At 35.7% G+C, this 461,373-nt stretch carries 518 protein-coding genes, 6 tRNA genes, 2 other RNA genes, 5 pseudogenes, 2 riboswitches and 3 other annotated features (1 of these 536 only partly in view); of the genes and pseudogenes, 146 read left to right on the forward strand and 385 right to left on the reverse strand.

What is annotated here, in order from left to right; translation table 11 throughout:
- Window positions 1–197 precede the first annotated feature (197 nt).
- Both JKP73_RS10235 and JKP73_RS10240 read left to right on the forward strand, forming a co-directional pair.
- Entirely contained in the window at window positions 198–515 is a 318-nt protein-coding gene (locus tag JKP73_RS10235) for a hypothetical protein (protein ID WP_200411195.1), read from the forward strand.
- Window positions 516–1,053: 538 nt separating this feature from the next.
- Window positions 1,054–1,239: a hypothetical protein gene (locus tag JKP73_RS10240; protein WP_200411196.1), complete on the forward strand. Its 186-nt coding sequence runs from the start codon at window positions 1,054–1,056 to the stop codon at window positions 1,237–1,239.
- Window positions 1,240–1,359: 120 nt separating this feature from the next.
- On the opposite strand, the gene JKP73_RS10245 is transcribed toward JKP73_RS10240, so the two are convergent.
- The 3 genes and pseudogenes from JKP73_RS10245 to JKP73_RS10255 all read right to left on the reverse strand — a co-directional run bounded on the left by JKP73_RS10245 (window position 1,360) and on the right by JKP73_RS10255 (window position 3,245).
- A complete protein-coding gene (locus JKP73_RS10245) occupies window positions 1,360–1,938 on the reverse strand; it encodes a DapH/DapD/GlmU-related protein (RefSeq protein WP_021291417.1) in 579 nt (192 codons plus the stop codon).
- A 329-nt stretch (window positions 1,939–2,267) separates the two neighbouring features.
- Entirely contained in the window at window positions 2,268–2,402 is a 135-nt protein-coding gene (locus JKP73_RS23145) for a DUF2255 family protein (RefSeq protein WP_234447097.1), read from the reverse strand.
- Window positions 2,403–2,498: 96 nt separating this feature from the next.
- Window positions 2,499–3,245 (reverse strand): annotated as a pseudogene (locus JKP73_RS10255) (SDR family oxidoreductase).
- A 271-nt stretch (window positions 3,246–3,516) separates the two neighbouring features.
- Here JKP73_RS10255 and JKP73_RS10260 point away from each other — a divergent pair.
- The 24 genes and pseudogenes from JKP73_RS10260 to JKP73_RS10375 all read left to right on the forward strand — a co-directional run bounded on the left by JKP73_RS10260 (window position 3,517) and on the right by JKP73_RS10375 (window position 25,943).
- A complete protein-coding gene (locus JKP73_RS10260; protein ID WP_021291415.1) occupies window positions 3,517–3,930 on the forward strand; it encodes a MerR family transcriptional regulator in 414 nt (137 codons plus the stop codon).
- 669 nt (window positions 3,931–4,599) lie between these two features.
- Window positions 4,600–5,817 carry an MFS transporter gene (locus JKP73_RS10265; protein ID WP_031335557.1) on the forward strand — a complete coding sequence of 406 codons (1,218 nt, stop codon included), beginning with the start codon at window positions 4,600–4,602 and terminating at the stop codon, window positions 5,815–5,817.
- Window positions 5,818–6,101: 284 nt separating this feature from the next.
- Window positions 6,102–6,575: a CPBP family intramembrane glutamic endopeptidase gene (locus JKP73_RS23150; RefSeq protein ID WP_234447098.1), complete on the forward strand. Its 474-nt coding sequence runs from the start codon at window positions 6,102–6,104 to the stop codon at window positions 6,573–6,575.
- Between the two features lie 849 nt (window positions 6,576–7,424).
- Window positions 7,425–8,000, forward strand: coding sequence for an alpha/beta fold hydrolase (locus JKP73_RS10275; RefSeq protein WP_200411449.1), 576 nt, complete (start codon window positions 7,425–7,427; stop codon window positions 7,998–8,000).
- A gap of 77 nt (window positions 8,001–8,077) precedes the next feature.
- A pseudogene (locus JKP73_RS23155) lies at window positions 8,078–8,267 on the forward strand (DUF6366 family protein).
- A gap of 279 nt (window positions 8,268–8,546) precedes the next feature.
- The gene (locus JKP73_RS10280; protein WP_021291411.1) at window positions 8,547–8,861 is read left to right on the forward strand and encodes a hypothetical protein; all 315 of its coding nucleotides are present in this window, start codon (window positions 8,547–8,549) and stop codon (window positions 8,859–8,861) included.
- Window positions 8,862–11,365: 2,504 nt separating this feature from the next.
- A complete protein-coding gene (locus tag JKP73_RS10285; protein WP_021291406.1) occupies window positions 11,366–11,551 on the forward strand; it encodes a hypothetical protein in 186 nt (61 codons plus the stop codon).
- Between the two features lie 488 nt (window positions 11,552–12,039).
- Entirely contained in the window at window positions 12,040–12,642 is a 603-nt protein-coding gene (locus tag JKP73_RS10290) for a DedA family protein (RefSeq protein WP_200411197.1), read from the forward strand.
- Window positions 12,643–12,707: 65 nt separating this feature from the next.
- Window positions 12,708–12,920 carry a hypothetical protein gene (locus JKP73_RS10295; protein WP_021291404.1) on the forward strand — a complete coding sequence of 71 codons (213 nt, stop codon included), beginning with the start codon at window positions 12,708–12,710 and terminating at the stop codon, window positions 12,918–12,920.
- A 200-nt stretch (window positions 12,921–13,120) separates the two neighbouring features.
- Window positions 13,121–13,444 (forward strand): hypothetical protein, encoded by a 324-nt coding sequence (locus JKP73_RS10300; RefSeq protein ID WP_200411198.1) that lies wholly within the window; start codon window positions 13,121–13,123, stop codon window positions 13,442–13,444.
- Complete coding sequence (locus JKP73_RS10305; RefSeq protein ID WP_021291402.1) at window positions 13,437–13,625, forward strand: helix-turn-helix transcriptional regulator; 189 nt, start codon at window positions 13,437–13,439, stop codon at window positions 13,623–13,625. The genes JKP73_RS10300 and JKP73_RS10305 overlap by 8 nt, the downstream gene beginning before the upstream one ends.
- Before the next feature lie 1,213 nt (window positions 13,626–14,838).
- The gene (locus JKP73_RS10310; protein ID WP_200411199.1) at window positions 14,839–15,045 is read left to right on the forward strand and encodes a hypothetical protein; all 207 of its coding nucleotides are present in this window, start codon (window positions 14,839–14,841) and stop codon (window positions 15,043–15,045) included.
- A gap of 499 nt (window positions 15,046–15,544) precedes the next feature.
- Window positions 15,545–15,853: a hypothetical protein gene (locus JKP73_RS10320; RefSeq protein ID WP_200411200.1), complete on the forward strand. Its 309-nt coding sequence runs from the start codon at window positions 15,545–15,547 to the stop codon at window positions 15,851–15,853.
- A gap of 268 nt (window positions 15,854–16,121) precedes the next feature.
- Window positions 16,122–16,286 carry a hypothetical protein gene (locus JKP73_RS10325; RefSeq protein ID WP_021291397.1) on the forward strand — a complete coding sequence of 55 codons (165 nt, stop codon included), beginning with the start codon at window positions 16,122–16,124 and terminating at the stop codon, window positions 16,284–16,286.
- Window positions 16,287–16,858: 572 nt separating this feature from the next.
- Window positions 16,859–17,773 carry a stage V sporulation protein K gene (gene spoVK / locus JKP73_RS10330; protein WP_021291396.1) on the forward strand — a complete coding sequence of 305 codons (915 nt, stop codon included), beginning with the start codon at window positions 16,859–16,861 and terminating at the stop codon, window positions 17,771–17,773.
- A gap of 171 nt (window positions 17,774–17,944) precedes the next feature.
- Window positions 17,945–19,180 (forward strand): GTPase HflX, encoded by a 1,236-nt coding sequence (hflX, locus tag JKP73_RS10335; RefSeq protein ID WP_200411201.1) that lies wholly within the window; start codon window positions 17,945–17,947, stop codon window positions 19,178–19,180.
- Between the two features lie 10 nt (window positions 19,181–19,190).
- A complete protein-coding gene (locus tag JKP73_RS10340) occupies window positions 19,191–20,444 on the forward strand; it encodes a methionine gamma-lyase family protein (RefSeq protein ID WP_021291394.1) in 1,254 nt (417 codons plus the stop codon).
- Window positions 20,445–20,577: 133 nt separating this feature from the next.
- Window positions 20,578–20,952, forward strand: a complete 375-nt coding sequence (locus JKP73_RS10345; RefSeq protein ID WP_031335552.1) for a MerR family transcriptional regulator — start codon at window positions 20,578–20,580, stop codon at window positions 20,950–20,952.
- Window positions 20,953–21,040: 88 nt separating this feature from the next.
- Window positions 21,041–22,378, forward strand: coding sequence for a type I glutamate--ammonia ligase (glnA, locus tag JKP73_RS10350; protein WP_021291392.1), 1,338 nt, complete (start codon window positions 21,041–21,043; stop codon window positions 22,376–22,378).
- 304 nt (window positions 22,379–22,682) lie between these two features.
- Window positions 22,683–23,168: a GNAT family N-acetyltransferase gene (locus tag JKP73_RS10355; RefSeq protein WP_038244037.1), complete on the forward strand. Its 486-nt coding sequence runs from the start codon at window positions 22,683–22,685 to the stop codon at window positions 23,166–23,168.
- A gap of 93 nt (window positions 23,169–23,261) precedes the next feature.
- Window positions 23,262–23,702 (forward strand): cell wall hydrolase, encoded by a 441-nt coding sequence (locus JKP73_RS10360; protein ID WP_021291389.1) that lies wholly within the window; start codon window positions 23,262–23,264, stop codon window positions 23,700–23,702.
- 176 nt (window positions 23,703–23,878) lie between these two features.
- On the forward strand, window positions 23,879–24,511 hold the full coding sequence (locus JKP73_RS10365; protein ID WP_021291388.1) for a DUF421 domain-containing protein: 633 nt from the start codon (window positions 23,879–23,881) through the stop codon (window positions 24,509–24,511).
- Window positions 24,512–25,044: 533 nt separating this feature from the next.
- Window positions 25,045–25,614: a nucleotidyltransferase domain-containing protein gene (locus tag JKP73_RS10370; RefSeq protein ID WP_021291387.1), complete on the forward strand. Its 570-nt coding sequence runs from the start codon at window positions 25,045–25,047 to the stop codon at window positions 25,612–25,614.
- A gap of 173 nt (window positions 25,615–25,787) precedes the next feature.
- Window positions 25,788–25,943, forward strand: coding sequence for a VOC family protein (locus JKP73_RS10375; protein WP_148530699.1), 156 nt, complete (start codon window positions 25,788–25,790; stop codon window positions 25,941–25,943).
- A gap of 176 nt (window positions 25,944–26,119) precedes the next feature.
- On the opposite strand, the gene JKP73_RS10380 is transcribed toward JKP73_RS10375, so the two are convergent.
- Entirely contained in the window at window positions 26,120–27,040 is a 921-nt protein-coding gene (locus JKP73_RS10380) for a DMT family transporter (protein WP_369759890.1), read from the reverse strand.
- 138 nt (window positions 27,041–27,178) lie between these two features.
- Here JKP73_RS10380 and pdxR point away from each other — a divergent pair, with 138 nt between their 5' ends.
- Window positions 27,179–28,585 carry a MocR-like pyridoxine biosynthesis transcription factor PdxR gene (pdxR, locus tag JKP73_RS10385; protein WP_021291385.1) on the forward strand — a complete coding sequence of 469 codons (1,407 nt, stop codon included), beginning with the start codon at window positions 27,179–27,181 and terminating at the stop codon, window positions 28,583–28,585.
- A gap of 316 nt (window positions 28,586–28,901) precedes the next feature.
- Entirely contained in the window at window positions 28,902–29,252 is a 351-nt protein-coding gene (locus tag JKP73_RS10390) for a DUF2200 domain-containing protein (RefSeq protein WP_038244034.1), read from the forward strand.
- Between the two features lie 579 nt (window positions 29,253–29,831).
- Here JKP73_RS10390 and JKP73_RS10395 read toward each other — a convergent pair.
- Window positions 29,832–30,446, reverse strand: a complete 615-nt coding sequence (locus JKP73_RS10395) for a hypothetical protein (protein WP_021291383.1) — start codon at window positions 30,444–30,446, stop codon at window positions 29,832–29,834.
- A 248-nt stretch (window positions 30,447–30,694) separates the two neighbouring features.
- Between JKP73_RS10395 and JKP73_RS10400 the strand changes: the two genes are divergently transcribed.
- Window positions 30,695–31,555: a manganese catalase gene (locus JKP73_RS10400; protein WP_021291382.1), complete on the forward strand. Its 861-nt coding sequence runs from the start codon at window positions 30,695–30,697 to the stop codon at window positions 31,553–31,555.
- 10 nt (window positions 31,556–31,565) lie between these two features.
- Here JKP73_RS10400 and JKP73_RS10405 read toward each other — a convergent pair whose 3' ends face one another.
- The 4 genes from JKP73_RS10405 to lexA all read right to left on the reverse strand — a co-directional run bounded on the left by JKP73_RS10405 (window position 31,566) and on the right by lexA (window position 33,683).
- Entirely contained in the window at window positions 31,566–31,808 is a 243-nt protein-coding gene (locus JKP73_RS10405; RefSeq protein ID WP_021291381.1) for a hypothetical protein, read from the reverse strand.
- Window positions 31,809–31,945: 137 nt separating this feature from the next.
- Complete coding sequence (locus tag JKP73_RS10410) at window positions 31,946–32,245, reverse strand: hypothetical protein (protein WP_021291380.1); 300 nt, start codon at window positions 32,243–32,245, stop codon at window positions 31,946–31,948.
- 64 nt (window positions 32,246–32,309) lie between these two features.
- The gene (locus JKP73_RS10415) at window positions 32,310–32,612 is read right to left on the reverse strand and encodes a hypothetical protein (RefSeq protein ID WP_021291379.1); all 303 of its coding nucleotides are present in this window, start codon (window positions 32,610–32,612) and stop codon (window positions 32,310–32,312) included.
- A 447-nt stretch (window positions 32,613–33,059) separates the two neighbouring features.
- Window positions 33,060–33,683, reverse strand: coding sequence for a transcriptional repressor LexA (gene lexA / locus JKP73_RS10420; RefSeq protein ID WP_021291377.1), 624 nt, complete (start codon window positions 33,681–33,683; stop codon window positions 33,060–33,062).
- Between the two features lie 283 nt (window positions 33,684–33,966).
- Between lexA and JKP73_RS10425 the strand changes: the two genes are divergently transcribed.
- The 9 genes from JKP73_RS10425 (at window position 33,967) to JKP73_RS10465 (ending at window position 40,226) form a co-directional block, all read left to right on the forward strand.
- Window positions 33,967–34,605, forward strand: a complete 639-nt coding sequence (locus JKP73_RS10425; RefSeq protein ID WP_021291375.1) for a YneB family resolvase-like protein — start codon at window positions 33,967–33,969, stop codon at window positions 34,603–34,605.
- 121 nt (window positions 34,606–34,726) lie between these two features.
- Window positions 34,727–34,957, forward strand: coding sequence for a DUF896 domain-containing protein (locus tag JKP73_RS10430; RefSeq protein ID WP_021291374.1), 231 nt, complete (start codon window positions 34,727–34,729; stop codon window positions 34,955–34,957).
- A gap of 113 nt (window positions 34,958–35,070) precedes the next feature.
- Window positions 35,071–37,074: a transketolase gene (gene tkt / locus JKP73_RS10435; protein WP_021291373.1), complete on the forward strand. Its 2,004-nt coding sequence runs from the start codon at window positions 35,071–35,073 to the stop codon at window positions 37,072–37,074.
- A gap of 138 nt (window positions 37,075–37,212) precedes the next feature.
- Window positions 37,213–37,671 carry a sporulation inhibitor of replication protein SirA gene (gene sirA, locus JKP73_RS10440; protein WP_021291372.1) on the forward strand — a complete coding sequence of 153 codons (459 nt, stop codon included), beginning with the start codon at window positions 37,213–37,215 and terminating at the stop codon, window positions 37,669–37,671.
- Window positions 37,672–37,716: 45 nt separating this feature from the next.
- Entirely contained in the window at window positions 37,717–37,938 is a 222-nt protein-coding gene (locus tag JKP73_RS10445; protein WP_021291371.1) for a YneF family protein, read from the forward strand.
- 185 nt (window positions 37,939–38,123) lie between these two features.
- Window positions 38,124–38,828 carry a cytochrome c biogenesis CcdA family protein gene (locus JKP73_RS10450; protein WP_021291370.1) on the forward strand — a complete coding sequence of 235 codons (705 nt, stop codon included), beginning with the start codon at window positions 38,124–38,126 and terminating at the stop codon, window positions 38,826–38,828.
- Between the two features lie 65 nt (window positions 38,829–38,893).
- Window positions 38,894–39,322 (forward strand): Na(+)/H(+) antiporter subunit B, encoded by a 429-nt coding sequence (locus JKP73_RS10455; protein WP_021291369.1) that lies wholly within the window; start codon window positions 38,894–38,896, stop codon window positions 39,320–39,322.
- Window positions 39,323–39,336: 14 nt separating this feature from the next.
- Window positions 39,337–39,723, forward strand: a complete 387-nt coding sequence (locus JKP73_RS10460; RefSeq protein WP_021291368.1) for a response regulator — start codon at window positions 39,337–39,339, stop codon at window positions 39,721–39,723.
- Between the two features lie 23 nt (window positions 39,724–39,746).
- Complete coding sequence (locus JKP73_RS10465; protein WP_021291367.1) at window positions 39,747–40,226, forward strand: CcdC family protein; 480 nt, start codon at window positions 39,747–39,749, stop codon at window positions 40,224–40,226.
- Window positions 40,227–40,252: 26 nt separating this feature from the next.
- Here the strand turns inward: JKP73_RS10465 and JKP73_RS10470 are convergent, their stop codons facing one another.
- The gene (locus JKP73_RS10470; RefSeq protein ID WP_021291366.1) at window positions 40,253–40,726 is read right to left on the reverse strand and encodes a DUF2621 family protein; all 474 of its coding nucleotides are present in this window, start codon (window positions 40,724–40,726) and stop codon (window positions 40,253–40,255) included.
- Window positions 40,727–41,083: 357 nt separating this feature from the next.
- On the opposite strand from JKP73_RS10470, the pseudogene JKP73_RS10475 reads away from it, so the two are divergent.
- The 7 genes and pseudogenes from JKP73_RS10475 (at window position 41,084) to JKP73_RS10505 (ending at window position 47,222) form a co-directional block, all read left to right on the forward strand.
- Window positions 41,084–42,099 (forward strand): annotated as a pseudogene (locus JKP73_RS10475) (ATP-binding protein).
- 239 nt (window positions 42,100–42,338) lie between these two features.
- A complete protein-coding gene (gene acnA / locus JKP73_RS10480) occupies window positions 42,339–45,050 on the forward strand; it encodes an aconitate hydratase AcnA (protein WP_021291364.1) in 2,712 nt (903 codons plus the stop codon).
- 197 nt (window positions 45,051–45,247) lie between these two features.
- On the forward strand, window positions 45,248–45,844 hold the full coding sequence (locus JKP73_RS10485) for a TlpA family protein disulfide reductase (RefSeq protein ID WP_021291363.1): 597 nt from the start codon (window positions 45,248–45,250) through the stop codon (window positions 45,842–45,844).
- 56 nt (window positions 45,845–45,900) lie between these two features.
- The gene (locus JKP73_RS23405; RefSeq protein ID WP_074436678.1) at window positions 45,901–46,044 is read left to right on the forward strand and encodes an FbpB family small basic protein; all 144 of its coding nucleotides are present in this window, start codon (window positions 45,901–45,903) and stop codon (window positions 46,042–46,044) included.
- 113 nt (window positions 46,045–46,157) lie between these two features.
- On the forward strand, window positions 46,158–46,385 hold the full coding sequence (tlp, locus tag JKP73_RS10495; protein WP_021291362.1) for a small acid-soluble spore protein Tlp: 228 nt from the start codon (window positions 46,158–46,160) through the stop codon (window positions 46,383–46,385).
- 109 nt (window positions 46,386–46,494) lie between these two features.
- Window positions 46,495–46,917, forward strand: coding sequence for an acyl-CoA thioesterase (locus JKP73_RS10500; protein WP_160807187.1), 423 nt, complete (start codon window positions 46,495–46,497; stop codon window positions 46,915–46,917).
- A gap of 2 nt (window positions 46,918–46,919) precedes the next feature.
- A complete protein-coding gene (locus JKP73_RS10505; protein WP_021291360.1) occupies window positions 46,920–47,222 on the forward strand; it encodes a hypothetical protein in 303 nt (100 codons plus the stop codon).
- Between the two features lie 36 nt (window positions 47,223–47,258).
- Here JKP73_RS10505 and JKP73_RS10510 read toward each other — a convergent pair whose 3' ends face one another.
- The 4 genes from JKP73_RS10510 to plsY form a co-directional block, all read right to left on the reverse strand.
- Window positions 47,259–47,558 carry a HesB/YadR/YfhF family protein gene (locus tag JKP73_RS10510; RefSeq protein WP_021291359.1) on the reverse strand — a complete coding sequence of 100 codons (300 nt, stop codon included), beginning with the start codon at window positions 47,556–47,558 and terminating at the stop codon, window positions 47,259–47,261.
- Window positions 47,559–47,589: 31 nt separating this feature from the next.
- Window positions 47,590–47,814, reverse strand: a complete 225-nt coding sequence (gene yidD, locus JKP73_RS10515; RefSeq protein ID WP_038244018.1) for a membrane protein insertion efficiency factor YidD — start codon at window positions 47,812–47,814, stop codon at window positions 47,590–47,592.
- Window positions 47,815–47,831: 17 nt separating this feature from the next.
- Complete coding sequence (gene folE2, locus JKP73_RS10520) at window positions 47,832–48,758, reverse strand: GTP cyclohydrolase FolE2 (protein ID WP_021291358.1); 927 nt, start codon at window positions 48,756–48,758, stop codon at window positions 47,832–47,834.
- 77 nt (window positions 48,759–48,835) lie between these two features.
- On the reverse strand, window positions 48,836–49,417 hold the full coding sequence (gene plsY / locus JKP73_RS10525) for a glycerol-3-phosphate 1-O-acyltransferase PlsY (protein WP_021291357.1): 582 nt from the start codon (window positions 49,415–49,417) through the stop codon (window positions 48,836–48,838).
- A 209-nt stretch (window positions 49,418–49,626) separates the two neighbouring features.
- Between plsY and JKP73_RS10530 the strand changes: the two genes are divergently transcribed.
- The 22 genes from JKP73_RS10530 to JKP73_RS10635 all read left to right on the forward strand — a co-directional run bounded on the left by JKP73_RS10530 (window position 49,627) and on the right by JKP73_RS10635 (window position 75,431).
- Complete coding sequence (locus JKP73_RS10530) at window positions 49,627–50,694, forward strand: ABC transporter ATP-binding protein (RefSeq protein WP_021291356.1); 1,068 nt, start codon at window positions 49,627–49,629, stop codon at window positions 50,692–50,694.
- A complete protein-coding gene (locus JKP73_RS10535) occupies window positions 50,691–52,220 on the forward strand; it encodes an ABC transporter permease/substrate-binding protein (protein ID WP_021291355.1) in 1,530 nt (509 codons plus the stop codon). The genes JKP73_RS10530 and JKP73_RS10535 overlap by 4 nt, the downstream gene beginning before the upstream one ends.
- A gap of 13 nt (window positions 52,221–52,233) precedes the next feature.
- The gene (locus JKP73_RS10540) at window positions 52,234–52,650 is read left to right on the forward strand and encodes a CoA-binding protein (protein ID WP_021291354.1); all 417 of its coding nucleotides are present in this window, start codon (window positions 52,234–52,236) and stop codon (window positions 52,648–52,650) included.
- A 237-nt stretch (window positions 52,651–52,887) separates the two neighbouring features.
- Window positions 52,888–54,852, forward strand: a complete 1,965-nt coding sequence (gene parE, locus JKP73_RS10545) for a DNA topoisomerase IV subunit B (protein WP_021291353.1) — start codon at window positions 52,888–52,890, stop codon at window positions 54,850–54,852.
- Between the two features lie 26 nt (window positions 54,853–54,878).
- Window positions 54,879–57,329 carry a DNA topoisomerase IV subunit A gene (parC, locus tag JKP73_RS10550; RefSeq protein ID WP_021291352.1) on the forward strand — a complete coding sequence of 817 codons (2,451 nt, stop codon included), beginning with the start codon at window positions 54,879–54,881 and terminating at the stop codon, window positions 57,327–57,329.
- Between the two features lie 164 nt (window positions 57,330–57,493).
- Window positions 57,494–58,114 (forward strand): TetR/AcrR family transcriptional regulator, encoded by a 621-nt coding sequence (locus tag JKP73_RS10555; protein ID WP_031335546.1) that lies wholly within the window; start codon window positions 57,494–57,496, stop codon window positions 58,112–58,114.
- Between the two features lie 53 nt (window positions 58,115–58,167).
- The gene (locus tag JKP73_RS10560) at window positions 58,168–59,310 is read left to right on the forward strand and encodes an acyl-CoA dehydrogenase family protein (protein ID WP_021291350.1); all 1,143 of its coding nucleotides are present in this window, start codon (window positions 58,168–58,170) and stop codon (window positions 59,308–59,310) included.
- Window positions 59,311–59,335: 25 nt separating this feature from the next.
- A complete protein-coding gene (locus JKP73_RS10565; RefSeq protein ID WP_021291349.1) occupies window positions 59,336–60,970 on the forward strand; it encodes an AMP-binding protein in 1,635 nt (544 codons plus the stop codon).
- Window positions 60,971–60,983: 13 nt separating this feature from the next.
- Window positions 60,984–62,342, forward strand: coding sequence for an acetyl-CoA carboxylase biotin carboxylase subunit (locus JKP73_RS10570; RefSeq protein ID WP_021291348.1), 1,359 nt, complete (start codon window positions 60,984–60,986; stop codon window positions 62,340–62,342).
- Between the two features lie 13 nt (window positions 62,343–62,355).
- Window positions 62,356–62,565 carry an acetyl-CoA carboxylase biotin carboxyl carrier protein subunit gene (locus tag JKP73_RS10575; protein WP_021291347.1) on the forward strand — a complete coding sequence of 70 codons (210 nt, stop codon included), beginning with the start codon at window positions 62,356–62,358 and terminating at the stop codon, window positions 62,563–62,565.
- Window positions 62,566–62,598: 33 nt separating this feature from the next.
- Window positions 62,599–63,378 (forward strand): enoyl-CoA hydratase, encoded by a 780-nt coding sequence (locus tag JKP73_RS10580; protein ID WP_021291346.1) that lies wholly within the window; start codon window positions 62,599–62,601, stop codon window positions 63,376–63,378.
- 20 nt (window positions 63,379–63,398) lie between these two features.
- Window positions 63,399–64,928, forward strand: coding sequence for an acyl-CoA carboxylase subunit beta (locus tag JKP73_RS10585; RefSeq protein ID WP_200411202.1), 1,530 nt, complete (start codon window positions 63,399–63,401; stop codon window positions 64,926–64,928).
- Between the two features lie 190 nt (window positions 64,929–65,118).
- On the forward strand, window positions 65,119–65,595 hold the full coding sequence (locus tag JKP73_RS10590) for a flavin reductase family protein (protein WP_021291344.1): 477 nt from the start codon (window positions 65,119–65,121) through the stop codon (window positions 65,593–65,595).
- Window positions 65,596–65,703: 108 nt separating this feature from the next.
- Window positions 65,704–66,174 (forward strand): CBS domain-containing protein, encoded by a 471-nt coding sequence (locus JKP73_RS10595; protein ID WP_021291343.1) that lies wholly within the window; start codon window positions 65,704–65,706, stop codon window positions 66,172–66,174.
- A gap of 63 nt (window positions 66,175–66,237) precedes the next feature.
- A complete protein-coding gene (locus JKP73_RS10600; RefSeq protein ID WP_200411203.1) occupies window positions 66,238–69,909 on the forward strand; it encodes a dynamin family protein in 3,672 nt (1,223 codons plus the stop codon).
- The gene (locus JKP73_RS10605; protein WP_200411204.1) at window positions 69,906–70,769 is read left to right on the forward strand and encodes a 5'-3' exonuclease; all 864 of its coding nucleotides are present in this window, start codon (window positions 69,906–69,908) and stop codon (window positions 70,767–70,769) included. Before JKP73_RS10600 ends, JKP73_RS10605 begins: the two co-directional genes overlap by 4 nt.
- Window positions 70,770–71,043: 274 nt before the next feature.
- Window positions 71,044–71,694 carry an ABC transporter ATP-binding protein gene (locus JKP73_RS10610; RefSeq protein ID WP_200411205.1) on the forward strand — a complete coding sequence of 217 codons (651 nt, stop codon included), beginning with the start codon at window positions 71,044–71,046 and terminating at the stop codon, window positions 71,692–71,694.
- Window positions 71,687–72,487 carry an ABC transporter permease gene (locus tag JKP73_RS10615; RefSeq protein WP_021291339.1) on the forward strand — a complete coding sequence of 267 codons (801 nt, stop codon included), beginning with the start codon at window positions 71,687–71,689 and terminating at the stop codon, window positions 72,485–72,487. Before JKP73_RS10610 ends, JKP73_RS10615 begins: the two co-directional genes overlap by 8 nt.
- Before the next feature lie 118 nt (window positions 72,488–72,605).
- Window positions 72,606–73,019: a PH domain-containing protein gene (locus JKP73_RS10620; protein ID WP_021291338.1), complete on the forward strand. Its 414-nt coding sequence runs from the start codon at window positions 72,606–72,608 to the stop codon at window positions 73,017–73,019.
- 31 nt (window positions 73,020–73,050) lie between these two features.
- Window positions 73,051–73,974, forward strand: coding sequence for a cysteine synthase A (gene cysK, locus JKP73_RS10625; RefSeq protein ID WP_200411206.1), 924 nt, complete (start codon window positions 73,051–73,053; stop codon window positions 73,972–73,974).
- A 92-nt stretch (window positions 73,975–74,066) separates the two neighbouring features.
- Window positions 74,067–74,729, forward strand: a complete 663-nt coding sequence (locus tag JKP73_RS10630) for a CPBP family intramembrane glutamic endopeptidase (protein WP_200411207.1) — start codon at window positions 74,067–74,069, stop codon at window positions 74,727–74,729.
- A gap of 75 nt (window positions 74,730–74,804) precedes the next feature.
- Window positions 74,805–75,431 carry a chloramphenicol phosphotransferase CPT family protein gene (locus JKP73_RS10635; protein WP_200411208.1) on the forward strand — a complete coding sequence of 209 codons (627 nt, stop codon included), beginning with the start codon at window positions 74,805–74,807 and terminating at the stop codon, window positions 75,429–75,431.
- A gap of 28 nt (window positions 75,432–75,459) precedes the next feature.
- On the opposite strand, the gene nagZ is transcribed toward JKP73_RS10635, so the two are convergent.
- Window positions 75,460–76,731, reverse strand: coding sequence for a beta-N-acetylhexosaminidase (nagZ, locus tag JKP73_RS10640; protein ID WP_200411209.1), 1,272 nt, complete (start codon window positions 76,729–76,731; stop codon window positions 75,460–75,462).
- Between the two features lie 123 nt (window positions 76,732–76,854).
- On the opposite strand from nagZ, the gene JKP73_RS10645 reads away from it, so the two are divergent.
- From JKP73_RS10645 to JKP73_RS10665, 5 genes are all read left to right on the forward strand, one after another.
- Window positions 76,855–77,784 (forward strand): DMT family transporter, encoded by a 930-nt coding sequence (locus JKP73_RS10645; protein ID WP_160807180.1) that lies wholly within the window; start codon window positions 76,855–76,857, stop codon window positions 77,782–77,784.
- Window positions 77,785–77,827: 43 nt separating this feature from the next.
- Window positions 77,828–77,968, forward strand: a complete 141-nt coding sequence (locus tag JKP73_RS10650; protein WP_021291333.1) for a YpzI family protein — start codon at window positions 77,828–77,830, stop codon at window positions 77,966–77,968.
- Between the two features lie 182 nt (window positions 77,969–78,150).
- On the forward strand, window positions 78,151–78,369 hold the full coding sequence (locus JKP73_RS10655) for a Lar family restriction alleviation protein (RefSeq protein ID WP_234447101.1): 219 nt from the start codon (window positions 78,151–78,153) through the stop codon (window positions 78,367–78,369).
- Between the two features lie 38 nt (window positions 78,370–78,407).
- Window positions 78,408–78,602, forward strand: a complete 195-nt coding sequence (locus JKP73_RS10660; RefSeq protein WP_021291331.1) for a hypothetical protein — start codon at window positions 78,408–78,410, stop codon at window positions 78,600–78,602.
- 187 nt (window positions 78,603–78,789) lie between these two features.
- The gene (locus tag JKP73_RS10665; protein WP_234447102.1) at window positions 78,790–79,152 is read left to right on the forward strand and encodes a DUF1801 domain-containing protein; all 363 of its coding nucleotides are present in this window, start codon (window positions 78,790–78,792) and stop codon (window positions 79,150–79,152) included.
- 191 nt (window positions 79,153–79,343) lie between these two features.
- Here JKP73_RS10665 and JKP73_RS10670 read toward each other — a convergent pair whose 3' ends face one another.
- The gene (locus tag JKP73_RS10670) at window positions 79,344–80,882 is read right to left on the reverse strand and encodes an FAD-dependent oxidoreductase (RefSeq protein ID WP_200411210.1); all 1,539 of its coding nucleotides are present in this window, start codon (window positions 80,880–80,882) and stop codon (window positions 79,344–79,346) included.
- 127 nt (window positions 80,883–81,009) lie between these two features.
- On the opposite strand from JKP73_RS10670, the gene JKP73_RS10675 reads away from it, so the two are divergent.
- Window positions 81,010–81,279 (forward strand): acylphosphatase, encoded by a 270-nt coding sequence (locus JKP73_RS10675; protein ID WP_021291328.1) that lies wholly within the window; start codon window positions 81,010–81,012, stop codon window positions 81,277–81,279.
- Between the two features lie 51 nt (window positions 81,280–81,330).
- Here the strand turns inward: JKP73_RS10675 and JKP73_RS10680 are convergent, their stop codons facing one another.
- Window positions 81,331–81,570 carry a ferredoxin family protein gene (locus JKP73_RS10680; RefSeq protein WP_021291327.1) on the reverse strand — a complete coding sequence of 80 codons (240 nt, stop codon included), beginning with the start codon at window positions 81,568–81,570 and terminating at the stop codon, window positions 81,331–81,333.
- A 194-nt stretch (window positions 81,571–81,764) separates the two neighbouring features.
- On the opposite strand from JKP73_RS10680, the gene JKP73_RS10685 reads away from it, so the two are divergent.
- Window positions 81,765–82,946 carry a M14 family metallopeptidase gene (locus JKP73_RS10685; protein WP_038243997.1) on the forward strand — a complete coding sequence of 394 codons (1,182 nt, stop codon included), beginning with the start codon at window positions 81,765–81,767 and terminating at the stop codon, window positions 82,944–82,946.
- Here JKP73_RS10685 and JKP73_RS10690 read toward each other — a convergent pair.
- The 12 genes from JKP73_RS10690 to JKP73_RS10745 form a co-directional block, all read right to left on the reverse strand.
- On the reverse strand, window positions 82,937–83,521 hold the full coding sequence (locus JKP73_RS10690) for a histidine phosphatase family protein (RefSeq protein WP_021291325.1): 585 nt from the start codon (window positions 83,519–83,521) through the stop codon (window positions 82,937–82,939). The genes JKP73_RS10685 and JKP73_RS10690 overlap by 10 nt on opposite strands.
- Window positions 83,522–83,662: 141 nt before the next feature.
- Window positions 83,663–83,866 (reverse strand): DUF6501 family protein, encoded by a 204-nt coding sequence (locus JKP73_RS10695; RefSeq protein ID WP_021291324.1) that lies wholly within the window; start codon window positions 83,864–83,866, stop codon window positions 83,663–83,665.
- 39 nt (window positions 83,867–83,905) lie between these two features.
- Entirely contained in the window at window positions 83,906–84,877 is a 972-nt protein-coding gene (msrB, locus tag JKP73_RS10700) for a peptide-methionine (R)-S-oxide reductase MsrB (protein WP_200411211.1), read from the reverse strand.
- 76 nt (window positions 84,878–84,953) lie between these two features.
- On the reverse strand, window positions 84,954–85,490 hold the full coding sequence (vrrA, locus tag JKP73_RS10705; RefSeq protein WP_188941982.1) for a VrrA/YqfQ family protein: 537 nt from the start codon (window positions 85,488–85,490) through the stop codon (window positions 84,954–84,956).
- A gap of 159 nt (window positions 85,491–85,649) precedes the next feature.
- The gene (locus tag JKP73_RS10710) at window positions 85,650–88,772 is read right to left on the reverse strand and encodes an SbcC/MukB-like Walker B domain-containing protein (protein ID WP_200411212.1); all 3,123 of its coding nucleotides are present in this window, start codon (window positions 88,770–88,772) and stop codon (window positions 85,650–85,652) included.
- 1 nt (window position 88,773) lies between these two features.
- Window positions 88,774–89,925 (reverse strand): exonuclease SbcCD subunit D, encoded by a 1,152-nt coding sequence (locus tag JKP73_RS10715; protein ID WP_200411213.1) that lies wholly within the window; start codon window positions 89,923–89,925, stop codon window positions 88,774–88,776.
- 140 nt (window positions 89,926–90,065) lie between these two features.
- Window positions 90,066–90,284: a YozE family protein gene (locus JKP73_RS10720; RefSeq protein ID WP_021291319.1), complete on the reverse strand. Its 219-nt coding sequence runs from the start codon at window positions 90,282–90,284 to the stop codon at window positions 90,066–90,068.
- Between the two features lie 17 nt (window positions 90,285–90,301).
- Window positions 90,302–91,060 (reverse strand): twin-arginine translocase subunit TatC, encoded by a 759-nt coding sequence (gene tatC, locus JKP73_RS10725; protein WP_021291318.1) that lies wholly within the window; start codon window positions 91,058–91,060, stop codon window positions 90,302–90,304.
- Between the two features lie 102 nt (window positions 91,061–91,162).
- Window positions 91,163–91,360 (reverse strand): twin-arginine translocase TatA/TatE family subunit, encoded by a 198-nt coding sequence (locus JKP73_RS10730; protein ID WP_021291317.1) that lies wholly within the window; start codon window positions 91,358–91,360, stop codon window positions 91,163–91,165.
- A 19-nt stretch (window positions 91,361–91,379) separates the two neighbouring features.
- Window positions 91,380–91,589 (reverse strand): twin-arginine translocase TatA/TatE family subunit, encoded by a 210-nt coding sequence (gene tatA / locus JKP73_RS10735; protein WP_021291316.1) that lies wholly within the window; start codon window positions 91,587–91,589, stop codon window positions 91,380–91,382.
- 188 nt (window positions 91,590–91,777) lie between these two features.
- Window positions 91,778–92,266 (reverse strand): dihydrofolate reductase, encoded by a 489-nt coding sequence (locus tag JKP73_RS10740; RefSeq protein ID WP_021291315.1) that lies wholly within the window; start codon window positions 92,264–92,266, stop codon window positions 91,778–91,780.
- Window positions 92,267–92,286: 20 nt separating this feature from the next.
- A complete protein-coding gene (locus JKP73_RS10745; RefSeq protein WP_160807177.1) occupies window positions 92,287–93,243 on the reverse strand; it encodes a thymidylate synthase in 957 nt (318 codons plus the stop codon).
- Between the two features lie 148 nt (window positions 93,244–93,391).
- On the opposite strand from JKP73_RS10745, the gene JKP73_RS10750 reads away from it, so the two are divergent.
- Window positions 93,392–94,435: a C40 family peptidase gene (locus tag JKP73_RS10750; protein ID WP_234447103.1), complete on the forward strand. Its 1,044-nt coding sequence runs from the start codon at window positions 93,392–93,394 to the stop codon at window positions 94,433–94,435.
- 42 nt (window positions 94,436–94,477) lie between these two features.
- On the opposite strand, the gene JKP73_RS10755 is transcribed toward JKP73_RS10750, so the two are convergent.
- Complete coding sequence (locus tag JKP73_RS10755; RefSeq protein ID WP_021291312.1) at window positions 94,478–95,083, reverse strand: HD domain-containing protein; 606 nt, start codon at window positions 95,081–95,083, stop codon at window positions 94,478–94,480.
- Window positions 95,083–96,753, reverse strand: coding sequence for a formate--tetrahydrofolate ligase (locus tag JKP73_RS10760; RefSeq protein WP_160807174.1), 1,671 nt, complete (start codon window positions 96,751–96,753; stop codon window positions 95,083–95,085). The genes JKP73_RS10755 and JKP73_RS10760 overlap by 1 nt, the downstream gene beginning before the upstream one ends.
- A gap of 334 nt (window positions 96,754–97,087) precedes the next feature.
- Between JKP73_RS10760 and JKP73_RS10765 the strand changes: the two genes are divergently transcribed.
- Both JKP73_RS10765 and JKP73_RS10770 read left to right on the forward strand, forming a co-directional pair.
- On the forward strand, window positions 97,088–97,288 hold the full coding sequence (locus JKP73_RS10765) for a cold-shock protein (RefSeq protein ID WP_021291310.1): 201 nt from the start codon (window positions 97,088–97,090) through the stop codon (window positions 97,286–97,288).
- A gap of 164 nt (window positions 97,289–97,452) precedes the next feature.
- Window positions 97,453–98,136, forward strand: a complete 684-nt coding sequence (locus JKP73_RS10770; protein WP_021291309.1) for a queuosine precursor transporter — start codon at window positions 97,453–97,455, stop codon at window positions 98,134–98,136.
- A 24-nt stretch (window positions 98,137–98,160) separates the two neighbouring features.
- Here JKP73_RS10770 and JKP73_RS10775 read toward each other — a convergent pair whose 3' ends face one another.
- The 7 genes from JKP73_RS10775 to JKP73_RS10805 form a co-directional block, all read right to left on the reverse strand.
- A complete protein-coding gene (locus JKP73_RS10775) occupies window positions 98,161–98,673 on the reverse strand; it encodes an isoprenylcysteine carboxyl methyltransferase family protein (RefSeq protein WP_021291308.1) in 513 nt (170 codons plus the stop codon).
- Window positions 98,673–99,761 carry a type III polyketide synthase gene (locus JKP73_RS10780; protein ID WP_021291307.1) on the reverse strand — a complete coding sequence of 363 codons (1,089 nt, stop codon included), beginning with the start codon at window positions 99,759–99,761 and terminating at the stop codon, window positions 98,673–98,675. The genes JKP73_RS10775 and JKP73_RS10780 overlap by 1 nt, the downstream gene beginning before the upstream one ends.
- A 32-nt stretch (window positions 99,762–99,793) precedes the next feature.
- Window positions 99,794–101,293 (reverse strand): carboxypeptidase M32, encoded by a 1,500-nt coding sequence (locus tag JKP73_RS10785; protein ID WP_188941996.1) that lies wholly within the window; start codon window positions 101,291–101,293, stop codon window positions 99,794–99,796.
- Window positions 101,293–102,432 (reverse strand): THUMP domain-containing class I SAM-dependent RNA methyltransferase, encoded by a 1,140-nt coding sequence (locus JKP73_RS10790; protein WP_021291305.1) that lies wholly within the window; start codon window positions 102,430–102,432, stop codon window positions 101,293–101,295. The genes JKP73_RS10785 and JKP73_RS10790 overlap by 1 nt, the downstream gene beginning before the upstream one ends.
- 160 nt (window positions 102,433–102,592) lie before the next feature.
- An RNA gene (gene rnpB, locus JKP73_RS10795) (RNase P RNA component class B) lies at window positions 102,593–102,967 on the reverse strand.
- Between the two features lie 70 nt (window positions 102,968–103,037).
- The gene (gene gpsB, locus JKP73_RS10800) at window positions 103,038–103,352 is read right to left on the reverse strand and encodes a cell division regulator GpsB (protein WP_021291304.1); all 315 of its coding nucleotides are present in this window, start codon (window positions 103,350–103,352) and stop codon (window positions 103,038–103,040) included.
- Between the two features lie 162 nt (window positions 103,353–103,514).
- Complete coding sequence (locus JKP73_RS10805; RefSeq protein WP_188941998.1) at window positions 103,515–104,696, reverse strand: CdaR family transcriptional regulator; 1,182 nt, start codon at window positions 104,694–104,696, stop codon at window positions 103,515–103,517.
- 171 nt (window positions 104,697–104,867) lie between these two features.
- On the opposite strand from JKP73_RS10805, the gene JKP73_RS10810 reads away from it, so the two are divergent.
- Complete coding sequence (locus tag JKP73_RS10810; protein WP_021291302.1) at window positions 104,868–106,031, forward strand: NAD(P)/FAD-dependent oxidoreductase; 1,164 nt, start codon at window positions 104,868–104,870, stop codon at window positions 106,029–106,031.
- Between the two features lie 60 nt (window positions 106,032–106,091).
- Window positions 106,092–107,546 carry a sodium/proline symporter gene (locus JKP73_RS10815; RefSeq protein WP_160807171.1) on the forward strand — a complete coding sequence of 485 codons (1,455 nt, stop codon included), beginning with the start codon at window positions 106,092–106,094 and terminating at the stop codon, window positions 107,544–107,546.
- A gap of 111 nt (window positions 107,547–107,657) precedes the next feature.
- Here the strand turns inward: JKP73_RS10815 and JKP73_RS10820 are convergent, their stop codons facing one another.
- The 3 genes from JKP73_RS10820 to JKP73_RS10830 all read right to left on the reverse strand — a co-directional run bounded on the left by JKP73_RS10820 (window position 107,658) and on the right by JKP73_RS10830 (window position 108,767).
- Entirely contained in the window at window positions 107,658–108,059 is a 402-nt protein-coding gene (locus JKP73_RS10820) for a cytidine deaminase (protein ID WP_031335534.1), read from the reverse strand.
- Window positions 108,060–108,126: 67 nt separating this feature from the next.
- Window positions 108,127–108,489, reverse strand: a complete 363-nt coding sequence (locus JKP73_RS10825; protein WP_021291299.1) for a DUF1798 family protein — start codon at window positions 108,487–108,489, stop codon at window positions 108,127–108,129.
- A 68-nt stretch (window positions 108,490–108,557) separates the two neighbouring features.
- Window positions 108,558–108,767: a hypothetical protein gene (locus JKP73_RS10830; RefSeq protein ID WP_021291298.1), complete on the reverse strand. Its 210-nt coding sequence runs from the start codon at window positions 108,765–108,767 to the stop codon at window positions 108,558–108,560.
- A gap of 164 nt (window positions 108,768–108,931) precedes the next feature.
- On the opposite strand from JKP73_RS10830, the gene JKP73_RS10835 reads away from it, so the two are divergent.
- Window positions 108,932–109,036: a hypothetical protein gene (locus tag JKP73_RS10835; protein WP_021291297.1), complete on the forward strand. Its 105-nt coding sequence runs from the start codon at window positions 108,932–108,934 to the stop codon at window positions 109,034–109,036.
- Window positions 109,037–109,064: 28 nt separating this feature from the next.
- Here the strand turns inward: JKP73_RS10835 and JKP73_RS10840 are convergent, their stop codons facing one another.
- On the reverse strand, window positions 109,065–110,021 hold the full coding sequence (locus JKP73_RS10840) for a DUF2515 family protein (protein WP_038243963.1): 957 nt from the start codon (window positions 110,019–110,021) through the stop codon (window positions 109,065–109,067).
- 121 nt (window positions 110,022–110,142) lie between these two features.
- On the opposite strand from JKP73_RS10840, the gene recU reads away from it, so the two are divergent.
- Together recU and JKP73_RS10850 are read left to right on the forward strand one after the other, a co-directional pair.
- Window positions 110,143–110,733, forward strand: a complete 591-nt coding sequence (recU, locus tag JKP73_RS10845) for a Holliday junction resolvase RecU (protein ID WP_021291295.1) — start codon at window positions 110,143–110,145, stop codon at window positions 110,731–110,733.
- A gap of 18 nt (window positions 110,734–110,751) precedes the next feature.
- Window positions 110,752–113,517, forward strand: a complete 2,766-nt coding sequence (locus JKP73_RS10850) for a PBP1A family penicillin-binding protein (protein ID WP_200411215.1) — start codon at window positions 110,752–110,754, stop codon at window positions 113,515–113,517.
- Between the two features lie 37 nt (window positions 113,518–113,554).
- Here the strand turns inward: JKP73_RS10850 and nth are convergent, their stop codons facing one another.
- The 13 genes from nth to JKP73_RS10915 form a co-directional block, all read right to left on the reverse strand.
- Entirely contained in the window at window positions 113,555–114,220 is a 666-nt protein-coding gene (gene nth / locus JKP73_RS10855; protein ID WP_021291293.1) for an endonuclease III, read from the reverse strand.
- Between the two features lie 4 nt (window positions 114,221–114,224).
- Entirely contained in the window at window positions 114,225–114,923 is a 699-nt protein-coding gene (locus JKP73_RS10860; protein ID WP_038243957.1) for a DnaD domain-containing protein, read from the reverse strand.
- A 79-nt stretch (window positions 114,924–115,002) separates the two neighbouring features.
- A complete protein-coding gene (gene asnS, locus JKP73_RS10865) occupies window positions 115,003–116,295 on the reverse strand; it encodes an asparagine--tRNA ligase (RefSeq protein WP_021291291.1) in 1,293 nt (430 codons plus the stop codon).
- A gap of 22 nt (window positions 116,296–116,317) precedes the next feature.
- A complete protein-coding gene (locus JKP73_RS10870) occupies window positions 116,318–117,502 on the reverse strand; it encodes a pyridoxal phosphate-dependent aminotransferase (RefSeq protein ID WP_188942002.1) in 1,185 nt (394 codons plus the stop codon).
- Window positions 117,503–117,515: 13 nt separating this feature from the next.
- Entirely contained in the window at window positions 117,516–117,950 is a 435-nt protein-coding gene (locus JKP73_RS10875; RefSeq protein WP_234447104.1) for a cell wall elongation regulator TseB-like domain-containing protein, read from the reverse strand.
- Window positions 117,951–118,008: 58 nt separating this feature from the next.
- Window positions 118,009–118,179, reverse strand: a complete 171-nt coding sequence (locus tag JKP73_RS10880; RefSeq protein ID WP_021291288.1) for a YpmA family protein — start codon at window positions 118,177–118,179, stop codon at window positions 118,009–118,011.
- A 222-nt stretch (window positions 118,180–118,401) separates the two neighbouring features.
- Window positions 118,402–121,203, reverse strand: coding sequence for an ATP-dependent DNA helicase DinG (dinG, locus tag JKP73_RS10885; RefSeq protein ID WP_038243951.1), 2,802 nt, complete (start codon window positions 121,201–121,203; stop codon window positions 118,402–118,404).
- A 97-nt stretch (window positions 121,204–121,300) separates the two neighbouring features.
- Complete coding sequence (locus JKP73_RS10890; RefSeq protein ID WP_038243950.1) at window positions 121,301–122,296, reverse strand: biotin--[acetyl-CoA-carboxylase] ligase; 996 nt, start codon at window positions 122,294–122,296, stop codon at window positions 121,301–121,303.
- Window positions 122,272–123,474, reverse strand: coding sequence for a CCA tRNA nucleotidyltransferase (locus JKP73_RS10895; RefSeq protein WP_200411217.1), 1,203 nt, complete (start codon window positions 123,472–123,474; stop codon window positions 122,272–122,274). The genes JKP73_RS10890 and JKP73_RS10895 overlap by 25 nt, the downstream gene beginning before the upstream one ends.
- Before the next feature lie 14 nt (window positions 123,475–123,488).
- Window positions 123,489–124,616: an N-acetyl-alpha-D-glucosaminyl L-malate synthase BshA gene (gene bshA, locus JKP73_RS10900; RefSeq protein WP_021291284.1), complete on the reverse strand. Its 1,128-nt coding sequence runs from the start codon at window positions 124,614–124,616 to the stop codon at window positions 123,489–123,491.
- Window positions 124,613–125,032: a methylglyoxal synthase gene (gene mgsA / locus JKP73_RS10905; RefSeq protein ID WP_038243947.1), complete on the reverse strand. Its 420-nt coding sequence runs from the start codon at window positions 125,030–125,032 to the stop codon at window positions 124,613–124,615. Before mgsA ends, bshA begins: the two co-directional genes overlap by 4 nt.
- 11 nt (window positions 125,033–125,043) lie before the next feature.
- Window positions 125,044–125,841, reverse strand: a complete 798-nt coding sequence (gene dapB, locus JKP73_RS10910; protein WP_021291282.1) for a 4-hydroxy-tetrahydrodipicolinate reductase — start codon at window positions 125,839–125,841, stop codon at window positions 125,044–125,046.
- A gap of 26 nt (window positions 125,842–125,867) precedes the next feature.
- Window positions 125,868–126,200 (reverse strand): nucleotide pyrophosphohydrolase, encoded by a 333-nt coding sequence (locus tag JKP73_RS10915; RefSeq protein ID WP_021291281.1) that lies wholly within the window; start codon window positions 126,198–126,200, stop codon window positions 125,868–125,870.
- A gap of 163 nt (window positions 126,201–126,363) precedes the next feature.
- Here JKP73_RS10915 and JKP73_RS10920 point away from each other — a divergent pair, with 163 nt between their 5' ends.
- Window positions 126,364–127,236: a YitT family protein gene (locus JKP73_RS10920; protein WP_021291280.1), complete on the forward strand. Its 873-nt coding sequence runs from the start codon at window positions 126,364–126,366 to the stop codon at window positions 127,234–127,236.
- Window positions 127,237–127,346: 110 nt separating this feature from the next.
- On the opposite strand, the gene JKP73_RS10925 is transcribed toward JKP73_RS10920, so the two are convergent.
- From JKP73_RS10925 to JKP73_RS11160, 48 genes are all read right to left on the reverse strand, one after another.
- Window positions 127,347–127,556, reverse strand: coding sequence for a hypothetical protein (locus tag JKP73_RS10925; protein ID WP_200411461.1), 210 nt, complete (start codon window positions 127,554–127,556; stop codon window positions 127,347–127,349).
- A 243-nt stretch (window positions 127,557–127,799) separates the two neighbouring features.
- Window positions 127,800–128,489 carry a zinc metallopeptidase gene (locus tag JKP73_RS10930; protein ID WP_200411218.1) on the reverse strand — a complete coding sequence of 230 codons (690 nt, stop codon included), beginning with the start codon at window positions 128,487–128,489 and terminating at the stop codon, window positions 127,800–127,802.
- A gap of 46 nt (window positions 128,490–128,535) precedes the next feature.
- Window positions 128,536–128,817, reverse strand: coding sequence for a sporulation protein YpjB (locus tag JKP73_RS10935; protein WP_021291278.1), 282 nt, complete (start codon window positions 128,815–128,817; stop codon window positions 128,536–128,538).
- Between the two features lie 87 nt (window positions 128,818–128,904).
- On the reverse strand, window positions 128,905–129,480 hold the full coding sequence (lhaT, locus tag JKP73_RS10940) for a lipoprotein heptaprenylglyceryl N-acetyltransferase LhaT (RefSeq protein ID WP_038243943.1): 576 nt from the start codon (window positions 129,478–129,480) through the stop codon (window positions 128,905–128,907).
- 89 nt (window positions 129,481–129,569) lie between these two features.
- Window positions 129,570–130,352 (reverse strand): menaquinol-cytochrome c reductase cytochrome b/c subunit, encoded by a 783-nt coding sequence (locus JKP73_RS10945; RefSeq protein ID WP_021291276.1) that lies wholly within the window; start codon window positions 130,350–130,352, stop codon window positions 129,570–129,572.
- 16 nt (window positions 130,353–130,368) lie between these two features.
- Complete coding sequence (gene qcrB / locus JKP73_RS10950; RefSeq protein ID WP_021291275.1) at window positions 130,369–131,043, reverse strand: menaquinol-cytochrome c reductase cytochrome b subunit; 675 nt, start codon at window positions 131,041–131,043, stop codon at window positions 130,369–130,371.
- A 6-nt stretch (window positions 131,044–131,049) separates the two neighbouring features.
- Window positions 131,050–131,562, reverse strand: coding sequence for a QcrA and Rieske domain-containing protein (locus tag JKP73_RS10955; protein ID WP_021291274.1), 513 nt, complete (start codon window positions 131,560–131,562; stop codon window positions 131,050–131,052).
- A 138-nt stretch (window positions 131,563–131,700) separates the two neighbouring features.
- Window positions 131,701–132,159, reverse strand: coding sequence for a DUF2487 family protein (locus tag JKP73_RS10960; protein ID WP_031335530.1), 459 nt, complete (start codon window positions 132,157–132,159; stop codon window positions 131,701–131,703).
- Window positions 132,160–132,252: 93 nt separating this feature from the next.
- The gene (locus tag JKP73_RS10965; RefSeq protein ID WP_038243936.1) at window positions 132,253–132,828 is read right to left on the reverse strand and encodes a ReoY family proteolytic degradation factor; all 576 of its coding nucleotides are present in this window, start codon (window positions 132,826–132,828) and stop codon (window positions 132,253–132,255) included.
- Between the two features lie 37 nt (window positions 132,829–132,865).
- A complete protein-coding gene (locus tag JKP73_RS10970) occupies window positions 132,866–134,137 on the reverse strand; it encodes a tetratricopeptide repeat protein (RefSeq protein WP_021291271.1) in 1,272 nt (423 codons plus the stop codon).
- Window positions 134,138–134,357: 220 nt separating this feature from the next.
- Window positions 134,358–135,647: a 3-phosphoshikimate 1-carboxyvinyltransferase gene (gene aroA, locus JKP73_RS10975; protein ID WP_021291270.1), complete on the reverse strand. Its 1,290-nt coding sequence runs from the start codon at window positions 135,645–135,647 to the stop codon at window positions 134,358–134,360.
- Window positions 135,648–135,682: 35 nt separating this feature from the next.
- Entirely contained in the window at window positions 135,683–136,783 is a 1,101-nt protein-coding gene (locus JKP73_RS10980) for a prephenate dehydrogenase (RefSeq protein ID WP_200411219.1), read from the reverse strand.
- A 12-nt stretch (window positions 136,784–136,795) separates the two neighbouring features.
- The gene (gene hisC, locus JKP73_RS10985; RefSeq protein ID WP_038245156.1) at window positions 136,796–137,881 is read right to left on the reverse strand and encodes a histidinol-phosphate transaminase; all 1,086 of its coding nucleotides are present in this window, start codon (window positions 137,879–137,881) and stop codon (window positions 136,796–136,798) included.
- The gene (gene aroH, locus JKP73_RS10990; protein WP_021291267.1) at window positions 137,881–138,258 is read right to left on the reverse strand and encodes a chorismate mutase; all 378 of its coding nucleotides are present in this window, start codon (window positions 138,256–138,258) and stop codon (window positions 137,881–137,883) included. The genes hisC and aroH overlap by 1 nt, the downstream gene beginning before the upstream one ends.
- Complete coding sequence (gene aroB / locus JKP73_RS10995) at window positions 138,255–139,334, reverse strand: 3-dehydroquinate synthase (protein ID WP_308436495.1); 1,080 nt, start codon at window positions 139,332–139,334, stop codon at window positions 138,255–138,257. Before aroB ends, aroH begins: the two co-directional genes overlap by 4 nt.
- A 1-nt stretch (window position 139,335) precedes the next feature.
- The gene (aroC, locus tag JKP73_RS11000; protein ID WP_200411220.1) at window positions 139,336–140,505 is read right to left on the reverse strand and encodes a chorismate synthase; all 1,170 of its coding nucleotides are present in this window, start codon (window positions 140,503–140,505) and stop codon (window positions 139,336–139,338) included.
- Between the two features lie 139 nt (window positions 140,506–140,644).
- Window positions 140,645–141,439: a CheR family methyltransferase gene (locus JKP73_RS11005; RefSeq protein WP_031335525.1), complete on the reverse strand. Its 795-nt coding sequence runs from the start codon at window positions 141,437–141,439 to the stop codon at window positions 140,645–140,647.
- Window positions 141,440–141,525: 86 nt separating this feature from the next.
- Entirely contained in the window at window positions 141,526–141,972 is a 447-nt protein-coding gene (gene ndk / locus JKP73_RS11010; protein ID WP_200411221.1) for a nucleoside-diphosphate kinase, read from the reverse strand.
- An 86-nt stretch (window positions 141,973–142,058) separates the two neighbouring features.
- Entirely contained in the window at window positions 142,059–143,030 is a 972-nt protein-coding gene (gene hepT / locus JKP73_RS11015) for a heptaprenyl diphosphate synthase component II (RefSeq protein WP_200411222.1), read from the reverse strand.
- A 21-nt stretch (window positions 143,031–143,051) separates the two neighbouring features.
- Window positions 143,052–143,771, reverse strand: a complete 720-nt coding sequence (gene menG / locus JKP73_RS11020; RefSeq protein ID WP_200411223.1) for a demethylmenaquinone methyltransferase — start codon at window positions 143,769–143,771, stop codon at window positions 143,052–143,054.
- A 4-nt stretch (window positions 143,772–143,775) separates the two neighbouring features.
- Window positions 143,776–144,540 (reverse strand): heptaprenyl diphosphate synthase component 1, encoded by a 765-nt coding sequence (locus JKP73_RS11025; RefSeq protein WP_200411224.1) that lies wholly within the window; start codon window positions 144,538–144,540, stop codon window positions 143,776–143,778.
- Between the two features lie 135 nt (window positions 144,541–144,675).
- Window positions 144,676–144,906 (reverse strand): trp RNA-binding attenuation protein MtrB, encoded by a 231-nt coding sequence (gene mtrB / locus JKP73_RS11030; RefSeq protein ID WP_021291259.1) that lies wholly within the window; start codon window positions 144,904–144,906, stop codon window positions 144,676–144,678.
- Between the two features lie 126 nt (window positions 144,907–145,032).
- Window positions 145,033–145,305 (reverse strand): non-specific DNA-binding protein Hbs, encoded by a 273-nt coding sequence (gene hbs, locus JKP73_RS11035; protein ID WP_021291258.1) that lies wholly within the window; start codon window positions 145,303–145,305, stop codon window positions 145,033–145,035.
- A gap of 678 nt (window positions 145,306–145,983) precedes the next feature.
- Window positions 145,984–147,462 carry a stage IV sporulation protein A gene (spoIVA, locus tag JKP73_RS11040; RefSeq protein ID WP_021291257.1) on the reverse strand — a complete coding sequence of 493 codons (1,479 nt, stop codon included), beginning with the start codon at window positions 147,460–147,462 and terminating at the stop codon, window positions 145,984–145,986.
- A 305-nt stretch (window positions 147,463–147,767) separates the two neighbouring features.
- Complete coding sequence (locus JKP73_RS11045; protein WP_021291256.1) at window positions 147,768–148,496, reverse strand: YphF family lipoprotein; 729 nt, start codon at window positions 148,494–148,496, stop codon at window positions 147,768–147,770.
- 17 nt (window positions 148,497–148,513) lie between these two features.
- Complete coding sequence (locus JKP73_RS11050; RefSeq protein ID WP_021291255.1) at window positions 148,514–148,711, reverse strand: DUF2768 domain-containing protein; 198 nt, start codon at window positions 148,709–148,711, stop codon at window positions 148,514–148,516.
- Between the two features lie 258 nt (window positions 148,712–148,969).
- Window positions 148,970–149,230: a stage VI sporulation protein F gene (locus JKP73_RS11055; protein ID WP_038243917.1), complete on the reverse strand. Its 261-nt coding sequence runs from the start codon at window positions 149,228–149,230 to the stop codon at window positions 148,970–148,972.
- A gap of 61 nt (window positions 149,231–149,291) precedes the next feature.
- Window positions 149,292–150,329 (reverse strand): NAD(P)H-dependent glycerol-3-phosphate dehydrogenase, encoded by a 1,038-nt coding sequence (locus JKP73_RS11060; protein WP_038243914.1) that lies wholly within the window; start codon window positions 150,327–150,329, stop codon window positions 149,292–149,294.
- Between the two features lie 13 nt (window positions 150,330–150,342).
- Window positions 150,343–151,653 (reverse strand): ribosome biogenesis GTPase Der, encoded by a 1,311-nt coding sequence (gene der, locus JKP73_RS11065; RefSeq protein WP_021291252.1) that lies wholly within the window; start codon window positions 151,651–151,653, stop codon window positions 150,343–150,345.
- 152 nt (window positions 151,654–151,805) lie between these two features.
- On the reverse strand, window positions 151,806–151,991 hold the full coding sequence (locus JKP73_RS11070; RefSeq protein ID WP_021291251.1) for a capping complex subunit for YIEGIA: 186 nt from the start codon (window positions 151,989–151,991) through the stop codon (window positions 151,806–151,808).
- Entirely contained in the window at window positions 151,992–152,885 is an 894-nt protein-coding gene (locus JKP73_RS11075; protein ID WP_200411225.1) for a YIEGIA family protein, read from the reverse strand.
- A 9-nt stretch (window positions 152,886–152,894) separates the two neighbouring features.
- The gene (locus JKP73_RS11080) at window positions 152,895–153,476 is read right to left on the reverse strand and encodes a YphA family membrane protein (protein WP_038243910.1); all 582 of its coding nucleotides are present in this window, start codon (window positions 153,474–153,476) and stop codon (window positions 152,895–152,897) included.
- A gap of 87 nt (window positions 153,477–153,563) precedes the next feature.
- Window positions 153,564–154,694 (reverse strand): 30S ribosomal protein S1, encoded by a 1,131-nt coding sequence (gene rpsA, locus JKP73_RS11085; protein WP_021291248.1) that lies wholly within the window; start codon window positions 154,692–154,694, stop codon window positions 153,564–153,566.
- A gap of 160 nt (window positions 154,695–154,854) precedes the next feature.
- Window positions 154,855–155,436 (reverse strand): lysophospholipid acyltransferase family protein, encoded by a 582-nt coding sequence (locus JKP73_RS11090; RefSeq protein ID WP_160807160.1) that lies wholly within the window; start codon window positions 155,434–155,436, stop codon window positions 154,855–154,857.
- 12 nt (window positions 155,437–155,448) lie between these two features.
- Window positions 155,449–156,141: a (d)CMP kinase gene (gene cmk, locus JKP73_RS11095; protein WP_038243907.1), complete on the reverse strand. Its 693-nt coding sequence runs from the start codon at window positions 156,139–156,141 to the stop codon at window positions 155,449–155,451.
- A 150-nt stretch (window positions 156,142–156,291) separates the two neighbouring features.
- Window positions 156,292–156,942, reverse strand: a complete 651-nt coding sequence (locus JKP73_RS11100) for a flagellar brake protein (RefSeq protein ID WP_200411226.1) — start codon at window positions 156,940–156,942, stop codon at window positions 156,292–156,294.
- Between the two features lie 212 nt (window positions 156,943–157,154).
- Window positions 157,155–158,498, reverse strand: coding sequence for a germination protein YpeB (ypeB, locus tag JKP73_RS11105; protein WP_021291244.1), 1,344 nt, complete (start codon window positions 158,496–158,498; stop codon window positions 157,155–157,157).
- Window positions 158,499–158,513: 15 nt separating this feature from the next.
- Window positions 158,514–159,329 (reverse strand): spore cortex-lytic enzyme, encoded by an 816-nt coding sequence (gene sleB / locus JKP73_RS11110; protein WP_021291243.1) that lies wholly within the window; start codon window positions 159,327–159,329, stop codon window positions 158,514–158,516.
- A gap of 163 nt (window positions 159,330–159,492) precedes the next feature.
- A complete protein-coding gene (gene prsW, locus JKP73_RS11115) occupies window positions 159,493–160,170 on the reverse strand; it encodes a glutamic-type intramembrane protease PrsW (RefSeq protein ID WP_021291242.1) in 678 nt (225 codons plus the stop codon).
- A gap of 99 nt (window positions 160,171–160,269) precedes the next feature.
- Complete coding sequence (locus tag JKP73_RS11120) at window positions 160,270–161,256, reverse strand: asparaginase (RefSeq protein ID WP_021291241.1); 987 nt, start codon at window positions 161,254–161,256, stop codon at window positions 160,270–160,272.
- Between the two features lie 151 nt (window positions 161,257–161,407).
- Window positions 161,408–162,373, reverse strand: coding sequence for a YpdA family putative bacillithiol disulfide reductase (locus JKP73_RS11125; RefSeq protein WP_200411227.1), 966 nt, complete (start codon window positions 162,371–162,373; stop codon window positions 161,408–161,410).
- A 123-nt stretch (window positions 162,374–162,496) separates the two neighbouring features.
- A complete protein-coding gene (locus JKP73_RS11130) occupies window positions 162,497–163,729 on the reverse strand; it encodes a Glu/Leu/Phe/Val family dehydrogenase (RefSeq protein ID WP_369759893.1) in 1,233 nt (410 codons plus the stop codon).
- A 297-nt stretch (window positions 163,730–164,026) separates the two neighbouring features.
- Window positions 164,027–164,605 (reverse strand): genetic competence negative regulator, encoded by a 579-nt coding sequence (locus tag JKP73_RS11135; protein WP_021291238.1) that lies wholly within the window; start codon window positions 164,603–164,605, stop codon window positions 164,027–164,029.
- A gap of 141 nt (window positions 164,606–164,746) precedes the next feature.
- A complete protein-coding gene (locus JKP73_RS11140; protein WP_021291237.1) occupies window positions 164,747–165,514 on the reverse strand; it encodes a metallophosphoesterase in 768 nt (255 codons plus the stop codon).
- A gap of 32 nt (window positions 165,515–165,546) precedes the next feature.
- Window positions 165,547–165,885 (reverse strand): hypothetical protein, encoded by a 339-nt coding sequence (locus JKP73_RS11145; RefSeq protein ID WP_021291236.1) that lies wholly within the window; start codon window positions 165,883–165,885, stop codon window positions 165,547–165,549.
- The gene (locus JKP73_RS11150; RefSeq protein ID WP_200411228.1) at window positions 165,869–166,465 is read right to left on the reverse strand and encodes a CPBP family intramembrane glutamic endopeptidase; all 597 of its coding nucleotides are present in this window, start codon (window positions 166,463–166,465) and stop codon (window positions 165,869–165,871) included. Before JKP73_RS11150 ends, JKP73_RS11145 begins: the two co-directional genes overlap by 17 nt.
- Window positions 166,452–168,008 (reverse strand): RecQ family ATP-dependent DNA helicase, encoded by a 1,557-nt coding sequence (locus JKP73_RS11155; protein ID WP_200411229.1) that lies wholly within the window; start codon window positions 168,006–168,008, stop codon window positions 166,452–166,454. The genes JKP73_RS11150 and JKP73_RS11155 overlap by 14 nt, the downstream gene beginning before the upstream one ends.
- Window positions 167,992–169,065, reverse strand: coding sequence for a YpbB family protein (locus JKP73_RS11160; RefSeq protein WP_200411230.1), 1,074 nt, complete (start codon window positions 169,063–169,065; stop codon window positions 167,992–167,994). Before JKP73_RS11160 ends, JKP73_RS11155 begins: the two co-directional genes overlap by 17 nt.
- Window positions 169,066–169,192: 127 nt before the next feature.
- On the opposite strand from JKP73_RS11160, the gene JKP73_RS11165 reads away from it, so the two are divergent.
- A complete protein-coding gene (locus tag JKP73_RS11165) occupies window positions 169,193–169,444 on the forward strand; it encodes a ferredoxin (protein WP_021291232.1) in 252 nt (83 codons plus the stop codon).
- An 84-nt stretch (window positions 169,445–169,528) separates the two neighbouring features.
- On the opposite strand, the gene JKP73_RS11170 is transcribed toward JKP73_RS11165, so the two are convergent.
- From JKP73_RS11170 to JKP73_RS11245, 16 genes are all read right to left on the reverse strand, one after another.
- Window positions 169,529–170,686: an RsiX family anti-sigma factor gene (locus JKP73_RS11170; RefSeq protein WP_200411231.1), complete on the reverse strand. Its 1,158-nt coding sequence runs from the start codon at window positions 170,684–170,686 to the stop codon at window positions 169,529–169,531.
- Window positions 170,679–171,215: an RNA polymerase sigma factor SigX gene (gene sigX, locus JKP73_RS11175; RefSeq protein WP_021291230.1), complete on the reverse strand. Its 537-nt coding sequence runs from the start codon at window positions 171,213–171,215 to the stop codon at window positions 170,679–170,681. Before sigX ends, JKP73_RS11170 begins: the two co-directional genes overlap by 8 nt.
- A 191-nt stretch (window positions 171,216–171,406) precedes the next feature.
- The gene (locus JKP73_RS11180; RefSeq protein WP_021291229.1) at window positions 171,407–171,913 is read right to left on the reverse strand and encodes an ECF transporter S component; all 507 of its coding nucleotides are present in this window, start codon (window positions 171,911–171,913) and stop codon (window positions 171,407–171,409) included.
- Window positions 171,914–171,918: 5 nt separating this feature from the next.
- On the reverse strand, window positions 171,919–172,350 hold the full coding sequence (locus tag JKP73_RS11185; RefSeq protein ID WP_021291228.1) for a DUF4430 domain-containing protein: 432 nt from the start codon (window positions 172,348–172,350) through the stop codon (window positions 171,919–171,921).
- 50 nt (window positions 172,351–172,400) lie between these two features.
- A complete protein-coding gene (locus tag JKP73_RS11190) occupies window positions 172,401–174,173 on the reverse strand; it encodes an ATP-binding protein (protein ID WP_200411232.1) in 1,773 nt (590 codons plus the stop codon).
- Window positions 174,173–174,889 (reverse strand): response regulator transcription factor, encoded by a 717-nt coding sequence (locus JKP73_RS11195; protein WP_021291226.1) that lies wholly within the window; start codon window positions 174,887–174,889, stop codon window positions 174,173–174,175. The genes JKP73_RS11190 and JKP73_RS11195 overlap by 1 nt, the downstream gene beginning before the upstream one ends.
- A 114-nt stretch (window positions 174,890–175,003) precedes the next feature.
- The gene (gene ccsB, locus JKP73_RS11200) at window positions 175,004–176,197 is read right to left on the reverse strand and encodes a c-type cytochrome biogenesis protein CcsB (protein ID WP_021291225.1); all 1,194 of its coding nucleotides are present in this window, start codon (window positions 176,195–176,197) and stop codon (window positions 175,004–175,006) included.
- 31 nt (window positions 176,198–176,228) lie between these two features.
- Window positions 176,229–177,872, reverse strand: coding sequence for a cytochrome c biogenesis protein ResB (gene resB / locus JKP73_RS11205; protein WP_200411233.1), 1,644 nt, complete (start codon window positions 177,870–177,872; stop codon window positions 176,229–176,231).
- Window positions 177,873–177,900: 28 nt separating this feature from the next.
- Entirely contained in the window at window positions 177,901–178,458 is a 558-nt protein-coding gene (gene resA / locus JKP73_RS11210; protein WP_038245145.1) for a thiol-disulfide oxidoreductase ResA, read from the reverse strand.
- A gap of 67 nt (window positions 178,459–178,525) precedes the next feature.
- Window positions 178,526–179,266, reverse strand: coding sequence for a pseudouridine synthase (locus JKP73_RS11215; RefSeq protein ID WP_232620888.1), 741 nt, complete (start codon window positions 179,264–179,266; stop codon window positions 178,526–178,528).
- A gap of 73 nt (window positions 179,267–179,339) precedes the next feature.
- On the reverse strand, window positions 179,340–179,870 hold the full coding sequence (locus tag JKP73_RS11220) for a spore maturation protein (protein ID WP_021291221.1): 531 nt from the start codon (window positions 179,868–179,870) through the stop codon (window positions 179,340–179,342).
- Between the two features lie 3 nt (window positions 179,871–179,873).
- Complete coding sequence (locus JKP73_RS11225) at window positions 179,874–180,458, reverse strand: nucleoside recognition domain-containing protein (protein WP_021291220.1); 585 nt, start codon at window positions 180,456–180,458, stop codon at window positions 179,874–179,876.
- Window positions 180,452–181,567, reverse strand: coding sequence for a D-alanyl-D-alanine carboxypeptidase family protein (locus JKP73_RS11230; protein WP_021291219.1), 1,116 nt, complete (start codon window positions 181,565–181,567; stop codon window positions 180,452–180,454). The genes JKP73_RS11225 and JKP73_RS11230 overlap by 7 nt, the downstream gene beginning before the upstream one ends.
- Window positions 181,568–181,699: 132 nt before the next feature.
- The gene (locus JKP73_RS11235) at window positions 181,700–182,575 is read right to left on the reverse strand and encodes a superoxide dismutase (protein ID WP_200411234.1); all 876 of its coding nucleotides are present in this window, start codon (window positions 182,573–182,575) and stop codon (window positions 181,700–181,702) included.
- A 268-nt stretch (window positions 182,576–182,843) separates the two neighbouring features.
- Window positions 182,844–183,443, reverse strand: a complete 600-nt coding sequence (gene scpB, locus JKP73_RS11240; RefSeq protein WP_200411235.1) for an SMC-Scp complex subunit ScpB — start codon at window positions 183,441–183,443, stop codon at window positions 182,844–182,846.
- A 2-nt stretch (window positions 183,444–183,445) separates the two neighbouring features.
- The gene (locus JKP73_RS11245) at window positions 183,446–184,183 is read right to left on the reverse strand and encodes a segregation/condensation protein A (protein ID WP_021291216.1); all 738 of its coding nucleotides are present in this window, start codon (window positions 184,181–184,183) and stop codon (window positions 183,446–183,448) included.
- A gap of 143 nt (window positions 184,184–184,326) precedes the next feature.
- On the opposite strand from JKP73_RS11245, the gene JKP73_RS11250 reads away from it, so the two are divergent.
- Entirely contained in the window at window positions 184,327–184,416 is a 90-nt protein-coding gene (locus JKP73_RS11250) for a YjcZ family sporulation protein (RefSeq protein WP_021291215.1), read from the forward strand.
- 59 nt (window positions 184,417–184,475) lie between these two features.
- Here the strand turns inward: JKP73_RS11250 and JKP73_RS11255 are convergent, their stop codons facing one another.
- From JKP73_RS11255 to JKP73_RS11350, 20 genes are all read right to left on the reverse strand, one after another.
- The gene (locus JKP73_RS11255; RefSeq protein ID WP_200411236.1) at window positions 184,476–184,853 is read right to left on the reverse strand and encodes a GNAT family N-acetyltransferase; all 378 of its coding nucleotides are present in this window, start codon (window positions 184,851–184,853) and stop codon (window positions 184,476–184,478) included.
- Window positions 184,854–185,027: 174 nt separating this feature from the next.
- Window positions 185,028–185,489, reverse strand: a complete 462-nt coding sequence (locus JKP73_RS11260; protein ID WP_021291213.1) for a M50 family metallopeptidase — start codon at window positions 185,487–185,489, stop codon at window positions 185,028–185,030.
- Window positions 185,490–185,523: 34 nt separating this feature from the next.
- Entirely contained in the window at window positions 185,524–185,961 is a 438-nt protein-coding gene (locus tag JKP73_RS11265) for a peptidylprolyl isomerase (protein ID WP_021291212.1), read from the reverse strand.
- 83 nt (window positions 185,962–186,044) lie between these two features.
- Entirely contained in the window at window positions 186,045–187,352 is a 1,308-nt protein-coding gene (gene lysA, locus JKP73_RS11270; protein WP_021291211.1) for a diaminopimelate decarboxylase, read from the reverse strand.
- 94 nt (window positions 187,353–187,446) lie between these two features.
- Window positions 187,447–188,937 carry a spore germination protein gene (locus tag JKP73_RS11275; RefSeq protein WP_200411237.1) on the reverse strand — a complete coding sequence of 497 codons (1,491 nt, stop codon included), beginning with the start codon at window positions 188,935–188,937 and terminating at the stop codon, window positions 187,447–187,449.
- Window positions 188,938–188,953: 16 nt separating this feature from the next.
- Window positions 188,954–189,382: a stage V sporulation protein AB gene (locus tag JKP73_RS11280; protein ID WP_021291209.1), complete on the reverse strand. Its 429-nt coding sequence runs from the start codon at window positions 189,380–189,382 to the stop codon at window positions 188,954–188,956.
- On the reverse strand, window positions 189,363–189,980 hold the full coding sequence (locus tag JKP73_RS11285) for a stage V sporulation protein AA (protein WP_021291208.1): 618 nt from the start codon (window positions 189,978–189,980) through the stop codon (window positions 189,363–189,365). Before JKP73_RS11285 ends, JKP73_RS11280 begins: the two co-directional genes overlap by 20 nt.
- Window positions 189,981–190,237: 257 nt before the next feature.
- On the reverse strand, window positions 190,238–190,993 hold the full coding sequence (gene sigF, locus JKP73_RS11290) for an RNA polymerase sporulation sigma factor SigF (protein ID WP_021291207.1): 756 nt from the start codon (window positions 190,991–190,993) through the stop codon (window positions 190,238–190,240).
- Window positions 190,994–191,008: 15 nt separating this feature from the next.
- Window positions 191,009–191,449, reverse strand: coding sequence for an anti-sigma F factor (spoIIAB, locus tag JKP73_RS11295; protein ID WP_021291206.1), 441 nt, complete (start codon window positions 191,447–191,449; stop codon window positions 191,009–191,011).
- Window positions 191,446–191,799, reverse strand: a complete 354-nt coding sequence (gene spoIIAA / locus JKP73_RS11300; protein ID WP_021291205.1) for an anti-sigma F factor antagonist — start codon at window positions 191,797–191,799, stop codon at window positions 191,446–191,448. Before spoIIAA ends, spoIIAB begins: the two co-directional genes overlap by 4 nt.
- Window positions 191,800–191,906: 107 nt before the next feature.
- Window positions 191,907–193,088 (reverse strand): D-alanyl-D-alanine carboxypeptidase family protein, encoded by a 1,182-nt coding sequence (locus tag JKP73_RS11305; RefSeq protein ID WP_021291204.1) that lies wholly within the window; start codon window positions 193,086–193,088, stop codon window positions 191,907–191,909.
- Between the two features lie 302 nt (window positions 193,089–193,390).
- Window positions 193,391–194,695, reverse strand: a complete 1,305-nt coding sequence (locus JKP73_RS11310; RefSeq protein WP_031335516.1) for a pyrimidine-nucleoside phosphorylase — start codon at window positions 194,693–194,695, stop codon at window positions 193,391–193,393.
- A gap of 12 nt (window positions 194,696–194,707) precedes the next feature.
- On the reverse strand, window positions 194,708–195,532 hold the full coding sequence (locus tag JKP73_RS11315; protein WP_160807158.1) for a purine-nucleoside phosphorylase: 825 nt from the start codon (window positions 195,530–195,532) through the stop codon (window positions 194,708–194,710).
- Window positions 195,533–195,536: 4 nt separating this feature from the next.
- Complete coding sequence (deoB, locus tag JKP73_RS11320; RefSeq protein WP_160807157.1) at window positions 195,537–196,727, reverse strand: phosphopentomutase; 1,191 nt, start codon at window positions 196,725–196,727, stop codon at window positions 195,537–195,539.
- A 99-nt stretch (window positions 196,728–196,826) separates the two neighbouring features.
- Window positions 196,827–197,720: a site-specific tyrosine recombinase XerD gene (xerD, locus tag JKP73_RS11325; RefSeq protein WP_021291200.1), complete on the reverse strand. Its 894-nt coding sequence runs from the start codon at window positions 197,718–197,720 to the stop codon at window positions 196,827–196,829.
- Window positions 197,721–197,724: 4 nt separating this feature from the next.
- A complete protein-coding gene (locus tag JKP73_RS11330) occupies window positions 197,725–197,931 on the reverse strand; it encodes a YqzK family protein (RefSeq protein WP_021291199.1) in 207 nt (68 codons plus the stop codon).
- Between the two features lie 193 nt (window positions 197,932–198,124).
- Entirely contained in the window at window positions 198,125–198,583 is a 459-nt protein-coding gene (gene fur / locus JKP73_RS11335; protein ID WP_021291198.1) for a ferric iron uptake transcriptional regulator, read from the reverse strand.
- 111 nt (window positions 198,584–198,694) lie between these two features.
- Window positions 198,695–199,330, reverse strand: a complete 636-nt coding sequence (gene spoIIM, locus JKP73_RS11340; protein WP_021291197.1) for a stage II sporulation protein M — start codon at window positions 199,328–199,330, stop codon at window positions 198,695–198,697.
- Between the two features lie 95 nt (window positions 199,331–199,425).
- Entirely contained in the window at window positions 199,426–200,598 is a 1,173-nt protein-coding gene (locus JKP73_RS11345) for an endonuclease Q family protein (RefSeq protein ID WP_232620889.1), read from the reverse strand.
- A complete protein-coding gene (locus JKP73_RS11350; RefSeq protein ID WP_021291196.1) occupies window positions 200,599–201,144 on the reverse strand; it encodes an NUDIX hydrolase in 546 nt (181 codons plus the stop codon). It abuts the gene before it with no gap.
- A 147-nt stretch (window positions 201,145–201,291) separates the two neighbouring features.
- Between JKP73_RS11350 and JKP73_RS11355 the strand changes: the two genes are divergently transcribed.
- Window positions 201,292–202,209 (forward strand): aldo/keto reductase, encoded by a 918-nt coding sequence (locus tag JKP73_RS11355; protein WP_038243848.1) that lies wholly within the window; start codon window positions 201,292–201,294, stop codon window positions 202,207–202,209.
- A gap of 70 nt (window positions 202,210–202,279) precedes the next feature.
- Here JKP73_RS11355 and JKP73_RS11360 read toward each other — a convergent pair whose 3' ends face one another.
- The 4 genes from JKP73_RS11360 to JKP73_RS11375 all read right to left on the reverse strand — a co-directional run bounded on the left by JKP73_RS11360 (window position 202,280) and on the right by JKP73_RS11375 (window position 206,088).
- The gene (locus tag JKP73_RS11360; RefSeq protein WP_038243844.1) at window positions 202,280–202,609 is read right to left on the reverse strand and encodes an iron-sulfur cluster biosynthesis family protein; all 330 of its coding nucleotides are present in this window, start codon (window positions 202,607–202,609) and stop codon (window positions 202,280–202,282) included.
- A gap of 20 nt (window positions 202,610–202,629) precedes the next feature.
- On the reverse strand, window positions 202,630–203,424 hold the full coding sequence (locus JKP73_RS11365) for an SDR family NAD(P)-dependent oxidoreductase (protein ID WP_038243842.1): 795 nt from the start codon (window positions 203,422–203,424) through the stop codon (window positions 202,630–202,632).
- Window positions 203,402–204,379, reverse strand: coding sequence for an MBL fold metallo-hydrolase (locus JKP73_RS11370; RefSeq protein WP_051739076.1), 978 nt, complete (start codon window positions 204,377–204,379; stop codon window positions 203,402–203,404). Before JKP73_RS11370 ends, JKP73_RS11365 begins: the two co-directional genes overlap by 23 nt.
- Before the next feature lie 86 nt (window positions 204,380–204,465).
- Window positions 204,466–206,088 carry a M20/M25/M40 family metallo-hydrolase gene (locus tag JKP73_RS11375; RefSeq protein ID WP_200411238.1) on the reverse strand — a complete coding sequence of 541 codons (1,623 nt, stop codon included), beginning with the start codon at window positions 206,086–206,088 and terminating at the stop codon, window positions 204,466–204,468.
- 100 nt (window positions 206,089–206,188) lie between these two features.
- Between JKP73_RS11375 and JKP73_RS11380 the strand changes: the two genes are divergently transcribed.
- Genes JKP73_RS11380 through JKP73_RS11395 form a run of 4 tightly spaced genes read left to right on the forward strand, consistent with a single transcriptional unit; the run spans window position 206,189 to window position 210,281 of the window.
- Window positions 206,189–206,923, forward strand: coding sequence for a glycerophosphodiester phosphodiesterase (locus JKP73_RS11380; protein WP_021291190.1), 735 nt, complete (start codon window positions 206,189–206,191; stop codon window positions 206,921–206,923).
- A gap of 23 nt (window positions 206,924–206,946) precedes the next feature.
- Complete coding sequence (gene namA / locus JKP73_RS11385; protein ID WP_038243837.1) at window positions 206,947–207,963, forward strand: NADPH dehydrogenase NamA; 1,017 nt, start codon at window positions 206,947–206,949, stop codon at window positions 207,961–207,963.
- 15 nt (window positions 207,964–207,978) lie between these two features.
- Entirely contained in the window at window positions 207,979–208,896 is a 918-nt protein-coding gene (gene rnz / locus JKP73_RS11390; RefSeq protein WP_038243834.1) for a ribonuclease Z, read from the forward strand.
- A 14-nt stretch (window positions 208,897–208,910) separates the two neighbouring features.
- Window positions 208,911–210,281 carry an aldehyde dehydrogenase gene (locus JKP73_RS11395; protein WP_021291187.1) on the forward strand — a complete coding sequence of 457 codons (1,371 nt, stop codon included), beginning with the start codon at window positions 208,911–208,913 and terminating at the stop codon, window positions 210,279–210,281.
- A gap of 64 nt (window positions 210,282–210,345) precedes the next feature.
- Here JKP73_RS11395 and JKP73_RS11400 read toward each other — a convergent pair whose 3' ends face one another.
- The 4 genes from JKP73_RS11400 to mce form a co-directional block, all read right to left on the reverse strand.
- Window positions 210,346–211,587, reverse strand: a complete 1,242-nt coding sequence (locus JKP73_RS11400; RefSeq protein WP_021291186.1) for a DNA polymerase IV — start codon at window positions 211,585–211,587, stop codon at window positions 210,346–210,348.
- Window positions 211,588–211,685: 98 nt separating this feature from the next.
- The gene (locus JKP73_RS11405; protein ID WP_021291185.1) at window positions 211,686–212,810 is read right to left on the reverse strand and encodes a M20/M25/M40 family metallo-hydrolase; all 1,125 of its coding nucleotides are present in this window, start codon (window positions 212,808–212,810) and stop codon (window positions 211,686–211,688) included.
- Window positions 212,811–212,838: 28 nt separating this feature from the next.
- Window positions 212,839–214,371 (reverse strand): acyl-CoA carboxylase subunit beta, encoded by a 1,533-nt coding sequence (locus tag JKP73_RS11410; RefSeq protein WP_038243832.1) that lies wholly within the window; start codon window positions 214,369–214,371, stop codon window positions 212,839–212,841.
- Window positions 214,358–214,798 (reverse strand): methylmalonyl-CoA epimerase, encoded by a 441-nt coding sequence (gene mce, locus JKP73_RS11415; RefSeq protein WP_160807151.1) that lies wholly within the window; start codon window positions 214,796–214,798, stop codon window positions 214,358–214,360. The genes JKP73_RS11410 and mce overlap by 14 nt, the downstream gene beginning before the upstream one ends.
- A gap of 143 nt (window positions 214,799–214,941) precedes the next feature.
- Between mce and prli42 the strand changes: the two genes are divergently transcribed.
- Window positions 214,942–215,049 carry a stressosome-associated protein Prli42 gene (gene prli42, locus JKP73_RS11420; protein ID WP_021291182.1) on the forward strand — a complete coding sequence of 36 codons (108 nt, stop codon included), beginning with the start codon at window positions 214,942–214,944 and terminating at the stop codon, window positions 215,047–215,049.
- Between the two features lie 76 nt (window positions 215,050–215,125).
- Here prli42 and JKP73_RS11425 read toward each other — a convergent pair whose 3' ends face one another.
- The 10 genes from JKP73_RS11425 to JKP73_RS11470 form a co-directional block, all read right to left on the reverse strand.
- Window positions 215,126–216,100, reverse strand: a complete 975-nt coding sequence (locus JKP73_RS11425; protein ID WP_021291181.1) for an aromatic acid exporter family protein — start codon at window positions 216,098–216,100, stop codon at window positions 215,126–215,128.
- A 120-nt stretch (window positions 216,101–216,220) separates the two neighbouring features.
- The gene (locus JKP73_RS11430; RefSeq protein ID WP_021291180.1) at window positions 216,221–216,652 is read right to left on the reverse strand and encodes a BrxA/BrxB family bacilliredoxin; all 432 of its coding nucleotides are present in this window, start codon (window positions 216,650–216,652) and stop codon (window positions 216,221–216,223) included.
- 110 nt (window positions 216,653–216,762) lie between these two features.
- Window positions 216,763–218,040, reverse strand: coding sequence for a dihydrolipoamide acetyltransferase family protein (locus JKP73_RS11435; protein ID WP_038243827.1), 1,278 nt, complete (start codon window positions 218,038–218,040; stop codon window positions 216,763–216,765).
- A gap of 18 nt (window positions 218,041–218,058) precedes the next feature.
- Entirely contained in the window at window positions 218,059–219,042 is a 984-nt protein-coding gene (locus tag JKP73_RS11440; protein ID WP_038243824.1) for an alpha-ketoacid dehydrogenase subunit beta, read from the reverse strand.
- Between the two features lie 15 nt (window positions 219,043–219,057).
- On the reverse strand, window positions 219,058–220,050 hold the full coding sequence (locus JKP73_RS11445) for a thiamine pyrophosphate-dependent dehydrogenase E1 component subunit alpha (protein ID WP_021291177.1): 993 nt from the start codon (window positions 220,048–220,050) through the stop codon (window positions 219,058–219,060).
- A gap of 20 nt (window positions 220,051–220,070) precedes the next feature.
- Window positions 220,071–221,492, reverse strand: a complete 1,422-nt coding sequence (gene lpdA, locus JKP73_RS11450) for a dihydrolipoyl dehydrogenase (protein WP_021291176.1) — start codon at window positions 221,490–221,492, stop codon at window positions 220,071–220,073.
- Window positions 221,493–221,495: 3 nt separating this feature from the next.
- Entirely contained in the window at window positions 221,496–222,602 is a 1,107-nt protein-coding gene (gene buk, locus JKP73_RS11455) for a butyrate kinase (protein WP_200411239.1), read from the reverse strand.
- A gap of 23 nt (window positions 222,603–222,625) precedes the next feature.
- On the reverse strand, window positions 222,626–223,720 hold the full coding sequence (gene bcd / locus JKP73_RS11460; protein ID WP_200411240.1) for a Glu/Leu/Phe/Val family dehydrogenase: 1,095 nt from the start codon (window positions 223,718–223,720) through the stop codon (window positions 222,626–222,628).
- A gap of 12 nt (window positions 223,721–223,732) precedes the next feature.
- Window positions 223,733–224,680, reverse strand: a complete 948-nt coding sequence (yqiS, locus tag JKP73_RS11465) for a phosphate butyryltransferase (protein ID WP_200411451.1) — start codon at window positions 224,678–224,680, stop codon at window positions 223,733–223,735.
- A 92-nt stretch (window positions 224,681–224,772) separates the two neighbouring features.
- Window positions 224,773–226,833, reverse strand: coding sequence for a sigma 54-interacting transcriptional regulator (locus tag JKP73_RS11470; RefSeq protein WP_021291172.1), 2,061 nt, complete (start codon window positions 226,831–226,833; stop codon window positions 224,773–224,775).
- 133 nt (window positions 226,834–226,966) lie between these two features.
- Here JKP73_RS11470 and JKP73_RS11475 point away from each other — a divergent pair, with 133 nt between their 5' ends.
- Window positions 226,967–227,206 (forward strand): DUF2627 domain-containing protein, encoded by a 240-nt coding sequence (locus JKP73_RS11475; protein ID WP_031335513.1) that lies wholly within the window; start codon window positions 226,967–226,969, stop codon window positions 227,204–227,206.
- 102 nt (window positions 227,207–227,308) lie between these two features.
- A complete protein-coding gene (locus JKP73_RS11480; protein WP_160807148.1) occupies window positions 227,309–228,655 on the forward strand; it encodes an aspartate kinase in 1,347 nt (448 codons plus the stop codon).
- A gap of 34 nt (window positions 228,656–228,689) precedes the next feature.
- Here JKP73_RS11480 and JKP73_RS11485 read toward each other — a convergent pair.
- The 9 genes and pseudogenes from JKP73_RS11485 to JKP73_RS11525 all read right to left on the reverse strand — a co-directional run.
- Window positions 228,690–228,785, reverse strand: a pseudogene (locus JKP73_RS11485) (sporulation transcription factor Spo0A); the annotation flags it as partial.
- 473 nt (window positions 228,786–229,258) lie between these two features.
- On the reverse strand, window positions 229,259–229,675 hold the full coding sequence (locus tag JKP73_RS11490; protein ID WP_200411241.1) for a hypothetical protein: 417 nt from the start codon (window positions 229,673–229,675) through the stop codon (window positions 229,259–229,261).
- Between the two features lie 80 nt (window positions 229,676–229,755).
- The gene (locus JKP73_RS11495) at window positions 229,756–230,436 is read right to left on the reverse strand and encodes a hypothetical protein (RefSeq protein WP_200411242.1); all 681 of its coding nucleotides are present in this window, start codon (window positions 230,434–230,436) and stop codon (window positions 229,756–229,758) included.
- On the reverse strand, window positions 230,429–230,641 hold the full coding sequence (locus tag JKP73_RS11500; RefSeq protein ID WP_200411243.1) for a hypothetical protein: 213 nt from the start codon (window positions 230,639–230,641) through the stop codon (window positions 230,429–230,431). Before JKP73_RS11500 ends, JKP73_RS11495 begins: the two co-directional genes overlap by 8 nt.
- A gap of 62 nt (window positions 230,642–230,703) precedes the next feature.
- Window positions 230,704–231,375 (reverse strand): hypothetical protein, encoded by a 672-nt coding sequence (locus JKP73_RS11505; protein WP_200411244.1) that lies wholly within the window; start codon window positions 231,373–231,375, stop codon window positions 230,704–230,706.
- Entirely contained in the window at window positions 231,372–231,617 is a 246-nt protein-coding gene (locus tag JKP73_RS11510; RefSeq protein WP_200411245.1) for a hypothetical protein, read from the reverse strand. Before JKP73_RS11510 ends, JKP73_RS11505 begins: the two co-directional genes overlap by 4 nt.
- Complete coding sequence (locus tag JKP73_RS11515; RefSeq protein WP_200411246.1) at window positions 231,607–232,101, reverse strand: phBC6A51 family helix-turn-helix protein; 495 nt, start codon at window positions 232,099–232,101, stop codon at window positions 231,607–231,609. The genes JKP73_RS11510 and JKP73_RS11515 overlap by 11 nt, the downstream gene beginning before the upstream one ends.
- A 14-nt stretch (window positions 232,102–232,115) precedes the next feature.
- The gene (locus JKP73_RS11520; protein ID WP_200411247.1) at window positions 232,116–232,526 is read right to left on the reverse strand and encodes a hypothetical protein; all 411 of its coding nucleotides are present in this window, start codon (window positions 232,524–232,526) and stop codon (window positions 232,116–232,118) included.
- A 1-nt stretch (window position 232,527) separates the two neighbouring features.
- Window positions 232,528–232,779 carry a helix-turn-helix domain-containing protein gene (locus tag JKP73_RS11525; RefSeq protein ID WP_200411248.1) on the reverse strand — a complete coding sequence of 84 codons (252 nt, stop codon included), beginning with the start codon at window positions 232,777–232,779 and terminating at the stop codon, window positions 232,528–232,530.
- A gap of 272 nt (window positions 232,780–233,051) precedes the next feature.
- On the opposite strand from JKP73_RS11525, the gene JKP73_RS11530 reads away from it, so the two are divergent.
- Together JKP73_RS11530 and JKP73_RS11535 are read left to right on the forward strand one after the other, a co-directional pair.
- Window positions 233,052–233,189 (forward strand): hypothetical protein, encoded by a 138-nt coding sequence (locus tag JKP73_RS11530; RefSeq protein WP_200411249.1) that lies wholly within the window; start codon window positions 233,052–233,054, stop codon window positions 233,187–233,189.
- A 413-nt stretch (window positions 233,190–233,602) separates the two neighbouring features.
- Window positions 233,603–234,154: a tyrosine-type recombinase/integrase gene (locus JKP73_RS11535; protein WP_200411452.1), complete on the forward strand. Its 552-nt coding sequence runs from the start codon at window positions 233,603–233,605 to the stop codon at window positions 234,152–234,154.
- 385 nt (window positions 234,155–234,539) lie between these two features.
- Here JKP73_RS11535 and JKP73_RS11540 read toward each other — a convergent pair whose 3' ends face one another.
- On the reverse strand, window positions 234,540–234,935 hold the full coding sequence (locus JKP73_RS11540) for a hypothetical protein (protein WP_200411250.1): 396 nt from the start codon (window positions 234,933–234,935) through the stop codon (window positions 234,540–234,542).
- 712 nt (window positions 234,936–235,647) lie between these two features.
- Here JKP73_RS11540 and JKP73_RS11545 point away from each other — a divergent pair.
- Window positions 235,648–236,571, forward strand: coding sequence for a hypothetical protein (locus JKP73_RS11545; RefSeq protein WP_200411251.1), 924 nt, complete (start codon window positions 235,648–235,650; stop codon window positions 236,569–236,571).
- A gap of 62 nt (window positions 236,572–236,633) precedes the next feature.
- Here the strand turns inward: JKP73_RS11545 and JKP73_RS11550 are convergent, their stop codons facing one another.
- A complete protein-coding gene (locus JKP73_RS11550; protein ID WP_200411252.1) occupies window positions 236,634–237,767 on the reverse strand; it encodes a DUF4238 domain-containing protein in 1,134 nt (377 codons plus the stop codon).
- Window positions 237,768–237,928: 161 nt separating this feature from the next.
- Between JKP73_RS11550 and JKP73_RS11555 the strand changes: the two genes are divergently transcribed.
- On the forward strand, window positions 237,929–238,240 hold the full coding sequence (locus JKP73_RS11555) for a hypothetical protein (protein ID WP_200411253.1): 312 nt from the start codon (window positions 237,929–237,931) through the stop codon (window positions 238,238–238,240).
- Between the two features lie 268 nt (window positions 238,241–238,508).
- Here the strand turns inward: JKP73_RS11555 and JKP73_RS11560 are convergent, their stop codons facing one another.
- The 29 genes from JKP73_RS11560 to JKP73_RS11700 form a co-directional block, all read right to left on the reverse strand.
- Window positions 238,509–238,934 (reverse strand): hypothetical protein, encoded by a 426-nt coding sequence (locus tag JKP73_RS11560; RefSeq protein ID WP_200411254.1) that lies wholly within the window; start codon window positions 238,932–238,934, stop codon window positions 238,509–238,511.
- 11 nt (window positions 238,935–238,945) lie between these two features.
- Entirely contained in the window at window positions 238,946–239,881 is a 936-nt protein-coding gene (locus tag JKP73_RS11565; RefSeq protein WP_200411255.1) for a helix-turn-helix domain-containing protein, read from the reverse strand.
- A gap of 213 nt (window positions 239,882–240,094) precedes the next feature.
- On the reverse strand, window positions 240,095–240,274 hold the full coding sequence (locus JKP73_RS11570) for a hypothetical protein (RefSeq protein WP_200411256.1): 180 nt from the start codon (window positions 240,272–240,274) through the stop codon (window positions 240,095–240,097).
- 15 nt (window positions 240,275–240,289) lie between these two features.
- Complete coding sequence (locus JKP73_RS11575; protein ID WP_200411453.1) at window positions 240,290–241,255, reverse strand: tyrosine-type recombinase/integrase; 966 nt, start codon at window positions 241,253–241,255, stop codon at window positions 240,290–240,292.
- 198 nt (window positions 241,256–241,453) lie between these two features.
- Window positions 241,454–242,230, reverse strand: coding sequence for a sporulation transcription factor Spo0A (spo0A, locus tag JKP73_RS11580; RefSeq protein ID WP_021291169.1), 777 nt, complete (start codon window positions 242,228–242,230; stop codon window positions 241,454–241,456).
- 294 nt (window positions 242,231–242,524) lie between these two features.
- Window positions 242,525–243,817 (reverse strand): SpoIVB peptidase, encoded by a 1,293-nt coding sequence (gene spoIVB / locus JKP73_RS11585; RefSeq protein ID WP_021291168.1) that lies wholly within the window; start codon window positions 243,815–243,817, stop codon window positions 242,525–242,527.
- A 232-nt stretch (window positions 243,818–244,049) separates the two neighbouring features.
- Window positions 244,050–245,804 carry a DNA repair protein RecN gene (gene recN / locus JKP73_RS11590; protein WP_021291167.1) on the reverse strand — a complete coding sequence of 585 codons (1,755 nt, stop codon included), beginning with the start codon at window positions 245,802–245,804 and terminating at the stop codon, window positions 244,050–244,052.
- A 22-nt stretch (window positions 245,805–245,826) separates the two neighbouring features.
- A complete protein-coding gene (ahrC, locus tag JKP73_RS11595; protein WP_021291166.1) occupies window positions 245,827–246,276 on the reverse strand; it encodes a transcriptional regulator AhrC/ArgR in 450 nt (149 codons plus the stop codon).
- A 31-nt stretch (window positions 246,277–246,307) separates the two neighbouring features.
- A complete protein-coding gene (locus tag JKP73_RS11600; RefSeq protein WP_021291165.1) occupies window positions 246,308–247,138 on the reverse strand; it encodes a TlyA family RNA methyltransferase in 831 nt (276 codons plus the stop codon).
- A gap of 17 nt (window positions 247,139–247,155) precedes the next feature.
- The gene (locus JKP73_RS11605) at window positions 247,156–247,731 is read right to left on the reverse strand and encodes a hypothetical protein (protein ID WP_021291164.1); all 576 of its coding nucleotides are present in this window, start codon (window positions 247,729–247,731) and stop codon (window positions 247,156–247,158) included.
- Window positions 247,732–248,427: 696 nt separating this feature from the next.
- Complete coding sequence (locus tag JKP73_RS11610) at window positions 248,428–249,312, reverse strand: polyprenyl synthetase family protein (protein WP_021291163.1); 885 nt, start codon at window positions 249,310–249,312, stop codon at window positions 248,428–248,430.
- Window positions 249,312–249,545, reverse strand: a complete 234-nt coding sequence (locus JKP73_RS11615; RefSeq protein WP_200411257.1) for an exodeoxyribonuclease VII small subunit — start codon at window positions 249,543–249,545, stop codon at window positions 249,312–249,314. Before JKP73_RS11615 ends, JKP73_RS11610 begins: the two co-directional genes overlap by 1 nt.
- Complete coding sequence (xseA, locus tag JKP73_RS11620; protein ID WP_200411258.1) at window positions 249,532–250,890, reverse strand: exodeoxyribonuclease VII large subunit; 1,359 nt, start codon at window positions 250,888–250,890, stop codon at window positions 249,532–249,534. The genes JKP73_RS11615 and xseA overlap by 14 nt, the downstream gene beginning before the upstream one ends.
- Entirely contained in the window at window positions 250,880–251,740 is an 861-nt protein-coding gene (gene folD, locus JKP73_RS11625) for a bifunctional methylenetetrahydrofolate dehydrogenase/methenyltetrahydrofolate cyclohydrolase FolD (RefSeq protein WP_038243809.1), read from the reverse strand. Before folD ends, xseA begins: the two co-directional genes overlap by 11 nt.
- A 23-nt stretch (window positions 251,741–251,763) precedes the next feature.
- Window positions 251,764–252,144, reverse strand: coding sequence for a transcription antitermination factor NusB (gene nusB / locus JKP73_RS11630; RefSeq protein WP_021291159.1), 381 nt, complete (start codon window positions 252,142–252,144; stop codon window positions 251,764–251,766).
- Between the two features lie 224 nt (window positions 252,145–252,368).
- Entirely contained in the window at window positions 252,369–252,758 is a 390-nt protein-coding gene (locus tag JKP73_RS11635; protein ID WP_021291158.1) for an Asp23/Gls24 family envelope stress response protein, read from the reverse strand.
- Window positions 252,759–252,786: 28 nt separating this feature from the next.
- Window positions 252,787–254,148, reverse strand: a complete 1,362-nt coding sequence (accC, locus tag JKP73_RS11640) for an acetyl-CoA carboxylase biotin carboxylase subunit (RefSeq protein WP_021291157.1) — start codon at window positions 254,146–254,148, stop codon at window positions 252,787–252,789.
- A 13-nt stretch (window positions 254,149–254,161) separates the two neighbouring features.
- A complete protein-coding gene (gene accB / locus JKP73_RS11645; protein WP_038245136.1) occupies window positions 254,162–254,659 on the reverse strand; it encodes an acetyl-CoA carboxylase biotin carboxyl carrier protein in 498 nt (165 codons plus the stop codon).
- A 229-nt stretch (window positions 254,660–254,888) separates the two neighbouring features.
- Complete coding sequence (locus JKP73_RS11650) at window positions 254,889–255,521, reverse strand: SpoIIIAH-like family protein (RefSeq protein ID WP_074436652.1); 633 nt, start codon at window positions 255,519–255,521, stop codon at window positions 254,889–254,891.
- A 16-nt stretch (window positions 255,522–255,537) separates the two neighbouring features.
- Window positions 255,538–256,167, reverse strand: a complete 630-nt coding sequence (spoIIIAG, locus tag JKP73_RS11655; protein ID WP_234447106.1) for a stage III sporulation protein AG — start codon at window positions 256,165–256,167, stop codon at window positions 255,538–255,540.
- Window positions 256,164–256,784 (reverse strand): stage III sporulation protein AF, encoded by a 621-nt coding sequence (spoIIIAF, locus tag JKP73_RS11660; RefSeq protein WP_021291153.1) that lies wholly within the window; start codon window positions 256,782–256,784, stop codon window positions 256,164–256,166. Before spoIIIAF ends, spoIIIAG begins: the two co-directional genes overlap by 4 nt.
- A 10-nt stretch (window positions 256,785–256,794) precedes the next feature.
- Window positions 256,795–257,970, reverse strand: coding sequence for a stage III sporulation protein AE (spoIIIAE, locus tag JKP73_RS11665; protein ID WP_021291152.1), 1,176 nt, complete (start codon window positions 257,968–257,970; stop codon window positions 256,795–256,797).
- 27 nt (window positions 257,971–257,997) lie between these two features.
- Entirely contained in the window at window positions 257,998–258,390 is a 393-nt protein-coding gene (gene spoIIIAD / locus JKP73_RS11670; RefSeq protein WP_021291151.1) for a stage III sporulation protein AD, read from the reverse strand.
- A 6-nt stretch (window positions 258,391–258,396) separates the two neighbouring features.
- Entirely contained in the window at window positions 258,397–258,603 is a 207-nt protein-coding gene (gene spoIIIAC / locus JKP73_RS11675; protein ID WP_021291150.1) for a stage III sporulation protein AC, read from the reverse strand.
- 18 nt (window positions 258,604–258,621) lie between these two features.
- Window positions 258,622–259,134: a stage III sporulation protein SpoIIIAB gene (gene spoIIIAB, locus JKP73_RS11680; protein ID WP_021291149.1), complete on the reverse strand. Its 513-nt coding sequence runs from the start codon at window positions 259,132–259,134 to the stop codon at window positions 258,622–258,624.
- Window positions 259,135–259,157: 23 nt separating this feature from the next.
- Entirely contained in the window at window positions 259,158–260,060 is a 903-nt protein-coding gene (gene spoIIIAA / locus JKP73_RS11685) for a stage III sporulation protein AA (RefSeq protein WP_200411260.1), read from the reverse strand.
- Window positions 260,061–260,486: 426 nt separating this feature from the next.
- On the reverse strand, window positions 260,487–261,044 hold the full coding sequence (gene efp / locus JKP73_RS11690) for an elongation factor P (RefSeq protein WP_021291147.1): 558 nt from the start codon (window positions 261,042–261,044) through the stop codon (window positions 260,487–260,489).
- 15 nt (window positions 261,045–261,059) lie between these two features.
- Complete coding sequence (locus JKP73_RS11695) at window positions 261,060–262,121, reverse strand: M24 family metallopeptidase (protein ID WP_200411261.1); 1,062 nt, start codon at window positions 262,119–262,121, stop codon at window positions 261,060–261,062.
- 110 nt (window positions 262,122–262,231) lie between these two features.
- On the reverse strand, window positions 262,232–262,750 hold the full coding sequence (locus JKP73_RS11700; protein ID WP_200411262.1) for a YqhR family membrane protein: 519 nt from the start codon (window positions 262,748–262,750) through the stop codon (window positions 262,232–262,234).
- A 355-nt stretch (window positions 262,751–263,105) separates the two neighbouring features.
- Here JKP73_RS11700 and JKP73_RS11705 point away from each other — a divergent pair, with 355 nt between their 5' ends.
- Window positions 263,106–263,486, forward strand: coding sequence for an SA1362 family protein (locus JKP73_RS11705; RefSeq protein WP_038243799.1), 381 nt, complete (start codon window positions 263,106–263,108; stop codon window positions 263,484–263,486).
- Between the two features lie 31 nt (window positions 263,487–263,517).
- Here the strand turns inward: JKP73_RS11705 and JKP73_RS11710 are convergent, their stop codons facing one another.
- Entirely contained in the window at window positions 263,518–264,411 is an 894-nt protein-coding gene (locus JKP73_RS11710) for a patatin-like phospholipase family protein (RefSeq protein WP_038243787.1), read from the reverse strand.
- A gap of 123 nt (window positions 264,412–264,534) precedes the next feature.
- A complete protein-coding gene (gene mntR, locus JKP73_RS11715) occupies window positions 264,535–264,954 on the reverse strand; it encodes a transcriptional regulator MntR (protein WP_021291142.1) in 420 nt (139 codons plus the stop codon).
- Between the two features lie 205 nt (window positions 264,955–265,159).
- On the opposite strand from mntR, the gene JKP73_RS11720 reads away from it, so the two are divergent.
- A complete protein-coding gene (locus JKP73_RS11720) occupies window positions 265,160–265,525 on the forward strand; it encodes a rhodanese-like domain-containing protein (RefSeq protein WP_021291141.1) in 366 nt (121 codons plus the stop codon).
- A 69-nt stretch (window positions 265,526–265,594) separates the two neighbouring features.
- On the opposite strand, the gene gcvPB is transcribed toward JKP73_RS11720, so the two are convergent.
- Genes gcvPB through gcvT form a run of 3 tightly spaced genes read right to left on the reverse strand, consistent with a single transcriptional unit; the run spans window position 265,595 to window position 269,525 of the window.
- On the reverse strand, window positions 265,595–267,055 hold the full coding sequence (gene gcvPB, locus JKP73_RS11725; RefSeq protein WP_188942033.1) for an aminomethyl-transferring glycine dehydrogenase subunit GcvPB: 1,461 nt from the start codon (window positions 267,053–267,055) through the stop codon (window positions 265,595–265,597).
- Window positions 267,048–268,397, reverse strand: a complete 1,350-nt coding sequence (gene gcvPA, locus JKP73_RS11730) for an aminomethyl-transferring glycine dehydrogenase subunit GcvPA (protein ID WP_038243781.1) — start codon at window positions 268,395–268,397, stop codon at window positions 267,048–267,050. Before gcvPA ends, gcvPB begins: the two co-directional genes overlap by 8 nt.
- 12 nt (window positions 268,398–268,409) lie before the next feature.
- On the reverse strand, window positions 268,410–269,525 hold the full coding sequence (gcvT, locus tag JKP73_RS11735; RefSeq protein WP_038243779.1) for a glycine cleavage system aminomethyltransferase GcvT: 1,116 nt from the start codon (window positions 269,523–269,525) through the stop codon (window positions 268,410–268,412).
- An 81-nt stretch (window positions 269,526–269,606) separates the two neighbouring features.
- A riboswitch (glycine riboswitch) is annotated at window positions 269,607–269,702 on the reverse strand.
- 3 nt (window positions 269,703–269,705) lie between these two features.
- A riboswitch (glycine riboswitch) is annotated at window positions 269,706–269,814 on the reverse strand.
- Between the two features lie 142 nt (window positions 269,815–269,956).
- Here gcvT and JKP73_RS11740 point away from each other — a divergent pair.
- Together JKP73_RS11740 and JKP73_RS11745 are read left to right on the forward strand one after the other, a co-directional pair.
- Entirely contained in the window at window positions 269,957–271,615 is a 1,659-nt protein-coding gene (locus JKP73_RS11740; protein ID WP_200411263.1) for a DEAD/DEAH box helicase, read from the forward strand.
- Window positions 271,605–272,384 (forward strand): YqhG family protein, encoded by a 780-nt coding sequence (locus tag JKP73_RS11745; RefSeq protein WP_021291136.1) that lies wholly within the window; start codon window positions 271,605–271,607, stop codon window positions 272,382–272,384. Before JKP73_RS11740 ends, JKP73_RS11745 begins: the two co-directional genes overlap by 11 nt.
- A gap of 6 nt (window positions 272,385–272,390) precedes the next feature.
- Here JKP73_RS11745 and JKP73_RS11750 read toward each other — a convergent pair whose 3' ends face one another.
- Entirely contained in the window at window positions 272,391–272,582 is a 192-nt protein-coding gene (locus JKP73_RS11750; protein ID WP_021291135.1) for a YqzE family protein, read from the reverse strand.
- A 142-nt stretch (window positions 272,583–272,724) separates the two neighbouring features.
- Between JKP73_RS11750 and comGA the strand changes: the two genes are divergently transcribed.
- From comGA to JKP73_RS11790, 8 genes are all read left to right on the forward strand, one after another.
- Entirely contained in the window at window positions 272,725–273,732 is a 1,008-nt protein-coding gene (gene comGA, locus JKP73_RS11755; protein WP_021291134.1) for a competence type IV pilus ATPase ComGA, read from the forward strand.
- The gene (gene comGB, locus JKP73_RS11760; protein ID WP_200411264.1) at window positions 273,695–274,747 is read left to right on the forward strand and encodes a competence type IV pilus assembly protein ComGB; all 1,053 of its coding nucleotides are present in this window, start codon (window positions 273,695–273,697) and stop codon (window positions 274,745–274,747) included. Before comGA ends, comGB begins: the two co-directional genes overlap by 38 nt.
- Window positions 274,748–274,764: 17 nt before the next feature.
- Complete coding sequence (gene comGC, locus JKP73_RS11765) at window positions 274,765–275,076, forward strand: competence type IV pilus major pilin ComGC (RefSeq protein WP_021291132.1); 312 nt, start codon at window positions 274,765–274,767, stop codon at window positions 275,074–275,076.
- Entirely contained in the window at window positions 275,036–275,491 is a 456-nt protein-coding gene (comGD, locus tag JKP73_RS11770) for a competence type IV pilus minor pilin ComGD (protein WP_021291131.1), read from the forward strand. The genes comGC and comGD overlap by 41 nt, the downstream gene beginning before the upstream one ends.
- Window positions 275,478–275,819, forward strand: coding sequence for a type IV pilus modification PilV family protein (locus JKP73_RS11775; protein ID WP_021291130.1), 342 nt, complete (start codon window positions 275,478–275,480; stop codon window positions 275,817–275,819). Before comGD ends, JKP73_RS11775 begins: the two co-directional genes overlap by 14 nt.
- Window positions 275,773–276,222, forward strand: coding sequence for a competence type IV pilus minor pilin ComGF (gene comGF / locus JKP73_RS11780; RefSeq protein WP_081856129.1), 450 nt, complete (start codon window positions 275,773–275,775; stop codon window positions 276,220–276,222). Before JKP73_RS11775 ends, comGF begins: the two co-directional genes overlap by 47 nt.
- Complete coding sequence (locus JKP73_RS11785; protein ID WP_021291128.1) at window positions 276,215–276,571, forward strand: hypothetical protein; 357 nt, start codon at window positions 276,215–276,217, stop codon at window positions 276,569–276,571. Before comGF ends, JKP73_RS11785 begins: the two co-directional genes overlap by 8 nt.
- 160 nt (window positions 276,572–276,731) lie before the next feature.
- A complete protein-coding gene (locus JKP73_RS11790; protein ID WP_021291127.1) occupies window positions 276,732–276,974 on the forward strand; it encodes a DUF2626 domain-containing protein in 243 nt (80 codons plus the stop codon).
- Window positions 276,975–277,037: 63 nt separating this feature from the next.
- Here JKP73_RS11790 and JKP73_RS23530 read toward each other — a convergent pair whose 3' ends face one another.
- The 3 genes from JKP73_RS23530 to JKP73_RS11800 form a co-directional block, all read right to left on the reverse strand.
- Entirely contained in the window at window positions 277,038–277,607 is a 570-nt protein-coding gene (locus JKP73_RS23530; protein ID WP_308436496.1) for a PepSY-associated TM helix domain-containing protein, read from the reverse strand.
- Window positions 277,604–278,416, reverse strand: a complete 813-nt coding sequence (locus JKP73_RS23535) for a PepSY-associated TM helix domain-containing protein (protein ID WP_308436497.1) — start codon at window positions 278,414–278,416, stop codon at window positions 277,604–277,606. Before JKP73_RS23535 ends, JKP73_RS23530 begins: the two co-directional genes overlap by 4 nt.
- A 307-nt stretch (window positions 278,417–278,723) precedes the next feature.
- Window positions 278,724–279,347 carry an MBL fold metallo-hydrolase gene (locus JKP73_RS11800; RefSeq protein ID WP_038243761.1) on the reverse strand — a complete coding sequence of 208 codons (624 nt, stop codon included), beginning with the start codon at window positions 279,345–279,347 and terminating at the stop codon, window positions 278,724–278,726.
- A gap of 161 nt (window positions 279,348–279,508) precedes the next feature.
- On the opposite strand from JKP73_RS11800, the gene JKP73_RS11805 reads away from it, so the two are divergent.
- Window positions 279,509–279,682 carry a DUF2759 family protein gene (locus tag JKP73_RS11805; protein ID WP_021291125.1) on the forward strand — a complete coding sequence of 58 codons (174 nt, stop codon included), beginning with the start codon at window positions 279,509–279,511 and terminating at the stop codon, window positions 279,680–279,682.
- A gap of 201 nt (window positions 279,683–279,883) precedes the next feature.
- On the opposite strand, the gene JKP73_RS11810 is transcribed toward JKP73_RS11805, so the two are convergent.
- The 5 genes from JKP73_RS11810 to JKP73_RS11830 all read right to left on the reverse strand — a co-directional run bounded on the left by JKP73_RS11810 (window position 279,884) and on the right by JKP73_RS11830 (window position 286,026).
- Window positions 279,884–281,038: a thiolase family protein gene (locus tag JKP73_RS11810; protein WP_021291124.1), complete on the reverse strand. Its 1,155-nt coding sequence runs from the start codon at window positions 281,036–281,038 to the stop codon at window positions 279,884–279,886.
- Window positions 281,039–281,225: 187 nt separating this feature from the next.
- Window positions 281,226–283,130, reverse strand: a complete 1,905-nt coding sequence (locus JKP73_RS11815; RefSeq protein WP_021291123.1) for an LTA synthase family protein — start codon at window positions 283,128–283,130, stop codon at window positions 281,226–281,228.
- A gap of 162 nt (window positions 283,131–283,292) precedes the next feature.
- Window positions 283,293–284,270 carry an ROK family glucokinase gene (locus JKP73_RS11820; RefSeq protein WP_021291122.1) on the reverse strand — a complete coding sequence of 326 codons (978 nt, stop codon included), beginning with the start codon at window positions 284,268–284,270 and terminating at the stop codon, window positions 283,293–283,295.
- On the reverse strand, window positions 284,267–284,485 hold the full coding sequence (locus JKP73_RS11825; protein ID WP_021291121.1) for a YqgQ family protein: 219 nt from the start codon (window positions 284,483–284,485) through the stop codon (window positions 284,267–284,269). Before JKP73_RS11825 ends, JKP73_RS11820 begins: the two co-directional genes overlap by 4 nt.
- An 83-nt stretch (window positions 284,486–284,568) precedes the next feature.
- A complete protein-coding gene (locus JKP73_RS11830; protein ID WP_160807086.1) occupies window positions 284,569–286,026 on the reverse strand; it encodes a spore germination protein in 1,458 nt (485 codons plus the stop codon).
- 147 nt (window positions 286,027–286,173) lie between these two features.
- On the opposite strand from JKP73_RS11830, the gene JKP73_RS11835 reads away from it, so the two are divergent.
- Window positions 286,174–287,040, forward strand: a complete 867-nt coding sequence (locus JKP73_RS11835) for a hypothetical protein (protein ID WP_021291119.1) — start codon at window positions 286,174–286,176, stop codon at window positions 287,038–287,040.
- A 51-nt stretch (window positions 287,041–287,091) separates the two neighbouring features.
- Here JKP73_RS11835 and JKP73_RS11840 read toward each other — a convergent pair whose 3' ends face one another.
- The 7 genes from JKP73_RS11840 to JKP73_RS11870 form a co-directional block, all read right to left on the reverse strand.
- Window positions 287,092–288,663: a rhomboid family protein gene (locus JKP73_RS11840; RefSeq protein ID WP_160807085.1), complete on the reverse strand. Its 1,572-nt coding sequence runs from the start codon at window positions 288,661–288,663 to the stop codon at window positions 287,092–287,094.
- 112 nt (window positions 288,664–288,775) lie between these two features.
- Window positions 288,776–288,967 carry a protein YqgO gene (yqgO, locus tag JKP73_RS11845; RefSeq protein ID WP_021291117.1) on the reverse strand — a complete coding sequence of 64 codons (192 nt, stop codon included), beginning with the start codon at window positions 288,965–288,967 and terminating at the stop codon, window positions 288,776–288,778.
- Between the two features lie 53 nt (window positions 288,968–289,020).
- Window positions 289,021–289,590, reverse strand: coding sequence for a 5-formyltetrahydrofolate cyclo-ligase (locus JKP73_RS11850; RefSeq protein WP_021291116.1), 570 nt, complete (start codon window positions 289,588–289,590; stop codon window positions 289,021–289,023).
- 124 nt (window positions 289,591–289,714) lie between these two features.
- Window positions 289,715–289,864 carry a 50S ribosomal protein L33 gene (gene rpmG / locus JKP73_RS11855; protein WP_021291115.1) on the reverse strand — a complete coding sequence of 50 codons (150 nt, stop codon included), beginning with the start codon at window positions 289,862–289,864 and terminating at the stop codon, window positions 289,715–289,717.
- 163 nt (window positions 289,865–290,027) lie between these two features.
- The gene (gene tatA, locus JKP73_RS11860) at window positions 290,028–290,207 is read right to left on the reverse strand and encodes a twin-arginine translocase TatA/TatE family subunit (RefSeq protein ID WP_021291114.1); all 180 of its coding nucleotides are present in this window, start codon (window positions 290,205–290,207) and stop codon (window positions 290,028–290,030) included.
- A gap of 38 nt (window positions 290,208–290,245) precedes the next feature.
- Entirely contained in the window at window positions 290,246–291,961 is a 1,716-nt protein-coding gene (locus JKP73_RS11865; RefSeq protein WP_200411265.1) for a GMC family oxidoreductase, read from the reverse strand.
- A 27-nt stretch (window positions 291,962–291,988) separates the two neighbouring features.
- Entirely contained in the window at window positions 291,989–292,744 is a 756-nt protein-coding gene (locus JKP73_RS11870; protein ID WP_438874670.1) for a gluconate 2-dehydrogenase subunit 3 family protein, read from the reverse strand.
- A 111-nt stretch (window positions 292,745–292,855) separates the two neighbouring features.
- Between JKP73_RS11870 and JKP73_RS11875 the strand changes: the two genes are divergently transcribed.
- Window positions 292,856–293,545: a hypothetical protein gene (locus JKP73_RS11875; protein ID WP_021291111.1), complete on the forward strand. Its 690-nt coding sequence runs from the start codon at window positions 292,856–292,858 to the stop codon at window positions 293,543–293,545.
- Between the two features lie 75 nt (window positions 293,546–293,620).
- Here JKP73_RS11875 and JKP73_RS11880 read toward each other — a convergent pair whose 3' ends face one another.
- Window positions 293,621–293,797, reverse strand: coding sequence for a YjzC family protein (locus tag JKP73_RS11880; protein ID WP_200411267.1), 177 nt, complete (start codon window positions 293,795–293,797; stop codon window positions 293,621–293,623).
- A gap of 193 nt (window positions 293,798–293,990) precedes the next feature.
- On the opposite strand from JKP73_RS11880, the gene JKP73_RS11885 reads away from it, so the two are divergent.
- Window positions 293,991–294,206: a hypothetical protein gene (locus JKP73_RS11885; protein ID WP_021291109.1), complete on the forward strand. Its 216-nt coding sequence runs from the start codon at window positions 293,991–293,993 to the stop codon at window positions 294,204–294,206.
- A gap of 22 nt (window positions 294,207–294,228) precedes the next feature.
- Window positions 294,229–294,762, forward strand: coding sequence for a hypothetical protein (locus JKP73_RS11890; RefSeq protein WP_021291108.1), 534 nt, complete (start codon window positions 294,229–294,231; stop codon window positions 294,760–294,762).
- A gap of 37 nt (window positions 294,763–294,799) precedes the next feature.
- Here the strand turns inward: JKP73_RS11890 and phoU are convergent, their stop codons facing one another.
- The 12 genes from phoU to JKP73_RS11950 all read right to left on the reverse strand — a co-directional run bounded on the left by phoU (window position 294,800) and on the right by JKP73_RS11950 (window position 303,556).
- The gene (gene phoU / locus JKP73_RS11895) at window positions 294,800–295,456 is read right to left on the reverse strand and encodes a phosphate signaling complex protein PhoU (protein WP_021291107.1); all 657 of its coding nucleotides are present in this window, start codon (window positions 295,454–295,456) and stop codon (window positions 294,800–294,802) included.
- A gap of 239 nt (window positions 295,457–295,695) precedes the next feature.
- Window positions 295,696–297,780, reverse strand: a complete 2,085-nt coding sequence (locus JKP73_RS11900) for a peptidoglycan D,D-transpeptidase FtsI family protein (RefSeq protein WP_021291106.1) — start codon at window positions 297,778–297,780, stop codon at window positions 295,696–295,698.
- Window positions 297,781–297,866: 86 nt separating this feature from the next.
- Window positions 297,867–299,138: an MFS transporter gene (locus tag JKP73_RS11905; RefSeq protein ID WP_200411268.1), complete on the reverse strand. Its 1,272-nt coding sequence runs from the start codon at window positions 299,136–299,138 to the stop codon at window positions 297,867–297,869.
- A gap of 128 nt (window positions 299,139–299,266) precedes the next feature.
- Window positions 299,267–299,878, reverse strand: a complete 612-nt coding sequence (locus JKP73_RS11910; RefSeq protein WP_021291104.1) for a superoxide dismutase — start codon at window positions 299,876–299,878, stop codon at window positions 299,267–299,269.
- A gap of 157 nt (window positions 299,879–300,035) precedes the next feature.
- Window positions 300,036–300,111 (reverse strand) — tRNA-Phe (locus JKP73_RS11915).
- 50 nt (window positions 300,112–300,161) lie between these two features.
- Window positions 300,162–300,254, reverse strand: a tRNA-Ser gene (locus JKP73_RS11920).
- A 12-nt stretch (window positions 300,255–300,266) separates the two neighbouring features.
- A tRNA-Ile gene (locus tag JKP73_RS11925) sits at window positions 300,267–300,343 on the reverse strand.
- 22 nt (window positions 300,344–300,365) lie between these two features.
- Window positions 300,366–300,441 (reverse strand) — tRNA-His (locus tag JKP73_RS11930).
- Between the two features lie 21 nt (window positions 300,442–300,462).
- Window positions 300,463–300,539 (reverse strand) — tRNA-Met (locus JKP73_RS11935).
- 4 nt (window positions 300,540–300,543) lie between these two features.
- Window positions 300,544–300,618 (reverse strand) — tRNA-Asn (locus JKP73_RS11940).
- Between the two features lie 460 nt (window positions 300,619–301,078).
- Window positions 301,079–302,704, reverse strand: coding sequence for a Na/Pi cotransporter family protein (locus JKP73_RS11945; RefSeq protein ID WP_021291103.1), 1,626 nt, complete (start codon window positions 302,702–302,704; stop codon window positions 301,079–301,081).
- A gap of 219 nt (window positions 302,705–302,923) precedes the next feature.
- Window positions 302,924–303,556 (reverse strand): NfeD family protein, encoded by a 633-nt coding sequence (locus JKP73_RS11950; RefSeq protein ID WP_021291102.1) that lies wholly within the window; start codon window positions 303,554–303,556, stop codon window positions 302,924–302,926.
- A gap of 78 nt (window positions 303,557–303,634) precedes the next feature.
- On the opposite strand from JKP73_RS11950, the gene yqfZ reads away from it, so the two are divergent.
- A complete protein-coding gene (gene yqfZ / locus JKP73_RS11955) occupies window positions 303,635–303,964 on the forward strand; it encodes a protein YqfZ (protein WP_021291101.1) in 330 nt (109 codons plus the stop codon).
- Between the two features lie 27 nt (window positions 303,965–303,991).
- Here yqfZ and JKP73_RS11960 read toward each other — a convergent pair whose 3' ends face one another.
- Complete coding sequence (locus JKP73_RS11960) at window positions 303,992–304,366, reverse strand: hypothetical protein (protein WP_021291100.1); 375 nt, start codon at window positions 304,364–304,366, stop codon at window positions 303,992–303,994.
- A 170-nt stretch (window positions 304,367–304,536) separates the two neighbouring features.
- Between JKP73_RS11960 and JKP73_RS11965 the strand changes: the two genes are divergently transcribed.
- The gene (locus JKP73_RS11965; protein WP_021291099.1) at window positions 304,537–304,821 is read left to right on the forward strand and encodes a DUF2624 domain-containing protein; all 285 of its coding nucleotides are present in this window, start codon (window positions 304,537–304,539) and stop codon (window positions 304,819–304,821) included.
- Window positions 304,822–304,861: 40 nt separating this feature from the next.
- On the opposite strand, the gene JKP73_RS11970 is transcribed toward JKP73_RS11965, so the two are convergent.
- The 35 genes from JKP73_RS11970 to JKP73_RS12140 form a co-directional block, all read right to left on the reverse strand.
- Window positions 304,862–305,761, reverse strand: coding sequence for a deoxyribonuclease IV (locus JKP73_RS11970; RefSeq protein ID WP_038243748.1), 900 nt, complete (start codon window positions 305,759–305,761; stop codon window positions 304,862–304,864).
- A 26-nt stretch (window positions 305,762–305,787) separates the two neighbouring features.
- Entirely contained in the window at window positions 305,788–307,092 is a 1,305-nt protein-coding gene (locus JKP73_RS11975; RefSeq protein WP_021291097.1) for a DEAD/DEAH box helicase, read from the reverse strand.
- Window positions 307,093–307,111: 19 nt separating this feature from the next.
- Window positions 307,112–308,230 carry a Nif3-like dinuclear metal center hexameric protein gene (locus tag JKP73_RS11980; protein ID WP_200411269.1) on the reverse strand — a complete coding sequence of 373 codons (1,119 nt, stop codon included), beginning with the start codon at window positions 308,228–308,230 and terminating at the stop codon, window positions 307,112–307,114.
- Window positions 308,202–308,927: a tRNA (adenine(22)-N(1))-methyltransferase gene (locus JKP73_RS11985; RefSeq protein ID WP_021291095.1), complete on the reverse strand. Its 726-nt coding sequence runs from the start codon at window positions 308,925–308,927 to the stop codon at window positions 308,202–308,204. Before JKP73_RS11985 ends, JKP73_RS11980 begins: the two co-directional genes overlap by 29 nt.
- 105 nt (window positions 308,928–309,032) lie before the next feature.
- Window positions 309,033–309,407, reverse strand: a complete 375-nt coding sequence (gene cccA / locus JKP73_RS11990; RefSeq protein ID WP_021291094.1) for a cytochrome c550 — start codon at window positions 309,405–309,407, stop codon at window positions 309,033–309,035.
- 361 nt (window positions 309,408–309,768) lie between these two features.
- Entirely contained in the window at window positions 309,769–310,890 is a 1,122-nt protein-coding gene (gene rpoD / locus JKP73_RS11995) for an RNA polymerase sigma factor RpoD (protein ID WP_021291093.1), read from the reverse strand.
- A gap of 31 nt (window positions 310,891–310,921) precedes the next feature.
- Window positions 310,922–312,742 (reverse strand): DNA primase, encoded by a 1,821-nt coding sequence (gene dnaG, locus JKP73_RS12000; protein WP_021291092.1) that lies wholly within the window; start codon window positions 312,740–312,742, stop codon window positions 310,922–310,924.
- A 457-nt stretch (window positions 312,743–313,199) separates the two neighbouring features.
- Window positions 313,200–314,000, reverse strand: coding sequence for a pyruvate, water dikinase regulatory protein (locus JKP73_RS12005; RefSeq protein ID WP_021291091.1), 801 nt, complete (start codon window positions 313,998–314,000; stop codon window positions 313,200–313,202).
- A 25-nt stretch (window positions 314,001–314,025) separates the two neighbouring features.
- On the reverse strand, window positions 314,026–314,655 hold the full coding sequence (ccpN, locus tag JKP73_RS12010) for a transcriptional regulator CcpN (protein ID WP_021291090.1): 630 nt from the start codon (window positions 314,653–314,655) through the stop codon (window positions 314,026–314,028).
- A gap of 98 nt (window positions 314,656–314,753) precedes the next feature.
- Window positions 314,754–316,832 (reverse strand): glycine--tRNA ligase subunit beta, encoded by a 2,079-nt coding sequence (gene glyS, locus JKP73_RS12015; RefSeq protein ID WP_160807081.1) that lies wholly within the window; start codon window positions 316,830–316,832, stop codon window positions 314,754–314,756.
- Window position 316,833: 1 nt separating this feature from the next.
- Window positions 316,834–317,712: a glycine--tRNA ligase subunit alpha gene (glyQ, locus tag JKP73_RS12020; RefSeq protein ID WP_021291088.1), complete on the reverse strand. Its 879-nt coding sequence runs from the start codon at window positions 317,710–317,712 to the stop codon at window positions 316,834–316,836.
- Window positions 317,713–317,838: 126 nt separating this feature from the next.
- Window positions 317,839–318,007: a binding site (T-box leader), on the reverse strand.
- A 52-nt stretch (window positions 318,008–318,059) separates the two neighbouring features.
- Window positions 318,060–318,803, reverse strand: coding sequence for a DNA repair protein RecO (gene recO, locus JKP73_RS12025; protein WP_021291087.1), 744 nt, complete (start codon window positions 318,801–318,803; stop codon window positions 318,060–318,062).
- A gap of 48 nt (window positions 318,804–318,851) precedes the next feature.
- Window positions 318,852–318,992, reverse strand: coding sequence for a YqzL family protein (locus JKP73_RS12030; RefSeq protein WP_021291086.1), 141 nt, complete (start codon window positions 318,990–318,992; stop codon window positions 318,852–318,854).
- Window positions 318,993–319,086: 94 nt separating this feature from the next.
- A complete protein-coding gene (gene era / locus JKP73_RS12035) occupies window positions 319,087–319,989 on the reverse strand; it encodes a GTPase Era (RefSeq protein WP_160807080.1) in 903 nt (300 codons plus the stop codon).
- Window positions 319,990–320,235: 246 nt separating this feature from the next.
- Window positions 320,236–320,598, reverse strand: coding sequence for a diacylglycerol kinase family protein (locus tag JKP73_RS12040; protein WP_021291084.1), 363 nt, complete (start codon window positions 320,596–320,598; stop codon window positions 320,236–320,238).
- Window positions 320,588–321,052, reverse strand: coding sequence for an rRNA maturation RNase YbeY (ybeY, locus tag JKP73_RS12045; protein WP_021291083.1), 465 nt, complete (start codon window positions 321,050–321,052; stop codon window positions 320,588–320,590). Before ybeY ends, JKP73_RS12040 begins: the two co-directional genes overlap by 11 nt.
- A complete protein-coding gene (locus JKP73_RS12050; protein WP_160807278.1) occupies window positions 321,053–323,134 on the reverse strand; it encodes an HD family phosphohydrolase in 2,082 nt (693 codons plus the stop codon).
- 131 nt (window positions 323,135–323,265) lie between these two features.
- Complete coding sequence (locus JKP73_RS12055; protein ID WP_021291081.1) at window positions 323,266–324,228, reverse strand: PhoH family protein; 963 nt, start codon at window positions 324,226–324,228, stop codon at window positions 323,266–323,268.
- Window positions 324,229–324,230: 2 nt separating this feature from the next.
- The gene (gene yqfD / locus JKP73_RS12060; protein ID WP_021291080.1) at window positions 324,231–325,448 is read right to left on the reverse strand and encodes a sporulation protein YqfD; all 1,218 of its coding nucleotides are present in this window, start codon (window positions 325,446–325,448) and stop codon (window positions 324,231–324,233) included.
- A 10-nt stretch (window positions 325,449–325,458) separates the two neighbouring features.
- On the reverse strand, window positions 325,459–325,743 hold the full coding sequence (yqfC, locus tag JKP73_RS12065; protein WP_021291079.1) for a sporulation protein YqfC: 285 nt from the start codon (window positions 325,741–325,743) through the stop codon (window positions 325,459–325,461).
- Between the two features lie 174 nt (window positions 325,744–325,917).
- Complete coding sequence (locus JKP73_RS12070) at window positions 325,918–326,427, reverse strand: YqfB family membrane protein (RefSeq protein WP_038243729.1); 510 nt, start codon at window positions 326,425–326,427, stop codon at window positions 325,918–325,920.
- A 16-nt stretch (window positions 326,428–326,443) separates the two neighbouring features.
- Window positions 326,444–327,439 (reverse strand): flotillin-like protein FloA, encoded by a 996-nt coding sequence (gene floA / locus JKP73_RS12075; RefSeq protein WP_021291077.1) that lies wholly within the window; start codon window positions 327,437–327,439, stop codon window positions 326,444–326,446.
- 80 nt (window positions 327,440–327,519) lie between these two features.
- Window positions 327,520–328,845 (reverse strand): NfeD family protein, encoded by a 1,326-nt coding sequence (locus JKP73_RS12080; protein WP_021291076.1) that lies wholly within the window; start codon window positions 328,843–328,845, stop codon window positions 327,520–327,522.
- Between the two features lie 182 nt (window positions 328,846–329,027).
- Entirely contained in the window at window positions 329,028–329,480 is a 453-nt protein-coding gene (locus JKP73_RS12085; protein WP_021291075.1) for a GatB/YqeY domain-containing protein, read from the reverse strand.
- Between the two features lie 15 nt (window positions 329,481–329,495).
- Window positions 329,496–329,672: a 30S ribosomal protein S21 gene (gene rpsU / locus JKP73_RS12090; protein WP_019377991.1), complete on the reverse strand. Its 177-nt coding sequence runs from the start codon at window positions 329,670–329,672 to the stop codon at window positions 329,496–329,498.
- A 133-nt stretch (window positions 329,673–329,805) separates the two neighbouring features.
- A complete protein-coding gene (gene deoC / locus JKP73_RS12095) occupies window positions 329,806–330,477 on the reverse strand; it encodes a deoxyribose-phosphate aldolase (protein ID WP_200411270.1) in 672 nt (223 codons plus the stop codon).
- 122 nt (window positions 330,478–330,599) lie between these two features.
- Window positions 330,600–331,949, reverse strand: coding sequence for a tRNA (N(6)-L-threonylcarbamoyladenosine(37)-C(2))-methylthiotransferase MtaB (mtaB, locus tag JKP73_RS12100; RefSeq protein WP_160807078.1), 1,350 nt, complete (start codon window positions 331,947–331,949; stop codon window positions 330,600–330,602).
- Window positions 331,949–332,707 carry a 16S rRNA (uracil(1498)-N(3))-methyltransferase gene (locus JKP73_RS12105; RefSeq protein WP_160807077.1) on the reverse strand — a complete coding sequence of 253 codons (759 nt, stop codon included), beginning with the start codon at window positions 332,705–332,707 and terminating at the stop codon, window positions 331,949–331,951. Before JKP73_RS12105 ends, mtaB begins: the two co-directional genes overlap by 1 nt.
- Before the next feature lie 29 nt (window positions 332,708–332,736).
- Window positions 332,737–333,675 (reverse strand): 50S ribosomal protein L11 methyltransferase, encoded by a 939-nt coding sequence (prmA, locus tag JKP73_RS12110; RefSeq protein WP_021291071.1) that lies wholly within the window; start codon window positions 333,673–333,675, stop codon window positions 332,737–332,739.
- Window positions 333,676–333,768: 93 nt separating this feature from the next.
- Entirely contained in the window at window positions 333,769–334,896 is a 1,128-nt protein-coding gene (gene dnaJ / locus JKP73_RS12115; protein WP_021291070.1) for a molecular chaperone DnaJ, read from the reverse strand.
- 194 nt (window positions 334,897–335,090) lie between these two features.
- A complete protein-coding gene (gene dnaK / locus JKP73_RS12120; RefSeq protein WP_021291069.1) occupies window positions 335,091–336,929 on the reverse strand; it encodes a molecular chaperone DnaK in 1,839 nt (612 codons plus the stop codon).
- A 29-nt stretch (window positions 336,930–336,958) separates the two neighbouring features.
- Window positions 336,959–337,564 carry a nucleotide exchange factor GrpE gene (grpE, locus tag JKP73_RS12125; protein ID WP_021291068.1) on the reverse strand — a complete coding sequence of 202 codons (606 nt, stop codon included), beginning with the start codon at window positions 337,562–337,564 and terminating at the stop codon, window positions 336,959–336,961.
- Between the two features lie 101 nt (window positions 337,565–337,665).
- The gene (hrcA, locus tag JKP73_RS12130) at window positions 337,666–338,697 is read right to left on the reverse strand and encodes a heat-inducible transcriptional repressor HrcA (RefSeq protein ID WP_021291067.1); all 1,032 of its coding nucleotides are present in this window, start codon (window positions 338,695–338,697) and stop codon (window positions 337,666–337,668) included.
- 155 nt (window positions 338,698–338,852) lie between these two features.
- Window positions 338,853–340,013, reverse strand: a complete 1,161-nt coding sequence (hemW, locus tag JKP73_RS12135; protein ID WP_200411271.1) for a radical SAM family heme chaperone HemW — start codon at window positions 340,011–340,013, stop codon at window positions 338,853–338,855.
- A 451-nt stretch (window positions 340,014–340,464) separates the two neighbouring features.
- Window positions 340,465–341,379: a class I SAM-dependent methyltransferase gene (locus JKP73_RS12140; RefSeq protein WP_021291065.1), complete on the reverse strand. Its 915-nt coding sequence runs from the start codon at window positions 341,377–341,379 to the stop codon at window positions 340,465–340,467.
- A 174-nt stretch (window positions 341,380–341,553) separates the two neighbouring features.
- On the opposite strand from JKP73_RS12140, the gene JKP73_RS12145 reads away from it, so the two are divergent.
- From JKP73_RS12145 to JKP73_RS12175, 7 genes are all read left to right on the forward strand, one after another.
- Window positions 341,554–341,751, forward strand: coding sequence for a hypothetical protein (locus tag JKP73_RS12145; RefSeq protein ID WP_200411272.1), 198 nt, complete (start codon window positions 341,554–341,556; stop codon window positions 341,749–341,751).
- 282 nt (window positions 341,752–342,033) lie between these two features.
- Complete coding sequence (locus JKP73_RS12150; protein WP_160807075.1) at window positions 342,034–343,455, forward strand: spore germination protein; 1,422 nt, start codon at window positions 342,034–342,036, stop codon at window positions 343,453–343,455.
- A gap of 36 nt (window positions 343,456–343,491) precedes the next feature.
- On the forward strand, window positions 343,492–344,580 hold the full coding sequence (locus JKP73_RS12155; RefSeq protein WP_160807074.1) for a GerAB/ArcD/ProY family transporter: 1,089 nt from the start codon (window positions 343,492–343,494) through the stop codon (window positions 344,578–344,580).
- Window positions 344,577–345,692 carry a Ger(x)C family spore germination protein gene (locus tag JKP73_RS12160; protein WP_200411273.1) on the forward strand — a complete coding sequence of 372 codons (1,116 nt, stop codon included), beginning with the start codon at window positions 344,577–344,579 and terminating at the stop codon, window positions 345,690–345,692. The genes JKP73_RS12155 and JKP73_RS12160 overlap by 4 nt, the downstream gene beginning before the upstream one ends.
- Before the next feature lie 692 nt (window positions 345,693–346,384).
- Window positions 346,385–346,735, forward strand: coding sequence for a hypothetical protein (locus JKP73_RS12165; protein ID WP_200411274.1), 351 nt, complete (start codon window positions 346,385–346,387; stop codon window positions 346,733–346,735).
- Between the two features lie 340 nt (window positions 346,736–347,075).
- Window positions 347,076–347,531 (forward strand): IS3 family transposase, encoded by a 456-nt coding sequence (locus JKP73_RS12170; RefSeq protein WP_200411454.1) that lies wholly within the window; start codon window positions 347,076–347,078, stop codon window positions 347,529–347,531.
- Window positions 347,532–347,588: 57 nt separating this feature from the next.
- Window positions 347,589–347,810, forward strand: a complete 222-nt coding sequence (locus tag JKP73_RS12175) for an IS3 family transposase (RefSeq protein ID WP_200411275.1) — start codon at window positions 347,589–347,591, stop codon at window positions 347,808–347,810.
- Between the two features lie 57 nt (window positions 347,811–347,867).
- Here JKP73_RS12175 and JKP73_RS12180 read toward each other — a convergent pair whose 3' ends face one another.
- Window positions 347,868–348,299 carry a CHRD domain-containing protein gene (locus JKP73_RS12180; protein WP_200411276.1) on the reverse strand — a complete coding sequence of 144 codons (432 nt, stop codon included), beginning with the start codon at window positions 348,297–348,299 and terminating at the stop codon, window positions 347,868–347,870.
- Between the two features lie 311 nt (window positions 348,300–348,610).
- On the opposite strand from JKP73_RS12180, the gene JKP73_RS12185 reads away from it, so the two are divergent.
- From JKP73_RS12185 to JKP73_RS12200, 4 genes are all read left to right on the forward strand, one after another.
- A complete protein-coding gene (locus JKP73_RS12185) occupies window positions 348,611–349,873 on the forward strand; it encodes a hypothetical protein (RefSeq protein ID WP_200411277.1) in 1,263 nt (420 codons plus the stop codon).
- Between the two features lie 27 nt (window positions 349,874–349,900).
- Complete coding sequence (locus tag JKP73_RS12190) at window positions 349,901–350,242, forward strand: hypothetical protein (RefSeq protein WP_200411278.1); 342 nt, start codon at window positions 349,901–349,903, stop codon at window positions 350,240–350,242.
- A gap of 771 nt (window positions 350,243–351,013) precedes the next feature.
- Window positions 351,014–351,451, forward strand: a complete 438-nt coding sequence (locus JKP73_RS12195; protein ID WP_200411279.1) for a trypsin-like serine peptidase — start codon at window positions 351,014–351,016, stop codon at window positions 351,449–351,451.
- 101 nt (window positions 351,452–351,552) lie between these two features.
- Entirely contained in the window at window positions 351,553–351,945 is a 393-nt protein-coding gene (locus JKP73_RS12200) for a DUF3221 domain-containing protein (RefSeq protein ID WP_200411280.1), read from the forward strand.
- A gap of 118 nt (window positions 351,946–352,063) precedes the next feature.
- On the opposite strand, the gene JKP73_RS12205 is transcribed toward JKP73_RS12200, so the two are convergent.
- The 68 genes and pseudogenes from JKP73_RS12205 to JKP73_RS12535 form a co-directional block, all read right to left on the reverse strand.
- Complete coding sequence (locus tag JKP73_RS12205; RefSeq protein WP_200411281.1) at window positions 352,064–352,843, reverse strand: N-acetylmuramoyl-L-alanine amidase; 780 nt, start codon at window positions 352,841–352,843, stop codon at window positions 352,064–352,066.
- 53 nt (window positions 352,844–352,896) lie between these two features.
- A complete protein-coding gene (locus JKP73_RS12210) occupies window positions 352,897–353,133 on the reverse strand; it encodes a phage holin (protein ID WP_200411282.1) in 237 nt (78 codons plus the stop codon).
- A gap of 12 nt (window positions 353,134–353,145) precedes the next feature.
- On the reverse strand, window positions 353,146–353,421 hold the full coding sequence (locus tag JKP73_RS12215) for a hemolysin XhlA family protein (RefSeq protein WP_200411283.1): 276 nt from the start codon (window positions 353,419–353,421) through the stop codon (window positions 353,146–353,148).
- A 126-nt stretch (window positions 353,422–353,547) separates the two neighbouring features.
- A complete protein-coding gene (locus JKP73_RS12220; protein WP_200411284.1) occupies window positions 353,548–353,709 on the reverse strand; it encodes a hypothetical protein in 162 nt (53 codons plus the stop codon).
- 14 nt (window positions 353,710–353,723) lie between these two features.
- The gene (locus JKP73_RS12225; protein ID WP_200411285.1) at window positions 353,724–356,762 is read right to left on the reverse strand and encodes a phage tail spike protein; all 3,039 of its coding nucleotides are present in this window, start codon (window positions 356,760–356,762) and stop codon (window positions 353,724–353,726) included.
- A gap of 1 nt (window position 356,763) precedes the next feature.
- A complete protein-coding gene (locus JKP73_RS12230) occupies window positions 356,764–357,099 on the reverse strand; it encodes a phage distal tail protein (protein ID WP_200411286.1) in 336 nt (111 codons plus the stop codon).
- A complete protein-coding gene (locus JKP73_RS12235; protein ID WP_200411287.1) occupies window positions 357,096–357,578 on the reverse strand; it encodes a coiled-coil domain-containing protein in 483 nt (160 codons plus the stop codon). Before JKP73_RS12235 ends, JKP73_RS12230 begins: the two co-directional genes overlap by 4 nt.
- Window positions 357,571–358,107 (reverse strand): distal tail protein Dit, encoded by a 537-nt coding sequence (locus JKP73_RS12240; protein ID WP_200411288.1) that lies wholly within the window; start codon window positions 358,105–358,107, stop codon window positions 357,571–357,573. The genes JKP73_RS12235 and JKP73_RS12240 overlap by 8 nt, the downstream gene beginning before the upstream one ends.
- 10 nt (window positions 358,108–358,117) lie before the next feature.
- Window positions 358,118–360,766 carry a hypothetical protein gene (locus JKP73_RS12245; protein WP_200411289.1) on the reverse strand — a complete coding sequence of 883 codons (2,649 nt, stop codon included), beginning with the start codon at window positions 360,764–360,766 and terminating at the stop codon, window positions 358,118–358,120.
- Between the two features lie 4 nt (window positions 360,767–360,770).
- On the reverse strand, window positions 360,771–361,064 hold the full coding sequence (locus JKP73_RS12250) for a hypothetical protein (RefSeq protein ID WP_200411290.1): 294 nt from the start codon (window positions 361,062–361,064) through the stop codon (window positions 360,771–360,773).
- A gap of 65 nt (window positions 361,065–361,129) precedes the next feature.
- Entirely contained in the window at window positions 361,130–361,504 is a 375-nt protein-coding gene (locus JKP73_RS12255; protein WP_200411291.1) for a tail assembly chaperone, read from the reverse strand.
- 71 nt (window positions 361,505–361,575) lie between these two features.
- Window positions 361,576–362,208 (reverse strand): phage major tail protein, TP901-1 family, encoded by a 633-nt coding sequence (locus JKP73_RS12260; RefSeq protein WP_200411292.1) that lies wholly within the window; start codon window positions 362,206–362,208, stop codon window positions 361,576–361,578.
- Window positions 362,209–362,219: 11 nt separating this feature from the next.
- The gene (locus JKP73_RS12265; RefSeq protein WP_200411293.1) at window positions 362,220–362,609 is read right to left on the reverse strand and encodes a hypothetical protein; all 390 of its coding nucleotides are present in this window, start codon (window positions 362,607–362,609) and stop codon (window positions 362,220–362,222) included.
- A complete protein-coding gene (locus JKP73_RS12270; RefSeq protein ID WP_200411294.1) occupies window positions 362,609–362,959 on the reverse strand; it encodes an HK97-gp10 family putative phage morphogenesis protein in 351 nt (116 codons plus the stop codon). The genes JKP73_RS12265 and JKP73_RS12270 overlap by 1 nt, the downstream gene beginning before the upstream one ends.
- Window positions 362,950–363,261 (reverse strand): hypothetical protein, encoded by a 312-nt coding sequence (locus JKP73_RS12275; RefSeq protein ID WP_200411295.1) that lies wholly within the window; start codon window positions 363,259–363,261, stop codon window positions 362,950–362,952. Before JKP73_RS12275 ends, JKP73_RS12270 begins: the two co-directional genes overlap by 10 nt.
- Entirely contained in the window at window positions 363,261–363,596 is a 336-nt protein-coding gene (locus tag JKP73_RS12280; protein ID WP_200411296.1) for a phage head-tail connector protein, read from the reverse strand. Before JKP73_RS12280 ends, JKP73_RS12275 begins: the two co-directional genes overlap by 1 nt.
- Before the next feature lie 12 nt (window positions 363,597–363,608).
- A complete protein-coding gene (locus JKP73_RS12285; RefSeq protein ID WP_200411462.1) occupies window positions 363,609–363,923 on the reverse strand; it encodes a collagen-like protein in 315 nt (104 codons plus the stop codon).
- Window positions 363,924–364,002: 79 nt separating this feature from the next.
- On the reverse strand, window positions 364,003–365,052 hold the full coding sequence (locus JKP73_RS12290; RefSeq protein ID WP_200411297.1) for a major capsid protein: 1,050 nt from the start codon (window positions 365,050–365,052) through the stop codon (window positions 364,003–364,005).
- A gap of 2 nt (window positions 365,053–365,054) precedes the next feature.
- Window positions 365,055–365,390 (reverse strand): hypothetical protein, encoded by a 336-nt coding sequence (locus tag JKP73_RS12295; protein WP_200411298.1) that lies wholly within the window; start codon window positions 365,388–365,390, stop codon window positions 365,055–365,057.
- Between the two features lie 14 nt (window positions 365,391–365,404).
- Window positions 365,405–366,040, reverse strand: a complete 636-nt coding sequence (locus JKP73_RS12300; protein ID WP_200411299.1) for a capsid assembly scaffolding protein Gp46 family protein — start codon at window positions 366,038–366,040, stop codon at window positions 365,405–365,407.
- Between the two features lie 171 nt (window positions 366,041–366,211).
- On the reverse strand, window positions 366,212–366,352 hold the full coding sequence (locus JKP73_RS12305) for a hypothetical protein (RefSeq protein ID WP_200411300.1): 141 nt from the start codon (window positions 366,350–366,352) through the stop codon (window positions 366,212–366,214).
- Window positions 366,349–367,302: a minor capsid protein gene (locus tag JKP73_RS12310; protein ID WP_200411301.1), complete on the reverse strand. Its 954-nt coding sequence runs from the start codon at window positions 367,300–367,302 to the stop codon at window positions 366,349–366,351. The genes JKP73_RS12305 and JKP73_RS12310 overlap by 4 nt, the downstream gene beginning before the upstream one ends.
- A 9-nt stretch (window positions 367,303–367,311) precedes the next feature.
- The gene (locus JKP73_RS12315; RefSeq protein ID WP_200411302.1) at window positions 367,312–368,730 is read right to left on the reverse strand and encodes a phage portal protein; all 1,419 of its coding nucleotides are present in this window, start codon (window positions 368,728–368,730) and stop codon (window positions 367,312–367,314) included.
- 18 nt (window positions 368,731–368,748) lie between these two features.
- The gene (locus JKP73_RS12320; RefSeq protein WP_200411303.1) at window positions 368,749–370,029 is read right to left on the reverse strand and encodes a PBSX family phage terminase large subunit; all 1,281 of its coding nucleotides are present in this window, start codon (window positions 370,027–370,029) and stop codon (window positions 368,749–368,751) included.
- Window positions 370,022–370,468, reverse strand: coding sequence for a terminase small subunit (locus tag JKP73_RS12325; protein ID WP_200411304.1), 447 nt, complete (start codon window positions 370,466–370,468; stop codon window positions 370,022–370,024). The genes JKP73_RS12320 and JKP73_RS12325 overlap by 8 nt, the downstream gene beginning before the upstream one ends.
- A 70-nt stretch (window positions 370,469–370,538) precedes the next feature.
- A complete protein-coding gene (locus tag JKP73_RS12330; RefSeq protein ID WP_200411305.1) occupies window positions 370,539–370,799 on the reverse strand; it encodes a hypothetical protein in 261 nt (86 codons plus the stop codon).
- Window positions 370,800–371,159: 360 nt separating this feature from the next.
- The gene (locus JKP73_RS12335) at window positions 371,160–371,507 is read right to left on the reverse strand and encodes an ArsR/SmtB family transcription factor (RefSeq protein WP_200411306.1); all 348 of its coding nucleotides are present in this window, start codon (window positions 371,505–371,507) and stop codon (window positions 371,160–371,162) included.
- Entirely contained in the window at window positions 371,494–371,919 is a 426-nt protein-coding gene (locus JKP73_RS12340; protein ID WP_200411307.1) for an SRPBCC family protein, read from the reverse strand. The genes JKP73_RS12335 and JKP73_RS12340 overlap by 14 nt, the downstream gene beginning before the upstream one ends.
- Window positions 371,920–372,451: 532 nt before the next feature.
- Window positions 372,452–372,817 carry a hypothetical protein gene (locus JKP73_RS12345; RefSeq protein WP_200411308.1) on the reverse strand — a complete coding sequence of 122 codons (366 nt, stop codon included), beginning with the start codon at window positions 372,815–372,817 and terminating at the stop codon, window positions 372,452–372,454.
- A gap of 55 nt (window positions 372,818–372,872) precedes the next feature.
- Window positions 372,873–373,262 (reverse strand): hypothetical protein, encoded by a 390-nt coding sequence (locus tag JKP73_RS12350; RefSeq protein ID WP_200411309.1) that lies wholly within the window; start codon window positions 373,260–373,262, stop codon window positions 372,873–372,875.
- A complete protein-coding gene (locus tag JKP73_RS12355; protein ID WP_200411310.1) occupies window positions 373,252–373,470 on the reverse strand; it encodes a helix-turn-helix transcriptional regulator in 219 nt (72 codons plus the stop codon). The genes JKP73_RS12350 and JKP73_RS12355 overlap by 11 nt, the downstream gene beginning before the upstream one ends.
- Window positions 373,471–373,859: 389 nt before the next feature.
- The gene (locus JKP73_RS12360) at window positions 373,860–374,048 is read right to left on the reverse strand and encodes a hypothetical protein (RefSeq protein WP_200411311.1); all 189 of its coding nucleotides are present in this window, start codon (window positions 374,046–374,048) and stop codon (window positions 373,860–373,862) included.
- A 284-nt stretch (window positions 374,049–374,332) separates the two neighbouring features.
- Window positions 374,333–374,617, reverse strand: a pseudogene (locus JKP73_RS23170) (NUDIX hydrolase); the annotation flags it as partial.
- An 81-nt stretch (window positions 374,618–374,698) separates the two neighbouring features.
- Entirely contained in the window at window positions 374,699–375,328 is a 630-nt protein-coding gene (locus JKP73_RS12365; protein WP_200411312.1) for a class I SAM-dependent methyltransferase, read from the reverse strand.
- A gap of 80 nt (window positions 375,329–375,408) precedes the next feature.
- Complete coding sequence (locus JKP73_RS12370) at window positions 375,409–375,696, reverse strand: TIGR04104 family putative zinc finger protein (protein WP_200411313.1); 288 nt, start codon at window positions 375,694–375,696, stop codon at window positions 375,409–375,411.
- Window positions 375,697–375,853: 157 nt separating this feature from the next.
- Window positions 375,854–376,177, reverse strand: coding sequence for a DUF3784 domain-containing protein (locus JKP73_RS12375; protein ID WP_234447108.1), 324 nt, complete (start codon window positions 376,175–376,177; stop codon window positions 375,854–375,856).
- 146 nt (window positions 376,178–376,323) lie between these two features.
- Window positions 376,324–376,677: a PH domain-containing protein gene (locus tag JKP73_RS12380; protein ID WP_200411314.1), complete on the reverse strand. Its 354-nt coding sequence runs from the start codon at window positions 376,675–376,677 to the stop codon at window positions 376,324–376,326.
- Window positions 376,678–377,025: 348 nt separating this feature from the next.
- The gene (locus JKP73_RS12385; protein ID WP_021292677.1) at window positions 377,026–378,000 is read right to left on the reverse strand and encodes an alpha/beta hydrolase; all 975 of its coding nucleotides are present in this window, start codon (window positions 377,998–378,000) and stop codon (window positions 377,026–377,028) included.
- 296 nt (window positions 378,001–378,296) lie between these two features.
- Window positions 378,297–378,875 (reverse strand): dihydrofolate reductase family protein, encoded by a 579-nt coding sequence (locus JKP73_RS12390; protein ID WP_200411315.1) that lies wholly within the window; start codon window positions 378,873–378,875, stop codon window positions 378,297–378,299.
- 161 nt (window positions 378,876–379,036) lie between these two features.
- Window positions 379,037–379,477, reverse strand: coding sequence for a GNAT family N-acetyltransferase (locus tag JKP73_RS12395; protein ID WP_200411316.1), 441 nt, complete (start codon window positions 379,475–379,477; stop codon window positions 379,037–379,039).
- Between the two features lie 219 nt (window positions 379,478–379,696).
- Entirely contained in the window at window positions 379,697–380,443 is a 747-nt protein-coding gene (locus tag JKP73_RS12400; protein ID WP_200411317.1) for an alpha/beta fold hydrolase, read from the reverse strand.
- A 268-nt stretch (window positions 380,444–380,711) separates the two neighbouring features.
- On the reverse strand, window positions 380,712–381,188 hold the full coding sequence (locus tag JKP73_RS12405; protein WP_200411318.1) for an NUDIX hydrolase: 477 nt from the start codon (window positions 381,186–381,188) through the stop codon (window positions 380,712–380,714).
- A 135-nt stretch (window positions 381,189–381,323) separates the two neighbouring features.
- On the reverse strand, window positions 381,324–381,500 hold the full coding sequence (locus JKP73_RS12410; RefSeq protein WP_200411463.1) for a DUF4083 family protein: 177 nt from the start codon (window positions 381,498–381,500) through the stop codon (window positions 381,324–381,326).
- A 108-nt stretch (window positions 381,501–381,608) separates the two neighbouring features.
- Window positions 381,609–382,028 (reverse strand): cytidine deaminase, encoded by a 420-nt coding sequence (locus tag JKP73_RS12415; RefSeq protein WP_200411319.1) that lies wholly within the window; start codon window positions 382,026–382,028, stop codon window positions 381,609–381,611.
- A gap of 822 nt (window positions 382,029–382,850) precedes the next feature.
- Window positions 382,851–383,711 carry an AraC family transcriptional regulator gene (locus JKP73_RS12420; RefSeq protein WP_200411320.1) on the reverse strand — a complete coding sequence of 287 codons (861 nt, stop codon included), beginning with the start codon at window positions 383,709–383,711 and terminating at the stop codon, window positions 382,851–382,853.
- A 205-nt stretch (window positions 383,712–383,916) separates the two neighbouring features.
- The gene (locus JKP73_RS12425) at window positions 383,917–384,666 is read right to left on the reverse strand and encodes a class I SAM-dependent methyltransferase (protein WP_200411321.1); all 750 of its coding nucleotides are present in this window, start codon (window positions 384,664–384,666) and stop codon (window positions 383,917–383,919) included.
- 356 nt (window positions 384,667–385,022) lie between these two features.
- On the reverse strand, window positions 385,023–385,562 hold the full coding sequence (locus JKP73_RS12430) for a GNAT family N-acetyltransferase (RefSeq protein WP_200411322.1): 540 nt from the start codon (window positions 385,560–385,562) through the stop codon (window positions 385,023–385,025).
- A gap of 108 nt (window positions 385,563–385,670) precedes the next feature.
- A complete protein-coding gene (locus tag JKP73_RS12435; RefSeq protein WP_234447109.1) occupies window positions 385,671–386,213 on the reverse strand; it encodes a GNAT family N-acetyltransferase in 543 nt (180 codons plus the stop codon).
- A gap of 522 nt (window positions 386,214–386,735) precedes the next feature.
- Window positions 386,736–387,341 (reverse strand): hypothetical protein, encoded by a 606-nt coding sequence (locus tag JKP73_RS12440; protein WP_200411323.1) that lies wholly within the window; start codon window positions 387,339–387,341, stop codon window positions 386,736–386,738.
- A gap of 142 nt (window positions 387,342–387,483) precedes the next feature.
- On the reverse strand, window positions 387,484–388,014 hold the full coding sequence (locus JKP73_RS12445; protein WP_200411324.1) for an NUDIX hydrolase: 531 nt from the start codon (window positions 388,012–388,014) through the stop codon (window positions 387,484–387,486).
- A 126-nt stretch (window positions 388,015–388,140) separates the two neighbouring features.
- Window positions 388,141–388,578 (reverse strand): DUF722 domain-containing protein, encoded by a 438-nt coding sequence (locus tag JKP73_RS12450; RefSeq protein ID WP_200411325.1) that lies wholly within the window; start codon window positions 388,576–388,578, stop codon window positions 388,141–388,143.
- A gap of 298 nt (window positions 388,579–388,876) precedes the next feature.
- Window positions 388,877–389,041, reverse strand: a complete 165-nt coding sequence (locus JKP73_RS12455) for a DUF3954 domain-containing protein (RefSeq protein WP_200411326.1) — start codon at window positions 389,039–389,041, stop codon at window positions 388,877–388,879.
- A gap of 107 nt (window positions 389,042–389,148) precedes the next feature.
- On the reverse strand, window positions 389,149–389,520 hold the full coding sequence (locus JKP73_RS12460) for a RusA family crossover junction endodeoxyribonuclease (protein WP_200411327.1): 372 nt from the start codon (window positions 389,518–389,520) through the stop codon (window positions 389,149–389,151).
- Between the two features lies 1 nt (window position 389,521).
- Window positions 389,522–389,779 carry a lysophospholipid acyltransferase family protein gene (locus tag JKP73_RS12465; protein ID WP_200411328.1) on the reverse strand — a complete coding sequence of 86 codons (258 nt, stop codon included), beginning with the start codon at window positions 389,777–389,779 and terminating at the stop codon, window positions 389,522–389,524.
- 124 nt (window positions 389,780–389,903) lie between these two features.
- Window positions 389,904–390,104 (reverse strand): DUF6011 domain-containing protein, encoded by a 201-nt coding sequence (locus JKP73_RS12470; protein WP_200411329.1) that lies wholly within the window; start codon window positions 390,102–390,104, stop codon window positions 389,904–389,906.
- Between the two features lie 2 nt (window positions 390,105–390,106).
- The gene (locus JKP73_RS12475) at window positions 390,107–390,880 is read right to left on the reverse strand and encodes an ATP-binding protein (RefSeq protein ID WP_200411330.1); all 774 of its coding nucleotides are present in this window, start codon (window positions 390,878–390,880) and stop codon (window positions 390,107–390,109) included.
- Between the two features lie 9 nt (window positions 390,881–390,889).
- Window positions 390,890–391,588: a DnaD domain-containing protein gene (locus JKP73_RS12480; protein WP_200411331.1), complete on the reverse strand. Its 699-nt coding sequence runs from the start codon at window positions 391,586–391,588 to the stop codon at window positions 390,890–390,892.
- 110 nt (window positions 391,589–391,698) lie between these two features.
- The gene (locus JKP73_RS12485) at window positions 391,699–391,866 is read right to left on the reverse strand and encodes a hypothetical protein (RefSeq protein ID WP_200411332.1); all 168 of its coding nucleotides are present in this window, start codon (window positions 391,864–391,866) and stop codon (window positions 391,699–391,701) included.
- Window positions 391,863–392,414 carry an NUMOD4 domain-containing protein gene (locus JKP73_RS12490; protein ID WP_200411333.1) on the reverse strand — a complete coding sequence of 184 codons (552 nt, stop codon included), beginning with the start codon at window positions 392,412–392,414 and terminating at the stop codon, window positions 391,863–391,865. The genes JKP73_RS12485 and JKP73_RS12490 overlap by 4 nt, the downstream gene beginning before the upstream one ends.
- Window positions 392,415–393,215, reverse strand: coding sequence for a recombinase RecT (locus JKP73_RS12495; RefSeq protein ID WP_200411334.1), 801 nt, complete (start codon window positions 393,213–393,215; stop codon window positions 392,415–392,417).
- Window positions 393,215–393,394 carry a hypothetical protein gene (locus tag JKP73_RS12500; protein WP_200411335.1) on the reverse strand — a complete coding sequence of 60 codons (180 nt, stop codon included), beginning with the start codon at window positions 393,392–393,394 and terminating at the stop codon, window positions 393,215–393,217. The genes JKP73_RS12495 and JKP73_RS12500 overlap by 1 nt, the downstream gene beginning before the upstream one ends.
- Window position 393,395: 1 nt before the next feature.
- On the reverse strand, window positions 393,396–394,328 hold the full coding sequence (locus JKP73_RS12505) for a YqaJ viral recombinase family nuclease (RefSeq protein ID WP_200411336.1): 933 nt from the start codon (window positions 394,326–394,328) through the stop codon (window positions 393,396–393,398).
- Window positions 394,329–394,541: 213 nt separating this feature from the next.
- Window positions 394,542–394,757 carry a YqaI family protein gene (locus tag JKP73_RS12510; RefSeq protein WP_200411337.1) on the reverse strand — a complete coding sequence of 72 codons (216 nt, stop codon included), beginning with the start codon at window positions 394,755–394,757 and terminating at the stop codon, window positions 394,542–394,544.
- Between the two features lie 149 nt (window positions 394,758–394,906).
- On the reverse strand, window positions 394,907–395,122 hold the full coding sequence (locus JKP73_RS12515; protein WP_200411338.1) for a hypothetical protein: 216 nt from the start codon (window positions 395,120–395,122) through the stop codon (window positions 394,907–394,909).
- Entirely contained in the window at window positions 395,122–395,331 is a 210-nt protein-coding gene (locus JKP73_RS12520; RefSeq protein WP_200411339.1) for a helix-turn-helix domain-containing protein, read from the reverse strand. The genes JKP73_RS12515 and JKP73_RS12520 overlap by 1 nt, the downstream gene beginning before the upstream one ends.
- Complete coding sequence (locus JKP73_RS12525) at window positions 395,328–396,143, reverse strand: ORF6N domain-containing protein (RefSeq protein ID WP_200411340.1); 816 nt, start codon at window positions 396,141–396,143, stop codon at window positions 395,328–395,330. The genes JKP73_RS12520 and JKP73_RS12525 overlap by 4 nt, the downstream gene beginning before the upstream one ends.
- 136 nt (window positions 396,144–396,279) lie before the next feature.
- Window positions 396,280–396,468 carry a hypothetical protein gene (locus JKP73_RS12530; RefSeq protein ID WP_200411341.1) on the reverse strand — a complete coding sequence of 63 codons (189 nt, stop codon included), beginning with the start codon at window positions 396,466–396,468 and terminating at the stop codon, window positions 396,280–396,282.
- 167 nt (window positions 396,469–396,635) lie between these two features.
- Window positions 396,636–396,866, reverse strand: coding sequence for a helix-turn-helix domain-containing protein (locus JKP73_RS12535; protein WP_200411342.1), 231 nt, complete (start codon window positions 396,864–396,866; stop codon window positions 396,636–396,638).
- On the opposite strand from JKP73_RS12535, the gene JKP73_RS12540 reads away from it, so the two are divergent.
- On the forward strand, window positions 396,858–397,667 hold the full coding sequence (locus tag JKP73_RS12540) for a LexA family protein (RefSeq protein ID WP_200411343.1): 810 nt from the start codon (window positions 396,858–396,860) through the stop codon (window positions 397,665–397,667). The two genes, JKP73_RS12535 and JKP73_RS12540, sit on opposite strands and share 9 nt — an antisense overlap.
- A gap of 41 nt (window positions 397,668–397,708) precedes the next feature.
- The gene (locus tag JKP73_RS12545; RefSeq protein ID WP_200411344.1) at window positions 397,709–398,854 is read left to right on the forward strand and encodes a tyrosine-type recombinase/integrase; all 1,146 of its coding nucleotides are present in this window, start codon (window positions 397,709–397,711) and stop codon (window positions 398,852–398,854) included.
- An 84-nt stretch (window positions 398,855–398,938) separates the two neighbouring features.
- Here JKP73_RS12545 and lepA read toward each other — a convergent pair whose 3' ends face one another.
- Entirely contained in the window at window positions 398,939–400,747 is a 1,809-nt protein-coding gene (lepA, locus tag JKP73_RS12550) for a translation elongation factor 4 (RefSeq protein WP_021291061.1), read from the reverse strand.
- 68 nt (window positions 400,748–400,815) lie between these two features.
- On the opposite strand from lepA, the gene JKP73_RS23410 reads away from it, so the two are divergent.
- The gene (locus tag JKP73_RS23410; protein WP_267903261.1) at window positions 400,816–400,950 is read left to right on the forward strand and encodes a hypothetical protein; all 135 of its coding nucleotides are present in this window, start codon (window positions 400,816–400,818) and stop codon (window positions 400,948–400,950) included.
- A 96-nt stretch (window positions 400,951–401,046) separates the two neighbouring features.
- Here JKP73_RS23410 and JKP73_RS12555 read toward each other — a convergent pair whose 3' ends face one another.
- The 3 genes from JKP73_RS12555 to gpr form a co-directional block, all read right to left on the reverse strand.
- On the reverse strand, window positions 401,047–401,370 hold the full coding sequence (locus tag JKP73_RS12555; RefSeq protein WP_021291060.1) for a hypothetical protein: 324 nt from the start codon (window positions 401,368–401,370) through the stop codon (window positions 401,047–401,049).
- A 12-nt stretch (window positions 401,371–401,382) separates the two neighbouring features.
- The gene (gene spoIIP, locus JKP73_RS12560) at window positions 401,383–402,543 is read right to left on the reverse strand and encodes a stage II sporulation protein P (RefSeq protein WP_200411345.1); all 1,161 of its coding nucleotides are present in this window, start codon (window positions 402,541–402,543) and stop codon (window positions 401,383–401,385) included.
- A gap of 108 nt (window positions 402,544–402,651) precedes the next feature.
- The gene (gene gpr / locus JKP73_RS12565; protein WP_031335495.1) at window positions 402,652–403,761 is read right to left on the reverse strand and encodes a GPR endopeptidase; all 1,110 of its coding nucleotides are present in this window, start codon (window positions 403,759–403,761) and stop codon (window positions 402,652–402,654) included.
- A 205-nt stretch (window positions 403,762–403,966) separates the two neighbouring features.
- On the opposite strand from gpr, the gene rpsT reads away from it, so the two are divergent.
- Window positions 403,967–404,233, forward strand: coding sequence for a 30S ribosomal protein S20 (rpsT, locus tag JKP73_RS12570; protein ID WP_038243695.1), 267 nt, complete (start codon window positions 403,967–403,969; stop codon window positions 404,231–404,233).
- Window positions 404,234–404,278: 45 nt separating this feature from the next.
- Here the strand turns inward: rpsT and holA are convergent, their stop codons facing one another.
- Window positions 404,279–405,304 carry a DNA polymerase III subunit delta gene (gene holA, locus JKP73_RS12575; RefSeq protein WP_038243693.1) on the reverse strand — a complete coding sequence of 342 codons (1,026 nt, stop codon included), beginning with the start codon at window positions 405,302–405,304 and terminating at the stop codon, window positions 404,279–404,281.
- Window positions 405,305–405,624: 320 nt separating this feature from the next.
- Here holA and JKP73_RS12580 point away from each other — a divergent pair, with 320 nt between their 5' ends.
- Window positions 405,625–405,759 (forward strand): YqzM family protein, encoded by a 135-nt coding sequence (locus tag JKP73_RS12580; protein WP_021291055.1) that lies wholly within the window; start codon window positions 405,625–405,627, stop codon window positions 405,757–405,759.
- 85 nt (window positions 405,760–405,844) lie between these two features.
- On the opposite strand, the gene JKP73_RS12585 is transcribed toward JKP73_RS12580, so the two are convergent.
- The 11 genes from JKP73_RS12585 to JKP73_RS12635 all read right to left on the reverse strand — a co-directional run bounded on the left by JKP73_RS12585 (window position 405,845) and on the right by JKP73_RS12635 (window position 414,462).
- On the reverse strand, window positions 405,845–408,124 hold the full coding sequence (locus JKP73_RS12585) for a DNA internalization-related competence protein ComEC/Rec2 (protein WP_200411346.1): 2,280 nt from the start codon (window positions 408,122–408,124) through the stop codon (window positions 405,845–405,847).
- A gap of 4 nt (window positions 408,125–408,128) precedes the next feature.
- On the reverse strand, window positions 408,129–408,701 hold the full coding sequence (locus JKP73_RS12590; protein WP_021291053.1) for a ComE operon protein 2: 573 nt from the start codon (window positions 408,699–408,701) through the stop codon (window positions 408,129–408,131).
- Window positions 408,702–408,732: 31 nt separating this feature from the next.
- A complete protein-coding gene (locus tag JKP73_RS12595; RefSeq protein WP_021291052.1) occupies window positions 408,733–409,341 on the reverse strand; it encodes a helix-hairpin-helix domain-containing protein in 609 nt (202 codons plus the stop codon).
- A gap of 110 nt (window positions 409,342–409,451) precedes the next feature.
- Entirely contained in the window at window positions 409,452–410,204 is a 753-nt protein-coding gene (locus tag JKP73_RS12600; protein ID WP_021291051.1) for a class I SAM-dependent DNA methyltransferase, read from the reverse strand.
- 5 nt (window positions 410,205–410,209) lie between these two features.
- Complete coding sequence (rsfS, locus tag JKP73_RS12605; RefSeq protein ID WP_200411347.1) at window positions 410,210–410,563, reverse strand: ribosome silencing factor; 354 nt, start codon at window positions 410,561–410,563, stop codon at window positions 410,210–410,212.
- A gap of 5 nt (window positions 410,564–410,568) precedes the next feature.
- Window positions 410,569–411,138: a bis(5'-nucleosyl)-tetraphosphatase (symmetrical) YqeK gene (gene yqeK, locus JKP73_RS12610; RefSeq protein ID WP_038243688.1), complete on the reverse strand. Its 570-nt coding sequence runs from the start codon at window positions 411,136–411,138 to the stop codon at window positions 410,569–410,571.
- On the reverse strand, window positions 411,128–411,694 hold the full coding sequence (locus JKP73_RS12615; protein WP_021291048.1) for a nicotinate-nucleotide adenylyltransferase: 567 nt from the start codon (window positions 411,692–411,694) through the stop codon (window positions 411,128–411,130). The genes yqeK and JKP73_RS12615 overlap by 11 nt, the downstream gene beginning before the upstream one ends.
- A gap of 8 nt (window positions 411,695–411,702) precedes the next feature.
- The gene (gene yhbY, locus JKP73_RS12620; RefSeq protein WP_021291047.1) at window positions 411,703–411,993 is read right to left on the reverse strand and encodes a ribosome assembly RNA-binding protein YhbY; all 291 of its coding nucleotides are present in this window, start codon (window positions 411,991–411,993) and stop codon (window positions 411,703–411,705) included.
- Window position 411,994: 1 nt separating this feature from the next.
- Entirely contained in the window at window positions 411,995–412,831 is an 837-nt protein-coding gene (gene aroE / locus JKP73_RS12625; protein WP_021291046.1) for a shikimate dehydrogenase, read from the reverse strand.
- 12 nt (window positions 412,832–412,843) lie between these two features.
- The gene (yqeH, locus tag JKP73_RS12630) at window positions 412,844–413,944 is read right to left on the reverse strand and encodes a ribosome biogenesis GTPase YqeH (RefSeq protein ID WP_200411348.1); all 1,101 of its coding nucleotides are present in this window, start codon (window positions 413,942–413,944) and stop codon (window positions 412,844–412,846) included.
- Between the two features lie 2 nt (window positions 413,945–413,946).
- The gene (locus tag JKP73_RS12635) at window positions 413,947–414,462 is read right to left on the reverse strand and encodes a YqeG family HAD IIIA-type phosphatase (RefSeq protein ID WP_021291044.1); all 516 of its coding nucleotides are present in this window, start codon (window positions 414,460–414,462) and stop codon (window positions 413,947–413,949) included.
- 543 nt (window positions 414,463–415,005) lie between these two features.
- On the opposite strand from JKP73_RS12635, the gene JKP73_RS12640 reads away from it, so the two are divergent.
- The 9 genes from JKP73_RS12640 (at window position 415,006) to sigK (ending at window position 423,182) form a co-directional block, all read left to right on the forward strand.
- Window positions 415,006–415,152, forward strand: coding sequence for a sporulation histidine kinase inhibitor Sda (locus JKP73_RS12640; RefSeq protein ID WP_021291043.1), 147 nt, complete (start codon window positions 415,006–415,008; stop codon window positions 415,150–415,152).
- 332 nt (window positions 415,153–415,484) lie between these two features.
- The gene (locus tag JKP73_RS12645) at window positions 415,485–417,806 is read left to right on the forward strand and encodes a Na+/H+ antiporter subunit A (RefSeq protein WP_200411349.1); all 2,322 of its coding nucleotides are present in this window, start codon (window positions 415,485–415,487) and stop codon (window positions 417,804–417,806) included.
- A 2-nt stretch (window positions 417,807–417,808) separates the two neighbouring features.
- On the forward strand, window positions 417,809–418,147 hold the full coding sequence (locus JKP73_RS12650; protein WP_021291041.1) for a Na(+)/H(+) antiporter subunit C: 339 nt from the start codon (window positions 417,809–417,811) through the stop codon (window positions 418,145–418,147).
- Entirely contained in the window at window positions 418,140–419,621 is a 1,482-nt protein-coding gene (locus JKP73_RS12655; protein WP_021291040.1) for a Na+/H+ antiporter subunit D, read from the forward strand. The genes JKP73_RS12650 and JKP73_RS12655 overlap by 8 nt, the downstream gene beginning before the upstream one ends.
- A gap of 7 nt (window positions 419,622–419,628) precedes the next feature.
- The gene (locus tag JKP73_RS12660; protein WP_021291039.1) at window positions 419,629–420,105 is read left to right on the forward strand and encodes a Na+/H+ antiporter subunit E; all 477 of its coding nucleotides are present in this window, start codon (window positions 419,629–419,631) and stop codon (window positions 420,103–420,105) included.
- Window positions 420,102–420,416, forward strand: a complete 315-nt coding sequence (locus tag JKP73_RS12665) for a Na(+)/H(+) antiporter subunit F1 (protein WP_021291038.1) — start codon at window positions 420,102–420,104, stop codon at window positions 420,414–420,416. Before JKP73_RS12660 ends, JKP73_RS12665 begins: the two co-directional genes overlap by 4 nt.
- Entirely contained in the window at window positions 420,397–420,771 is a 375-nt protein-coding gene (gene mnhG / locus JKP73_RS12670) for a monovalent cation/H(+) antiporter subunit G (RefSeq protein ID WP_021291037.1), read from the forward strand. Before JKP73_RS12665 ends, mnhG begins: the two co-directional genes overlap by 20 nt.
- A gap of 101 nt (window positions 420,772–420,872) precedes the next feature.
- On the forward strand, window positions 420,873–422,351 hold the full coding sequence (locus JKP73_RS12675) for a UDP-N-acetylmuramoyl-L-alanyl-D-glutamate--2,6-diaminopimelate ligase (RefSeq protein ID WP_200411350.1): 1,479 nt from the start codon (window positions 420,873–420,875) through the stop codon (window positions 422,349–422,351).
- A gap of 126 nt (window positions 422,352–422,477) precedes the next feature.
- A complete protein-coding gene (gene sigK, locus JKP73_RS12680) occupies window positions 422,478–423,182 on the forward strand; it encodes an RNA polymerase sporulation sigma factor SigK (protein WP_021291035.1) in 705 nt (234 codons plus the stop codon).
- A gap of 37 nt (window positions 423,183–423,219) precedes the next feature.
- Here the strand turns inward: sigK and JKP73_RS12685 are convergent, their stop codons facing one another.
- The 18 genes from JKP73_RS12685 to cymR all read right to left on the reverse strand — a co-directional run bounded on the left by JKP73_RS12685 (window position 423,220) and on the right by cymR (window position 439,912).
- On the reverse strand, window positions 423,220–423,456 hold the full coding sequence (locus JKP73_RS12685) for a YrhC family protein (protein WP_021291034.1): 237 nt from the start codon (window positions 423,454–423,456) through the stop codon (window positions 423,220–423,222).
- A gap of 76 nt (window positions 423,457–423,532) precedes the next feature.
- The gene (gene mtnN / locus JKP73_RS12690; protein ID WP_021291033.1) at window positions 423,533–424,222 is read right to left on the reverse strand and encodes a 5'-methylthioadenosine/S-adenosylhomocysteine nucleosidase; all 690 of its coding nucleotides are present in this window, start codon (window positions 424,220–424,222) and stop codon (window positions 423,533–423,535) included.
- 25 nt (window positions 424,223–424,247) lie between these two features.
- Window positions 424,248–424,937: a YrrS family protein gene (locus JKP73_RS12695; RefSeq protein WP_021291032.1), complete on the reverse strand. Its 690-nt coding sequence runs from the start codon at window positions 424,935–424,937 to the stop codon at window positions 424,248–424,250.
- A gap of 432 nt (window positions 424,938–425,369) precedes the next feature.
- Window positions 425,370–425,846: a transcription elongation factor GreA gene (greA, locus tag JKP73_RS12700; RefSeq protein WP_038243491.1), complete on the reverse strand. Its 477-nt coding sequence runs from the start codon at window positions 425,844–425,846 to the stop codon at window positions 425,370–425,372.
- A 189-nt stretch (window positions 425,847–426,035) separates the two neighbouring features.
- Entirely contained in the window at window positions 426,036–426,668 is a 633-nt protein-coding gene (gene udk, locus JKP73_RS12705; RefSeq protein ID WP_021291030.1) for a uridine kinase, read from the reverse strand.
- Between the two features lie 24 nt (window positions 426,669–426,692).
- Complete coding sequence (locus JKP73_RS12710) at window positions 426,693–427,328, reverse strand: O-methyltransferase (protein ID WP_021291029.1); 636 nt, start codon at window positions 427,326–427,328, stop codon at window positions 426,693–426,695.
- An 82-nt stretch (window positions 427,329–427,410) separates the two neighbouring features.
- The gene (gene mltG, locus JKP73_RS12715; RefSeq protein ID WP_021291028.1) at window positions 427,411–428,529 is read right to left on the reverse strand and encodes an endolytic transglycosylase MltG; all 1,119 of its coding nucleotides are present in this window, start codon (window positions 428,527–428,529) and stop codon (window positions 427,411–427,413) included.
- Between the two features lie 124 nt (window positions 428,530–428,653).
- Window positions 428,654–428,941, reverse strand: a complete 288-nt coding sequence (locus JKP73_RS12720) for a DUF1292 domain-containing protein (RefSeq protein ID WP_021291027.1) — start codon at window positions 428,939–428,941, stop codon at window positions 428,654–428,656.
- An 11-nt stretch (window positions 428,942–428,952) separates the two neighbouring features.
- Window positions 428,953–429,366 carry a Holliday junction resolvase RuvX gene (gene ruvX, locus JKP73_RS12725; RefSeq protein WP_200411351.1) on the reverse strand — a complete coding sequence of 138 codons (414 nt, stop codon included), beginning with the start codon at window positions 429,364–429,366 and terminating at the stop codon, window positions 428,953–428,955.
- On the reverse strand, window positions 429,363–429,635 hold the full coding sequence (locus tag JKP73_RS12730; RefSeq protein ID WP_021291025.1) for an IreB family regulatory phosphoprotein: 273 nt from the start codon (window positions 429,633–429,635) through the stop codon (window positions 429,363–429,365). The genes ruvX and JKP73_RS12730 overlap by 4 nt, the downstream gene beginning before the upstream one ends.
- A gap of 131 nt (window positions 429,636–429,766) precedes the next feature.
- Window positions 429,767–432,409, reverse strand: coding sequence for an alanine--tRNA ligase (gene alaS, locus JKP73_RS12735; RefSeq protein WP_200411352.1), 2,643 nt, complete (start codon window positions 432,407–432,409; stop codon window positions 429,767–429,769).
- Between the two features lie 56 nt (window positions 432,410–432,465).
- Window positions 432,466–432,675, reverse strand: a binding site (T-box leader).
- Window positions 432,676–432,785: 110 nt separating this feature from the next.
- Window positions 432,786–433,805, reverse strand: a complete 1,020-nt coding sequence (locus JKP73_RS12740; RefSeq protein ID WP_234447110.1) for an AI-2E family transporter — start codon at window positions 433,803–433,805, stop codon at window positions 432,786–432,788.
- 112 nt (window positions 433,806–433,917) lie between these two features.
- Complete coding sequence (locus JKP73_RS12745) at window positions 433,918–434,112, reverse strand: YrzR-like zinc ribbon domain (protein WP_021291022.1); 195 nt, start codon at window positions 434,110–434,112, stop codon at window positions 433,918–433,920.
- A gap of 70 nt (window positions 434,113–434,182) precedes the next feature.
- Entirely contained in the window at window positions 434,183–436,486 is a 2,304-nt protein-coding gene (gene recD2, locus JKP73_RS12750; RefSeq protein ID WP_200411353.1) for an SF1B family DNA helicase RecD2, read from the reverse strand.
- 25 nt (window positions 436,487–436,511) lie between these two features.
- Window positions 436,512–437,174, reverse strand: a complete 663-nt coding sequence (locus tag JKP73_RS12755; RefSeq protein ID WP_021291020.1) for a tetratricopeptide repeat protein — start codon at window positions 437,172–437,174, stop codon at window positions 436,512–436,514.
- A gap of 14 nt (window positions 437,175–437,188) precedes the next feature.
- On the reverse strand, window positions 437,189–438,301 hold the full coding sequence (mnmA, locus tag JKP73_RS12760; RefSeq protein ID WP_200411354.1) for a tRNA 2-thiouridine(34) synthase MnmA: 1,113 nt from the start codon (window positions 438,299–438,301) through the stop codon (window positions 437,189–437,191).
- A gap of 15 nt (window positions 438,302–438,316) precedes the next feature.
- On the reverse strand, window positions 438,317–439,459 hold the full coding sequence (locus tag JKP73_RS12765) for a cysteine desulfurase family protein (RefSeq protein ID WP_021291018.1): 1,143 nt from the start codon (window positions 439,457–439,459) through the stop codon (window positions 438,317–438,319).
- 33 nt (window positions 439,460–439,492) lie between these two features.
- Window positions 439,493–439,912: a cysteine metabolism transcriptional regulator CymR gene (gene cymR, locus JKP73_RS12770; RefSeq protein WP_021291017.1), complete on the reverse strand. Its 420-nt coding sequence runs from the start codon at window positions 439,910–439,912 to the stop codon at window positions 439,493–439,495.
- Between the two features lie 168 nt (window positions 439,913–440,080).
- On the opposite strand from cymR, the gene JKP73_RS12775 reads away from it, so the two are divergent.
- Window positions 440,081–441,358, forward strand: coding sequence for a replication-associated recombination protein A (locus JKP73_RS12775; protein ID WP_021291016.1), 1,278 nt, complete (start codon window positions 440,081–440,083; stop codon window positions 441,356–441,358).
- 97 nt (window positions 441,359–441,455) lie between these two features.
- Entirely contained in the window at window positions 441,456–442,127 is a 672-nt protein-coding gene (locus tag JKP73_RS12780) for an RsfA family transcriptional regulator (protein WP_021291015.1), read from the forward strand.
- A gap of 67 nt (window positions 442,128–442,194) precedes the next feature.
- Here the strand turns inward: JKP73_RS12780 and ssrS are convergent.
- The 4 genes from ssrS to JKP73_RS12800 form a co-directional block, all read right to left on the reverse strand.
- A non-coding RNA gene (gene ssrS, locus JKP73_RS12785) (6S RNA) lies at window positions 442,195–442,381 on the reverse strand.
- Between the two features lie 72 nt (window positions 442,382–442,453).
- Window positions 442,454–444,229, reverse strand: a complete 1,776-nt coding sequence (aspS, locus tag JKP73_RS12790) for an aspartate--tRNA ligase (RefSeq protein ID WP_200411355.1) — start codon at window positions 444,227–444,229, stop codon at window positions 442,454–442,456.
- Window positions 444,226–445,512, reverse strand: coding sequence for a histidine--tRNA ligase (gene hisS / locus JKP73_RS12795; protein ID WP_021291013.1), 1,287 nt, complete (start codon window positions 445,510–445,512; stop codon window positions 444,226–444,228). The genes aspS and hisS overlap by 4 nt, the downstream gene beginning before the upstream one ends.
- A 127-nt stretch (window positions 445,513–445,639) precedes the next feature.
- Window positions 445,640–445,857: a binding site (T-box leader), on the reverse strand.
- A gap of 51 nt (window positions 445,858–445,908) precedes the next feature.
- Window positions 445,909–446,082: a hypothetical protein gene (locus tag JKP73_RS12800; protein WP_021291012.1), complete on the reverse strand. Its 174-nt coding sequence runs from the start codon at window positions 446,080–446,082 to the stop codon at window positions 445,909–445,911.
- Between the two features lie 126 nt (window positions 446,083–446,208).
- Here JKP73_RS12800 and JKP73_RS12805 point away from each other — a divergent pair, with 126 nt between their 5' ends.
- Complete coding sequence (locus JKP73_RS12805; protein WP_038243457.1) at window positions 446,209–447,261, forward strand: N-acetylmuramoyl-L-alanine amidase family protein; 1,053 nt, start codon at window positions 446,209–446,211, stop codon at window positions 447,259–447,261.
- 169 nt (window positions 447,262–447,430) lie between these two features.
- On the opposite strand, the gene dtd is transcribed toward JKP73_RS12805, so the two are convergent.
- From dtd to JKP73_RS12840, 7 genes are all read right to left on the reverse strand, one after another.
- On the reverse strand, window positions 447,431–447,877 hold the full coding sequence (gene dtd / locus JKP73_RS12810) for a D-aminoacyl-tRNA deacylase (protein ID WP_021291010.1): 447 nt from the start codon (window positions 447,875–447,877) through the stop codon (window positions 447,431–447,433).
- Between the two features lie 34 nt (window positions 447,878–447,911).
- Window positions 447,912–450,110: a RelA/SpoT family protein gene (locus tag JKP73_RS12815; protein WP_021291009.1), complete on the reverse strand. Its 2,199-nt coding sequence runs from the start codon at window positions 450,108–450,110 to the stop codon at window positions 447,912–447,914.
- 198 nt (window positions 450,111–450,308) lie between these two features.
- Complete coding sequence (locus JKP73_RS12820; RefSeq protein WP_038243450.1) at window positions 450,309–450,821, reverse strand: adenine phosphoribosyltransferase; 513 nt, start codon at window positions 450,819–450,821, stop codon at window positions 450,309–450,311.
- Window positions 450,811–453,141: a single-stranded-DNA-specific exonuclease RecJ gene (gene recJ / locus JKP73_RS12825; RefSeq protein ID WP_200411356.1), complete on the reverse strand. Its 2,331-nt coding sequence runs from the start codon at window positions 453,139–453,141 to the stop codon at window positions 450,811–450,813. The genes JKP73_RS12820 and recJ overlap by 11 nt, the downstream gene beginning before the upstream one ends.
- Window positions 453,142–453,220: 79 nt before the next feature.
- Window positions 453,221–453,541: a LapA family protein gene (locus JKP73_RS12830; RefSeq protein WP_021291006.1), complete on the reverse strand. Its 321-nt coding sequence runs from the start codon at window positions 453,539–453,541 to the stop codon at window positions 453,221–453,223.
- Window positions 453,542–453,653: 112 nt separating this feature from the next.
- Window positions 453,654–455,924, reverse strand: a complete 2,271-nt coding sequence (gene secDF, locus JKP73_RS12835; RefSeq protein WP_021291005.1) for a protein translocase subunit SecDF — start codon at window positions 455,922–455,924, stop codon at window positions 453,654–453,656.
- Between the two features lie 52 nt (window positions 455,925–455,976).
- Window positions 455,977–456,273 (reverse strand): post-transcriptional regulator, encoded by a 297-nt coding sequence (locus JKP73_RS12840; RefSeq protein WP_021291004.1) that lies wholly within the window; start codon window positions 456,271–456,273, stop codon window positions 455,977–455,979.
- Between the two features lie 120 nt (window positions 456,274–456,393).
- Here JKP73_RS12840 and spoVB point away from each other — a divergent pair, with 120 nt between their 5' ends.
- Window positions 456,394–457,944 carry a stage V sporulation protein B gene (gene spoVB, locus JKP73_RS12845; RefSeq protein ID WP_200411357.1) on the forward strand — a complete coding sequence of 517 codons (1,551 nt, stop codon included), beginning with the start codon at window positions 456,394–456,396 and terminating at the stop codon, window positions 457,942–457,944.
- Between the two features lie 67 nt (window positions 457,945–458,011).
- Here spoVB and JKP73_RS12850 read toward each other — a convergent pair whose 3' ends face one another.
- On the reverse strand, window positions 458,012–459,310 hold the full coding sequence (locus tag JKP73_RS12850; protein WP_021291002.1) for an ArsB/NhaD family transporter: 1,299 nt from the start codon (window positions 459,308–459,310) through the stop codon (window positions 458,012–458,014).
- Window positions 459,311–459,453: 143 nt separating this feature from the next.
- On the opposite strand from JKP73_RS12850, the gene JKP73_RS12855 reads away from it, so the two are divergent.
- Window positions 459,454–459,840, forward strand: a complete 387-nt coding sequence (locus JKP73_RS12855) for a TIGR04086 family membrane protein (protein WP_021291001.1) — start codon at window positions 459,454–459,456, stop codon at window positions 459,838–459,840.
- Window positions 459,841–459,884: 44 nt separating this feature from the next.
- Here JKP73_RS12855 and JKP73_RS12860 read toward each other — a convergent pair whose 3' ends face one another.
- The 3 genes from JKP73_RS12860 to tgt all read right to left on the reverse strand — a co-directional run.
- Complete coding sequence (locus JKP73_RS12860; protein ID WP_031335490.1) at window positions 459,885–460,340, reverse strand: DinB family protein; 456 nt, start codon at window positions 460,338–460,340, stop codon at window positions 459,885–459,887.
- 160 nt (window positions 460,341–460,500) lie between these two features.
- Entirely contained in the window at window positions 460,501–460,758 is a 258-nt protein-coding gene (yajC, locus tag JKP73_RS12865) for a preprotein translocase subunit YajC (protein ID WP_021290999.1), read from the reverse strand.
- Between the two features lie 24 nt (window positions 460,759–460,782).
- Window positions 460,783–461,373, reverse strand: the 3' portion of a protein-coding gene (gene tgt, locus JKP73_RS12870; RefSeq protein ID WP_038243443.1) for a tRNA guanosine(34) transglycosylase Tgt. It continues 549 nt past the right edge of the window; 591 of the gene's 1,140 nt are visible here — the last part of the coding sequence; its start codon lies off the right edge, out of view; the stop codon is at window positions 460,783–460,785.

The following is a 461,373-nucleotide window of genomic DNA, read 5'->3' on the forward strand; positions in this document are numbered from 1 at the left end:
TAGCGCTTATTGTTATTATTAACATTAACGTTAACGTGAAAGTCAAGTTGAAACAAACATTTTATCAGCTAATAAAATCTAAGACTATCAAGAATTGTGCACAAATCTGGAATAAGAACTTGAACAATAGGGTCATTTAATGATGTAAATTATATTAAAATTAAAATAATTGAAAAGTGAAGAAGGAGCATTTTAATATGGCCCCAAATTTGGAAGTTATGCGTATTTTATTACCTGTTGTAATAGCAGGTGGAATTGCAGTATTTGTAGTTATTAGGGTGAAACATAAATATAAGATAGGTAAGCTGGGTAAGAAAAAATCAAAAGGTACTCCATATTTATTAGATAGTTTAGTACCACTTGGAATGATGGTCGGCTGTGCTGCTGCTATACTTCTTAGCCTATTTTTCTCAATCTCCCTACTATCTACAATTGGCTTAGGAGCAGGGATAGGTTTATTATTGGGGTATTTTGCTTATGAGATTTATAGCAAAGAAAAAGAGAATTATTCATAAATAGCTTTCTTCCAGAAACGGGCGCAGTTGAAAAGATGGTACTTTCCTCTTTGAAATGTATACTAAATATTACAATTTTTATTAAAATTAATTAGTTTGGGAAGCATGCAATTGGACTATAAATAATCACCATTCATAAAAGGGCCAGTTTGTGGAAGTACCATTTGTTTACCACAGTTCTACAATAATTTTTAACACGTTAGAAAATTTGCTTTTCCTTCCAAAATTCATTTCAAGAACTTATCCGACTTTTTCAGCCGCTTCTGGTTGTTTTTAATTTTGATGATTTTACAATTAATTTTTTCTTATCCTGATAAGATGTGTTAGATTGTTGATTTATTAGTAAACTTAACTTTTCAATAGAAAAGCCTACAGATAAAAGTGATTTCATATCAACTAGAAAGTCAACAATTTCTTCAGTATATGTACGATAATTTCAACCCTTTTAACTAATGAAGATAAATCCAAATTTGGTGGCTAAGAAGAAGGGTAGGGGACAAGCGAGTTTGGATGGAAAATCCAGAAAGAAGAGGATGCAATGATAGCAAATGTTGGTGTCGTAAAAGGACTAGATTGTGAAATACTATTTTACTGGAATCGCTGCTGTACTAAAAAAGGATTGCCTTGGTGGCAATCCTTAATCCCCACTGTTTTTAACGGCATTTCCAACGGATTTTTCATTTCGGTAACTGGCAGCTGTTCAATTAAAATAGCTGGTATTTAAAGCATGAAAAACATTTGAGCTCACGTAGCGGCATTGTTACTTTTAATGTAATTGAATCATGCCCATTTTGTAGTTCTCCTTTATCTTTACTATTTAAAGCGACAGTATTTGTAGTGATTATTATTTTATTTTATCCTCTAAATGTGCTATGAATTTTGCGGGATTTCCGCCGACAATGGTATTAGGTTCGACATCTTTCGTAACGACTGACCCAGCCGCAACAATGGAATTTTCACCAACTGTAACTCCCGGAAGAATGGTTGCATTAGAGCCGATCCAGGTTCTCTCCTTCAATATAATTGGTTTCAAATACATGGTTCCTCTATTTAATGGATTATAGTTATGGTTTATGGTTGCCAAAACAACATTATGGCCAATTAAACTTTGATCTCCGATGAAGATTTGGCCTTGATCTTGAAAACGACATCCAGAATTAATGAACACGTTTTTCCCTATTTTAATATTTTTCCCGAAATCAGTCGTGAATGGTAAAAACAACGAAAAGTCTTCATCTAACTCCTGACCGACAATTTGTGAAACTTGTTGCCTGATCTGCTCATTTGTATAAACACCATTATTCAAGTGTGTACACAAACGTCTCGCTTCATCGGATACTGCTACCATCGCCTTATTTACTTCTGAACCAGCATGGATCACACCCTCATTTCTCATTTTGAATAAAAGCTTTTCTAGTTCCATTTTATACGCTCCCTTCTAGTCTGTATTTCTCACTTAAATAAGTGCTCGCTACCCGCTGAGTAGATAGGAATTTTGTGCTGAATCGATGATTATTCCCATCTATTTATTCACTATTTGGCTTTTTTAATCGCCAATTATGCTTCTTCGCGCGGTGTGACTTTCATTGTCGGACTGATTGGTCACTGAGTCATCATTGGAGGTACATATGGACTCTCCCCATACTTTTCTCGATAAGCTTGATTAATATTTTCCGTTAATTATGCGCCCGTTTCAATCGGTATATAGTAAACGGAATAGGAAACTTCTTTGATAACCATTTGTCCCACGCCTTATTCAATGGCGGATTGATACCATCTGGAACGTTGTCCGTTATAAGCGCGAACATATAAATTGCTATTAACTACAACTGACCAAATCCATGTCGGTGTTCTATACGTTTTGCCATCACTATAAAAGGGAGACATGAAAATCGTCTTGATTACTAAAAAATTCTAATTGTTCATCTGTCCATCTAGTCATCGCTGCCTTCCTCTCGTTAATTAAATCTGATAGCCTCTTTATTACCAAGGTTGTGTGGTCGGCCCAATCGTAAATTCATTCACATTGGTATCCTCCGGCTGATCGATTGCAAATGCAACAACATTGGCAACACGGTCCGGACCGATTTGATACTGATTGTACATTGCATTTGTCCCCTCTGCGGTTTCTTCATCTGTGATCGTTTCCAATAACTCCGTTTTGATGGCAGCAGGGTAAATGGTTGCTGTTCGGATATTGGTTCCTTCTTGTGCGGATTCCATACGCAACACTTCCATTAAATCACGAACAGCCCATTTCGTTGCACCATAGACGGCACCACCAGGATAAGCTTTGAGTCCAGCTACTGAAGAAGTTGTAATTACATGACCAGATTTTTGTTTCTTAAATTCCGGAAGAACTGCTTCAAGACCATTTAAAACACCTTTTAAGTTTACATCAACCATTTGATTCCATTCATTGCTCTTCAGTTCGGACAATGGGGAGTTCGGCATTAAACCGGCATTTAAAAAGATGACATCGACTTTGCCAAATTCCGTTTTGGCTAATTCAACTAATTTCTGACTATCTTCTATTTTTGTAACATCCGTTACCTGGTAAATGGCTTCTCCTCCGTTATTTGAGATAGCTTCCGCTAATTCGTGTAATTTATCTTCACGACGAGCCCCTAATACGACTTTCGCTCCTTATGATGCTAATAATTTTGCGGTAGCCTCGCCAATTCCTGAGGAAGCACCTGTAATAATAATTACCTTGTCTTTGATTGCCATAATACTCTCTCTCCCTTTTAGCTATAATTCCAAGAGAATACGCTTGTATAAATTTGAATAAGAATTTAAGTTAAAAATATCCTCTATTCATTTCACCCCTTACGTTTTTCTCTTAAAAAAAGTTTAAACCTTATAGTTAACTCTAGGTCAATAGATAAGTTTATGCATTTTTCAGATGGCTTTGACTATTAGCAAGTACCTTGATATAATCACTTTTATGTTTAGAGTTAACTCGAAATCTAAATTGTGAAAAAGAAAAGGGGGAGAAATGATGAAGACATATTCTATAAGCGAGGTTGCTAAAGAATTAAATCTTACCGTATATACCTTGCGTTACTACGACAAAGAAGGACTTCTGCCTTTTGTAGAGCGTACAGCCAGTGGAACAAGAGCGTTTAAAGAATCCGATATTGACGCTTTAAAAGTAATTGAATGTTTAAAAGCCACTGGAATGCCTATTAAGGAAATAAAAAATTTTATTGATTGGTGTTCTGAAGGAGATTCCACTTTGCGACAGAGATTTGACATGTTTATGGAGCGAAAAGCTACGGTAGAATCACAACTGGAGGAATTAAACAAGACTATGGAACTCATCAAGCATAAATGCTGGTATTACAAGACAGCTTTGGATGCCGGGACGGAAGATATTCATAAAAATGATAAAATAGAAATTCCTATTAACTAATGAACAAAATATAGTTTTCAATTATTCCTTAGAGACCGTCAAGTGCGATGACTTGAGGATTGGGAAAGTGCAACAGAACGGCAGGATTATTAAATAAACGAGAATTCTGATTATAAAGGTAGAAGAACGATCTTCCGTTAACGGGCGCTTATCAGGAATAAGAACACATCTATTATTGTCTCATCGCACCGGAAATCATATTTTTTTGAACTTTTTAATGCTCGGATCGGCCCGTTTTTTCTTAATTATTTCAGAGATAATTTACGTGATCCTTAGGGAAACAATCGAAACAAACAATCTTTCAGAAATTAGATCACCTATTGTGTAGTATTTTGTATTGTTATAATAAAATACTTATTGCAGGAATTTTCCATTGAAACATTTTTACTATAATGCTAACATAACTTTAATTGAATATTTCCTTTAATGCAGTCCAGAGAGGCTGAAAAGGGTGATATAAGCTAAACATCTGATTATGGTATATCGATGGATATTTATGCCCTTTTGTCCTTTATGACAATAGGGCATTTTTTATGTCTGCATGTTGGCTGGGGTATTTATTATTAACTTAGTCTTGTGAGGCTTGGATAGAGAATGGTAGAAAAATTCACACCCCATTCCCTTCAAAGCAAGGATCAAAATTTATTTCAAAAAATTGGAGGGGAACGTATGAATTATCAGAAAAAAACAGTAATAGCATCTGTAGCAGGTTTAACATTAGAAGGTATGGACATTATGTTTATCTCTTTTGCCATGTCGATGATTATTACACATTTTAATGTCGATTTAGCAACAGGTGGACTCATATCCTCTATTACAAACACAGGAATGCTTGCTGGTGGAGTGATTTTTGGAGTTTTAGCAGATAAATTTGGTCGAGTACGAATTTTCACTTATAGTATTTTTCTCTTTGCAATCGGTACTGCTTTAACTGGGTTTGCCACAAATATTGAACAGATTTACGCTTATCGATTTATTGCAGGTCTTGGTGCTGGTGGAGAATACGGAATTGGCATGGCACTGGTTGCAGAGGCATGGCCAAAGAATAAACAAGGTAGGGCATCTTCATATGTAAGTCTAGGTGCTCAATACGGTGTCATTCTCGCAGCGCTGCTAAGCGCTATGATCCTTCCAGCCTTTGGATGGAGAGCACTGTTTTTTGTTGGATTAGTACCGGTGATTTTTGCATTCGTTGTGCGAAGAAATTTAGATGAGTCACCAGAATGGGTAGCTGCTCAAAAACAAAAAAAGCTAGACAACAGGAAAGAAAAAGGCAGGTTAATCCAGTTATTTGATACACCTAGAGCTACAGCGACGACAATTTCTTTAGCGATCATGGCAACTGTTCAGATTGCGGGTTATAATGGTTTGATGATTTGGTTGCCATCCATGTTGCAACAATCACAAGGATTATCAGTTTCAAGCTCCGCGATTTGGACAGTTGCTACTGCAGCTGGAATGATTATTGGAATGCTAACCTTTGGACGATTTATGGATAGATTTGGGGTAAAACTTTCCTATGGAGTGTTCCTTCTTGCTTCTGCATCAGCTGTATATTTATACTCGTATGCGGAAGGAAGTGTAGGCGTACTAGTTGGTGGGGCCATCGTAGGATTCTTTGCAAATGGAATGTTCGCCGGGTATGGAGCTTTAATTAGTAGTCTTTATCCAGTTCAAATTCGAAGTACTGCTACAAATGCAATTTTTAACTTTGGTAGAGCTTTAGGAGGCTTGTCTCCAATCCTGGTTGGGTATATTTTGCAAGAATATGATATGGCAGTAGCGATGAGTTACTTAGCAGTTTTATATTGCCTATCCTTTATTATTATGCTTACTTTAAAAAGTAAACAGTCAGAGGGTAGCGTCGAATCGCAGCGTTCTGCTTAATTGAATTAATAACCGTTCCGTGTTGATAAACATTTCATAATGGTCGTGCGAACAATTAAGTGCTTCCTTCTGAAACGGGCCAGATTGTGGAATAAGTGCTAATGATATATTGAGTAAAATAATGTTTCAGCCTCTAGTCTGAGGAATTTGAGTTCAATTAATAATACAATTTATTATGAACGATATATTTATGGGGGCGGATCATTATAAATGTAAAAAAAGCATTAAAAAGACCATTAATAAGTTTTGTTATCACAAGTTATGTAATATTTTTTGTGTTTTTTATGGTAATCGGTATAAGTATCATTTTAGGTGCACCTGAGAGCGTAACAAACATCTTGCAAATCATCTCTGCATGGTCAACAACCTTAGCATTTGTTATATTATTCAAAAAGATCTATCCGGGATTAAGATTAAAGGATTTTGTAAAAGAGCAATTTGCTCCAAAAATTAGGCTTTCAGTTCTTAGCATAGCAGTAATTATTCAAGTAATAATCATCGCTGTGACTATATTTCTTCTATCTATTACAAACGATACTCAAAACTTGGCTTTGTCATTTACAGGTCTTGGATTATTGTTTTTTGCATTCCTAGATACTTTAGTAAGAGGACCTTTAGGCGAGGAACTAGGTTGGAGAGGATATGCTTTAAATGAACTTCAAAAGAAGTACTCTCCTTTAAAATCAGCCCTAATAACAGGTGGTTTATGGGGGGGTGGCACACGCCACTATGGTTTGCCTCGGGCTATACCGGAATGAATTTAATCAAGTACATTGCGCTTTTTTTGATTGGAATTATATCTTTTTCGATTATTGTGACGCTGTTCTACAACCTAAATAAAAACCTGGTGATACCTATTATTATTCACCAACTATTTAATTTTTCTCTGGTGTTGATTAAAGGAGATTTATTAGACATTTTGGTATATGTTATGCTTACTTATTTTGTTACCGCAATTATATTAATTGTTATAAATCCTAAGGAAGTTCTATACAAAAAAGGCATATGGAATTGATGTTAAGAAATTACCAATTTAATTATGGAGGTCTTGTGAGATTTTACATCAAGAAATAAACATAAATCAATTTTGATTGTAGTTTCTTCAACAATTGGGCACTTTACCAGAGTAACGAAAAAAAGTCCAATTTCTCAATTTTACTGAGAAATTGGACTTTTTATATTGTAATTTCCTTAACGTTGTAAATCCGCATTTTCCTGACGCTACCCTATTAAGTCCTTCCTTTCTGGAGATAGTTTACCGTACGGTCATTATTCCTAGAAGTCGGATTCTTTATGCATTCAATTTTGAATATTTATGAGTTTTGCAACACCCTATCCTCCTAAGATATAATTTTAAAAAAAGATATTTAGTGAGGTAGTGTTATGACAGGTGATATGCTAACAAAAAGTTTGGATTCTAGCTTTGGTAAAGTAAAATATGATGTACAGGGACAAGGGCCGAATATTGTTCTCGTTCATGGTACTTCATAATCTACATTTAATTGGAGACATATTATTAATGCCTTGAGTAATTGGTTTACTGTTTACTACTATGACCTTATAGGGGATGGAGAGTCAGAAAAAGGAGATATCGATGTTTCTTTAGGATCCAAAATGGAGCACTTAGCGAACTTCTATCTCATTGGAAGCTAGAAAACCCTTACATCATTGGGCATGATTTCGGCGGTTCAACAGTTTTAAGAACCCATTTATTAAATGAAGTTTCATTCAGTAAAATAATACTTGTAGATCCTGTCGCTGTAGCACCGTGGGGATCAACATTCTTCCGTCATGTAAAGAACTATGAGGATGCTTTTCAAGGTATACCTGAATATATTCACGAGGAGATCGTATCGACTTATGTGAAAGGAGCAATGCACAAAGAAGTAAGTGTTGAAACGCTTGAAGGTATAAAGAGACCTTGGTTAGGTAAACAAGGTCAAGAAGCTTTTTATCGACAAATTGTACAAGCAAATCAAAAATATACAGATGAGGTAGAGCCACTGTACAAGTCAATAAACGTGCCAGTGTTAATCTTATGGGGCGAAGAAGACACTTGGATTCCCTTAGAGAGGGGTCAGAAATTGCATGAGAGGGTTTCAACATCTTCATTTGTAACAATACCAGAAGCAGGACATCTGTGCAGGAAGATCAACCAACAACCTTGTTATCTCATATATTGAAGTTTCTTCTATAATATTCTTTCAACAATCGGGTGCGATTGTCGTATTATGCATATAAGAACTTTGGGGTTTGAGAAATGGGTAGAGATAATGAAACTCCTGAATTAAGGCGAGAAAGAATAAGACAGCATGAATTGAAAAAATCTTTTAGCAGTATTCGCGGAAGTAATCTTTCTGATAGTTGGCGGATTGAATTGGAAGGTAACTGGAATAATTATTCTTGTATTAATATTAGGCATTGCGGTTTACGCTACTTCGTTCCATTAAAGCGCTTTCACCTAATACGTGTCAGTATCACAATAAGGGCAACTTGTTCAATACGCAATGGGGGATTGATATGTCGAGTCAAACTGGTAGCGATTGGTTATAAGATAAAGGGTTATCTAATACGGATATTGATTTTTTCGAAACGTTTTTAACCTTTATACCTACTGCTAGACTACTTAGATTTTAAGTAATTTTAATTCTTTTGTTAGAAAATTCCGAGGAATATGGAACTTAATCAGTAATAGCTACGTAAAAGCGTGTTAAGGGAGAGAGCGGTCAATGAAAAAAATTATTAGCTGGTCGATAATATCATCAATAATAATTGCTATAGCTGTGTGGGTTGCAAGTATCATTTTCACTTTTTCATATAGTGAGTGGAGTTTTTTTATTGGTCTAGCCTTATCAGTGATAATTTTCTTTTTTAATAGTAGTAGTGGAGGAGCCTTTTCAAAAGGAGCGGCTTTGGAGACAAGCGAGTTTGAATGGAAAAACCAGAAAGAAAAGAATGAAATGAGAGCAAATCTTGGTGTCGTGTTCTATGGATCTGTTCTTTATACGATTATCAGCTTAATCGTTATAATTACCTTATATTAATAAACCTAAGTGCAAAATCGCCAGCCATTATGTTTATTACCGAAGAACAAAACGACAAGATTTAAAGTATAATTAAATAAAAAGTAACCTTTGGTGACTATAGGGAACCCTGAAATAACCGTTAATAAGTTAAAGTGCGCAATTATGCAAGAATCTAAATTCGAGAAAATAATTTTTGGGTGTTGAAATCTATGCATTTGTTTTAATTGTAGACATTTTGGAAACTTTAAGGATTCCAACCAACAGAGTCACACAACTTAATAATGTATGATAGAAATAAAGCCATTCTTCAATTGAAGAATGGCTGATTATTTAATATTCTTGTTCTAATGAACTATATTTAATATTTATTAAATATATAATCAGTTTTTGTTTTTAATTTAGCAAAGTTGCTTTTAAATTATTATTTGAGGACTACTTTTTGGGGATTTCTGTTGTGTATCTATTGTTGCCGTCAACAATTACAAAAAAGGATGAGTGAACTGATTTAAAAAATAGTTACTTAGCTATTAAAAGATAAAACTTGATGTTTTAACAGGCGTGATAAGCAAGAATTGCGCTCTTTTTTTATTTGAAGTTCCATTTTATGGAAAAAATGAAACCATGATTAAGAACTGACGTAAGTAATAGAAGGGGAATTATTTATACCCTTATGGTTAGTGAAGAAATGAAATTTATTTTGTTTGTTTCCAAAAACTGGTTCTAATAAAGAATAAGTATTATTGAACTCTAGGGCATATAGGGACTACTCGTAGATATCTTAACAGACGGATAAATGTGTTGATATATATGTTATTATAATAAATTGCTTTAATATTTTTTAGAATTACAATCAGTAATGAAACTTTATGAAAAATTCAGTAGATAACATGGAGCTTCTGTTTTCACATTTCATTTAACGCTTTTTGGGAGTTTTTTATATATTTTATAACTAATTATATTCTAAGTGAGAAGGCGCTAATAGAATAAATACATGCAAATTAATGTAAACGTGGAGGGAATCTTAAAAAATAGTTATTAAGCAAAAGAGTAAGAGGGTGTTTAGATGAGTAAAAATACTTGATAAATGGGATGTTATTTTGTGGATTGTTTTCGTAATGTCTTTGATTATAAGTTGGGTGGCTGTAGGAGTTCTATTTTATGAGATGATTGAAAAAAATTCAATTGAAAATGCATTACATTTCAAACAAGATATATCTACTAGGAAGTCTATGAAGATATAAGTATTTAAATTTTGACTCTCGGTTTCAGTTATTGGACTCTGTAGCGGATAGAAAGTAGTACATCAGTATTTGGCATGTCACAGTATTTCTGGGAGGCTAGTATGTTTAAATTGAATATTGAAGTACCATTATTTTTTTGTTTTTTTAACAGTAAAGCAATTAATCTTACATGATAATACTAATTGGATACATAATATAGGCATTTCTATTATGTGTTTTTTATTTTATAATTTTTGGGAATGGTCGAAAAAACCATACGATTGGAATGAAAAGAAAAAAGATAGTAAAGGCAATTTTGCGAGACGAGCTAATAGTCAAAGTTGGGGGAGTGATAGCTGCTTTAGTAATGATCTGTTTAAAAAAACGGGCGCAAATCAGGAATAAGGATGGACGCTAAATTTCTTTATAGGGCCATTTTCACAGAACAAGGATGGGGTAAAAAGGCAAAGCAAAAGTTATACTTTTAGGTTATTTTCTACTGTTTCCAATAATTTGGTCTAAATTTCGGCATCGAACTACTAGTGATTGGTTAAGGAATAAGTACCTAATACTGATATTAACTTTTAGATTTTTTGCTAAGGAACTGAACAATAAATTAAATGATATTATAAAACACACTTCAAACGTCTTTTCCTGATAAAAAGGCAGCGATTGAACTCAACTTAACATCAGTTTGAAGAATGGCTGCAAGATAATGGAATAGACATTGATTTAAGTGATATGCTGACTTTGATGCGTGAATTTATATAACCAGCTATTAAAAGTCAGTTATACCGTTAGTGGCCGTAAAAACGGAATAAAGATTGGCATCCAACCTTGCGGAAATAGGCCAATTTATTGAATAAGCATACAAAGGGGAGTATGTATGTCAAAGTATTTCAAAGGGAAATTTTTAATTTCAAAAATTATGTTAACTATTATACTCCTAAGTATAATAACACTATCTCAGTACGGAATAATTTCTAATACATTAAATTCATTTTTGACGGGAATAGCTCTTATTGTATTTTTTCTTGTGGATAGTAACTTGAGAAAAAATGAATTGTATTATTAAACAAAAGGGCGATTTTCTGGAATAAGAACTTGATCAATCGGGCTAGATTAGACTTTTTATGGTAAGTCGAAATAAATATTCCGGAACGGTGAGAAAAGGAGGATATTTTGATAGATACTATTATATTAATTGGACCAATTTGTGCGAGAAAAAGTACGGTAGATGAAGAGCTTTCAAAAAACCGGAATTCATCGACGACCAATGGATGATTTGATTATTATAAAGTAATGGATTTTAGTAAAGAAAAGCAAAATGAAATACGTGAAAATTATGGTTATATGGCTATGTATGAGTATTGGAAGCTATTTGAAGCACATGCAGTTAAAAGGGCGTTAGAGGATCATCCCTATTGTATTCATGATTTAGGTGCGGGACATACCGTTTACGAAGATGAACATTTATTTAAGGAATAAATAAAGGGTGTCCTAAATAACTACGAAAATGTATTCTTATGCTACCAGGTCTAAATGAAAAGGAATCCATTAATGTTCTAAATAAAAGATTAAAAAGATGTAACCACTAACAAAGATACGTATAAACTTAATGAACACTTTGTTAAACACAATTCTAATAAGCTACTAGCTAAATACAGCATTTACACAAATGTCAACTCAAGAAGAGTTTGCTGATAAGATAATTCGAATATCTAATAATAAGTAGGATTGGATTCTATGACAGTTGCTTAAAAGACCGCTGTAGTTATTAAGTGAGGAATTAAATCCTTCTTCATTTATGCCTTCAAAGGAATAGAATATGTTCAGCAGTAAGGCCATTTTGTTGAAAAGGTTTAGGGTTTTAAGTACATATTTATACTGATTTTATGTTAAATTTTCTGTTGAGCTAAAGAAGTAAGGTAGTGGAATAAAAGTGCTTTTCTAATAAAAAACAAAAGGGGAAGAGTATGGGGAATTGGTTAACTGAAATTATGAGTGAGTTTGGTTATGTGGGAATTATGTTTTTAATTGCTTTCGAAAATATTTTTCCTCCAATACCATCTGAAGTAATACTAACGTTCGGAGGTTTTATGACAACCACATCTAAACTTAGCATTATCGGTGTAATTACATCAGCAACAGCAGGTTCCGTTATTGGAGCTATTGTACTATATATGATTGGTTTACAACTTGATGTAGCAAGGCTAGAGAAGATTGTAGGTAGATGGGGGCATATTCTTCGTATAACAAAAAATGATATTCGTAAGGCTGATTCTTGGTTTGATAAATATGGTCCTTGGACGGTCTTCTTTTGTCGTTTTGTTCCTTTAATTCGTAGTTTAATTTCTATTCCTGCTGGTATGTCAAATATGAACGTTGGCTTATTTCTGTTATTTACCACAATAGGAACTTTGATATGGAATATAATTCTCGTGTATCTAGGTGCTTCAGTAGGGGACTCTTGGGAAGTGATTGTAGAATATATGAAAATCTACGCAAGACTGATTTACGCTATACTATTTTTAAGCGTTATTATTTTATTATATTTATTTATAAAAAGAAGACGGTAGGGGATGAGTTACTTTCAATAATAGTTAAATGTAATTCGTTACCAAAAGAAGAAATTTTAACAGACGTGCGTCCTTTATGGTTAAAAATCTTCTTAGATAAGGCAGGTGATAAAATGGGAAGATGGCTATATGTATTTTATGCAGTAGCATTAGCGGTGATCTCTATATTTACAGGTGAAATAGTAACCTTTATTATGCTTGGGTTTATTTTGATTAGTCTTCAAAATATTCATTCCACCTTAAAAGAGTTAGTGAAAGTTAATAAGGAAAAAGTTTAAGTAGTAGAAGCTGTTTTGTTACATTTCGTACATTCAAACAGCAGAAGCTTATTTAAATAAGTAACTGTGTCCAATTTTGGTAAAGGGTTTTTAATAGTGGCCTGTAATCTGAATAAAAATCAGCATCTAAACGACATTAATAAAGCCTTATGATAAATTGAAATGGAAAGAGTTTTTGACTTTTTAACGAGGTGATAGCATTGGATATAATCAGATGGATTGTTCCGTTATTTGTTGCTCTAGTGATATTCCTGATAATTGGCTGGTTCACTGGAAATAAGGAGTATGGCACAAAAGATGATGAACGATCTCAACTCATCAAACAGAGGGCTATCGTAGGGAGTTGGATTTTTTTATTGATAATGTTAGTTATAAATATTATTTTTAACTTTTTCGGCTTAAGAACTGGATTACTTAAAGGCGCACCGTTTAATCATCCGGAAATATTTTATTTGATTATTCTGGTCGTTAGCTATTTTATTTACTATCGGATTTACAGTAGACGGTTGAGCAGCAATGAATAATAAAATTCAAGAACTTCGAAAGGCAAAAGGGTTTACACAAGATGCCCTAGCAAAAAAATGTAAAGTAACACGACAAACAATTAATGCCATCGAAAATAATCGATACGATCCTACCTTGCAGCTCGCTTTTAAAATAGCCACTGTGCTTAATACAACAGTTGATAATTTGTTTACAAATTAAGCTAAGAAGAATTAGGAAACGGATCATTTTAGCTATTTCGCAACCGGGCTGGGCTTTAACGAATAACATATTCATTGAGGAAGTCCTTGTTGACCGAAAAACAAAGAGGAGGAGGTTTATTGAAAGGAACTACTGCTGCTAATGAGTTTGAAAATACGTTAGATGCTGTTAATAACCTTACCGAGACGAGAGGATGCTAAATCATTGTTAAAAATAATTTATGGCTTTGAAATACTGCAACCACTGGAGATGGCGGGGATAAAATGAAATTAGAAGTTGTAGGTAAGGTATCAAATATTTATAAACGTATTGCTGAATTAAACAATTTGAGAGAGGAGAGAGTAAAAGTTCTAAAAAACTGAATAGCGTTTAGGTATTTTAAAATCGGCGCATAGGGTTGATCAATGTTTTTTTATCCATATTTGTATTAGCTTCAGTATTGGGATTTGCATATTTAATCAAATCAAAAATAATTAAAAATAATACATATGAAAATACCTATACGAAACTTTTTCATTAAAAACCCCCACTTTTGTTACTTATAAAGAATATCCTAAGATAAGGATTATTCATCCCTACAAAAGTAAGCGACAATAATATTGCACTTTTGATTTGAATATATTGATTTGTATCTGAAAATCAATTTAAAACAAATAATCTTTTCCGAATTTATACATAAACTTGTTTTGAAAAAACCCTGATTTTTTAACTTAGTGATAAAATCAGGGTTTGTTTTTTTAGAATGTAATTATTTCAGAATGTCATCCGCTTCATCTAATTTTAAACTATATAAAAGCAATGAATTGGCTATAAAGGAACTTGAGGAAGAAGTAAAGCCTGAAATCGAAGGAATTGAAAGAATAAGTATAACTATTTGGATAAAAATCCCAATATCACTGTTTCCATGCAGAAAAATTCTGATACAATGTACTGGTAAAATTTTTAATGCAATAAGAAATTATCTGGTGAACTCAAGTTTATTTGAAGGAGGGGGAACGATTAAAAAATTATTGTTACTTTGTCAGGTATCCTATTGCATTCTGATATTCAGTATACTCCTAATAATTAATTTGAGTAAAGAATACTCAATAAATCTAATCAATGTACTTATTGTCGTAGGTATATCAATTTCGTTATTCCAAGCATATTTACAGTACCAAATAAAAAAGAGAAATTAATCTACATGTACTAGAGAAAAAGAAGATCAAAACCAATGTACGGATACATAAAAGTAGAATTATACGATTTATCGGGAATATTGTATGCGGTTTATACAACTTTTATAGGCTGGAATATTGGTCTCAAGCGAAAGCTGTCTACCATCTATCGACTGATGAAAGGGTTGGCTGGAGAAATTATTACAATGTATGTAGGTGAACTGATCGGTTTTTCTGTTACTTTATATGTCTATAGAAAATAGATAATGCTTCAATCGTTAAATGAAGGTACATATAAAAGGGGGCATCATATGCTTAATATTGGAAGTTTATTGTTAGGACTTATAGCATGGATACTTCCTATTGTAAATATGGCAAAATATAATAATAACGATTTTCAGAAATGGGCTATAGTTTCTTTAAAATAAGTATTAGCTTTTTGTGTTATATCATTATATATACAAATTTTAAGTGGAAGTTTGCTAGTAACAATTCAGGATTGGAGCGCACTAATGGATATAAGGTCAAGTGTTGTGCTAGCAGTAACAATTCTTCTTATCGTTACGTTTATATTAAATATTGTGTCTCTAATGCTACGTCGTACTAAATCAAATGATTAGTAGGTCCCTAATTGCTTTCTACAGATCTATTGATAAGCTAATGATATGGAACAATACATATTAAAAAGCAAAGCAGTTTGAATGAAGTAACACCACTTATCCTACGAAAGCACAGACTTCTCATTAAAGAGGGGGAATGTTTATGGCGTGGGCCTGTTTTAGCTTGAGTTATTTATTTATTATAAAGCAAAGGGCGAAGCTAAAACTTAAAGTGTTTTCGTTATTGGCTGTGATCTGTTTCGCATTCAATTCATTGTTATGGAATGAAAAAATCTTTGTGTTCGTCACGGATATAAACCCATTTTTACCAATTGTTTCAGGAGTATTGGGAATTATATTTGGGTGGTATGGGATGAAGGGTGATGTAAGAATAAGTATATTACTAGCAAATACTTTGACTTTCATCCTTTATCTTCTATTATTCATCTTCTTTGGTCCATGGGCGCCTTAATAGAGGGTGTGAAAAGATGGTAAAAACGAGACATCATATTGTCTCGTTTTAAAATATTATAGGGGTGACCGTTCTCCTGTTACATACTCTCATCTATACCGCAACAAACAAGAAAAGAATTAATGAATTTGAAAATTAATGAAGACTTAATTATTACTATTAGGGTAACGAACTTTTCTGGTGTTAATAAACAAGAAATAAATTGGTGGTACGTGGAGAAATAGATGGAGAAACATATGACCACACGCCTTAATCAGGAGGAAGAAAAATGGCTATCTTTTTTTATCTTGTAGCTCTTTTACTAGGTACGTATGGAGTTTGGAAACTGTATCAACAGAATCTCAAAAACAAATCGTTTTTTAGGAAGCTAGGACTTATACTCATCGGATCTTATATATTAATTGCCGGTGTATTCTTTTTTGTCCTCATTTGATTCAAGAATAATGAAGGACATTAAAAAGTCGAACTAGGTTAATTCGACTTTTTTACTGATTTTCTAGAAGATATTCTCAATCTGTGAATTAAAAAACTTATATGAGTTAGTAGTTCTAAAGTAGGTTTTTAAAGTGGAAAATAAAATATTTTTCATTCCCTGCTAATTATCTAATTTTGTAGCATTGTTTAACATTACAGTTGAACTACCCCCGCCCAAACTTAATACAAGTCTCAAAGAATGGTATCAGTGAGGATTCTCCAGATAACCCCTCAACCTAGTAATAAGAGCTAGCTTATACCAAACATAAATGAACCACCTCCAGTAGGTGAATTGAACTGGTTCTCACGTTATTCCTCACGTTATTCACAAAATTATATGGCCAAGAAAAAGTGGTGCAAATTACATCAAATTAAATGAAGATACACAAGTAATTTACTGGGGGGGTCAATACAAGTACCTTCTTTTTAATATTCTTGGCTAGTTGTATCCAATATCTTTTTAAATTTTTTAGGCAGATGTCACACCTTTTGTTTTTATACGTATACTAACAATGACAGAGGGGTGATGACATGGAAACACAAATGGTAAAGAATAAGAATGGGCAAGTAAACATTATTTTAAACAATAAACATACCTCACATTTATCGTATTCGCATGCGAAAGCTCCGACGAAGAAGAATCCTTTTAAACATATTGATCAAGCTTTTTCATCATTTGTGGGAATGAAAGACCTAAAAGAGCGTATTAAAGAAATATATGCTACGGTAGTGATAAGTGAAAAAAGGAAGGAACTTGGCTTATTAAATAACAAGCAGGTACTTCATATGTTATTTAAAGGAAACCCCGGAACAGGAAAGACAACAGTCGCTCGGAAATTAGCGAAGTTGTACTTTGAAATGAACTTATTATCAAAAGGACATTTTATAGAAGCAGAAAGAGCGGATCTAGTCGGTGAATATATTGGGCAAACAGCTCAAAAGACGCGCGCCATCATTCAAAAAGCACAGGGTGGTGTCTTATTTATTGATGAAGCGTATTCGTTAGCGCGAGGTGGTGAAAAGGATTTCGGAAAAGAAGCTATCGATACGTTGGTCAAACACATGGAAGATAACCAACATGACTTTGTATTAATACTTGCTGGCTATCCGTATGAAATGGAACGATTTTTAACATTGAACCCTGGATTAGAATCAAGATTTCCATTTATTTTGGATTTTCAAGATTATGATTCTCAAGAACTACTTTCTATTGCCAAACGAATGGCTGCAGAAAGGGAGTATCAACTAACGAGAGAGGCAGAATTGGAGTTGAAAGCTCATTTACTTAAGAAAACCAAGGAGTATAATCGGAACTTTGCGAATGCTCGCTATGTCAGAAATATAATTGAAGGAGCTATCCGTTTGCATGCAGTACGACTATTAGAAAACGAACACTTTACTGCTGATGATTTAATCCATCTAACTGCAAAAGATTTACGATTATAATATATCTTACGCTAAAGATAGCAACGGTGTATTCTAAACAAAGAATGCACCGTTACCTTCTTTCCTATGAATTTTTGGCGATTCTTTTTGAGAATTGGTACATGTTTGGTATGATAAAAAGATAAACATGTTGTAGTAAGTGAAGATGCAGAGAAGAAAGAGGTTCTGTTTGTGACGAAAGAAAAAATTGTAATTATTGCCGTAAGAAAAGCAGATCAAGATGAAGAACGATTCACTTCATCCATTGAAGAACTTAAATCTCTAAGCAATACAGCTGGTGGAGAGGTCATTGAAGTGATGACGCAAAAACGAGAACGAATCCATCCTGCTACATACATTGGTTCTGGAAAAGTGACTGAAATCAATACAGTGATTGATGAATTGGATATTGACTTAGTTATTTCTAATGATGAATTATCACCGGGACAACTACGAAACTTAGCGAGCTTGTTTGGCATTCGAATCATTGATCGCAGTCAATTAATTTTAGATATTTTTGCAAAACGAGCTAGAACAAAGGAAGGGAAACTTCAAGTAGAACTAGCACAGCTTGAATATATGCTACCAAGATTACGTGGACAAGGGACAGAGATGTCAAGGCTTGGTGCTGGGATTGGGACTAGAGGACCTGGGGAAACAAAGTTAGAAACCGATCAACGTCATATCCGTAGGCGTATTTATGAAATAAAACAACGATTACAAACAATGGTAAAACAAAGAGAGCAATATCGTAAAAGAAGAAAAACCAATGATGTTTTCCAAATTGCAATTGTTGGGTATACCAATGCAGGTAAATCTACTCTATTCAATCGCTTAACAAACAGTCGTTCTTTAGAGGAGGATCAGTTATTTGCAACGTTAGACCCTTTAACTAGACAAATAAAGCTGCCATCAGGTCTTGAAATACTAATCACCGATACGGTTGGATTTCTACAAGATTTGCCAACATCCTTAATTGCAGCATTTAAATCAACATTAGAGGAAGTCACGGAAGCAGATTTCTTAATCCATATGGTGGATGGTTCGGATCCTGATTTACATCAACAGCAAGATACCGTAATAAAATTATTGGAAGAATTAGATGCGGATACGATTCCAATGCTTACCGTGTATAATAAAAAAGATCAGATGAATACAGCTATGATTCCAATTAATCACCCAAATATATTAATTAGCGCGCTTCAACCTAACGATATTGATCGACTATTACAAAAAATAGAAGCGTTACTAAAGACGGAATGGGGATATTACGCTGTTTCCATTAATCCTGATCAGGGCAAATTACTACTTCAGCTAGAACAACAAACCATTATTGAGTCAAAACAATTTGATGAGACGGATCAAGTGTACCAAATTAAAGGATATATGCGGAAGCACATCCCATTAAATCGGTTAATAGAGGAGTAAGAGACAGCCAATGATAGAACGATTCATAGAACAAGCAGAAATAGATTGTAAAGCACAGCACGAACGAATAACAGCCACAGTAGAGAAAAACCAACGAAAGGTACTACAAGCTTTTAAAACCTATCGAGTCAGTGATTCTCACTTTCAATCGACAAGTGGTTACGGTTATGACGATCTTGGTAGGGAAGTATTGGAAAGCATCTATGCCGAAGTTTTTGGTGGCGAAGATGCGCTCGTACGTCCTCAAATCGTATCAGGCACCCACGCAATCACAACCGCTTTATTTGGCGTTTTACGTCCTGATGATGAATTACTGTATATTACTGGAAAGCCTTATGATACATTAGAAGAAGTAATTGGAATTAGAGGCGAAAATACAGGATCGTTACGAGATTTTCGAATCGATTATAAGCACGTAGAATTAAAACGAGATGGGATAATCGACTTTCTCGGTGTTAAGCAAGCAATAACAAAAAACACAAAGATGATCGGTATTCAACGATCCAAGGGGTATGATGATCGCCCTTCATTTACCATCGATGAAATACAAGAGATGGTCCAATTTATTAAAGGAATTGATGAACAGTTAATTGTTTTTGTGGACAATTGTTATGGTGAATTTGTTGAAGATAAGGAACCCTTACATATAGGGGCAGATCTAATAGCAGGATCACTTATCAAGAATCCCGGCGGAGGTTTAGTTAGAGCTGGTGGCTATATTGCTGGTCGTAAAGATCTTATTGAACAATGCGCCAACCGACTAACAGCACCTGGCCTAGGGAAGGAAACAGGAGCAACCTTACATACACTCCAAGAAATGTTTCAAGGATTTTTCTTTGCCCCCCATGTAGTTGGAGAAGCATTGAAGGGCGCAATATTTACAGCGCGAATTATGGAGCTGACTGGATACAAAACGACGCCAGCTTATTCGGAAAAGCGCACCGATTTAATTCAATCGGTTACCTTTAATGACCGTGAACAAATGATTGCCTTTTGTCAGGCTATTCAAGAATATTCTCCTGTAAATTCCTATGTGAAGCCATATCCAAGTCCAATGCCGGGATACGAAGATGAGGTGATCATGGCAGCAGGTACATTTATTCAGGGAGCTAGTATTGAATTATCAGCGGACGGGCCATTACGTACTCCTTATATTGCTTTTGTTCAAGGTGGGTTGACCTATGCGCACGTAAAAATTGCTGTAACGGAATCATTAAAAAAGTTGATAGAACAAGGTTATTCCTATATAAATGAGGGTATATAGACAAAAGAGCGGTTCACGCTCTTTTTATGTAAGAAAACCTAACATTTTATTGACATGTTATTTTACATAACATATAATGGTAGTGAATTAAATATGAGGGGGTCATGAATTGAATGATCAAGATCGCCGTTCAATGCCCTTATTTGGAATTGGAATTGTCATAAAATTAACAGAATTGACTGCTAGGCAAATAAGGTATTATGAAGAGCATGCGTTAATACATCCAGAACGGACCAGTGGAAATCAACGTCTATTTTCATTTAATGATGTAGATAAGCTGCTTGAAATTAAGGATTTATTGGATAAGGGTTTGAATATTGCTGGAATTAAGCTCCTACTTAGTGGGGAAGAAGAAAAAAGGGTACTAGGCAATAAATCGTCTGAATCATCCGATTTATCCGACAAAGAATTACGAAGAATCTTGCGAAACGAGCTAAAAGAGCCAGGGAGATACGGTAAGACAAATTTGCGTCAAGGCGAACTCTCCAGATTTTTCATTAATCATTAGTGACGTTTAGGAAAACAAAGATGTTTAACTTGAATGTTATAGACCTGTTTTTCTATTCAAATAAATAAAGTTCATAGGAGGAGAAACAATGGGAAAGAGCTTAACGAAAGAAGAAATATTACAACGAATTAAAGAGGAGAATGTTCGATTTATTCGTTTACAATTCACGGATATGTTAGGAACAATTAAGAATGTTGAAATCCCTCTAAGTCAGTTGGATAAAGCACTAGATAACAAAATGATGTTTGACGGATCTTCGATTGAAGGGTTTGTACGTATTGAAGAGTCAGATATGTACTTATATCCAGACCTAGATACGTTTGTTGTATTCCCTTGGACCTCAGAAAAAGGAAAAGTAGCACGTTTTATTTGTGATATTTATAAACCTGATGGTACACCATTTGAAGGCGACCCGAGATACAATCTAAAAAGAAATCTTCAAAAGATGGAAGAGCTAGGATTTGATGCGTTTAATATTGGTACAGAACCAGAATTCTTCTTGTTTAAACTAGATGAAAAAGGCGATCCTTCTCTTGAATTAAATGACCATGGTGGATATTTTGATTTAGCTCCAACTGATCTAGGTGAAAACTGCCGAAGAGATATCGTTTTAGAGTTAGAAGAAATGGGCTTTGAAATTGAAGCATCACATCACGAAGTAGCACCTGGACAACATGAAATTGACTTTAAATATTCCGATGCAGTAAAACATGCAGATGATATTCAAACATTCAAATTAGTAGTTAAAACAATTGCTAGAAAGCATAATTTACACGCAACCTTTATGCCAAAACCATTATTTGGTGTTAATGGATCAGGAATGCATGTAAACATGTCTCTATTTAAAAATGGCGAGAACGCATTTTATGATACAAAAGGAGATATGGAATTAAGCGAAACAGCATATCAATTTATTGCTGGAGTAATCAAACATGCGAATAGCTTTACAGCTGTGACAAACCCAACGGTAAATTCCTATAAACGTTTAGTGCCAGGTTATGAAGCACCTAGTTATATTGCATGGTCTGGTTCCAACCGCAGTTGCCTCATGCGTATCCCGAATTCTCGTGGTGTAAGTACGCGTGTAGAAGCTCGTAGTGTCGATCCATCAGCCAACCCGTACTTAGCGCTTTCTTCTTTATTAGCTGCTGGCTTAGATGGTATTGAGAAGTCTATGACTCCGCCTGCTGCAGTTGATCGTAACATCTATGTGATGACAAGAGAAGAACGTGAAGAAATCGGTATTCAAGACTTACCTAGCACCCTTGCAGATGCCTTAGAAGAATTGAAGAAAAACCAAGTTATTGTGAATTCACTTGGTGAACATTTATTTGAACATTTTGTAGAAGCAAAAGAAATCGAATGGGATATGTTTAAGACACAAGTTCATCCTTGGGAAAGAGAACAGTACTTGAGCACGTACTAAGACTAGCCTCATAGTGGTGTTTAAGCGAGTTGTTATCTTCGTCTGATTAAGGTTTCTACTTCCCTGGAAAACTACAAGATAATAATATTTTAAAAATATCGCCCATTAAGCTTTCTGTTGGGCGATATTTTTTGTGCGATTTTTTTGGAAACATGAGCGGTAAACATCGGAGGTTATTTTCATGCTTCCACTGTAAAAAGAATAATTTTATGAAGGTAAAGCAGCGTATCTTTGCTTAGGAAGCTAAAAAAAACGATCCCTAAGCGTTGTAAAAGTAACGATTTTTTATAGGTGGTTAATGTATATGATTTCATTTGTTAAAAATGATAAGAATAAAATAGAAATAGAAAAGAAAATCTTCAATTCAAATATGGAATATAATTTAATCGCATTCAGTAAAAAACAATTAAAAACAAAAGACATTTTAGACCAGTACTCTGAATCAAAAAAGTTAAAAACAGAAAGATACTTAGTAAAGAAAGATGGTATTTATATCGGTATATTAGAATACGGGATGGTAAGCCCCCGTACAAGAAAACCTTGGTTAAGCTTGCTAATTATTGATAAACAGTACCATAGAGAAGGGCTGGCAAAAGAGGCTTATAACACTTTTGAAAACCAAATGAAGGATAGACAAATTGATCGTATTCAAATTGCAGTCCACGCTGTAAATAAAAAAGCATTCGTTTTTTGGACAAAGTTAGGGTTTAAAACATACGATCAAAGAATGCTTGAAGGTCATCAATTCTACAGTTTAGAAAAACAATTAAACTCCACTGAAATGAAATGAACTACTGGTTAAAGATAAGAAATATACAAAATACTTCATAATTAATGACTTTAATGCATGTTCAATTCATACAATGCTTTTGAGGTGAGAAAAATGCCAAGAATTAATTACAAAGATTCAGATGTTGCCTTAATGGCAAGGATGATGCGAGCAGAAGCCGAAGGTGAAGGAAAACAAGGTATGTTGTATGTTGGGAATGTCATTGTTAATCGTGCGATAGCGGATTGCTTAGACTTTAAAGATGTGAGAAACATTCGCGATGTCATTTTTCAGGTACAAGGCGGTAATTATTCTTTTGAAGCAGTTCAAAAAGGCAACTTATTTTATAACAGAGCACGATCTACTGAAAAAAGATTAGCTAAAAAGAATTTAGATTATTGGAGACAACATCCCGGGAAATATGCTCTGTGGTATTTCAACCCATATGCTCCATGTCCTCCGACATGGTATGATCAACCCTTTTCTGGACAATTTAAAAACCATTGTTATTACGAACCAGCAGCCGGATCCTGTGACAGTGTTTATAGTGGTTAAACATGCTTTTTATACTTGCACCCCCATAAGGTAGTGTGAAACCTACTTTTTTGGGGGTTTTACATGTACCCATTTACTAAGGAGTCATTTTCGATAAAACCCTCATTAAGCATAAAACTAAACTAAATGAACAAATTATTATATAAATCATTCACTAAGCGAACTAGGAGATTTATATGGAAGAAATAATTGCTACTTTGTTCCGTACACCACTGATGTTTCTGATTATTCTTCTCTTTTTTAGATTAACCGGAAAGAAAGACGTTGGTGAGGTCAGTGTCTTAGAAATTGCCATAACATTAATGGTCACAGATTTAGCCGTGATTATTATTGAAGATACGGAATTATCTATCTTAAATGGTCTCGTCCCCATCGTAATTCTAATTATCATTCAATATATACTCTCGTATGTTACATTAAAAAATCAAAAGACACGGGATATTATGGATGGCAGACCTTCCTTAATTATAGAAAATGGTCGATGTAACCAAGTTGAAATGAAAAAAATCGGGTACACCCTTGATGACCTATATACTGAACTTAGGAATAATAACATTGCTGATATTTCAAAAGTTCAGTTTGCAGTACTTGAATCTTCCGGAGACTTAAATGTTTTTGATGATCAAACCAAATTTAGTCTACCTTTAATACTTGACGGTGTGGTTCAGACAGAACAAGTTAAAATAATGGGAGTGAACGAAATGTGGTTAATCCAACAGTTAGAACAGAAAGGGTACACAGATTTATCATCTATTTTTATTTGCAGTTACACAGGTGGGAATCTATACATTGAGGAGAAACAAAAATAGTTGGTAATAAGAACAAAGTGAAGGGAACTAAGCGAATAAATTCTTTAAATAATTGGCCGCTTTTCTCTCTGACCCTTAGAGGGATTTTGGATGAAAAATGCTACATTCTATAATAATTGTACAGTAATCAAGTAGACAATATGCGGGTGAAAAAAATGACATCTATATTTTAGCATTCAATATAAAGATTTTTGTTTGAAAATTTTGTCAAAACGATGCTTGTAGAAGAGGATACTTTTACGAATTAACAAGAAGAAAAATGGCGGCTTCCATAATTTAAATTTTAGGAAGCGTACATTAGGAGATGTTCAACTTAAGATATTTTATTTTCCATATTAAATAGCTAATATGTGAGGTTCTTTAATATAGCCGGCATATTTATATAACCTAAATATGCGTTTTTACTCTTAACTTTTAAAAATAATACTTTATTCAATATGAGCGCAATTAGTAACAATATTAATATAGCTAAGCTTATTTGCTTTTTATTCTGCAAAGTTATGGAAGATCATTTCTAAATGAGGAGATTTTATATGCCGTTTGAACAATGTAAGCACATAAAAACCGTAATGTCAGGTTTCAGCAAAAATTGGTTCTTTGTAGGTGGTTGGGCAATTGATCTTTTTCTAGGAAAAGAAACTAGAGTTCACCATGATATTGAGATTGGTATATTTAGAGAAGATCAAATTGAATTGAAACATTTTCTAAGCAGCTGGGAATTTAAAAAAGTTGTACATCGTGAATTTATACCTTGGTACAACGAATATTTAGTATTACCTGTTCATGAAATACATGCTATAAATAAAATGGATAAGCATGAATTAGAAATTCTCTTAAACGAGTCTGACACCGTTAATTGGAGGTTTAGAAGAGATTTAAGAATTTTATATCCTTTAAAATCCGTGTTGAAGTATTCTGAAACAGGCTTACCTTATTTGGCTCCGGAAATAGTTTTATTATATAAGGTAAGAAACACAAGAGAAAAAGACCATATTGATTTTTTATCTGTTAAAGATATTCTTCACGCTAAGCAGAAGTATTGGCTCCGAGAAGCAATAGAAATGCATGAACCAAAGCATGAATGGCTCCAACTATTAGGTTAGATATATTTCAAAAACGGATGTATTTCTGGAGGAAGGATATGCTTTAGTATTGTTGAAACGGGAAAAATTACGGAATAACTCTAAAAAAGTAAGGTCTCCTAGGATGTTGTTAATTATGATGGACTTAAAGAAGAATTCTTGAAGAACAAATTAGAAGGGAAAATGAAATATGAATGTTCTTTTTAGATTATTTGTATGTAAAGGACATTGAGGAATCTTTGAGATTTTATCAAGACATTATCGGGTTAAAATTATACGGTAGAAATGAACGGTGTGGGCGTTTTAAATATGATTGTTTTTCATTATTAATTACTTCTGATTCAAACTAGAGGATTAAACCGCTATTCGAAAGAATAGATACAGCATGAATTGAGCAAGATCTAAGGATTCTACAAGAAGGTCTTGATGACCAATAAGTTATTCCAGAAACGGGGGCTTTAATTAAAGAGAAGATAGAAAAAGGGCTTGGTTCTGTGAAACGCAAGCCCTCTTTCTATCTTTTATTTCATAGTATACAATCAACAGATTTAGTAGAGGTAGGTTGATTATTCTGCTGCTTTTTTATGTTTGACAAAATGACTCCAACTAACGTGATAAGTCCACCAATTAATGTATAAGTAGTTGGAAGTTCTTCAAGCCAGATCCATGCTATAAGAAAAGTAATAGCAGGGGTTAAATAAAGTGCACTTGTTGCTTCTGATGCTCCAGTTCGTGAGGTAATATACGCTAGAGTAAAGTAAGGAATAACGGTTGGGAAAACGCCTAGATAAATCACTGTTAGTGTTATATCTATGGGCGCATGAATAACTGCCTCTCCAAGACCTGGAGAAAATATCATCATGAAAATCGTACCTGACCAAATCGTGTACATCGTAAAAGCAATAAAACCGTATTTTTTTAGATAAGTATTTTGAAAAACAAAGTAAATACTTTCTGAAAGGGATGCAACTAAAACTAGAATAATTCCGATATTTAAAGAAAAATTTTCAGTTGTCCCAGCTAAAGAAATAAACGCAACACCACAAAATCCAGTCAACGAACCTATCCATCCCAAAAATCCAAACTTTTCACGGAAAAAGAGAAAAGCCAACAAAGCTGTGAATATAGGTGTTGTTGACACCAATAAACTAGCAACTCCTGCACTAACTGTTTGTTCTCCATAATTTAGTGCTGTCTGATAGGCTGAAAAGCCTAAAAAACCAAGTAATAAAATTATTGGAACATCGTTTCGTTCTGGTAAACGAATTCCTTGAATAACTGCTACAAGAACCAATGTTAATGATCCAATTAATAGTCGTAAAAGGGATAAATGTTCAGGTGAATAAGCAGTCAATGCAGCTCTTATCCCAGGGAATGCTGACGCCCATAATATATTTGTAAGCAAATGAGCAGAAGTGAGTTTAAAATTTATAGATTTTGTCATCAATACACCTCATCTTATATTTTAATCCAACCAGTTAATTCAGATATTTCTCATCTTAATATCACTTTGGTAAAATGTCTTCAACAGGTTAAACAGAAAAATACCAACCAATTTTAACTGGATTACGAAAAAGGAGTACTAATGAAAAAGCCAAAATACCAATTGATTGTTGATTTTATAAAAGAAAAAATTTCCAAGGGTGAGTGGGCGATAGGCGGTCGGATACCAAGTCAACGTCATCTAGCAAGAATGTTTGATGTCAATCGAAGTACAGTCATAACAGCACTAGAAGAACTAATGGCAGACGGACTGATAGAAGGAAAAACAGGAAAGGGGACTGTCGTAATCAATAACACGTGGACGTTGATGGGAAACCGAACCTCAACCAATTGGAATGAAAATGTCACATTAGGTATTCATAAACCGAGTGTTTCGACGGTACAGGAGATCAATAAAGCTGAATCTAATAATAATTTGATTCAATTAAGTAAAGGAGAATTATCTCCAGAGATGTTTCCTTTAGAAGAAATGAGGTCCATTGTACAAAGGGTTTCGAATCAACTGACACCCTTTGGGTATGAAGAACCAAAAGGAAATATAAAGTTACGCCAAGCAATTAGTAATTATCTAAAAATGAGAGGAATGGACATTTCCCCCTCATCCATTCTTGTGGTTTCAGGTGCACTTCAAGCTTTACAGCTTATTTCAATAGGACTTCTACAAAGAGGGTCAACTGTATTTTTAGAAGTGCCATCGTACCTTTATTCGTTGACTGTTTTTCAATCTGTGGGTATGGAGTTGAAGGGATTACCAATGGATAAGGAAGGGATTAAGGTGGATTCAATTTATCAGACAAAGGAAAGAGGAAAGAGTATTTTATATACTATTCCAACCTTTCATAATCCAACAGGTACGTTAATGCAGAAGAAAAGAAGGGAGGAACTCATTAAATACTGTGAAAGAGAACAACTTCCCATTATTGAAGATGATGTGTATCGTGATTTATGGATGGATTCCTCACCGCCAGAATCATTGAAATCAATGGATTGTCATGGGAATGTATTATATCTAGGGAGTTTGTCAAAAACATTGAGTCCTGGTTTGCGAATTGGTTGGATAGTTGGTTCAGAATCAGTTATTAACCGATTAGCTGATTTAAAAATGCAGTCGGATTATGGATCAAGTACGTTGTCTCAGCACGTTGCAACAGAGTGGTTATCTAGTGGATTATATGATCAACATCTTGAAACTGTAAGAGAACAGCTTAAAGTTCGAAGAGGTACGGCTTTAGAAGCTTTGAACAAACATTTAAGGTCTTATGCTACATGGGATATCCCAACAGGTGGGTTCTTCATTTGGATTAAAATAAAACCTATGTTTAAAGTGAAAAGACTGTTTGATAAAGCATTATCCAAAGGTCTGCTTCTTAATCCTGGTAGTATTTATGCAGAACACTCAGGACAGTTTATACGATTGTCCTTTGGGTTTGCTTCGCTAGATGAAATTAGAATAGGTATATTTCAGTTAAGTCAAATCATTAAAAACTAATAAGGACTTGGAGAGAATAGAAGAAATAGTTGGTGTAATAATAGAATTTGGTATGTTGACAGTACAATTCAATGAAGGAGGGCTTTAGCGAAATAGCCTTTTCTTTTAGAATAATGATCCTCTTGAATCATTACATTTAAGGATTTTAGTAGTTGATAAGAGAGGTTGTATCTATCCAGAGCTATAGTTTTTATAAAAAATGCATTAAAAAAGAGTAGAACAATTAATATTTAGGACAAGTATCAGACACTGTGTTAGGTGTTGCCTGATTAGTTTTGTGATAAAATGAAGAAAACCATAAACGAGGATGTGTATCATGACGAAACATCGGATTTATACAATGAGTTTCGCAAGTGTCTATCCGCATTATGTTACAAAGGCGGAGAAAAAAGGAAGGACGAAAGCAGAAGTCGATGAAATCATCCGTTGGTTGACAGGATATAGCCAGGGAGAGTTAGAAGCGCAACTGGAAAAGCAGATAAGCTTTGAAAACTTTTTTGCGGAAGCTCCTCAACTGAATGCTTCTCGAACTTTAATCAAAGGTGTAATTTGCGGTGTTCGAGTGGAAGACATTGAAGAATCAACAATGCAGGAAATTCGCTATTTAGATAAACTGATCGATGAATTAGCGAAAGGTAAAGCGATGGAGAAGATTTTACGAAACTAATGATAAACCAGAGATCACTGATTCTGTAATAGAAATAGAAAGAAGCGGTGTTTTTTTTGCGGATTAGATGTGAAGGGTACAAAAAAGCGTATATTGAACTGCCACACCCTCAACACAGAATTCTTTAGACGTAAGAGCCGATGGAAGACAAAATCTTACATATAGGTTACAAATTATGGTGTAAGTAGCATCTATTCTAAATAATAGTTTCGACAATCGATTTAAAACAGTTTTGTTGAAAGAAGCTGTTAATCCTAGTAATTAATAAAAGTGGTGAAAGTTTGAAACCAGTACCATGTATTATATCGGTTTTTCTTTGCATTTTCGTAGCATTTTTAAATTTTTCAGGACAGCATTATATATACGGCATCTCTATGGCTGTTACTTCTTTGTTTACCCTAAAGGAATTAATAAAGCTATCAACTAACAAAAATAGCAAACCATATTAGGGACAAACATTGGAAAAGAATTACCTTTTTTGATCTAGCTATAGATAATACAATTGTAGGTTAGAACTAGCAGGTAGTGTTACGGTAAAACGCGTTTAAAATATAGGATTTCAGAAAAAACGACAACCCTCTATTTCTCTCTATTAGTAATGGGTTCTGCTATAAGATTTGATAATGAATGTTCTGCATTCCTATTTCCATTTCGCGCTTCGATTTTAAATAGATAGACCATAATGCCACGAGGAACAATACCAATTAGTAACATGGAAATAAAATCAAGGGTTGTCGCAGATGGTTTTAAGTAGGCAAAAGCATTTATGTTCACTAAGACATAATTGTAGTATCCAAATATAAGTAAAACGGAAAAACCTATATATATAAGTAGAAATTTTTTCCATGAAGATGAGAATTGATATATTAACATAGTAATTAAGGGGACATCTGTAAAGACATCTCCGAAAAAATCTGGTTTAACAGGAGACAAAGTTATATAACTCGCCCAGTAACCAAAGTAATCTCCAATTGAATGATAAACTATAAATAACACGGACACGAAAGAACCAAAAAGGAGTATCTCTATTAATCGCTGTTTGTCCACAAAGTAAAAAAATAAGACATAACAAACAAGTACTAAAATGACAATTAAAAACCACTGAAGGGAAAATAATTCCTGATTAAGCCATTTATTTAAGTCTAAGTTGTTCAATTCTTTAGATTTTTGAAGTATTTCTTCATTGGTAACCATATGAATCTCCCTCATAAGCAAAGTTGTTTTTATTATTGTCAAGTCCTTTATATGTATTCAAAGTAAATCGAAGGTTTTTAAATTAGATTGCCATCTTATTGACAGGCGAATTACTCAGTTCAAAGGAAGAGTATTAGGTCAGACGATGGTGAAAAATTGATTTATATAAATAACACATAAGACAACTATTATACGACATATTGTAAGTTGGAAGTATAATGACAATTTACAATAAGGGAGTGTACCGCATGTTTTATCATGTGAAGGAATTACAATACCATGCTAAACCAGATCGACCTGATCCTGTATATGCCAAGAAACTGCAGGAAATTTTAGGAGGGCAGTTTGGCGAAATTTCGGTTATGATGCAATACTTATTTCAAGGCTGGAATACAAGAGGGGATGGGAAGTATAAAGATTTATTAATGGATACAGGAACGGAAGAAATTGCTCATGTTGAGATGATTGCAACCATGATAGCTAGGTTATTAGATGGTGCTCCAGATGTAGAATTGGAAGATGCAGTGAAAGATCCGGTAGTTGCTGCGATTATAGGTGGAACGAATCCGCAGCAAGCTATTGTTTCTGGGTTAGGTGCTATGCCTGTAGATAGTGTAGGAAACCGATGGACGGCTAGTTATGTAGCGGCAAGTGGAAACTTGTTAGCTGATTTCAGAGCAAATCTAAATGCAGAATCTCAAGGCCGCCTGCAAGTAGCTCGACTATATGAAATGACGAATGATGCTGGTGTTCGTGATATGCTCTCCTGGTTGTTAGCCCGCGATACGATGCATCAAAATCAATGGTATGCAGCTATATGTGAATTGGAAGAAAAAGAAAACATTGTAGTACCAAGCACGTTTCCTAGAGAATTAGAGAAACAACAAGTTTCCTATACGCTATTTAATCTATCTCAGGGAGACGCAAGCGCCGAGGGACGCTGGGCTCATGGCCCGAGTATGGACGGATATGGTACATTCAACTACGTAGATCGACCAATTGCTTTTGGAGGAGTACCTCATTTAGAACCAGCACCACCATATATTTACGATACACCGCTGTGGGCGCTTCGTAAATCTGATGATCCGCCCGGACCAAGTATGAAATAATAGTTTTTCATCATTTCCAAAGATACCAATTTTCTTCTTTTTTTATTTTATATAATTCACCTATTCTTTCTTCCACGAATCCTTTTTCTTTTAAACATTTTAAATAATAGGCAATATGATGTCGATCCTCATTGCTTTGTACATCATCTATTGCAATAAATTTGGGATAATTCTTGTTTAGTTCAATAAGTAAGCTGATCTCAATTAAAGAACATTTCATATGTATAGCATTTTTTAAATATCTTTCCATCATTTAATCACTCTCTTACGATGTAAATACCAAGTAATTATAGCAAAGTGGCTGCATATAAAATAGCTATATAACCTATTTTTTACAAAAATTTAAAAGTGTAGATATATGTAGAAATTAAGAAGGGAGCCTTCTTAATTTCATCGATTTGTTTGATTTGGTCGGATGATATCATTAACTTCTTTGACAGATGGTTTTTTTCTTTTAGAAATTAAATCGTCTAGCTTCTTCACAGCATCATCAAACTCACGATCGGATATCTGCTTTGAAGCTAACATTGAGCAAAGCATAGCATAAGCCATCGGTGTTGTATCTACAATTACATTTACATCTACATCGGAATTACCGCTGTGTCTTACGGTAGATTTGTTTGAAATTTGATTATCGGAGTGACCATTTTCATTCGGCCGGATTGGAAATAAATTGTTTGCTCTTGGCAATGAGTTTCCCTCACTTTCTAAATAAAGGTAGTGGGATATGAGACATATCCCACTTTCTTAATGCTTAATAGTCACATTTCTTCTTTTTCTTCTTCTTCTTCTTTCTATCTGAATCACCAGCTTCGGATTCTTCATCAGAATCTGAACCACATTTCACATAGGAATTACCGCTATTAGAGACTTTTGCAAAGTTAAAATTACGATTTTTGTTCTTTAAATCGTTGTCGTTATCATTGTCGTTATCGTTTTCGTTAAAGAAGAATTCTCCGTCGAAGCTATCACCATTAGCATCAGTTACACCTTCTACATCGTCATTAGAGTTGTCAAAAACGCGGTTGTTTCTTCCACAGTTATGCTTTCTCCACATATCATCTTTTCCTCCTTTTCGTTGAGATAATGCTATTATATTCAAGCAACGAGAAGCTGAAATGGCTTGTGTCTTATGTCAAAAGTTTGTTTTACTAGAAAAGATGACGTAAATCCATAGAATACAAGGTTTTGGTAATTGAAAATAAGGTAACTGTCTAGGAAGTATTTGGCTCATTTATGGGTAATAGAGGAGAAACTAGCGAAGATGACCAGCCCGTAATAGGCATTCAGATAAGGGAAATATGTAAAACAGCTGTTAGGAAAAAGGCAGTTGTCTTAATTAATACCTTCAATGATAATAGCTTGTAGGTCGGACATGGACCGACAAGCAATAGTTTGTCTTTCATAAACAGCTCTCCTATACTTGGTCTTCCTTATTTGAAGATGCGGTTTTTGTTTACCACTTGATTACTGTTGTAGCAAAAAAACTGCCAAGCGGCAGTTTTTAATGAATAGTACGATATAATCCAATTACCTTCCCTAGGATGGTAACATTATCATAAATTAATGGTTCCATCATTGCATTTTCAGGTTGGAGACGTATGTGGTCTTTTTCTTTAAAGAATCGTTTCACAGTTGCTTCATCTTCATCTGTCATCGCAACAACAATATCACTATTTTGTGCTGTGTTTTGCTGCTTAACAATAACCATATCCCCATCTAAAATTCCCGCTTCAATCATACTTTCACCTTCAATCACCAATACAAATAAATTATCTTCTGGATTGGCACTAGTAGTTGGAAGCGGAATAAATTCTTCAATATTTTCTACCGCTGTTATCGGTAATCCAGCCGTAACTTTACCAATAACTGGGGCATACCTCGCTTCCTCTCTAGGAATTTGACTATCGTCTGAAAGATCAATCACTTCAATTGCTCGTGGTTTCGTAGGGTCTCTGCGAATATACCCCTTACTTTCTATTCTTGATAAATGTCCATGAACAGTTGAACTAGATGCTAGACCAACAGCTTCAGCGATTTCACGGACAGAAGGCGGATATCCTTTTTTCGTTACTTCATCTTTAATATAATCAAGTATCATTTGTTGTCTTTTTGATAGTTTGGTCATGCATTGATCACCTCGCGCATAGAATTAATTATTACTAGTTTACCATCGGGTAATTCTAAATGCAAACGTTCGTTCGAAAAATCGGTTGACAAGATCATATGTTCGTGTAATACTATAAACAGGAAAACGAACAACTGTTCTAAATGATGAGGAGGGATTTTTGCAATGTTTCAGAAACTGACAAAAACAGACGCATTTTACCTCATAGCCTTTGCACTAACTTTAGGTTTCTTATATTATTCTATTATTACAAGTTAAGGAATTTGGATAGGAGATTGGTATTTTGCGCGCCATTATATACTGTAGAGTAAGTACAGATAAAAAGGAACAAGAAACATCATTAGCAAGACAAAAAGATGAGTTATTAGAATTGGCTGCAAGCCATCAGTTTACAGTGGTAACTTGTATTCAGGAACAAGAAAGTGGATATAAAGTAGATCGTGAAGGTATATTTGAGATACTTGAATTAATTTCTGATGGGAAGGCAGATTGCTTACTTATTCAAGATGAAACTCGTTTAGGAAGGGGAAACACCAAGATTGCGCTTTTCCATCATTTACATAAATTAGAGATACCTATCTATACCTCTTATCATGAAGGAAAACTGGAATTATCCGAGGCGGATTCAATGGTATTACAAATTGTTGGGATTGTAGAAGAATACCAACGTAAAATACATAATGCAAAAATAAAAAGAGGGATGAATAAAGCAATTCAAGATGGCTATGATCCAACTAAAAATCTAGCTAACCAAAATAAAGCCCCAGGAAGAGAAAGAAAAACATTCCCAATAGAAGAGGTAGTACGATTAAGACAAAATAACTTAACCTTCAAAGAAATAGCCACAACTTTAAATGGTTTAGGTTATTCTGTATCCAAGGCAACGGTTCATCGCAGGTACCAAGAGTTTCAAAATACTTGAATATATGATAGGGTATAGGTAAGATATAAAGGCAAGAGCAACGTTTGTGTTCTTGCCTTTTTATGTTGAACAACACTAAGAATTCGGAAGTCACTGATAAACTCTAATGGAGGTTATATATATGCTTTCTAAAGAAAAAATCGAACGTATTAATGCGTTAGCAAAAAAGGCAAAAGCTGATGGGCTAACCGATAAGGAGAAGAAGGAACAACAAACATTACGCCAAGAGTACTTAAAAAATGTACGAAGTTCCTTCAAAAACCAATTTAAATCAATGAAGGTGGTAGATCCAAAAGGGAACGATGTAACACCTCAAAAAGTAAAGGATATGCAAAAAAAAGATAAAGAATAAAAATAAAGGAAAAGAAAAACAAATTAACGAAAATGTTGTTTTTGCTTGTGGCAACTAATGTTTCGTTATAAAATGATAAGAGTACAATGATGAAAAAGTGGAAGGGGTTTATTATGTCGAATACTATTGAGCAACAATCTATTAATACAATTCGTACGTTGTCGATTGATGCTATTGAAAATGCTAATTCTGGTCATCCAGGTTTGCCAATGGGTGCAGCACCTATGGCTTATACACTTTGGACTGATTTTATGAATCATAATCCGAAGCATTCTAAGTGGTTCAATCGCGACCGCTTTGTTCTTTCAGCTGGACATGGTTCAATGCTGCTTTATAGTCTGTTGCACTTATCAGGGTATAATGTAACCATTGATGATCTGAAAGGCTTCCGTCAATGGGGATCTAAAACTCCTGGGCACCCGGAGGTACATCATACGGATGGGGTAGAAGCGACAACAGGTCCACTTGGACAAGGTATTGCAATGTCTGTTGGAATGGCAATGGCTGAAGCGCATCTTTCAGCGAAATTCAATAAAGACAACTTCAACATTGTTGATCACTACACCTATGCTATTGTAAGTGACGGTGATTTGATGGAAGGTATTTCCCATGAGGCTGCTTCCTTAGCAGGCCATTTAGGATTAGGGAAATTAATTGCCTTATATGATTCGAATGATATCTCACTTGATGGTGATTTAGATCGTTCTTTCTCTGATAATACAGAAGAGCGTTTCAAAGCTTATGGATGGCAAGTCTTAACAGTAAAAGATGGAAATGATCTAGATGCTATACGAAATGCCATCAAATTAGCTCAAGAAAATACAGAACAGCCTACTTTGATTGAAGTGAAAACCATTATTGGATATGGTTCACCGAATAAATCAGCATCAGCTGCATCTCATGGCGCACCATTAGGTGGAGATGAAGTAAAATTAACAAAAGAATTCTATAAATGGACCCATGATGAGTTTCATGTCCCTGAGGAAGTTTATGAAGATTTTAATGAAAAAATTGTAAAAGATGGTGCTGAAGCGGAAGCATCATGGAACAAGTTATTGGATTCTTACAAGGAAACATATCCGGAACTTGCACAAGAATTTGAATTAGCATTAAAAGGTGATTTACCAGCAGGATGGGAAAAAGAATTACCAGTATTTGAACCAGAGCAGGATACATTAGCTACTCGTGCTTCATCTGGGAAAGTACTTAATGCCATTGCTGATACAGTTCCAAACTTCTTTGGCGGCAGTGCTGATTTAGCAGGTTCAAATAAGACGACGATTAATGAAGAAAATGATTTCTCACGTAATCATTATGCAGGAAGGAATATTTGGTTTGGTGTCCGTGAACATGCTATGGGCGCTGCATTAAATGGAATGGCATTGCATGGTGGATTGAATGTTTATGCTGGTACATTCTTTGTATTTAGTGATTATTTACGACCTGCAGTACGACTATCTTCTATTATGAATATGCCAGTAACCTATGTATTCACTCATGATTCGATCGCAGTTGGTGAAGACGGTCCAACACACGAACCAATTGAACAATTAGCTTCATTACGAGCAATGCCAGGTCTATCGCTAATCAGACCAGCAGATGGGAATGAAACTCAAGCTGCTTGGCGCTTAGCATTAGAATCAACTGATACGCCAACAGCGCTTGTATTAAGCAGACAAAATCTTCCTACTTTAGAAGGAACGAAAGACAATGCATATGAAGGTGTAAAACAAGGAGCATATGTTATAAGTGACGCTGAAAAAGTGACACCAGATGCAATCTTAATTGCAACAGGCTCTGAAGTTCAATTAGCAATTAAATCTCAAGCTGCATTAAAAGAAAAAGGTATGGATGTACGAGTTGTAAGCATGCCATCTTGGGACCGTTTTAATTCTCAAGATGATACGTATAAGCAAAAGATCCTTCCTGCAGAAGTGAAGAACCGTGTTGCAATCGAAATGGCTTCTCCATTTGGCTGGGAACGTTTCGTAGGTGAACATGGAAAAGTAATTGGTATTGATACATTTGGCGCTTCTGCTAAAGGAGAAAAAGTAATAGAAGAATATGGATTTACTGTAGATAATGTTGTTAAACAGGTAGAATCTTACGTAGATTAATGCATATATAAAGATGGTCTATATTGTTTAGACCATCTTTTTTTGGCTTCGACAAAAGAAGTGGTTTTTTGTAATACAAACTGACAGATTTTTAAATTAGAATACGTAATAATAGTTTTTATAGAGGAGGAAAAGACTATGTATACGTATTCTATATTTTGGATAAAAGAAGAAGTAGCTACCCATTACTTCCATAAAAGTGGCATCTTATATCGATTCTTCAAAGATTATCAAACAGATCCAGAAAGAGAGGATTTATCTAAACAGTTTAAATTTATTACGTATGAATTTAATGAAAATGTAGTCATTGATTACCTCAAAAAAAATGAAACATTTACTATGATGAAGCAAGATAACCATCATACTTTAAAAATATATAACAAAGAAACCTATATTTCTTTACATATGAGTGAAAAACAATTAAAATTTCGTTGTAAAACATTACAGGATGCAGAAGCGTTGCTTTTCCCGATGTTACGCCAATTTCAGCCATTACTCTTCATCGTTGGAGATAATATTCAAAATTTTGGTTGGATAGCACCACTTCTGAGATACAGTAAAACAGGAAGGGAACAAGTATTGTATTCTTTTCTTTGATTTACTATACTGTATAGGAGACAACACGAAGGAGGAAAGCTTTACATGGACACGATTTGGGTCGTACTAATTGCTATAGCAGCATTAATTGCTGGTGTTGCTCTTGGATTTTTCATTGCGAGAAAATATATGATGAGCTATTTAAAAAAGAATCCGCCAATTAATGAGCAAATGCTTCGTACGTTAATGATGCAAATGGGGCAAAAGCCATCACAAAAGAAAATTAATCAAATGATGCGTGCAATGAACAATCAATCAGGAAAATAGGCACTTATTGATATACTTAGAAGCGTTCATAGCGTCAAATATACCCCTTACTTTTGTAACTCTATGAAGTAAGGGGTATTCTATTGAAAAAAATAATGAATTTTTGGTTTATTGTCAAATATAAATAACGTAAGCAGGCTTGTCATTTGATACAATGAACACATCAAAATAGAAGGAGGGGGACAATGTCTGAAATAAATATATTTATTGCCTTTGGAGCAGGATTTCTCTCTTTTATCTCTCCTTGTGTATTACCGCTTTATCCAGCTTTTCTTTCTTATATAACAGGGATGAGTGTAAGTGAATTAAAAGATGATAATAAAATGCTTAACGTTAGAAGTATCTTACATACACTGTTCTTTCTATTAGGTTTTTCTGCAGTGTTTATTATGATGGGCTTTGTAAGCTCCAGCTTTTCGCAATTCTTATTAATGTATCAGGATATTATTCGGCAAATAGGTGCAATCCTAATTATCTTTTTCGGATTAGTAATTATTGGTGTATTAAATTTTGATTTTTTGATGAAAAATAAAAAAATCACTTTTAAAAATCGGCCTGCCGGGTTTGCTGGTTCCTTTTTAATTGGGTTAGCGTTTTCATTAGGGTGGACACCTTGTACTGGTCCTATATTAGGAATTGTACTATCGTTAGCAGCTACTAATCCGGATACGGGTATGCTCATGATGATCAGTTATATCTTAGGTTTTTCTGTACCTTTCTTTCTTTTGTCTTTCTTTATTGGTCGACTTACTTGGATCAAGAAACATAGCTCAAACCTAGTAAAGATTGGTGGTTATATTATGATTTTTATGGGGGTTGCTCTCTTCTTTGATTGGATGACCGCTTTAACTTCCTATTTGGCTGGATTATTTGGCTTTACTGGTTTCTAATGGATTTTCTTTTATTTTTATATTAAAATAAATAATATATACGCTATAAAAAGGGGCAACACACTATGTACAAAACGAACGATCTTATCCTACGCACCACTACATCTCTAATTGCCTTTATATTACTAGGATTTGCTGTTTATTTACTGCTTGCTGGTCATAATTCTCCGGGCGGTGGATTTGTAGGTGGTTTAATGACATCAGGTGCCATCCTACTAATGAATATGTCTTATGGGTTTGACGTTGTTAAGAAAGTATTACCAATTAATTTTACAAAATTAATTCCAATAGGGCTTGCTATTGCTGTTGGTACTGGAGTAGGATCTTTCCTATTTGATGTTCCATTTCTATCACAAACATTTGATTACTTTCACTTTCCTATTTTTGGGGAGATAGAATTAGCAACGGCAATGATCTTTGATGTAGGAGTTTATTTAACCGTCGTGGGTGTTATGATGACAATTATCTTAACGATAGCCAATGATAAGAAATAGTAGGAGGGAAGGCGATGAGCAAGATTTTAGTTGTGGATGATGCTAAATTTATGCGAACAACCCTTTCTACCTTATTGAAGCATAAACAACATGAAATAATTGGGGAAGCAGAAAATGGAGAAGAAGCGATCAGTCTCTATCAAGAATTGCGACCAGACTTAGTACTGATGGATATAACTATGCCAGTCATGAACGGCATAGACGCCATTAAAGCAATTATGAATATGGATGAAAACGCAATTATTATTGTGTGCTCTGCAATGGGTCAACAAAAGGTTGTCGTTGAAGCGATAGAATCGGGTGCCAGAGACTTTATTATGAAGCCTTTTGATGAGAATCGTGTAATTGATACAGTCAATCGCGTGCTGAATTTACAGGATGAATCCATGACGAGTAATTAGGCAATAGAAAGAGTGATTACATAATGTTTTGGTTCATTGCAACGACAGTAGGTGCTGCTATTATGGCGGTATCTATGATTTTTATACGGCTAAAAGCTGCTAAGAAACCTGCTTCCGTAAAGAAAATTATTCTACCTCCATTTTTTATGAGTACAGGTGCGCTAATGTTTTTGTTTCCCGTATTTCAAATAAGCTGGTATCAGGTAGTTGAAGCAATTGCAGTTGGAATGATTTGTTCTATCTTTTTAATAAAAACATCCAAGTTTGAAATAAGGGATCAAGATATCTATTTAATCCCTTCAAAATCGTTTATTTTTATTCTATGTGGTCTACTTATTTTTCGAATTGCTGTTAAAGTTGCGATTGGAAGCCATATATCAGTTGGAGAAACGAGCGGAATGTTTTTCATGTTAGCTTTCGGAATGATTGTAACTTGGAGGCTGGCTATGCTTTATAAATATCTACAACTGGAGAAGCAGTTAAATATGAAAATAAATTCATAAAAAGCGCCAGGATAATCCTGGCGCTTTTATTTGCGATAATTGGTTTCCCAGTTATTTTGGTAATCTTCCTTCGATTGAAGAAAAAATTGCTCATAAGGGGCAGTATCAATGTTCTTCTGTGCTAATTTCTTTCGTAAGAACTTATGGTCACGCTTAGGAGTTGCAATGATATAGCCTTCAATTAATGTTTCTTGATTAATCACTTGCTGATTCTTCATAAGCGCAACTTCTCCAATTTTACTAGCTATTTTATGTCGAGCTACATCACGGAATAATTCCGGAACCGGAGCTACTAATTCTTCTAATAAATCTTTCTCCTTTTCATTCCACATATCCTTTGTTTTATTAACATAGTATTCCTCCCAATCCATCGTTGATTTACCATCTTTTTTTGGGAGTTTTTTAAGAAATTTTCGGAACATGAAAAAACCACCGATTGTCATAAGCCCAATCATCAAAAAGCACCAGATAATTATTAAATAATCAACAATAACCGACATAATTTCACCTTATTCTTCTATTTTTTCCCAAAAATTCGCAGGAATGTGACAAAATTTTTAATTATTTAATTTATTTTTTTGATCACTTATAGTAAGATTACTAATAATTGGATGTTTAGTTATGTACGTAGATAATATTATTATAAGTTGAAAAAGCTTTACAAACAAGTGTCATACTATCAAAGATTACATCATATCATAGTCTGTAGAAGAAAGGAATTGTTGAAATTTGCGAATAAAGGGGGAAAAATGATGGGGTACGATAACCGAATGAGGGATGATAAGGAGACTATCCATATTGCTGAAACAGAACCAACGCAGCTGAATAACCCACAATTATCCTCACTGCCTTCATTTATGCTTGCATGGGTTGAAAATAATAGTCATGATATCATTCTAGTTTTGGATGCATTAGGGAGGCTTACTTATGTTTCTAAAACAGTCGAATCGATCCTTGGATACCACCCATCTGATTTAGTGGGAAAGTTATGGCATGAGTTGATTTCTGCTGAAGACGCAAGTTATATGAAAGACAATTTTGATGAAACACATACTCAGACGCAAAGTTTTACAATGAACGTAGTAAATAGGGATGGAAAGTATATTTGGTCTGAGTGTTCTGCTGCAAAAATCGTAGATCAGGAGAATGGTAGAACTTATTATTTAGCCACAATTGCCGATATTCGTGATAAAAAAGAGGTAGAGGAGATGATGATTCGATCTGAAAAGATGTCAGTTGCTGGTCAACTAGCAGCTGGGATTGCTCATGAAATCAGAAATCCGCTAACTTCGCTAAAGGGGTTTTTACAATTACTGCAGGCTGGTGTAAAACGTAAAGAAGAATACTATAACATTATGATAGAAGAAATAGAAAAGATGGAAACCATCACTTCAGAGCTGCTTTTCATTTCAAAGCCGTTAACAGATAATAAGAAAATGGAATCCATAGCTGCGATGATTCACGATGTCGTTGTCTTATTGCAACCCCAGGCAAAAATGAAGAATATTGAAATTGAATATACGATATCTAAGAAAGAACAGATATTCTGTGATCGATCACAAGTAAAACAAGTACTTATAAATTTAGTGAAAAATGCAATTGAAGCTATGGATGATGGTGGGAAGATTCGACTAATTACACATTCCACAGATACCCATGTAGAGATTAATATTGTTGATGAAGGTCCGGGCATTCCAGAAGAGATTATACATAAATTAGGAGAACCTTTTTTACAACAAAACAAAGCGGTACTGGTCTGGGTATCATGATTACAAAACAAATATTAGAAAGACATCATGCATTTCTTGAGATTAAAGCGAATGAACAAATGGGTAGTACATTTCGCATCCTTTTTCCTGTGATTATGAATTAATATAAGTTTCATTGATAATAAGTTATGAGGAGATGCAGAATTATGTATAAGTAATACTTATCGCATCTCATAAATTATTGCTATAGGGATTAAAGGGTTAATGGTTTGTTTTATGTTGCCATATCCTTTAATATAGAAGAAGTGAGTAAGAGTTTTTTGATTTTTATAGTTTCAAAGATAGTGATACGTATTGCCGATTGTTACAATTTGCGACAACGTATGATGAAAGGGGTACAAACATGGGGAAGAGTAATTCATTTAATGCAAAAAAGCAATTTGAACTCAATGGAAAAACTTACAATTATTATCAACTGAAAACATTGGAAGAAGCTGGATTAGGGGAAATTGGACGTCTGCCATTTTCAGTCCGCGTCCTTTTAGAATCCCTTGTTCGCCAGCAAGATGGGCATCAAATTAAAGAAGAACATATTGAAAAACTAACCAAATGGGGTAGCAAAGAGGGAGATGGAGTAGATGTACCATTTAAACCATCTCGTGTTATCTTACAAGACTTTACTGGCGTACCAGCCGTAGTTGATTTAGCTTCGTTACGAAAAGCAATGGTTGATATGGGTGGCGAACCGAATGAGATTAATCCAGAGGTTCCAGTAGACTTGGTTATTGACCATTCGGTACAAGTTGATCAATATGGTACAAAAAATGCACTTAAAGCAAATATGGATTTAGAATTTGAACGAAACGCAGAACGATATGAATTCTTGAATTGGGCGCAAAAAGCATTTGACAATTATCGTGCTGTTCCACCTGCAACTGGTATCGTGCATCAAGTAAATCTAGAGTACATTGCCAATGTAGTTCACGGATTGGAGAATGAGAACGGGGAATATGATGCTTTTCCAGATACACTTGTGGGAACGGATTCACACACTACGATGATTAACGGCCTTGGAGTACTTGGCTGGGGTGTTGGAGGAATTGAAGCTGAAGCAGGTATGCTTGGACAGCCTTCTTATTTCCCTGCACCAGAAGTTATTGGTGTTAAGTTTACTGGGAGCTTCCCAAATGGAACGACTGCTACAGACTTAGCATTGAAGGTAACCCAAGTACTTCGCGAAAAGAATGTGGTAGGTAAATTTGTCGAATATTTCGGTCCTGGATTAAAAGATATGCCACTTGCAGACCGAGCAACGATATCAAATATGGCGCCAGAGTATGGAGCAACTTGCGGATTCTTCCCTGTAGATGAAGAATCATTAAATTATCTTCGGTTAACTGGTAGAAGTGAAGATCAAATTAATCTAGTAGAGAAGTATTGTAAATTAAACAACCTATGGTATTCTTCTGAAGAAAAAGATCCTGAGTATACAGAGTTAGTAGAGATTAATTTATCAGAACTCGAACCAAATTTATCTGGTCCAAAGCGACCTCAGGACTTAATTGCACTATCTAACATGAAAAAAGAGTTTAATAAAGCAGTTACTGCACCTTCTGGAAACCAAGGCTTCGGTCTTGATAAATCAGAATTTAAGAAAGAAGCAGTAGTTGAGCATCCGAATGGTAATTCTTCGGTTATGAAAACAGGTGCATTAGCAATTGCAGCTATTACTTCATGTACAAACACGTCCAATCCGTATGTAATGCTTGGAGCAGGTTTGCTTGCAAAAAATGCGGTAGAAAAAGGATTATTGGTTCCTGATTATGTGAAAACCTCACTAGCACCAGGTTCAAAGGTAGTTACCCGTTATTTAGAAGATGCAGGATTAATGCCGTATTTAGATAAATTAGGTTTTAACTTAGTTGGGTACGGTTGTACAACTTGTATTGGTAACTCCGGACCTTTACGTGAGGAAATTGAGCAAGCAATTATGGATAACGACCTGACAGTGTCATCTGTTCTATCAGGAAACCGTAACTTTGAAGGAAGGATCCATCCATTGGTGAAAGCAAACTATTTGGCCTCTCCTCCTTTAGTTGTGGCTTACGCACTTGCAGGTACAGTTGATATTGACCTTACGAAGGATGCGTTGGGCACAGATAAAGACGGAAAGCCTGTTCATATGAATGAGATCTGGCCAACAATGGATGAGATTAAAGAACAAGTGGAGAAAGTGGTTCAACCAGAAATTTTCCGTAAAGAATATGAAGATGTATTTAGCTCGAATGAGCGTTGGAATGAAATTGATACAACAGATGAACCATTGTTTGATTGGGACAGTGAATCTACCTATATTCAAAATCCACCGTTCTTTGAAGGACTGGCAAAGAATGCTGATTCTGTAAAGCCATTAGAAAATTTACGTGCAATTGGTAAGTTTGGTGATTCAGTAACAACAGACCATATCTCTCCAGCGGGTGCAATTGCTAAAGATATGCCAGCAGGAAAATTCTTACAAGATAAAGGTGTTTCTCCACGTAACTTTAACTCCTATGGCTCTCGTAGAGGAAATCATGAAGTTATGATGCGTGGTACTTTTGCAAACATCCGAATTCGTAATTTACTTGCACCAGGAACAGAAGGTGGCTATACAACGTATTGGCCAACAGAAGAAATCATGCCTATTTATGATGCAGCGATGAAGTATCAACAAGATGGTACAGGTCTCATCGTTATTGGTGGAAAAGACTATGGTATGGGATCTTCACGTGACTGGGCAGCTAAAGGAACAAATCTTTTAGGTATTAAAACGGTTATCGCTGAAAGCTTTGAACGAATTCACCGTTCCAACTTAGTAATGATGGGTGTACTGCCATTACAATTTGAAAATGGGGAAAGCGCAGATAAGCTAGGTCTAACAGGTAAAGAATCATTTACTGTTGATATTGATGAAAATGTGAAACCACATGATCTTGTTAAAATTACTGCCGTAGATGAAGATGGTCAAACAACGGTATTCAATGCTGTTGCACGTTTTGATAGTGAGGTAGAGGTTGACTACTATCGTCATGGTGGTATTTTACAAATGGTTCTACGTAATAAGTTAGAAGTATAGAAATATATATCTGGAAAAAAGTCTCTGTTGAGTCATACTCACAGAGACTTTTTTGTAGAATGAAAATAGCAGGAAAACATGACTATTTTTCGAAAGTTAATGTAGTGAGCTTTACAAAGCATTGATTTTTCCATACTATTTGAATTAGCATTTATATATCTGAATAGAGGTATTATTAAAAGCAAGGAGTCCTTCATATGTATAAAAAGATATTTGGAGTTGTAGTAATTGTAGTATTGGCTGGTATTGTTCTCTTTAACTATATAGAGCAACAAAATCAAACCGCATCAGACGAATCCAATGCGTATAATGATAGTGGTGATTCAGAAACACAGGGAGGCTCGATTTCTTCGGTGGATGAAGAAAACATGCTAAAAGTAGGTAATACTGCTCCTGATTTTACATTAGAAACATTAAATGGAGAAACACTGCAACTGTCTGAATTACGTGGTAAAAAAGTAATCTTAAACTTTTGGGCAACCTGGTGTCCACCTTGCCGTGAAGAAATGCCTGCTATGGAAAAATTTTATAATGATCATCAAGAAGAAGTAGAGATTGTAGCTGTTAATTTAACAGATTCTGAAAAAAAGGAAGAAGATGTACATACGTATAATGAGAAATATAAATATTCGTATCCAATTCCATTGGATCGGAAGTCCGATGCTCGTAACGCTTACCAAGTAGTAACTGTTCCTACCACTTATTTTATTGATAGTGAAGGCAATATTCAGCAGATTAAGCCTGGCCCAATGGATTATGAATTTATGGAAGATACGGTTAATTCATTTAATTAACACGTATAGATTGTTAAAGAATTGGAAATGCTTCTTTTAAAAAGGAGTGAGTAGCCATTTCTTTAAAGAAAAAACGAACATTTGATGAACTGGTAAAAGAGAATAGACAACAGATTTTAAAAGATAGGTATTTATTAGATCGAATTGAAGATCAGTTGGAACGCAAACGAAAATCGAACCAACAAAAAGAAGCACAATAATTAGTTAACCGTTACCAAAAGGGAGCGGTTATTTTTTTGTGGAAGTTTTTTCTAGGTATAATGAACAGCATACTTGAAAAAATAGGAGCAGATAATTGAAAGGAGTGAAACAAATGGCCGAAGATAAGTACCGAGCAAAGCCGGATGATCGTAGTGATAATGAAGAAAAATTGCAAGACATGGTTCAGAATACAATTCAAAATATAGAAGAAGCACATGAAACCATGCAATTTTCATCAGGTGAAGAGAAAGAAGCAATAGAAGCAAAGAATAAACGGAGAGAACAAGCGATAGAAGGAATGAGAGAAGAAATCAAAGACGAACATCGAGATAATCAATAACTTGATTCCCGAATGCAGCATGCATTCGGGTTTTTTGAGTCTTTCTAAATTACGATCTTCTCCATTTATGTTAAGCTAATTAGGGAGAACGACTACGGGAGGAAATATCGTGCAAAAAGTAAAGACACCAATTGAAGTAAGATATCAAGAAACAGATCAAATGGGAGTAGTCTATCATGCAAATTATTTAGTTTGGTTTGAGATAGGCAGAACAAAACTGATTGAAAGTCTTGGATTTCAATATACAGATATGGAAAAGCATGACATTGTTTCTCCTGTTACCAATGCGAATGTTCAATTTAAAAAACCTATTCGTTATGGCGAAAAAGTTTGTATAGAAACATGGTTGGAAGCTTACAATGGCATTCGAACCACATACGGCTACTGTATACGAAACGAAAAAGATGAAATAGCGGTAAGTGGAACTACTGAGCATGTAATTGTTAAGAAAGATTCATTTCGCCCTTTATCTTTAAGAAAAACTTTTCCAGCTTGGCATCAAGCATATATGAAACAACTCAAAGGAGAATAAATATGGCATTTGGAATCAATCGCCAGGAACTAAGGAATTGGAAAAAACAAGTAGAAGCTGGAGAAATTGCTTTTTTAACGCATTACTGGTTGGATGAGCGATTTCCTGATTGTACAACCGTAACAAAGGTGGGGTGTCAGGATATACATAAATTACAGGCGTGGGGCAGAAATTATCATCTGTCACCACAATGGATTGATCAAAAGGACAATTACCCACATTTCGATTTATTTGGAGAGAAACAGCGTTTTATCTTAAATAAAGAACAACAGTGGGAACAAATAAATCGGTTTCAATTATATTAAAAAGAGCTTGTTTCAAGCTCTTTTTAATATATAGGCTTATTTAGTTTGAATGTATTTCATTTCTGGTTCGTATTGCTTATGATTAAGATTAATTTTAAGGTCTTTATCATCGAAATACCAAGCATCTTTTCCTTCTATAAAGAATGTAATCCCTTCTACTTCCGTAGAAGTATGCATATCAACGGGCTGTTCCTTGCTTACCCCTAATGAAAACCCAGGCACATTTCCTCCAATACCGCCATATCTCACGAAAAAGCGCATATGAGATTCATCTTCCTCGATATCAAATTCTTTTTTATACCATTTTGCAGCTTCTTTGCTAATTTGTATGTTCATGAAAAACAGCTCCTTTATGACTGGAAGTACCTTATTTCTTTTTTTCTTCTGGTACGTAGTCTACACCACCGCGATGAAAAGGATGGCATTTACTGATTCGTATTATTGTCAAGTAACTTCCTTTAAAAAAACCAAATCGCCGATAAGCTTCTAAACCATACTCAGAGCAAGTCGGATAAAATCGGCAAGTAGGAGGCTTAAAAGGACTAATCGCCGAACGATAAAATTTTATTAAGCCAATGAAAATATACTTCATATTTACCCTTCTTTTTATCATTCATTATCTTTATCGTAGGTAACAGAAGCCACTGCATCATGCATATGAATCGATTCTTCATTTTGACAAGTTACTTTGAACTGTCTAATTTCTGAGACCTCATATAGATCAGCAGCAACTAATCGTACCATATCTTCCACAAACCGGGGGTTTTCATAAGCTTGTTCTGTTACCATTTTTTCATCGGTACGTTTCAGAATAGGGTGCAGCCTTGCACTTGCGTTACTCTCAGCAGCTTCTAGTAAGATTTTTTTCCAGTCGGATGTTGTTTCATCAAAATCTTCAATAATCTTCACATCCATCGTTACATTGCCTCGCTGATTATGTGCACTGTATTCACTTATTTCTTTAGAACAAGGACAAAGTGTTGTAATAGAAACAGATAAAGATAAACGAATATCATAACCTTGTTGCTTGTCGTAGTTTACGCTAATCGAAACATCGGCATGGTTTAGTCCCGCAAGTTGTGTGTCTGGAGCATTGCGCTCATAAAACCAAGTATAATCGACTCTTAAAGACGCATCTTGCTGGTCCAAACGTTCAGCTAACTCTTTTGTAAAGGTTTTTAATGTCGTTAGATCAGTGGAAAACCCTTGTCGATGATACTTAGCTAATTGTTCATTAAATCGACTCATATTGGTTCCTTTATTGGAATGGCTTAAGCTAGAACTAAAAGTAAACTCACCGATACTTGTTTGAACAGTTGGTGCTATTGAACTATATATCGTAATTGGATGTTTAACTTTCGTAATTCCGACGGCATCCAAATCAAACAAAAAGTCTTTTTTTGTATTCTGTAAATCTGCCATATGAACTTTATCAACAGGTTTTGATCTTGGGACCGGCATTACAGAACCAAATAATTTATGACGTTGTGCTTTGCTAGGTAATTTTTTCTGTGGGAATGTTTTTGTGTTTTCCATAACATCGTCCCCTTTCTCTTCAATAATAAAAGTATACTTTACCGCATTTTAAGATTCAATTTTCTGGCTTGGTGCTCCTACATCCATGTGATTTTTGGTTCTGTTTTGTTTTTAATTCGCTTTAAGTTATCCCAATGCCGATAAATGACAAAAATAGTTAGTACCGTAATAACAATAAAAAGTCCGATATTATGAAAGAAAATCGAAGCAATAATTGAAACGACTCCAGTAATGATGGATGAAAGTGAAACATATTTTGACAAATACAGACTAATAATAAAAGTTAAGATCATAATTAAAAACAATAATGGGTTAATACCAAGTATAATCCCGCCGGAAGTGGCAACGGCTTTACCGCCTTTGAATTTAGCAAAAATAGGATACGTATGGCCTAATACAGCAAATAGCCCGATGACAAGCCGATAAACATCCGCATCCATGAAGAGAGGGATTAGAGTTGCTACTGTACCTTTTAATATATCGGCTAAAGTCACAATTATTCCAGCCTTGATTCCAAGTACACGAAAGGTATTGGTTGCTCCTAAATTCCCACTTCCATGCAACCGAATGTCTTTATTATAACCAACTTTTCCAACTATAAGTGCAGAAGGAATGGATCCTAATAAGTAAGCAATAATAGCAAAAATAATATATTCCATATGCATTCCTACTTTCCCAATTATGATAATTTATCAACGATATGTGAATCAATCTCTGTTTAAAACTATAAAAAATAGGCTTTTCTTATTTTAGCATGAAGTCAAGGTTTTAAGAACCATAATTTCAAATATGTTTGGAATCGTTTCATTGTGGGAAATCACTATAATGCTCTATGATAGTGTTAAAAGGAGAGGCTAAGGAGGAAGTTATGATTGAATTTAATCATGTGAAGAAAAAATATCCAGATGGAACCGAAGCGATTAAAGACATTTCTTTTCGGGTAGATAAAGGAGAAATGGTAACCCTGATTGGACCAAGTGGTTGTGGGAAAACAACGACGATGAAAATGGTAAATCGATTAATTGAACCAACATCGGGGGAGATATCCATAAACGATCAGAGGATTAATGGTTTTAATATTCATGAACTTCGCTGGAATATTGGTTATGTACTTCAAGAAATTGCACTTTTTCCACATATGACAATTGAAGAGAACATTGCAGTTGTTCCTGAGATGAAAAAATGGAAACAAAAGGATATACAAAAACGCACGAGTGAATTATTGGATATGGTAGGACTTGAACCAAGTACATTTAAAAAACGGATGCCTAGAGAATTATCAGGTGGTCAACAACAACGAATCGGTGTAATTAGAGCATTGGCAGCTGACCCAGATATTATTTTGATGGACGAGCCCTTTAGTGCATTAGATCCTATCAGCAGAGAGCAATTACAGCAGGATATTCAATCATTACAGAAAGAGATTAAAAAGACAATTCTGTTTGTTACACATGATATTGATGAGGCAATGGCTTTAGGGGATAGGGTATGCTTAATGAAGGGTGGAGAAATTGTCCAATTTGATAAACCACAAGATTTAATTCTTCAACCTCAAACTCAATTTGTTCAAACATTTATAGGAGAACGAAAATCGCCATGGCAAACAGCGGTAGATGTGATAGCCGATCAGACACAGCAATTTGTGATATCGAAATCTGTATTTGAAAAAGGCGAATGCAATGAAATGACTACTTATATCGTACGTGATGAAAATAACATGTATGAGGGAATTGTACAAAATGGATCTTTCATAGAAGGTGTTACGTTAGAAAATAATCTCCCTCTTTATAAAGCAGTCGAAATAATTGAAGCTTCAGAGCAAACAATCTACCCAGTGATCAAATCAAGTAAGCTCGTGGGTGTGATTCGCTATCGAGACATTGTTGCGTACTTAAAGAGTAAGACCACTATGGAAAATGGGGTGGTCCAATCATGAGTGATTTTATTACGGTATTCCAAAATCGACAAGGTATGTTGTTGGAGACCATTTGGGAACATTTACAGATATCGTTGATTTCTTTAATTATTGCGATTATCATTGCTGTACCGTTGGGGCTCATGTTAACAAGGTATCCAAAAATAGCGGAACCCATGATAGGCGTATCTGCTGTTTTACAAACGATACCAAGTCTTGCTGTGTTGGCCTTCCTTATACCCTTTTTTGGGATTGGTACATTACCAGCAATTATAGCTTTAACAGCTTATGGACTATTACCTATTCTACGAAATAGCTATACTGGAATTAAAGAAGTCGATCCAGCACTAAAAGAGGCTGCTACTGGAATGGGAATGAACTCACTCAAGCGGTTAACAAAAGTAGAGTTACCAATAGCAATGCCTGTTATCATGGCTGGGATACGTACATCAATGGTTCTAATTGTAGGCACCACCACTTTGGCTGCATTAATTGGTGCTGGGGGACTAGGCGAACTTATCTTACTTGGACTGGATCGAGGGGCAGATGTTAATTTAATACTTCTAGGTGCTATTCCAGCGGCATTATTAGCAATTATTCTTGATTTTATTCTAAGAGGTTTCGAACGTATATCTAGAAGAGCAGGATTTAAATCATTTATTTCCATGCTTATTATCGCTGTTTTAATTGTTGTTTCCCCATTAATTTTTAATAATTCAAAGCAAGCGGATCTAGTTATTGGGGGTAAATTAGGTGCCGAGCCAGCAATATTAATCAATATGTATAAATTATTAATTGAAGAAGAAACCGATTTAAATGTGAAATTAGAACCAGGTCTAGGGAAAACTGCTTTTGTATTTGATGCACTTCAGCAAGGAAGCATCGATATCTTTCCAGAGTTCACAGGCACTGCAATCGTAACGCATTTAGAAGAACAAGCAGAAAGTAATGAAGCGAGTGAAGTGTATACACAGGCAAAAAAAGGAATGGATGATCAATATGATATGGCGTACTTAAAGCCAATGGCTTTTAACAATACCTATGCGGTTGCAACTACGAAAGACTTAGCAGATCAGTATCAATTAAAAACCATTGGTGATTTAAAACAAATCGAAGACCAAATAACAGCTGGATTTACATTAGAATTTAAAGACAGATATGATGGTTATGTAGGAATGCAAGATGTATATCAATTAGATATTGCAAATGTACGGACAATGGACCCTGGGTTAAGACAAGATGCGCTAACAACAGGAGATGTTGACATCATTGATGCTTATGCGACTGATAGTTATATGGTAGAATTAGACTTAGTTTCCTTGGACGACCCTGAAAATCTATTTCCGCCTTATCAGGGGGCACCGCTTATGCGTAATGAAACACTTGAGAAGTACCCTGAATTAGAAGAAATCTTAAATCAACTTGCTGGAAAAATTACCGATAATGAAATGAGACAGATGAATTACCAAGTAGACTACGAAGATCAAACACCACATGAAGTAGCAAAACAATACCTTCAGGAACAAGGTTTACTTGATAAAGAATAAAGGGGTGTGTATAATGGTTTGGGAAAATCCATCAAATGAAACTTTAAAGGATATACTAACGAATGCCAGGACAATTGCTGTCGTTGGTTTATCTAATAATCCGGGTCGGACTTCTTATCAAATAGCTAAAATAATGCAGCAGCAGGGATACCGGATTATTCCAGTAAATCCGACTGTAGAGGAAGTATTAGGAGAAACATCATATGCTTCCTTAACAGAGGTGCCAGATAAGATTGATATTATAAACGTTTTCCGAAGACCGGAATTCTTACCGGAGATTGCAAACGAAGCTGCACAAACCAATTGTAAAGTCTTTTGGGCACAACAAGGAATTATTAATCAAGAAGCGTTTGATTTTTTGAAACAGCGAGATTTTACAGTAGTTATGGATCTCTGCATTAAAGTAGTCCATGCAGTACTAGTAAAATAATGATCTGTACACAAGGATGGCAACTGATTGTCATCCTTTTCGCATTACCATGCGGAATATCAATGAAAGTTAATCTTAAGTGTAGTATACTTAGGTACATGTTTATGGTTAATGTTGACAAATAGCGTTGAAAAAGTAATAAAATAGGATAGTAACGCCTTTGATGAAACTTTACACAAACAAACATTCGTTCTATTATAGAGTATACAAGAGAGCGTAGAAGGGAGCAGGTATGGAGTGACGCAACAACCCATTCAATATAGCGATGACTCGATACAAGTACTTGAAGGTCTGGAAGCTGTCAGAAAAAGACCTGGTATGTATATAGGAAGTACAGATCTTAGAGGGCTTCATCATCTCGTTTTTGAAATCGTTGATAATGCTGTAGATGAGGCCTTAGCTGGTTATGGAGAGGTTATAAAAGTTACCATACATAAGGATAATAGTATTTCTGTTGCGGATAATGGACGAGGTATACCTACTGGTATGCATCGGACAGGAAAACCTACACCAGAGGTGATTTTCACTGTGCTGCATGCTGGTGGGAAATTTGGTCAAGGTGGCTATAAGACAAGTGGTGGATTACATGGGGTTGGGGCTTCTGTAGTTAACGCTCTTTCAGAGTGGCTGGAAGTTACCATTCATCGAGATGGCCACACGTATTTTCAGCGATTTGAGAATGGTGGTAAGCCAGTAGGTTCTTTAGAAAAACAAGGGGCTACGAAAAAGAAAGGTTCGATTATACACTTTAAACCAGATCCAGCTATTTTTAATTCCATTATATATGATTTTGAAACATTATCCGAACGGTTAAGAGAAGCCGCTTTTCTTTTAAAAGGTTTAAAAATACAGTTAACTGACTTAAGAAAAAATCAAACGGAAGAATATCAATTTCCTGATGGCTTAAAAGCATTTGTTCATTACTTAAATGAAGAGAAAGATACGCTGCACCAGGTTGTATCGTTTGAAGGAGAGCAACAAGGTATCGAAGTTGATTTTGCTTTCCAATTTAACGACGGATTTGCAGAAAATATGTTGTCATTTGTTAACCATGTACGAACAAAAGATGGAGGAACCCATGAATCTGGAGCACGCACAGCGATTACGAGAACGTTTAATGATTACGCGAAACGTGCTGGATTAGTAAAAGAAAAAGATAAGAATTTGGAAGGAACGGATATAAGGGAAGGCTTTACTTCGATTGTCTCTGTACGTGTACCTGAAGAAAAGTTGCAATTTGAAGGGCAAACCAAAGGGAAATTAGGATCACCTGAAGCGAGGTCCGCTGTTGATGCCATTGTTTCCGAAAAACTATCGTACTTTCTTGAAGAAAACCCGGATATATCCGGTCAATTAATTAAAAAAGCGATAAAAGCGAAAGAAGCAAGAGAAGCAGCTCGAAAAGCAAGAGAAGATGCTCGAACAGGGAAGAAAAAGAGACGAAAAGATACATTGTTAAGCGGGAAGCTTACTCCAGCTCAATCTAAAAACCCAAAACGAAATGAATTGTATCTAGTAGAAGGGGATTCAGCTGGCGGCTCTGCGAAACAGGGTAGAGATCGAAAGTTTCAAGCCGTTCTACCATTACGAGGAAAAGTAATAAATACAGAAAAAGCGAAACTGCAGGATGTATTCAAAAATGAAGAGATTTCTACGATTATCCATACCATCGGTGCTGGAGTCGGAGGAGATTTTGATTTAGAAGATGTACAATATGACAAAATTATTATCATGACTGACGCTGACACAGATGGTGCCCATATTCAAGTCTTGCTGCTAACATTCTTCTATCGTTATATGCGAACATTGGTTGAAGCAGGTAAGATTTATATTGCTCTTCCACCTCTATATAAAATCTCCAAAGGAAAAGGGAAGAAAGAAAAGGTCGTTTATGCTTGGGATGAAGAGGAAATGAAGCAAGCGATCCAAACGTTTAAAAATGGATATACTATCCAACGCTATAAAGGACTCGGTGAGATGAATGCGGATCAATTATGGGAGACTACTATGAATCCTGAATCGAGGACACTTATCCGCGTTACGATTGACGATTTAGCTCGAGCAGAACGAAGAGTTACCACGTTAATGGGAGATAAAGTAGAACCGCGAAGAAAATGGATTGAAGGCAATGTTGAATTTGGTTTAGACGACGAAAGTAATATATTAGAAAATGAGAGAATCCATACAGAAGAGCAACAATAAAATATCAATTTTTAGGGGGGGTTGGATTGTCACAACCAGAAGCTTATTTAGACCTTCCATTAGAAGAAGTCATTGGCGATCGTTTTGGAAGGTATAGTAAATATATTATTCAGGATAGAGCATTACCAGATGCGAGAGATGGGTTGAAACCTGTCCAGCGTAGAATCCTTTACGCTATGCATGAAGAAAAAAATACACATGATAAAAATTTTCGAAAATCGGCTAAAACAGTGGGTACCGTAATTGGTAATTATCATCCACACGGTGATTCGTCTGTTTATGATGCAATGGTTCGTTTAAGTCAGGATTGGAAAGTTCGTAATGTTTTAGTAGAAATGCATGGGAACAATGGAAGTATTGATGGAGACCCTCCTGCTGCCATGCGTTACACGGAAGCAAGGCTGTCAAGTATTTCATCTGAATTATTACGGGATATTGAAAAAGATACAGTGGATTTTATTCCGAACTTTGATGATACGATTCAAGAGCCAGTTGTACTCCCAGCTAAATTCCCTAATTTACTTGTGAATGGTTCAACTGGAATTTCATCTGGTTATGCCACAGACATTCCGCCACATAATTTACAAGAAGTTTTGGATGCAGTCATTCTTAAGATTGATAAGCCTTCTGTAACAACAGAAGAGCTAATGAATGTTATCAAAGGACCAGATTTTCCTACGGGCGGAATCATTCAAGGTGTTGAAGGAATTAAAAAGGCATACGAAACAGGCCGTGGCAAAATAATTGTACGAGGAAAGACTAAGATAGAAGAAATACGAGGCAATCGTCAACAAATTGTAATTGACGAAATCCCATATGAAGTAAATAAAGCAAATATGGTTAAGAAAATGGACGAGCTTCGTATTGATAGGAAGGTAGAAGGCATTGCAGAAGTACGTGATGAAACAGATCGTACTGGCCTGCGCGTTGTCATCGAACTTAAAAAGGATGTAAATAGTGAAGGTGTTTTAAACTATTTATTTAAAAATACAGATTTACAAATCACCTATCATTTTAATATGGTTGCTATACAAGATAAAACACCAAAATTGCTCTCTTTAAATCAAATACTAGATGCATATATAGCACATCAAAAAGAAGTAGTTACTCGTCAAACCAAATATGACTTAACAAAGGCGAGAGATCGTGCGCATATTGTTGAAGGGTTAATGAAGGCAATCTCTATCTTGGATGAAGTCATTTCTACGATACGTTCCTCAAAGGATAAGCAAGATGCAAAGCAGCAATTAATTACTAACTTTACATTCTCTGAGGCTCAAGCAGAAGCAATTGTTATGTTACAGTTGTATCGTTTAACAAATACGGATATTACATCTCTACAGGAAGAAGCAGAGACACTCCGAAAACGAATTCGAGAGTTAGAGAACATTTTACAAAATGAGAAAATACTACTACAAACAATCAAGAAAGATCTAAGAAAAATAAGAAAAACGTTTGCCACATCTCGTTTAACCGAGATTGAAGATGAAATTGAAGAATTGAAGATTGATATCGAGGTTATGGTGGCAAGTGAGGACGTATTACTTTCTGTAACAAGAGATGGTTATATAAAAAGAACGAGTTTACGATCCTATAGTGCTTCGAATGGCGAAGATTTTGCAATGAAAGAAGACGATCATTTAGTTCGTTTAATTGAGCTAAATACGACAGATAAAATTCTGTTATTTACCAATAAAGGGAAGTATATTTATTTACCGGTGCATGAATTGCCAGATATTCGTTGGAAAGATATAGGGCAGCATATTTCCAATATTGTATCCATTGAAAAAAATGAACGGATTATTGAGTGTATTCCCGTTCGAGATTTTAAAGAAGAAAACTATTTACTTTTCTTTACGAAAAATGGAATGGTAAAAAGAAGTCAGCTAAAGCTTTATGATGCCCAACGATACTCGAAGGCATTAATTGCATTAAACTTAAAGGGTGATGACGAAGTCGTCAATGTACATCGTACTTCAGGCTATTCAGATGTGTTTATTGCCTCGGATAAAGGATATGGCTTGTGGTATCACGAAGGGGATATATCATTAGTCGGCCAACGGGCTGCTGGTGTAAAAGCAATTCAATTAAAGCAAGGTGAGCACGTTGTAAATGGACAAGTATTTGATGATTTATCGGAGCCTTCTCTTGTAGTGCTTACACAGCGGGGTGCATGTAAACGAATGAAACTGCAGGAGTTTGAGAAATCAACTCGTGCAAAACGAGGCGTTGTTATGCTTCGTGAACTCAAAACAAAAGCCCATCGGATTCGAGGATTTTTCTTAGCAAATGAACACGATACGATTAACTTTCAAACGAAAAATGGTGAAATACATCATGTTTATCCATTAGAGCTATCGAATAGTGATCGATACAGTAATGGTTCGTTTATTGTTGATACAGATACACAAGGTGAAGTAATTCAGGTATGGAAGCATGCGCAGTACCAAAAACCTTTTGAAGAAAAAGAAGAATAAAAGTTAGCTTCTGTTAACTGCCTGTAGAGAACGGATAGTTGGTTTCTCTACAGGTTTTTTTGTATGATTGTGTGAATACCATTCTGACATCCTTTATAACTAGTAATAACACTTTAAATTTTCAGGTAACTATGGTATGTTAAAAAAGAAATACAGGGGGAGGGATTGAAACGGAATTACGAGATAAAATTATACAAACGTCCTTATTACTTTTTGAAAAATACGGTTATCATGGAGTAACAGTAAACCAAATTGTAGAAGATGTAGGTACATCAAAAGGGGGATTTTATCACCACTTCTCGTCAAAAGATGAATTACTTTACCTTATTCATGATACATTCATTACCTATGTTTTGGATAAGGCAATGCAAGCAAATAATATGTATCAATCGCCAACTAACAAATTACAAGCTATCATTAAGGATTTTGTAAAGGTATTTGATATTTACAAACCACAAATCTCAGTCTTTTATCAAGAGAACATCTATTTAAAGCAAACATATGAATCGTTAATAAAAGAGAAACGCGACCGCTTTAAACAGCTTATCTTTCAAACCATTCAGGAGGGAAAGGCCAATGGGGAATTTCGCCAGGATTTACCTGTTGAAATAACTGGTATGGCAATATTAGGAATGGTGAATTGGACATATAAATGGTATCAACAAACTGGCAAATACTCCATTGAAGAAATTAGCGACATTTTCGTCGACTTGATTCTACATGCGATTCTCCAACAAGACATTAATAGCCATGCGTATGAATCAATATTAGTTGATAAAGGGTAATTTAGTTGAGTTACAGACCAACCAGTCGGTCTATATCGTTAAGGAGGAGTGACATGGATTTTGAACTAACGAAAGAACAAGCAATGATTAAAAAGATGGTAAGAGACTTTGCTGAAGAAGTTATCCTTCCAAGAGCTATAGAAATTGATAAGGAAGCACAATTTCCCCTCAATATCTTCAAACAGATGGGCGAGCTTGGTTTATTAGGAATTCCTTTTCCTGAAACATATGGAGGCTCAGGTGGAGATACACTCTCGTATGCGCTAGCGGTAGAAGAAATTGGGAGAGTTTGTGGAAGTACCGGACTAAGCTATGCAGCTGCTGTTTCACTAGGTGCTAGCCCTATTTATTATTTTGGAACGGAAGCACAAAAACAGGCGTTTTTACTGCCATTAGCAAAAGGGGAAGCATTAGGATCTTTTGGTCTAACTGAACCAAATGCTGGTTCAGATGCAGGTGGTACAAAAACAACCGCTACTTTAGATGGAGATCATTATATTATTACTGGTGAGAAATGCTTTATTACAAATGCAAGTTTTGCTAAAACATTAATTGTAACCGCTGTCACAGGTAAGAATGATCGAGGAAGAAATATTATCTCTGCCATTATAGTCCCTGCAGACACAGAAGGGGTTACCATTACAAGTAACTATGACAAAATGGGAGTTCGAGGTTCTGATACAGCGGAAATCGTGCTTGATCGGGTTCGTGTACCAAAAGAAAATTTACTTGGCGACCCAGAAAAAGGGTTTAAACAATTTCTTCATACATTGGATGGAGGGCGAATCTCAATTGGTGCATTAGGATTAGGGATCGCCCAAGCATCACTTGAAAAGGCATTGGCTTATGCGAAAGAAAGAAAGCAGTTCGGGAAACCAATATCTGACTTTCAGTCGATCCAATTTAAGCTAGCAGATATGTCGATGGAGGTTGAGCTAGCTAGGAATATGGTACATAAAGCTGCTTGGCTGAAGGATAATAATAAGCCGTTTAGTAAGGAAGCAGCTTATGCGAAACTTTATGCAACTGAAACGGCATTTCGTGCTGCTAACCAAGCAATACAGATTCATGGTGGATATGGTTATATGCGAGAATATGAAGTGGAACGTTATTTACGTGATGCCAAACTATTAGAAATCGGAGAAGGAACGTCAGAAATTCAACGATTAGTGATTGCAAGACAATTGGGTTGTTAATTGAAATAAAGGAGGAATAACGTTCATGGCTTTATTAAATTTAACTGTTGGCGAGTTATTAGAAAGACAAGTAGATTTATATCCTGATCATGAAGCAGTTATCTATCCAGAATTACAATTACGTAAGTCATATCATGCATTCAATGAAATGGTAAATGAGGCAGCTAAAGGATTTATGTCTCTAGGAATTGAAAAAGGAGAAAATGTGGCAATTTGGGCTGATAATCAACCTGAATGGTTAACTACCCAATTCGCAACTGGAAAAATGGGGGCAGTCCTCGTAACTGTAAACACCAGTTATCAGGCAAGTGAACTTCACTATTTATTAGAACAATCGGAAGCAACAACACTGATATTAGCCGAAAGCTTTAAAGGTACATCTTATGTAGACATTTTAAAGAAAATCTGTCCAGAACTCGAAACTGCTGAAAAAGGACAGCTTATTTCTGCAAATTTACCATACTTAAAGAATATTATTATATTAAGTGATACAAACGAGCCGTTTGCATATAGCTGGGATGAAGTCATTGAGCTTGGTAAATATGTGAGTGACGAACAGTTAAGTAAACGCAAACAATTACTGAATGTTCATGACGTTATCAATATGCAGTATACATCTGGTACAACAGGTTTTCCAAAAGGAGTTATGTTAACACATTATAATATTGTAAACAATGGCAACCAAATCGCAGACTGTATGAAATTATCCAATCATGATCGACTTTGTATCCCAGTACCATTTTTTCATTGTTTTGGTTGTGTACTTGGTGTCTTAGCAGCTGTATCAAAAGGAACAACGATGGTATTATTAGAACAATTTCAGCCGGAGAAGGTACTAGAAGCAGTAGCTGCTGAACAATGTACAGCGCTTCATGGAGTGCCAACGATGTTTATATCAGAATTGAATCATCCAAATTTTGACCAATATAATCTATCCAACTTACGAACGGGAATAATGGCGGGTTCAGCTTGTCCAATGGAAGTTATGAAAAATGTAATGGAGAAGATGGGGGCACACGAGATAACCATTGCGTATGGACAAACTGAATCATCTCCTGTAATTACTCAAACCAAAACCGACGATCCAATTGAATTACGGGTAAGTACAGTAGGGAAAGCACATCCAAATGTTGAAGTAAAGGTGGTTGTTCCAGGTACGAATGAAGAACAAGAGGTTGGGTTACCGGGAGAATTACTGACAAGAGGATATCATGTAATGAAAGGTTATTATAATAATAAACAAGCCACCAATGAAGTAATAGATAAAGAAGGCTGGCTTCATACTGGAGATATAGCTGTTCAACATGCAAATGGTTACTTAAAAATTACTGGGAGAATAAAAGATATGATTATTCGCGGTGGTGAGAATATTTATCCACGAGAGGTTGAAGAATTTTTATATCAACATCCAGATGTATTAGATGTTCAGGTTGTTGGTATTCCTGACCAAAAATACGGTGAAGAAGTCATGGCCTGGATTGTGAAGCGAAACGATAACATGATCACCGCAGATGAAATAAAAGCATTTTGTGAAGGAAATATCTCAAAGCATAAAATACCGAAGTATATTGAATTTGTTTCGGAGTATCCGATGACAGCGAGTGGTAAAATTCAAAAGTATAAATTGAAAGAAATGGCTATAGAGCAATTTCAGAAGTAGGAGGGATTTGAAAATGATTGAAAAGATACTAATTGCTAATCGTGGTGAAATAGCGTCTCGAATCATTCGCACATGCAAACGACTTAACATACGAACAGTAAGTGTGTATTCGGAGGCTGATGTAAACTCTCCTCATGTGGATATGGCTGATGAAAGCTACTTGATTGGTCCTCCACGAGTAAATGAAAGTTATTTAAATGTAGAAAAAATTATAACGGTTGCAAAGGAAGTAAAGGCAGATGCTATCCATCCCGGGTATGGCTTCTTGAGTGAGAGCGGAACGTTTGCTGAACAATGCGAGCAAGCTGGGATATTATTTATTGGTCCTAATAGTAAAGTTATTAGACAAATGGGCAGTAAAATTGCGGCAAGGACTGCGATGGAGCAGGCAGGAGTTCCGATTGTACCAGGAACGAAAGAAGCAGTAAATTCAATTGAAGAAGCTAAAAACATTGCCCGGGAGATCGGGTATCCAATTATGTTAAAAGCATCTGCGGGCGGAGGCGGCATAGGAATGCAAGTGGTTCATTCAGAAAACGAGCTGCAGACCGCTTTTGAACATAATTCAAAACGTGCTTTAACTTTTTTTGGTGATGGTTCCATGTTTATCGAACGTAAGATTGAAAATGCGAGACATATAGAAATACAGATTTTAGCAGATCATTTCGGAAACGCAGTTCACCTATTTGAACGAGAATGTTCAATTCAACGGAGGAATCAAAAGGTCATTGAAGAAGCGCCATCCCCTTTTATTTCGGAGCATACAAGAAATCTAATGGGAGAAACCGCAGTAAAGGCTGTAAAAGCCATAGAATACACCAATGCCGGAACGATTGAATTCCTAGTAGATGAAGAAGAGAATTTTTACTTTCTAGAAATGAATACTCGTATCCAAGTGGAACACCCTGTTACTGAAGAAATTACGGGATTAGATATTGTCGAGCAACAAATTCAAGTCGCAAATGGGGAAACATTATCTATCTATCAACAAGATTTGTCAATGAATGGGCATGCATTAGAAGCACGTATTTATGCGGAAGACCCGAATACATTCTTCCCTTCTCCTGGACATATTACCAATTTCGAATATCCGGAGGGTCCCTATATACGAAATGAGGTTGCTGTAAAAAATAGCTACGATGTTACCCCTTTTTATGATCCGATGATAGGAAAATTAATTGTCTATGGCAGAACCAGAGAAGAAGCTATAAAACGATTAAAAGAAGCGCTTATGAACTACAGAATTGATGGAATTAAAACAAATCTGCCGATGTTAAAAGTAATTGCTGATCATGAACAGTTTAAACGAGGGAATACGGCTACTAATTTTGTAGATAAATATTATTTAACGGAAGTAGAAAATACTAAATAGGAGGAAATCGAGGATGGAAATAAAAGCAACAATGGCTGGAAGTGTATGGAAAATTGCAGTAGCTCAAGGAGAATCTGTTGGAGAAGGTCAGGATGTTGTCATACTAGAGTCGATGAAAATGGAAATTCCTATCCCTGCAGACTCACCTGGTACAGTTAAGGAACTGAAAGTTGCTGAAGGGGATTTCGTCAACGAAGGGGATGTCATCGCAGTTATTGAATAAATCGACTATCTAATAATTAGGGGGAGGTTTTGAATGAATTCTCTTGTTAAATTGGAATATATTGATTCAATTGCCATTGTCACATTAAATCGGCCGGAAGCCGCTAATGCAATGTCTAAATCTCTGTTAGAACAACTCTATTCAGTTATTCAACTAATTGAACAGAATCCATCAGTAATTTGTACCATAATTACTGGCACTGGTGATAAAGCTTTTTGTGCCGGAGCTGATCTAAAAGAAAGAGCAGGGATGTCTGACCAAGAGGTGGTTGCAGCAGTTACATCCATAGGAGAAACAGTAACTGCGGTTGAGAATATGTCGATGCCAGTCATCGCCTCTCTAAACGGGGTTGCTTTCGGTGGCGGTTTAGAATTGGCATTAGCTTGTGATATCCGTATAGCTGCCAACCATGTAAAAATGGGATTAACGGAGACTTCGTTAGCAATTATTCCAGGAGCCGGCGGCACACAACGATTACCAAGGCTTATCGGTACTGGGCAAGCAAAGCGCCTCATCTATAGTGCAAAACGGGTTACAGCTGATGAAGCTTTATCCATTGGACTAATAGAAGAGTTATGTGCATCAGAACGGTTAGACGAGACAGCTCTACAGCTTGCAAAAGCGATAGCTAACAATGGTCCAGTTGCATTAAAACAAGCAAAAACAGCAATTAATCAAGGAATGGAGACTGATTTAAGGACAGGGCTAGTATTGGAACAACTAGCTTATCAGCAAACCATTTCTACTAAAGATAGAACAGAAGGATTACTTGCATTCCGTGAAAAACGAATGCCTAACTATGAGGGAATTTAGAATCAGGAGGCTTGGGCAACATGTCTTATTTGGAAGAATTTCAAGATAGAGTGAGCAAAATCAGCCAAGGTGGGCAAGCAAAATACCATCAAAAAAATGAAGAAAAAGGTAAATTATTTGTTCGTGAGAGACTTCGCCGGTTATTTGATGAAAGCATGAATATAGAAGATGCGTTCTTTGCAAATTGTATGGACGAATCATTACCATCTGATGGCGTAGTTACAGGCATTGGCAAGATTAATGGCCAATCTGTCTGTGTAATGGCGAATGATTCCACGGTTAAGGCAGGATCTTGGGGAAAAAGAACAGTAGAAAAGATTTTACGCATCCAAGAAACTGCCGAGAAATTGGAAATACCAATGATTTATTTAGTTGACTCAGCTGGTGCACGAATAACAGATCAAGTAGAAATGTTTCCAGGAAGAAGAGGTGCTGGTCGAATTTTTCACAATCAAATCAAGCTTTCTGGTCGTGTACCACAGATTTGTTTATTGTTCGGCCCATCCGCTGCTGGAGGTGCGTACATACCGGCATTTTGTGATATTGTTATTATGGTTGAAGGAAATGCATCGATGTACTTGGGCTCCCCCCGTATGGCAGAAAAGGTAATTGGTGAAAAAGTATCGTTGGAAGAAATGGGTGGAGCAATGATGCATTGTTCTGTGTCTGGCGTTGGCGATGTACTAGTTAAAACAGAACAAGAGGCCATTGCATATACACAAAAATACTTAGACTATTTTCCAAAAAATTTCCGAGAAAAACCTACAGTTAAAGATAAAAAAGGGGTTAAACAAATAGAGAAAAATTTGGCGGATTTAATCCCTACTAATCAAAATGTGCCATTTAATATGTATGATCTCATTGATCAACTTATTGATGAAGGAAGTTTTTGTGAAATTAAGAAAAAGTTTGCTCCTGAATTAATTACTGGACTTGCTCGAATGGATGGTCGAGCTGTTGGGATTATTGCTAATCAACCACGTATGAAAGGGGGCGTTCTTTTTCCAGATTCTGCTGATAAATCAGCAAAATTTGTGCAACTATGTGATGCATTTAATATCCCGCTTCTGTTTTTAGTTGATGTACCTGGATTCATGATTGGTACAAAGGTGGAGCGTGCTGGTATCATTCGGCATGGAGCCAAAATGCTTGCAACAATGAGCGAGGCAACCGTTCCAAAAATTTCTGTCATTGTCCGTAAGGCCTATGGAGCAGGGTTATATGCAATGGCCGGACCAGGATTTGAGCCGGACTGCTGCTTAGCTTTACCAACTGCTCAAATTGCTGTTATGGGTCCAGAAGCGGCAGTAAATGCTGTATATGCCAATAAAATACAGGAATTACCGGAAGCAGATCGTGCAGCATTTATTAAAGAAAAACAAGAGGAATATAAAGAAAACATTGATATTTATCGATTAGCATCTGAAATGGTAATTGACGGAGTCGTTAAACCGGAGCAATTACGAGATGAGTTAATTCAACGATATTCCCTTTATGATTCAAAAAGCGTTACATTCACAGAACGTAAACATGGGGTATATCCCGTATAATAAGAAGGTAGCACTTGATGGTGCTACCTTTTTATACTTTGTATCAAAAGTAACTAAATCAACATACATTATGTTATCATCAACTATTTTGATTAACCATAAAAATATTATGTAAACTAATGATAACTTTTAATTCTATCTATATAAATGGTATTCTAGAAGTAGAATCACGAAGGAACGGGGGAGCAAAATGGTGGATAATCGAAGTTTCAGGAAAGTGATGGGACAATTTGCAACTGGTATTACTGTTGTATCGGCAAATTACCATCGTGAAATAATCGGCATGACAGTAAATGCATTTATGTCTGTATCATTAGACCCTAAGTTAATTGCTATTTCCATTGATGAGAATGCACGTATGTATAAGAAACTGCAAGAAACAAAGGCATTCGGCATCAGTATCCTAGCAGAAGAACAGGCAGAGCTATCAAAGGTGTTTGCCAGACAGTTGGATCAAGGAAACCGAGTTATCCCATTTGTGCAACAAGCAGATGTTCCAGTCATCAACGGTTCGTTAGCTACCCTATCTTGTGAAGTAAACGAAAAAGTTGTAGCAGGAGATCATATGATATTTATTGCGGAAGTGACTGCAATAAACCAAAATGAAGGGAACCCATCTATATTTTACGGAGGAAACTATCGCAAGCTAAGTGAAATACTTAAATAAACATAACTACTTGCTAAATGCGATAGCGGTAGTTATTTTTTGACTTGTATATTTTTCCTCTGAAAGTCAATAACAGTAATATATGCAAGCGATAATGGAGGGATTTACATGAAGATTAGCGATTTTATGATAGAGGATGTCATATATGTGACACCTGCAACAACGATAAAGGAACTTTTAACCGTTCTTTCAACAAATAAGATAGGCGGCGTACCTGTCATCAATCAAGATAAGAAATTAATTGGTATGCTGACAGATGGAGATGTCATCCGGTATTTACAACCAAATGGGAGAACAGTGTACGATTTATATGCACATGTGATGATTGATCGAATTCAAAATTTCCAGCAAAAGTTAGATGCTGCTTTAACGATGAATGTTACGGAGCTAATGAGAAACAAGCAGATTATTACGGTGCATCCAGATTCAAACTTTGAAGAGGCCGTTAAGATATTCTCCAGCCATGCATTTAAAAAGATTCCTGTTGTTACAGAAGACGATGTAGTAAAAGGAGTTATTAGTAGAGGGGATGTTATTCGGTTCATTACAGATCAATTAGTTCGTCATGATGAATCGTAGATATAACCAGTAGAAATATATACAGTTATCTCGTATAATAGACGCTAGTAAAAAGGATAAGGGATGCGTGAGGAAAAAATGGGCCGTTATGTAACAATGGATTCGACTGAAAAATTATTACATCAATTAGCAGCATTATATCAAAAAATACTTGATAATAAGGATACGGAACATGCAAAGAAAATACTTGACCTTTATGATAAATATAAAAAGCAGGAACTAATGATTTGTTTTGCCGGACATTTTTCTGCTGGAAAGTCTTCCATGATTAATGCATTATTAGGAAAAGAAATCTTACCCAATAGTCCAATTCCCACAAGCGCTAATATTGTTAAAGTTATGTCTGGTAATGGGACACTTCGTGTATTTTATCATCATGAACAACCTGTAGAATATCAAGAGCCATATGATATGGATATGGTTAAACAATATTCAACGGATAAAGATACGATCCGTAAGTTAGAGATTCGATCTTCACAAGCGTTATTACCAAAGGGAACAGCATTAATTGATACTCCAGGGATAGATGCAGCGGATGATGCCGATCGTTTGATGACAGAAGCATCCTTACATCTAATGGATGCTTTGTTTTATGTCATGGATTATAATCATGTACAATCAGAGGTCAATTTGCAGTTTTTAAAGGATCTACAACAAAAATCGATTCCTTTCTACATTATTATTAATCAAATTGATAAACATCAGGAAGAGGAGCTGGCTTTTAAAGATTTTGTCGCCAGTATTAAACAAACGTTTGATTTATGGCATATTATGCCAGAGAAAATTTTCTATTCTTCTTTAAAGGATGAGGATGTACCTCATAATCAATTTCACCAAATAAAGCAGCAATTACAACTATTGCTAACCGATAACAAACAAGAGCTGTTACATTCCGTTCACGCAGTAGATAACATCATTAACCAACATAGTGCTTATTTGCAATCTCAATACGAAGATCAACTAGCCATGTATCGGATTAAGCCTGAACAACAGCAAGAATTATCCAAGGTAAAAGCATTGGAACGCGAAATAAACGATTGGAAAAATAAAGAAGATCACGTAAAGGATGTATTCTTTGAAGAATTAAATCAATCATTGAAGAATGCGTATCTAATGCCAGCCGATTTAAGAGATAAAGCTGCTTCCTATTTAGAATCAAAACAACGAGACTTTAAGGTCGGATTGTTTGGGTCAAAGAAAAAGACCGAAGAAGAAAAAAGACAACGAACAGAATATTTTTTAAATCATCTACAGCAAACGGCAGATACTTCGCTGCAATGGAAGCTTCGCGATAAATGGATGACTATGCTTAAGCAATATCACCTAGATGATGCTAAATTACACGAGGTATTACAGCACTTTGTTATTTCCATCGATCAAAAAGATATTGACAAGGTTATGAAACAAGGAGCTACTTTAAACGGCGACTATGTGATTCATTACACCAATGACCTTGCAGCTACAATCAAAAGTAAATATAAACAAAAAGCAAATGATTTATGGGAAGAAATAGCGACACATATTCAGCATACAAATAAACAAACGATAGATGGTCTACAACAACAATTAACAAATTTACAAGCAGTCCGCAGCAGATTACAAAATTATGCTATGGTTGAAGAGGAACTGGAGAAAAAGCAAATAGAAATTAAACAATTATGGACGGAAGCACAGCCTTCCATGACATCGAGTATTCAGGTGATGGAAGATCAATTAAGTGAATTGCAGCAATCCATTATTCAAGGACAACAATTAACGAAATTATCAACCAAAAAATCTGCTTCGAACAAAGGGAATGATAAGGAGGAAGAAGCAAGCACATCTATTCAGTCAACGAATACGGTAGATGGAATCATTGATGCACTCGAACGTACAACGAACACAATTTATCATCTTCCTGGATTTCATTCATTTGTTTCAGATTTACATGCTAAAAAAAGCCGGCTCCAGGATCGTTCTTATACAATTGCATTATTTGGGGCATTTAGTGCTGGGAAATCATCGTTTGCTAACGCATTATTAGGGGAAGGTGTACTTCCTGTATCACCTAATCCTACAACAGCAACGGTAAACCGAATTAACCCAGTTAATCAAGAATTTGAACACGGCACGGTTCAAGTAAAGGTGAAATCACAAGAATCATTGGAAAAAGATATTAAAACCATTACGCAGAAATTCGCTCCGAAGGTTGATCAACTTCCTGAATTAATAGACTGGATTACAGAACAGGAGTTATATCTTGATGATTCTTTAGATTATATGTACCAAGCATATTTAAAAGCAGTTGTTACCGGTTATCAAAATATGAAACACCGTATAAATGACACGATTGCTTTGAGACTAGATGATTTTCCTTCTTATGTAACGGATGAAACCAAAGCATGTTATTTGGAGTCAATTGATCTTTATTATGACTGTGAATTAACACGTCAAGGTATTCGATTGGTAGATACACCAGGTGCAGATTCAGTTAATGCTCGTCATACGAATGTTGCTTTTGAATACATTAAACATGCGGATGCTATCCTTTATGTTACTTACTATAACCATGCACTTAATCGTGCAGATAAAGATTTCCTGATGCAACTAGGAAGAGTCAAAGAATCATTCCAATTGGATAAGATGTTCTTTATCGTCAATGCTTCGGATTTATCGGAAGATCAACAAGAGTTAGAACTTGTTATGAATTATGTAAAAGGGCAACTAGAACAACTAGGGATACGTTTTCCCAGATTGTATCCGATATCTAGCCGAAATTCACTAGGTGATAAACAAAACAACAAACCACTGAATCCAGAGATGCAGCATTTTGAAGATGCGTTTCATCAATTTATTCACTATGACTTAACTCAACTGACGATTGCTTCGGCAAAGTGGGATATAGTACGAACCTATGATCAATTGACCTACTATATCGAATCACAGCGACTCGATCAGCAACAAAAAGGTACGCTAAAACAGGAGAAGGATGACAAACAAAGGCAGATCCAAGAGGTGATAACGAATTACCATACCAAAACATATTTGACACAAATCAATCAAAAAATTGAAAAACAACTATATTATGTGATGGAACGACTTCGCATTCGCTTCCATGACATGTTTAAGGAAACATTTAATCCAACAACAATTACCGAATCAGGAAAACAAGCAAAGCGGCAATTATGGGATAGTTTACAAAACCTAATTAATTATTGCGAATCTGAACTTATCCGAGAATTGCAAGCCGTTTCTCTCCGTATAGAGTCCCTGATGAAAGAATTGGCTCAGACTGTTTATGCTGAAATTAGCCAAACAAGTAAACAGATAGATCGTTCCTTTTCTCTTCCCGGTGCAGAAATAATGGAGATAGAAACGCCAGCTTTTCAGGGTACTTTGCATGACGATATTGACTTACAACAATTTGAACGTCCTTTAGGATCGTTTAAAAATACCAAATCTTTCTTTGAAAAGAATGAAAAGGAAGTTATGAAAGAAACGATCTACGAAAACTTCCAACCTTTTGCCAAGCGTTATATTCAAGACAATCAATCGATGATGGAATCATTTTATGAAGGGCAATGGCATGGTATAATAAAAGAGATGAAAGACAACCTTTCGTCAGAGTTACAGCAGCATGTAACAAATTATTTAGCAATGATAACTTCTACAATATCGATAGAGACATTATCTACGAAAGAACAAGAACTTAAAATCATTGTAGACAATATAAAGAAAAAGGACGGGGAATCATGAAAAAGCAGCAAATCTTGCTTGTTGATGGAATGGCATTGTTATTCCGTGGCTTCTTCGCCACCGCATTTCGTGGAAATTTCATGAAGACAAGTGAAGGAATACCTACAAATGGCGTCTATCAATTCTTACGATACTTCTTAGATGCAGTACAAACCTTTGAACCAACCCATGCCATCTGCTGTTGGGATATGGGTAGTAAAACATTCCGAACAGAGATGTATGAAGGCTATAAAGCCAATCGCGATGAACCGCCAGTGGAACTCATACCACAATTTGATTTGGTCAAAGAGGTTGTTGAAAGTTTTGATATGCCTAATATCGGATTGGAAAATTATGAGGCAGATGATTGCATTGGAACATTAGCTAGAGAATATGCGATCGATAATGAAGTAACGATTCTAACAGGTGACCAGGATATTTTACAATTAGTTGATAATGGCATTCGTGTAGCAATCATGAAAAAGGGTCAAGGGAATTATGAACTATACGATCATACGAACTTTTACGAAAAGAAAGGAATTACACCAAGACAAATAATCGATTTAAAAGGGTTAATGGGAGATACATCGGATAACTATCCCGGCGTAAAAGGTATTGGGGAAAAAACAGCACTCAAATTAATTCAAGAACATGGCACGATCGACGATATTCTTACTAATATAGACAAGCTTCCAAAAGGTGTCCAAACCAAAATAAATGCAAATTTGGACATGCTCCATTTATCTCGAACATTAGCTGAAATTAAATGTGATGTGCCGATAAGCTGTACTTTAGATGATGCAACCTGGAAGTATGATAAGACAAAAATTACTGACAAGTTTCAGTCCCTTGAATTTAAAAACCTAGAAAAATTAGTTTAATTTTATATAATCGTAATTTTTAATAACTCACGATGTTGTGAGTTATTTTTTTATGCATGGATGAATCCATCACAAAAGGGGGTATAACTCATAATGGTTAGGGGTATATCGCATACCCCTTTAGGGTATAAGTGGAAGGACTGGGGGTATTGGTTATACGCCATAAGGTACTTCTGCACCATATGTAATGAAGGGTTGGCGAAATCATCAAAAATAATTTATAGTTAATCAGGAATACTATGCAATAAGATAATTAAAGGTGGTATCGGGTAAATTGCTGCAAGTTGAAAACTTGAAAGTAAACGCTATTTTAGAGATGGATCAAGTTAAAATAGAAGCAAATAAAGTAACATGTATCATTGGCAAAAGCGGAAGTGGTAAATCGACTTTTCTAAGGTTGCTAAATCAGTTAACTTCTCCTGATGAAGGAAACATCTATTTTAAGGAACAAGATATTACTGAGTTGGATCCAATTCAACTACGTCGGATGATTACCATGGTTCCTCAAACACCTATAATTTTCCCCGGAACTGTGAGAGACAACTTATTAGTTGGGCAGACTTTATCAGGAATGGACCCAACAACCGATAGTCAGTTAATGCAGGTCCTCAATCGGATGTTTTTAAATAAATCACTTGACATGCCTGCCGATGATTTATCTGGAGGAGAAAAGCAACGTTTGGCATTAGCTAGAGCCATGTTATTGAGTGCAGAAGTGTTTTTATTGGATGAGCCTTCTTCAGCATTGGATAATACGACTGCGACTGAAGTCATTGATGCCTTTACAGCATTTGTAAAAGAATCAAATAAAACGATGGTAATGATTACGCATGATTTGCAATTAGCTGAAAGAATTGCTGATGCAACGATCGATATGAATCAATACTCTCTGTCGCTTGATCGAAAGGAGTATTCGAATGAGTGAGTCAGATGCAATTGATCTTACACTTTGGCAATTACTCTTTGCTTATGTATTTATTGTTATTTTATGGATCATTGTTCGAGTAAAGGGAATACCGAGAGAGAAATTAATTATTATCTCCACGTTACGTATGACCGTACAATTAATTTTAGTCGGTTATTTATTAATGATAGTTTTTGAACATCCACACCCGATTGTTACGATTGTCATCGTACTGTTTATGTTGGGATTTGCAATTTATAATGTGTTTAAGCGAGCGAATGTCATTATTAATATATCTGTGAAGAAAACAGTAGCAGTAGCAATGGTTCTAGGTATTTCGATTAGTATGATTTATTTTTTATTTGTCGTATTACAGCTAGATCCATGGTATAATCCTCAACTCTTTATCCCGATTGGGGGAATGATTATTGGTAATGCAATGACGGGGATCACATTAGGAGTTAATCAACTATTAATAGGAATGAGAGAACAGAAAGCAAAAGTAGAGGGAGCATTAATGCTTGGAGCGACACCGAAGGAAGCATCCCATTCGATTATAAATGAAGCTTTTGATTCGGCCATGCTGCCAACTATTAACTCCATGGTTGGCATGGGTATTGTATTTTTACCGGGGATGATGACTGGTCAAATTATCGCTGGTGCCTCACCGGTGAGTGCTGTTAAATATCAAATCGCTATCATGCTTGGTGTTGCAGGTACGGTGTCTATTACTGTTATCATCTTTTTGCATTTAGCTTATAAAACTTTCTTTAACCATCGCGCGCAATTACAAGAAACAAAACAAAATGACTGATTATGCAAAGGACGTACGTTTCAAGCATAATTACGTTTATCCTGATAGGTAAAGTTGGAAAAAAATAAGCGATGCTTTTATAATAAAAGAATAAATATTATTAACAGGAGGAACTGTAATGGTGTTCCCTTCCAAGAAAGATCGATGGCTATCCACCTTATTATGGGTGATCGCCGGTTTGGGCTTTTTCATTCCATTAGTTAATGGAGATATTATATCCGCATTCGTTATTCTGCCATTTGCATTATTTTTATTATGGTTCTGGTTTCGAACGGACTACTGTATTAAAGAAGATAAAATCAAAATTCGTTATGGACCGATTCGACAAACCGTTCTAATTAAAGATATTAAAACGATTATAAAAGCGAGAAAAAATCCTTTCGCCGCTGCTCCTTCATTATCACTGGATCGTATCGTTTTACATTGCGGCAAGTTTGATGTAACTTCTATTTCACCTCGAGATCAAGAGGAATTTCTGAAATCGGTATTAGAGATAAATCCTGAGATCGAAATAGATAAACGGTTAGTATGAATGAAACAACAACTAAAGGTGGTTTTACAAGATGAGAGTTGTTAATAATGTTAGTGAATTAATAGGTAATACACCAATGGTTAAACTAAATAAAATTCTGCCAGAAGATGCTGCAGATGTATATGTCAAATTGGAGCTTTATAATCCTAGTCGAAGTGTAAAGGATCGTGCAGCATATAGTATGATCAAAACTGCTGAAGAAAAAGGCTTACTTCAACCGGGTGATACGATTATTGAGCCAACAAGCGGAAATACAGGAATAGGACTTGCAATGAATGCAGCAGCTAAGGGCTATAAAGCAATTATTGTTATGCCTGATAACAGCACAGAAGAAAGAAGAAATATATTACGTGCCTACGGGGCAGAGGTAGTGTTAACTCCAAGTGAAGAAAAAATGCCTGGAGCAATAAAAAAAGCATTGGAATTACAGAAAGAACATCCAGGCAGCTATATACCACAACAGTTTGAAAACGAAGCGAACCCTGCTATCCACCGTACGACAACGGCTGTAGAGATTTTTGAACAAATGGGTGGCGAGTTAGATGCATTTGTTTGTACGGCAGGAACAGGTGGTACAGTAACTGGCACGGGAGAAGCATTAAAAGAGAAACTACCCGATCTTCACATCGCCGTTGTCGAACCAAAAGGATCGCCAGTACTATCGGGTGGTAAACCCGGAAAACATAAGTTAGTGGGTACGAGTCCTGGATTTGTTCCAGATATCTTAAACACAAATATTTATGATGAAATTATGCAAATAGCCGATGAAGATGCTGTGAATATGTTTAAGCAAATCGCTAAGCAAGAGGGCATTTTCATTGGTCTTTCAGGAGCTGCTGCCGTCTATGCCGCGATACAAGTAGCTAAAAAATTAGGCAAAGGAAAACAAGTTGTCTGTATTGCTCCGGATTCTGGGGAGCGTTACCTAAGCATGAATTTGTTTGACAACGAATAGTAAAAAACCAATCATCTTCATTTAGATGATTGGTTTTTTATATGGTAAGATAAAGGAAATCATAACAAACAAGAAATAGTGGTGGAATTACTGTGCGACAAAAAGTTTTCTTTATCATAAGCAGTACAATCATAACCTGTTCCTTACTAGCCGTTATTGAACATACACTAGAAATAAATTATGCGATAAAGTCGTTTAGCAAAATTGGAATGTTCTTTTTAACCATTTGGTTCTATCAAGCAATTTTTAAAGATTATCATTTAAAATCGGTTTTGAGCTTAAAGAAACTAAAAAAACAGGATTTATTTCGTCTTTTAGCTTTGGGGATTGCTTCAGCAAGTATTGTATTGCTAGCATATATTTTCTTACAGCCTTTCTTTGATATAGAACAAATTAAGCATGATTTAACAGATCGCTTAGGTATCACAGCCACGGGGTTTATTTTTGTTGGTGTATATATCACTTTTGTTAATTCTTTTTTAGAAGAATATTTTTTTCGTGGATTTGTATTCTTTCAGCTTCCACGAAAAGTAGGATATATATTCAGTCCGTTATTATTTGCTTCCTACCATATCCCAATGATCGCTTTATGGTTCAGCCCCTATCTAATTGGCGCTTGTTTTATTGGACTCTGGCTTATCGCATTTATATTTCACAAAGTAAATGAAAAAAACCAAACCATTTGGTCATCGTGGATCATTCATATATGTGCTGACATAATGATTATTATGATCGGAACTACGTTATTTTACTAAGAGTGGAATAAGAAAGATGCATGGAGACCAGTTCCTATTTATATTATAAATTTGAAATGGAAGGAGGGAGGACCTATGCAAAAACAAACGGAATGTGGAAAGATCATTATTCTTAATGGAGCGCCAAGATCAGGCAAATCAAGTATCGTCAAAGCTATACAAAATAGCTTTGACGGTATATGGATAAATATCGGTGTAGATACATATATGCAAATGATTCCAAATGATCTGCAACCAGGCATTGGATTACGCCCTGGAGGTGAACGTCCGGATTTAGAAGCAGCTATCGTATCCATGTATCAAGCCATGTATCAGTCAATTCGAGTGCATAGCACGTTAGGGCTAAATGTCGTTGTTGATGTAGGTCATCATGATAGTTATTCAACTTCACTGGAACTGTTACCTATCTGCGCCAATATCATAAAGGAATTACCGGTGTTACTTGTAGGGATTTATTGTCCAATTGACACCATCATGGAACGTCGAATAAACACTTGGCAGAATAAATATGAAGAAGATGGAACGATTCCCCCAAACGTTAAACGTTGGCAAGAAGCTGTTCATAAAGTTGGTATTTACGATTTACAAATAGATACATCGGTTTACTCTCCAAATGAAGCTGCTTTATGCATTCAATTCGAACTTAACGACCTATCGAAGCCATCAGCTATAAACCGTATTGCTAACCTCAGTCAAAGCTGAAAAATGTTTATCCAATGTGAGTAGGTTTTCACTTAGAATTGAATTCCGTAATAAATTTGTTGATTTTTTTTACGTTTATATCTTTTATAGGTTGATCAGTGAGCCGATAAGATTCCTTTAAATCCAGAATACGCTTCACACTTTGATTAATCCGTTCCTCCGATATTTCCCCCGATTGAACTGCTTGCTTCAATGCTGTTAATACATCATTAGCTTCATCATAGCCATGACCTACCATAACTAGGTCGCTTCCTGCTTGAACCGAAAGCACTGCAGCATTCCCTAGATCATAGTTTTCTTTGATTGCACCCATGGTCATATCATCCGTTACGATGAGGCCATCGTAGTTGAGCTTTCCGCGTAATAATTCAGTTACAATTGGCTTTGATAGGGTAGCAGGATATTGTTTATCATATGCTGGCACGAGTAAATGGCCAATCATTATCGCATCTACATTTTGTTTAATCGCAGCCTTAAAGGGCGCTAATTCGAAATCCTCTAATCGGGATTTATTATGTTGAATGACTGGTATTTCAAGATGAGAATCAACATTTGTATCTCCATGACCTGGAAAATGCTTTGTTACTGAAATTAATTCTTGTGAGTGCATTCCTTCTATTTGCTTTAACCCAAATTCAATCACTTTATTTGGAGTCGATCCGAATGATCGATCTCCAATAACGGGGTTATTAGGGTTACTATTGATATCAAGTACTGGAGCAAAATTAATATTGAAACCTAGTGATTTCACTTTCTTGGCAATGGATTGACCGGTGTGATAAGCCCAGTCAAGATTATTAGAATTCCCGATTTCTTCACTAGAAGGAGTAGCAAGAAAATCGTTTGGCAGACGAGTAACACGACCTCCTTCTTCATCTAACCCCATAAATAAGGGAACTGAATTAGTTGTATTTGCTTGTTTTAATTTATTAATCAACATTTTCGATTGATGGATAGATAATAGGTTTTTACTAAAAAGGATAATGCCGCCAACTTTCCGTTTTTTAATTAATTGATTAATGTCTTGATCCATCGTATCTCCATCAACCCCAACTATTACTAGTTGTCCAATTTTTTCATCTAAATTCATATCTTTTATGGTAGCTTGTAGGTTATTTTTTGAATTACCTATTCGAAGTTCATTATCTTTGTACTCTGGTGTGAGATCAGATGAAGCTGCTTCCTCGATCTCTACATTTGTGCCATTACAAGCATTTAAAATGAAACAAATGAGCAAGCTGCTTAATAACGTTTTAAAGAAGATCGTCATTCTATTCGTATTCTCCTTTCTTTCATACATGGTTTACTTTAATGATGTATGTGTTACAATACCCATACTACAAGATTGTTAAAAAGCTTATTATATCATCGCAATGTTTCGTTTAATACGGAAACCTTTAAAAAAGAGAGAGAAGGTGAAAGTATGAAGCATTCTATTGCATATCTTCTTACAATGATCGGAGCAAGTTTCTGGGGACTAACAGGCTTATTTGTGGAGACATTATATAGTTATGGCTTTACTGCTTGGGAAATCGTAACCATTAGACTTTTAAGTTCTTCCATGATTCTACTTGCCATTTTAGCTTTGTTCTCTAGATCCTATTTAAAAATCGAGTGGAAACATATTCCGCACTTTATCGGGTTAGGTGTGTTTGGAATTGTATTATTTAATTGGTTTTATTTTAAAGTAATGGAACAAACCTCTATTTCTATAGCTGTCGTTCTCCTATACACATCACCTGTATTTGTTGCTATTCTATCAAAGATAATCTTTAAAGAAAAATTCACCATTCAAAAACTGCTGTCAATCGTTCTTACAATTGTAGGGTGTTCGTTCGCGGTCCAACTCATACCACTTGGCGATTTTCATATGTCGTTTCATAGTATGTTATTGGGAATACTTTCCGCTTTTTTCTGTGCGCTTTATAGTGTGATAGGGAAAATGGTTAGTGCACATTATAATTTTATTACAATTACGGTTTACTCACTATTCATGGGAAGCCTATTTATCGCTCCGACAAGTAGCTTGTGGAAAAAAGCTGAGCATTTCCAATCATCTGAAGTTTGGTTAAGTATTATTGGTATTTCTATCATTTCTACCATATGCGCCTATACACTCTACACCTTCGGACTAACGTATATCGAATCAAGTAAAGCAGCGATATTAGGTGTTTTGGAACCGATTGTAGCTATCTTAGTAGGTGTATTCATCTATAGTGATTCATTAAGCTTATTACAAATAATTGGAATTATACTTGTTTTATTTTCTGCATTTATAACTGTTTTTCAGAAAAGGAGAAAGGTTAAGAAACGAATGCATGGATATTACGCTTATAAAAGCAGGGGAGAATAGAATTTTTTAAATTAACCCATTTTATAATTAGGAGGTGTATAAAATGGGTAAAGATCGTCAAGAAAAGAAATTAAAAGAAAGTGGACGTGTTGAGTCTGATCGAGATGTTGGCCTTCGCTATAAAGGTTCTACGAAAATGTCGAGTCCAGAAGAAGCAAGGAAATTAAACGATGGTGAAAAATAATACAAAAGCGGCTCTTGAGAAAAGAGAGTCGCTTTTGTTTTTTACGTTGAGGAATTAGCAACGATATAATTTTATACCGTACACCTGAAACAAATTCCAGATTTAATCGTATATCTATAAAGGCCATCGATAACATATATATACGTATTATAATCATTGAATTGGGTCGATGATATATTCAGATGAGAGGAAGAGAAGCGATGGGGAATTTTACAAAAATAAAAGAGTGCCCTAAGTGTGGTGAAAGAGAAATAGGGATTGGCCATCAACGAGGATATTCCGATATTACTCCGAAAGGAAAGGTTTTAGGATCAGCAATTGAGTACATTGTTTGCACAGAATGCGGCTATATTATCGAAGGATATGTCAAAAAACCAAATCGATTCAAAGGTACATTATAGTAATGAAAAATCCGTATTCAATTTAGAGGTGTATATAAATGAAAGAATGGTGGAAGAAAAAGAAAGGAAAAACAAGAAAGAGGAAGAAAGATAATGATCATTATACTTTTTGGGATTTCGTACTAGATGTACTGTTCTGGATACCTGAGCTGCTATTTTTCCCTTTACGATTAATCTATTGGCTAATAAAGGGAATCGGAAGACTTATTGGGAATATAGTTGACTTAATCTAAACTTGTACGGAGTGGTAAATGAAGCAGGGGAGAGTGTAGATTGTCCATCTTAATCTTTCCATAATCTCAACCTTAGCTGCGTTCCAGGAAAAATCTCGATAATTTACACAAAACAGTACGAATTTTTTTGTTATTTAAATATATTTCAATGCAAACTTTTACAAAAAGACGGAGTTAAAAGGAGTTAATGATGGATAAGCAAAGAACGATGAAGGAAGTCGATCAGTTAATAGATGATTTGCCAGATAATATTCAAACGATTACGATTACGTTAAGGAAAATGATTTTAGAAGCTTCACCGAAACTTGTGGAAGTATGGAAATGGTCGATGCCAAATTATATGTATAATGGATTGGTTTGCTATATACAAACCGCAAAAGAACATGTTAATCTTGGTTTTCATAAAGGAAATGAACTTCAGGACAAGTACCATTTGTTACAAGGTACAGGAAAAACCATGAGGAGTATTAAAATCCGAAAGCTCGAAGACATTCAATCAGAGGAATTCACTTCAATTATTAAAGCAGCCATCACATTAAATGAATCATAATAGAAAAGGGGAATGGGATAAAGTGAATGGATGGTTCCGATTGTTTTATATTTCCTAGTTTACATAATATATATTATAGGAAGTTAAAGCAAAGAGGTGAATTTTATCTCAAAATAAAAGTATACTCTTGATAGTGAGACGGAATAAAAAAAATCACTATATGATTTGATCAATATAGTGATTTTTGCGATCTATTTATTTAATTTAGCTGGATCAATTTGCTTTAATGATTTATTTGCTGGTCCTTCGATAACTTCACCTGTATAAGAAAAACGTGAACCATGACATGGGCAATCCCAACTGCGTTCACCTGAATTCCATTCAACTTCACAACCTAAATGTGTACAGGTCGTATCAACAACATGAAGCTGATTTTCTTTATCTTTATAAACACCTGTTCGATTACCATTAATCCTAGTGACTGTTGCTTGATCTGGCGCTAATTGATTAAGCTGATTTTCCGTGTTATCCAATTTTCCTTGAATCATGTGTTTCGCTACATCCATATTTGTTTGAGCGAACTTTCGAATCGATGGATCGGCTTGGAATCGTGTTGGTGTAAACAATGCTGTATAGTCACTATGTTGTTCAACAATTTGCGAAGAAATAATTTTAGCAGCGACTGTACCATTTGTCATTCCCCATTTACGGAAACCGGTTGCAACCAAAACTGCATCTTCTGATTTTTTAATTGGTCCAATATACGGCAATTTATCCAGCGTAGTTAAATCTTGTGCTGACCATCGATAATCACAAGATTTCATGTCAAAATTTTGCTCAGCAAATTGTTGAAGTGCTTTGTAATGATGCAATGTGGATTTTCCTTGGCCGGTTTTATGATTCTCTCCACCAATTAACCATAAGTCACACCCTCCCCACTTCGTTGACCGAATTGATCTGGTTGGGGTTTCCGCATTAATATACATACCACCAGGATAAGGCTTTCGAGATTGGATTCCAAGAACGTAGGCTCTTTCGGCATACATTCTTGCAAAATAATAACTATCTCGGTCATAGAAAGGAAAATGAGTTGCACAGATAACATATTTGCAAGTTATGCGATGTGCCTCTTTGGTTACAATTGAAGGATATTTGTTATATTCGATATCAATTGCAGTTGTGTGTTCGTAATAGGCTGCATCCTGGTTGCAACTTTCTTCAATTAATGTTAATAGATATTTTAACGGATGGAATTGTGCTTGATCCTTCATTTGTAGTACAGATTTCACTGGAATATCTAAAGGCATTGTTTCACTTAAAGTACTATTAATATTTAGTTGCCTGTAGGCGTTATACTCATTTTCTAAGTTATCTAACCATTTATCGGAGTTGGTATAAATAAATGCATCTTCTTTTTTATAATTACAATCAATGTGGTGTGTTTTGATAATCTCTTCAATAAGTTGTTTAGCTTCATCGGCAGCCTTTAAATAAAGACCGGCGTTTTCAATGCCCATATGCCTAATCAATTCATCATAAATTAAACCATGTTGAGCGGTGATTTTTGCTGTTGTATGTCCAGTTGTTCCGTTTAATAATTCATCTGCATCAATTAAAGTTACTTTAATATTTTGCTTCGAAAGTAAGTATGCTGCTGTAATTCCAACTATTCCCCCTCCAACAATACCGACATCTGTTTTAATGGAGGTATCTAAAGGCCGGAATTTGGGTAATGATAACGTATCTCTCCAAAACGAGGTTGATTCAGAAGGGATTTGTGATTTATCCAATGGATGGCCACTCCTTTTATTAACTATACTATTATTAGTAGTATAAACACTCCTCGTTATTTTAACCGATTAAATCAGGTTTACCTTTCAAATAAATCGGATATTGTGTTAAATGAGGTGATATGCAATGAACGTACATGCTAAGATAAGTGGAAAAGTTCAAGGAGTTGGCTTCCGTTTTTCTGCTAAGCAGAAAGCAGATGAAATAGGAATAACTGGCTGGATTCGAAATAATCCGGATGGAACGGTTGAATTGGAAGCTCAAGGAGAGAATAAGCAATTAGATCAATTCTTAAAAGACTTATCAAAAGGATTAAATCCAGCTATAAAGGTTCAAGAGGTAGATCAAAGCAAATTTGAAAGTTCAACGAATTTTAATTCCTTTAAAATAAGCTAAATAGAAAGGATCGTTGGTTGATCCAACGATCCTTTCTATTTATTGCTCTTCTTATTGCTCTTCAAAGAACTTACGGTTAAGAGCGATATATTCATTTTCTTCCTCTGGTACTTCATCTTCCATATAAATTGCTTCTACCGGACATACAGCTTCACACGCCCCGCAATCGATACAAATGTCAGGGTCAATGAAAAACATATCTTTTCCTTCTTCTATACAATCAACAGGACATACTTCAACGCATTCTCCTGCTTTTTCATCTTTACAAGGTGATGTAATAATAAATGCCAAGTGGTTCTCCTCCTTTTACCGTTCTGTTAAATTATGTTAAGTGTATATAATAATTTAATTGTAATTATAACGCATTTACAATGAAAAATAAAAGCCATTTTGCTGAAATAGCACTTGTTAATTCCATCATTCTACACATTTTTCATGAAAATAGCCATATAATTTAGTATTCGTAATATAGGGAGAGAAATACAATGGAAATAACTGTACGGCAAGGAGACACATTACACTATTATAGTCAGCTTTTTGATATTCCGTTACCATTAATAGAAGATGCCAATCAAAGGTCACAAGTTTTTGCTGAAGAGACGGTGTATATACCAGGGTATCAATCCATTCCTTATATAATTCAATCCGATGATTCATTTCAAACAATTGCTACGAACAGAAATATCCCTGTCGACCGGATTGCCTTACTTAATCAAACCAGCATTGACAACAGTTTAACTGTTGGGCATAGCATATGTCTTCCTAAAAAAGTAACAGAGCTAATCGTAACAGACCTTAATGATTACACCTATGAAAAAATGCAACAAGATCTACATAAAATTGCAAAACTCTATCCATTTATTACGCTGCAATCCATTGGCTCATCCGTAATGGGCAAAGATTTGATTGAGGTACAAATTGGAAATGGTTCAAAACAGGTTCATTTAAATGGTTCTTTTCATGGAACAGAGTGGATTACGACATCGGTTATTCTAAAATTTATTAATGAATATGCCATATCCTTGACGAATCAGTTACCAATGCAAGCCATTGCCACATTACCTCTTTATCAAGCAGCTCGCCTATCGATTGTTCCTATGGTTAATCCTGACGGAGTCAATCTTGTTATAAAAGGTTCTGCATCTGCAGCAAAATATGAAGCGAATGTATTAGATATAAATCATAATCAGGATGATTTTTCTAATTGGAAAGCAAATATTCGAGGGGTGGATTTGAATAAGCAATTCCCTGCATGTTGGAATGTGGAAGCGAACAGAAAGCCAACTTCACCTCAGCCCAGAGACTTCCCTGGCTACATGGCATTAACAGAGCCAGAAGCGATTGCGATGGCGAATTTAGCGAAGCAACGTCATTTTATGCGGCTTCTTGCTCTACATACGCAAGGAGAAGAAATATACTGGGGTTTCGAGGGATTTGAACCAGCCATTTCCCAAAAAATAGTTAATGAATATGCGCAGGTTAGTGGTTATCAACCGGTTCGTTATCTCGATAGCTTTGCTGGTTATAAAGATTGGTTTATTCAAGAATTCCAAAGACCTGGTTTTACATTGGAATTAGGGTTGGGAGTAAATCCTCTACCTTTTGAACAGTATCCAATTATTTATCAAAAGACACGAGGAATTTTATTGGCAAGTCTTTATTTATAAAGATCTTGCCAAATTATGTGTTGAGGCGATTCCAATTCCTCGCAAAACTGTAATGCGTAAATATCTGGATTTCGCATCGTCTTCCATTGTTCAAAACCAAACGTATGATCAAAATGATTTAGTAATAACGCAATTAAGTTCCCATGACTGACGATAATAATATTTTGGTAATCATTTTGCTGCACTATTTCATCTAGTATTGGATACGCTCTTTTAAATGCATCATTTGATGATTCCCCACCAGGTAAAGCAAAATCAGGTTCTTGAAAAGAATGCTCCAACACCTCTAACCAGTCATCAATTGGCTGCACACTCAACATACGTTCTTGAAGTCGCTCATCAATATGTATAGATAGATCTTGCTTCATCGCAAACGGTTTAATACTGTCGATTGCCCTTAAATAAGGACTAGAGATAATACAATCAATTCGTTTGTCCAATTTGCTGAAATAATACGCTAATTGTTCTGCCTGTTTTAAGCCATTTGTTGTTAAAGGAGAGTCTCGATGTTGACCATGAGCATGACAATGCCTTACGAAATAGATTTGTTTCTGTACTTGCACGGAATAATCCATTACCCAACCTCCATTCTTAAAACAGAATAATACGAATTGACTAATACATGTTTAGTATACCATTTTTAGTAAAGAAATAGTACGATGCATAAAAAAACCAGGGTAGTTTATCCCCTGGTATTTCCATTCAACAAGTAATTTTTATACTACTTCAAAATAGTCTTTATGAAATCCACCGATTCGATCACTATTGTCAATAATAAAGTAAAATTCTTCTGTTTCATTTTTTACGTCGTAAATTTTACCTGGTGTCAATTTATTATTTACTACGAATTTCTTTGCATCAGCATGTACACATTTTAATTGTTTGATGGTTTCTCTATTTTCCCAGTCTAAATGAATCATTTCACTTCTCCTCTATAGTTTACATAATATGATTATCGTTTACTTGTTTCCGCCAAATAATCGTTGATACTCGCCATAGCCTGCATCCTTTAATTTATCTTTTGGGATAAATCGCATAGCAGCGGAATTCATACAATAACGGAGTCCTCCCTCATCTTTAGGGCCATCATCAAATACATGTCCTAAATGAGAGTCTGCATCCTTACTTCTTACTTCTGTACGAACCATCCCATGGGAAGTATCTGTGTTTTCTTTTAATTGATACTTATCAATTGGTTTTGTAAAGCTTGGCCAACCACAGCCGGCGTCATACTTATCTTTGGATGAAAACAGCGGTTCTCCAGAGACGATATCTACATAAATACCTTCTTGCTCATTATCCCAGTATTCATTATAAAAAGGTCGCTCCGTACCATTTTCTTGTGTTACTTGATATTGGATTGGCGATAATTTTTGTTTTAAATCTGTGTTATCTTTTGCGTTCTTCCAATTCTGATTAATAAAATCTTCCCTTCCAGATCCCTTTTTATATAAGCGGTAGTGGAAGGACTGTTTTTTGTAGTAATCTTGATGTTCTTCCTCCGCTGGATAAAAAGGCTTTGCAGGAAGAATTTCAGTAACAATTGGCTTGGAAAATTTACCGCTATTCTCTAAGTCTTGCTTTGATTGTTCCGCAATTTGTTTCTGTTGCGGATTATGATAGAAGATCGCTGTTTGGTAGGACTCTCCTCTGTCATTAAATTGACCATGCGGATCAGTTGGATCGATTTGCTGCCAAAACGTTTCTACCAGCTTCTTATATGGCATGATGGTTGGATCAAATTCAATTTGTACTGCTTCCACGTGGCCGGTAGTATTCGAGCAGACTTGTTGATAAGTTGGATTTTCTACTGTTCCTCCTGTATATCCCGAAGTCACCCGAATAATACCTGGTCGTTCATCAAAAGGTTCAACCATACACCAGAAACAACCTCCAGCGAAAGTTGCGAATTCTTTTGTTGTTTCACTCATGCTATACATCCCTCCTGAGCATTTTCTTCTATTTTTCCCTTTATAGAAGAAAAAATCAAGCTAGGCGTCTTAAAAGTTAAATAAACAGTTTCGGTACGGATTGCCCTTTTTTTTGTTCTGCGATATCAGAAGGTTCACTATCTGATGACTCTATCCATTCCGAGCTGCTTTCTTCTTCCTTTGCATCTAGACTTTCCTCTATTTCATCTTTTTGTTCATCATTCGTACTCTCCATTGAATTAAAGGCCTTCATCATACGATACATTGCTGGCAGGTTTTTTACCATTGGTCCATATTCCTGTACAATAGGAGCTGCGTTTTGAACTACTTTAATCACTTGTTGAACATTATCTAATGTTCCAGAGAGACCACCCACTCCTTTGCTCAGAAATCCAGTTCCGGAACCAGATTGAGGCTGTAGAAAGCTTAAAAGATTTCGTAAATTACCTCCTCTAGTCTGAGGTTGTTGTGGTATCATCCCTGAAAATGGCCGATTAGGAAATGGTGTATTAGAAAATGATTGATTACCAAATGGACGCATGAAGTTACCCGGGTTCCCCTGAGGCGGCGTATCAAATGGGAATTGCCCTTGTTGATTTGGTGGAAATACCATCCCGATTTACCCCCTTCTTATAACAAATCATCTGTAAATAGTGTACGTAAACCCATCCAAAAAGTGTAGGCATATATGAAAATAAATTGATTATTTCCCGGGCAACCGCAAGAACCAACAGAATCCCTTAAATTCAAACAATGTAATGGCAAAAAATTGCTAAAGTGTGTCAAAACGAAAGCCTAATTTCGATCCTTGCGGCGTTGGTGTAATCTGAAGTTTTGCATGTATTTCATTTTTTAATTGTGGGACGTGGGAAATGATCCCTAACAACCGATTACTATCTTGCAAATCTTTCAGACAATCAATCGCTTGTTGTAAGGATACCTCATCGAGTGTTCCAAAGCCTTCATCAATAAACAGCGTATCAAGTTTCACCCCGCCTGTATGTGCTTGAACAACATCTGCTAATCCTAATGCTAAGCTGAGTGCGGCTTTAAAACCTTCCCCACCTGATAATGTCCTAACAGATCGCTGCTGTCCTGTATGGTGGTCTAGTACCTCAAGGTCTAATCCACTTTGAGCTCCACGTTTAGCAACTTGGCCACTCCGAATTAGCTGATATCGATGATTTGTCATACGATCTAAACGTAAATTGGATTGTAGCAAGATCTCATCTAAAAAGGATGCAAGTACGTACCTTTCAAAAGAAAGCTTTAATTGATTATTTCCATTTGCTAATTCTGCCAATTCACCGATAGTGTAGTATTCCTTTTCTAATGCTTCTTTCGCTTGTAAATGTTCATCAAGCTGCTCTTTTATTGCTAAATCATTTTTTCTTTTCATGTGAAGCGCATATATATGGTCATTTAACGCTTGAATTTCCTCTTGTAAGGTTGAAACCACATTCTCTAGATACGTAGAATTAGGACGGTCTTTTCCTTTAATTTCATTGTTTAATTCATCGATACGATAATTTAGTTGCATCACTTGGTTTTCAAAAGTAGTTATCTCGTTTTCTAATTCTTTTATTTCATCGGGTGCACGTTTCGCTTTATGATAAGCTTCTATAGATACGAACCCATTATCTTCGATCGTTGTTAGGAATTGGCGGTGATAATAATCGAAATTTTCTTTTGTGTTTTTTTCAAATTGAATCCGCTGTTCCATAATTGTATTCTCTCGTTGTAATTGCTCAGATACCTTTTGGTAATGCTGCTCTACTTGTAACCATGTCTCCATTAATTGAGAAAGAATCGCTTCTTTATTCTGTAATTCTTTTTCAACCGATTCTGGGTCGCTCATGGTTGAAGGTAAAAGCTTGGATAACTCATCAATACTTGTTGATAGCTTCACATCCTTTTCAACCGTCTGTTGCACGGTTGAAGAAATTTGATCAAACGTTTGTTTGAATTCTTCATATTGCCGTTTTAACTGATCCCTTTTTTCTTTTAATTGCTTATTCTTCAATAATTTATTCTCTATGACAGCAAGTTCTTTTGATTGTGTTTTATGAAGTTCCGTCTGTTCTAGATACGCTTGTTTTAATTGTTGTATGTTTAATGTTGGGATCCATTCTTTTATCTCTTCATACAGTTTATCTACAAGCTCTTTCTGATATTTGCCATTTGATTGACAAGCAATAAAGCGTTGTTGTTCTTGTTGGAAATCTGCTTCCTTTCTTTTTACTTCCTGTTTTAATTGATCTATTTCAGTAGTTGGATCTTCCTTCGCCCATACAGTTTCTACCTTATGCGGATGTGCTTCAGAACCACAAACAGGACATGGTTGACCTGGTTTTAGCTGATGGACCAGTATGGATGCATAATGCTCATGCTGTTCTTGTTCCATTTTCTCTAATTTATTTCTAATTGCCGTTAATTGATTGTGCTTTGACCGATAAATATCTTTCAATTTTTGGTATTCTTGTCTTAAATTCACTAATTTTTCATACTCGATTTGAAGCTTTTCTAATTTAAACAAGTGATCTGCTATACTTTCCGTTTCTGCTTTCTTTTTATAATAGGCTTCCGTGATGTTTTCATCTTCCTTTAGGGATACTTCTGCACGGTCGATGTTTGTTGATATTTGTTTTAGTTGATCATTATAAGAAGCGAGTTTTTTCTCTTTGTTCATTCGTTCTTGCTTCATTTGAGAGGCTTCCTGCTTCAACTGAATTAAATGCGTAACTTGATCACGATATTTTTTTGTCTGATTAACCTCTTCCTTTAGCGTCTCTCGTTGCGTTTCATTTTGTTTTTCTTGATTATATTTCGATTTTACTTGTTCAAACTCAGCTTGAATATGATTGATTCTCTCCTGTTGTTTCTTCAATTCTTCCTTCTGTTTGTTCCATTCTGCCTCTCTAGCCTGTTTTTGTTCCTCAAAAGGGATAATATGTTGTGCTGTCTTTGCCTCAGAAAGTATTTCTTTGTTTGTTTCTATTGCTTCCACACGTTGGTTTAATTCTTCTTTTTCCTGTTTACGTTTTTCTAACTCAATAAACTTTTCTTCCAATCTTTTTGCTGCATCCAATCTTTCTTGAGCCTCTATTAACTCTTTTTGCTTGATCGTTTTGTTTTGGGTTTGTTGTTCAATTACTCTAAGGTTTTGGTTGATTTCATTTTCTAGATATAGCAGATGATCACGAAACCGATGGATTTCTTCCCCTGGTGCATGATGTGTCCATTCTATTTTATTTAATTCAAATTCTATCAACTGTTCATGCTTACCGATTTCTTCTTTCATATCTTTCGCATCTGCTTTGAGTTGTTCTGTCATTTGCTCGTAAAGATGAGTATGAAAGATTTTTTGAAGGATGTTTTCCCGCTCTTTACTGTTCTCTGAAATCAGCTTACGAAATTCACCTTGGGGGATGAGCACCATCTTTCGAAATTGTTCATAATCAAATCCGAGGCGATTTTCAATAGCTTCATTTACGTCTTTAATACGAGAAGTAATTAATGATTTTGTGTTGTTAATCATCTCGTATAGTTCTGCTCTAGCAGGTTCATCCGTAAATCCCTCGCCACGTTCTTTTGGTTTAACTTGCTTGGGATTTCTTTGTACTACGTACATGCGTTCGTTAAGTGAAAAACAAAACTCTACTTCCGTTGTATCCGACATCCCAGCGAAATGACTACGTAATGTATCCTGATCCCTATCGGAACCACTTGCTTTTCCGTATAGGGCATAACAAATGGCATCGAAAATCGTAGTCTTTCCAGAACCAGTTGGACCGGTTATCAAAAAGATAGATTCGTCCCCTAGCTGTCTAAAATCGATCGTCTGCTTCTCTAAGTATGGTCCAAATGCTTTAAAACTTAGTGAAATTGCTCGCATATTATGACCTCCTCTCCTTATCTATGATTGTTGCAACCACTTTATCGATATGTTTCATACTGCTTTCAGGTATTGGTACTCCTTTAATTTCTTCATAGAAAGAAGCGAATAATTCGGTATGAGAGCGAGACTGTTTCTCGCGTATTTTTTGTAGATCTAGTAAACTATTTCGTGAAGTTTGTACTTTTCGTTCTAGCCGTAAAATATTTGGGTAAATTTTTCTTAATTTATTCATTGGATCAATAATTTGACCTTCGTCTAACAACTGAATATGTAAGAAATCTTCCTTATTTTCTAAAGGATCTTCAAGTAACGCATGAAAATAGCCCTCTACGATCCGCATATCATGTTTAGGAATTAAAGGAATTCGATTAATTTGGCAGACACCTTCCTGATCTAATTCAACGATGGTTATTGATTTTTGTTGATTAGACTCAGAGAAAGAATACTTTAAGATGGAGCCACTATATCTTATCGTCTTACGATGTATTCGCTGCGGTTGATGCAAATGCCCCATTGCTACATATGAAAAAGGCTCGAATAGCCTAGCATCAACATATGAAGTACCTCCAATCATAGATAATCGTTCTTCAGATTCTGTCTCCATTCCCCCAGCTAAAAAGGCATGTCCAATAAATATATGACGTTCACTCAAGTCGTATTTTCTGTTCATTTTTTCGATAATTGCTTCCAAGGCTTGCTGATGCGATTGAATAGAATCATCTTCAAATACACTACGTACTTCAGCAGGTTCCGTATAAGGAACTAAATGAAAATAAACAGGTCCATGTGCATCATGAAGAACTACTGGCGAAGAATTCCCTTTAAACTTAGCTTCTAAATAAAGATGCTGTTTACGAAACAGATCACTCCCAAATTCAAGTCGATCGGGACTATCATGATTACCTGATATTGCTAAGATGGGGATGTGGAGTTCTGTAATTATTGTTGTAAATATTCGGTTTAATAGTTCGACTGCTTCTTTAGGAGGGATCGCTCGGTCGTAAAGATCACCTGCAATAATAATAGCATCTGGTTCCTCCCTTCGAACAATATCAAGAAATTGTTCTAATACATAAGCTTGCTCTTCGGTCATATGAATATTGTTAACTATTTTTCCTAAATGCCAGTCGGCAGTGTGTATGAATTTCATCGTTTTCCTCCTATAACACATAGTTTAACAAATCATTTGCTGGAATAGCTATAAATCAGATATCCTTTTGTATTCAAGTCACCATACAAATGGTTCTTTTTATATAAAAAAGACGCCAGAGATACTCTCAGAAGCGTCTTTTAATCTTCGTGCATTGTATATGTATCCCAAAGATCATCAAACACCATTAAGGCGGTTGGAAATGGACTATTCCACTCTAAGTAATTACTAAGCTCGTCATAATCTTTTGATTGCTTTGGAAAATAATGATCTGCAAAAGCCCATTCTGCTAAGCGACTTGCATCATCTACTTGTTTACTTCCACGATAAGTCATTAAAAAATGATAAAATGATCGCAATCCTCTTCTCCTCCCGATTAATCAAAGGTATCACTTTCCATAAACTCCTTATGCTTACGCTGTTTCTTTCGATAAACAATAGCAGCCAGATAGATACTTATTTCGTAAAGTAGAATTAAAGGTATTGCTACAACGAGTTGAAGTATAAAATCTGGTGGTGTCACAATCGTACCAATTATGACTAGGATAAGATAGGCATATTTTCGAGTTTTCCGCATGTAATCAGGAGTTAAGATGCCAATGGCTGTTAAAAACATGGCAATGATTGGAATTTCAAATAATACAGCAAATGGCAACGTTACACGTATTAAGAATTTGAAATATCTGTCCACGGTAAACATTTCATTAAACATACCATCATTTAACGATAATAAAAAAGGTAGAATTAGTTCAATGAACATATAATAACCAAACACAAGCCCACCAATAAATAATATAAATACAGCAGGTATATATGCCAATGTTGCTTTTCTCTCTGTATTTGTTAATCCTGGTTTTACAAATAACCATACTTGTAATGCAAAAATCGGAATTGTACATGCAATAGCTACAATCCCAGCAAGCGTGAAATAAATCCAGATGATTTCACCCGGACTAATTACAGTCAGCTTCATCCCAATGTCATGTTGAAAAAAAGCATAAATCTCTTTCGAATAAATAAACCCAACAATAAAAAAAACGATAAAGAAAACCGCCGTAATAATAATTCGATTCCTTAATTCAGATAGGTGGTCCGTTAGATTCATTTCCTTATCTTCAAAAGATTTGTCAGTCATTCTGTCACTCTCCTACTACCAAAGCATGTACATTCTGTTAACATCTTATAACAGCTTTAACACAAAAGAAGATGCAAGGGTTGTACCTTACACCTTCGCTTATCAGTTTTTATTAGACGATTTCTTTTCTGTTTTGTCAGAAGAATCTTCATCCGATACGATACCTTTTGTAGCATTTTTAAATTCTTTTAACGAACTCCCAAATGCTTTTCCGATTTCCGGAAGTTTCGAAGGTCCAAAGACAACTAGTGCAATAATTAGAATTAGGATTAATCCAGGAACACCTATACTTGAAAACATTCCCCTTCACTCCCTATGATTATTTACTGCTTTTTTCATCCGTAATCATATCTTTTGTTTCGTTAATCTCATCTTTAACATCACTCGTTAGTTCATTAGCAGACGTTTTAAATTCCTTTAATGTTTGTCCAGCAGCTTTTCCGATTTCCGGTAATTTCTTAGGACCAAATATCACTAAGGCAATGATTAAAATTAATATCAATCCTGGAAAACCAATACTAGATAACATGGTAGCACCTTCTTTGAATTAATAATTTTATTATAAGCAACTTTTACCAAAACATAAATTTATTTCATTTAAAATTCATAGAACATCCAATTATTAATGAAGCGCTTATAGTGTAACATGTTTCCTTTTCTAGAAACAAGCCTCTTTCTATAGCCTGTTCCATTTATTTCCCCTTATTCATGAAGTAATTACTTTCTATCATATTGAAGGAAATAGTATTCATAGGGATTGGTCTCATTTCTTTCTCCTTTTACTTTTGAAGATAGTATCCAATCTTCCGTTGAAAAACTTGGGAAGTAAGTATCTCCTTGAAAACGATGATCGATCCATGTAATATACATTCGATCTGCATGATGTATGACTTGCTCAAATATGTTCCCGCCACCAATCACAAAATATTCGATATCCGGATGTTCCTCATTCCATTCATAGATGGTATGAATGTCTTTGATAACTTCTAGATTATCTGAAGTAGGTAGTTCACTTTTTGTAAGTATGACATTTCTTCGGTTAGGTAAAGGTCCGTTCATTGAATCAAATGTTTTTCTTCCCATAATAATGGTTTGACCCGTTGTTTTTTCTTTGAAAAATCGTAAGTCTTTTGGCAAACGCCACGGAAGATCATTGTTTGATCCAATTACATGATTTTTATCCATCGCTAGTAATAAAGAAATCAATTGCTACACTCCTCTCTTAATTAAACAGCAATAGGCGCTTTAATGGAAGGATGCGGATAATAACCGATTATTTCAAAATCAGAAAGCTCAAAATCAAAAATAGAGGACTTTGATTTGTTTATTTGTAATTGAGGCATTTCTCTTATTTCTCTAGAAAGCTGCGTCTTTATTTGATTGACATGGTTGGAATAAATATGTGCATCCCCAAGAGTGTGAATGAACTCCCCAGGTTTCAAGTTACATTCATGTGCAATCAGTAACGTTAACAATGCGTAGCTTGCTATATTAAACGGAACGCCTAAAAACACATCTGCACTACGTTGATATAATTGACATGAAAGTTTACCATCAGCAACGTAAAATTGGAATAATGTATGACAAGGTGGTAAGGCCATTGTTGGAACATCTTCAGGATTCCAAGCAGATACAATATGCCTTCTAGAATCTGGTTTGTTTCTGATCGAATCAATGACATTCTTTAATTGATCAATCGTATTATTTTGAGAAGTCTTCCATTGTCGCCATTGTTTTCCATAAACATCCCCAAGTGTGCCAAACTTGTCAGCAAAAGTATCGTCACTCAGAATTTTTTCTTTAAATCGTTCCATTTGTTGCTGGTATTGTTCATTAAATTCTTCGTCTATCTGCGAGCGATGCCCAAAATCCGTCATATCTGGTCCTGTGTATTCATTGCTCTTCACCCAGTTTTCGAATGCCCATTCGTTCCAAATATTATTATTATGTTGTAGCAGATAACGAATATTTGTATCGCCTTTTATAAACCAAAGCAGTTCACTCGCAATTAATCGAAAAGGGACTTTTTTCGTTGTAAGTAATGGGAAACCATCTTCCAAATTAAAGCGCATTTGATGACCAAAAATGGAATAAGTTCCCGTATTCGTCCGATCATGTTTGTTCACACCATTGTTTAAAATTTGATTACAAAGGTTTAAATAAGCCTTTTCTCCAGTAACCATATGTATCCCTCCAGATTTCTTCTTCCATTCTATTTATTGTACCACAATCCATAGCTTGGCTCTAAATTTGTAACATAATCGTAACTCATAAACACCTAAATCCGACATAAACCTGATAAAGAGTCAGAAAAAGAAAGGGGATAGCTTGATGAATCAGACTGTCGAACATATGGCAAAGCGTTCATTGCTTTATGGTTATGTGCTAAGTCAACCATTGGTTAACTATGTCGATGCACATCCTGAACTGCAAAATAAGCTATTGTTTGAGTCGGATCAGCTTGAATTTGGAAAACATGGAGAAGCTGTTAGGCATATGCAGCAAAAATTACATACGCTATCCTATTTTGACAAAGAAATAGATGGAAGGTTTGGGGTCTTAACCGAACAGGCAATTAAAAATTTTCAAGCTGAACATAATTTAACCATTAATGGAAAAGTAAACAATGATACATTACGTACCATGGTAAAAGATGAGAAAAAGGCATATAAAGAGCAATTAGAAAACTTTTCTGATGAAATAGAACCCGGTATGTATAATGCTAAAGTGAAAATTGTCCAAAAAGCACTGCAATATTTTGGTTATTATGAGGGAGAACTAGATGGTATTTATGGACCATTAACCAAAAAAGCATTAGAAATTGCCGAAGAAGAGCATCACATGGAATTAATTGATGACCATCAACAAGCAGTTTCTCCTGCTCCAACCGAACAAACGAAGTCAGAACAAGTAAAAGCTAAAGCTAAGGATACCTCCCCGGCTTCTGTAAAAAAACAACCTAATAAGGACGTTGAATCAAATGAAGTGAAAAAAGTTACTGTACAAGGCAATAATGCAGCATCAATTGTAGAAGAGGCTCGAGCGCAGCTTGGAACTCCCTATAAATGGGGAGGAGAAGATCCAGGAGGTTTCGATTGCAGCGGTTTTATTCAACATGTGTTTACAGAACAAGGGATCCAAATTCCTCGTACCGTTAATGAAATTTGGAATTTTTCCTCCCCTATTTCTGATCCTTCTATCGGGGATTTCGTTTTTTTTGAGACCTATAAACCTGGACCATCTCACATGGGAATTTATGTCGGAGATGGAAAGTTTATTCACGCTGGTGAATCAAGAGGTGTGGAAATAAGCAAATTAACTAATCCTTATTGGGAAGAACGTTACATTGGTGCAAAACGAGTAATGCAGCAATAGTGTTCTTTATGATACGATTAGTAACTGAAAAGAGTTGCTACATTAGCAACTCTTTGTCTTTGACCATTCTTTTTCAAATTGTAGGAGATAGACCTCCATAAACCGATGACGTTCATCAGCGATTTTCTTAGCTGCCTCCGTATGCAACAGCTCTTTGATTTTCAAAAGTTTATCATAAAAATGCTGTATTGTATTATTTTTATTTGTATCATGATTAATATAATTCCGATTTGCTCCACCATAGGCAAATGCTCGTGCTATTCCAATAGCTCCAATAGCATCTAACCGATCAGCGTCTTGCACAATTTTACCTTCGAGCGTTGTGGGATTGCCACCCTTACTAAATGACACGTCTTGAATAGCTTCTTTCACTTTGTTAATTTGATATTCGTTCATAGCAATACGTTGTAAAAATAGATCTAATTCTTTAATGGTTTCCTCTGGATCTGTAAATAGTTTCGCATCGCCAACGTCATGCAACCATGCAGCTGCTTCACAGATAAACAAGTCTGCATCTTCTATTTTAGCAATCTCACCCGCAGTTGTTGCTACCCTCTCCATATGAAAAAAATCATGGCCAGTGTAATCATCGCTGAATAAATTACGAATTAATTTCTGGATTTCAATTAATTGACTTAATTCTTCCATTAGAATAAACCAACCGCCTTTCCATCTGACGTAACATCCATTTCTAATGCCGCTGGTGAACTTGGTAATCCAGGCATGGTTAAGACATCCCCAGTCAAAGCGATGATAAAACCAGCACCGATAGATGCACGTAATTCACGAATGGTTATTGTAAAACCATTTGGACGACCTAATAATGTTGGGTCATCTGACAAAGAATACTGTGTTTTAGCCATACAAATTGGAAGGTTCCCCCACCCTTGTTCTGTAAAGAATGCAGCTTGCTCACGTGCCGTTTTTGTCAGCTCAATATCTTTAGCACCATACACTGTCTGAGCGATTATTTTCATCTTTTGTTCCAGAGGGTCGTCTAGATCGTATAATGGCTGATAGGATTTCGTTGAACCTTCCACTTTTGCTATTAATTTATCGGCTAATTGTACCCCGCCTTCTCCCCCATCTGCATGTACAGTAGTTACGGCAACATCAATATCTCTTTCTTCGCACCATAGTTGAACAAATTCCGTTTCTTTTATCGTATCGGTTGGAAATTGATTAATGGTTACAATATAAGGAACTTGAAAAGCTTTAATGGTATTTATATGTTTTTCTAAGTTTGCCATACCGTCCGCTAATCCAGCTAAGTTTTCCGTATCAAGATGACCTTTTTGTACTCCGCCATGCATTTTTAAAGCACGAATGGTAACTACAACGACGACGGCAGCCGTGTCGATAGTGCCAATCCGTGATTTAATATTAAAATACTTCTCAGCACCTAGATCTGCGCCAAAACCAGCTTCAGTAACTACATAATCCCCTAGTTTTGCCGCGGTTTTTGTAGCAATAATGCTATTGCAACCGTGGGCAATATTAGCAAATGGTCCCCCATGAATAATTGCAGGTGTATTTTCAATTGTTTGTACCAGATTTGGCTTCATCGCGTCTCTTAAAAGCAATGTCAGTGCTCCTTCTGCTTGAAGATGCTTGGCCGTTACAGGTCTACCGCTATATGTATATCCTATTACAATTTTAGCCAATCTCGCTTTTAAGTCATCAATATTAGTAGCAAGACATAAAATGGCCATGATCTCTGAAGCTACAGATATCGCAAATCCATCTTCCCTTGGTATGCCTTGTTTTGTACCGCCGAGGCCAATTACAATTTCTCTTAAGGACCGATCATTCATATCGATAACACGCTTCCACTCCACCCGTCTAGTATCTATATTTAATTCGTTGCCTTGATGAATATGGTTATCGATAATAGCGGATAATGCATTATTAGCTGATGTTATCGCATGAATGTCTCCTGTAAAATGAAGATTAATATCTTCCATCGGCAATACTTGAGCATAGCCTCCACCTGTTGCTCCGCCTTTAAGGCCCATCACTGGTCCTAAAGATGGTTCCCGTAAAGCGACAATTGCATTTTTCCCTAGTTTATTAAATGCTTGTCCAAGTCCAACAGTGACCGTAGACTTCCCTTCTCCAGCAGGAGTTGGATTTATAGAAGTGACTAGAATAATTTTCCCGTTCTTCTTATTTTCTAGTTTGGTTAATAGTTGATCGGATAGCTTTGCCTTATTACGTCCATAAGGCTCCCAATCATCGGAGCTTAGTTTCAATTTCTCTGCAATCTTATGTATAGGTTCTACTATTGCCTCTTGTGCAATTTGAATGTCTTTCTTCATGATGCTGCTCCTTTCCTATTTCAAAAAGTTTCAGATGGATGATCATTCAACAGCTATTATTATACCTTTTCATGAATTAAATTAATAGCTTGAATTATTAAAAATGTCGAATTACCACAGCGTATATTCTTGACTCTAAAAGTGAAATGAGCTATATTAGACACAAGCAAAGAAGATGTACGGATTCATTAATGACTCAGGCGGCTTCTATAGAAGTGGATGCACTAGTGATCCTACTCTTCTATAGGAACTGCCTATTTTTATGTTCTGTTATCTGCTTTGTATTACCACGTTTTCAAAAAAGAAACGTGAAGGTTTTTAGGAGGATTAATTCATGGAAAATGGAGTAGTAAAATGGTTTAACGCTGAAAAAGGATACGGTTTCATTCAGCAAGAAGAAGGAAACGACGTATTTGTACACTATTCAGCAATTCAAGAAGAAGGCTTTAAAACCCTTGAAGAAGGCCAAGAAGTTTCTTTTGATATCGTTGAAGGTGAACGTGGACCACAAGCAGCTAATGTTGTTAAAAAATAACTAGAAACAAAATTATATAAAGCGGTAATCTGTTTTGCCAGATTACCGCTTTTTTTGATATCCTTCTATAAGTTCTTGCTTTTTTCATCCAGCCTAAGTATAATAACATTTGTGTTTTTCGCGGTTCGAGAACTCCCGCGTTACCAAAACTAAGGAGGAATTCGATGCCAAACGAACTGATTTGGTTATTATTTGCAATTGTAAATTTCTCATTACTTCTTATCTTCTATCGATTATTTGGACGAACTGGTCTTTACGTATGGATCGGTATGGCGACCATCATTGCTAATATCCAAGTATTAAAAACTGTAGAACTTATTGGATTAACAGCAACCTTAGGTAATATATTATATGGTACTGCGTATTTAGCTACCGATATCATCAACGAGAAACATGGCAAACAAGAGGCCAAAAAGGCAGTCTGGCTTGGTTTCGCTACATTGTTATCAATGACAGTTATGATGCAAATTGCTCTAGCCTTCCAGCCTGGCGCCGACGATATTGCTCATGAGGCACTTGCTACACTTTTTGGTATCATCCCTCGGGTCGTTCTTGGCAGTCTGGCCGCGTATATGATCAGTCAGTATTTTGATGTTTGGATTTATGATAAATTAAGAAGTTTATTTCCAAGTGATCGACAACTTTGGATAAGAAACAGCGGAAGTACAATGATAAGTCAACTTGTTGATACAATGGTCTTTTGTACAATCGCTTTTTATGGAGAATATCCAACAAGCGTGTGGTTGGAAATCGTAATTACAACGTATGTTATCAAATTTGCAGTTGCAGTAATTGATACACCATTTATGTATATTGCAAAACGAATGCATTCAAATGAGCAAAAGTAAACGGAGCTAAGATCAGCTCCGTTTTTATATCTTCGTTTCTTTCAATGCTTTTTCTTCTATTGGAATACGGACAAATAGCAAAAAGATGTGCAACAGTGGAAATAGCATCGCTGTAAAATAAGCATGAAATAACAAGGGAATGACAAATAATTCAACCCCAACGATAATATAGTTTGGATGCTTCACAAACTTATAGGGTCCTTCATTTACAATCGAAAATTGAGGAGAAATAATAATCTTCGTATTCCAGAATTTTCCTAAAGTAGTAATACACCAAATTCGAATACATTGAGTGATGATAAATAATACAAATAAAGAATAACTAAATTGGAACGGCTGATTATTTCTCCATAATGCCTCCGCTATTAAAAAAACGAAAAACAATGTGTGAACGATTAGAAACCATTTGTAATGGTCCCTCCCTTTTTCTACTCCACCATGCTCTTTCATCCATTTTTCATTACTTCTGGCAATTCTTAATTCAATGATGCGTTGAAGTACTATACAACTAAGAATGAGCCACATATAAATCGGCATTATGTTATCCACTCCATTAATAGTAATTCCGAACTAAATCCAGGTCCCAGTGCAGAGATAATACTTTTCGTATTTTCCTGAATAGGTTCTTGCATCCACTCTCTTAACACATAAAGAACGGTACCAGAAGACATATTCCCATGTCTTCGTAGAATACCAATCGAATGTTTGAATTTGTTTAAATCAACCTGAAGTACATTGCCCATAGCATCGATCACTTTTTTTCCACCTGGATGTGCAATGAAATGATCAATGTTCTCGGGACTCAGATGATATTCTCTAAAGAATTTCTCCAGATGTTCCCGCCAGAACGTTTCCACTAAAGCGGGGATACTTTTGGAAAAAATCACCTCAAAGCCACTATCTGTAATATCCCAGCCCATGACTGATATACTGTTTTTCTTTGTATAGGAGTGAGAATGTAAAAGGCGTGGAATTGGTCCTTTTTTGTTTTGAATCAGTGTTGATTTTTCGCCAACTGCTAATACAGCACTAATCCCGTCTCCAAACAAAGCGCTTCCTATAATATTGCTCTTTTTAATATCCCCTTTTTGGAAGGTTAGACTACATAGTTCACAGCAAATTATTAATGCAGACTTATCCGGATTTGCAGTTAACCAATCATGTACTCTAGCTAATCCTATGGCTCCACCAGCACAACCAAGCCCCCATAAAGGCATCCGCTTTACATCTTGTCTGAAAGGTCGTTCATTCATGACATGTACATCTAAGGACGGCGTAGCAATTCCAGTACTAGATACAAAAATAATCATATCAATATCTTCATAGGCAACAGATTCTGTTAGAAAGGCTGAATTATCTAAACAATCATCCATCGCCTCGATGATATATGATTTGGCCAATTTAATAAACAACTCATTTCTTTCTTTAAAGGAATGTTCTTCTAAAAACCAATTTGGAGGTACGACAAACTGACGTTCATCAACCTGCGCATTGTCAAAAACAGGTAATAAGCGTGAAACATGACGTTTTGATTGGTTAAAGATTTTTTGAACAATCTGTTTCACTTCTGCTTGTTCCATATGATATTTAGGAATACCGACACCTGCTGAACAAATATACGTCATTTAGTCCTCCTTACCAAGTAAACATCACATCCCTAAAATTGATAGATGGTTGCATACTTTTCTTGTAGGTAACAAATTAAGTGATCGGGATTCAATGGTTCTTTGGTAACGTCATGTATGATCTCTAATGGATTTTTCACCTTACCATATTGATGAATCGATGTTCCTAACCACTGTTTTATCTTTGTAAAATCAGCCGACTTTACAATTGATTCAATATCTAACTGTTGATTCATCGTTTGATAAATTTGTGCAGCATACATATAGCCCAACGCATAGCTTGGAAAATACCCAAAATCTCCACCAGCCCAATGAATATCCTGTAGAACTCCTTCTTTATCAGAAGGAGGTACAATTCCTAGATAGTCTTTCATTTTTTCATTCCATAGAGCAGGTAAGTCTTTAACTTGAATGTCATTGTTTATCAGTAACTTTTCTAATTCATAGCGAATCATAATATGAAGAGAGTACGTTAATTCGTCTGCTTCAATTCGAATAAACGATGGTTTTACTTCATTAATAGCATGGTAGAATTGATCCCGATCTACCTGTTGAAAAGCTTTTGGTGCGTACTGTAAAAAAAGATCATAATTTGTTTCCCAAAATGATTGACTCCTTGCTATAAAGTTTTCCCAAAATAATGATTGTGATTCATGTATTCCCATAGAAGTTCCAGTAGCCAAAGGAGTTCTCATCAAACGATCATCTATATTTTGCTCGTATAGCCCATGTCCGCCTTCATGAATCGTACCAAAAACAGCCATTCGAAAGTCCTGCTCATCATACCGAGTCGTTATTCGAACGTCATTTTTATTCAATGCAATAGCAAAAGGATGAATCGTTTCATCTAGACGTCCAGCCTGAAAATCATAGCCCATTTGTTCTAAGATTTTCTTTGTAAAAGCTTCCTGGTCTTTCTTTGGAAAATGGTTTTGTAGCAATGCTGGGTTCGGCTGATTTGAGCTGTTTGTAATTTTCGTTAATAGGTTAAGTAGCGATTTGCGAAGACGTGGAAATACCTCGTCTAGCATTTTGGTTGTTACACCTGGTTCAAAATTATGTAAAAGAGCATCGTAGATGTTATCTTCATACCCCCAATACGTAGCGAATTTACGATTAAAGTCCATTAATTTTTCTAAATCGGGTTGAAATAAACGGAAGTCCGCTTTCTCCCTAGCTTCTTGCCAAACCGCTTCTGACTTTGTTTGCGCCATTATAAATAATCGATATTCCTCTGTAGGAATTTTTCGGTTTCGCTCATAATTTTCTTCACAAACTTCCGCTATTTTCAATAAGAGAGGGTCAGTAGAGCTTTCTTTTACAGCATCAATATAATACTTCATTTCATCAGAAGTTTCTAATTTATGTATTTTTTCACCTAATAATCCAGCTACTTCTGACCTTTGTTCTACTCCTTTTTGCGGGATTTTTGTACGCATATCCCAATGAATTAACATAAGTGCTTCTTGATAAGCACTTATGTTACCCAAATATTTTTTAAATTTTTCTATGACATGTGTTATTTCCCCCATTATAATTCCCCTTTCTCTTTTTTTCCGAAGTACTGATAATAATCTGTACGTATAAAACCATTAAATAATTTTCGCTTTTTTGTAGCTTTCTGACCATATTCTTTTTCAAATTGTTCAAATGCTGTCAAAATATAAACACTCCAACTGTGGTGATTCTTCATAATTGAACCAAGGTCTTTCGCTAACGCTGCCGCAATTTCTTTGTCACCTAATCTTTGCCCATAAGGAGGGTTACCAATTAGATAGCCGTTAGCATCTTTTATGGTCAGATCACGAACTTGCATTTGTTTCCATGAAACTAAGTCGCCTAAACCCGCTTCAATTGCATTTTGTTTTGATATTTCTACCATTTTATGGTCAATATCTGAACCCACGATTGTTAATGCTTGATCGTAATTTGCCAAATCCTCTACTTCTTCAAAGGCCTGATCCCAATATTTACTTCTAATGAGACCCCAATCCTCACTAACGAATTCCCGATTAAATCCTGGTGCGATATTCTGTCCAATTAGTGCCGCTTCAATAGGAATTGTTCCCGAACCGCAAAATGGATCAATTAACGGCTCATCCGGTTTCCAATTCGTCAATTTCACCAAGGCTGCGGCTAGCGTTTCTTTTAATGGCGCTTCTCCTTGACCTACCCGGTATCCTCGTTTATGTAAGCCTGTTCCGGATGTATCAATGGTCAATGTCGCCATATCCTTTAATAACGCAATTTCTACCTTATATACAGGTCCTGTTTCTGGCAATTTCGATACAATTCCATGTTTTAATTTCAGCCTTTCTACAATTGCTTTTTTTGTAATTGCTTGGCAATCTGGTACACTATATAATTTGGAATGAACAGATTTACCAATTACTGGAACTTGGCCATCCTCTGGTATATATTCCTCCCATCGTAACTCCTTCACCCCTTCAAATAACTCATCAAAGGACGTAGCATGGAACGTACCTATAAGTAGTCTGACTCGATCTGCAGTACGAAGCCATAAATTGCATCGTGGAATTGCCGAGATTGGTGCATCAAATAGTACTTTTCCATTTTCCACTTTTGCTTCATATCCTAATTCTCTTACCTCATTGGCTACAATCGATTCTAAACCCATAGCAGCCGTTGCAATCAATGTTACTGTGCGCATGTAATAATTCCTTTCTACCGTGTAGATTATTTTCCATTAGTTTATCATATCCTGTGCTAGAATATGAACTTTCTGTTACACTAAAAAACCTTTCTGATACCTCAGATGAGATTCAGAAAGGTTTTAATACAAATAATATTGTTATGGGACCGATTAAATACTCGATAAGCCATGTTCTGTACCATTGTACTACAAACGGTGGTCAAACCTCGTACGTCGGTTGCGATCATCTATCTACAAGTAATAACTTGTCCCTTTTTCGGTTCAACTTCCCTACTAAAGGATGCCCCTACCATTATTTGGGTTGCTCACTCGTGGGGTTTACCTCGTTCCACCCAAGAAGTTTCCTTCTCAGCTACGTCACTGTGGCACTTTCAAGGATATTTCCATATCTTTTAAGACTTAGGAAATAAACCTGCCGTTAACCTACTGGTTACCTTGACTTATGATTTCGTCAAGCACGAACACTACAGACATCGCAGTCTGTGTGAGCATGGACTTTCCTCTGTATTAAATACAGCGATCACATGAGTATTTAACGAATAACCTTATAAATAATACCATAAACAATTAAAACTTTCAAGTGTTAGCTACAACAAAATAGATTAACTTTCTGTTTCAGCGAATTTTTTACCGAATACTGCTTTTTCCAAATTAGACAACCGTTTTAATACATCATAATTCACTTGAGGGTTTGGATTTGGTTGAACAGATCGTGTTTTAGGTTGTTCTGTCGTTGTTTTCTTCAAGCGATCATTCTCTTGCTGTAATCGTTCCAATTCTTGTTTAAATACATCATAATCTTGGATAATTAGATCTAAAAACTCATCCACTTCCTCTTGATTATAACCACGCATAGCCGTTTTAAAATCTTTCTCAAGTATATCTTTACTACTTAACTGTACTCGATTTAAACTCATTTCATCACCTCGTCATGTTTACATGGTTCATTATACTTGTACCACTTTTATTTACCATTGTATTAATTCTAATTCCTTTTATGTCTATTTTTCTTTTCACTTATTATAGCATTAAATGATCAACCTGAAAAATGAATCTCCATTTCATCCTCCATCCCTCAATTAAGTTTCCCTTTTTAATAGTACATATAATAACATACTTTGCGCAAAACAACCTAAATCAATTTGAGTTAATGCTTCAATTTTATTCAGCCGATAAATTAGTGTATTTCGATGGATAAATAGTAATTTTGCAGCTTTGCTTAGATTTAGGTTGCAATCACAATAGGTTAAGAAATTCTGCTTTAATTCAAGGAAATTCTTCTGATGGTATAAATTTCTTAACCGTAATTGAATAATTGAGTGAATATCATTTGTATCGTAAAAAGGAAATAGTTGAGCAAGTACATTCCAATCATAAAAAGAGTAAATTGCAGGATTAATTGTCGTTTGTTTCCCCAACTTTATTAAATTCTCCGCTTCTTCATAAGAAAAGCATAGTTTATCCATCGATTCATATTTATTACCAACGGCAACCGTAAAAGCATTCAAATGATAAACGTTAAGCATTTCCATTAGCTCTAAGCTATTCTTTTTAAAATCTGCCATAAATGAATGGTAGTCAGTTATATCATTAATGGCCTTTAAAAGGACAATCTTTTGCGGATTTAAGAATGCACAAGCAGCCGTTTCAGCTTGGTATGCCTTTCGTATGCAATATAAAATTTCCCTTCTTAAATATTCCATTGAAAAAGCATGGTTTTTAGCTGCCTGTACCGTTGTGATTAACGAATTTCCGATATCTATGACAATGCAGCAGCGCGGTAACAAGTATTCCATATGCAAAATAGAACAGTACTCTTTTAATTTTTCGATATTCCTTTTATTTTCCAACAGGATATATTGTATGAATGATTCTGTAATTTTTGATTCTAATTCCTCAATATGGGAATGAATCGTTTCATGCCACATTGTTTCAACATAGTTTTTGATTAATTCTGCATACGGCATTACCTGATGTGGATCACCTATAATTCCTAGTACACCAGCCGTTTGATGCTCAAAACAAAGAGGTAAAGCAATGCCTGGAAGCACATTTTCCATCGTTGAAACCGTATTGTCATCAAATAAAATAGCCTTGTTTAATTTGATGACTTCTACAGATGGTTTATGTATTTTACCAATTCGATCTGAGTTGGTATCTCCAATTATATACCCCTGTCTATCACTCAGACTTATTGGAAATGGAGATATTTTTGAAACCGTTTTCACTGTTTGTTGTGCAAATTGTACAAAACGTTCCACCCTAATCCCCTGCCTTATTACATGCTTTTTTATTATTTTAACATAATTTAGATTATTTAAAATAATCTAGTTTACCTCCAGAAATTTGTTGAATTTATCCCTAGATTTACAATCTGTTTTTAATTTATAACCAATGTATAGGTTACTAATTTACATATGAGGTGAATGCTAATGTACAAATCGGACATTATTATTGTCGGTAGCGGAGTAATTGGCTCAAGTATAGCTTACAATTTGTTGAATGATGGGTATACAGGGGAAATTGTTGTCTTCGAGAAAGACTCCCTTAACGAATTTTCATCAACTTCAAGAAGCGCAGGAGGAATAAGGCAACTTTTCACCACAACTATTAATATTCAAATTAGCCGCTATAGCTTACAAAAATACAAAACATTTCCAACAGATATGGCTATTCGTGGAGAAAAAGCAGAAATTGATTTTAAGCAACGAGGGTATTTATTTCTTGCAAAAGCAGAAAATACCGAAACATTACAAAGACAATGTGCTCTACAACGACATTTTGGTGTTCCTTCCGATTTCCTATCCCCATATGAATTAAAAACACTTATTCCAGAATTAACTATTTCTGATTTAATAGGTGGACTTTATTGTTCGGAAGATGGTTATCTAGACCCTTATTCAGTAATGCAAGGATATATAAAAAAGGCCAAACAATTAGGCGCATCTTATGTATATAAAGAAGTTGACTCGATTTTGAAAGAAAATCATCGAGTAACTGGGGTCCGATTAGCAACTGGAGATATATACAAAGCTCCTATCGTAATAAACTGTGCTGGTCCTTGGGCTGCTGCGTTAAGTGCAAAGTTAGATTTACCGCTACCAATTATTCCCTTAAAGCGGCAAATTATTCAATTTGATACTGCCGAACCTTTATCGAATGAATTGCCATTAACAGTTGATCCTACGGGTGTTTACTTTCGGCATGAAGGAAAACAGATCATTACTGGTTATTCTGAAAAAGTGGAACCAGGTATTGATTTTTCATGGAAACGATCTTTTTTTCTAGATCAACTATGGCCTATATTGGCCGAAAGGATGTCTCATTTTGAGCAAGCTAAAATTATTAGCGGCTGGGCTGGTATGTACAGTTTTAATTCAATGGATCAAAATGCCATTATTGGCGAACACCCTCAGTTAAAAGGTTACTTTACTGCATGTGGTTTTAGTGGTCATGGAATGCAGCAAGCTCCAGCTATAGGTAAAGGAATATCCGAACTAATTCGATTGGGGCAATACGAAACACTCGATCTTCGTCCGTTGAGATTTGAGCGTTTTAAAGAGAAAGATCTAGTAATTGAAGGTGCCGTTGTCTAACTTCAGTTGGATAATGTATATAAAGACGTTTCTATACGGAACTGATTATGAGGAGGATTTATGAATATTATTGCTGTTGAATTTTTTATCTATTGTCTTGTCCTGCTTACGATTGGATATGCCTTTAGCAAACGGAGTAAAACCCATTCTGAATTTTTATTGGGTGGAAAGAAGTTACCAGGATGGGCACTTGCGTTTTCGGAACGGGCTACAGGGGAATCGGCATGGCTGCTTCTAGGTTATACGGGATTTGTATTTATGACGGGATTATCAGGGATATGGGTAGCGGTAGGCATTGCTATTGGAATTATATTTGCTTGGTTATTTTTAGCGAAGAAATTTATGCAGGAAACAGATAAGTATCATGTACTGACTTTACCAGATTATTTAGCTGTACGATTTGGACAAAAAGCGAAAGTGATTCGTTGGCTGACAAGCATTTTAATTGCCAGTTTTCTTATGTTTTATGTAGGTGCGCAAATGGCAGGAGCAGGTAAAATGTTATTCACTACATTTGGTATCCCGCATGCTGCAGGAATAATCTTAGCAACCATTGTTATTATCATTATAGCTTTTGCTGGTGGATTTATTTCGGTAGTATGGACAGATATGATACAAAGCGTCATGATGGTGATTACATTAGTTGCCCTGCCTATAATGGCATTCTTTTATATTCAATCACATGGTTTGTCCATAACAGAATCACTTTATCAGGCAGGACCAACCTTTAACTCCTGGTTTGGTGGTCTCACCGGTTTTTCAATCGGAGTATTGTTCTTTAATAATTTTTCATGGTTTTTTGGGTTTCTAGGAGGTCAGCCACAACTGAGTGCTCGGTTTATGGCACTGAAAAATAATAAACAGGCAAAACAAGGTAGCATTGTAGCCATTACTTGGACTATTCTTGCATACGGCGGTGCCTTTATGATAGGACTAGCAGCAATTACTATGTATGACCAAGGTTCATTTAAAGATGTTGAAATTATATTACCCACCATGATTTTAGATCTTTTCTCTCCATGGATAGCTGGATTACTCTTGGCAGGAGTGTTAGCTGCTATCATAACCACAGCTGACTCCCAATTAATGGTTATAACGAGTTCAATTAGTGAGGATATTATCCATAAAACCTTTAAAATGGAGTTTTCAGAGAAACAATTTGTTTGGATTTCTCGGCTCACTATAGTCGTATTCGGAGTAATAGGAATGATAATCGCATTAGTTTCGGAGTCTTTGCTTTATTTAGTTGTAAGTTGGGCATGGGCTGGTGTTGGTTGCACCCTTTCCCCTGCTATCCTCTTAACGTTTTTCTGGAAAAAGTACTCTAGTGCTGGAGTAGTTGCAACGGTGGTATCAGGTCTGATTTCAACGATTATATGGATTAGTACACCATTGGAAGGAATGATTACTTCTAAATTTACCACTTTCCTTATTGCTGGGTGTTTAGGGGTTATCTTTAGTTTAGTTCTTCCAGACCAAAACGAAGCAAACGTTCCTAAAGAAGAAACAATCTAAAAAGAGCTAATCAAATAATATTAATAAAGAATAATCCGAACGATCGAACTACACCAATTTATAGACAGATCATCGTTCGGATTTTATTATAACCTCTTGCTAGATTATAATTTAATTTTTGTTTAAATCGGAAGGCTGAAATGAGAAAGGCAATAATTCATTCATTGAGACTGTCTTTACCTCATTTTTTAAATTCGTTAAATGGATAATCATATCACCTTTGAAAAATTCACTCATTACTTGCCGACATGAACCACATGGCGGTACCGGCCGTTCCGTATCAGCAATAACAGCCATTTCTATAAATTCGTCCTCTCCATCAGCAATTGCTTTAAAAATAGCAACACGTTCGGCACAACAAGAAACTGGATACGCTGCATTTTCTATATTACATCCAGTGTATAACTTTCCGGATTTGGTAAGCAATGCTGCACCAACGGGAAATTTGGAATATGGTACGTAAGCTTTCGATAACATCGTATGTGCTTCATTTAATAAATCTTGTTTATTCAGCATCTCATTTTCTCCTCCCAACTTGTGGAAGGATATTATAAGAAAAAAATCGCTACTTGTAAAGCGATTACAGATCCACCTTGTTTAATTCGTCCATCAGTTGATCAAAAATATATATAACAGAATGGTTTAATTCCATATATCGTTTTCTTCTGACATCAATGTAATAACTATGCATAAGTAATAGCTCCATATTTTCCTTCGTTGAAACGATTTGTTGTGGATGAACATTTACTTTACGTTCTTTAACGAATTGTAATGCTAACGTTTCCCATTGTTGTAAGCGGTCGTATATTGGTGTCGTTTCCTCTTTAACTTGTAGAAACAAAGCTCGATCTTTTCGGTTTTCCGGAGGATCATTCTGTTCATAATGGTATTTTAAATTATCTAAATAGCGTTTTAACGTTTCTGTTTGTTCAATTAAATTCATGTTGAATGCCGCCTTTTTATGATTAGTTATTAAGCATATTTTAACATATAGACAGCTATGCGAACGATTTAAATACTTACTTTCTTCCATGTTGTTCTAAATGCATTTATCTCATTCATTTGATCATGGTAATGATCAGAAATATCATTTTCTATTTTCATCATTAATTTTTGATCCATCCAACGGATTTGATCAGCTAGATGCTGTAACGATACTTCTACCGTTCGTCGATCCGCCCCTTGCTCACTTGCATCCATTTGCTTTGCTGCGTTGTTCATGAATTCCCCTCCTTTCGTTCGTACTTCATTATTATATTTATTCGAGAGGATCAATTTCTCTCCTGCACGTTCGACAAAACTAGAAGAAAGCTTACAAAACGAATAAAATTGCTCATTTTTTTAAGGATTTTTGACAAACTATTCTATAAGGGAGGTAGTTACCCATGAAGGAATCCAAGAAAAAACCCGCAAAAACGGAAAGCATTCGCTCAAAATCATTAAAAAAGGGAGATAAAAAACTGGATGGGCCTAATCGTCCATCAACGTAAAAGGGATATGAGTTTCATATCCCTTTCCTTATCCTTTGAACACGCGTTTTACATAGTAGTAGGCAAAGATCAGCGAGCGCTTTTTATAGAATTCCTTTCCTATCCAATTACAGCCGTTCCTTTCTTCTGAGTTCCACCATTTCTTTTTGATACCCCCCCATTTGTACCAGTCCTTTCGAATTTTATCTTGATGTGAGATAACAGGGTATACCATTCTTAAGAATGGAGACGCTGGAAATGGGAGGTTTAGAAACCGTTCATAATCATAGCGTGAACCTGTATGTTCACATTGTCTTGCAAAGGCAAATATTTGTTTAAAAGTGGATGGGGAATATAAAATGGATGCTAATTGTTTTCCAAGTTCAATACGCTTTGTTAAACTCGTGAATTGATGTACAAACGCTCCATAAAGTTGAGCCGATTTTGTTGGTAGCAATACTGCATTCATCGTGAGTAAATTCTGTAGAAAATAAGGAGCCTGATGAAAAACACGTTTTTTGAAAAAGGATTGTCTAATTACTGGCTGCTCGATTACATTTTGTTCATTAATGATTAATGCTATCATTATTCGATTCGTATCAGCAGTCTTCCAAAAGTAATTCCATTCTTTCACCATAAAGGAAGAAACGTGAAAATAAGGTAATAAATGAAATAATGGTTGATTTAATTGCAAGGAAAGTCGATAGACGAGTAACTGTGGATAAGCATCCGAAAAAATGAGCCAATTGGCACGTTCATATGTCATGAATAGTCTTTCCCTTTCCTGTTCACCTAGCATCAATTGAAATGGGGGTAAATATAAATCGGTCATATTATACCCTGCATTTCTTGATACAAGACTTGCTAAGAACGACCATTTAATCTCAGGAAATTGTAAGTAGAATGTAAAATAGGCATCAGTACGTGTAATATTATCTACATTATGTGTCTTGGTAAGATTTGTTATATAATGGATGTAGTGTTGCAGAACTTGGTCATCGTACATGGCTACCATCCTAGTTTTAAATTTTTGTTTTAACATGTACGACTTTTGTAATATTTATGCGTTATTTTAAATGGTTTTTCTTTTCTTTTATGATATGGTAATAGGCAAGGAGGATCCAAGGATGAATTACCCAAATGGAAAGAAAGTAAAGACCAATCAACCAATTAACGCAAAACAAAACACAAATATATTTAGTAATCGGGGAATGACATTAGAAGAAGATATCAATAGTACAAATACGTACTATAGACAATCGAATAAAGCAGTTATTCATAAAAAACCGACCCCAGTCCAAATTGTCAAGGTGGATTATCCTAAACGAAGTGCAGCTGTGATTACGGAAGCGTATTTCAAACAGGCTTCGACGACAGATTATAATGGAATCTATCGGGGCAAATATATTGACTTTGAAGCAAAAGAAACAAAAAATAAGACACTCTTTCCGTTAGCAAATGTTCATGATCATCAGATTGAGCATATGAAAGCTATTGATGCACACGGGGGAATTTGTTTTATCATTATTCGCTTTGCTGCACATGACCAAACATTTTTGTTACCAGCGGAGAAACTTTTTTCGTATTGGAACGTCAAATTAAATGGTGGAAAAAAATCGATATCTTTTGACAGCCTGCAAACTGAAGGATATCCTATCCCTTTTCAATATAGGGCAAGAGTTGATTATTTAGCTATCATCGATAAGCTTTATTTTTAGAGACGGAGGAATGAAGCGATGGCAGACAATAGCCAATCTCGTTCAGCGAGAAGAAAACAGAAAAAAAATAAAAAGAAACCGTTATGGAAGAAGATCGTATTATCTTTATTAATTATTCTTATCGTAATGGGAATTGGAGCTGGAGCGACCGCAGCCTATTGGATTGCGACAGCACCAGATATTAATGACGCGAAGTTATCAGATCCATTAGCCTCCCAAATTCTGGACAAAGATGGAGAAGTATTCGCAGTCTTAGGGGAACAAAAACGAACGAAAGTCAATTATGATGAATTGCCACAAGGATTAATTGATGCTGTTACCGCAACGGAAGATGCAAGATTCTTCGAACACTCTGGAATCGATCTGCGGCGGATTGGTGCAGCAGTTATTGCTAATATCACTAATGGTTTTGGATCAGAGGGTGCCAGTACCATTACTCAGCAAGTAGTAGAGAAGTCATTTTTAACACCTGAAAAAAAGATTAGCCTAAAAGTACAAGAGCAATGGCTCGCACTACAATTAGAAAGAGAGTATTCTAAAGAAGAAATCTTAGAGATGTATTTGAATAAGATTTATTACGGAAGCGGTGCATATGGTGTAGCAAAAGCTGCTGAAACGTATTTTGGTAAAAAAGATTTAAGTGAATTGTCATTAGCGGAATCAGCTATATTGGCTGGGTTACCACAACGACCAAGTGCATATAACCCATTTGAAAATCCAGAACTAACAAAAGAAAGAATGAATACTGTGCTAACGCTCATGGTCCGCCATGGAAAGATATCACAGGAGGAAGCGGATAAAGCAAGAGAAGTTGACATCCCTTCCCTATTACAAAAATCTAGTCCCGATTCCACTCCATATGAAGCATTCTTACAGCAAGTTCAAAAGGAAGTTGAGGAAAAAGTGGATGGCGCGGATATTTATACAGATGGATTAACCATTCATACAACCCTTGATACCGATGCACAAGAACATGTTGAATTCTTGCTAAGTAATCAGGAAGATAATCCAATTTCCTATCCAGATGACGAAATGCAAGCAGGAATGGCAGTGCTCGATACGAAAAGCGGAGCGATCAGGGCGATCGGTGGAAATAGAGGAAATGATCCAGGAGACTTTAATTATGCCCTGCAAACCAAACGACAACCTGGATCTACAATGAAGCCAATAACAGCTTATGGACCGGCTATTGAATATGATAAAATCTCAACCTACCATCAAATTAACGATGATAAGCCATATCCAATTCCAGGTACCGATGCTTCTATTCGAAATTGGAACAGACAATATGGTGGATGGATGACTGCCAGACATGCATTGAACCAATCATTAAACGTTCCAGCAGTTAAAACGTTAGAAGAAGTCGGCTATGAGAATGCGAAGAAATTCGCTGAAAGCCTAGGAATTAAATTTGCCGATGATAAAATGACAATAGGTGACGCAATTGGTGGTACAAGTACAACTGTAAATCCGCTTCAGATGGCTGGGGCTTATCGCGCCTTCGGAAATGAAGGGATTTATAATGAACCTTACGCCGTGACAAAAGTTGAATTCCCAGATGAACGCACGGTGGAGACAAAGCCAGAATCAGAAGCGGTCATGGCTGATTATACTGCTTATATGATGACGGATATGTTAAAATCAGCTATTTCTGAAGGTACCGGTAAACTAGCTGATATTCCAAGCTTACCAGTTGCAGGTAAGACAGGTACAACAAACCTTTCGGATAAAGAAGGAAGCCCGGATTCGTGGTTTAGTGGATATACAACCAACTACACTATATCGGTTTGGACGGGTTATAATGATAACCAACGCACATTACCAGATACAAAAGTACCGCATGCATTGTTTAAAAATACCATGGCAGAACTATCCAAGGATATAGAGACCAAAGATTTTGTCAAACCAGACTCTGTTGTTGAAGCTAAAGTAGAAAAAGGTTCTAATCCTGCAGCAAAACCAAGTGAATACACCCCATCAGCTTCGATTATTACTGAACTGTTTGTAAAAGGTACAGAGCCTAAAGAAACATCTGAGAAGTTTGATCAATTAGATCCAGTCAGTGGCTTAGAAGCAAGCTTTAATGAAGACAGCAATACCATTGATGTAAATTGGAAATATGATTCAGATGCGGATGTTTCATTTGAAGTTAGCATGAAGGTAAATGATGGTGAAATGCAAACACTGTCTACTACAGAGGAAAACGAAATGGAAATTACTGAAGTAGAACCAGGAGCTAATTACACCATCCAAGTAGTTGCAGTTAATAATGAAGACGAATCATCACGAAGTGAACCGAAGACCGCAACTGTTAAATCTGGTACAGAAGAGGAAGATGAAAACGAGGAAGGCAATATTCCTCCAGTTGAAGGGCTATCCGCCCAATACAATGAAGGTAATTCAATTATTGATGTAAATTGGAATTACAATGGTCCCCCTGCTTCCTTTGAAGTCTCGGTCAATGGGCAGACACAAACGGTAGATTCCAATGGTCTTGAAATCAGTGGCGCTACACCTGGGCAAAGCTATACAATTACTGTAACACCAGTTGGAAAAAATGGTAATAATGATGGTGTCAGAGGTCAAAGTCAAAACACCAGCGTTACGGTGCCAAATGAAGAAAATCCTGATGAGGGCGGCGGTGGCGATCAAAGCCCTCCACCAGATGAAAACAATCCAGAGGAGCCGCCAGCTGATGATGGTGAGCAAGAGCAAGAACAAGAATCTCCTGGAGAAGGAGAAAATCCAGACAGTCGACCCGGTCAAGGTCAAGAAAACCAATAAAATTATGATGGCCAATACTAATAAAAAGAGGTAAATGCTAATTCGCATTTACCTCTTTTCGTTTTCGCATCCGTTTTTGTCCTTCTCTGCAAATTTCTAAAAGAGGACATTCTGGACAATTTGGATTTCTTGATTTACAGTGATAGCGTCCAAAGAAAATCATACGATGATGGGTTACACTCCATTCATCCCTTGGAACTTTACGCATTAATGTTTCTTCTACTTCCGTTACAGAATCTTTCCATTTACAAATTCCTAATCGCTTAGATACCCGTTCTACATGAGTATCTACAGCGATTGCTGGTTCATCAAAAGCTACAGAGGCTACAACATTGGCAGTTTTTCTCCCTACACCAGCCAATTTGACCAGCTCCGCTTTTGTTTGAGGGACAATCCCACCATATTCTTCTAACAACATGGTACAAAGTTTCCGGATATTTTTTGCTTTGTTACGATAAAGCCCAATTGATCTAATATCTTGCTGTAATTCTTCAAGGGTTACAGCTAAGTAATCCTCAGGTGTTTTATATTTTTTAAATAGTTCTTTTGTTACTTTATTTACGAGTGTATCCGTACATTGTGCAGACAGTAATACAGCAATTACGAGTTCAAATGGATTCTTATGTTCTAATTCACATTGTGCATCTGGGAACATCTTTTTCATTTCATCTAAACAAAATCTAATTTCCTTTTTTGTCAGCATACTACTATTCTTCCCCTTCTAACCAATTATAATAGAATGAGGTATCCCTCTTTTTGCTTGTTTCTTGTGTACTTGATTGTCTTGAATGGAATTGCTTACTTGAATTTCTTGCTTGCTCCACCGTATGAATCCCTTTTTTCTTCCACTCTCTCAGTATTCGGTCAATGTACTTAAAATTGAGTTTTCCCATTAATACAGATTCTCTTAGCCCCGCTTTGATTAATGCTGGAGAGATATGATCCTGATCAAGCCAGGCATTAATTGTTTCAATTTCAAATGGAGAAAGCGGTCTACCAAACTCTTGTTCAAATAATATAAAAATGGTCCCATCAGTAGGAGCTTCTTCATGCTCAACCGCATGATCGTTTTCTTCGTCTTGGAATAATTTTTCCCAAAGTGGATTTAAACAATATGCCTCTGTTAATTTTTCGCCTTGCATTTCTTGCTGTTTAATTGTAAGCATTCCTTTTTGGATTAAACCTCGTAGTAAATTTGCACATTCTTTTTCATTCATTGTTACATGGGCGGCTAACTGGTCAGGGGTTGGAAAGTCAACTTTATCTTGTATAAAGCGTTGCAATTGTAATAGAAGCATCACTTCTTTCTCATCAAGATCTAGTGATGTATATGATGTAAGTAACCTTGAAGGAATCGATAATTGATTCAATAATACGTCCTGAATATATACTTGTTGCTTTAACATGATTAAGCACCTCTTTTAATGTATCAAACGTAATGATAAAATCCCTTGCTTATTTTGGCAAGGGATTTTATACAAAGACTTAAGGATATAGCCGATTAAGCAAGCGAGGAAACGGAATCGTTTCACGTACATGTTCCACTCCAGAGATCCAGGCAACTGTTCTTTCCAATCCAAGTCCGAATCCTGAATGAGGTACACTACCGTATTGTCTTAATTCTAAATACCATTGATATGCATCTCCAGTTAATCCATGCTGCTGATACCGTTCCTGCATTAGTTCTAAATCATCAATCCGCTGAGAACCTCCAATAATTTCTCCATAACCTTCCGGAGCAATTAAATCAGCACATAATACAACATCTGAGCGGTCAGGATCAGGTTTCATATAGAAAGCCTTGATCTCAGCAGGATAATTCGTAATGAAAACAGGCTTATCAAAACTTTCAGCTATCGCTGTTTCGTGAGGTGCACCAAAGTCTTCTCCCCATTCAATATCCGTAAATCCCTTTTCTTTCAATAATTCGATTGCAGCATCATAAGATATTCTCGGAAACGGTGCGTTAACTTTTTCCAATTTGGAAATATCTCTGTCTAAGGTGTTTAGCTCCAACTTGCAATTTTCTAGCACACTTTGCACGATAAAGCTAACATAGTTTTCTTGAATTTCGAGACTTTCGTCATGATCGACAAATGCCATCTCTGGTTCAATCATCCAAAATTCAATTAAATGCCTGCGTGTTTTGGATTTTTCTGCCCGAAATGTTGGCCCAAAAGAAAATACCTTACCAAAAGCCATTGCAGCAGCTTCCATATACAACTGTCCACTTTGTGATAAATAAGCTTCTTCATCAAAGTATTTGGTATGGAATAATTCCGTCGTTCCTTCTGCTGAGGAACCCGTTAATATTGGCGGATCAATCTTAACATAGTCATTGTCATTAAAAAATTGATACGTAGCACGAATAATCTCGTTACGAATCTTCATTACGGCATGTTGTTTTTTGGAGCGTAACCATAAGTGACGATGATCCATTAGAAATTCGGTTCCATGCTCCTTTGGTGTAATTGGATAATCCGTTGATTCATGAATCAGTTCAATATTCGTAACTTGCATTTCATATCCAAAGGGTGAACGAGTATCTTCAACAATCTTCCCCGTTATATAAACAGACGATTCTTGCGTTAAATTTTTTGCTAATTGAAATGTTTCTTCGCTTACATCGTTTTTCACAACAACGCCTTGAATAAATCCAGTTCCATCGCGTAATTGTAAAAACGCAATTTTTCCACTAGAGCGTTTATTGGCAAGCCATGCTCCGATTGTAACTGATTGTTCGTTGTATATTGGTGCCTGTGAAATAGTTGTTTTCAAAAAAATAACCTCCCAAAAAAGCCTAAGATTGATGCCTTATAATAAATTGCTTGATACGTTGAGCAGCTTCTTTTAATGCCTCAGTAGAAGTTGCATAGGATAGTCGTACATTATTTGGTGAGCCAAAACCAGATCCAGGAACAAGCGCAACCTTCTCCTCTTCCAACAATGCACGGACCCAATCATCTACAGTTGTAAATCCATTACTTTTTGCAGCTTCTTCTACATTAGGGAATAGATAGAAAGCGCCTTTTGGTTTCACGCAAGTAACGCCTGGTATATCAATTAATAAATTATAAAGCATGTCTAAACGCTCTGCAAATACTTGCTTCATTTTTTCAACTGGCTCGTCGTTCATCGAGTATGCAGCTAAAGCGGCATACTGCGCGATAGACGTAGGATTTGAAGTTGAATGAGAAGCTAAGCTGGTCATCGCTTTAATAATCTCTGAAGGCCCAGCAGCATAACCAATTCGCCATCCGGTCATCGAATGGGATTTTGATACACCGTTGATGACCACCGTTTGTGCTTTTAATTCATCGGATAGTTCTGCAATGGATACATGATTATCGTCTGAATAAATTAACTTTTCATAGATCTCGTCGGAAACAATAAGAACATTATGCTTTAGACAAACTTCCCCTAATTGTTTCAATTCTTCCCTACTATACATCATTCCTGTAGGGTTACTAGGGGAATTAATGATAATGGCTTTTGTTTTTTCTGTTATTGCTTCTTCAAGCTCTTTCGGGGTCAATTTAAATTCGTTCTCTTCTTTTGCTTCAATAAACACGGGCTTACCTCCGGCTAGCTTCACTTGCTCCGGATAACTTACCCAATATGGTGCAGGAACAATTACTTCATCGCCATCATTTAATAGTACTTGAAATAGTGTATATAAAGCGTGTTTTGCTCCTGTAGTAACAATTATTTGATCCGTGGTATACGTAAGCTGATTATCCGATTTAAATTTATTAACAATTGCTTTCTTTAATTCTACAATCCCGCCAGATGGAGTGTATTTAGTCATACCTTCTTTCATTGCCTTTTCAGCAGATTCCAGAATAAATGATGGAGTATTGAAATCTGGTTCACCGGCACCTAAAGCAATGACGTCATACCCTTGTTGCTTGAGTTCTTTTGCCTTTGCTGTGATTGCTAATGTTGATGATGGAGTTAATGTTTTTACTCTGTTTGCTAATTTCACTATGATCACCTTTCTAATTAAACATACTTTTTAATCGATATTGTTCATAACGGGAACCATCATAGATCGATACATAATCAAGAACGTAACGATTGGAAGCGTCAATATATGTAAGTTCCCATAATTTATTATCTTCTACAAGTGCAGGTGTTACTTTAACTAGTTCACAATCACTGCACTGTTGTTCCCATTCATTAATAATAGCATCCTTACTAATGATTTCCGATTGATTAACGGTTGTGAGATTCTTCTCTTTTCCTTCTAATGGATAGAAGATAATTTTATCTTGTTGATCATCTGTCCCAAACACCACATGATATGCTTCATCGCCATGAAATGTCTCCACTTTGGATATGTCATTTAAGGTATTTGCTTTTAACAGCTGTTGTTTGGTTTCTTCATACCCAGCTGTTTTACTATCTTTTAGATCAATGTATAAATAAATCATATAAATAAAACAGGAAATAAGGAAAATTATTATAATTAGTAAGCTCCAAGTTAACCATTTAGGTCCGGTATATAGTGAAGATGGCCTGATCTTCATGGTTATCATCCAATGCTAATCCGAACATTAAATCCTGTTCTTTTAATGTTCTATTTAATGTATCAACAATTTTATATATTTCTGATGAATAGCGGAGCTTTACGGTTGATAAAATCTCAACATTATTATCCATCTTTTCCCCTCCAGTAAAAATACTTCTTGTTTTATCAAATTTTGTTAGACATACAAATGCGAAACATGCGAAAGCTACATATATGCTGTTGTAAATAAAACCATAATCTTAGTATAACAAGGTTAAGCGAAAAATTGTTTTGTTTTTATTTATTTCGGCAAATTTTTCTTACCCCATTCCACTTTCTTTTAGCTGATACTCTAAAAAAGAGTATCAGCCTTTTTAAAACCATTTTTTTGCTTTTTCCATAAGCAATGGTGTGGTCTCATAGGACAAGGGAACATTCGGTATGGATTCAATAAAGTACTTTCCATATCGTGCCTTTATTATCCGCGTGTCACAAACAAATACAATTCCTCTATCGCTGGTTGAACGGATTAATCTGCCAAACCCTTGCTTAAAACGAATAACTGCATTTGGCAATGAAAATTCCATGAACGCATTCTTTCCTTGCTCTTTTAAATAGGTTGATTTTGCTTCATGGACTGGATGATCAGGAGGCTGAAACGGTAGACGAACAATCATTAAGCAAGAAAGAGCTTCACCAGGAATATCTACCCCTTCCCAAAAGGAACTAGTTCCTAGCAGTATCGCTTGATCAAAGGTTTGAAAGTTTTTCTTTAGGCGAGTCCTACTACCGCTTGATATCCCTTGGGCAATTAGCGCATATTTTCCGATATCCAAAGATTCTTTTAAAATCGTATGTGATTTTTTCAACATATCATACGATGTAAAAAGGACAAGCATTCTTCCTTTTGTAATTTCTGCTAATGATAAAATAGCTTCACAAGTTGCATAGATAAAATCATCCATTTTTCCGTATTTAATGTCGGGAAAATCATTTGGCACCATTAATTGGACCTGGTCTTGATACGAAAATGGGGAAGCTATCTTTTGGGTAATAAGTCTTTCTGAACTTACACCTAAACGAGCTTGAATAAAATCAAAAGACTGCTTCATCGTTAACGTTGCACTAGTCAAGATAATACTGTCTTTCACTTGGAAGAAATGATCTGCTAACACACGCGCTACATCTGTCGGTTCACTGTATAAATAAACTGCATTTTTTGCTCCATAGGTTTCAATTTCAATCCATTTAATTTGTTTATCTGTTTGTGCGATTAAAAATAGTTGCTCTAAACGGTCGATACATTCTTGAAGATGCTCCGTATGAACTTGAATCTCTTCTTTATCCTCTGTCTGAAAATCGAATTGCTTAACCAAGTGGAATTCAATTAAAGCTAGCCCATGAATTAGATCACGAAGATAAAATGTAAGCCGCGTTACCATTTCCTTAATAACATTCCATTTATCTGGTATCTCTTTACCATCTTCAAATCTATATTGCGTTCTTCCGATATCGCTTAATGATTTATCTGACTTATGCTGATCTAATACATACTGGAATAAGTGTCTAAACAGATCATCTGTTTCATGCTTTGCTTCTTCAAGCACAATATCCCAATTTTCCAGAGGTAATTGTTCCCGCGCCCCATTATAATGACTTAGTATTTTACTAATAAGTTTATTATCTTCGACTTTTCCTAATTGGTTTAACATATATTGCAGATGAACATAATCCAACTTTAACCCATAGTGCCGTGATGCAGTATCTTCTAAATGATGAGCTTCATCTATAATGGCTTTATGGTAGCTGGGTAATAGCTGATAATCATTAAACATATCCGTACATAGAAGAGCATGGTTTGTAATGACAATATTGGCTTGCTGTGCTCTTCTTCTTGCCTTTTGATAATAAGATCTTGAAAACCATGGCGACGATGGATCGATATTATCTTCCATATCTGCAGAGATCCGTGAGAAAAACATATAACCGCTAGAAGGTAACTGGATTTCGTCAATATCACCGGTCACAGTATCTGTTAGCCATACAACGATCATTGCTTTCGTTAAGGTAATATCATAATTATCATGCTGTGTATGAGACAGCTCCTGTTCTAGTCTCTCTAGACTAATATAATGTGATTTTCCTTTCAGTAAGGTAGCTTTAAAAGGAAAACGAACGAGTTGTCTTATCATTGGGATCTCATCTTCTAATAATTGCGTTTGCAGCTGTGTAGTAAATGTACTAATAACAATCCGTTTATTTTCAGTTATCGCTTCATAAATGGTAGGAATAAGATAAGCTAGCGACTTGCCAGTTCCTGTCTCTGCTTCAATGAAAGCATGTTGGTGACCCTGAAACGCATCAAATACAGTTTCAGACATCACTCGTTGACCTGGGCGCTTTTCATAATTTACAATCTTTTGCTCCATGGTACCGTTATCTTCATAAATTTCATCCAATAACTCTCCAAAAGAACAATCGGGAGTCATTGGACTTTCTTTATCTTGTTTTGAACGTCGATAGGCTATCCCATGATACGAGTCCATGTTAGGATCCTCTTCTGTTTGAAACATGAGCTTTTCTTGACAATTATGTAGTAATTCATACACGTCAGACTTTAATGTTTTTTCTAGATGTAGTAACTGAACAATGGTTTCATATGGCAATGATTCCATTTTTTCTTTAAGCTTTAGAAATAACTTTGCCGTTACAAATGCATCCGATAATGCACGGTGAGGTTCATTGTGGTTAATTTCCAAATATTCCGTTAGCTGGCTTAATTTGAAACTTGGTGAAGTTGGAAATAAAATTCTTGATAGTTCAACCGTATCCAGTACTGGATTGATCAATTTGGGTTTACCGCAATTTTCGAGCTCTACGTTTAAAAATCCAAGATCAAATGGCACATTATGCGCAATTAAATAGCTGTCCGTAAATAATTGGATGATCTCATCAGCGTTATCTTCAAATGATGGTGCATATGCGACATCGCTATCGGAAATTCCTGTTAGATTTGTAATAAATAATGGTATTTCTTTTTTGGGATTGAGTAAGGTGGAATAACTATCAACAATGGAATCATTCTCAATAACAACAATTCCTACTTCAATAATTCTATCCTCTTTACCAGGTGCGTTTCCGGTTGTTTCTAGATCGATAACTACATATCTATTCATAAATTACCACCTCACTTCTCCATGCATTTGCTCAGGTCCCTTTACATCATAACAGGATTTTGCTCTTGGTCAACCAATGATAAATGTTAACTAATAATTATCGATCACCTTTATTGAACCAATCTATTTCTCCAGAATACAACTTTTCTAAACTGCCATCTTCATTTTTTATTAGTAAAGCCCCATCTTCAGCAATGCCGCTAAAAATGGCTCTTCTTGTCTCGTGTAGGTTTTGAATCGTAATTAATTCACCTAATTTAAAACCATAAGCTTCCCATCTTTTTTTAATTTCTGAGAAACCTTTCACCATGTAATTATCATATGTCTGTTCAAATTCAGAAAGAAAATGCTGCATGATTGATTGAATTTCCCATTGTTTATTTGTTTCAATAGACAGAGAAGTTGCTCGCTCTTGAATCTCATCTGGCCAATCTGACAACTCCTGATTTACATTTAACCCAATTCCTATAACAACATACTGAATTTTATCTTGTTCAGCTTGTAGTTCTGTAAGAATTCCAGCACACTTCTTTTGATTTGAAAATAATATATCGTTTGGCCATTTAATCAACGGTTTCGTATTTGATATCTCACTAATTGTATCTGCCAAAGCTACAGCTGTTAACAAGGTCAACTGTGGCGCAAGGTAAGGAGGTAATTCAGGTTTCAATATCATACTAAGCCACATGCCGCTTCCTTTTTTTGAATGCCACGTTCTGCTCATGCGTCCTCTGCCAGTTGTTTGTTCATCAGCTACTACAATCGTACCATGTCCTTCGTTCTGTTTTGCAGCTTGATGCGCTAAAATTTGTGTGGAACTGGTCATTTCACGATGAATTACTTTTTTCCCTAGCCAATTCGTTTTAAGCCCCCATAGAATAGTGTTTTCTGTTATTTTTTCTGGGGACTTAATGATTCGATAGCCTCTTTTTGATTTTGCTTCAATTTCATAACCGTCTCGTTCAAGTTCCTTCATATGTTTCCAAATCGCACTTCTCGATATATGTAATTGATCAGAAAGCATTTGGCCGGAAATGTAAGATTCTTTATTCTCTGCTAAAAGTTGAATTAATTTATTTCGGGTGGATTCCATTTTATCCACTCCTTTATCGCTTGATAGTTATTAGGTACTCCACCTGTAACAACTTGCTTTTCAATTTCATTTAATAATAGCTTCATCCATGGCCCTTTTGAATAATCCGGATAGAACCGTATAATGTCATTACCATTTATCGCTAATTCCTTACGTGATTGAATAGGGAGCAATTGCTTGATCCTTTTCATTTTTTCTACTGTTATATTTTCCTCGGGATAGAATAAATGAATAATTCTTTGAAAGCTAGTAAATAACGAAGTAGGTAATTTGTAAATTAGCCATCGGCTTAGTCCTTCGCTTTTAAATCTGTCGATGTTATGAACAATCAACTGTGCTTCATTCTTCAACTTATTCGAACACTTCCAAGATTTCACCCAGTTTACCACCGATATCGAAGGGTCTAAAAGGTGAAATACAGCAATTACTTCACCAAACGAAGATAGCGGTTCTATAGTTGTTGGTAATTTGTAAATTAATTGCTCATGATCTTTAAACACAGGTAAGTGCTTGTAGATTTTCGTTTCAAATAAATAATGTAAACCATGGCCAACGTATTTACTAGCAAAAAATTTGGTGAATTCATTCGTGATCCGCTCAATCGCAAGACTCTCTATATCTTTTTTTACTTGTACCATATGATCAATTGTTACTTGATCAATCGTGAAACCGAGCTGACTACTAAAACGTAGTGCCCGAATAATTCGCAATGGGTCTTCTTTAAACCGTTCTTTTCCATTACCGACGGTTCGAATAATTCCATTTGTTAAGTCTTGCTGCCCATTAAATAAGTCAATAATATTTCCATTTATGTCCATAGCTAACGCATTAATTGTGAAGTCACGCCGCTCTAAGTCTTTATCAATATTATTTATATACGTTACCCCGTCTGGATGACGTTGATCCGTATAAGTTCCATCAACTCGAAAGGTAGTAACCTCATAGGATTCCTTATCATAGCGAACAATTACTGTTCCATGTTCAATTCCAACAGGAATAATGGAATGGAACATTTCTTGTAAAGCTTCTGGCTTTGCAGAAGTAGCAATGTCGATGTCTCCAATCGGTCGCTGTAATAAATAATCTCGAACACAACCACCTACAAAATAGGCTTGATGTTGATGATTTTCAATTGTTTCTAGAATTTTAATTGCTTTATTAAACGGTGTAGAAAACATTATATTCACCAACTTTATGGACTACTTAGAATATCATTGTATAACTTTTCATACTGTGCGACAATTTTTTCTGAGTGAAAATGGTTATTTGCATGTTTTATTGCATGTTCAGAAAAAGCATGCAATTTTTTCTGGTTGGATAGTAAATCAATCGCGTAATTAGCTGCCTGATCCGTTTCTCCCAATTCAACAATGTATCCTGTTTTTCCATGTTCAATTACTTCAGGGATGCCGCCAATGTTTGTACCAATACAAGGTACACCACAAGCCATTGCTTCTAATAATACGAGGCCGAAGCTTTCTTTTTCTGACATCAGTAATTTTAAATCACTGATACTTAATAAATCATTGATATTTTTTTGTTTCCCTAAAAATAATACGCGATCTTCTATTCCTAACTGTTTCACATATTGAAATGCAGAGCTATATTCAGGCCCATCGCCAATTAACAGTAGTTTACTTTGAACCTGCTTGTGTATTTCATAGAAAGTCCGGATAACATCTTTAAGGCGTTTCACCTTTCTAAAGTTTGAAATATGAACAATGACTTTCTCATCTGGATGAATTCCATACTCTTGTTTAATAGCGGGCATTGACTTTGGATAATATACCTGTTCATTAACAAAGTTATAAATGACATGGATATTCCGGTTTACGTCCAGTAGGTTTGATGTATGCTCGGCTAAGTGTTCGGATACTGCAGTAACTGCATCGGATTGCTCGATTCCATGCTTAATCATGTTTTTAAAAATATCATCAATAGCTAACACCGTAATATCTGTACCATGTAATGTCGTTACAATCTTAACTTCATGATCCGCGATATCCCTTGCTAAAAGAGCACTAATTGCATGAGGCATGGCATAATGTACATGTAATATGTCTAACTTTTCACGATTAATCACTTCAGCCATCTTAGCTGCTAACGCTAAATCATATGGTGGATACTGAAATACAGGGTAATGGTTTAACTCCACCTCATGATAATAAATTCGCGGATTAATTTGATTTAATCGAAAAGGTAAGCTGGATGTAATAAAATGTACCTCATTTCCTTTTTCCGCTAGAAGCATCCCTAGTTCGGTAGCGATAATACCCGAGCCACCAACGCTAGGATAGCACGTAATTCCTATCTTCTTCATTCTTTGTTTTCCTTCTCTTTCTGTTTTACAATCTCTCTCCATTGAAAATCACCATTGTGTAATCCTTTGATAAATATTTCTGAAGCAGCAATGTTTGTAGCAAGTGGGATTTGATATACATCGCATAGTCGCATTAATGCACTTACATCTGGTTCATGAGGCTGTGCCGTTAGTGGATCACGAAAGAATATCACCATATCCATTTCATTATTAGCAATCATTGCCCCAATCTGTTGATCACCGCCTAATGGACCTGATTGAAATAAATGGAAATGAAGTCCTGTCGCATCTGAGATCATTCTTCCTGTAGTTCCAGTAGCGTATAACGTATGTTGTGTTAAAATATATTGATAAGCCGTACTAAAATTTATAATGTCTTGTTTCTTTTTGTCATGCGCAATTAATGCGATATTCATAGTATCCCACCTTATAATATATTTTCTAAACCATACGTAAGCCCTTTGGATTCTAAGACGCGTTCTATACAAAATTTAACTCCATCCATAAAGGATGCGCGGTCAATTGAATCATGTTTAATTGTTAGTGTTTGGCCCGCACTACCAAAAATAACTTCTTGATGTGCAACTAATCCTGGTAATCTGATGCTATGAACTTTCATTCCATCTACATCAGCTCCCCTTGCTCCTGTAAGCGTTTCTTTTTCCTCTGGATGACCTTGTTGTTTAACAGTTCTGTTTTCACTAATGAGTTCCGCCGTTTTAATTGCTGTTCCGGATGGTGCATCTAACTTGTTATCATGATGTTTTTCAATGATATCAACATCAGGAAAATAAGAAGCGGCCATTTTTGCAAATTTCATCATTAGTACAGCCCCAATAGCAAAGTTTGGGGCGATAATACATCCAATATTTTGCTTCTTAGCAAGCTCGTCCAATTCAGCGAGCTGATTCTCAGTAAAGCCGGTTGTACCTACCACTGGGCGTATTCCATGATTAATCGCACATTTCGTATGTTTATACCCTGCTTCTGGGACAGATAATTCAACAAGAACATCAACTTCTTTTTGTTGATCTAAACAGGTTTCAATATCATCGTAAATTGGTACCGTTGCATCTACAGACGATATTATTGAGTTCAGTGTTTTCCCATCATTTTTTCGATCGATACATGCAACTAACCGAAAATCTTCCTCATTTAAAACCATTTTAACAGCTTCTGAACCCATTTTCCCTCTAGGTCCAGCAATTACTACATTTATTGCCAATTTGTCATTCTCCTTTGTATGTAAAACTAGTCTTTTTTCGTCCAACGATCTTTATCACGTGTTTCAATTTTCGATATGGATGTATGAAATGCTTCTGAAAGATCTATTTCTAGTGAATTCGCAAAACAAGTTAACACAAAGATAATATCACCTAACTCATCTTCCACTGTCTTTTCTTGCTCGGTTGACTTTTTTGGTTTTTCTCCATGGTAATGATTTACCTCTCTAGCTAATTCACCAACTTCTTCTGTTAGTCGAGCCATTAGACTTAATGGGGAAAAATAGCCCTCTTTAAATTGTGAGATATACGTATCTACCCGTTCTTGTATCTCCTTCGTTGTATATATGTTACTTTCCATGCTTCATCCCCCCTTAATCTATATTAGTTGCTAATATAATGTTAGCTAATCCCTGCCGTTTTGACAAATCATTTATTTGAAGGATGAAATGAAATTGTTCTTTTTAAATAGATTGACTATACTAATACTAGAACATAGCATTAAAAACATAGGAGGTAATTAATTGATTTTTGGCTTAAAAATTAAAAATATAGCATTTATTCTATTTGGATCAGCCATTTTCTCCTTTGGAATCGTTCATTTTAACATGCAACATAATTTAGGAGAAGGCGGTTTTACCGGTATTACATTATTACTATACTTTTTATGGGAGTGGGATCCCGCTATAACGAATATTATATTAAATATCCCATTGTTTTTAATTGGATGGAAATTTCTAGGGCGAAATACATTTATATACAGTATTATTGGCACTGGTGCGGTATCATTATTTCTTAGTATATTTCAAGTGAAACCTTTTGCTATTCACCTTGAATCAGATATGACACTTGTCGCGCTGTTTGCAGGTGTGTTTATCGGAATTGGTTTAGGTATTATCTTTCGATTTGGTGGAACAACAGGTGGCGTTGATATCATTGCCCGATTAGTTAATAAATACGTGGGATGGAGTATGGGAAGAACCATGTTTCTCTTCGACTTTGTCGTCATTATGACATCCGTATTTGCTATATTAGATTTGAAACAAGGAATGTATACGTTAGTAGCAGTTTACATCGGGGCGCGAGTGATTGATTTCATTCAAGAAGGAGCTTACTCAGCTAAGGGTACCACTATTATTTCCAGTCATAGCGATGCTATAGCTGCCAAGATACTTAAGGAAATGGACCGTGGTGTAACTGTATTAGAAGGAAGAGGTAGTTTTTCTGGCGACAAACGTGATGTACTGTATTGTGTAGTAGCAAGAAACGAAATTGTCCGTTTAAAAACTATTATCCACAGTATAGATCCGCATGCGTTTGTTGCTGTAAGTACCGTTCATGATGTATTAGGAGAAGGTTTTACTTTAGATGAAAATAAGAATCCGATTGAAGAATAAGTTTCTGCATTCGCTCCTTTCACTCCGAACACTAGCAGGCAACCATCTTCTTCATAAAACAGGACTAAAGGTCCACCCCATTTTTGCTTGTAGAGAAAACCCGTGTTTTTCTACAAGCTTTTTTGTGCGCCAGTGCGGACAAATACCAATCGCTTATTATTATAGTTACCAGATGATTTCTGGCAGCCACAAACACCTCTATGGACGTTTGCAGGTGTAACATGAACATCCGTAATACTGTTGTACTTCAAATCCGTGGTACGGTGATCAAGATAAAAGAACCTTTCTGGCCAATTTTCCGAAGGGACAAAGTTTTTCATGGATAAAGGAGAAATCGATGTTGTGGTCAATCTTCCGGAGTAAGTGGTCTTCAGGAACAAGTTTCTTCAATCGTCACATCTCCAATTTAATTTGTTGATCTTTTCTTGATTGGAACATAACCATCAGCGCCTTTAGAAATTCTATCTTAAGAATAACAAAAGAAAGATGGAATTTCAGAAAAAAAAAGACTGTCGGATTACTTTCTCGACAGCCTAGATGGGATGACTAACCCATTTTGTTTATTATTCGTTGTTTGCTGCAACATACATCAAAATGAATCGAACCAATTCAGCAACAGCTACAAGTGCAGCTGCAACATAGGTTAACGCTGCTGCATTGAGTACTTTCTTTGTTTCTCTTTCTTCGTTATTTCGTATGACACCTGACGAAACAAGTTGGGCCATCGCTCGATTGGATGCATCAAATTCAACAGGCAATGTTACAAGCTGGAATAACACAGCTGCTGACATGAAGATAATTCCGAAAAGGAATAAACCAGATAGGTTAAGCAGTATGCCGCCTATAATTAGAAAGAAGGAGATATTTGAGCCGAAGTTAGCTACAGGTACTAAGGCATTTCTAAATCTTAGAAAGGCATAGTCTTGAGCATCCTGAATAGCATGTCCTACTTCATGGGCGGCAACAGCAGAAGCTGCCATTGATTGTCCATGAAAGTTTCCTGTGGAAAGTCGTACAACTTTTTTTCTTGGGTCATAGTGATCAGAAAGGGTCCCTTTCGTTTCTTCAATACTTACATCGTAAAGCCCGTTTTCATCAAGTATTCTTCGAGCCACTTGAGCACCTGTCATATAAGAAGATGTCGCTTTTTTAGAATATTTTTTATACGTGTTTTTAACCTTGGACTGTGCCCAAATTGGGATAATCATTAACAAGGCAATATAGATAAGGTAACCACCAAAGCCACCTAGCATGTGCATTCCTCCTTATTTAAGGTCAATTTTAGTCAAAAAATGAATATTAGTCAACTGTTTTGTCTTGTTTCGTTTTTGTTTTTGTTTCCTTTTTTGATTCCCCTCTATATTTTCTCCAACTAACATAAGTTAATGTAACACCAATACAACCCCCGACAATCACTACTGTCCAAATTAGCGGAAGCAAATCATTATTTTGTTCTGATGATGTACTTGCTTGCAAGAACACTCCAGCCTCAGTGGAGGCAGGGTGTATGTAAAAACTACCAATCATCCCTATGACCGTAATTAGGCATGTCATTACCAAACGCTGTTTATTATTTTTCATAGAGATCACCCCATATTTTTCTTATAACACTAATGTATGATCTGGAGATATATTATATAACAGCGAGATAATGGAGTTCTGATACTTTTATCCTTTCTGCCGTGATGCACTTGTTAGAAAATAAGCAAGTGCAATGGAAAGGATACTTAGCCAAAATGTGAAATAGCCAATTTCATTCATATAGTTAGTTAACGAAGCATACACGGGCATCTGTTCAAAGACATAATCAATCACGTCATTATGCAATGTCCAAATTGCAGCTACGACAATATGACGTAATTTTAGCTTATAATAAGGAGCATATAATAACCCTTGTATCGCCATTGCACCGTGTGAGGCCATCAACATATACCCTTGCCAGCTCAAAGAACCGTCTATTATTAAAGTAAGCAGATTCATGATTACAGCCCATACACCATATTTAAATAGTGTAATCATAGCTAATGCTTCTATGTATGGCACATTCTTGCGAAAAATGAAAAATAAAAGGAATATGGTAAAAAATAAACTCGCTGTTGGACTATCAGGAACAAAAATGAAAAATATCGGTAATGTCTCACTTAATTGACTTTCGTACCACATATATCCATAGATCGTCCCTAGTAAATTAATAACAAATAAAAGAATTAAAAAACGGCGATCTAATAAGATGTACTTGATCAAGAAATCCCTCTTTTCTTACATCATAAATTGTTCATTGGCTTAAAAAACACCTTCACCAACTAGTGTGGCAAAGGTGTTCTTCATTTTAATTATTCTGATTGCTCTTCATTAACAGATACAATAAAATCAGTTAACTGTTGAAGTTCTTCATCTGATCCACTGAATTGTCCAGGAGGCATTGATCCGATCCCTTCTTGTGCAATTTGAGCAATCTCTTCAGCAGATTTATCGATTCCGATTAATGATGGAGCTGCTGCACCACCCTGCAGGTCATCTCCGTGACAGGACATACAGCTATTTTCATAAACTGCATATCCTGGATCTTCCGTGTCAATTTCCACCTGTTCGCCAGGCGGAATAGGTTTATTGGCTTCTGCGCGTGACTCCCAATCCACGTGAGAAGCAGATTCATACGTAAGCCAAATTACAGAAGCTAGTGCAAGTAACATCATACCAACAGCGACAGGACGCTGATGTGGTCTTCTTCCAGGTCCATTATCTAAGAATGGTGCAATTAATAACGCACCAAAAGCAATACCTGGCAATACTAGAATTCCCATAATAATGAAATCGCCACTTGCAAATTCATATTTGAGTAATTCATATAGGAACAAGAAGTACCAGTCCGGCAATGGAATGTAAGATGAATTTGTTGGGTCAGCCATTCCTTCTAATGGTGAGGGATGTGCTAATGTTAAACATAAAAATCCAACTAGAAACACAGCACCTACTAACCATTCTTTTAATAAAAAGTTGGGCCAGAAAGCTTCTGTTCTACCAGGATATTCAGAATAATCTTTTGGTACATTTGGTTTTCTTTCAGCAGAGATCCGAGAATCTCCGACAAACTTCATACCTTTACCCTTATGCAATGCTTTCCCCTCCTTTTTATAGCGGTCCAGATATTCCTTGTCTACGTATTAAGATAAAGTGTACTGCCAATAGCGCAAATAATGCTCCTGGCAAGAAGAATACATGAATGGCAAAGAAACGTGTCAACGTTTGTGCCCCTACAATATTCGCATCACCAGCTAATAGCGTTTTCAATTGTTCCCCAATAAAAGGAACTTGTTCAGCAATTTCAAGTCCGACTTGGGTTGCAAAATATGCTTTGTTGTCCCATGGTAATAAGTATCCAGTGAATCCAAGACCAAGCATGATAAAGAAGATTAGAACTCCAACCATCCAGTTAAGTTCACGTGGTTTTTTATAAGCTCCTTGGAAAAACACTCGCAGTGTATGTAATAACAGCATTACGATAACCACACTGGCACCCCAATGGTGCATCCCACGTACGATTTGTGCATGTGCTACTTCTGTCTGTAAGTAGTAAACAGATTTCCATGCATTTTCAATATCAGGTACATAGTACATCGTTAAAAACATTCCAGATAGGATTTGAATGACTACTACAAAGAATGTCAACCCTCCAAAGCAATATACAAATGCAGAAAAATGATGTGCTGGGTTAACATGCTCTGGTACCTCGTGGTCTGCAATATCGCGCCAGATTGGCGTAATGTCTATGCGATCGTCAATCCAATCATAAATTTTTTGCAGCATAACTGATTACGCCCCCTCTCTTGGTACTGCGTCGCCTAGGAATAGCATTCCATCTCGTACTTCTTGTTCATAAACATCCAAAGGTTGTAAGGGTGGAGTTCCAGGCACATTTGTTCCATCCTTGTAATATCGTCCATCATGACATGGGCAGTAAAACTGATCTGGATATTCATCACTTCCTTCCCAGGATACGACACAACCTAAGTGTTTACAAATTGGGGAAAAGGCTTGAATTTCGTCATTTTCATCTTTAAATACCCAAGCTGATCGATTTACCTCAGATTCATACCAACCATCCACTTGTTTTACTTTCCAATCAATACGCTGTGGATCCGTGGTAATATCTTCGACAGCTAAACTGACGTTTGTCAAGTCTCCATGACCAGATTCCTGCAAAACTGGGTCAACCGCCATACGCAACATTGGTGCCAGCATGCCTGCTGCCATGAATCCACCAACCCCTGTAAGCGTATAATTTAAAAACTGTCTACGGGATACTTGCTGCTTCTTTTCACTCATGATTTTCCCCCCTCTTTTTACAATAATCACGGACAATAATAGTTTAATCAGATTACTAGGACATTAACCATGATAGCGCAAACTGTTTGTCCGGTCAATAAATATTGCCATTTGTTAACAAAAGATTTTTAATTATTTTTACCAATATGAACGGATTAATTCACTTACCTGTTCTACTTGATCTCGGATGAATCGATGCATCTCTGCTGAATGCAAATCACCTGACTTCATTCCGGGTAACCATAACAGTGTGCCATCCAAAGCTTGTTCATGTTTTTTCCATGATGAATCAAGTGTTAACAAGAAAATATGCGGAAACGGCTGCTGCTGGATTTCCTCGATCCACGAATGAATTCGATTTACTTCCTCTTCCCTATCCGCAGCTTTCACATAGTTGTAGGTAGGGGTTAACATGATACGACCTGTTAGTTCTTTCTCCAGTTCGTTTGCTAGCACCGAGGTTAACTCATTTTGAAAAGCGTTTTTTTCAAGTTCTGTATCCCCAGTCATTTGATAAGGTATTAATGGAATGAGAATGGTGTCGATATATTCTTTCGCTTCTAAATATTGTGCTACATCTGCCTTCTTCCATTTCATGTACGAATCAGCCTTTCTCTTAATGTTTGACATCTTTTTCAAAAATATTACACCTTGAGTAAATCTTATCTTAAAGATGCAAAAAAAATCAACCTATTGCCGAAGCAAATTCGGTTGATTATCGTTATTCTCTTCAAGCATCTTCAGTTGTTCTGAAAGTTTTAGGAATGCTACTTGATCCATATCATCGAGTGCACGGTCTATCTGTTCATTCAATTTCTTCTTTTTAAATTCAAACAATGACATATCTAATAATTGCTTTGCTAATTCTTGATCCTTTTGCGTTATAAAATATTCATCTGGGATAAAGGGGTTCTCTTCCAGTACAGAGATATATAATTCATTTTGATACGATTTACTAAAATTCAATTGTAAATACAAAGCTTCATTCTTATTTAATCGAATATCATGAAATGATTTTTCAGCGTCTGTCGTCACCAATTGATTTTTATAAAAACGAAATGCTGTTTCTTCTGAACAATGGCTTGTCATAATTATACCTCTTGGACAAAACTTTGCTTCCCTTACAAAGTGAACATTTGCAAGTAACTCATCATGATTAACCAAGTAATTTAAGATCCATACACTCTCACGTTTTTTTAACTGGTAATGATTCAAAAACCACTGGATGAAGCTTTTTTTATCTTCTACGGATACTGGAGTATGCATGTTTATTAGCCCCCTTCATAATCCAAGTAAAGTCTATCTATAAATCTTCTCTATCTGACTGCTTTAACCGATGTACAAATTCGCTGATGTCATCATCAGTTGGTTGCTGTTCAAGATATTTTTCAAAGACGGGAATTGCTTCCTGTATCCTCCCTTCTTCTGTTAAAAAGTAACCATATTCCTTTAAAAAGTCGCTATCATCTTTAAGGTTATTATATGCAGCATGATAGTGTTTTAATGCATCTTTGAATGATTCTGTTTCATTATACGCTCGAGCAAGTTCCCATTCATAAAGGGGATCATCTGCTCCTGTATGTTTTATTTCGATAATCAAGTCAATAATTCCTTTAAAATCGGATTTATTTTTTAGTAATTCAATTAAGAATAAGATTGCTTCTTTAAAATCTGGGTCGATTGCTACTGCTTCCCTAATATATTTCTCACTTTCTTCATCCTTATCCAATTGATGGGCTAAAGTTCCAACCATGAAAAAGAGCTCTTTATTAAATTCATCGACTTTTATTCCTTTTAATGCTGTATCATAGGCTTTTTCTAATAACCCTTCTTCTTCATACACTCTCGCAAGCTGATAGTATACAGTGTGATAATAGGTGTCTATTTCAATTACATGTTCCCATGCTTTTCTTGCAATATCGCTGCGCCCTGCTTGATAAGCAGTAAACCCATATTTAAATAATGAGTCAGGGTTTTCGCTATCTTCATCTTGATAGTACGTAAGGGCTAATTCAAATTCTCCTGATTCGGCATAAGCTTCCGCTAATCGATCGTTAATGGAAATATTAGCAATTTCCTTTGTTCTTGAGAGAATCTTTTCATAATAGGTGGTTGCTTTTAAATAATCTCCTGTTGAAAAATATAATTCACCTAATGCAAAATCAATAATTGGTTCATTTGGTTCCGCTTGTTTCGCAGCTAGCAGTTTTTGTTCAGAGACTTCAAATAAACCTTGAGCTTGATAAAGGTCGGCTAATTGGATAAGCGTCTGTACGTAAGCTGGGTCCTCTTCATCATTTATTTCATTTAACAATTGAATGGCAGCTTCATCCTCTTCAAGTTCAGTATAAATATCTGCCAGTGTTACTTTTAATTCTCCTTCATTTGGGTACTGTTGTACTAATTCTTCCATTAACGCTTTGGCTTCATGAAGATATCCCCATTGTATAAATAATTCAGCAATGGTGTACCTTTCTTCTTCATCTGCCATAGGTAGGTAATCTTCTAATAGCTCGATCGCCTTCTCACTTTGCTTTGCTTCCATTAGTCGAACAGCTTCCATTATTGTTTCCACATTTGACTTCCTTTCTACACATACATCATCATGAACCTAATCATAACGAAAAAAAAGATGATGTTCAAAATAAAAGCATGGGCATAGCAAATAAAGGAGCTGTATTAAAAACAGCTCCTTACCACTATACCCACAATTCATAACCATTTATTCATTTCTTTCAGTTGTTTAGTAACTGATTAGTTATTAAAAAAGATCAATACCCTACAAGCGATCATTCTTACTTGATCAAATGATCTAAGTCCTTATAGAAATTTGGGTAAGAGGTGGCTACAGGCGAAATGTCGTCAATGATTACTTCGCCATTAGTTATTAGAGACGCAACAGAAGCCATCATTGCTATACGATGATCGTGATAGGAAGCAACTTCATTGCCGGTTAACGGTGTTTTTCCGTGGACGATTAACCCGTCGTCTGTTGCTTCAACATCTGCACCTAAACGAGTTAATACTTCCGTAACGGCAAGGATTCTATCCGTTTCTTTCACGCGTAATTCTTCTGCATCTTTAATAACCGTTGTTCCCACTGCTTGCGTTGCCAGTAGAGCAATGATAGGAATCTCATCGATTAACCTAGGTATCATTTCCCCTTCGATGGTAGTACCAATTAAAGGAGATTGCGCAATTCGGATATTCCCTAACAGTTCTCCTCCTTTAGAATGAACTTCTTCTACTATTACATTAGCGCCCATCGCTTTTAGAACATCGATTATTCCTGTTCTCGTCTCATTTAGACCAACATGCAACAAGCGGATACTGCTTCCTTGCACAATTGCAGCTGCCGCTAAAAAGAATGCTGCTGAAGATATATCTCCTGGTACATAAACATCATTAGCAGATAGCGTTTGATTTCCTTTAACAGTAATTTCTTTCCCTTCAATCTCTATATCGGCACCAAATGCTTGTAACATGGTTTCTGTATGGTTCCTCGTTAAGGAAGTTTCTACAACTGTAGTTTCACCATTTGCGTACAGACCCGCTAATAATACGGCTGATTTCACTTGAGCGCTCTTTACTGGTAAATGATAATGTATTCCTGATAAGGTGTCACCGTTAATTGCCAAAGGTAGATAATTTCCATCCTTTCTCCCATCAATATGAGCTCCCATTTGACATAGTGGGTCTACGACTCTGTTCATTGGCCGTTTGGTTAGAGAAGCATCACCATAAACTGTTGTAAAAAAAGGAAGTCCAGCTAATATACCAAGCATTAATCGAGCTGTAGTACCTGAGTTCCCAAAATAAAGCGGAGCTGTCGGCTCTGTTAACGCTTGACGACCTTTTCCAACAATTTTTAATTGAGAACCTTCTTTATCTATCGAAACTCCCATAGCACGAAAAATATCTACTGTACGCATACAGTCTTCTCCATCTAAAAAATGACTAACAGTAGTTACGCCGTGAGCTAATGCGCCAAATATGACAGAACGATGAGATATAGATTTATCACCAGGTACTTCAAGTTCACCTTGTAACGGTGCATTCACAGCTGATAATTTTAATTCCTTCAATTGATCACGTCCTTTATTCTACCAATGGTTCATCCTTATTTTTCGATCATTGTTTCGTATCCATGCTGCTGTAGTATTGCTTCACTAGATTTTTGTACTTGTTCCGTAGAAAAGCTTAAACGTAATGCCCCCATAATTCCTTCTCTTATCTCTAATATTTGTATATTATTAATGCTGATATCGTGGGTTGCAAGTAATTGGGTGACATTAGCTAATGCACCCGTCTGATCTCGAATATCGACATATAGATCGTAATAGGATGGAATGGCTCCTTTATCAGCAGATCCTAAACCATCCCGATAATTCTTGGCTAATTCTAAATAGTGAATCATTTCTTTTTTTTCATTTTGGTCTAAGAGCTTTTTTAACGTTTGCATTTCAGTGATCCACTCTTTTAAAAGCTGGGACATTTTCTGTCGATTATGGTAGAAAATGTCCTGCCAAAGAATCGGATTACTTGAGGCTATACGGGTTATATCACGAAAACCTCCTGCTGCTAAATTAGGTAAATATGTATGTGTTCGCGCCCAATTTTTCGCTTGATGTACAAGTGATGAAGCGATTAAATGAGGGAAATGGGAAACTACCCCAGTCATCTCATCATGCTCTTCAGCATTTAAGGTGATAAACTTGCTTCTCGTGGGCAATAATACTTGCTTTAGTTCTTCTACATCTTGATCGGAACTACGATTAGTCGGGGTCAGTACATACATCGCATTTTCAAATAAATGCGGTTTAGCAGATTCAACCCCTTTTTTATGAGAACCAGCCATCGGATGCCCACCTATAAAAGCAATCTGTTTATTCGTTAAGCGGTTTGCCGTTGTAATAATCGATTGTTTTACAGAAGAGACATCACTTACGATGATGTCCTTTTCTAATGCCATATTATCCATTTCATTTAAGAGAGTAATCGATTCTGAAATTGGTGCCGCCAAGATTACATAATCCGATTTCTGTACAGCCGTTTTAAATTCACTAGATGATTCATGGATAATTTCGTTTTTCTGGGCAAAGTCAACCGTATACGGATTTACATCGTATCCGATAACTGTATTCTCTTTTACTGTAACAAGTGCTCTTGCTAATGAAGCTCCAATAAGACCAAGCCCTGCTATCATTATTGTTCGTTTCACACTGACGTCTCCTTAGCTTTTATTATAACTTACCAATAGCTGTTGAAATCGCTCCATATCTTCTTTCAATCCTAATGTTAACCGAATGGTATTAGGGATACCTAATAATTCCCCCGGTCTAACAATAAACCCATGTTGTATTAAATATTCGAACAACTCCGTTCCACTATTTGGTGTTGAAACAAGCATGAAATTAGTTTCAGAAGGATAATACCCCCAGTCAATATCATGTAAAAACTGTTGAAAAGAGAGCTTTACTTCAAGGTTTTTTGCTTTCGTATCCTGAATAAAATCATCATCCTCTAAGGCGACCAGTGCTATCTGTTGCGCGATTGAAGTTGTATTAAACGGTCCCCGTACGATGTTTAATTGTGTAACAATTGCTTCATTTGCTATACCATAACCAATTCGTAGTCCAGCAAGACCATACGCCTTGGAAAATGTACGGAGAACGATTAAGTTTTGGTAGTTATTGATTTCATTAATTGCTTGGATATCCTTATTTGGATCAACATATTCATAATACGCTTCGTCTAATACAACTAAGACATTATCTGGACAATTATCCATAAATTGAATAAATTCCTGTTTTGCCATAGGATTACCGGTTGGGTTATTAGGAGAGCAAAGCCATACCACATTTGTCTTCTTATCAATGGCGGCCAACATTGCTGGTAAATCATGATAACCCTCTACCGTTGGAATCTCTTTAACCTCCGCTCCTTCAATAATTGCATTATGTTTATATTGCGGAAAGGTTGGTGTAGCCATGACAGTATTTACGCCCTCATATAAAAACGTACGGCAAATCATTTGAACAATTTCCTCTGAGCCGCTTCCAAAAACCAGTTCTGTCTCTTGAGCATTTAACTTTGCAGCAAGTACAGAACGTAATTCTTTCGTATAGCCATCAGGGTAAATATCAAATGATGGGATATATTCATTTAGAAATTGCTTTACTTTATCTGAATATCCATAAGGGTTCTCATTTGAAGACAGTTTTACAATACGGTCTAAATTGTACATTTGTTTGATTTCTTGGATCTGTTTTCCTTGTTGATACGGAGCCAATTGTTTAAGTGCTGCTTTTCCTTCCATCATTGCTTCTCCACCTTTCCCGCTAAATCTGGTCGTAAATGAACCGCCTCATTATGAAAAACATGTTGAATAGCAGCTTGATCTATATCTGTATTAACAATCATCATGACCCGAATACACGATGGTAAACTATTTGGTACTTCAATCTCTGCCATACACATTACCGGTACATATGTCCAACCAGATAACTTTCTAAGCGCCTTTGCCGGAAATGCAGCATTTAGATCTTTCGTTACAGAGATAAAAACATGAGATACATCTTCTGGCTCTACATTATTTTTTGTTACCATTTCTTCAATTAACTGCCTCGTATTCTCAATAATCATGTCAGCTTTATTTTCTGAAATTGTTGTTGCCCCTCGAATTCCTCGTGTCACTTGGTCACCAGCTTTCCTATAAAAGAATTTAAATGACGTTCCATATCCTTATCCGTTACCGTACGTAAGGTTGGTTCACCAATGTCTTGCAGCAATACCATTTGAATCATCTTACTTACATTCTTTTTGTCCTTTTTCATTTTCATCATTAGTGATTGGATATCTTCCGTTTGGATGATCAAAGGAAAATTATTTTTTTTAAACCATTCATGTAATTGATCATACGGTAAATGAGTAGAAAGTATGGATTCACTTATATGAAACGAGAATAATAAACCAATAGCTACTGCTTCTCCATGTGTTAGAGATCCATATCCTAACTCCGCTTCCAAAGCATGGCCTAATGTATGTCCCAAGTTTAAAAACTTACGAATACCTGATTCTTTTTCATCCGCTTCCACAATACTAGCTTTTACCTTTATTCCCATACGTAGATGTTCTTGTAATTCCTCCGCCGAAAGTGATGCCAAATCTGTTTTTAACATAGCCCGAAATGTAAGTTCATCTGAGATTAATGCTTCTTTAATTAGCTCTGCATACCCAGATCGTATTTCCTGTTCGCTTAATGATTGCAATGTTTCAACATCATAAATAACTGCTTGTGGAGGATAAAAGCTGCCAATCAAATTCTTCCCTAGTTGGTGATTAATCGCTACTTTCCCACCCACACTGCTATCGTGAGCTAATATCGTCGTTGGCACTTGGATATAGTCGATTCCCCGCATAAAAGTAGAAGCCACAAAACCTGCTAGATCTCCGATAACTCCTCCTCCTAATGCAACGATAAGTGAATTACGATCTAGACCATATTTAATTGCTTCCGTTTGTAATTGATAATAATACTCTATACACTTTGTTTTCTCTCCAGCAGGTAGTATCGAAGTATACACGTATTCATGTGTTAAACCCGATTGTATATCAGACAAATATAAATCAGCAATATGCTCATCTGTAACGATAAAGATGGAAGAGTATGCCTTTGTTACAAATGTTGAAATCTGTGATCGAATTCCATTCCCAATCATAATACGGTATGAATGCGAGCTTGAATTTACTACGATTTCATCCACCTTCATCTTAAAAACCTCTGATCTCTTCACGGTATACTTCTAACGCTTGTTGCAGCATAGGAAATTGATCACTTGAAAATTGTTCTGTAATGGCCTTTGCCAATTCAAATGCGACGACATGCTCCATAACTACCGAAGCCGCCGGTACTGCACAGGCATCCGAACGTTCAACACTTGCTTTAAATGGTTCTTTTGTTTCAATGTCTACACTTTTAAGTGGTCGTTTCATTAGCGTAGGGATTGGTTTCATAACACCTTTAACAACAATCGGCATTCCCGTGGTCATTCCACCTTCGAAACCGCCCAGACGATTTGTTGTTCGATAATATCCTTGCTCTTCATTCCAGGCAATTTCATCATGTACTTCGCTGCCATTTCGTTTTGCAGCTTCGAATCCAATTCCAAATTCCACACCTTTAAAAGCATTGATGCTTACAACACTACCAGCTATTCTACTATCTAATTTACGATCATAATGGACGTAGGAGCCTATCCCAGCAGGCATACCTTCGACATATACTTCTACAACACCACCAATAGAGTCACCTTCTTGCTTTGCCTCGTCAATTGCATGCATCATTTTTTCTTCCACCGATTTATCTAATACACGGACTGGTGAATCTTCAGAACGAGTCTGTCTATCTGCCATAGACAACTCCTCTTTATCTGCTGCTACAATTCCAGCTATTTCTTTTACATATCCTGCAACTTCAATACCAAGATGTTTTAATAGTGTTTTTGCAACAGCACCTGCAGCCACACGTGCAGCTGTTTCACGAGCGGAAGATCGTTCAAGAATATTCCGAATGTCACGATGACCATATTTTAAAGCACCATTTAAATCTGCGTGTCCGGGTCTTGGTCTCGTAACAACCCTTCTTATCTTGGTATCGGCTTCTATTGGATCTTCTCCCATGATATCTATCCAATGTTTAAAATCATCATTATGTATAACAAAAGATAATGGAGAACCAAGGGTATAACCATGTCTTACTCCACTAGTAATCTCAACGAGGTCTTTTTCAATCTGCATCCGTTTTCCCCGCCCATGACCCTTTTGTCTCCGAAGTAAGGAGTTATTTATATCTTCTTTTAAAAGAGGCATTCTAGCTGGTACGCCTTCTATTATTGTTGTTAATTGTTTGCCGTGTGATTCTCCTGCAGTTAAATAGCGCACATTACATTCTCCTTTATGAATTTTTTCTAATTACTATATCATATCTTCTCGTATTTTTGGCAACAAAATCAGAAAAAAAATAATTTGTCATAGAATCTTGGCATTTATCGGGATAGTGTATGAGCAACGTAAAAAACTCCTATCGGTGAGATAAGAGTTTTGAAAGATCCTTTTGATAGAAAAATGTTTCTTTTAATTTTAAGTTATACTTTTCCGGGTTAAATATTTGTTCTGTGCTGCCTACAAATAACACTCCGCTTTCTGTAAGCGTGTTACTGAATTTATGATAAATGCTTTCTTTTGCTTGATCAGTAAAGTAAATTAAGACATTACGACAAATGACTAAATCTACATTATTTGGATATTTGTCTGCAAGTAAATTATGCTTTTTGAACGACACTTTTTTCTTTATCGTTTGATCAAGGTAAAATAAATCATTTTGTTCAGTAAAATAGTTAGACAAAAATGCCTCGGGCAGGTCTTTCAGAGCAGCTTTTTGATAGATAGCTTGCTTTGCCTTATCTAAAACTGTCTCATCAATGTCTGTAGCTAATATTTGGTACGTTGCATTAGGATAGTGAGTCGCAAGTAACATTGCGATACTATACGGTTCTTCCCCAGTCGAGCAAGCGGCACTCCAGATAGTAAAAGACTGCTTATTAACTAAGCTAGGTAGTATTTTTTCTTGAAGCACTTCCCAGCGTTTTGGATTTCGATAAAACTCAGAAACATTTATCGTCATACGATCAAGGAATTGCCTCATCAAATCTTGATTTCTACACAATGCTTCATAATATTCGGCAAAAGAAGCATACCCATATTTATTTCGTAATGAAGTTAACCTTCGTTTCATCTGGGACTCTTTATATAATTCTAAGTCAATATCTAGCTTTCTTTTTATATTTTCTTTAAAAAGATGATAATCTTTTTCCATCCGTTCCGCCTCTTTCACATCATCCAAATAATCTTCAAACATACATAAAATGAAAACCCCCGTTTAAACGGAGGCGTTCTTTCCCATTAATAGATCCATGCTGTATCTTGTTTCGTATAACTCGACAATTCATCATTGTTAAAAAATAGTCCAAGCTCTCTGTTTGCGCTTTCAGTAGAATCAGAACCATGGATTACATTTTTACCAACAGTTATCCCGTAATCCCCGCGAATTGTTCCCGGCAAAGCCTCTGACGGATTCGTTTTCCCCATCATTTCACGAGCGATTGCAATAACATTCTCACCTTCCCATGCCATTGCAAAAACAGGACCAGATGTAATAAATTCCACTAATTCACCGAAAAAAGGCCGTTCTTTATGCTCTGCATAGTGCTGTTCTGCGAGATCTGGCGTTATTGTCATTAGTTTTGCCCCTACAAGCTGAAAACCTTTTGACTCAAAACGCTTAACTATTTCACCGATTAAATTACGTTGTACACCGTCTGGTTTTACCATTAAAAATGTTTGTTCCATGTTTCAACACACCTCATCATTATGTATTTTATCTAACCGATAAAATTCTATCAAAATTATGTAAAAATTACAACGGGGCAAGACAGTTATGAACGCCTTTTTCCGATATACTTACCAATTTCTAATAAGGTGTTTTTAGAACGACTATTTGGGATTTCATTTAACTTCTGCAAGGCTTTATTGAGATAACGTTCACTTATTGCATAGGAATCCTCGATTGCACTTGTATTTTTAATATCCTGAACAATCACTTTCACTTCTGCTTCCGAGACGGTTTGATCTGTATGAAATAAGTTCTTGATTTTGTTACGAAGTGATTCATCTTTCATTGCCATGAAAACAGGAAGTGTTAAATTACCTTGTAATAAGTCATTTCCAGCAGGTTTGCCAAGTTCTTTTTCAGAACTAGTAAAATCAAGAATATCATCGATGATTTGATAAGACATGCCAATATTATATCCGTACTGATAAAGCCGATGCGCATCCTTTTCATTTACACCAGAAGCAATTGCTCCTAATTTACAGCTGGTAGCAATTAATAGCGCCGTTTTACGCTTAATTCGCCGTAAATAAGTTCGTAAATCCTGATTCCAATCAAACTTATCCTTGATTTGCTCTATCTCACCTTTACATACTTCTACAATTGTTTTTGAGAGTAGGCGATGGATCTTAGGATCACGAAGAAGTGTAATTTCTTCAAGCGCTCGAGCTAAAATATAATCGCCGGTGTACATGGCAACCCGATTCCCATACAATTGCCTAACTGTAGGCATTCCCCGTCGGATTTCCGCATCATCAATTACATCATCATGTACCAGGGTTGCAGTATGAATCAATTCTAATGTTATTGCTACGATTTTTAACCTCTCTAGATCATACGTACCTATCTGTCCAGATAACAAGACAAAAACCGGACGGATTCGTTTACCACCGGCTTTAAGTAGTTCAGTTGATGCTTCACGTAAGACAGGATGATCTGCCTGTATCATTTGATTAATACTTGATTCTATTTCTTCTAAATCTTTTCTTAAATATCCATAAGCTTTAGCTAATTTCATGTATGTCACCTTTTTAACTTATTAAACATGCCTCTTACCTTTGACACCCATATGCATGGCAGCTACTCCGCCTGTATAACTTTTGACTTGGACGTTAGAAAAACCAGCTTCCAAAAACATTTGCTTCAACCTTTTTTTATCAGGAAAATTCTTAGCTGATTCATTTAACCAGGCATACTCTTTATAGCTTTTGGCAAATAATTTTCCAATTAATGGCATAATATGCTCAAAATAAAAATAATAGAATTGCCGATATATTGGTAATGTTGGCTGCGATGTTTCGAGACAAACAACTTTACCTCCCGGTTTCAATACCCGATACATTTCCTTAATAACCGTCATATAATCTTGAACGTTACGCAAACCAAAACCGATCGTTACATAATCAAAGGTTCCTTCTTCAAAAGGAAGTTCCATTGCATTTCCTTGTATAAATCTTACTTGCTTTATACCTTCCTGTTGTCTCTTTTGCTCTGCTACCGAAAGCATATTGTTACTAAAGTCAAGCCCAATTACGTCTCCAGATTTACCGGTTTGTTCTGCAATGGACAGAGTCCAATCACCAGTGCCGCAACATACATCCAATGCGTTTGAACCGGTTTGGACATTCATCTGTTTCATTACATCTTTTCGCCATGCTTTATGACGTTTAAAAGAGATAATAGAATTCATAGAGTCATATTTAGAATAGACTTTTTCAAACACATGATGAACACGCTCTTCTTTCGATTGTTCTGACATTGTCTTACCCTTCTTCCACATTAGATGTATTTATTGGCAACTGATGATGAATATATTGAATAAGGCCCGTATTATCTTTGTTAACCTTGTTTAAATCTTCTTTTAAATGATTTATCGCTTTATTCAAAAGCGTATTTAACTGACTTATCTTAACCACAGTTGCTGACTCATTTCCAAATCCGTTAATCGAAATAAGGGGATAACCTGTTTCTGACAATCGCTGCCGTTCTACGTTTAATTTTGTTACAAATAACCACTGTTCTGCAACTTTGCCAAGTATCGTAACATGCAGGTAGGAAGCCACATGAATAATTAATAAAGCATCTATTCTCTGGAATAGTTGCAAATAATCTTCAAAAGAGGATACTTCATTATAATAAAGCTTCATTTTCTGTTCATTGATCTCTTTTATCGCAGTTGCTAATTGGTGAATAAAATCAAAATCATCAATTTCCGATAATAAAAAATAGTAAAGACCACTATAGTAATCACCAGCAAGGACATGAAGCTGTTTATTTAATTTTATTTCCTTATTCTCATTTTCATCTGTATTGCTAGGAACATAATCATGTGTATCTAGGGCAATCTGCACGAGCATTGTAGTTACGATATACCTTTCTTTTTTATAATCAGGTAATTTCGTATTAGTAATTATTTCTACTAATAACCGCAGTTTGTCCTCATTGATGACGGGCTTATTGATATATCTTTCTAAAAATGAATGTTGTATTTTATCTTCTATGTGTTGTTTAAGGTATCTAATGTCCATACCTGAAGTATTCAAAGAAATCACCTGAGCCCTTTCATCCAATCTAATCATGCTTTAGCTATTATAGCATAATTTATGTAGCTTCGTTAATCAAGCATTCTGGATAAAAGCAGAAATTATAATTCCTGTTTCTAACTACACTTCATCATTCTCTATTTCCCCATGACTCGTTTGGATCAACGCTTTCCCTCGAACTTTAACTGCGGAAGTGTGTTCCGTAAATTGTGCAATCATTATTTCGCCCTTATCAAGCTTTTCAGAATGATGGAATCTCGTATCATTACCTCTAGTAAGACCAATAACATTAACACCATCTTCTAATGCCTTAATAACAAAAAAGTCTGATGGAATAGTTGCTTTGTCCATTTAACCCCTCCTCAATCGATATCTACATAAATAATGAATTATCTCCAAACCAATGTCAATTTTTCGCACAAAACTAAAAAAGAGGATACGCTAGTTGCGTATCCTCCCGGCCCTATGTAAAATATATTATTTTACGCTGTCTTTTAGGGCTTTTCCTGGTTTAAATGCAGGAACTTTGCTTGCTGGAATTTCGATCTCTTCTCCTGTTTGAGGATTACGACCTTTACGAGCTGAACGCTCACGTACTTCAAAGTTACCGAATCCGATTAACTGTACTTTTTCACCTTTTTGTAGTGAATCCATGACAGAATCGAAAACTGCATCAACTGCTTTCGTTGCGTCTTTTTTTGAAAGTTCACTTTTCTCAGCTACAGCATTCACTAAATCTGTTTTGTTCATGACATTCACCTCCTCCCATTAATCATCAATCGACATTGGAACAAATAATGAAACTATCATCATTTGTTCACCATTTTGCCAGTTTTTATACTTCATGTCACGTAATTCATTTAGTGACAAGGCTTATATTAACCGAGTTTGCAGCAAAATTCAACAGTTAGCACCCAAATTTTACTTATTTCTTTATGAATTGCTTTGATTTTAAAGTAAAATTTACATATTTAACCAAATATTAGAGGCGCAAGCTGAAGTCAATGCCAGCAATACTTTTCGGCTTTATTAAAGATATACGACACCTTATAAAAATATCCTGCCGTTATATCAATTTTTTTTTGGGAGAATGGTATTTTCATAACTTTTTTATTGGTAAAGAATTAAGGATCGGGGCGACCGTTACATAAACGCCGACTAAATTCGGCTTGTACTAGGATCAGCGTTACCACACAAAGCGCAATGGCGAACTTCATTGATCATGACTTCCGCGGGAGATAATAAAAGAATGTTCGGATATTCAAGATCGACTAGTCTTTCTTTATCGCACGGGAGTTAAGGAAGCCTCACTAGACGCTGATGAACTTAAACCGGAAGCAGTTAAGCTACATTGCTTGATTCGCAATCCAGCATTGATTGAAAGGTTTTATGCTTCTAGAAAATAAAAAAGCAGCTTATAATCAGCTGCTATAAAATAATTGCTATGAGACCACCAGATCCTTCATTAATGATCCGCTCCAGCGTATCTTTTAATTTATATCTTGCATTTTCAGGCATTAATGCAATTTTAGCTTGAATTCCTTCCCTAACAATCGAACTTAATGATCGTCCAAATATATCGGATTCCCAAATGGACAATGGATCCTCTTCGAAGTCTTGCATCAAGTATCTAACAAGCTCTTCACTTTGCTTCTCTGTTCCAATAATTGGTGAGAATTCAGATTCCACTTCTACTTTAACCATATGGATAGAAGGGGCTACAGCCTTTAATCTTACGCCAAACCTTGATCCTTGCCTAATGATCTCAGGTTCGTCTAGAATCATATCCTCCAATGCAGGTGCAGCGATTCCATAACCTGTCTGCTTGACCATTTGAAGAGCTCCAGACACTTGATCATATTCACGTTTTGCATGCGCAAAATCTTGCATGAGTTGCAATAAATGATCCTTGCCTCTAATTTCCTCTCCTACAATTTCCTTTAAAACTTCATCGTATAGGTGATCTGGTGCGTGTAAATCGATTTCTGCGACCCCTTCACCCATCTCCATTCCAGCAAGCTTGGCTTGGTCAATATATTCAAACTCTGAAAAGTCTCCTACAATTTGATCAACATCTCTTAATCGTTTTATATTTTTTACTGTGTCTTGAATAGCTTCTTGATAATTTTTTCGTAACCAATGATTTTCATTTAATACCATTACCCAACTAGGAAGATTAACATTTACCTCTAATACTGGAAATTCATATAATGCTTCTCTAAGCACATTATTAACATCATGTTCTGTCATGGACTCAATACTCATGGAAAGCACTGGAATATCGTATTTCTCAGAAAGATCTTGACGTAATAACTCGGTTTCTTGGCTACTGGGTCTTTCAGAATTGACAACCATGATAAACGGTTTTCCGACTTCTTTCAGTTCATCCACCACTCTAGCTTCTGCATCTATATAGTCATCTCTTCCAATCTCGCCAAAAGAACCATCTGAGGTAACTACAACACCGATAGTGGAATGTTCTTGTATTACCTTTCTTGTACCGATTTCAGCTGCATCATGAAAAGGGATTGGCTCTTCATACCAAGGTGTATGAATCATTCGTGGACCATTTTCATCCTCAAACCCTTTTGCCCCTTCAACTGCGTATCCTACACAATCGACTAACCGTATATTGACATCGAGACCCTCATCTACATTGACAGTAACTGCTTGATTAGGTACAAATTTAGGCTCCGTTGTCATAATGGTCTTACCTGCAGCGCTTTGCGGTAATTCATCATGTGCTCGTGCTCGATCACTTTCTTCTTCGATATTCGGTAACACAACCAACTCCATAAATTTTTTTATGAAAGTTGATTTTCCGGTACGGACTGCTCCAACAATACCAAGATAAATATCTCCATTCGTCCGTTTCGAAATATCTTTAAAAATATCAACTCTTTCCAAAAGATCCCCTCCCGATCTCCGTTCTTTTTTCATTACGAACAAACTACGAATAATTGACATTACAAGTCTATGATGTTGTCCTATCAAAATATGCCTTAAATATGTGTAAAAGATTTAAAAAAGATAATTTTGATGACAATTTACAATGGTAGTTTGACAAAAGGATTACTAGTTCCTTCAAATTCCATCTCTAAACCGTATAGGCTACGGTAACGATGGATATAGCTGTTGATATGTTCGTAAAAGAAAAAGCAAATAAACCCTTGAAACAATATATGTTACAAGGGTTTTAATATGATATATTTTTATTTATTTTCAGGATTAAATACTGGTTCACCATCTTTTATCGTATAAGGAAACGAATAAACCGGAACAAATGGTGTATGATCTGTTAGTATATATCGAATATCATCTCCGGGCTGATAATGATGCTCATAGTCAGACAGCGCATTATTTAAATCAATTCGATAGTCAACATAGAGATTTCCATCAACATCCATAACAATAGGAAGTGACTGATTAGAATATGGACTATTTACTGTAGGAGCACTTTTCATTCCTAACTTTTCATAATCGATCGTATATATTCCTTGATTAATTTCTTCTCCAAATGGAGGATATATATGATCATTTCGATACATGTCTAGTTTTACATTGACGCTTCGAATCGCTTCACTTGTTTGTAAATCGATTAATTTAACTTGCGGGTTTTCCTCTGGATTGATTAAGGTATATTGATATACACCGCCATTTTCGTAAGCATTACCTGGAATTTCTGTTAAAACATTCGCTTCTTTTAACTTCGAAAAATCGATTAAGTATTTTTGAAAAATAGGGGTGTCACTTGGTTTCGTCCGAATTGGCACCAATCCTTGATTTTTTTCTTTATATTGGTCTACTGCAGATTGAACCGTTTCCAATTGATCCTGATTTGGTACTTGATTTTTCGATAATTCATCTTGAGGGTATAGGCAACCACTTAATACCATTGTACATACAAACGCTAACATTATATTTAAATATGTATACTTCAAAAGATAGCCTCCTTAACTTAACCTGTTGGGCCACTAAACACAATATAAAAAATAATTAAACCACCAGAAATTAATGATAGATAAGCTAAAATGGACACGATTCCCGCAAACCAACCATTAAGTTTATACCTAGCTAATAAAATCAACCCCATGGCTATTAGTAATAATAACATCCCCGCAAAAGAAATATACATTTTTAACATGGATAGTGACATTCTCTTCACTCCTGTATGACAAACTTTTCATTGCATCATGTATTATAACATAAAGGCTTGTCCTCTCGTCTAAAAATGAATTAATTCGAAATAGTTTGTATCAAGGGGCAGATTGCAAATAAAAATCCGAGATGAAGGGGGCTTACTCCATCTCGGTTTGACTAAATAATTATCCACAGCAACTCTATCCATGAATGCTTGTGCGATTTATTTTATGCGAGTATACGGTTGATTGTATCCTCACTTGCCCAAGTACGCTTATTTTTTAAATATTTTATTCAACGAATTCATATCCATTGGCATATCGTTTTTGACAATTGACTCAACAATTTTGTCTTCTTTTTCTTTAGATATTGGTTTATTAGCCAATTTACTTAAATGACGTACAAGTTTTCTTACTGTTTTTTCATCAGAAAAATCAGCATGCTTTACTGAGTCTGCAACTTTATAAACGTCATCTGCATTGATGTTTGATTTTTGTTGTATTTTGTCAAAAAGACCTTTTTGAAAATTATTCACGTACTCGCCTCCCTGCTAAGTTAACTCATCATATTATATGCAGGAAGAGGTGCACGTGTTATCAGGAATACCTCTCCATTAATAATTTAGCTAAATCATCCATCTCTTCTCGTTTTGTCCGATTCATGAGCTGTTCAACAATATCTTTTGGATCTTTATCTTCAAATAAAACTTGATAAATCCCAGTAGTAATTGGCATTTCAACTTGTTGTTCTTTGGCAAACTGGTATGCAGCTTTTACTGTTCTAACTCCTTCAACGACCATTCCCATTTCTGTAAGCACATCATCTAATTTATGCCCTTTACCTAGTAAATTGCCTGCTCGCCAATTTCTACTATGTACACTTGTACAGGTTACAATTAGGTCACCAACACCAGGTAAGCCTAAGAAGCTTAGTGGATTTGCACCGAGGGACGTGCCCAATCTTGCGATCTCTGCCAAACCTCTAGTGATTAATGCTGCTTTGGCATTATCTCCATAGCCGAGACCATCAGAAATACCTGCACCTAAAGCAATAATGTTCTTCAAGGCCCCACCTAGCTCGATGCCTAATATATCTGGGCTAGTATATACTCGAAAAGCTTCATTAATAAATAAATCTTGAGCTATTTTAGCATTTTCAAGATTGATCGAAGACACAGTAACAGTTGTTGGTTGACGCAATGCGACTTCCTCAGCATGACTAGGTCCAGACAGAACAACGATATCTTCTTCTTGATAGCCTTCTAGTTCCTCACCAATCATTTGAGAAACTCGCTTTAACGATAGTGGTTCAATTCCTTTTGTAGCATGAATAATTGTGACATTGTCGTCTTGGGTTACTTCATTAAGTTGTTGACATACCTCACGTATTGCTTTTGTAGGTACCACAATTACAACTGCTGACACATTGGATAAAGCATCTTTCAAGTTACTATAAGCATCTATTTGTGACGGGATTTCGACATCCAAATATTTTTCATTTCTTCTCGTTTCATTTATTTGTTGTGCCTGTTCTTGTCTATGTGTCCACAACCGTACATCATGTCCATTATCTGCTAATACAATACTTAATGCAGTTCCCCAACTACCTGCTCCTAATACTGCTATTTTAGACATGTCTTCTCCTCCTTTATTGTCGCTTTCTTGCAAACAGTTTTATTGGTGTACCAACAAAACCAAATGCTTCTCTTATTTTATTTTCTAAAAAGCGTTGATAAGAAAAGTGCATGAGTTCTGGATCGTTTACAAACACCACAAAGCTTGGTGGTTTGACAGCTACTTGTGTACAATAGAGAACCTTTAACCGTTTTCCTTTCAATGTAGGAGTTGGATTCATTGCAATAGCATCCATAATGACATCATTTAATACATTCGTTGGAATTCGCTTCGCATGATTCTCACTAGCTAATTGAATAGCGGGGATCAATGTGTGCAACCTTTTTTTGGTTTTTGCAGACAAAAATACAATTGGAGCATAGTCTAAATATTGAAAATGTGCTCTAATGTTCTTTTCAAAATCTTTCATGCTTTTTTCATTCGCATCTATTGTGTCCCACTTGTTAACTACAATTACGATTGCTCGTCCCGCGTCATGTGCGTATCCAGCTATCTTCTTATCTTGTTCTCTTATTCCTGTTTCCGCATCAATTAAAACCAAAACAACATCGGAGCGTTCGACTGCTTTTAGTGCTCGTAGAACACTATATTTTTCTGTCGCTTCATAAACTTTTCCACGTTTACGCATTCCCGCAGTATCAATGATAACATAATCCTGATTATCCTTATGAAGCTTTGTATCAATGGCATCACGAGTTGTGCCTTCTATTTCACTTACGATCACACGTTCTTCATTTAGCATTGCATTTACTAATGAAGATTTGCCGACATTCGGTCGCCCAATTAAACTAAAATAGATGGTATCGTCGTCCTCATTATTCAATTCTTGTTTGGGAAAATAATCAACGACAGCATCTAACAAGTCACCTAGACCAAGTCCATGTGATCCAGAAATAGGGTATGGTTCACCGAAACCTAATGAATAATATTCGTAAATCGTTTCCCGCATTTCCGGATTATCCATTTTATTAACACCTAATACAACTGGCTTATTTGATTTGTATAGCAATTTAGCTACTTCTTCATCCGCTCCAGTTATTCCTTCCCGACCATTTACCAGGAAAATAATGACATCGGCTTCATCAATGGCAATTTCTGCCTGATAACGCATTTGCACTAAAAGCGGTTCGTCTCCTAACTCAATTCCACCAGTATCAATCACATTAAAATTTGTTGTTAACCATTCTGCTTGTGCATAGATACGATCTCTGGTTACGCCCGGAATATCTTCAACGATCGAGATCCGTTCGCCAACTAATCTATTAAAAATAGTTGATTTTCCTACATTTGGTCTACCTACAATTGCTACAACAGATTTCCTCATGAAAGGAACATCCTTTCTCTTTACATTCAATTTAAAAGTAAATATGTTTAAAACAGCTTATTCAGTGGTTCAAACAAACAATTACCGATTATTTGAACAACCTCTATAATAGCAAAACTAGTTCATATTCACAATTAAATTTGCAAGACGAGTTAATGTTTCACAATGATAAATAATTCATCACTAAGCTCATGTGCTATACCATCCGTAATTGCTTCAAGGTTTGCGGAGATTTCCTCTGCTTGTTGTCTATTTTCGCAAATAAAAATGGGAGCACCGCCATCGATGTTTGCCTTATTGGTGGTTATGACTGCAAGTATTGCCTTTTCAATTTTCATTTAGTACTGCCCCCTTTTATTTGTAAACCCTGATTCTGAAGGCATACGGATGGCATTTTCTAAAACAGGAACTGCGCCAATCACCTTTTTTGCTTTTGTTACCTCTCGAATCTGTGGTAAGATAAAAATTCCAATTCGGCCATCATCTAGGTCGCGTTTAATTAACGGAGTTAGGGCTGGTGTACCAGAATCTCTAAATACTCCTAGTGTAACGGATACATCATGTAGAACTGCTTGACGTTGACCAAGATTAGCAATTGTTGTAATTACATTCATATTTTTAGGCGTTAGAACAAACCCCATACCATATTTTAATATTTCTTCTTGTCGTTCAGGTAACCCAATATTCATGATGTATATATTATCTACATATAATCCTGCACCTTCAAAATGAAGATCATGATGATCAATTTCAACTATATCTTTCATTGTTTTCCCACTCATTAAAACTTTAGAAATCATGAAACATACAACTGTTGCAAGTATTGCTAAATAAATATTGAAAACGATAAATACGAGTGTACCAATAAAGGAAGTAAATATAACTAAATAGTTCCTACTTTCAAAGGAAATGGCAATACCTTCTATATATGTTTTTCCTCGAGGCACTAATTCAAAACCATCTACTTCTGTTAACGTATTACGTTCCATATTTCGAACTTCTCTAAATTGTGTTGCGGCAACAGTTAAAAAAGTTACAGCGGTAAATTCTAATTCCATAATTGCAGGAATAGCTACAGAACCTAGAGATGCAGCGATAAAACCTAAAGAAACATGTATTACTTTACCATGTAAATATGTAGGGTATTGTCTATAATCTGTTCGTAACATTAAAATACGGACGACTGTCCCGATAATAACTCCAAATAAAATTGGTAACGTATATTCATTCATGCTGTCACCTCAATGCATGCTTTTTTTATAATATATCCATTTGTTCCTCCCTCTTTGTAGTATGTCTAGAATTAAGATTATTACTATAACAAAAAGTAGAATATCAAAGAATTGTAAATCTCCAATTATTTCTGGAAATCCATAACTTGACATCGTAAGGCTGTACATTAGCTCACCGAATGTCAGTCCCGTCAAACAAATAGCAAATCGTTCTTTCGTGTATTTCGTACATAATACGATTAAGAGGATGATTGCAAAAGAAATAAGAATTACGCGAGGCATAATTATCCATACAGGCGCATTTTTTTCCCATAGGAGGATTCCTGCATAGCCAATAGAAAGGGTGAATGAAGCAAATAAAAGGTAAGCTAAATGCTGCAACTGTATCATCCATAAAACAGCCGTAATAACTAAACCCAAATAGGATAGTGAAACGGTATAGATCTGAAAAGAGAGGATAACATTAGCCGAAATGATAATAATTAATATAGCGAAGGAGAGATAACTTCTCATTTGATTTTTTTTCATCATAAATACGATTATAATCCAAAGCATCCAACTGAACCAATAGAATAATAATCCACTGCTCATCACTACCACCCATTAGCATTATAGCTGGTTCATAAACTTCTTATACAAAAAAGCATCCCATCGTATCTATGGGATGCTTTCGTATCTTTATTTATATTTATTTAGTTTATCTCCAATAAAGTCTCCTAATTGGAATCCAGATTGTTCTTCATCTTTTTCATACTGTTTATATTCTTTCGTTTCTTGTTCCTGTTCTAATTCCCGAATGCTTAATGAAATGCGCTCGTCATTTTCATCTACATCCAGTACTTTTACTTTAACTGATTGACCAACTTCTAGAATTTCTTGTGGTGTTCCGATATGTCTAGTAGCAATTTGAGAAATATGAACAAGACCTTCTACTCCAGGTTCTATTTCTACAAAGGCGCCAAAGTTCACAAGGCGTTTTACTGTACCTTCAACTACGTCACCGCTTGTGATTCGTTCTTCAATGCCGGACCAAGGGCCCGGAATCACATTTTTCCTAGAAAGGGATATACGTTCGTTGTCTTGATCAACGGATAGCACTTCCACTTTTATTTGGTCACCTTCTTTGACAATTTCAGAAGCATGATCAACATGTTCATGTGCTAATTGAGAAATATGAACAAGCCCATCTACACCTCCAATATCCACAAATACACCGAAGTCAGTTATCCGCTGTACTTTTCCTTCAATTACTTGTCCTGCTTCAAGAGATTGTAATAATGTCTTTTTCTTTTCTACTAGCTCTTCTTCTTCCACAGCACGGTGAGAAAGAATAACTCGATTTTGTTCACGAACTAAATCTACAATTTTAACCGAAAGTGTTTTTCCTTTGTAATCAGTAAAGTCTTCTACGTAGTAAGTTTCTACTAATGATGCTGGAATAAACCCCCTCAAGCCAACATCAACTACTAACCCACCATTAACTATTTCCTTTACTTCTGTTTCAAACACTTCTCCTTTATCGTATTTTTCTTGAAGTGCTTCCCAAGCTGCATCTGCATCAACTGCTTTTTTAGACAGAATAACATCATCTTCATCTATTTTCTTAATTTTTACCGTTAATGTCTCCCCTTCACTTACAGCATCACCTGCTGTTTCAATATGAAGGTTAGAAATTTCTCCTATTGGTAGAATACCTTCTGTTTTATAACCAATATCTACAAGAACCTGTTTATCGTCTACTTTAACCACGGTTCCAGTTAGTGTATCGCCTACATTCACATTGGTTAGTTCTTTTTTTGCTTCACTCATATCGATAGCCCTCCTAAATACAATTCGAAACCCCAAATAACTTTCTCTCTATTGTTACTTAAGATTCTTTCATTAACCCTAATACTAACAGAATAATAATAAAAAATATTCCTTTTTTATAACTTCTAATAATTATAAATATTTGTCAAGTAAAGTAGTTTCATTTATTGAAATCAATTAATTTTTTAATTTCGCTCATAATAACATCTGCTGTTTCTTTAGTAGTTGCTTTTGATGTTCTTAATTCTTCCATAGGAATCGGTTGACCGTATACTACTTTCAATTGTTTAAGCGGTTGGTATGTTCCTATGATTGCGCAAGGTACGATAACCGCATCTGATCTTAGTGCAAAAAAACCAGCTCCAGAAAGGGGTTCTCCTAACTCTCCTGTTTTACTTCTCGTCCCTTCTGGAAATAGACCGAGGGTATGCCCATCTTTTAACGTAGCTAAGCCTTTTCTTAAAGCATTACGGTCACTCATGCCTCGCTTAACTGGAAAAGCTTGAATATTGGATAATAACCATCCAATAAATGGTTTTTCAAATAATTCATCTTTTGCCATAAAAGAGATATCTCTGGGAGAGGTAATCCCAACCACAGGAGGATCCAAATTTGAAATATGATTAGAACAAATAATAACTGGTCCCTTATTCGGTACATTTTCTTTTCCAATTACTTTTATACGATATAAAGGATAGAAAATCAATGCAACCACAGATTTAGCGATTTTATAAAGATTCATTAGCTATCCCCTTTAGCGTTCCGTTTTATTCTTTTTGATTTTTGCTGCTTCATTAAATATTCGTTGAGCTACTTCCTGAATCGATAACGAAGTTGTATCAATTTCTATCGCATCACTCGCTTTTACTAGAGGGGATGCTTCTCGCTTAGAATCAATTTTATCTCTTTGTTCTATTTCCCGTTTTAATTCATTTAAATCAGATGAAATACCATTATTTATGTTTTCCTCATACCTTCGTTTCGCTCTTTCATCGACCGAAGCAATTAAAAATATCTTTACTTCTGCATTTGGTAATACATGGGTACCAATGTCTCTACCATCCATCACTACATCTCGTTTGTTTGCCAAGTTCTGTTGGCGTTTTACCATCTCTTTTCGGATAGCTGGATGTTGGGCAACAAAAGAAACATTGTTGGTAACTTCGATGGAACGAATAGCAGCCGTTACATCTTGATTATCCAATAAAACAAGCTGCCCTTTATCGCTTTGTTGTAACTCGATTATCGTATTAGATAATAACTCTACTAACGCATTTTCATCATTTACATTAATGGAATTATTGATTGCTTTTAATGTTAGGGCACGATACATGGCTCCAGTATCTATATAAACACACGAGAGTTTCTCTGCTACTATCTTGGCAACAGTACTTTTCCCTGCAGCCGCTGGCCCATCAATTGCAATTGTTACAGTATAGTTTTTCATGAATAATTTCCATTCCTCTCAATACGTAAAGTTCAGTTTGGCCATTGAAAAAACTTGGCATAGCCAAGTTTTGATAAAATAAACCTATAATAAATATAACATATTCTATAAAAAATGGTCTATTCCAACAAAACGCCCGTTGACTTTATTTTATGATAATTCCTTTTTACGTGCTTCCCTCTGCTTTTCAAAGCAATAACGAATAATCATTTGCTGATCTTGCTTAGCAATGTTTAGAAATTTCATAGCAGCAGTAGGGTTTTTATGTTTCTTTTCTTCAAGAATAACAACCTCAGCAATTGCTTTCAGATAGGCAAACCCATGATTCTTTAAAGGTAATGATAAAAAGATTTCTACGTTATTCTCTTTTAAATCCACGTCTTTCGGAATAATCACAGAGATACCGCCTCCACTTATATTCCGTGTAACCGTAGTAAAGGGCTGAAGACGATCATCCAGAGGATGAACAGCCACGTCAATAGCAGTATCCACTCGAACAAATTCCCTGCGCTGTATACGCTGTAAATCAGATGGGAATTCAATTGCTAGTGCAGGAACATTTAATTTCACTTTCGCAACCAGTTTTGAAAGAAAGCTATATATGTTTTCGTTCTCATCTACGTAGGTTATTAAAAACGATGTCCCTTTAGGGAAGAAAGAAGTTTTATGTGTCTTTATATCTATGGGATAATCGATAAATAAAAATGTTTCATTTTGTTCGATAACTCTACTGCGGAACTTTTCTGTATAAAATTCACCGGATTTCCGAAGCTCTATATTAAGTAATGTCCCTATTTTCATCTATTTGTCTCCCCCTATATGGTTTTTAATATCAACTAAAAGTAATTCAATATACCTATTATTACAGAAAAATTCGAAAAAAGGAAGACAGATGTATGTCTTCCTTTTTCAGCATTAAATTATTATCGTTATTATCCACTTAAAGCACTTGTCTCGATAAAGCCACACATGGGTGACTTTATCGAGCAATATAAAGAAGTGACTCTCTCCTGTTATGTTGCACTTGCATAATTAATTTCCGAACCGCTTAATTTTTCAACACGTTCTTCTCTACCATCTTTTGCATTTATAAATATGCGATATGTTTCATTCCCCAATGTTCCAAGGAACTCATAGGTAAGGACTTCTTCACCTAAGTCATTGTCAATAACAGCAAGAAACTGTTCTTGAATCTCAACATTAGGATTCACCATTTTTTTTGCCTCTTCTTCACTTATTTCTGGCTCTGGTGCCTCTCTTTCGCTATGGTTCATAAAGTAATCATTTGCCGTTAACCCTAATACGTCGCCATTATCTAATGCAACTTTTACTTCCATTGCATCTGAGTAGTATCGTACCCCATCTTTCGAATACAAGAACGAATATGCGCCAATATTATCAAACTGATTACTTTGAAATACCGTCATATTTTCAAAATTGAATTGCTCCAAATATTTTTTTGCTTTTTCCATACCAGCATTTAAACTAATTTGTTTCTTTCCCACCGGACGGTCTACCAATAACGTAATTGGGTGCCCTCCTTTTTGTGAAAGATCCATATAGGCACTTTTCTTATCGTTACGGTAAGAAATACTATATAAAGGTACGTCTGCACCTTTACCACTTGTGCTAATATTCAGCTTGTCTCTATTCTTGACATTGAATAACTTCTGCGCTTTTGCCAGGGCTTCATCTTCACTAATTTTTTCCCCATTTAGGTACTTATACTCATGCTCTTTTACTGTTGTATTCGATATAGAAGAATCGCCATTCCCTTCAGAGAAACCTTCTACCGTTTTTTCGATCGTTTTTAATCCATCAATGATTGTATTATCTAATTGTTCATCTTCATTTGCCATTGCTAGTTGTACATCCATCCAACGTAGATTATTATCTAGCGCAACATGCTGAACTTGTCTTAATTCGTCTTTGATATCACCGGATTGTTTGTACAAATTCTCTAACGATTTGGTTTCTTCATCAGATAACGGCTCAGATTCTAAATTTCTCACCGCAGTTCGATAGGTGAAATCACCAATTTCAGAAAGAAATTCCTCGGTTTTATTAAATGGTAATAGACCTAAGGGTAATTGACTTACATCTGATAACGCTTCTGAAGTAATACGCCAAATCTCAACCAATTGTGGAGATAAGCGTTGTTCCGAATTCATAGCTAAAGCAGACCCAATTTTGTCATTTAATAAATCAACATGATACGTAAGCTCATGGAAAGCACGTTGATACGTATTTTCCGCTTGGATTAGTACTGCGTTTTTTTCTTGATGTTCCTGATAACCCCAAAATGCTGTACCTGCAATTCCAATAGATAAAACAGCTATAAGTATCCAGCGAATCATTATTTTCACACCTTTCTATTTACAAAATATGTGTTTCCCAATCTTTTTAATTTGCGGTCTAGACCAAATCCAAGCAGAAGTTGCAGTATCGGGGTTGAAATAATACTGTGCATTTCCCGAAGGATCCCAACCATTTATCGCATCTAATACTGCTTCTTTTGCAGTTTCATTTGGTGTTAACCAGATTTGCCCATCGGCAACAGCTGTAAATGCACGAGGCTCAAAGATAACTCCGGATACCGTATTTGGAAATGTTGAACTTTCTACACGATTAAGAATAACTGCAGCTACTGCTACTTGCCCTACATACGGTTCCCCACGAGCTTCACCGTAAACAGCATTTGCCATTAATTGGATATCATTTTGTGAGTAACCTTGAGGGACATTAACTGCGGTATTGCTCTCCGTATTTCCAGTATTATTACCACCAGATTGGTTCGTACCACCTGTACCCTCTGTACCACCATAATGAGTAAAATCTTTGCCTTGATTAATTTGATTTTTAACATATTGTTCGTTATATTCAGTGGCTTGTGTTAACTTTTGCTTTGTAGTTGCACCAGCTAGACCATCGATTTCCAAACCAAATTCATATTGAAAATTACGTAAAGCCCAATAGGTGCCCCATCCAAATACACCATCTATTTTCCCATTATAAAATCCTATATATTGGAGTCTCGCTTGAAGCTCAATTACATCATCACCGACAGCACCTTGTTGTATTACTTGGGAACTAAATGCATGAACCGTTTTTGGTGGTTGAGCAATATGAAACCCAATAAATAAAAAACTCATAATTAAAAGTGAAACCGGTAGTTTTTTATTGGTCATACGTTTTCCTCCTGCCATACATGTATTATGATACCTATTTTTTGATTAAATCTTGTTTTTATTCATAAATAGATATAGAAGGATTTAGCTATAATTGGAAAATCATATTATCTTAAAAGCTTTTACGTAATAAAAAACCCCTGTACAACAGTACAAGGGTTTTTTATCCTTCTTTTTTTGTCTTAGCCATAATCAAATGGTACGTTGATTCATTGGCTATTTTAACTCTACGCAGCCCGATAATCCATAACCCAATCATAAACGGTATGAGTATAATAGCCCAATAACTTGATACCTGTATGAGTATATAATTATAGATTCCGTGTAAAACATAAGGGAAGAAAAACGCATAACAAACATTCTTTCTCCGGTTATCAGGGTTCATTTTTGCTTTACCAAAATAATAGCCCATTATTACTCCGAATAGAGCATGAGAAGATACTGGAAATAAAGCTCGCGTGAATGCATAACTAATTCCATTTGTAAATAGATACAATATATTTTCAAGTGTAGCAAATCCTAAGCTAATTGCTACCGCGTAAACAATTCCATCGTAATGAGCATCAAATTCTGAATGATGATATATGGTATACATGAAAATAAACCACTTAAAGAACTCTTCTAAGAAACCTACAATTAAAAAAGATTCCAAGAAATTATTCGTAATGATTTCTTCAGACTGTATCACATATTGGATAAACATAATAGGAAAAACAAGCAACATTCCAAGAACGAATGTCCTAATTATTAATGGTAATGGCTCTGAAAAGCGATCCTTTAAATAGAAAAATGACATTAAAGCTAAAGCTGGTGCTATACCAGCAGAGAAAATAGCAAACATGGCCTTTAACCTCTTTCACATCCAATACCATTATCGTACCATTAAGTACTACCTTCTGAAAATAGCAAATCAAGCAGATTTTAATTAACTTACGTGCTATTATCTGTCTGGATTAAACAGACGCTCCATATTCATGTGCTTACTGGCTATTCCAACCATTAGTCTAATTCTTGCTTTTTTACTGTCATAATCTCTACCTAAAATAACCCCAGCTTTTTTTAAGTCAAATGTACTGCCTTCATAATCATAGGTTGTATATACTTCACCTTCAACAGCAGAGGTTGTAATCACAACGTATATTCCTTTTTGAATGCAATGCGCTATTTCGGCCATCATATTCGGTGTAACCTGACCTCTTCCTACTCCCTCTAAAATAATTCCATCAACACCGGCTTCCCTCGATGCTTTAAGAAATCTATCGTTTGCTCCCATATAACATTTAATGATATCGATCGTAGGCAATGCAGTTGAAATAGATATAGGATAGAATTCATTCTCTAAAGGTTTTTGAAACATATGTACGGTTTCATTGTCAATAATACCTAGATATCCAAAGCCAAACGAATTAAATCCTTGAATATTTGAGGCATGTTCTTTCTTTACATATCTTGAATGAAAGATTCGCTCATTAAATACTACCACTACTCCAACATCATTCAAGTCTTCACTACAAGAAGTTAAAATAGCATGCTTTATATTAATAAAAGCATCTGTGCCAACTTCACCAGGTGAGCGTTGTGATCCAGTAAATACAATTGGTTTTTTATGATTTGTAATCAAATTAATGAAATATGAAGATTCTTCCAATGTATCTGTTCCCTGAGTGACCACTACTCCTGATACATCATCTTTAGCTAATTGATAATCAATTCGATTCTTTAACTCCAATAGATCTTCAAAGAGAATATGCATACTAGCCTTTTGGAATAATGATTCCACTTCAACATCAATGTAACCTGGTATGTCACATAATTCCACAATTTCTTCTCCACTGATGACACCTGATTCTAAAAGGCCACTGTCAGCTCTTTTTCTACTTGCGATGGTGCCTCCAGTAGCAATCAAAACGACTTTTTTTTTCTCCATTAGAAATACCTACTTTTTAACTAAAATTTTTTGTTCCATTCTATGCAGAAACATATACAACAATAGCATATTTGTTTTGACAGAATTCGTCAATGTGATAGAGAAAGTCTAGAAGAAACAGGACGATAAAAAAAAAGGATGATAGCAAACACTACCATCCTTTTTTTCTTATCGAATTCGCAATGGCTTCCCCATGAAACCTTCCATTTTCAATAAATATTTTATTATTATTGTATCCTGCAGCTACAACGCCCGCAATATATATACCAGGAACATTTGTTTCATAAGTTACCTCATTAAAATATGGCTGGCCTGATGCTTCATCAATTTTAACGCCCATAAAAGATAGTAAGGATAAGTCAGGGTGATATCCTGTCATGGCAAACACATAGTCGTTATGAAGTGATTGTTTCTGATTGTTTTGCTGATAAATTACCTTACTATCTGTTATTTCGCAAACGGTCGCATCAAACAGCATTTTAATCTTTTCTTTACGAACAAGAGAATCAAATTCAGGAAGAATCCACGGTTTGATGCTTTTCGAATATTCACTCCCACGATAAATTACTGTAACGTTTGCTCCTGCTTTGTGAAGCTCAAGTGCAGCATCTACCGCTGAATTCTTGCCGCCAATAACGACAACATCTTTTCGGAAATAAGGATGCCCTTCTTTAAAATAATGCATCACTTTTTCCAATGTTTCGCCGGGGATATTCATCATATTAGGTTGACCATAATATCCTGTAGCAATAATCACCTGTGCAGCCGTATAGGTTTGTTTATTTGTAGTAACATAAAATTGTTTTTCATCTTTCTGAACACCTGTGACTTCTTCAAAAGTATGAATACGTAACTGTTTTCGTTCTGCCACCGAACGATAGTAAGCAAGTGCCTGATTACGAACTGGTTTATGTTTTTCCGTAATAAATGCTACATCCCCAATCTCCAATTTTTCGCTAGAGCTAAAAAATGTTTGGTGTGTTGGAAAATTATAAATGGCATTAACAATATTTTCTTTTTCAATAAGCAAAGGGTTATATCCATTTTTTTGAAGTTCGATTGCGCAAGACATTCCACAAGGTCCTGCACCAACCACGATTATTTTTTCTGCTTGCATGCTTCATCACACTTCCTTATCTAAAAACTCGCTGCTTTTTAGTCGCCATAACCAAAAAAACTCTTATCTTACTACACAGGATAAGAGTTTTTTCGTCATAATTCGCGCTTCGTACATTTCTAATTATACCCAACCACGGAATCTCGAAGCTTCAGCCATCTTTCTAACTCCAATCATATAAGCAGCTAATCGCATATCTACCCGTCTGTTCTCAGCGGTGTTGTAAATGGAATTAAACGATTTTATCATAATTTCATGAAGCTTTGTATCAATTTCTTCTTCCGTCCAGTAGTAGCCTTGATTATTTTGTACCCATTCAAAGTAGGAAACGGTTACTCCACCAGCAGAAGCTAGAACATCGGGTACTAATAAAACTCCTCGCTCGCTCAGAATTCGAGTAGCTTCCATTGTTGTTGGACCATTAGCCGCTTCTACAACGATGCTTGCTTTTATCTTATCAGCATTTTTCTCCGTGATCTGATTTTCAACTGCTGCCGGCACTAATATATCACAATCTAACTCTAATAGTTCTTGATTGGAAAGAGTGTTGTTAAATAGCTTTGTAACGGTACCAAAGCTATCTCGTCGATCTAATAAGTAGTCGATATCAAGGCCTTCTGGATCATGGAGAGCACCATACGCATCAGAAATACCTACAACTTTTGCACCAGCGTCATGCAAAAATTTAGCCAAGAAACTACCAGCATTACCAAAGCCTTGAACAACGATTCTTGCCCCTTTTACATCAATACCTTTTTTCTTGGCAGCTTCGTTTATACAAATTGTAACCCCTTTTGCAGTTGCAGATTCCCTACCATGTGAACCCCCAAGCACAATTGGTTTACCTGTAATAAATCCTGGATTATTAAATTCATCAATACGACTGTACTCATCCATCATCCATGCCATAATTTGTGAGTTAGTGAATACATCTGGTGCAGGAATATCTTTGGTTGGACCTACAATTTGACTAATTGCTCGTACATATCCTCTACTCAATCCTTCTAACTCGCGAAATGACATTTCTCTAGGATCACAAATGATTCCACCTTTTCCACCACCATAAGGTAAATCAACAATACCAGCTTTTAAGCTCATCCATATAGAGAGTGCTTTTACTTCCGTTTCCGTAACATCCGGATGAAACCTTACGCCACCCTTTGTAGGTCCTACAGCATCATTATGCTGCGCACGATATCCAGTAAAAACCTTTATAGAACCATCATCCATTCGAACTGGGATCCTTACTGTCATCATTCTTATCGGGTCTTTTAATAATTCAAAAACTTCATCAGGGTAACCCAATTTCTCCAATGCAGTTTTTACAACAGTTCGTGTTGAGCTCAATACATCCATTTTTTTGTTCGTTTCTTTGGTAGAGTCTGCTGCGTTATCGGCTACCATGAATTTACCTCCTAGAATATCTCTAAAATATTTATTAATAGCTTTACTCAGAGATTAGTATACACCTTCACTGTAAATATGCAATAAAATAACTACATTTTTTATAACTTCATGAGACAAAAATGTATATTTACTATGCTGAAGAAAATCACCTCATGTAATCGGTGTCTTCAGTTTAAAAAAACTTTATTTTAACACCAGACCTATCGTAACATTTTCCTTAAAAACCATCTAGACTTACACTATAATTTAATGGAACATGTGATGAATCTGCTCCACTGCTTGATTAGCATAGATCACTTTACCGTATTCCTTTAAACGATAAGAAGTGATTATACTTGGATATGCATATTCAGACATTACTGCGATAATATCCTCTCTGCTTTGTCCTTTTAAATCATCATCATTTAGTAACATATAATAGGTATCATCCATATGGTATACTTCACCACCATCTATTGATAGTGCTGTTAGGTAAGAGGCAACTTGAATAATATTCTCAAAATCTGTAAATGAAAACAACAATTCTTTACTTTCATCAAGCGTGACTTTCATTTCAATAAAATCATCTTCTGGGTCAAATTCTTCTATTTTTTGTGTAACAACAACGTGCATTCCTTGTGCTTGCATTAGATGAACTTGTACGAGTAATGCTCCTTCAAGTTCAAATCCCAATTCTGTACTCGCTTCATACATCATATCACTAAACAGGCTGCGGACACTTGACGCATCATACCATAAATCATCTTTATTAAACCCTCGTTCCATTAAGTCGTCAAAGGTTAAAAATATCGTAAATTGATTATTAGACACTCTTTCAATACGCATATAGTATCCTCCTTTTGAGTCGCATTAGAATATACAACTGAAGCAAAGCATCATTTTTGCAGTAATATTACACTTCATATTAAACATCACTTACTACACTATATGCTCAGGATGTTATTCTTGAACTTGGCAACCTTACTTTTATGTCTTTTTCTCTAAAGTAATGACATGACACTGAGATCTGGTACCTAAACGAAAAGGCAAAGTTGTAAAACCATACCCTTCACTTACTAATATAGATGTATTTTGCACATTTTTAAAGCTTCCTGACTCGTATGGCCCGAATCCAAGGAATCGAATTTGCCCCCCATGTGTGTGGCCTGATAATACAAGCTGAATGGCTGCTTTTTGTGTATCACATAATGTATAAAAACCCATTGGATCATGTGTCAGTAATATTCTAAAATCCCCAGTAATACCTTTGTTTGCCATCTCGAAATTAGGTTCTCCGTATTTCATACAATCTAGTGCAAGTAAAGTGATTTTTTTTTGATGGTTCATTAATTCTTCATTTGTATTTTTTAGTATCGTAATGTTCTCAGCCAACAGCAATTCGATTAAATCATTCGTATTTACTTCATAATCATTATTACCCCAGATAAAATAAATCGTAGGACATAGTTGTTTAAGTAAATGCAAATTCTTTCTTGTTCTGCTTAGTGGAACATATTTTTCTGTTAAATCTCCACCAATCACTATAATATCCACATGCTTCTTTATTTTATCAATCGTCTTCTTATTTATTCTACGTCGATGAATATCTGAGATGAAAAAGATGCGAAACATATGAAATTCTTCTGGTAAACAATTATGCTGTATGGAATGATAATGCGTAGTATCCAAATATGCTAAATAAATCATGGAACCTATTATAATCAGAATCAACAATGCGCTGCATAAAATTATCAACCTACACTTACCCCTTTATCTACTTTACCTTTTTATATAAGTTCCTCTAATGGTAGAGCATTATTAATCATTTGTATTAAATCTTCACCAAACCAAAGATATGCACCTAACATAAGAATTAACAAAACTGTAAGAATCAAAAGGAATCGTTTAAATGGCACACTTATTTTAATATGTGTGGGTGCTTTTTTATTACTATGAATTTCCTTACGTGGGGGTAAATTAAGGATATCTACCTCTCGCGACCGATGTCCTTCGTTTGCTTTTTTTTCATCGGAGGCATTTTCTTTATCTGTATTCTTTTCAACTTCATTTAATAAACTTCTGAGTTCTTCTGCTTGATCTTCTAATTTTTTAGCCTGTTGACTCATTTTTACCAACCTCGCTTTTCAGACGAATAACTAATCCAAGTAAACAATCTACAATAAAGTGAGCGACAATCGTTACAACTAAATTTTCCGTTAAGTGAAATAAATATCCAATATAAAAACTTATTAACAATACTCCAATGAGCAATACGGGTTTTCTCAGGTATCTTAAATGAACAAGCGCAAAAATAAAACTAGCTATGAGATACCCGAATGACGTCTGAAGTACACCACGAAATAAAATCTCCTCTGCAAAAGCTACCATTAAGGATATAAGAATAATGAACGTAACTGACTGATTACGAAAAAGTCGATCATTAATTCCACCATCATCATAGTAGGAAGGCGGTAAAAACCGAATCAGTAATAGATCAACACCAACTATGATAAGACCTGGTAAGACACCATAATAAAGGATATCTTGATTATCCCACGCAAATAATCGCAGCCAATCACGAAAGAAAGAATCAAATAAAATAAAGCTGCCTGCCAGACTAATAAAAATTAACACGAATTGCGAAATAATGAGTTGTGTTCTTATTTCATGATCTTCCATATGTTTTATTTGTTCACTCTGTTTCATCTTTAACTCCAACTAGTAGTTTTCCTTTTAACTTGTCTTGCCATGTTTCTGTCATTTCTTCCATTGGAACTATTTGTACTGGACTCCAATGATCCCAACTGAAACCACAATTAGTACAGCATTGATATTTAGGCGTTTTATAACCTGATTGAAATTCATGATAAAGATACTTTCTAAGACAATCTTTCTGATGTACCCAAGTTAAAAATTTATTTAGTTTTGCTTGTTTCATGGTAATTCTATGTTGACAATATTCATTAATTTGTTGCCTGGCACGAAGCCAAACATTATTTTTGAAAAAAATCGTGTTATCTTTTATTATCCCGTGGTGTTCAAGTTGATAACAAATAAAACGCCACTGTACTTCATTTATATGAAATCGATTCATCGCTTCTCCCTTGACTGGCAACGGCTGATCTGCCATGTACAGATTATATAAATGTTCAAATATAACCATTACATCATGTTTAGTTGGCAGATCCTTCTTAATAATATTCTTCGGTAAATGGATATCTTTTTTGGAATATAGTAAAAAACTAACACTTGCCTCACCGTCTCTGCCGGCTCTTCCAATTTCTTGAATATAGGATTCGACCTGAGTAGTTAAGTGATAATGAATGATGAGACGTATATTTTGCTTATTAATCCCCATACCGAAGGCGCTGGTACAACAAACAATATCCAATTGATTATTCATAAACTGTTGCTGAATAGTTATTCGATCATGTTGGTCCATGCCACCATGATAAACAGCAATGCGATAACCTAAATTTTGAATTAAGATCTGCGATACTTTTTCAGCAGCCTGTCTACTTGAAAAATAAATTAAACTTGGGACGCGGTATTTTTTACACAAAGCGATGATTTTCGCATTCTTTTCCTGATCATCGTTCACTTCCTTAATACAAAACGCAATATTATCCCGATCCATGTCATATACATGCTTTACCATTTTTTGATTACCTAAAGCTTGAATAATATCTTCTTGAACTTTTGGAGTAGCTGTAGCACTTAATGCTAATACAGCTGGATAATTACACACATGAATAATTTCGTGTAACTTTAAATAATCTGGTCTGAATTCATGGCCCCATTGTGATATACAATGGGCCTCATCAATCACAAACAAGCTAACTTTTACCTCACCGAGCTTTTGTTGTATCTGATCATGCTGTAATAATTCTGGAGAAACATAGACCAGCTTATAATGACTTAGGTTACGGAGCACATCGTTACGCTCCCTATAGTCCATAAAACTATTGATCGCTACCGCTTGCTTAAAATTCATCGCTTTTAATTGTTTAACCTGGTCAATCATTAGCGAAATAAGCGGTGAAACTACAATAGTTAAACCTTCTAATAATCGAGCTGGCAATTGATAACAGATCGACTTCCCTGATCCAGTTGGCAAGATTCCTAAAACATTCTTCCCTTCCATTATGTCTTGAATAATTTCTTTCTGACCTAATCGAAAAGAAGGATAGCCGAAAAACTTATCTAATTGGTTTTGTAATAAAGTATATTGTTCAGCTAATTGATCCATTGGATTCTACCTCATTTTGTAAGACTGCCAATACTAAGCGAATTTGAAAATACGATATACGGTTATCAACGAAGTCTTTAATCGTTTTTAGCCTATATGAGTTTGTCTGATAGAAAGCTTCGATAATTTCTTGTTGATCAGCTTTAGAGACATAGTTTTCTATGGAAAAGTCTGAATCGTAAAGTGCTATTTCAACAATATGGTCATAGATTGTATTGACTTTTAAATTTCTTTCATTCGCTATTTCCTGTATTGTATTGCCATTATGTAAGAATTGATGTGTTATTTGAGCCGTATTGGTTAAATAAACGGAAGAAGTTAAATCTTTTGCAATAAACCTTAATATCGGAAAAGGCTCTTCTTTCATAACTATATCTATAAGAAAGTGTAGAAAACCAGTGATGATTAAATGAACCGTTTTGGTAGATCGGTTATGTTGTTTAGCTAATTGATTTATACTTTTTCCATAAGATTTATATCCCGTCAAGCGATCCACAAACATTTCTGCTACTTCTACTGGAAATCGATGTAATACCTGAAGTAATTCTTCATAAAGCTTAGATAAGAATTGATTGGTAACTGGCTTTATTGCACTGTAATTGCGTTTTACCCAATTCTCAACATCTTTATTTTCAATTACTGGAATAAATTGAAAGTAGCCCATTTTACTATTTGTAAGTGTTTGTATTAACAATCGTAATCGATCAAAATAAGTATGGGAATTAGCTCCATATTGCGCCCCTTTAAATAGGTTTAAATAGAGTTGATCATTTTCTTTAACTAACCAGCGTTCTCCTTGCCTCGATATTCGATACAGTTGCTTTTCATCATCTACCTTTATAAGTAATTGCTCCGCTTCACATGCTTGAATAAGTTGATCATAATCAGACTTATCTATATTAGTATCAATTCCAAAAAAATTCTTTAATTGATAAATGTGCATATCCTGTACCGTTTGAATCGATCGTTTCCCTGTTATAATATAATAAACAGCCGAAACGGATCGTTCCGTTTCAATTTGCGAAACACAATATAAAATGATTCCTTTTAGTATCATAAAATCGACTCTCCTTGATATTCATGACCATCTTCTTCGTATCGGGCTGTTTTTATTGAAAGAATTCCATTTCAGCTTTACACTAAAAGAAGATATAAAGACTTTACCGATAAGGAGAAATAGGAATATGGCGTATTATACAAGAATAGACAAAGAAACATGTATTGCTTGTGGTGCGTGCGGAACTGCAGCTCCTGATATATACGATTATGACGATGAGTGTATCGCATTCGTAAAAACCGATAATAATCAAGGAATTACGGCAGTTAAAAACGAATATATAGACGATATGATAGAAGCCTACCAAGGATGTCCTACAGATTCAGTAAAAATTTCGGAGCATCCGTTTAAGGCTGCCTCTTGTAATAATCAAGCGTGATATATATATTTATATTCTACAATATCCATATCCATAGAAAAAGTGTTTTAGCAGAATCAAGTCTAAAACACTTTTTTATTCGCATTAGTTAACTTCTACCGGGTTCACGGCTTTAGGAACAGGGACAGGCTTGGTTAAGTCATATTCTCCTATCTGTTCGCTGGAAAAGTTGTTAAACTTTACTCTGTTGTATTCATAACTTTTGGCAGTCATTAATATAGATTCAATCAGTAATATCCCGTTCCTATTGGTAAGCTCTACATTATTTGTAAGTGTAAATTGCAGTAGGTCATTAGCAGTTGACACTTGATATTGAAGTTCTTTTGGTATCGTTTGTTTAATATACTTATTTTTACCCCTCGTTTGCAACTTTTGAATGGCAGCATCTATCGATTCAGATTCATTGTTCGATATTTCAATTAAATGACGTTGGTTGTTTCTCTCATATAACTTATAACTATACTTCACTGTATCCTCTATCGAAAGTGAGTTCACGTTCCCTAAAGCTCCTAGGTCCACTTGATCCTTATTTCCTTTACTGAAATAAGCCATATCGATGCCATAAGGTCGAAACATGTTGCCGACCATTCGTTCAAACATCCTTGGCACCGCAGACCCTTCCCCTAAAGCAAAATGATCAGGTAATTGCAAAGTGACACGCTTTGCATCTTCATCTATTTGATAAGTAATGCCATGAAACAAATATTGGTTTTGATTTATCTTAAGTCTATCTATATATTGATCCAAATGATTGTAAGCAGTCTCCAGTTCCCTGTTTGTTGAAACAACAAAAGCAAAGGGAATCGTATGTTGTATTTGTTCATCTGCGATGGAAGCATAAAGAACACGATGATTAGATGGTAGTTCATGGAGAACATATGAATCATTTTCTTTTGCAGGATCAACTGCCATATGTTCCTCTTTCGTTTCTATGCGGTTAACATCTCTGGAAGCATCAGTCTCAACACTTGATCTGTCTTCTTGATTGGCGGTCCATTCACTTGTATTATCTTCACTCGTTTGAAAAGAATTAAACAAATCAGGAACAATAAGAATTAAAATAATAGCAGCTGTTATAAGAGCTGTCACCGGTAATAATCGTTTATTACGTTTGTTTTTCTCATTCTTTTCCATTTGTAATAAGAATTTTTGATAAACCTCTTTTTTTGATCGATGATCCGTAACTTCAGGAAGGTGCTTAAGCCTATTTTTCAAGTTTTGCTTCTTTTCGTCTTTATTCATCCACGATCCCTCCCTTGCTACGAAATTCTAATTGTTTCCTTAACTCTTTTAACCCTCTATGTTGTGTGGTTTTCACTTTACTCTCGGTAAAATTTAATATTTCTGCCGTTTCTTTAATGGAAAATGATTGTATGTATCGCAATATAATGACGCTTTTTTGGTCGAACGTGCAATGATCAAGACACTGGTAAATAGCTTGTATTTCTTCATTCTGAATAGCTAATTCTTCTGGTAAAAAAGCATGATCTTCCACAAGCTCTTCTTTCACTGACCAGTCAAAGAAGGATAAGATTCGTTTTTTTCGTCTGGTTTGTTTTCGAAAATAATCGATCGTTACATGACGAGCAATGGAAAACAGCCAGGTTTTAATACTGCTTTCTCCCTTAAAGCTTTTATGTGATTTTAAAACTTTAATGTAAACTTCTTGAACCAAATCCTCCGTTGTAGATTTATCCTTCACCATATAAAATATGAATTGATAAAGATCATGATGGTAGTTATCATATAACTGATCAAAAACGATCTTCATAAAGGTCCTCCGTTCACCTAAATAGTCGATGATTCCATAAAAAAGTTACATAGTGAATTATACTTCATACTATAAATTGACTAAATCAGTAGTGCAATACTTATTCAAATAGTGACCTGTAGTAATTTTAATTCTCTATTCAAATAAAATCAGCTTGTGAAACAAGGTAGTCTCACAAGCTGTCCATCATCTTATTTTACATCAATCCACGTCATCCTATATTTTTTAATTAAATAGTTTATGATTGGAAAAAAGAAACTCATAAATAAAACATTGCCGATTGCATGATTAGTATCAAAAGGGATTCCAGCAATATAATACGGCCAAAATGCACCACTGATTTGATAGGTAGTTAAAGAAATAATAAATCCATAAAAATAACCACTCAAGAATGATAATAACAGGATATAAAGAAATGGCAGCCGGGGAAAAAATTTACCGATCCATCCACTTATTATTCCAATGATTCCCCAAGATACAGTTTGCCATATTGTCCATATTCCCATGCCTAAAAGTATATTCGAGACAAAGGATATAATTAAAGCTAATAATACACCTGCTATTGGCCCTAGTGTCAAACCAGATATAATGATAATTGAAGTCACTGGCTGTACATTCGGTATAAAGACAAAGAAGTACCGACCAACAATTGCCAAAGCTGCTAACACTGCTAATAACGTTATTTTATATGTGTTCACTCAAATTATTCCCAAGCCTGGAAATCAAATACAACCTTATCATCTGGTTTTAATTTATATTCTGCAGCTCCAACGGTAGGCATGTCCCCATTTACAGTATAAACCCACCCTTTTTGTTCGCCTTCTTTCGCTGATAAACGTTCAATTGAGGTTATAAATGTACCATCTTGTTCTGTTTCAATATAGAAATTCTCTTCCATTACATCCATGAGAATGGCGCCCTCTTCAATAGGGATTTCTTTTTCATGTAAGTATTCCTCACCATTATCTTTTGAGATTGTTATCAAGACTTTTTCTTCATTTTGCTCGGTTTGGGTTTGCTGGTTCTCCGACGTTTGATTCGGTTCTGCAGGAGCACCTTGTTCCTCTGTTCCACAACCTGTTATGAAGACTAGAATAACCAGTATAGGAACAAACCGTTTTAGCCATGTTTTCATCCGGATCATCCTTTCTATTCCTAATCATCGTAACCATACCATAACCTGGATCAGGATTCCATATTTTTCGGAATACGGAAAGTAAAAGCAGTTCCCTTGTTTACTTTACTATTCACATTAATTGAACCATGATGGGAATCAACAATATTTTTGGCAATCGCTAACCCTAACCCAGTACCTTTTTTCTTCTTATCCTTTACCCTTGACTTATCTGCTTTGTAAAAACGTTCAAATACAAATGGAAGATCCTCTTCTGGAATTCCACTACCACTATCTTCAATCTCAACCTGAAATGCACGTTGATCATTTATTACTTTTACCCGGACAAACCCATGTTTACTTGTATGACGAATGGCATTATCAATAAGGTTTGTAAATACTTGTTCGATTCGGTCTGGGTCAAAAATTGCATAGGATTGGATAATTTGTTTGTCTAAGGAAAGAGAAATTTGGTTATCGTATGCTAAACCATTGAATTTCTTCATAATTCTTTCTACATATTTTTCTACATCTACCGATTCCATACTTAAATGGATGTGACCTGCTTCCATTCGAGCAAGGTCTAATAACTCATTGACAAGCCTTCCCATCCGTAATGATTCATCATGAATGATTTGTGCTAATTCATTTTTATCTTCTTTTGACTCTGCAATATCATCAACAATGGCTTCGCTATAGCCTTGTAGCATTGAAATCGGTGTACGTAATTCATGAGAAACATTTGCAATAAAGTCCTCTCGTAATTTGTCCATTCGCCTTTCTTCTGTCATATCGCGAATAACTGCTACCGCACCACGCACATAATTTTGATCATATAATGGGGTCATCAGCATGACCCAATTTCTACCTTGCAAGCTGATTTCATGAATGGCTTCCTTTTCTCCATTAATCACTACTTGCAATACTTCTAGTAATTCTGACGGAAGTGTCCTTTCTTCGGTATCATTTTGTAAATTATTCTCATAATACCAGTCTTCGATAAATCGATCTGCTGGACTATTGGTAACAATCATGTCTCCCCTTCGATTTAACGTAATTACTCCATCAGCCATCGAGCTTACAATACTTGATAATTGCTCTTTTTCTTGTCGTAACGCATTTAAATGAAACTTAAGCTGCCTACCCATTCGGTTAAACGCTAAAGCTAATTCTCCAATTTCGTCATGCGTTAATATTGGGACTTTTGTATTGAATTCTCCCTTTGCAAGATCAAATGCAGCTTCTCGCATCTTTATAAGGGGAGAAGTAATTCGTGTCGATAAGAAAAATGCAAATATAGTTGTTAAAACAATCGCAATTCCTGCTGCTAAAAAGATAATTTTCGTTGTTTCTGCTTTTGTTTGATCAATAACGTCTAATGATTGATAAACATAGATAGCTCCATCCTCATTTTCAATTGGAATACCAACAATCATTGCTTCCATCTGATTTCTAGGGAGAAGCATCTGTTTCCGTATTTCTTGGTTATTTGTTAATACATCGGATAATCCCGCCTCATTCTCAATCCAACTAGATTTTAATTCGGGTAAACGATTATCCTTTCCATCGTCAGATACCCATAGATCGCCATCATTAAATACTACGGCAACCCTACTTGCTGGATCTTTAACTCGTTCCGTCATTTCTTTTACAATTTGCCGATCATCATGCGTATTAACAAGTAAAGAAACCTTGGTCGCAGTTTGCAACATATCTTCTTCTGCTTCTTGTATATGAAAATCTTCAAAAAACTGCAGCAATAATATTGTTAAAATAAATAATACAAAAGAAACTAGCAATAAGATGGTTATTGCTAGTTTCCCCACCACACTTCTCCAAAACATTATTGATCATCCACCTCGAATTTATAACCGACTCCCCATACGGTTACAATCATCTTGGCAGCTTCTTGGGAAACTTGATTTAATTTCTCGCGAAGACGCTTTACATGTGTATCAACTGTTCGCAAGTCCCCAAAAAATTCATATTGCCATACTTCTTTTAATAAGAGCTCTCGGTTAAATACTTTATCCGGCGATTTGGCAAGAAAACATAACAATTCATATTCTTTTGGGGTTAAACTTACCTCTTCGCCATCCGCTGTTACTCGATGTGCATCATTATCAATTGTTATATGTGGGAAAACCATAATATTTTTGGTTGTTGTGTCAGTTTCGTTAAATGTTGAGCTTGTCACTCTGCGTAGAAGGGCTTTCACCCGTAAAACAACTTCTCTTGGACTAAAGGGCTTCACAATATAATCATCTGCTCCGATCTCAAACCCTTGTACGCGGTTTGCTTCCTCTCCTTTAGCAGTTAACATAATAACAGGTGTATCTTTTTGTTTCCTTAGCTCCTGGCATACTTCAACCCCATCCATTCCCGGCATCATGATGTCTAACAAGATCACATCATAGTCATTATTTAACGCTAAATCCAGTGCAGCTGTACCGTTTTCTGCTTCTTCAACAATAAAATTATCCCGTTCCATATACATTCGAATTAATCTTCGTATTCTATCTTCATCATCTACTACTAATACTTTTGCTTCTGTTTCCATGTTTGAACCCCCAATCATACCTATTCACTTATGAGTATAAACTATCCGGTGTTAAAAGTATAAGAAAAAACAAGGCATCACTTTCGAACAATGATGCCTTGCCTTCAATATAGGTTAAGCATACGAGTGTAAACCTGCTAGCACAAGGTTGACAACAATTAAATTAAACATGATAATGGCGAAACCAACAACTGCCAGCCAAGCTGACTTTTCACCATGCCATCCTCTTGATAATCTTAAATGTAAGTACGCTGCATAGAAGAACCAAGTAATGAGAGCCCATACTTCTTTTGGATCCCATCCCCAAAATCTCCCCCATGCTTCCTCAGCCCAGATCGCAGCAAAGATAAGTCCACCTAACGTAAATACCGGAAACCCGATAGCTACTGCTCTATACCCTATCTCATCTAAAAGATCAGGCTTGGCATTTTTCACAAGCGGTTGAATTGCCGCACCAATCCGTTTTCTAAAGACAAGCCTTAATAATAGATAAAGACCTGTACCAAAAATAAATGACCAGATTAATGTGTTAAACTTCCTTCCTGCATCTGCACCATGCATCCAACCAGGTGTTTCAAACCAAGGCTCCATCACCCCATCTGTAAGTAACGTACCATCCGTTGGCCCAGCAATAGCAGGCATATGATATTCCGTTTCGACGGTAGTATTACCAGTAGTTGGGTATTCGAACGTTGCGTTATAATTCATCACATTAAATAGTGTTGAAGCTAGAATAAAACCGACGAACAGGATTAACGAATAAATCGTTATTTCCAGCCAAGTCGTTTGTTTTGTAGTTTTGGTTTGATCGACTTGTCTAATTAAATAAATTAAACCCGCCACAAAACTAATGGTTAAAATACCTTGTGCTAACGACACTGTAGTTACGTGAATATATAACCAATGACTTTGTAATGACGGTATGAGGGGTGATACCTCGGTAGGAAACATACTTGCATAGGCAATAATGATTAATGCCACAGGCAGCGCAAATAAACCTAGAACTGATAATTTGTAAATAAAGTAAATAATAATAAATCCTAGGACAATTGCCATACCGAAGAAGGTCATAAACTCAAACAAATTACTAACTGGAGCATGACCACTCCCCATCCACCTCGTTATAAAATAAGCGAATTGAGAGAGGAAACCGATAATCGTTAAAGTTATCCCAATCTTTCCTGCTTTTCCATCCGACTTACGTTTGTTGCCAATTGTAAAAGAAAAAAATACTGTCGCAATTAAATAGAGAAAGAAAGCGGTATAAAGTAATGTACCGCTTAATTCAATTAAGTTATTACTACTCATGAAACCCCTCCTAATTAGCTAACATGTGAAGCTATTCATCCAATTCCTGCTGGTCTTTTACCATATTTACATTTGTGCCGGAGATTGATTTTTCAATATCCTTTGTTACGCCATGCCAATTCTTATTAGTATGGGCAGCAAGTAAAATCCCGTTATCTTTCGGACGAATCCACACCCTGCGATGCTGCCAGTACATTCCTTGAATTACCCCAATCATAAAGATGATTGCACCTACTAGGAAGTATGGTAATGAATAGTCCTTTCTTATACTTAAACCACTCACGTCATGTGTTTCAAAATTTGTTATGCCCACTTTATAGTCATTTTCACCTGTTGCATCTATATTTTTACCAATACCTAGAAAGCTGATCTCAGGTTCACTACCATCAGGTGGATGTACCATCATAACAAATGCTGGGTTTCGCGGATAGTTAGTTTCTGATGCAGGTTCCCCATTATCATCTAAATAATAATCTGGATAATAATTCGTTACTTCTACTCGAAAGCCATTCTCCAATTCATATTCTGATTCTGGGGAAGTTAAATCTACCGTAAATGAACCCAATGCATCCTCATCAGGGTCATCGGTTTCATGGATTTTAAATGACATACTGGAGAATTCATTTAATTGATATCCAGATTGATAAACCGCATAACCATCAAATTTCGCAGGTTGATTCATTCGAATATTGGAATCAATAATCTTTTGTAATTCTGGCTCTGCTCCTGTTACTTCTGGTTCTTGAGCTTGGTAGATAGCAACATTAGTCTGGTAATTACTAGGAACTTCGCCACCCTCTTCGGCGATTGCTTCTTCAAACCGCTCATCGTTTGGATTATGGTTTTCTATAATAAAATCTTTATTTTCGATATAATACGCTTGGTCTGTTCCTGGTAAAACCACCTGTTCACCTTCACGAACCCAAACATACTCATCCATATAAAAAAGCGGAGTTGTTCGCAATAAAGCCGCTAATAAAATAATAATTAAACCAATGTGGTTAACATATGGTCCCCACCTGGAGAATCTACCTTTTTCAGCAAGAATATGGCCATCTTCTTCCGTCAACTTATATCGTTGATTCTTCAGACCTTGTTTAACACTTTCTAGATCTTCATTAGTAACCTCGTCTGTCTCACTAAACAATCGTTGCCTATTTAAAAATGTCTCATGCCTTTTGGCTTTTTGATTGCGTAGCGCCTTGAATAATGGTACAAATCGATCTAAACTACAGATCACTAATGATACACCTATCAGTGCGATTAAAATCATATACCACCAAGAACTATATAGATTATGAAAACCTAATTGATAAAAGATTAAGCCAAATATTCCATATCTTTCCTCATAGAAGATAGCTGGATCGCGAGAAGCCGCATCTGCTGGTATGTATTGTTCTTGCGGAAATATGGAGCCTATTGCAGAAGCGATTAATGCAAGAACGATTAACCATACTCCCACTTTTACGGAGGAGAAAAAACTCCAGATCTTGTCCACTATGGACTTATTATAAGTCTGAGATCGACGTGCTGTTCCATCGTAACGCATATTAAGTAATTTTTTCTTATCATTGCCATCGATATGTTGATTTTCTTCAATCGGTTTTCCGCATGCTTCACAAAGTACTGTACCCTCTGGGTTAACATGACCACATTCACATTTAATTCTTTTCATATAAATCCCTCTCCATAACCATTGTCCATTACTTTGGCTGTATTTCCTGAAGATATCCTTCTAACCGCTCCAAGGTTAAGGCACCATTGATTACTTCGACAATTTCACCTTCAGGATTTATAAATATTGTGCTAGGGATGGGGCCAACTTTATACAAGTCTTGCACTTGGCTATCCTTATCATGAGGTATTGGAAAAGTAAGATCATATTTTTCTATAAAACGGTTTACCACTAATTCTGTAGAATCCAAGCTAACTGCTACAATCTCTACTCCTTTCTCCTTGTATTCTGGATAAAGTTTCTGCATATATGGCATTTCCGACTCACACGGCTTACACCACGTCCCCCAAAAATTCAACATAACTCCTTTACCTTCTAACTCACTTAAGCGAATGGTCTCCGCTTCATTATTACTATTAATTTGTTTTAATTGAAAATCTGGTGCTTCGTCCCCTTCTTTATAGACAATTTTATCCTCCTTCAAATTAGAAACAACAGCAAAAACTACTGCCCCTACTAAAACGACAAGAATGATTGACCTGAAAATTAAGCGGTTTCGCTTTTTCGTTTTCTTTTTTTGCTTCATTTCTTCTAGACCCAAATGAATCAACTCCCAGAGTCATTATACCATTAAGATTTTCATGTAATTTTGACTATTCTTCAACAATTTTAGTTGCCATATTTCGCATCTGTTTCACTTCTTTTGGTGTTAATGGTCGATACTCCCCTGAATTCAACCCATCCAATGTTAGCATACCGTATTTTTCTCTTTTTAATTTCATGACTGGATACCCTAATCCATCCATCATTCTTCTTACATGACGGTTTTTTCCTTCTCGTAATGTCAGCTGCAAAATCGTATGATTCTTTTTCTTATCCGTAGACAATATACGGTAATTAACTGCCTTTAATAGGTCATTATCGGATCGAACCCCTTTTCTTAGTTGATTCAATTCACTCTTTTCCGGGGTACCTTTAATCTTTGCAACATATACTTTATCTACTTGATATCGTGGATGCATTAAAAGGTTTGCAAATTCACCATCATTCGTTAGTATCAGTATGCCAGATGTATCATAATCTAATCTTCCGATAGGAAAAACACGTTCCTCGATCTCACCGAGTAAATCAGTTACAACTTTTCTGCCTTTATCATCAGATAAACTGGAAATAACTCCTCTTGGTTTATAAAGCATAAAATAAACAGGGGTTTCTTTTTCTAAAGGAACACCGTCTACCTCAATTTGATCATCCGGGTTAACCTTCGTTCCCAATGTAGTGATTACCTTCTGATTAACTTTTACTTTTCCATCTTGAATTAGTTTTTCTGCTTTCCGTCGTGAAGTTATTCCACTTTGTGCTATTACTTTTTGTAAACGTTCTTGTGTGTTCATTATTATCACCATTACCTTTATATTTTCAACCATAATAATAGCGTTAACTCTCTGTTAACGCTAGTTTAAAGTCTTATCCAAATAATATGGATACAATTACGATTGAAGCTATTATACCAACTAAATCAGCTAATAGTCCAACTTTCAATGCATATCCCATTTTTCTAATTCCAATTGCTCCAAAATAAACCGTTAATATATACAGAGTGGTATCCGTACTCCCTTGCATTACAGAAGCTAATCTTCCAATAAATGAGTCAGGGCCATATGCATCAATTAGCTCCGTTGTCATCCCTAAAGCTGCTGTACCGGATATTGGTCGTACAATAGCCAGCGGAATAATATCAGGCGGTATTCCTATAAACGATAAAAATGGTGAAATAAGATTTATAAACGCATCTAATGCTCCAGAACTTCGTAAAATCGATATAGATACAATCATACCTACTAAAAAGGGAAGTAAAGAAAAGGCCATTTTGACTCCTTCCTTCCCCCCTTCAACAAACAATTCATAGGATGGTACTCGTTTAACGGTTGCAGTAATTAACACAACTAAAATGAAACAAGGTATTAACCAAATACTCATTGAAGTTATAAATCCCATAAGTTAAATCCTCCGCCTGCTATGATAATAGAAAAATCGATCAATTAGAATTGCACTAATGGAGGAAATGAGCGTCGCTAGTATCGTTGCACCGACAATTTCAGTAGGTGAGGCAGAATCATACTGCATCCGAATTGCAATAACCGTTGTGGGGATTAACGTTAGACTAGAAGTATTCAAAGCTAAAAATGTAATCATTGATCGTGATGCAGTATCTCCTCCACTTATTTGTTTCATTTGCTCCATCGCTTTAATCCCCATCGGTGTAGCAGCATTACCTAAGCCAAATATATTTGCAGTAATATTAGATAATATATATCCTATTGCTGGGTGGTCTTTTGGAATATCGGGAAAGAGACGGACTACAACGGGACGAAATAATTTCGCTAATAATTCTAAGATACCTGCCTTTTCAGCAATCTTCATGATTCCTAGCCAGAATACCAGTACACTAATTAATCCTATTGTCAGTGTTACCGCTTCATTTGCACTCTCGAATATAGCTTCGTTGACCTTGTCCATTGTTCCATTAATCATGGCATATATAATTCCAATAGCGGCCATTCCTGCCCAAATAATATTTACCATGTTGCACTCACGCCAGTAACTTCTTGTAATGCAGATAGGAACGATTCAATAATCGATTGATGATTTATATCCTGCCCATGATCTTCCTGCAAGATGTTTGTTTCAGCAATTTGCTTTCCATTTAAATAAAAAACGTTTTTTCCAATTATTTGCTCTTCCCTTTGCTTGGCATTTTCTAAAATATAGAGTTGGTTCGTAACTTGGGAGACTTCTTCATCACGTAATGGGTATGTTATCTCATGTTGTATATATCCAGATTTTGCTTCTGTGTCTTGCGAAAATCGATAGGAAATCGGTTCTTCCTCAGCAATTGTTTCCATATTATAATTGTCAAATCCCCACTCAAACATGGAAATATGATCTCTCCAATCGTCCGGAGCGTCTAATGTTACAGCGATTAGATTCATCCCGTCCTTCTGCGCAGAAGAAACCAACGTTCTTCCAGTTTTCTTCGTGTAACCTGTTTTACCACCTGTGCAATATTCATAAAATTGTGTAAGGAGTTTGTTTTTGTTTTTCCAACTATATGTTCTATTTTCAGATAAATAGGTTTGCGAACCGGTTATATCTTGAAATGTTTCGTTTTTCATGGCATAACTCATTAATATTGCCATATCATACGCTGTCGAGTAATGATTCTCTGAATCTAGTCCATGTGGATTATCAAAGTGTGTATTATCCATTCCAAGCCATTTTGCTTTTTGATTCATTAAATAAACGAACCCTTCTTCACTTCCACCAATATGTTCACTTATAGCAACTGCCGCATCATTTCCAGAGCGTAGCATCAATCCATAAACAAGATCTTTAATAGTCATTTTCTCACCCTGCTCTAGATAAATAGAAGAACCTTCCGTATAGATTGCTTTTCGACTAGCCTTCGCTTTTTCTTGCATTTTACCAGACTCTATCGCAATTATTGCCGTCATAATCTTTGTAATACTGGCAATCGATTCTTTATCATGAGCTTGTTTTTCAAATAATACTCGACCAGTTGATTGTTCTATCAAAACTGCATTACGCCCCGAAACCTGGGGATCAGCTTGTCCTATGGAAGGGAAAATCAATGAAAATATAAAAATAGCGATACAGACAATTGCAATACGCATGAGCAGGTTCCTCCTACATTGGTGTTGTCTGTATAGTTTATGCATGTACAAACAAGATATGAACAAAAAGTACGCTATCAATAGAGATAGATCGCAGACAAATTAATAAGACAGGCAGAATAACCTGCCTTATTAATATAATTCCCACTTTACTTTCATTGCTTTATTGAGTCGATTAGCTACATCTTTCCAATTTACGACATTCCACCAATTATCAACATATACTTTTTTATCTGTTTTATATTGTAAATAATACGCATGTTCCCATACATCTAAAACGAGAAGAGGTATAATGTCAGCTATTTGGAATAATTGATGTTTTTCAAATGATTGTACGCCTAATTTTCCATTTCTAGGATTCCAAAATAGGATAGCCCAACCATCGCCTTCGACAGAGTTAGCTGTAGCAGTAAATAATGCTTTAAATCGATGCCATGATCCAAAGTCTGATTCTATCGTTTGTAATAATATACCAGAAGGTCGTTTTGCTGCATCAGGTGTCATATTAAACCAAAATATCGTATGCAATTGGTGACCAGAGCCATGAAATGCTTGTTCTCTTAACCAATATTTTATGAGATCCTTATTTAGCTTTTTTCCGTACAGTTCTTTTTCTGCTTTATTTAAACCATCTACATACCCTTGATGATGGACATCATGATGTAAACGCATAATTTCTTCACTGATGTAAGGTTCCAGCGCATTGTATGCATATGGTAATGGAGGCAGCTTATGCTGTCCATAATCAATACTATCCTCCTTAGAGCCTTTATGTTGCGATTGATGGATCTGATATAAGATTCTTTCGCCTTCATTATGAACAGTAGTCAATTTTTCTGCTGATCGTAATTGCTGCATTTGTTTCAATTGATTCACATCATGTTGCCAATTATCCAGCTGACTTAACAGTTGTTCTTGATTTTCAATCTCTGATTTTTCGATTGTGGCTCGTGCTTGATTTCCCCATTGGATAAGATTATCTAGGTATTCATTAACCGAACGATCCATATCATCACCTCAAGGTAGCATATGCCTATATCGGGTTGATGTGAATCAAAAAAATGTAGTCCTATGCTTTCTTCATGCGCAAACGACACGAGAACCCGTTTAGAAAGGCTACATTCGTACAAAAGTATCTTGTTCCTATAGTAATCCAAACGATTTCACTCGACGCCGTTGGGATTAGTTGTTTTACATCCCCTAAAGGTTTATTTTCACACAAACAGAGCCTGTGGTTTAAAAAGACATAATTAAAAAAACTGGCGGTTTGCCAGCTTTACTTCGGTTCATTTTCATTTATATTTTCACTAAATCGTTCAAAAAACAAATCTGCCTCTGACTCCAGTTCTCCTTCAGTTTCTGGATTTTCAGGTAGAGGAGGCAAATCTTCGAGAGAAGTTAGTCCGAAGTATGTTAAAAATTCTTTTGTGGTAGCGAAAAGCATCGGTTTACCTACCGTATCTTTTCTACCAACTTCTTCGATTAATAATCGGGAAAGGAGCGTTTGAACAGGGCGATCACTCTTAACACCCCGAATATCTTCAATCTCTGTTCTCGTAATTGGTTGCTGATAAGCGATAATTGCTAATGTTTCAAGAGCAGCTTGAGACATTCGTGATGTTTGAGGTGTTTCTAATAATCTTTTATAATATTCGCTATGTTCTGGTTTTGTTGTCAAATGGAATACTTCATGTGCTTGCATTAGCATGATACCACGGTCTGTGCTTTCATAATCATATTTTAATTCTTCCATTAAATGTTCAATTGTTGCTTCCGTTACTTCCATTATTTTTGAAAGCTGTTTTATGGTAATCCCTTCATTTCCGGAAGCAAACAATAATCCTTCTACAATCGCTTTTAATTTTGATATTTCCACCCTTATTCCTCCATACGAAACACATATAATGCATCCAATTGTTTTTCTTGTTTACAATAAACTTGATTATTTTTCATTAATTCTAATAATGATATGAAGGTTACTACAATATGGGATCTAGTTTGCGTCGTAAATAAGTGATCAAATAATATTCCTTCATCTGACAGATTAACAACTTCAAGTACTTCTTTCATACGTTGTTCTATAGATACTTCCATACGCTTAATCTTCGTATCTAAAGGAGTATTCCATTTCTTACGTTCAAACATTTTTCCTAGAGCATTAATCATATCATATACAGATAAATCGCCTTGGACAACCGTTGTTGTCTCACTTAGGTAGTTATCAAAGTTTGCAGGTGGCCTTGTATACAGTTGATTAGCCTCTCTTTCTTTTTCCTGTAATTGTGCAGCAGCTTCTTTATATTTTCTATATTCAATTAATCGATACATTAATTCTTCACGAGGATCCTCCATATATTCTTCAACTTCGTCATCTATCTCCGGTTTTGGCAGTAGCATTTGGCTTTTAATTTCCACCAGCGTTGCCGCCATTACAAGATATTCGCTTGCTACATTTAACTCAAGCTGATGCATGGTGTGAATATAATTCATGTATTGTTCTGTGATTTGTGCTACAGGAATATCATAAATATCAATTTCGTATTGATTAATTAAATGGAGCAGTAAATCAAGCGGTCCTTCGAACGCATCTAATTTCACCTGATATGCTTGATTCAATTTATTTCGTCCCTTTCCTTCTAAAAATTAGTGCAATAATTATAAACGCCCATACACGATTGAATATCCCGTCATACGTTATTACTGTAAGATAAATGTTATTAAAGACATTTAGGCAAAGAAGAAAAAGGAGGTATTTCATCATGAGTGGTGGATATGGTTACGGCGGAGGTTTCGCGTTAATCGTAGTATTGTTCATTTTATTAATTATTGTCGGTGCTGCTTGGCTCTAAGTCATTGATTACATGGAGCAGCACGAAAATAAAAGCCGGCCCTTAAGAGGGCTGGCTTTTTATTCATCGTTTTCCTTCTCTTCCTTTGAATCACCATCGCATTTCATATAAAATTGCTGAATTTTATCACTTGCACAAACAGCATATTTGTTATGATAAAGCCTCTCAATTTCATTGACCATTTTTTTGCCAATTCCGAGATTACGATGAGAAGGATTTACGGAAACATGCTGAATAACAGCATTTATTTCATCTTCTATCCTTACCCCGACAGCACCAAGTATATCTTCTTCTTTCCACAAATATAGATGCCAATCTGGATTCGTTTCATATTCTTTTATCGTTTGTTGCAATTTCTTTACATCTTTTTCTTCTGGCATAAAAGATAATAAACCCATTGCGATTTTTTCTTGATTCTTCTTATAGCGAATTAACATAAATACCCCTCATTAACGTAATAACTTACGTATACATCGAAAGCTTGAATTCATTTGATGTTCGTTTAATCATTTAATGTATTATCAAATTAGCTACTTTTGGAGTTTGTAATTATATTTATGCATGTTTTATCTAGTTTGTCAAATTTAGCTTTTTTATAGATACAACATGGTTCAATTACCTTTTATTTGCTTTAATAATAAGTTAAAAACGACATATCCGTCTGTTCTTTTCCCTTGATAGCGAAATGGTATCAGATTAATAATAGATAACCAAGCATTAAATAGCAAAAATAACTGAATTAATGAGTTAGCATTCATTTGATAGAAAAACCAACAGATAATGACGACGACGCCACTCACAAATGGTCCAAATATGGAAATGAAGATTATTTCTAAACGAGTGTAGCAAGGTTGTCTCTCACTTGTTGCAACTCCTCCCAAAAAGAACAACGGATAAATTATCATGTGGACCTTACCCACTATAACGGTTTTTCCTTTTTTTCCAACCCCAATAGATATGTAGATTCGATCTGCTCCAATGAGCCATGCAGCAATAGCATGGCCAAATTCATGTATGAATATACTTACTGGAGCTACTAACAATAATAAATATACAAGCTTTACGAATTCCATATACGTCGTCATCCTTCAAGAAAACAAAGCATGCTTATGCAGGATAAATGTTTACTTCTTTCATAACATCCCCATTTTGCATGGATTTAGCAAATTCAATTCCTGAAGTAACCTGCCCGAATACGGTATGGACACCATTTAGATGAGGTTGAGATTCATGTACAATGAAAAATTGGCAACTTCCAGTATTTTTTCCGGCATGTGCCATTGATAGCGATCCCTCTTGATGTTTATGTGGATTTCCTTCTGTTTCACAATCGATGGTATAACCCGCTGAACCCGTTCCATTTCCAACTGGGCATCCACCTTGACTAACAAACCCAGGGATCACGCGATGAAACGTCAATCCATTATAAAAACCTTCATTTGCTAGCTTTTCGAAGTTGGCAACTGTATTCGGAGCTGCTTCTTCAAAAAGATCAAATTCAATTTTATTATCATTTTCCATTAAAATATACCCTTTTTTTGCCATGCTATTAATCACCTTTTTCTATTAGACTATCGTTTATTTTATCATTTAATTTCAACGAAGAAAAGAATTGTTACTATCGGTCGTTATTCATAACTCAAATCATTCCGCGTAATGTCCTGATATGTTTCCCGTTTTAATACTAACTTATCCTCACCATCTTCAATAAACACGATCGCAGGTTTTGCAATCCGATTATAGTGGTTAGCCATCGAATAACCATAGGCTCCTGTAGAAAAAACAGCTAATATATCATTCGAATGTACTTGCGGGAGCGGGAGATCCCAAATTAGCATGTCACCAGATTCACAACACTTGCCTGCTACTGAGACTTCACTATCTGGAGCTTGATTTGCTTTGTTTGCAAGGATTGCCTCGTATTTTGCCTGATATAATGCAGGCCTTAAATTATCGGTCATTCCTCCATCAACTGCTATATAATTCCTGATTCCTGGGATCTGCTTAATAGCCCCAACTGTATAAAGTGTAATACCCGCATTCCCCGCAATAGCTCGGCCAGGTTCTAACCATATTTCTGGCATTGGAATAGCTAATGCTTCCACCTGTTTCTTTACCTCATTTACGAGTTCCTTAACGTAAACTGCATATGGTATTGGTGCGTCCTGTGAAGTATAGCGAATTCCATATCCGCCCCCTAAATTCAATACTTCTGGAATAAATTGATACGTATCTTTCCATTTTTTAAGCTCTTGAAATAATACTTCTGTAGCAATTAAAAAACGATCTGTTTCAAAGATTTGGGAACCAATATGACAATGTAACCCTTTGAACTGTATGTGAGAATGTTGAAATAATTGTTGAAATGCTTGCTCTGCCTGTCCGTTTGTTAGATTAAAGCCAAACTTAGAATCTTCATTCCCAGTCATAATATATTGATGTGTTTTAGACTCAATTCCTGGAGTAACACGCATGAGTACATCCATCTGCTTGTCTTGTTCTTGTAATAATTCAGCGACAAGCTCTATTTCTCTAAAATTATCTACCACAATACAGCCAATATTATGATCAATTGCCATCCGTAATTCATTCATACTTTTATTATTTCCATGTAAGTGTATGTTTTCAGTTGGAAAATCCGCCTGTAACGCGGTAAATAACTCACCTTCAGAGACAACATCCAAGCACATACCTTCTTGTTTCATCACTTGTAACATAGCTACCGTTGAAAAAGCTTTGCTGGCATAGGCTACTTTAGCAGGTACATTCAATTCTTTAAACGTCTCAATAAACGCGCGACAATTCTCTCTTATAATATGTACATCATAAACATAAAGTGGGGTACCGTATTTATTTACAAGATCTATACTATCCACCCCACCAATTTCCAAATGTCCATGCTGATTAACTTGAAATGGGTGGTTATCAATTATCATGGTATATGTCCTCCAAGCAATTCTTTCGCAATTATATTTTAAAACTTTATCATATTGCTGTACAAAAGAAAAGAGCTAACCTTAGTAGTAGCTCTTAGTTATTATTTTTTTCAGGCTGTCGGTAATTATTCTTGGGATGCACTATACTCGGACGACTATTCGTGAATGGCATCGGAATCCTTACCAACGTATGCAGCATCGCTCTAGGGTTAAATGGTATAAATGGCCATAGGTAAGGAGTTCTTAATGACTTTAAGCTTGCTAAACCCAAGAGGTGTACTAAGAACATGCCGATAAATCCGTAAAGCCCATATAACCCAGTAATAATAACAAATAAAATATTAACTATCTTATTCGAAACACTCAACTCATAACTTGGAGTAACATATGTACCCACTGCACTAATGGACACATATAAGATTACTTCTGGACTAAACATACCAACATCGATTGCAATTTGACCAATAAGCACAGCTGCGATAAGCCCCATCGAAGTTGATAAGGGTGTCGGTGTATGAATAGCAGCCATCCTTAAAAACTCAATTCCGACAATTGCCATTATGATTTGGATCGGAATCGAAATATTACCGTCTTCATTTGGTCCAATAAACGCTAATTCTTTCGGCAATAAATTTGGTTCCATTACAAACAGTAACCATAATGGAAGCAAGTACATCGAAGCGAAAACAGCTAGAAATCGAATCCAACGTATAAAAGTACCAATTGCTGGTGTTTGCCGATATTCCTCTGCATGCTGTAAATGGTGAAATAAAGTAGTCGGTAAAATAATCACACTTGGGGACGTATCTACTGTTATTAATACATGCCCTTCTAATAAATGGTTGGCTGCAACATCGGGCCTTTCAGTATATCGTACTAGTGGAAACGGAATCCATTTGCGATTAATAATAAATTCATCAATTGTTTTATCAGCCATCGAGAGGCCATCAATTTCAATTTGTTCAACCCTGTCTTTAATAAGATTGATTAAACCTTCATCTGCCACATCATCAATGTAGCTGAGACATACGTCTGTCTTTGATCGCTCACCAACCTTTAGCATTTCATTTCGTAAACGTGGATCACGAATCCTTCTTCTAGTTAGTGCTGTATTTTCAATGATATTTTCTGTATACCCATCACGGGAACCTCGAACAACACGTTCAGTATCAGGTTCTTCAGGTGTCCTGCCTGGATAATTCCTAACGTCGATGATAAATGCATACTTCTCTCCATCAACAAAAAGAACAATGAGACCTGACAGCATTTGATCAATTGATTCATCCATTGTTTTTGCTTTTTCCACCTGCTGATGAAGCAGCCGATTTTCAATGATCTCTGGAAGTTTTTTGCTGTTTGACTCGTGGTCATTCAAATTAACCAGTTCTTTAAGTAAATCCTGAATAATAATGGAATCACATAACCCGGTCACATAATATACTTGAACTTTACGCTTTAACAACACAACTTCACGAAATCCCAAATCAAATGAGACTCCAATGCCCAATCGTTTCTCCATATATTTTTCTGTTTCTTTAATATTAGGAGAGACATGGATTTTTTGGTCATGTTCTTTCTTTTTCATATGTATCCCTCCACTCTCATTGTTTAACAAAGTATATCCATTGAAATAATGAACCAGCTATTTTACCAAATACAATCGCCATCAACAGCCAAAGCATATGTTTGTCCACTCCTATTCGCTTGTAAAGAATCGGAAAAACATTTAATACTTCTGTTAGTGCCGCTGCAAGCATGCCATTAAATATTCCCTGTAATAATCCCCAAATGGCGAGAAAAATCACCGAATAATTCCATGTTGAATTGGTAAACGATAAATACGTCCCAAAGATACTCGCGAACAGAATGCAAGCAGTATATATATTTAAAAACATCTCTGTTTTGCTTAATTGGATTAGCCTGGGAACAATCCCTAGCACCGTGATAAAAGCAACGTAACCAGCCCCTACAGCAATACCTGCAGAAAAACCAATGATAACCTCAATGAAGTTACTTAGAAGTATTGGCATCGTTTAATTTATTCTCGTATTGAATGACATAATTATCTAGGTCTTGCTGATAATTATAAATCTCAACTTCTAAGGGGCTTGGTTCTTCGTTAAATCGTTTATTAAACCAATGATTAAAAAACAATAACATACCGACACCTAGTCCAAATGAATACGGTATTTGAATCCAAAGTGGAAACTCTTTTACTTCACCTGTTAATAAATAATGAATCTTTTGCTGTACTTCTTGCATACTTACATCATAATGAAAGTTCATAATTGTCATAGCAGTACCAACAAATAATAAAATCCATACGCCAATCGATAATAATAAAGAAGGGGATTTCTTTTTTGGTTGTACCCGAATAATCGTCTGCGTCGGGCCGATTAATTGAAATTCTAAATCAGCATAATCCTTTATTAAGTGATCGATAATCAAAAAGCTATCGATAATGATAATATTTTTATCTTTTTTGGTTACATGATAAATCGGCGTGTTTTCTAATCTCCTTTTGACATTTCCGTTAGTTGAAATAAAAGCAATATCCTTTAATTTGATTTCTTGGTATCCAGATAGCTCTATATTCTTTTTCATACGTAAATAAACTTGTTCAGCCATAATGATTCTCCTCAAACAATTTATGTATCAAATAGTATTTGCCAAATATCCATTAATTATCACGAATTCTATACTTTCGTTTCGAAGAAATCTTTCCTACAAGACAATTGGCAGCATGTTCGAGTATATTGGGGCTGGACATAACTAAAATTCGTCTCAGCAATCTCATACTATTACCACAGAAACACACCCCGATTAACCGACAATGCCATCCACTTCAAACATAACGAAAAAAATCATCACCAAGGTGATGATTTTTATGAATCTATATTGATTTTCATCTCTTGCAGTATCTTTTTTTCTAATCTAGAAACTTGAACTTGAGAGATACCTAGCCTATCAGCCACTTCAGATTGTGTTTGATCCTTATAATATCGCAAGTAAACAATTAATCTTTCTCTTTCGCTTAAGCCTCGAATTGCCTCTTGTAAAGTAAGTTTCTCAAACCACTTTGAGTCTTGATCAGATATTTGATCCAATAAGGTTATTGGATCCCCATCATTCTCGAACACTGTCTCGTGGATGGATTGTGGTGATTTACCAGCTTCCTGTGCGTGTACAACATCTTCAGGTGAAATATCTAATTCACTGGCAATTTCATTAACAGTTGGTGACCTTCCTAGTTTTTTTGTCAGCTCATCTTTTTTCTTTCGAATACGATTACCAGTTTCCTTCAAGGATCTACTAACTTTTACTGTCCCATCATCTCTAATAAATCGTTGAATTTCACCGATTATCATCGGTACGGCATAAGTTGAAAAGCGAACATCATAAGATAGATCAAACTTATCTATTGATTTAATTAATCCAATACTTCCAATCTGGAATAAATCATCGGGGTCATATCCTCTATTAATAAATCGTTGCACAACGGACCAAACGAGACGGATATTTTTTTCGACTAATATATCTCTAGCTGTTTTATCTCCCTTTTGGCTTTTTTCGATGTATACTTTTACTTCTTCATCCGTTAACGTCTCGTTTTTATTATCACCTTTCACATTAACATTCATAGGCAAGACCCTTCACTAGGAACACACCGTCTTCGTATTAGTAAGTTGTTTTGTCATGTGAACCGTTGTTCCTTTTCCTGGATTAGATATGACCTCAACCGTATCCATAAAGTTTTCGATGATTGTAAATCCCATACCAGATCGTTCCAGTTCAGGTTTGGAAGTATAGAGGGGTTGTCGAGCTTCATTAATATCATTGATTCCAATACCTTCATCCTTTATAGTTAGCTCTACTTCCCCATCTATTAACGTACAAGTAATATACACTTGATGATGAGGCTCATTATTATAGCCATGGATAATCGAATTCGTAACGGCTTCCGATACTACCGTTTTTATTTCCGTTAGCTCGTCCATTGTTGGATCAACTTGACTTACAAACGCAGCAACGGTAACTCTAGCAAATGATTCGTTTTCACTGATACTTGAAAACGCTACAGCCATTTCATTTTTCATGATGCCACCCCCAAGGTTTCCAATGCGAATTCCTCATTCTCCTCTAGTCGCACGATTTTAAATAAACCTGACATTTCAAACAACCGTTTAACTGGTGGAGAGATGGAACAAACGACCATTTCTCCGCCTAGTTGTAATACTTCTTTATACCTACCTAGAACAACACCTAATCCAGAACTATCCATAAAGGTCATTGCTTCAAGATTTAATAGCACATGTTTAACATCGTTTTTGTACATAATTTCTTTCCATTCATTCCGTAATTGTTCTGCTTCGTGATGATCTAATTCGCCTGAAAGCCGAACAATTAGCACCTCTTCTTTGATAGCAAACGTTGAACTAAGACCCATGGCCTTTCCTCCTTTATTACATTTCTGTATATAAATCTTTCTGGATTCGCTGGGTCATTTCCTGCTACATGACAAAAGAAGAACTTTTTCTTAAAAATTAGCATGAATTATTCATTTTTCGCCATTCTTTGCAAGGTTCGCTTGAATAATGTCAGGTAAGATGCTTTTTCAACATCTTCTTCTACTGTTAAATCGGATCGAGAAATGATTTTACCTTCATTTTTCACCAATAATTCTCCGATTGAATCCCCTTTGGAGATAGGGAGGGTATAATCTTCATGTAGTTTAATCTCTGTAGTAACTTTATCCATGGATTCTCCCTTTTTATGAAGGGTGCTTATCGACTCGGAAGCCACCACATCGAGATGATTGTTTTCAGCTTTTAACATATTTAGCTCTGTTATTTTATCCCCTTTTTCAAATAGTTTATTGGTTTGAAAATGGTTGAATGCATAATCAAGCATTTGAGTTACATCAGCATTTCTATCCTTAGTAGAACCAGCGCCCATAACAACGGCAATCACGCGCATATCTTCTTTTTCAGCAGTGGCTGTTAAACAATATTTTGCGTCATTTGTGTACCCCGTTTTTAATCCATCGACTCCAGGGTAAAATTTGACTAATCGGTTTGTATTAACAAGCCAAAACTCATTATCTTCCCCTTTACGCAAATAATCCTCGTAGATGGAGGTATAATTAGTGATGGTCTCATACTTCAATAGTTCTTTTGCCATTACAGACATATCGTAAGCGGTACTATAATGATCTTCAGCTGGAAGTCCAGTTGCGTTTTGAAACTTTGTATTCTTTAGATTAAGTTCCTTTGCTTTTTCGTTCATTCTTTTAACAAAAGATTTTTCACTTCCAGCAATTCTTTCTGCTAATGCAACACTCGCATCATTCCCTGATGCTACTGCTACCCCTTTCAGTAAGTCATTGACACTCATCTCTTCTCCCGCTTCTAAAAATATTTGTGATCCCCCCATGGATGCAGCTCGTTCACTCACACGAATGGTTTCATCTAATTTTAATTTCCCTTCATCAATTGCTTCCATAATTAATAGCAGGGTCATTATTTTTGTCATGCTAGCGGGAGATAACTGCTCATGCTCATTTTTATTAAAAATCACTTTCCCTGTATCACGTTCCATAAGGATTGCTGACTTTGCGTTTTCAGCAAGATTTTCTGAATCGGGTGCAGCTTGGTTGTTCTCCTCCCCATATACAGTGAAGCTAAGGTTTGACATTAAAAAGACAACAATGGTTATAACTAATAGACCTTTTTTCATTCTTCTACCTCCAATAGATACTGAAACTAATGTGCAACTTCATTCAATAAGGATCTCTCCCCAGAAATGAGTCCAAGCTATATCATAAGCCTTCACATGAAGTAGGTTTTCCCCCGTGCAAACTGAGTAGTATAAAAAGGGAATTTACACTTATTCAGGTGAGTAAACTATCTACGATTAGGATAACCATTTCCTCCTTCAAATATACTCCTATATGATAAGATAACACCGGCTAACATCCCGGCATTTGATAAACGAAAAAACGGTTTGAATGCCATTCAAACCGTTTGGATGAGATAAATCTATTTTGTCACTGTATCATAAATTAAAGTAGGTGCTTCAACTGCCTCTTTCGTGATTGAAATACTTTTATAGAGTTTTTCTTTCACTTCTTCCACTTCCTCTGAGTTCGAATGAATAGTTAACAGAGGCTCACCAGCATCAACTGTATCACCAATTTTTTTATGAAGGACAATACCAACTGCTAGATCAATTGTCGATTCTTTTGTAGCTCTCCCTGCACCTAACATCATCGCTGCTGTTCCAATATCATCTGCGATGATATTGGCTACAGAACCTGAAGTTTTTGCTGGCAGTTCTACTTTATATGTCGCTTGTGGTAATGAATCTGGATGATCAACAACTGTCGTATCTCCGCCTTGTGATTTAAGAAATACCTTAAACTGTTCCAGTGCTTTCCCGTTATTAAGATTATCTTGTAATTTCAGTCTTGCTTCTTCTAACGTCTCTGCCTTATTCGCTAACACAACCATCTGACTACCAAGTGTTAAACAAAGCTCTGTTAAATCGTCTGGCCCATTACCTTGTAATGTTTGAATTGCTTCATGTACTTCTAATGCATTGCCGATAGCATTGCCCAAAGGTTGACTCATATCAGATATCACGGCCATTGTATTTCTACCGACTTTATTACCAATGGTAACCATTGCTTCAGCCAAAGCCTTTGCATCTTTTAATTCTTTCATAAATGCCCCTGCACCAGTCTTCACGTCTAATACGATCGCATCTGCCCCAGAAGCTATTTTCTTACTCATGATGGAGCTTGCGATTAATGGTATAGAATTCACTGTTGCAGTAACATCTCTTAAACCGTACAATTTTTTATCCGCAGGTGTTAAATTACCGGATTGTCCAACAACTGCCACTTTATTCTTATTAACAAGATCAATAAACTCATTGTTGTTGATCTCTACATGGAATCCAGGCACAGCCTCTAATTTATCAATTGTTCCACCAGTGTGTCCTAATCCTCTACCACTCATTTTGGCTACAGGCACACCTACCGAAGCAACTAGTGGAGCAAGGATAAGTGTTGTCGTATCCCCAACACCACCAGTTGAATGTTTATCCACTTTAATACCAGCAATATCAGAAAGGTCTATTTGGTCTCCTGACTCAACCATTGCTTTCGTAATTTGAGCACGTTCTTCATTGTTCATATCCTGAAAATAAATAGCCATTAATAATGCACTTACTTGATAATCAGGAATTTCTCCATTTGTATAACCATTAATAAAATAGTTAATTTCCTCTGTTGTTAATGCTTGACCGTCTCGTTTCTTTTCAATAATGTCATACATCCTCATTGTTATCACCTATTATCTTTGTGGTAGTGTTTCTATTACTTGTTTTACAAACTTTAAGAACGATTCTTTTACTTGTTCTGTGGTTTCAATAACTTCATCATGCGTAAGAGGCTGGTCTAATATTCCTGCTGCCATATTCGATATACAGGAAATCCCTAGCACGCGAATCCCCGCATGTCCAGCTACCATAACTTCTGGTACAGTAGACATTCCTACTGCATCACCGCCTAAAGTTCGAAGCATTCGCACTTCCGCAGGCGTTTCATATGCTGGTCCAGTATTTCCAACATAAATCCCTTTTTGTACGTTTATATGAATTTGCTTCGCACATTCCTCCGCATGGGCAATCAACGATTGATCATATACATTAGACATATCTGGAAAACGGACACCTAATCGATCATCATTTTTACCGATTAACGGACTGTCCCCCATATTATTGATGTGGTCCGTAATGATCATAAGATCTCCTGCTTGGAAATTCTCGTTAATCCCACCTGCTGCATTTGTCACCATAATAGAATCAATACCAAGTTCCTTTAATACACGTACCGGGAACGTAATTTGCTTCATGGAATAGCCTTCGTAATAATGGAAACGCCCTTGCATTGCTATTACTTGTTTCCCCTTTAATTGTCCTGCAACTAACTGACCTTTATGACCAGCCACCGTTGATTCAGGAAAGTCGGGTATATCTTTATAAGGTATAGTTACTGGATTTTCAATTTCTTCAGCAAGCACACCTAAACCAGAACCTAAAATTAATCCAATTTCGGGCTTTTCCTCTAATTTCGTTTGCAGATAAGTACTTGCTTGTTTTACAGCATTGTAATTCATGATACTACTCCCCTTTTGGTTGAATATTTTTTAGAAAGCTTTCTCCATGCTCTGGCATGTCCACCCCGAAGTTTTCTGAAATTGTTGCTCCAATATCAGCGAATGTTTGACGAATTGGAAGTTCTTCTCCTTTTGATATGCCATTATAATAAACAAGTAAAGGTACGAATTCTCTTGTATGATCGGTACCATGGTGAACAGGATCATTTCCATGATCGGCGGTAATAATTAATAGATCATCATCCTGTACTTCTTTCAATACTTCAGGTAGACGGGCATCATATGCTTCTAGTGCCTCGCCATAGCCTTGTGGATCTCTACGATGACCATATTTCGCATCAAAATCAACTAAATTTAAGAAGCTGATTCCATTAAAATCTTTTTTCATGGATTCCACTAATTTTGTCATACCATCATCGTTATCTTTTGTTCGTATAGCTTCAGTAACACCTTCTCCATCATATATATCTGAGATTTTCCCTAAGGCGATAACATCAAAATCATTCTCCTGTAATTCGTTCATAACGGTTTTACCGAAGGGTTTTAATGCGTAGTCATGACGATTAGATGTTCTTTCAAACTCACCAGGTTTACCAATAAAAGGACGAGCAATAACCCGACCAACCATATACTTTTCATCTAAAGTCAATTCTCTGGCAATTTCACAAATGCGATACTGCTCTTCAATTGGTATTATTTCTTCATGCGCGGCTATTTGCAAGACAGAGTCAGCTGACGTATATACGATTAATGCTCCTGTTTCCATATGTTCTGGACCTAGTTCATCGATAATTTCTGTTCCAGATGCCGGCTTGTTACCAATCACTTTTCTCCCTGTTCTTTCTTCAAGATGGTGAATTAATTCATGTGGGAATCCATCTGGAAAAGTGCGAAATGGCTGTTCAATATGCAAACCCATAATTTCCCAATGACCGGTCATGGTGTCCTTTCCATTGGATGCTTCTTGCATTTTTGTATAATATGCCTTTGGTGCATCCGCTTTAGCGATACCTGCGATTTTCCTAATATTACTTAACCCAAGGCTTGCCATATTCGGCATACGAAGCCCCTTCATATGCGCAGCAATATGCCCTAATGTATCTGCGCCTTTATCATTAAAATCTTCTGCATCAGGTGCTTCTCCTATTCCAACAGAATCCATTACAATTAGGAAAACACGATTAAATTTCTTCATGTTATATAACCTCCTAAATATTATATTCCCATTAAAGCTATTCACTATGTTAACGAAATCATTTTGTTGTATGATGTCAGACAACTAAAATCAAAAAATTTAAGCTCTTGGGTGATAGCTTTGGTAAATATCTTTTAATCTTGATTTTGTCACATGCGTGTAAATTTGGGTTGTAGATATGTCTACATGTCCTAGCATTTCTTGAACTAGACGTAAATCCGCGCCATTCTCTAGCAAGTGTGTTGCAAAGGAGTGTCTCAGTGTATGGGGAGTAATCGGTTTATTTATATTTGCCTCTAACGCTGATTTCTTCAAGATCTTCCAAAATCCTTGTCTTGTTAGCGGTTTACCATGTTGGTTTACAAAAAGGATTTGGCTATCTGTTTGTCGTTTAACCAATTTCCCTCGAGCATGCTGCAAATATTTTTCGATTGCCTGTATAGCGGCATTCCCCAATGGAACAATTCGTTCTTTTGCTCCTTTTCCAAAACACTGAACAAAACCCATCGTTAGATGAAGATCAGAAATTTTTAATGCAATCATTTCGCTTACACGTAACCCTGTCGCATAAAGTAATTCAAGCATCGCTTTATTTCGAATATGTAACGCACTATCCTTGGTTATATTTAATAAACGATCTATCTCTTTCACAGATAATATATCTGGTAATTTCCGCTCTTTCTTTGGTGTTTCAATGTGCAGACTGGCATCATGCGATACAATCTGTTCACGTAATAAAAAGTGATGAAAGGAACGGATAGAGGCTATATGCCTAGCTATTGTAGCAGAAGATTTATTTGTATCCTTTAATTGATAAAGGAAGCTGGTAATATCTTTCCTAGTTACCTGCTCCCAATTCGTCTGTTGAGCAACAGTTTTCAAATAATGGATATATTGCGTTAAATCTCTTTTATATGAAGTCAATGTATTATCTGATAGACCTCTTTCAATCTTTAAATAATGGAAAAAATCCTCTGCATTTTCTGTGAGCATTGTTCTACTCTCCTAAACGGAAAAATAAGTTCAATCGATCAAAAAAACTAGGCTCTTCGTTAAATACTTTCACCGCTGGTCCTTCAGGAGGATCATACCGATGATATTGTTCATATTCTGTATGCATTACACGTAACCCAAAATAAAATAAAAACGTACACGCAATAAAGATGATAAATACTTTTATCATATCCCACAGTATTCTCTTCATGAACTTTTGCTCCCCTAATCAAAATATATCCTATTAAAAGATATGCCAGAAAAGAAGAACAATATACATATTCCTATCATTCTATAGAAAAAAATCCTGTAATCAAAATGTACCGTTTTTATATAGGTTTGTAAATGATTTTCTTTTTTAAGATGAACAGTTTACATTCTCTCACAAAAATAGAGGCAACTTGTTAGCTAGATGCATTGACTGTAATTGTTTGACATTGTTTACAGATTCCATGAAATGTCAAACGATGGTCTTTCACTTGAAAGCCCCATTCATTTTGTACAATTCGTTCTACATCTTCTAATAGATCATCTTCAATTTCTTCTACTGAACCACATTCTGTACACACCAAATGATGATGAAAATGTTTGGCTCCTTCTTTTCGCAGATCATAACGCGATACACCATCACCAAAATTAATTTTATCAACGATCTTTAACTCGGATAATAATTCTAAAGTACGATAAACAGTTGCCAAGCCAATTTCTGGTGCTTTTTCTTTCACTAATAAGTACACGTCTTCCGCACTCAAATGGTCATCTTCTCTTTCCAATAACACGCGTACAGTCGCCTCTCTCTGAGGCGTTAATTTATAGCTTTGTGAGTGGAGCTGTTTTTTTATCCGATCAATTCGATGTTCCATGGCAGGTTCCCTCCCTCATATCCCATCTTTATTATATGCACCTATATGAACTGTGTCAAAACAAAATATTATTATTTTATATTTATAATAATTATAGTTTAAGTTTGATTATTAGTAAAATGATCGAATTAAGAGCTGCATGGCTTCATTTGCAATAAAGGTTTCCAATATTGCAGCTACACATGAAAATGCGATGAGCAATGAGAAAACCACAACATATTTTCCAAATGGCTGAAAGACGGGTTGAGCAATTTTTCGTGTGAATAATTTATTTAATAACGTCAAGGAGAAAATCATGGATAAGCTACCTGCAATAATGTAAATCGGTATAATTAATATATTTTGCGGTGCAATCGATAAGGCAGAAAGAAGCAAGCCGTCAAAGCCTAGCTGATTGACGATAAATCCTACAGAAAAACCAACTACAAGTCCCTTAATAAAGATAAGTATCCAGATAATGGGAAGACCAATCACGGATAGACCAAGTACAAAAATAAGCAATAAATATTTCATATGGTATAAAAAACTGCTCTTAAAAATAGCTAATTTTTCCATCTCTTGATTATCAACGATTTGTCCAAAAAAGCGCTCTAAATAAAAAAATAAATCCTGTTTTTGGACAAAATTCATACTATTAACTAGGATTGCTCCAAAGATGATCCCTGTTAAAAATAAAATAACCATAAATAAATAAATCGTAGCATGTTCCTTTATATGATTGAGTAGCACCGTTTTGTTTTTATGCATTGGAATCCTCCATTCGATATACTGCTATAGTAAAAACTATGAAGAATTCCATTTAAAAATACCAAATTTTCCATATGAATCTATCGAAAACTTAATTATTTGATAAACCCATATCTTCCTCCCCCACCTGTCTCAATACGTTGTTTTCCATTTCGCATCTCAACAATGCTGCTGGCAACTTGTTCTGGGATAACTTTTTTCAGCTCTTCTAATGGTGCATGGTGAATGACATTCATTTCCGTCCCAAAATTTCTCAATAGTTTCTCATACGTTTTCTTTCCTAGTTTTGGAAGATATTCTAACGGAACTTGATATACATAAGGAGGTCTATTTTTCCTTGAATCGTATGAATTTTTTATATCTTTTAGTTCATCAATACGATTTACAACTCCTTTAATAATCTTGGTATCACCACAAAACGGACATGTAGTGCTTTTACTTGTTACTTTATTAAAACAAGTACTGCATACTGTTGTATGGTACTTGCCAAGCCGGGGATTCATACCATAATTCCTTGTAACTTGTCTCCCTTTTAAACGATGCAGCGCTAGGTAAAATTCTCGAAAAGATGGGAATTCCATGGATATTTCTTGATATTCTCTTGCGATTTTACTTAAAGAATGACTATCTGAATTAGATAAGTAAGTAAAGTCGTGCAGCTCCTGAATTTGATCAGCCATTTGGGAATCCGAACTAAGCCCCAACTCAATCCCATCGATAAAACGTGGGTCGAATACTTCCTTTAATGTATTGTAAACACCTTTTCCGTATAAACTTTTAAATGGTGTAAATACATGGGCTGGAATAAACACCCCACCAAGTTCCTTTACTTTTCTTTGTAATTCTATACCAGAACCATAATACCGTTGGGAACTTAAAGTTATATTTTTCATTCGTTTACATAACCACTCGGAAAAAGCCTGCATCTGGGCTAACGTTGGAAGATAACATAAAACATGAATTGGACCATGACAGTGCTCATCATATATTTCAATTTCAGAACCTAGAATTAATGTAACGGATTCAAAACGAATACCTCCGTCTTCTAATTCCATAGCTTTGTTTGTTTCTATAAGCTGAGTAATTTCCTGCTGCACTGCTGGTGATTGACAATCAATCACACCTATTAAGTGAATACCTTTATTACGACTGGATTCTTCTAGTATAGCTTGAATGGTTAAATTTTTTGACGCCGTTATTTTAACTGGTTGATTATATATATCCCTACCAATATGAATGTGCATATCAGCAAAATACGTAGATAACACTTATTTCATCCCCAATGCATGTAAATAGAGAATAGCATAGTTCGTCTTCGCATCGTGAATTCGCTCTGCTTCCACATACTTTTTTGCCTCTTCTAATGTTAACGCATGTATCTTAATGAATTCATCTTCATCCCCTGCTAATGGTTGATCTACTACCTCCAATTGATCAGAAATATAGATATACATTATTTCGTTTGCAAAACCAGGAGACGTGTAAAAGGATGTAACAAATGATAATTCATTCGTTGTGTATCCTGTCTCTTCTTCTAACTCCCGAATAGCCGTCACTTCTGGATCTTCCCCTGGCTCTAGTTTACCAGCAGGAATTTCCAGTAACGATTTTTCTAATGGTTTGCGGTACTGTTCAACAAAAATGATTTTATTATCAGCTGTTATTGGAATTACTGCTACAGCTCCAGGATGATTTACAATCTCTCGTTTAGCAGTTTTTCCATCAGGAAGAAGCACGTCATCTACTTGTAAATGAACAACCTTCCCATTATAAATAACTTGTGTATTTGTTGTCTTCTCTTCAAAATTTCGCATTAATTATCACCCTTAAACATTTTACTTTCATTCTATTTTAGCATATTTTCTTCCATTTACACTTCAATCGATTGTTTTGCTTTATCGTTCCATATCCATTTACAATAGAATTAGAAGTACAATATTCGCAATTGGGGGTTGTAACAATTGAACAAAAATAAGCTTGGAAATTCAGGAATTGAAGTATCCCAGCTTACCCTTGGATGTATGTCATTAGGAACAGATTTCAAGGAAGCTAAGAACATCATTGATTTTGCGTTGGATCAAGGAATTAATCATCTAGATACGGCAGATTTATATGATTTTGGAATAAATGAAGAAATTGTTGGAAAAGCAATTAACGGGAAACGAAAAGAAATTGTTTTAACTTCTAAAGTAGGAAATCATTTTAATAAGCAGACTGGTGACTGGTTTTGGGATCCATCTAAAGAACATATCATTCAAGGTGTTAAAGAAAGTCTGCAACGATTAAATACTGATTATATAGATTTTTATATGCTACATGGTGGTACTATAGATGATCCTATCGATGAAACAATTGAAGCATTCGAATTACTAAAGCAAGAGGGGACAATACGTGCTTACGGTATTTCTTCCATACGACCAAATGTCATTCGTGAATATGTGGGGCGTTCCTCGATCGACGGGGTAATGATGCAATACAATCTATTTGATCGCAGGCCGGAGGAGAAAATACTAGATTTTCTCTATGAACACTCTATCAGTGTGCTAGCTAGAGGCCCATTAGCAAAAGGAATGTTAAGTAACCATGCGAATCAACAAATAGAAAAGAAAGGGAAGGATGGCTATTTGGGTTATTCCAGAGAAGCATTACTACAAATCAGCGAGCAGCTAAATGAGTGGAATCCTACCACGAATCGAAATGAATTATCACTTAAATATGTATTAAAACATCCTGCTGTAGCTAGTGCAGTCTTTGGAGCTAGTTCGGTAAACCAATTAAAAGAAACAATTGATGGCGATTTCCATTCCGAATTACCAGATGAAATTTATTCTGCATTGCAACATCTGTCAAGACCGATTACTTATCAGACACATCGATAAAAAATAAAAAGCATATCTAGTTTGTTATAAAAATGGCAACTGTTGCACTTATGAGAACAGTTGCCATCGCTTATTTTGTATATTGAATTTGCTGCATACCAATAAATGGATTTAATATACCTTCCGGACTTGAAAGGCGTAACATGTTATTATTTACCACTTGTAACGACATTTGCTCTGCAAAGAAAGTAGTTTGTTGTTTCTCAATATATATTTGGAAATAATGATTATTCACTGCTTGATACGTTGATTTAATTTGATCTGTTAATCGAATAATTGGCACTCCATTCACCCCGCATCCACATCCTTCCGTATCATACCATAATAATAAATACGGAGCTTCTGAGCTTAATAGGGGTTCCAGCAAATCATATGCTTCCTTTGAAATTGTTAGTTTCATGCTTCAACACTCCAGTGAATTTACTTTTTGGTAAATTGTTTCTGTAAAATTCGTTCAAAAGCAACTGGAAATAATTGGTATAACCTGCTTCCTATTTCCATCCACAATGGTAAATTAATTTCACGTTTCGATTCAAATAAATGGTTTACTATTTTTATAGCTACTTTATCTGGATTTAGCATGTACTGTGATACATTTTCTTGATATGTTCCATTCGGATCAGCTGTTTGAAAGAAGTCTGTTTGCACTGGACCAAGATTAACCACAGTAACAAACACATTGGTTTTTTTTAATTCAAGCCGCAGTCCATTTGAAAAACCAATGACTGCATGCTTTGTCGAACTATATATAGCTGCTTTAGGCGTAGCTATTTTTCCAGCTTGTGATGCGATATTAACGATATGTCCTTCATTAAAAGAGTCAAAATGAGCTAGAAACCGCTTTGACATTTGAATTAATGCATGAACGTTTAATTCAAACATATTATCCATTTCTTGCTGACACATTTCTAAAAAATGCGCAAACTTACCGATACCTGCATTATTTATTAATCCATGTATTTGTTCATGTTCAATGAGGATAAATTCGATAACTGCTTCCCTATCCTTTTTTACAAGCAAGTCAGCTTCGTATACATAACTTTCTATTTGATAGTGTTCCCAGATACGCTTCTTGATAGCAGTCAACTTACTGATAGATCGTGCTATCATTAGCGGCGTGCCCCCAGCTTCAGCAATACGCCAAACCAATTTTTCTCCGATACCGCTAGATGCACCTGTAATAATGATTTTCTTACCAGTTAACTGTTTTTGCATAAACCAAATGCCCATCCTTTACTGTCTTATAAATACGAGCTTGATCCTCTAAATAGTCTAATTGTCCAAATGTGACGGACATTGTTAAATCAATCTGACTTTGAAATTGTTTTGGAAATAGTTCCATACACACTTGGTATGGTGTTTTTTCACCATTATCTAACAGATGGTATACTTTTTCTGCCCTTTCCTCGTGTTTCTTTAATCGTTCCTGTATTAAGGAGATAGGATGCCGAACGACTTTGCCATGTCCTGGGAGCACATTTTCGATTCCAAGTTCCATACACTTTTCTAAGTTTCTTCTATACTGAAGCATCGGCTTAGGGCGTTGATCGATAGATTGGCCAACTTCTTGAGGCTCCATTAGTGGGTTGGACGAGATATGCTTCAATAAATGATCCCCTCCTAATAATATCTGATCTTGTTGTCGTAAAAAAGACAGGTGACTTTGGGCATGTCCTTTAGTTTCAATGACTGTCCATTCTTGGTGTCCAGGTAGTATATCACCATCATCTATCGTATTCGTTAATTCTCCTTCTCCAATAAAAGCCAATGTACTTTCCTGTAGTTCCAACCCAGCTAATAAATCTTCTGGTACGCCTGATAATGTAAAATACTGCTTAAAGAATTGACGATAATGTTTAAAATAAGCAGTATCACGTGTAATCCACCTATTTACCTGGTGATGAGCGATAATATGTTGAACTCGTGGAAATTGTTCAATTAAGCCAATATGATCTGGATGATGGTGTGTCAAAATAATTTGCTCGATATCATTTGGACCATAGCCTATTTCTTTTAATTGTATTTGAAAGGCTTCCCATGCTTCCTTCGTTTTTACACCTGCGTCAATCAAAGATAGAAGTTCCCCTTCTAAAATATATACATGAACATCTCCAACTGCAAAAGGGGTTGGTAATGTTATCTGACTTATTGTTTTATCGATTACTTTCATCTAAAATTCCTCCACTGAATGATCATTCATTTTCTGTTATTTTACCCCTTTTATATTTAATTGTCGATTCATTTACAATGAAAGCATTACGTATGAAACAGATGATGGATAGCCTGTGTTAGGATTTTCGGCAAATATTCAAAGCTATATGTCAATTCTAAACGTTCCGTCCATTGATGAGGATCCCTACCTAAAGGTCCGATATTTAAAATTGGCATGGTCAGTTGCTGCATCACATCTTCTGGCAAATTAAAACCATTATTTTGTAATGGCATATTTAATGTTAAATGCTTCATTTGACTGGTTGTTGAAGGTGGTCCAATAAAACTAAGGTCAGATAAGCCTGTGAAAAACTCGGAAACAGTTAAGGCAACTTGAAAGTTTTTCTCTGTGTAGTCCTTGATATGTTGCATTACCCCACGTATATACGGGTCATTATCTGAAGTAACCGCTGGATAAAATGGAGGACTATAAAATAAAATAATCATGGGTGCTAAATCTTTACACATGGACGCTAAATCCTGAACAAGTAGAGTAGAGAAATCACGATCCCCTTGATTGCGCTGACTTACTAACAAATTCTGTCTGCGAACGACTTCATCTTTTCCATTACGTTTAACCGCTTCCTGATATAATTCTTCATACATCATGACATTTACGGTTACTGGTGGCATCTTTAAATCAGTTGCAATTTCGGAGAAGTAATCTGCTTTTTCAAGTACATAACTCTCAATTTGACTTGCAGCAACCATTGCACCATGAAGCAGCTTCGAATTAATCTCATGAAGGGATTGTTTAAGATATAAAATGTTGTACATCGCGATCGCAGCTTGTGGAGTTTGTACGGAATAATTCTCTTTTAAGTCTCGTTGCATTAAGCTTATTGGAGGAGGTGTTATTTCCTCGCCTATTTTTTCAATAAATGCTTCATTTAATTCTAGTTGTTGAGATAAGAAACTAATCATTAGATTTGGATTAATTCCAGAAAATGGTTCACTTACATGTGATTCTTTTCCATAACAATAAAACCCGGGTAATATTTTACCGATAGAGCCAGTATATACATAGTAAGCGGAATCTCCAGGGTACTTACTAAACATTGGCTCTCCATTTAAGCAAGCAAGATACGTTAATTGCTCTTTTTCTTTTATTTCCTGCAAAACAGGCAGTGCCGTTAACATCCCTTTCGAGTTGACTTCTTCATCAGGTACCGTAAGCAATAATAGATTCCCTTCAAACTCACCATGCATTGCTTTTTCAAGCATGGATAAATGTAGACTAAGTCCTGCTTTCATATCCATCGTCCCTCGACCGAATAACCAATCTCCATTATTTAAATCTTGCTGTATGGTTTCCGAAAGCTTGTCTTTGATTTTCAACATCTCTTTTGTAAGTTCCTTCGGATGAAAGGCAAGGTTTTGTAAGGAACCATAATCATTGACTTCTACCACATCAAAATGACTTAATAATATAATTGTTTTATCTGTATTAATCTTGCTTCTAACAAATGCCGTAAGTAATCTTCTGCCATCGTTAAGCGGATGTAAATTCAAATCTGAAGGATTAGCTTGAAAATATGGCTTTTGCTCGAAAAGATGATACATATATTCCGCTAAAGCAATCTCTGCGTTTGACCCTGTAATGCTTTGATAGTTCACAAGCGAACATAATAAATCGGTTAGCTCTTCTTTCGTCTGCCAATTTTTCACTACAATCCCTCCACCTATTCTTTAATATTGGTAACACCATAAAGAAAGATAAATTGACTTTTTATCAATCATCCAACACAATTTATAAGAGGTGAACCGTATGAATACCAAAATATTCGCACATCGTGGAGCAAGTAAATATGCACCTGAAAATACAATGCCTGCTTTTAAGTTAGCCTGTAACATGAACGCAGACGGCATTGAAACAGATGTTCAACTTACAAAAGATAATATTCCTGTCTTATTCCATGATGAACAGCTTAAACGAACGACGGGTACAGTAGGTTACGTAAAAGACTTTACCTATGAACAATTAAAACAGTTGGACGCAGGAAGATGGTACTCGAACGAATTTGAACATATAACGATTCCATCATTAGATGACTTTCTAAATTGGATTAAAGCGAAGCCGTTATATTTAAATATTGAGTTAAAAAATTATAAAATAGACTATAAGCATATTGAATCCATTGTCTATGATGCCATTGCATACCATCAGTTACTAAATCGTACCACAATTTCAACGTTTAATCCAAACAGCATTCGGAGACTTAGAAACAAAAAAGACACGATCGGTGTTGCTTTTTTAACTTCTAAAAAATACAAGCGCCTTGTCTCTTTTGCTGAAGAGATGGGAGCAAATGCGATCCATATTAAATATCGACTTTTAAACAAACGACTCGTTGAAGAGAGCCACCGAAGGAATATGAAACTGCGCGTATATACGGTGAACAAGCCAGCAAGAATAATAAGATCTTTAGAGACGAGTGTTAATGGTATTATTACAGATGTTCCTGATCAAGCAATCCATTGTAAGAAAATAATTAAAGAATAATAACTAGGAGGTTACTACACCATATGTCGCTTTTATTAGAACCTATAGACGTTAAACATGTTACACTTAAGAATCGTATTGTCATGTCACCAATGTGTATGTACTCTTGTACTGCTGAAGATGGAAAAATCACACCTTTTCACATTACACATTATACGTCTCGTGCTATCGGCCAAGTAGGCTTAATCATGTTAGAAGCTTCAGCAGTCCAAAAAGAAGGACGAATTTCCCCTTACGATTTAGGGATTTGGGATGACCACCATATCAAAGGGTTAAAAGACCTTAACGCTACTTTACATAGTTATGGTACAAAAACAGCTATTCAGCTGGCACATGCTGGTAGAAAAGCAGAACTGCCAACATCCATTTTTGCACCATCAAACATTGCCTTTAATGAAAATTACCAACAGCCAATTGAAATGAGCCTTAAAGCAATTTATCAAACAATTGATGCGTTTAAACAGGCAGCAAGACGAGCTTCTGAGGCAGATTTTGATATTATTGAAATTCATGGTGCACATGGATATTTAATTAATCAATTTTTATCTCCGTTAACCAATCAACGAAATGATGAATATGGCGGGAGCGTTAAAAATCGATATCGATTTTTAAAAGAAATCATTTCTTCCATAAAAACCGTGTGGCAAGGACCGATTTTTGTAAGAATTTCTACAGATGAGTACCATTCAAAAGGAAATACCTTGGATGAGATCCTTTATTTTACAGAACAATTAAAGCAAGATGGTGTTGAATTAATAGATTGTAGTTCAGGTGGTGTTGTTCCAGCAAAAATAAAAACTTTTCCAGGATATCAATTAACACGCTGTGAACGGATTAAACAGCAAATAGGAATATACACCGGTGCAGTCGGTTTAATTACAACTGGAATTCAAGCAGAAGAAATACTACAAAATGACCGTGCAGATCTTGTTTTTATTGGAAGAGCTTTATTAAGAAATCCCTATTGGGCAAAAGAAGCAGCTGATCAATTAGGTGATAATATTGATCCACCCAAGCAATATGTAAGAGCATGGAAATGATTTGGAGGTTTGGCAATGGAGTTAGTTTTTCTTGGGACAGGGGCTGGTGTTCCCTCCAAAGAACGGAATGTATCAGCGATTGCACTGAAATTATTACAAGAACAGAATTGTATTTGGTTATTTGATTGTGGTGAAGCGACCCAACACCAAATTCTTTATACATCAATCAAGCCTAGAAAAATTACGAAGATTTTTATCAGTCATCTGCATGGAGATCATATTTATGGTCTCCCTGGACTCTTAAGTAGTCGATCCTTCCAAGGCGGAGATACTCCTCTAACAATTTACGGCCCACAAGGATTGAAGTCTTTTATAGAAACAAGTCTAAATATAAGTGGTACACATCTTACTTATCCTTTAACGGTTATGGAAATAAGTCATGGTTCTATTATCAAAGACGAAGAAATTACGGTTTATATAGAGGAATTAGATCATGTCATTCCTAGCTTCGGTTTTCGAATCGTGGAAAATGATAAACCTGGAGAATTACTCGTTCATAAATTAAAAGAAATGGGAATAGAACCCGGTCCAATTTATCAAGAAATTAAGGAAAAAGCGTTTGTTGAAACTTCAAACGGGAAACGGATTTACAGAAAAGACGTTATAGGAGAAAATAAAAAAGGAAGGATTATAACTATCTTAGGTGATACGAGGCTATCATCACGCTTTACTTCCTTTGCAAAAAATGCAGATGTCCTTGTTCATGAATCTACCTTTAGAGAGGATAAAGAAGCACTTGCAGAACAATATTTCCATTCTACTACTTCACAAGCTGCAAGGCTTGCAAAAGAAAGTAATTGCAAACATTTGATTCTCACTCATATTTCATCACGCTATCAAAAGGAAGAAAATGAGCAACTTTTACAGGAAGCCCAAGCCATCTTCCCGCAAACTGATTTAGCACATGATTTTTCTACTTTTACAATTAAATAAAGGAGGGCTTTCCAATGACACAAGTATCATCTATTATTTCTAATCAGCGCGCATTTTTCTTAAATGGGAATACAATGGATTATACAATTCGAAAAGAACAATTACAAAAACTTAAGCAAATGTTAAAGGAAAATGAAGCAGCAGTATATCAAGCTCTGCGATCAGATCTAAATAAATCGAAACATGAAACATTAACGACGGAACTTGGTTTTTTATTAACCGAAATAGATTACACAATGAAACACTTACGTGATTGGATGGAGCCTACAAAGGTTTCTGCCCCTATCACACATAAAGGTACTAAAAATTTGATTTTGAAAGAACCCTATGGTGTATGTCTGATTATTGCCCCATGGAATTATCCTTTACAATTAGCTCTTGCACCAGCGATTGGTGCTTTAGCAGCCGGAAATTGTGTAGTTATTAAACCGTCTGAAGATGCACCTGCGACTTCTTCATTATTAAAGAAACTAATTGAAAATACGTTTGATCCTTCTTTCATAACCGTTGTTGAAGGTGCGAAGGAAACGTCACAAGCACTTTTACAAGAACGATTTGATAACATATTCTTTACAGGAAGTACGGAAACTGGAAAAATCATTATGCATGAAGCAAGTAAACATTTAACACCAGTAACACTTGAACTTGGCGGGAAAAGCCCAGCAATAGTAGATAAAGATGCAAATATCAATCTAGCTGCAAAACGAATCGTCTGGGGAAAATATACCAATGCAGGTCAAACTTGTGTAGCCCCTGATTACTTATATGTGCATGAGAAGGTTAAATTTAAATTATTAAAAGCGATGAAAAAATATATAAGAAGTTTTTATGGTAAGAATCCACTAATTAATAAAGATTATATTCGAATTATTAATGAAAAACATTTCGACCGATTATCTAATTTCTTATCGAATGGATCAGCTTTGCATGGTGGTGAATCTGATCGTATGTCCTTAAAAATAGAACCAACGATTCTTGATAAGATCACTTGGGAAGATCCTGTAATGCAAGAGGAAATCTTCGGGCCTATTCTTCCCGTATTGACATTCAAAGATATTGAAGATGCAGTTAGTATGATTAGATCCAAAGAAAAACCACTTGCATTATATTACTTTGGAGAAAACGACAATACGCAGCAGCAAATAATGCAATACCTCTCTTTTGGCGGCGGTAGCATTAATGATACCCTTTATCATTTAGCAAATCCACATCTCCCGTTTGGTGGTGTTGGCTCTAGTGGTATGGGAGCCTATCATGGCAAATATAGTTTTGATACATTTTCTCATAAGAAAAGTATTATGAAACAAACAACTAAATTTGATTTTCCATTCCGATACCCTGGTAGTAAATTATCAGAAACAATTATAAATAAAATAATGAAGTAATGACATAAAGCAAAAGAGGCTTTTCTAAACAAATGAGACGCATGGCATATGACCTTGCGTCTCATTATTTTCTAAAGTCATCTAAAAAATCCTTTTGAAAGCTTGTCGTTGGTTTTTGATCGTCTATCGTTTGGGAATCCCATGAAACGAATGTATTCTTTCCGTATTTTTCAGTTAGCTCATCAATTGTTTCATACAGTTTTTCTTTACTGGCTTCTTTTTCATAAGTGAATAAATCCAACTGTTGGATGATGGAATGCTTTTCTTCAACATCTTGAACAGTAATCCCCAATAACCGAATCGGCTCCAAGTTCCAATGCTTTTGTAATAATTCATGGGCTACCATCATAATATCCTCTTTTGTTTCAATATAGTCTCCTAGTTTTTTGCTGCGCGTAATCGTTTTTCGATCATGGAAACGGATCATTAACTGAACACTTCTGCCTACTGCTTGTTTTCGTTTCATCCGTTTTTCTACATTTTCACTAAGTTGTTGGATAAGTGAATGCAGTTCTCTCTCATCCGTCGTATCAAATGGAAGCGTCTTGGAATTGCCGATACTCTTAAATTCATAGACAGCATCAGGGTCTACAGGGCTAGTATCAATACCGTTTGCTTTATTCCGTAACCGTTCTCCATTGATCCCTAGCACCTGTTTTAATGAATATACATCTTTCCTTGCTAAATCACCAATTGTATTTATGTCAATACCTTTCAACTTTGTTGCCGTTTTCTCTCCTACGCCATACATCTCATGAATAGGTAAGGGCCATAGTTTTGAAGAAATTTCTCGCTTTCTTAGGATCGTTATTCCCTGTGGTTTTTTCATATCTGAAGCCATTTTAGCTAAAAATTTATTCGGTGCAATCCCAATACTGCATGGCAAATCAAGCTCTTGCAGTATCCTCTCTTGCAGTTGGACAGCTGTTTTAATTGGGTCTCCTCCACTTTCGGTAATATCCATATAGCCTTCATCGATCGAAACAGGTTGAACAAATGGAGTAATATCCGATAGCATCTTAAATATTTCTCTTGAAGCTGCACGATATCTATCAAAATTGGGACGCATAACAATTAACTCAGGGCATCGTTTTTTTGCTTCCCAGAGGTTCATTGTTGTTTTTACACCCTTCGATCTTGCCTCATAACTACTGGTTACGACAATACCTCTTCTTTCTTCGGGATTACCAGCAATTGCTAGTGGCTTCCCTTTCAGTTCTGGATTATAGGCCATTTCAACCGAAGCATAGAAACAGTTCATATCAATATGAAAGATGACTCTTCGCCTACTAACACGGTCTTTCATAATTATACCCCTTTATAAACTAGATAGCTTCGTATTTATTATAACATACAAACAGATAAAAACCCTCTAAGCACTATGCTTAAAGGGTTTCATGAATCCTATTTAGCTGATTCCTGAATAATCGCAGTTACTAATTCCGTAACCTTCACTAAATCTTCTACTTTAATTCGCTCATTCGTTGTATGGATCTCTTCATAACCCACAGCTAAATTAACCGTAGGTATGCCATGGCCAGAAATAACATTTGCGTCACTACCTCCACCGCTTTGTAATAACTTACTTTCTCTACCTATGGTTTTGGCAGCACTACTAGCTACTTCAACGACCTTATCTCCAGCTTGTTGTTTAAAACCTGGATACATCACTTTGATTTCAACTTCTGCAGATCCACCAAGTTCTTGTGCAGTGGTTTCAAATGCTTCTTTCATTTTAGCAACTTGCATTTCCATCTTTTCTGGTACTAAAGATCGAGCTTCCGCCAAAATCTCCACATGATCCACAACAATATTTGTTTGCTTTCCTCCTTCAAAACGTCCAATGTTCGCAGTCGTTTCTTCATCAATTCTTCCTAACGGCATTTTAGCAATTGCCTTTGCTGCTAAGGTAATTGCTGATACTCCTTTTTCTGGAGCTACACCGGCGTGAGCTGTTTTTCCTTTAATGATTGCATGCACTTTCGCTTGCGTAGGTGCAGCAACAATAATATCTCCAACATCTCCGTTACTATCTAAAGCATAGCCATATTTCGCATTTAACATAGAAGCTTCTAAAGCTTTAGCTCCCACTAAACCGGATTCTTCACCAGCAGTGATAATAAACTGAATATCTCCATGTTCCAGATTATTCTCCTTCACAGTTCGAATTGTTTCCAAGATTGCCGCCAACCCAGCTTTATCATCTGAACCTAAAATAGTAGTGCCATCAGATTGAATATAGCCATCTTTTATCATCGGTTTAATCGATTGTCCCGGTACGACAGTATCCATATGAGAAGTGAAATAAATTGGCTCAACACCTTCTTTATTTCCTTGCCAATTACAAATCAAGTTTCCAGCGCCATGACCGGTTATCGCTTTACTGTCATCTTCTATCACTTCAAGCCCTAGTTCAGAAAACTTCTGCTTCAGTAATTTTGCAATTTCTGATTCATTTCCTGTTTCTGAATCCACTTTAACTAACTCAAAGAATTCATCTACGAGTCTTTGTTCATTAATTTGTACCATTTTAATCCTCCTAAATTCTAGTTCGTTCTCATAATGGGATATTACCATGTTTTTTAAACGGGCGATTTTCTTGTTTATTTGCTAACATATCAAGTGCTTCAATTAACTTGCTCCTTGTCTCACGCGGATCAATAATATCATCAATCATCCCTAAACTTGCAGCTTCATATGGATTGGTGAAACGTTCTTGGTATGTATGCATTTTTTCCTGTTTCAATTGATCAGGGTTCTCACTCTTAGCTAACTCTTCTGCAAATAAGACATTGATCGCACCTTCTGCTCCCATCACAGCTATTTCAGCATTCGGCCAAGCATAAACAATATCTGCCCCAATTGATTTACTATTTAATGCCACATACGCTCCACCATATGCTTTCCTTAATATGACTGTTATTTTGGGCACGGTAGCTTCAGCATAAGCATAAAGTATTTTTGCACCGTGTCGAATTATTCCTGAATGTTCTTGTTTTACTCCAGGGATAAAACCTGTTACATCTTCCAATGTTAACAAAGGGATTTGAAAAGCATCACAAAAACGGATAAATCGAGCAGCTTTATCACTTGAATGTATGTCTAGACCTCCTGCCAAATACTTCGGTTGATTACATACTAGTCCAACTGACTTACCATTTAGTCGCGCAAACCCGATAACTATATTTTTAGCAAAATAGGGTTGCACTTCCAACAAGCTATCCTTGTCAATAATATGATGGAGCACGTCCTTTACATTATAAGGAATTCTACTGTTAACGGGCACTATATCTATTAAATCATTTTCTCTTTTCTTTTCATAATCATTTGCAGTTTCTTGCGGCTTTTCTTTACAATTCGATGGGAGGTATTGTAAAAGCTGTTTAACTAACTTCAAAGCATCTATTTCCGTTTTTGCTTGGAAATGGGCATTGCCGCTTTGGGAATTATGAATGGCTGCTCCACCCAATGCTTCAACAGAGATTTGTTCGCCTGTTACAGTCTCAATAATCTTTGGACCGGTAATAAACATTTGTGATGTTTCCTCTACCATAATAATAAAATCAGTAATTGCAGGAGAATAAACGGCCCCACCAGCACTTGGACCTAGAATTACAGATATTTGTGGTATCACACCAGAGTATAGGACATTCCGATAGAATACTTGCCCGTATCCATCTAATGCAGATACTCCTTCGTGAATACGTGCTCCACCTGAATCAATTAACCCAATAAATGGCATACCGTTTTTCGCTGCTAAATCCATCGCATTTGCAATTTTCTTACCATGCATTTCACCAAGCGCTCCACCGTATACAGTAAAATCTTGCGAAAATAAATAAACTGGTATCCCCTTTATTTTACCATAACCAGTTACAACACCTTCTCCATTTGCTTCTTTGTTAGGGGAACGTTGCATCATAAAAGGATTTAGTTCTACAAATGTATCCGTATCGACTAATTCACGAATACGCTCTCTAGCTGTTTGTTTCCCTTTTTGATGTTGAGTAGCAATTCTTTTTTCACCTCCGCCTAATTCTAGATGACGTCTCTTTTCATAAAGTTCTGTAATTTTATCATACATATCCATTAGCTTCACCCTTTTCACAAAGCTCTACAAGTACACCGTTTGAAGACGCTGGATGGATAAAAGCAACCTTTGTATTACGAGCTCCAAATCGAGGGTGGTCATCAATTAACTGAATGCCCTGTTGATGCAGAGAAGTTAATTGTGAGGAAATATCGTTTACAGTAAATGCAATATGATGAATCCCTTCCCCATATTTTTCAATATAAGTATAAATTGGAGAGCTTTCATTTAAGGCTTGCAACAATTCAATTTGCATTGTTCCATGTTGAAGGAGTACAATTTTCACACCCTCTGTTAAAATCGTTTCTGTAGTAATAATATGTAAACCTAAGCGATCGACGTAAAAAGAAAGAGCTAGATCTAAATCCTTTACCGCTATTCCTATATGAGACAATTCATTTGTTGTTGAATGTGTAAAATCTTTCATGTTTTTCCCCCTAATCGGTTTATAGTTACATCCTATTTTTGTCGGACTAGGCACAGAACAACAATTAAGGCTAGTACTTGTCCAATTTTCGATTTCACTGTAAAATGTGGATATAGGATACGGTAATAAAGGGGGACTTTTGTATGGCAAAAAAGTCAAAACGAGAACGTACAACAAAATTAATTGTCTACATTATGATAATTGCGATGCTCCTATCTACATTAACTGCTGGTTTAGCTATGTTTATTTAAATAATTAATTGCAATGTGATGTATATGAAAACGTAGCATAAAAAAAGACTAGACTTTACGTAAAAGTCCAGTCTTTTTATTTTGTTAATTTTTTTCTTATATTTATATCACTTTCTTTATATCTCTTTTTTAAAAGTAGATAATCTTCTATATCATGTAATAATCTAAATAAATTCGCCCTTGTTTCAAATTCTTCTCGTGAACAAGGAAGATCCTCATTATCAAATTCTTTTTTTAGCTGTTCTAACTCTTCTAAGTAAATAACAGCTGTATTTCCTGGGTGAACAGCTTCTGACAGCCCTTCAAAAAATGCTGCTATCTTTTCAGTAATGGAATCTTTTTTTGGTAATTTTGTTACAAGGGGTAGCATCCGTTGTAGTAATTCGTATTGCCTAGACCGCATTCGGAAGTAATCACGATATGGATGCTTATTCCTTAATAGATGATTTTCTTTATCCCGCTCAACTAAATCTGCTGCTTCTTCCAATAACTGCCCGATCTTTGTAATTTCTTTACCATCCCAAACAATATTTCGATTACGTACGTATAGAGCAATCTCATACAGTACAACTTGAAAATTTTGCTCTAACTCTTTTTGTTTTGCCTTTAATTTATTATCTAAGCTTGGCATATATATATTTAATAGTAAACCTGTTCCTATCCCTATTACAATGAGTAAAAATTGATCTACTAAAAAGGCATAATCTAAATATTGAGCGCTGTATAAGTTTAGAATGATGACAGAGCTTGTTGCAATACCTTGGGTAATATTTAAGAATACCGTTACTGGAATGAATACCATTAGTAAGACCCCAACAACCGCAGGATGGTACCCAATATAATGAAAGAATACAATAGATAACATACTAGCAATGATGCATGCTAAAAAGCGATTCCAAGCACTGAGAAACGATTGTTTTCTTGATGGCTGGATACATAATATGGTTAAAATACCTGCTGAAACAAAATTTGATAGTCCCAATAATTGAGCAATCCAAATCGCAATAGGTGTGCCTATCGCAGTTTTGATTGTTCGATAACCTATCTTCACGCTCTATTCTCCTTTATGCTGCTCAATTATCCTTAAAAATAAGTTGAAAGCTAAAACTTCGAAAAAATAAGGCTGACCTACGATAACATAGAGACAGCCCCATATACGAATTACCCAGATTTATACTTCTTTACAATGTTGATCAAAAATAGCTTGAAGCTTGCCGATTACATCCATCGCATTATGCCCTTCAATATCATGACGTTCTAGCATTGTAACGATTTTACCATCTTTTAAGAAAGCGAAAGATGGTGATGATGGCGGATATCCTTCAAAATATTGTCTTGCTTTTTCAGTTGCCTCTTTATCTTGTCCCGCAAATACAGTTACAAGTTGATCCGGGCGTTTATCATAGTGAATGGCGTTTGCAGCCGCAGGTCTGGCAATCCCACCAGCACAACCACAAACAGAATTTACCATAACTAACGTCGTGCCGTCCTGAGCTAGTGCTTGATCTACATCTTCAGGAGTTGTTAATTCCTGATAACCAGCCTCTCTAATATCCTTACGCGCAGCATCTACAACATCATTCATAAATATATTAAAATCCATTCAAATCAAACCCCTTATTTTAATGTTCTCTCACCTATAGATAGGATACCAGCATCCTGCCTATATTTCAATGATATACATTTATGTGAGATAGCATTAATAATGAAATACTAATAGATGTTTATTGTATTTTCATTCATATTTTCTAAGAGCTCCTTCACACGTGCAAGGAACTGACCACATACTAATCCATCCAATATACGATGGTCAAGCGATAGTGAAAGGTTTACCATATCACGAGCTGCAAACATATCATTGACAATCATAGGACGTTTTACAATCGATTCTACCTGCAAAATCGCTGCCTGCGGATGATTAATTACCCCCATCGAATGGATCGAACCAAAGGATCCTGTATTATTTACAGTAAACGTCCCTCCTTTCATATCATCACCTGTTAGCTTTCCTGATCTAGCCTTCATAGCTAATTCATGAATTTGCTTAGCAATTCCTTTTATACTTTTATCATCCGCATGATGAATAACTGGTACAAATAATTCTTGATCCTTAGCTACAGCAATCGAAAGGTTGATATCTTTACGTTGAATGATTTTATCTTCTGCCCACGTACTATTTAGTTGTGGAAACTCTTTTAAAGCTTGAGCAACAGCTTTTACAAAGAAAGCAAAGAACGTAAGCCCGTACCCTTCCTTTTGTTTAAATGAATCCTTGATTTGATTCCTGTAAGTAACAAGATCCGTTACATCTACTTCAACAGTCATCCAGGCATGTGGAATTTCTTGTTTAGAACGTACCATATTCTGAGCAATTGCTTTACGAACGCCTGTAACGGGAATTTCAACATCTCCAGGTTGCGACGTAGGTCCCGATTGCTTGGATGCAGCAGTTGTTGTATCTGTTTTTTTATTTTCTTCCGATGGAGATGATTCCATGGTAGTCGTTTTTTCTTTCGTCGGTTTCGTACCTGATTCGATGATCTTTTCAAGGTCCTTTCTGGTAATTCTTCCATGCTTACCTGAACCTTCTACTTGTTCTAAATCAATATCATTCTCTTGAGCGAGTCGTAATACCGCTGGTGAATAACGTTTTTTCATGGATTGATCCTTTACAGTGTCCTCTTGGACGTCTTCTAATTTTGATTCCCTCTCTTGATGTGTTTCTTTTGAAGTCTTTGCTGTATTACTTTCTTCTGTCTCGATGTAACACATTAAATCTCCAACTTGAATCGTATCGCCTTCTTGAGCTACTAGCTCTTTAATTGTTCCAGTAAATGATGATGGTACCTCAGCATTTACCTTATCAGTCATTACTTCTGCAATAGGATCGTATTTATTGATCTTATCTCCAACACGAACGAGCCATGAGCTAATCGTACCTTCTGTAACACTTTCGCCTAATTGTGGCATGTTAATTTTCTCAGCAGCCATATAACAGCCCTCCTTGTATTAAAATTCCGCTAGTTCTTTCATTGCTTTTTCAACTTTATCAGGGTTAATCATAAAATATTTTTCCATGGTTGGTGCATATGGCATGGAAGGAATTTCGGGACCTGCTAATCGTTGCACTGGTGCATCAAGATCAAACAAACAATTCTCTGCAATAATTGCTGCTACTTCACCAATAATACTTCCTTCTTTATTATCTTCCGTCACTAATAGCACTTTACCCGTTTTCGTTGCAGCGTCAATAATTGCTTCCTTATCTAGTGGATACACTGTGCGTAAGTCTAAAATATGTGCGTCAATCCCTTCCTCAGCTAATTTTTCTGCTGCCTGTAGAGCAAAGTGAACACATAAGCCATACGTAATAATTGTAATATCGGAACCTTCCCTTTTTATATCTGCCTTACCAATCGGTAATACATAATCTTCTTCAGGAACTTCTCCCTTCAATAAACGATAAGCACGTTTATGTTCAAAAAATAAAACGGGATCATTATCACGAATTGACGCCTTTAATAAACCTTTAACATCATAGGGAGTAGAAGGCATTACGATTTTCAATCCTGGTTGATTCGCAAAAACAGCTTCGACGGATTGAGAATGGTACAGCGCCCCATGAACACCGCCACCGTATGGTGCACGGATCGTCATTGGTACATTCCAGTCATTGTTCGAGCGATAACGTATTTTCGCAGCTTCAGAAATAATCTGGTTGACGGCAGGCATAATAAAATCTGCAAATTGCATTTCTGCTACTGGGCGTAATCCATACATTGCCGCACCAATTCCTACCCCTGCAATGGCAGATTCGGCAAGGGGCGTATCTAATACTCTCGCCTCTCCAAACTCATCAAACAAGCCATCAGTAGCACGGAATACGCCTCCTTTTTTACCCACATCTTCTCCTAATACAAAAACATTTTCATCCCGTTGCATCTCTTCTCTTAAAGCAGCGGTTACTGCCTGAATATAAGACATTACTGGCATGACAATTCTCCCTCCTTACTCTTCATATACATATCTTAAGGCATCCTCAGGCTGTGCATAGGCTGCATTTTCAGCATAATCAGTAGCCTCGTTTACTTCTTTAGCAATTTCGTCATTCACCTGTTTTTCAACGTCTTCGGATAATATATTCTCATCTTGTAAGTATTTAGCAAACGTAATCAGTGAATCTTTCTTCTTCGCTTCATCTACTTCTTTACTTTCCCGATATGTCCGATCATCATCATCACTAGAGTGAGCTGTTAATCGATAAGACACAGCCTCAATTAATGTTGGACCTTCTCCATTAATCGCTCGTTCACGAGCATTCTTTACTGCTTCGTAAACGGCTAACGGATCATTCCCATCAACCGTATAACCCGGCATTCCGTATCCTTGAGCACGGTCAGCAACTGTTTCACTTGCAATTTGCTTCTCAATCGGTACAGAAATAGCGTATTTGTTGTTTTCAACCATTGTGATCACCGGGAGTTTGTGCACTCCTGCAAAGTTCAACCCTTCATGGAAGTCTCCTTGGTTCGAGGAACCCTCACCCAAAGTAACGAGCGATACAATTGGATCTTTTCTCATTTTTGCAGCTAATGCAACACCTACAGCATGGGGTAATTGCGTTGTAACTGGTGATGAGCCGGTTAATATACGATTTTTCTTTTGACCAAAATGGCCTGGCATCTGACGACCACCTGAATTTGGGTCTTCCGCTTTTGCAAAACCTGAAAGCATTAATTCTTTTGAAGTCATACCAAATGCAAGTACCACACCCATATCACGGTAGTATGGTGCAACATAATCATGTTCTCTATCTAACGCAAAAGATGCGCCAATTTGCGCTGCTTCTTGGCCTTGACAGGAAATCACAAACGGTATCTTCCCTGCTCTATTGAGAAGCCACATTCTTTCATCGATTTTTCTAGCCAATAACATCATTTTATACATATGAAGAACCTGTTCATCTGTTAGTCCTAATTCTTTATGACGGTTTTGTGACATGCAAATTCCCTCCTTTAAAATTATCCATGTATTTGTTTTCCATCAACGGCTAACGCTGCTTCTCCAATTACTTCTGACAATGTTGGATGAGGATGGATAGAATCAGCTATTTCCCATGGGGTTGCATCAAGCACCTTCGCTAATCCTGCTTCAGAAATCATATCAGTTACATGAGGGCCAACCATATGTATACCTAATAAATCATCTGTTTGCTTGTCTGCAATGATTTTCACAAACCCATCTGCCTCCCCATAAACAAGCGCTTTACCAACTGCCTGAAAAGGAAACTTTCCGATTTTAACATCATACCCTTGGTCTATTGCCTGTTTTTCTGTAAGACCAACACTAGCTGCTTCTGGACTAGAATAAATACATGAAGGGACATGATTATAATCAATAGGCGTTGGATTTTTATCAGCCATATGCTCAACTGCAGTAATTCCTTCATGTGATGCCACATGTGCTAATTGCATGCCGCCAATTACATCTCCGATTGCGTAAATATGCGATTCCTTCGTTTGATAATAGCTATTGGTTTGAATCGAACCGTTTTCAACAATTATATCTGTATTTTCTATACCAATATTAGTGGTGTTTGGTTTTCTTCCAACTGAAACGAGCATTTTATCAGCTGCAAATTGCTGATTTTCACCATCTACCTCTGCCTCCACTGAAATTCCATTTTCTTTTTCAATTGTATCTGCTAATACTTTGGCATTTTTAACAAATGAAATTCCTTTTTTCTTTAATAATTTTTCAACTTCTTTGGCTACTTCAAGATCTTCTGTTGGAAGGATGTGATCTAAGTATTCAATTACCGTTACATCAACATCAAAGTCGGCAAGCATGGAGGCCCATTCTATTCCAATAACTCCGCCCCCGACAATAATAATTGATTCAGGTAATGCCGTCATTTTTAAAGCATCGTCGGAGGTCATAATATATTCATGGTCGATTTCCAACCCAGGTAATGTTTTTGGAGAAGAACCTGTAGCTATAAGAACATTCTTAGGGATAAGCATAGTGTTTTCCTCCCCGTTTGAATATTCAATTGAAATTGTACCAGGCATAGGCGAAAAGATACTAGGACCTAAAATGCGACCAAAACCATGATATATCTCGATCTTTCCTTTTTTCATTAATCCTTGTACACCTTGATGCAGCTTTGTTATAATGGAATGCTTACGTTCTTGTACTTTGCTAAAATTAACAGCAGTCGCCTTCGTTTCAATACCGAATTCATTAGCGCTTTTTGTTTGTTTATATACTTCAGCACTTCGTAATAATGCTTTCGAAGGTATACAGCCACGATGTAAACATGTACCACCTAGTTCTGCTTTTTCTACAATAGCTACACTCATACCGAGTTGCGATGCTCTAATAGCAGCAACATAGCCACCCGTTCCCCCACCAAGTATTACTAAATCAAATTCCTTAGCCATTTCTTACACTCCTTTGCCAATTAACGTATTAGGGTATGTTTTGGGAACTTCTTCATCTCGCAAAATACGCAATACTCCTTCATTTAAGGCTTTTAATTCATCTTCACCTGGATAAACAACCGTATCTGCAATCCAATCAATTCGTTTAATAATCATATCTGTAAATTCTTTTCCATAGGCTAACCCACCAGTTAGGACAATAACATCAACTTTACCTGAAAGTACTGCACTAGCCGATCCTATTTCCTTAGCAATTTGATATGCCATCGCTTCATAAATTGCTTTTGCACGATTATCGCCTGCAGCAATTCGTTTTTCTACTTCTCTGGCATCGCTCGTTTCTAAATACCCCATTAATCCACCATGACCCACGACCATTTTCATGATTTCTTCGCGAAAATATTCACCAGAAAAACATAAATCAATTAAATCCCCAGCCGGAACAGTTCCAGCTCTTTCTGGGGAAAAAGGGCCTTCTCCATGTAAACCGTTATTTACATCGATTACTTTGCCTTGTTTGTGTGCACCAACAGAAATTCCTCCACCCATATGTGCCACAATTAAATTCATATGTTCATACTTTTGTTGAAGGTCTGTAGCAACTTTTCTAGCAACTGCTTTTTGATTAAGCGCATGAAAAATACTCTTTCTTGGTATTTTGGCAAATCCTGAATAACGAGCAATGTCATCTAATTCATCAACAACGACTGGATCAACGATATATGCAGGTATATTTAATCCAGTAGCTATTTCATTCGCAATAATTCCACCTAAATTTGAGGCATGTTCCCCATTATACCCGATTTTTAAGTCAGAAAGCATCTGTTCATTTACTTGATACGTACCGCCTTGAATTGCTTGTAACAATCCGCCTCTTCCACAAACTGCACTTAGCTTTGAAATATTGATCCCTTCGTAATCAAGTTGTTCCAAAATGATTCGCTTGCGATACGCATATTGTTCAATAATGGTAGAAAATTGATCTAAATCATCTGGATGATGTCGGATCGTTTTCTCAAAAATACAGGAATCATTATCAAAAACACCAATTTTGGTTGAAGTAGAGCCTGGATTAATGATTAGATTTCTAAATTGATCTCGCAATAACATTACCTCCAATATCTAGTTGTACCTTAACGTCTGCTTAAAATATGATGTCCATTAAGTAGGAACTGACTTCTAGAATTTCTTTCGGATTCGATCCGCTCTTCAGCCATTCGATCCGCTGCTACATACGTAGGAATATTATCCCGATTAGATATTTCGAATACTTTTTGTAAGCTGTCGTAAATCGTTTCTACTTTTTTCATCGCTCTATCCCGATTGTAGCCTTGTAATTCATCCGCTACATTGATAACACCACCGGAATTAATGACGTAATCTGGAGCATACACAATACCTTTCTCGTGAATAATGTCACCATGTTTGGTTGATTTCAATTGATTATTTGCAGAACCGGCAATTACCTTCGCCTTTATTCTCGGAATTGTATCATCGTTAATGGTAGCTCCCAAAGCACATGGAGCATATATATCACAATCCACATCATAGATATCCTCAGGTTCAACTGCTTGTGCATCAAATGCAGTTACCGCCTTTTCAACTGCATCTTTATTAATGTCCGTTACAATTAACTTGGCACCTTCTTCATGTAAAAACTCACATAGCGCATAGGCTACGTTTCCAATTCCTTGTACTGCAACGGTTTTACCTTCTAAAGAATCATCTCCATAGGCTGCTTTAGCGGCAGCTATCATCCCTTTATAAACTCCGTAAGCAGTCACTGGTGAAGGATTACCTGAAGAGCCTGATTCGGGAGAAATCCCTGTAACAAAGTCCGTTTCCATATGAATAAGATCCATATCATGTACAGTTGTTCCAACATCTTCTGCAGTAATATATCTACCATTTAAACCTTGTATATATCTACCGAAAGCCCGAAACATTTCTGGACTTTTATCTTTTTTGGGATCACCGATAATGACCGTTTTTCCTCCGCCTAAGTTTAAACCAGCTGCAGCATTTTTATAGGTCATACCCTTAGCTAGTCGTAAAGCATCTTCAATTGCTTCTTCCTCCGTTTTATATGTCCACATTCTTGTCCCGCCTAGCGCAGGCCCTAGAGTAGTATCGTGAATTGCGATAATCGCCTTTAATCCAGAATTCTTATCTTGACAAAAAACCAATTGTTCATAATCATACTCTTCCATATAACTAAATAGTTGCATTATTAATTCCTCCTAGAATGATTTCGATGAGACAAGGGCTAATGAAATAGAATACAGTTTGTTTTCAGCTGTATCTGCCCTCGATGTTAAAATGATTGGTACCTTAGCACCGCTAATGACTGCAGCAACTTTTGCTTGTGCATAATAAACAAATGATTTATATAAGGCATTCCCCGCTTCAATAGACGATGCAAGTAAGATATCCGCATGACCCGCTACCTTTGAATCGATTCCTTTTTGGTTTGCTGCTGTTATTGAAACAGCATTGTCAAATGCTAGTGGCCCATCAATGATACATCCTTTTATTTGATTTCTTCGCTGCATTTGTGTAAGTACGGCTGCATCTATCGTTGAAGGCATAGCTTGATTCACAACTTCTACCGGCGTTATTGCTGCAACCTTAGGCACTTCAACACCAATACCTTGTGCAATTTGAACTGCATTGTTTATTATTTCTGCTTTTTGCTGCAAATCAGGAGCAATATTCATTGCAGCATCTGTAAGAAAAATCAAGCGTTCTTGATTTGGGATTTCAAACAGTGCGACATGAGACAAGATTTTCCCTGTTCGCAAGCCATATTCTTTATTTAATGCTGCTTTTAAAATATTCTTTGTAGCGATATCGCCTTTCATGAGAATATCTGCTTCTTTACTCGAAACGGATCTAACTGCAGCAACGGCAGCTTCGTCAATTTGTTCTGTGTGTTCGATTATGAGTTCCTCGGATGGCCATTGATCCATGACAAACCCTAATTCAGCTGCATCCTTTTCCATTTTATTCTTATCTCCGAATAATTTAAATCGACATAAACCATCCTCAAGAGCCATTTTCACTGCTTGAAGAATTCCTGTATCAGCAGCATTCGCAATTGCAATCATTTGTTTTCTTTCTTGCTTTGTTTTATCTTTTAATTCGTTTAATGTTTTTATTGTTCCCATATCGGCCTCCTTAGCTCCCATTCTTACTATGCAAAAATCATGCCAAAATAAACTTATTGAAAACGCTTCATTTATTAAATGTTTATCCTGCATATCTTTGCGGGTATCGCAAATTATTGCATGCTATTTTTTTCAATTTCGTATTTATCCATTTTATAATACAAACTTCGAATAGATATATTCAGATCTTTGGCAGTCTTCGTTTTATTATAATTATTGCTCTTGTATATACGCTTAATATATTGTTTTTCATAGTTCTCAACAGCAGTCTGTAAGGAATTATTTTGTTCTGTCATTTGTACCATCTCTTTTTCATTCGATTTCCCTAAAAGATTTGGCAAATGTTTCTGTTTTATAACTTCTTCGTTCATATCCATATAAATCATTGCCCGTCCAAGAATATTCTCTAATTCCCGAATGTTCCCCGGCCAATGATAATGTTTTAAAACATCAAGTACTTCATTTGAAATAGAATGAACATTTCTTCCATAATCTTGATTTATCTTCAATATAATATGATCAGCTAATAGAGGTAAGTCAGACAATCTTTCCTGTAAAGTAGGAATAAAGATAGGCAATCGATTCAAACGATAGTATAAATCTTCTCTAAACGTTTTAGCCATTATCGCTTTTTCCAAATTGATATTTGTTGCAGTGATGATTCTTACATTTATGGCAATAGGCTCGGTTCCACCAACTCGTACTATTTCATTTTCTTGCAGTACTCTTAGTAGTTTAGCTTGCATATTTAACGATAATTCGCCTATTTCATCCAGAAATATACTGCCGAAATTTGCTTCCTCAAAGAGCCCCTTCTTTCCACCAGCTTTAGCACCTGAAAAAGCCCCCTCTTCATAACCAAATAACTCGCTCTCTAAAATGGATTCCGCGATAGCTGCACAGTTTACTCGGATAAATTTATGATGTTTACGATCGCTTTCATTATGTATGGCATGTGCAAACAATTCTTTTCCAGTACCTGATTCACCTCTCAGAAGTACCGTGGCTGGTGTTTTTGCACCAACCTTTGCTTGCTCAAGAGCTAATTTCATTTCCGTAGAATTACCAATAATGTCATCAAACGTATACTTTGCTTCCAAATTACGAATAATTTGTCTTGCCCGTTTTAATTCACTCGTTAATGCTTGTATTTCAGAAATATCATGAAGTACACCTACACTCCCTTTCATTTTTCCATCCACAATCACAGGAGCAACATTAACATATACCTCTTTTTTATTTGGTCCTACCTTCATCGTGGCCCCTCGTACACCGCGACGTGTTTGTAGAACTTTCAAATGCATGCTTTCTCCTTCAGAAATATCAGTAGTTGCTGGTTTTCCAATAACATCTGCTTCTTCTAGACCAGTTATCCGAGTATACGCAGGATTTATCATGATTCCTAACCCATTCTCATCTGCTACACTAATTGCTTCATCAGATGAGTAAATAATTGCTTCCAGCATTGTTTTGATTTCTTTTAAATCCGTGTTTTCTTCCGCTAACTTCACGACCTCAGTAATATCCTTAAATACTGCGAAAGCACCTACCAGCAAGTCATCAGCGCTAATAATTGGAATTCGAGTCGTAATAACCTGCTTTCCATTCTCTAAAGTAAGCTTTTGATTTACCTCTTTCCTTCGATTTCGCAACACATGTGGTAATCTCGTATTCGTGATTACTTGTTCAATTGATTGACCTTCGAACTCCGGTTTTGCCTTTCCGACAATAGATTCCGCACTGTGATTAACAAAAGTTACTCTACCTTCATTATTTACGACAATCATACCATCGCGAATATTGTTTAAGATCAATTCCTGATTTCGCATTTGTAGTTTAACTTTATCCAAAAGCGCTTCTTTCTCATCTACCAATTCGGAAATAATATAAGCAACACTACCAGGGATAACGACTGTTTTCCGGTTTCTTGATTCAATTAGATGATCAAGAACAGTTTCATTCCCTGTAGCTTCTATAACAATATCTATATCCTTATTTATCCAATTTTTCCAACTATTATCAATAGGGATGTTGTATCTTTTTGCTAACTCAATACCAGGTGCATTATCTTTTGGATCAATTACCGCTACAATCTCCATGGTTTCAGTAGCATATAATATATTTAAAAGTATGCTACCACCTTTACCTGCGCCAACAATAAGCACTCGCTTCATCTCATCCCACCTTGCATAATTTTGCATACTATTATCATACGATAGCCTGCAATTGAATGCAAATTGTAACTTCATTCCTTTTTTAGAATTGTTTTGATATACTACAATGAGACACTAGATAAGGGGAAATAGCATAATGAGAATTATCGCAGCGCTTTTATTGTTCATTCCTGGAATCATATCTGCTATCGGAATTAAGTTAATGAGGGACTCCTTATTCGCTTCCTTTTATCCGATATTTTTCCACACAAGTATTCAGTTTATTATTGGCTTGATTCTATTTCTTGCCGGAATTGCTTTTATTGGTGGATTTATCATATACCGTGACCGAAAGCGACAACGAACCAGAGAAGAAATAAAGAAGAATAACTAACGAATTAGTCGTAATATGTACCGCTTGGCCTTTTTTTATTTTTCTAAAAAACAGAATTTATGTTATTATTTAAATTAAAAATATCATCGGGAGGAATTTAGCGTGAAAGTAGCAAAATTTGGGGGGAGCTCTGTAGCAAGTGCAGAACAAATAAGAAAAGTCGCAAATATAATTAAGACTGATCCCCAAAGAAAATTCATAGTAGTATCCGCACCAGGGAAAAGATTTAAGGATGACGAAAAAATAACAGACATGCTTATTCAATTAGGAGAAGCGCATCAACGGAACGAAACGATAGATGAATACATATATCCGATTATGAAACGTTTTAATGAAATAGTAGAAGAATTAAACCTGGAGGGGGAAATTCTTGAAAATATAAAAAATACGATCTATGCCATCCTAGAGAGAAATACAACAGTTCTTGAAAAATTAGATGCATTAAAGGCAGTCGGTGAAGATAGTTCGGCCAAAATTCTTAGTGCTTACCTTACGTTATCGGGAATAGAAGCAACTTATATGAATCCTAAAGTCGCCGGAATAATTGTTAGTAATAATCCAGGGAATGCAAAAATCTTGCCAGAGAGTTTTGATAAATTATATGAACTAAGAAATACGGATGAAGTTATGGTTATCCCTGGTTTCTTTGGTTATACCAAAGAAGAGAAACTGATTACCTTTTCTAGAGGTGGTTCTGACATAACAGGGTCAATTGTTGCAGCAGGAGTAAAAGCGAGCCTGTATGAGAACTTCACAGATGTTGATTCTGTTTATTCGGTTAACCCGACCTTCGTAGATAATCCGCAAGAAATAACAACATTAACCTATAAAGAAATGCGTGAATTATCCTACGCTGGCTTTTCTGTATTTCATGATGAAGCTCTAATTCCTGCATACAAAGAAGAAATCCCTGTTTGTATAAAAAATACGAATAATCCAGATGCACCAGGCACGTATATTGTATCTGAAAAAAAACCAAGCGAAAAATGTGTCGTTGGCATTGCTAGTGATAGTGGCTTTTGTAGTATTTACATCAGTAAATATTTAATGAACCGTGAAGTAGGTTTCGGAAGAAGGCTATTTCATATCTTGGAAGACGAAGGAATTTCTTTTGAGCATGCACCATCTGGGATTGATGATATGTCGGTTATCCTGCGAGAAAATGGTTTACCCATCGAAAAAGAAAAAAGAATTTTGGCTAGAATACAAAATGAATTAAACCCTGACCTTATCTCTATTCATCGCAATCTTGCGATGATTATGATTGTAGGAGAAGGTCTAGTAAGAACCATCGGTGTTGCCCAAAAGGCAACAACTGCGATATCAAACGCAAATGTCAATATCGAGATGATTAACCAAGGATCCTCAGAGGTGTCTATGATGTTTGGTATTAAAGCAGAAGATCTAGATAAAGCTGTAAAATCATTGTATTATGCTTTTTTTGATTAAAAGTAAGCGGCATCTATTGTAGATGCCGCTCTTTTTAACTTGCTTTATGTTCTAAACGTAAATGGTCTGCAACCATTGCAATGAATTCTGAATTGGTCGGTTTTGCTTTTGTAATACTTATCGTATAGCCACTTACACATCAAGGGTTCATAAGATTATGTTTGTTTTCATTATCATTTATTTATTGGTCTGCATTATGTAAGTTAGTTGGTAAATATTCACTAACTATTTAAATTATATTACTACCAATTCTATAAGTCAAACGATATTTTCTGGTGTCTTTACTGAAACAAACTGTTATTTTAATTAAAGCTTACCCATACTTCATTAAACCTGTCACGGCATTAATAATTTGATTTGAACTTTCTGACTTTTAGGTAACACTCCAAACTATTTTTTGCTTATTATTCAGTTTGTGCCGTAGTAACATTATGGATTTTCTTTATAAAGTATCAACTTTTCGATTAATATTGATGTTTTCCTTAATTAAGCCCGCCATTTTATTCAACTGTTTGTTTTTTTATTTCATTTAGTTCAATTTCAATTTGAATGGCTGCTTGTTAATTTTTGTTTCAGAAACCATTGCTTCATTACTTAATTTACTCAATCTATACTTTCTAAATCTATAGCATGTTCAATTAATTCCCTTTTTAATTCATTTATGTCCTTATCGTTCGCTACTTCCATACAATAATCGGTGATTATTGTATCGGCAACTTCATCACTATATTCAAAGCCTATATACTGTATTAGTTCTTTCGATACATAATCTAAACTGCCTAAATTAAGGTATTCATCACTAATTTTTTGTCCAAACTCTTCCAGGCTTAACTGATACAATCTATTAATTATTTCTTTACTAGAGATTTTACTATCTTTCATACTAAATACGTTTCTATCAATAATATCATCAAGTTGCCAAAACAATTCATAGGAAGTTAATAATGTCTTTGAAACAATATCGCTATCTAAATTATTAATTCTCATTATTTGTTCTTTAGGTTTCATTTCCTTAATCATCTCCTTCATCTCCATTATAAAGGAAACTTAAGTAAACAAATTTGCTTAATTTCAATTTACTACGATATCTATTGTATCTGTTAGTTATCTGTAGTACCTTTTAATGCTTGTGTAATTGATTCTGAATCTATTTCAAATTCCATCATGTTTATGCTTTCTGTGTGTATTCCAAGTGTTGCTATTAGTTCAAAAATATATTTACTTTCAACTGTTTCTAAACTTTTCTTTACTGTTTTTTCTGTATTAATTGCATGTGAATACGCTGCCCCCATATCCATCAATTTTAATAAATATTGCTTTTTTAATTGCTTCAGTTCATCAGCGTTATGGTTAATCACTTTTAATAATCCTTTTATATATTCCTTGCTTATATCATTCATTTCACTTACTAAAACAAAAATATCTTCTTCTCTGTATTGTTCTACCTTCTTTAATTCATACCCAGAATTCCTTAGTACCTCTTCGTTTTCCTTTAATAATTTATATACTTCTTTTAACTGTTCATCTGTGACACCAGCTTTATTCTGATAACGAGTGAATAATTCTTTATACTTCTGATATTGCTGATTGTATAACACTAAATTATTATTATATGCTTCTTGTAGCCCCTGCAAATTTGAATCATATGAAATTATTAAGTGCTTCAGTTCATCATTTAATTGATGCATGCGTTTAATCGCTTTAGGTGTAACATCATGTTCAGTGGGTTCTTCCTTAGTGGTAAATAATTCTTTAATCCAGCCCGTTAATTTCCTAATCATACAACTCAAACCCTTCTATTAGTTCAATAAGTTTTTCCCGGAATTTTTCAGCATCATCAATACTTTTAAAGTAACGCTTGTAAGTGGTAGTTTCACTATCTTGATTTACTGTAATATTAAGTATTGGATAATCTTTTTCTATTGTGTGTCGTTTGACAACTGCCCTTCTACTTTCTTGTGAGTTTTTACCTTTATTATTTTTCATGTTAGATTCCCTTAGATTCCCTTCAATAGAAATAAAAAAGGCTGAAGCTTACAAAGCCCCAGCTATTTCTGAATTATTTTTTGCTTATTGTATTCTGCCATAAAAGAAGGACTAATTTTCCGATTACGATATACTTCATGTAGTTCAATATTTCCAATGTTAATATCACTACCTTCTTCCATAGCAAACCATTTAAAATATGGTGAATAATAATCAATATAATTATAGTTTTTTAATCCAGCATCAACTTCAACATCACCTATTTTTCTTTCCAGCATATACATTCTAAATTCTTCCTTCGAAATATCAGCTACCTGTTGTAAAAAATCATGTTTTGCTTCCATTAATTTTTTATAAGTTTTTGCTTGTGATTTCTGCTTTTCTAGTTGAAATTGTTGTTGCATCTCTTCATACTTTTGATATATAGTTGCAAGTTCTTCCTGTTCTAAAGAACTGATATCATTTACTTTAGCTTCTGCAACTTGAAGCAATTCCTGTTTGCCTTCTACAATACTTTTAGCTTCCTGATAAACTGATATATCAAAATCACCTAATACATAACCCTTATACATTTCGTGTTTTTCAGCATCTAAAACTTCTATTTCTTTAATAAGACTATCTACTTCCTTTTTAGCTTTTTCAAGTGAATCTGCGAAACGTTTCTTTACCATTTCAGCTTTATCAATTAATTTCTGTATATCTGTAATTACTGTTGATTCTTTATCTTTCATCATTCATTTCCCCTTTTTTCAAATGCATCTAACCGTTCTGTCAGTTCCATAATCGCCCCTGCCTGTTGTTCTAATAAATTCTGAATATCCTGTGTGGTCATTTTGTTTCCACCATCACGAATATCAATTGTTTCTGCATTGGATTCTTGTTTCTTATTTTCATATTCAGCTTTTACCTTTGCTTGTTCTTCAGCTAGTTTCTTTGCCTGTTCCTTTACACCCTGTAAAATATACTTATTCGCCATCCTCAATTTCCCCCGTATTATTATTTGTTTTTAAACGCCGGAACAATGCTTCTTTTTTCTCTTGCAATGTACGATTGTCTCTTGAAGGCTGTCCATTTGGTGCTATTCCCAACTTCTCCATAGCTTTATGTTGTTCGTATTTTACAACATATTGAAAATGGTCTGTGAACATTTGGATATCTTTATCACTTGGATTAGCACTATTAACCCTTTCAAGTATGTGCTTTTTAACAACTTCGTAAGCCCTAATTTCGTCTGAAGAAATGACTTCCCCCTTCAAATCCTGAACATACTTAGAGAAATCTATATCTTTATTCCATTTGCTTAAAGTTGCCGAAGATAAACTGTTTTTGCGACAAAATTCCTGTACTGTTAAACCATCATTTAATTCATTATCAACCCAAGCCTTGGCTATATTTTGCTGTCTTTCTGTTAAACCAGTAGGTACTGGTACTGCATCCATATCTTTAATGATTTCACCCACGTTAACTTCCCCCTTCATATTCTTAGAGTTTCAAATGCTAAATTTACATTCTGTAATGGTTGCCAGCTATCTAATTTTGAAATAACTGGTTTTTGAAAGAAATTAGTGTCTATTAATTTTTCAATAATAACTACTGCACGTTTAACACACTGTTGAATAATAGCACCCTTAATATCCTGTAAGTAACCAAGTGCTTTATACTTATGTCTAGTTGCATAATTACGGTAACAACCCATATGTGAATGAACATTATCTTTGGTTCTTCGATATTTAACACTGTATTTAAATTCTTCATGCTGTACCGAATAAAGTATCTTATCAATTTCATTTAATAATGCATCTATTGAATAGTACCCAGCGTGTAAAGCTTGTTTTATATTTTCTAGTATTTGTATTTGGTGTTCAAGAGTGTTGATTGTAGCCACCCTATAACACCCCTTTCCGATTCTTATTAAGTTTAGTAGCCTGTCTAATATCCTTAATAAGCTGAATTTCTTTATCATGTAAGCCTTCATCAGCAAACACTTTTTTTAATTTCGTTTCTGTATCGTGATTCAACTTTCTTTCACCAAGTTCCACCAATGAGACATAGCTTCTTGATAAACCAGCTTTTACTGCTAATTCATGTTGTGATAAATTGCTGATATTTCTAAGGTACTTTAATAGTCCTGGTTCCATACTGCACTACCTTCCTATTCGATTTCAGTAGCGATATGCTACAATTAACCAATTAAAAAAGTAACCAGCTTTATTAGCCAGTTACTTAAACCCGTAACAAAAGTAAACAATTGAATGTACACAATGGTCCATCTGCTTGTATCATTTAAAGCAGCTAACCATTTCCTACATATAGGTATTTGAAAAGCAGTAAAAGTAAGACGGTAACTAAACAAAAAATGATATACTTGAATAAATAAAAAGCGTTAATAATACTTAGGATGGTGAACGGAATGGAACAGAAAATTTTAGAAATACTTACAGAATTGCAGAAAGAACAGCAAGAACAAAAAGAGTTTAGGCAGGAAGTTAGAAATGAATTTAAGGCACTGAACGATAAGTTGGACTTACTAACCAAACAAATCAAGTAATACAGAAAAATAATAAATATAATCTTGTATCTGAATTAATTACTGAAATATCAAGGGTTAAATTTTGGTGCGTATTTTGTTAAGGCACTAACTTCCAGAGTTACCTACCCCCGTCCCCAGTTGTACCCCCCTTCTTCTTTTTCAGGTTATACTTATTTGAATACTAATTTTCAATTGCTAAGAGTTTAAATAGAACGATTAAAGCCCCTACCCCCTTTTTGAAATAGAATTCACCTTTAGTGCAAATTAATTTAATGTAAGAAAATAGATAAAAACTTACATTCATTTCACCTTGTTTATTGACTTCATCATGTTTATCACTTATTCTATTAACATCTTAATATAAACATACATTCAAAACCCTTATTTTACTGGCGTGGAAAGGTGTCGTATTAAAAATGATGAATAAAAATATAAATCAATTAAAGGATGTTCAACCTATTAGAAGCAAGGAACAAATTGAAGATATGAAATGGTCGCTGAAAAAATGGTGTAATGAACGTGATTACATACTGTTTCTTTTAGGAATCAATTCAGGTTTACGTGTGGGCGATATGCTGAACTTGAAGGTGAAGGATGTAAAGGAGAAAAAGATAGTAACCATTCAGGAAGGCAAAACAAAGAAGAAAAGAAAAATTTATATCACTAATATTTATGATGAAATTCAGTCATACGTTAAAATTGTGCAATCTGAATGGTTGTTTCCTAGTCGTAAAGGTGATAAGCCTATCAGTACTACACAAGCATATAGGCAATTAAATAAAGCTGGTGAAATGGTGGATATACCTGAAGGAATAGGAACGCATACCATGAGGAAAACATTCGGCTATCACTTTTATAAACAGTATCGTGATATGGAAAAGCTTCAACAAATACTAAACCATTCAGATATAAAAGTTACTAAAAGATATATAGGAATAACTGAAGATGAAATAAACGATACACTGGAATCATTTGTACTTTAAAGAATCAGGAAATAAAGCTGGTTTCTTTTTTGTTGTAAATTAATATTCAATAATAAGTGTCAAGTAAAATTTCTTTGCATTATTTCTGTTTCTTTCTGCAAGGTTCGATTAATGTATAAATTTAACCAGTTCCGCAACAGTGCAAACTTTAACTATGTTCACAATTGAGGTAACCGCTATTTCTTTTATAGCACCATATAGTTACCCTGTTCACTCCTTGTGATTACTGCAATTGTAGTTATTAAAGTCCTTTTATCAGTATGTATTAAATGCCTACACTGCCTGTTTTTTATGACACAATTATAATATATAGAAGGTACACTCAGCATCTAAATTAAAAAATCATTTCACTGGATGCACCTGTACATTTTAGCAATTATTTTTCCTATAGACTATCTGTCTTTGCTTCTTCTCTCTCTACATAGTTTAGATAGTTCATATAATCTTCTAAAGCATCATTAATGAAAGCATTTATTTTATCAATATGGCCACCATTAGTGCGTAAATATAACTGTTTTTTAATTTCTGCTGACTTTTCAAGCATATCAGGTTCAGGAAGTTCTTTTTCTTTAGTTTCATAAAGTTCTAACATAAATATAAAATGTTGCACTGCATCAAATAGGAATTCTTCAAAATCTCCATTACAAACATCTATTCCATATTCAGTAGACATTTTCAAAAGTATGTCTGTACGCACTTCCAATGTACTGCCCTGAACGTTACCTATTGGCATATAAGGTATTACTTCAATTTCACCAGTTAAAATTTTTGTGTTTTTCATTGTAATCATTCCATCCCTTTATATTCATGGTAGTTTTAAATTTCTTTACAAACCTACAACAAGATTGATTCCATATTCAGACTAACTACTTGAACTTATTAAAAATTCTCCAAAATCTTGTTAACCTTGTGCAAATCTTTTGAACAACTTCTGTTAAAGTCCTTTTAACTCGTTCCGTTCAAATTACTTACACTTAACTATAGCCACTTGAACTATATCCAGTGTAACCATATTGTTTCATACAAGTACAAAATCAAAACCCATTGTCGAAGAAAGGGCACTTCTCCAATACGATAAATATAGAACCAACCAATCTGAATAAGTACTATCTGATAAATACTCGCCATTTCAGCTTCAGATTAATTTTTAGGTTTTAATAATGTGGGAAGTGGTTTTCTTCCCGTTGCGTAGCAACTTAATCTATTGACTTTTTCTAGGATAATACCAATAAGACTAGAAGGGAAGAACACTAAAAATCAACCTCAATCCCATGTATGCCAACAGTTCAAGTCACTTTGTTCGTGGTACACTCTCACCGCAAATCCAGGCATTTGGGGTACAATTTCACCGCATACATGACATTTTGATAATTTTCATGATGCAAAGAAAAATAAAATTTCGTTATTTGTCTTACTTTGTATCCCTTTCATGTACCTATTGTTGCAAATGTTTATTCTATGCAATTTTTAAAACTTGAAAGGATTGGTAATGTATGACAAAAGAAATTGGTAATTACTCAAATATGGAAACTGGTGAAGTAGTAAGTAATGGATTATTAATTAGAAACCCTGAATCTTATTCCATTATTGAAAAAGAAAAAGAAGCAAATAGAAAGACTTATTTACGTGGTCGGAGAAAGAAAAGTGAGTTTGAAGAACTCGTTGGAAGATTTACTTTTACATTGTCCAGTACCATTAAACAATTAAACCAAGATGATAGATTTACTCAAACTGAAAAGGCACGAATAATCTATCTAGGTACTTATGTTTCATATCAAGAAAAAGGAAGCTACCTTACCCATGATAATGGTAATCTGATATTAAAGAACAAATTACAATCACTGTTAGAAATGACCAACAAAAAAGAGTTTTACAAATTCTATAATAAAATGTTGGAAGCCGGTATTACTCAGGAATATATTATTAATAAGTCCAATGTTAAAGTAGCTTGGTCAAATGATTATAATTTTCGTGGAACCGCACCAGCATCAGAACTAAAAGAGAAGAATCTGATAAAAACTTTTGATAAACAAATACGTGAATTATATAAAGAAAAAGATAGTAAAGGAAAAAAGGTACACACGCCAAACAATCTATATACACTATTCATGTTACTTCCATATGTACACCCTGAAAGTAATATGCTTTGCCTTCATCCTGAAAACAACATCAATGAATGCCAACCATTAACTATAACTGAAATCGCTAAATTGTTTGGATATAATCGCACAAATGATTTAAAGCGTAAATTGTTTAAAGTTAAATTAAAGGGATTACCAGTTTTTTCAACTGTTTCTAATGCTAATTTAACTCATATACTTTTGAACCCGTTTATAGTATATAGAAGTAATAAATCACCTAACGATGCATTAATGATGCATTTTAATGATACTGCTACAAGATTGGCTAATAAATAATAAGAGACGCCTGGATTAATGGAAAGAAAGATAATGCTATATTTTCCAGGCATCCCTATTCTTTACTTCACATTTTCAATATATAATTCATTTATTCCTTTTTCAATTGTCAAACTCGGTTTAATTTTAAATTTATTGAAACGTTTATACCTCATATTATCTAGTACTTCCATTATTTGATTAAATTTGTCCTGACAACAATTTTTGAATTTTTTCCCACTATTACATAAGCATCTATCATTTCTACCTATTTCGTTCTTTATAAACTTCGTATATTTAAGGCTTACGAAAAATTCCCACAGTTCTTTATCTGTATCATAAAAAAATATCTCTTTCTTTATAGTCGAACTAGCTGAGTCTCCATTATCATATATCCCTATAGAACCTACTGGTGATTGAAACTCAAAAGTTTCTAAGTATTTATTAACTAAAGCTATTTTTTCACCTATACACTTAATATAACTATTGTTTATAATACACTTATTTACCTTATTTACTTGGTTCTCAGTCAGAACATTAATTTTTCCTTTGTAAAGGTATTCAGGTGTCTTACCATTAGAATAAGCAACATAATATTTACTTGATAATGGAATAAGAATTATAATATCCTTCAAACCTAGATTCCTATTACTAATATTTAAAAACCTTCCCTTAACATTTAAGGAAGCTGAAGAAATATATTGGTCACTTAAAAGGAAGGCACTTTCATCACTTTTTATTAAGAAAAAATCATAATAGTTAATAATAGCTTGGCTTAATTTCTCGATATAATTTGAGTTCATGATACTATCTAACAAAAGGAATATTCTATGTTTTTTATCAGACATATTAAACGAAAACTCATGTAACAATGCACCACTACGATAATAAAAAATGATAAATTCCTTCATGTACTTATCGATTTGGTTTTTAATAAGTTCAAAAGACGATTGTTCATTTTCGAAATCATCGATTAATTCTAATATATAATTTAAAGCTGGTGAAAAGTATCCTTCTATTTTGCTAAAAAACGTTTCTAATTCATTTACTTCAAGTTCAGGATGTTCGTATGTATATGTTTCTGACATAGATTGCCTATAATTCGTTAGATATACTTTTTTCTTATTTACTAAAGCTTCTGCTACTTGATTTTTCTCATTAGCAAACTTCTCTAATATTCTTTGTGATATGTAATGCTGATTTTTGACTTCACTCATTAATAATACCTCTATTCGCTTTTATCATTTACCTTATAATTCGACAACAGGAAAATAAATCCTTCTTCAACTTACTGTCTGAATTTCTCCCTTTAGCTGTTTATGGTTTGTAAAACAAATAAAAAATCTAAAACAAGTTAAGGGTAAAGGTGAAATTTACAATGATAAGAAAAAAGGAATTAGATTTACAAACAGAACAACATAACAAGTTAATAACAGATATAGTAGAAAAATCACTTGCTGGAATTACAATAGATGAAATTGTGGGGTTAAAGGAATTATGTGAAAAAAACCGATATGAATTTTACAACCGTGTTAAGTTAAAATACATTGCACACTTAGGTTTATTAGGAATTGACTATAAAATAACAATTGAAATTGAAGAAGCAGTTTTCTTTTTCATTCATGATATTATTCACCAGGTATCTACAAATAGAAATGTTGATGATAAAATTGATATTAAAATTTTATAAGTTTGAACAAAAGGGGAACTGATAATACAGTTTTCCTTTTTTGTTTATTTTTAGTCAAATAAGCCCTGTGTATACGGACTGAAGATGGTATTTCATGTGTTACCCATCATTTGAATTGCTGTGCTTCAGATTTACGGCTTTTAAAAATAGTAGTATATAACCTTGATTCACTGATAACAGTTACACCTCGATTGATAAAACCACTTAATTGTAGGTTTTGCTTTTCATCAGCATCAAACCACGAGTGAAAGCCTATGCATGCGGTAAATTAGAATATCTGCAATATCTTTTGCCACACAAACCACGGTTCACCATCTTTTATAACCATTCTTACTTCTTTAGCTACTTCAGAATCACGTAACAACAAGCAAATTCTCAGAATCGCACGTTTTGGGAATAACCTTAAACCCCTGTTAGGAATTTCAATAATGCTTCCATCTTTTAGTGTAGCAATTGTTTTTCCAGCCTTATTTTCTAATCGTTCAAGTTGAAATTTTAGCAATTCAAGCACCTTATCCTTTTTAATTAGTGCATATCCATCAGATTCTAGTTCGCTTTTAAATCTTGTTACCAATGAACCAATGGCATCAATACCAACTTCCGTAAATTTAGCAACTTGCTGTCGCGTTCCCATTTCTAATTGTGGAAGCAACAGCAACCCACCAACTTTATGAAGTACTTCCACACGTTCCATGCAACATCTGACTAGGCTTCAAGCCAATTATAATAAAAAGAAGTATCCCTATTTGGCGGTTTACTTTCCCCCATGTAATAACCCCTGTATTTTATTCTGTCTTTGTAAATCTTTTCAAATAAAGCCGATATACTTTTAGCAATTCCACCAAAATATAAAAACTTGTCCACTTTTGCAATTGCTTTTAACGCGATTCCGTATGTAAATTCAGTGCAGTTACTTCCAACTCGTAAAGCAAGAACTAAAGCACAAGCTTTTATATCATCATGGTAATTTCCTACCTTAATCATTTCATAAAGCTGTTTTTGATATGGATTAGTTAAATATTCATCTAGTTGTTTAGCTTCTTTTTGTAAGATTTGTGAACTGTTCAATAAATCATTCTCGACGGAATCCCCTATATTATTTTTTTCTTGTTCAAAAATAAAATAGTTATAACTGATAGGATTCGTTTTTTTACCTTCAAATCCTTGTGTATCAACGGTTACTGCATTCCCTTGTTCTGCAACCTGTTCTGCAACGTGACCTGCATTTTCGTTATTAATATCTTCAATTTCTTCTATCTCATTTATGTAAAAAACGTTTTTTAGTATTTCCTGATAATCAGCATGATTTTTATAGACAAATACGTATTTATTTTTGCCATCTGCTAATCCGGCAACTAAAAATAGTCCAGTTTCCTTTAAAGCTTTCACGGCACTATAAACAGTTCGTATTGAAACACTTGCCTTTTTTGCTAAAGTTAAACCGGAGACTTTGCAAATACCACCAACGCTTAATAAATATATAATAATATCCAACACTTTATATTTTTTTGTTCCAGTTGGAAATAACCTGTTAAAGCTGCCCGCAAATGATAAATTTATTTCCATAATAATTTGATTTTTAATTTTGATGCTAGGCTTTTCTATATAGTGCTGCACATCTTCATTATATGCTGTATGCATGTTACGTTTTCCCCTTTAATGAAGCAAAAAACATACAATATCCCTTAAAATAGGCATTATTTAAATAAACCCTTGAAATTTTATGATTTTTTCAGTAAAATCAAGGTGATATATTAAGGTATTGTACGGATTTTACCGTATATTTTATGAAGTCCAGCCACTGCAATGGTTGGGCTTTTTCTTATATTTAAATCGTTTTAAAGGCTGTTTCTTTCAGCTAAGGCTTTTGTATTCAATTTCTGTTTGAAGCCTAGCAAATGCCCTTTTACCAGCTTCTGTATACGTTCCAGCTACTCTATTTTTTGTACTGAAAACATCTGAAACCTGTTTTGTGTACCAATGGATAGCTTCTACCGTTGTCATCGTATCTAAGTTCGGTAATTGAATATTCATTTTGTTTTCATCCCCCTAAATCTTCAGATTAGTTAATGGTGAGTGTTTTTGATATTTAACACTGATTTCTTTATCTGTAAAATCCAAGTATGCTTTCTGTGTTACCTCAGCACTTGAATGCCCTAGAATACGTGATAAAGAAACCCAATCGCCACCATTTAATAAGTAGTATTTTGCAAAATTATTTCTTAACTGGTGTGGATGAATATTAACACCAACTTTTTTTCCTGCTTCTCTAATAGACTTTTCAAAATTTCTTATTTCAAGTTGAGTACCACGAATTGTTGGAAAAAGGAAATCACTATTTGAAAACCTGTCATGGTATTTCAACCAGCGTTTTAAGTCATTAGACATTTTAAACGAAAAATACACGTACCTTTGTTGTTTATTTTTTGGATTTTCAATAAGGATTGCTTTATTTTTAAAATCAATTATTTCTGGTTTAATTCCCAAACATTCTGAAATTCTCATCCCTGTATCCAACAGCAAACGTGTTACTACCCAATTTCTAAAACCATGAAAAGTTGTTGTATCAAATTTTCTTAACACTTTTACCATATCTTCACTACTTAACAACGGCTTTTGTTTCCTTTCCGGCTTAATGTTTTCTATATTTTTAACCGGATTTATTTTTAATTCATGTTCTACATTGTGCAAGTAGTTAAAAAAAACTTTTATGTTCCGTAAATAATTAGATATAGTTGTATCACTTATAGGCTTCTTATAATCATGCCTATTACTAGGGTGATTTACATTTAAAGAACCATCATTTGTAACAACTGTGTATTTCCCCCTTTCACGTAAATATTTAATATAATGTCTTATATGTGCAGATTTAACTTTACCTACTTCATCAATCTGAAATTCATTTTCCAAGTAATGACTAAATAAACGTAAAGTTTGTTCATAACTTCTTAATGTCTTTTGTGATAAATTTTTACTGGAACAATAAAGCATAAAATTATCAATTTGCAATTCCATATCAGATAACAACAAAAAAGACACCACCCTTACTGATTTGATTTACAAACCAATAAAAAAATGATGTCTTTTGGAAAACAAACGGTTTATTTATAGCCCTAAAATAGCCAAAAAAGAAGTTTATGGGTATCTATACACTGGTTTACAAATATTGGACAAGTGCTTTAAAACCAGTAGTACCAACGGTTTACAAACCCATTAACTTGCTTTATGTTCTAAACGTAAATGGTCTGCAACCATTGCAATGAATTCTGAATTGGTCGGTTTTGCTTTTGTAATACTTATCGTATAGCCAAACAACGCAGATATAGAGTCAATATTTCCACGACTCCAAGCTACTTCAATAGCATGTCGAATGGCCCTTTCGACACGGGATGCCGTTGTATTGTATTTTTTAGCAATATCAGGATAGAGCACTTTGGTAATCGATCCTAATAATTCAATATCATTAAAAACCATTGTGATTGCTTCCCTTAAATACATATATCCCTTTATATGAGCAGGTACACCAATTTCATGAATAATATTAGTAATGCTCGCTTCTAAATCCTGCTTTTTCTTTTCTTTCCGATTCACCTTTGTTACTCCTGTACTAATTGCACTCTGACCTTGTACCTGTCTAATTTGGTCAGCTAAATTGTCTAAATCAAAAGGTTTGAGAATAAAGTAAGCTGCGCCTAGATCGACAGCCTTCTTCATGACTTCTTCTTGTCCAAAAGCTGTAAGCATAATAACATGTGGTGATTTACCTTCTGATGAACGAATTGCATTTAAAACAGCAAGCCCATCGATATGCGGCATAATAATATCTAGAACAAGCACATCAGGTTCAGACTCTTCTAGCATTGCAAGACAATCTCGACCATTATATGCCTTGCCTATAACTTCAATATCTCCCTGATCTTCGAAATAATCTTCCATTAATTGAACTAATTCCCTATTGTCATCAACTAAACAAACTGAAATATTCTCCACTAAAGCTCCTCCTTTTATGTAATACAAAACTTATCACTATTTTACATATTCTACAGAACTCCCAAATATCCTTCTTTTATTTAAAAAACTTTGGTTTTTTTGAAATTTACTTTAATTTGCTTTCAGATTCTCTAAATTACGATATGATTCGATAATTATAGACAGGTTTGTCGAAAAATATTTGACTAAATTATACCATATTTAACCATAAAGAAGCATTGTTTTCTAATAATTTAAATAAAATTTAACAAAAGAGAGACTTGTAATGGATGGATTCCAAAACAAGTCTCGATATTAACCAGCTTTATTTGTTTCTTCCTGTTCCTTATAAATGTCAATTCCTGCATCTTGAAGCATCCATTCAATATGCACACCATATCCAGAAGTTGGATCATTAACAAAGACATGAGTCACTGCACCAATTATTTTACCGTTTTGTATGATTGGGCTTCCACTCATACCTTGTACAATGCCGCCGGTTTTATTGAGCAGTTCTTTATCGGTTATTTTAATTACCATTCCTTTGGTAGCAGGAAATTTCTGTGGTACGCTACTTACCACTTCTACGTCGTATTCTTCAACTTTTTCGTCATCTAATACGGTTAAAATCTTGGCAGGCCCTTCTTCTACTTCATGGGAAAGTGCAATGGGCATTGGTTTTTTCATTCTTCCATTTTCCATATCGTTATTTAATTTACCGAAAATACCAAACGGACTATTTTTGGTTATATTCCCAATTTTGTCATGTTCCGATGAAAATTTCGCTTGTTTTTCTCCTGGAATTCCATTATTCCCTTTTTCAATGGAAGTCACTGAAGAACGAACAATGGAACCATCATGAATTTCAATCGGTTTTTTCGTATCCATATCTGAAATCACATGACCTAATGCACCGTATTTTTTTGATTCCGGATCATAAAATGTCATTGTACCAATACCTGCGGCAGAATCCCTAATATATAACCCAATTTTATAATCATCTTCGTTATTGTCTAAAGCAGGTTTTAATTCCGTATTAATTGTCTCTTTGCCCCGTTTTAATTTTATATCTAAAGCTTCTTTATCTTCTCCAGCCTCCTCAACAAATGGCTTAACATCTTTCATCTTTTTTATTTCTTTCCCATTTATCTCTAAAATTACATCTCCTACTTTAATATCTGCTTCTTCTCCAGGAGATGTATTTCCGTTTTTTGCATTAACTAAATGATGGCCAACAACTAAGACCCCTTTGGTATGCAATTGTACTCCAATTGATTGACCGCCAGGTACAACTTTAATATCGTCCAAAACATTAACGTCTACTTTCTTAATTGGCAGTCCAGCAAATTCATAAAAAAGCTCGCTGTTTCCCGATTCTTTCGTATAAAATTCGTTGGATTTTGCAGCTTGTACTGTCTTGTTCGAACTATTAATTGTTATATTTTCACCCAAGGTTGGTAAGTCAATCGGAGCCCGGCTATTAACCGTAACAATATCATTTGGGATGGATAAATATTTTTGAATAGGGGTTAAAAAAGGAATTGTAACCACTGCTAAAAGGAGTATTAGTCCTATACAGAATCGTAATTTATATTTTTTTCCGTCCAATTATTTCACTCTCCTCGTTCCTTACCCAAACCACCTTTTTTGTTTCTCTGTACTTCTAATTTGACCGAAGCATGTTCGTTTTAAACTGGTGAAACATAAGCAGTCTACCTAACATTTCCTTAAAGTAAGACAGTATTCTATGTATATGTCGGCAAAATGGGAAAGTTCAGTTGCATACATGTATGATATTACTAACGTTGGAATGAAGTATATAATAAAAAAGCCAGATATTTTATTTTCTGGCTTTTTCTTTATAATTATGCTTATTTTTTGATTTAAAGTTAACAGCCATTTCCAACATCTCACGTCCATGCTCGATAGCTGTCTCTGTAAGTTTTGTTCCAGTAATCATTCTTGCTAATTCATTTACTTGGTAATCAACGGATAACTCGATCACTTTTGTTGAAGTATGGTTATTATCCACTTGTTTTTCAATTAATTTATGTGTATCAGCCATTGCAGCTACTTGAGGAAGATGTGTGATGCACAATACTTGGGATTGTTGTGATATATGATGTATTTTTTCTGCGATTGCTTGTGCAACTCTTCCACTGACTCCAGTATCAACTTCATCAAAGATAACACTCGTAACACCTTGATGCCTTGCAAAAATTTTCTTTAAAGCCAGCATGATTCTGGATAATTCACCACCAGATGCTACTTTACTCAACTCCTTAATCGGTTCACCCGGATTCGTTGAAATCATAAAATTGATTTGGTCAAAACCGTTTTCATGAAGACGTATATCCTGATAGTCATCTCGCTTTACGCCTATATCTTTATCTTGTAACAAAAAAGAGACAGAGAATGTAGCTTTTTCAAGATAGAGGCCTTTTAATTCTTCATGGATTTCTTTGGTTAAACTATCTGCTGCTTTTTGACGTAAATCATGTAATTCTTTCGCTTCAAGGTAGGCATCTTTTGCCTTATCATTAATTTGATTTTCAAGTTTTGATAAATGAGAATCTTTATTATTTATTTCTTCGATTTCTTCTTCAATTTGAGACATATATTGTAAGATCTCATCAACGGTAGCACCATATTTTTTCTTTAAACGGTTTATTTCATCTAGTCGAGACTCGATCTCATTAAGTCTTTCAGAATCGAATGCTAATGTTTCAATATGATGTCCGATGTCATGGGTTAATTCTTCGAGACCGAAATAATAATTAGCAATTTCCTCTGATTTTTCAGCAATAAATGGGTCAATATTAGAATTATCTTGTAAGGCCATTTGTGCATTATTCACCCACTCAAGACCTCTTTGTTCTCCGTAAAGAGCATTATAAGCATGTTGCAGAGCAGCATGAATACGTTCGAAATTCGCTAAGGAATTCCGCTCTTCTGCTAGAACTTCATCTTCATGAGGCTCTAATTTAGCATTCTCTAGTTCATTCATTTGAAATTGAAGTAAATCAAGCCTTTGTGCTGTTTCTTGTTCATTTTCACTCAATTTTCGATACTTTTTCTTTAAAGTTGAAAGCTGCTCATATAGAATGCTGTATTCTTTTTTAGCTTGACCAATACGCTCTGGATCATATAAATCCAATAAATGGATATGATTATCTGTATCCATTAATGATTGCGTTTCATGTTGGCTATGAATATCGATTAGTGTTTTTCCGAATTCTTTGAGAATAGCTAATGTCACCAATTTACTATTGACACGACAAATACTTTTTCCATTAGCAGTAATAGTTCTTCGAAGTACAATGTCATTTTGGATTTCTATTCCGTATGCTTGACTCTTTTCATATATGGGATGATTGGGATTATCTATTGTAAACAATCCTTGAATATCTGCTTTCTTTGCCCCATACCTAACAAATTCCACAGAACCTCTACCACCAGCAAGTAATTGTATAGCATCAATAATAATTGATTTTCCAGCTCCCGTTTCACCAGACAATACCGTAAGACCCTCATCAAACGTTATTGAGATTTTATCTATGATAGCAAAATCTTGGATGGATAACTCTGTTAACACGCGACTCTTCACCTCACATTTATCACAGCATTTGAATAAAACGATCTTTAATCGATTCTGAATCAGCCTCTGTTCTACAAATGATTAAACAGGTATCATCACCACAAATCGTCCCCATAATTTCTTCCCAATCTAAGTTATCAATTAAAACTCCAACCGCATGAGCGTTACCAGGAAGCGTTTTTAAAACGATAAAATGGCTGGCATGTTCGATTTTTACAAAAGCATCCATAATTAAGCGTTTAAGCTTGTCCAATGGGTTAAAGCGTTGGTCTGCAGGTAAGCTGTATTTATACTTTCCATTGCTTGCTGGAACTTTAACTAGGTGCAGTTCTTTAATGTCTCGTGAGACAGTCGCTTGGGTTATTTTGTACCCAAGGTTTTTAAGATGATCGACAAGCTCATCCTGAGTCTCTATTTCATTTTCCGTAATTAATGCTCGAATTTTAATATGTCGTTGAACTTTACTCATAGGGCGCCCCCATTTCAGTTTACATCGGTTCTTAATCTTTTTTATTAGAATCAAGCAGGTCTATATGTGCTTTATTTACTACTTTGCCTATTTCTACATCTGTGATACGTTTTCCTTCAAATTGTTTTTTCCAGCCAAAGTGAGCTAGAAACTCAATATTTCCTTCTCCACCTGTTATAGGAGAATAGGTGATATCGAATAATTGGTACTCTTCTGCTTCGGCAAAAGCAACGATTTGTTTAATCACTTGTACGTGAATATCTTTATTCCGAACAATCCCTTTCTTGCCTACTTGTTCTCTGCCAGCTTCAAATTGCGGTTTAATTAGTGCAACAACGTCACTATCAGCCTGAAGTAGTTGCTTTAATACCGGCAATATTAGACGAAGAGAAATAAAAGAGACATCAATTGAAGCAAAATTAGGTTTATCAAAATGCAGCATATCGGGGGTTACATATCGAAAATTCGTTCGTTCCATTACGACCACTCGATGGTCATTACGCAATTTCCAATCCAATTGATTATACCCGACATCAATTGCATAACATAATGTAGCGCCATTTTGTAAAGCACAATCGGTAAACCCGCCCGTAGATGAACCAACATCAACCATAACTTTATCTGCCATCGTTAAATTGAATTCGTCAAGTGCTTTTTCTAATTTTAACCCCCCTCTACCAACATAGGGATATAACTTGCCTTTAACAGTTAGAGGGGTATGCTCATCTATTTTCATCCCAGGCTTATCCAGGCGCTCATGTTCAGAAAAAACAAGGCCTGCCATGACTATCCGCTTAGCCTTTTCACGGGTTTCAACAAGTTCTCTTTCTACTAATAGTACATCTAATCGTTTTTTACTCATCGTCTTTTCCCTTATTTCTAATTTTTAGGTAGTACTTTTATTTTTAACTTTCTTTCTATAATTGAGATTACCTTCCCTGCAAAGAAAATAATTTTAGTGGAGGCATTAATAGCAAAGAATTTACCTAAAGCCTTTCCGCCAACTGTTAATGCTGCAACAATACTTGTTAAGATAACTGAAATCGTTATTTGAACGGTCGAACCTTCGCCGTGCCCTAACAAGTTAGCCATTTGCAGAACAACAATTGCCGAAGCTGTACCACTTACAATTCCTGATATATCACCAATTACATCGTTACAGAAACTGGCAAATCGATCGGCATTTCTTATAATTATTACGGCCTCTTTCGCCCCCGCTATTTTCTCGGCTGCCATTGCATGAAATGGTGCTTCATCTGCTGCAGTAGAAGCTATACCAAGCATATCAAATACAACCCCTACAAATACAATCATAAAAACAATAAGTAGACCAATAATCCAAATAACTCCACTTAAAATCGAAGAAGAGATTATTGAAAAAATAGCCGCTAACACAAAAGTGATAACGGCAATAGTTAAACTAAATTTAATCGATCGTTTTACATGTGGATTCATTTCTTACCTCTATTATATATAAATTAGTGTTATTCCATTATGTAATAGGAATGGTCATTTAAAAGGTAAAAACTGCGGCTTAGGTCCAGTAGGTTTTCCCAAATGAATACCCCATGTTACCATGAAAGGCGGTTCCCCTTTAAATTCATCTTAGCTTTGTCACCAATAGCTAGACTGGATTGCCACTTAGTCCGCACTATAATCCCTTTTACACGTCATATAGAACAGTCTAGGAGATTTCCTCAACAGTTCTTTACCGTCCCCTAGCCTCTTTTGCAGTGTTGATTTCATAGAATGTAAATAAGCAAATTATTGGCCATCTAACTTGCCATTTAAAGCTCTAATCCCCTCAAGCACCACTCAAGGCAGGCTACGCTGCATATTAGGTGTCCCTTACCATATCTGCAGGTTCATACCCCATTCCATAATAATTACTAGGCTTAGCAAATACTACAGAGATGGGCCTCCGCGGTAATCGGGTCAACGCCCACATGCCTTTGTGGATCGCCCAAAAACCTTAACTCCCAGCATAGACCCAAGGCTGGGCGCCTCAAGCCTACACAAGGAACTTCATCGATGTGCCCTTTGGCGGATTTTTAGGCCCGCCTTCAGGATACGGAGAACTGACTAGAATACTGCACCATTCCTTAGTTATCTTTATTATAGCATATCTTAATCATAATTTCTAATTCAAAATTAATGATCTCGTTCACTAAAATAGATGGTCAGATCCATCAATACAGAGTCGGCTGCATTCGCGTTAGCTAACGAACGTTTTGCCTTCTCAATATACCATTGCTTTTTCTCAATCGCTCCTTCCAAACCAAGCAATTTAGGAAAGGTGCTTTTTTGATTGATCTCATCACTACCAACTGGTTTGCCGAGTTTATTTTCGTCTCCAGTAATGTCTAATATATCATCTTGAACTTGGAAAATTAATCCTAAATAGTATGCAAATTCGGTTAATGATTGTAATTCTTTTTCAGTTGCACCGCCTAGGTATGCGCCTGCATAAACAGCAAATCGCAAAAGTTCGCCAGTTTTAAGTGCGTGAATTTGTTCTAACGCTTCTAGTGTAACCGGATGATCTTCTGCTTTCATGTCTAAGATTTGACCGGCCACCATACCTTTTGGCCCACTTGTCTGTGAAAGAAGCTGTAGCAATATTGTTTTTTGCTCATGATTTAATTGATGATCATTTGCTATTATTTCAAAACTATAGGTTAGTAATGCGTCGCCAGCCAAAATTGCAGTAGCTTCATCAAATGCTTTATGATTTGTTAGTTGACCACGACGATAATCATCATCATCCATAGCAGGCAGATCATCATGGATGAGCGAATATGTATGAACGAATTCTAACGAAGCAGCTGCTGGCATTGCTATACTGTTATCTTTACCATACACATTAAAACTGGCAAGTAATAAGATTGGTCGTAATCGTTTACCCCCAGCATTAACGGAATAAATCATGGATTGTTTTAATTGTTCAGGAATCGTTAATCTGTCTATGCAATCATGTAACAGGTTGTCGATAAGAAGCTTTTGGTTATCCAAATACTCCTTGATACTATATTCCACTATTCTTCCTCCTGCATTTGAAACGGGGCAAGGTCACCCTGTTCATTCATTATTTTCGTCATTTTTTCCTCTACATTGGTTAATTTATCATTACAAAGTTTAGAGAGCTTCATCCCTTCTTGATAATAGTCAATCGCTTTTTCTATAGGTGCATCGCCTGTTTCTAACTTCCCTACAATTTCTTCTAATTTTTCCATTGCTTCTTCAAATGAAAGTTCATCATTTTCGGCCATCGTTCTGTTCCTCCTTTACGTCTACTACCCGACAATTAATTTGACCATCTGTTAGTTTTAAAATAAGTTCATCTGACTTCTTTACCTGCCTTACCGATTTAACGATGGTTCCTTCTTGTAAGTACGGAATAGAAAAGCCTCGTTTCATTATTTCTAATGGATTTAATAAACTTAACTTTTCTATTTTATTCGCTAATTGATCGGTTTTTTTAACGAATGATTGTTGCATCAGATATTGTTGCTGCTTTACCAATTGTTTCAACTGATCTCTTGATCGTTGAACTTGTTTATCCGGTTGTTGAGTTAATAATCGGATATGCAGATGATGATATACTTGTTGGTGTTCAGCCAACTTCGTTGTAATCGCCTTGGATAGCTGATCTGTTTTTGTATCTAATTCTTGTTCTTTCTGTTTAAGTAATTGCTCTGGATAACGAAAAGCGTAGGATTGCTTCACACTAGCTACTTGTTGTCTTTTTTGCTTTACTTGCTGATCTAGATCTTTAGCCAACATTCGTTTCATTGTTATAAGCTTGTCTACTAACTCCTGCTTCGATGGTACTGCTAACTCAGCAGCACCTGTTGGAGTAGGGGCTCTTAAATCTGCTACAAAATCACTAATCGTTACATCTGTTTCGTGACCGACTGCAGAAATAATTGGAATTGTCGAGTGATATATTGCTTCAGCTACGATCTCTTCATTAAAACTCCACAATTCTTCAATAGAGCCTCCACCTCTACCTAATATTAAAACGTCAAATATTGAAGAGGCATTTGCAATCTCTATGGCTTCTTTTATGGAAGCAGGTGCAGTTGTTCCTTGTACAAGTACAGGGATTACAGTAACCTTGGCAATTGGATATCTGCGTTTAATAGTTGTTATAATATCGCGAACTGCAGCTCCAGTTGGTGATGTTATCACACCTATATGTTTGGGTAAGACAGGGATTGTTTTCTTATATTGTTCATCAAAATATCCTTGTTTTTGTAATTTCTCTTTTAATTGTTCATAAGCTATATATAATGCTCCAATACCATCAGGTTCCATTTGTTGTATATATAATTGGTACTGCCCATATACTTCAAATACGCTAATTTCACCTTTAATCAGGACATTCATTCCATTTTCAGGTGTAAATTTAAGCCTTCTGTTATTTCCAGCGAACATAACCGCTTGTATTCGTGTTTGGTTATCTTTTAGGGTTAAATACATATGTCCTCGAGAATGATGCTTAAAATTAGAGATTTCCCCACGTAACCATACTTCACTTAAATGTGGATCTGTATCTATTTTTCGCTTAATATACTTCGTAAGCGCAGTTACTGTAAGATATTTATCCTTCACTGTTCTCGATTCCTTTTGCTGCTTTTATGGTATTTTTTAAAAGCATCGTTATCGTCATGGGCCCTACTCCTTTGGGCACCGGTGTAAGGTATGATGCTTTTTGTGCAACACTTTCAAAGTCCACATCACCCGTTAATGAGCCATCTTTTAATCGATTAATCCCAACATCAATTACAGCAGCACCTTCTTTTATGTAGCTTGCATCAATTCCATTAGCTCTTCCGACAGCTACAATTAAGATATCCGCTTGATTCGTATACTGTTTAAGGTTTTGTGTTCTTGAATGACAATAGGTGACAGTTGCATGATTGTTTAATAATAGTTGTCCAACTGGCTTACCAACGATATTACTTCTTCCTACAATAACAGCATGCTTACCTTCTATTTCAATATCTTTAGATTGGAGCATCGTTAGAATTCCATATGGGGTGCAGGGTAAAAACGTATCCATTCCAGTCATCATTCTCCCAATACTTACCGGGTGAAATCCATCAACATCTTTTTCAGGACGAATTGCTTCAATTACTTTTTGTTCGTTAATATGTTCTGGAAGTGGGAGTTGAACAAGTATTCCATGAACGGAATGATCATCGTTTAATTGATCAATTTGGTTTAATAATTCCTCCTCCGTTATGGTCGTAGGTAACTCAATTAAATCCGAAGAAATACCTGTTTCTAAGCAAGCTTTCTCCTTCCCTCTCACATAGGACTTTGAGGCAGGATTGTCACCGACTAAAACCACGGTCAAGTGTGGATGAATACCATCGTTCTTTAGTGACACTACCTCATCTTTCATTTCCGTTCTGAGTTGCTGTGCTAATTCTTTTCCATTAATTATTTCTGCTGCCATCGTAGACTTCCCCCTCTGTATAATTAATTTACAAATTTAGATAGTACACCATTGATAAATTTGCCTGAATTATCATCACCATATGTATTCCCTAATTCAATTGCTTCGTTTATTGAAACATTCGTTGGAATATCTTCTAAATAATTTAGTTCGAAGATAGCAATTCGTAAAATTGTCTTCTCAACAGAGGCAATTCGGTCAATTGTCCAATTTTCAAGCTTCTCAGATATTAAATCGTCTATCTCAACTTTATACTTTGCTACCCCTTCCACGAGAATGGTTAAAAAAGCATCTTTTGTCTCGTTTTCTAAAAAATGATTCATTGCTTCGATTGGTTGATTATCATTAATATCTAATTGGAACAATATCTGTAATGCCTTTTCTCTTGCCGTGTGTCTGTTCATTATTGGTAACTCCTTTTAACGTATCTTCTACAAATAATAACACGATTATTAACCCAACGCTACAATCAGCAAATGTATCATATATAAAAAAGGATTTCAGCTTATTGATACCTGCTCCGAACCAAACAAATCCAAGGCAATGTGCAACATACATTTGTTGTGGAGGGCTAGGTATCTAAATGAATAAGAGGCCAATCGGATATAAATCCGCTTGACCTCTTGAATTAAGCTTCTATTTCATCGGAGCCTTCTTCCATTTGGATCCCGACAACATGAACATTGATTTCATCAATATCTAAAGCAGTCATATTCTTTAATGTTTGTCTGATATTGGATTGAAGCAATTGAGCTACTTGGGGGATAGATACTCCAAAGTTCAAGATAACAAAAAGATCGATACTTATTCCGCTTTCTGTTAATTCAACCTTTACCCCTTTACTATGCGCTTTCTTTCCAAATCGTTCTGCTACGCCGGACGCGAAATTCCCACGCATTGCGTAGAGACCATCAACTTCTGTCGCAGCTATTCCAGCAATAACTTCGATTACTTCAGGCGCTATTTCTACTTTACCTAGATTATCTTCACTAACGTTCAGTAGAGGTTGTTCACTCATGTGCTCACTCCTTTATTTATAATCGATTCTATTCCGTTTTGTCTTGTACGATGGGATTTTCTTCAAGAAATTTGGTATTGAAATCACCATTAATAAATACTTTATTCTCCATGATTAACCGATGGAAAGGAATGGTTGTATGAACACCTTCCACAATAAATTCATCTAATGACCGTTTCATGCGCTTAATTGCTTCTTCACGGGTATTACCATACGTAATTAATTTGGCCACCATTGAATCATAAAAAGGTGGTATCCGATAATCAGAGTATACCGCTGAATCCACCCTTACCCCAAGTCCTCCTGGTGGTAAGTACATGTCAATAGTTCCGGCAGAAGGCATAAAGTTTTTAAATGGATTCTCAGCATTTATTCTACACTCAATCGCCCAACCTTCCAGCGTAATATCGGATTGTTTAATAGACAGCTCTTCATTATTCGCCACATTAATCTGCTCTTTAATTAGATCCAACCCAGTTACCATTTCTGTTACTGGATGTTCTACTTGAATTCGGGTATTCATTTCCATAAAATAAAAGGAATTACTTGTACGATCAAAAATGTATTCAATTGTTCCTGCACCTTCATATCCAACTGCTTTAGCAGCTTTCACAGAAGCCTCTCCCATTTTCGCTCTAAGTTCTGGTGTTAATGCAGGAGATGGAGATTCTTCAATCAACTTTTGCAACCTTCGTTGAATACTGCAATCACGTTCTCCTAAATGAACGACATTTCCATGTCTGTCAGCCAATATTTGAATCTCAACATGTCGAAAATCTTCTATATATTTTTCGAGGTATACACCAGCATTACCAAAAGATGTTTCTGCTTCTTTTTGGGTTAGTTCAATCCCTTTAAGCAACTCTTCTTCTGAGCGAGCAACTCGAATTCCTTTACCACCACCACCAGCAGTAGCTTTTATAATAACTGGATAACCTATTTCTTCTGCTATCGAAATTGCTTCGTCTTCATTTTCAATAATTCCTTTTGAGCCCGGAACAATTGGAACATTCGCTTCGTCCATTGTTTTTCTCGCAACATCCTTAATCCCCATCTTTTGTATTGCTTCAGGGGTAGGGCCGACAAAAGTAATATTGCATGCACGGCAAATCTCCGCAAAATCAGCATTCTCTGCCAAAAAGCCATAACCAGGATGAATCGCATCGACTTCGGTTAATATTGCTACACTCATGATATTTGTAAAGTTAAGATAGCTGTCTTTACTCTGTGTTGGACCAATACAATAAGCTTCATCGGCCATTTGTACATGTAGTGCTTCACTATCTGCTTGGGAATATACAGCTACGGTTTCGATGTCTAACTCTTTACATGCTCGAATAATCCGAACTGCTATTTCTCCTCTGTTAGCAATCAACAGTTTTTTAATCACTCTTTACATCCCCTTACTTTGTGTTTACCCGGAATAATGGCTGGCCATATTCAACAAGCTCACCATTTTCAACTAGGATTTCTACAATTTCTCCTGAAACTTCGGCTTCGATTTCATTAAATAATTTCATCGCCTCAACTATACAAACAACCGATGATTTGTCCACTTTACTTCCCAATTTTACAAAATCATCTTTTTCAGGGGATGGTGCAGTATAAAATGTTCCTACCATTGGCGATACAATTTCATGATCATATGCAGGCTTACTACTAGGATCCTCTTTCACAGGCTCTTCTACCTTACGTTCCACAACTTGGCGCTCTGCTGGTGTTGCAGCTTCAGCTGGCTCAGGAGAGAGTGAAGCCGGTAAAGCGGGAGCATCTTGTAGTTTTTTCGTTGTACTTGTTTTCTTCAGTGACACTGAAGTTCCATGTGATTCGTACGTGAATTCTTCAATGGTCGATTTGTCAATCAGTTTTATAATTTCTTGTATTTCATTTACATTCATGATTGTTTGGCACCCCTTCATCGTTAAACTTGTTATTAGGTACTAATAACTCCTCTTAATATTCTACGATAAATACATAACAAACTTCAAGATTTATTATGAAGAGGTCATGCACCGTATTCATAGATTTCCGTTTTATTATACCAATGTTACTAGTGGAAAGCGAATGTTTGAACAATCAATGTAAATGAAAAATCCGGGTAACTCAAGTTCCCGGATCGTCAAATAATAATTATTGATTGCTTTCGGTTTCTGTATTTTCAGTTTCGCTGCCTTCCGTTTCATTGTTTTCAGTTTCAGCTTGCGTTTCAGAAGGAACATAGGATACATTAACTTTCTTATCTCCTAATTCATCTTTAACCATTTGTATAATAGAAACAGCGTCTGACTTAGGTAAGCTCTCTTCTACTTTAACTTGTACCGTCACACTATCTTCTTCTGAACGGACTAACACGTCTTCATAATTCGCAGAAGCAATAATGGATTCTTCTAATATTTTTTCTTTCGATGAACGGTCTTCAATACTATCGATTGCTTCTAAAGCTTTGTCTTTTTCTGCAGGCGTTGATGAACTAGACGCTACAATATCTGTGAGTCTTTCTTTTTCCATGTCTCGTTCATCTTGTAATTCCATTCGAATTGTAGTAAATAGCTGATCTTGTCCAACATTCGAAATATCGTCTACTTCTGCATTACCATCTGAATCGGTTGTATCTGAATCTGTTGGTACCGCTTCATTACCATTTCCTTGCCCTTCATTAATATAAGCGAGATCTTCATTGTCTGGAGAAGTCATATAATAAACACTTAATACAATCATTAAACTTAACATCGTTAATAACCAAACTGTTTGCTTTTTTAACATAAAATCATTCCTCCCTTTAATTCTTCTGCATTACAGATACTCTATGCGTAGGAACATCTAATACTCTTGAAACAGCTTCAACTATCCATTTTTTTACAGTTGCATGATCAGCTCCTTTTGCTACGATAAATACACCCCTTACTTCTGGTTTCTTTGTCTGAATAAGCAATGGTACCTCTTTTTCACCTTGTCTAACCAATACTGTTTGCGCTTCTTCTGTTGAATCCTCTACCTCTCTGGTGCCACCATTTTTATCTGTTTCTTTCGTTGTTTGTTGCCCTTTTACTAGATTTTTCTCATAAACTTTTATATTTGTAGATTCTAGATTGACCATTACTTCTGCGTCAGAAACGCCTTTAATTTTGTTTAATAACTCTTGTAAATCTTTGGTGTAAATGGATTCTAGTTCCTCCATATTAGAAGTTGTATTCGTTTTATTGGATGCTGTTTCTTGAGCTGGTTGTTCGGTAGGTGTTTGTTCTATTGGTTGCTGTTCATCCATTGACTCTGGGGATGAAGAAAAGATATTTCCTACAATAAGTAACATTATACTTACCAATCCTAAAATAACGATATATCCTAGTTTTTTAGGTGGTTTCTTACTGCCATCTGCCTTTTGGAAAAGTTTTTCTAATTTTTCTTTCAAGATGCCCCTCCCTCCCATTGCAGTGTAAGTTTTTTATCTTCGAGCTCCCATACATCCTTAAGCAATGCTTTTATCTCTTCATTCTGCTCATTTTCTTTTGCCGTATCAGGGTTGTCCGTATTAATTACAACATCATCAACTATACTCACTGCTCCCTCCCCATCATTTGATTCTCGTAAATAAACAATGACTTCATCCAAATTTTCAAATGTCATCTCCTGTTCATTAGCAAACAAAAACTGTATATCTCTTATCTCTGTTTGAAATTCCTCTTGAAGTGGTTGTTCTGCTAAATCATTTAGTTGGACAGCCATTTGTTCTAAAATATATGCATCTTGTGTGCCATCTATTTCATTTTTTTGAGATTCAATTAAATTTTCCATTGATTCTTCTTCTATCCTGCCTTCCTCAACCCTGTCTATAGAAGCTTCCAAGGCACTTTTAATATCAATATTAAATAGGAAAAAAATTGGTTTTAATAAAATGAGTATAAGAATTAAACCTACTACCAATTTGATATATTTTTTCATTGATCCTGATGGAATAATTAAATCTATGATTGCTGCTAAGAGTAAAAACAAGATAATTTGTGTAACCCAATCAATTAACATTTCCATACTTATCACCCTATCGTAATAGCAAAGTAAGATTACTTGCTACAATTATAATAACGATTGCTAAAAAGAACATAAACGAAACTGCCAAAAGACAGGCTAGAATAAATACGATATATTTACTAATGGTATTTAGTGTCGTTATCACAGGGCCATCGCCAATTGGCTGTAGGACGGCGGCGGCCAATTTGTAGATAATGGCAATAGCAAATATCTTTAATGCCGGGAATAGTGCAATGAATAAGATAATGAGTACGCCTACAATTCCAATTGCATTTTTTAATAATAAGGAAGCACTAAGTATTGTATCCGCAGCATCCGTAAATGTTCGACCGACAACAGGGATGAAATTTCCTGTAATGAATTTTGCTGTTTTCATTGCTACGCCATCTTGAATTGCACTGGCTGCACCTTGAACCGACATCACACTTAAAAAAATCGTTAAAAATACACCCAATGTGCCTAAACCAACCGTTTTGAATAGATTAGCAAGATGTGTAACCTTATAATTTTCATTTAAGCTACTAACAATGACTAATAAAGCAGATAAGAATAGTAAGGGTAAAACGAAGGAAGAAATAATTAAACCACAAGCATGAATAAGAAAGATAATAATTGGATGAAAAAAAGAAACAGCTACGACATTACCAAATGATGCCATAAGACCAAGTACCAGTGGCAACAGAGCGATCATAAAACTACTCATACTATCAATCGCATCTTTCGCATATGTAACTGCTGAATAAAAGCTATTTAATGCTAAAAAAATTAACACGATATAAACAACAAAATAAGCAATCTTGCTTACAGTGCTCTTTTCAAAAGCATTATGCATGGTTTGTAGCATAATGGAAAACAGAGTTAACATAAACAAAGAGCCTAGCAATTTTCCATTTAGAATTAATTCATGAAATAAAAATTCTACAAATCCAATTAGAATATTCTTTAAGGAGATAGAACCTTGATCTTTAATGAATTCATAAACACTTGTTTTTTCAAGTTCAGGCAGATAACCACCGTATTCTTGAACCAGTTCCCCCCAATATTTTTGTACACCTTCCAACGAGATCTCTTTGAGCATACTATCTTGTATTTCAGGAACGTCCGTACTTGCTGAAATCGATGCTTGTCCCAGAAAGAAAAAGAAAAAAGTGAATAACAGGAATACCATTTTTTTAGTTGATTTCATTCCTAATATTTACTCCTTTCTGGAAATTTACGTGGCAGGTAAGAATCGTAAAATTGCCTCAATAACAGCTGTAATAATTGGAACCGCTAATAATAAAATAAATATTTTACCTGCAAGCTCTATCTTAGATGCTACGGATGCTAATCCCGCATCTTTCGTAATACTTGCACCCAGCTCAGCAATATATGCAATCCCAATGATCTTTAGAATGGTTTCCAAATACATGCCATCTACTTGAGCCTTAGCACCTAGTGTTTGAATTAATTGAAAAATACTGCCAATTTGTTGGATAATAGAAATAAAAATAATGATGCCTGTTATAACAATTACAAAAAAAGCAAAGGTACTATTTACATCTTTTAAGATGATAAATAGCAAACTAGCTACAAGGCCCAATGTTACTATTTGTAAAATATCCATATAGCATTACCCTTGATAGAGAAATACAGATTTGATTTGCTGAAATAAATCGGATAAACCATCTATAACGAGTACGAGCACGATAATAAATCCAATTAAGGTGGCAAATTGAGCAATTTCTTCTTTACCCATTTGTTTTAAAATCGTATGAATTAAGGCTACAATAATTCCTATACCGGCTATTTGAAACAAGATAGTAGCATCTGTAAACATCGGGTTAACTCCTTTCCCCTATAGAAGCAGCAATACAATAAATAATCCACATAATACCCCTAAACTCTTTGTCATCTTGCCATATTTCTGATACTGTTCGCTGGCGTCTTCTAATTCTCGATCCAAATGACTTGCAGCTAATTGGATATGCTTTTGTTGTTGAAGAAAATCATGTTGCCCTAACGTTTGTCCAAATTGGAGTAAGATCTCTTTTTCGTTATTTCCTAAACAAGAAATATCCATCAGCTCATCTAAACTATTCTGCCAAACAATACCAAAATCTTTACTTTCCTGATTCATATTTTTATACAACCGATCGAAGAAAGCATGTATTGGAAACGGGGTTTGATTTTTAATCGTGTGAAAAGCATCTTGTAATGGCAATTGACTATACATCATTTCAGCTTCAAGAATCTGTAAAGCATTTTTCACCTGGCGAATATGCTTTGGGCGATTTGCTAAACGATTACTCCATTCAAATCCAATCCACGTCGTTGTACAAATAAACAAAAGTGCACCAACCCATTGCATTGGATCAAACCTCCATTGTATTGTTATGACATTCGTTTTCCCTCTGCATCGTGTATCCCTCGAAAACGTCCCAACGATAATGTGCTGTCTAAAATAAGATAACGATGAAAGATTCTTTGATTTATAAGTGCTTGTATCGTAGGACGCTTTTTTAGTTCTTCTAGTGTTTGTCCATGTACGCTACATACAACAACCACACCAGCGTTTAAAGCTTCCAATAACGCATCCACATCCTTCTTACCGCCGATTTCATCAACAATAAGTATTTCCGGTGACATCGACCGTATCATCATCATCATTCCTTCGGCTTTAGGACATGCATCCATAACGTCTGTTCTTAACCCTAAATCATGTTGAGGTACTCCTTTAATCGATGCAGCGATTTCAGATCGTTCATCGATAACACCTACTTTTTTAGCAGGGACGTTCTTCCAACCTGTGGAAATAATTCTTGCGATGTCTCGAATAAGCGTTGTTTTTCCGGTTTGTGGTGCACCTACGATGAGTGTATTCAGATACCCTTGGTGATAGAGATAAGGCATAATTTTAGTTGCAACACCAATTTTTTCCTTAGCAATACGTATATTCAAAAAAGTGATGAATTGAATTGCTTTAACAGCACCATTTAATGTATTTACTTTTCCTGCTAAACCGACACGATGTCCACCTTCAATTGTCATATATCCTTCTCTAAGCTCTTCTTCCATACGATATAAAGAATATTCACTAAGTTGGTTAATAATGTGTACAAAATCAAGCTTGTTTGGTAAAGCTTGATTGAGCCACTCTTGTTTGGTATGAAAGATTAATTCCAAGGGCCTATTTAGTCGTAAGCGGATTTCTTGTAGCTGATCCCATCTATTCCCAATTCTACTATTTAGTTCATGTTGTATTCCTTCTGGGAAGAGTCTAATTATTTCCTCCATAAATTTTCCTCACTTTTTATATCACTTACTAGTCAATGTATGCTCGCTTGGACAAATTATGACCTATTTACACTAGCTATTACGAAGCATTTATTAATAACCTACTATTATTAATAGAAAGCAGTTAATTAATTGACTATTCTCTGTATTTTTGGAATGCACAAGCAATTAAAAATGGAACAAGAACAAGAATGTATAGTTGAGACAGAAGAAGACTCAAGAGGGGTTTACGCCTAATGGAGAAATGGAAGTCTAACTTCAAAAGGGAGTTCAACAAGGGGCTAATGAAACGTGGAAGAAGCCTTTCTAGTACGATGTGGAAAGAAAAAAATGATGATAGAAGCAGTCCGCCGATATTTCTGCAGATAAACAAAAAGCTGTCGAGTAATACCCGACAGCTTTAACAATTTGATTGAAATTCTATCATTATGCTCTTGATACATATTTTCCATCAGAAGTATTAATTACTAATACATCACCCTGATTAATGAAGAATGGAACTTGTACGATATGCCCTGTTTCAAGGGTTGCTGGTTTAGAACCACCACTTGCAGTATCCCCTTTAATCCCTGGTTCAGTTTCAGTAACTTCCAATTCGACGTTATTCGGAAGCTCTACTCCTAAGATTTCACCTTCATAGGTAATAACAGATACTTCCATATTCTCTTTTATATACTTCAGTTCTTCTTCGATCTGACTCGAAGTAAGCTCAATTTGTTCGTACGTATTTGTATCCATAAAAGCATGTGAATCTCCAGATGCATACAAGTATTGCATTTTTCTTGTTTCTATATGGGCTTTGCTAACTTTTTCCCCAGCACGGAATGTCTTTTCTTGAATACTTCCATTACGTAAATTGCGTAACTTAGAACGTACGAATGCAGCTCCTTTTCCCGGTTTCACATGTTGAAACTCAATTACTTGCCAAATTCCATTGTCTACTTCTATCGTTAGTCCTGTCTTAAAATCATTTACCGAAATCAATTCCTATTCCTCCCATTACAAATAAATTAACTCTTTTGGTGAATGTGTTAACCGCTCGCTTCCAGTTTCCGTCACAACGATATCATCCTCAATACGACAGCCTCCTACAGCGGGAACATAGATACCTGGTTCAACTGTAACGACCATACCGGCTTCTAAATTTTGATCATTTCGAAATGAGAGTGCAGGTCCTTCATGAACTTCAAGCCCTAGCCCATGACCAGTTGAATGACCGAAATAGTCGCCGTAACCGTTCTCTTTAATATAATCTCTCGTAACAGCATCCACTTCTTTTCCTATTACACCTGGTTTAATGTAGTTTACACCTCGTAACTGGGCTTCAAGAACGGTATTATAGATTTTGGTTAATTCTTCACTTATTTCACCAACCGCTACTGTTCGAGTTGTATCTGAACAATAACCTTGATATAAAGCACCGTAATCCAAAGTAACTAATTCTCCTGTCTGGATTTTCTTATCCGAGGCAACCCCATGTGGTAAAGCCGAGCGTTCACCAGAAGCTACAATTATATCAAAACTAGAGGAAGTAGCACCTTGTTTACGCATAAAAAATTCCAACTCATTAGAGATGTCAATTTCACTTACCCCTGGTTTAATATAATGTTGAATATGGTCAAATGCATCATCCGCAATTTTTGCCGCTTTCTTCATTATATCTAATTCATCACTTGTTTTAATTAGACGTAGCGACTCAACTATTCCGCTAACAGGTACTAACTCTGCATCAAAAACGCTTTTAAATTGCTCATATTGCCGGTACGTGACGTGATCTTTCTCGAATCCAAGACGTGTAATTCCCATTTCCTGCAATTGATCTTGAATTTCGAGATCAATGCCTTGTTTATGTTCAACTACCTGAAAACCTTTAGCTTGTTCACTTGCTTGTTCTGTGTATCGAAAATCAGTAACGAATCTTGCATCAGAGCTGCTAATAATTACAACCCCTGCCGTACCAGTAAATCCAGTAATATAACGTCTATTAATTGCACTTGTTATTAAAATGCCATCAACATGATTACTTTCCAATGCATTTCGCAATTTAGTAAGCTTTTCCATGACCTCATCCCTTCCCTGTTATTCTCACTTCATTTATCTAAAACGCAGACTGTATTCAGTTTATCATAAACCTGCACGTTTGAATAACATAAGCTAAACGAAGTAGGTCATTATGCTTTCGCGTTTTTACTATCCTCTTTCGCTCTTTGCAGATCATGATAATCATAGGAAATGGAATATCCGATAAAGGTTCCATATAGAATAAATACGCATAAAGTTGTTACAATGGTATCCATGTCCAAATCAGCTACTTGTGGAACAGTAGAGAATATTGGATTCATAATATAAAATATAATGATCCAAAGAACGATACCAAAGACAACCCCCATCCAGATGGAATTGACTTTTTTTAATAATCCATAATAAACAAGTGCGGTTACTAAAGAAAGTAAGCCGATTGCTATAATGGTAATCACCGTACCCAGCCATGTATCTATCCATTCGGCATGAAACCATGAACTTAATATAAACGATTTCGGAGCAACTTCCGTAAAATTAAAATAGTATAGAATTGTAGCGAATATGCTCCATATAATGCCTCCAATAAAACCTGTAAGTAATGATCTTGACAGGATTGTCATTGGATTTTCATGTTTGTTCTGTTCAAGTTGTTGATTTTGCTGTTTCATTCTAACCACCTCTAATTATTATTATGACCATATGACTTACAACCAATCCTATAAAGTTTAATAATCAGGACAATACTACTATTACAGCGTTCTAACTGAATAGTTCACGGATATAAATATTATTTTCACTTGATTTGATCTAGTTATCTAAGTTGATTTCCAGTAAAATGTAAGAAAAGACTTTCCGATTGGAATAATTTTGAGAAAACAGGAAAGAATTTATATTAAGCTAGCTTAAAAAAAGCGTAATATGCATTCTTTGAAAATCTTTTGTAAAAGCCTGATATAAATTTTTACAGAGTGGTATACACATAATAGGTGGGTATAATGTGAATGATGAAGGAGGACATATGTGATGACTAGAAAATCGATCTCTATACCTGTTTTAATTATCCTTTGCTTAGCCGCAGTTGGACTAATCTCACAATTGTTTACAAATACAGCAAATTTCTTTAGTAGCCTTTTCGTTTCAATCGGAGTTGGTATTGCCATATTCGCTGTCTTTTATTTTGTATTTATAAGAAAACGAACATCTCCCAATGAAATGAAAAAATATAAACAAGCTGTTAAACAATCAAAAGCTAAATACCATCAAGTACAACCAGGAAAAAATACAACAACTACGCCAAAAGTACAACAACCATCCTCTCCAAAAAGAAAACGAAATAAAAAGGCTGCCCATTTACGTGTTATTGATGGAAATAAACATAAAAGAAAGGATCGAGCTTCTTTTTAAAGCTTGATCCTTTCTTTACATTCATATGTAACTATTTCGGCCAATGGGGTAAAAAAGCTTTTGCACTTTCATAGCCTTCATGAATAAGGGAGTCTTTTACTTGTTCACTAATATAAAAATTCGTACTTGTTACACTTTCAACTGGAATGAAAATGATATTATTACTCTGTGATTTAGATATGTACCTTGCATCATGAGCTTCCTTCATTGTTGCAAATAACGCATGTAGCATATCAATTGCATTGGATATTTTTCTTGGTTCCAATTTATCAATTGCTGAAGTACTCAATTTTACACCTAAAATAGGTCTTTTCTTTCTTCCGTGTCTATCTTCAAACACCCATAATGGGAAATTACTTAACAGCCCTCCATCTACGATAAAACTTTTTTTGCGATTCTTGCTTATCATTTTTTTGGGCATAAAAAAATAAGGAAATCCAGCGCTCATTCGAACTGCCTTTGCTACTGAGAAATAAGCTGAATTAATCCCGTAAATACGTTCCAAATCATCTGGTATTACAACAAGTTTTCCTAAAGAAATGTCACTCGCAACTACCTTTAAGTAACTGGGATCAATATCTTTAAATGTATATATACCTTTCGTTGCAAGCTTTCGGTAGATCCATTTCTCCAGTTGATTCCCTTTATGAATACCTAACTGAAAATATAAAAACAACCATTTCGTAAAAGGAAACATTTTTGTTAATGCAGGCGGATCCAATAATTTCTTGAGGTCTAATTCATCTAATAGTATTTCTATTTCCTGATGATCGTACCCTGCGGCTAATAACGAAGCGATAATAGCACCTGCTGATGTACCTGCAACACGTTCAAACGATAAACCTGCATGCTCGATTTGTTGTAGAGCGCCGATAAAAGCATAAGCTTTTACCCCACCACCAGAAAAAACACCATCAATTTTCATATGCTTTCCCCTCTATCGCTTGTTCCTTCCAAACCAGCATATACAGCATATACTGGATAAGGAAGTTTCTCTTATATTTGTAAGCAAAGAAAGGAGCATTTAGAACATGATTTATAATAAACGTTACTGTTCTGCTTCTTGATGCATTTTTTTCAATTCCTCTACGCGTGAACCATCTGCTTTAAAATAGTTAACAACATCACCGATTCGATCAATAGAATTCCAACTAAGGTGATGTTCAATTCCTTCGACATCTACATAAATATTTTCATTATCTACACCGATAATTTCTAGAAATTCTTCTAATAATTCATGACGAAATACTAAACGTTCACCAACTTTTTTACCCTTTGCTGTTAAAATGAATCCTCTATATTTTTCATAATTTAAGTAATCGTCTCGATCTAATTTTTGTACCATTTTTGTTACGGAAGAAGGATGAACCTCAAGTGCTTCTGCTATGTCCGAAACTCTTGCATATCCTTTCGCTTCCATTAAGTTGTATATTTGTTCGATGTAATCTTCCATACTAGGAGTAGGCATTCGCTTTCCTCACTTCCAAGAATAAATTTTAGTCTTATGCAAAACTGTTTCAATACAAAGGATACAGGAAATAAGTAAGTGATACAAGCAATATAAGACGTTTAACTAAAGATTATCTACTGCTTTTGCAGCAATAACTTTTGAAAAATCATGGTGTACCGACTATAATAGATAATGTATAAATGTGATAGACGGGGGAAAAAGCATGGAATTTTTAGTAGTACTCATCGTTGCTTTAGTTGTCTTCGGTGTTTTCCGATACTTTAGACAACGTATGTATTTAAAAACATTAACAGAAGATCAATTTAAAGAAGGCTATCGAAAAGCGCAACTTATTGATGTAAGAGAACCTCAAGAATTTAAACGCGGTCACATACTAGGTGCCAGAAACATTCCAGTTACCCAAATGAAGCAACGATTAATTGAATTACGTAAAGATAAACCAGTGTATCTTTATTGTCAAAGTGGATCACGTGCAGCACGTGCAGCACAACTCCTCAATAAAAAAGGATATAAAGATATTAATGTCTTAAAAGGCGGATTCAAAAAATGGACTGGTAAGATCAAATAAATTATGTTTTTATATAGCCAACAGCCTGGTAGCAAGAAATTTGCCACCAGGCTGTTATTATTTACTGATTTACTTTGATTCGTATTTGAGAATTGGTTTTCTTGCTGCAGTCGTTTCATCCATCCGTTTCACGATGGTATGATGAGGAGCTTCTTGAACCAATTCCGGTTCCTCTTTTACTTCATCCGCTATTCTGAGCATTGTTTCTACAAAGCCATCCAACGTTTCTTTTGATTCTGTTTCCGTTGGTTCAACCATTAATGCCTCTTCCACATTTAAAGGGAAATAAATGGTTGGTGGATGATAGCCATAATCGAGTAAACGTTTTGCAATATCTAATGTCCGCACACCTAATTTTTTCTGTTGTTTGCCAGATAGCACAAATTCATGCTTACAATGCTGCTTAAACGGCAGTTCATAAGTTGATTCTAATTTTCTCATCATATAATTAGCATTTAGTACCGCGTATTCACTTACTTTTTTCAATCCTTCTGCACCCATTGTTCGAATATACGTGTATGCCCGTAAATTAATACCAAAATTCCCATAGTAAGGCTTGATTCTTCCGATAGACTGAGGGCGATCATCATCAAACGTATAAATGCCATCTTTTTTAATTAATAAAGGTTTTGGTAAGAAAGCTTTTAATTCTTCCGTAACTCCTACAGGACCAGAACCGGGACCACCACCGCCATGAGGCCCTGTAAATGTTTTGTGAAGATTTAAATGAACTGCATCAAATCCCATATCGCCTGGTCGAGCGTAGCCCATAATCGCATTTAGATTGGCACCATCATAATAAAGTTTGCCCCCAGCTTCATGAACGATTTTTGCCATTTCCTCGATTTCCGTTTCGAATAACCCAAGGGTGTTTGGATTTGTTAACATGAGCGCCGCCGTATCTTCTCCTACGACTCGTTTTAAGTCTTCTAAATCTACTAACCCTTTGTCATTAGATTTAACTGTTACAGCCTCAAATCCTGCAACTGTTGCTGATGCTGGATTCGTTCCATGTGCAGAATCAGGGACAATTACTTTTGTACGGCGGAAATCACCATTTGCCTCATGAAAGGCACGGATCATCATTAATGCTGTCCATTCACCATGTGCACCAGCTGCTGATTGTAAAGAAACCTCAGCCATTCCTGTAATTTCACGTAATGCTGTTTGAAGGTCATACATCATTTCCATTGCACCTTGAACACTCTTCTCTGGTTGATCTGGATGTATATGACTAAAACCATCCAAACGAGCAATGTCCTCATTTAACTTAGGGTTATATTTCATTGTACAAGATCCTAATGGATAAAAGCCTGAATCAACACCATAATTTCGATTAGATAGACCGGTGTAATGACGAACGATATCTAACTCGCTTACTTCCGGTAGTTCGGGAGGTTGTTCACGAAGATAACGCTCCCCCAACTCTGCATCTAAGTCTATATCTGGGACATCTAATTCTGGCAGACTATAACTCGTTCTGCCTGGTTTACTATGTTCAAAAATAAGTGGAAAATCTTGGTTATACATTGAGCTCCCTCATTTCTCTAACAAACTGGTCGATATCTTCGATTGTACGGTTTTCTGTGACAGCTACAAGCATGTGTCCAGTCATTTCAGGAAAATCTTTCTCTAAGTTGTAGCCACCTATAATACCTATGTCAAGTAATTGATCATTCAAATCAGCAATTGATTTGTTCAATTTAATAACAAACTCATTAAAAAATGAACCATTGTAAACCACTTCCATACCTGCTTCTTGGAATTTTTGTTTTGCATAGCGTGCTTTTTTCATATTAATTGCAGCCATTTGTTTTAAACCATGCTTTCCTAATGAACTCATTGCCACGGAACTAGCTAATGCATTCAACGCTTGATTTGAGCAAATATTAGACGTCGCTTTATCTCTACGAATGTGCTGTTCTCTTGCTTGAAGGGTTAACACGAATCCTCTTACGCCTTCCTCATCCGTTGTTTGCCCTACTAGGCGGCCAGGAACTTTCCGCATAAGTTTTTTTGTCGTGGCAAAATAGCCGCAGTGTGGACCACCGAATTGAGCTGGAATTCCAAATACTTGTGTATCACCTACAACAATATCAGCACCAAAATCCCCTGGTGGCGTTAAATATCCCAATGCCAACGGATTACTAGAAACAATAAACATGGTTTTCTTTTGGTTTACGAGTAGTTCCTGAATCTCTTCCATTGACTCTAATTGCCCGAAAAAGTTAGGGTATTGTACGACCACACTTGCAGTCTGTTCATCTAATTCATTTGCAAGCTGATTCATGTCGGTCTTACCATTCTGTACATCAATTTCAACTATCTCTAGATTAGGGCCTTTTGCATAAGTGTCTATAACTGCTCTACTTTGTGGATGTACAGCTTTCGAAACAAGAATTTTCTTTCGCTTTGTTTGCGCTGCGCTTAAGTTAACTGCTTCTGCTAAAGACGTGCCTCCATCATACATCGAGGAATTGGCTACATCCATACCAGTTAATTCTGATATCATCGTTTGAAATTCAAAAATTGCCTGTAATTCTCCCTGTGAAATTTCCGGCTGATACGGTGTATATGCTGTATAAAATTCAGATCTAGAAATAACATGATCAACAACGGATGGAATGAAGTGATCATATACACCCGCACCTAAAAAAGAACGATAATCATTTAAATTAGCATTTTTCGAAGCTAGTGTTGCTAGCTCCCTTTTTAACTCAGCTTCATTGGCTGGTTTCTTTAATTGCATTTCTGTCTTAAGACGAACCGATTTTGGTATATCAGAGAATAAAGCGTCTGTACTGTCAATTCCGATACTAGCAAGCATTTCTTGTTTATCCTCTACCGTCATTGGTAAATAACGAAATTCCATTTGCAACTCCCCCTATTTTTGCCTTTGATAAAATGGTGTCTGTACCACTTTAGCTACAGCGCTTCTCTTTCTTACTTGGACAACTAATTCTGTTCCCACTTGAGCTAGATCTGTATTTATTAATGCTAGTCCAATATTTTTCTGTAACGTTGGTGATTGTGTACCAGAAGTCACAAAGCCGGCATATTGGCCATTATGATAAATTTCATATCCTGTTCGGGGAATCCCTTTATCAATTATTTCTATTCCAACTAGCTTCCTATCCGTTCCGTTTTCAATCTGTTGTTTTAAAACGTGCTTGCCAATAAAATCAGCATGTTTATTTACTTTTACTGCAAAAGATAAACCAGCTTCAATTGGACTAATATCCTTGCTAATCTCTTGACCATAGAGTGGTAAATTGGCTTCGAACCGCAATGTATCTCTAGCACCTAATCCAATCGGTGCAAGACCACTTTCTTTTCCTTCCTGTAAGATAAGCTCCCACAAATCAATTCCATTTTTCTGATCAATGTAGATTTCAAATCCATCTTCACCTGTGTAGCCTGTTCTAGACACAAGTGCTGGCTGTTCAATCCCCCTAAAAAACACTTGATCTTTGAATCGGAAAAATCGTATATCTGCTAAGTCCGTCTCGGTTAATGATTGCAGAATTCTCTCTGCCACAGGCCCCTGTATAGCCAATTGAACAAGTGATTCTGAAATATTTTGAATTACTAGTTCAGTTGGTTCAAAATCATTATGATCAACGAGCCATTGATAATCTTTGTCCGTATTTGCAGCATTAACAACAAGAAGATATTCGTCTTCATCCAACATATAAATAAGAAAATCATCAACCGTACCGCCGTCTTCGTAGCACATTAACGTATACTGTGCTCGATTTGGTGTAAGTTTACCAACATCGTTTGTAACCATTTTTTGCAGAAAATCTAAACTTTTACGACCTTTTATGATAATTTCTCCCATATGCGACACATCGAATAAACCTGCTTTTGTTCTAGTAATTTCATGTTCATGCTTAATTCCAGTAAATTGAACGGGAAGGTCCCAGCCACCGAAATCAATTGTTTTTGCTCCATACTTTGAATAAGCAGGATACAATGGCGTCTGTTTTAATTCACTCATCTCAGTCACTCCCTTGATTTTCGAATTATTCAGCAATCTGAAAATTAAAAAAACAGAGATTTCATTGGTTGTCAATGAAATCTCTGTCCTTCTACCAGAAAGTTTCATACAAATCGCCATAGGTAATTTGTATTTTCTTCTTGGGTGGTTTACTTCTTACGTAAACACTCTCCAGAGTTGCGTCCTACAAGAGTCTTTTTTGCCTGAGAGATTCGCTGTAGCTTGCTCCTTCGGCGTTACTTAGAAGCATATGGCTTTTCTTCCTAGTAAACTCTCCCCTTGTAATCATTCGCTTTTATGAAAATATGTATAATTGGTTATACTATGTTACAAAACCAATGAAAAATCTATTTTATTGTGAATTATTATACCACATAATATAAAAGATAAAATAGCTATTCTGAATAATCTATAGAAAAAGGAAGGATGTAATGAATTCTATTCATCTAGACAAAGATACAATATTTATTAATGAATTAGAAAACCGTTTAGATATGAATGACCCGGTGTCCTCTTGGGAACTGTTTTCCATGGCTTTTCATGCAGAGAAAACAACGATGACACCAAGTTTTAAAGGGTTACGAGCATTAGAATTCCTCCCCCATGTTGATTTTCTTAAACATCAAATCGCTTCAGCAGAACAAGTAATCGAACAAATGAATGGAAGGGCAATTCTGGCAGATGAAGTAGGTTTAGGTAAAACAATAGAAGCAGGATTAATTTTAAAGGAATATATGATACGTGGTTTAGTCAAAAAAGCATTAATTCTCGTTCCAGCCTCATTGGTAAATCAATGGGAGAAAGAACTTAATGAAAAATTTTATATTCCAGCTGTTGCTCATCGGAAGAATATGAGCTGGGAACATGGAAATATTATTATTTCCTCCATGGACACGGCAAAAAGGGAACCTCATCGTGAAACCATTTTGGATTTGGACTACGACTTTGTCTTAGTAGATGAAGCACATAAATTAAAGAACCATAAAACCAAAAACTATGCATTTGTTCGCACCTTAAAAAAGAAGTACTGCCTATTACTAACTGCAACACCAGTGCAAAATCAATTAATAGAAATATTTAATTTAGTTTCTATTCTCAAGCCAGGTCATCTGGGTAATTATGACTCTTTCTTAGAGAGTTACGGAAAAGATCGAAAAAATATGAAGCAAGATATCTATTTAAAACAATTAGTACAAAAAGTAATGGTAAGAAACACTCGAAGAGAAACTGGGTTGAATCAAGTAAAGCGTCATATCGAAACGATTTGGACAGAGTTTTCTGATGAAGAAAAAGATGTTTATCAACAATTAGAGAATAGTACTGGCTTACTCCCTTCTTTCTCAAAGATTACTTTTCTTAGAGAATTTTGCTCGTCAAGGGAAGCATGTTATTTATCGTTAAAGAAGATGCTGTCAGAACAACCTGAACTTGATACATTTCACCAAATTACCGAAAATATCGAACAATTACCGAATCATAAAAAAGCAGAGAAAGTGGTTGAACTAATTCAAGAGATTGGCGACGAAAAAGTGATTATATTTACCGAATATAGAGCTACTCAACTATATTTGCAATGGTATTTACAACAAAATGGAATATCCTCTGTGCCATTTAGAGGGGGATTTAAACGAGGGAAAAAAGACTGGATGCGTCAACTTTTTAAAGATCATGCCCAAGTATTAATTGCAACCGAAGCAGGTGGAGAAGGGATTAACCTACAATTTTGTAACTATATGATAAATTACGATTTACCCTGGAATCCAATGCGATTAGAGCAAAGAATTGGTCGTATTCACCGATATGGCCAAGATAAAGATGTGCATATATACAATTTTGCACTTAAACACACGGTGGAAGAACATATTATGAAACTTTTATATGAAAAGATTAATTTATTTGAACAGGTGATCGGTCATTTAGATGATATATTAGCGGATCTGTCTATTCCCGATATTGAAAGCGAATTACAAGAAATTTATGCTGAATCGACAACTCCTGGTGAAGCCAAAATCAAACTTCAAAACCTATCTGCTGTAATTAAACAGACACATGATACAAATTATGGGGAGGAGCAAAAGTATGGTAATTGATGATTTGAATCACTTTCTAAAATCCTTTTTTCAAGCACATCATTGTTCCATTCTACGAGATGATAATGGTATATTATCTGTTCAATTAACGGAAGAAATGGATAAAGCTTTAATGAACCGTCCATTCTATTGGCATTATATGAAAAAAATGGGCCATCCAGGGGAGCCGATGCGATTAACGTTAATTACTAATCCTGAAATGCGGAATGAGCAAGGGGAATGGATTCATTTTGGAAGTCCGAGATTACAGCAGATCATACATTATTTACAAGAACAGGAAAAATACACAAAGTTATTTCAACAAGTAAATCCAACGATGAATACCCCCTTATATCCATGGTTAGTAACAAATCTTAAAATCAGTTATAAGGGGAAGTATAAACGGGATGAGCTTTTTTCCATTGGATTAAATTTGATTAACGGAACCATGAAATCAGATATGATGGAAACATTAGATAAGGTTCCACTGCAAACAACTATATCTGATTTTTGTTATACGCTTTCCCCACTTGTTAAATTGAAAAGCGGCTACCTGCGAATTGAATCTGTTCTTGATAGCTATATAGAGAATCAGGAACATAAATGGGCTGAAGATTCGCTTAGAGAGTTACAGTCAGAAGCGGAGTTACTAAGACACTTTTATATAGAAGATACAGAAGATAAACAAATGGAAAAAGAAATTCAGGAAATTACGGAAAGATATCAGCCTCGGATTACATACCAAGTAATCAATGGAGGATTATTTTATTTAACTTCAGACATAGCATAAGCAGGCTCAACTCTGAGCCTGCTTGTTTTTGTTTATCATCATTCGGAATGCAAATGGCAACAAACCTAGCCATCGATTCCCAAATAGAACAGATTTTCTTTGTCTTTTGGTTTTACGTTTTTTCTTTTCTTCTGCAGGCAAATCGATATATGTTACTACTTGCTCTGTCATAAATTTAATGTAATCATTCGTTGACATGTATCCTGCCTCCTCTTATTTTTTATTAGCTTTGCCAATCCAGTTAACAATATTACTGAAAAATACAAAATAAATTTTAAATTGCATGCAGGATTTAGCAATCTATTGTCGAATAAAGTAATATAAAGGAGGTGACAATGTATTGAAGGCTGCAGCAGCCATTTCCAATAACATACTTCAGCAAGCGATTCGGAAGGAAGCTTCTGACATCCACTTTTCTCCTCTTCCGGACAGAATAGATATCTTTATTCGTACACAAGGGAAACGAACGTTCCTTAAATCAATTCCTATACCTTCATACAACATATTGCTAACGTATTATAAATTCACTTCAGCAATGGATATTGGCGAAAGTCGAAGACCACAAAATGGTACCATGCGTTTTCAATTAAACAACGACACCTATTCCCTAAGGCTATCAACTCTACCTGTCAAACAAATGGAAAGTTTAGCTATCCGTATACTCCCGCAAGAAGAGAACCTGCCGATCCATCAGTTATTCCTTTTTCCAAGCCAATTAAATAAAATAATGACATGGATTACCAAGCGATCTGGACTAATCCTAATTACTGGACCAACGGGTAGTGGTAAAACAACAACGCTATACGCTATTTTAGAAGCTATTTTAAAAGAAAAATCCTATCAAGCAATTACGTTAGAAGATCCAGTTGAAAAAGAGATAGCTCAAATTTTGCAAGTTCAAGTAAATGAGAAAGCTGGAATAACATATCAAACTGGCTTTAAAGCTGCCTTACGACATGATCCCGATATAATAATGGTAGGCGAAATACGCGATGCAGCTACGGCTCATTTCGCTTATGAAGCATCTTTATCTGGACACTTAGTTTTAAGTACCATACATGCAACACATGCTTTAGGAACAATCCATCGCTTAAAAGAATTTGGTTTAACATCTTCGGAGTTAAAGCATTCATTAGTTGCAATTGCAGCCATTGAGCTACTAGCATTTGAAACAGTCAAGCACGGAAGAAGAAGAGCTGCTATAGTGGAGCTTTTAGATCGTCATCTGCTTGATATTTACTTTAACGAAAATGACCTTTCGTTCACCGGCTATCAAACATTTCATCACTTACGAAAGAAGGCATTTGCATATGGATTTATACCTAAAACAATTCCTAGTGAAATCTAAAGATCGTATCTCAGATGATGATCAATTACAATTTTTAAAACGTATGCACCGACTCTTAGATAATGGCTATTCATTACTAGATACACTTGAAGTGATGACATGGGATAAACAATTGGCTAATACAGCAGAACAAATAATCAATTCGTTAAAAAATGGCTTTTCCCTTGAACAAGCACTTTCCAATTGTTCCTTTCATTCATCCATCGTTAACTATATTTCCTTTGCTAATACAAACCAGAATATTGAAGAAAATATCCAGCGGTGCTATATGATGTTTGAACAAAGGTTAAATAATTTAAAGAAATTCAAGCACCTCTTGCGTTATCCACTTATCTTACTTAGCCTTTTCCTACCTCTTCTATTTATTCTTAAGCAGTCAGTTTTACCATCATTCCTAGAATTGTACCAGCAAAGCCCCAGCTCCTCATCCCTAATTATCTTCTCTATCTTTCTGATCGATTGGCTTGGTCTGCTCCTTATTTTGACCTGTCTTGGTATTGGCGGAATCGCCATTTTATGGAAAATATATAACCAGCGTCTTTCCATTGAAAAAAAGCTTCGTGTTTACCAGAGAATACCTATTTTTCGTACGTATATCAAACTACAAACTTCCTTTCTCTTCGCCAGTCAATTTAGTACGTTAATAAAAACTGGAATGTCCTTCAAAAATGTTTTAGATCAAATGATTTATCAAGAAAAACAACCGATTATCTCCTACTATTGTCGACGAATGGGGAAACAGCTCTCTAATGGACACCCAATTCCTACACTCATTTCCCAATTCTTTTTTTTAGAAATGCAATTAACAGCCATCTTTCAACGAAGCAATAATAACCAAGCCTTGGAAACAGATTTATTTCTATATGCGGAAATACTCCTAGAAGAAATACAACGTAAACTTGTTAAGTATTTAACATATATCCAGCCAGTATTTTTCATTATTATTGCCTGTTTTATTTTATTTGTGTATATAACGTTAATGTGGCCAATGTTTCAGCTTGTAAAAACAATATAGAAAGAGGTTAATATAACATGCTTAAGAATAATCGTGGGTTTACTTTAATTGAAATGTTAATTGTGCTTATGATCATATCCGTGCTTATTATACTGATCGTACCCAATTTAAGTAAACGGAGCCAAGAAGTTAGTAACAAAGGATGCGATGCACTTCTTGCTGTAGTTCAAGCACAAGTAGATGCATATTACACCGAACATAACAGTTATCCTATTAGTTTGGAATCGATGATACCTGCATACATTAACGAAGAACAAACAAGCTGTAATAACGATGAGGCATTACTCTATGATAAAGACACAGGAAAAGTTCGTGCTCCAGCCAGCTAAACGAAACGGATTCTCCCTGATAGAAATGTTAGTCGTGCTTAGTATCGTAATGGTTTTATTAGGTATTAGTGTGCCCCCGGCACTATCTATATTAGAGGAGCTCGAAAGCCAATATGTACTTCAAACCTTTGAAACAGACGTCATGAAAATTCAGCATATGTCAGCAATACATCAATCAAGAATCCGTATTTTTCTTTACGAAGATAAATACGCGATTTTGCATAATTCAGCAATAAAAATAACAAGATTATTGCCAACTGGCTGGAAGATTGACAGTACCATCTCTCGGAATATTGAATTTGAAAGGAATGGAAATATTAAACAACCACGTACGTTTTATATACAGGCTCCAAATAAAACATATAAAGTTGTGTTTCCATTTGGTAAAGGAAGATTTCGTATTGAAGAAACATAACGGGTTTACATTGATTGAAGTTACTATAGCTGTAAGTATTTTATTTAGTACCATCGTCATCTTACTCCCATTAATCTCTCTATTACAAACAGAAAGGCAAGTTTTAAGTGACCGAAGAATGATTGCATACAAATTACATGATGAATTACAACCCTATCTATGGGGTGTAAATTCAGACTTGCCAAGTCATTTTGAGAAAAAGATAGAATCAAAAACAGTTCAGTTTTCTATGGTCACCATTACTGAATCATCGCTGCTTAAAGGATGTGCAAAATGGAATAATGCAAAGCAAACGAAGGAAGTTTTTTGTTTATTTGGTAAGCCATGATGAAAAAGGTTTTACTCTGATTCATTCCTTATTCATGATCGTTATCTTGTCTTTTAGCCTGCCATTCTTAAGCTATCTCATTAATTCTGCAAATAATTTCCAAGCATCACCAGATGAGCTTTCCGCCCAGCAGTTTTTTTTATTTCTTAGAAATGAAGTGATGCAAGCAACAGATTACCGGATTAGCCAAAACAAGCTATATCTTGCGTTACCTAATAAAGCGGAGGCCACTTTCAGCTTATATGGGAATATAATTCGAAGGCAAGTAAACGGATTAGGACATGAAATTTATCTTCGTAATGTGAAAGAACTTCACCTTTCTCCTCTTCCCTACGGATTTACTATTAGGATAACGACTCTAGGCGGTGAACAATATAAAAAAGATATTGTTTTCTATGAATAATGAACAGGCTTTTATACTACCATTCGTTTTATTTGTGATTGCCTTAACGTTTATGCTGATCACCACGAACGTGCAACAGTACCAAAGTAATATTTCAATGACTAAAAACCAGCTACAGCAAATCACTATTGAAACGTTAATACAAACTGCCAGGGAAAAATTAAAAGAGAAGCTAAACGAGGATATTAATAACATCTCCCCTCGTACGTTTCATCTACCTCAAGGAGATGTTCGCGTTCAATTAACAGATATAGGGAAAAGTAGTTACCGAATCCTATATATCGTAACTATTCAAGAATCTAAGTATACAACGATTGGTTATTTAGCCATTCCTAATAAAAAAGAATAAAAATATTATAGGATGGAGAAGCTATTCGTGATGAAAAATTTATTTTAAAAAGATTAAAAATTATATGTATGTAAACGATAAATGTTTCAATGGTTTCATTTACAAGAAGGATTTCCTCGTTTATAATAACTATGATAAGGTAACCAAAGGGGGGGAAAGCATGGATCGAATGTTTCGTGTGCTTGCTTTTTGGACAGGTATTTTTACAGTAATGTTCTACGTGGGCGAGATGCCAAAAACTTCATTACTATTCCTCGTTCAAACAGCTTTTTTCCTAACAGTAAGTTATTTAAAACTATCTGAACGCATGTATATGTATTTATTCGGAGCTTATTGTACTGTATTTTTTATTGGCTTTACATGGTATTCAGAATTTATACTCGTACCTGGTTTCGGACACTAAAAAGAGAAAGCCCTATTATTTTACGAAATAACAGGGCTTTCTTTTTTAGAATCTCAAACATATTTAGACATTTATACGCTTCCGATTTATCAAGCAAATGATTGCTTCAACAATTAGTATAAAAAATAAATAGACACCAAACAATGGCATAATTACTCCTAACAAAATGAAGAACATAATAAAACTTATTGATACACCAGTTGATACTTTCGGTGGTGCTGAAATACGACCATTTTTTTTACGTGACAGCCATGTCTTTACTCCCAAGAAAAGTACAACTAGGAAACCGATACAAACCAATACATTAATTAATTTGTTTGGCCAACCGAATAAATGTCCCCCATGTAATGGTATCCCCCAAGTAAACCACTTCTTTAATATTCCATAATCATTATACCCTACTTGCGCTATTAAATTACCGCTATATTGATCAAAATAGTTTGTCTTTTCTTGATATGGACTAACATCCAATCCAGTTACACCAGTATTACTACCTTTGGAAACCGTATATACACCGTCATCACCTATCGGATAAACAATGGAATATGGCTTAGCTATTTGCTGTTTTTCAATTTTCTCCATTAAGTACTGAACCTGAATGCTATGATGGTGGTTTGATTTATCAGAATTCACATCCATCGCTTCATGGTCTGCATGGAATTAGGTACGCTAGAAGACGGTAATGCATTGCTTCTAGTTGCCCAAGGAATTTCATTCATGTCAGAGGTTGGCGGCTGTTGTTTTAAAAGTGGAACTCCAATAGAAGGATTTTCATGAGCTGCTGTATTAATAAAATTCCCCATAAAAAAAGACCAAGGTAATCCAGTAAATATAATAAGAATCATCGGTATAACAATGACCGTTCCTAATAAAGCATGCAACCTTTTATATTTTTGACGTGGAGATGAATGCTGTTTTTTCTGCCATGCCTTGCTCCTATATGTCAAATACAATCCAGATAGTAATAAGAATATCGCCCAGCAGGCAGCTAATTCAACTAGATAATTAACGATTGTTCCTCCAACAAATAAGGAGCTATGCGTATTTCTCATAACGTTTGAATATGTATATTTGGAATTTTGTTCCCCCACTATCTGATTATTATTATCTTCCCCCTGTTCATTCGTCATTGTAAGTCTAGTGTTATAAGGATCATCTAATACAATAATTTTTGATACATCATAGCCCTTGTATTGCTCTTTTACATTCGCTATACCTTCATCAATCGTTAACTCGTCTGTATTATTGCTTTCTCCAAAAAATAAATCGTCGTATATAATATTTTCTATATCCGTATAAAATAAATACCCAATGCCGCTCATGGTTAAGGTTATAAGTAATGGCGTAATAAACAGAGCTGCATAAAAATGCCACCTCCAAAAACGATTATAATTATTTTTTTCAAATTTCAGCCCTCCAGCCATTGTTGTTTTATAACACATTTAACAACCTCCTTTTATTGATTAAGTATAATCAACATACTCTTATAGTAATTAAAGAACTTATGATGCACAACACTCAATTTGTGATATTACGTGAATATTTGTTGAATTATAACCAACAATCACAGAAGGCTCATTATAGTTTAAATTCAAACTAATTTTCTTTATTCTATTGACATGTGATTTTACTACCTATATAGTTGTTACTATAGTAGCTTAACTTATATCCCTACTAACAAAAGAGCAAAGTACATCCCCAAAAAAACCCTTCTTGAATATCAAGAAGGGTTTTTTATTGACTTGTTTTTTAGCAAGGAATAAAGGGGTTAGCTTTTTTTTCATTTGCAATCGATGTTTTGGGACCATGACCTGGGTATATATCAAAATCTTTATCCAGTGTATATATTTTCTGTTTAATACTTTGCTTCAATTCTTCAAAATTGCCACCTGGCAAATCAGTACGACCAATCCCTTGATAAAATAATACATCACCACTGATCATCATTAACTGTTCATGAAATAGAAAAGTAACACTACCAGGTGAATGCCCAGGGGTATGGATAATTTCAAATTGAAAATTGCCTAGTGTCATTTTCTCTGGAGCTAATAATTGATCAGGTTTTTGAGTTTGAATCGTTTCACCAATAAACATCAATGATCCATTCTTTTGTGCATCTTCAAGCCAATCTGCCTCAGCTTGATGGATATAAACATCAATTTCATAAAATTTTCGTAGCGTATCTACTGCACCAATATGATCAAAGTGCCCATGTGTTAATAATATTGCTTTAGGATCTAGCTGATTCGCAGACAAAAATGTCTTCACTTTTTCAGGTTCTCCACCTGGATCAAATACTAATGCTTGATTATCTTGATAAACAATATAACAATTCGTACCTAATGGTCCAAGTGACATTATTTCGATTTTCAAGATATGCCCTCCTTTATATTGATTAGAGTAACAAATTCCTCATGATATACCTCGACAAACGGAAAATAATACTATAAAATAAATATTATAACTGGACTAGTTACATAATAATACAAATGAAATTCCTTAAGCAACATTGAAAAACGAGGAGGATACGTATCATGATGCACATCGTCTTAGCAATTTTATTTCTGGCAGTAGCTTTACTAGCTATTATCTCTGTGATTCGTCAATTGAAATACAAAAATATATTTGCATTAGGATTTTCAGCAATCACAGCTTTAGCTTTTGGTTTTTTTGCAATCGCAACCATAATCTCAGAAATTACAGGCTAGTAGCATAATCACTCACTCCTAATAAAAAGCTGACGTATGGAGACGTTCAGCTTTTTTTATTCTTATTCCACAGTGTATAGGTCCGGGAGGATAATCCGTTGAATCATATGTTCTTGCATCCCCATAAGCTCAACCACAAGATGGAGCTAAATCTGTAAACGAAACCGAATTTCTACTTGTTACGCTTTATATTCTTTAATTTTAATTGTCTAATCTTTCAATGATGGTTGCATTAGCCATACCATAACCCTCACACATTGTTTGCAACCCATATCTCCCACCAGTTCGTTCCAATTCGTGCATCATTGTAATCATTAATCGACCGCCGCTTGCTCCTAAAGGATGTCCTAATGCAATTGCTCCACCATTTGGGTTTAATTTTGCATCGTCGATTTTCATTTCTTCTAGCCAAGCTAAAGCCACGGAAGCAAATGCTTCATTGACTTCAAAGATATCAATATCCGTAATGGAAAGCCTTGCTTGTTGGAGTGCTTTTCTCGTAGCAGGTATAGGTCCTGTCAACATTAGCGTAGGGTCTGAACCTACTACTGATCTTGTTAACACACGGAATCTTGGCTTTAACCCTAGCTTAAGAGCCTTTTCTTTTGACATTAGTAAAATCGCATTTGCTCCATCACTAATTTGACTCGCATTTCCTGCTGTTACACTTCCATTTGTTTTAAATGACGGCTTTAATTTGGCTAATTGTTCCAGACTCGTATTGTTTCTCGGTCCTTCGTCTTCTTTTATAAGTTCAGTCTTCCCATTTTCTAGCGTGACCTCTACGGACATTATTTCTTTATCGAATCTGCCTTCCTTTTGTGCTCGAACTGCTTTTTGATGACTATTTAAAGCAAAAGAATCTAATTCGACTCGAGATAGTCCCCATCGTTCAGCTATCCGGTCCGCGGATATACCTTGATGAATCACTTCATACTTTGACGTAAGTGAGCTAGTAAACGTTACGTGTTGTCGATTCGATCCAATTGGGACACGCGACATACTCTCAATACCTCCTGCAACAACAACGTCCATATCCCCACTTAGAATGGCTTGACACCCAAAATGTATTGCCTGCTGACTCGATCCACATTGACGATCAATGGTTGTCCCTGGAACTTCTTTCGGATACCCAGCTATTAATCCAGCAATTCTTGCAATATTCAACGCCTGTTCGCCAGTTTGTGAAACACAGCCTAAAATTACATCTTCAATTTCATACGCTGAAATTCCCGCACGTTTAATAACTTCCTTTAAAGGCTTAGCAGCTAGCTCATCTGCGCGAATATTACTTAAAACACCATTTTTCTTCCCTACCGGGGTCCTGGCTGCCTCTACAATGACTACTTCTCGCATATTCATTATCCTTTCTCAATGATTTTGTAACCCCTTACAATGAATCAAACATCCCCATCCTATGCGTATGTTTGATAGGTTAATTTATGTTTATATTATCGTATAATCATCATTTGCACCATTCTTTAGTTACAATAGAGCTGCCCTATTGGGACAGCTCTATTGTAAATTATTCACCGCTATTATTTTATCGCTCATTAAATTCAATAAACCGGAATAGATCCCCATAAATCAAGTCATCGGAGTAATCTAATTCTTTTTCTACTTTTTCCCTAATGGGGGTACAAGATTTTGTTTTATTAGTTGCATCTGTTCGATCACTTTCTTGATCCTCAATCGATTCTCCAGTCTTTCGGTCATAACAAATATTATTTGCAAACACATACTCGTCACTAATAAAATTCCCGTTTCGAAGTGCAATAAAATCTTTTCGTGTTTGGCTAAATAAATCTGTTCCAAATTGAATATCGTTTTGTGTTTCTAAGCCTAATAAACTTAATATCGTTGGTTTCACATCAATTTGACCCGATATTTTCGATTCTACCCTTCCTTCTCCATGTCCAGGTATATGAATAAAGAACGGTACACGTTGCAGTTGAACGTGATCATATGGCGTAATCTCTTCTTTATCCAAATACATACTCATTGCTCGATTATGATTCGCGCTAATTCCATAGTGATCACCCATAATTACGATAATGGAATCTTCATATAATCCAGTCTCTTTTAACTGGCTAAAGAATTGTTCAATTGCCTCATCCATATATCTAACTGTAGGAAAGAAATTATTTAAGGTTTTCGAATTGGAATGATAGGGATCAATCGATTGATCTTCATCATCTAATTCGAACGGGAAATGATTGGTTAATGTGATTAATTTTGCATAAAATGGTTGCTCCATTGATTTGAGAAGTGGAATGGACTGCTCGAAATATGGCTTATCCTTCAAACCCCATCCAATTGAATTTTCTTCGGTTACCTCATAAGACTCTTCCCCGTAAAAATGATCAATTCCTAAACTTTGATACATTTGGTCTCGATTCCAGAAACTTTTATTATTAGCATGTAGAACACTAGAATAATAGTTTTCCTCTTTTAATATTTCAGGCATTGCATGATATTCATTCTGAGCATGTGTAAAAAATACCGCTCCTCTTGAAAGAGGGTATAACGAATTTTCAACAATAAATTCAGAATCTGATGTTTTTCCTTGTTCCGTTTGATGATAAAAATTCTCGAAATAATACGTATCCTTATCTTCTGTCAACCTGTTTAAAAAAGGAGTGATCTCTTGACCATTTACATCATTATTTATTACGAAGCTTTGAATCGACTCGGCATTAATAAAAATGACATTTTTACCCTTAGCAACCCCAAATAATGCCGACTTTTCATCTGTTTTAACGTTCTCATTAATGTAATCTTGGATCTTAGGTATTTCATTGCCATCGGCAAATACACGTTGTGTTTTTGCTTTTGTATGAGTAGCAATATCATAAATATGATAATTAAAGAGTCCGATATTTTTGACTAAATATTCACGATCAAACGCACGAGTGAATAATTGTGGGCGCTCCATTTCAGCAAGAAAGAAATTACCAGCTAATAAAACAAGAGACATTGCTAAAGTAAATACTTTTCCATTTCTAGGATAATAAACCGTCCACCTATCCGGTTGCTTCTTGCTTAAATACCAAATGATTATAACATCTAAAAACAATAATATATCTAATGGCTTCACTAATGATAAAATACTTGAACCTAAATCAGCAACATTGCTTCCTTGGAATAGTTGAGGAATGGTGATAAAATCGGTAAATGATCGATAAAACACCAAATTGGCAAATATAATAAGCGTACCGATCAACGCAAGAAACCTTATGAACTTCAGCTGTCTACTTTGTTTTTTTATCCAAACACTTATGGCAAACACTAAGAAAGCTGAAACAAATGGATTTATAAATAATAATAACTCCTGCATTGCATTTTCCAAATCGATGGAAAACACAAATCGATACACCATGTATGTCTTTAAACCAAACAATAAGGTAGCTATAATAAACAATGGTATTTTTCTATAACTTACATCCATAACCGCTTCCCCCTGCTATTTTCACACTCCGTTTTCTTATCGATTCACTTGCATACCTGTCATTTCTTTCTATTATAAACGGTTTATTAAGTTTTTGTTAATATTATTTTATTTCCTTATATATGGTTATTACGATTTTGATTCAAAAAAGTTTCCTTCACCTTAATTTGCAAAGACAACATTCTCTAATTTTTGTTTTACTAAGAATGCTGCACCAATAATTCCCGCATCATTTCCTAATTCTGCTATTTTTAGTTCACAGTATTGACTTACTCGAACAAGTGCATATGTATTAAATGCTTTGCGAATCTCCGACAGCAGCAGGTCACCGGCCTTCGATACGCCTCCTCCTATTAGCACTTTAGAAGGGTTAACCATTGTTCCGATATTTGAAATTGTCATTCCTAATACATCTGCCGTATGAGTAACAATACGCATCGCAGTTTTATCCCCATCAGCAGCTAATTGAAAAACATCCTTTGAAGTAATACTCCCTTTTTCTGCTAATACGTTAGTTAGTAAACTTGTTTTCTCCATATCTATTTGTTTCATGGCTTGTCTAACAATTCCCGTCGCTGAGACGATTGTTTCTAAACAACCATTACGGCCACAGTTACATGGATAGCCATTCGGATCGATTGTCATATGCCCGATTTCGCCGCCCATCCCTGCTTCACCATTCACAATTTCTCCGTTTGCAATAATTCCACCACCAACACCCGTTCCTAATGTAATTGCAACTAGGTTGGCAGCCTGATTTCCTGCACCCCTCCAATTTTCACCTAAAACAGCTACATTAGCATCATTCTCAACATATACTGGTAGCTTCGAACGTTTACGTAATTGATTTCCAAAATCATAATTTTTCCATCCAATATTTACAGCTTCATAAACAAATCCTGTATCTCCTTCTATAAATCCGGGTGCACCTACACCAATTCCAAGTACTTGTTTTGTTGTAAATTCTTTCGCTTCCAACTTATTATTAATTGCTTCCCATACGTCATCAACAATGTGAATACCGCCATTTTCTGTATTTGTAGGTATTTCCCATTTTTCAATAATATCTCCTTGATCGTTAATAAGACCAAGTTTTGCAGAAGTTCCGCCAATATCTACCCCGATAATAAGTTCTTTCATTCACCTGTTCCCCCTTTTTTGTTCAACCGCATCCAATCTCTTTCTTTTTTTATAAGTAATTTTGCCTGAAGATAGCGTTCATTTTCAATAAAATGGAGCTTATATAATTCATCTAATTCCATTGCCATCATTTCTAAATCGCCCATACGATTACCAGTATAAATAAATGTACCATACTTCTTCAGTAATTGTTGAATATCATAAATCGTTTCCATTATTTTTATCACCTATATTATTATACTAAATTTAATATAGAAATAGAAATACAAACTTAAGTCATAAAAAGATCCAAATCGGATTAACGATCTGGATCTTTTGGATGTAGAAATGCTGGTCTCCGATTTTTCAATGGTATTGGCGAACGAAGAAAAACATCTCGAAATGGTCGATATGAAAATGGAAGGAATGGCCAAAAATATGCAATGTGGAATGATTTCATACGGGCTAAATATAATATCCACACTGTAATTCCGATAATATAACCAATGCCGCCTAATAAAGCTGCACAAAGCAATAAGAATATCCGAGCTAAACGATTAGCTAAACTTAATTCATAACTTGGAGTGGCATATGTTCCAATTGCTGCTACTGCCAAATAAAGGACGACTTCATGCGAAAACCAGCCTACTTGCACAGATACTTCTCCAATCATAATGGCTGCTACTAACCCAAGTGCGGTAGCTAAAGAGGACGGTGTATGAATGGCCGCCATACGCAGTACATCAATTCCCATTTCTGCTATTAAAAACTGAATAAGTAATGGAACGACACCAACTTCATCAGGTCCAATATATTGTAAATTTGCAGGTAAGTATTCCGGTTGTTTTGTAAACACGAAATATAAAGGAAGAATGAAGATGGAAGCAATAACTGCAATAAATCGTACAAGTCTTAAATACGCACCTACTAAAGGTTTTTGCCTATACTCCTCAGCATGTTGGAGATGGTGAGAATACGTTGCAGGGGTAATCATCACACTTGGAGATCCATCAATAATAATTATGACATGCCCTTCATATAAATGAGAAGCAGCAGTATCTGGTCGTTCAGTATAACGTACAGTCGGATAGGGATTCCAATGCCGGCCACTAATATATTCTTCAATTGTTTTCTCCGCCATTGGAAGTCCATCGGTATCAATTTTTTCTAACTTCTTTTTTAAATTATCTACCCTTCGATTATCGGCAATATCCTCTAAATAACACACACAAATATCTGTCTTTGATCTTCTACCTATTTGCATATATTCCATGCGTAACGACCGATCACGAACTCTTCTTCGTGTAAGCGCCGTGTTGAATACAATTGTTTCGACATAACCATCGCGAGAGCCACGTACGACCCTTTCTAAATCTGGTTCTTCCGGTGAGCGAGCGGGATAAGTTCTTGCATCAATCATAATGATTTTGTCTATGCCCTCAACAATAAGAGCAGCCGGTCCTCCTAACACCAGATCCGAAGCATTATTTAAATCGGCTACTTCTTCCACTTCGATATAAGGAATATACGTTTTCATTAACTTACTTAATACATCTGGTTGAAAGTCACTTTGTTGTAACTTCGCAAACAGCTTCATAATATAAAGTAAAATATCATCTTTTCCAAATCCATCTATTAAAAACAGAGACATATTAATGCCAGCATATTCTAAATCTCTTTGTATAATATCAAAGCTTTTATCTACTGCTAATCGTTCATTAATATAATCTCGATTTTTTTGAAAGTCCTTAAAAATCGGCTGTTTTTCATTATTCATTAGCTCACCTTTTCATAAATTGTGATAGGTATAGTTTGTTGCAACGCCACCCTATCTATTCATTATGAGTCCAAGGCTTGTTTTAATCATAAATATGAAAAACAGACATATATTGAAACAAGACAAGCATTAAAAGGCGGGGGATTAATGAAAAAATGGCACGTAATCATTACCGTTATAGCTGCACTTTGTGTTATTGCTATTATATATATAATTAGGCTAAATTCTATTCCTGCCATAACCTATTTTCCCATTGACAAGAATCGTTCTTTTTCAAATGCTGAAACAACCATCCAATTATTTTCAGAAAAGGGAAATGATAATTACGAAATTAATTGGAGAGCAGGATCGAGGACAGAGAATTCAGTATACTTACGACAAGATGTCTCTCTACTTTACGATAATGGTCGATTAAGAGGAGCTCTTACTAAATGGGTACAAGATACAGATACCATTCAATTAAAAGAAAAACTTCATCACGAAGACAGTAGTTTGTTTCAATCCATTTCCTTTCATCATGGGGAAGTACATTACCCTGATAGTCAAATAAAAAGTATTCATCAATTATCTAGTGATTACTTATATGTTATTGATTCTCCAACAACCTCTTTAGAATCGTTTAAAACACCTGAAAATAATTATGAAAAAGAGTGGAAGGACTTATTAGAACGTACGACCAAACAACAATTAATTTATCAATGGAACAAGCTCTTCCACCACTTTCAAATCGATTCCAATCATTATCTAACCGTACCACTTACCGACTTAGCAAAATATCAAGAAGAACCCTTACCCTCTTTGACAATGGAACAAACAGAGAAGATTATGGGACAATTATGGGAGGGACTATATAAAAATTACGTTATTCCGGTAGTTAATACTGAAAACGAGGAATTAAACAGTTACATTCCAATCGTATTATTTGATAAAGACCAAAAACACTTGCTTGTTTTATATGAACTGAACGGAAAGAAGAACAAATTAATCCAAAACTACTCCTTTACAGATCAGTAATTAATAAAATGCGAAATGCCCACTAGCTTATTATGCTAATGGGCATTTCATTTAATTTGGTGCATTTCCTATAATTTGTTCGTAGAGGCTTTTGATATCTGGATCGTCAGGGTGCTTTTGGTATCCTTTCTTTATGATAGCTTCTGCCTTATTTCTATCACCCCTGCTATCATACAAGATAGCTAAATTATGAAAAGCTTGCGGTAAACTCGTATCCAATTCAATACTTTTTTCTAAATCTTCAATTGCCTCTTGAGGCTGATTTAATTGAATATATGCATAGGACCGATGAAACAAAATAGCAGCATCTAGATCACCTTCACTATTTAAAGCCTGGTCACCTTGTGAAACAACTGTGTGGTAATCTTCTTGACCAATTAATCGTTCCATTTGCATCACATGATATACTTGATCATTTAAGTTATTACTAAAACCATATTGGATTATGCTAAAGATCAGTATAATATATACTATACATGCAGCAAGCTGCTTGAAGCGCTCTCTATGTTTTGGGAGATGAACAATTGCTGAAGCAATGAACCCTGCTACTAATCCACCTAAATGTGCTCCATTATCTATTTGTGGAACAACCAACCCAAAGACGACATTTATCCCAATTAAAATTAACACATTTGTACCCATCGTCTGAAAAAAGATTCTTCGATTATGTAGTCCAAAAAATAATAAAGCTCCGAATAACCCAAATAATGCTCCCGAAGCTCCTGCAGCTATACTCGGTGAAAATGCAAAGCTAGCTATTCCACCACCAATACCTGCTAAAAAGTAAATAACTAAGAAACGCCACGATCCGAAGATGCGCTCGACTAACGCACCTAAATAATAAACAGCAATCATATTCATTGCTAAATGCAGAAACCCAATATGGAGAAACATCGAACTAATAATTCTCCACCATTGGCCATCTTCAATCATTGCTGGATTGTATTTCGCTCCGAACTCTATTAAAGTATTCGTGTTATCACTGCCACCGCTTACTTCCATCCAGAGAAACAAACTTATACATATAACTAATAGTATATAAGTAAATCGTGGCTTTCCAAAAGAAAAAACAGCTTGAGCTTGTTCCTTAAAATTAACAACACGTTGTTTAACATATGTTTTGTAATAAGATAATTGTTCTTCTTTTTCTTGCTCATCGAGGGATGTATCTTCTAACTCAATCGCCGGAAGGTCCATTTCGATAGCCTTTGTGATTCTGTCCATTTCATCATCATAACTGCTTTCAGAATTTCTTTTCGATAAATAATATACGTTCATCATCGTTGGTTTTTTTTCATTAAGTTGCATCGGTTTCTTTAATACTTCCCAATCATCTACTGGTGTATGCTCCGATATGTAAATATTATGTATGTTAATTGTTTTTGCTTGTAGCAATTTTTTCATTGCCTTTACTTTTTGAAACACAAGCGCTATATCTTTTTTTAAATGATTTTTCCAATCAAATCCTTTTGTTGTAAATCGAATTACTGTCGATTTACTCCCTTCATGTTGTTCCAACCATATCTCGTGTTCTTGTTCACTTACATATAATACATCATACTCCAGCTTGGTGATGAAGTGGTATGCAAGTTTGTACATTGTATATTGTTCATTGATATACATTTAAAATCTCCCCTTAGACTTTCATCATACCAAATCCCCCTAGACTTTTCTCTGATTATGATAAAAGAAGCTGTATATGCACAACTTCTTTTTCACTTAAGTCTCCGTTTTCTCAGGAAAGATTCTTCTTTTGAAACATTCCAGGTATCATATTTGTACGAATGGATGGTATATTCATCGAAAGATTCACTGCTAATTTTCTTAAAAACCCTATTGCTAATAATGTATTCATTATTCGAAAACGCCATTTATACAATAAGCTTACAGCAGCGATCATGCCTGACAATAAAAATAGAATACGCATTGTAACACCTCTTTTTTTCATGGTGTTATTAGTTATGAGCTTCCTTTTCAATTTTATTCATGACGGTTTGTAACGATTTCACTTTCTGTAATCAGTGTTTCAACTGGAAGATCAAATGGCTCTACAGGTATAACATCTACTAACTGCCTACTATGTAAAATAGATATGGTTTTATTAAAATACGCACTTAAGAGTCTATCATAATAACCACCACCAAACCCTATTCGATAACCAGCACGATTAAAGATAATTCCAGGAACTATTAATAATTCTATAGTATGAAGGTTTACTTCTTCCGTTTCTGCTAGTTTGGGCTCTAGTAAATGAGCATATGCCACTTCTAGTTGATCATATGCATAGAGTTGAAAAAACTTAAGGGCATTTTGTTGCGGAAAACATTTTGGTACACATACTCGCTTCTTTTGTTCCCAAGCGGTTTCAATAATTCGACGTGTATCCCATTCAAATGCTTGAGAAATGGTTATTCCAATTGAATTCGAATTTTTCCAAAGTTCGGTTTGGAAAAGATTGGTATGTAGCTTTGCTTCGATATCGTGACGCTCGTCTAAACCAATGGTTTTTAGATTCTTTATCATTTGTGCACGCAATTGATCTTTATTCATCTGTTCCCCACCTTTCCCTTATAAGAAACATAGCATAGGTAATGAGATCATAGTTAAAAGTTAATCATGATAGAACGTAAAATAAAACCCTTATCTAAAAAGATAAAGGCTTTTTTACAACTCATTATTTCGTTTCACGATGTAGTGTGTGTTTTTTAAGACGTGGACTGTATTTCATAAGCTCAATACGTTCAGGATTTGTACGTTTATTTTTCGTAGTAATATAATTACGATCTCCTGTTTCTGTACAAGCTAAAGTAATATTTACGCGCATGTTTTTCCCTCCAAACTTTACCTATATTGCTCCATAACCTGCGATTAATTCATTTCAGACTTAATTATAATATCAAATGTTTGTTAAACTATCAAGTAAGACAACAACTTTTATTCAAAATCAACCAAAAGCAGGCTGTCTATTCAGACAACCTGCTTTTGGTTTAGCTATTTTTTGACTCGGTAGACTCTTCATCACTCATTATTTCTTTGGTGGACTTCTTGAATTCAGCTAACGTCTTACCAATTGCCGATCCAATTTCGGGTAATTTCTTTGGACCAAATATGATTAACGTAATAATTAGAATGATAATCAAACCTGGTATTCCAATATTTGAGAGCATTTTTCCACCTTCTTTCTCTGGATCAACCTATTCTACCATCAGGCAAGTTGCCCACCGTTTTTGCTGTACTTGACAATTCCTTCAGCTGCACGGTAAGCTAAAGCACCAACTGTATCAGTTGGATTATAACCGCTATTATGTGGGAAAGAAGAAGCACCAACAACAAACAAATTATCCATATCCCACATCTGTGAGTAATTATTTACTGCAGATGTTTCTGGATCGCCCCCCATAATCACTCCACCGGTATTATGAGTTGTTTGATAGGTATTAATTTCATAAGGTCCTAATTCTTCCATTGCGTCAATTCGGTCTGCACCCATTTCTTTAAGAATTTCTTTTGCTTTCGTCGCAGTAAATTTCGCGAGTTCTCTATCTTGATCTTTGAAGTCATAAGTCATTCGAATCAACGGATCTCCAAATGCATCTTTATACATTGGGTCAAGATCCAAATAGTGTTGTTTAAAAGGCAGACTAGCTCCCATTGCTCCTATCGATAGCGTTTTATTAATATATTTCATTGAATTCTGTTTGAATTCTTTTCCCCAGGTTGGAGAATCAGCAGGAATAGGATTACTTTGGATCGGTCGCTTTCCAGTTTGAGTTAGCGATAAATATCCACCATGTAAAAAATTAACATCCGAATGATCAAAATTATCGCCATTGAAGTCATCAATTACCATACCTAAAGAACCAGCACCCGCAAAGTTATTAAACTTTTTATCCTCGAAGAATCCAGTTGCAGAACCTTTAATTATTTGATATGCATAATTTTTACCAATAACTCCTCTTCCGGTTGATGGATTATATGGACGACCAATTTCCGAGTTTAATAAGAGTTTTACGTTATTAAATACATAGCTTGTAAGTACCACCATATCAGCTGGTTGTTCAATTTCTTCTCCTGTTGTAACATCCGTATAGAGAACACCAGTCGCTTTACCATCCTTATGTAAAACTCTTCGTACCCAAGAATGCGTTCTTAAGTCGAATTTACCGGTGTTTTTAGCAATCGGAATAACGGTAACTACAGGATCTGCTTTTGCGCCGTATTCGCATCCAAACCGTTCACAAAAAGCGCAATATTGGCAAGCCGCTCTACTTATTCCATCTGGATTTGTATAATTCTCGGATAAGTTGGCAGACGGAATTGTATAAGGGTGATAATTTAAACTTTCCGTAGCTTGTTTAAACATTTTCATTTGTGGTGAATGCAACATCGGTTTCGTTGGATACTTATTTGAACGTTTTCCCCCTAACGGATTTTCTTCTCCTGAGATACCAGCCATCTTTTCAAATTTATCATAATATGGTTCAATTTCATCATAAGTGATTCCCCAATCTTGAATCGTCATATCTGCAGGGATCTTATCCTTTCCATAACGTTCGATGGTGCGAGTACGAATTTCAAAATCATACGGTAAAAACCGGAATGTCTGTCCATTCCAATGAACACCAGCCCCCCCTACACCATCTCCTAAGAGAAAAGAACCGTATTGACGCATCGGCAGCGCACGCATTTTTTCATTTCCTCGAAATGTTAATGTTTCTTTCGATAAATCGGACATTAATTCATAACGAACGGCATAGCGTAATTCATCATGCGCCATATAGTAATCTTCCGTCTCCCGTTCTTGTCCTTTTTCAAGACCAACGACATTTAATCCTTGTTTGGTTAGTTCAGAAGCTATAATACCGCCACCCCAACCAACACCAACGATTACTACATCTGTTTTTGGTAATTTCTTGACCATTCTTATCACCTCTCATTTCATTAATTCCTACATATGATCGCGAAGACTTCTAGGTTCAATTTGTTGGAATTCTTCACTTTCAATAACCTTTGTATAATTCATTTGGTCACCTGGATAATCCCTCATTTTCCAGCCTTCCATATTTCGATTACCCCCATACAGCGGATCGCTATAAACTCCTTCTAATGTCATACTTCTGATCAGATTAAAAAATCCACTTGCTGAGATTGTTGTTAAATTTACATTATCCTCTGCAAAATCTGTTAGTACCGTATCTTGTTCTTCAGCAGTTAGATCCGTGAATCCTTTTTCGAATTTTTCATGACTATAATTCTGCATTTCACGAATACCGATTCGAAAGATTTCCCGGCGCTTTAATCTTCCCTGATACCCTTGTGTCTTCTCACCATGAAAGAATGGTGGGTTCATATAGTCTCTTGCATTAAAACCATAGGACCCAGCTAATTGATGATCAATATAAAAGGCAACTCCTAATGATTTAGCCCCTGGCCCAAGGTCATCTTCTGGAAATATCCGTTCAGTGGCAGCTTCAACTACTTGAAATTCCACTTGATTAAAGTTCATTAACGCTTGATTGAAGTTTTTCGTTTCATTAGCAGCTTGTTGTTGTTCTTTTTCCTCGTTCCCCCACGGGATAACGCTACCTAAAACTCCACCAACTGCTAAACCACCGACTGCAAAACCAGAATTTCTTAAAAACTTTCTTCTTGAAAGACTATCTTTGTCCAATTTTTCTTCTTCATTATGGTTATCTTCAGCCAAAAGACTCACCTCCTTAATTAGTAATCTTATTATGTCACCAAAAATAACCACTCATACATAAAAAAAATCGGGACATAATATTCATAAATCTTATATATGGAGGATAGGTCTATGAAAAGAAAATGTAACAGAATGATGTTGTTTCTCTTTTTAATAACTGCAGCATTATTAACTGCATGTACAGATAATAATGATGGTGCCATCGGTGATACTGATAACACGAATGATATGAATATGGCTAATGTTTCAGACCATGCAAACAATGATAATGTAAACGATCCAAATATTATCCCTAGTGAAACAAGCGATAAAACGAGAACAACAAATAAAAAAGGGACAACCTACAGTGGAATGGGACAGAATCTTTACAGTTCCATCGGAAGTTCAGGGATTCACGAGGGTGGCGTTTCTTCCTTTTTTGAATCTATATTAGAAAGCGAAGGAATTACTGGAGTAAAAGTATTCGTTGTTGACGATTCCGTCGTATTGGCTAGAGATGAAGAAGCTACTACAAGCCATCAATATGACAATATGCAAAAGGATGTCTTAAGTGGAACGGATGGTTTGTCTTCCAAGGGTGAAACGAAAGACGTTGAAAACAACACAAGCGGTAATTCAGGTGACAACCTTGAACAAGCCAAACAAAAAATGAATACACTTTTTAATGGTGATGTAAAGATCTTAACAGCAACCGAACCTGGTGCAGTAGACTTAATTGAAAGCATTAAAAGTAATATTATGGATGGTGCTTATCAAAAGGCATCCGATCAATTATTAGAACTATTAAATAAAACAGAATAAATCCAATCATAAATTACCCCCCTGCTCTACAAGTCAGGGGGGTAATTTTCGTATGATCCACTTTATGTGTATCCGTTAATTTTTATCATAGGTCCAGACACGATTGTGATTCGAAGTTTGAGGAAATTTTTCACCAGCTTTTAGTTTTACCATTTTCGGCTCATTCACACTACTACCTGTCTCACCAATTTCGATATAGACACCATTATTTGGCGCCTTTTGTCCAATGCGAAAGTGGCTATATTCGCCCATTTAAAACACCTCCACTAAGTCGCTATACAAAACATATTCTTTACGGAATTATCCCAAATATACTATCGGTGATAAGAAAATCAAAAATAACTTGGGACTATTCGATTAATTTCGCCAAAATTTTATCTTTGACCATGGCTTTTATACCTTGTTTTATGTTATAACTATTATTGAATACGAAGGAGGTAGTCACATGATATATGCAATTATTTCCATTATTGTCATGGGAATTGTTTTACTTGCTATATCCTTTTTCATGAATGACCGAATTGAAGAGGTTGAAAGTCAGCTAGAACAGTTTTCAATTACAACAATGCAAGATACATATCAAATGAAAAAAAAGATAAAGATCTTGGAAGAAGAATTGCTTACAGAAGATTTTACTGACGAGCGAGTAGAAAATAAATAGTTGGATAGAGGGAGAAAATCAAATGAAACAACCTATACGTATGTTTGGAATCGGCCTTCTTACAGCTGGTGTGATCATGCTTGGGACATACTTTTTCTTTAGCGGTTCTGTAAATACCGTTGACAATTTAACTAATGATGAATTGGTTTCCATTATCGAAGAAAAAGGATACCATGTCTTGTCTAATTCCGAATACATCGCTGCATCCGTTAATGAATCATCAGCCCAGTCGGAAGAATCTAAAGAAAACAATAAGAACGCTGAATCTGACAACAGTTCCACTGATCAAGAGAAAGAAGACGAAGACAGTGCTAATGATAAAGAGAAGGATCAAGCAGAAGAAGACAAGCCCAAGACTTATACATTACATATTGAAGAAGGAATGGCTTCCTCTGATATAAGCTCTTCACTAGAAGAAAATGAAATCATCGATGATTCAAGTGAATTTAATGATTACATGGAAGAGAACGATTATAGTTTACGGGTACAATTAGGAGAGTTCGAGGTAAACAGTGACATGAGTTTGTATGAAATCGCCGAAGCCATTACTAGATAAAAAGCTAAAAAGCAGTATATACTGCTTTTTAGCTTTTTTAATTCAGATTAAAATTTTGACCTTTAACTAAATATAAAATATTTTCCCCAATATTGGTTATATGATCAGCAAATCTTTCTAAATACCTTGCACAGAATGAAACTTGCATAATGTATTGAATCATATCAGAATTTGTGGCAGTTTCCCCTAATAATTCGCTAATCATTAGCTTATTTTGTCGATCCACTAAATCATCCATTTCTGCTAATTGACCTGCAAGCATAATATCCTCTTTTGTAAAAGCCTCTATAGCAGTATGAAGCATCTTTACAATTGATTCACGCATGACATTAATCCTATCTGGAATAATTCTTATCTCATTTACTCCGAGATGTATGGTTGACCTAGCAATATTTTTTGCATTATCGGCCATTCTTTCTAAATCTGTTGCAATCTTTAAGGCAATAATTAAACGTCTTAAATCTGTAGCCACAGGCTGTTGTTTCGCAATTAAAAGGATTGTTTGATCGTTAATCTCTAATTCTTTTTTATCAACCCATTTATCGTCTTCAATTATTTGCTCAGCTAACTTGATATCTTGGTTGTATAATGCTTCTACTGATTGATTTAACGCATGTTCTGCTTGATTAGCAAGATCTATAATTGCTTGATTAATTCCCTGCAATTCTTGGTGAAACTGTTCTCTTGTTTGCATATGTCCCCCTCCAATCCTTTACTTTTAATATTAGAATAACAGAGTACTATAAATTAATGATTGGCCGCATGTTAAGTTTTTGTAAATTTTATTCAAACATTATACAAGCTTTTTCGGAGAATCGCTTCAAAAAACAGAAAAGTCTGTTCGTGGAAACATAGGTGGAAACATAGCATGAACGATACCAACCAATTCATCATAAAAAGCCGTTGAGGTATACTCAACGGCTTCTCTATTTTTTAATCGTTTTGTTTTTCTTTTTCTTCATCACGTTCTTCTTTTATATCGAAATATGCATCCATAATTCTTGAACTAATCTGATGGTTAATTTTGTACGTATTACCCAAACCAGTATTTGGCGCAATAACCGCGAATGCAATCTCCGGTTCTTCATAAGGTGCATACCCAATTAATGACAAGTTCTCTGTTTCCGCAACTTCTTTGCCATTTTCATATATTGCATTCTCAGCTGTTCCGGTTTTACCAGCTGGGTTATAGTCCTTACTAGCGTAATATCTAAATCCAGTTCCGCCCTGTTCTTGGAAAACTTGGCGAAAACCTTCTTGAACGCGTTCGAGATAAGATTGATCCATTTGTACACGATTTAATACTTCTGTGTTTTCACTTCGATAGACGTTACCTAATTGTTCGTCTGATTTTCCTGGGTTACGAATCTCTTTTAAGAAATGAGGACGGACTCTGTATCCGTCATTTGCAATTGTCGAAACGTACTGAGCTAATTGCATGGTCGTATACGTATCATACTGGCCAATTGCAAAGTCCATTAAAAGCCCGGCACGATTCATAGATTCACCTTCATAACCGATTGCCTCATAAGGAAAATCAATTCCTGTTTTAACCCCTAAGCCAAATTGTTGGAAATAATTACGCATTTCTTGCCACGCCGCAGTATTAAATGAAGCTTTACCATTATTAGGGAAAGGATAGCGATTCTCTCCACCCATTTTTAAGGCAATATAAAACATATATACGTTCGATGAACGTTTTAATGCAGCTTGATCATCCACCGTGCCAATCGCACTCGTATGCGATCTTTTTGGTGGTGTACCTTTTATCTTAATGGGTGAATCATTAAAGGTTTGTCCTGGTGAAATAACGCCTGATTCTAATCCAGCTAACACTGTAGCTCCTTTAACGACAGATCCAGGACGGTGGCTATCGTATAATGCTTTATAAGCCGTATTGGAATATTCGTTTCCATCCCTTGTTTGTCCACTTACCGCTAGCAGCTCACCTGTATTAGGATCGAGAACAACAGCAAGTGCATCCGTTAAATATTTGTTTTCGTAAGGGTGTTGTTTATACGCTGCTTGCAACTCTTCCCTTACAATTTTATCCACTTCTTGCTGGAATTCCATATCAATTGTTAGTACGAGATCCTTGCCTCTACTACCCTCTACTACTGTTTCCGTCCCAACAACCTTACCTGACTTTGTAGTTGTGTATTGAATTTGTTCTTTTCGACCACGCAATACATCTTCATAATATTCTTCCAGTCCACTTTTCCCTACACGGTCATTTCGACTATATCCTCTAGTTAAGTAATATTGTTCTTTTTCAGCAGGTATTCCTTGCTCTTGTGTAGTAATTGAACCAAGTAAGCTGTTGATGGATTCACCGAATGGGTAATCGCGATTCCAGTCAGTAGTTGCATTCACGCCAGGTAAAACACCTAAGTGCTCCGAAACCTGAGCATACTCTTCAGCAGTGACATCCTCATTCTTAACAATTTGTGGCGTTAGCGAGTAAGCTTTGTCTAGCTCTTTCTTTATTGCTATTACTTCTAGTTGTTGTTTAGAGAAATTAGCTATTTCTTCTTCCGTAATTCGTTCTAAGATGGTGTTGTATTGCTCTGCGTTGTCTAAATCTGCAGCCTCTTCTTCAGATAGTCGACTATCCGCCTCTTCCTTGTTCTTCAAATACCAGTATTCTTTTTTATTTCTTTCTGTAATACCTTTTAGATAATCTTCGCTATCCATGGAAATAAACTCAGCTAGTTTTTCAGCTACTTCCAAGCGATCTTCTGCTTGCGTCCCTTTAGCTGGAGTATATGTAATCGAATATTGTGGTTTATTATCGACAACGACATTGTGTTTACTGTCATATACTTTTCCACGTGGTACAGGTATTTTGGTAGTATCCTTTACTGTTCGATCGATTTCTTCTTGAAAAGCTTCTCCATTTAAAATTTGTACAACACCAAGTTGTAAAATTAATACAGTAAACATTAGAAAAATCACAAAGAATAGTATGTTAATTCGAAAGGGAAGTTGCGCCTTTTTCTTTCTTTTCTTATTACTCATTACCTCTCCCCCATGAGAAATTGATCTTGCTGTAGCATGTAATCCAAAAATAATTATACCATTTTTTTTATGATTATTTCACCCATTTACCTATTTTTTTCGTCAGCTAATTGTTCTTTAATTGGTACTTCTTTTTTTGGTTCACTTCCTAAATAAATATTTTTAACGATAAGATAAATAATGATATGTCCAGCGCCAAAGATCGCTAATAAATATGGAATAGATTGTTCAGCTGGAAAGAGACTAGTTACAATCAGAAATGTTGTAATCGAGATAATTCTACCCAGATTTACAAATAACTCACGGACAACAATATATTCTACTCGTAGGTCCCTCGCTTTCCAAGCCTTTCCAATTACATCATAAGTTAAAGATACATAAGGAATCGTAATGATTGGATAAGCTAGTCCAATACAAACTGCGTAAATGATCAGTTGGATATAACTAATCTCGAATAAAATGATAGCAATGGAAAAATAAAGAATTAAACTTCCAATTAGAATAGATTTTTTTCGCATGGTAGGTTTTATAACCTTGGTTCCAATAAAATAAAAAATAAGAGACATCCCAGAAAACACTAAATTGAACATTCCCAGTGAAAACTCACTATTTGTAATTAAAAACACCCAAATGGAGATAACAAAGGCAAATATTCCTTCCCTTAGACCCTGAAATATATGTGCATTTAGTATTCGGTTCCAGTTTTTATTATTTGAACGTTCGGCTAAAACGCTACGGAAATAAAAGCCCCCCTCTGCTTTTCGACTTGCTAAAAAGAAACTACAAATAACTGCACAAATAAACATGATAAATGAGATAGTGAAAATAACAGTATAACCAATATTTGCTTCCATTTTTGCAATGATGGTCCCAGCTAACAATGGACCTATCATACCGCCGAAAGATTGTAACACACCTAAAAACCCATTAAAGAAATCTCTTGTATCTGGTTCTGTAATTTCAAAGGTAAGCACATTAAACGCAAGCCAATAAAAACCATATCCTATTCCCAATAAGCTCCCTAGCATAAAGTTAAAATAAGATGCCTTATCTGCAATAATTAATACGCTCAAAAAAAAGAGAGATAAAAAAATTACCCCTAAACGTAAGACAATAACCCGATCCACTCTCTTCGCTAACTTGCCGGCGAGAATAAACGTTAGCGGTTGAAATATATATATAGCTAAATTATAAACAGCAATCGTCGTGAAATCTTCCGATTGCTTCCATAAATAAACATTAACAAATGTATTTGATAAGAATATTCCTAATGAATATAAACCACCTATTACAAGTAAAAATATGAGATCTTTATTAATATCCATTTTTGCTTGGTTCAATGAAAGACTTTTTCGCATAATCCATACTCCTTTTTCGTTCCTTATTAGTGTGAGCAAATGAGTGGAGGATATGCAAAGAAGCTCAAACAAAACACAAAAAAGCATGTGAAGAAAACCTTCACATGCCTTTATCTCACTGAAATATATTATTTAGCTTCGTTATAATTTTTTGCTACCTGATCCCAATTAACTACATTCCAGAAAGCGGAAACATAGTCTGGACGTTTATTTTGATATTTTAGGTAGTAAGCATGTTCCCAAACATCAAGACCTAAAATAGGCGTTTTTCCTTCCATTAATGGAGAGTCTTGATTTGGCGTACTCATAATTTCTAAGTCGCCATTATTTAATACTAGCCATGCCCAACCAGAACCGAACCGTCCTGTTGCAGCATTTCCGAATTCCTCTTTAAACTTATCAAAACTGCCAAATTTAGTATCAATTTTCTCAGCAAGTTCTCCTGTTGGTTCACCGCCACCATTTGGAGATAAGATTTTCCAGAAAAGGCTGTGGTTTGCATGTCCCCCACCATTATTACGTACTGCAGTACGTGAACTTTCTGGTACAGCATCTAAATTACTTATTAGATCCTCTAACGATTTATTTTGAAGGTCTGCATGTCCTTCCAAAGCACCATTTAATTTCGTTACATACGTATTATGATGCTTTGTATGGTGAATGTTCATGGTTTCTTTGTCAATTGTAGGTTCTAGTGCATCGTAAGCGTATGGTAGTTCAGGTAATTCAAATTTTGCCATTTTTCCTTCCTCCTCTAATAAATCTTTTTATTAAAAAGGATTGAATATTCACCCTTTTAATGCAAGGGTATCAAAGCTCCTCTATCGATGCAAATTATATGCATTTATTACCAACTATTCGACAAATAAAAAAACAAGCCAGTTGCTTGTTATAAAATGGTGGCTCGGGACGGAATCGAACCGCCGACACAGGGATTTTCAGTCCCTTGCTCTACCGACTGAGCTACCGAGCCTTTACTAAATTTTGAATTTTCATTATCACTGTTTTGCTAGTAATTATGTATGGAGGAGGTAGAGGGATTCGAACCCCCGCGGGCTGTTACACCCCTGGCGGTTTTCAAGACCGCTCCCTTCAGCCAGACTTGGGTATACCTCCGATAAGAATGAATGGTGGACCCTGCAGGACTCGAACCTGCGACCGATCGGTTATGAGCCGATAGCTCTGACCAACTGAGCTAAGGGTCCTTTGCTACTATTCATTTTTAAATGGGGCGACCGGTGGGGATCGAACCCACGGATGCCGGAGCCACAATCCGGTGCGTTAACCACTTCGCCACGACCGCCATACGATAGTTTATAAATAATGGTGGCGGCGGAGGGGATCGAACCCCCGACCTCACGGGTATGAACCGTACGCTCTCGCCAGCTGAGCTACACCGCCACAATGGCTCCACAGGTAGGATTCGAACCTACGACCGATCGGTTAACAGCCGATAGCTCTACCACTGAGCTACTGTGGAATATTGTTATATCAACTATCTAGTAATTATAGCGACAAGATATAATTTACCATGTTCTACATCTTCTGTCAATGTTTTTTTTATTTCATGCATTCGATATATTATGTAAATGCCGTTGTTAAAACGACAATATTTACTATAGCATCTTCTATTTAGGATTTCAATACAAAATTTAAATTTAGAAAATTTTTATTTTAAATCACCTCCATATTTCATTAACTTATTTATTCCTAAATAATACCATTCCTCTTTTCTCTCAACAAATAAGAAGTTCGGCTGGTGGAGCTATGTATCGGCTTTCCTTATTTGTCTGACATCTTTAATACAAGATACCTTCAGCGTAAAGTAAATAAACAGTGATTTTGTTATACATAAATAAGAAGGCTGTCGAGACATTAGTCTCGACAGCCTGGAGGCAAATCCGGATCATAAGATCATAAAAGATCCTCTGCCTGTTTATCTATTCACCCAATACTTCTTCAGCAATATTTACAGCATGGTCACCGATTCGTTCTAAATTACTTATAATATCGACAAAAACGATACCTGCTGATCCCGTGCATTTGCCTTCATTCATACGAATAATATGCTTCTTACGGAAATTACGTTCCATTTTATCAATTTGATCTTCTTTCTGGATTACCGCAAGCGCCTCTTCTCTATCCATATCCTGAAGTGATTTTACAGCTTGTTTTACGGTTGAAATAGTTAACTCGAACATTTCATTTAGATCTTCGTGAGCTTTGTCCGTTAAATGTACCTTATTCGACATTTTATAATCAATTAATTCTACAATATTCTCAAAATGATCCCCAATTCGTTCTATATCTCGAACCGAATCTAATAATGCTGAATGTTTGGCACTATCTTGTTCGGAAAGTGACTCAGCTGAAAGCTCTACTAAATAATCCGTAATTTTTCGATCAAGGCTATTTAAAGCACCTTCTATCTGTAATGCCATCTCCGAATGTTTTGATGTTTGTGTATTAAGATATTTATTTGTTTCTTCAAGACCCTTGTACGCATACTCACCCATGCGAATAACTTCAGATTTAGCTTGATCTAAAGCTAGGGACGAAGATTGCTGGATAAATATCGGATCTAAGTGTTGTGGTTTATATTCTACTACGGTATCTTCGCCTGGGATTATTTTTGTTACTAACCATGCAAAAGCACCGATGAATGGAAATTGAATAATTGTATTTGTAATATTAAAGCTTCCGTGTGCAAAGGCGATCGTCATTTCTGGATTTAAATTAAACTGTCCTTGTAAAAATTCAACAAATTGTGAGAATAATCCTAGTAATAGCAACCCGATCGTTGCACCTATTAAGTTAAAAATAACGTGCGTATATGCTGCTCGTTTTGCAGCAACTGTTGCACCGATTGATGCTAAAACAGCAGTAATGGTAGTACCAATATTATCACCAAATAATACAGGCACAGCTGCTTGTAGATCAATAGCACCTTGCGCAAACAAACCTTGCAAGATTCCAATTGTTGCACTAGAGCTCTGAACAATAACTGTAAATACTGTACCGATAACAACACCTAGTACAGGATTATCACTCATGCTTACCGTAAGTTCATGGAAAGCCTCTAAACTACGTAATGGCTCCATTCCGCTACTCATTAATTCAAGTCCGAAAAATAAAGCACCAAAGCCAAATACACCTTGTCCAACAGCACTAACTTTCTGATTTTTAAAGAAAAATAATAGGAAACACCCAACTGCGATAATTGGTAGAGCATACTCCCCAATATCAATACCTATAATAAATGCAGTAACCGTTGTTCCAATGTTAGCACCCATAATGACACCGATAGCTTGTCTCAACGTCATAAAGCCTGCGTTAACAAGTCCAACGGTTAAAACAGTTGTCCCGGAACTACTTTGAATCAATATCGTTACAATAATCCCAGCAAGTACTCCCATAAATGGGTTGCTCGTAAATCGATCTAAGATATTTCTAAGACGATCTCCGGCTGACTTTTGTAGACCTTCACCCATATATTTAATACCTAGAAGAAAGATCCCTAGTCCACCTATAAATTCAAATATCAGTGTTTGCACATCAATTTCCAAAATATATACCTACCCTTCATTCATGTTGAATCATGTCGCACCATATCAATATTAAGTATACATAAACTTTTTGTAAAGGTTTATCGAGTATATTTAACATTAAATTTACATTCGAGTCACACTTATTATGTACGAGCTGATTTTAATCATTCCAGATAGGATAAAGAACAAACAAAAAGATAATCGAATTCACTTCGATTATCTTTACACATGAAAGCATTAGCTATTTTTTGGTTCAACAAGGATTTTTGTTCCATCAACTTGAACGACTCTAATTGTTGTGTTTTTGGGAAGCCACTGCCCATTCGAAACCGCGCTATAATCTTTTTCGGCTATGCGAATTGTCCCAACAGGGCGTAAATCTGTTAACGTAACACCTTCTTGATTAACTAATGCTTCATATGTGCTATTTAATGAATTATATCCTGCTTCCTTTGTTAATTGATCTTTTAGGGTAATTTTATTCCACATGTCTCTACGTTTAAATACTTTTAAGAATAAGAAGGAAGCACCAGTCCCAACTAATACACCTAAGACAGCATACAAACCAGCTGCTAAATTCGGTGCAGGTAGTGCTACAGCTGTTAACATGCTGGCTAAACCTATCGTAGCTAAAGTACCATCATTTAATAGTTTGCCATCGATAACAATAAGTAATAATCCGATAAAATAAATAATAACCATAATAATAATCGAGCTTGTTTCAACATATGCACCAAAGTACACGGTAATAAATCCGATACCTAATAAAGCGAATAATCCACGCATATTAACCAAAACTTCACCAATTAAAAATAATGTTGCAAATCCGGTTATAACAAGCCCTATCCAATCCATTTCTAAAAGCGCCAAAGAATTTCCCCCTCTCACCTTCTCCCTAATATATACGTTTTACAACGGAGAATTGTTTCATTATAAGGAGTAGATCTTATGTATATATTGAAGAAATTAGCTATATGGTTACTTATTATACTGATGTTATCCATTATTTATAAAGATATTTCTAATATTTCAATAACAAACGATGGCCCGCAATTAAAGCAGCAGAAAGAGCAGCCGATATTCTCATCATACCATGTCATAACGAAAAAAGTCCAAGCGGGTGAGACTGTCCTTTCAATAATGGAGGAGATTAACCAATCAAAGTTGAATCACTTAAATATAGAGAAAATCATCCAGGATTTTCAAACCGTTAATCCCCATACTGATCCATTCCGTCTCGAAGTTGGAAAATATTACTATTTCCCTGCCTATGAATAAAAAAAGGGGCTGATGACAGCCCCTTTTCTAGACGAAAGGTAATACAAACAAGGTAATTAATATAGAAATTGCCCCTGCTGCTATCGCTATATTTCCTAATGTGTCTGCTCCTCGGCTACGGGACATAAAGCCAAGAATGATCCCTGCAGCTCCAAATATTACTGGCCAAATAAAGAAAGAAATAACGGATAAAGCAATCCCTATCCAGCCAAATGTTGTATTTACATCATCGTCCCCTGCTACATCGGGCTCATAATTATCTGCTGTCATTTCAGCAGCGAATTCCTCGTCACGGGAACTATCTGGCTCAACCCCAACAAAATCTTGATTTTTTCTTTGTTCACCATGATTCGGTGCTTTTTCAACATCTTTCATTCCATTGCGACCTGGATATTGATTCATGAAAGAGACCTCCCTTTTCTTATATTGAGGTGCATCTTTAGCTTATGGAATTTCATCATTTTTAATGGTGTAAGTTAATGGAAGGGAAAAGTTTACCTCAGACAAGATTATTTTTTCTGCTTTGCTGCATATAGTACATTACAATACTTAAAAAGGGAGTAAGTGAATACATGTCCAATTTTCTTAAGGAAATGATTCAAAAAAAGCTCTCACAATTATCTGCAGATGAGCTTTTACACTATGCAGGACAATACGGTTTTTCATTAGATGCCAGGGAAGCGCAGCAAATTGTCATGTATGTGAAACAAAACAACGTGGATCCTTTTTCGGCAAATGGCAGGGAAAAAATGTTAAGGGAATTAGCAAAAATCACTGATATTCAGACAGCCAAAAAAGCGCAAAAACTTTTTAATGAACTCATTCAATCCTATGGACTAAGTCATCTTTTTGAATAGGAATAATACGAAATACTCGTATTATTCCTTCTTTTTGTACTTATTTTTCCCCTTGAATGATTTTTTCTTTCAAATCTGAATCGAAATCACCTTTTTTAATCATGTCAATTTCAAATTTGTAAGGTGCCTTTTTATTTTTTTTATCTTCTCCGACATATGGAGTTTCTAATATTTTTGGCAACGGTTCTAATTGAGGATGATTAATCACGTATAAAAGTGCTTCAAATCCGATATGACCAAAACCAATGTTTTCATGACGATCTTTATGTGCACCTATTTCATTTTTGCTATCATTTACGTGAACCACTTTAATACGATCAATTCCAACTATTTTATCAAATTGATCAAGTACGCCATCAAAATCATTTACAATATTATAGCCACCATCATGAATATGACACGTATCCATGCATACAGATAATTTTTCGTTATGCGTTACGCCATCAATTATTTTTGCCAGTTCGTCAAATGTTCTTCCAATTTCTGAACCTTTACCAGCCATTGTTTCTAAGGCAATTTGTACATCTTTATCTTTCTCTAGTACTTCATTTAGGCCTTCAATAATTCGCTTAATCCCTTTATCGGCACCTTCTCCTACATGTGATCCTGGATGCAACACGATTTGTTTAGCACCAATTGCAGCTGTCCGGTCAATTTCATTCCGTAAAAAATTAACCCCAAGTTCAAAGGTTTCAGGTTTAACTGTATTGCCAATATTTATTATATAGGGCGCATGGACAACAATATCGCCAATACCATTTTCCCTCATATGTTCTATACCACGCTCAATATTTAATTCTTCAATTGGCTTTCTCCGTGTATTTTGAGGAGCCCCTGTATAAATCATGAATGTATTTGCACCATAGGAAGCAGCTTCCTCCGATGAACCCTGCAGCATTTTTTTACCACTCATTGAAACATGAGATCCGATCTTTACCATGCCTAATCACCTCTCCAGTATATCAATTATTTTTTATATTTTTTCTTTTTTAATTGTTTTTTAATTGCTTCTTGCTGCTTCTTCATTTTTTTCTTATAACCTGGTTTAACCTTCGTTGTCTTTTTCACACGTTTCCACGCTTCTTTATCAGCATTGGTAGCATTTCTTCCTCGGACAGTGCGTTGGTTCCAAGGCTTCGCTTCATGCCACGTCCCATTACGTACGTCTGTATACATAATAGGTAAGCCTTTTTGCTCGAGTCTATTAATAAGTAATTCATCTTGCTCTCGGTATATGCTTATAGCAGTACCTTCCATTCCGGCTCTAGCAGTCCTGCCAACACGATGAATATAAAAATCTGCTTCTTTAGGCAATTGAGCATTGATAACATGACTCACACCTTTGATATCTATCCCTCGAGAAGCCAAATCGGTTGCAACAATATATTGATAACGGAGATTTTGAATCTCCTTTAACATACGTTTCCTTTCGCGCGGGGACAAGCCACCATGGATAAGACCATTAGGTATGCCTTTTTCCTGTAGCACAGCGGATAATTCGTTTGCCTGCTCTTTGCCATTGGTAAAGATAATGGCCAAGTAAGGATTTATGGCCTTCGATATTTCATATATAATCGAAGCCTCGTCCCGATGTTTTAAAGCAATTAATCGATGTTCCATTGTTTCAGGCGAGAAATGATCCTCTATTTTTACATATACCGGATGTTCTAAATACTTTTTGAAAAAATGCTGTAATCGCTGTGGAATGGTAGCTGAAAAAACAAGTAATTGAACAGATGGATGAGAGCGCACTAATAATTGGTCGACTTCATTGATAAATCCTAAATCAAGCATCAAATCTGCTTCATCGATAACAAATGAGTTAGCAGAGTAAATGGAAAGAGCTTCTTCTTTTACCATATCAAGAATTCGCCCAGGGGTGCCAACAATAATATGAGGCGGTTCTTTTAATTTTTCCATCATCTTTTGCTTATCTGTACCACCAATTAGCAACTTAGCCTTCCATTGCTTTTCGGCATACGTAATTATCTTTTTGACCTCATCAAATAACTGTGTGGCTAACTCCCTTGTGGGCGCTGTTATAACCAATTGCACCTCACTTTTGTCATCGCTAATCTGATTCATTAATGGAAGTAAAAAAGCATGTGTTTTACCAGAACCTGTTCGCGATTGACCAATTACACTCTTTCCTTCTAATATTGCTGGAATAACCTTTCTTTGCACTTCAGTAGGTGTTTGGAATTCCAACTTTTCAATAACTGATTCCATTATTGGTTGAAGTTTAAATTCCTTAAAATCATCTTTATTCATTTTCGTACTCCTTTTCTACTTACATAAACTGAAATGGATCTGTATTCGTTGTTGAAGTTATTACTTCAATCCCCATATCTTTAAACCTGTCATTCAAATAATTTTTAACAGCATCTTTCATTATTTTTTCTGCATAATGACCCGAATCAATAACTGCCAATCCGATTTGCCATGCATCTTGTGCTATATGAAACGTCATATCCCCAGTTATATAAACATCTGCTCCTTTTAATTTAGCCTGATGAATATATTTTTCGCCACTTCCACCAAGAATAGCAATTGTTTTTACCTTTTTATCTAAATTTCCAGTTACGCGAACATTTTCCATTTGAAACGCGGATTTCACTTTTTCTACAAAATCCCTTAACACCATCTTTTCTTCGAGATGACCAACACGTCCAAGTCCCATAGCCTCTCCTTTATTTCCTAATGGGTATATATCATAAGCCACCTCTTCATATGGATGTGCATCTATCATTTGCTCAAGCACAGAAGATAATTTATGCTCTTCTACAATCGTCTCTAATTTAGCCTCTTCTACTTTTTCAAGTTGATTCGTATTTCCGATAAAAGGATTTGTACCTTCGAGCGGTTTAAAAGTACCTTGACCATGACTGTGAAACGTACAATGACTATAATTGCCAATATGCCCAGCTCCCGCCTTGCTTATCGCTTCTCTGACTTGATCGATATGGGATATTGGTACATAAACAGCCAATTTAACTAGGCTCTTCGATTGTTCATCTACTAATACACGACTAGACGTTAAACCAATGGCATCAGCGAGTTGATCATTTACCCCTCCAATTGCTGCGTCTAAATTTGTATGGGATGCATATACAGTTATACCATGGTTCACTAATTTTTGCATGATTTTGCCTGAAGGTGTATCCATATTTAACTGCCGCAATGGTTTGAATAGTAATGGATGGTGAGCAATAATTAAATCAACATGTTTTTCAATTGCTTCGTCAACGACATTTTCTAAAACATCCAATGTAATCATAATTTTGCTAACAGGTTTATTGTAAGCTCCAACTTGTAACCCAACATTATCCCAATCATAGGCAAGATAGGTAGGGGCAAGTGCCTCCATTACTTTAAAAATATCACGATTTGTCAATTGAATTTGTTTCATTTGTAACCTCCGCAATCCATTTTTTCTCTTGTAAGAATTGATTTATCTTTAATTGATCCGATTGCTTTGCTTGTTTCATTTGCTGAATAACACGCTCTAATTTTTTTGCTTCGGCCTTCCATTTTTTATAAAACGCATAAGGTTTCTTGAGAAGGAGAATTGGTCCGAATAATAATTGTTGTTCATCCAATGTTGCAGGTGTAGAAGGATTGGCATTCCATTCTGATTTGATAATTTCATAAAAATGTCCATTTTCTTCAACTAAATCTTCATCTGTAATTGTATATCCATTGGTAATTAACCATATACGAACTGCACGAGCATCGACATTTGGTTGAGCAATAATTTGGTCGGTAATTTCCAATTTATCCTTTCCTTCATTCAATATACTCTTGATTAATGAACCACCCATACCAGCAATAACCACTTGTCTAGCTTCTTGATGATATAATACATGAAGACCATTTCCTAATCGAACATCAATCTGATCTTCAAGATTGTGACTCTTTACCGTTTCTACCGCACTCCTATATGGACCTTCATTAACCTCACCTGCTATTGCCTTCGCTGTTTGATCATTTTTACAAACATAGCAAGGTAAATACGCATGATCCGAACCAATGTCAGCAAATACAGCCCCTTTAGGTAAGAAAGAGGCTACTCGTTTTAATCGTTTTGAAAGCTTTACATCTGCCATTATTTCCTCCACATTCCTCTATTTATTCGTTATGTTCTTATATAAAGAAAAGCTTTCTGTTTATTAGCAGAAAGCTTCGCTTTTCACCTATTTCATCACGTTTAATTACTTTTTCTCTGCCAGCCATTTAGCCAATACTTCAGCCTCGGCTTCATTGGCCATACCAGCAGGCATTTGTCCTTTACCATTAATAATTACATCTTGAATCTCTTCTTGAGACAATCTACTACCAACTTGTGTCAAATCTGGTCCCATACCTCCAGATAGATCTGCCCCATGGCAGCTTGCACAATTCGATTCAAATATTGCTGCCGGATCATCGGTTGTCTCACCTTCTTGAGACTCGGCTTGTTCACCGCCACCTTCTTCCGCTTGTTGCATGTCATTACGTTGATCTAATCCTACAAATGATAGAATAATTACGCCAAGTATCCCTACTAAAGCAATGATTGCATATGGGATAACAGGGTTTCTTTTCATTACGTTTCCTCCTTATGTAATCCCCATTTCGTTATTAACTGTAAAAGACTATATTTATTTTACTTGAAAAACTGCTTTCTTTAAAGTGTTTACACATGAAAATTTATTAAAACTATTTAAATCTATAGACATAATAGATGAAAAATAGCAACTTCTAAATAATACGATACATTAAGGAAGCCTTGCCGTCTTGATCATAATCCATACATATATGATCAGCATTAAAATACAAGTTGCAAAATAGTCTGAAATTGCGTAAAATGAAAACAAGAAATTGAAAACGTTAACAAAAATAAATTAGGATGATGATTATTAAAAGGAAAATCATTGGACAATGACGAGCATTGTCCAATGACATGAATTAATCAAGAAAATCTTTCAAACGTTTGCTTCTACTCGGATGTCTTAGTTTGCGAAGTGCCTTCGCTTCTATTTGACGGATTCTTTCTCTTGTTACACCGAACACTTTACCAACTTCTTCTAATGTTCTAGTACGACCGTCATCTAGACCAAATCGCAAGCGTAGTACATTTTCTTCACGATCTGTTAACGTATCAAGAACATCTTCTAATTGTTCTTTTAGTAATTCATAAGCCGCATGATCAGATGGAGAGACCGCTTCTTGGTCTTCAATAAAATCACCTAAGTGAGAGTCATCTTCTTCTCCGATTGGAGTTTCTAGAGATACTGGTTCTTGTGCAATTTTGAGTATGTCACGAACTTTATCTGGCGCTAGTTCCATTTCTTCTCCAATTTCTTCTGGAGTAGGTTCTCTACCTAGGTCTTGCAGCAATTGTCTTTGAACACGAATTAATTTATTAATCGTTTCTACCATGTGTACGGGAATTCTTATTGTTCTTGCTTGGTCAGCTATCGCTCTTGTAATTGCCTGTCTTATCCACCAAGTTGCATAGGTACTAAACTTGAATCCTTTTCGGTAATCAAACTTTTCTACTGCTTTAATTAATCCCATATTTCCTTCTTGGATAAGATCTAGGAATAACATACCTCTGCCCACATACCGCTTTGCAATACTCACAACTAAACGTAAGTTTGCTTCAGAAAGGCGGCGTTTCGCTTCTTCATCACCTTTTTCGATTCGTGTTGCTAAATCGATCTCTTCAGCAGCAGATAATAAATCAACCCGGCCAATTTCTTTTAAATACATACGTACTGGGTCATTTATCTTGATTCCCAATGGTACGCTAAGGTCATTCAGGTTAAATTCTTCCTCTTTTGCAATTTGTTGCATACTAGGATCCTCTTCGGATTCTCCTATTACTTCAACACCTTGATCTGCTAGGTACTCATAAAATTCGTCCATTTGGTCTGATTCAAGCGTAAAATTAGACAAACGATCTGCTATTTCTTCATATGCCAAAACACCTCGTTTTTTACCCATTTCTAATAACTGGTCTTTGGCTTGTTCTAAGGTTAGTTCAGATTCATTTTCTTTTGTTTGTGAAGGCTTGTTATCGGCCATGAGTCCCCCTCCTTCCATACTGCATAAAAAATCATTTCGGATGTTTTAGTTGCTTATTTATTTCAATAATTTGCATTGCTATTTGCGCTGCTTTTATTGGGTCCTGTTGTTGTTCAGCCATTTTTTGCTGATCTTTCAACGATTTAATTGTATCCATATCACTATTTTTAGTCCGGATAATTCGAATATAGTCATTCAATTCCTGATCACTGATATCCTCTTGTACTGGTAACATAGCTATTTCCGTAATTTGTTGCTGTAATTCCGAATCAGTAATCCTTTCTAGAAATAAACTGACATCTGCTTCATTTCCTTCTTCGTAAAATGCGTATAAATGAGTTGCAATGATTTTATGGGAATCTATATTAAATCCTGCTCCAATTTCGTCTTGAATTTTTTCAGTGATTCTCACGTTTTGGAGCATATAGGAAATTAATTGTCTCTCTGCATTTTGAAAAGCTGGGAGCAACTTCGATTTCCGAACATTCCATACCGTATTACTAGTATATCTGTTCTTTTGGTGATTATCCTTATTTGTGCCAAACTTTTCGCGATAACCTGAAATTTCATTTGTTAACGTATCAATGGATATACCATATTCTTTACTTAATTCTTTCACATAATATTCCCGTTCAATGGGACTATCAATCATTGCGAGTTGCTTTAATACTTTTTCTATATAGTTTATGCGATCTCCTTCATGATTTAAATTAAAATCTTTCTTCAAAAATCGCATATAGAAACTCATAAATGTATCACTTGCTTTTATTACTTCCTTCTCAAATGCATCTCCTCCATAAGTCTGAATAAAACTGTCAGGATCTATGTTATTTTCCAGATGTGCTATTTTTACTTCACAGCCAGATTGTCTTAATAAAACAGCTGCTTTATATGCAGCATCTAAGCCAGCTCGATCTCCGTCATAACACAGAATTACGGTATTAACATAACGCTTGAGAAGTTTCGCCTGATATTCAGTTAATGCAGTACCTAATGTTGCAATAACATTTCGAATACCCGCTTGATAAGCAGCGATAATATCCATTTGCCCTTCAAAAAGAATAGCTTCATTTTTCTTACGGATGTGCTTTTTGGCTAGATCAAAATTATAAAGAAGTTTTCCTTTATGGAACAACTCACTTTCTGGACTATTAATATACTTTGGCTTACTATCCCCGATAGTAGCTCGGCCACCGAAGGCAACAGTTTTACCCAAATGGTTTCGAATAGGAAATATAATTCTTCCTCTGAACCTGTCACTAATTTGACCGTCTTCCCGTAAATTGATCAAACCAGCTTTTACTAATAATTGCTGATGAAATCCTTTTTTCTTTAAGAATTCAGCGGTAAAGTCCTTTACATTAGGAGCAAAACCGAGTTGAAACGCATCGATTGATTCATCCTTTACACCCCGGTCTTGTAAATAACCATATCCTTCTTTTCCATCCTTTGTATAACGAAGAAGATGATGATAAAGCTTTGCTAACCATTCATGCGCGGACAATATATCCTGATTCTCTTGAGACAATGAACTTTCAGTCGTTTTTGAATTTGTCTCAGGTAGTTGGATTCCACTTCTATCCGCAAGATGCTGCAGTGCTTCAAAAAATGAATAATTCTCCATTTCCATCAGAAATGTAACTACATTTCCACCCTTACCACAGCCAAAACAATGAAATATTTGCTTTTCTTGGGTCACTGAAAATGATGGTGTTTTCTCTCCATGAAAAGGACAAAGACCAAAATAATTTCTTCCTTGTTTTTTTAACTGAATATAATCCCCAATAATGTCTACAATATCATTAGCTTTACGAATTTCTTCGATCACTTCTTCAGGAATTTGATTGGACATAAAATCACCATGCTAATTAATATTCGTCTTTCATTAAAAAAATCCTTCATTTTTCGACAATATTTTTTAAAAAAGCCGAAAAAAATTCCTTCTTCATGTGTAAACATCATCTGTGAAGGACACTCATATCACTAGCTCTCCTAAACTTTGAAAACTAGCTACCAATAAGAAACGACTTGTAGACGCTAATTGTTATCTGTCTTTCCAATACATACTTCTACATAAGTCTTACAAAATCCTTCTTCAAAGATAAGGTTTCTTTACATAAACATACATTATAAACGATACGTATGTTATATCATTACACAAAGACTCATTATAATATACTTTTTTATAAAAAGCTATTAAATCGTTTCTAGTTTTATATTATTGCCAGCAGTGTTGATTCCTAACCATGAAAAAACATTCTACACACTAGATATAGAATGTTTTTTATGAAGTTATCTCTTAAAAACTACTATTTTTTAATGATTTGTCGGATACTATTTGCTGTTTCCTCTACTGCTTTATTTGAAACATCAATTACATGACAGCCTATTTTTTTAACTATAGCATCAAAATAATCAAGCTCTTTATAGATTCTTTCCATGTTAGCATATGTCGCTTGATCACCTAATCCCAACGCTTTTAACCTTTCTTTACGAATTTCATTTAGTTTTGCTGGGCTTATTCGTAATCCAATGCATTTGCTTGGGTCAACGTCAAATAATTCTTCAGGAGGATCCACTTCTGGCACAATGGGCACATTTGCAACTTTTAAACGCTTATGTGCTAAATATTGAGATAAGGGTGTTTTCGAAGTTCTTGAAACTCCAATTAAAACAATATCAGCTCTGGAAATTCCTCTTGAATCCCGCCCGTCGTCGTATTTCACAGCAAATTCGATTGCTTCTACACGTTTAAAATAATCTTCGTCCAGTTTATGAACCAACCCTGCTTCCATTCTCGGAGATCGATTAAACACACGTTCCATTGCTTTTAACATTGGTCCCATAATGTCAATTGCTTCCATATTCAATTGTTTTGCACGTTCATTTACATAGTTTCGAAGACTTGGATCGACAAGTGTAAAGCCAATTAGACCGTTGTTTTCATTAGCAAGCTGTAGTGCATCATCAATCGTTTCTTTATCTTCGACATATGGAATGCGCTGTATCTTATAGGTTCCATCATTAAATTGACTCAAGCCTGCTTTAATAACTAACTCAGCAGTTTCCCCTACTGAATCAGATAATACATAGACAGGTTGCGTAAACATGAATCTACCCCTTCCTATCAATTGATTACAAATCTTTATCCAAAATTAATTCCACAAATGCCTTGGTAATTGTCGTTTTCGTTATTCTGCCAACTACTTCTAACCCTTGGTCTGAATCTTTAATGACTGGAATCCCATCAATTTGCTTATCAATTAAATTCTTAGCCACATCAACTAATAAATCCTCTTTTCTACAAACTGTTATATTCGGCATCCTTGTCATAATAATATGTACAGGGACTGTACTTAAATCTTGTTGTCCAATACTTGCACGTAGTAAGTCTTTTCTAGATAAAACACCTGTTAAACAAGCATAATCATCGACCACAAACAGGGTCCCCACATCTTCCAAAAACATTGTTGATATAGCATCATACACCGATACACTTTCCTTTACTACAATTGGCACATGTTGATATTCATATACTTTAAACTTTTTAATTTGCTCTGTAAGTAATTCTGTTCCTGTTTTACCTGTGAAAAAATAGCCTACACGAGGGCGGGCATCCAGAAATCCCGCCATCGTCAAAATGGCTAAATCAGGACGTAATGTAGCACGAGTTAAGCTTAGCCGTTCAGCAATATTTTCACCAGTAATTGGTCCGTTTTCTTTAACTATTTGAAGTATTTCTTCCTGTCTATTTGATAACTCCATCTCTTTCACCACCTACAAACGATGTGACATCAACTGTTACTTCTATTATAGACTAAATATACTGAAAAGAGAATTGGATCGCTTTACAGAAAGAAAAATTAGAAATGTTGTTTCCATTCAATTTGTGTCAAATCTGCATACCGATTAATTATATTTGCTATATTAGCTAACAACCCTAAACGATTGTTGCGAACTCGTTCATTATCCGTCATGACCATATTATTATCAAAGAAAAGGTGGATAGGTTCAGCTAGTTTAGCAATTAACTGTAAGTTCTTTTCAGCATTTCGATCTGTATCCTGATATGATTCTTCCACAAATTGATATTGTTCATATAACGCTTTTTCCGAATCCGTTTCAAATAGTTGAGGGTCTACACTCGTCGTTTCCGCTTTTTCAGCTAAATTTAGAACACGTACCAAAGCCTCTTGGATAGGCTTAAATGCATCATCATTTCTTTTCTCTGATAACGTTTGTGCTTTAGCTAATGTATAATCGTAAATTCCAACACCATCATGTAAGACTGCTTGAATAATATCCTGCTCCACCGCAGCTTCTTTTAATAAGAAGGCGGCACGTAAGGAGAAAAATTCTTTTAAATGAACAAATGATTGGTCATGATTTGACAATGGAACATTCGATTGCTTAAAGACATCTTGGGCAATTCGTAATAAGTTTTCAATTTGCATATCCCACTTAAATGTTTTAACTATTCGTAATATACCTGTTGCTTGCCTTCGTAGACCGTATGGATCCTGTGAACCCGTTGGCATTAAACCAACAGATATACATCCTGTGATAGTATCTAACTTGTCGGCTATACTTACAATTGCCCCTACTTCTGTTGCTGGCAGATCTCCATTTGCTTGAATTGGCAAATAATGTTCACGAATTGCTTGAGCAACAAGGTCATTTTCTCCATATAAATGTGCATATTTTTCACCAATTACACCTTGTAGCTCAGTAAATTCATTGACCATATTTGTTGGTAAGTCAAATTTACAAATAGAGGCAGCACGGATTGCTAAGGACATTTTATCTGTATTTAGATGAATGAATTTACCTATTTGTTCAGTTAACGCAGTAACACGCTGTACTTTATTCGCAATCGTACCTAATTTTTCTTGAAAAACAACCCGTTCAAGTTTTGCTAAATAATATTCAATGGAATGCTTCTGATCTTCTTCATAGAAAAAGGCAGCATCAGATAATCGAGCACGTAAGACTTTCTCATTACCCTTAATCACCGTATCAATCGCATAATCATTCCCGTTACGGATTCCAACAAAGTAAGGAAGCAGCTTTCCGTCTAATGATTTTACAGGAAAATAACGTTGATGTTCTTTCATGGAAATGATTAAAACTTCATCCGGAAGCTTTAAAAACTGCTGGTCAAATGATCCAAGAAACACTTGAGGGAATTCCACTAAATTACGAACCTCATCAAGTAAGTGTTTATCGACAGGTATTTGAATATCTTTATCCTTCTCTAAAGTATGAATTCCCTTTAGGATTTTTTCTTCTCTTTTTAGGGGATCAACGATAACATATTGGTTCAATAACGCTGACTCATAATTAAGTGGGTTTTCTAGCGTTATATTATCACCTAAAAAACGATGACCAAAAGTCAGGTTACTGCTGGTAACCTTCGCTACTTCAAACGGAATAATTTCACTTCCGAATAAGCCAACAAGCCATCGAATCGGACGTGCATACCTAATCGATTGCGTACCCCAACGCATATTTTTGCCAAAGGTTATCGATTCAATTATTTTATGAAATTCAGGTAGTAAATCAAAAGTTGTTTGACCTTCGATATGTTTTTTAATGAATACATAGGAAGTACCATTAAGCTCTTTTATATATAGATCGTCCGTTGTCTTTCCTTGCCCTTTCGAAAAACCAATTGCAGCTTTCGTCCAATTCCCATCTTCACCTTTGGCAATTTTCAAGGAAGGGCCCTTAACCTCTTCTGCTATCGTTGTCTGTTCCTCAGCCACACCTTTAATCATAACCGCTAATCGCCTTGGCGTAGAAAATGATCGTATTTGCTCATATGAAATTCGTAAATCATGTAACCAAGCTTCTGTCTTTTCTTTCAACTGCGATTCTGCATCATCAATAAACCGCGCTGGTAATTCCTCTAAGCCAATTTCAAATAATGCATTTTTTGTCATTTTATTTTTCCTCCTTTTGCAACATCGGGAAACCAAGACGTTCTCTTTCTGCAACGTAAGCTTTCGCTATACTACGAGCTAGATTACGAATTCTAGTTATATATCCAGTACGCTCTGTAACGGATATAACACCTTTTGCATCTAGGAGGTTAAACGTATGGGAGCATTTTAAAACATAGTCATATGCCGGGAATACTAAACCCTTATCCATCGTTTCTTTCGCTTCCTTTTCATATTTTGTAAATAAGTCAAATAGCATTTCTGTATTTGATTCTTCAAATGTATATTTCGAATGCTCGTATTCTGGTTGATAAAAGATATCCTCTACGGTTACACCTGTCGTCCATTCCAAATCAAAGACATTTTCTTTATCCTGGATATAAGATGCAAGCCGTTCAATGCCATACGTAAGCTCTACTGCCACAGGATTCGCTTCTAAGCCCCCTATTTGTTGGAAATAGGTGAATTGAGTAATTTCCATTCCATCTAGCCATACTTCCCAGCCCAGACCAGCAGCGCCAAGAGTAGGATTTTCCCAATTGTCCTCCACAAACCGAATATCATGTTCAAGTGGATTAATACCTAATTTTTTCAAGGATTCAAGATATAGTTCTTGGATATTATCAGGAGAAGGCTTCATAATTACTTGAAATTGATGATGCTGATAAAGTCGGTTAGGGTTATTACCATACCTACCATCTGCAGGCCGTCTTGAAGGTTCCACATAAGCAACATTCCAAGGCTCTGGTCCAAGACTACGTAATAATGTCATTGGAGACATTGTCCCTGCTCCTTTTTCTACATCATACGCCTGCATAATAATACAATTTTGTTCAGACCAATGTTTTTGCAATGTTAATATCATTTCTTGAATAGTCATTAATCACATATCCTCCATTACGAATTATTCGCTTCTCAGCAGCTATTTCACCTATAAGGTGAATGAACCCTTAGAGAAACTGCTCTTTGCAAATAAATATCCCCGTCTCTATGTCTCTAAACGGGACATAGGGACGGGGATCAACCGCGGTTCCACCCTATTTGCTCTCTTAAAGAGCCACTTTATTTGCATTGCTCCAAAGCGCCCTTCCCCTTTGTTCCATCATCCAGCTCTCACCAATCTGGACTCGCTTTACAAGGATACAAAAGGTACTTTTCTTTTTCACAGCAATGTTATCGTATCATTTTATGTACAAATAATACGTCATTTATCCTTGTCATGTCAACTTATTTTAATAAATCCAGTTGATTTAAAAATTTCCGTGACTTGATAAAATAGCCGCCATAATAATCATAATAAGCATCTAACAGTTGACGTAACAAGCGTTTATTCTCGTTTTTAATCGAAATAGTTCCCACCTGCTGTAAGTTAACTGTTGCAAAAATATGTAATAATTTAGCTACAGCATTAGGTAACGGGATGGCTTCCGGATCCATTCTTCTACATTCCCTGCAGAGCAACCCACCCTCAGTAATCGAAAATACAAACGGAGAATTCCGATTGCCGCAATTACTGCAACGACTTACTAATGGCGCAAACCCACCTTTTGCATATAGTTTTAATTCATACATCATCATGGGAATACTAGGTTCCTCATTTTCAGCAATCCAAGTCATGGTTTCATGCAATTGATGGAATATAGTTAGATCTGGCTTTTTGTCATCCAGTAACTTATCCGTAAGTTCAATAATATATGCAGCATATGCCGTTTTAATGATGTCCTCTCGGATTTTTCGAAATGAATCAATAACTTCCCCTTGTTGGATAGTGCTCAAGCCACTATTAACATAAACAAAGAATTGTGCATAGATGAATGGCTGCGTTACGGCAGCCATTCGACTTTTCGGTTTTTTTGCACCACGAGCGATGGCGGAAAGTTTACCTAATTTCTTACTATATATCGTGACAATTTTATGCGTTTCCCCATAGTCATTTGTCTTTAATACAATACCTTCTATTTTTTCAAGCACATAGATTCACCTTTGCCTCATCTATTCTTACACGTTTTCAATTCTTTACTAATTGGTATCTAATGGTGTTATTTTTTGACCTTCATGCTGGGTTACTTCATTTTTCCGTTCATTTTCTAACTCTTTCATCAATAAATAGGTTTCAATGTTTCCTGTTTGGCTGAATAATTTCCAGGTTAAATCAATCACAAGAAAACCCACCTTTCTTTAATGTTTGAAAATGTAACTTACTACTTAGAATCACCACAACACTAAAAACAATTAGTATAAAAATTTACCATGTTTAATATTCATCGCTTCGAAAACCGTATTCATATAGCTGATTTTGCTTGTTTCTCCAATCCTTTTTAACTTTTACCCAAAGCTCTAAGTACACTTTTGTACCTAGTAATTTTTCAATATCTTCTCGAGCTGCTTTCCCAATATTTTTCAACATACTTCCATGCTTACCAATCAGTATTCCTTTTTGGGTTTTTCTTTCGGTTACAATTGTAGCTTGTATATATAATTTCTGATCGTCTGCTTTTTCCATCTGCTCCAGCACAACAGCTATCGAGTGCGGTACTTCTTCCCTAGTTAGTTGCAATACTTTTTCTCGTATTAGTTCTTGCATAACAAATCTTTCTGGGTGGTCAGTAATTTGGTCTTCAGGGTAATATTGCGGTCCTTCTGGAAGATCTTTCTTGAGGACTTCCAGCATATGATCCACATTATTCCCTTGCAAAGCAGAAATGGGAATAATCTCTGCGAATGCATATTTTTCTTTATATTGATCTATTAAAGGTAACAAATCATCTGGATGAACAAGATCAATTTTATTAATAATTAAATAAACTGGTCTTTTTACTTGATGCAGACGCTCGATAATATATTGATCCCCTTTGCCGTAACCTTCACTAGCATTGATCATAAATAAAATAGCATCTACTTCATTCAACGTATTTTCAGCAGTTTTTACCATGAAGTCCCCAAGTCGATGCTTTGGTTTATGAATTCCAGGTGTATCAATAAAAATAATTTGAGAATGCTCTTCTGTTAACACGCCTTGAATCTTGTTTCTTGTGGTTTGTGGCTTATCACTCATAATTGCAATTTTTTGGCCAATCACTCTATTCATAAATGTAGATTTTCCAACATTTGGTCTACCAATAATTGCTATAAATCCGGATTTAAAACTATATTCCATGTTGCTTCCTCCACGACGTATTTCAAATGTTTTATCCATATCATACTACAAATAAGCTTCTGTTTCATGCAATCGACAAAAGCTTTAAAAACTTTTGGTTCTTTTATTAAAATAGCACTTCTCTAGACAAAATTCACGGATAATTACCCAGTAAACGCAAATTTTGTATTTTCCTTAAAATAGTTAATCAATAATAAATTACCCCCAATTGTTGGATATTAACCAACAATTGGGGGCTTCAGGGAGCTAAAATAAAGCAATGATGTTGGGAATAAATATAAACAGTCCAATTATAAAAGCTGCTACTGCCGCGATCAACACACCTCCAGCAGCCATATCTTTAATTTGTTTGGCTGCTGGGTGAATATCTGGCTTGATGTAATCCATGATTCTTTCAATTGTACTATTAATCATTTCAGCAATTAAGACAATACCAATTGCTATTACAATAAATATCCATTCCATTCTAGATAATCCAAGAATGAACCCTGCAATAATGACAAGAAGGGCCGTTATTAAATGAATTTGAAAGTTACGTTCCAATTTAACTACTTGAACGATACCCTCCCAAGCATAGGAAAAGCCAATCGACCATTTTTTATCTTTCAATTCCAAACTCACCTAATAATTGATCTTGTTTCGCAAACATGTTTTGTTCATCCTCTTTTGACATATGATCATATCCTAAAAGATGAAGAAAGCCATGAATCGTTAGAAAACCTAATTCTCTTTCTAATGAGTGATTATATTCCTCTGCTTGTTCTTTTGCTTTTTCAATAGAAATAACAATATCACCTAATAATAACGGTAAATCTTCATCAATAATGTCTATTTCACCTTCTCCAGTCTCTTGCATTGCAAAAGAGATTACATCTGTTGGTGTGTTCTTTTGTCTATAATTTCGATTAATTTCTTGAATCTCCTTATTACTCACAAAATTAATGGATACTTCCGCTTCTTGGGTAATACCTTCTTTTTCAGCTGCAAAGGTTACCAAGCGTTGAATCATATCAATATAATCACTCGGTACAGAGTTGGTTTTATCATGAAAATCAATATACACTTATTTTGCCTCCTTCATCGGATATTGTATGCGAGAATGAAAAATACCTTTCAATGTATTACATATCGTTCGTTGTATTATATTTATTTCCTTTAATGTTAATGGGCAATCATCAAGTTGACCGTCAGTCATTTTATTATTAATGATTGATGTTACAATTTCCTCAATTTTAACTTCTGTTGGTTCTTTTAATGAACGGACAGCTGCTTCAACTGAATCACAAATACTAATAATAGCGGATTCTGACGACTGTGGTTTCGGTCCTGGGTAACGAAATTGATCCTCCGTAACTGCTGGGTTTTTTCCTTGTTCTTTGATATAAAAGAACTTTAATAAGGATGTACCATGATGTTGTTTAGCAATATCAATGATTTCTTCTGGAAGACGGTGTTTACTTAACATTTCTGCGCCATCATATGGATGATTAATAATGATTTTAGCACTCTCCTCAGGAGTAATGGTATCATGAGGGTTTTTTATTGCAAGTTGATTTTCAATAAAATAATGTGGACGCACAGTCTTCCCAACATCATGATAATATGCACCTACCCTCGCAAGCAAGCCATTCGCACCAATAGCTTCACATGCTGTCTCACTTAAATTTGCGACCATAACAGAATGGTGATATGTACCTGGCGCCTCCGTCAGCAGTTTTTTTAATAACGGTTGATTTGGACTCGATAACTGTAATAATTTGATGTCCGAGAGGATTCCTAATGATGTTTCAAAAAATGGCAGCAACCCTATTGTTAATACGGCTGATAAAAAAGCTGAAGCCGCAGCAAAGGATGTTTGGATAAAAATATCGGATAATGCGTACTTTTCGAACGAGAGAAATATAAATAATACGACAATAATCATATTAGTAATACCAATACCTAACCCTGCTTTAACAATCGCAAGTCGATCTTTCACATTCATTAAGAGGATGATTGCTACTATTTGGGAAAGAAAGAAATAGATTCCTGCTTCCACATGAAGTGATCCTGGTATTTGATTATTAAAAATAACACTACCTAAAATAGCGTACAAGCCACTGAGGACAATCGCAGACCGTTCATGTATTAATTGCTTAATTAATAATGCCCCAGTAGCTATTGGCATTACATAAAATAATTGATTCACTTGCGTTGTATAGATACTAACGATTTTCATCAACGAAAGGATGATTATACTAATTAGTACAATTGAAATTATTTTTCCTCGATCTAATTGATGATGTTTAGCTACCCAATTCATTTCATGTGCAATGATAAAGCAAATCAGAAAAATAAGTAGAGATAAGCCAATGCCGGGGAATAGATTACGTTCCTTATCTAGTACACCTACTAAGTCCAGTTTTTCATAAATCTCATTTGTGATTATTTGTTCTTCCCGAACAATAATTTCTCCTGCTCTAATAACTACAGGGTCAACACTACTAGCAGCTTCTTTCCTAGCATTTGCTGTTTTATCCACATCGAAAAAGGAGTTTTCAACCACAGCGAATTCCGTTAAACTCGTTAACACGTTTTTTATATCTGTATTCAACGCTTCATATTTAATAGTTTGATTAATACTGGTGATCGCACTCTGGGTATTCTCTGTTCGTACGCCATTGTTCATTGTTTCTGTTAGCGATTCCAAGAAAAGCTTCTTTCCATTGTTTCGATCATTTTCTGGGATTTCCACTAACTGAGACAATAAATCATCACTTATTCCTTCGGTAATTTCTGGTGACAAGATTTGCTTTAATCGTTGTACCTTTTCCTGATTTGAAAGAGGTGGTGAAGAAGCATCTTCTGAATTGTCTTGTCCAGCGCCAATATCTTGATCTAACTTATTCACCGCATCAAAAAGTTCATTTACATAAGCAACTCGTTCGTCCGTAATTTCTTGATCAATATCATACCTGTCTTCTACTGCTTGGACAGTTTCTCTCGTTTTCCGTTCTGTTTCTTGTTCATTCTCCATCGTAACTGGCGAACGAATAGTCTCCTGTGCTCTGCTAAAACGCTCAATTTCATACGTTTCGGTATGTACATTATTAATCGTCATTACAAAAAAGAATACTGCTAGTAATATAGTAGCAAGAATAATCATCAGCCATTTATTAGAGCTTTTCTTTATCCATGCAGAAACATTGAATCTCTTTTTAAACAATTGTTTCTACCCCCTTTTAACCAGGAAAATACAGAAATAAGACCCATCTACAAAGGGTCTTACATTCTGGTTCATTTATTTCCTTGTTCATAAGCTTCTATGATACGTTGAACCAAAGGATGACGTACAACATCATTTTGTTCCAGATATACGAATCCTATTCCCTTCACCCCATTCAATAAATGGCTAGCAGCATGCAGACCAGATTGAACCCCTTTAGGTAAGTCAATTTGAGTAATATCTCCGGTGATTACCATCTTGGATCCAAATCCCAAGCGAGTTAAGAACATTTTCATTTGTTCAGGGGTTGTGTTCTGTGCTTCATCCAATATGACAAATGCATCATCCAGCGTTCTACCACGCATATATGCTAGCGGAGCAATTTCAATTGTATCTCGTTCAATTAATCGAATCGTGTGCTCTGCACCTAACACATCATGTAACGCATCATATAATGGCCTTAGATATGGATCTACTTTTTCTTTTAAATCTCCAGGTAAAAAACCCAAACTCTCTCCAGCTTCTACAGCTGGTCTCGTTAAGATAATACGCTTTACTAATCCGTTTTTTAAAGCATGAACTGCCATAACAACTGCTAAATAAGTTTTACCAGTACCTGCAGGCCCTATCCCAAATACAAGATCATTTGCTTTTATTGACGCTATATAATTGCGTTGTCCTAGCGTTTTTACCCGTATTGATTTTCCCTTTGCATTTTTCGTAATTTCATCTTCATACAATGTTTCAAATTGATTTAATTTCCCTTTTTTAGCTAACTCGACTGCATATACTACATCTCGTTCAGTTATGCTTAATCCTTTACGAATAACCGAAAGCAACGCTAATAGTATGTCTTGAACAAGATCTATTGCTTCTTTATCTCCAGACACCCGAACTTGTTCGCCTCTTGTTACAATCGAAATGTTAAGTAATTCTTCTAATTGAAAAAGATTCTTGTCATTTGTGCCAAATAATGCTAATGCCTCATTTGGATTTGAAAGTTGTAAATCAATCTCCGTAAGATTTTCTGGCATACTCAATCTCCTTGACGTAAAGGTTGTGTTTCAACAATATTTTCTTCTACAGTCATATATAAGTTTAGTTTAACTTTACCATTCTCTAATGATTCATGCAAAACTTTTTCAGATACAATTCGAGCCTTTGGTCCTAGCCGTAATCTCAATTCTTCTTTTGCCTGGTTTATCCCTGCTTCGACAGCTTCATTTTTTGTTCTTTTCTGTTTATCATACGTTTTTTCACTTACTAAGGTTTCAATAAGTTTAACAGGAAGTTCCCACTTAAAAAATCGAATTGGTTCTTCTGAAATTTCTCGGTGCGTATTTTCAAACTCTGTCGACCCAAATCCCCAGATAGGCACTCGGAAATCTCCAAAACCTAGATGAAATTTCTTTTCTTGATTTCCCGTCAACTGTTCCGTATTAGCTTGTAGAGGAACAGAAACTTTCACTTCATACCAAGTTGTGGCCATTATCTCTCCATCTGCTGCTACATAACCTACTTGTTTATGCTCATCATCTTCTCGTTCTGCTTCCTCATTCACACCCATATTTCCAGATACTAAAAGATCTCCCGGTTCTACATAGTCATTAACATGTACCTGAGGAACACCCTTTGTTACATACATGTTTTTGATAATCCCTTTTTTGGAGGCAATTAGATTTCTAGGACCAGGTGTTTCTTCTTCTTTTACAACAACCTTTTCAACTCCCTCTAAATAGAAGGTTGTCCCTTTTTGATCAATACCTACCCATAATAATTCAGGAACATCATCTAATAATTGTTGTTGAATTTCTTTCGGTGACTCTAAAGAAAATATCCATGTTCCAGGATGAATTCCATATTGATTTAACTGCTTATTAATTTTCTCTTCAATATCTTTAGGTACTCCCGTTATTTTAACTTCCCATAGAATATTGGATAGAAATAAAATCAGTAAAATACTTAAGAAGAATCCCAGCAATAATTCCTTTTTTCCAAGTAATTTACGTATAAAAAAAGGATAGCCTTTTCGTTGTTTAAATCTGATTTTATATTGTGTTCTTCTTCTTAATTGTTTAATTTGCTTTATATCACTTACCTTTATATTTCCCTCGCAAACATCGTTTTTGGTTTTTCTGACATCCCATACACGTATCCCATAGCTTGTACAATGCTGGAAAAACAACTCCGGTTTTTCCCCAGTAACTGCAATTGTTACATAACCAGTTAATGCTGATTCTTGGATATACTTCATGTCCTCCTCCTTATCCATCGGGTAAGAATTTTATATCGCTTATTGTTCCTTCTAGTAAGATCTCTTCAGGTAGCATCATCTTTAATACAAAGGCTGATCCTGTTACTTGGATATAACCGTTATTTGCTCTTAATTTTAATTCCGTATCCGAATATGTAACCAATCCCTTATGATTTTCAATATATACATGCAATTGGCCAATCACAGTGATTCTAGGAAGTTCAAGTACCACATCTGAAGGAAGTGCAAAATATTTTGTTAACCATGGTCGGATTCCTTGTTGCAGTTTCTTCACAAATGCAGCCCCCTCTCACATTCATATTTATGAAAGTTTGAAGGAGATAAGAACATAATCCGCTCAAAAAACACGTTCGTTTGCCAATTTCATATTCAATGATCAATTATTATGAACAAAAAAACACTCGTAAGTATAAAAACTTACGAGTGAAGAGAATTAAAAAATGACGGTTTATTTTTTCCTTTCATATATCACGTTTTGATATGGTTTCAATGCTCTTGGCTTTCCTAACACCTCAGCCATAATAACGCCATTCACTAACCCTTTCTTCGTCAAATTATTGGATACTTGTTTTTTCAACCGAATCTGTTGTTCTGTCAATTCTTTTTCAACATTTCGTGTCAGATCATTAAAAGCTGTCTCTTTGTTGTAACTCTCCGATTGATCAACTTTTCGATTAGCACCCATTTGACCAGCTAATCTTTCCATTTGCTCTTTATGCTGCTGTTCTACTGAAATCGTCGAGCTGGTTTGTGGCTGACTGGTAGTTGGGAAAGATGCGTCACGATTCGAATTATCTCTCATTGGACGAGGAGTTCGGTTTGGCCGATTTGGGCTACTTTCCTTCTCGCTATTTTTATTCCAGCCATCCCTAAGAAAACCAATGATTCCAGCAATGATTACAAAAATTATAAAGATATTACTAAAAATAGCTTCAATTAAATTCGACAAGGCATCCATCAAACCCCACCTTTATCTATTTATGATCATTTTCTTCATTATTGTCTTCAGATAATTTTCCGATAGACCCTCTCATATCTGTATCAGCATCGATATTCTTGTAATTCATATAATCCATGACACCTAGATTCCCTGACCGTAGTGCTTCTGCCAGTGCTAATGGTACATCTGCTTCTGCTTCAACAACTTTAGCACGCATTTCTTGAACACGTGCAAGCATTTCTTGTTCTTGAGCAACAGCCATTGCTCTACGTTCTTCAGCTTTTGCTTGGGCGATATTCTTATCTGCTTCTGCTTGGTCTGTTTGTAAAATTGCTCCGATGTTTTTACCGATATCCACATCTGCAATATCGATGGACAAAATCTCAAATGCAGTTCCTGCATCTAATCCGCGATTTAATACATTATGAGAGATAGAGTCTGGATTTTCTAAAACTTGCGTATGGGCTTCTGAGCTACCGATTGTACTTACAACACCTTCCCCAACTCGGGCAATTACCGTTTCTTCACCAGCACCACCGACAAGTCGGTCAATATTCGCTCTAACTGTAATCCTAGCTTTTGCTTTCACTTCTATACCGTCCATCGCTATACCAGCAATAAATGGCGTTTCGATTACTTTAGGATTTACACTCATTTGAACAGCTTCTAATACATCACGACCAGCGAGGTCGATTGCTGCACCTCGTTCAAATGGCAATTCAATATTTGCACGATGTGCTGCAATTAATGCATTGACCACCCGATCGACGTTACCACCAGCTAAATAATGGCTCTCTAGTTGATTTGTTTTCACATTCAAACCTGCTTTATGGGCTTTAATTAGCGGATTGATTACTCGATTAGGTACTACTCTTCGCAGCCGCATCCCAACCAGTTGAAAGATTCCAACTTTTACACCTGCTGCTAATGCACTAATCCATAACATAACAGGGATAAATGTAAATAAAATTGCAACAGCAATTAGTATTACCGCAATAATAATTAGCGGCATAAATTCTTGTAATTCCATGTCCATACCTCCTAGGTAAATTATATAATGTAAAAACTTTTCCCAATAGTTCCTCCTACTGGTGCTAAGTTAAACATACGTTAGATTTTTCTGACGACAATTCGTACGCCTTCTACTTTTACTACTTTGATTTGTTGACCTTCATCGATGAATCCACCTTCTGAGACCACATCTAATCGCTCCTGGTCAATCATAGCTGTTCCAGCAGGACGTAAAGGCGTAACGACGATTCCAGCTGAACCTATTAAATCTAACCGATTTTCAGCAGATACATATCCTTGTTCGGAAGTGGTTTGTTCTTTTAAGATAATATGTCGAAAAACTCCTTTATCCATTCCTATTCTTCTAAATAAGATAACCGCGATAATTAAAGTAACTAAAAAGGCAATTCCTATACTCATTGACATGTGGCCAAGATCATAGCCAGACATAAATAAGGAAACGATAATGGCTCCGATACCTAATACCCCAACAATTCCACCTGGCACAAAAAATTCAGCAATAATTAATACAACTCCTAGTATGAGTAAAACAATTGCTTCCATACCTGCTAGTCCTGCAACAATATGACCATAGAAGAAAAGGATTAACGAAATGAGCCCCATAATTCCAGGGATACCAAAGCCTGGAGAAAATACTTCGATTACTAATCCAATACTAGCAATAGATAGCAGGATTGGGATCACTACTGGATTCGTTAAAAACCTTGCAATTTCCTCTGCTAGCGTAGCTTCTTTTTCTACTACAGTAGCATTTGCAAGTCCTAACTCATTTAACAATTCAACACGATCATCTACTGTCCCTTCAGAGTACCCTACCTCTAAAGCTGATGAAGGATCTAAAGTGAGGAATTCCCCTTCGCCCGCATTTAATTCTGGTAGATCTACGCTTTTGTCAGCCATTGCAACAGCATATAACGGATCTCTTCCCTTTGATTCAGCAGCGCTTTTCATTGCGGCAATCCAAGCTGATTGCGCTTTTTGATCAGCTGCAGTTCCATCAGAATTAATCACGCCACTTGCTCCCATTGTAGCTTGTGGTTTCATATAAATCGAATCTGTGTTTAAAGCGATATATGAACCTGCTGATAATGCTTGATTTACAACAAACGATGTAGTGGGAATCTCAAGATCTTGAATAAGAGAAGCTATTTCACTAGCAGAATCTACTCTCCCACCAGGTGTATTAATCTCAAATATAATATGGTCTGCTCCTTCTTTCACTGCCTCTTCTGTTGTTCGACTCAGAAAAGCCTGGAGACCTCTCTCTACTTCCCTTTCAATCGGTATGATATAGACAGATTCACCCTGCCCATCTTTTGCACTTACTTGCATTTCCTGGTTAAATCCAAAAAGTAAAACAGCAAATAGCAAGATCACATATGTAATTAATTTCTGCCCAGGCAAATATGTTCACCCCCTTACAATAGGATTACTATTTATACGAATAAACCGTAAAATGGTTTCAATTCTTTCTCACCTAATCTTACCATAAGCCTATCTATATTGATACTAATGGCAATAACTTAAGCGTTTTCTTAGATTTTATTAAAAAGCCCCTAATCAATGTATTGATTAGGGGCTTTTAATTATTCGTTACTTAACTGTTTTTGTACAAGTTTATTAATTTGAGAACCATCTGCTTTACCTTTTACTTTAGGCATAATAGCGCTCATTACTTTTCCCATATCTTTTTTAGAAGTGGCATTGACTTCTAGAATCGTTGACTGAACAACTGCCTCAAGCTCTTCATCAGTAAGCTGTTTCGGCATATATTCTTGCAAAATATTGATTTCGTTTTCTAGTTTTTGAACAAGATCTTCGCGTTCAGCTGATTTGAATTCTTGGAGGGAATCTTTTCTTTGTTTAACTTCTCTAGACAATATTGTAATTTCTTCGTCTTCGGATAATGATTCTTTACCAAGCTTAATCGCTTCATTTTGCAACGAAGCTTTTACCATGCGAATAACACTAAGCGTATCTTTGTCTTTATTCTTCATCGCTTGTTTCATATCCTGATTCAATTTTTCAAGTAAAGTCATGCGTTTGCACCCTCTTTAGAATTTACGCTTTCTAGCAGCCTCAGATTTCTTTTTGCGACGGACACTTGGTTTTTCATAGTGTTCACGCTTGCGATATTCTTGTAATGTACCGCTTTTTGATACACTACGCTTAAAGCGACGAAGAGCATCTTCAAGAGACTCGTTTTTACGAACGCGAGTTGTATTTGACATGCTAATTTCCCTCCCTCCGAAGCACAAAACAGATTGTACTAGCATATGACATACTTTCCACATGCCTTTTTAAAGTATAATATAATCCTTTATTTTGGTCAACTGATATTTTCAAGCGTCTCTCAAGTATATATTAATAATCAGAGTCGCTTTTCACTCCTTGTAAAATGGAAACCCCAGCACTTGCACCTATACGAGTTGCTCCCGCTTCAATCATTGCTTTTGTGGTCTCAAGATCACGCACTCCTCCTGAAGCTTTCACACCCATATCAGGTCCAACTGTTTCGCGCATTAAACGAATATCTTCAACTGTAGCTCCGCCTCCAGAGAAACCGGTTGATGTTTTAACAAAATCAGCTCCTGATGCTTTAGCTAATTTACAAGCACGGATTTTCTCATCATTAGAAAGTAACGATGTTTCAATAATTACTTTGGAAAGCGCTTTGCCACTTGCAGCATCTACTACTTGTTCCATATCACTTTTTACTGCTGCATCATCTCCGGATTTCAAAGCTCCAACATTTATTACCATGTCCACTTCTGTTGCACCATCTTTAATCGCTTGTTTCGTTTCAGCTACTTTTACCTCCGTAGAAGTAGCCCCTAGTGGAAAACCAATTACTGTACATACCTTCACTGAAGTATCTTTTAATTCTTCATAGCAATATGGAACCCAGTATGGATTTACACATACAGAAGCAAACTCATGTTCTTTTGCTTCATTAACAATTTGAGTAATTTTGTCTTTTGTAGTTTCCGGTTTTAATTGTGTATGGTCAATATATTTAGCTAAATTCTCAATCATTAGTATCTTCCTTCCTACCTTTGTTGTACGTACCTCTTGTATCATAGCATGGAATGGGGAAAAAATCTATAATCTCTATTTTAATCAATAGGAAAACCCGGTCATCCATGGCCGGGTTTTGATTAATTTGCTGCTTCTGAATAGACGATATCATCAAGTACACGGACAAAAGTACCTTGATTAATAGGATAACCAGCTTTGTTTATTTTTACTCGAACTAACTTACCAATCATATCAGGATTTCCTTCAAACTCTACTTTTAAATAATTATCGGTATAACCTATTAAACGATTTGGATTCTCATCATCAGTTGAATGTTCCTCAGGAATAACCTCTAAAACTTCATGATTGTATTGAGATGCATATGCTTTGGCTAATTGATTCGATAATTCGATTAATTGATGAACCCGTTGATTTTTGACTTCATCATCAATTTGATCACTCATACGGGCTGCCGGTGTACCTGTCCGACGTGAAAATGGGAATACATGCAATTCAGAGTAACCAATTTCCTTTATATATTCATATGTTTCATTAAACTCCTCATCTGTTTCTCCAGGGAATCCAACAATAACATCCGAAGTAATTGCTAAACCAGGTAAAGCCTGTTTTAACTTCATAACTTTTTCTTTATAATAAGCAGTCGAATATTTCCTACGCATTCTTGCCAACACAGAATCAGAACCTGATTGTAAAGGAATATGCAAATGTCTTACAATCTTTTTAGACTGATCCATCACTTGGATAACTTCATCTGTAATTTGGCTCGCCTCAATAGATGAAATTCGGATACGTTTTAAACCACTTACTTTTGTCTCTAAGTCACGTAATAGCATGGCAAAATTATAATCCTTCATATCTTCGCCATAACCCGCTGTATGAATTCCGGTAAGAACAATTTCCTTATACCCAGCATCAACAAGCTTTTGAGCTTGAGCTATGACATTTTCCGACTCTCTGGAACGAAGCAATCCACGTGACCATGGGATGATGCAGAAGGTACAGAAATTATTACAGCCCTCTTGAATTTTTAGAGAGGCTCTTGTTCGATCTGTAAATTCTGGTACATCCATCTCTTCGAATACTCTGTTTTTCATAATATTTGAAACACCATTAATTGGTTCTTTTGATTTTTTATGTTCTTCGATATAACCAATCATGTTTTTTCGATCTTGTGTACCTACTACTACATCTACACCAGGAATCTCCATGATTTCACCAGGCGATGTTTGAGCATAACAGCCAGTTACACACACAATAGCATCGGGATTCTTTCGGATCGCTCTTCGTATTACTTGTCTACTCTTTTTATCCCCAGTGTTCGTAACTGTGCACGTATTAATGACATACACATCAGAATCATGATCAAAATCAACGCGTTCATAACCATGATCCATAAACATACGCCAAATACCTTCAGTCTCATAATGATTAACCTTACAGCCCAACGTGTGAAATGCTACTGTTGGCATTAATTACACCTCATTTCTTCAAAATGATACGAAATACAAGCAAGCGCATATAAGGATGCTGTCTCTGTACGTAATATTCTTGGTCCTAGACGAATTGCCTGAAAGCCATTATCTTTAAGTGATACAGCTTCTGCTTCTGTAAATCCGCCTTCTGGCCCAATACAAACGAATATACGCTGTTGTTCTCCTACCTGTTTTAAGACACTACTTAAAGAATGATATTCACTTGTTTTAGCTTCTTCTTCATATGCAAAAACTTTAAAGTCATAGCTACTGGCTAGATCAATAAGTTCTGATAATGATTGATTTGGATAAATCATTGGTACTTTGTTTCTGTGACTCTGCTCACTAGCTTCCTTTACAATTTTGCTCAATCGCTTTAATTTTTTATCCTGACGTTTTTCATCCCATTTTACAACGGAGCGACTCGCTTGAAAAGGAATAAAACTGGAAGCTCCTAGTTCCGTCCCTTTTTGGACAATCATTTCCAGTTTATCTGCTTTCGGAAGCCCTTGAGCAATTGTTACTTCAACAGGTAATTCTACATTCTGATCTAACCACTCTACAATATCAACATATACTACATTATTATCCAAAATAGTAATCTTACAAATTGCTGCATGTCCATCAGGGTGACTGCATATAATCTGATCGCCAACCTTGAAGCGCATCACACGTTTGATATGATGAACATCATCCCCAATGATTTTTATCGTTTGCTCACTCCATGTTGCAGCAGGAACAAAATATCTTTGCACTTACACCACCTACTTTTGGAAAAATAACACTACACTTTTTGGGCTACAATAGATATCCATTCTTCCATTTCATTCATTTCGACAATCTGAAACCCTTGACTCTCTAGTTCTGTTTTTACGAGTTGTTTTTTATTTTGAATTATTCCAGAAGTGATAAAGTATCCACCCGGTTTTAAGTTATTCCATGCTTCTTTCACAAAACGTACGATAATTTCAGCCAAAATATTAGATACAATAACATCCGCTTCTATATTGACGTTATCTAGTAAATTATTCTGCTTCACCTGAATCTGTTGATCAAGTTTATTTAATTTCGCATTTAAACCGGTACTCTTCACCGCCACATCATCTAAATCATATGCGTATACTTGTCTTGCACCAAGTAATGCGGAAGCAATACTAAGTACTCCTGAACCTGACCCGACATCAATTACTGTGTTGCCATCAGCCAGAAATTGTTCTAAAGCTTGAATACTCAACACCGTCGTTGGATGCGTACCGGTTCCAAATGCCATACCGGGATCCAGCTCAATAATTACTTCGTCCGTGTCTACAGGAGTATACTCTTCCCATGTTGGTATAATGGTAATATGCTTTGATATTTTAACTGGTTTATAATATTTCTTCCACGCTGTTGCCCATTCTTCCTCATGAACTTCACTTAGGGATATATGATTTCTTCCTAAATCAATATCATATAGCATGAGATTATTAATTGCTTGCTTAATCTCATCAACCGTTTCACCTAAAAAACTATTTACTGGAAGATATGCTTTAATATACACACCTTCTTCCGGATACTCATCTGGATTTAATTCAAAAACTTCCCCAAATGTTGTTGGATGCTCTCTTTCCAAGTCCATCGGGTCTTCAATTACAAGCCCACTCGCTCCTGTTTCATGGAGAATATTGGAAATAGGCTCGATTGCTTCATTCGTAGTGTGAATACAGAGTTCAGACCATTTCATTATGGATCCACCCATTTCTTCATTAATCAATTATCTTCTTACTATTGAATGTTTGTTCATTAAATTATGTAAACGGTGGGATAATCCGCACCGTTACTCGCTTTTAAATGCTTTCTTAAACCGTTCAAATAAAGAACTATCTTGTTCATCGGTAGCTTCATTCCCACCAATTTCATTAAATTCCCGTAACAATTCTTTTTGACGATCACTTAAGTTTGTTGGTGTCATTACCTTCACTTTAATATGCTGATCTCCATAACCATAGCCCCGAACATTAGGAGCACCTTTGCCTTTCATACGAAAAGTTTTACCAGTTTGTGTTCCCGCAGGTATTTTCAGTTTAACTTTCCCATGCACAGTTGGAACTTCGAGTTCATCACCAAGTGCAGCTTGCGCAAATGTTAACGGAAGCTCGCAAAAAATATGGTCACCTTCCCGTTGATAGAATTCATGAGGGTTTATTTGTACAACCACAAATAAATCTCCTGGAGGCCCTCCATTTACACCTGGTTCACCTTTTCCTGTTACACGGATTTGCTGTCCTTCGTCAATACCAGCTGGTATCGTAATATGAATCGTCCTACGCTTTTTGACTTTTCCTGATCCGCCACATGTATTACATTTCTCTGGAATGATCTTTCCTGTTCCATTACAGTGGTGACAAACCCGACGATTTACCACTTTACCAAATGGTGTATTTTGTTCCGTATTTAGTTGACCTGAACCATTACAATGGGAACATGTCTTTGTTTTTGTTCCAGGTTTTGCCCCAGAACCAGAACATGTGTCACATGTTTCCTCTTTAGGAAGGGTAATGTCCGTTTCCTTACCAAAAATCGCTTCTTCAAAATCTAACACCATTGTATACTGAAGATCAGCACCTTGCTGTGGCGCATTTGGATCGCGTCTACGTCCACCGCCCCCAAAGAACATATCAAAGATATCACCAAAACCGCCACCGAAATCTTGGGCTCCGCCAAAGCCACCGAAACCTTGGCTTTGTGCACCTGCATGACCAAACTGATCATATTGTGCCCGCTTATTTTCATCCCCTAATACTTCATAGGCTTCTTTAGCTTCTTTAAATTTATCCGCAGCGCCTTCTTCTTTATTTGAGTCTGGGTGGTACTTCTTTGCTAACTTACGATAAGCCTTTTTAATTTCGTCCTTAGATGCATTCTTTTCAACACCAAGCACCTCATAATAGTCTCGTTTACTCACTTGTCAATCACTCTCCCGATACACACTTTTGCATAGCTTCTATCTTACCACCATCTTAACCATCGTGGCAAATGATCATACAAACCAATAAACGTGTAAAAAAGTCAAAGCCAAGAGGATCCTGACTTTGACTTTTTTGTTTACAGGATAAGGAAACTAGGATTCCTTAATATGGTGATATCCTGTTATCGCGTTTATTTTTTATCTTTATCTTCTTCATCATCTACTTCTTGATAATCAGCATCAACTACATCGTCGTCATTACCTGAACCATCTTGTGATTGCTGAGCTTGTTGCTCTTGTTGCATTTGCTCATACATTTTAACAGAAAGCTGTTGTACTTGTTCTTGTAAAGCTTCTTTCTTTTCTTTTATTTGATCTAGGTCATCAGCTTCAATTGCTTTTTGTAATTCTTCTTTAGCTGCTTCTGCTTTTTGTTTTTCTTCATCTGAAACATTGTCGCCTAAATCTTTAATCGTTTTATCCGTTGTAAAGATTAATTGATCTGCTTCATTACGAAGTTCAACTTCTTCACGACGTTGCTTATCTGCTTCCGCATTTTCTTCTGCTTCTTTTACCATACGATCTACTTCATCATCAGAAAGGCCAGAAGAAGATTTAATCGTAATGGATTGTTCTTTATTTGTACCTAAATCTTTAGCACGAACATTTACAATACCGTTTGCATCAATGTCGAATGAAACTTCGATTTGTGGTACTCCTCTTGGTGCTGGCGGAATATCTGTTAGCTGGAAGCGACCTAATGTTTTATTATCGGCAGCCATTTCGCGTTCACCTTGAAGCACATGAATATCTACAGCAGTTTGGTTATCCGCAGCTGTTGAGAATACTTGTGATTCACTTGTTGGAATAGTAGTATTACGCTCAATTAATTTTGTTGTTACAGAACCCATTGTTTCAATCCCTAAAGATAATGGGGTTACGTCAAGAAGAACAACATCTTTTACATCACCTTGAAGAACGCCACCTTGAATAGCAGCTCCTAACGCAACGACTTCATCAGGGTTTACTCCCTTTGAAGGGTCTTTACCGATCATTTTTTTGATTGCTTCTTGTACTGCTGGGATACGTGTAGAACCACCAACAAGAATTACCTTATCAATATCACTAGCTGATAAATCTGCATCAGATAGAGCATTGCGGGTTGGAACCATTGTACGTTCAACTAGATCAGAAGAAAGTTCTTCAAACTTAGCACGAGTTAGGTTCATTTCTAAGTGTAATGGTCCTGCTTCACCGGCCGTAATAAATGGCAATGAAATTTGGGTTTGGGCTACACCGGAAAGATCTTTTTTCGCTTTCTCTGCAGCGTCTTTTAGGCGTTGAGCTGCCATTTTATCTTTAGAAAGGTCAATTCCATTTTCTTTTTTAAACTCTTGTACCATATGATCAATAATAACATCATCAAAGTCATCTCCACCAAGACGATTATCTCCAGCGGTAGAAACTACTTCAAATGTACCGTCACCGATATCTAAAATAGAAACATCAAATGTACCTCCACCTAAGTCGTAAACCAAGATCGTTTGGTCTTCATCTTCTTTATCAATGCCATATGCAAGTGCAGCAGCAGTTGGCTCATTAATAATACGTTCTACTTCTAAACCGGCAATCTTACCAGCATCTTTTGTTGCTTGACGCTCCGCATCGTTAAAGTACGCAGGAACAGTAATAACAGCTTTGCTTACTGGTTCACCAATATAGTCCTCTGCATATGATTTAATATGCTGTAAGATAATCGCAGAAACTTCTTGTGGAGTAAATTCTTTATCTTCTATCTTCACCTTATAATCGGTACCCATATGACGTTTGATTGATTGAATCGTGTCTGGGTTTGTAATTGCTTGTCGTTTTGCTACTTCACCAACTTGACGCTCACCGTTTTTAAATGCAACTACAGATGGGGTTGTACGATTTCCTTCTGGGTTAGGAATTACTACAGATTCTCCACCTTCCATTACAGCCACACAGGAATTTGTTGTACCTAAGTCAATACCAATAATTTTACTCATCATTATTTCCTCCTTAACTACCAAACCAATTATTTATTTACTTTAACCATTGCTGGTCGGATAACACGGTCTTTTAGCTTATACCCTTTTTGCAATTCTTCTACGATTGTATTTGAGGATTTTTCTTCATCTTCCACTTGCATCACTGCATGATGTAGATTAGGATCAAATTCTTCACCTACTGTGTCGATCTCCTCAACTCCTTGTGAAACAATGGCTTCCTTCACTTGGTTATATACCATCGTAATGCCATCAATTAAACCTGCATTTTCATCTGTTTTTTCAACCTGCAATGCTCTTTCAAAGTTATCTAAGGCAGGTAATAATTCTTGAATCAAGTCTTGAGATTTATATTTACGGTCCGCTTCTTTTTCTTTCAACGTCCGCTTCTTATAATTATCAAACTCCGCTTGAATTCGAAGGACACGCTGTTGCAGTTCATCTTTTTCCTTTTGTAAAGCATCTACTTTTGATTGCAATTCTGAGACTTGTTCATTCTTGTCAGCCGTATCGTTCCCTTCATTGGAATCGATAATTTCAATAGTTTCATCGGCTTCTGCTTCCTTCACTGTTTGACCATCCGCTTTTTCCTCTTCTTGCGTAGCGGATGTTGAATGCTTATCCTGTTCTTCCACGTCTGACACCTCCATTTTAAAATAACCATCATTCACTATAACATGTCATGCTGTCGAAAGAAACAATACGAATTACAGCAAGACGGTATAAAACCAATTATTTATCCATTGTTTTTATACCACATATATAATGCATCTGTCATTTCATGAGAAAGAATATTTAATAACGAAATTACTCTCCGATATTCCATCCTTGTTGGTCCTAGTAAAGCGATCGTTCCCATTTGACCTTCTCCAAGATGATAAGCAGCAGTAATTAAACTAAAGTCTTTAATCGCATCCACATCATTTTCTTGTCCAATGGAAACCTTAATTCCGCCATTTGATTGCTTTAATAGATGTGCTATTTTATCCTCATTTTCAATCATTGAATAAAAGGATCTTATTTTATCAACATCATTAAATTCTGGCTGCATGAGCATGTTTGCTTTTCCGCCAATATATAATTTGACAGGATGCTCATGAAAAAGCACTTCATTCAAATATTGATAGGATTTTCCTATGTCAGAAACATACTGATTTAACATCGATACAATCTCCGTATTAAACTTATCCGCTAATTGAATAATCGGTACTCCTGACAATTGGTTGTTAAGAATGTTAACCAACTTTTCTAAATCAGAAGGGTTAATCTCAGTCGGAATAGTAAAGGATCGATGTTCAACATGACCAGTATTTGTAACGAGAATAGCTACCGCAGTATTTGAAGATAATGTTATAATTTGCAATTGTTTCAGCTTTGTCTCAAAAATTTCAGGACCAAGAATGATCGATGTATAATTCGTTAATTGTGATAATACTTCCGCCGACATTTGAACAATTTGTTCAAACTCAAAGAAGCCGTCATTAACAATATGCTTAATGACATCTCCATCTTCATGTAAAATACTAGGTGAAATCAAATGATCCACATAATATCTATATCCCTTTTCTGAAGGAACACGACCTGAAGATGAATGTGTTTTCTCAAGAAATCCCATATCCTCTAGGTCAGCCATTTCATTTCTAATCGTGGCAGCACTATAAGGAATATCGTCTTTTTTTGATATAGCACGTGAGCCAACAGGGTGCGCCGACTCGATGAAATCATCAATAATGACCTGTAAAATCAATAACTGCCTTTCTGTTAACATGATGATCACCTCTGTTAGCACTCATCCCTCTCGAGTGCTAATGCTATTATTAAAGTACCAAATCCACTTTTTTTTGTCAATGAAATGAATTCTACATTTATACTCACACGAGAGCATAATAAAATAGCCTGTAAAGGACAGACTATTATTATTTCTTAATTCATATCCGCAACTTCTTCCTCCAGCAAGAATCTCTCAAATACTTCATTCGCAAGCAACTTGCCATCCTCAGTTAGTTGAAGGTTATCGCCAGCTTCTTTTAACCAATCTTTTCGTTTGAGCTCATTAATGGACGATGCATATAATCTACTAGGAGGAAAACCAAACTTACTCGTAAATGCTCGCTTACTGACCCCTTGCATTTTACGTAAACCTAAAAACATTTCTTCTTCTATTTGTTCCTTTTCACTTATAGGATCAACATGTAATACAGGCTTCCCATCAGCTATTGCTTTTTTTATATATGCGGGTAAAGGCCTAATATTACCATATCTTTCACCTGGTATATATCCATAAGCTCCAGCTCCGAAACCATAATAGAATTTATTATCCCAATACGTAAGGTTATGCTTGCTTTCAAATCCTGGTTTTGCAAAATTACTTATTTCATATTGATTTAATCCATGTTTTTTTGTCGTATCCTTTAATATTTGATACATCTCTACCTCTTCATCTTGCGCAGGTCGATGAAGCTTTCCTTTTTTATGTCGTTGATAGAACACCGTTTTGGGTTCTATTTGCAAAGCATATGTTGACAAATGCGGAAGTCCAAGTGCCATCGCTTGATTAAGTGATGCTTCAAAATGTTTAATGGTTTGCTTTGGTAACGCATAGATTAAATCTGTACTAATATTTGTGATTCCATTGTTTTGCAATAACTCAATAGTCTGATACACATCTTTCACTTTATGCAGTCTACCTAACTCTTGTAACATTTGATCGTCAAAAACTTGGACGCCTAGCGACACTCGATTCACACCGTAAGATTTTAATAATTTCACTTTATCTTCGGTAAAATCCCCCGGATTTGCTTCAATCGAAAATTCCCCACAACGGGATATGTCAAATTTTTGTTTGATAAACGAAAGCAAAGCATCTAACTGGCTTACCGTTAGTGCGGTTGGGGTTCCTCCGCCAATAAATATCGTTTTTACATCGTTTCCATTCTCCGTTACATAAGCATTGATCTCGTGTTTCAATGCCTCAATATAATCATCAGCAAGTTTCTCGTTATAAAAAAACTTTGTAAAATCACAGTAGTGACAAATTTGCTGACAAAATGGGATATGAATATATACAGATTGAATTGCATTCATATTATTGCTCCTTCCAAACATGGAAAAAGGGAAACTGCTATATTTTCTATTAAACAGCTCTCCCCTTCTTTTTCAGATAATAATCATTCATTTTTAATCATGCCATAAAGATTTCTTATTTCAAAGGTATATTCTTGTGTATTTTATTATAACAAGTTGCAATTATCAAGTATGGTTACACCAACGTTTTAAAAGTGTTTAATTAGTGAATCGAATTTAAATGTATCTTGCTTTAATTATATTACCACCTATTTGAGGTCGGCAGGGTAGAATCATATTAGTTTTGAATTTTACTGTCCTTATAAATACCTTTTAAATTTATTCTTCCTTATTATAAAACAAAATCGAGATTGTGGAGTACTTATGAATAAATAAAATATATAAACCTTATAAAAACTTACCTCCCAATCTTAAAGAAGATTAGGAAGTAAGTTTTTATTAACCTAAACTATTACTTTTTTACAGCATGGATGTAATGAATCGTTTCGAAAGCAGACAAATAGTCAGTACGATTATGAAAGAATCGATGATTAATCGTAACAGGCGATAAATGTTCATAAATGAGTAAACCTGCGTCTGCTAACACTTCCTCTATTTCCTCATACGTAAAACACGATTTCATTGGCTCACCACTAGCCGAAGCCATTTGAATCATATTTTGAACTCGATTAGACATTCCTTTTTCTTTAAAAAGTTTATCATCTCCATAATCAAAAACTAGAGAGCTTCCTGATGGAACTTTGGTAAATAATTTATTTATCAAGTTGGCATTTTCCTCTTGTGTTAAATAATAAGAAACTCCTAAAAGACTAAAGAAAGTTTTTTGGTTATCAAACCCTTCATCTATTAGATTTTGATAGGAAAACTTTTGGGTGAAGTCCATAGGAACAAAATGAAGATTACTAGGGATGTTGAAATTAGCTTGATCCAGCTTTTTCTTTTTAAATGCCTGTGTAGCTGGATAATCAATTTCAAATATTTCTAAGCTGTTTTTCAATTCTGGGTGACGGAAACAAATAGTATCTAACCCAGCACCAAGTATGACATATTGTTTTAATCCTAACCTGACTTCATTAAGTAATACATTTTCACAATATGCCGCTCGTGCCAATGGCGTTGGAGAAAGTTGAACCTGAGTAATCCATTTTAATATTTCATCTGTATTACCTTCGAACTTTTGCGCTATTTCTTTATTGAAGAACTGTATGCCTTGGACCATATTGTCTTTGATGTCGTTACATTCTTTTTGCGAAAATAAATCTTTAGCTAAATAATCATCAAAAATCTTAGGTGTATCGAATTGACTATGGTAAGCTCGACCAAAAGCTGCTACTAATGAAGTTAAGCTCGACTCATCTTTTTTCATTCAACAACACTCCTTCATTTAGAGCAATAAAAATAGGATTCACCTGGCCAGGAGAATCCTATTATATAACGTATTATTAAGAAAGTAAATTATAGCATAAATAAATTATTTTGTCAAGTACTTTAAGATGACAGAAATTAAATAATAGAAAAAGCAAGTGGATAAGGAGGATTTATGGAAAAAGAGTACATTGGTAAATGTGATTTATGCTGCGACAGAATTTACTTCAGAAGTGGTCTTTTATATGGAATTATTGAAAGTAACCATGTGCTGATTTGCTTTTCCTGCCAAGAGAAAAACGATGTCAAAGGAAGTGAACACTGTGTTATTTCACTAGGTTGTACTTTAAAAAGAACAAGAAGCACCCATTAAAGATATTCGGAAAAGATTAGATCCTAGCAGAATTCCTTACTCTTGTTCATCTTAACAATAATTGCTTTCTTTCTGAGCTAAGCTATTTGGCAAAGTTTAAGTTTCTTAAATTTGATTTAAATCCTTTACTCATTATTGGGACGGGATTGTAGAACAACGGTAAAAATTCCTCCCAACAATATCAATTTATCTAAATTGTAACACACCGTATCCCCCTTCGTATATTAAAGCTATTTTTGTACAAACTGACAAATAAATGTATTTATATTAAAGGAGCCTATTATGCCCTCAAAACGCCCTAGTTCTACTTATGACATAAATATTAAAGTAGACCTGATTAAAAAAGCAATGTTCCAGTCAGATGATATTAAGACAAGAACACTATACATTCAAGAAATGCAATGCATTTGTATATATCTAGATTCAATGGTAGATAAAAGTTCTTTTGAAAAAAATGTGTTTGATCCGATTCTTCATTTTTTCAACTCAGAACATCTTAAAAAAATACATAAAAGTGATATTTTTCATAGGATTTCCTCCATTATTCAATCTGCAGAAATTAAAACCGAACAGAAAACACAAGATATTGTCCAATCCTTACGACATGGCAATCTCATTCTGCTAATACCAGGAGAAAAGAAAGCGATCATCATACCAGTACCAAATACACAAAATCGTACGATAGCGGAGCCGGAGAATGAAAAAATAATAAAAGGATCACGTGATGGTTTTACCGAAGATCTCAATACCAATGTTTTTCTGCTTCAAAAAAGAAATAAACACGAGAACCTAGTAACCAAAAATTTCACAGTGGGGAGGAAGGCGCAAACCGAAGCAAGGTTATTGTATATTGAAGACTTAGTCGACCATGAGGTATTGAAAGAAATCGTAAGTAGGCTACGTAATATTAAAGCGAACAAAATACAATCTTCCGGTGAGCTAGAAGAGCAGATCGAGGATAACAGCTATACGGTTTTTCCACAAGTTTTATCTACTGAAAGACCTGACAGAGCTCAGGCTTATTTATCAGAGGGGAAAATAGTATTAATTCTAGATGAAAATCCACAAGTGCTGGTATTACCTGTCACCTTTTTCAGCTTTTATCAATCACCAGATGACTATAATAACCGTTGGTTTGTAGGTACTTTTTTTCGTATTATCCGCTTAGTAAGTTTCATCATTGCCATCATTTTACCTTCGCTCTATATTTCTGTTGTATCCTTTCACACTGAAATATTGCCACTCGGTTTACTATATGCACTGAGAGTACAAACCGAGTTTGTTCCTTTAACACCTTTTTTTGAAGCTATTACTATGCAGGTTGTTTTGGAGTTATTAAAAGAAGCATCGATTCGACTTCCGTCACCTATCGCACAAACAATTGGAGTTGTAGGAGGATTAGTTATCGGAACAGCAGTTGTAGAAGCCGGTCTAGTTTCCAATGTAATGATTGTAGTTATCGCATTAACTGCCATAGCTTCTTTCGTTGCTCCCGTTAATCAAATGGGGACTGGAGTTAGATTACTCGCTTTTCCATTTATGATTTTATCCAATACATTTGGGTTTTTAGGACTAACTGCATCGTTCACGCTCCTAATCATACATTTATGTAAACTAAAATCTTTTGACAGACCTTATTTCTATCCATTATCTCCACTTGATATTAATGGTATCAAAGATTCATTTGTGAGATCCAAAAAATAAATCTAATAAATGTCACTTTATAGAAAGGGAATTTAAATGAGTGCAGCGGAACCTATTACAAAATCACAATTATTCTTATTACTTATTCAAGTTCAAATTGGTTTTGGTATCCTTTATCTACCAAATACCTTACAGCAAACCGCAAAATCAGATGGATGGATATCCATTATTCTAGCTGGATGCACTGTACAATTAGTAATTGTGTTGTATTGGTTGTTATTAAGACGTTTCCCTTCTTTATCATATTTTGAATTAACTAAAAAAATTCTCGGTGCACACTTGGGATACATTTTTAATGTAATCATATATATATACCTCATACTGACTTCAACCTATATTTTAATTGCATCGAGTAAATTAGTTAAAAATGTATTACTAACATTTTCGCCTCACTGGGCAATTGGCTTTCTACTGTTAGCAGTATGTATTTATTTGTGCAGCAGCAACCTGCAAATTATTGTAAGGGTATTTACTATATTATCTGTATCCATTATGTTTGTCATCTTGCTATCGTTTCTATCTTTTTCATTACCAATAGAAGTAATGAATTTAACACCAGTTGGGAGTTCCGGCATGTCGAATATAATAAAAGGGCTTAAAGAATCTCTTCTTGCATTATATGGTTTTGAAATCATTTTATTTCTTTATTCAAGTGCAAGACACAAAGGGAAAACATTTTTAAAAGTTATTACATTTTCTAATATTTTTGTAGTAGCGATAACTGTATATCTAACCGTAATTGCTTTCGTCATATTAAACCCAGCAATGATTAATCAATTAAAACTTCCGATCGTATATATGTTTAGGCCCTTACACTTTACTATGATCGATCGAATTGACCTTATCTTTTTACCTTTATGGAGCATTCCTGTTGTAATGTCGATTGTAGTGTATATCTATTTTGCAAGTCATTGGAAAACCACCGCTCCTAAGAAGAATAACTACTTTGTGTATATCAATGGCGCGATCGTTTATGTTCTTTTTCTATTAGCTAGTAAATCGGACCAATCTTTTGAATTATATGCTAAGTATCTTAACTCAATCAGTTATGTTGTTATATTTATGATTCCATTCATTCTATTACTATTCTCCTACATATTGAAAAAAAAGGAGCATCCATCATGAAAAAATTCACTATAGTTGTCTCTTGCATTTTCATTCTACTATCGATGACCGGGTGCTGGGATCAGACCAATTTAAACAAAAAAAGAATTATTAATGGAATCAGCTTTGATATCGATGAACAAAATCCTGAAAACATTCAAGGGGCTGTCCGGGAATTGAACCTTCGCGGCAGTGGTGGTGGGCAATTTGATTTGTCTGATGAAATAATTGAGGCTGATGGAGTAAGTGTTTCTAAAATCAATAACGAATTAGTAAATAAAATTTCTGGAGATATGGATATCAGTAAGGCTTTTTTGGTATTAGTTGGAGAAGATCTTGCAAAACAAGAAAGTATATCCTCTTTATTTGAACCCATTGTTAGGTCCAAACAAGGGTATTTAACATCTAAAGTTGCTATTACTAAGGGGAAGGCAAGCGAAATTTTGTCACTCCAAATAAGTAAAAGTCCTATTGCTTTTTATATATTAAACTTATTTGAAAATGCGGAAAAAGAAACGCATATACCTAAAGCTAATACCTTTACACTTTGGAGTGAAGTAGTAGATAAAGAAAAAGATGCAATGATCCCTTATATTCAAAAATCTGACTTAAATCGTGTAGAGTTATTAGGTACAGCACTATTTAAAAATGATTATTATACTGGCGAGGTATTATCAATAGACCAAACCTCTCTTGCATTATTTATGCAAGGTAAAATCGAGAAGCCTCCCGTAATGAAAATCACTAACGACAATGAAAAAACAGATGAATTTAGTGTTTTCGTAGAAAAGGTTAAGCAGAAGTCAGATTTAACTGTTGATAAATCATCTGGGAAGGTGCAGTTAACGATTAAAGTGGATTTATACGGTAGACTCCAAAGTCTGGCAGGCTCACCAAAGAAAGTGACCAATCAAGAATTAGATAAAAAAGCATCAACATTCTTAACTGAAAATGCAAAGGAAGTGACAGAAATTATAAAGGAAGCACAAAGCGATATATTAGCGATCCAAAAACAACTAAACTCAAAGTACCCAGATTTTCTTAAAAATCACGAATGGGAAAAAGTGTATAAGGAAATCGAGATTACACCTGATGTTAATATGCATATTCAGAGTTCATCAAATTTAAAATGATGGTTCACCGTACATTTCTCACTGATGGAACACCCTATTTAAACGTCGCGCTGAACACCCGCTCTACAATTTGTTTTTTAAGAGCATCCTGAATCCACAGCCACAGTTATTTGACTGACTTTTTTTATCCCATTAAAAACATCCAGAAAGAGGTCCTAGCAGCTTCCTTACTCTTGATACCTACCTACATCTAAAAAAAACATGCGTAATCAAACAGTGGACATCTTCAAAAGGATGGTGAGTGAAAATAAATAGCTCTGCCACCCAATATTTAATTACGGTGGCAGAGCATCTATTATTTGGTATCAATGTCTGTAAGCGCTGATTTAATCATCATTCATTTCTAATACTGCCATAAAGGCTTCTTATTTCAAAGATATATTCTTGTGTATTTTATTATAACGAGTTGTATTTATCAAGTAACGTTACACCAGCGTTTTATAAGTGTTTAATTATTTAATCATATTTAAATGTATCTTGCTTTAATTAATTATTTCCACCAATTTGGGTGGCAGCAGGGTGGATAACTATTATTTTTTAAAAACTTCCTTATTATATAATGAAAAAAGAAATAATAGATTATCTAATGATTATATTACTAGTTCTTAATAGGATAATCATTTGTTGTTTGTAACATTTGCCTATGAGTTGAATATTCTATGAATGAATAACACATAGGGAGGAATGATACAATGCACCATCAGTATAATCCGCACCATGAAATGCATTATGATCAAGGATACAATATGGATAATAACCCACACAAAAAACAAATGTATGAAACGTGTAAAAATTACTATTTATATTTTGTGCAAATTCAAACAATGGATGGGCAGACTTATGAAGGAATCATTGAAGATGTAGATAAAGACAGTGTAACATTGCTTATGCCATATGGCGATATGGAAAGAGAAGAAGAAATAGAACGGCAATACGGCTTTGGATATGGTGGGTTTGGGTACCCTAGAAGGTTTCGTCGTTTTAGACGCTTCCGATTCCCATTTTTCGGATTAAGTCGTTTATTTTTCCCATATTTTTACTAAAATCACCCTTTGAATTGTTTCCCCTTCACAGGTTAATTTTGGGAATTGATTTAATTTATGGATTTTGAAATGATTGATGTTAATTGTCCTTAACCCAAGGTTGGAGCTATGAAAATAAAGACTCTTTACCTTGAAATAATGTTCTTTACTGAATAGGCTCTCCCACCTTCCCAATTGGGGGCATATCTGAAATAAGAGATAACACCAAACCTAGCATTATCTAGATATTTAATGATAGAAGGCTTATTGAACGAAAAAAACACGACACTTTAATAGGGATATACCTTTATCATATTAAAAATGTTGACAGAGAAGATCCGGACTCAGAATTTAAAAAAACATTACGGATTTATTTGAAAAGTTTCATGAACGTTATGGTTATAAACGGATTATGAAAGAATTAAAGAAATTAGGACATTCTATTAACCATAATAAAAAAGTGTATCGCATTATGCGAGAATTGGGATTAAAATGTGTGAAATTCATGAGGAAATCTCGTGAATACAATTCTTATAAGGGGAACGTTGGAAAAGTAGCGAAAAACAGATTATCCCGCCGCTTTTGCACACCTATCCCTCTACAGAAATTAGTAACCGATATGACAGAATTCAAATGTCTAGCCGAAGAGAAATTATATTTAAATCCGATTCATGACCTTTATAACGGGGAAATTATTACTTATGGTATCAAGAAACGCCCCACGTTAGATCTTGTCATGGAACCGTTAAAGGAAATCATAGAGATAGTAAAGAATCGTGCAACCTATCGCACCACCATTCATTCCGATCAAGACTGACATTACCAGCACAACCAATGGGTAAGGGCATTAAAAAAAAATAAATTATTCCAAAGCATGTCACGTAAAGCAACCTGCGCAGACAATGCTTCGATGGAGAATTTCTTTGGTATTTTAAAACAAGAAATGTATTATGGGGAAGAATTAGTAAGCTATGAAGAATTAAAAAGGCGGATTGAAGAATATATCTACTGGTACAACCATAAACGATTAAAAGAAAAATTGGCCGGGTTAAATCAAGTCGAATACCGAACACACCCCAGCCAATCAGCTGCATAATAGAAACGCTAACTTTTAGGGGGGGAGCCACCTATGTTTGACGCTCTTTTTTCATGATTAATAGTGTGGTACAATTTGACCTCTAATCTCCCCAGCGGGATTTTGTTCAGTATGAGCATTTACATACGTTATCTCCTGTTCCATAACATTTATTAAATCTTCTACAGTCCTTATTCCAACCTCATTTGGTACAATGTCATCATCAGTAATAATGCCAGTAACAACCCCCTTCTGAGTCGTGATGCCATTCTGTTCCTCAAGTGTTTCAAGGTTAGCCCCAAATAAAAAAACTACTACTGGCCCATTTTCTGCCCGTTCACCAAAGTGGATGTGCGCCTGAATGAAATTTCTAATATTTCTAACTTCTAGAAAAAACTTTAATTTAGTTCTTTTTCTATTTGCTACAAATTTTGCAATACCAAAAGCATCCGTATTAACCGGAGGGACTTCGTTATCTCCTTTCAATCTAGCTCTAAAGAATTTTTGCATGTTATCACTTTCCTTCCGTATAATTACTACAGTTTATGTATGGACATATTGGTCTGTATAGTATTAAATCCTAATATTGGGAGTGATTAGTACTTAGAAAAGCTCACACCTCGATACCTATCGTTCTTAATAAATTAATACTGAAATTTAAATATAATTGCCTCAATCTTTTTCAACTACAATTCTCTTTTCTTTTCCTTATTTATTTAGACATCTACACAATCCTTTCTTTTACCCACACATAGGATAATACATACTCTATATATAGTAGTGGACAATTCATATAGGTTAATGAGAAAGGGGGAAAAACTTTGACTTATGGAAAGACTTGCAACGGTTGTAATCGGTATCCATGTAAAAATAAAGAAAAATGTCATAAAACTACAAAAAAAGGATCGAATTTTAAACAGGATCTAGATCAACTTAGTATTCAAGATGGGGCTGAACAAGAAACCGATCAAGAGCAAAACACTGCTCAAGTTCCTATCCAGGACGGTTCAGATATGGATACAGACCAAGATCAAATTACTGCTCAAGTCCCTATTCAAGATGGTTCAGACATGGATACAGACCAAGATCAAATTACTGCTCAAGTCCCTATTCAAGATGGTTCAGACATGGATACAGACCAAGATCAAATCACTGCTCAAGTCCCTATTCAAGATGGTTCGGAACAGGATCTAGATCAAGATCATATTACAGCTCAAGTTCCTATCCAAGACGGATCTGAATTAACGCAAACACAAATGCAAGATCAAAACCAAGATGAAGACCAGCTTCAATTGATGGGAGATCAAAGTCAAGAGCAAGGAATGCAAATGATTGAAGGCCATACGAATGCATCACCACTTAATAACAGTCAAACAATTGATACTTCAGTAAGTGGCGTCACTGTCAATACCACTGTAAAGTGTGGATGTTCCATTGATGAAGATGAGGACGATAAACATTGCAATAGATGTTGCAATAAGCATTGTAGAGACAAAATGAGATTTTCAGAAGATTGCTGTGCGAGAGATCTCGCCAAGTTATTAAATCAAGTACGAATTGCACAAAGCGAAATTGAAGATCCAGCAGATCAAGGAGTTGATATCTTTAACGATGGTACTCTTCCATTATCTAATCCAGCTCTAAACCAACTAATTACTATGGTTAACTGTGATACCGTCACATTTCGCCCTGCAGAATCAGTTACTCCCACTCCTAACACTACCCTTCAAATAGATAATGTAACAGGCATTCAAGCAACTGATAATCCTTTGTCGGAAAGTGATATTTTTGACTTTTTACTTTCACTGGGGGCAACTTGCTCCAATGGTGATGACGATGAAGACGACTTTAATTGCAAAAGAAAGAAATTATGTTGTGAAGGAGAAATCCTAAATAACCTGAGGGCAGCACAAACTTTTGCATTAGAGATTAACCTTCTCATCACCGGAATGGACACAGTTGTTGAAGATGTGTTTGTATATAACATCTGTGATTGCATTGCATTCTTTGTTGATGACTTAATTGAGCCAACAACAATTTATGCATTTTCAGTTTGTGATATCGGTGGTTACACAGTATCTTAATTACTAACAAAAAGGAGGATCTTGCATATGGAAAATACAGAAAATAAGAAAAATCATTCGTTTTCGATTTCCTCAAATGTGTCTAGAAACAACTCAAACGAAAATGTAACTATTAATGATGAGAATGTATCTATCAATGATGAGGAATTAGAAAAAGAAATAGCCGATTATGTAAAAGCCACTATCGGAGAGTTAAAAGCTAATTTAAATAAGCAAAAAGAAGATTTTAAATCTTTAATCAAGCAAAATACAATGAATCAGAAAGAAATCATCAAAACTACAGCGAAAAATACAGGAGAAACTATCGGGCAAAACAACAAAAAAGTACAGAATGCACTGGAAGAAGAACAGAATGAAAATGAAGAATAAAACTGGATAGGCTAGACATAGGGTGTTTTTGCATATCCCCTCGAAAAGGTGGAATAAGTAAAATCAGCAACCCGCAAATTGAATTTCTGCTAGACATTTAAGTATTTTTTGACCCTTCTATAAAAAGTGTTGCTTTTCATCCCCACTCTTATCACGGCTTCGACAGCCGTGATATACTTTGTTTCCTTTCGGGATAAACGGCTATAAATGTATCACGATCACGTATTTTTTCTCCCAAAACTTAACGCCATTTTACTTAGCTGTTCGAATCCCTTCTTCTTGACGTTCTCTTGTCCTCTTCCAATCTCTATCGCCACTGAAGAAGGTAATACCAACCCTAACAACATGTTAACATTGGATGGAGAAGTAATTAAATTTGAAGACTATAAAGATAAAACTAAAACAGATACAATTACCAACATAGAACCTACTGAGCCTAAATACAATAACCCTTTTGAAACATAAATGAAATTAATTATAAATAAATAGAAAATTCTGCTATTGGCATTTCAAATACGATAAAAGAAATAACCCCATTTGCTGTAATTGAATTGGTAGCGATGGAAGAGAAAAGGTTAATAATACTGACGTGATGCCATACAGAGCAATCTCGTTCATATCTTTAACATTTCAGAATGAGAAATCTGGTACTTGTACTGGCATACTGGCACAGTATCTCATTGCCTTGATCATCTAGATCATGGATTAACTGTTGACTCTACTGTTTATCCTGCAGTTTATAATAGTCATTATAGTTATGGCGCATGAATAATGGAGGAAGCATATATACCAAAAGGTTGGTCAGATAATTACGATCTAGAATATGATTATGCAGTTATAAAAGTACGACCCATAGGTGATTTTCATGTAGGTGAAGTCACTGGGACGCTTGGTCTGACAGATCAGCGTAATCTAGATTCTGAGACTCTTAGCATCTTTGGATATCCAGGAGATTTAATGAGTGAGGATAATCAGATATCTCAGTGGGGAATGTCTGGTTCTGTTTACAATTGGAATCAAGATATGGTTTATTATAAAATTGATACAAATGGCGGACGATCAGGATCTCCTATGTTAAATAATCAAAACGAAACTATTGGTGTGCATAGAGGTAGTTGGCTTGATTCGGAAACAGGAGAATCTATATACAATGGTGGACCAAAAACTGACGATGAGTTGATAACTTTTGTACTCACAATAGCACCGTAGTACAACTCTATAGAAAAAGAAAAGAATCTCATATCAAATAGGATGATGTCGAACATTATCCTATTTGATATGTATAAAACAATATTTGGAGGTTATGAAGTTTGTTAAGAAAAAGCGTGTCTCTTTGTTATTTAATCATATTATTAATTTCTGTTGTAGGTTGTGCTGCCAATGAAAATCAACAAAAGGACCTAAATCAAGATTTCTCGCTAAAAAATCTACCTAGAGATGCAGGAAAAGAAGGTTATGTAATACAAAAAGGCGAAACTACTTTTTTATTTGCACCTACTTGGCAAGAGGAATTGTTGGAAAAATATGAAGAGAGTAAATTGGGAATAAACTATCCAGATGCAATGTCTGTGAATTTATCAGATGTAGATATTAATTTAGTTGAGATAGAAGTAGGTCAGCCAATACGAGTGTGGTTTGATAGTATATTGGAAGGTTGGCCTCCTAGTGGACATGCCGTTAAAATAGAAATTATAGAAAAATAAATAGCCCTAGCCAACTAAGGATGGGGCTATTTTTAATTACCTTACTCTCATCTACTTACTACTCGCAGTCACATTTAAAGTTAAAAACTCTCATCCCCAAAAAGGCAGGGCGTATTCTCTACTTCGTATAATATCTTACATAATTCGGATTAGCAGTAATATATAAACCACTCTTAATCTGATACATGTGACCGCCACCTACTGGAAACTTGTCCCGAATGACAGTAAACACTTCATCCTTATTTACAATAACAGCTTTGTCATCCCAATTGGCTGTATTGTATGTCCATAAAGAATCTGCAAGTATTTCCACATACCCTTGCTCTCCGTCATTTCCACCATCCTTGCGACTTAATCCTAATGCACTTGCTAATCCTTCTGCATGACCTCTTGCAATTTTAGTTAGGAATGCATCAGATTTTAAAGCTGCAGCAGCAGCATCAGAAGCGTTGTCAATGAACCCATTCTCTGTAAGAACGGCTGGCATTGCTGATTCTCTAACCATGTGGAAGTTAGCTTCTTTTTTACCTCGATCTCTGAATTCCGTTTCAGCCACAATAGCATTATGCACAATTCCGCGTAAACGGTTGGTTTCTGCTTTTCCTGGATAGCTTCCATTATAGGTGTATGATTCAAATCCTGTACCTCCACCAGCATTAATGTGGATAGAAACAAGGTAATCCGCACCCCAATTATTCGCCATATTTGTACGGAATGACAAGGTTACTGATTGATCAGTCGTACGAGATAACATTAAAGAATGACCTTCATACTCATTATTAAGAATGTTACGTAGCTTAAGAGCAATCTCTAAAGTAAGGTCCTTCTCTTTTAATCCATTTGCTGTTGCTCCTGGATCAGAACCACCATGTCCTGCATCAATAAATAATTTTGTCATAAATAAACCTCTCCTTTTTTTGAATAATAATAAGGCACCCATTAATGAGCACCTTATTTCTTAATTAACCCTTGTGCTTGTAATGCTTTCTTTTGAAGTCCGCCTTTTGCAGTTACATAGTTATTCTTAAACCATGCCCATGCACTAGCTGCAGCAGTGATAATCATTGTAATGATTTCTCCCCATATTTCTTCTGTACCAGGGATTGGATTTAATCCAAAGGTAACTAGAAACTGGTTAGCTAATGCCAAAAACAATACAAGTGTACGTACTAGAGTTGCTTTGTCCATGTTCTCACCTCCTTAAAATATAGTTGTAAATAATAAAGTTAAAAAGCCACCGATCACGCCTGTTATAACGGCAGTCACGATAGCTTTTGTTACCATTCTCCTTATCCACTTTGTATCATCTTTTATTTCTTCCAACGTTTTACGTAAAGAGAATATCTCTTTATCATGTTCTCTATCTTTGTACTGAAGATCTCTGATGTCACTTTTGATGACTTCTTGGTCTTTCTTTATGTTTTCAATATCTTTCTGTACAGTGTTTTGCCAAAGATCCACATGTTCCTCCTTCAATGCTCGACCCCCTAACTTACTATTTATCTAACGAAGATCATTAATGACTCTTCTTGACACCTTATTTGATGAGTCAGAGGGCATTTATATCCCTATGCCCTCGTCCCCCTACATAAAAATAACGCCTTATTTGGCGTTTGCATCATCTTTATTATTTTCTTTAAGCTGTTTAAGTTCCTCTTGTTGAGCTGCAATAATCGCTTCATGGTATGCCTTTTCTTGTGATAATATCGATACTTGATTAGATAATGAATTTACAACATACTGCAAATTAACTTCTTGTTCCATTTAAACCACTCCTTCTAGTTTTTCAATAGGTCTTTCAATGACTTGACTTCCTTTTTAAGAGAAACAATTTCATTCTCATTCAAATCGATTCTTTCTGTCTGATGTTGTAATGAACCTGCGATAACATTTAAATAATTGTCTTGAACAATAGCTTCCCCTTCAATATCCAACAATTCATTAGGGCAATCTTCAGCTATCGGTCCATAACTTTCTTTTCGTAAAGTGCTATTCCCATCATCATTTATATAATGGTAACGTTTAATATCTATTTGATTGAAAATATGTTGTGCTGTTTCTGGTAAGAGATCTCGTATATTTTCCTTTTTATCCCTCGTCGATAACTTGTGTAATTCATAATAATGTAAATGATTTGTATAGACTCTCCACAGTCGAAAATTTGTAGTTCCAACATACCCCCAACCACTTTGAGAAGGTTCTAAAACAGGATTTTCGTTTTTAGTACCCGAAAGTCTTCCCAGAAAACGGAAGTACCTCGATTGAAAGCCGTTCATCCCTTCCCCTCTCATTACAAATCGATGTTGCCTAGCATAATAAATTGTGTTTTTCGTATAATGGGTACGCAATTCCATGCCTACTTCTCTGGCATTACTTCCAACCACAAATGTGTTGTTAACGTTCATTCCAACTCCTGCAGAAACATGTCCTGAACCACCGAAAAAACGAATGGTACTAGGATCTGATTCTCCTTTTCCGCCTATATCTCTAATACCGATATGAATACGGACATTTCCATTATTATCAACCGACTCAAATCCTTTATCATTCATTTGTATAGCTTGATTACCATCTGTAACCCGTACGGTTACCTTATTGGCATCAATAACACCTGCATTAATTTTAGCTGCGTTAACACTCTGTATCATAGCATTGGTGATCTTTACATTAGCGATCTTGGCAAAATCAATATTGGCATTCCCGGCAATCAATTCATTGGTAATCACACCATCTTTAATATAGACCTTTCCATTTTTCACAAGTAAATCGCCATCGATCTCTATTCGTTCCGCTTTTAATTTAATGCTTTCAGGAGATTGATTGATAGATGAAATAACCCCATTCTTACTAACTTTCGATACAATTTCATCAGCGTTCAATTTAATCGATGATTCAGCTTCAGAAACCCGAGTGGTCATGTCTTCCATATCAGCGTTGTATATTTTTTCTTTTACACTTAATGCAATACCTTCTGCATTCTCTTGAATGGTCGATTGATTTTTTTGTATTTGAACGCCTTGTTCTTCAACATTCGTTTCAAGGGTGGATACATTTAACGCTATTTCTTCTGCATTTTTCTCGATCGAGCTTACTTTTTGATTGTATTTTTCCTGATCAACAGCACCTATATGCTCTGGGTTGGTTGGTGCTAACGGAATCCATTCTTTCTTGGTTTTATCCCATTGATACAACATTCTAGGACTCTCTGAAGTGTTCACCCAAAATTTATATTCTGAAGGGCTTGGGGCTGTACCTCCTTCATAGATGCCATACTCTATAAAATCAGGAACAATATGCTCCAAATCAGGCAAGTCAAGTTGAGCTGTAGAAGCACTAACTTGTTCCGAGTAATCACTAGTTGTCCCATGCGTATTCATTGCTCGTACTCGGAAATACCACTTTTCATCTGTATCTGCACCGTAATTGTAGCCGCCTACTTTCCCACGAAAAACAAGATTCGTAGGATCAGGTGCAAATCCATTTGTTTGACTTGCATAGACTTCATAGGCAGCTATTGCATACGTTGACTCAAAATCCCATGACAACATAATCCCTTTGAATAAGCCTTCTGCCTTAACGTTGGTAGGGACATTTGGTTTTATATCTGGAAACTTGTCGTCTGTAATTGGACCGCCACCAGCATCCCAATTCCCTGCATTATCTTTTACCTTATCGATGACCCAATCAATCCCGGAATCGTCCGAGTTTAAATCTAGTATATTACCTAAAACAAGCTTGCCATCTCTCGGATTTCCAATGTCATACTCCCAAGACATAATACGTGCTTCAATGAGTACCATTGGCTTGATGCCTTTATCTCGTGCAATCCCTGTATCCCCTAGAAAGACTTGTTCATGTTCATAGCCTGCAATGCCATAAAACGTGAGTATATCCATTTTATATTGAGCTTTTGGTTCTTTTTCATCTTGAACAGCTTGCCATGTTTTTTCTAAAAGAACCTCTGGATCTTCTTCGTCATTATCTTCAAACGGACCAAAACGGTGCATCATCTTTCCTGTGTCATGATCCGGTATACCATGCTTTTCTCTCGCTTCGGGATCTCCCACCCATTCCTGCCCTTTGGGTTTATCTACAGGATCACCTTTTTCCTTTGACCAAACCACATCACGAAACGTAATTTTTCTTGTGTGACCTTCATTTTCTGTTTGTAACGAAGAACCTTTTCCATAAAGCGCCGTTTTAGGATAATACAGCACTGTTCTTGTGATATTCTTAATATCTTTGCCAATCTCAAACCGTTTTCCTGTATCCGACCCTTTTCTGTGAACAATATCTATATATCTTCCAGCTATCCTATTGCCTTCAATCTCAATACGATCAACAATTTCTCCGCCCCAAATTTTAGTCAATTCGCCTAAATACGTGTAGGCATCTTTGAAATAAAAGTTAGTAGAATTCTTGCCTAGTTCTGCCACACTCCCCACTTGCCAACGAGAATTCTCTAAAATGAGTCCAAGCACGTATTTTGCTGTACGATCTTGCGGTCTACGTTCTTCGACTATTACATCGGTTAATTCCTGCATCCCAGGCATACATTTAACGACCTTCTCAGTTGCTTCTCCGTCCTGGTCATCTATCTCACGAATGGTGAACAATCGAAAATTCCCTTTCAAATCACGAAAAGCAACTTGATTTCCACCAATTAAATACGGAGCATCTTCATCAGTCATTGGGAATGAAATGAAAAAAGAGACCGGCTTTTCCACCGTCTCCTTGAATCGTGCTTCTATATAGTTATTGGTGACTGCCAATAAGTTATCGTATTTGTCAAATATGAATAATTTCTCTTTATTCATATTACAGCCACCTTTCCTTGTACTCTACTTCTAATTGCATGGTAGGCACGGTTTTAATTTCATTTTTTTCCGGTTGCAATCTAAAAAAATCGGCATATAATAAATCAACGGCTTTCATTTGTAGTTCACCATTAATGTATACCTTCTCTTTGGCGAAATCGACTATCACCACATCATTCTTTTTAAAGTCATAATGTAGCCGTAATACCTTTTCCTTGCAGCTTAACTGCATATATGGTATTTCATCCTTTATAACGGCGGTAATCATGGGTGCTGTTTCGGCAGTACCTTTGACCTTAACCTCATTCGTCTGTGCTATTTCGATCCAGCGCATCATGCCCCACCCTCTGGCGGTGGCTCTGGTGGATTTAACTGTTCTTCTAACGCCGTTAGTCGCTCACCAAAGTCTACCAACTGCGTTTCCATCATTTCAATTGCTGTTTGATTCTCCTGAGATATTCCTTTTAGACCATCCATCTCACCTTGGATTGTCGTAATTGTTTCGTTTATAGATGTAATATCATTTTTGTTCTTCGTTATATTGCTCTCATTGGTGCTTATTTTCTTGGTATTACTTGCGATGGTTTCTTTATTTGTTTTAACGTTTTTATTTGCGGTATCTAAAGAGGTTTGTAAATCTGAAACATCCTGTTTCGTTTCATCTAAGTTCCCCTGTACCGTAGAAACATTGTCTTGTAAGTTCTTAATGGACGTATCTATCTTCGTTGCATTTTGTGCGAAGTTAGCGATAGAGACATCAATCTTATCCGTTATCTCTGGCTTTACTAGCTTTATATTAGGCGTTGTACTAGCCATTGATCAATCCCTCCCATGTCTGACCTGCATATTCTTCCCATGTGAACTTCTTTAGTGCGATGATTTGATTATGCTTCCCGTACTTAAACGGATCAGAGCATAGAAATGTTAACGTACATACCAATTCATTGCTTGTTTCTTCCGGTGCATCATTCGTTAATAACGTCGCATAAAACGTTGCTTCTTCATCTGTAAACACTAGCGTTTTTTTACTTCCGACTAACAAAGCGTTTAATCTGTTTATGCGTTGTCTTAGCCCTGCATTGGTACGATCAGCTATCTTATATTTCACCTTAATCTCTCGTATATCAAAGGTGGGATCATTGTATTCCAACACTCCGTGCCCTCCGGGAACTTCGGTGGTAGTTATTCGTTGCTTTAAATTCCCACGCCCTTGCACCGTTAGTGTGACAAAACTCCCATTTTCATCCGTTAATACATCATCTAAATTCATCCCATGGAATAGGGTTTGAATAGATAAAGAGGTACTTCGTGTCCCTCTTTCATGTAAATCAACAAAATCGTACATAAAGTACCTCCTACCATTTCATTTTCTCATCGGAGAAAGCATTTCGTTTTTGTTGTTCGTCAATATCATCGACAAATCGAATGAATTCTTGTTTACCAATACGAACATGAATGTACGCAGGCTGTTTCCCAACGCTAACCTCTGTATTTACAGCGTTTTGTACTCGGGCGGTAGCGTTTCGTTTAATTCCTCTCAAACTAGATTTTATCTGTGAAGCTCTGATACTTAAATCTGGATTAAATGATTTTGTTACAGCGTTACTAACAGCCTGAGAAGATTTTTTAACAGATCTTATCTGTTTTAGTATCCCCTCCGAAACACCTGATGTGACCCATCTTCCAACGTCTTTTCTCATTACCTTGGAAGGAGAAGATATGCCAAAGAAACTAGTAAAACTGTTTTTGATTTCTTCACCGATCCCTTTAGCAGCGTTCCATGCAGCTTCTCCCATAGAACCAATACCATTGATAAGCCCTTTGATGATGTCCTTTCCTATATCCATAAGGTCGATATCCTCAAAGAATCCAACAATATTATCCATTATAGTTTCTGCTGTTTTTTTAATGGATTCCCAAGCACCTTCCCAGTCACCTTTAATAATGTCCATGACAGTGTTTATAATGCCGGAGACTAGGTCTATTCCAGTTTGTACGGCAGTCTCAATCACGCCCCAAGCTACTTCAACCACATCCGATATAATCGGCCATACTGTTTCAAATAAACCTTGGATAAAGGATAAAGCATTTTGGATAACCGTCCATATAACACCTGTTACGGTTGAAACCACAGTAGATATGATATTCCATGCTGTTTTTGCGATGCTTACGATAGTATCGCCGTGTGCTGACCAAAATTCTTGGATACGTGTAACTATCTGCTTCACAATATCCCAAACCGTCGTAAGCACTGTTTTTACAACGTTATATACCGCATCCCATGCTTTTTTGGCGATTGATTTAAACTTTTCTTGATTCTCTTGCCACCATGTAACTAATGCTCCAATAACCGTTTTAACAAGGTTAGAGATAAAATTAATAACTGTCGTAAATATATTCTGGATAAACGTCCAAGCTGTTTGAACACCTTGCCTGAAAGCCTCATTCTCTTTCCAAAGTCGGACAAATACGGGAATCAATAATGATAATACACCAATTATAATTCCAATCGGACCAGTCAACGCTATAAATGCTGCTCTTAGCAAAGGTAAAGCTTGAGCGCCTAAACGAGTTACTACGGTTCGAAATTCTGTGAATAAGGGTTTGATCTTTGCCCATATTTTCATAAATACATTGCCTATTGTTGAAAACACACCACTAAATGTTGTTTTCAACAAAAGTAATGGTGGAGCGATAGCTATGGCAGCACCTAGAAATGATGTAAGACCAGCTATAAGTTGTCCTAACCATGGGAAAGATTGCATCATACTATTCGTCCAACTTAGGAATCCATTAACCAGATCAAATAACTTAGATCCAAGGGGAGCCATTCCTTTTCCGAGTTCAATTAAATAGGTGGTTAAATTACCAATTAACGCGATGACCTTAGGTCCGTTTTCTTTTACATAATCGATAAAGGTATGAAATGCCTTCGAATCTTTCAATCCTGCTGTCCATTTCTTGAATTTCTCCGTAAGACCTACTAAACCCGTTTGCATATCTGCAGCGAATGGACCAAATGCAACCATGAGATTCATCATGCCTTGCATAACATTGCCAAATACCTTTCCTAAATTCACCATGGTTGGTTCCACACTTGTATTTAGGAACGTGACAAACGCTTGAAATTCTTTTGTTTGAATGGCTTGTCCCATACTTTTAGATAGCGTATCTACAGCATTAACTGCCCCTTGAAAGGCAGGTTCTAATTGTTTAATGAGTTTCTGCAATCCTTCCAAACTACGAATAAAAACATTCATCACCGGTTTTTCGAATTGCTTAGCGAATTTACTCCAGAACTTACTAAATGATTGAACAGCCTTTAACCCTTTTTGTTGTGATTTGGACAACCCCGCTGTTGCTTGTTCGATTTGTTTTGTTATCTTGGCACGCTCTTCTAAATCGGTTGTGTTTGCTAATTGTTCACGTAACTTTTGAATATCCTCGTTAGCTGCAAACACATCATTTAATGCGGTTGTAGCTACTGACCCAAATGCAACTGCACCTGTTCCTGCTGAAGCAAAAGAAGAAGCTAAACCACCTAATGCTCCCGTTAAACTAGCTATGATAGGAGATAGTGTTGGTAAAAGAGAAAGAAGTCCACCTTTAAATGCATTTGCTGCTACTGTTCCAACTGAATTAATGGTTCTAGCAAGTCTATCCATTTTCTTCTGAAATTCATCTACTTTTGCTTCGAAAGGAATAACGATTTTCTCCCGAGTTAATGCTCTTGCTTTGGCCTGTAATTGTGCAACTTTGCGGAAAAAGCTTACTGTATCTGCATCAATTTCCTTCTCGGCCTTTTCTTTCGTGAAAGCTTCCATCAATTTCTTTGCAACTTTCATATTACGCTTCAATGGTTTGACGTCTGCATTTAACTTGGTATCTTCTACAGATTCGGAAGCTCTTTTGAATTTCTCAGTCACTTCTTTTGCTTGTTCGATGGCTTTCTTAAACTTCCTAGCATTTGCTTTCAATTCTGCCTCGATGGAATAATCAGCCACAACCTCACCCCCTCCGATTATGTTCTAATGCTACTTGCGCCAGTGATAACTGGTTAGGTGATTCCTTTTTGTTCTCAGAGATCTCTTGATCAACTGATTTGATCATTTGATCATAATCAAAGAAATCTTTGAAATCCTTAAACACGTATTCTTCCTTTGGCTTCTTATCTGTTCCTTTGTTTTCTGTAGCTTCGGCATTTCTAATAAGAAAGGCAAGCTTATGCAGCTCGTATTCTTTATCGATTTCTTTATACTCTTGAGCATAACGTTTATATAGAAATTCACTTAAGGTCATCATTTCAACCTCTTTAAGACTTTTTACGTCTAGCTTACGTAAGGCATAGATAACAACCTCATTAAAAGTTAATCCTCTTTCTTTTCTTCCGCCTTCTTCTTTTTCAGTTCCTCTGGAACTAGATTTCGGGTCATAGGTCGCTTCCCCAGTTCTTCAAAGACTTGTTCACCGAATTCTTCAAAACTTACATTTTCAGCGATGTTATCCATTACTTCTTCTAAATCCTCGAAAGACTTCGGTCCTTTTTTGTCATAAGCCGTTGCAGCCTTAATGATCTTTGAAATCGCAATAATGTTCCCAGACTGCAGACGTGGGATTAACATCTCGAGTCCTTGCCCTAGATTCGCCCCTTCTATCTCAAAACCGAGTTCTTTATCAATTTCTGTCAAAGTACGAAGTCCGAATGATAATTCAATTTCTCTACCTTTAAAGTTAATATGCATTTATAATTCCTCCTAAAAAATTAAGTATTAAAAAAGAGAGGGAAACCCCTCTCTAGGTAACGATTAATGATTCACCCAACTTCGCTTCCCCTATGGCTAGGGGTTCCTGAGGGAGTCTCGCCACCTTCTTCTGGTGGTTTGGCCAACCCATCATCTGCGGGATCATCAGCTATTAAATCATGAAACACATAAGATAGTGTCTCGATATCTGCCTCTGGTAACGTGACATAGCCTTTCTGACGAATACCAGATGTTAAGAATGTACCTTCTACCTCTGGATCATCCTCAGCAGGATTCGTTGCCTCCCATTCACTGATATATCCTTGACGATATTCTGCAGCGAATTGCATTTTTTCTGATCCTGTCTCTCCTGTTGTTTTCTTATCGGCAAGATCTACTTCCCACATTTCAACAGGATAATCTTCCACAATGGAATCTTCTAACATCGTAAATGTAGGGTCTTTGACCGATTGCAATGCCGATATAGATACTTCATCTTCTAATGCGGACGAGCCAGACACAGCACCATCTTTTGTTGGCGTTGATTCTCTATCTCGGGAATACGATTTGGAATGTTCCGTTTGAAAAACCAGTTTAGCTGCCTCTTTTGCTTCGCCTAATTCACGAAAATATAATACTTTGTGCACGCCATTCGCTATTTTTGCTGTTTTTGATGTATTAGATTTCTTTGCTGTTTGTGCCATCTTTATCCCTCCTACGTGATTTTGTATTCAACTTGGATAATCCCATGTAGTAAGTTATCCATCGTTGTATTGTCGTACATTTCATTGGAATCTAATGCTAGTAACCTTAAATAATAGTTATCTAGTTGATACAAACGTCTTAATTCCATTTCCAATTTAAAAACCATATCCGAAAATAACGCACGATCATTTGCCATTCCCCAAACATGAACGGTTTGAGATATACGGCTGTTTATAACATCTTTGTTATTAATCACATCGGCACTCGTTACCTCCGCAACATGGACAAATGGATAAGGTGTTTCTTCATCCTTTCCAGGCAAATAATCATACGTATCATAGCCCAGTGCTACTGATTTACTGAATACGGCATTAAACAATTGAACTTTAGGTGAAAGCATTATTTCCCCACCAACCGATCTAAGTCAGATAAAAAGATTTGTTTTTGCTTAAAATAAGCATCATGTAGAAACAATGTTGCTTCCATATATCGAGTACCATAATTTAAATATCCGGCATACTCCGAATTAACAAAAGTTCTGTAATGCATAGAGCCTAATTTATCCGTCATCGTGTTTCGTGCTGTGTGTCCAGTCCAATAACCCTTGTCAAACCGTTGACGCTCTTTGTCGAGTGTTTTTTCGGTCATTTCAATGGTGTTATTCTTTACAATTTCATTTACATCATCTTCGATTTCATCATGCATACGCTCAAATTTAGCCAACAACGCATCGATTCCATCTAGCTCCATTCGCTCACACTCTCCAAATAAAAGACGCTCTCAGACTTATGAGGAATGTGTCTGAGAACGTTATATTTTTGACCATTCATAACAGCTTTATCTGCGTAGTCCTCATATGGACGTTGCAAACGTACGGTGGCAACTTTCTTATTAACGGAACCAAAGACCGCTGCTGTCTTTTCTAATGTCACAGGCGAAGCGTTACAAGGCAATAACACCCCTTCATCGACTTGCACTTCATTTTTGCCAGTCTCCGGATTATATCCCCTGCCTAATGTCTTGTGAAATGTCACTCTATCTGTATACCGCATCAGAAAAACACCACTTTGCCCTGTTTTTCTTCTTGCTTAGGAATATAAGCACTTAGAATCGATAGGTAAGGGGCAAAGTCATCCTCGCTATAAGTAACAGCATGCCCTTCCACTGATTCAGACTTCATCCCCTCACTTCCACGCCTTTGAAATCGAGCAATTGATAGCTCCTCGATAATGAAGTTCAATTCTTCCGGAATATTTGTAAGATCCGTATGCTTTTTTAACCAAAGCTTTAGATGCGATGTGGTATTCGCAATAATGATTTCCAGCGCTTTATCTTGCAAATCATCTTGAATATCTAATACCGTTTTTACATTATCAATCATAGGCATTTATTATCCCTCCTAAGCCTTGGATGGCCAAGGGATATCTTTGGTGGTACCATCTGACAACGTGAAGGTGAGGTTTGTACCATCAGAAGTAATGTCCGTAACACTAACACCCGGATCACCTTTTTCACCCTTGAGAGATGCTAACCATTCTGATTCTGTACCCTCAAACCCGTTATCTTTCGCAATTTGATAAGCACTTTTCCCGTCAGTACCATTTTTTCCGGGATCTCCTTTATTGCCTGCAACATCGATCAAATCATGGAAGTTTTGTTCCGTTGGCACTGCACCAGTCACAAACGTATTTTTTAATTCCTCTTTTGTAGCCATGTTAAAGTATCCTCCTTCTTGTTATTACCCAACTTTTAGGGTTTGTCCAATCTCGGCTTCCCCTATCCCTAGGGGTTCATTAGGGCGTAGAGCCATCTCCTAATACATTCGCAATATAGATCTGATTCGCTGTTGGAAAGGAAGGCATAGCTAAAGCTACAGCTTTCGTCCAACGGGCAACTGGATCATTAGTTGAATAGATTTGAGCAATAACGTTTCCGAAGTTTTGGAAACTTGCTGTGTTCATATAACGCATATTTGCTTCTTCAGGAGTAACACCATGAACTGTTTTTCCTAATTCTCCACCCGGTAGTAATACCAAACTATTTTCAGGGAAGAAACGTTTTGTTGCATAGGAACCGTCATTTTTTTGAACGCGATACACTCGATCGTCAGTAGCTATAGCTGGTAAGCCTTGTTCTTGTAGAAACGAGTTAAGTTCAGCGTTCGTAACAAGGCGAGCACTTTTTACACCAAAAATCCCTCTACGAACAGAATCGTGTCGTTTTAAAGCATTAAATACTTTTCTTGATGTTAGGATACGTTCCGGTGTAACTCCCGAAGACGCAACAACTTGGTTTACAAATCGATCCAGGTCATCAAGGGGATCTGCACTTTTGTCGCTCCACATATCCGTGCCTGTAAGTGTTTCTATTTGACTGTCTTCTACACCATAATCAATCGTTCCAACAAAGTTGTTTTCATTGATGGTTATTTTCCCAGTAGATAGAGCTTCAAAGCGCATCCGCTCAATACGCGTACGTACAGCATTAACCATGTTGTCCACATCGTTATAAATGCGATCAATTACACGTTGTGCTTCAGCATCGGTACGAGCCTGTGTCATGGATTTAATGAGACGCTCCCCCATCTTGATCTTGCGTTTTATCAATGCCGGCTCCATACTCATTTCCTGTAAACCATCACGAGAGCCAACTTGTGATTCTGTATCATAAGAATGTACAGATGCTGATACAGGAGCTGCATTACTTCCTAGTAAATACTTGATTTCAAATTCTTCAGTTCGATCATTCGGGAACAACCCATCTCCAACGGATAGAGGATATTCCCTATTCTGTACATAAGATTGTAAAGCTTCGTCTGTAAGAAATTCTTCAATGTTTGGCATGATTACTGTCCCTCCGTTGCGTTGTATTCTTCAAATTTAATTTCTTTCATGGCTGTTTTGGCTTCTGCAGAAACTTTCTCTGGTAGTCGAGATTCATATACATATCCTTCTACCATAATCCCAGCAGGTTGATCTCCATGCGTTAAATCAATATCGTGTAATAAAATTCCTTCTGCGGTTTCATCATTTGCTGGAAAGACTTTTCCAGCCTTTAGAACCGTACGAGTACCTTCTGATGTTCCCATTGCTTTTTTGGCTGTTCGTGTACGACTAATCATATGGTGACTAGACACAAAAGAAGGTTGGCTATCGTAATTGACTTTCTTTGAAACATACATGTTTTACCTCTCCTTTAAGCCCACAAGTCGGGGGCTTTATTTTTTTGTTGATCCTGTTTATTGCGTAAATCCGCCATGGTATTCGTTTTATTTCTTGAACTTCCACCTGCAGTAGGTGTGTCTTGACGTAATTTTTCTTTGACAGCTTGATTAACAGCTTCATCGAATTGCTTTTTAATAGCTGTAATGCTTACCTTGATCTTCTCATTATCTTGCATACTCAATAGCGACTCAGCAAATGCTATTGGTAGTTCGTTTTCCTTCAAATCAGATTCTATCTCCGATAACAATTGTCTGTTATTAAGTTCACGTTCGCGCTTTTCTAATGCCTCAGCGCGTTTTTTGTAATCGGCTTCTTCCTTTTCTTTCTGAGTAAGCTTTGCATACTCTGCAGCATCTTGTTTTGCTTTTTCAATCTCATCCTGTTTTTGCTTTTCAAGCTTTTCTTGTTGTTTTTTCAAGGCACTATCTACAGCTCTGCTAATCTTACTATCGACTTCTGATTGAGTGAAAGTTTCTTTCTCAGGATCATTTTTTGGATCATCCTTTGGTGGATCAGTTGGCGGATCGTTTGGTTTTGGATCTCCTTCTGCAAAATACTGTAGGTGCATTCTCAATGGTTTTATCTGTTTAGGCATGTCTTTTTCCATTTCATTTCCTCCTATCCCACACACGCATGATTAACTATTTATTTCATGGCACTAAAAAAAGCCCCAGACACGCCATATAAGCCCATCTACGACTAATCGAATGCTATTACTTTATTTAGTTGCTAATGCCCGTGTACGATTTTTTTAGTTTAACGTCTTTACGGACAAATATTATTTATAAGCCTTGCGTTTCTTTTCTTGTGATTGAGCTGATTGAGGTTGGTAAGCTTTTGGTGTTTCATTCATCTTTCTCAATTCTTGATGGATACCCTTTAATGTTTCATTGATTTCAGCTAGTACATGTTGTGTCATAACGTATACTTCCCCTTCCTTTCTTTAAAGAATTTTTCACGCCAATCGCCTAATATAAGAGCTGCGGAACTTCTGCAAAACGGATGCATTGGCGCAGCATTAACACCTGGCTTCATATCTTTTACCTTGAAACGTTTGCCATTTAGACCTCGACAGCGTTTTGTAGTACGATTATCCAGCTTTGCAACAAATTCATATTCAGCCTTTGGATTACCTTCCATGACAGCTTGAAATGATAATCTCATACTTTCTGTTTGAACTCTTGCGGTTTCTGTGATTAATAGCCTTCTAGCTTCAAAGGTTGTTACATCAAAGCGTTCTCTTACTTGTTTTACAAATCGATCGGGATGTACGCCACGTATTATCGAGCTATTGATGATTGTTTCTAACTCATTTCTTAACCCTTTCATGTCATTCCATATTCGAGTGGACCATGTAGCATTATAGAATGATGCAGCAACCAGAGATTTAAGCGTAGATGCAGTAATAGCAATATCGGCACCTAATATTCCTGCTTGTCTTGCCACTTCAGCAATTGCAGCTTGTTCTAAATACGCTTGAAAGGTTTTAACCTGTTCATCTGCCATAGCCACCAAATGAGCGTTTAAATATCTCTTTAATAATTCTTGCCGATTAATACGCATTTTCGTGTTGTATGTGTAAAGCTCCTCATTGGCTTTATCGCTGAAATTCTTTTCTTTAACATATCTTGCAGCAGTCTTTTCAAAAGCTTGCACATCCATTTCAGAAACACGCTTTTTCGCTTCACTCGGAGTTATATTATTCTTTCCTGCATACCTGGTATAAAAAGCATTAATTTCCTTCTCAATTTCACGCAACGCATGCTCGATGATTTCACGAAGCTTAGCTGCTACTTCTTCATCTTTCATTTGTTCTAAAGTAATATTATCCCTTTCACGCTCTACCCAGTAATTTTCCTCTTCTGGCATCTAATCACCTCAATTCTCCATGTAATTAGATATTTGGCTTTTCTGTCGCTCTTTCATTTCTTGTTCAATACGTTTTTGTTCTTCTTCTGGATTTTCAATGATGGATAGAATGTTCAGCTTGGTTTGCTGTGATAACTCTCCACCAAGAGAACTAAACATATCGATTTCATCCTTAAGCGATTTCGGTAAATTAGGGGTAAATGTGATTGAAATATCGTTCACATCAAAGCCACCCTCACTAGCTTTATTTAGAATGTTATTAAGCAATCGATAGCGATCACGTAAAGAACGCTTAAACAATCTTTCCTTTGTTGCTCTAATTTGTTCTAATCCGAATAATTTGTACTTCATGGATTCCCCAGATTGAACACCAGAAAAGTTTTCATCGTTGAGATCAGGTGTATTTGTAAATTTATGAATGTCAGCTTGTACCCTGTCTTTATATTTTTCTACACCAGCAACATCATATTTTTTGTAAATATAGTCTGCGCTGACATTTCCCTCTTTGCCATCTTCATCAATTTCAGGTTCCATATAAAGAAAATTTGCTTCCTTCATCTTTTGTATTTTTTCTCCTGTATCATTGTCCTCCATATAATCCATCATACCGAGACGACCCTTGATAACTAACAAAGCATCATTAAGATCGGTCATATAATTTGCGGTATCTGATTCCGCTGCATCGTATAGATCAATCAAACTTAATACATTTTCAAAATCACCTTGTCTAAATCGATTGTTGGCATATTCAATGACTGGAACAGCTTGAAAATAATGGTCCTTTTCCTCTGGATTTTCTAACTTATAGGATTGCTTATCTTTTACGGAATAGGTATATATTTTATCTTCAGTGTATAATTCAACGATTAATTCTTTGCTGTTCATTTGATCATAGATATAACGGACAGCAGCAATAGGTTTTCTCTCTACCGTATTATCATAAATAACAAAGGTTTCTAACGGACTTAACATGGTAAAACAGTTTTGATCTTCCTTATTTCGATATAACAATTCATAAGCCCGGCCATAGATAGACAAGTCTAAAATCATTTCACTATTATGCGCATCCGCATCATTATCGCGATTAATTTTCTTTAATGTGTCATTAACTGTTTCATCGTTGTGTTGTGTTTTGATTGGTATCCCGACCATATAACCTTGTATAAACTGGCTCACATATTTAGCAAAATTATGTGTTGCTCTATGATCTGCCAAATGCTCCTCTTTTCGGCGTTTCTTTTTTAGGATCGTGGTGTTATTACCTAAATAATAGCTATCCAATTCATCTAATCGTTTACGTTGATACTGCTCATGATGCTGAATCATCTTAGATAAATCGTCTAGATTTTCTAGTAAACTCTCAGCACTCGAATAGGTAAAATGCTTATTTGCTTCTACAGGAAAACGTTGTTTACTTTCACTTGCCATGATAGGATTCCTCCTTTACTAAAAAAATGATTTCAAGGCTTCATATTGTTGGGCTCTGTCTTTCTTCTTACCTAAGTGATAACGCTCCATCGAGTACCTTAAAGCATCCATAATATGGTTGTTTTCATCGACCGGTTCGTTTAACCACTTTCCATCCTTGTCCTGCTTAAACGTGTAAGTATTCAATTCCTCGATGGTATGCGCGCAACTTGGATGTACATAGATTTTAAAGCCTTGCAAGAAGTTCACGCCCTGCATAATACTGTTTGATCCCTTAATTGCTGACCGAATACGCCTTATCCCTTTGTTTCTTAATTCCTGTATCAAGCGTTTTTCCCAATCTGCAGCAATTTTTGATTTCTGTAATCCCTTTTCTATAAGCATTTTGTAAATATCATCGGTTAACATGCCAATTTCATAATGTTCATCATAGACCCATATTTCTTTTTTATCTAAATCGACAACTGAGCTAACGACTGTCGTTGGGTCATTAGTCATACCGAAGTCCATGCCGTGAGTTGTTTCTTGAAGTTGTTTGATCTTTTCTATAGGATCAAATTCTTTGACCTCAAAGTTTTCAAAAACAAGTCCTTCAGCAACGCCCCATTCCCCATCACATACAATTCTTGCACGTCTTGGGTTGGTACGATATAAATCCTCATATCTATCGCGGTCCACATCGTCTAGCCATTCATTAACTCTAAATGTTGTCGTCGTTGCGAACGTATCCTTTTCCTGTGTTTCAGCATCAAAAAAAACCCGCTTTAGCCAGTGTCTTTCTGACCAGGGGTTAAATGTGACAGTTATTTGTTTAAAAAAGTCTTGTGTTTCATATGTTCCACGAATGGACTCTACAACCGTACGAAATTTATCTTCTGTTTCAATCTGGTATGCTTCTTCAAACCAAGCCCAACAAAGAATACCAACATCAACCGTTATTGATGTGATCTTTAGTTCATCATCAAGCCCACGAAACAATATCTTTTGTCCAGTTGGTTTATACGTAATTTCCGGCATACTTTCATTAAATTTAAAAAGATGACTTACTTTCAGCTTATTTGCAGCCCATTTTAAATCGGTGTATGTCGATTGTTTATTGGTATTGGAGAAACGTCTAATTACAAGTATATTAGCCCAAGAATGCTTCATAATCCGATAAATGAAATTGATTGCAGTATTCTTCGATTTCTTACTACCACGAGAACCTTTAACAACTCGGTAAAACTGTTTATTATGCCAGAAACGATTGTAACCTTTTCCGATCTCCTTGGAGACTGAAATATTCACTTGCTTAGTCATCTTCTGGCACATCCTCGACAAATGTCGGGGTGATGTTTTCTACCTGTTGTTTTTCGGTCCACATAGTGTAACGTTTACCGATTAATTCAGCAGCTTTCGTTCTATCACTTGTATCAGATCGCTTTTCATGCTTTTCAACATTAGATCCAAAATCACCATCCCCTACAACCATAAGCACTTCATCAGTAATCTGACCACGCAAAACTGAAGCGAGATATTCCATAACTTCTTGTTGATCAGCTATTTTCTCTGTTTTGATTTCCTCTAATCGGTCATCGATATATGTTTTTATACTCACATTTTCCATTAATTTGCTTGCATTACCTCTAGCGTAAGCCTTACTATAACCAGCATTAACAGCCGACTGATAGATGTTTCCGGTGATGATATACTCATCAGCAAATTTTTGTTGTTTTAATGTTAATTTCTTTTTACTCATGGCATATCACCACCTCCTATGTATTCTTGCATATAAAAAAGCACTCTTTTATAGAGTGCTTTGAATCTTCTTAAAGTCCCATTCTGCTTAATGCTTCTATACTGGCTTTAGTATTTTCTTTTACTTGCCTTTGCTGTTCATCTCTTTCTGTTTTAGTTTCAACAGTAACTTTAATTACGTTATCTAAGTTAACTATTACATTATCTACTTGAATTCTTTTACTTTCAGATTTAACGATTTTTGTGGATAACGTATTGTTATCTTGTTCAAACTCTTGTGTTGTACCATCTATATAGGTAAATATATAGAAATATTTTTCTGTATTCTCCATCGATGCCACCCCCTTTGCCTCTATAATACGACAAAAGGAAATATTTTCCTACATTTTCTGAAGAAAAAATAGCACCCAAGCCTAGCAAAACTCAGGTGCAACACATTTACATACCTAGTACAATATATCGAAAAACAATGCTATTATTTCTGTAAGGAGCTTAGTTATGTTCACACTATCATAATAAGCTTTTTTTCAAGGGCAAAAGTGACATGATAGTGACATGGTATTTAGCAAGTCTTATTTAACTAATGCGCTCTATTTGTGTAAGATTAACAGCTGAACAAAGTAAAGACTTTAATTCCATTATTACAACTCTTAAATATCAACTAAGGGAGTTAGCAACTCACCTTGGTTATTTCACAACTGACCCTTATCGTCCTCTACATACTTTCTAAGAGAATACAGTTTTTCATCCCAGTATTGTTCGAAGAATGTAAGCCAATCTTTTAATTTAATCAGTGGTTCTGGCTGAAGTTTATACCGAGTTTCCTTACCAGACCTCTGCCTAGTAACAAGGCCAGCCTGAAAAAGAACATCCAAATGTTTATTTACGGCAGTACGGGTCATCGGAAAGCATTCCGTAATTGCAGCAATCGACATCTCTTTATCTGCAAGCAATTTTAACATCTTGCGACGGGTAGGATCGGCAATTGCTTGAAACACATCGTATTTCGACAAGGATGCGTCCCTTTTATAACTCGACATATTCAGGAAGGCTCTTTTTGACGATTTTTTCCCAACCGCTGTCCATAATTTCACGAATAACTGAATGCGGTTGTCCAAATTCTGTATCTTTATTCGCATCCCATCCAGAATGAATAAGTGTAAACTCTGTTTTTTCGTCCTCTAATTCTTTTAATTCAAAAGCAAGATGCCAATCCTTATCCCAGTCAAAGCCAAGGCGATTCGGTGGGTCAAATTCTGTAAGCTTACAAGGAGAATTGCCATATTCCCCTGTATAAAGAGTAAACTCCTGTCCCAAAATAGGTTTAAAATCATTTGGCATCCACCATTTTGCAATACCTTCCGACGTTGCAACAGCATCCCATACTTTTTCTATCGGAGCATTGAGTACTACCACTTTACGGATTTCCGGTAATTCTTCCTTTGTTTTCATCAATAAAACCTCCACACCTTAGTTAACACCATTTAGTGTCACAATTAATTGTAACACCAAATGGTGTTATGTCAATTTTAATTATATTTTTTAACAATTTGTTCGATTCATAAATAGAGCAAATTCTTACTCCGGTAATGCGTCCGATAATAGAAACTAATAGTTCTTCCTTCTACCACCCAACTTTTTTGATACATAAAAACATAAAAAACCAGTAACAAAAGAAATTAGTAAAGGTAAGATAGCAAGCATTGGCATTATAATTGTCTAATAAAGCAAATAGGCGCTCACTGCAAAAATAAACCAACTAATTATAAGCAAAAAACTCGATAAAAATTCTTTCATTGCAACCACAAATATCACATCCTTATGGTTAAGCATAAGTACCTTCTTCAGCTAAATGGCCCTTATATATGACTCTGGCGCCAATCTTTATTCCAGATTTGCGCCCGATCTTAAGTTCATTTTTCTTCACAACCTTATAATACGACTCATCTTTTATTGTTGTATGTATCTTTTAAGGAATTCACCATTAGTCGATTGTTACCTTAATATTTTCTCCGCTAATTATTACGTCTTCTTTTTTAGAAACGATCCTAATAATATCTTCTACTATTTTTTGAATTGTCGTATCATCAATTTTTGCATCCTTCGGTAAACCTACTGATACGTAAATGTCAATATCCACTTTAACAGAACTAGTACTTACTATTATTCCTATCGACTCCTTTTTAAGTCCCGTTCGCTTTGCAATGGATACTATAAGTTCCTTTTTGATTTCGTTCAATAAATTTATTATTTCATCCGTATCATCTTCATTTATCGCTTGTGCGTATGCTGGGGTGTTATAACTTACTAAAAAAATAATTAAAATAAGACTAACAACTAGTTTTTTCATACTCATCACCTCAGTTTAGTTTTTGAAACTAAACTGGTCTTATTCAAGAAAATATTTACCTCTTGCTTACGATCAAAGCACCAATTCCGCTAATAGAAAAATAGGAAAAAACAAATATCCATATATAGCTTATTGTAATTTGTTCAATCCCCATCGCAGTTATAACAGCTAATGACAGAAAAATTACAACCATAAAGATATTAGAAGAATACAAATAAAATTTTTGCATATTACTAATTGTTCGTTCATCAAAATCTGGAGTTTTATCTTTTTTCTTACGAATTCTAATTATATCAATAGCGAATAGTATTAGTGCGGCAGTAAGCGTACCTAGAAGTCCTGAAAGGTTTAAATCCCCATTAATCAATTGTGTGATTGTGGTTCCCACCAATACACCAATAGCAGCATAAGTTAACATCCATTTCTGATATTTTTTATTTTTCATATTTTTCCTCCTCTTTTAATATAAATACTTCTTCAATTGGGAGTTCAAAATACTTAACAATTTTTAAAGCAAGTTCAAGGCTTGGATTATATTTGTTATTTTCTATAGCCGTGAACGTTTGTCTCGTAACTTCTAATTCTTCGGCCATCCTTACTTGTTTAATACCTCGTTCTTTTCTAATCTTTTTAATATTATTTTTGACAGGCATTTTTTTCACCGCCTAAAAGTAAATATATCTTTACTTATTTATAACATGAATCTTACTATATGTAAATATATCTTTACTTTTTATTGGGAATTATAAATGAAAAACTGCCCCCTTAAAAAGTTCCTCAAAGTCCACCTCTTTTCACCCCTTACTTATATAACTCCTTGAATTTAATTACGTTACAAATAATACTTAAATATTTTTACTTAGAGCAATTATATTTACTTAATTGATTAGTTATCTCAAAAGATTTTGGTTTATTAAAGACCTCACAAAGAAAAAGCACAATTCTTACTGAAGAATTGTGCCTGATTGAGGAAGAGTAAAATAATTAGATAATCCTAAAGTTAACAAGAAAAAAACGATTCAATTTAAGAATATTGATTTGTTCATTTAGATTGTATCTTTCTTAGTGTTACCCCGTTTGAAATAACCCCGATAAGCCCAGTAATTGCAAAAATATATGCTACAAACAACGGTGTTGAAGAAAGTGATTCAGTAAGTATTCGAAACATACCAATAGTAAAAATAAGCAAACTACATACAAGCGTAATAACTGTTTGAGATTTGTTTTTCACATTTCGTCCTCCTAAAAAAATATTCCCTGCTCAAATGTTAATATATATTTTTCAGGGTTAACAATAAAGTTAAATCTGTATGGTAAATACATTACAACTGTTCTTCATACCTTAACCTTCAACAATCTAGACCTATTCACAGTAACGTAATATTTGCTTATCTAAAATACTCTATTCGTCTATTCTGCAACTGCGCTCCGATTCTTGAATAAGCAAAAAGCTGATATTAACTGGTATAATGGATAAAAAAGGAGCTCCTATAAGTTGGTTTTGTAGAATATTAATTAGCTAAATTCCACATAAAAAGGTTGAATTTTTTCATTTAAACTATACTCAATTCTTTGCTTGAAATTTTTCCATGTTACCATTTCTAATGCTTCCTCAATAGGGGAGAAACCAACTTCCAAGGCTTCTGGAGTCGTAATTAATTCTCCTCCAATTGGTCTTCCTAAAAATAATGTATTGCAAATAGATCCACTGACATTTTGAAAAACACCACAAAATTTTATAACATCAATATCTATACCACATTCTTCATTTGTTTCCCTAACTGCTGCGTCCTTTAAAGCCCTAACAAAATAACCTGTCTAACTTTATGGGGTCACTTCAATTCCGGATAAGCGCCCGATAATAGAAGAAATGCACAATATTTAAATACAGTCATTTTCAATGATAAATACACCACCACAATGAGATATTGGATAAAAATGACACTTATTTCTTAGTGAGAAACTAATTTCATTGTGAACTAAATAATATTCATCATTATCCCAGTATTCAATATTATCTAAACGACACTTTTCAAGTTTCTCTCTTGTTTCAAAAGAGACATCACCAATGAATATTTTACCGTTCTTTTTAAGGAGAGATAGCAGGTTAATTATAAATGATATTTTTTCTTTATCATCTAGATGATGTAAAGTATACGTGCTTATAATCGAATCATATCTATTCTCTGTGATTTCAGATGGCAGGCCATTTGAAATATCCCACTCTATCAAATTCGCATTAGGCATTTTAGTTTTTGCGATGGAGATCATTTCTGATGCAAAGTCTATACCATCAATTTGGTGACCATTTTCATATAGCTTACTTGTTAATATTCCTGTTCCAAAACCAATATCCAAAACGTTAGAATTTCTGTTCTGCATTACCTCATTAAAAATTGTATTCAGTATTTTTTTATATCCTGCGAAGGGATATTGATTATTTTTCTCACTAACCTGGACTGTCTTATCATAGTTATCAGCCCATAGATTAAACCCTTTGTTGCTTAACATAAATGCCCCTCCCAAAGGTAATATAGTGCCCAAAACCAATAAGTCAAGGTTTCTTAATGCATTTCTTTCCTAGTAGCATTTTACCAATAAGGTTCTTCTTCACTAGATAAATTTAAAATAAACGGATAAAGACCAAATGTTATAAAAACAAATATGATAGCAATAATTAGTGCTATACCTACAGATATTTCTAACCAAGCATTAATAGGTAAGAACACTACCGGAAACAGCATAAACACGCCACCTCTTGTTCTTGATGAAGCGGATTCATATTGTTTTTTATCGCAATATGGACATACCAATCTGAACATTGTTTTAATCGTTTGTTTCCAAGTCCATTTTTCACCACAGTTTTCGCAAGTGGGCATTTTAATCACTCCTCATCCTCATATCAGTCCTTTACTGTTTAAATTTTAACATAATTTATTACACAATCTGGCCCTTGTGTACGGGTACAGACGTCCATTTCTTATTCCAGAATTCGCCCGTTTGTTGAACTGTGAATTTATATTACCCCAATATTCATCATCGAAATGATTGATAATTATTACTTCTTAAATCTGTTTCCTGTATTAACAGCATAAATATAATTATGCCAATAAATAAGACAAGACCAAAGGCGAATAACCAGTTAATTTCATATGCTTCACTAAATACCCAAAACAACATACTAAATGACAAAGCGAACATCATCTTCCCCATAAACTTGCACAGGGAAACTGTATCATATTTTTCCTTTTCTTCCGGAGGCATTGTATTATAGCCTGCGATTAAGGAGGAGCCTTTACCATTGATCAGTATAATTCCTAATAGAATAAACAACCCAATGACAAACATCATTACAATCATTTTTACCCCCAGTAATAAAATATTTCAATAGCTTGTTAAACATTGGAATGCTATACCAAAATAGAGCAAATTCTTACTCTGAAAAGGCGCCCGTTGATTGAAATGTCTTTATCTGCTATTAGTTGGTTATAGTTGAATATCTGCTTTTAACTATTGTTGTAATCAGCAAGTTTTTTGTCTATTTGAATATGGGGGTTTTCAGTTACTAACAATCGAATAAATTCTGTTTCATTTTTAGGAGATATACTCATTACGTCATATTTACCATAAAGAATTTCTAATCTATCAACGGATAGAGCAGGTGCTGTAAATGGGCTTTTTGTTTTACTCAACCTTTTGATTTCTTCAATCCTTATTGTAGCTCTAAATGGACCAGATTTAACTTTTATAAGTCCTCCTTTAACCTTATACCCCGTTCCAAGCCATATCCATATTAATAACCCTGTTATCAAAACATTTATAATAAAACCTAAAACACTGTTATAGGTTATTAATTGCATACCACCTGTATCTGGAACAAAAATGTAAATTAGAATGAAAAAAATATAAGACCCCAAAACATTAAGAAAAACCAAATGTCTTTCTTAGATGGAAAATACAATTGAACCCCCCCATCCTCTTTGTTAACCATACGTTCTAACAGTTGGAAAGTTTCATTTAATTTTATAAATTTTCACACACATATCAAAATTTAAATAAAAACCCAATTTTATTTGATCTTCTTATTACATTAACGGGCCCTATTGTCCAACATTGATGCTAATTCTTATTCAGGAAATGCGCACGTTTACTGAAGAACGTTCCATTACATTTTTGATTCAAAAACTGTCATAAATAGAGTCTTCTTTCTATGTATAGTTGAGTGATATATCATACATGGTTTTATGAAAAAGTCCAGGCTCTTCAAATGGCAAATTATGTGCAACTCCTGAAAAAAAGATCGTCTCTTTAATAGGTGCGGTTAAACTACTATAAAATTCTTGAACAAGCAAATTTGGCGTATTGAAATCAAATTCGCCCAACAAAAAATAAACCGGACAGTTTACATCCTTAATTTGATCAAGTAAATTCACTGTCATTACTTCATCCCACATGACTCGCATAGAGAAAGTATTACCTTCATTTAATTTATCGATGTCGGTCTCTTTATATTCTGATCTCTTTTGGATGATATGTACCGTTCGTTTAAAAAAATCTGTATCTTTATAGACAACTCCCCCAAATTCAGTAAGCCATTTCCTTTGAATAAATAAATCATTAAGCGTCTTATATGGAGGATGACCGATAGCTTTTAGTTCACTGGTTGCTTTCTGTAACTCATTTCGCTTTGCAAAGTCTACTGTAAAGTTATAGCTTAATAATTCCCCTCGTTGCAAATGTACACTTTGACCCACTCCAACATATGCATAGATTAAATCAGGGTATTTTTGTGCCAACAACATTCCAATAATGCTGCCCCACGAATGCCCAACCACAAATATTTTATCCTTTTTAAACCGGTAGATAAGGTATCTAGTCAATTCATGCGCATCATGTACAAAGTTCTCTATATTCATTGATTCCTCTGATAAGGAATCATTATATGATAAACCCGCCCCTCTCTGATCCCAATTGACTACAATAAAGTCTTTTTCTAATGAAGTTTGATATTCAGGTGCCCATCCAATTTGGGCGTTCCCGGGTCCACCATGAAGAAAAAGAATGACTGGATTATTAATATTTTCACCACGAAGCAAGACCCATTGCTCAACTTGATCAAGCATTACTTTTTCTAAAGAATTGACACTCTGTTTTCCTTCGATCATTGGTGTAAATCTATCCATACATTAGTCCCCCCTTTGCATTATTTAGAAAAAACCTATTAAACAACTATTAGATTTTGCTTCAAAACAAAATCTTATAGTTAATTCTACTTTATTTCGCCACAATCCTGCTCTGTTTAGCTTAAGAAGACTTACTCCATTATATGACCTGATTCATAAATAGAGCGCAGATTCTTACTTCAACTCAAGAATTGCGCCCTATTCTGGAATAATTATTAACTTAGATTGGAAGAAGTAAGGACTGGATTATTGAAAATATACGCCTTTATATAGATGATACATCATAGTTCTTAGTATTAATTTATAACCTTGTAATCCAACTTCATGGAACCACTTATTTCATATTGTTGAGTATTTATGAGTTTCAAATCTTGCCTTGATGTAATGTTATCAAGGTATCGCTTTCCGCTACTGAGGATAACAGGATGGATAACCACACTAATCTCATCTGCCAGCCCCTCATTTATCAGACTCTGTACAAGACCGGCACTTGCCGTAACCATGATGTAACCTTGAATTTGATCCTTAACCTTAGCAATATTCTGACTCAAATCGCCAGAAAGCAGGGAAATGGTGCTGCCATAATCACCCCAGTGAACTTCCCGCAGATCCATATTACGAGTAGCTACATACTTGGGAGTCTTGTTCATGGCATCAGCAAAATCTCCCTTTTGGAACGGCCAAACCTGTGATAATCCTTCATAGGTGACCCGACCCATCAAAAGGGCTTCGGCTTGCTGGACCATATTCAAGATGTCATTCATAGAATCCGTAACACCAGGCATAGCCCACATTGTGAAATTGTTCTCATCTCCACGCGGCCCTGTGAAAACACCATCCAATGTACTGTGTACAGAAACAATAATTTTTCCCATGCACTTACCTCTTTTCTTCGTTATTATTCTATTAAAGATATTACATATAACTCTTGAGATTTCTTCTTCATTACTGAAAAACTCATTACATTATTCAGTTAAATGGCCCGATTCAAGCATATCTTTTATTTAACAACTGCGCCCGTTTGAGGAATAACCAATCAAACAGTTAATTCATAATGATAAAATTCTGTATCCCGCACATATCCGTTTTTCTCATATAGTTTTTGAGCAGCATCGTTATCTGGCGCGGTTTCCAAAGCAATACTTTTTGCACCTGCTGCAATAGCAAAATCTTTCGCCTTATGTAAGAGCATTTCTCCTACCCCTTGTTTCCTTGCTTCCAAATCGACAAATAAATCATTTAATATCCACGCCCTTTTCATTGAAATTGAAGAAAAAGTGGGATAAAGTTGTGTGAATCCCACGTACTTTTGATTGTTCTTAACAACAAATATTACAGATTCTTTATTTTCCAAACGCTCTTTTATGTATTTCTTGGCGCCCTCTAAATCTGATGGCTGCTCATAAAACATGCGGTAAGAATTGAACAAATTTGATACACCTTCTAAATCCTCAATCGTAGCTTGATATGTTTCCATTTGAAATCTCCCTTTTAGTTTTAAACTATACGTTTTATACTTCGATTCGATAAACATTATTTCGTTAAATGGTCCGATTTCGCACTATAGGGCGCAATTCCCTTGTTCTAGAATGGCGCCCTTTAATTGAACTGTTAATATTATATTGTCGCCTGTTTTATAAATTAGATAAGTTACAAAACTGACAAATTTTCCTGAGTCCTTGACATAGTAAACTTTTCATTCCTTCATAAAACCAGTAATTTGACGATACAGATTCTCGGGATGGGTGAGATTAACCATATGGTCAGCACCTGGAATTTCTATGATTCGAGCGTCTGAGTGCTTTCGAAAGTAATTGGCAACACGAAGGTTATCAGGTGAATCCTCTTTACCGATTATCAATAATGTTTTGGCCGTCAATTCTCCTAATCTTTCGATGGCAGGTGGTTGCGGCCAAATCAATTTAACAGCCGGCCATTCAAACATTCGGTTCATATGGTGCTGGAGCATTTGAACCATCAAATTCCGGTGAGGACTCACTGTTACAACACGATACGATGAATCACTGAGCAAAAGCTCGACCATCTTATCGATATCGGGGGCAGCTTCATGAATCTTCTTCATATTCTCTTCAAATTCCTTTGAATAGCTAAACCCAGATAATCCAGGCGCAAGTAATACAAGTTTTGAAACCCTTTCAGGGTAATTCAGAGCGAATTCGGTGGCAATTTGGCCACCCATTGAGTGACCGATGAGTGTCGCCTGATTGATTTCTAGATGATCAAGCAGCAACTGCAAATCTCCAACATGGTTGACGTCTTCTAAAGGGGACGGTGATTTCCCTGTTCCACGTCCGTCAAAAGCAACTACCTTATAGTGTTTCGCTAAAAGAGATGCGACAAATGTCCAGTTCCGTACATCAGCACCACCAGTTAGGAGAACCACAGGATGACCATTACCATTAACTTCGTAATACAAATCCATTAAAATTCCTCCACCCATTACAATTTAATATTAAAACTATGATATCCTTCTTAAATAATCCTGCTTTTTCTTGCTTAACTTACAGTTCAAGAAACACCTTTTAATCTCCTTCCTTATTCTAGAATATGTCCCTTTTCATAAATAAGGAGCACAACTCTTATTCCAGAATTGCGCCCGATTCTTGAATAAACAAGTTGCTCGTATTTCTGATATTTTAAAAGATTATTTGTGTTTACTTTTGAAGAAAAGCATTAGTTAGTTAAAATACTTAGATGCTATATTTTCCGATAATCAGATGTCTGGGAGTGGAAGGTAATTCTTTAAGAGAGTTTTTTAAAAATTCAGGGTAGAGCAACAGATCTTCAAGCTCATTTATAGGAATCCATTTATAAATCAATTTTTCTCCTTCTTCTCCATGAAAAGCCTCGTTATTTACATTTAGTTTCCCTTCTGTTAATGAAACCTTAAAATATAACCCTATTTCATGAAAATTCTTGTTATTATATTCAAAGAAATTTTCAGTAATCCACAGTAAGTTATTAACCTTAACGTCTAATCCTAGCTCCTCTTTTATTTCTCTTTTTATGCTTGACTGTGAATCCTCTAAAATTTCTACCCTTCCTCCTGGCAATGCCCAATGCTTATCATTTATTTGTTTATGTATAAGCACATGATTATTTTCAATCATAATTGCTGCTACCCGGTAATTAAATACAGCTTTTTCTAAATTAAATGTAGCATCCATGGCTTCTCCTCCTAGTTTCTATAAAATTAGAATTCAATATCTAATCTTTCGCTAACTGTTGCCTATATAATTTGCAAATGAAAGGGCTGCCATAGCAAACCTATATTTCTGCAATTGCGCCCTTTTCTGGAACAATCAATTATCCTTTTTATTTTGTTTGCTTACAGCATCTAATTTTTTCTCAATTCTATCCATCTGTTTAGGCCGTTTTGAAAGTGCACGTATGGCAAACACAATTAATGCAGCAATCACTACCAAAATAATAAGAAACACTAATTGGAATATAACATCGTCCCACATAATTTTATTCACAAGAAACACCCCACAAATTACATATTAAATAATTAAGCAATCTGCCCCTATTCTTAAAGAAAAGCACGATCAAACATTTTTTCCTAAATTGTGCCCATTAGCGGAACTTCACTCATTAAATAAGTCTTCATCTGGATAAGCAGCAGTCCAGTGATAAGGTTGGACCTCTGATAAAGTTTTAAAAACTATATCTTTTCCAGGTACACTAACTGCCACCTTTACATTCGGTCCCCAATAAATTAACCTTTCCTGGCATACTCCACATGGAGACAAGACCTTGAATTCTGAATGTTCATTATCACGTACTACGCATATTGAATGGGTTACTTTTTTTCCTAGTTTATGCGCTTCAAGGATTGCCCCTGTTTCTATACAGAGTTCAGTGGAAGCAACAATGACTTCAGGTGCTATACTTGTTAAAATAGTGCCATCTTCTAACGCCATCGCTGCAGCACCACCCCAATCAGAAGGATATTTTTCTTTAATTAATTCAACTGCCGAATCATATAATTTCTTTTCTATATCCATTGTTATTCCCCCTAGTAAATGATAATTGTAGCATATTTTTGTAATTTGGATTGAGTTGTGTTCTTCCGTTAAATGGCCCTATAACAGAAGGACGCGTTATTCAATAAACGCGCCCATTTTGTTGAACATTGAAGCTCTTAACCTAAAGGCTATAGTCTATATGATTTTATTTCCTTTACCTTTCCAGATCTTCCAGTATTACTAAACGTATATACATCGTAGAAATCAATTTTTGTTCCATTTGCTAGTAAAATTACACCATACATTGAAACGAATTTCCTGTGAGTTATCACTTGGTAAATTTCGAGACAATCAATGATATCTTTATTTTCATCCTGCAAAGTAGTAATTAATGAACTTTGACCCTCTATTTTTATTATCTTTTAACTGGTATCATAAGGCAAAACAAGAGCACGAAATAAGGTCTTTCTCGTTCAATGTAATTCAACACAAACTATTAATTGAACTGTAGACAGATTGTCCAATCTCGTTAGCGAAATGCCTAATAGTTACTGGTTCAGGTGAAACACTAAAATGATATTTATCTATAGAAAATCCAATTATAAATATTCCATGATCAGAATACATCGGGATACTCCATTTAATTGACCGTCCAATGTGTGGAAATTATTAGCACCATTTTAAAACTTCCGCCATTTATCACGACGTTCAGGTTATCAACACCTGCTAAAAATGTTTCAAATACTTCCATGTCATTCTCTCCCGAATAAAATTAATTTTCCCCATTATGCCTTATAAAGAACAAACGGGTACAATTCTTATTAACTTCTTGCACCCGAAAGATGGTATGAAGACTCTACTTTAATTATTTCGTTTTTTAACAGGAACCCAAATTTCTGTTGTTGTATCGTCAACACCCTTAACAATTTCAGGTGCTTCATCTAATTCATATCCAGATGTAGGGAACCATTCGGTATAAACCCGTTCCCATGTCGTTGTTAATGCTTCGGGCATTTTTCCAACAGCGTCAAACACAGCCCATGTTTGTTTTGGAATGTTTAGTACTGATAATCCTTCTGGACAGTTTTTGGTAGAAATGACCGCAATGTAATATTCAAGGTCTTCATCTTTTTTTTCCTCTCCATGACATGCATTGGCGGTGATGTTCAGAATTCCTTTTAAATCTACATCTCCATCCTCTAGTTCATGAAGTTTGTTATAATCATCTTCTCCCATTGTACTCCATAACTTAGGATTGAAACCTTCTTCGTCTGTATTTACCAATTCTTTAAAGCCAATGATCTTGAATGATTCTTTTTCAACAAATTTGTAGTTCATTTTTACATCTCCCTTAACCGCAATTTGGAAGGTCATTCGAGGATAAGCTTTCAATGGGACGACTTCATTATTTTTGACTGAACTTGGGGTTACTTCGTGTAGCGTTTGAAATGCTCTTGAAAATGAATCTGGTGAATTGTAACCATACTTAATAGCTACATCAATGACTCTCATGCCACCTTTTTTCAAATCAAAAGCAGCTAAGGTCAAACGTCTTCTACGAACATACTCCGCTAAAGATATACCTGCTATAAATGAAAACATACGTTTAAAATGATGTTCAGAAAAACAGGCAATCTTTGCAATTTCTCCATAATTTATCTCCTGATCTAAATGGTTTTCGATATAGTCTACCGCTGCGTTCATATTTTCAAGCAAATCCATTCAAATAACCTCCTTTCGCTTTTAAGGATAGCAGAATCGTTATTCAATAATCCGATAATTTCTGTTCAGGTTTGTAGGATGTGTATAAATAAGCAAAATAAACTTTATCATGAACAATTTTTCTTTTTCCACAATCTGGCCCTATTTTGCATTACTGGACGCAGTTCCTTGCTCCATAATTGCTCCCTCTACTTGAATAGCAAAATTACTTTTTAGCTACTATTAAGAACCTTTTAGAATTTGTACTTATTCCTTTTTTGGTTCGATTGTTTTCTATGAAATCGTTCAGTATATTAAAGTCCTTCTCTTCCTGACCAAAATAAGGGATGATTGGCGTATGTTTAAGTAAAAAAATAAGGTCTTCAGGTGTTTGATAAAAATCATCAGCGTTGTAATCAAAGGATTGTACATCTGTAAAACCTGCTTCTTTAAGTTCTCTTATATATCTCCCTCTTAATGTTCCATCCACTTCTTCAAGAGCTTGCCCTCGACCAAAAGCTCTTTTTAAATTTAATTTATCAGCTTCACTTACTTGTTGCGTTAAAAAAGTTCCACCAGTTCTTAAAACCTTGGCTACTTCAGTTGCATAAAAAGGTGCGTGACAACTTGAGATTACATCAAAAAAACCATCAGGAAATTGTAAATTATCAGAAGGCATTTGGTGAAATCGAACGTTTGATATATTTGCTTTTCTAAGATTTGTTTGAGCTGTTTCCATCATTCCACTTGATATATCAATCCCAATTAACAGAAGTAACGAAGAAGCAATTTTTAATACATTCTCTCCTCCACCTGTACCGACGTCTAAAAGAATATCTGAACTTTTGCACCTCTTAGTTACTTCTTCATAAAAGTCCCACTTGATGCCTTCAACCGTAACTTGCAATTTACTAAAATCCCATCCGTTTATTTTTCCAACCTTATCGTAAAAGTTTTTATATTCTAATTCATTCATTTTAAAACCTACCTTTCAAATGTTAAAAAACAAGTCACATTAACAGTGTCTTGGCTTCGCAATTAAGCATGTCAACCTACAACGTTCTAAGTTTTTGATTCCGTGAAAAAGATAGACTACTCTCTTGATGGCTCGTACGCGTTTTTTCTATCCCGAAAACTAATTACTTCGAACAATAAGGAAAGACATTCCATTCACCTCATTTGAAAGATTATATTTTTATATTCTCTATTGATGTTAAATTTCCCTGCCCTGTTTATTGATGATTTAAAGCTTAGATTCACATTGCTATTTCCTACTCTTATTCAAGATAATGGCCCTATTCTGAAATAATATTCATTCCTGATAAGCAGCCTTTAATTGAGGAACTCATTTTTTAATATACTCATCCTTAGTCGATCAACAAACTCACCATTTCTTAAACGGTCTTGTCTTAAAATACCTTCTTCAACGTACCCCATTCTCCTATAGGACTTAATTGCCTTTTCATTATCTACTTCCACTCTAAGCCAGATTTTATTTAGTTCTAACTGATTGAATCCCCTTAGCAGCATTTCATTCATTGCAGATAGACCATATCCTTTGCCCCAATAGTTTTTATCCCCGATAGCTATCCCTAATTCAGCATGTTTGTTTAACCTATCAATGTTTTTTAAGTCTATCCATCCTATATGTTTCCCATCCTCGGTAATGATGGCTTTTTGTTCGTATCCGTTTGTTTTGTTAATACACTTTTGGATCCAATTTTGAGTTTCCTCTCTACTGAAGGGTGGATATTTCTTCGGCATATTTAAATGCTTTGTTACTTCTTTATCCAGACACCATTGATAACGGTCTTCAACGTCATTCAACGTTAAATCCCTTAATTTAACACTTGGTAAGTTGGCTTGATTCATTTTTCTTCCCCCATCTTTCCTGCAATCAAATTTACCAACATGCAACAATCTGGTCCAACTGACAGACAAATCTATTACGCAACTACGCCCATTAATTTGATAAAAAGACTAAAATATAGTCTTAATATCGTCCCAACCATATACAAGTTCGTTTAACCCTTTTCCTAATACTTCAATCCTTACGCTATCTATTTCCTTTGCTCCAAGATGCTCATAAAATAGCCTTGATTTATTTTCTTCCAATACTGATACTGCCATTGAAAAAATGTTTTTGTCTTTTAAGCTTTCAACGACAGGTTTAAGCAATAATTTGCCTATCCCTTTTCCTTGATGTTCTTTAAGGATATAAATTGCATATAATTCCCCCTTATAATCAGGGTATTTACCCGTTCTTTCCTCTCCAGCATTGGAGAAACCAACTATTTCACCTTTATTATTTTCCGCAACAAATACATCCTGCTTAAGTATAATATCTTTCCACTTTTTTTCTCTGTTTTCATAAGTCATCTGTTCCAAATACTCATCTGGAACAATATTGTTATATGTAGTTTTCCAACTATTCACCTGTACTTTTGCAACACCTAAAGCGTCGTTTGAATTAGCTTTTCTAATCTCCATAACACACCTCAATTCAAAAATCATTTTTTTCATTAGATGTCCCGATTGCTTAACAACACATTTTAATTATTAGTAATTAAATAATGTGTTGTTATTCTGAATCTAATTTATATCTAATAAATGTAAAAAGACTGTAACCCAAGGTATATGTTATAGTTAAAGTAATAAAGTTAGATACATTTTGACGAAATACAAGAATCAAAATTACAAAAAGAAACATATTTATCAAAACCAGATTAACGATTGTCCGAACGAACAAGGGGTAGTTTTTTGATTTAATTCGACGATCCAAAGTAGTGGCTAGCAACCCCATAAACAACACAAAAAATAATCCAAATAACGATATGGATAGACTATTTTGCTCGACGGTAAAACTAATATAAAAAACAGCTACAGATAAAACAACAAAAAGTAAAATCGTAATCCACACTTCAGTTCTTGTTGTCCATTTCATCTTTATTACCCCTTTAAAGCAATTTTGTTCTGCAAAATGGCCCTTTTCTTTAAGATTAGGATCTGGTCTTTATTCCGGAAAGCCCCCGTTAATTGAAGAATCTATTCAAAGCTCTGTTTAGAGTTTATGCGATTATTAGCTAAATGGAAAATCGAATACCCTATAATATTAAATAACATAAACACAATAACCCAGCCAATATTTAATCTATTTTGGTCATAGGCCTTTTTTAGGGACCAAACAGTAAATGAAAACCAATAAAAGATAACACCTAAAAACAAGACTAAAACACTTAAAGTATGGAAACTTCTTCTTTCCGTTACTATATACCAATTACTGTCACCGTTACCAGAAGGAAGTAAGTCTACAAATAACGATGTGAAAGCAAAATTTCTGCTGTACTCGAAATTTGGTTTTACGCTTTCGACATAATCGAATACCTCCCTATAACCATCTATATCTTTAACATTGTAAACTTCGACTTTTGAAATTTGATTAGTATTCTGGACTATTGTATTTAATTTATTTTCCATACCTTGTGAACCATCTTTAATAATAGAACGTACTTGTGTAGAAACAACTCCATTCTCTTGCAAGCTTTCTGATTCCTTTGACTGAAGAATACTGAAAAAAAGCAAGGCTAATACAATAGAAACTAAAGAAATGTACAACAAAAAATTTGAATAACTTTGAAGATTCTTTTTCAAACTGAACACCCCTTTTGTTAAAGGTATGTCCAAGAAAAGAAAATGATGAAAGGCTATTATTTATCTAACAATATGGCTCTTTTACGTAATACTGGTACTTATTATTATTTCCTGAAAAGCACCCGATTGTTTTATAAATTGTTTACTGTCCTTTATCTTGGTTGTGTGCCCCCATGTTGCATCTCATATCAAATAATAATTCAATCAACGACCCGTGGTAAGGAATAAATAAGCCTTCCGAAATCATATTGATGATGTCATCTTTCGACGCCCACTTTACCTGTTTCACTTCTTCAGTCGGTAGTGTAAGGTTTGAGATGTCTAAACTAGTTTCAATGAGATAATAATCATCAAATCCATTTTCAAAGTTAACAGTTAGGGAGGGGCGGCTGTTTTGAAGATTAAGTGTGTAACCAATTTCCTCTTTTACTTCTCTTTCTGCGGCTTGTTGACTGTTTTCACCCGCAACAGCGCTTCCTCCTACGGTAATATCCCACAAGTTCTTCCAATCTCCTTTATCTGTTTGTCTCTGTTGAATCAACATTTGTCCAAATTGATTAAACAGACAAACATGAATCACTAAATGATAAGCATCTTGTTCGAATGTATCTCCACGATACATTTGCCTGTCCGTCAGATTTCTATCCTTGTCGTAAATATCCCACTTCTCCATACTTCCACTCCTTAATGTTACATTGTCTGTTCCAACTATGACGAATTAGGTCAATCCCGTTAACTGTCTCTATTCAGAATGGTGCACTCTTATTCAATTATCTGGCCCGTTAATTGAACAATATACTCATCTCCACCCCAACACTTCCACAGTTATTTGTATAATCTCATCTCTCCAACGCATTGCCTGCCTTTTACTTACATTCAATTCTAAAGCAATGCCATCCCAAGTCAATCGTTTGTTGGACCAATATTTTACTCTAATTAACTTCTTATACTCATCCGGTAATGCATTATAAACTTGTTCAATCGCATCAGCTATTTCTGTTAGATGATTCAATTGTTTATGAGTGGTTAATCTAGTTGCGATTCGTTCTGTTGGATTACCAGGATTTCTTACTGAGTTAGCCCCTTTTACAATCGTTGGATCCTCTGGATCCTCATCAAATGGATTCATGATGTTATCACGTAATCTAGCAATTTCTTTTAATGTATGATAATAGTTATACCATTCCGACTCAACATGTTTAAATGTTATTTTCTTTGGCTTAATTGCTGTTTGCATGGTTTTCCTCCTCAAAATAAAAAAGGACACCAAACGGACAGCTTATATCTGTCATTTAGTGCCCTGGTTGTTCCAGTAGCTTATTATTTTTCGACCAACACTTTCTGTATTTTTTTCGCATCCTCAATTGATTGATTATAAAGAGTCGTTAATTCATAACCTTCTTCTTTTGAAATCATTCTTGAAATTTCATATATTCTATTTTTCTTCTCTCAAGCGCTCCATTTCAGATTTTACTCTTAGAGATTTTTTACCAACATTTATTAATGGTTTTAAATCGTTGCCATTTTATACCCACCTATTTCGTATACTTAACCTCATATCGACCAAGCTTGCCATCCTGCCATCTCTGAATGATCTCTCCAAATCCCGTTGGTGGCTTATCCAATTTTTCAAGTTTCCCTTCAATAACTCGATATACCGCATCCTCGTTTAAATCTACAGTTGCTTTTAGTTCTTTCATGACCTAACCCCCACATCTTAAAATAAAGCCAATCTGAGCGTTTCTATTTTTAAAATGAATAAATCTACTAATCTAGTAATAAAACGCCCAGAATCGGTAGATATATTTTAATTTGCTATATTTCCATAAGAATCCAATTCATAAATTTCAATCTCTGTCCGTTGATCTTCTTTTTCGCAAGGAATAATCCTTGATTCCATGTGTTTAACCTGGCTATCATCCTTGTACACGATCTTATTGAGAGCATCGGTCACACCTTTGAATAGGTTGTCGATGTCAGCCCTGTTTCCATGTATAAAATGTGTTAGCCTAACACCTACATGCCCCTCAATCGGTTTTCCTTTTATATGCTGCTTAGCAATCCATCCAACTTGCCTTTTATAAACCAGATAACGCTGTGCGTATTTATTTTTATACATGCTCTTTTTAGTCATTCTGACAGCTGGTACTGGCTTTCCTCGTATGGTAAATTGAATCATTTTATCCCCCCTTCATCCGATAAGCAAACGCACGTTTAATCTTGCCTTTTCGTGATTGATGGAATAAAGCAAGAAACACTTCATCTGGATGCCTTCGAATCTTAAAAGCTATCTGCTCTACGTCCTTGCCATTGTTCCATTGCTTAGTAATTTCTTTGATTTGATGCTTGGGAAAAGCAAGTTCTAAATCTTCCAGTACAAATTCGTAACCGCCTGTCTCTGGTAGGATAGGTACATTTGATAAGCTCGCTGTATTCATGCCGACTCCCTCATTGATTGCTCCAATCTAGCTTTTAAGCGTTCCAAATCGCTATCATCCCGAACAAAGTTACAATGACTGTCTGGGCATGGTCTAAATTCTAAAAAGTAGCCGTTATCTATACTTAGACCGCCTGTTCCGTTGCAGGTTTTACACATGAATTATCCCCCTCTAAAACCTCGTCTATTGTTACCTGATTCTTTTCAAATTCTTCATCGGCAATTGCATTTAAATGCTTCTCATAACAAACAGGACCATAACCACGTTCAATGCTCTTTTTATCCTTTAGCTTTCTGCCACAAGTGGCGCATTCTGTGTGATTCATGATTAAAACTCCTTCCTGCGATAATCTCTACCGTTCATTTTGATTGGCTTTGTATCTTCCATCATGCGAGAGAAATTACGTTCGCCTACCCATTCCGTTAACTGTTCGCTATTCAAGTTCGTTGTGAAGATCGTGGCTTTGCCAGATCGTTCATCGAATATTTCAAAGAGTTTTGGTGTTGACCATGCCGTTTTATGTTCAGCGCCAATATCATCAATAACCAGTAAATCTACCCTGCTCATAATTCCTAATAATTCATCTTCTGTCGGTCCACCATTGTTGTAAGTGTCTTTGATCTTTGTTAGTAGCTTCGGCACTGATATAAACACAGATGTATAACCTTTTTTCATCAATTCTTTGGTTATCGATACAGATAAGTGACTTTTTCCAGTTCCATAACTTCCAGAAAATAATAGATTTTCTTTACCAGTAAAATTACTTACATAGTCCATTGCTTTCTGTTTTGCTTCTTGTAGTTGGTTAGTAGTAGGTTCGTAGTTTTCAAATGTAGCCTTTTGCAAAGGTCTATTTAACAAGCTATGGTTATTGAAGTATTTCAGCATTTTTTGTGTTTTTAAGCGTTCAGCACGTTTCTTTTCTTGATCTGCCAATCGAATATCTTCGCATTTACATCCGACATTGACCCTTATCCATTCGCCTTTATTTGGTCCGCCTGTTAGCTGCATTTCTTTTTGTTGCACTTCTCGACGGCAGGCATCGCATTCAAATGTTTTAATTAATCGTTCTTTAGGCTTTCTTACCTCGATCTGTTCCATAGCTACCTCCTAAAATCCGTAATTATAGCCATTGTCCTCAGCTTCTTTTACTCTTTTTGGCTTAAATGGAATGGTGTTATTTGTTTTCTTAGCCTTAAAGTCTGTTTCATATTTGCGAGCATCTTCTAATGTTTTTACGCCAGCTTCCTTCCAGTTCTTCAAAATACCTTCAACCATCTTCACGCCTTTAGCTTCTGCCTTAGCTGCAACTTTCATAGAAGCCATTAAAAGATCTTGTCCCCATTCATCAAACCATTGAGTAATTAACTCAGTGTTATATGGTGATTCGCTAACGCCTTTTTGTAAGTTCAATTGATAGAATTGAAAAACTTCCGCAAATTCCTGTTCGTTACTACTACTAAATAATTCTTTATCATTCTTTACATTCTTTACATTCTTGTTTATGTTCATTTGATGTTCATTTGATGTTCTTTTGTTGTTCAGTTGTTGTTCATTTTCTTGATAGTCAACCCATTTAGATATAGTGACAATGCTGTATTTGTTCGTTTTTTTGATGTTCAACATTTGCCACTTTTCGAGATTGTTCAGATACCGCCACCATGAAATCTCACTTTGCTTATGTTTCGGTTTCATTCCTTTATTTAATTCTTCAGTAAGCGATTTTCTGCCAGTAACAAATTGCCCAGGTTCAAGGGTGATGATTTGATTACCGACAAGAACTTCTCTTTCTTTATGCGTTGCTTTCATTAAGCAAAACATCCATAGTTTAAGGTAATTAGGATCATCCCAAACAGGACTATCCATCAGCTTTCTATACAGTTTTATATATCCTTGCAAAACACCACCCCCGACCTGTATTACCTATTAATCTCACAAACTGCAAACCTACCTGTTACTTTCAAGACTGTATAACCTGGATAACGTTGCATATAATCTAATACCAGACGTTTGATCTCTTCTTTATCTTGCGCCTGCTCGAATATCCAAGCAGGCAGCAAGACTTTTGTTTGATTACTCCCTATCATGATGTTCTTTCCTTTAAATTCTGAGTAACAGAACGCCACGAAATTCCTAACTTGATGTCTGATATTGTTCTCTTTTTAACACCATATTCTCTTGCTAAAGTAACACCACGTTCTCCTCTCATAAGCCTTTCGTGAATATCAACTACCTGTTTAACTGTTAATTTAGCTTGATGATGCCCTTCGCCTATACAACTGTTTAGATTAGTTACATAAGCGTGTTTATTATTTTCTTCTCTTGTAACCCATTCGAGATTATTAACTTTATTGTTTAATTTATTTCCGTTTATATGATTAACCTCATATTTGTTCTCAGTATTTGGAATAAACATAAAAGCCACCAATCGATGCACTCTCATCTTTTTACTTTCTCTATTTCTGTATAGACTCACATATAAATAACCTTGTTTCGACTTAGCTGGTTTCAATAGTTTTCCACGCCTTTTATTACCACCGAATATTTCTCTATCTAACGAACGAACACGACCGAGATTAGAAACCTCATAACCTGCATAACCATCAATTTGTTTCCAAATCTCATTTCTATACAATCAGTTCCCCTCCCCAAAATCTATCTCTTGTTCATCGTTAATCTCTGAAAAATCAGCATCTATAATGTCCTGTTCATCAAATTCGTTAGCTTTTTCGATAGGATCTTTATTGTCCTCTACAATGCCTTTCTGCATATCAATAGAGAGGATACCCCATTTATTCAACATGTTCCTAATAACCGTTTTCTTTGCCATGGCATCCCTATCTTTCTTCCAACCAAAATCTGACTTACTAAACCTTTTCTTATGTTTTTCTATTTCTTCTTTAGACCAATAAACCGTCTTTCTAAAGCCATTGATCAATTCAAAATATCCTGTGTAGCCAATTACCTTGTCCGATTGTTTCTGTTCAAAATCAAGCTCCATTTCTTCTGTTAAACGGTTAAATGACTGTAACTCTCCCTCATAAACCTCGATCACGTTAATATTCCGATATTGCCCTGTTCTAAGTGCTAATTGAATGTAACCTTTATAACCTAGTTGAAATTGTGCTTTTCCGCCGTATGGAACAATCCAGGCATAACCTAAGTTTTTATCGATGGGAAGGTCTAACGTTGCCGCAACTAGCGCACTTGTAACAACGGTCATTGGTTCTGCTTTTTGCAAATATGAGTCGTTTGAATATAGGTTTAATAATGATGACATGAATTGTGGTGCTTTCTTATCAAGCACTTCATCAAATTTCTTTCTCATTGTTGGTGTGCTTAGTAATTGTTTCAGTCCTAAATTATTAGGATTGACCTGATTACTCCCTTGAGTTTTATTAGCGATCTGATTCTTAACTGAGTCATTTGTAGCCATTATTCATTCACCTTTCTTTTAGCAGTAATATGAGTTTCGATTGAACCGAAGTCACCTTCATAATTCTTGCCTTCAGAACTAGGACGATTAAAAATTTTAATTGCGTGTTCAGCGTTGTAAGCTGTGATTTCAAACTCCTTGATTATTTCTTTCACTTCTCTCACAACGAATTTAGGCATATTATCCAATCTCCTTCACGTTAAATTTACGGTATGTGGTGGTCTTTAAAACTGAGTTATAAACATCAGGGTATTTACTCTTTAGAAGCTTGCTGTCGACCCTGTTTTGTTTTACTGGCTTCCAATCCACTTGATAATTCTTTACAAAACCTGTTTCTGCATCTTCAAGCTCTTTTTTGATCTGATTTTCCGTTTGTTTTTGCAGTTCTTGTAATTGATTGATATTGGCTTTCAATTCCAATAAGTTGTCCAACTTTTCTTTATAGTCAAAGCCAAGATCAATGGTTTTTCCTTCTTCTGTTTTGGCATAACGTTCTTTAAGAAACTTCTCAGCAGCGCTTGAACCGTCTAGAGATGGCGGATTATTCCCTAGTACATGGTGATTCCAGAAGTGAACCTCAGCATCGATTATCATTTGAATCAATTCTTCATCACGTTCAATTTCTTTCCAGACAAACTTTTGACCGCCAATTAATACAGCGATATATGCCTTTTCGTAATCTGTAACGCCTAGATAATGCTGTACTTGTACCAAATAAGCTTCTGGAATTTCTTCACTATCCCAGTCTTTAGCTAGAAACATACTGGCTGTTTTACACTCAAGAAGCGCATTTTCACCAACGACCTTCCGATCAATGTTTGCCATAATAAAAGGATGTTCTGGATGCTGTAACATGAAGTTATTTTTACGCACCCTCTTGCTTGACCGGATTTCAAATTCTTTAGCGACCATATCTTCTAGCAAGCTTCCAAAGTAAGCAGCTTCCCCTGCTGTATCTTCTATATTGGTTTGACCTGTTTTCTCTAGCCATAATTCGAAAGGTGTACGGTATTTGTTTAATCCAAGGATGATGGAAGCATCGCTTCCACCAATCCCTTTTGTACGTTCTTGCAGCCATTCTTGATGGCTCATTTCTACTGTGCTTTTAGCCATTGTTAACACACTCCTTAATGAACTAATTTATTTATTTTCGTACCGCAAATCTTGCAGTAATTCACATCTATACGATGTTCAGTGTTCTTACAAACCGGGCATTGATAATTCAAAGTCATTCCTCCCTTGCCCTTATCTAGCTAGTGAAGTATAATAAGGGGAATCGCTATATTTCTACATCAATTATTGAACCCATTCCCAGTGGGTTCTTTTTTATTGTGCTTCTTCATACGTTGCGCCCAACAATTCTAATACTTCTTTCGATTCTTCACTTAATGAATCGACCAAGAAAAACTGATCTTCTAAAACTAAAATGTCATCTTCAGGAAACACATCATTCCCAAGAGCATCCACAGTGTACTCATTTCTTAAATGATTCATTACTGGATAACCAGTATCCATGATTCTTGCGATCAAAGGATGTTCCATCTTATCCCTCCTAACTTGTAATAAGTGTGTATTCAAGAAACACAATCATTCCAATGAAACCAACCCATATCTTGATCATATGGAATTTTTCATCCATAGAGCCTGTCCCTCACTTCTTCAATATTGGTATCACTTTCAGCAAGAGTTTTTTAAGTTGCATCCCATTCATCTTTGTTATATTTCTTGTTACTCATATCTACTAAGTAATCAATTGAGTTTAGTAGTTTAGTAGAATGGATACGCGCTTGTTCCAGATCATCATCCAATAAATTTAATGCTGTTTCATTGAGTAATCCCAACACTCGAAAATATTCTTCGCCGGCTTTTGAAGCTTCCTCTGGTAGGGAATGTTTTTCTAAATTCATCAGCCTACCCCCAATTCTTTAACATTTTCTAAGTCTGAAAAGTCCTTACCAGCATTACGCTTTAGGAAATCTTCTAATTCGAAAGAGGATATTTTCATACTACCGAGCTTTAAGCCTTGTAGATGTCCATACTTGATGAGATCATAGACCTTGTTTCTGTTTACTCCCAAAACCTTTCCGACTTCAGCTACTGTATAGAGTTGCATCATGAAGCTTCAACCTCCACATCGTTTTTTATAGCCAATTCTTTTACTACAGCTATATAAATTTCTGTTAATCTAGCATCATCAGCAATAACATCCATTTTGTTTGTTTTGTCGATTCTTGATTTTGCTGCTCCCTCGAGAGCCATTTTTCTTCGTTTGTTAATAAGTCTTACAGACAGTTGACATTTCGCTCTATCCTCTAATAATTGATAACTTTCATTACGAACATCTTGATATGCTTCAAATCCCCCTCGAAAATTAGCAATTTTATTGATAATGGCATTAATTTTTTTACGCCATTCCGTTGGATTTAAAGCTAAAATGTTACTTACGTTGTCTACTTTGTCATTTGTGGCTTTAATCTCTTCTGATAGTTGATGTGTGGCTAGTTCCGTTTTAGCAATTGCTTTGAATAGTCCATCAAACATTTGTAATTCAGGACTTAATTGTGATGTATCAAAAATTTTCTCCTTCGCTTTAAAGTAGTATTTAACTAATTGACGTTGAACCGACCACGCTAGCTCATCTTGAAATGATTTTACTAACATCAGGTATCCTGACTCAGTAATAAGAGTTAAACCTCTGTTAGGAATTTCTAAAGTACGAATTTCGTCCTTTTGAATAGGTGTAACAATGAAATAATCTTCACCTTCTACAAAGTGCCTTTTATTACTCGTAAAATTCCTTTTGGCAGTTCCGCTTGAACGTTTGTGTAACTCATCAATCTCAGCTAATGTAACTACTCGTTGTCCTTTATATTCCTTTACTTGGATCTCTTTTGCCTGATCATTAATAACAATACTTAACTTATTCACACTAGACCTCCTAATTAACTACGTATAATTTCGGTAGTATTTCACCATTCCGTTTTTCATAGACGGTTACTCCGTGATCGATTGCACATTCTTCCATAATCGACCTTCCAGTTCTGCGCTCGTACAATTCATTGGTTCAATTCATTAATGCTAGACCTAAACACTGCATATACTTGTTTTCATAACAGTGCTTCATTAATAAATGCTGAAAGCTTTCTTTTGTAAAATGCGTATCCATTCCTGCTATTTGTTCTAGATTTGAGTAAAAATTCCAAATTCCATCATCTTCATATCTTTTAAAAGAGGAAACACTGAGAAAATTCATTAATAGATCTCCCTTCCATCAATTGCGATAGTGCGTTAAAGTAATTAAAAAGTTCGACTGGAGATTCTTTAGGGTCAAAACCAGTATTTTTGATAAGACGTCCTAGTTGAATCGTCATGTTGTAAGGATTAGCTGTTGTTGATTCATTTTTGTTCCTCCTTTAACTATTAACTAGATTTTAATTCTATTTTATCTCCAAAAAAAATACAATCTACAGGAAAGTTATAAACTTTTTCTATACGCTTTTGTTGGTTAGGGGTCAAATCACCGGGATTCTTTTCCCATTTAACCAAAGTTGAGTGAGAAATGCCTAGATTTTCACTAGCTTGCATAATAGTGAAACCCGCATTTACTCTAGCTGCCTTTAAAGTAATTTGTGGAGTTCTTAGTTGAATCATTTTATCTTACCTCCTTTCACCCAACACCTTACTAGAATTAAATTCTATAGTCAATATATTTTAGAAATTAATTCTTGTTTTTTAAAAGAACTTTACAAAAAAATAGAAAAATATGCTACAATAAAATTAAAAATGGAGGGAAGTGCAATGGATAGTATGCAAAATATAATATCTAACAATATAAAAAAGATATTAAAAGAGTATAATTTGAATCAATACGAACTAGCCAAAATAGCTGGCGTTTCTGAATCAACAGTAGGTAAATGGGTACTGAAGAAATCAATGCCCAGAATGGGAGCTATTCAAAAGATAGCTGACCACTTCGGGTTACCGAAAAGCTATATATTAGAAGAAAGTAAAAAAGAATTAAAAATGAGCTTTTCGGAATACACCTACTTACCAATCAAGGTTGCTGCAGGAATACCTGAAATGGTAGACCCAGTCACAGAAAATGATTTAGAAACCATATCAATCCCCGATTCTATAATGGGTAAATGGGCTGGGTGCGAAGACATCTATATTATGAGGGTAAATGGTGAAAGCATGAACAAGACTATACCTAATCACTCTTTAATAGCTGTTAAAAAAACCAAAGTTAGCAAATTAGAAAATAACGATATGGTTCTATTCAGTGATCAAAATGAATGCTCTGTTAAGAAGATTTTCAAGCATGGAGATAATTTAATATTTAGACCACATTCAACTGATGAGAGGTTTACAGACTATATAGTACCTATCGAAGAAGCTAATCAGTTAATGATACATGGAAAAGTTGTTCTATATATCGTGGAAATGGATTGAGACGGGTAAAATTCGTCTATTTTTATAAGGAGGGGATGCAAATGAAAGGCGGAGTACGTAAAAGGTATGGATCATGGTATTATTATTTCGACTTAGGTACTGTAGAAGGAAAAAGAAAGAAAATTGAGCGAAAAGCTGTGGGTGCTAACTCAAAAAATGAAGCTGAAAGACAACTTAGAAAAGCTCTTTCAGAATATGAGAATACAGGGGCTTTATTTGAACCTTCACAAACTAGTGTACAGGATTACTTTCAATTTTGGTTAAAAGAATATGTTGAAGTGAACTTAAAACACAACACCATTCAAAATTATAAAGGTGTGTTAAATAAACATATCTACCCTACATTTGGTAGATACAAATTGAAATCATTATCCCCAGAGATTCTTCAAAAATTTATCAACGATAAATACAGAGAAGGTTTTTCAAGAACTACTTTAACCATATTCCATACAATTTTAAAGAATGGATTAAACCAAGCTGTGTACCCTTATAAGCTTTTAAAAGATAATCCAATGCAATATGTCAAGATACCTAAAATGGAGCAAAAAAAGCCATCTAAAAACGATTTAAAGATACTGTCCATGGATACAATTAGGAAAATAACAGGTTATCTTGATGAAAATGATACGTTTTATATACCTTTTCATATCGGTTTAAATACAGGAATGAGAGTAAGCGAGGTTTGCGCTCTTACTTGGGATAAAGTTGATTTAAATATCGGATTCATTGAAATTGATAAGATAATGATTAACAAAAATAAACAATGGGTTTTTGGTACACCCAAAACTTCTTCGTCCTACAGAAAAATTAAAATCGGAAAAACCTTAAACGAAATATTAAAGAAGCATAGCCTTAACCAAAAACAAAACAGATTAAAATATGGTGAATATTATCATGATAGCAATTTAGTCTGTACTAAAGAAAATGGTCAACCTGTGACACCAGCAAGTTGTAAAACCAGTGGTAGAAACATAAGAGATAAGCTTAATATCGACTTCAATTTCCATTCTTTAAGGCATACACATGCTACACTTCTATTAGAACAAGAAGCGCCCATTAAAGATATTCAGAAAAGATTAGGTCATAGTAGAATTAGCATTACTCTTGATACCTACTCACATCTAACGGAAAAAATGAGTAATCAAACGGTAGACATTTTCGAAAGAATGATGAGTGAAAATGGATAGTTCTGCCACCGAAAATTTAATTACGGTGGCAGGACGGTGGCAGAACATCTATTTTTTGATTATCAATAGTCTATATACGCTGATTTAATCATCATTCATTTCTAATACTGCCATAAAGGCTTCTTGAGGAACTTCGACAGAACCTACCATTTTCATCCTTTTTTTACCTTCTTTTTGTTTCTCCAATAGTTTACGTTTACGTGAAATATCGCCACCATAACATTTGGATAAAACATTTTTTCGCATCGCTTTAATGGTAGATCTGGCTACGATTTTATTCCCGATGGCAGCTTGAACAGGAACCTCGAATTGTTGTCTTGGAATTAGTTCTTTCAATTTGTCGACGATGTGCTTTCCTCGTTCATAAGCAAAATCACGATGTACAATAAAGGAAAGTGCGTCAATGGTATCTCCATTCAATAAAATATCCATTTTTACTAAATCAGAGGAACGATAACCAATTATATCATAATCAAAGGAAGCATATCCTTTTGTTTGTGATTTTAGTTGGTCAAAGAAATCATAAACGATCTCAGATAAAGGAATATGGTAGGTAATATTGACACGGATTTCATCTAAATATTCCATATCGATAAATTGTCCGCGTTTTTTCTGACATATTTCCATTACCGACCCAACGTAATCATTCGGAACCATGACTGTAGCTTTCACAAACGGTTCTCTAACATCTTTAATCTGTTGCGGATCTGGCATAACAGAAGGATTGTCTATCGAAATAATTTCGTCATTTGCCTGCTCCACTTCATATATTACACTCGGTGCTGTTGTAATTAATTCGATATTAAATTCTCTTTCAATACGTTCCTGAATAATTTCCATATGCAAAAGACCTAAGAACCCACAACGAAAGCCAAATCCTAATGCCTGTGACGTTTCGGCCTCGTATTGTAGTGAGGAATCATTTAACTCCAGTCGCTCCAATGCTTCTCGAAGGTCATTGTAGTTTTTGGCATCGACCGGATAAAGTCCACAAAAAACCATTGGATTTAAACGTTTATACCCAGGTAACGGTTCGGCAGCTGGACAGCTCGCTAATGTAATTGTATCTCCAACCCTGGAATCACCCACATTTTTAATGGATGCTGTTAAGTAACCAACATCGCCAACAGTTAATTCATGTTTACGAATTGGTTTTGGACTAAAAACGCCCAATTCATTAACTTCAAATTCTTTTCCAGTAGCCATCATTTTAATTTTATCCCCTACTTTAAGTGATCCTTCTTTAATACATACATAAGCAATGACACCTCTGTAAGGATCATATAAGGAGTCGAAAATCAAAGCCTTTAATGGGTCTTCCGTGTCTCCAGTAGGAGCTGGTATGTCTGTGGTTATTCTTTCTAGAATCTCTTCGATACCAATATTTGATTTTGCCGAAGCGAGAATGACATCGTCTTTATCTATACCGATAACATCTTCCAATTCTTGTTTTACTCGTTCTGGGTCTGCGCTCGGCAAATCAATTTTATTTATTACTGGGATAATTTCTAAATCATTATCTAAAGCTAAATAAACATTTGCTAACGTTTGCGCTTCAATGCCTTGAGCTGCATCAACTACAAGAATTGCACCCTCACATGCAGCAAGACTTCTCGAAACTTCATATGTAAAATCGACATGTCCCGGTGTATCAATAAGATGGAAGATGTAATCCTCACCATGATTACTTTGATAATTTAATTGAACTGCATTTAACTTGATCGTAATTCCTCGTTCTCTTTCTAGATCCATCGCATCAAGCAATTGATCTTTCATTTCTCTTTGTGTAATTGCTTTCGTTCTTTCTAATATTCGATCCGCTAATGTAGACTTGCCATGATCGATATGTGCAATAATCGAAAAATTACGCACGTTTCTTTTGATTTTTGCCATTAGTGATGTTCACTCCTACTTACTTTTATCAGTAATTTGGTGATAAAAGTGTTAAATTATCAGCGACAATGACTAGCATTGATTATAGCAATAGAAGCATGGATGTTCAAGAACAACGACGTTACTTACAACAACGAATAAAAAGTTGGGATGAGACATCACTTAAATTGTTACCGGTCGAAGTGACAAATATGAGCTGCTAAAAACCGAAAAAAACTCTCTAAAATAGCAGATGTTATTTTTGATCTGTCTACTTTGAAGAGAGCATATCACTTTTATCTCTGCCTCGTTTAAACTCATTAGAAGAACAGTTGCGAGATTTGATAGAGAACCTCTACAATAACTTCATATAGCCCCGTTACACCAGCTTCAATAATGGAAGCTGTTTTTTCCGTTACAGGTGATGGCCCATCGGTTTCCACAGTTCCATCAGCCGTGGTTTTGTTGGTCGTTCGTTGTACCACCTCCTCTGACTCTGGTTGATTGGAATCAGAATTTGCTTCAGATGGTAAACTCGCCATTTCTATATCATCTGTATTTTTTTCTGTATGACCATTTCCATAGACAACCCCAGTTAAAAAACATACAGCAAGTAATAATAGTACGATTAAAGTTCGAGCCATTTCCCATACCTCCTATGAAGCTGCATTCACTTCTTCAGCATTCCAATACATTTCACTAAAGACTTCTGCAAGAGCGTCTGCCGAGCGATAAAGTTCATCCAGATTATTCTCCACTCCACCAAATTCCAGTAGTAGCGCATTATTTGAAATATCCTGATTAAAAATTCCATTTGTTAGTTCACCCTTTTTGGGTAGAACTCCTCTACTTAAACCTGGATATCGTTCTTCTATCATGTAATGTAATTCAGTAGCTAACTCAAGATTCCTTTCATAGGATTCATGTTCCGCGCCCACTACGATCATAATCCTTGCATAGGATTGTCCGTTGATTTCTTTGGTCGTCTTCTCTCTTCCGATTGAATCTCGATGGATGTCAAATGCATATTGAATATCTTTATTTGTTGAAAAGGCCTCAGAAACTACTTCTCGTGAAGCTTCATAGGATTTTCCATAATCCCATCCCTTTTTATTTAGTTCTGCCATAATATCTGTATGATCAACAGCTGTTCCAATTCCCTTAGTTTGTAATGTTTTAGCTAACCGCTCACTTACTTTTGTAATATTTACTTCTTTATGGTGTGCATGATTAGGATCGGTTACATCTGGTAGATGCGGCAAAAACGACTCACGGTTATGAGAATTATATAGGAATACTACATTTTTATTACCAGTAGTAGGTTCATTTTTACTTTCTACGCTTTCCTGTGATTCTTTTTCTTCATCATCATTAATGACTGCTTGCCTATCTTTTAAAACCTCTTTTAATGGTGGGGAGGATTCAAACGGGAGGTTTGTATAATTCGTCCCTTCCCCAGCAATTAAGATTTGGTTATCAAATGTTGAAAAACCTGGTAATTCATTTCCGATGAGGCTTCTTGGATCATCTGGTTTAACACTTGTAGCTAGTTGAAAGATAGTAGATGAAAAATCAGGAAAAGATTGATCCTTTGTAAAAGCTTGTTGGAAAGCGTGATTTTCTAACCCTAGTAAATATAAAAAAGTCGCACTGTTTATATCACTTGTCCAACTCGTTATTATTCCAGAGGATAACCGATATGCCGGCTTAACAGTTGTTATTAGACCAATTAATATACAAACGATAATTAAACCTGCAATGTAGATATCACTTCTTTTATAAAACAGGTTTACGCCGCTTTTGAGTTTCACGTTCATGGTTCCACCCTTTCCTAATTTCACGACTTCTTTATAGTTCACTCTATGTCGTAAAAATAGAGACTAGAACCAAATCTCTTAAATAATTTAAGACGTGATAGAGAAATACTACCGAGAATAGGAAGTAAAATTATCAACATCCACGGTTTCATGTAGCGCTGCATTTATCCCATTTGCAACAACACTTGCCATATCAACCATAAATCCGTCTACTTCTTTTGGTGTAACCATTAGATTATGCCCTAGTGGAGTTAGTACTTCAGTAATTAGTTTTCTCTTTTCTTCGTCTGGTAGAGTTCCAACAATCCCCATAAAGGTTTGACGCTTTTCTTCATTTGGTAAATCCTCATCTGTTAAACGTTTGTCTCCAAATGATAAGCCTGCAGGTGTTAGTGACTTAGAAGGATCATCTTTTTCCTTCCACTCTCTACCAAAATGTTTTAACAAGAAATCAATTGTGTCACTAGCAATGGTCACAGCATCAACGACAGTTGGCACACCGATAGCAATTACAGGAACACCCAATGTTTCCTTACTAATCTCTTTACGTTTATTACCTACCCCAGAACCTGGATGGATACCTGTGTTAGAAAGTTGAATTGTCTCATTCACACGCTCAATAGAACGAGAAGCTAATGCATCAATACAAATCACAAAATCAGGTTGATATTTATCCACAATTCCAAATATAATGTTACTCGTTTCGATCCCCGTTACTCCCATGACACCAGGAGTTACTGCTGCTACTGGGCGATATCCATCAGATACTGATTCATGCTCCATCTCAAATAAATGGCTGGTTACTAAAACTTTTTCAACGGACATTGGACCAAGCGCATCTGGTGTAACATTCCAATTACCTAATCCTACGATTAGACCTTTCCCTTCAATTGGTATATCGTTATTTTTAATAAGTTCTTCTAACTCTTTGGCTAACACCTTTGCCGCTAATTCTTGTCGCTTTGTATCCTGTCGTTTGACACCATCCGCATGGATCGTAATATAGGATCCAGGCTTCTTTCCTAATAAATCAGCTCCTGTCTCATTTATCTCAACATAAGAGATTCTAATCCCATCTTGTTCTCTCTCCTTTATGGTTACACCCTTCACTTTCTGCTCATCAGGGTTTTCTTGCTGCTCAACATACATATCCTTTGCTTCTACTGCTAAATCTGTCCTTACTTGATATGGAACTAACTTGTCATTATTCTCATTCATCGTTTCATCATCCTTTCCGAAAGATACTAATAATAGCGTTAACAAAATATCGAAACTCATACATTTACGGTTAAAGCTATTGAAAAGGTTCCTTTCGTTTGGTAAAATGTCTCTTGTCCAGAGACAAAATGTAATCTGTTTCACTTTAGGATAAAACAAATACATTCGATATTTGTGATGATGTTTTTTAGGAGGTGAAGGAACAATGGCTAATATTAAATCTGCAATTAAACGTGTTGAAACAAACAGCAAAAAACGTTCAAACAACAATACGAAGAAAACTGAAATGCGTTCTCAAATCAAGCATGTTGAAAAATTGATTGCGTCTAAAGATAAAGAAAATGCGAACGCTGCTTTACAAACTGCTATCAAATCAATTGATAAAGCTGTTCAAAAAGGAATTATTCATCAAAACACTGGAAACCGTCAAAAATCTCGTTTGGCTCAAAAAGTGAACCAGCTTGGTGCATAATCATAAAAACGATCCTTCGAAGGATCGTTTTTTATTTAAAACACATTAAGCTGTTTTCCCATTGATTAATTGATAAAGTAAGATTTCAAAGGCTAGATCTTTTTCCATTGTACCTCTTTTTAAAGTAGCATCTGCTTCAGCCAATTGCGTAATGAAGTATTCCAACGTTTCGATAGTAAAATTTCGTTCGCGTTGCATGGCTATCTTAATAACATATGGATGCACTCCGAGTTGTTTTTGCATATGGGATTGACTATATCCTCTTTGCTTCAATAATTTCACACGAAGAATGGTTCGAAATTGAAAAGCTAGTAAACCTATTAGTGCAATTGGTTCTTCTTTCATTTTTTCCAAATCTTTATAAATACTTATCGCCTTATATAAGTCTCGATTCATTACTGCATCAACGAGTCTAAGCGAGGAATCAGTAGTAGTATGGGATAGTAAATCATCCGCAACCTCTTTTGTAATTACCCCATTTTCACCAACAAACATTGCCAATTTTTTTAATTCCGTTTCTAATAAATTCAAATTAGTTGAAAGCTCTGATTCGAGCATATCATACACATTATCTTCAACAGTCACTTTCATTTGATCAGCAAGTTGATTGATCCATGTCTTCAATTCATATTCTTTTATGGGATTACAAATAGCAACTGTTCCTTGTTTTTTTAGCAGCTTGGTTATTTTCTTTCGCTCATCGATCTTTTCATATGGAGCAATGAGAACTAGTACAGAATATTCAACTGGAGATTGAAGATATTGCTGCAATACTTCTAATTTATGCTCAAAGGAAAGCTTATCTGGTTTTGCTTTTAAAAATGATGCATTTGTAGCGAAGATTAGTTTACGTTCACCAAAAAAAGGGTAGGTTTCTGCATCAGCAATAACTTCCTGAATGGGTGTTTCTTCTAAATCATATGTGGACAAATTATCTGTTTCTTCTCCAATTACAGCTTTTGTTAAATATTTCTTTAGGTTCTGTATAAAATAATATTCATTTCCATAAATTAAATATACCGAAGCTATGTTATTCTTTTTAACTTGTTTAGCTACATCTAAGTATGACATGCCATTCACTCCAACTATTTTCTTTAACTATATATAATGGTAAAGCGCAATTCAAAGAATGGCAAGGAATTTAAGAGAGGGAAAGAGAGGAAGCATCTCTCTTCCCTCTCCAATCTATATCAACGCCTGACTCACCTGCCCTAGAAACAGCTGACCAAGCGATATTTGGATTTACCTATAGATTTTCCTTTCTAAGTAAAAAGTATAGATGTTAAGTCTTTCTAAATTTGGGATGATTCATCTTTGACGAAAAAATAACTGCAAGTATGGATTTTTTTAATTATTTAATTTATACTAATGGTGATATAGGAGGGGTTTTTGTGAACGAATTTGAAAAAGAGATTCAATCTAAAAATAATGACGTTGTAGATTCCATTAAAGGCTTTGCGTTCTCCTTTATTTTCTTTCTCGTAATATTTGCTATTGGAGTAATTGTCAGTGTAGCCGGTTCATAATTCCCAAGTTCATTACATAAATGAACGTAGTAAAGAGACTGTTATACAGTCTCTTTTTATTATGTTAAGCGATGATGATATATTCTTATGGCAAAACTTGAAAGAATGTTCCTTTATTTGCTTTAAAATGATATTGAACAGCTCCATGACGATCGGTTCGAAGTATTGACATATCATGTGATTCTAATAGTTGAATCACCTCTCGGGCTGGATGACCATACGTATTATTTTTTCCGACGGAGATTAATCCGATATCTGGTTTCAGCTGGTCTAACATTTGCTTATCTGAAGATGTTTGACTACCATGATGAGCAATTTTTAAAACATCAACGGTTAAGTTTGGATAAGTATGAATTATTTCTGCTTCTTCATCTTTGCTAATATCGCCTGTAAATAACCATTTTTTACCCCCTAGCTCTGTATACAACACTAATGAATTCTCATTTGGTGAGGACTTGTCATTAGTTGGAGATAAGACATGAAAGACAAGGTTTTTCATTTTTATCGTATCTCCACGTTTCACCCTATATAAATTTATTTTCGAATTAGAAACCGGCAGATTCCCTTGATCGTAAAAATCACTAATTATTATTGACTTCACTGTAAAGTCATGGAGAATAAACGGAATACTCCCCATATGATCTGTATCTTCATGACTTATAAAAATAGTGTCAATAGATGAAATTCCTTTCGCATGCAAAAATGGTTTAATCACTTGTTTAAAAACGGAATTCGTTGCTTTTTGATCATTAAAGGAAAAGGTTGCACCTGCATCAATCATTATTACACCTTTTCGGTATGGCATTTCAATGACAAATGCATCCCCTTGGCCGACATCCAACATTGTCACGGATCCCCAAGGAGAAAAATAAGGTCTTGATGCATCACTAACAAAGATAACAACAAGTAAAAACCCGTAATAGAAAGCTGTTGCTTGTTTCTTACGCTCTATAAACTGCATAAACCTAATAAATGTAAGGTAGTACATTAGGATTGCAAGAACAGATAAAGGTCCAATTACAAATGGGTAATTGAAGTAGTGATCAATGATCTCAAGGAAATTTATAAATATAGAGTGAATGGTTACAAATAAATGATCAAAAAATGATTGAAGCAACGATATTGGTGAAGTAATAAGCAATATAAACATAGTTGGAATAACAAAGAGTGTGAAATAAGGAACAATGATGACATTTAAAAGTAAGGATAACGGTTGGAATGTGTAGAAATAATAAAATTGCAAGGGGAGAATCGTCATTTGCGCAACAAAACTAATCCATAATAGTTGGCGAATTCTTGATTCATCTCTTGCGATAACACGCCTTGATAACAATAAACCAAATGTTACAGAAAAGGAAAATTGGAAACCAACATGATAGATAATTGTATTATTAACTAAGATGAGCAAGAGAAAAATCATACTTATTACATCTGTAGTATTAATTCTCCATTTTAATTTCATTATAACAATAACGAGTAGAGTCATTAAACAGGCGCGCCATACAGATGGTTCTCCGCCTGCTAAAATGGCATAAACCGGCAAACCTAACATCATGATCCAATGAGCTGTTTCTTTCGTTGTTACATTCATTTTAATAAAAATAAAATACAACATAGAGATTACTAAACCGACATGCAATCCTGAAATAGCTAAGAGATGACTAAGTCCCCACCTTTGAAATAAATCAATCGTTGTATCATCTATACCAGAGTCATCGCCTAAAACCAGAGCACGAACCCATACAGCGGCATCTTCACTGATATGATGATCAATGTAGCTAAGTAATTGCATGCGAAATTGAAAAATATAATGTAAGATCCCAGCTGTCTTCCGACAGTTTACATCATCTAAATTAGACAGTGTTGCTTCGTAAGCAATCCCTTTTGTCTTTAAAAATTTAGCGTAATCAAATTGTCCAGGATTTGTTGCAGTGTTAGGTAATTCAATTAATGTATCGATCGTACATTCTGCTCCAAACTGCAGTTCTACCAAAGGTTTCAATTCATCCTGGCCGGAGTGGAAATACGTAATAGCAATACTGAAAGGAGAAGCTTTTTCTTGGAAAGTAAATGATATCATTTCTGAGGTTTGGTTGATTGGAGAGATAATTTGACCAGATAGAATTCTACGTTCATTTAGAGGTTGGTTCACTGGATTTAACATAACGTCCAGTTGTGGGATGTAGAAGTAAAAAAAGATAGTGGATAGGAGAGATAGCATAAGTGGTAATGCAGCTATCCTCCTCCTATAAAATAAAAACATCAAACTTATAAACCAAACTACGATGATACTAAATTGTTCGACGAATACAGCAACGATGCTCACAGTAGCTGCAAGCGCTGGATAGTGCCAATTTCCGCTCACAGCCTCACCTTTTGCTTAAATCAAATAATTGGGTAGCCTTCTTTTTCCATGCTTCTAATTCGCTTGTATCTATATCTGTAGTTTCCAATTTACGAAAAAGCTCCTGAATATATATTTGTTTTTCGGTATAAGCGGTATCAACAGCCAAGTAGTTTAGCTCTACTTTTTTCGTTGTCACACCTGCTTCTTTAAATAATTGAATAGCATATTCATGGTTATGATAATCTTCTGCATAATACACCGTACGAATTCCTGCTTGAATTAGTTGCTTACAGCATTGTAGGCAAGGAAAATGTGTAACGTAAATATCAGCATTCTGTGTAGGAACACCAAATTTTGCACACTGTAATAATGCATTTGCTTCTGCATGAATTGTTCGTACACAATGGCCGTCAATGACATAGCATCCTTCATCAATACAGTGAACACTGCCAGAAACACTGCCATTGTAACCACCAGCTATAATGCGTTTTTCCCTAACAATTGTAGCGCCTACCATTAGTCTAGTGCACGTGCTGCGAAGTGATAATAAGTGACTTTGCGCCATAAAATATTGATCCCAAGAAATACGTTCCATCCTCTATTCCCCTTTTTAAGTTGATACATTATTACGGAACTTGAATATCTTCTTGAAATGCTTCAAGCGTTTTTTCACCGATTCCTGAAACATTCAATAAGTCCTCTACACTTTTAAACAGTCCATTTTCTTCTCGATATTGTACGATTGCTTCTGCTTTTGTTGGACCGATACCATTTAATGCTTCAATTTCTTCCAAAGTTGCTTGATTAAGATGAAGCTTATCCTTTTCGTTTACGGATAAGGTTTGGGCTTCAGTATCTCCCTCTTTAACTACAGAAATAACCATTTCATCTTGAATTCGCTGTGCTAAATTAACTTGCGTTTGATCCGCTTCTTCTGTAAAACCACCAGCTATTTCAATAGCATTAATCACACGATCTTCTTCTTCCATTTCATAAACTCCTGGTTTATTCACTTCACCTTTAACATCAACCACCATTTGCTGATCATCTATTAGCGCTTCATTGGATGTTGCTTTGTCTGACAATGGATCATCTGGATCTTTCGGTTCATTCTTATCTATTATTTGTGTCTCATCTTCGTTGTTACTTCTATCGCTCATTACAATCAGTAATATAATAATAGTGATAGGGATTCCGATTAAGAAGAGAATTTTTTTAATACGATCGAAGTACAAGGGTTCACCTCCTTTGTTCGGGGAAAAGGTGAGGAAAGATATTTACCTATACATTCTTCGACAAACACACTTCTAATCCCTTTTTACGAGAAAGTCCTCAGAAGACATAATTATTCTGAGGATTTCTCGACTGAAAAGAAAATTCTTGCAGTATTTTTCGTTATATTATCTTCTTTTACCGAAAAATCTCCGTAGACTTTTATATTTTTAAAACCAGCATCCATTAATAAATTTTTATAAAAATCAATAGAAAATGTTCGCTGATAATGATCCTCGTCAAAGCGAGAATAACTGATACCATCATCATTCGTCATAAAAAAAGTAAGCTCATGATGCATTTCTCCAGGCTGCTCTCCCTCATTACAAAACCAAATATAAGATGCTTCGTCATTAACTTCAGCAAATGTTTCGTTGATATAATGATTTGTTATAAATGAAATAGCATGAATATCAAACAAAAATAAACCAGCTGGTTTCAAAGCATGATAAATACGCTTAAATGTATCCCTTAATTCTGATTCCGTAGTTATATAATTAATAACATCACAGTAACTAATCACTAAATCTTGATATTGCAACCCATCAAGATGGCGTAAATCCTGACATATCCATTGAATCGGAAGTTTTTCTTTGCTACTTTTATGCTCAGCGTACGTAAGCATATCAACTGCATAGTCAACTCCAGTTACTTGATAGCCTTTTTTTGCTAGCTTAATGGCAACTTCTCCTGTACCACATCCTAAATCTGCTATCTGCTGGATGTTTCTTCCCTGAATTAGATTTTCTGTAAATTGTATCCACTGATCATATGGTGCATCCTTCATCAAGATATCATATACATTTGCCATTCGTTTGTAGACCATCGATATCAATCCTGTCCCAATTGAATAGAGACCTGGGAAGCGTCTCCCCAAAGACGTTCTAGATTGTAATAATGACGTTCATCTTTATGGAAAATGTGACAAACGACATCTCCAATATCAACTAATATCCACCTAGCTTGTTCAAATCCCTCTAATCGTTTTAAAGATATATCATGTTCGTCCATTTTATCTTTAATCCCTCTTGCAATAGCTTGGACTTGTCGCTCATTATTACCATGGCAAATTAAAAAGTAATCTGCCACTAAAGATACATCATTCATATCCAAGGCAATGATATCCTCTGCACGCTTATCATCACAAGCTTCCGCAACAAGTTGAATAATATTTTTATTTTCCATTAGTGCTAACCTCCGTAGACCCTTCTAGTTAAATCATTATACGTATGAAATGTATCCGGGTAGATTGTAGCTTGTTTCGACATTAAATACCTAATTGTATTCTGCGATGCCATTAGGCAGGCATGTTCTAGATCTTGTTTAGATGTTTTCCTTACTTCATCCACTCCCGGAAATTTCCTTCCTGGTTCAATGTAATCAGCTAAAAAAATGATCATTTCTAGTTTACTCATTTTTGCTCTTCCAGTTGTATGGTAATGAATAGCATTACGAATTTCCAAGTCTTCCACTCCAAAATCACGTTCTACCATTAGCGCTCCCACTGGTCCATGCCACAATTCATGATGAAAATCGAGTAATGTATTGGGCAAATCAGATGTTTCGATCCAACTTGCCAATTCCTCCTTCGAGCGATATTTTGCATAATCATGTAAAATACCTGCAAGTTGAGCTTTTTCCTTTGATGCATCAAAGCGTATAGCTAATTGAATTGCCGTCTCTGCCACACGTAATGTATGCTCATACCGTTCTATTGTTAAATGAGGTTCTACTTTCTCCTTTATTAGATCAATGTTCATATAATTGATGCTCCTTCATATAGTTATATACGGATGGAAGAAGGAAGTAGTGTACCGATCTGTTTTGTCTCATACGATCTCGCAAGAAAGTCGAAGAAATCTCCATTAATGGAATATCCACTACAGTAATGGGATAAGGAGTTTCTATTGAATAATTCGGCCTTTGTACTCCAACAAATTCAATTAACTGTATAAGCTCCTCTATTCGATGCCATTTTGGCAAATATTCAATCATGTCTCCACCTATAATAAAATAAAATGTCGTATCCGTATGTTGTTCCTGTAAATCCTTTATTGTTTGAATCGTATACGATTTACCGCTTCGCTCCAGTTCGATTGTATTCACTTTAAAAAAAGGATTGTCTTGGATTGCGCGCTTAACCATATTTAAGCGATCACGAGCACTCGTTTTTGTTTGGGCTTTATGAGGTGGTGTATAGGAAGGAATAAACCACACTTCATCTAACTGCAATGCTATCCTTACTTCTTCTGCTATAATTAAATGTCCCATGTGTGGTGGGTCAAACGTTCCACCTAAAATACCAATATGTTTCATCGTGTCACCTACGGCAGATGAATTTGCTTATTTTCTTCAGATTCCTTATACAAGACAATATTATTGCCAATAATTTGCACGACTTCGGCTCCTGTACCTTCTGCTAATAAACGCGCAACAGTATCTTTATCTTCCATACAATTTTGTAATATACTGACCTTAAGTAACTCACGCTTTTCTAAGGCATCTATAATTTGTTCGATCATATTTTGGTTTACACCAATTTTACCTACTTGAAAAATTGGTTTCAGTTGATTTGCTTTTGCACGTAAAAAACGTTTTTGTTTTCCTGATAACATATTATCTTCCTTCCAATATACGTTGTAATTCCTCATCCATTCCGATTACAGACGGCTTTATACCTGTCCATATTTCAAATGCATATTGCGCCTGATAGAGCAACATTGTATGACCGTAATGGATAGAGAGTCCATTATCTTCAGCTTGCTGTAAAAAAGTAGTCTTAATTGGCTGATAAACAATATCACTAGCTATGACTGAATGTAAGTCCTTCAAATCGATAATTGACTGTTCAATCGATGGCTTCATTCCAACAGATGTTGTTTGTATCAGAACATCATATTCTTGAAGTTTTTCCTTTGCATCACTGAACGTTAAAGCAGCAGCATTTTGCGGGCTGATCTCTATAATCGAGTCAGCATTTTGTAATGTACGATTAGCAATATCTATTTTTGCAAACCCCGCATGTTTTAATGCCACAAATATTCCGCGAGCAGCTCCACCTGCACCAAGAATGAGCGCGCGTTTTTTAGCCTTAGCGAACCACTCTGGGTATTTAGACTGTAAGGATCGGACATAACCAATCCCATCGGTATTATAGCCTTTCCATTTGCCATCAATATTCACCACTGTATTCACAGCACCTATGGTCCATGCAGTAGGGTCTATTTCATCAAGAAAGGGAATAATCGCTTGTTTATAAGGTACCGTTACGTTAAATCCATCTAATCGCTCTTTTTTTAACTGAATTAGCTTGTCTTCAAATGGTTCAGTAGGCAAAATTTCAACTTTTTCATACGATCCATTACTTCTTGTTTTCTCCATAAACCTTTTATGTATCCAAGGTGATAAAGAATGTTGAATTGGATAACCAATTAGACCAAATCGGTAGTTCAAAACTTCCCCCTCCTAATTAAATGAATTCCTTATTGAAACAGCTACTCCTTCTGGGCTATGCGCAGCCACTGTTGCACCGTCTCCCATGATACTAACCCAACCGAGACCAGGAAACACGATATCTTGTTTATCTTGTGTAACCTTAAAATTATTTACAGTTAGTTTTGGGAGTTTTTGCAATGATTCCTTATTTGGGGGTGACAAAAGTTCTCCAATATGATTTTCATATAATTCATCTGCTTTTTCAAGTTTCGTACGATGGATTGGCAACTGATTTGAAAAATAACAAACAAAGGATTGCCGAGGACCTTTTACAAAATCCAACCTAGCTAAGCCACCAAAATACAACGTTTGTCCTTCATTCAATTGGTACGTTCGTGGCTTAATTTCTTTGTTCGGTGTAATAAGTTTTAAATCAGCTGATGAAATGTAATGAGCGATCTGTTGTTTGTTTACAATCCCCGGTGTATCTATTAAGGAGGACGTTTCATCTAAAGGGATTTCAATAAAACCTAGTGTCGTGCCAGGAAAGTAAGATGTTGTAATTACTTCACTGAACCCCGTAGATTGTTTAATAAGGCGATTAATAAAGGTTGATTTCCCAACATTTGTCGTACCTACTATATATACATTTTTCTCATCACGAAATGATTCTATTTGCTCGGTTAATTCCTCCATCCCTTGCCCTTTTGTAGAAGAAATCAAACAAACGTCCTTTACTTTTATTCCAACTGCTTTCGCTTGAGAGCGAAGCCATTGTGTAAGTTTTCTTTTATTCACCGACTTCGGTAATAAATCCATTTTATTTCCTACTAATAGCACCGGATTATCTCCTACAATTCGTGGCAGGCTGCTAATTAAACTCCCATTTACATCAAAAATATCTATAACATGGACAGCCAGCCCCTTTTTTTCTCTTATCTGACTTACCATTTTCAAAAAATCATCATCCGTAATAGATACATCCTGTATTTCATTATAATGTTTTAGGCGAAAACATCGTTGACATAAAACATCTTCTTTATTTAACGAGGATGGTGGTGTGTATCCAGGCTGATCTTTATCGGTAGATTGAATTTTTGCACCACAACCTTGACAGTATAAATTCTCCATCTTTAATCCTCCCAGCTAATTTTTCCTTTTTTACGCATATAAGACAATATACGTCGTTCTATCCTGCGATTAAATTGCGTAATTTTACCATCCGTTTGGACAATCGGAACAACTAAGATGGTATAAAAACCTGCGAAATTGCCACCTAAAACATCCGTTAATAATTGATCACCAATGACAACAATTTCTTCATTTTTTAAGTCCATTTTCTCTGCCGTTGTTTTAAATGCTTTACTTAATGGTTTTCTTGCGCTAAATACAAATGGAGTATCCAATGGTTCCGAGAATACTTTTACTCGCTCTTGGTTATTATTGGATATGATCGTTACTTTAATTCCATGTTCTCTCATAAGTTTAAACCATTGAATAACTTCAGAAGTTGCTTCTTTTACATCCCAAGCAACTAATGTATTATCTAAATCCGTAATGATACCTTTAATCCCCTTGTCTTTTAGAACAGCAGGGTGAATATCAAAGATACTTTTTACATGTTCGTTCGGAAGAAAATAATTTAACACACTGACACCTCATTATCACTCTATCTACTAACAGTAAACCTAAGTCTCTATTATAACCATATCCTATACCATCTTTCTAGAATTATAAAGCGAAACTTCATTCCATTTGCTTTTTTTGGAATGATAGTTGAGCCAATCGGACACTTACTGGCAGTCCCACCCTCTTCCCTGTTTCCGTTGCAGAAGGATTACTACTGCTAGTTACATGCGGGGGAAAGCGAAACTTTGTCGATAAAAGAAAACTTCATTGCCAAATAATAAATGAAAGGAACAAATGATTTGTCAATCCTACTTGAAGTATGTAATTTAACCCGAAAATATGCATAAATCGTTCGACAAATACCTTCATTTTTTGCATTGTGGATAACTTTATTAACAATTTTCGAGTTGATTTAATCATGTTTAAGGGAGATTCCAACTTTTTGTACACAAGTTATCTACACCCTCATGTAGATAACTTGCACCTTGTCCTGCCTGTTAGATCATGGTAAATTATTATTAACTTAATTGCAGAAGATTCCCACTTTTAGGAGGGCTGTATTTATGGAGCATTTGTCCGACGAATTATTACTTGAATCCTATTTTACAGCAAATGAATTAAATTTAAGCCCTGATTTTCTATCCCTGATAGAAGAAGAAATTCATAGAAGACGTTTATCGCATAAAATAAAAAACACAAAATCAGGTTAAAAAATTTTAGATATATTATAAATATGTAGAAACACGAAAACCCTTTAAGATTTTATGAATCCTAAGGGTTTTTTATTTTTATTGGTAATTTATTGTGTTAAACTATTTCTTGGATAATTGATACATAATGGCAGTGTTAAAACCATTCATATCAAGCAATTTCCCTACTTTAATAAACGAGTAGTTTGAATCAACATCAGCCCTAGCATTTTACATTTTCCCCGATGGATAACGTACCACATTTTTATCGTTCTCTAATTTCTGTAATGGAATACACAATTACGTACAAAATAACAACAGCGATGATTTTAATGAAGGAGGAGTCCCATTCGATGATTTTTGCAGTACTTGTTCCACTTCTTATTGCATGCTTTATCCCTGCATTAAGTAAACTCAAAGAAAAGATACATACAGGCATTTTTGTCTTCTTTGTTCCTTTTATTATATTTCTCTATTTTGTTCAATTTGTAGGAAGTGATTTCAGTCCAATTCTTGAACAATATAGCTGGATACCCTCTTTGGGCATAAATTTTGATTTTTATTTGGATGGTCTAAGCTTGTTGTTTGTTTTATTAATTAGTGGAATCGGTACGTTAGTTGTACTTTATTCCATTTATTATTTAGATAAATCTGAAAGATTAGGACATTTTTATGTTTATCTTCTTATGTTTATGAGTGCGATGTTAGGGGTCGTTTTATCCGATAATCTCTTTGTACTATATACATTTTGGGAATTAACTTCCATATCTTCCTTCTTATTGATCGGTTATTGGCATTTTAAAGAGCGCTCACGTTATGGCGCATTAAAGTCAATGTTAATTACCGTTCTTGGCGGATTAAGTATGCTAGGTGGCTTTATTCTATTATATGTGGTTACAGGTACAACTAGTATCCAGCAGATGATAAATCAAGTTGATGTGATTCTAAGCAGTAATTATTTGCCACTAATATTGGGATTTATCTTATTAGGAGCGTTTACAAAATCAGCCCAATTCCCATTTCATATTTGGCTACCCGATGCAATGGAGGCTCCCACGCCAGTAAGTGCATACCTCCACTCAGCAACGATGGTAAAGGCAGGTATCTTTTTAGTTGCTAGATTCTCTCCTATTTTCTCTAGTTACGAATGGTTCTTTATTATCGTAAGTGTAGCTGGGATAATCACCCTATGTTGGGGATCTTATATGTCAGTAAGACAAACAGATCTAAAAGCTATTCTTGCATTCTCCACTATCAGTCAACTTGGAATGATAATGGCAATGCTTGGATTTGGAACAACAGCCGCTGTGTTTGCAGCTGTCTTCCATATATTAAATCACGCAACTTTCAAAGGTAGTCTATTTATGGTTGCTGGAATCGTCGATCACGAAACGGGTACAAGGGATATTCGCAAACTTGGTGGACTAGCCACTTTTATGCCAATAACTGCAACTTTGGCTATATTTGCTACCTTCTCAATGGCAGGTGTACCTTTACCGTTTTTAAATGGATTTTATAGCAAAGAACTCTTCTTTGAAGCAAGTATTCATTTAGAAGACCCAAGTTTCTGGTCTCAAGCGATTCCATATTTGGCAGTGCTAGGGAGTATTTTTACATTTGTTTATTCCATGTACTTCTTCTTCGGTACATTTACCGGAAAAAAGAATTTAGGTCAGCTTCCTAAGAAACCACATGAAGCACCTTTTGGTATGCTTGTTTCACCTATTTTATTAGTACTTGGTGTAATCCTAATTGGATTGTTCCCAAATATGGTAAATGCGCCTTTCTTGCAGCATGCAGCTGAGGCAATTAATAGTAACGCAGAGTTTCATAAAGTGAAGTTTTGGCATGGTTGGAATTCACCTGCTCTATGGATGTCATTAATTGTAGTCGCATTAGGTGCCACCCTTTTCTTAACTAGAAGTAAATGGCAGGGAGTTTATCGCCTTCTGCCTGGAAAAGTTAGTTTTAATAAGGTTTACGATGCAATCGTTGCAAATGTAGATACCGTATCTCAGGCTATTACGAAGTATTACATGACAGGATCACTCAAGACATATATGTCATTAATATTAGGAACAACCCTAATCGTATCCTTTGTGTTTATGTTTATAAGTGATGGCTTTGCTATTAATACAAATCAGTTGGCAGATATATCATTTATTGAAATAGCAGTTGTTATGGTAATGATTGCAGCTGCAATTGGAACAATTTATATGAATCATAACGTAGCTGCTGTTCTTGTTTTAGGTGTCGTTGGATTCGGGGTAGCAATATTATTTGTTATTTATCGGGCTCCTGATATTGCCCTTACTCAGCTGGTTATCGAAACTGTCTCAGTTGCGCTTTTCTTATTATGTTTCTACCATCTTCCAAAGCTAAGAAAGTCCACGGATTCTGCCAAGACAAAAGCAATGAATGCAATTATCTCTATTGGCTTTGGTACTTTAATCACATTAGTTGCTATTTCAGCTCATAGCAGTAGATGGTTTGAATCTATCTCTGATTATTTTGTAGAAAACTCATATAAACTTGGTGGCGGAGACAATATTGTTAATGTAATTCTCGTAGACATGCGTGGACTAGATACGCTATTTGAAATTGCCGTTCTTGGTATAGCTGCGCTTGCTATCGTTGGCCTCATTAAAAATAAAAACAATAAGGGGGCAGAATAGATATGGAAATTATCACTTCTATTTTAGCAGGAGTGCTTTTTGCTACAGCTATCTACAATATTTTGCAAAAACAATTGCTACGAATTGTTATTGGTACAGCTTTGCTGTCCCACGGTGCACATATTCTTATTCTCACGATGGGAAGGTTAAAAACAGGACAGCCTCCTGTATTAACCGAAGGCATTTCCGATTATACGGATCCACTACCACAAGCATTAATTCTTACATCCATTGTAATTAGTTTCGGAGTCACCAGTCTCCTATTAGTTCTGGCCTATCGTACGACGAAAGAGAATAATACAGATAATATGGAACAATTAAGGGGTAACGAAAATGAGTAATTTAGCGGTATTACCAATCATCATTCCATTAATATCAGCAATCATTCTGATTTTCTTTAATCAAAAAGTCAGAGTATCCAGGGCACTAACCAAACTGTTTTCCTTAATCAGTTTAGCTACAGCTGGTTATATTACATGGCATGTTTTTGATAAAGGCACCATTGTAATGGAAACAGGCGATTGGATGGCTCCATATGGAATCATTCTAGTCATGGATGGCCTTGCAGCGGTATTGGTGCTAACAACGAACCTGATTGCAACAGCCTGTGCTTTCTATGCACCTCACGCCGAATTAGATAAAAGGGAGAATTTCTATTTTTATCCCTTTTTCTTTTTCTTAATTACTGGTGTGTCTGGGGCATTCACAACTGGTGATCTATTTAACCTTTTTGTATTCTTTGAAGTATTACTTATGGCTTCGTATGGCTTAATTGTGTTAGGCGGGGGCAAAGTACAGTTAAGAGAATCATTAAAATACTTACTCATTAACTTATTTTCTTCTATGCTGTTTGTTACCGCAATCGCTTTTCTATATTCCGTTGTAGGAACTGTAAATATGGCACAAATTGCCCAAAGAGTACAAGAGGTAGATCAACAAGGAATATTAACAACGATAGGGATATTACTGTTTTTTGTATTTGCTACCAAAGCTGCCCTATTCCCGTTATATTATTGGCTTCCTAAATCGTATATTGTACCGAACCCAGTTATATCGGCTTTATTCGGTGCATTATTAACAAAGGTAGGAATTTACTCGATTTTACGTGTATTCTCATTAATCTTTATCCATAAAACAGAGTTGACACATGAGATGTTTTTATGGATTGCTGGATTATCAATGATATTTGGTGTTATTGGTGCATTATCTACATCCAATATTAAATTAATCATTGCTTATAATATTATTCCAGCTATTGGGTTTATTATATTAGGCATTGGCTTATTAAATCCAGATGGAATAAGCGGTACTATCTATTATCTGATTAACGACATGATAATCAAGTCTGCCCTATTTTTACTCGTCGGAGTAATTGCATATGTTGCTGGAACCTCCGACTTACGTAAAATGGGAGGGCTTATTCACCATTATCCGATGCTAGGATGGCTCTTGTTTATTTCCGCGTTGGTTTTAGCTGGCCTGCCGCCATTCAGCGGATTTATTGGCAAGCTTCTTCTATTAAAAGGTGCATTTGAGCAGGGTGAAATAGCTATTGCCATTGTTGGCCTAATCACTAGTTTACTTATCCTTTACTCCGTTATAAAGATATTTATAAATGGGTTCTGGGGAGATAAAGAAACAATGGGTGACATACCAAAAAAATCTACAAAAGGGTTACTTGGTCCCATCGTTATTTTATTGGCAATTTCTGTACTGTTAGGTGTTGGAGCAGAATTCTTCTATCCGAGTATCGAGTCAATTTCTACTTACCTGCTTGATCCGGAAATCTACATTGATTCTGTGTTAAAGGAGTAGTTGTTAAATGGCCTTTCAGATTGTAATTAACTTAATTATTGCATTCATGTGGATGTTTTTAAGTGAATCGTATTCTGTTCCAAGCTTTATCGCTGGATATCTGTGGGGAATTCTTCTCTTATTCCTATTGAGACGATTTGTCCCAGACACGTTTTATTTACGACGTGTTATAAAAATTGTGCGATTAATCCTGCTCTTTATCAAGGAACTATTCTCCTCAAATATGGATATTGTGAAGTTAGTTTATACACCAAAGCCAGATGTTGAGCCTGGTATCTTTGAACTTCCAACCGAGCTTAAAAGTAACTGGGAAATTACCTTATTAGCTAATCTAATTTCGCTAACACCGGGAACGCTATCTGTAGCAGTTTCTCGTGATAATACAAAACTATTCATTCACGCCATGCATATTGACGACAGTGATGCTTCCATATTATCGATCAAGAATACTTTCGAAAAAGCAATTATGGAGGTGACACGATGACAGATAATATTTTAGCTGCAACAGAAGATTTACTATCTGTTGTTGTAATCGTTTGTTTTATAGGTGTTGCTATTTCATTAGCATTCTTATTGTATCGAGTGATTGCTGGCCCGACTCAACCAGATCGGGCAGTGGCTCTTGACGCAATCGGAATTAATTTAATGGGGCTGGCAGGTTTATTGGCAATACACATTGTTACGACAAAACTGAACGATGTCATTTTATTAATTGGAATCCTAGCATTTCTCTCAACGCTTGCAATTGCAAAATATCTAGAAAAGGGTGTTATCATTGATAGAGACTTGGATTAGCATCATTTTAAATATACTTGTAATTGTATTTATTCTTGGTGGAACATTCTTTATTTTATCGGCATCTATCGGGATTGTTCGATTCCCAGATGTTTATACGAGATTACATGCCGCTACAAAGGCATCGACATTAGGAATTGCATGTATTCTTATTGGAGCTTTTCTTTATCTCTATTTAGCACACGGTATTGTTAGTGGTAAATTACTTTTAGCTATCGTATTTATTCTTTTAACAGCTCCCGTTTCAGCTCATATGATTGGCAGAGCTGCGCATGCTTATGGAGTAAAACCACATCTTAAAAATCGCAGAGATGCTTATCAGGATGCAATCAATGAATATACAGAGAATCAATAACAAAAGAAGTGACCGTCTCCCGACAGTCACTTCTTTTTCATAAATATTTATTTTCTACTCGGATAAAATATAGTTACTTTAAAGGATGAGAGGATACAATCATGAAAACACTGGAATTACTGGAAAATCTCCATTTAAAGCAAATTCACGGACATCTACCGGAATGCGTTAATTCGATACATCAAGATTCTAGGGAAGTTACCAACAATTCCTTATTTATTTGTATTTCTGGTCATAAGCAGGATGGTCATGATTACTACCATGATGCAATAAATAACGGAGCTAATATTATTGTCGCTGAGAAGCAGTTAGAAATAGATTTTAACAAATCTGCATTCATCCTAGTTCCTGATACAAAAAGAGCAATGGCACAACTAATCAATAAATTCCACAACTACCCTTCTTCTCAAATGACACTATTCGGGGTCACTGGTACAAATGGTAAAACGACAGTTACAACCTTAATTCAAAAATTACTTCAACGATGCGGGATAAAATCAGCTTTAGCTGGTACAAACGGCTTTCAAATCGATAACAAAAAGTACTATACCGAAAACACCACGAGCGATGTACTCACAAATCAAGCTTTACTAGCTCTATCACGTGATCAGCATGTAAGAAAGGTGGTTATGGAGGTATCTTCCCATGGCTTAGCCCAAGGACGTCTATGGGGAATTGACTATGATATCGCAGTTTTTACAAACCTTTCCCAAGACCATCTAGACTATCATCAAACGATGGAAGCATATGGCTATGTAAAAGGGCTTTTATTCGCGCAGCTAGGTAATGATATGTCCAAATCAAAATATGCCATTCTTAACCAGGACGACCCTTGGTCAGAAACATATAAGATGGCTACTTCAGCCGAAGTTATTACTTATGGCTTACAAAAAAATGCTGATTTCAGAGCATTTGCCATAAACTATACAATCAATGAGACAACATTTACTTTAGAATATCCTGAAGGCAGAGTTACTATCGCTATCAACTTATTAGGCGAGTTTAATGTTTATAACACATTAGCTGCTCTTGCTGCCCTATACGCAGATGGCAATGATATAAAAACGATGATCCATTTTTTACCTGAAATTTCTAATATAACCGGGAGAATGGAGAAATTAGTTGTAAATGCGCCAATTACGATGTATGTCGATTATGCTCATACGCCAGATGCCATCGAAAAATGTATAAAAACAGTTGCTCCTTTTAAACAGAAACGCATCATTTTAGTAGTTGGTACTGGCGGTGAACGAGATCGAGAAAAACGACCGTTGATGGCAAAAAAAGCTTCACATGCTGATGTTGTTATCTTGACAGTGAACGACCCAAGAACTGAAGCAAGCGACAGAATCATTCGAGATATGGAAAAGGGGATGCTACACGATGATTACCTACTCATATCCGATCGCAAACAAGCTATTGAACAAGCGATTCGAATTAGTGAGCCTGGAGATACCATTATTTTTGCAGGTAAAGGACAAGAAAATTATCAAATTATTGGTGAAACAAAACACCCACATAATGACGCACTTATCGCCACTGAATTTGCCAATTCTAAATTCCAACGTAACACGGATTAAAGTACAGGGCTTTATTTATTGTTAAGAGCATAAATTTTTAAAGGACAGACACTTTCTACCTCCTCCGTACATAACAATAAGGTATAGGTGATGGCCCAGACCGTAATATGGAGGAGGAGGATATATTTGTCCGGCATTTTAAGTGCCTTAGCACTTCTTATTAAAGAAGCAATGTTCTTTGTTTCCTATGTTAAAAATCACGCTTTCCCTCAACCCTTACCACCAGAAGAAGAAATAGAATATATTAAACAAATGCAGGACGGAAGTGAAACAGCAAGAAATAAACTAATCGAACATAATCTCCGATTAGTGGCACATATTGTTAAAAAGTTTGAAAATACAGGAGAAGATGCAGAAGACCTTATTTCAATTGGCACAATTGGCTTGATTAAAGGAGTTGAAAGTTATTCCACTGATAAAGGAACAAAACTTGCAACTTATGCAGCTCGTTGTATTGAAAACGAAATACTTATGCATTTACGTGCGTTAAAAAAAGTAAAAAAAGATGTTTCCCTGCACGACCCTATTGGCCAAGACAAAGAGGGAAATGAAATTAGTCTTATCGATATTTTGGAAGCCGAGAATCAAAATATTATAGAATTTATCCAACTCAACATGGAAATAGAAAAGATGGAGGATTATTTCGCTATTTTAGATAATCGAGAAAGAGAAGTCATTGTTTATCGTTACGGCCTTAATGACCAACAAGAGATGACCCAACGAGAAATTGCGAAAAAATTAAACATCTCTCGTAGTTATGTATCACGTATTGAGAAGAGAGCATTAATGAAAGTATTCCATGAGTATTATCGGAAGGAACGAGGAAGATAACGTGCGATCTAAACCAAAGGAGCGCTAGTCTTAAAGATTAGCGCTCCTCCTCTATTTCTTGTTTTATTTGTTTTTGTTTAAATGCAAGCCCTATTCCTAGTACCACAGATAGGAATGCTAAAATCAGTAACACTGGTCCATCGTTAGAAGGTCGAATAAAGGTATTGATCATAGCCCCCAACCATAAGTAACTAGCTAAGATAAGCAAGGCTCCAATAAATCGTTGATAGTCCTTAAATTTATTTTGTAGCTGTTTCAGCCGCTCATTCACCATTATAGCCCTCCTTCTACTTATAGATCGTATCATAGATTAATAGGTTAAGCAGGAGGTAATTAATGGTAAATTATAATTAGATTTCTCTCACTAATTTAATAATTAGATTTGCCGCATTCGTTGCTGCCGTTTCTAGAAATGCATCAAACGATATTGAAGATTCCTTACCAGCTATATCTGACAACGCTCGAATAATTACAAATGGCGTTTTGTATTGATAACAGACTTGCGCTACAGCAGCAGCCTCCATCTCAGCGGCTATCATCGTAGGAAATTTTTCACGAACAAATACTACACGATTAGGATCTGACATAAATGAGTCCCCTGTAGCAATGATGCCTTCTTTTGAGCGGATTCCCATTTGCTGAACTACTTTTGTAGTTTTAGTTACCAATCCTGCATCTGCATCATACATTGCAGGCATACTTGGTACTTGACCATATGCATAGTCAAATGCTGTTGCATCCACATCATGATGGACGACCTGAGTAGATATTACAACATCTCCTACTTCTAATTCTTTTGCAAAACCACCTGCAGATCCTGTATTTATAATGCAGTCAACTGTAAATCGCTCATGCAGAATAGTTGTTGCCATTGCAGCATTAACCTTACCTATTCCAGATTTTAATAAAACGATAGCTTGTCCATTAAGTTTACCACTTATAAATAAACAGTTGGCAACTTCTTTTTCTTGTTTTTCAGTCATTGTCTCTAATACTAGAGCAACCTCTTCATCCATAGCACCAATGATACCTATTGTCATGGCTTCTCCTCCATCACACGCATTCTTAATTTGTTTCTACTTGATTCAATTTTTCTACTTTTGTTGGTTTCCAACCGTTATTATCAACCCATGATAAATAAACTCGGTATATCTCTGTATTATCAGAGTTAGACACTGTTGCTTCTACTTTCTGGTCTCCTCCATTACCTACCCAATGGGTAACCATTGAACTTTCATCGAGGCCAGTCACTTCTGCTGCTGCTCGAGCTATCTCAATTCGATCTTGAGATCCATCATTATAATTCGTAGTATGCGGTCCTTCCTGTTCTGTTCCAATTGGCTCCCAATCACCCGTATAAGCTTCAACCACATTACTATTAGATGATTCAACTTGTTCCTTTTCTACCTCTGCATTATTCTCTGCTTCCGTATCCTCTTCTGTGGATTCTTGTTGATCATTATTCTGGTCCTGGTCTTCTTTATTTGCAGCATCTTCTTCGCTATCTCCTCTAGTAAATTGGTCTCCACTGCTATTATTATCCTCATTATTATTTTCTTCTTGCTCGGATTGATTTTCAGAATTTGATGAGTCGGTTTCTTCTGACGTATTATCCTCGCCACCACCAAATATCAAAAATCCAAGAAATATTATGATTAGAATGGCAACTACCACAAGCAAAATGGAAATAGACTTCGTATTTTTTCTACGTTTTTCAAATTTATTTAGTCTCGAACCTTTATCTAAATCACTCATACTTTTAGCCCTCCCATATCTACTCTACTATAATATCATATTTTTGAAGCAGAAGAATATGATAGAGATATTACAATTGTATCTTAACATTAGACAATTTGTTGTTTCTTCCTAATAACCTAACAGCGGCACTCTAAAAGTGTAGACGCAACAGGATGTTTTTCCGTGGATAGAACTTCACTTTCTCTGAAAGATCTCCAGTTTAATTGGCTGTCGTAACGTACTCGTTTTTTATTCTCCTATCAAAAAAGCAGGCAAACCAGTTTGTAGAAAATCTCTTTTTCTCTCTCATTACATTATGCCTTTCTTCTGACCTAGAGACACGACACGCAATGAATCATAGAGCCAACCGATACAGTTCATTTTGAACTTCTTTAAATAAAGATGGCTGTCGAGTTTCTCGACAGCCTGAAAACGGGCTATGCTCGTTTTTTAGTCAACCTTTACAATTTTAACCTCGATTTCTCCTCCTGGAGTTGTCACCGTAACTTGAGCACCTACTTCTTGTCCAAGCAGACTTTTAGCCATGGGCGAATCATTGGATATCTTTCCTTCAAAAGGATCCGCTTCTGCACTACCTACGATTGTATAGGATTCTTCATCACCATCAGGAAGCTCTTGGAAGGTGACTGTATTACCCAATGAAACAATATTTGGATTATCATTATCATTTTCAATGATTACTGCATTACGAATCATTTTCTCTACTTGTGCAATTCTTGATTCTACAAAGGCTTGATCGTCTTTAGCCGCATCATACTCCGAGTTCTCAGAAAGATCCCCAAAATCACGTGCTACCTTTATGCGCTCAACGACTTCTTGTCTTCTTTCTGTTTTCAAATAATGTAATTCTTCTTCTAAATTTTTCTTTCCTTCTTGAGTCATATAATAACTTTTCTCTGTAGCCATTCTAAACACTCCTTTTTATTCCTTTAGTAACCTCTTAAGGATTACTAACCCCTTTTAATTAATTGACATTGAGTGAATAAACATATTGAAATAACCAAGATATGATTTTCATGTCTCAATTACCTGAAAAAATGTACTAAACATTACTATGGCAGACTTCTTACAAATTTTCAACACTTTTCTTTAATTCTAGGTTTGATTTTTGAAAAGTATTTTTTCAATCTTTGTTGCCATAATGTCTATTGCTACATGGTTTTGTCCACCTTCTGGAATAATAATATCTGCATATCGTTTCGTAGGTTCGATAAATTGCAAATGAGACGGTCTTACATTATTAATATACTGATCGATTACAGAGTCTAAAGACCGGCCCCTCTCATTTATATCTCGCATCAGGCGACGAATAATACGTAGATCTGCATCCGTATCAACATATACTTTAATATCCATTAAATCCACTAATCGAGGATCCTCTAGAATTAAAATCCCTTCTAGAATAATCACATCCTTTGGTTGGACCAGAATGACTTCTTCTGATCTTGTATGGATTTTATAATCATAAACAGGTTTATTAATTTCTTTTCCCTTTAGCAATGCATGTATATGTTCAATTAACAAATCATTATCAAAGGCCAGTGGATGATCATAATTTGTATTTAACCGCTCCTCGAAGGGCAAATGACTTTGGTCTTTATAATAATAATCTTGTTCAATAACAAGAATGGTTTGATCGGAAAATCGCTGGCATATAGAGCGTGTGACAGATGTTTTACCGCTGCCGCTTCCACCAGCCACGCCAATTACTACTGGTCTATCCTGCATGGATAAGGTACTCCCTTCTAAGCTTCACTTCTTTAAACTAATTGCAACTCCATCTCCAATTGGTACAATAGTCGTTGTAAAATCTGGATGATGCATAAGCCATTCATTATAATTATCGATTTTTTTGACCATATTCTTAAATCTTGCTGGTGCCAGCTCTTGCTGGGCAACATACCCCCTAAATAAAACATTATCAGTTAGTATCATGCCCGCTTTATTTAAATAAGGTGCTGATTGCTCAAAAAACCGTCGATACTGACCTTTTGCTGCATCGATAAATATTACATCAAATAATTGATCTTTTTGCAAATTATTTAATTGTTCGAGTGCATCCCCATGAATAACATGTATTTGCTCTTCTTTACCTTGCTTTTGAATATTCTTAATTGCTTCCTGATAACGCTGTTCATCCTTTTCGATTGTGATAATACTAGCGTTGGGAACTGCCTCCAGCATCCTTAATGCAGAATATCCAATTGCTGTTCCGATTTCCAAGATGTTGATGGGGTGTTTTAGACGTAGCATTTGTAGTACAAAATGCATACTTATTGGTTCCATAATAGGTATTTTTTCTGTTTTTGCTTTTTTTTCTAGATCACTGATGTTTTCTTCTCTTGCTGGTAAAATCTTCGATAAATAGTTTATTATTTGTTCATCCATGAAATACCCTCTTTTTAGAATAAATCGGATTCATCCCCCTTCTCATTTAAAATGAAACAGGGGGATGAATCAGTATGGCAAGTTAATTCATATGCTCTTGTTTATTTTTATTATGCTGCTCTAGATTTTCTGCATAATATATCTCTCCATCTCCATCATGTAGAAAGTATAAGTAATCAGAATCTTCAGGGTTCAATGCTGCTGCTAAAGAGCTTTCAGCATAGCTACCAATCGGACCAATAGGTAAACCTTCTACATAATATGTATTATATGGAGACTCTATTTCCAAATCTTCATAAAGTACTCGTTCTTTATGTTTGCCTAATGCATATAATACGGTTGGGTCTGTCTGTAGTTTCATACCTTGTTCAATGCGGTTATAGAAAACACCAGCAATCTTTTTACGTTGTTTTGCTGTACTTGCCTCCTTTTCTATCACCGAAGCAAAGGTAACGGCTTCATGGACAGAAAAATTATTCTCACTAATCTCATCAAGGTATTTAGATACCACTGTATCTGTCTTTTTCATCATTTCATAAATAACTGTTTCAACACTTGGTTCTTTTTCATAAAATTCATAAGTAGATGCGAATAAGTAACCTTCTAGTGGCGTCCGAATTTCTGGATTTAAAATGTCATCCGATAAAATAGAAGGGTATGCTTCCATTAATTGCTCGATAAAGTTCCTGTTATTTACCTTGTTTAAAAAGTCTTCTTTTGTAAAGCTTAATTCTTTTGCATAAATTTCTGCTAATTCTTCCACAGTCTTTCCTTCAGGAATCGTTATCGAATGTACTGGTTCTGCCATAATTTTGCCATTTTTCAGTGAGTCAATGATTTCGTCTAATTTCATCCCAGTTGTAAATGTATATTCACCAGCCTGAAAATTAGATTCATTATTAAATTTTATGTAAAAACGAAAAACAAGCGCATCTTTAATAACTCCGTTTTTCTCTAGAATAGAAGCAATCTGTGAAGATGATGAACCAATTGGTATCGTTACTTTCACTTCTTCATTACTTTCTGGATCCACTGGCTCAAGCGCAGATTTTACATATAAATATCCAGAAATACCACCTATTAACAAAATTAACAATAAAGCGATAATAATAATAGATACAATTTTACGAACGGTTTTGGCTTCTTCACTACGAGCCTCGAGGTTGTCCCTGAAATTGCTATTCTTTTTATCTTTGGACATGAATATCCCCCTCTCATTCCGCTATATTATACTAAAAATCGCTATTATATTCCATTAATTTTATTCTGAAACATAAAAAGCTGATGTCAGAATGTGACATCAGCTTTCATAAATGAAGTGGAACTTATACTTCGTTCTCCTGGTCTGCTAATGTATGGAGCATCTCTTCAACCATTTCCCATTCCTTGTCAGACTCGATTGGAAATAAGGATAAATCATCCTCATCATTATCTTTTTCTTCATAACGAAAAGCATAAACTTCTACTTCTTCATCCTCTGACTGTTCTACAGGGATAACAGCAATATAGCTTTGTTTTGTTTCATCCACATCAAAGGTAAACAATACCTCAAATAGATGTTCTTCTCCATTTTCATCAGGAATAATAATTCGCTCTTTTTCTTCTAATGCCATCTTTTCACTCCTTATCCTTGGTCTAAGTAACCTTGTAAAATCATAACCGCAGCCATTTTATCAATGACCTTCTTACGCTTTTTCCTACTCATATCAGCTTCTAATAAAACTCGTTCCGCAGCCATCGTCGTTAAACGCTCATCCCATAGTTCGGTCTCAATACCATGCATGTTTTTAACATGTTCTGCATAAGCGATCGACATTTCTCCTCGTTCACCGATGGTACCATTCATGTTCTTGGGAAGTCCAATAATAGCTTTCCCTATCTGATGCTCATCTATTAAAGCTTTTATTTCTTTATCTGCAGAAGTAATCTCTTCTTCATTCCATTTTAATGTGGTAATTCCTTGTGCTGTCCAACCAAGTGCGTCGCTAACAGCGACACCAATGGTTTTGGACCCAACATCTAATCCAAGTAATTTCATTGTTCATCCTCGGGTTGCTGCTCTAAGTAAAATTTAACCAGTTCTTCAATTACTTCATCACGTTCAATTTTCCGAATTAGATTACGCGCATCATTATACCGTGGGATATATGCTGGATCACCAGAAAGTAAATAACCGACAATCTGATTGATCGGGTTATATCCTTTTTCTTTTAATGCTTGATGCACAGTGAACAGTATCTCCTTAACATCCTGGTCAAATGGTTCCTCCGAAAAATTGAACTTCATCGTTTTATCAATTGAACTCATCATGACACCTCGATCTTAGAATCATTCTGAAAATGACCCTTAGTGAAATCATTTTCAGAATGTAAGCTTCTTCTATTATCTTAACATGATTATAGAATTAATTATATCTTTTTTACTAGCCGATATACAAATTAGCGATTGGTTTGTTCTATTACATAATCCTTCACTGTAGACAATGCTTGGATGATTTTGCTTGCATCTTTCCCCCCAGCTTGAGCCATATCAGGACGTCCACCGCCACCGCCGCCACAGGCTTGCGCAGCTTGTTTTATGAGTTGACCAGCATGAAATCCATTATCCATTAGATCTTTCGATACACCAGCAGCTAATTGAACTTTTCCGTTGCTTTCCATCGCTAATAGAATGATTCCCGACCCAAGTTTTTGTTTTAAATCATCCACCATATTGCGTAATTGATTCATATCTCCGACATCTACTTTTTCTGCCAATATAGGAACCCCTTCGATGGTTTCTACGTTATTAAGAATAGATGATGTTTCAACATTGGATAATTTAGCACGTAAAGACTCTTTTTCCTTTTGCATATCTTTGATGTCTTGGAATAGGCTTTCTATTTTTTCAGGTACTGCTTCTTCCGCTGATTTTAGCAATTGGGCAGACTGGTGGAGCACACCGAGTTTTGACGATAAGAACTGATAAGCTTGCTTGCTCGTAACTGCTTCAATTCTTCTCGTTCCAGCACCAATGCCACTTTCGGAAACTATCTTAAACAAACCGATTTCAGCCGTATTTACTACATGACAACCGCCACATAACTCAATACTATAATCACCGATTTTAACTACCCGTACAACATCACCATATTTCTCACCAAACAATGCCATAGCTCCCATATTCTTTGCATCTTCAATGTTTTCATGTGTGATATCAAGCGTAATGGCATCCCAGATTCTCTCATTTACAATTTGCTCTATTTGCTCCAGCTCTTCCTTGGATAGTGCTTGATAATGAGAAAAATCAAAACGAAGACGTTCTGGAGTAACAAGTGAGCCAGCTTGATTTACATGTGTACCAAGTATATCTTTTAAAGCTTGGTGAAGTAAATGGGTAGCTGTATGATTTTTCACAATAAAGCTTCTCGTTACTAATTCCACTTCCGCTTTCACTGTTTCCCCTAGTGAGAAAGAACCTTTTGTAACTCGAATACGATGAATATGTTGGCCTTTTGGAGATTTTTGTACATCCTCTACTTGTGCAGTGGCTGTCTCCGTATAGATTACCCCTTTATCAGCTATTTGTCCTCCACTCTCTGCATAAAACGGAGTTCGGCGCAGTAAAACATAAACCTCTTCATCTACACTAACATCACGAACCGTTTTACCATCTTTTATTAAACCCTCGACAGTTGTTTCAGTTTGGGTGTAATCATAACCAATGAAATCACTTTCCGCATCGATCTCTGAAAGCGCTCCGTCTTGCACCTGCATGGAGTCTACTTTTTGACGAGCATTCCTAGCACGTTCTCTTTGCTTTTCCATTTCCTTTTGGAATCCTTGTTCATCAATGGTAAACCCTTTAGCTTCGACATACTCCTCGGTTAACTCTTTAGGGAATCCATACGTGTCATATAAACGAAAGACCTCCACACCAGGGAATACCGTACTTCCTTTTTGCTCTTCTCTCTCCATGATGCTTGTTAAAATCTCTAAGCCATCATGTAAGGTTTCATGAAAACGTTCCTCTTCTACTTTGACCATATTCTTAATAAACGTTTTTTTCTTAACTACTTGATCATAGAAGTCTTTCATGATATCAGCTACTGTATCAACTAATTCAAACATAAATGCTTTCTCAATACCGATCTCCTTAGCAAATCGAACGGCTCTCCGAAGTAATCTTCGTAATACATACCCTCTTCCTTCATTCGAAGGTACTGCTCCATCACCAATCGCAAAACTAACAGTACGAATATGGTCCGCTATTACCTTAAAGGCAGTATCTCCTTCTTTACTATCGCCGTAAGCAACCGATGCTAATTCTTCTGTCTTTTTGATGATCGGCATGAATAAGTCCGTCTCAAAATTTGTTGGGACATCTTGAATAACGGAAACCATTCGTTCTAATCCCATTCCTGTATCAATGTTTTTCTTTGGTAGAGGTGTATACGTATCATCAGGATTATGATTGAACTGGGAAAATACCAAATTCCAGATTTCTAGATAACGTTCATTTTCCCCGCCCGGATATAATTCAGGGTCATTTGGATCTTTTCCATATTGTTCTCCGCGATCATAAAAAATCTCCGTATTTGGTCCACTTGGACCTTCACCAATATCCCAAAAATTCTCTTCTAATCGAATAATTCGCTCTTTTGGTACACCAATATCATGTAGCCAAATATCATAAGCTTCATCATCTTCTGGATGTACGGTTACAGAAAGTAACTCTTCGTCAAATCCGATCCATTTATCACTCGTTAGGAATTCCCATCCCCATTCGATCGCTTCTTTTTTGAAATAGTCACCAATAGAAAAGTTTCCTAACATTTCGAAGAATGTATGGTGTCTTGCTGTAAACCCTACGTTCTCAATATCGTTTGTGCGAATCGATTTTTGTGCATTTACAATACGTGGGTTATCTGGTATTACCCGACCATCAAAGTATTTCTTCAATGTCGCCACACCACTATTAATCCATAGTAGTGTAGGGTCATCCTTCGGAACCAAAGAAGCACTTGGTTCTACCCGATGCCCCTTTTCTTTAAAAAAATCAATAAACATTTGTCGAACTTGTGCCGATGTTAATTGCTTCATCTTTCCTTCCTCCCGAAACGTAATAAAATGGAATAAAAAAATCCCCTCTCTGCTAATGCAGGGACGAGATATATTCGCGGTACCACCCTAATTATGAATACAAGTTGTATTCACCACTCAGTCATTGTAACGGTATGACACCGACGGGAATTAACCGCACTCCAGTTTAGCTTTCCATGACGCTACCTTTAGGGTTTCTTACAGCCAATGAAAACCCCTCTCTTGAAAGAGCCTATCATGTACTTCGTAACTTTCAACGAATTCAAATTGTAGTGTTGTAAGCGTAATTATAGAAAACATCTTGTTGAATGTCAATAAAGAAGGCTTCTCGTGACATATTTGTAGTAAATGGCTATAAATGATTTCATGGGACGTATTACTCTTCGTGACTTGTATTCAGCTTCATATTAACTTTTCGCCATTCTATCACATGTTTAACAATTACTTTGACAATCGTCATTAAAGGGACGGCGATCACCATTCCGATTACACCGAATAACTGACCACCTAATAACAATGCAAAGATGATAGCTGCAGGATGGATATTTATACTTTTTCCAACTATAAATGGTGACAACAAGTTACTTTCGATTAATTGAATAGCAAAAACCGATAATATAACAAAAATCACTAGTTTTCCTGATATGGTAAATGCAATTGCTACTGCTGGAATAGCACCAATTATTGGCCCAAAATAAGGAATCAAGTTGGTTATACCCATTAATACAGCTAAGAGTAATGCAAAATCCAAGCCTAATAAGAACTTAAAAATTATAAAGGTAGTCAAACTAACAAATAAACAAACAATTAATTGTCCACGAATATAATTACCCAAAGTCTCATCAATGGCATGAACCATTTTGCTTGATGTCGAACGGTATTTTTTTGGTATAAACCCTTTAAAAAAGGCTTTCATTTTGTTATAGTCTTTCAAAAAGTAAAAAACTAAAACTGGGATTACAGTAAGTAGAATAACCAAATCAAAAACCTTCGTGAAACCATTAACTAACCGTGACAGCAACTGGTCCAGACTGCTTTCGATTCGGGCAAAGAGCTGATCAAATTTATCATGTACTGTTTCAGGTAAGAAGGAAGTATATTCATACATTTGGTAAACAAGCTGTTCATACATCTTTATAAATTGAGGAAATTGATCATTTAGCTCTCTTACCTGATACACAATCATGGGATATACACGATAAATTAAATATGCCGTCCCACCAAAGAATAGGATGTAAATCAAAAGAACAGCTATCCCTTTTGGTATATTATAATAATGTAATTGATTAACAATTGGGTATAATAGATACGCTATTAAGCAAGCGATAAGAAAAGGAGCAAATAGATGCCATAGAAACAAAAAAACTGTATGGTAGAACGGAAACAGTTTAATCATTAAATAAAGAAATAAAAACAGGGATATGCCGATCAATAACCAATATAGGAAATTCAAGCTTTTATTACCCTTAAACATATGCACAGTTCCTTAATTATACAAGCTGAACAATTTATGGATTCCCATAAAAGGTTCGTTCATCCTCACTGAATAAATCATTAAGTGAACTTAATGAACCATCGGCTTCAACTTGATGAATCGTTAATTTATTATTGATTACTGACATCTCAATAAAACAGTTCCAACAATAATACTGCTGGCTACCTATTTTCCCAATATCCTTTCCATTACAATTCGGGCATCGCATTTATGAAGGCTCCTTTTATCCATATCTGATATTACCATGCTAACCCGATTGAATGATGTTTATACCTATCTCACATGAAATCATAGGGCGACAAGTTATCCTCTTCACTTTCATATGCGTTATCTATAACCTGATCATCCAGTTTCATCTTCAAGTTTTTATTTAAAGATGTATAACGTCGGTTCGTATCTATCATTCCAACTCCTTGTATAAAAGCTTGCTCCTCACCACAAATAACTAATGATTGCTTGCTTCTTGTTATAGCAGTATATAAGAGATTTTTTCTTAGCATACGACGGTAAGTACGTACTACTGGCAATATAACAATAGGAAACTCACTTCCTTGCGACTTATGAATGGAGATACAATACGCAAGCATAATATTTCGATAATCCTTCCGTTCATATACTACCTCTTTATCATCGTAGGCTATCACAAGCTGTTCTACCTGATCTATGTTTTCTTCTTCTCGGAAGATAGCCACTACTTCTCCAATATCTCCATTATAGACGCCATCTTCCGGCTGATTGATCAGCTGAATTACCTTATCTCCTTTTCGAAACAGTCCATCTTGTGTTTTCACTTCTCTTTTTTGGTCTGTTTTTGGGTTTAGTATTGCTTGAAGCTCTTGATTAAGTTTAGTTATTCCTGCTTGCGAACGATACATGGGTGCTAATACTTGAACCTCTCTCACATCAAATCCTTTGTCCACTGCTCGTGTAAAAATTTTAATAATCACATCAACCATCTGTTGTTCATTGCATGAGATAAAACTGAAGTCTTGATCGTTTTGTAAATCGATTACTTCTTCATTTTTAATTTGATGAGCTAGTTGAATAATCTTTGATCCCTCTTTTTGTCTATACACTTCCGTTAAGCGCACAAATGGAATTCGCTCCGTCTTTAATAAATCTGAAAGCACTTGACCTGGTCCTACAGATGGAAGTTGATCTTCATCCCCTACAATTAATACCTGCATATCATCAGGAATTGCTTTAAATAATTGATTTGCAAGCCATATGTCTACCATCGAAAACTCATCTACAATTAAAAATTTCCCGGTTAATGGCTCATCTTCATTTTTATCAAACCCACTAATCCCATCCCATCCTAATAAACGATGAATCGTCTTAGCAGGAAGATTGGTAGATTCTGTTAATCGTTTCGCAGCTCTTCCTGTTGGTGCAGTAAGAATAAATGGAAACTCGTCCATATTATCGTAATCTTTTGGATCTAAGGATAATTGGTGAATCGTTGCAAACGCATTTAAGATTCCTTTAATAACGGTAGTTTTACCAGTTCCAGGCCCTCCCGTTAGAATCATCAACTTCGAATGGATGGATTGATTAATCGCAGTAAATTGCTCTTTCCCATACGAAAGAATCTCTGTTTCCTCAATTTCACCTATTATTTTCATTAATTCGGCCATTGGTGTTCGTTGTTCAATTGGTTTCGTTAACACTCGTTTCAGATGTGTACCAAACCCATCTTCAGCATAATAGAGAGACGGCAAATACACATTACCATCCTGAATAATAAGGGATTTATCCCCATTTAAAGCTACTAAGCGGTCAGTGATGATAGTTTCCGTCAACTCAGGAGAGGCTAATAGTTGATCAACAAGAGAGACACATTCACTTACTGGCAAATAAACATGTCCATCTTGAACAGATCGTTGTAAAGTATAAACACAACCTGCACCAATACGGTTCGCATGAGTTGTAGAAATTCCCATTTGTGCAGCAATTTCATCAGCGGTACGAAAGCCAAATCCCTCAATATCAAAAACAAATCGATATGGATCTTCCTCAATTAAAGCTATGGCCTCATCTTTATAGTATTGATAAATTTTCTGTGCCATTTTTAAACCAATGTTGTAATTAGCTAAATATACTGCAACATGCTCAAATCCCTGGTTCTCTTGTAACGTCTTACGCAAGGATTTAGCGGATTCCTTTTTAATCCCATTAACTTCTGATAGTGCTTCTTCATCATCCATGATTTTTGAAATTGCATTCTCACCTAATTGATTTACAATTTTTTCAGCGGTTTTCGTTCCTATACCATAGAATAAATCACTAGATAGATATGCAATTAAACCATCTTTTGTATCAGGAATAAATGTTTTATAGGATGTTACTTTATATTGCATACCAAAGCGAGGATGTTTTTCAAAGATACCAAAGAAATAATAACTTGTTCCTTCTTGTAAACTAGAAAAATACCCCTTAATAACAATGTCTTTTTCACTATAAGCTTCATTCGTTTCCAACACGTTTATTTTAGCAATCGAAAACTGTTCCGCTTCATTATGAAAAATGGTATGAATTAATTCGCCTCTAATATAGCCTTTACTTTGTTTATCCTCTTCCATCCAAGAAACACCAACCTATTTCAACTTACGATTCGTTTAATAACGCTTCGGTTTTTTCTTTCCCGTTCGCAGCTAATATATGTTCTGGTTGTATACGCAATGCCTCATTAAAATAGGTGAGGGCTTGTTCTAAACGATCTTCAAACAAGGCAACAACACCTAAATTATAATTGGCATCGCTATGATTTGTTTCCAGTGACAAAACCTTATGAAAGATTTTTTCAGCATCTTTCAAATGATCACTTTGAGCGAGTGCAAGACCATATTGGAATAACGAATCCTGATTATCCGGATCTAGTTCCGTAGCTCGCAATAAATAAGGAAGTGATAATTTATATTGTTCTTGATGTTGGAAAGTCATTCCTAAAAGAAAATAAACATCTGGTTCTTCCAAACCTAGTTCAATTGCTTTCTGAAAGTTTTCTAATGCTTTAGGGTAGAGTGATTGCTCATAATACAGATTACCAAGTCCATAATACGCTGTTGCTGCATGTTTATCTAACTCCATTGCCCGTTCATAAAAACGCTGTGCCCTAGTAAAATCATTCATGTGAAATAACAAATTTCCAAAATTAATATAACCAACGGGGTCTTCCGGGTTTTCTTCGATAACTTCTGTGAACAATGCAGCTGCTTCTTCAATTTTATTTTCTTGCATGTAAGCTATAGCTTGTTTTATCTTATCCACGGTAAAACTCCTAACTATCCAACATAATCTAACATTTGGTCCTGTTTTCTTACCTCATCAATTGTTCCGCCACCGAGACAAACGTCTCCATCATAAAAAACAACAGCTTGTCCAGGAGTGATTGCGCGTTGACTTTCTATGAAATCAACTTTCACCCGATTATTTTCTAAAATGGTAACTTTCACTTTGCTATCTTGTTGACGATAACGAAATTTCGCACTGCAAATAAACGTATCATTAAGGTTTTCTGAGTGGATCCAATTCACATCGGTCGCAATCAGTGCATCTGAATATAGCTTATCATTATCATACCCTTGTCCTACATAGAGCACATTGTCCTTTAAGTTCTTGCCAACAACAAACCACGGTTCCCCTGATCCACCAATTCCCAGTCCTTGACGTTGCCCGATCGTGTAATACATCAAACCATCATGGCGACCTTTGACCTCACCTTCTAATGTTTGCATTTCACCAGGTTGAGCTGGCAGGTATTCGCTCAGGAACTCTTTGAAGTTACGTTCTCCTATAAAGCATATTCCAGTGCTATCTTTCTTTTCTGCCGTAGCAAGACCATGTTCTTTGGCTATCTTACGAACTTCTGATTTGGGGAGATGTCCAAGTGGAAACATTACTTTAGATAAAACATCTTCTGATAATTGGTTGAGAAAATAAGTTTGATCCTTATTATCATCCACGCCACGTAACATGTCATACCGTCCATGATGTGCTTTTACTTGCGCATAGTGTCCCGTAGCTAAATAATCAGCGCCTAAAGACATCGCATGTTCCAAGAAAGCCTTAAATTTAATTTCTTTATTACACATGACATCTGGATTCGGTGTCCTTCCTGCTTTGTATTCATCTAGAAAGTACGTAAATACTTTATCCCAATATTGCTTTTCAAAATTAACAGCGTAATAAGGAATATCCAGTTGGTTACAGACACGAACAACATCCTCAAAATCTTCCGTCGCTGTACACACCCCAAATTCGTCCGTATCATCCCAGTTCTTCATAAAGATCCCTACAACATCATAGCCCTGCTGTTTTAAGAGTAAAGCAGCTACAGAGGAGTCAACGCCCCCACTCATACCAACTACAACTCTTGTGTCTTTATTTTCATTCATATACTTACACATCCTTTACTTAACTAGTCGCTTTACTATCTTCGCAACACGTTCAGCAGCTTCTTTAATATTCTCTGGTGTATTAGCTTGTCCAAAACTAAAGCGAATCGAATTTGTTGTACATTCATGCGCTTTGCCAAACATAGCAGTTAATACATGTGAAGGCTCTACAGATCCAGCTGTACACGCACTTCCGCTGGAAGCAGCAATACCTTCTAAATCAAAATTGGTTAACAGCGCTTCGACTTTTGTACCAGGAAAACTTATATTCACCGTGGAAGCAATACTAGCTTCTATGGCACCATTGACTTCAAAATCGATTCCGTTTTTCTTTAAGATGTTAAGGAATGCTTGTTTATAAGATAAATAACGTTCCTTTCGAATTGATTTATTCTCCATAGCTAATTCAACTGCTTTTTGAAAACCTACAATTCCAGCAAGATTCTCCGTTCCAGCGCGACGTTTTCTCTCTTGCTCTCCGCCAAATTGTAAACTATTTAACTTCACCTTCTCATTCACATATAGAAAACCAATTCCTTTTGGACCATTTATCTTATGAGCGGAAACCGTCAGCATATCAATGCCCATCTTCGTAACATCCAATTCAATTAATCCAAAGGCTTGTACAGCATCTGTATGAAAATATGCTTGGTGCTTCTGTAATAATTCGCCAACCTTTTCAATTGGTTGAATAACACCTGTTTCATTGTTTACATACATAATCGAAACAAGGATGGTAGCATCTGTTAACGCTTGATTTACATCTTCTACATTAATTCTCCCATCTTGGTTAACTGGTAAATAGGTTACCTCAAACCCTTCCTGTTCTAATCTTTCCATCGTATGCAGTACAGCATGATGTTCCTGCGCAGTAGTAATGATATGGTTTCCCTTTTGTCGATTAGCTAATGCTGTGCCAATAATAGCAAGATTATCTGCTTCTGTACCCCCACTAGTAAATACAATCTCTTTCTCACTAGCATGAATGCTTCGAGCCAATGTAAGCCGTGCTTCATCTAATAATCGTCTTGCCTTCCTTCCAAATGAATGAACACTAGATGGATTACCAAATACATCCTTTTCCACCGTGTACATTGCATCTAATACTTCAGAGTGAATCGGGGTCGTTGCAGCATGATCCAAATAAATTTGTTCCATTGTTTATCTTTTCCTTCCTCAAACAATTACCATTTAAATATAAAACATATACGCATCTTGTGGCTGGTCATTATTATGTTCTGCTAAATCCTTTAGCGTAGTCGTATCTAACACATTCTTGACAGCATCTCGAATTCGTAACCATAATGCTTGCTTTGCGGGCTCTTCATCCTCGATTCCTTCAACTGGTGTTATCGGCCCTTCCAATACACGTATAATATCACCAGCTTTTATTTCTACTGGATCTTTCGCTAACATGTATCCACCATATGCACCACGAATACTCTTAATCAATCCTGCATTCCTTAAGGGAGAAGCAAGCTGTTCTAAATAATGTTCCGATAATTTATTTTCTTTAGCAATTTGTTTCAGCGAAGTCGGTCCTTTGCCATGTTGTTTTGCTAAATGAATCATAATTGTTAGTCCATATCTTCCCTTTGTTGATATCTTCATCCATGACACCTCAATTTTAATTACGTTCCAATATTACTAATACATGATATTATAGCATGGAACGTATTGTTCGTGCATGTTATCGAATTTTACAAGCATTAGCAATCTTGTCTAAAATAAGTAACATGTGAGAAACAGTGTTTTATTATAATATAAAGGACGGTATATATGAAACAAAAACCACTCGCATTTCGTATGCGGCCGGACCATATTGACGAAATTATCGGACAAGAGCATCTAGTAGAAGAAGGAAAAATTATTCAACGTATGATAGCGGCTGAAAGATTAGCCTCCATGATCCTATTCGGGCCACCAGGAACTGGTAAAACTTCCATGGCTATGGCGATTGCGAAAAGTCTAGGAAAGTCAGTAAAAACCTTAAATGCGGTCACCGATAAGAAGAAAGATATGGAAATTGTCGTAGAAGAAGCCAAAATGATGGGACAAATAGTGCTTATTCTTGATGAGGTACATCGTTTAGATAAAGGAAAACAAGACTTTTTATTACCACATTTAGAAAGTAATTTAATTATTCTAATTGGCTGTACTACAAGTAACCCCTACCATTCCATTAATCCTGCTATCCGTAGCAGATGTCATTTATTTGAATTACATCGTTTAACTGCAAAGCATGTAAAGCAGGCAATTTACCGAGCGATTTCAGATACAGAACATGGTTACGGAGAAGAAAGGATAACAATCATCGATGAGGCTGCAGAACATTTTGCTTTTAGCGCGAACGGAGATATGCGTAGTGCCTTAAATGGTTTAGAATTAGCAGTTGCATCCACACCAGAAAATGAAAATAGAGAAATTGTTATAACTCTAGAAATAGCGGAAGAGTGCATGCAGAAGAAAAGCTTTACACATGATAAGGATGGTGATGCCCACTATGATGTGTTATCAGCATTCCAAAAGTCCATCCGAGGCAGTGATGCTGATGCAGCTCTTCACTATTTAGGTAGATTAATTGAGGCAGGTGATCTAGAAAGTATTGCTCGAAGAATGATAGTAACTGCTTATGAGGATATTGGGCTTGCTAATCCACAGGCTGGACCACGAGCAGTTGCTGCTGTTCAAGCTGCGGAAAGATTGGGTTTTCCTGAAGCTAGAATCCCTTTAGCAGTTGTTATTGTGGAACTATGTTTATCACCAAAATCCAATACCGCCTATAAGGCATTAGATGCGGCCCTTCATGATATTCAACAAGGAAAGAGCGGAGAAGTACCCATTCATCTAAAAGATTCCCACTATAGTGGAGCGGAAACATTAGGCAGAGGGAATGCGTATAGATATCCACATAACTATGATAATGGTTGGGTATCACAGCAGTACTTACCAGATTCCATAAAAAATAAGCAGTACTATCAACCAAAAGCTACTGGGAAGTTCGAACAGGCTATTAAACAAGTTTACGAACGTATTCAGAAAGATAAAAAGATTTAACGTATAAGATTCCACTCCCGAGGTAACAATAAATATAAAAATAGCTAAATCTATTATTTAGTTAACAATAGAAATTACTAAAGGAGTGGAAAACATAATGGCAAAAGTAAGACAAGATGCCTGGTCACATGAAGATGATTTATTATTGGCAGAAACCGTATTACGACATATTAGAGAAGGCAGTACACAATTAAATGCTTTTGAGGAAGTAGGAGACAAGCTTAATCGTACTTCCGCAGCATGCGGATTTCGGTGGAATGCAGAAATTCGCATGAAATATGTTAACGCTATTGATCTTGCAAAAAGACAACGAAAAGAAAAGAAACGTGCAATGGCAAAAGCTGGGCAGCAAAATACGAGAAAAGCCGTTGTATCTTTACCACAAATTTCGGATAATAGTGTCACTGCAAATGACAACAACGTAACACCAAGCATCGAAGAAGATACAACGTTAAACATGGATATGGTCATACGATATTTAAAAGACATAAAAAAACAGACTATTTCTTCGAATCAATCAAAAGCTTCTCTTGAACAGATGGAAAAGGAAAATAAAAGCTTACAAAACCAAGTAGATACATTGAATAAACAATTAGAACAAACCAAAGTCCAATTAGAAACCATTCAAGAGGACTATCAAGCATTTATTCAAATTATGGAACGAGCTAGAAAAATGACCGTACTAGATGATCAAAGTTCCGTGGCAGCGCCCGCATTTAGAATGGATAAAAACGGTAATCTACAGCAACTTGCTCAAGGGTCAAATTAAATAAAGAAAAATCCTAGATGCTAAAAGGATGCTCTCCTTTCATGCTACCTAGGATTTTTTTATGTATCACAATCCCGATTGTGCCGTCCAGTTTGAAGCTTTGATCCCGCTCTTGGCAGGTGGGTGCTCTGTTCTATATTTGTTATGCTTCCTCTCATTGGAGGCACGCACGCAATATAGAAACCATTTGCGAGCTCCCATGTTTATAGTTGTTCGGTCAAAACACTTTTCATGAACGAACACATCAGGATATGCTTTGATTGAATTTGTAAATTTATTTTAACACGTAAACGAATTATATAGCAATGATCAACTTAAGAAAACAATTAATCTTTTTTAGGATTCAATTGAATGGATAACTCATTTAGCTGTGCTTGGTCTACTTCACTTGGTGCATTGGTTAACAAGTCAGACGCAGATGCTGTCTTAGGGAATAGAATGGTATCTCTTAGATTGCTTCTGCCTGCTAACAACATAACAATTCGATCTAATCCTAAGGCCACACCGCCATGTGGAGGTGTACCATATTCCAATGCATCTAGTAGGAAACCGAACTGCTCCCTTGCTTCTTTTTCCGTAAAACCTAACGCTTTAAACATTTCGCGCTGTAATTCTGTTTTATAGATACGTACAGAGCCACCGCCAAGTTCAAAACCATTTAGTACTAAGTCATAAGCATTGGCACGAACTGCTGCTGGTTCCGTTTGTATTTTATCCATGTCCTCCTCAACAGGAGATGTAAACGGATGGTGCGCAGCAAAATATCTACCCAATTCTTCATCATACTCTAGTAATGGCCAATCCGTCACCCATAAGAAATGAAATGCTGACTCATTAATTAATTTCAACTCTTTACCTAATTTTAAGCGAAGTGCACCGAGACTATCATAAACGACGTTTGTTTTATCTGCTACAAATAAAAGCAAATCCCCATCTTTAGCGTGCGCAGCAGTTAACAATCCTGCCTTTTCCTCATTTGTTATAAATTTAGCAATCGGACCTTTTAATTCATCGCCTTCTACCTTTAACCAAGCAAGCCCTTTGGCGCCATATACTTTTACAAAATCAGTTAATTTGTCGATGTCTTTCCGCGAATAATTAGCAGCTTGTTGCTCCACATTTAATAAAGCTACTTTCCCTCCGGATGCAAGCGCACCTTGGAATACGTTAAAGGTGGAATCTTTTAACACTTCTGAGACATGAATTAGTTCCAGCCCAAATCGGGTATCAGGTTTATCGGACCCAAATCGAGACATCGCTTCGTCATATGACATTCGTTGTAACGGAAGCGAGATATCGATCCCTTTCACTTCTCTCATGACATATTGCATCATTTCTTCTGTCATTTGCATAATTTCATCACTAGTTAAAAATGAAGTTTCAATATCGATTTGTGTAAATTCTGGTTGGCGATCTGCCCGAAGATCTTCATCACGAAAACAACGAGCAATCTGGTAATATTTTTCAAAACCACTCATCATAATCAATTGTTTAAACAACTGTGGTGATTGTGGCAAAGCATAAAATTCACCATCATGAACACGACTTGGTACCAGATAGTCACGAGCTCCTTCAGGGGTACTTTTTGTTAATATAGGCGTTTCCATTTCCAAAAAATCTCGCTGATCAAGGAAATCTCGAACTGCTTTTGTAGTTCGATGTCGCAATTTAAACGTTTCTTGTAATGACCCACGTCGCAAATCAATATAGCGATATTTCAATCGTAAATCCTCTGCTACTTCTGACTCATCTTGAATAGCAAAAGGAGGTGTTTTAGCTTTGTTTAATACAGAAATAGCTGAAACGATGACTTCAATTGATCCTGTACTCATTAATGGATTAACTGTTGAAGGATCGCGCTTTACAACCTGGCCATCTACCTCTACTACATACTCGCTTCGTACGGTTTCAGCCACTTGTAATGCTTGTGCCGAATGATCTGGATTAAAAACAATTTGAACGAGACCCGATTTATCACGAAGATCAATAAAAATCAGTCCTCCTAAATCACGTCGTTTTTGCACCCATCCTTTTAGTCGTACAAATTCACCTACATTCGCTTCTTCAAGCGTTCCTGCCATTTTACGTTGTTGTTCACTCATAATTGATTTCCTCCTAAAAGCTTTGCCTTCATGACGTCTACCACCTCTGAAAGTGGGATATTTTCTTGATTGCCTGTTTTCATTTCACGTACCGCAATATGCTGTTGGTTTAATTCATCCTCACCCAAAATTAATACGTACTTCGCTTCATAACGATCAGCTGCTTTGAACTGCCCTTTCATTTTTTTGGATTGATAATCTTTGTCTACTTGAATTCCATGGTTGCGCAGATTGTGCACAAGACGAACCGCTTCTTTTTCTGCTTGTTCACCAACAGCAATACAATAACAATCTAACGAAGAATCGACAGGAATCTCCCGCTGTTCTGCTTCCAATGCCATTAATAAACGTTCTAATCCCATTCCAAATCCAATTCCAGGAGCATTTGGACCACCAAGTTCCTCAACAAGACCATTATAGCGACCACCGCCTGCTAATGTCGTAATTGCACCAAAGCCATCTGCTTCACTCATAATTTCAAATGCAGTGTGATTGTAATAATCAAGTCCGCGTACAAGATTTTTATCAACATGGTATTCAATCCCCATTAAGGTTAGGTATTCTTTTACTTTTTCAAAATAGCACTGTGATTCATCATTCAAATAATCAAGGATGGAAGGAGCTGTTTTCATTGCTGGATGTTCACGATCCTTTTTACAATCAAGAATTCGAAGCGGATTCTTCTCTAAGCGCATTTGGCAATCACCGCAAAGCTCATTCTTATGTGGAGTAAAGTGATCAATTAAAGCCTGACGGTGATTCTCTCTACTCTCTTTATCTCCTAGTGAATTGATAACCAATTTTAAAGAAGTTAATCCCATTTCCCGATAGCATGTCATTGCTAAATCGATAACTTCAGCATCCACAGCGGGATCCGCACTTCCTAATACCTCAACTCCAAATTGATTTAATTGCCGCATACGTCCTTTTTGCGGTCGTTCATATCGAAACATTTGAGCAAAGTAATATAATTTTACGGGTTGGTTAACCGAACCATATAATTTATTTTCTACAAAAGAGCGTACTACAGAGGCCGTTCCTTCTGGACGTAGGGTAATACTTCTCCCACCGCGATCTTCAAAGGTATACATTTCTTTTTGTACAATATCTGTAGAATCCCCTACGCCACGTTGAAATACTTCCGTATGTTCAAACAAAGGTGTGCGAATTTCATGAAAATGGTATCTATTACATATTTCTTTTATTTTAGCCTCAACAAATTGCCACTTATTAGCATCTTGCGGAAGTATATCAGCTGTTCCCCTCGGTGCTTTATAACTCATATCATAACCCCCTAGTTAAGTTTTCGTATTTCAACCAGATACTGTCTGTTACTGGCAAATTTAGAGTAACAACTACTTGCCAAACCCATCGTTAAAAACATAAAAAACTCCCGTCCCTTCAAAAATGAAAAGGGACGAGAGTTACCCGCGTTGCCACCCTAGTTGATACAAATTATGTATCCGCCTTTACACAGTTAACGCCTGCAAAACGTTTATACCTACTCTTTTCGATATAAAGCCTCTTGAATGTCTTTCATTGGACCAAATTGCAAAAATGCTTCCAGCCAGTGACATTTTTTCTCTGTCCATTTGGGCACCAATTACTTTTTCCGTCATCGGTTCATTTCTATTCGTAATTATGAATGTATATTATATTAAGCTTTCCTTCGGATTATGTCAAGCACGATTAATTTTTTTCTTTAACATTTTTACCTCACCCAAAGAAATCCCTAATTCTTGCGCTATCTCCATATGACTTGTATTACCTTCTAATTCCATAAAACGATGTAGGTTTACCCCAAATACTTGATTATGATTATGAGCGTACCATTGTTTTTCCGGCGATCGCATACAAAAACCTCCTTCTTGAATAACTATAGTTTTGCCTAATAGCAAACTTTTTATTATACTGAAAAGAGGATTTTGATCGTAACAACGCCACGCATAACAACGATTCGTTGTACAAGGAGGTACTTAATGGCGGTAGCAAAACAATTTTTATTATCCAGTATCCTATTGTGTATTGTTTTTGTTCCCTCTATTGCTTTTGCTAAAAATGGCAGCATTTCTGGAAATAATGTAAACATTCGAAGTGGACCTGGAACAAATTTTGGTGTCATTGATCAAGCTAATGAAGGTGAACATTATCCAATTATTCAGGAAAAGGGAGAATGGATTGAAGTCCAGTTATCAAATGGAACTGGCTGGATTATCAATTCTTACATTGATATTAGCCACCCTCAAGAATCAGAAGCAACAACAAGTGTCTCGCCACCATCCACAATAACAATCGCAAATAATCATACGCAAATTCGGAGTGGACCATCCACTGATGAACCAATCGAACATTTTGCGAAAAAGGGCAGCGTATTTAATGTATTATCTGTAGATGGAGATTGGTATGAAATCCAAAACGATGAAGTACATGGATATCTATTGCAAGCATTAGCAGATCCAATTAATTTGCCTACTGCCAGTCGTTTTTTTAATAAAACAATTGTTATTGATGCAGGTCATGGCGGTAGAGATGTAGGAGCTATTGGGGTAGCAGAAACGTTTGAGAAAGACATTGCATTACTTACTGCCATGGAGTTGAAACAAGAATTAACCATGCTAGGTGCTGATGTAAGACTTACCCGTACAAGTGATGAATTTATTCCATTAGGAAGTCGAATAAGTTTTAGTAATTTGGTTGCTACGGACGCTTTTATCAGTATTCATTATAACAGTGTTCCAGAGTCTCCAACAGTTTCAGGTATTGAGACATATTATTATCAGGATTACAATGATGGTTTAGCCTCTCAGATCCAATCAGAATTAGTTAAAGCAACAGGCGCAAACGATCGTGGAACTTCATTTGGCGACTTTCTCGTTTTACGACAGAGCTTAAAAGCTTCTGTATTACTGGAGCTTGGATTTATTTCTAATCAGGAACAAGAATCCTTGCTTGATACAACAGCCTATCAAAAAAAACTAGTATCTGGTATTGTAAATGGCCTAGCTAGTTACTTTGCATCTAATGAACGATAAAGCCAGAACAAAAGGATCCGAACTAGTATCCGAGCAATTATATTCGGAAAGTAGTTCGGATTTTTCTATCGTTCTTTTTTAGAAGGGCGATTCCTGCCATAAGAAATGGATAGCCTCGTCTGTGAGACATAAAACAATAAATTAGCGTGACGCAAGTCGGCCACTCGTTTTATTTTTCATGACTGTCAATAAGTAATGTGACAGGACCAGCGTTTGTAAGTTCCACATTCATCATTTCTCCGAATTCACCGGTTTGTACCTCTACTCCTTCTGCCTGCAACAATTGATTAAAATACTGGTATAAAACAGCTGCATCGGAAGGTTTAGCAGCTCTCATGAAATTGGGTCTTCTTCCTTTTCTAGTATCTCCGTACAGTGTAAATTGGGAAATAGATAAAATACTTCCGCCAACGTCTTTTAGGGACAAATTCATTTTTTGATTTACATCTTCAAAAATTCGCAAGTTGATGATTTTATTAACTAAATAACTTGCATCATCTTTCGTATCCTCATGGGTGACACCAAGTAACACTACTAACCCTGAACCAATCTGACCGATAATTTCATCATTCACAGAGACACTTGCTTGTGTAGTTCGTTGAATTACTGCTTTCATTGAAATACTCCTTTATAGAACTCCAATACTACGGTTATTGCAACGTTCGAGTTACCGTATAAACATCTGTGATTTGTTTAATTCGTTCGACAATTTTGCGTAAATGACCGGTATTATGAATAAGAATAGTAATTTGAATGAACGCCATTTTATTACGGTCTGATCTACCATTTACATACGTAATATTTGTTTTCGTTTCATTTACTGCTTGCAGTACCTCATTTACTAACCCGCGCCGATCATACCCTGATATTTCAAGATCAACATGATATTGCTTCTGATCCGTGCGATTATCCTCCCAATCAACATGAAGAAATCGTTGTTTTGCTTCCTCTGTTTGAGCATTTGGACAATCTGCTCGATGAACAGATACTCCCCTGCCCTTCGTAATATAACCAACAATACGATCACCAGGTACAGGATTACAACATTTTGATAAACGTACTAATAGATTATCAACCCCTTCCACTTTCACACCAGAATCACGTTTTTGCGGCTTTTTATTTTTAACTTCCGTTTTCACTTCTTCGATAGTTTGCTCTAGATCCTGTTTTTCTTTTGATTTTCTTAGTTTATCCGTCAGACGAGTGGAAATTAACGCTGCAGTAATACCTTGATATCCTACCGCTGCATACATATCTTCTTCATTAGAAAAATTAAATTTTTCATATACGCGTTCTAAATTTTCTTGTGTAAGGACATCTTTAGGTTCGAACGATAAATCTCGAATTTCTTTGTCTACTGCTTCTTTTCCTTTAATAATGTTTTCTTCTCGACGCTGCTTCTTGAAAAATTGTTTTATTTTATTTTTTGCTTGTGAAGTTTGCGTAATCTTTAACCAATCTTGGGATGGCCCATACGAATGTTTTGAAGTCATCACTTCAATAATGTCGCCATTCTTTAATTGATAATCAAGTGGCTCCATTTTCCCATTAATTTTTGCGCCAATGGTTTTATTTCCGATTTCTGTATGAATTTTATATGCAAAGTCCAATGGTACAGATCCTGATGGAAGCTCAATTACATCTCCCTTAGGAGTAAACACATAAACCATATCTGAAAATAAATCTACCTTAAGAGATTCCATGAATTCTTCTGCATCATGCGTGTCGTTTTGCCAATCAAGAATCTCCCTAAACCAAGTCAATTTCTCTTCAAACGACTTCTTATCGTTATTAACTCGTTTTCCCTCTTTATATGCCCAATGCGCAGCAATGCCATATTCCGCAATATCATGCATTTCTTTTGTTCGAATCTGTACTTCTAAAGGATCGCCTTTTGGTCCGATAACGGTAGTATGCAGTGATTGATAGAGATTAGGCTTCGGCATTGCAATATAGTCTTTAAATCTCCCCGGCATTGGTTTCCAGCATGTATGAATAATACCTAGAACTGCATAGCAATCTTTAATACTGTTTACAAGGATTCGGACTGCTAGAAGATCATATATTTCATTAAATTGCTTATTTTGTTTCATCATTTTTCGATAAATACTATACAAATGCTTCGGCCGTCCTGATAAATCTGCATCAATATTCATTTCTTTCAATTGTTGAGAAACTTCATTCATTACTTCTTCGATATAAGATTCACGTTGGTCTCTTTTTTGTTTCATCAATTGAACAATTCGATAATATTGCTGAGGATTTAAATAGCGTAAAGCGGTATCCTCAAGCTCCCACTTTATCGTAGAAATTCCGAGTCGATGTGCCAAGGGAGCAAATATTTCTAACGTTTCATTGGAAATGCGACGTTGTTTTTCTGGAGGTAAATGTTTTAATGTTCGCATATTATGCAATCGATCCGCCAACTTAATTAAAATTACACGGATATCTTTTGCCATTGCTACGAACATTTTTCGATGGTTTTCTGCTTGAATAGCCTCTTTGGATTTATATTTAATTTTACCTAGTTTCGTAACACCATCAACGAGCATAGCGACTTCATGATTAAACGCTTCTTCAATCGATTCTATGGAAACATCCGTATCTTCTACTACATCATGAAGAAATCCCCCAGCTATTGTCTCCGCATCCATCTCAAGCTCCGTCAATATACCAGCAACTTGTACAGGATGAATGATATAAGGCTCTCCAGATTTCCGGAACTGATCGGCATGTGCCTGCTCAGCAAATTCAAAAGCTTGGCGAATAAAAGCAGTATCTTCTTCCGTTAGATACTGACCAGCCTTTTCCAAAATATCATCAATTGTCATAATATCGCTTTTTGCCATTAATAATCACCTTTATTCGCTATCTCAAGTTTCTAATATTAATCTTAAATATATTAATTATATGCTTTTTCGACACTTCATGTCCATCGTTAATTTTTGTAAATGCTTAATATCTATGTAAGTTGTATCAAAGAGCTTCACCAATAATAACAAATAGGCCTAACGATCTATATTATCGTCAGACCCATATGAAATGAGTTAGTAACTCATTAATGTTAGTACATCATAACCTTCTAGTTTGTCTAAACCATCTAAATAGCTTAATTCGATAATGAACGCACACCCTGCAACAACACCGCCAAGTTCTTCTACTAATTTAATGGTTGCTTCAATTGTGCCACCGGTTGCTAACAAATCATCTGTAATTAACACGCGTTGTCCCGGCTTTATCGCGTCTTTGTGAATAGTTAAGACATTTGACCCATATTCTAGTCCATAATCAACTTTTACAACTTCTCTTGGAAGTTTTCCTTCTTTTCGCACTGGAGCAAAGCCAACTCCTAATGCGTATGATACAGGACAACCAATGATAAAACCTCTTGCTTCAGGACCAACTACTACATCTATTTCTTTTTCTTTTGCGTAATCAACGATTTCATCGACTGCTGATCGAAAAGCATTACCATCTGCCATTAACGGTGTAATATCTTTAAACTTTATACCCTCTTTAGGCCAGTTTTCAACAATTTTAACATAATTTTTATAATCCATAACTCAGTTCCTCCTTGGGGATCCCCAAATATTCCGCGCATCTTGTAAAAAAGCTTTTTAATTCTTCATAGGTGGAATAATAAAGTACCTTCTCAATCTCAGCCTGTCTTAATCGTTGTTGATAAATGGAAGAAGATCGAAGATCTTTTTTCATCGGTTGAGGATTCGGCTGGATGATTCCATCCGTATTACTTATAAAATCCAATTCTTCAAACACATCTAAAATAAATAAAAGTTTATCTTTCGTCCACCCTTTCGATTGTATCAGAACAGTTATATCACGATCTGCATGTAATTGTTTACGTCTGAGAATAAAGGCATAAACCCACTTGAATTCTTCTCTGGATGGAAATGCCCTTAAATAAGTACTATCTTTCACATAATAACATACATGTATGTTATTTGGTTTGGTATTTTTTATTAACTGTTCAAGATCTGCTATTTCATTTGGCATGTCGATAATAAATAAGCTGTTCAATTGCTCCGGATCATCCAGCAAATCCTGATAGGTCTTGTAATTGATTCCTTCATACTGCGTACGTTCTTCTTTACCGACTGCCAATTGACGAGATTCCTCGTTTATAAAAGGAGATATATCCAATGTACGTTTACCTCGATGGTCAAACAATTGCCAATCATTAATTGAAATATCTTGAATCATCATTTGGGGTTTGCGTTGTCCATTCCACTCATTGATTCCTAATTCACCGACCAATTGAATAGCCGTATGTGGCGTTAAGTAATGAAATAGCTCTCCTAGTCCAAAGCCAATGGCATCTAACATCGCCTTATTCGATTTAAATTGAAGCTTTAAATGATTTTTCAAGCTACCAATCTGTCTTGCTTGTGTTGGCTGCTCTTGTATATGAAATAACGGTTTTGGATTGTGCATTCCAAATGGTGCTAATCGTTCAATCTCCCCAATAAGCTCTTCAGTGATTTCAGATATTGGGATAGACTGGCTTATATCAATAACCTGTTTAAAATCTTCTGCAGTTAATTGACTAAAAATCAACTCATTTAAAGCTGCTTGCAAGACTTCTACTTGTTCTAATTGTAATGTCATTCCTGCCGCTTGAGCATGTCCTCCAAAACTATGAAATAAATGTCTTACCTGCATACAATTTTGAAATAAGTCAAATGCTGGAATACTTCGGGCTGACCCTTTTGCTATTCCTTTATCTGATTTCTTAGCAAGCACGATAGCAGGCCGATCATATTTACGTACTAGCTTAGAAGCAACAATTCCAAGAACGCCCTCATTCCAACCTTCTTTTGCTACAATAATAACACCTTGTTGCTCACACCCATTTAACATTTCCTCTGCTTCATTTACAATTTCAGTAACGATACGCTGACGCTCTTGATTGATTTGTTGTATCGTTTCTGCAATTTCAATTGCTTCCTCTTTAGAATCAGTCATTAATAAATGAACAGCCAGATCGGCATCTTGCAATCTTCCAACTGCATTTATCCTTGGGCCAATTAGAAAACCTACGTCTTCTTCCGTAACTTGATCCTCTATTTTGCAAACTTGCTTCAATGCTTTTAACCCAACATTCGATGTAGCAGAGAGTGCTTTTAATCCGTAGTAAGCTAGAATTCGATTCTCATTCACGAGTGGTACAAGGTCTGCAATCGTACCTATTGCAGTAAATTCCAATAAATGTTTTGGAAAATAACCTAATAAGGATTCGGCAAATTTAAAAGCAACGCCAACACCCGCAAGCTCTTGAAATAAATAATCAGGTGAGCATTTAGGATGTATAATCGCATAACAATCAGGTAATTCAGCTTGAATCTCATGGTGGTCCGTAATAATTAAATCGATTCCAAGTTCATTAGCCACCTCTGCTTCATGGACAGCAGCTATTCCCGTATCAACAGTGATAATTAGTTGATACCCCTCATCATAAGCATTGCGAAAAGCTTTTTCATTCGGACCATAACCCTCTGTAAATCGATTAGGGATATAAAAATTGCAATCTGCTCCGAGTTCTTGCAGTGCTTTTAATAATACAGTTGTTGAACTTACACCGTCCGCGTCATAATCACCAAACACAAGGATTCTTTCTTGATTTTCAATTGCTTGATGGACACGGTTTGTTGCTTTATCTATCATTAGAAGCATATTCGGATTATGTAAGTCAGAAAGATCAGGCGCAAGAAATTTTGAGGCTGCATGTTCTGAAGTTATTCCTCTTTGTAGTAAAAGCTCTTGAATTACAGGAGATAAAGAAAGCGAGTCATCCATCCAATGTAAATTATCATTATCCTGTATCTTCTCTATATAGTTCCATTTTGCCTTACTCTTTAACATAAATTCACCCCTGACTAATCTATTATACATAAATTACATCAGGGGTAGCAACTAGAACTCATATGATAAGATTGGTTAATTATTTCTCATGATGATCCGCTTCCACTCCATTCGCTTCATCGTTTACTGCTATACCAGCCTCTTCTAACTTATTTGTTAAGTTAAATATTTCCGCTTTGTGATGACGGATTTCACGTTGTAATCGGAATATTCTTAAAGCGCCAACAGCAGCGGTAATGATGCCACCCATAAGTACGGAGAACAAAATAATTAGAATCAGTGGAGACTCTGCCGTCCAAAATAAATAATTTACTTCTACTGCTTCCACATTCGTAACTGCAAAAACAGCTACAATAATAACAAATAGAATTGCAAATAATACATAAGATTGTCCTTTCATGTAACTCCTCCTATCAAGAATGTGTCGTAGTCCATTTGATTATGTTCTCCTATTACCCTTACATAAATCAAGCAAACCTCTGTTACTATATAGCAACAGAGGTCATTGTTTTTTATACTTGTGGGCCTTCCACTTTCTTTTTCTTCGTAAAATCAACTGGTTTCTTCTTGATCATCTTGCCTCGCCATACGAGCCACAATTGCGCAGCTAAGAACAAGGAAGAATAAGTTCCAGCCAACAACCCAACAGCAAGCGCTATAGCAAAGCCTCCTATTGATTGTGCTCCTAGAAATAAGAAAGCAAGAACAGCGATTAATGTGGTAACAGAGGTGTTAATACTACGCATAAATGTTTGTACTAAACTTCGGTTAACAATGACCGCTAATTCTTTAAAGGACTTCACTTTTTTCCGTTTCCGGAGATTTTCTCTTATCCTGTCAAACGTTACAATCGTATCATTAATGGAATACCCAACAATTGTAAGAATCGCTGCTACAATCGTAACATCAAATTCAATTTGCGTAATACTAAATATTGCTATCGTGAAAAATGCATCATGCAAGAGTGCAATTATTGCCGTAATCGCAAAGAAGAATTCAAATCGAATCGTAACATAAAGGATCATAAAGATGGAAGCAATTCCAACCGCGTAAGCAGCATTTTTAACTAACTCTTCTCCAACAATTGGTGATACGACACTTATACTAGGCTCGTTACCGTATGCATTGTCAAAATAGGATTTCACCTCAGCTATTGTATCTTGAGACAGTACGGTATCAAATCTGGCAACTGCTGATTCGCCATCTTCACCTGTAGACACAATTGATTTAGCCTCTAAACCTAATTCATCAAATCCTTGCTCTACTTCTTCGGTTGTAATCGTATTTTCTGCTAAAATCTCGATTCGTGAACCACTTGTGAAGTCAATACCCGGATTTAATTTAAAGATAAACAAAGAGCCAATTCCTAATATAACCATGATTAATGAAACCATAAAGAATTTCTTACGATGCTGCACAACGTTTAATGACCGGTTAAATAATTTTGGTTCTTCTTCCCCTTTTTGTTTAATATCTTTGATGTCTGCTCGCTTCACTGCAAACCAGCTTGGACGATTTTTTATGAATTTAGTTTTAATCCAAAGACTTAATAGTAAACGTGTACCGAATACGGCCGTCACAAAACTTACTAAAATACTTACAATTAACATGGTTGCAAATCCCTTTACCGAACTTGTCCCAAATATAAATAAGACAGAAGCAGCCAGCAGGGTTGTTATATTTGCATCAAGAATGGTTGACAGCGAGTTCTTTGTTCCTGCTTTAAACGAAGCGATGATCGATTTACCAGCACGAATTTCCTCTTTGATCCTTTCAAAGGTAATCACATTTGCATCGACAGCCATACCGACACCAAGAATTAAAGCAGCAATACCTGGTAATGTCAGTACCCCATTCATTAATTCAAACACTAATAAAATCAGATAAATATAAATGCTTAAATTAATAACTGCAATGAAGCCTGGAAATCTGTACACAGCAATCATATATAAGAAAATTAATCCTACACCTATAAACCCGGCAAAGACCGTTTTATCCAATGCTTGTTCTCCGAATTGTGCTCCAACTGATGTGGAATAAATCTCTTCCAAATGTACCGGTAAAGACCCAGAGTTTATGATATTAGCTAATTGCTTCGCAGAATCCACTGTGAAGTTTCCACTTATCATAACATTATTCGTATTTAATGTTTCGCTCACACTAGGAGCCGATACAAATTTAGGATCCTCTTTTTGGTATTCTTCAGCATAACTGTCGCCTTCTTTATAATCCATCCAAATCACAAGCAAATTATCTGGATAAGGTGTTTCTGGATTATCCATATTTTTAATTTGACTTGTCACATCAGCAAATTTCTCCGCATCTTTTAACTGCAATGTAACAATCGGTTGATTACTATTAGGGTCAAAGTCTTGCTTGGCACTTCCTTCTTTTACATCGTTCCCATTTAAAAGTTCCTTATCGTTGACATCACGGAACGATAACTGTGCTGCGGTAGAAAGTAACTCTCTTGCCTCTGTTTGGTCTTCTACACCGGCAAGCTGTACTCTGATTCGATTCTCCCCTTCAATATCAATACTTGCTTCACTTATACCTAATCGATTTACTCGATCATTCAAGGTTTCAACGGTGGATTCTAATAAGCCCCTATCCATTTCCTGATTTCCATCAACTGGTTCTGCCTCATAGAGTACTTCAAATCCACCTTGTAAATCCAATCCTAAATTTATATCTTTTGTAATGCCTGTAACCGTTGTTCCAATTGTACCTGCAAAAATAAGTACGATTAGAAAAAAGGCAACTATTCTGCCTCTATTTTTCATCTATCCATGGCCTCCCTTTTTCTTAGGGTGATAATTTTTTATGTAATTTAAACTAATGATTGTTTGTCTCATTTGTTACAGCTTGAATGGATGCCATTAAATCGCCATCCTGGTAAGCTTCTACGGTCAAATAACTTATATAAGCAGCTGTACTCAACTGGAAGATATCTTGTACTACTTCATAAATTCGCTTCTCTGGATCACCCTTCCATACCTTCTGCATTAAGCACTTCCATACGTCATCGGTTGTTGTTTGTTCATACCCCATTAAATGAAACTCTTCTGCCTTACTTTGTAATGCAGGCATCACCATTTCTTTCCATTCTGTTACAGTTTGTACAATTTCCAAAAAAGAACCCTCCTAAATTCGGAGTACTAAAATTCGGTAACTTGTCATGCTTGGCCAAGTGAATCGCATATATATCATTGTATATGAAATTCCATTTTTTGAGAAGGCAGGTCGTATATAATGACCAAACAAACATTTTTACAAGGTACACTTATTTTAATACTAGCTGGTATGATTACACGTTTTCTTGGTTTTATTAACCGTATTGTTGTTGCTCGTCTCATGGGAGAAGAAGGTGTAGGTCTATACATGATGGCACTTCCTACGTTCTTCTTAGTGATTACCCTTACGCAACTCGGTTTACCTGTTGCTATTTCAAAAAGGACCGCTGAAGCCGAGGCTCAAGGGGATCATGCTAAAATTAAAAAGATCCTCATCGTATCTCTAGTAATTACTGGCATATCCAGTATTATTTTTACTACAGGTATGATCTTAGCTACACCATTTATTGCAACTACATTACTAACCGATGATCGCACACTTTATCCATTATTAGCCATTAGTCCGATTATCCCCATCATAGCTATATCATCTGTTTTAAGAGGTTATTTCCAAGGAAAACAAAATATGAAGCCACAAAGTTATGCACAAGTCATCGAGCAAATTATCCGGATTTCCTGTGTCGCACTTTTTGTGAAACTATTACTACCATATGGATTAGAGTTTGCGGCAGCTGGTGCGATGTTTAGTATAATTCTAGGTGAATTCGTCTCCTTACTTTATATGGTGCGCATGTTCAAGTTAAAAAAACGAATTAAAATCCGCTCTCGTTTCTTTTCCTATTTACGTTCAAGTAGAGACACACTTAAAGAATTGTTCTCCATTGCACTTCCTAGCACAGGTAGCCGAATGATCGGATCGATATCTAATTTTCTAGAACCTATCTTAGTAGCGCAAAGTCTAGCTATTGCCGGGATATCTAGTACATTAGCGACTAAGCAATATGGCGAACTTACAGGCTATGTATTACCCTTATTATTCTTACCAACTTTTATCACGCATTCTCTGTCTACAGCATTGGTACCTTCTATTTCTGAAGCAGAAGCTACAAACAATACGAAATTAATCCATTACCGTATTCATCAGTCTATTCGCATTTCCTTTTCATCAGGAGCTATTGCCACCATTGTACTTACACTCTTTTCTGTACCAATTTTAACATACATGTACGGCACGGGAGATGCAAGCAGGTTTGTATTATTGATGGCTCCATTTTATATTTTACTTTATATACAAGCACCTTTACAAGCAGCGCTACAAGCATTGGATTTAGCGAGGCCTGCTATGTGGAACAGCCTGATTGGGGCAATATGTAAATTTGTTGCTCTATTTATGCTTGCATCCAATCCTAATTTTGGTATTATGGGTGTCGCTATTTCCATGGCATTAAGCGTTGTACTCATTACTCTACTGCATCTTGGATCATTATATAAAGCTATCGGGTTTGGTATTCCGCTGAAAGATATTACTAAAATGATACTACTCTTAACAATGACTTGGGGATTAGGCCAATTTATTAAAGGAATTTATGACAACCTCCAGCCAGGAATACTCGTGTTTATTAGCTTATTAATTGGCTTAACGTTTATTTATATCCTATTCTTATTTTTACTTCGATTTATTACGAGAGAAGAATTAAAACAACTTCCCTTCCTACAAAAATGGCTGTAAAGTGGGTACGTAATCATCTTACAATTTATTAACTAGTTAAAAAACCTGCCAAGTAACAGGCAGGTTTTTATGGTTGCCCCATATATGGTATGAGATAACGGAAATAAATATAAATCGTTACAATGATTAGCGATAGGATCACCAATGGAAAACCATATAACATGAATCGAACAAAGGAGATTTTTTGTTTTGCTCCTTCAGCCAACCCAGCCACTACGACATTGGCGGAGGCGCCAACAAGCGTAGCATTTCCTCCCAAACATGCTCCTAGTGCTAATGACCACCAAATAGGGTCAAGGTATACCATCCCATAACTTTCAAACTCTTGAACTACTGGAATCATTGCTGCAACAAATGGTATATTGTCTACTATCCCTGAAAACAGCCCCGATACCCAAAGTATTAATAAGGTTGTTTGAACGTAATCCCCATCAGTTGAAAGCACAATAGCCCGTGCCAACTCATCAATAATTCCCACTTCCTCCAAACCACCAACAAGCGTAAATAAACCAATAAAGAAAAATAACGTCACCCATTCAACCTTTTCGAATATTTTTTCTGTCGCAAGCTCTCTCTCCGTTAGTAACAATAATAATATTGCACCTGATAAAGCTATGGTAGTTAATTCAACATGGATAAAAGCATGTAATAAAAAACCTGAGATTGTCATGACAAGTACAGACACAGATTGATAGAGCATTGGTGACTTTTTTAAGTAAGCAGAGGCATTTAATCTTAAAAGTTCATCCGTATCCATAGAATGACGTTTTATTTTCTTACGAAAAAGCAAAGTTACCATTAATAACATAATGAAAAACATAATTAGGGCTATCGGTGCAACATGAACCAGGAAGGATGAAAAAGTTAAATGATCAACCGCCTGTCCAATCATAATATTCGGTGGGTCTCCAATTAGTGTTGCAGCGCCACCAATGTTGGAACTAAATATAATAGTAATTAGATATGGAAAGGCGGGTAGCTTGAGCAATTTCGTTATTTTTAGCATCACTGGTACAAAAATTAACACTGTAGTTACATTATCCAACAATGCAGAGCCTAATCCAGTTAAAATACCAGCACCTAACAATAATGGTAGTGGTGCTCCTTTCACTTTCTGAGCAAAACGAATAGCAATAAAAGAAAATAATCCGGTTTTCTCCGTAATAGCTATTAACACCATCATAGAAAAAAGCAAAGCAATCGTATTCCAATCAATATAATGCATGAACATTCGTTCTGTCGTGTAAATACCAGTTAATAGTAATAATGTACCTCCAGCCATGGTAACAATCGCGCGGTTAACCTTCTCCGTCATTATAAATATATAACAAATAATAAATATAAGAGAGGCTAGAATAATTTCCATCTTACACCTACCTTCCCATTCATCTGCTTTTGAACACCTTAATACACTATATGTATTTAAAAAACAAAATATTTTTCGTCTATTATTTTTCAGTCGTGAATACGATTAAATAAAGTGGACAAACAGGAAGGGAGGAAACAACCATGCAGAAAAACCAATTCACTGCATTACTCTATGGTTGGATCACTGTATTTGGATTAATCATGATAGCGAGTTTTATCTTAGCTTTACTACTTCGATTCACCTCATTCAATGAGCCTGCATTATCATGGGTTACACTCATTATTGGTCTCCTATCGTTATTTATCGGTGGTATGGCAGCTGGGATAAAAGGGAAAGCAAAAGGCTGGATAATCGGTGCAATTACTGGAACAGGATTTACACTATTTATCTTTCTAGTTCAATATCTGGGTTATCAACAAGGATTCTCGCTAGAACAAATGTTACATCATGTTGCCTATATAGCCGCAGCACTCTTTGGTGGAGCAGTTGGCGTTAATATTGTGGGACCTCAAGTCACTGAAAGCTAATAATACTAGAAAAAATCCGCTAATCTTAAAATTAGCGGATTTCTTTATGATTTTATCGGTAAAAGTTGATTCGTAATATGATGTTCCATATGCTCAAGATAATCATTGATCAACCAAGATAACGATTTTAACTCTGAATTACCAATATCACAATTTATGTGAAGCTTTTCATCGTCTATTGCTTCAATAATTCTGATTACTTGTTTATTTAGACATATCCATCGTTCCAAAATATCTTTGACAGGGACTACTTGGTAGTTCTGTAATTCTACCCATTTATCTTGGTTATACCCTGTTATTTTATACGGTTCTGCCTCATACTGTATTTTGATAAATCTTTCTATATTAACAATCGCAGAATCACATAAGTGACCAAGGATTTCTTTTTTAGACCATTTTGTTAGGGATGGCTTTATGCAACATTCTTCTTCATCCAACTTCATTAATTCTTCAGGAACTTTATCTATCCAATAAGATATAGACTGCAAGACATTCTCCATTTCCATGTTTCCTCCTTTTTAAATGTAAATTAAAAACCAACAAACCAGTTTGGTATAAACATGGTGTGTTGGTTTTATATCGATCATATGTAAATATAAATGCTCAGGGTATAAGCAACAGACAACATTGCCTATTGCTTATTCCAACGAGTAGAGGAGATTATTGTTTCACTTCACGGATTGCTGAGCGGTCATAAGTTAACTTCGTACCGTCTCCACCTTGAATAACTACTGTATTTTCATCCATGGCATGAACTTCACCATGAAATCCGCCAATAGTAACTACCGAATCTCCTTTTTGTAAATCTGTTTGCATTTGTTTCACTTGCTTTTGACGTTTTTGTTGAGGACGTATGAGCAAGAAGTAGAAAATAACAAACATCAGGATAATTGGTAATAACGAGATAAGCATGTCCATTATAAAATTCCTCCCTTCGGTTTGTTAGAAATTCCTTGCGTTGGGTTTATTAAAACCGTATTGTTCAAAGAATTCTTCCTTGAATGAGCCAAGCCGATCTTCGCTGATAGCGGTACGTACTTGTTCCATTAATTTTAACAGAAAATGGAGATTATGATAAGTAGTAAGCCTAAAACCAAATGTTTCATTACACTTAATTAAGTGTCGTATATATGCACGTGTGTAATTTCGACAAACATGGCAATCGCAATTTTCATCGATTGGTGTGAAATCTCGAGCATATTTAGCGTTTCTCACTACTAATCGTCCATTTGATGTCATGCACGTTCCATTTCTTGCAATTCTTGTAGGTAGTACACAATCAAACATGTCGACCCCACGTAGTGCTCCATCAATTAGTGAATCCGGGGATCCAACTCCCATTAAATATCGCGGCTTATTAGCAGGCAAAAGAGGCGTTGTGAACTCAAGTACTTTGTTCATCACAGCTTTGGGTTCTCCAACAGACAATCCGCCGATTGCATAGCCGGGAAAATCGAGGGAAACGAGATCACTTGCACTTTGTTTCCTTAAGTCTTCATATTCCCCACCTTGGATAATACCAAATAGGCCTTG

This window comes from Virgibacillus salexigens (genome assembly GCF_014905415.1).
GTDB lineage: Bacteria > Bacillota > Bacilli > Bacillales > Amphibacillaceae > Virgibacillus > Virgibacillus salexigens.

Coding starts and splice junctions, on each gene's coding strand:
- JKP73_RS12445 (WP_200411324.1), bottom strand. CDS start 388,014: ATGGAGAAGTGGGATATTTACGACAAGGATAGAAATCTGACGGACAGG.
- JKP73_RS10930 (WP_200411218.1), bottom strand. CDS start 128,489: ATGCTAGGTGGCTTTGGTGGTTACCTTATCTATATTGCCTTGTTAATG.
- JKP73_RS11550 (WP_200411252.1), bottom strand. CDS start 237,767: ATGAGTGAAGTCAAAAATCAGCATTACATATCACAAAGAATATTAGAG.
- JKP73_RS11225 (WP_021291220.1), bottom strand. CDS start 180,458: ATGGTAAATATTATTTGGGCAGGAATGGCCGCTATTGGAATTATATAT.
- JKP73_RS11380 (WP_021291190.1), top strand. CDS start 206,189: ATGAATACCAAAATATTCGCACATCGTGGAGCAAGTAAATATGCACCT.
- JKP73_RS10600 (WP_200411203.1), top strand. CDS start 66,238: ATGCGTGAGGAAAAAATGGGCCGTTATGTAACAATGGATTCGACTGAA.
- JKP73_RS10635 (WP_200411208.1), top strand. CDS start 74,805: ATGCAAAAACAAACGGAATGTGGAAAGATCATTATTCTTAATGGAGCG.
- JKP73_RS11435 (WP_038243827.1), bottom strand. CDS start 218,040: ATGGCTGCTGAGAAAATTAACATGCCACAATTAGGCGAAAGTGTTACA.
- JKP73_RS11395 (WP_021291187.1), top strand. CDS start 208,911: ATGACACAAGTATCATCTATTATTTCTAATCAGCGCGCATTTTTCTTA.
- JKP73_RS10675 (WP_021291328.1), top strand. CDS start 81,010: ATGAACGTACATGCTAAGATAAGTGGAAAAGTTCAAGGAGTTGGCTTC.
- JKP73_RS11070 (WP_021291251.1), bottom strand. CDS start 151,991: ATGAAAATTGAAAAGGCAATACTTGCAGTCATAACCACCAATAAGGCA.
- plsY (WP_021291357.1), bottom strand. CDS start 49,417: ATGGAATATATTATTTTTGCTATTATTGCTTACTTATTAGGATCCATT.
- JKP73_RS10340 (WP_021291394.1), top strand. CDS start 19,191: ATGATAGAACGATTCATAGAACAAGCAGAAATAGATTGTAAAGCACAG.
- lepA (WP_021291061.1), bottom strand. CDS start 400,747: ATGGCAAAAATCAAAAGAAACGTGCGTAATTTTTCGATTATTGCACAT.
- JKP73_RS10400 (WP_021291382.1), top strand. CDS start 30,695: ATGTTTTATCATGTGAAGGAATTACAATACCATGCTAAACCAGATCGA.
- JKP73_RS11710 (WP_038243787.1), bottom strand. CDS start 264,411: ATGAAAATTGATGGTGTTTTTTCTGGTGGTGGGGTAAAAGCTTATGCT.
- xerD (WP_021291200.1), bottom strand. CDS start 197,720: ATGCTCACAGAAAATGCAGAGGATTTTTTCCATTATTTAAAGATTGAA.
- spoIIIAD (WP_021291151.1), bottom strand. CDS start 258,390: ATGGATATTTTACAAATAGTAACATTGGGCCTTGTAGCTAGTTTGCTA.
- hisS (WP_021291013.1), bottom strand. CDS start 445,512: ATGAGTTATAAAGCACCGAGGGGAACAGCTGATATACTTCCGCAAGAT.
- JKP73_RS10965 (WP_038243936.1), bottom strand. CDS start 132,828: ATGCATACTCCAGTATCCGTAGAAGATAAAAAAAGCTTCATCCAGTGG.
- JKP73_RS12695 (WP_021291032.1), bottom strand. CDS start 424,937: ATGAGTGATTTAGATAAAGGTTCGAGACTAAATAAATTTGAAAAACGT.
- JKP73_RS10540 (WP_021291354.1), top strand. CDS start 52,234: ATGGTTTGGGAAAATCCATCAAATGAAACTTTAAAGGATATACTAACG.
- JKP73_RS11965 (WP_021291099.1), top strand. CDS start 304,537: ATGTCCAATTTTCTTAAGGAAATGATTCAAAAAAAGCTCTCACAATTA.
- JKP73_RS11565 (WP_200411255.1), bottom strand. CDS start 239,881: ATGCATACAGCATATAATGAAGATGTGCAGCACTATATAGAAAAGCCT.
- JKP73_RS12800 (WP_021291012.1), bottom strand. CDS start 446,082: ATGCGATCGCCGGAAAAACAATGGTACGCTCATAATCATAATCAAGTA.
- JKP73_RS12270 (WP_200411294.1), bottom strand. CDS start 362,959: ATGGAGCTAGATGGAATCGATGCGTTGTTGGCTAAATTTGAGCGTATG.
- comGF (WP_081856129.1), top strand. CDS start 275,773: ATGCAAAGCAAACGAAGGAAGTTTTTTGTTTATTTGGTAAGCCATGAT.
- JKP73_RS11305 (WP_021291204.1), bottom strand. CDS start 193,088: ATGAAAAAAGGTCTATTAGTTATAACCATTGTTGTCTTTTTAATGTCA.
- JKP73_RS12435 (WP_234447109.1), bottom strand. CDS start 386,213: ATGAAAAAAATGATTTTTGAATTGAGGTGTGTTATGGAGATTAGAAAA.
- JKP73_RS11405 (WP_021291185.1), bottom strand. CDS start 212,810: ATGGTACAAATTAATGAACAAAGACTCGTAGATGAATTCTTTGAGTTA.
- JKP73_RS11025 (WP_200411224.1), bottom strand. CDS start 144,540: ATGGACATTAGATACCTTAAACAACACATAGAAGATAAAATACAACAT.
- JKP73_RS11505 (WP_200411244.1), bottom strand. CDS start 231,375: ATGATGAAAGATAAAGAATCAACAGTAATTACAGATATACAGAAATTA.
- JKP73_RS12850 (WP_021291002.1), bottom strand. CDS start 459,310: ATGGAAATTATTCTAGCCTCTCTTATATTTATTATTTGTTATATATTT.
- JKP73_RS11190 (WP_200411232.1), bottom strand. CDS start 174,173: ATGTTTTGGAGAAGTGTGGTGGGGAAACTAGCAATAACCATCTTATTG.
- JKP73_RS10530 (WP_021291356.1), top strand. CDS start 49,627: ATGATTGAATTTAATCATGTGAAGAAAAAATATCCAGATGGAACCGAA.
- ahrC (WP_021291166.1), bottom strand. CDS start 246,276: ATGAGTAAAGTTCAACGACATATTAAAATTCGAGCATTAATTACGGAA.
- yqgO (WP_021291117.1), bottom strand. CDS start 288,967: ATGCGTATTCTATTTTTATTGTCAGGCATGATCGCTGCTGTAAGCTTA.
- JKP73_RS11605 (WP_021291164.1), bottom strand. CDS start 247,731: ATGAATCCACATGTAAAACGATCGATTAAATTTAGTTTAACTATTGCC.
- JKP73_RS11130 (WP_369759893.1), bottom strand. CDS start 163,729: ATGGATGTATTGAGCTCAACACGAACTGTTGTAAAAACTGCATTGGAG.
- folE2 (WP_021291358.1), bottom strand. CDS start 48,758: ATGGAAAACACAAAAACATTCCCACAGAAAAAATTACCTAGCAAAGCA.
- JKP73_RS11330 (WP_021291199.1), bottom strand. CDS start 197,931: ATGAAGAGAATACTGTGGGATATGATAAAAGTATTTATCATCTTTATT.
- JKP73_RS12530 (WP_200411341.1), bottom strand. CDS start 396,468: ATGAATTTTCTCAGTGTTTCCTCTTTTAAAAGATATGAAGATGATGGA.
- sigF (WP_021291207.1), bottom strand. CDS start 190,993: ATGAATGTTAATGTGAAAGGTGATAATAAAAACGAGACGTTAACGGAT.
- JKP73_RS11575 (WP_200411453.1), bottom strand. CDS start 241,255: ATGGAATTGCAAATTGATAATTTTATGCTTTATTGTTCCAGTAAAAAT.
- JKP73_RS10840 (WP_038243963.1), bottom strand. CDS start 110,021: ATGTACGATGACCAAGTTCTGCAACACTACATCCATTATATAACAAAT.
- JKP73_RS12150 (WP_160807075.1), top strand. CDS start 342,034: ATGCCCTCAAAACGCCCTAGTTCTACTTATGACATAAATATTAAAGTA.
- JKP73_RS10570 (WP_021291348.1), top strand. CDS start 60,984: ATGATTGAAAAGATACTAATTGCTAATCGTGGTGAAATAGCGTCTCGA.
- JKP73_RS12205 (WP_200411281.1), bottom strand. CDS start 352,843: ATGACAAAATTATTTATTGATGCAGGACATGGTGGTTCTGATCCAGGA.
- JKP73_RS10890 (WP_038243950.1), bottom strand. CDS start 122,296: ATGGAATCCACCCGAAATAAATTAATTCAACTTTTAGCAGAGAATAAA.
- JKP73_RS10850 (WP_200411215.1), top strand. CDS start 110,752: ATGGCAGACAATAGCCAATCTCGTTCAGCGAGAAGAAAACAGAAAAAA.
- spoIIAB (WP_021291206.1), bottom strand. CDS start 191,449: ATGAAAAATGAAATGGCTGTAGCGTTTTCAAGTATCAGTGAAAACGAA.
- JKP73_RS10560 (WP_021291350.1), top strand. CDS start 58,168: ATGGATTTTGAACTAACGAAAGAACAAGCAATGATTAAAAAGATGGTA.
- JKP73_RS11560 (WP_200411254.1), bottom strand. CDS start 238,934: ATGGAACGTGTGGAAGTACTTCATAAAGTTGGTGGGTTGCTGTTGCTT.
- JKP73_RS10415 (WP_021291379.1), bottom strand. CDS start 32,612: ATGTGGAGAAAGCATAACTGTGGAAGAAACAACCGCGTTTTTGACAAC.
- comGB (WP_200411264.1), top strand. CDS start 273,695: ATGGATTTATACCTAAAACAATTCCTAGTGAAATCTAAAGATCGTATC.
- JKP73_RS12485 (WP_200411332.1), bottom strand. CDS start 391,866: ATGATAGGGAGTAATCAAACAAAAGTCTTGCTGCCTGCTTGGATATTC.
- JKP73_RS12450 (WP_200411325.1), bottom strand. CDS start 388,578: ATGCAAACAGCAATTAAGCCAAAGAAAATAACATTTAAACATGTTGAG.
- JKP73_RS12295 (WP_200411298.1), bottom strand. CDS start 365,390: ATGTATGTTTCAAAGAAAGTCAATTACGATAGCCAACCTTCTTTTGTG.
- JKP73_RS11830 (WP_160807086.1), bottom strand. CDS start 286,026: ATGAATAATGAAAAACAGCCGATTTTTAAGGACTTTCAAAAAAATCGA.
- JKP73_RS11545 (WP_200411251.1), top strand. CDS start 235,648: ATGACAAAAGAAATTGGTAATTACTCAAATATGGAAACTGGTGAAGTA.
- JKP73_RS12260 (WP_200411292.1), bottom strand. CDS start 362,208: ATGGCACAAACAGCAAAGAAATCTAATACATCAAAAACAGCAAAAATA.
- JKP73_RS11805 (WP_021291125.1), top strand. CDS start 279,509: ATGATGCACATCGTCTTAGCAATTTTATTTCTGGCAGTAGCTTTACTA.
- JKP73_RS10310 (WP_200411199.1), top strand. CDS start 14,839: ATGTACGGATACATAAAAGTAGAATTATACGATTTATCGGGAATATTG.
- JKP73_RS11840 (WP_160807085.1), bottom strand. CDS start 288,663: ATGTATATCAATGAACAATATACAATGTACAAACTTGCATACCACTTC.
- JKP73_RS11250 (WP_021291215.1), top strand. CDS start 184,327: ATGAGTGGTGGATATGGTTACGGCGGAGGTTTCGCGTTAATCGTAGTA.
- JKP73_RS12240 (WP_200411288.1), bottom strand. CDS start 358,107: ATGTACGATTTTGTTGATTTACATGAAAGAGGGACACGAAGTACCTCT.
- greA (WP_038243491.1), bottom strand. CDS start 425,846: ATGGCTACAGAGAAAAGTTATTATATGACTCAAGAAGGAAAGAAAAAT.
- recU (WP_021291295.1), top strand. CDS start 110,143: ATGAATTACCCAAATGGAAAGAAAGTAAAGACCAATCAACCAATTAAC.
- rsfS (WP_200411347.1), bottom strand. CDS start 410,563: ATGGAAAATAAAAATATTATTCAACTTGTTGCGGAAGCTTGTGATGAT.
- JKP73_RS10235 (WP_200411195.1), top strand. CDS start 198: ATGGCCCCAAATTTGGAAGTTATGCGTATTTTATTACCTGTTGTAATA.
- rpoD (WP_021291093.1), bottom strand. CDS start 310,890: ATGGCCGATAACAAGCCTTCACAAACAAAAGAAAATGAATCTGAACTA.
- JKP73_RS12210 (WP_200411282.1), bottom strand. CDS start 353,133: ATGGACAAAGCAACTCTAGTACGTACACTTGTATTGTTTTTGGCATTA.
- JKP73_RS11195 (WP_021291226.1), bottom strand. CDS start 174,889: ATGGAAACAGAAGCAAAAGTATTAGTAGTAGATGATGAAGATAGAATA.
- JKP73_RS10620 (WP_021291338.1), top strand. CDS start 72,606: ATGGTGTTCCCTTCCAAGAAAGATCGATGGCTATCCACCTTATTATGG.
- JKP73_RS12265 (WP_200411293.1), bottom strand. CDS start 362,609: ATGCTTTCACCTAAAGTTCAATTGTTTAATGCCGTATTCAGTAAATCA.
- JKP73_RS12855 (WP_021291001.1), top strand. CDS start 459,454: ATGCAGAAAAACCAATTCACTGCATTACTCTATGGTTGGATCACTGTA.
- JKP73_RS11100 (WP_200411226.1), bottom strand. CDS start 156,942: ATGAAAATAGGGACATTACTTAATATAGAGCTTCGGAAATCCGGTGAA.
- JKP73_RS11975 (WP_021291097.1), bottom strand. CDS start 307,092: ATGAATAAAGATGATTTTAAGGAATTTAAACTTCAACCAATAATGGAA.
- JKP73_RS11495 (WP_200411242.1), bottom strand. CDS start 230,436: ATGATTAGGAAATTAACGGGCTGGATTAAAGAATTATTTACCACTAAG.
- JKP73_RS12180 (WP_200411276.1), bottom strand. CDS start 348,299: ATGCAAAAATTCTTTAGAGCTAGATTGAAAGGAGATAACGAAGTCCCT.
- JKP73_RS12400 (WP_200411317.1), bottom strand. CDS start 380,443: ATGGATTTGTATTACGAAGTTAATGGTAATGGTCATCCTGTGGTTCTC.
- JKP73_RS12155 (WP_160807074.1), top strand. CDS start 343,492: ATGAGTGCAGCGGAACCTATTACAAAATCACAATTATTCTTATTACTT.
- yqiS (WP_200411451.1), bottom strand. CDS start 224,680: ATGGGAGCTAAGGAGGCCGATATGGGAACAATAAAAACATTAAACGAA.
- JKP73_RS12340 (WP_200411307.1), bottom strand. CDS start 371,919: ATGAAAACAAAGGAAGAATTACCGGAAATCCGTAAAGTGGTAGTACTC.
- gpr (WP_031335495.1), bottom strand. CDS start 403,761: ATGAATGAGAATAATGACAAGTTAGTTCCATATCAAGTAAGGACAGAT.
- spoIIIAF (WP_021291153.1), bottom strand. CDS start 256,784: ATGGAAATGTTAATTGATTGGGTTACACAAATTATCTTGTTTTTACTC.
- JKP73_RS12480 (WP_200411331.1), bottom strand. CDS start 391,588: ATGAAAGCAACGCATAAAGAAAGAGAAGTTCTTGTCGGTAATCAAATC.
- JKP73_RS11910 (WP_021291104.1), bottom strand. CDS start 299,878: ATGGCAAAATTTGAATTACCTGAACTACCATACGCTTACGATGCACTA.
- spoIIIAA (WP_200411260.1), bottom strand. CDS start 260,060: ATGGAGGAAATAATTAGACTCTTCCCAGAAGGAATACAACATGAACTA.
- JKP73_RS12545 (WP_200411344.1), top strand. CDS start 397,709: ATGAAAGGCGGAGTACGTAAAAGGTATGGATCATGGTATTATTATTTC.
- JKP73_RS10825 (WP_021291299.1), bottom strand. CDS start 108,489: ATGAATTTAATTGAACAAACAGAAACGTTAAAACGCTATTTAGATAAT.
- JKP73_RS11865 (WP_200411265.1), bottom strand. CDS start 291,961: ATGGTCAAGAAATTACCAAAAACAGATGTAGTAATCGTTGGTGTTGGT.
- JKP73_RS11235 (WP_200411234.1), bottom strand. CDS start 182,575: ATGGATCGTTCGGTTAATGAATACCTAGATAATCTTATCCAATGGGGA.
- JKP73_RS12495 (WP_200411334.1), bottom strand. CDS start 393,215: ATGGCTACAAATGACTCAGTTAAGAATCAGATCGCTAATAAAACTCAA.
- prsW (WP_021291242.1), bottom strand. CDS start 160,170: ATGTTTGCTATTTTCTCTGCTGGTATAGCACCAGCTTTAGCTTTAATG.
- JKP73_RS12395 (WP_200411316.1), bottom strand. CDS start 379,477: ATGGAAACATATCAAGCTACGATTGAGGATTTAGAAGGTGTATCAAAT.
- tkt (WP_021291373.1), top strand. CDS start 35,071: ATGTCGAATACTATTGAGCAACAATCTATTAATACAATTCGTACGTTG.
- mtrB (WP_021291259.1), bottom strand. CDS start 144,906: ATGGACAAAGCAACTATTCCATCAGACTTTTTTGTTATTAAGGCATTA.
- JKP73_RS11260 (WP_021291213.1), bottom strand. CDS start 185,489: ATGGAATTCGTAAAGCTTGTATATTTATTATTGTTAGTAGCTCCAGTA.
- msrB (WP_200411211.1), bottom strand. CDS start 84,877: ATGAGTGAAACAACAAAAGAATTCGCAACTTTCGCTGGAGGTTGTTTC.
- JKP73_RS12315 (WP_200411302.1), bottom strand. CDS start 368,730: ATGGCAAGTGAAAGTAAACAACGTTTTCCTGTAGAAGCAAATAAGCAT.
- JKP73_RS11280 (WP_021291209.1), bottom strand. CDS start 189,382: ATGCCAATACTTCTAAGTAACTTCATTGAGGTTATCATTGGTTTTTCT.
- JKP73_RS10765 (WP_021291310.1), top strand. CDS start 97,088: ATGGAAAATGGAGTAGTAAAATGGTTTAACGCTGAAAAAGGATACGGT.
- gpsB (WP_021291304.1), bottom strand. CDS start 103,352: ATGAGTTTAAATCGAGTACAGTTAAGTAGTAAAGATATACTTGAGAAA.
- ruvX (WP_200411351.1), bottom strand. CDS start 429,366: ATGAAATTACTTGGATTAGATGTTGGGTCCAAAACCATTGGTGTCGCT.
- JKP73_RS10430 (WP_021291374.1), top strand. CDS start 34,727: ATGCTTTCTAAAGAAAAAATCGAACGTATTAATGCGTTAGCAAAAAAG.
- JKP73_RS10460 (WP_021291368.1), top strand. CDS start 39,337: ATGAGCAAGATTTTAGTTGTGGATGATGCTAAATTTATGCGAACAACC.
- bcd (WP_200411240.1), bottom strand. CDS start 223,720: ATGCAACTATTTAGTTATATGGAAGAGTATGATTATGAACAATTGGTT.
- JKP73_RS10305 (WP_021291402.1), top strand. CDS start 13,437: ATGAATAATAAAATTCAAGAACTTCGAAAGGCAAAAGGGTTTACACAA.
- resA (WP_038245145.1), bottom strand. CDS start 178,458: ATGAAGCAAAAAAAGAAAACGAAAAAGCGAAACCGCTTAATTTTCAGG.
- alaS (WP_200411352.1), bottom strand. CDS start 432,409: ATGAAGCAATTAACATCGGCACAAGTTCGACAAATGTTTATTGATTTT.
- JKP73_RS11985 (WP_021291095.1), bottom strand. CDS start 308,927: ATGGCAGATGTAAAGCTTTCAAAACGATTAAAACGAGTAGCCTCTTTC.
- JKP73_RS11875 (WP_021291111.1), top strand. CDS start 292,856: ATGAAAAGAAAATGTAACAGAATGATGTTGTTTCTCTTTTTAATAACT.
- JKP73_RS10650 (WP_021291333.1), top strand. CDS start 77,828: ATGGGTAAAGATCGTCAAGAAAAGAAATTAAAAGAAAGTGGACGTGTT.
- JKP73_RS23150 (WP_234447098.1), top strand. CDS start 6,102: ATGGTAATCGGTATAAGTATCATTTTAGGTGCACCTGAGAGCGTAACA.
- glyQ (WP_021291088.1), bottom strand. CDS start 317,712: ATGACTATTCAAGAAATGATATTAACATTGCAAAAACATTGGTCTGAA.
- JKP73_RS11265 (WP_021291212.1), bottom strand. CDS start 185,961: ATGGCAAAAAAAGGGTATATTTTAATGGAAAATGATAATAAAATTGAA.
- mtaB (WP_160807078.1), bottom strand. CDS start 331,949: ATGCCAACAGTAGCATTTCACACGTTGGGCTGTAAGGTTAATCATTAT.
- JKP73_RS10925 (WP_200411461.1), bottom strand. CDS start 127,556: ATGAAAAACTTTGTCCCTTCGGAAAATTGGCCAGAAAGGTTCTTTTAT.
- JKP73_RS12235 (WP_200411287.1), bottom strand. CDS start 357,578: ATGGCTAGTACAACGCCTAATATAAAGCTAGTAAAGCCAGAGATAACG.
- yqfD (WP_021291080.1), bottom strand. CDS start 325,448: ATGAAGTATATCCAAGAATCAGCATTAACTGGTTATGTAACAATTGCA.
- JKP73_RS10895 (WP_200411217.1), bottom strand. CDS start 123,474: ATGTTTTCTACACCGTTTAATAAAGCAATTAAAATTCTAGAAACAATT.
- spoVB (WP_200411357.1), top strand. CDS start 456,394: ATGACCAAACAAACATTTTTACAAGGTACACTTATTTTAATACTAGCT.
- JKP73_RS12740 (WP_234447110.1), bottom strand. CDS start 433,805: ATGATTAAACTGTTTCCGTTCTACCATACAGTTTTTTTGTTTCTATGG.
- JKP73_RS11530 (WP_200411249.1), top strand. CDS start 233,052: ATGGAACAGAAAATTTTAGAAATACTTACAGAATTGCAGAAAGAACAG.
- namA (WP_038243837.1), top strand. CDS start 206,947: ATGTCGCTTTTATTAGAACCTATAGACGTTAAACATGTTACACTTAAG.
- JKP73_RS10860 (WP_038243957.1), bottom strand. CDS start 114,923: ATGTTAAAGCAACAAGTATATATTCAGGACGTATTATTGAATCAATTA.
- phoU (WP_021291107.1), bottom strand. CDS start 295,456: ATGCAAACAAGAGAACAGTTTCACCAAGAATTGCAGGGAATTAATCAA.
- JKP73_RS12820 (WP_038243450.1), bottom strand. CDS start 450,821: ATGGATTATAAAAATTATGTTAAAATTGTTGAAAACTGGCCTAAAGAG.
- JKP73_RS10565 (WP_021291349.1), top strand. CDS start 59,336: ATGGCTTTATTAAATTTAACTGTTGGCGAGTTATTAGAAAGACAAGTA.
- bshA (WP_021291284.1), bottom strand. CDS start 124,616: ATGAAGAAGATAGGAATTACGTGCTATCCTAGCGTTGGTGGCTCGGGT.
- JKP73_RS12745 (WP_021291022.1), bottom strand. CDS start 434,112: ATGCGATGCCCGAATTGTAATGGAAAGGATATTGGGAAAATAGGTAGC.
- JKP73_RS12415 (WP_200411319.1), bottom strand. CDS start 382,028: ATGGATATAGAAAAGAAATTATATGATTCGGCAGTTGAATTAATTAAA.
- rpsU (WP_019377991.1), bottom strand. CDS start 329,672: ATGTCAAATACAACTCGCGTTCGTAAAAACGAGTCTCTTGAAGATGCT.
- yqeH (WP_200411348.1), bottom strand. CDS start 413,944: ATGGAGAATTTATACTGTCAAGGTTGTGGTGCAAAAATTCAATCTACC.
- gcvPA (WP_038243781.1), bottom strand. CDS start 268,397: ATGGAATTTCGTTATTTACCAATGACGGTAGAGGATAAACAAGAAATG.
- JKP73_RS12470 (WP_200411329.1), bottom strand. CDS start 390,104: ATGAATCACACAGAATGCGCCACTTGTGGCAGAAAGCTAAAGGATAAA.
- JKP73_RS11215 (WP_232620888.1), bottom strand. CDS start 179,266: ATGAACACACAAGAACGTTTACAAAAAGTAATAGCACAAAGTGGAATA.
- JKP73_RS10405 (WP_021291381.1), bottom strand. CDS start 31,808: ATGATGGAAAGATATTTAAAAAATGCTATACATATGAAATGTTCTTTA.
- JKP73_RS10580 (WP_021291346.1), top strand. CDS start 62,599: ATGAATTCTCTTGTTAAATTGGAATATATTGATTCAATTGCCATTGTC.
- JKP73_RS12230 (WP_200411286.1), bottom strand. CDS start 357,099: ATGATGCGCTGGATCGAAATAGCACAGACGAATGAGGTTAAGGTCAAA.
- lpdA (WP_021291176.1), bottom strand. CDS start 221,492: ATGGCTAAGGAATTTGATTTAGTAATACTTGGTGGGGGAACGGGTGGC.
- sigX (WP_021291230.1), bottom strand. CDS start 171,215: ATGAAGATCGTTTTTGATCAGTTATATGATAACTACCATCATGATCTT.
- JKP73_RS11315 (WP_160807158.1), bottom strand. CDS start 195,532: ATGAATTACAATGCTGTAAAACAAGCAAGTACTTATCTGCAAACGAAA.
- aspS (WP_200411355.1), bottom strand. CDS start 444,229: ATGAGTGAACAACAACGTAAAATGGCAGGAACGCTTGAAGAAGCGAAT.
- JKP73_RS12555 (WP_021291060.1), bottom strand. CDS start 401,370: ATGGCTCGAACTTTAATCGTACTATTATTACTTGCTGTATGTTTTTTA.
- JKP73_RS11820 (WP_021291122.1), bottom strand. CDS start 284,270: ATGAAAGAACTTATTATCGGGGTAGATATTGGCGGAACTTCTGCAAAA.
- JKP73_RS10730 (WP_021291317.1), bottom strand. CDS start 91,360: ATGTTTTCAAGTATAGGTGTTCCTGGATTAATCCTAATTCTAATTATT.
- JKP73_RS12675 (WP_200411350.1), top strand. CDS start 420,873: ATGAAAACACTGGAATTACTGGAAAATCTCCATTTAAAGCAAATTCAC.
- mtnN (WP_021291033.1), bottom strand. CDS start 424,222: ATGACAATAGGTATCATTGGTGCTATGGATGAAGAGGTTGCTCTAGTA.
- spoIIAA (WP_021291205.1), bottom strand. CDS start 191,799: ATGGGTCTTAGTTCAACGTTTGCTATCAAAGAAGAGGTGCTAATTGTT.
- JKP73_RS12165 (WP_200411274.1), top strand. CDS start 346,385: ATGCACCATCAGTATAATCCGCACCATGAAATGCATTATGATCAAGGA.
- prli42 (WP_021291182.1), top strand. CDS start 214,942: ATGGCAAAAAAGTCAAAACGAGAACGTACAACAAAATTAATTGTCTAC.
- menG (WP_200411223.1), bottom strand. CDS start 143,771: ATGTCAGAACAATCGAAAGAAGAGCGTGTTCATCATGTGTTTGAAAAA.
- JKP73_RS12590 (WP_021291053.1), bottom strand. CDS start 408,701: ATGGAACGTATTTCTTGGGATCAATATTTTATGGCGCAAAGTCACTTA.
- glnA (WP_021291392.1), top strand. CDS start 21,041: ATGGGAAAGAGCTTAACGAAAGAAGAAATATTACAACGAATTAAAGAG.
- JKP73_RS12070 (WP_038243729.1), bottom strand. CDS start 326,427: ATGGATGCCTTGTCGAATTTAATTGAAGCTATTTTTAGTAATATCTTT.
- JKP73_RS12285 (WP_200411462.1), bottom strand. CDS start 363,923: ATGGCTACAAAAGAGGAATTAAAAAATACGTTTGTGACTGGTGCAGTG.
- JKP73_RS11825 (WP_021291121.1), bottom strand. CDS start 284,485: ATGGAAACGATTTATGATATTCAACAATTACTGAAGAAGTATGGTACA.
- JKP73_RS10815 (WP_160807171.1), top strand. CDS start 106,092: ATGAATATTATTGCTGTTGAATTTTTTATCTATTGTCTTGTCCTGCTT.
- tatC (WP_021291318.1), bottom strand. CDS start 91,060: ATGACTGACAAATCTTTTGAAGATAAGGAAATGAATCTAACGGACCAC.
- JKP73_RS10260 (WP_021291415.1), top strand. CDS start 3,517: ATGAAGACATATTCTATAAGCGAGGTTGCTAAAGAATTAAATCTTACC.
- JKP73_RS12830 (WP_021291006.1), bottom strand. CDS start 453,541: ATGAAAGGACAATCTTATGTATTATTTGCAATTCTATTTGTTATTATT.
- JKP73_RS11255 (WP_200411236.1), bottom strand. CDS start 184,853: ATGTTAATTCGCTATAAGAAGAATCAAGAAAAAATCGCAATGGGTTTA.
- vrrA (WP_188941982.1), bottom strand. CDS start 85,490: ATGGTATTTCCACCAAATCAACAAGGGCAATTCCCATTTGATACGCCG.
- JKP73_RS10360 (WP_021291389.1), top strand. CDS start 23,262: ATGCCAAGAATTAATTACAAAGATTCAGATGTTGCCTTAATGGCAAGG.
- JKP73_RS10375 (WP_148530699.1), top strand. CDS start 25,788: ATGTTCTTTTTAGATTATTTGTATGTAAAGGACATTGAGGAATCTTTG.
- JKP73_RS11700 (WP_200411262.1), bottom strand. CDS start 262,750: ATGAAACAGCAAAATCAACAACTTGAACAGAACAAACATGAAAATCCA.
- JKP73_RS11275 (WP_200411237.1), bottom strand. CDS start 188,937: ATGAAAAAGAAAGAACATGACCAAAAAATCCATGTCTCTCCTAATATT.
- JKP73_RS10240 (WP_200411196.1), top strand. CDS start 1,054: ATGATAGCAAATGTTGGTGTCGTAAAAGGACTAGATTGTGAAATACTA.
- JKP73_RS10365 (WP_021291388.1), top strand. CDS start 23,879: ATGGAAGAAATAATTGCTACTTTGTTCCGTACACCACTGATGTTTCTG.
- JKP73_RS12335 (WP_200411306.1), bottom strand. CDS start 371,507: ATGTCGAGTTATAAAAGGGACGCATCCTTGTCGAAATACGATGTGTTT.
- mltG (WP_021291028.1), bottom strand. CDS start 428,529: ATGTCCAAAGATAAAAAGAATAGCAATTTCAGGGACAACCTCGAGGCT.
- JKP73_RS10595 (WP_021291343.1), top strand. CDS start 65,704: ATGAAGATTAGCGATTTTATGATAGAGGATGTCATATATGTGACACCT.
- JKP73_RS12145 (WP_200411272.1), top strand. CDS start 341,554: ATGGAAAAAGAGTACATTGGTAAATGTGATTTATGCTGCGACAGAATT.
- JKP73_RS12220 (WP_200411284.1), bottom strand. CDS start 353,709: ATGGAACAAGAAGTTAATTTGCAGTATGTTGTAAATTCATTATCTAAT.
- nagZ (WP_200411209.1), bottom strand. CDS start 76,731: ATGTATGAAAGAAAGGAGAATACGAATAGAATGACGATCTTCTTTAAA.
- JKP73_RS11090 (WP_160807160.1), bottom strand. CDS start 155,436: ATGAATCTTTATAAAATCGCTAAATCTGTGGTTGCATTGATTTTCTAT.
- JKP73_RS10320 (WP_200411200.1), top strand. CDS start 15,545: ATGGCGTGGGCCTGTTTTAGCTTGAGTTATTTATTTATTATAAAGCAA.
- JKP73_RS10685 (WP_038243997.1), top strand. CDS start 81,765: ATGGAAATAACTGTACGGCAAGGAGACACATTACACTATTATAGTCAG.
- ccsB (WP_021291225.1), bottom strand. CDS start 176,197: ATGAGTAGTAATAACTTAATTGAATTAAGCGGTACATTACTTTATACC.
- JKP73_RS10585 (WP_200411202.1), top strand. CDS start 63,399: ATGTCTTATTTGGAAGAATTTCAAGATAGAGTGAGCAAAATCAGCCAA.
- JKP73_RS10660 (WP_021291331.1), top strand. CDS start 78,408: ATGAAAGAATGGTGGAAGAAAAAGAAAGGAAAAACAAGAAAGAGGAAG.
- JKP73_RS11695 (WP_200411261.1), bottom strand. CDS start 262,121: ATGGAAAAGCTTACTAAATTGCGAAATGCATTGGAAAGTAATCATGTT.
- JKP73_RS10535 (WP_021291355.1), top strand. CDS start 50,691: ATGAGTGATTTTATTACGGTATTCCAAAATCGACAAGGTATGTTGTTG.
- JKP73_RS10590 (WP_021291344.1), top strand. CDS start 65,119: ATGGTGGATAATCGAAGTTTCAGGAAAGTGATGGGACAATTTGCAACT.
- prmA (WP_021291071.1), bottom strand. CDS start 333,675: ATGAAATGGTCTGAACTCTGTATTCACACTACGAATGAAGCAATCGAG.
- JKP73_RS12190 (WP_200411278.1), top strand. CDS start 349,901: ATGGAAAATACAGAAAATAAGAAAAATCATTCGTTTTCGATTTCCTCA.
- JKP73_RS10665 (WP_234447102.1), top strand. CDS start 78,790: ATGATGGATAAGCAAAGAACGATGAAGGAAGTCGATCAGTTAATAGAT.
- JKP73_RS12380 (WP_200411314.1), bottom strand. CDS start 376,677: ATGCAATTAATAACCTATAACAGTGTTTTAGGTTTTATTATAAATGTT.
- JKP73_RS10750 (WP_234447103.1), top strand. CDS start 93,392: ATGAATCAGACTGTCGAACATATGGCAAAGCGTTCATTGCTTTATGGT.
- resB (WP_200411233.1), bottom strand. CDS start 177,872: ATGAAAAGAATTAAATGTGAATGTGGTCATGTTAACCCAGAGGGTACA.
- dtd (WP_021291010.1), bottom strand. CDS start 447,877: ATGAAAGCAGTAATTCAACGAACTACACAAGCAAGTGTCTCTGTGAAT.
- JKP73_RS12275 (WP_200411295.1), bottom strand. CDS start 363,261: ATGCGGTATACAGATAGAGTGACATTTCACAAGACATTAGGCAGGGGA.
- JKP73_RS12320 (WP_200411303.1), bottom strand. CDS start 370,029: ATGACTAAGCAAGTGAATATTTCAGTCTCCAAGGAGATCGGAAAAGGT.
- JKP73_RS11145 (WP_021291236.1), bottom strand. CDS start 165,885: ATGAGTCAACAGGCTAAAAAATTAGAAGATCAAGCAGAAGAACTCAGA.
- JKP73_RS11165 (WP_021291232.1), top strand. CDS start 169,193: ATGGCGTATTATACAAGAATAGACAAAGAAACATGTATTGCTTGTGGT.
- hepT (WP_200411222.1), bottom strand. CDS start 143,030: ATGAAATTAGCTAAAGCTTATGGATATTTAAGAAAAGATTTAGAAGAA.
- JKP73_RS11430 (WP_021291180.1), bottom strand. CDS start 216,652: ATGGATTTTAATATATTTATGAATGATGTTGTAGATGCTGCGCGTAAG.
- JKP73_RS12815 (WP_021291009.1), bottom strand. CDS start 450,110: ATGGCAAAAAGCGATATTATGACAATTGATGATATTTTGGAAAAGGCT.
- JKP73_RS10780 (WP_021291307.1), bottom strand. CDS start 99,761: ATGACGTATATTTGTTCAGCAGGTGTCGGTATTCCTAAATATCATATG.
- JKP73_RS10955 (WP_021291274.1), bottom strand. CDS start 131,562: ATGAGTGAAAAGAAGCAGCAAGTATCCCGTAGACAGTTTTTAAATTAT.
- pdxR (WP_021291385.1), top strand. CDS start 27,179: ATGAAAAAGCCAAAATACCAATTGATTGTTGATTTTATAAAAGAAAAA.
- JKP73_RS12520 (WP_200411339.1), bottom strand. CDS start 395,331: ATGATGCAACTCTATACAGTAGCTGAAGTCGGAAAGGTTTTGGGAGTA.
- spoIIP (WP_200411345.1), bottom strand. CDS start 402,543: ATGAACGTGAAACTCAAAAGCGGCGTAAACCTGTTTTATAAAAGAAGT.
- JKP73_RS12305 (WP_200411300.1), bottom strand. CDS start 366,352: ATGACACAACATGTACTAGCTGAAATCAATGAAACATTAAAGGGTATC.
- JKP73_RS12345 (WP_200411308.1), bottom strand. CDS start 372,817: ATGAAAAAACTAGTTGTTAGTCTTATTTTAATTATTTTTTTAGTAAGT.
- JKP73_RS11810 (WP_021291124.1), bottom strand. CDS start 281,038: ATGCGAGAAGTAGTCATTGTAGAGGCAGCCAGGACCCCGGTAGGGAAG.
- JKP73_RS12370 (WP_200411313.1), bottom strand. CDS start 375,696: ATGCCCACTTGCGAAAACTGTGGTGAAAAATGGACTTGGAAACAAACG.
- gcvT (WP_038243779.1), bottom strand. CDS start 269,525: ATGAGTGAATTAAAACAGACGCCATTGTATCCTGCTTATTCAAAGTAT.
- JKP73_RS11490 (WP_200411241.1), bottom strand. CDS start 229,675: ATGATTAAGGAAATGAAACCTAAAGAACAAATAATGAGAATTAATAAT.
- JKP73_RS10690 (WP_021291325.1), bottom strand. CDS start 83,521: ATGGATTATTCCGTGCAAGTACAGAAACAAATCTATTTCGTAAGGCAT.
- JKP73_RS12160 (WP_200411273.1), top strand. CDS start 344,577: ATGAAAAAATTCACTATAGTTGTCTCTTGCATTTTCATTCTACTATCG.
- JKP73_RS11615 (WP_200411257.1), bottom strand. CDS start 249,545: ATGGCCGAAAATGATGAACTTTCATTTGAAGAAGCAATGGAAAAATTA.
- JKP73_RS11125 (WP_200411227.1), bottom strand. CDS start 162,373: ATGCAAGCAGAAAAAATAATCGTGGTTGGTGCAGGACCTTGTGGAATG.
- hisC (WP_038245156.1), bottom strand. CDS start 137,881: ATGGAAGGAAAAGCAGCACTTAAACAATTGGCTCCGTATCAACAAGGA.
- spoIIIAB (WP_021291149.1), bottom strand. CDS start 259,134: ATGCAATGGGTTGGTGCACTTTTGTTTATTTGTACAACGACGTGGATT.
- JKP73_RS12350 (WP_200411309.1), bottom strand. CDS start 373,262: ATGAAAAATAAAAAATATCAGAAATGGATGTTAACTTATGCTGCTATT.
- JKP73_RS11350 (WP_021291196.1), bottom strand. CDS start 201,144: ATGCGAAATTTTGAAGAGAAGACAACAAATACACAAGTTATTTATAAT.
- JKP73_RS12650 (WP_021291041.1), top strand. CDS start 417,809: ATGGAAATTATCACTTCTATTTTAGCAGGAGTGCTTTTTGCTACAGCT.
- tatA (WP_021291316.1), bottom strand. CDS start 91,589: ATGTTATCTAGTATTGGTTTTCCAGGATTGATATTAATTTTAATCATT.
- JKP73_RS10390 (WP_038244034.1), top strand. CDS start 28,902: ATGACGAAACATCGGATTTATACAATGAGTTTCGCAAGTGTCTATCCG.
- JKP73_RS10575 (WP_021291347.1), top strand. CDS start 62,356: ATGGAAATAAAAGCAACAATGGCTGGAAGTGTATGGAAAATTGCAGTA.
- JKP73_RS11400 (WP_021291186.1), bottom strand. CDS start 211,587: ATGAAAGACCGTGTTAGTAGGCGAAGAGTCATCTTTCATATTGATATG.
- JKP73_RS11360 (WP_038243844.1), bottom strand. CDS start 202,609: ATGAAACTAACAATTTCAAAGGAAGCATATGATTTGCTGGAACCCCTA.
- JKP73_RS11285 (WP_021291208.1), bottom strand. CDS start 189,980: ATGGCTGAACAAGTTTATTTACGTATGAAAAAGAATATAGAGCTATCT.
- JKP73_RS11170 (WP_200411231.1), bottom strand. CDS start 170,686: ATGAATAAAGACGAAAAGAAGCAAAACTTGAAAAATAGGCTTAAGCAC.
- JKP73_RS12655 (WP_021291040.1), top strand. CDS start 418,140: ATGAGTAATTTAGCGGTATTACCAATCATCATTCCATTAATATCAGCA.
- qcrB (WP_021291275.1), bottom strand. CDS start 131,043: ATGCTGCAAAAAATTTATGATTGGATTGACGATCGCATAGACATTACG.
- JKP73_RS11005 (WP_031335525.1), bottom strand. CDS start 141,439: ATGGAAAAAGATTATCATCTTTTTAAAGAAAATATAAAAAGAAAGCTA.
- JKP73_RS10875 (WP_234447104.1), bottom strand. CDS start 117,950: ATGATTTATTTATACATTGATCTAAAAGATAGTAAAACAGCTGGGTAT.
- holA (WP_038243693.1), bottom strand. CDS start 405,304: ATGTCATACTTAGATGTAGCTAAACAAGTTAAAAAGAATAACATAGCT.
- nth (WP_021291293.1), bottom strand. CDS start 114,220: ATGCTGACAAAAAAGGAAATTAGATTTTGTTTAGATGAAATGAAAAAG.
- spoIIIAC (WP_021291150.1), bottom strand. CDS start 258,603: ATGTTTACAGATGCTACTATCTTGTTTCAAATAGCCGGTATAGGAATT.
- JKP73_RS11850 (WP_021291116.1), bottom strand. CDS start 289,590: ATGAATAAAGATCAATTGCGTGCACAAATGATAAAGAATCTAAAAACC.
- JKP73_RS12300 (WP_200411299.1), bottom strand. CDS start 366,040: ATGGAAAAAGACATGCCTAAACAGATAAAACCATTGAGAATGCACCTA.
- JKP73_RS11230 (WP_021291219.1), bottom strand. CDS start 181,567: ATGCGTATTGCAATTGTCTGTATCGCTATTTTTATATTTTCATTGATT.
- JKP73_RS12430 (WP_200411322.1), bottom strand. CDS start 385,562: ATGAATCAAGCCAACTTACCAAGTGTTAAATTAAGGGATTTAACGTTG.
- JKP73_RS12195 (WP_200411279.1), top strand. CDS start 351,014: ATGGAGGAAGCATATATACCAAAAGGTTGGTCAGATAATTACGATCTA.
- yidD (WP_038244018.1), bottom strand. CDS start 47,814: ATGAAGTATATTTTCATTGGCTTAATAAAATTTTATCGTTCGGCGATT.
- JKP73_RS12465 (WP_200411328.1), bottom strand. CDS start 389,779: ATGAATACAGCGAGCTTATCAAATGTACCTATCCTACCAGAGACAGGC.
- JKP73_RS12535 (WP_200411342.1), bottom strand. CDS start 396,866: ATGATTCAACTAAGAACTCCACAAATTACTTTAAAGGCAGCTAGAGTA.
- JKP73_RS11155 (WP_200411229.1), bottom strand. CDS start 168,008: ATGGATCAATTAGCTGAACAATATACTTTATTACAAAACCAATTAGAT.
- JKP73_RS23145 (WP_234447097.1), bottom strand. CDS start 2,402: ATGTCTCCCTTTTATAGTGATGGCAAAACGTATAGAACACCGACATGG.
- JKP73_RS12365 (WP_200411312.1), bottom strand. CDS start 375,328: ATGTTAAGCAACAAAGGGTTTAATCTATGGGCTGATAACTATGATAAG.
- JKP73_RS12665 (WP_021291038.1), top strand. CDS start 420,102: ATGACAGATAATATTTTAGCTGCAACAGAAGATTTACTATCTGTTGTT.
- cccA (WP_021291094.1), bottom strand. CDS start 309,407: ATGAAAAGAAACCCTGTTATCCCATATGCAATCATTGCTTTAGTAGGG.
- JKP73_RS11120 (WP_021291241.1), bottom strand. CDS start 161,256: ATGGAGAAAAAAAAAGTCGTTTTGATTGCTACTGGAGGCACCATCGCA.
- JKP73_RS11815 (WP_021291123.1), bottom strand. CDS start 283,130: ATGGATGTAAGTTATAGAAAAATACCATTGTTTATTATAGCTACCTTA.
- rnz (WP_038243834.1), top strand. CDS start 207,979: ATGGAGTTAGTTTTTCTTGGGACAGGGGCTGGTGTTCCCTCCAAAGAA.
- JKP73_RS11525 (WP_200411248.1), bottom strand. CDS start 232,779: ATGGAACCAGGACTATTAAAGTACCTTAGAAATATCAGCAATTTATCA.
- JKP73_RS11220 (WP_021291221.1), bottom strand. CDS start 179,870: ATGGGATTTATAACTTCAATGAGTATTTGGTTAATACCTTGTTTCATT.
- JKP73_RS12085 (WP_021291075.1), bottom strand. CDS start 329,480: ATGACTTTACTTGAAAAATTGAATCAGGATATGAAACAAGCGATGAAG.
- JKP73_RS10370 (WP_021291387.1), top strand. CDS start 25,045: ATGCCGTTTGAACAATGTAAGCACATAAAAACCGTAATGTCAGGTTTC.
- JKP73_RS12140 (WP_021291065.1), bottom strand. CDS start 341,379: ATGAAAAAAGATGAGTCGAGCTTAACTTCATTAGTAGCAGCTTTTGGT.
- JKP73_RS12710 (WP_021291029.1), bottom strand. CDS start 427,328: ATGGATGAACAAATAATAAACTATTTATCGAAGATTTTACCAGCAAGA.
- JKP73_RS11785 (WP_021291128.1), top strand. CDS start 276,215: ATGAATAATGAACAGGCTTTTATACTACCATTCGTTTTATTTGTGATT.
- ccpN (WP_021291090.1), bottom strand. CDS start 314,655: ATGGAGTTATCAAATAGACAGGAAGAAATACTTCAAATAGTTAAAGAA.
- JKP73_RS10775 (WP_021291308.1), bottom strand. CDS start 98,673: ATGCCGATTTATATGTGGCTCATTCTTAGTTGTATAGTACTTCAACGC.
- cymR (WP_021291017.1), bottom strand. CDS start 439,912: ATGAAGATATCAACAAAGGGAAGATATGGACTAACAATTATGATTCAT.
- gcvPB (WP_188942033.1), bottom strand. CDS start 267,055: ATGTATAACCAAGATTTTCCACTTATTTTTGAACATAGTAAACCAGGC.
- JKP73_RS10830 (WP_021291298.1), bottom strand. CDS start 108,767: ATGAACAACGCAGCAAAGCAAATGGATGCAAGTGAGCAAGGGGCGGAT.
- spoIIIAE (WP_021291152.1), bottom strand. CDS start 257,970: ATGAAATCAACTAAAAAAATGGTATTCCTGTTATTCACTTTTTTCTTT.
- comGC (WP_021291132.1), top strand. CDS start 274,765: ATGCTTAAGAATAATCGTGGGTTTACTTTAATTGAAATGTTAATTGTG.
- spoVK (WP_021291396.1), top strand. CDS start 16,859: ATGGAAACACAAATGGTAAAGAATAAGAATGGGCAAGTAAACATTATT.
- JKP73_RS12050 (WP_160807278.1), bottom strand. CDS start 323,134: ATGATTATTCTTGCTACTATATTACTAGCAGTATTCTTTTTTGTAATG.
- folD (WP_038243809.1), bottom strand. CDS start 251,740: ATGGCAGCAGAAATAATTAATGGAAAAGAATTAGCACAGCAACTCAGA.
- JKP73_RS10710 (WP_200411212.1), bottom strand. CDS start 88,772: ATGCGAGCAATTTCACTAAGTTTTAAAGCATTTGGACCATACTTAGAG.
- mgsA (WP_038243947.1), bottom strand. CDS start 125,032: ATGAATATCGCATTAATTGCGCATGACAAAAAGAAACAAGACATTATA.
- glyS (WP_160807081.1), bottom strand. CDS start 316,832: ATGACAAAAAATGCATTATTTGAAATTGGCTTAGAGGAATTACCAGCG.
- der (WP_021291252.1), bottom strand. CDS start 151,653: ATGAGGAAATCTGTTGTAGCAATTGTAGGTAGACCAAATGTAGGAAAA.
- JKP73_RS10450 (WP_021291370.1), top strand. CDS start 38,124: ATGTCTGAAATAAATATATTTATTGCCTTTGGAGCAGGATTTCTCTCT.
- era (WP_160807080.1), bottom strand. CDS start 319,989: ATGGAATATAGTTTTAAATCCGGATTTATAGCAATTATTGGTAGACCA.
- JKP73_RS12310 (WP_200411301.1), bottom strand. CDS start 367,302: ATGCCAGAAGAGGAAAATTACTGGGTAGAGCGTGAAAGGGATAATATT.
- lexA (WP_021291377.1), bottom strand. CDS start 33,683: ATGACCAAACTATCAAAAAGACAACAAATGATACTTGATTATATTAAA.
- JKP73_RS11650 (WP_074436652.1), bottom strand. CDS start 255,521: ATGTTAAAAAAGCAAACAGTTTGGTTATTAACGATGTTAAGTTTAATG.
- JKP73_RS11080 (WP_038243910.1), bottom strand. CDS start 153,476: ATGAGCAGTGGATTATTATTCTATTGGTTCAGTTGGATGCTTTGGATT.
- JKP73_RS10395 (WP_021291383.1), bottom strand. CDS start 30,446: ATGGTTACCAATGAAGAAATACTTCAAAAATCTAAAGAATTGAACAAC.
- JKP73_RS10880 (WP_021291288.1), bottom strand. CDS start 118,179: ATGGATAATAATGTTGAGATTTTATCAACCGTAAAGCTCCGCTATTCA.
- hbs (WP_021291258.1), bottom strand. CDS start 145,305: ATGAACAAAACAGATTTAGTGAATGCTGTAGCTGAGAAAAGTGAACTT.
- JKP73_RS10485 (WP_021291363.1), top strand. CDS start 45,248: ATGTATAAAAAGATATTTGGAGTTGTAGTAATTGTAGTATTGGCTGGT.
- deoB (WP_160807157.1), bottom strand. CDS start 196,727: ATGAAGAAATTTAATCGTGTTTTCCTAATTGTAATGGATTCTGTTGGA.
- aroB (WP_308436495.1), bottom strand. CDS start 139,334: ATGAAGGTGGATGAAATCGTAGTAAATTCAAGCTCGCATTCATACCGT.
- JKP73_RS10605 (WP_200411204.1), top strand. CDS start 69,906: ATGAAAAAGCAGCAAATCTTGCTTGTTGATGGAATGGCATTGTTATTC.
- JKP73_RS10785 (WP_188941996.1), bottom strand. CDS start 101,293: ATGGGGGAAATAACACATGTCATAGAAAAATTTAAAAAATATTTGGGT.
- JKP73_RS12225 (WP_200411285.1), bottom strand. CDS start 356,762: ATGAATAAAGAGAAATTATTCATATTTGACAAATACGATAACTTATTG.
- JKP73_RS12505 (WP_200411336.1), bottom strand. CDS start 394,328: ATGGCTAAAAGCACAGTAGAAATGAGCCATCAAGAATGGCTGCAAGAA.
- JKP73_RS12055 (WP_021291081.1), bottom strand. CDS start 324,228: ATGCCAGAAAATCTTACGGAGATTGATTTACAACTTTCAAATCCAAAT.
- hemW (WP_200411271.1), bottom strand. CDS start 340,013: ATGAATGCAATTCAATCTGTATATATTCATATCCCATTTTGTCAGCAA.
- JKP73_RS12775 (WP_021291016.1), top strand. CDS start 440,081: ATGAAACAAAAACCACTCGCATTTCGTATGCGGCCGGACCATATTGAC.
- JKP73_RS12515 (WP_200411338.1), bottom strand. CDS start 395,122: ATGAATTTAGAAAAACATTCCCTACCAGAGGAAGCTTCAAAAGCCGGC.
- JKP73_RS11470 (WP_021291172.1), bottom strand. CDS start 226,833: ATGAAGCGAGTGCTTATTGTTGGCGCAGGTAAAGGTGGTAGCATACTT.
- mce (WP_160807151.1), bottom strand. CDS start 214,798: ATGAAAGATTTTACACATTCAACAACAAATGAATTGTCTCATATAGGA.
- JKP73_RS11310 (WP_031335516.1), bottom strand. CDS start 194,695: ATGAGGATGTATGACATTATTGAAAAGAAACGAGACGGTCAAGCATTA.
- JKP73_RS23535 (WP_308436497.1), bottom strand. CDS start 278,416: ATGTGTTATAAAACAACAATGGCTGGAGGGCTGAAATTTGAAAAAAAT.
- JKP73_RS10470 (WP_021291366.1), bottom strand. CDS start 40,726: ATGTCGGTTATTGTTGATTATTTAATAATTATCTGGTGCTTTTTGATG.
- JKP73_RS11365 (WP_038243842.1), bottom strand. CDS start 203,424: ATGCAAAAACAGTTAACTGGTAAGAAAATCATTATTACAGGTGCATCT.
- recD2 (WP_200411353.1), bottom strand. CDS start 436,486: ATGGAAGAGGATAAACAAAGTAAAGGCTATATTAGAGGCGAATTAATT.
- recJ (WP_200411356.1), bottom strand. CDS start 453,141: ATGTTAAAGAGTAAGGCAAAATGGAACTATATAGAGAAGATACAGGAT.
- JKP73_RS11880 (WP_200411267.1), bottom strand. CDS start 293,797: ATGGGCGAATATAGCCACTTTCGCATTGGACAAAAGGCGCCAAATAAT.
- mnmA (WP_200411354.1), bottom strand. CDS start 438,301: ATGAATGAAAATAAAGACACAAGAGTTGTAGTTGGTATGAGTGGGGGC.
- rpsA (WP_021291248.1), bottom strand. CDS start 154,694: ATGAGTGAAGCAAAAAAAGAACTAACCAATGTGAATGTAGGCGATACA.
- JKP73_RS11835 (WP_021291119.1), top strand. CDS start 286,174: ATGAAAAAATGGCACGTAATCATTACCGTTATAGCTGCACTTTGTGTT.
- JKP73_RS10645 (WP_160807180.1), top strand. CDS start 76,855: ATGAAGCATTCTATTGCATATCTTCTTACAATGATCGGAGCAAGTTTC.
- JKP73_RS11500 (WP_200411243.1), bottom strand. CDS start 230,641: ATGAAAAATAATAAAGGTAAAAACTCACAAGAAAGTAGAAGGGCAGTT.
- udk (WP_021291030.1), bottom strand. CDS start 426,668: ATGCAGGATAGACCAGTAGTAATTGGCGTGGCTGGTGGAAGCGGCAGC.
- yqeK (WP_038243688.1), bottom strand. CDS start 411,138: ATGAACATTGATCTAATAAAGGAGAAAGTAGAACCTCATTTAACAATA.
- JKP73_RS12375 (WP_234447108.1), bottom strand. CDS start 376,177: ATGATTGTAATGATGTTTGTCATTGGGTTGTTTATTCTATTAGGAATT.
- JKP73_RS10935 (WP_021291278.1), bottom strand. CDS start 128,817: ATGAAAAATAATAAACAGCGTTTGGTAATGACATGCCTAATTACGGTC.
- JKP73_RS11960 (WP_021291100.1), bottom strand. CDS start 304,366: ATGAATCAATATCCAGGTCGCAATGGAATGAAAGATGTTGAAAAAGCA.
- JKP73_RS11410 (WP_038243832.1), bottom strand. CDS start 214,371: ATGGATATGTATGATAAAATTACAGAACTTTATGAAAAGAGACGTCAT.
- JKP73_RS10505 (WP_021291360.1), top strand. CDS start 46,920: ATGGCATTTGGAATCAATCGCCAGGAACTAAGGAATTGGAAAAAACAA.
- JKP73_RS11970 (WP_038243748.1), bottom strand. CDS start 305,761: ATGGTAAAGATCGGATCTCATGTTTCAATGAGTGGTAAAAAAATGCTG.
- JKP73_RS12730 (WP_021291025.1), bottom strand. CDS start 429,635: ATGAGTTCAATTGATAAAACGATGAAGTTCAATTTTTCGGAGGAACCA.
- JKP73_RS12765 (WP_021291018.1), bottom strand. CDS start 439,459: ATGGAACAAATTTATTTGGATCATGCTGCAACGACCCCGATTCACTCT.
- JKP73_RS11705 (WP_038243799.1), top strand. CDS start 263,106: ATGACTAGAAAATCGATCTCTATACCTGTTTTAATTATCCTTTGCTTA.
- rpsT (WP_038243695.1), top strand. CDS start 403,967: ATGGCTAATATTAAATCTGCAATTAAACGTGTTGAAACAAACAGCAAA.
- floA (WP_021291077.1), bottom strand. CDS start 327,439: ATGGAATTACAAGAATTTATGCCGCTAATTATTATTGCGGTAATACTA.
- JKP73_RS12355 (WP_200411310.1), bottom strand. CDS start 373,470: ATGCCTGTCAAAAATAATATTAAAAAGATTAGAAAAGAACGAGGTATT.
- JKP73_RS11635 (WP_021291158.1), bottom strand. CDS start 252,758: ATGAGTGAACAACCTCTACTGAACGTTAGTGAAGATAATCTAGGTAAA.
- JKP73_RS12385 (WP_021292677.1), bottom strand. CDS start 378,000: ATGGATAGATTTACACCAATGATCGAAGGAAAACAGAGTGTCAATTCT.
- deoC (WP_200411270.1), bottom strand. CDS start 330,477: ATGATTGAGAATTTAGCTAAATATATTGACCATACACAATTAAAACCG.
- JKP73_RS11890 (WP_021291108.1), top strand. CDS start 294,229: ATGAAACAACCTATACGTATGTTTGGAATCGGCCTTCTTACAGCTGGT.
- JKP73_RS10325 (WP_021291397.1), top strand. CDS start 16,122: ATGGCTATCTTTTTTTATCTTGTAGCTCTTTTACTAGGTACGTATGGA.
- JKP73_RS12390 (WP_200411315.1), bottom strand. CDS start 378,875: ATGGGAAAAATTATTGTTTCTGTACACAGTACATTGGATGGTGTTTTC.
- JKP73_RS12660 (WP_021291039.1), top strand. CDS start 419,629: ATGGCCTTTCAGATTGTAATTAACTTAATTATTGCATTCATGTGGATG.
- JKP73_RS11720 (WP_021291141.1), top strand. CDS start 265,160: ATGGAATTTTTAGTAGTACTCATCGTTGCTTTAGTTGTCTTCGGTGTT.
- JKP73_RS11370 (WP_051739076.1), bottom strand. CDS start 204,379: ATGAAAGTAATCGATAAAACAATAAGTCAGATAACATTACCAACCCCT.
- JKP73_RS12250 (WP_200411290.1), bottom strand. CDS start 361,064: ATGATGACCTTAAGTGAATTTCTATATAAACGTTATGCTCAAGAGTAT.
- JKP73_RS12685 (WP_021291034.1), bottom strand. CDS start 423,456: ATGGTGAATGAGCGGCTGAAACAGCTACAAAATAAATTTAAGGACTAT.
- JKP73_RS11600 (WP_021291165.1), bottom strand. CDS start 247,138: ATGAGTAAAAAACGATTAGATGTACTATTAGTAGAAAGAGAACTTGTT.
- JKP73_RS10915 (WP_021291281.1), bottom strand. CDS start 126,200: ATGGAAAGTAACATATATACAACGAAGGAGATACAAGAACGGGTAGAT.
- ypeB (WP_021291244.1), bottom strand. CDS start 158,498: ATGATTCGCTGGATACTTATAGCTGTTTTATCTATTGGAATTGCAGGT.
- JKP73_RS10510 (WP_021291359.1), bottom strand. CDS start 47,558: ATGAACATACAAATTAGCAAAGAAGCTGCAAAATGGTATAAAAAAGAA.
- JKP73_RS10810 (WP_021291302.1), top strand. CDS start 104,868: ATGTACAAATCGGACATTATTATTGTCGGTAGCGGAGTAATTGGCTCA.
- JKP73_RS12510 (WP_200411337.1), bottom strand. CDS start 394,757: ATGGAACATCCTTTGATCGCAAGAATCATGGATACTGGTTATCCAGTA.
- JKP73_RS23410 (WP_267903261.1), top strand. CDS start 400,816: ATGACTAGCATTGATTATAGCAATAGAAGCATGGATGTTCAAGAACAA.
- mntR (WP_021291142.1), bottom strand. CDS start 264,954: ATGCCTACTCCTAGTATGGAAGATTACATCGAACAAATATACAACTTA.
- JKP73_RS12005 (WP_021291091.1), bottom strand. CDS start 314,000: ATGTTTACGCAACCTGTCTATGTATTATCTGATTCAGTAGGGGAAACT.
- rpmG (WP_021291115.1), bottom strand. CDS start 289,864: ATGCGCGTAAATATTACTTTAGCTTGTACAGAAACAGGAGATCGTAAT.
- JKP73_RS12405 (WP_200411318.1), bottom strand. CDS start 381,188: ATGGATGCTACATTTAATTTAGAAAAAGCTGTATTTAATTACCGGGTA.
- JKP73_RS10615 (WP_021291339.1), top strand. CDS start 71,687: ATGAGTGAGTCAGATGCAATTGATCTTACACTTTGGCAATTACTCTTT.
- JKP73_RS10790 (WP_021291305.1), bottom strand. CDS start 102,432: ATGCGCACAGTAACATTGATTGCAACGGCTGCTATGGGTTTAGAATCG.
- JKP73_RS11510 (WP_200411245.1), bottom strand. CDS start 231,617: ATGGCGAATAAGTATATTTTACAGGGTGTAAAGGAACAGGCAAAGAAA.
- tatA (WP_021291114.1), bottom strand. CDS start 290,207: ATGCTCTCAAATATTGGAATACCAGGTTTGATTATCATTCTAATTATT.
- sirA (WP_021291372.1), top strand. CDS start 37,213: ATGTATACGTATTCTATATTTTGGATAAAAGAAGAAGTAGCTACCCAT.
- JKP73_RS12255 (WP_200411291.1), bottom strand. CDS start 361,504: ATGCATATTAACTTTAAAGGTAGAGAAATTGAATTATCATTCGGACTT.
- yhbY (WP_021291047.1), bottom strand. CDS start 411,993: ATGTTATCAGGAAAACAAAAACGTTTTTTACGTGCAAAAGCAAATCAA.
- JKP73_RS12645 (WP_200411349.1), top strand. CDS start 415,485: ATGATTTTTGCAGTACTTGTTCCACTTCTTATTGCATGCTTTATCCCT.
- JKP73_RS10345 (WP_031335552.1), top strand. CDS start 20,578: ATGCCCTTATTTGGAATTGGAATTGTCATAAAATTAACAGAATTGACT.
- JKP73_RS12720 (WP_021291027.1), bottom strand. CDS start 428,941: ATGGCATTAGAAGAAAAAGAGCGAATTATTATTCCTGATGAAAATGGA.
- JKP73_RS11440 (WP_038243824.1), bottom strand. CDS start 219,042: ATGCCAGTAATGTCTTATATTCAGGCAGTAACCGCTGCTTTAAGAGAA.
- JKP73_RS10770 (WP_021291309.1), top strand. CDS start 97,453: ATGCCAAACGAACTGATTTGGTTATTATTTGCAATTGTAAATTTCTCA.
- ndk (WP_200411221.1), bottom strand. CDS start 141,972: ATGGAACAAACATTTTTAATGGTAAAACCAGACGGTGTACAACGTAAT.
- JKP73_RS11740 (WP_200411263.1), top strand. CDS start 269,957: ATGAATTCTATTCATCTAGACAAAGATACAATATTTATTAATGAATTA.
- yqfZ (WP_021291101.1), top strand. CDS start 303,635: ATGTATATATTGAAGAAATTAGCTATATGGTTACTTATTATACTGATG.
- JKP73_RS10655 (WP_234447101.1), top strand. CDS start 78,151: ATGAGAGGAAGAGAAGCGATGGGGAATTTTACAAAAATAAAAGAGTGC.
- JKP73_RS12420 (WP_200411320.1), bottom strand. CDS start 383,711: ATGGATTTGCTTGAAAATATGAACGCAGCGGTAGACTATATCGAAAAC.
- JKP73_RS11885 (WP_021291109.1), top strand. CDS start 293,991: ATGATATATGCAATTATTTCCATTATTGTCATGGGAATTGTTTTACTT.
- sleB (WP_021291243.1), bottom strand. CDS start 159,329: ATGACCAATAAAAAACTACCGGTTTCACTTTTAATTATGAGTTTTTTA.
- JKP73_RS10355 (WP_038244037.1), top strand. CDS start 22,683: ATGATTTCATTTGTTAAAAATGATAAGAATAAAATAGAAATAGAAAAG.
- JKP73_RS10455 (WP_021291369.1), top strand. CDS start 38,894: ATGTACAAAACGAACGATCTTATCCTACGCACCACTACATCTCTAATT.
- JKP73_RS10290 (WP_200411197.1), top strand. CDS start 12,040: ATGGGGAATTGGTTAACTGAAATTATGAGTGAGTTTGGTTATGTGGGA.
- JKP73_RS10715 (WP_200411213.1), bottom strand. CDS start 89,925: ATGAAATTCATACACACTGCCGACTGGCATTTAGGAAAAATAGTTAAC.
- secDF (WP_021291005.1), bottom strand. CDS start 455,924: ATGAAAAATAGAGGCAGAATAGTTGCCTTTTTTCTAATCGTACTTATT.
- JKP73_RS12780 (WP_021291015.1), top strand. CDS start 441,456: ATGGCAAAAGTAAGACAAGATGCCTGGTCACATGAAGATGATTTATTA.
- JKP73_RS12805 (WP_038243457.1), top strand. CDS start 446,209: ATGGCGGTAGCAAAACAATTTTTATTATCCAGTATCCTATTGTGTATT.
- JKP73_RS11570 (WP_200411256.1), bottom strand. CDS start 240,274: ATGAATATTCAATTACCGAACTTAGATACGATGACAACGGTAGAAGCT.
- JKP73_RS12500 (WP_200411335.1), bottom strand. CDS start 393,394: ATGCCTAAATTCGTTGTGAGAGAAGTGAAAGAAATAATCAAGGAGTTT.
- JKP73_RS12640 (WP_021291043.1), top strand. CDS start 415,006: ATGGAGCATTTGTCCGACGAATTATTACTTGAATCCTATTTTACAGCA.
- spoIIM (WP_021291197.1), bottom strand. CDS start 199,330: ATGCATAAAAACAAAACGGTGCTACTCAATCATATAAAGGAACATGCT.
- JKP73_RS11445 (WP_021291177.1), bottom strand. CDS start 220,050: ATGTCACAAAACCGTCATAAAGAATTAGGACTAACAGATGAACAGGTT.
- JKP73_RS11185 (WP_021291228.1), bottom strand. CDS start 172,350: ATGAAAACATGGCTAAAACGGTTTGTTCCTATACTGGTTATTCTAGTC.
- JKP73_RS10960 (WP_031335530.1), bottom strand. CDS start 132,159: ATGAAATGGAAGAAGGCAGATGTAGCACAATATTTAGAAGCGAAAGAA.
- JKP73_RS10465 (WP_021291367.1), top strand. CDS start 39,747: ATGTTTTGGTTCATTGCAACGACAGTAGGTGCTGCTATTATGGCGGTA.
- JKP73_RS11745 (WP_021291136.1), top strand. CDS start 271,605: ATGGTAATTGATGATTTGAATCACTTTCTAAAATCCTTTTTTCAAGCA.
- JKP73_RS12290 (WP_200411297.1), bottom strand. CDS start 365,052: ATGCCAAACATTGAAGAATTTCTTACAGACGAAGCTTTACAATCTTAT.
- JKP73_RS11900 (WP_021291106.1), bottom strand. CDS start 297,780: ATGAGTAATAAGAAAAGAAAGAAAAAGGCGCAACTTCCCTTTCGAATT.
- JKP73_RS12615 (WP_021291048.1), bottom strand. CDS start 411,694: ATGAAACATATTGGTATTTTAGGTGGAACGTTTGACCCACCACACATG.
- JKP73_RS11075 (WP_200411225.1), bottom strand. CDS start 152,885: ATGAATGAATATACGTTACCAATTTTATTTGGAGTTATTATCGGGACA.
- JKP73_RS11980 (WP_200411269.1), bottom strand. CDS start 308,230: ATGAAACAAATTCAATTGACAAATCGTGATATTTTTAAAGTAATGGAG.
- dnaK (WP_021291069.1), bottom strand. CDS start 336,929: ATGAGTAAAATTATTGGTATTGACTTAGGTACAACAAATTCCTGTGTG.
- tlp (WP_021291362.1), top strand. CDS start 46,158: ATGGCCGAAGATAAGTACCGAGCAAAGCCGGATGATCGTAGTGATAAT.
- JKP73_RS11150 (WP_200411228.1), bottom strand. CDS start 166,465: ATGAAACAGAGTGAACAAATAAAACATATGGAAGATCATGAAATAAGA.
- JKP73_RS10285 (WP_021291406.1), top strand. CDS start 11,366: ATGGATTTTAGTAAAGAAAAGCAAAATGAAATACGTGAAAATTATGGT.
- JKP73_RS12455 (WP_200411326.1), bottom strand. CDS start 389,041: ATGAAAGAACTAAAAGCAACTGTAGATTTAAACGAGGATGCGGTATAT.
- JKP73_RS11750 (WP_021291135.1), bottom strand. CDS start 272,582: ATGTCAACGAATGATTACATTAAATTTATGACAGAGCAAGTAGTAACA.
- JKP73_RS10445 (WP_021291371.1), top strand. CDS start 37,717: ATGGACACGATTTGGGTCGTACTAATTGCTATAGCAGCATTAATTGCT.
- JKP73_RS11905 (WP_200411268.1), bottom strand. CDS start 299,138: ATGCGAAAAAGTCTTTCATTGAACCAAGCAAAAATGGATATTAATAAA.
- JKP73_RS12280 (WP_200411296.1), bottom strand. CDS start 363,596: ATGCCTATGATTGATAATGTAAAAACGGTATTAGATATTCAAGATGAT.
- JKP73_RS11050 (WP_021291255.1), bottom strand. CDS start 148,711: ATGTCACTATCCATGTTAAAAATGTATATTTCTTTTGCGGGGATGTTA.
- JKP73_RS11160 (WP_200411230.1), bottom strand. CDS start 169,065: ATGATACTAAAAGGAATCATTTTATATTGTGTTTCGCAAATTGAAACG.
- JKP73_RS11135 (WP_021291238.1), bottom strand. CDS start 164,605: ATGCGTATTGAAAGAGTGTCTAATAATCAATTTACGATATTTTTAACC.
- yajC (WP_021290999.1), bottom strand. CDS start 460,758: ATGGACATGCTTATCTCGTTATTACCAATTATCCTGATGTTTGTTATT.
- JKP73_RS12460 (WP_200411327.1), bottom strand. CDS start 389,520: ATGATTCAATTTACCATACGAGGAAAGCCAGTACCAGCTGTCAGAATG.
- JKP73_RS11540 (WP_200411250.1), bottom strand. CDS start 234,935: ATGAAAAACACAAAAATTTTAACTGGTGAAATTGAAGTAATACCTTAT.
- lysA (WP_021291211.1), bottom strand. CDS start 187,352: ATGATAATTGATAACCACCCATTTCAAGTTAATCAGCATGGACATTTG.
- JKP73_RS12175 (WP_200411275.1), top strand. CDS start 347,589: ATGTCACGTAAAGCAACCTGCGCAGACAATGCTTCGATGGAGAATTTC.
- JKP73_RS10695 (WP_021291324.1), bottom strand. CDS start 83,866: ATGATTCATTTAGACTGGGAAAATAGAGAAACCATCAAACAATTAAAA.
- comGD (WP_021291131.1), top strand. CDS start 275,036: ATGATAAAGACACAGGAAAAGTTCGTGCTCCAGCCAGCTAAACGAAAC.
- fur (WP_021291198.1), bottom strand. CDS start 198,583: ATGGAACATCGAATTGATCGGATAAAAAAACAGCTCCACTCACAAAGC.
- JKP73_RS12475 (WP_200411330.1), bottom strand. CDS start 390,880: ATGGAACAGATCGAGGTAAGAAAGCCTAAAGAACGATTAATTAAAACA.
- JKP73_RS12330 (WP_200411305.1), bottom strand. CDS start 370,799: ATGGAGAATACAGAAAAATATTTCTATATATTTACCTATATAGATGGT.
- hrcA (WP_021291067.1), bottom strand. CDS start 338,697: ATGTTAACAGAAAGGCAGTTATTGATTTTACAGGTCATTATTGATGAT.
- JKP73_RS11060 (WP_038243914.1), bottom strand. CDS start 150,329: ATGTCTAAAATAGCAGTATTAGGAGCAGGTAGTTGGGGAACTGCATTA.
- JKP73_RS11555 (WP_200411253.1), top strand. CDS start 237,929: ATGATAAGAAAAAAGGAATTAGATTTACAAACAGAACAACATAACAAG.
- JKP73_RS10245 (WP_021291417.1), bottom strand. CDS start 1,938: ATGGAACTAGAAAAGCTTTTATTCAAAATGAGAAATGAGGGTGTGATC.
- buk (WP_200411239.1), bottom strand. CDS start 222,602: ATGTTATTGCGAGATCAATTTAGAAATCTAATCATTAATCCAGGCTCT.
- nusB (WP_021291159.1), bottom strand. CDS start 252,144: ATGAACAGACACACGGCAAGAGAAAAGGCATTACAGATATTGTTCCAA.
- JKP73_RS12325 (WP_200411304.1), bottom strand. CDS start 370,468: ATGAGTAAAAAGAAATTAACATTAAAACAACAAAAATTTGCTGATGAG.
- dnaG (WP_021291092.1), bottom strand. CDS start 312,742: ATGTCCAATCAAATTCCTGAAGAAGTGATCGAAGAAATTCGTAAAGCT.
- JKP73_RS10280 (WP_021291411.1), top strand. CDS start 8,547: ATGAAAAAAATTATTAGCTGGTCGATAATATCATCAATAATAATTGCT.
- JKP73_RS12860 (WP_031335490.1), bottom strand. CDS start 460,340: ATGGAGAATGTCTTGCAGTCTATATCTTATTGGATAGATAAAGTTCCT.
- JKP73_RS10755 (WP_021291312.1), bottom strand. CDS start 95,083: ATGGAAGAATTAAGTCAATTAATTGAAATCCAGAAATTAATTCGTAAT.
- JKP73_RS12425 (WP_200411321.1), bottom strand. CDS start 384,666: ATGAATGAATTAGAATATAAAAACTTTTACGATAAGGTTGGAAAAATA.
- JKP73_RS10760 (WP_160807174.1), bottom strand. CDS start 96,753: ATGAAGAAAGACATTCAAATTGCACAAGAGGCAATAGTAGAACCTATA.
- JKP73_RS10265 (WP_031335557.1), top strand. CDS start 4,600: ATGAATTATCAGAAAAAAACAGTAATAGCATCTGTAGCAGGTTTAACA.
- cysK (WP_200411206.1), top strand. CDS start 73,051: ATGAGAGTTGTTAATAATGTTAGTGAATTAATAGGTAATACACCAATG.
- JKP73_RS10745 (WP_160807177.1), bottom strand. CDS start 93,243: ATGGTTACTGGAGAAAAGGCTTATTTAAACCTTTGTAATCAAATTTTA.
- JKP73_RS12600 (WP_021291051.1), bottom strand. CDS start 410,204: ATGGTCTACAAACGAATGGCAAATGTATATGATATCTTGATGAAGGAT.
- cmk (WP_038243907.1), bottom strand. CDS start 156,141: ATGAAAAACTATACTGTAACAATTGCAATTGATGGGCCAGCGGCTGCA.
- JKP73_RS10835 (WP_021291297.1), top strand. CDS start 108,932: ATGAAGGAATCCAAGAAAAAACCCGCAAAAACGGAAAGCATTCGCTCA.
- dinG (WP_038243951.1), bottom strand. CDS start 121,203: ATGAATAGATATGTAGTTATCGATCTAGAAACAACCGGAAACGCACCT.
- acnA (WP_021291364.1), top strand. CDS start 42,339: ATGGGGAAGAGTAATTCATTTAATGCAAAAAAGCAATTTGAACTCAAT.
- JKP73_RS11790 (WP_021291127.1), top strand. CDS start 276,732: ATGGATCGAATGTTTCGTGTGCTTGCTTTTTGGACAGGTATTTTTACA.